This is a genomic window from Halobellus ruber (assembly GCF_014212355.1).
Taxonomy (GTDB): Archaea; Halobacteriota; Halobacteria; order Halobacteriales; family Haloferacaceae; genus Haloquadratum; species Haloquadratum rubrum.
Genome location: NZ_JACKXD010000002.1, coordinates 1 through 447,241, shown reverse-complemented (window position 1 = coordinate 447,241; position 447,241 = coordinate 1). Strand labels below are relative to the sequence as shown.

Genomic DNA, 447,241 nt, shown 5'->3' with positions numbered 1-447,241 from the left:
AAGCCGATGGTGGTCGGCGAGAACCCCCTGGACATCGACCGCCTCTACGAGCACCTGATCCAGAAGATGTCCGGCGAGGGGTCGATCGAGGGCGTCACCGTCACCGCCATCTCCGGGATCGAGATCGCGCTCCACGACCTCGCGGGCAAGATCCTCGACGTGCCGGCCTACCAGCTTCTGGGCGGGAAGTACCGCGACGAGATGCGGGTGTACTGCGACTGCCACACTGCCGAGGAGGCCGACCCCGAGGCCTGCGCCGACGAGGCCGAGCGGGTGGTCGAGGAACTCGGCTACGACGCGCTGAAGTTCGACCTCGACGTGCCGTCGGGGCTGGAGAAGGACCGCGCCAACCGCCACCTCCGGCCGGGCGAGATCCGGCACAAAGCCGAGATCGTCGAGCAGGTCACAGAACGGGTGAGGGACCGCGCCGATGTCGCCTTCGACTGCCACTGGACGTTCTCGGGCGGGAGCGCGAAGCGGCTCGCCGACGCGATCGAGGGCTACGACGTGTGGTGGCTGGAGGACCCCGTACCGCCGGAGAACCTCGACGTCCAAGAGGAGGTCACGAAGTCGACCACCACCCCGATCACGGTCGGGGAGAACCGCTACCGCGTCACCGAGGAGCGCCGGCTGGTCGAGAACGGGGCGGTCGACATCATCGCCCCGGACCTCCCGAAGGTCGGCGGGATGCGCGAGACCCGGAAGATCGCCGACGTCGCGAACCAGTACTACGTTCCGGTCGCGATGCACAACGTCTCCTCGCCGGTGGCGACTTTGGCCTCTGCCCACGTCGGCGCGGCGATCCCGAACTCCCTTGCGGTGGAGTACCACTCCTACGAGTTGGGCTGGTGGGCGGACCTCGTCGAGGAGACCGTCATCGAGGAGGGGTACATCGAGATCCCCGAGAAGCCGGGGCTCGGTCTGACGCTGGACATGGACGCCGTCGCGGAGCACATGGTCGACGGCGAGGAGTTGTTCGACTGAGCGAAGCGAAGTCGAGCCAGCAAATTTTCGATTTGCGTTGTTCGATCCGGCATAGCCGGATCGGATCACGGCCGCCCGCTGAAACTCAACAGATCGGTTTGGGATCGACGCCCATCCCGGTGAGCACGTCGGCGAAGTCGTCGTAGGCGAGTTGGATGACGTATGTCGCGACGGCCTCGGCGGTCTCCCAGTCCTCGTCGGTCTCACACGCCGATTCGAGCAGTTCCAGCCCCCGCTTTTGGGCCTCGCGGGTCTCGGTCCGCAGGTCGCGGAAGACGCCGGCGGCGGGCTCGTCGGCCTCGTTGACGAAGAAGCTGATCACCTGGAGGTGGGTGCGGTCGCTGACCAGCGTCCGACCCAGTAGCCCGCCCGCCAGCCTCTGGACCGTAGTCTCGCGACCCCGAAGGTAGCCGTGCATCGGGCCGCCGCCCGGCGGCTCCACCGCCTCGCCGAGGAGGTCGACGACCCGCTCGTAGTGGCGCTGTTCCTGCTCTGCGACGTCGGCGAACAGGTCGGCGGCCGCGTCGTGGGTCTCGTCGGCAGCCCACGCGGAGAACGTCTCGCGGGCGGCGAGTTCGCTTTCGGCGGCCGCCCGCAGGACGCTCTCGCGGTCGAGTTCGGCGTCGGTCAACGCGAGCAGCAGTTTGCTCGACCCGAGGCGGTCGAGTTCCGTCTCCTTGGCCGTCTCGACGGAGTTCCGAAGGTCGCTCGTGTTCATATGTCTCTCTTTGCGCGGCGGGCGTTAAGCGTTGGTGGCGAGCTATCCGGAGGGGTGCTCCGAGGCCCCTCTTGAGCTAGCTGAGTGGCGCAGCCGGGGCGAACGAGCGCCCACCCCGCTGTTTAATCCGTCCGACGACCTACTCCCGGGTATGAGTGATTCCGACTACCCGGAGCCCGAGGGCGAGGTCGACACCCTCTCGCCGGCGACCCTGGCGACCCGGATTCGGGCGGGCGAGCCCGTCTCGATCCTGGACGTCCGGGACCGCGACGAGTACGACGCCTGGCACGTCGACGGCCCCGGCGTCACCAGCCGACAGGTTCCGTATATAAAGTTCGTCCAGGCCGAGATCAAAGACACCGTCGCAGAACTGGCCCCGGACCTCCCCGAACCGATCGTCGTCGTCTGCGGCGAGGGGAAGGCCAGCGCGTACGTCGCGGACCTCCTGACGACCGAGGGCGTCGACGCCGCGAACCTGGCGGGCGGGATGGACGCGTGGGCCGAATTGCTCGTCGCCGCCGCGGTGCCGACCGACGGCCCGACCACCGTCCGGCAGTACCAGCGGCCCTCCAGCGGGTGTCTGAGCTACCTGGTCGAACACGACGGCGAGGCGGCAGTCGTCGACCCGCTCCGGGCGTTCGCCGACCGCTACGCCGCGGACGCGGCCGACCTCGATGCGACCATCGCCTACGCGGTCGACACCCACGTCCACGCCGATCACGTCAGCGGGGTTCGCGCCGTGGCCGACCGAACCGACGCCGAGGTGGTCCTCCCCGCCGGCGCCGTCGACCGGGGGCTCGAGTTCGACGCGCGGTTGGTCGACGACGGCGGGGCGCTCACGGTCGGCGGGGCCACGCTGCACGCGCTCTACGCCCCCGGCCACACTCGCGAGATGACGGCGTTCGCGGTCGGCGGAAGCGATCCGAACGGGGACGGTGTCGGCACCGCCGCGGCCGACGTCCTGCTCGCTGGCGACAGCCTCTTTCTGCGCTCGGTTGCACGCCCCGACCTGGAGGAAGGCGTCGAGGGCGCCCCCGAACTGGCCGCGCTGCTCCACCGGACGCTGACCGACCGGTTCGCCGAACTCCCCGACGACGTTCGCGTGGCGCCGGGCCACTACGACGCGACCACGACAGCCGACGAGTCGGGTGCGTACGCCGTCACGCTCGGTGACCTCCGGGGATCGCTGAACGCGTTCTCGATGGACTCCGACGCGTTCGTCGATCACGTCCTCTCGGCGATGCCGCCGCGCCCGAACAACTACCAGCGGATCATCGGGACGAACCTCGGACGGGAACGGGTCGACGACGCGGAGGCCTTCGAGATGGAACTCGGCCCGAACAACTGCGCGGCGACGGCCGTCGACGCCGACTAACGCGGCTGTCCGAAAACCCGCCGCCCTCAGTCGTCCGCGGCGGCCTGTGAGGCGTCGACGCCGGCGTCGCGTTCGAGGCTCGGCGGGTAGACGCCGCGCCGGAGTCGAAGGTCGCTCTGCGGCCGGGCCATACACGTCAGCGCGAAGTTCTCGGCTTCCTCCTCGGTCAACCCACGGGCCGCCGGCTGGGCCACCTCCCCCTCGAGGATCTCGGCGGAACACGCCAGGCACATCCCCACCCGACAGGAGTACTCCTGTGCGATCCCTTCCTCGATGCAGGCTTTGAGGATGGTCTGCTTGTCGGAGACCCTAATGGTTTCGTCGGTGCCGACGAACTCGACGGCGTACTCGGTCATACCTCGCCGTTCGGCGGATCGCGTCAAAACTCTTTGCGAACCGGGCCGGCCGGGCCCGACTCACTCCGCGGTGTCGCCGTCGTCGGCACCGGCGTTCGATCGGACCGTCATCACCGGCGCGTCCGCGGTCCGGACGACCTTCTCGGCGACGCTCCCCAGGAGGAACCGGTCGACGCCGGTCCGGCCGTGGGTCCCCATCACCACCAGGTCGATCCCCTCCCGGTCGGCGTAGTCGACGATCGTCCGGTGGACCACCCCGGTCTCGATCGCGGTCTCGGTCGTGACGCCGGCGTCTGCGGCCCGGTCGGCGATCGCTCCCACCACCTCGGAACCCTCAGAGCGGAGTTCGTCCGCGACGACGTCGGCCGCCATCTCCAGGGAGGCGTACGCCGCCGAATCAACGACGTACAGCGCGTGTAACGTCGCCCCGTACTGTTCGGCGAGGTCGATCGCGTGCTCGATCGCCCCCTCGCTCGCGGTGCTTCCGTCGGTCGTAACCAACACCCGGTCGTACATCGTTCCGTGTGAAGGTACGACGGGGGCGGATTAGAAACCCCACCCCGAACCGTCCGCGGGTGACAGCACGGATCACAAGGCTTCTACCTGCCCGGTCGGGACGGATCGGTATGTCGCGGGAGTCCGACGGTTCCGACACCGACGACGCTCCGGGGGAAAGCGGTCGCGGCGACCGCGTCGTCCTGGCCGTCGTCGCCATCGCCGCTGTCGGGTTTGCGCTCCGCGTCGTCGGACTCGGAACGCGCCCGTTTCACTGGGACGAGGCGCGGGTCGGCTACTGGGCGCTCCAATACCTCGAAACCGGGGCGTTCCGGTATCGCCCCGTCGCCGGCGGGCCGCTGCTCTATCACCTCGATCGGGTCGCCTTCGCCGCGCTGGGCGTCTCCGAACGGGTCGCCCGGCTCCCGGTCGCGGTCGTGAGCGCTGCGCTCCCGCTCGCTGCGCTGCTGTTCCGTGACCGCCTCGACGACGCGGAAACGGTCGCCGTGTCGGTCGTTCTCGCGGTTCAGCCCGTGGTTCTCTACTACTCGCGGTTTCTTCGCGGCGACGTCCCGCTTGCGTGTTTCGGGCTTGCGGCCGTCGGGTTCGCCGTCCGGGCGTGGGATCGGCGGAGCCGTCGTGACGCCTACGCCGTGGCGGTCGCGCTGCCGCTTGCGGCCGCGGCGTCGGGGTTCGTCGCCGGCTACCTCCTCTCGTGGCTCGGCGCGTGGCTCCTGGTCGTCGACCAGCGGAGCGTCGCGAGCGACGGCGGTGCCGGGGCGCGCACACACCTCGCGGCGCTCCGGGATCGACTCGCCGGCACGGCGACGCCCGCGGCCCGAGCCGGACTCCTCGCGACGGCGGTGACGGCGGTCCTGTTCGCCCCCCGTTCGGGCTCCGGCCCTGGGGTGGGACTCGACGACCCCGCGACGATCCACCTCGCGGTCTACGAGGGTACCGTCGGCGCCGTCCGGCGGTTCGTTGGGGTCCGCATCGTGCATCGGTTCCCCGACGGAACCCACGCGATCCTCCCGTACCTCGGCGACGCCGGCGGGTTGTTGGTTGCGCTCGCGCTCCCGGTGACGGTTCTCGGCGTCGGGACCACGCTCCACGCGCGATACGCCATACACCGCCGGCCGCTGGTGGAGGGTGTCGGCTACTGGGGCGTTCTGGCGATGGTGGTCTTCCCGACAATCGCGGAGATTTCGGCGCCCTGGACGCTTGTTCACGTCGTCGTCCCGCTGTCGCTGCCTGCAGCCGTCGGCCTCGTCGGCCTCCTGCGGCGGGGGGCGTCAGCGGCGACAACCGCCGGGGCAGCCGGAGGCGGTGCCGGGGGCGACGCCGGAACGGCGGTCGCGGTGCTGCTCCTCGTGTGCGCTGTCGGCGCGGGGACCGCGGCGGTCGGGGCCGACGTCTACACGCCGCCCGATCGAACCACCGAGTTGGCGCAGTTCGCCCAGCCCGCCGACGACCTCGAACCGATCGAGGCCGCGGCGCGAGCGGCCGCCGACCGGGATCCCGCGACCGCCGAGGTGGTGTACGTGGGGTCGTCGTACCACGTTCCCGCGGCGGCGACGACGGAGACCCCGCCCGTGGGCGACGCGTGGGGGAACCGGCTGCCGTTGCCGTGGTACGTGGCGTCTGCAGGCGCTGACGCGACGAGCACCGAAAACGCGTCCACGTTCGGGGCACGGTACGGGAACGACACGGCCCCGCCGGTGGTGATTGCGGAACCGACCCACCGCGGATCGCTGGCGGCGCAGTTGGGCGAAAGCTACGAGCCGACGACCTACCGGCTGGGGCTGTGGAACCGCGAGGTGGTCGTCTTCGTCGGGGAGCGTGCTGACGGGGGATAGAACGGCCGCGGCGTCACCGGAAGCCCATCGCTTCGATCTGTTCTTGATACCGGTTCCGGATGGTGACTTCGGTGACCTGAGCCACGTCGGCGACCTCGCGTTGGGTCTTCTTCTCGTTACACAGAAGCGACGCCGCGTAGATCGCCGCCGCCGCGAAGCCCGTCGGCGACTTCCCGGAGAGCAGCCCCTGCTCGGCGGAGACGTCGATGATCTCGGTCGCCTTCGACTGGACCTCCTCGGAGAGCTCAAGCGCCGAGGCGAAGCGGGGCACGAACTGCTTCGGGTCGACGGGCTTCAGCTCCAGGCCCAACTCCTGGGAGATGTACCGGTAGGTCCGGCCGATCTCCTTCTGGGGGACCCGGGAGACTTCCGCGACCTCGTCCAGCGAGCGGGGGATGCCCTCCTGGCGACACGCCGCATAGAGCGCGGAGGTGGCAACGCCCTCGATGGAGCGGCCGCGGATGAGGTCCTCGTTGAGCGCGCGGCGGTAGATCACCGACGCGACCTCCCGGACCGACCGGGGGACCCCCAGCGCCGAGGCCATCCGGTCGATCTCCGAGAGCGCGAACTGGAGGTTGCGTTCGCCCGCGTCCTTCGTCCGGATCCGCTCTTGCCACTTCCGGAGCCGGTGCATCTGCGAGCGCTTCTCCGAGGAGAGCGACCGGCCGTAGGCGTCTTTGTCCTTCCAGTCGATCGTCGTCGTCAGCCCGCGGTCGTGCATCGTCTCGGTGATCGGCGCGCCAACGCGGGACTTCGACTGTCGCTCGGAGTGGTTGAACGCCCGCCACTCCGGGCCGCGGTCGATCTGCCGTTCGTCGAGGACGAGCCCGCAGTCGTCACAGACCAGTTCACCCTGGTCGGCGTCGGTGACGATCTCCTCGGACTCACACTCCGGACAGACGACCGCTTCCTCGTCCGTCCGTTCGGTTTCCTGCTCCCGCTGGCGCTGGCGACGCGAGCGTTCCATTATAAGGTTTGTGGTGAAGGGTGAATTTAAACCTTTGTGATGGAATGGCAATACGAACGCACCGTGTCGCCCCCAGCGCGTCGCCTCCCCGGCGGCCTGCCCCGTCGGGGCCACGTGGCCGTTCTCCTTCTGCTCGTCGTCTCCGCCGGGTGTCTCTCGGGGGTGCCAGGCGTCGGTCCCGCGGACCCGACCCGGACGGACGGGCCAGCGGGCACGGATGACGGCGTCGAGGTCACCGTGATCGACGTCGTCGACGGCGATACGATCGATATCGCGTACGACAACGGAACGCAGGACACGGTGCGGTTGCTCGGGGTGGACAGCCCCGAGGTCCGCTCGTCGAACGACCCCGCGGAGTACACCGGGGTGCCGACCACCCAGGCTGGCGAGCGGTGCCTCCGCCGCGCCGGCGCGGACGCTTCGGCGTACGCCGTCGACCGCCTCGCCGGCGAGTCGGTCACGCTGGTGTTCGACCCGCAGTCCGAGCAGCGCGGCTACTACGGCCGGCTGCTGGCGTACGTCTTCGTCGACGGCGAGTCGTTCAACCACGCGCTCCTCCGGGAGGGCCACGCCCGGGTGTACGACACGACGTTTACCGAACGTGAACGCTACGAACGGACGGCCGAGGCGGCCAGGGCGGACCGCCGGGGACTGTGGTCGTGTGTGGACGCCGACGGGGGGAATGCGGACGGGACTGTCGGCGAGACGGCGCTCGAAGTCATCGAGATCAACTACGACGCCCCCGGCAACGACAACGACAACCTCGACGAGGAATCCGTGACGTTCCGAAACGACGGGAGCGACCCGCTCGACGTCTCCGGGTGGACGGTCGCGGACGACGGCGGCCACAGCTACACGTTCCCCGACGGGACCGTCGTCGACCCCGGCGCCGAGGTGACGCTCCGGACGGGATCCGGGACGGACACCGCAAGGACCTACTACTGGGGACGCTCCGGCGCGGTCTGGAACAACGACGGCGACGTGGTGACCGTCCGCAACGCCACTGGCTCGACGGTGATCCGGCTCCCGTACTGACTGGGTCCCGGCCGGTCGGGAAGGTTTTTGATCCCCGCGCGGGGATGCTCAGCCGATGCGACGGCGCTCCGCGTGCCGCTTGCCGACGGCAGTCGGCGGGTGGTTCTGATGGCGACGCGATCCGGGCTCGAAACCCAGTTGGCGGTCGTCGCGGGGTTCGACGACCCGCGGGCGGACCTCGAACAGTACCCGACGCCGCCGGGGTTGGCCGCCCACGTCGTCCACGCCGCCGACCTGAACGGCGACATCGAGGACCGGCTCGTGGTCGACCTCGGAACCGGCACCGGGATGTTGGCGCTGGGCGCCGCCCTCCGTGGCCCCCACGGGGTCGTCGGCGTCGACATCGACCGGTCGGTGCTGACGACGGCGGCGGCGAACCGGCGCCGGGTCGGGACGAAAACGCCGATCGGGTGGGTCTGTGCCGACGCCACCGACCCGCCGCTGTGTCCGTCGGCGCCGACGACCGTGGTGATGAACCCGCCGTTCGGCGCCCGGAACGGGAACGAACACGCCGACCGGGGGTTTCTGGCGACCGCCGCGCGGATCGCGGAGGTGTCCTACTCGGTCCACAACGCCGACTCCGAGGCGTTCGTCGAGGCGTTCGCTGCCGACAACGGGGGGGCTGTGACCCACGCGTACCGGGCGACGCTCGACCTCGACCGCCAGTTCGCGTTCCACGACGAAGACACCGAAGCGATCGACGCGGAGGTCTACCGGATCGAGTGGAGCGGAGCGTAACCTATGACCGTCAGGGACCCGTCCGGTCACCGGACGCTGTCGGGGCGGGACGGAGTCATTTATCACGGTCCGACCCCAACTCAAGGTAGTGAGTCCGGCGACAACACCCCGGGTCCCACGGATCCGTAGCCCTCCATCCGAACGGCCGCGGTTGCGGCCCGAACCCGCAACGCGCCGACAGCCCCTCGACCGTCGACCCGCCCGCGAACCGGTCCGTGCGCCCGCGTCCGAGGCCGACGGATGAGCGTTCGCGACCGGCTCGGAAGCGTGTTCAAAGGCCAGGAGGAACTGGACCTGACCGGCGGGTCGATCCCGCGGTCGCTGTTCTACCTCTCCCTGCCGATCATCGTCACCAATATGCTCCAGGTGGCGTACAACCTGGCGGACACCTTCTGGCTGGGGCGGTTCAGCACCGAGGCGCTGGCGGCGATCAGCCTGGGGTTCCCGCTCGTGTACCTGTTCATCTCCCTGGGGCTGGGGCTGACGGTGGCCGGGAGCGTCCTCGTCGCACAGCACACCGGCGCCGAACAGCCCGGGGAGGCCGAGTACGCAGCCTCCCAGACCGTCGTGTTCACCGTCCTCGCCGGCCTCGTCGTCGGCGGCGTCGGCTTCGTGTTCATCGACGAGTTGCTGCAGGTGTTCGGCGCCGAACCGCTGGTGCTCACCCTGGCGACGGAGTATATGCGGATCATCGCCGCCGGGCTGCCGTTCCTGTTCGGGTTCACCGTCTTCATCGCGCTGATGCGCGGGGCGGGCGACACGGTGACGCCGATGGTCGTGATGCTGGGAACGGTCGTGCTGAACGTGGCGCTGGATCCGGTGCTCATCTTCGGGTGGGGGCCGTTCCCGCGGATGGGCGTGGAGGGCGCCGCAGTCGCCACCGTCTTCTCCCGGGGATCGGCGATGGTGGTCGGCGTCTGGCTGATGCTCCGCGGCGCCCACGGCATCCGGATCAACCCGCGGGAGATGTGGCCCGACCCGACGTACATCCGGAAGCTGCTCCGGATCGGCGCGCCCGCGTCGCTGGAGAACACCGGCCGCGCCATCTCCGTCAACGCGGTGTTGCTCATCGTGACGCTGTTTGCGACGCCCGTGGTCGCCGGATTCGGCGTCGGGATCCGGGTGTTCTCGATGATCTTTATGCCCGCAATCGCCATCGACCGCGGGGTCGAGACGATGACGGGCCAGAACATCGGCGCCGGAAAGCTCGACCGCGTCTCGAAGACGAACCGCTTTGCCGCCAAGGCGTCGTTCCTGATCCTCGCCGGGCTCGGCGTGCTCACCTTCGTCTTCGCGCCCGACATCATCCGCGTGTTCGACGACACCCCGTCGGTGGTCCGGGAGGGCGCGACGTTCCTTCGGTGGATCGCGCCGACGTTCGGGTTCGTCGGGGTGCTCCGGGCGTACAGCGGCGGGTTCCGCGGCGCGGGGAAGACCCTCACCGCGGCCACCATCGCGGTCGTGCTGTTCGGGTTCATCCGCCTGCCGATCGCGTACGTCGCCTCCCAGGGGCTCGTGCCGCTGGACGTCTGGATCTTTAAGAGCCCGACGCCTGAGGGGATCTGGCTGGGCTTTGCGGCCTCGGGGATCATCGCCGCGGTGGTGGCGGCGGTCTGGTTCGAGAGCGGCTCCTGGCGCGACGGCAACCTGACCGACGACGTGACCCGCAGCCAGGGGACGGACGACGATCCCGAACCGGACCCGGGAGTCCCACCCGCGGACAACTGAAGATGCGGCCGGCGGGGCCGTTGGGCCCGAAATCGCCCGTTCAGTCCTCGAACTCGACGCCGGTGACCTCGAAGCGGGCGCCGCCGTCGGCCCCGTCGGTCAGCCCCACCTCCCAGCCGTGGTCCTCGGCGATCCTGGTGACGATGTTCAGCCCGAAGCCGGTCCCCTCCGCGGCGGTCGAGTGGCCCGGCTCGAACACCGCCTCCCGGTCGTCGGCGGGGACGCCCGGCCCGTCGTCGGCGACGTAGAACCCGCGGCCGTCGGGGAGGGCGCCGACAGTGACCGTGACCGAGTCGGAGCCGTGCTCCACCGAGTTACGGAACAGGTTCTCGAACAGCTGTCGGAGCCGTCCCGTGTCCGCCCTGACTGTTCCGTTGTCGGCGACTCGCAGCGTCGCGTCCCCGGTCGCGACGTGCTCCCAACAGCTTCCGACGAGGCTCCGGAGGTCGATCGGTTCCGGGTCGGCGACGGCGTCGCCCTGGCGCGCCAGCGTGAGCAGGTCGTCGATCAACGTCTCCATCCGGTCGTGGGCCCGAGCGGCCCTGTCGAGGTGGTCGCTCGGACAGTCCGCCCTCGCGAGGTTTACGCTGCCCCGCGCCACGTTCAGCGGGTTCCGGAGGTCGTGGCTGACCACGCTCGCGAACTCCTCCAGCCTGCGTTCGCGGCGTTTCCGGTCGGAGATGTCCCGGACGATGCTCAGCTCGGCGGTCTCGCCGCGGTACGACACGATCGATGAGCTGATCTCGACGGGGATCCGCTCGCCGTCCGTCGTCTCGTGGACGGTCTCGAAGACCCGCATCCCGTCGTCGTACTCGTCGGTGTCGAGCCGCGCGGCGTCCGCATCCTCGATGGTCGGGTCGATGTCCTGGATCCCCATCGAGAGCAGTTCCGACCGGGAGTAGCCGGTGGTGTCGCTCGCTGCCTCGTTGACCTCCAGAAAGGCACCGTCGGCGTCGATCACGTACGCGGCGTCGTTCATCGCGTCGATGAACTGTTCGTACTCGGCGCGGGCCCGTTCGAGCGCCGCCTTCCGCTTCCGCCGGTCGGTGATGTCCGACAGCGAGAAGACGACGCTGTCGACGTTCCCGTCGGCGTCGAACAGCGGCGCGCCGTTGACCGAGAGGATCTTCCGCGTCCCGTCGGGCCACTCGATCGTGTGGCGGAAGCCGTAGAGCGGCTCGCCCGTGTCCCGGACACGCCGGAACGGGAGCTCCGGCTCCGGGATCGGATCGCCGTCCGGATCGGTGATGTCCCACTCGGGATCGTTGTACGCCCGGTCGGTCAGGTCCGACTCCGACAGCCCGAGCACTTCGACGGCCCGGTCGTTGGCGAAGACGAACTCCCCTTCGTGGTCGAGTTGGACCACACACGAGGGGACGGTCTTGAGGATCTGTTCGAGCCGGTGGCGGCGCTTTTCGGCGTCGGCTTCCGCCCGCCGCGCCGTCACCGCGTTCCGGATCCGGTTGGCCAGGAGGTCGTACTGGTCGGTGCCGGTCCCTTTCTGAAGGTAGTCGGTGACGCCTGCCGAGATCGCCTCGCTGGCGACCGTCTCCGACCCCTTGCCGGTGTAGAGGACGAAGGGGAGGTCGGGATACCGCTCGCGGACGGCCCCGAGGAACTCGATGCCGTCCCGCCCCGGCATATCGTGATCCGAGACCACACAGTCGATGTCGCGTTCGGCGAGGAAGTCGAGGCCGTCCTCGGGGTGCGTTTCCGTGTGGACTGCGATCCTCCCGTCGATCTCCTCCAGGAACTCGGCCGTGAGGTCGGCGAAATCGGGCTCGTCGTCGACGTGGAGGACGTCGATCCCGGCGGTCGCGGTCATTGGACGGTTCTACAACACCCACAGTCCTATAAGTAACTCCCGCAGGCGATCAGCAGGAGGGGCCGTCCCGGCGGAATCCCGGCGGGACGCGCCTCAGGGATCCGGATTGCCGTCCGCCAGCATCCGGACGACCATCGCCCGGAAGCCCTCGCCGTCGAGCGACTCGACCACCTCGGTTCGGGGGTCGCCGTCGCCGACCCCGTTCTCGTCGACCGCGGAGTACCCGCGGGTCAGCCCCTCCCGCTCGTCGACGTCGACGTGGTAGGTGGCCGAGGCCTCGATCAGTTCGGGGTCGATCAGCCCGGCGACCACGGCCGAGTCGGGCTGTGTCGTCCGGTCCTCGCCGAAGGACTCCCGGTTGTACGCCCGAACCTGCGTCGAGATCTCGGTGTAGAAGTCGGCGTATCGCGTGTCGATCGCCTCGATCCGTGCGAGCGTGTCGGCGTCGAAGACGGTGTCCCTGATCGTGAGCCCCCAATCGAGGAGGGTCACGTCGAGTTCGTTCAGCACCATCTTCGCCGCGTCGGGGTCGACCCAGAAGTTGTACTCCGCGGCGGGCGTGACGTTGCCGAGGCAGTTGACGTTCCCGCCCATCACCCACACCGAATCCAGCAGGTCGTTCAACTCGGGCTCCTTCCGGAGCGCCAAGGCGACGTTCGTCAGCGGTGCGATACAGACCAGGGTGATCTCGCCGGGGTGTGCTCGGGCGGCGTCGACGATGTAGTCCGGAGCGAATCGGTCGCCGGAGGCGATCCCGGTGTCGGGAAACAGCGACCCGCCCATCCCGCCCTCGCCGTGGACGTAATCGGCGTACTCGTAGTCCTTCAGCAGGGGGTCGCGTGCCCCCTCGTAGACGGTGACGTCGTCGGCAACCCCGGCGAGGTCGAGGGTGTACTTCGCGTTCTCGACCTGATAGTCGAACTCGACGTTGCCGGCGCAGATCGTGACCCCATCGAGGTCGATCCGGTCCGAAAGCGCCGCCAGCAGCAACGCCTGGCTGTCGTCGCCCGCGGTGTCGGTGTCGACGATGACACGTCGCGCCCCGCCGTCGGCCGGCGTCGGCCTCTCGCTCATACCCGACTTTGCTCGAAGGCCGCGCAAATAGCTACCGGACGACAGCCGGGGAACGCGCGATCACTCCCCGATGCGGGCGTCGACCGCGGATCTGTCCGGGAGCGCCAGCACGACCTCGAAGTCGGTGCAGGCGAGCCCGCCGCAGACGCACCCGAACCGGACCGCGTCCGCGAGATCCCGGCCTTCCGCCCGCGCGACCGCGAGCCCGGCGTTGAACGCGTCGCCGCCGCCGGTGGTGTCGACGACCTCCACGTCGATCGCGTCGACCGCTGTCCGAGTACCGCTGTCGTCGACGAGTGCGCCGTCGGGACCGAGGGTGAGCACCGTCCGCGGGACGCCCAGCCCCGTCAGCGCGGAGAGCAGTTCCGACGGCGTGAGGTCGGCGCCGGGCTCGTGGCCCGCGAGGATGCAGCCCTCCCCGCGGTTGGGGGTGATGATGTCGACGTTCGAGAGCAGCGATTCGGGCAGCTCCCGGGCCGGCGCCGGGTTGAGGATCACTTCGGTCCCGGCGTCGGCGGCGACCTCCGCGGCCGCGATCACCGGGTCGAGTTCGGTCTCAAGCTGACACAGCAGCACGTCGGCCGACCGGATCTCCGCGGCCGCCGCCCGCACGTCCGCCCCCGAGAGGTGGGCGTTCGCCCCCTGGGCGACCGAGATGACGTTCTCCCCGTCGTCGCCGACGATGATGAACGCGACCCCCGTGTGGGTCTCGTCGGTCCGCCGGACCCCCGCCGCCGACACCCCCTCCTCGTCCCACAGGTCGACGGCGGCGTCGCCGAACCGGTCCTCGCCGAGACAACCCACGAACGACGTCGCCGCCCCGAGGCGGGCGGCGGCGACCGCCTGGTTCGACCCCTTGCCGCCGGTGCCCTCGGTGAACTCGCCGCCGAGGACGGTCTCGCCGGGCGCCGGCAGCGACTCCACCGCCATCGAGAGGTCGTGGTTGTACGACCCCACGACGGCCACGCACGGCTCCGTATCGGAGTCAGTCGTCATCCGTCCCCGTGACCTCGGTATCGGACCCGCCGGGAGTCCCCGGGGAACCCGCGTTCGACGCTGTGTGCCCACTCCGCCCGCCGGACTCGGCTGTCGTCATCGTCACGACGCTTGCCGGCCGGACGGATAAAACGACCGAGTCCGGGGGAGCCCACGGGCGCGACGCCGCGACCGCAGGCGAGGGTGACGAGACTGCCGCTCACTCGACCCGCTCGAACCGGTAGGTCAGCACCTCGTCGCTGTCGTCCCACGTGAAGTCGCCCGGATGGACCCGTTGCATCCGCCGTTTGTACGCCGCGAGCGACTCCGAGCCCTCGCGTCGGGCGTCGGCGTCGGTGAATTCGCCGAGCGTGCGGCGGTCGACGCTCGTCACCGCGAAGGTGTCGCCGTCGATCTCGAAGGTATCGCCCTCGCTTGCGTACCGTGTGGTCGCGCCGCGGGTCAACTGCGTGATCTCCCCATCGGAAACGGCCTGCTGGACGCGGTCGTTCGGCAGGACGTCGTCGGCGTCGATCTCGGACATACCACGCGTAGGGCTGGGCTTCTCAAAACCCCTGTGGGGGCGAGGTGGGCTCGGCAGACGCTCCAGCGGGTCACATAAGACCGTCGGGCCGCGAGTACGACGCGATGGACCGCCGGCAACTCGCCCGGGACGGGCTCCTCGCGGCGGCGACGTGTGGCGCGCTGCTGCTCGGCGCCGGTTTTGCGGGCGTCGATCGGCGCGCGTTCGCCGATCCGCTCCTCGTCGGTGTCGGCTGTGTTGGGATGGTGGGGATCGAGATACTGTTGCTGCGGAACCCGGAGTTGACGCGACGCCTCTGGAACCGGCGGTCGGTCCGGATCGGGAGTGCACTCGGCGTCCTCGTCGCCGGGTGGCTCGCGGCGTCGACCGGAGCCGCCCGGGTCGTCGCCGCCGTCGCCTGGGGACTGGTGGCGTACGTCGGGCTGGTGGGTGTCGTTCTCGTCGCGGGGCGGAACCCGCTCGCCCGTCTCGCCTGAGACTGGCGGCGGAGCCGACGATGTGGCCACGGCGATGCCGAGGCCTTCGGAGCGCGCTGCCGTCCCCTCCCGACCCACGACCGGGACCGCGACGCCAGCCAGTTCTTTATACGAGGCCGGGAAACGTCCGGTATGACCAACGACGACGCGGACGCCGACCGCGACCTACTGGGACACGTCCTGCTCCCGGTGGCGACCGAGGAGGACGCACGGACCACCGCGGCCGCCCTGGAGCCGTACGATCCGGGCCGCGTGACCGCACTCCACGTCGTCGAGAAGGGCGGCGGCACCCCCGACAAGACGCCGGTGGAGCAGTCCGAGGAACTCGCCGAGGAAGCCTACGCCGCCGTCCGGGCGTTCTTCCCCGGCGCCGAGGACCACACCGCGTACGGCCGCGACGTCGTCGACGCGATCCTCGCGGCGGGCGAGGAGGTCGGGGCGACCGCGGTCGCGTACCGCCCCCGGGGCGGCAACAGGCTAGTGCAGTTCCTCTCCGGCGACCGGTCGCTGCGGCTGGTGACGGAGGCGGACCGGCCGGTGATCGCGTTGCCACGGGACGAGTCCGGGGAGTAGCGGGGGGTCTTGGCCCTCGCAGCGGTGGAGGCGGTCAGTTCCCCGGCGCCCCGGTCTCTGCCGACTCGTGCCGGGCGATCACGGCCGCGAACGGATCCGTCTCCGGGCGGTCGCGGACGACGTCGGCGACGGCGAGTCCGCCGGCCGCACAGTACGACGACACCAACTCGACGCGTTCGTCCATCCCGGCGCTCCGCCACGCGCGGATCGCCTTCGTCGGGAACATCCGGTTCGTGAAGCTCACGACCGCGACGCCGTCGGGTGCGAGCACGCGCTCGAACTCGGCGAAGGTCGCCCCCGGATACTGGAGATACTGGACCGAGAGCGCACACAGGACGGCGTCGAACGCGTCGTCGGCCAGCGGGAGTGCCTGTTCGGCGTTGAGATCCCGGACGAACCACTCGTCGAGAGCCCCGTTGGCGTCGAGTTCGGCCCCGTTGAGTCCGTGTCCGACGACCCGGGCGTACGCCCGCGGCGGGAGGTGGGACACCCAGCTACTCATCGCGTCGAAGACCCGGTCGCCGTCGGCGAGAAACGAGTCATACAGGTCGGAGAGACGCTCGATGAACCCGTCGTCGGCGTGCGTCACGAACCGCGGGTGGTCGTAGAACGCGGCGTCGGACCCGGAGTCGAGTTTGGTTCGATCCGCCGGTGATAACGGGGCGTTCACGTAGGATCGTACGGGCCCAACCCTGAAGAACGGACCGGCCCCGGTCCGTGGATGTCCCGGTTTTCATACTGTCGGCTATAGTCTCGTGACGGATTTCGACACCCCGGGGTGTCGAAAATCTTCGCGTAGTTATAGCCAACAGTATCAGTTCACGCGACGGTTTGTACGGTGAGGTCGGTCGGAGAGCAGTCACGACTGACCCGGCCACCGCCCCCCACGGACTGCTGGCGCGGTTCGCACCGAGTCTTATGTTCCCCGCGTCCCTACTTCGGGCGGATGACAGTCTCCCACGACGGCCTCGCGGTCGAGTGGCTGGGGTACGCCACGATACGAATCGAAAGCGAGGACGCCGTCGCCTACGTCGATCCGGGGCGGTACGGCGTCCTCTCCGACGAGTGGACGCCGCCCAGCGACGCGGCTCGCGGCGCCCATCCGCCGGCGCGCGACTACCGTCCCGAGGACGCCGACGCCGTGTTCGTCACGCATCTGCACCACTACGATCCCGACGGGATCGAACGGGTGGCCGCCGAGGACGCCACCGTCGTCGCGTTCGAGGCCATCGACGTGAACGATACGCGACGGGCCGACACCCGACCCGAGGCGTTGCCCTACGACGTCCGGACCGTCGGCGCGGACGAACGCGGCGCGGTCGGGGACGTCGGCTTCCGGACAGTCCCGGCCTACAACCGACCTGACGGCCCGCACACCGGCTCCGACGGTGCGCCGGTCCACCCCGAGGGGTTCGGCTGCGGCTACGTGCTCTCCGTCGACGGCACCCGCGTCCTCTACCCCGGTGACTCCGACGTACTGCCTGTGCACGCGAACCTCGACGTGTCCCTGTTTCTGCCGTCAATCGACGACACGTTCTCGATGGGCGGTGAGGCCGTCGTCGAGTTGGCCGCCGAGATGTCCCCCGACCTCGTCTGTCCGGTCCACTACAACACCTTCGACGCGCTCGAAGCCGACTCCCGGGCCGTGGCCGGAGCGGTGGCTGCTCGCGGCATCCCGGTGGTGCTTGACGAGTCCTGACTGTCGCGTGCGCCGTTTCCCCGTGACTGATCCGTTCCCGTGCGATTGCGGAACAGCTATCCATCCGAACGCGGTCACTCGCCACCCGACAGCACCGCCCACCACCCCGCCGTGGGGCCGTCGAACAGCCGCTCCGGGACGAGGGGGGCCGGAACCGGGCGGAACCCGCCGCGGCGCATCGCCGCGATCCCGGGGTATCGCTGGACGGGACGACCGGCGAAGTCACACACCCGGATCTGTTTGTCGCGGTCGCGGTGATACGTGTACGGGAACCGGGCCCGTGGCGGGCACGCCAGTTCGTCGACGCCCGCCAGCCTGGCGAGGACGGTCCCGTCCGCGCGGAGTTCCAGCCACGGCGCCTGGTCTTCCGACTCCTTGGCCGCCGGCGCGGGGAGCGCATCGGACGGAGAACCCCCTTCGTCGGCCTCGACGGATCGGATGCCCGTCGGCTCGGGCGGCGTCCGCGTCTCCCGCCACTCCAGTTCGGGGCCGGTGGGGACCGCCGCGTACCCGCCCTCTTCGAGACGGATCCGGTCGGGACCGGCGTAGAATCGTCGCCCGTCGTCGTCGGCCTCGCGGACGCCGACCGGCGGGGATAGCAGCCGTTCGACCGCCGCGGCGACTCCCTCGGTCGGGACGACGAAAAGCGTCGCCCGCCCGTTGGTGCGGTTGTTCCAGAGCCGCGAGAGGGTGACCGTCGGATCGGAGTCCGGGAGCGGTTCGACCGCGACGGGCCGGCCCGCGGCCAGCAACTCCCCCGGCGTCGGCGGGTCGGTCGTGCGGTCCGGCGGCGTGGTGGACGCCCCACCTCCGTCCGGCGGGCCCCCGGCGGCCGCCGGCGGGGTCGCGATCGCAGGGGGCTCCGTGGCGTCCGTCGACCGCGAAACCGTCGTCCCAGCCTCGCGACACCGATCGATCCCCGCCGAGAGCAGCGCGTCACTCATCGCCCGATGCTTCGAGCGTGAGGGTAAGTGCGTTCCGTCCACGGCAGTCGAGGGGGTATATACGAAACCGGAACCACCCGCCGTATGCGGTGACGATTTGCCCCGCGCCGGGCAGCGGTATCGTCGCGTTTGTAACTGAGTTCTCAGTCGATTGCACAGTCGTGCGATCGATCGGGAGGGGACTTACAAACGCGACGATAGTCCGGCACGTCGGCGCGGGGGCGAGAACGTGTCGGCTGTTCGCAATCCGGCCGGGGTCCGTCGGTCAACGTAACGTATATTTTGCATCGCGGACAGACAGCCATATGCACTATGTCGGAATCGAACCCTGGTCAGCGACAGCGATCCGGAGCACCGGTGTTCATCCTGGACGAGGACAGCGAGCGGACCGCCGGTCGCGACGCCCAACAGGCGAACATCGCGGCCGGAAAGGCCATCGCGGAGGCCGTTCGGACCACGCTCGGCCCCCAGGGAATGGACAAGATGCTGGTCTCGGATTCCGGCGACGTGGTGATCACGAACGACGGGGCGACCATCCTCTCGGAGATGGACATCGAACACCCCGCAGCGCAGATGCTCGTCGACGTCGCCGACGAGCAGGAGGCGGCGCTGGGTGACGGGACCACCACGGCCGCGATCCTGACGGGCGAGCTACTCTCGGCGGCCGAGGAGTTCCTCGATCAGGACCTCCACCCGCGGACGATCGTCGAAGGCTACTGGGAGGTCGAGCGGATCGCCGCCGACGCGATCGACGACTGCATACTCGACGACGACGAGTTCGGCGAGGAGTCGCTGCAGCAGGCTGTCGAGTCCGCGATGACGGGCAAAGGGACCGGCAGTGTCGCCGTGGACGCCCTTGCCGGGACGATCATCGAAGCCGTCGAGCGGGTCGACGACGACGGTACGGCCGACCGGGATGCCATCGCCGTCGAGGCCCGAACCGGTCGGAGCGCCAGTGCCACGGAGGTCGTCGACGGTGTCCTCGCTGACGCCGACCCGGTACGCGACGGGATGCCCGAACGTGTCGACGACGCCACAGTCGCGGTTATCGACGGCGATCTGGAGCAGCGCGAACCCGGAGTCGACACCGAATACGCGATCAGCACCGACGAGCAGCTGTCGACCGCGGTCGCCGCCGAGGAGGAGACCCTCGTCGGCTACGCCGAGTCGCTGGCGACGGCGGGCGTCGACGTGGCGTTCGTGACCGGCGACATCGCAGACCGGACGGCCAGCGCACTCGCGTCCCGGGGCATCCTCGCGTTCGAGGACGTCGACGGCGACGCGGCCGCGGTGGCGGCCGCGACCGGCGCCTCGCAGGTCCCGGGTGCCGACGAAGTCGAAGCCGGCGACCCGGGTAGCGCGGGCGCTATCGCCGTCGAGGCCGCCGGCGACGACAGCGTCGTCCGTATCGAGGCCGGCGCCGGCGAGCCGCGGGCGACGGTGGTAGTGCGCGGGAGCACCGAACACGCGCTCGACGAGATCGAGCGGACCGTCAACGACGGGATCGACGTCGCGGTGGCGGCGTACAACCGCCGCGAGGTCGTCCCCGGCGGCGGGATGGTCGAGGTCGCTGTCGCCGAACGGCTTCGGGAGGCGGCCGCCGGAGTCGAGGGGCGGCGACAGCTGGCCGTCGAGGCCGCCGCGGAGGCGTTCGACGCCGTCCCACGGGCCCTCGCCCGGAGCGCCGGGGAGGACCCGATCGACACGCTCGTCGAACTCCGCGCAGCGAACCGCGAGGGGCGGGCCGGGCTCGTGATCGACGGGGACGTCACCGTCGCGGATCCCGTCGAACACGGGGTGCTCGACCCCGCGGCCGTCAAGCGGGAGTCGGTCCGGAGCGCCGTTGAGGTGGCGACGATGATCCTCCGGATCGACGACGTCATCAGCGCCGACTAAACTGCCGGCCCCGCCGGGTCGTCAGTGGATCCCGGCAGTAAGATAGGTGATCTGATATGTATATATCCTCGAAACGGCTCAGTCCAATTTTCGTCTCGGATCTTCGTTATCCATCTGAATCCCAATTTCACATCTATTTTTCTTGATTAATATCCAAATCGGTTCTTTATTTTATATTTGGCTTCGAGCCTCCGGACGTACGGCCACGCCAGGCTGACGCGGACCCGGTCGTGAGGTCCACCGGAGATCGTTAACTACCTGAATATTTATCAGAGTTATTGCGGTGGTGTACCCCATGCGTCGGGCGGCGGAATCCCCAACAGGACGGGAGTCGGCCGGGAAATCTCGGCGCGGGAGTACGACGTCGTCGTCGAGCGCGAGGTAGAGACCCCGGTCGAGAGCGGCGGTATCACGCTCGTCGCGGACGCGTTCCCCGGGCGGAGGGCGTCGACACGTTGCTGCTGTGTGGCTTTACGACGAACGTCTGCGCGCGGGGACGTCCCCGACGACTACGGGATCCACTTCCCGATCGTGTCGATGCACACGGGCTTCGAGCGACCCCGAAGATCGGCGACGTTTTCACCACCTCCATCGACCCCGACACGGGCGACAGGAGCTCGAGGCTGGAGTTCACCGCGACGGACGCCGCGGGGAACGTTCGGTTCAGGGCGTGAAAACAGCATATTACCGCGTCGAAACCGGAGAACGAGCCCCAGTCGATCCCCGACGGCGTGCGGCGGGCGTTAGCCGACCGATAAGCGTGGCGACCGCGTCGGCTGCTCGTGATCGGTCGCGTCAGTTCCCCTACCGGTAGTTGATCGCGACAGTGTTCACCAGCTCCCGGAGGATCTGCAGCAGCGTCCCCCGGTACTCCTCGTCGCGGATACGACCCGTCGGCACGGCGATACCGAGCGAGCCGGGCCCGACGGCCGATGCCGGACCGGCGGATCGGAGTGAGCGAGGCCGTTATCCATCGATAATTATCGATCCGAATCGAGGGCCAACGACTTTGCCGGCGCGATCAGCAACGCCGGCGGTGTCGTACTCCCCGCCACCGGGTCCCCGAGCGAGGGGCCCGATACGGTCGGAGTATCGCATCACCGACGAACCAGAACCGCCTGAATATCCCGGACGGTAACTTTTGAACGAACGAACGGGCTCCGTCGTCACAGGTCCGCTCCAACACTGGAACAAGGCGTGTTAGTCCGGTTCAGCACGCTCAATATAATGCGTGTACGATCGTTATTTTTAAACAACTCGATCGATGGTAGGGGCTCTTCCCGTGAGTTACGGCGATACCGGACGGAATGTGATCATATGTTTTCGCCACAAGCGGCTACCGTACGGGGGAAGCATTGCCGGGAGCGGGCGCGGGAGGGGACCGGACGGCCCACGGTAGTGGTGTCAGGACTCACCGTCGACGACGACGTACCGGTCTATGATCGGCCGATCGTCGACCAGTCGGAGCACGTCCTCGACGAGCTGGTCGGTGGTGTCCGCGCGACTTTCGGCGGTCATCGCGGCGATGTGCGGCGTCGGGACGAGGGTGTCGAGGTCCGAGAGCGGCGAGTCCCCGCCGAGCGGTTCCTCGGCGAAGACATCGAGGCCCGCACCGGGGATGCGGTCATCGCGCAGGGCGTCGATCAGCGCCGCCTCGTCGACCACCGGGCCGCGGGAGACGTTCACGAGGATCGCCGACGACCGCATCGTCTCGAGTTCGGACGCGCCGATCAACCCCCTGGTCTCGTCGGTAAGCTCCGGCGTGAGGATCACGACGTCGCTGTCGGCCAGCAACGTCTCGGGATCGCGTCGCCGGGGAACATCCCGTTCGGGTTGGCCACGACGAGCTGTTTCGCCGCCCCGGGTTCGGCGTCGTCGAAGTCGTTGACGGCGAAGTCCGCGTGGAACTCCGGTGCGTCGGGTCACAACGTAGTGATCGGTCATATGGTACGCCTGGTCCGCGAAGGCACAGGTCCTCCGCCGGGAGCGCCGTTCCCCGGTCCAGTTCGTGATCTCGTCGGTGACCTTGGTGAACCGTCCGACGCCGAAGTCGCGGGGTGAGTTCTACCGGACTGCCCGCCGCCTCGACGGCCTACTTCATACTGTCGCTGAAAGACCACGCTCGTCCACTCGTACCGAGTTTCCATCCTATCGGTGTCGTGTTCTCCACTTGATAGTTCGGTAGGCGGTCGGGGTCGTGTTTAGTTAAGCGATAGCTGGCAGGAAAACCATCCTCGGGCGGGAATGGAAGGGGCCGCGCTCTCGACGAAGACGGCTGAAGCAAGGACCACAGGCGCGAGCGAAGCGAGCGCCGAGGACCACAGCGAAGCCATCGAGTCGAGAGCGCGGGGGCTTCCGCAGTTTACACTCCTCCGCTCTCGTCGATGTCACTCTTAACTAAACAGTACCGCGGTCGGCCGGACAGTTATTATATGAATGTTTTCCCGGCTGCGGCGGCTTTCGAGTTCCGACCCCCTCGCGAGGGTGGGTTCCGCGCCGACGTGGATCGGTTGGTTTTAGTCCGCAGGTGTTCGGTACTTCTCGTATGCTACAGCCACCGGATACCGAACCGCTCGATCCCCCGGAACGGACGCTGATGGGCCCCGGCCCGAGCGAGGTCCACCCGCGCGTGCTCAGGATTATGAGCGCGCCGCTCATCGGCCACCTCGACGCGTCGTTCATCGAGATTATGAACGAGGTCCAGGAGCTCCTTCGCTACACGTTCCAGACCGAGAACCGCTGGACGATCCCGGTGAGCGGGACCGGGTCGGCGTCGATGGAGACCGCGTTCGCGAACGTCGTCGAACCCGGCGACACCGTCCTCGTGCCGACGAACGGCTACTTCGGCGGCCGGATGGCGTCGATGGCACAGCGGGCGGGCGGCGAGGTCGTCCACGTGGACGCCCCGTGGGGGGAGCCGCTGGACCCCGACGACGTCGCCGCGGCGTTCGACCGACACGACCCCGAGGTGTTCGGGTTCGTCCACGCCGAGACGAGCACCGGCGTGGTGCAGCCGCAGGTGCCGGAGCTCACGAGTATCGCCCACGAACACGACGCGTACGTCATCGCAGACACCGTGACGTCGCTGGGCGGCGTCGAACTCCGCGTCGACGAGTGGGACGTCGACGTCGCGTACTCGGGCGGCCAGAAGTGCCTGTCGTGTCCGCCGGGCGCGAGCCCGCTCACCGTCAACGACCGGACGATGGAGAAGGTTCTCGGCCGCGACACCGACGTTCGGTCGTGGTATCTGGATCTCTCCCTCCTGGAGGGCTACTGGGGCGAGGACCGGTCGTACCACCACACCGCGCCGATCACGAACGTCTACGCGCTACGGGAGGCGCTCCAGCTGGTCGCCGAGGAGGGACTGGAGGCGCGGTGGGGGCGCCACCGCGAGATGGCCACCCGGCTCAAGGAGGGCGTCGAGGAGCTGGGTCTCGAACTGAACCCCGACGACGAGTTCTGGCTGCCCTCTCTGAACGCGGTTCGGATCCCCGACGGCATCGACGACACACGCCTGCTCGCGGAGGTCCAAGAGCAGTACAACCTTGAGATCGCGAGCGGCCTCGGCGACCTGGAGGGTGAGATCCTTCGGATCGGCTGTATGGGCTACTCTGCGCGGCCGCAGAACGTCCGACTCGTTCTCTCCGCCCTGGAGGACGCCCTCGCGATGCAGGGTTACGAGCCGTAAGGCGACACGTTATTGGGGATCCTCGTTTTTCGCACCCAGCCGATCGAGCGCTCCGGTAGAGGTCCGGGGGAGCGACTCGTCGACGAAGCGGTACTCCCGGGGGCGCTCCATCCGCGCGGTCTCGTCGCTGTCGAGACACCACTGGTCTAACTCCCCGGCGGTCAGGTCGGGGTTCGGCGAGTGGACGTCCGCGGTCACCTTCTCGCCGTACTCGTCGTCGACGCCGACGATCGCCGACTTGTTGAGGTCGGGGTGGGCGTTGAAGACCTCCTCGACCGGCGAGGGGTAGATTTTGATCCACTTCGATATGATCATCAGATCCGTCCGTCCCTGGAGGGAGGCGAACCCCGACTCGTCCGTGTAGCCGAGGTCGCCGTAGTACCACCACCCGTCCTCGAACATCTCTCCGGTCTTGTCGGTCCGCTTCTTCGCCCACACCGGACAGTCCGGCGCCCGGACCGCGATCTCGCCGGCCTCGCCCGGCGGCTTGGCGCCCTCGGAGCCGCCGTTCCGGTCGACGATCCGGACCTGAACGCCCGGGACGGGCTTGCCGACGCTCTCGACGTTCTCGGCGGTGAGTTGGGCGTTCTGCATCACCGTCGCGGCGTAGGAGTTTTTCACCACCTCACGGACGTTCTCCCGGAGCCGACGCAACGCCGTCGCGTCCAGGCCCTCACCCGCGGACGGCACCGACCCCGAGCGAACTCGGGTCGTACTCGTCGAAGGAATCGACGTTCGGGACGCCGCGCCACATCGTCGGCACCGGGAGTGCGGTGGCGAGGTCGAGTTCGTCGATCATCCGGAGGTACGCCCCGGGTCCCACGTGCTCCGGAAGAAGGTGGTCGCCCCCGAAAGGAGCGCAGGGAGCACGACCGAGTACCACGCCGCGAAGGGGGGCGTGAACACGTGCGGCTGCCGCGCCGAGCGGTGGAGTTCGTAGAGGGCACCAGCGTGTTCGCCCGGAAGTAGAGCCCGCGGTTCGTGTGGCACCACCCCTTCGGCTCGCCGGTCGTCCCCGAGGTCCACATCACGACCGGCGTGTCGTCTTCCCGAACCGCACATCCGGCTCTTTCGTCGGCCGGTTGGCCAGGAACGAGTCGTACCCCGCCTCGTAGCCCTGTTGCGGCGATCCCGTGGTAACGACGGCGTCGAGGTCGGTGTCGATCTCGTCTTTCAGACGCTCCTCGTACATCTCGGCGGTCGATTCGTCGACGACGAGCACCTTCGGCCGGAGCGGGTCGATGCAGTGTCCGGGCGTGTTCGGGGACGCTCGGATGTGGGGCTTCGAGACGATACAGCCCGCCGTTCCGGAGGACCGCGTGTTCGAGGGAGTCCTCACAGAGCAGCGCGATCCGGTCCCCCTGTGCGAGGACTCTCCGAAGCCGTGCGCCCCGCTCGGCTGCTCCGCTCGTCGAACTCCGCTCACGTCGCCGTCTCAGCGTCGACGCCGTTGCCGAACGCGACCTTTCCGGGTTGTTCTCGGCGGCGATCCGGGAGAGGTTCGTGACTGCCGGTACCCCGACGGTAGAGCGCTGATGCATACGGAACCGTTGCACGACCGCCTGGATTATCCTTAGAGAGGTCTACGACCGACGCAACCAGGGGCGGAGAACTGCGGGGTGGAGCGTCGTTCGCCTGCAGCGGTTCGACGGTTGGTGGGACCGCGGGAGGCCCCGAGAGCGGTTCCGGTCGCGGACGCCCTCAGGACAGCACCGCGGTCGAACGACGGTGGGATAAAATCATATTTTCTATATAAAAAACTCTCAAATATTTTCGTGGGCAGAGTTCCTCCACTCGATTTTGTATAGCGGAATGTAGTTCAAACCTCCGTCTTCGTAGATGATAGCTTGAATTTTCTACCGTATACTTTAGTAAAGCGGACATTTGATCGTCGGGAGGACTCACCGCTGGCGTTTGTGACGGCTGCCATCTCCCGTGGACGGCCGAGCCTCCGAGCTTCTGCCGCCGGAATCAACGGAGGTGCGCTACCGTCCATCGAAGAAACCGGCAGCCTGACGGCGATCAGCTCCGGCTCTGCCGCTCGACAGTCACCCCTGCGGACGGTTCGATCAGATACGATTCCGAGTCGTGGTGGGGGAACTGCTCGGCGTATCTCGATTCGACCGCACGGGCGACCGCGTCCGCGTTCTCGACGTCGACGACCGCAACCGCGGCCCCGCCCCATCCTGCCCCGGTCAACCGCGCGCCGTACGCGCCGGCGTCGACGGCCGCCCGGACGACGAGATCGAGCTCCGGACAGCTCGCCCCGTAATTGTCGGCAATGTCGCGGTGTGCTGCCGTCAACAGGTCGCCGAAGCGGTCGAGGTCGCCGGCCGTGAGGGCGTCTTTCGCCTCCACGACGCGCTGGTTCTCGCGTCTGATGTACCCCAGGCGTTGACGCTCCAGGGCAGGCAACTCCGCGAGGTCGGCCTCGGTCACGGCCTTCGAGGAGTCCCGCCCGAGACGGTCCAGGGCGGCCTCGACTGTCGAGCGCCGTTCGTTGTACGCCGAATCCACGAGTTCGCGCTCGACCCCGGTGTGGAACACGAGCACCCGCGCGTCGGCGGGAATCGGGACGGGATCGGACGCCAACGTCCCCGTGTCGATGTGGAGCGCACTCCCCGCCCGACAGAGCGCCACCGCAAACTGGTCCATAACCCCGCAGGAGACCCCGACGTAGTCGTTCTCGACCCGCTGTCCGAGCAGCGCCAGCTCGGTCCGGTCGATCCCGAGGTCGTAAGCGTCCTCCAGAAAGGCGAGGACGGCGAGTTCGAGGCTCGCCGACGAGCTCAGCCCCGAGCCGAGCGGGAGGTCGCCGCCGAGTTCGCCACGGAAGCCCCCGGGGTCGTACCCGTCGGCCCGGAGCACGTGATAGACGCCCTTGACGTAGTCGAGCCAGGTGCCGTCGGGCTCGAAGCCCGTCGGGTCGAACCGGCCGTCGGCGTCGAGCGCGGCCGAGCTGACCTCGACGTGGTCTGCCGGTTCGGCGGTCAGGGCCGTGTGGAGGTCGGTCGCGATCGGCATCGCGTCGCCGCCGGTGTAGTCGGTGTGCTCGCCGATGAGGTTCACCCGACCCGGTGCGCGTACCTCGTACATACGGGGTAGTTCGTCCGGAGAAGGGTGACCCGAGGGCATAAACCGGTCGGCCCGCCACCGATTCCGTCCCGACGCACGACTTATAGAAAGCACGAGGCGAAAACCCACGGCTTTAGCCGTGGGATGAAGCCGACAACTGGGAATCAAACCACGCTCCAGTAGCAGGCCGACTCCCCAATGGTTAACAATTACTCATTCTACGTATAAGATATGGAGGTGCGGCGTACTGTCCCCGTTGCGCTCGATGTAGACAGTGACGACGCCGCACTCCTCGAAGACACCGTAGACATGTTCCTCTGGTGCGCTCAGTACGTCGTAGACCACGCTTTCCAAGGCGAGTACGTCACCACCAGCAAGACCACGCTGGACGACGAAACCTACGACGATGTGCGAGAAGCCACTGGCGGGTTCAACGGTGGACTGGTACAAGCCGCTCGAAACAAGGGGGCTGAAGCCTGCAAAAGCGTGGTTGAACGGTGGAAAAACGGAAAGAAAGCGTCGAAGCCGACGTTCACCAGTCCGCACGTCGTCTACGACCACCGCACCGTGACGTTCCACGACGACTACGTGAGCCTCGCTACGACCGACGGTCGTATCGAAGCCGACTACATTCTGCCCGACAAGGATAGCGACACGCCGCACTCGCAATACCTGTTCTCCAACGAATACGAAACGACGGGTGCGGAACTGCACTACCACGACGGCGACTGGGTGCTTCACGTCCACTGCAAGAAAGAGGTAGAGTTTGACACGTCGGAACAGGCAACCACTGAGAACGGAACGGTTCTCGGGGTTGACCTCGGTGTGAACAACCTCGCTGTCGCTTCGACGGGCACGTTCTGGACTGGCGACGAATTCGACCACTGGCGCAGAGAATATGAGAAACGGCGTGGGTCGCTCCAACAGTGCGGCACGCGCTGGGCACACCAGAACATCCAGTCAGTCGGACGGAAAGAGGAAGGCCGATTCAAGCTGATGCTGCACCGCATCAGCAACGAATTGGTCGCGGAGGCTCGTGAGAACGAGTATTCGGTGATAGCGTTCGAGGACTTGACGGACATTCGTGAGCGAACTGGCGCGTCGTGGGGCCACAAGTGGGCGTTTGACCGACTGTACGAGTACGTTGAGTACAAGGCCGAAGAATACGGCATCACGGTCGAGCAGGTTGACCCTGAGAACACGAGTCGCCGTTGCTCTAAGTGCGGGTTCACACACCCAGACAACCGCGAGGACGAAGACTTCGAGTGTCTGAACTGCGGGTATGAGAATCACGCGGATTACAACGCTGCGAAGAACATCGGGTTACGGTATCTCCGTCGCAACCAAACTGGGGGCGACGGAGGCGCACCCTTGGGCGTGCGCTTGAACAGCGGGACGTTGAACGTGAACGGAGGTTATTCTCCTGCCGACGATGAGTCGGCCAGAACGGGAGTCCACGCTGAATCCCACCGCTTTAGCGGTGGGTAGCTCAAGTACCGCTATCACCCCCGCACCGAACGCGCGGCGGAACTGGTCGAGGAGGAACTCGACGGCGTCCACGCGGTGAACGCGTCGTTCAAGTTCCGGCTGGAGGGCCGTCCGGACGACGTCCGCCTTGACCCGTCGCTCGCGGGCGGCGCGCTGATGGACGTCGGCTGCTATGCGGTGTCGGCCGCGCGGCTGTTCCTCGGGGAGCCCGACCGGGTGTACGCCCACGAGCGGGACTCCCGCGGCGCCGGAGTCGACACCGATTTGATGGGGATCCTCGAGTACGACGACGCGATGGCGCACGTCGACGGCTCCTTCGACGCCCCCGAGGTCCAGCGGTACCGGGTCGAAGCCGAGAACGGATGGGTGGAGGCCCAGCCCGCGTTCGACGTCGCCGCCGACGCGCCGGCGACGCTCTCGTACTCGATCGACGGCCACGAAGACACCGAACGGTTCGGACCGGTCGATCAGTACGCCGAGCAGGTGACCGCCTTCGCGAACTGCGTCGACAGCGGTGCGGAACCGCGGACCGGCGGCACCGAGGCCATCGCGAATATGCGCGTCATCGACGCCCTCTACGAGAGCGCAGCGCGGGGCGTGCCCGTCGACGTGGCGTAAAGCGGCGCCGTGCGCCGGACGCCAGCCCCGCGACCGACTCCCGAAGCGTTAGGGGTGCCGGGACGGTAGCCGTCGATATGGAGACGCGACCACTCGGGACGACCGGCGTCGACGTCACGGAGGTCGGACTCGGGACCTGGCAACTGGGCGGCGACTGGGGCGACGTGGCCGAAACACAGGCGCGTGAGGCGATCGAGGCCGCACTCGACGCCGGAGTCACGTTCCTCGACACCGCGGACGTGTACGGCGACGGCCGGAGCGAACGGCTCATCCGCGAGGTGCTCGAAGGGCGCGACGAGGAGCCGTTCGTGGCGACCAAGGCCGGCCGCCGGCTGGACCCCCACGTCGCCGAAGGGTACACCGAATCGAACCTTCGAGGGTTCGTCGACGACTCCCGCGGGCGGCTGGGCGTCGAGACCCTCGATCTGGTGCAGTTGCACTGCCCGCCCACGGACGTTTACTACGAGCCGGCGACCTTCGAGGCGCTGGAGACGTTCAAAGACGAGGACAGGATCGACCACTACGGCGTCAGCGTCGAACGCGTCGAGGAGGCGCTGAAGGCCATCGAGTATCCGGGCGTCGAGACGGTCCAGATCATCTTCAACCCGTTCCGGCAGCGCCCCCGGGAGACGTTCTTCCGGGAGGCCGCCGCCCGCAACGTCGGCGTCATCGTCCGGGTGCCGCTGGCGTCAGGCCTGCTAGCCGGGGCGCTGACGGCCGACACCGAGTTTCCGGAGAACGACCACCGGAACTTCAACCGCGACGGCGAGGCCTTCGACGTGGGCGAGACGTTCGCCGGCGTCCCCTACGAGGACGGGTTAGACGCCGTCGACGCGATCGGGCCGCTGGTGCCGGACGGGCAGTCGATGGCGCAGTTCACCCTCCGGTGGATCCTGGATCACGACGCGGTCTCGACGGTCATCCCAGGGTCGTCGACCCCCGAGCACGTCCGCGACAACGTCGCGGCCGCCGACCTCCCGCGGCTCCCCGCCGGGCGCCACGCGGCCGTCCGCGAGGTGTACGACGAGTCGGTCCGCGAGCACGTCCACCAGCGGTGGTGAGAGACGGTCGCGGTCCGCTCGGCACCTGTCCAGGGAGGCTCCTCGTCTCCGCCGCCCGGCCGCGACCGACATCGTTTTCGGCGCCGGCGCGGACTACCGCTGACGTGCCCCGGACGATCGACCCCCACAGCCACCCCGGTTCGACCCCGACGCGGGGTGGGTGAGTTGTTCGTCGACGCCCTCCGGTATCCGATCCGGGACAGAGCGCGGCTCGACGGGACCGTGAAGTGTCTCGTTTCGGTCCTGCTCGTCGGCGTGTTGGCCCGGGTCGCGGGCGCGCTGTGGCCCGACCTGGCGTTTCTGGTGCCGGCGGCGCTGGCTCTCGCCCCCGTTCTCGCGTTCTTCGGCCTCCTCGGGGGCGTGCTCGCCGGCGAGGGGTTCCCGGCCATTCGCGCGTGGTCGTCCCTGCGGCTCGCCGGGCGGCTGCTCGGCGTCACCGTAGCCTACCTCCTCCCGCCGGCGGTCGCGGTGGTGGCCGTCGGCTACGTCACCGGTACCGGCGTCGTTCCGGTCGCCGTCGAGGGCGTGACGGCCGCGACGCTTGCGACCGTTTCGCTGCTTGTCACCGTGATCTGTGGGTATCTGTTCCCGGCGGCTGCCGCGGTCGCCGTCGACGAGGGGCTCCGGGCCGGCCTCCGACGGGAGGCGCTCCGCGGGACCGCGCGCGGCGCGTACTTCCTCGCGTGGGTCGGCGCGGCGGTTCTGGTCGTCCTCGCGTGGAGCGTGCTCGCCACCACCGCCGCACGGAGCCTCGCGGCGCTCGTCGGCCTCTGTCTGTTCACGTACGCCCACGTCGCCGCCGCCGCGCTCGTGGCCGAGGGCGCCGGTCAGACGCGCGTATGGTGATGTGAGGGGCCGATCGGCGGCGTCGTTCCGCGGTCCGTCAGCCCAGTTCGGCCGACAGCGTCTCCGATTCCAGCGACCGGTTGTGGAGCGCCTCGCCCGTCTCGCGGTCGAAGATGTGGATCGCGTCCTCGGGGATCCGCGCGGTCACGGCGTCGCCGGCGGCGATTCTGGTGAACCCGTCGGCGGTCGCGATCAGCGTTTGATTGCCGGTCTCGAACCGGAGGTGGACGGTGTTCTCGTCGCCCATCGGCTCTACGACATCGACGACGGTCGCGAAGTCGTGGTCGTTGCTCACCCGCTCGGCCAACTCGACGTCCTCCGGGCGGATCCCGAGGACTAAGTCAGTCGCCCCCTCGAGGGACGCCCGGATGTCCGGCCCGACGGGATACTCCAAGGCGTCGCCGACGAGGACGCCGTCCGCGTATCGCACGTCGAAGAAGTTCATCGACGGCTCGCCGAGGAAGCCCGCGACGAACTGGTTTGCGGGTTCGTGGTAACACTCCAGTGGAGTGGCCACCTGCTGGAGCCGACCGTCGTTGAGGATGGCGATCCGGTCGCCCATCGTCATCGCCTCCGTCTGGTCGTGGGTCACGTAAACCGTCGTGACGTCCAAGTCCTCCTGGAGGCGCTGAAGCTCGGTCCGCATCTGGGCTCTGAGTTTCGCATCAAGGTTCGACAGCGGCTCGTCCATTAGAAACACCTCGGGGTCCCGGACGATCGCGCGCCCCAAGGCGACGCGCTGCTGTTGGCCCCCCGAGAGGTCGGTCGGCTTCCGGTCGAGGAGGTTCGGGATCCCGAGGAGTTCGGCCGTCTCCGACACCATCTCCGCGATCTCGTCGTCCGGAAGATCCGTCGACTCCTCGAGCCCGAACGACATGTTCTCCCGGACGGACATGTGCGGATACAGCGCGTAGGACTGGAAGACCATCGCGATGTTCCGCTCCTGAGACTTCACGTCGTTGATGACGCGGCCGTCGAGCGAGACGGTGCCGGCGGTGATCGACTCCAGTCCCGCGACCATCCGCAGCATCGTCGACTTCCCGCAGCCAGACGGGCCGACGACCACGAGAAACTCGCCGTCGTCGATCGCCATCGAAATGTCGTCGACGGCGACGATCTCGCCGTTGTCGTCCTGAAACGTCTTCGTTATCGAATCGAGTTCAAGCGTTGCCATATCTTTGGGTTGAGGTCTCGGTCAGTGGGTCGTTCCCGCGGCACGTCTCGCTGTCGGTTCCGGCGCCGCCGAGTGCCGTCCCGGGACGCGTCCGGTTCACGCCGACACCCCCTCGGCGAACTCCTCGCCGAAGAAGATGTACACCGCGAGCGTCGGCAGCGCCGCGAAGAACGCTCCCGCCATCCGGAGCGCGAAGTCCTGTCCCTCCAGCGAGGAACCCAGCCCTGCGAGGATCAACACGACGGGCGCCGCCGGGCTCGACTCCGTGGAGACTAACACCAGCGTGAAAAGCAGGTCGTTCCAGATCTGAGTGAACTGGTAGATGAGCACGACGGCGAACATCGGCCCCGACAGCGGGAGGACGATCCGGCGGTAGACGCGGCGGAGCGACGCCCCGTCGAGGCGGGCGGACTCGATCATTTCGGTGCTCATCGTCTTGTAGTACGTCCGGAACAGGAGCGTACAGATCGGCAGCCCGTAGGCGACGTGGGTGATCACCAGTTCGATGATCCCCGCGTAATCGTTGGGGATGCCGAAGCCCCAGAGGAACGACAGCAGCTGGGTGAGTTGGACCCACTGCGACCAGAACTGCGTCAGCGGCACCAACACCGCCTGGTAGGGGATGAAGATCCCGGCCACGATGAGCGCGATCAGCGGCGCCTTGTACGCCCGGCTCCAGTTCGGCATCGTCAGCCCGTAGGCGGTGATGCTGCCGAGCACCGCCGAGAGGACGGTGGCGGGGACGGCGTACAGCAGGCTGTTGCCCATCCCGCGCAGCAGCGCGTCGATTGCGGCCTGCCACTTCTCAAGGGTCACGCCCTCGCCGCCGGGCGGGGCGAACGGCGCCGTCTCGATGATCGCGGTGTTGGTCTTGATCGACGTGACCAGCCCGGACTCGATCGGCACGAGGTAGAAGCCGGCCATCGCGACCAACACGGCGTACAGGAGGATCTCGGCCGGGCCCGTCTGTTCGATACTCCGACGGAGTCGCGCCGCACGGGTCGCGCGGCGCACGTTGGCGTCGCTCATAGGTTATCCCTCCGGTACTCGTAGACGAGGTACGGCCCGATGACGCCCAGCGCCATCGCGAACAGCACGATCGCGATCGCCGCCCCGTACGCCCAGTTGAGGTTCGCGTACGCTTCACGCACCATCTTCGTCGCCAGGATGTCCGCGCCGTTGGGTGGGCGGTAGCCGCCAACGAGCGAGTAGAGGAAGTCGAAGGCCTTCATCCCGAACACCATCAGCACGACCGCGGCGCTGATGGTCGCACCTTTCAGCTGCGGGATGATCACCCGCCAGTACATCTTCAGCGTCGACGCGCCGTCGACCTGGGCCGCCTCGTAGTGTTCGGTGGGGATCGCGCGGAGCCCCGCGAGGTACACGACCATCGCGTACCCCGAGAACTGCCACATCAACGCGAAGATGACCGCCCAGAGCACGATCGTCTGGTTCCCGAGGAAGCTGATCGGGCCGATCCCGACGACGCCGAGCAGGAGGTTCACGATCCCGTTGTTGAAGTTGTACATCCACAGCCAGAACTGCGCGGTCACCACAAACGAGAGGCTCATCGGCAGGAGGTAGATCGTCCGGAAGGCGTTCTCGAAGCGGATCCCCCGGTCGATCAGGATCGCGAGGACGAGCCCCACGGCGAGCGTCGCGCCGGTGAACGCGACAAGCAGTATCAGGGTGTTGACCGCGGCATCGATGAACCCCGTATCCCCGAGCGCCCGGGCGTACATGCTGAAATCGAGGTTGCTGTAGTCGGGCGCGTTCGCGAAGCCCTGGTACTCGGTCAGGGAGATGAGCAGGTTCCAGATGATGGCGCCGTAGACGAAAAGCGCCATCAGCAGGAACGGCGGCAGCCAGAACAGCGAGGACTCGAAGAAGTCGCTCCCGAACCGCCGGTCTACCGCCGCGCCGGCGCGGGCGAGCGGGCCCGGTTCCGACTCCGAGCCGGGATCCGGAGCCGAGCGGTCGCTCACGACGCCGCCGTCAGTGCGCGCCTCGTCATCCTGCGATGACCGACCGAGAGCGCCGGACAGCCGACGGTAGAGGTCGAACATACGGCGACGGTCAGTTCGACACTGCGTCCAGGAAGCCCTGCGTCGCCGCGTCGACGTTGTACGGGCCGGTGAACTCCGAGGAGATGACCTCGTTGAGCTGGGTCATCGTCTCGGAGGGCACCGCGAGCCCGTGCTGGAGCGTCGGGGGCCGATTCTCCGCTTCGGCGAAGTCCTTCGCGGTCTCCTGGAGGTACGGACCGAACTGGTCCATACTCACGTCGGTCCGGGTCGGGATCGACCCCTTGAACTGGTTGAACGCGATCTGTGCTTCCTCGCTGCCGACGAACGCCTCCCAGACCGTCGAGGCCTCGGGGGTCGGGTTGTTCGACGGGTAGAGGAACGAGTCGAAGTGGAGGGTGTACATCCCCTCCGTGCCGGGGAAGGTCTTGAAGCCCCAGTCCTCGTCGTAATCGAAGTCCTCGGCGTTCCGGAACGCGCCCGCCGCCCAGTTGCCCTGGTGGATGAACGCGGCGTTGCCCTCGATGATGTTCTGGTTGGACTCGGTTAGCCCGATCGAGGCGGCGTCCTCGCTGATGTAGTTCTCCAGCATCTCCGCGGTCGTCTCGAACGCCGCGCGGACATCGCTCTCGGAGCCTTCGCCCCCGATGAAGTCCATATAGGACTGATAGCCGTTGACGCCGAGCATCACGGCGGCCCACAGCTGGGTCGTCGTCCACGTGCCCGACATCGCGTGGGTCATCGGGACCGCGTCGGTCTCACTTTGGACCGTCTCGAAGGCGTCGATGAGCGCCGAGGGGCTCGTCAGCGAATCCACGTCGATGCCGGCCTCCTCGACGACCGAAACGTTGTAGAACAGGCAGTTCAGGCGGTGGGATCCGAGCGGGACCGCCCGGTAGCTCCCGTTCTGCTTGTGGAGGTCGATGGCCTCCTGGATCATCACGTCCTCGAAGTTGTTCTCCTCCCAGACGTCGTCGACGCTGCCGAGGACGCCCTCGTAGCGCAGGAGGTTCGGGCCCGGCCAGTTGGCGAACGACCCCGGCGGGTCGTTGCTCTGGAGCCGGTTCGCAACGACCGCATCCAGGTTCTGGTTCCCGCCGCCGCCGATCGGGTTCATATCGAGCTCGAAGTCGTCGACGTTCTCGTCGAACGCTTCCGCGAGTGCGTCGGCCGCCTTGGCGCCGTCGCCGCCGGTCCAGCCGTGGAGCACCTCGACAGCGGCGCCGGAGCCGCCGCCCCCGCCGTCTCCGCCGTCTCCGCTACCTCCGCCGTCTCCGCTACCGCCGCCGTCTCCGCCACCGCCGCCGTCTCCGCCACCGCCGCCGCTGCAGCCGGCGATTCCTGCGAGCGCCGCAACACCCGACGCTCGAATGAACGTTCGTCGGGACGGCAACCGTCCGTCGTCATCTTGGCTAGACATATCCGTCCTAATTATTACTACACATCGTAATAAATTTTTATTTTAACGGTTCCCTCGGGATTGGCTGTAAATACCGGGAGCACGACACTATCGTGTGAACATATGCATTGATCGATAATGACGTTTGCGGCGTCGTGTCGCCCGCGACGGCGAGTGCGGTCGTGCGGCCGGTACCTTTGATTGGATGCGGTGTCAACTGTGCGTAGATGCGCGACAGCTCCGTGCCGGACGCCCGCATCCTGTCGCTGGCGATCGCGCGGATGGTCAGCGCCCTGGCGAACTCGTTTCTGGTCGTCGTGCTTCCGCTCTACATCGGGAGCGGGGCGGTGCGGCTCCCGGCAGTCACCGGATCGACCGCGACCGTGTTCGGCGTCGGAATCGACGTCAGCGTGGAACTGTTGATCGCGATCGTGTTGTCGGTGTTCGGGTTTCTCAACAGCCTGAGCCAGCCGCTCACCGGATCCGTCTCCGACCGCACCGGGCGCCGGAAGGTGTTTCTCCTCTTCGGGCTCGGCCTCGTCGCGACCGGGAGCGCGGGCTATCTGCTCTTCACCGACTACCTGCTCGTACTGGCGATGCGCGGGCTGCAGGGCGTCGGCGCCGCGTTCTCGATTCCGATCGCGGTGGCGCTCGTCAACGAACTCTCCGACTCGGCGGAGCGCGGGAACAACTTCGGCCTGTTCAACACGTTTCGACTCCTCGGCTTCGGGATCGGCCCGCTGGTCGCCGGAGTCGTCGTCGCAAGCGGCCCCTACGCCGTCTTCGGCCGACCGGTCTCGGGGTACGACGCCGCGTTCCTGGTGGCAGTTGCCGGCGCCGTGGTGAGTTTCGGCCTCGTTTCCCTGCTGATCACCGACCCCGAGCCGACCGAAACCGCGGGCGAGGGGCTCTCGGTCCGCGTCCGCGGCGAGGACGGGGGGCTGGATCCGGTGTTCGCACTCGCGCTCGCGACGATCGTGATGGCGCTGTCGATCGCGATCTACGCCCCGCTGGCGAACGTCATCAACGAGCGGCTCAACCAGGGCAGCTTCCTGTACTCGATCCAGTTCGGCGCGTCGATCCTGGCGAACGTGCTGTTCCAGCTTCCGATCGGCCGGCTCAGCGACCGGTACGGTCGGCGGCCGTTCCTGGTCGCCGGCTTTCTCCTCCTTTTGCCGACGACCCTGGCACAGGGGCTCGTCACCTCCTCCAACGCGATGATCATCGCCCGCTTCCTCCAGGGCGTCGCGGTCGCGGCCGTGTTCGCCCCGTCGCTGGCACTCGCCGGGGACTTGGCGCGCGAGGGGGCGTCGGGGTCGACGCTGTCGCTCCTGACGATGGGGTTCGGGCTCGGCATCGCCTCGGGGATCCTGATGGCCGGCGTTTTAGTCAGTTTCGGGTTCGTGGTTCCGTTCGCGGTGGCGACCGGGGCCGGCGCCGTGGGGTTGGGGCTGATCGTCACACAGGTCGCGGAACCCGACAGGGGCGATTCCGTCGCTGCCCCGGCTGCCGACTGAGGCAGGTCAGCACGACGGTCCGGCGATCACGACCGGCCGACGTCCTCGACGACGGTCCGGCTCTGCTCGCGCATAAACTGCGGGAGGTACCAGTAGCCGCCGGCGAACTTGCCGGTCGTCCCCGACGCCTTCCACCCGCCGAACGGCTGGGCCTGCACGAGCGCGCCGGTGGTCGCGCTCCGCTCGCGGTTCACGTAACACATCCCCGACTCGATCCGATCCAGCCAGGTGTCGACCTCGTCGGGATCCTCCGAGAACAGCCCGGCACAGAGGCCGTAGCTGCTGTCGTTGGACTTCCGGATGGCCTCGTCGAGGTCCGATACCGGGTGGATCGTCACGAACGGGAGGAAGTGTTCCTCGCGTGCGAGGTCGTGGTCGTGGGGGATTCCACGCACGACGGTTGGCTCGACGAACCGGCCGGCGGAAAGCTCCGGCGACGACACGACCGACCCGCCGGTGAGGACCTCCCCGTCGCGCCGGGCGATCTCACAGATCTCCCGGTAGCGTTCGAGGGCGTCGTCGTCGATGAGCGGCGAGACGAACGCCTCGGGGTCCCGGGGCCGACGGATCGGGAGGTCCTCGGCGGCCGCGACCAGCTCCCGGGAGAACGCCTCGACGATCCCCTCGTCGACGTACACCCGGGAGGTCGCCGAGCACTTCTGGCCGCTGTAGCCGAACGCGCCGTTTGCGACCCCCGAGACCGCCTTCCCGAGGTCCGCCGTGTCGGTGACGACCACCGGGTTCTTCCCGCCCAGTTCGGCGATCACCGGGCCGCGCTTGTCGAGTTCGATGAAGGTCCGCCGGATCCGGTCGCCGACGGCCCTGGAACCGGTGAAGACGATCCCGTCGACGTCGTCGTGTTCGACGAGCGGCGTTCCCACCGCGCGGCCGCCCCCGGTGACGAGGTTGAGCGCGCCGTCGGGCACGCCCGCGGCCGAGAGGATCTCGACGACCTTGTGGCCGATCAGCGGGGTCGCGCTCGCGGGCTTTGCGACGACCGCGTTGCCGGTTATCGCCGCGCCGGCGGTCATCCCGGTGAAGATCGCACACGGGAAGTTGAACGGGCCGATCACGCCGAAGACCCCGTACGGTTCGAGGCCGTTCGAGCAGTGCTGGCCGGGGGTCGGCTCGCCGGTGTCGTACTGGTAGCCGTCGTTGCGGTCGAGCTCCCGGCTGTAGAACCGGAGGAAGTCGATCGCCTCGTCGACGTCGGCCATCGCCTCGGCGCGGGTCTTGCCGTTCTCGATCGTCAGCGTCGCCGCGAGCTCGAACTTCCGGTCGCCCATTCGCTCAGCGGCGCGGCGGAAGATCGCAACGCGCTCAGATACGTCGTACGTCCGCCACGCCTCGAACGCCGCCGTGGCCGCGTCGACGGCGTCGTCGACGTGGTCGGCCGTCCCGGCGGCGAACGTCCCGATCTCGAGGTCGGTGTCGGCGGGGCTTGTGACTGTGAACTCCTCGTCGGTGGCGACTTCCTCGCCGTCGATCACGAGCGGGTGGGAGGCGCCCAGTTCGGATTCGACGGCCGCGATCGCGTCGTCGTAGGCGTCGTGGAACTCCGCGACGGCCCCGCGCTCTCGGTGCGCCGGCAGCGTCAGTTCGTTTTCGAACGGGTGGGGCTGCATACGGGCTCTACGGGAGCCACCAGTATGACAGTGTCCATCTATAAGAAATCTGACAGTACGGCGCGTCGACGGCGTCCGGACGGTCGGCTACCGTCAGTCGCCGGTGGTGTCGACGCCGAGCGCCCTGTTCATTCCGCAGAAGCAGGTGACGGCGTTGAAGCCGAACCCGACGGCGCCGAGCGCCGCGAAGACGCCGAGCCGCCGTCGCCCCGACCCGAGGAGGGCGACGGTGAGCAGCGCCAGGAGGGCAGCGAGCAGTGCGCGGGCGAGGCGGTCGCGTCCGCCGACGTTCTCGGGGAGGTTCATACTCCCGTATCCGGGCGGCTGGAACTTACGTCTTCATACTGTCGGCTACAGTCCCGTGACGGATTTCGACACCCCGGGGTGTCGAAAACCTTTACGCAGTTATACCCAACAGTATCAGGCCGACGGGCGGGCGGCGCGACCCCGGGCGCCGCACTGTGGGTCGACAGCGCGCCGACTCGGCCGGCAGCCTGCTCCGGAGGAACACGCCTTTCCGTGCGTTCCGCGAGGGTGGTACCGATGGCCGTTGTAGTCGGTTCGATCGGCTTGGTCGCCGTATCGACCCTCGTCATCTGGAAGGGCAGCGAGTACTTCGAGCGGGCCGCCGAACGGCTCAGCGGATTCTACGGGCTGCCGGTGGCGGTCCACGGCGCGGTGGTGGTCGCCGTCGGCTCCAGCTTCCCGGAGCTGAGTTCGGTTATCATCAGTACGGTCGTCCACGGCGAGTTCTCCCTCGGCGTCGGTGCGATCGTCGGGAGCGCGATCTTCAACCTGCTCGTGATCCCGGGGGTCTCGGCGATCTTCAGCGAGAACCTGGACTCGAACCGGAGCCTCATCCACCGCGACACCCAGTTCTACATCATCAGCGTCCTGTTGCTGTTCGTCGTCTTCGCGCTGGGGGCGACCTACGTGCCGGGTGGGACCAACCGGGCGGCGATCCTGACTCCGGGGTTGGCCCTGATACTGCTCGCCACGTACGCCGTCTACCTCTTCCTCCACCAGCAGGACGCAAGCGGGTACGTCGGCGCCGACGCGCCCGCGATCAGCCCACGCCGCGAGTGGGGCGTCCTGGCCGTGTCGCTGGTCGTGATCGCGGTGGGCGTGGAGGGCCTCGTCCGCGCCGCCCTCTCGCTCGGGGAGACGTTCGGCACGCCGTCGTTCCTGTGGGGGCTCACCGTGATCGCGGCCGCGACGAGCCTCCCCGACGCGTTCGTCAGTGTCAGCGCCGCGAAGGACGGCGACAGCCTCACCAGCCTGACGAACGTCCTCGGGAGCAACACGTTCAACCTTCTGGTGGCGATCCCCGTTGGGGTCCTGCTCGCGGGGTCTGCGACCATCGACTTCCTGGTCGCGGTGCCGACGATGGGGTTTCTCGGCCTCGCGACGCTCGTGTTCATCGTCTTCACCCGGACCGGTCTCGAGCTGACCGACTGGGAGGCCTACGGGTTTCTCGGGCTCTACGCCGTGTTCCTGGTGTGGATCACCCTGGAGTCGATCGGCGTGATCGAGACCGTCCGGGGGATCTGAGTCGGGGAGGAACGTCCTACGCGGCCACGATCACGGCCTCTTCGGCGGCGAACGCGACGGTAGCCGGGTTGTAGTTATCAGTGAAGGCCGCGCTCGTCGTGAACGGGAGTCGCTCGATGTCGTCGATCCCGTCGATATCGTCCGGGTCGATCCCGTGGTCGTCGAGGCGGTCGCGGTAGTGCGGGGCGTTCCCGTAGGCGGGGGCGACCGTCTCAGCGAGCCGTGGGTCCGTGAGCGCTCCGGACTGTGCGTTCGGCTCTCACGCCCGTAGCCGATCGTTTCGACGGACGCCGGTTCATACTGTCGGCTATAGTCGCGTGAAGGATTTCGGCACCCCGAGGTGCCGAAAATCTTCACGTAGTTATAGCCAACAGTATCAGTTCCTTGTCCGTCCGCGGCGGCACTGGTTAGTTAGGACCGGGATCGGGACGAACGAGGGCAGAAGGGAGTAACCGACTGGCGAAGCCGCGGTCGGCCGGGCGGCCCCCGACAGGGTACAAGATAAAGTGGCCGTGCCGCGGAGGTACGGGTATGGCCGACGACGCGACAGACGACGTCGACGAGGCGATCCTGTACGCGCTGCAAGAGGACGCCAGGAACGTGTCGTCCGGTGACATCGCCGAGCGGACCGGAACCTCCGGCAGCACCGTCCGCAAGCGCATCCAGCGGCTGGAGTCGGAAGGCGTCATCAAGGGCTACAGCGCGGAAGTCGACTACCAGAAGTCGGGGTACCCGCTCCGGATGTTGCTGTTCTGTACCGCGTCGATCCCCGAGCGTGGCGACCTCATCCCCGACATTCTCGAAATCGACGGCGTGGTCTCCGTCCAGGAGCTGGTCACCGGCGATCAGAACCTGCTGGTGACCGCCGTCGGGGAGTCCGACAGCGACATCACGCCCGTCGCACAGGAACTCCTCGACATGGGCCTGACCGTGGCCGACGAGGTCCTGGTCCGGAGCCACGAGACCACGCCGTTCGGGCGGTTCGACCCCCGAACGGACGCTTAGCGCACGACGCGGGCGACGTCGAGCCCGGTCGCGCGGCGGACGACCGCCCGGATCGGGTCCTCGGTTCCGGCGAGGTTGTCGGAGTCGCCGTCGATCACGAGGAGTTCCGCCCGCTTGCCCGGGGCGATGACGCCGCAATCCAGCCCGACCACCTCCGCACCGGCCCGCGTCGCCATCCCCAGCACCTCCGTAGCGGTCACGTCGAAGTGCTTGGCCGTGTAGGCCATCTCCCGGAACATCGACGGGGGGTTCAACATCACGTTGTCGGTCCCCAGCGCGACGGTCGTGTGGTCGAGCAGGTCCCGGATCGGCGGTTTGCCGACGCCGAGGACGGTGTTCGCGCGGGGACAGACCGCGACCGGTACGTCGTCGGCGGCGACGCGGCTCAGGTGCTCGCCCTCGGCGTGGATCATATGCACGAGCAGGTCGGGGTCCAGGTCGAGTGCGGGATGGATGTCCGTCGCGTCTGGTTCGCCGGCGTGGATCGCAAACGGCACGCCCCGCTCGGCGGCAGCGGCGCGTTCCTCGGCGAAGTCGTCGTCGTTCGCCCCGCTGGCGCCGTATCCGTCGGCGATATCCAGAACCGAAGGGTCACCGCTGCCGAAGATGAACGGGTCGAACTCCACCGGCCCGGCGGCGTCCCGTAACGCGCGGGCGCCGGCCGGACCCGACTCCCGGAAGTCCAGACACCGCGCCGTGCCGGTGCGGTGCATGAACCGGAGCGTCCGCCGCATCGCCGCCACAAGGTCCCCGCGGTCGGCGGTAGCCAGCCGCCGGTGCTTCAGGCTGTTCGGGGGCGCGACCGCCTCACCGAGCGAGAGTCCGACCGCGGCCTCCTTCGCGACGGAGTCCCCCAGATGCGTGTGGGCGTTGACGAACGCCGGGAGAACGATGTCGGTCGAGTCGGTCCCGGTCTCCTCTATCGCCTCGATTCGGCCGTCCTCGACGACGACACGCCCGGAGACCGGATCGAACGAGTCCCCGACGAGCACGGTCCCCGCTACCTCCTCCATACCTGAAACCCGCACGCCCGTGATGATATGGTTTTCTACCCGCCGCCGTCAGGGGTCACCCGCCGATGACCATCACGTTCTATAATACACTTTTTTGGAACGTTCTGGTAATTTAGATAGATTTAATAACCGTATCGTTCGTAGAAGGGGACAGATACGACCGAAGACCGGATGCGCGACGTCGGAGGGGCGTCGTCGCAGGTGCCGGTCGTGGACGATACGAACGATGACAGAACACGACGGACCGACGACTGTAGGACAGCTGCCGACGCCGACGCGCTCGGGCTCCCGGGTGCCGTGGGCGTTGACGCGACTCGCCTGGCTCCTCTGTGTCGCGAGCGTCGGCGTGCTGGCCGCCCGGGTCGTCGCCGACCTCTCCTGGGGGGTACCTGGCCTCGTGGTCGTCGACGGGCTGACGGCCGTGATGTGGGTGACTGTCACGTTCTTCAGCGGCATCGTCCACAGCTACTCGCGGCGCTACCTCGCCGGCAGCCGGACCGTAGACCGGTTCGTCGGGCGCGTGTTCGCGTTCACGCTGACGGTGATGGTCCTGGTCGCCGCGGACAGTTTCGTCCTGTTCGTGGCCGCGTGGGTCACAATGGGGCTGGTGATGGCCGAGCTGATCGGCCACGTCGAGGGGTGGCCGCAGGCGGGGGCCGCCGCGGCGCTTGCCCGCCGGTACTTCCTGGCCGGCGGCGCCGCACTGACGGTCGCAATCGGCGCGCTCCGGTTGTCGACCGGGGCGGCCGCGATATCAGCGGTTCCCGCTGCCGTCGAGGCCGCCCCCTCGGCGCTCGTGCTCCTCGTCGCGGCCGCGCTCCTGCTCGCGGCGATGATCCAGTCGGCGCTGGTGCCGTTCCACACCTGGCTGCTCTCGTCGATGACGGCTCCGACGCCGGCGTCGGCGCTGATGCACGCCGGGTTCGTCAACGCCGGCGGGGTCCTGCTCGTGCGGTTCGCGCCGGTCGTCACCGTCGACGCCGGCGTGTTGCTCGCGGTCGTCCTGGTCGGCGCGACGAGCGCGATCCTGGGGAAGTTCCTGAAGACCGTCCGGACCGACGTCAAGGGGAAACTCGGCTGCTCGACGGTCGGCCAGATGGGCTTTATGATCGTCCAGGCCGGGTTGGGCTTCTTCGGTGCCGCGGTCGCCCACCTGATCCTCCACGGGTTCTACAAGGCCTACCAGTTCCTGGGGTCGGGTGGCACCGTCCACCACGAGCACCCGACTGCGACGCCGGATTCCGGCTCGCTGACGCCGCTCGGGGTCGTTGCGACCGGTGGCACCGCGCTCGCGGCGGGGGGTACCTTCGCGGTGCTGACCGGGAAGGGCACCAGCTTCGATTCCGGCCTCCTGCTCACGCTGCTCGTGACGCTGACGACGCTCCACGCCGCCCGTGGGTTCGTAGCCGACGCCGCGCTCCCGGGTGCCGTCCGCTACGGTGCCGTCCCGGTCGTCGCGATACCGGCCATCGCCGTCTACGCCGGCGTCTACAACGTCGTGGCCGGACTCCTCGCCGGACTGCCGGCGGTCGGGGAGCCGGCCGCGTTGACCCCGATCCACGGGCTTGTCGCCGTCGCGTTCCTGGCGGCGTATCTCGCCGTCGAGACCGGCGCCTACAAGCGGAGCCGGCGGGTCTACGTCGCGCTCCTGAACGCAACCCAGCCCGCCCCCGAAACGCAGCTAACCGCCACGGAGGACTACAATGAGTACTGAGACCGCTATCGAGGATCGTATCGACGCGGCGGCCGACGCCGTCGGCGCCGCCTGGCCGCTGCACTCCTTTGTCACCGCGAACCCACTCGCGGGGTTCGAGGACACGCCGTTCCACGAGGCCGTTGCGGACGCCGAGCGACTCCTCGGCGGCGACGGCTACCCGAGCGCAGCCGTCTTCCGGGGCGCCTTGGAGGACGGACGGATCGACCCCGAACTCCTCCGCGAGGAACTCGACGCCCACGGGTACGAGACCGACCCCGAGGCGTCGCTCTCGGCGCTGGCGGCCGCGGAGTCGGATCCGTCGGGGACGGCCGACGACACCGCGACGTCGCCGGCGACCGAGCGGGTCGACGCCGTCCTCACCAAGTGGCTGGCGGCGTTCCTCGACCAGGGCGGGGCGGAGTGGGCGATGCCGGACCGCGACCGCGGCTTCTATACGGCCTTCCGGGCGGTTGCCCGCCACGACGACGAGATCCCGAACGGCGAGGCGATCGCCGCCCTCCCTGGCGACCCCGTTCAGGTCGTTCAGACGTCTCTCGACGAGTATCCCGAACCGGAGCGGAGGGCGATCCTGGAGTTCCACCTGGCGGCGCTGCCGGGGTGGACCGGCCTGATCAAACAGCGTGTCGGCGACGGCGACGCCTGGCAGTCGGCGTATCCGATCTCCCTGCCCGGATATCTGGCGGCGCGGCTGGCGCTCGCCGACCAGTTCGACGCCCCGCTCGCGCCCGACGAGGCGCCCGCCCACCCCGACGCGGCGACACGTACGGACCCGACGGAGGCGGCCGCCTCGGGCGTTCCCCTCCCCGAGGTGTGGCTGACCGCGTGGGAGCGCAGCTACCGGTCGGAGCTGACCGGAGCGGTCGCGGAGGCGAGCCGGCTTCTCGCCGACAGCGAGTCGGCGGATCGCCCCGACGCGCAGCTGGTGTTCTGTATCGACACCCGGTCGGAGATCATCCGGCGGCACATCGAGGCCGCGGGCGACTACGAGACCCACGGCTACGCCGGCTTCTTCGGGATTCCGATGCGCCACGAGGGCTACGGCTCCGACGTGACCGTCGACGCCTGCCCCCCGATCCTGGAGCCGGAACACCACATCGCGGACCGTCCGGCGTCGGGGACCGCCGGGGAGAAGGGCGCATACGACCGCTGGCGCGCCGCCCGCGAGACTGCCTCGGAGGCGCTCGCGGACCTCCGCTCGAACGCCGCGACCGCGTTTAGCTTCGTCGAGAGCGCCGGCGCGGGGTACGGCCTGGGGCTTATCCTCCGGACGCTGCTGCCCACGCGCGTTTACGACCTGCTGGACGCCGCCGACCGCCGGCTGCCCGACGCCCACGAGTTCTGCGAGCCCGACTTCGAGGGGCGCTCCGAGGCCGGAGCGCTTCCGTCCGGGCTCACACACGAACAAAAAGTCGAGTACGCGGCGACGGCGTTCGAACTGATGGGGATCGAGCAGTTCGGGCGGCTGGTGGTCTTCGCGGGCCACGCAAGCGAGACTGCGAACAACCCGTTCGACTCGAGCCTCGACTGCGGCGCCTGCGCCGGCAACCCGGGCGGCCCGAGCGCCCGCGTCCTCGCAGCGATCTGCAACGACGAGGCCGTCAGGACCGATCTCCGGGAGCGCGGGATCGACGTGCCCGACGACACCGTCTTCGTCGCCGGTGAACACAACACGACCACCGACGAGGTGACGCTGTACGCCGGCACCGTCCCCGGAACGCACGCCGACGACGTCGAACGACTCCGCGCGGACCTCGCAACCGCCCGCGCCGGCGCGGCCGCAGAGCGGGCCGAGGACATGGGCGCCGCCCCGGAATCGGGTGTCCGCGAGACCGAGCGCCGCGCGGCCGACTGGGCGGAGACCCGCCCGGAGTGGGGGTTGGCCGGGAACGCGGGGTTCGTGATCGGGCCGCGGGAACTCACAGCCGGGGTCGACCTGGACGGCCGGGCGTTCCTCCACTCCTACGACTGGCGGACCGATCCCGACGGCGACGCCCTGGAGGCCGTCCTCACGGGGCCGATGGTCGTCACCCAGTGGATCAACGCCCAGTACTACTTCGCGACGGTCGACACCGGGGTCTACGGCAGCGGCTCGAAGGTGACACAGAACCCCGTCGGCAACGTCGGCGTCTACCAGGGCAACGGCGGCGACGTGATGACGGGACTTCCGCTGCAGTCGGTGATGGCCGCAGACGACGAACCGTACCACCAGCCCCTCCGGCTCTCGACGGTGGTCCACGCGCCGACCGACCGCGTCACGGGGATCCTCGCCGACCACGAGGACCTGACGCGCCTGCTCGACAACGGGTGGCTCTCGCTTTCGGTCGTCGACCCCGAACGCGACCACCGGGTGTTCCACTACGCCGGCGATCTGGCGTGGACGCCGGCGTCGCCCGCGACCGAACAGGAACCCGAAGGGCAGCCGACGCCCACGCCCGCCGACGACTGATCCGCCGGCACTGCGTTCAGAGCGTGGTCGTCCTCGTCACGCCCTGACCAGCCGGGTTCATCATCCCCCGAGCCGTACGTAACGTATGATATCGAGCCTCCTCGTGCCGATGGACGACTCGGAGATGGCCGAACGGGCCCTCGAATACGCACTCGAGAACCATCCCGAGGCCGAGATCACCGTGCTCCACGTCGCCGGCAACCCGTCGCTGATGGGTGGCACGGCGGCGGGGCTGGCGCTGGAGGACGACGCCGGCGAAGCTGCCGAGTCGAAGGCCGAGGGTGTCTTCGACCGGGCGCGGGAACTTGCGGCCGAGCACGGATTGGAGATCGACACCGAGGTGGGGATGGGCCACCCCGCACGAGCGATCCTGAACCGGGCCGAGGGGTTCGACGCGGTGGTGATCGGGACCCACAGCGGGTCGTTGAGCGACCGGCTGTTCGTCGGCAACGTCGCGAAGAAGGTGGCCAACCGGGCACCCGTTCCGGTGACGGTCGTCCGCTGATCGGGCCTATCGGGGCCGAACGGAGCCGTGACGGGTGGATTCGGCGGCCAGCACGGCCCGTAGACGGGGCTCACGCTCGTCGGCGATACCGAAAGGCCGGGAGGCGGGCAACCCCCCGGTTCTCCGACTGGAGACAACAGGACACGGGGCGACAGTAGGTCGGGACCCGGTCCTGTCGTCCGTGGCTGATGCCCTCGGAGGGCTTGAGCCTTGTCCCGAGGATCGGCGGTGCCCCGAATCAACTCAGGAACAGGCGCCGATCCGCGCGCTCGTGGTCCGCCGATAGAACCTCCGCGAGCGGCGTGAACGACGTCAGATCGTCGAGCGTCCGCGCGTCGCTGGCGTCGACAGCCGCCCGGACGGTCGGTCGGAGCCGATCGAGCGCCCGCTGGACCCCGGTGTGGCCGACCGAGAGCAGCCGCTGGGCGGCCCCGAGCAACCCGGTCAGGAAGCCGTGACAGTACACCAGACACGCCTCCCGCTCCGCGATTCCGGCGCGGCCGGCGACGGCGCCCAGCACGACCGGGTGGTTGCCGGGGGCCGTTCCGTCGTCGACTGCCGCGGCGTACGCGTCCAACAACGGGTCCGAGCGGAGGTCACGCTGGAGTGAGAGCAGCCGGGCACCCGACTGGGTGGCGGCCTCGCGGAACTCCGCCGGCAGCGTCACGGCCGTCAGCCGGCGGTCGGCGGCACGGACGGCCGCGACGTCGTCATCGCGGGCGGCTTCGTGTGCGGCCCGGAGCGCCACGAGGTCGGCCGTTCCGACCTGGTTGCGGAGGTACGCCTCCAGCACCGCCCGGAGGTCGTCGAGGTTCTCGATCCGCCCCTCCTGGACGAACTGCTCGATCCCCGAAGAGATGGAGTTCGTGCCGACCGGGAGAAAGGAGTCGGCCAGGCGGAACGCCTCGAGCGTCGCGTCGTCACGCATCACGGCCGTCCTCCGAGGAGCGAACGCTGCGACCGGGGATGCCGGAGTGTGCGTGGTCTCCGTGGTCGTGAGCCGCGTCGTGTTCGTACTCGTGGCCTCCCCCGCTGTGGCTGTGGGCGTGCTCCGGCGTCCCGCCGTCGTCGAAGGTCGTCGGCGGGACGGACTCGAAACGCGTCCTCACGCCCGCCGGAAGGTCCCCTTCGATCGCTTCGCGCATCCGCTCGCGGGTGTCGGGAACCGGAAAGAGGGCCTCCCCGTCGCGGACGGCGAGGTCCCAGTGTCGGTTTCCAGCCGCGTGACCGACCGCGAGCGCCGCGGTCGCCGGGACGTCGCTGTCCCCGAAGTCGACGACGAGTGCGTCGACGGCCGCGAGTTCCACGACCACGGGGTCCCCCTCGGCGGTTTCGAGGACGTCGCCGTCCCCGAGTTCCGCGGCGACGACGATGCCGAGATCGGCCCCCGCCTGGGTCTCGGTCCGGACCCGGGAGCGCCGGCGGTCGGTGTCAGAAAGCACCACGCGGTGGGGGTCGGCGTTCGAGAGCCGAGCCGCCACCTCGGCGTCGTCACGGTGGCCGAGATACCGTTCGGCGACCAGCATCAGTACGCCCTCCCAGACGGCGCCGGGGCGTCGAGCAGGCTCTTCCGGGCCCGGTTCCGGGCTGCGTGCAGCGCCGCCCGCGCCGTCTCGGCGCGGTGCCCCAGCGCGCGGACGACCGCGCCGGCGCCGTTCGGGAGTTCCGTGGCTCCGGCCCGCGCCTCGTGGTCCGCGACCGCCGCGTGCAGCCGGTCGCTCAGCGCTCCCGCGTCGCGGTCGGGGGCGGCGACGAAAAGCGAGCCGTAGACCGAAAACTCCCCGAACACGCCCGGGGCCGTCGGGTTTCCGTCGCCCGGCGTGAGGTGCGTGGCGTCCTCGAACAGGAGCCCGTCGGGACCGGTGGCGTGGACGCGCGACAGGTACCGCTCGAACTCGAAGCGCTCGCCGCGGGCCAGCCGACCCGGGACGACGACGTTCCCGAGGATCGCCGTGGCGTCGGCCGCGAGATCCAGCGTGAGGCGGGCGTGATACCGGGCGTCGGCGTGCAGGATCGTCGGCTCCGGCAGGTACTCGAGGTGGCCCTCCGACTCGACCGACAGCGACACGTCCGCCGCCGCGTAGTTGTGCTCCATCGACTGCACTTTCGTGGACCCGCCGGTCGTGACGCGGGCGAGGGCGTCGGCGCCGACCGCGACATCGACGTCGCGGCGGTCGCCCTGTGCAACGCCGCCCGTCGACGACTGGACGATCACGGTCGTTACGTCCGGGTGTGGATCGTGATCGAGCGTCCCCGACACGTGGAACGGCGCAGTCGCGTAGTCTTTCACAAGCGCGGTCCCGCCCGCCGTCTCCCGGAAGGTCAGTTCCAGCCGGCCGTCCTTCCCGGGCGAGCCGACCGCCGCCTGGGGCACCGGCTCCGCGGCGTACGCCTCGAACGATGGGTGCGGGGCGTCGGCCGCCATCAGGCGAACAGCACCCCCTCGCGGACGTGCGCCAGGACCTCGTCGAGGCCCTCCCGCGCCTTGCAGTCGGTGAAGACGAACGGGCCGTCGCGGACATCGTCGGCGTCGCGCTCCATCGCGTCGAGGTCGGCGTCGACGTGCGGCGCGAGGTCCGTCTTGTTGATCACGAGCAGGTCACAATCCACGACGCCGGGGCCCCGCTTCCGCGGGATGTCGTCGCCCTCGGCGACGCTGATGACGTACAGCGAGTAGTCCGCGAGTTCGGGGTTGAACGTCGCCGCGAGGTTGTCGCCGCCGCTCTCGATCAGGACGAGATCCAGTTCCGGGTGGTCGTCGAGGAACGCGTCGATCTGTCGGAGGTTCATCGAGGGATCCTCGCGGATTCCGGTGTGGGGGCACGCGCCGGTCTCGACCCCGGCGACCAGCTCCGGGGGCACCACCCCGTCGAACCGCTCCCGGAGGCGGTCGGCGTCCTCCTGGGTGAGAATGTCGTTGGCGATCACGCCCACGTCCAGCCCGCTCGCCCGGAGTTCCGGGACGATCTCCGTCAGGAGCGACGTCTTGCCGGAGCCGACCGGCCCGCCGATGCCGACGGTCGCGACGTCGCGGTGGGTGAGGCTCATTCCGCGTCCCCCTCTCCGCCGTCGCCGTCGGTGTTCGTATCGTCGCCTGCGCCGTCCTCGCTGCCGACGCTGTCGGCGCGGATCGGGTCGTGGACCGTCACCAGCTTGGTGCCGTCGGGGAACATCGGCTCGACCTGGATCATATCGACCATCTCCGGAACCCCCTCCATCACGTCCTCGCGGCCGAGCAGGCCTGTGGCCCCCGACCGGATCTCCGCGACGGACTGTCCCTCCCGGGCGCGCTCGATGCACCAATCGCTGATGTACGCGACCGTCTCGGGGTGGCTCAGCAGGACGCCGCGCTCCTTGCGGCGTCTTGCGACCTCCGCGGCGGTGAAGACCGTCAGTCGTTCCTCCTCTTTGGGTGTGAGTTTCATCGTCAGATCGTGTACCGTTGTGCGAGCGGGAGCTCCGACGCCGGTTCACAGGTGATGTGTTCGCCGTCGATCGTCACCTCGAACGTCTCGGAGTCCACCTCGATGTCGTCCGGACAGTAGTCGTTGTACAGCATATCGCCCTTGGCGGGCGTGCGCGTCCCCTCGACGGGGAGGACCCGCTTGTCGAGGCCGTAGGCCCCGCCGACACCAGCCTCCGCGGCGGCCGGCGAGACGAACGACACCGACAGGGCGTGTTTGGCGGTCCCCTTCGCGCCCGCCCGTTCGCGCTGCTTGACCGGCTGGCAGGTCATGAGCGAGCCGTTGGCCTCGCCCATCTCCGAGTGGACGGGGAACCCGCCTTTGAACGTCATCGCGGGTTTGACGCCGAAAAAGGCCGGATCCCACAGGCAGATGTCGGCGAGTTTCCCGGGTTCCAAACTGCCGACGTACTCGTCGATCCCCGACGAGATCGCCGGGTTGATCGTGTACTTCGCGAGGTAGCGTTTGATCCGGTGGTTGTCGCCGTCGGACTCCGAATCCTCCGGGAGCGGGCCGCGCTGGGACTTCATCTTCGAGGCGGTCTGCCAGGTCCGCGGGATCACCTCGCCGACCCGCCCCATCGCCTGGGCGTCGGAGGTCATCATCGAGATCGCGCCCACGTCGTGGAGGACGTCCTCGGCGGCGATGGTCTCCGAGCGGACCCGCGATTCCGCGAACGCCACGTCCTCGGGGACGTCCGGGTTCAGGTGGTGACAGACCATCACCATATCCAGGTGTTCGTCGAAGGTGTTGTCGGTGTACGGCATCGACGGGTTCGTCGACGAAGGGAGCATGTTCGGCTCGCCGACCAGTTCCATTATGTCGGGCGCGTGGCCGCCGCCGGCGCCCTCGATGTGGAACAGGTGCATCGTCCGCCCGTCGACCGCCTCGAAGGTCGTCTCCAGGAAGCCGGCCTCGTTGAGCGTGTCGGTGTGCATACACACCTGAACGTCGGTGTCCTCGGCGACCGCGAGGGCGGTGTCGATGGCTTCCGGCGTCGATCCCCAGTCCTCGTGGAGCTTCAGCCCGCAGACGCCGGCGTCGATCTGTTCGTGCAGCGGTTCGGGGTCCGAGGCGTTGCCCTTCCCGTAGAAGCCGACGTTGACCGGCCACTCGTCGGCGGCCTGGAGGAACCGTTTGACGTTCTCCGGGCCCGTGGTCGTGGTCGCCGCGCCGCCGCCGTAGCCGCCGCCGAGCATCGTCGTGATGCCCGAGGCGAGCGCGTGTTCGTGGAGTTGTGCGGAGTTCCAGTGGACGTGGATGTCCAGCCCGCCGGCGGTCGCGATCTTCCCCTCGGCGGGGTAGGCGTCCGTGGAGGGCCCGACGACCATATCGACGCCGTCCATCGTGTCTGGGTTGCCGGCCTTCCCGATCCCCACGATCTCGCCGTTCCGGATCCCGATGTCGCCGGCGACAATGCCGACGACGGGATCCAGCACCGTCGCGTTCGTGATGACCCAATCCAGCGCACCCTCCTGCTGTGTCACGCCGGGTGCCATCCCGAGCCCGTCGCGGAGCGTCTTCCCGCCGCCGAAGACGGCCTCGTCGCCGTGCGTCCGGAGGTCCGCCTCGACCGCCGCGAACAGCGACGTGTCGCCCAGCCGAACCCTGTCACCCTTGGTGGGTCCGTAGAGGTCGGCGTAGTTCCGGCGGTCGATCTCCCGGGTCATTCGGGGTCCCCGTAGTCGGCGGCTTCCTCGTCAACGTCGCCGGCAGTGTGCTCGGTCGCGCCGGTATCGGCGCCCGTATCCCGGAACCCGGCCTCGCGAGCGCGCTGGAGCGCTGCCGTCGGATCGCCGTCGACGCTGCCGTTCACGAGGCCGTTCATCCCGGAGGCCCGGCGCTTACCTCCGATGGCGACGAGTTCGACGGTCCGTTCGTCGCCGGGCTCGAAGCGGACGGCGGTGCCGGCGGGGACGTTCAACCGCATCCCGTAAGCCGCCTCGCGGTCGAACGCGAGGGCGGCGTTGGCCTCGAAGAAGTGGAAGTGCGATCCGACCTGGACTGGCCGATCGCCGGTGTTTCCGACCGTAACCTCGGCCGTCTCCCGCCCCTCGTTGAGCGTGACCGGTTCCGCATCGACCCGGATCTCGCCGGGAACGAGGTCGTCGCTCACCGGTGGCGCCCCCGTCCGGAGCGGTGCAACCGTGGGAGATCTCGTGTCGAATCGTGCATCGTACACCACCAAATTGAGTCATTCGAGGTAAAAAAGAACTGATGAGACAATACTTACCCAATTGAAAACCGATTCACTTCCCCGTCGTAAATGCCTGCGTAATGAGTTCGGAAGCGCGCCGGCGACGGGGTGGGCGGGGTCGAGCGGGTTCGAAGACGGCGTCGAATCCGGGAGCATCGTTCGGGATCGCCCCCGGGCGGCGATGAGCGTCACGCTCCTCGGCACGGTCGCCACCGCGGGCGTTTTAGGGGTCACCCACGCCGTCGAACCGGACCACGTCGCGGGGATCACGTCGTTGACGGGTCGGTACGGCGACGCCAGGCTGTCGGCGTTCGTCGGCGCCTGTTTCAGCGCCGGCCACGTTGCCTTGGTCGTTTGTTGGCTCGGCATCGGCTACCTGCTTCCGGGCCGGACGGGGGTCCCGCCGGTGTTCGATACCGTCGGCACCGTCGGCGTGGCCGCCATCCTCGGCGTCCTCGGCGCGGCGCTCGCGACCGGCGGCCTTCGGCAGGTCGTCTACGCGCACGACCACGAGGGCGCGCGGCGCAGACATACCCACGTCCGTCTCCCGTTCCTCGGCGACGACGGCGACGACGCACACGCCACCGATCACACCACGACGGGGTTCCTCAAGACCGGCGTCGTGGGGGCGCTGTTTACCCTCTCGCCGCCGCTTTCGATGATCGTGTTCGCGTCGACGCTGCTGGCTGCCGGCCCGGAACTCGTCGCGGTGGCCGTAGGGACTTACGCCGTCGCGATCACCGGGACGATGAGCGCCTTGGGGGCCGGCGCCGGAGCCGTCTTCGCCCGGACCGCGGAGCTTGACGTCCAGGTCCACGGCGCCACGCAGGCGCTGGCCGGCGCCCTGGTCGTCGGGCTCGCCGTGACGGTGGCAACGGGCGTGTTTCCGGTGTTCGGGTAGCCCGGGGGCCCGCCTACATCCGCGGCGTGCGGGTCTCGGACGTCCGTGATCGCACTCGTGACAAAGATTTATGTCGATCGGCGATAGAACCGGAAACAGTATTCCGGTATGTCGACCGACACCCAGCCCCCCTCGCCCGACCTGACAGCCGAGGAACTCCTCGCCGAGGAGCGCGAGCGGTACCGCGAGCGGACGCCGAACTCCGCGGAGATGGCCGGTGACCTCCGCGAACTCGTCCCCGCGGGGGTGTGCAGCACCTTCCGTGCGTTCGAGCCACACCCGATGCACGCCGAGCGCGCGGAGGGGACCTCGATACACGACGTCGACGGCACCGAGTACCTCGATTTCGCCCTCAACAACGGGACCCAGTTGGTGGGGCACACCCACCCCGAGCTGTCGGAGGCGGCGATCGAACAGATCGGCGAGGGGACCCTCTACACCCGCCCGAGCCGCCTCATCGAGTACGCCGCCGAACCCCTCATCGAGCGGTGGGACGCGATCGACCAGGTGCGGTTCACCAACAGCGGCACCGAGTCCGTGATGCACGCGACGCGGCTGGCCCGGGCGTACACCGGCCGCGAGAAGATCATCCGGATGGAGGGCGCGTACCACGGCGCCCACGACCCCGCCCTGGTGAGCTCGATGCCGCCGCTGGAGAAGGCCGGGGCGGCGACCGACCCGAACGCGGTCAAGGAGTCCCAGGGGATCCCGGACGGCGTCCCCGAGGACATCCTGCTCGCCCACTACAACGACGCCGACAGCGTCGAACGGCTGCTGCGGGAGCACGCAACGGAGGTAGCAGCAATCCTCGTCGAGCCCGCGTGTCTGAATCTCGGTCTCGTCGAACCGGAAAACGGGTTCCTCCAGCGGCTGCGCGAACTCGCCGACGAGTACAACGTCGTGTTGCTGTTCGACGAGGTGAAGACCGGCGTGAAGCTCGCCCCCGGCGGCGGCGCGGAGTACTACGGTGTCCAGCCGGACCTGGTCGCGCTTGCGAAGGCCATCGGCGGCGGCTACCCGGTCGGCGCGTTCGGCGGCCGGCGGGAGCTGATGGAGCTCATCGAGGCCGACCTCCGCGAGGGCGTCGCCACGGGGATGGCCCACTACGGGACCTACAACGGGAACCCACTGGCCCTGCGGGCGGTGGGCGTGACGCTCCGGGAGATCCTCGATTCGGCGGCCTACGACCACGTCACCCGCCTCGCCGAACGGCTCGCCGAGGGCTACCGCGACGTGATCGAGGACGCGGGCCTCGACGCCCAGGTCAAGACCGCGGGCTCCCAGGGGATAATCCACTTCACCGACGAGCCGATCCGGACCTTCAGAGACTGGGAACACGTCGACGAGACGCTCCACGAGGCGTACTGGGTCGGGATGGTGAACCGCGGCGTGGTCCCACATCCCCACGACGCCTCCCAGCAGTGGACCCTGAGCGTCCAGCATACCGCCGAGGAGGTCGACGACCACGTCGCGGCGTTCGCCGACGTCGCCGACGGGATCGCCGCCGCACAGGAGTGACGATGCCGCCCGACGCGAACCGGCGGACCTACGACATCCTCCGGCTGTTGGCCGACCACGAGCCGATCGGCAGCGTCCACCTCACCGACCACCTCCAGGAGCGGGGGTACTCGATCACGGAGCGGACGGTGCGGCTGATCCTGTCGGACCTCGACGACGACGGGCTGACCGAGAAGGCGGGGGGAAAGGGCCGACGGCTGACCCGGGCGGGGCGTGCTGAACTCGAACGCGGGCGCGTGAGCGGGCGGACCCAACACGTTCGCGAGCGCCTCTCGGAACTGACCAGCCGCGTCACCTACGACCCGACGAGCGATACGGGCACCGTCGTGGTCGGAACCGTCCGCGTTCCGAGCGACGAGCGGGCGGCACTCGATCGGCTCCTCGACGACATCGACGGGTCGCCGCTCGGGCCGGCGGTCGTCGCAATCGAGGAGCGCGGCAGCCACCTCGAACTGTCGGCGCCCTCGAGCGTCACCGTCGACGGGGTGTTGCTGTCCCACGGCATCGACAGCCACCCGGACACCCTCGGGTTAGTCGAGTACGAAGCCGACCCGACGCCGGAGTCGCTGCCGTACGACGACGACACGCCCGCGGCGGGCGGCGGTGCGATCAGACGGTTCACCGACGTCGTCGGCGACGAACGCGCCACGCTGGATCTCGTGTCGCTGCTCATCGGTGCGGGCCGGACCGACGTGGCGGCCGCGCTGTCGGGCGGAACCGGGCTGCTCGTGGCCGACAATCGGGAGATCCCGCTGGCCCGCTACGAGACGGCCGACGAACTCGTCGTCGGGATGCGGAACCGGCTCGGGGGCGTGTTCGACCTCCGCCGGCCGCGGGAGTCCGGGCCGTTCCCGTGGGGACAACCGGGCTGGACGTTCGCCTCGCTCACGTACGCCGGGATCGGGGAGTGCGTGATCGCCCGGTGCGTGGAATCGGGGATCGCAGCGGAGTGGGAGACGCTCGCCGGCCTCCGTCGCCGGGCGGAGCTGTCGCCGGTCGGAGGGTAGCGTCGTTCGGCGCCGGCCGGGTCGGCGGAGCGGCGACGCTTTCCGCCGGAAACCGCCCACCCCGACAGGTTCTCGGATTGATGGTGGATGAGTATTTCTTTTCTTTCGTCTCATTTCCGTTCAATTTTGTGTATGTCACGGAATTCCGACTCATCGTGCAGTTTCGGTCGAGTATGGAAGCATTTATACGCCACGGACCAAGTCCGACACACACGGTGGCAAGCTTATGCCAGGACACGACACTCACAACCGTCGCGAGTTCCTTCGGAAGACGACTGCGGGCCTGGGCGCGGCCGGGTTAGCCGGGCTGGCCGGCTGTTCCGGCGGCGGCGTCCTCGGGGGCGCCGGCGGGCCCAGCGGCCCGCTGACCGTCGCCGTCTACGGCGGCGTCTTCCAGGAAGTGATGGACGAACAGCTCTTTGCACCGTTCAACGAGGAGTTCGACTTCGAGGCCGAATCCGAGGCCCAGCCGACCTCCGAGGAGGCGCTGGTCCAGTACGAGAACGCCGTCTCGGCGGGCGAGGCCCCGGTCGACGTCGCGATCATGGCGAACACCGGCGTGCTGCAGGGGCTGAACTCAGACCTCTGGCACCTCTGGGACGGCGAATTCGAGAACCTCCAGTACATCAGCGACGGCCTCGTCCGCGAGGTCGACGGCGGGATCGCCAGCATCGGCGCGCTGTCGTGGTACATCAACCTCGTCCAGAACACCGAGATCATCGAGGAGCCCATCGACACCTGGGAAGCGCTGTGGGACAGCCAGTACCAGGACCAACTCGCGTTGCTCGGGTACGCCTCGAACTCCTTCCTGCTTGAAGTCACGGCGAACGTCCACTTCGACGGGAAGGACGTCCTGAACAGCCGCGAGGGGGTCCGGGAAGTGCTGCAGAAGCTCGAGGGCGTCAAGTCGCAGGCGAACATGTGGTACGAGAACGAGGCGGAGTTCCAGCAGCGCCTTCGCGACGGCGAGGTGCCCGCGGGGATGCTCTACAACGACATCACGCTCGTGATGCAGGACGAGGGCGCGCCCGTGCAGTCGAACTTCGTCCAGGAGGGGTCGATCCTCGACTCCGGTCACTGGGTCACCCTCTCGTCGTCGGAGCTCACCGAGGAAGCCCGGCAGTTCATCGACTACGCGAGTCGGCCGGAGGTGCAGGACCGCGTCGCGGAGAACCTCTACACCAGCCCGACCATCGACCGGCAGTACTCCGAGATCGACGAGGAGACCTACAAGACGATCTCGGGGCCGGGCCCCGACGAGGCGATCATCCCCAAGTACGAACTCTACGTCGAGGAGGAAGACTGGGTCAACGAGCAGTGGAACGAGTTCATCATCAGCGGGGACAACGTCAGCTAGATGAGCGAAATAACGCTGGAGGGGGTATCAAAACGCTACGACCGCGACGTCCTCGCGGTCGACGACATCGACCTCGAGATCGGGAGCGGCGAGTTCGTGACCCTCGTCGGACCGTCGGGGTGTGGGAAGACCACGACGCTGCGGACCATCGCGGGGTTCGAGAAACCCACCGCGGGGACGGTCCGCATCGGCGGCGAGGACGTGACCGGCGCGCCGCCCTACGAGCGCAACACGGGGATGGTGTTCCAGGACTTCGCGCTGTTCCCGCACATGACCGTCCGCGAGAACGTGGCCTACGGGATGGAGGCCGACGGCGGGTACAGCAACGCGGAGATCGACGACCGCGTCGCGGAGATGCTCGAACTCGTCGAACTCCCGGACACCGCCGACCGCTACCCCGATCAGCTCTCCGGCGGACAGCAGCAACGCATCGCCCTCGCGCGTGCACTGGCCCCGAAACCCGACGCCTTGCTTCTGGACGAGCCGCTCGCGAGCCTCGACAAGAAGCTCCGCGAGCAGATGCAGGTCGAGCTTCGCCGCATCCAACAGGAGATCGGCATCACCACCGTCTTCGTGACCCACAACCAGGAGGAGGCGCTGACGATGTCCGACCGGTTGGCGGTGATGAACGAGGGGCGGTTCGACCAGGTCGGCCCGCCCGGTGACGTCTACGACGAGCCCGACTCGCGGTTCGTCGCGGACTTCCTCGGAACGGCGAACATCTTCGACGGCTCCGTGACGACCCTCGAGGACGGTCGCGCGACCGTCGACTGTGCGGACGCCGAGGTCACCGCCACCGCCGACACGACGACGGCGGTCGACGACGACGTCGCGGTCGTGGTCCGCCCGGAACGGTTCCGGTTCGTGTCCGGAGCGACCGACGGCGGCACCCGCGCGGGCGCCGAGAACGTCTTCGAGGGGGAGATCACGTTCACCCGTCACCTCGGCAGCAGCGTCGAGTTCAGGCTCGAAACCGTTGCGGGTCGCGAACTGGTCGTCGTGCACCGGAGCGGGCTGGAAGGGTACGACCCGGGCGAACAGGTAACCATCGCGGTCGAGGCCGACGACTGTCGGCTCGTGTCACGGTAGATGTCGACGGAAACCTCAACGGGCGAGCGGGCCGACGAATCGGGGCGTGCGGGGCTCAGAGCCAACGCGAAGTGGTACGTCCTCTCGTACCCGCTGGCCTGGCTCGTGGCGGTCTTCCTCGTGCCGCTTCTGATGCTCGTGGTGTTCAGCTTCTGGGTGAACATCCCGGGCGGGCAGTACGAGGCGGGGTTCACCTTGGAGAACTACGTGCGGTTTCTCACGACCTCGCTGTACCTCAATCAGCTGTGGTTGACGATCGAACTCGCGTTGGTTACGTCGGTCTTCTCCCTGTTTCTCGGGTATCCGCTTGCGTACTACCTCGCGCGGCTCGATCGGCCGTGGCTTCGGGGTACGCTACTGATCACGATCATCTCGTCGCTTTGGATCACGTACGTCATTCGGGCGTACGCCTGGCAGGTCATCCTCGCGTCCAACGGGATCGTCAGTTCCGTCGGGGTCGCGCTCGGCATCCTCGAACGCCCGACGTCGTTCTACCCCGGATACTGGGGGCTGATCGTTGGGATGGTCTACGTGTTCCTGCCGTTTATGGTACTGACGCTGTACAGCAGCCTGCGGAACCTCGACGGCGAGCTGCTGGAGGCGTCGAAGAACCTGGGCGCCGGCCCGTTGCGGACGTTCCGGCGGGTGACGCTGCCGCTGACGAAAAACGGGATCGCCAGCGGGACGTCGCTCGTGTTCATCCTCGCGCTCGGGGCGTACGTGCTCCCGCGGCTGCTCGGCAGCGCTCAACAGCGGACCCTTCCGGTACTCATCGAACAGCAGATCATGAGCGAGAGCAACTACCCGTTCGGCGCGGCGATGAGCATCGGACTCATTGTCGTTGTCCTAGTGTTCCTCTGGCTTCTGCTCCGGATCACCGACGTAACGACCGGTGACCTCGGCGGAGTCGACGCCGTCGACGACGACGGCGACGCGCCGCGGGGCTCGGGAGGCGTAGTCGCCTACGCGTGGGGCGCTCTCGCCGAGGCCTCGGAAGCGATCGGGCTTTCGAGTGCCCTGGGAGCCGTCGGAGCCAGCGTCGGCAACGCCGTGCGGACTGTCGACTCGAACACCCGGGAGGCGATGATCGGGGCCTCGCTGCGAGCGTACGTCGCCGCGGTGATGGTGTACGTCGCCGGCCCGCTCGCCATCATCGTCGCGGTGTCGGTCACCCCCTCGGAGTTCCTGACGTTCCCGCCCGGCGGGTTCTCGTTGCAGTGGTACGTCACGTTCTTCACCGAACCCGGATGGATCGTCTCGCTTTTCAACAGCCTGACCATCGCGGTTGCGGCCGCCCTGCTCTCGACGTCCATCGGCGGCATCCTGGCGTTCTCACTCGATCGCTTCGACTACCGCCTCGAGTCCGTGTTCGCGACGTTCGGCGTACTGCCGATCCTCGTGCCGCCGGTGATCATCGGCGTCGCGTTCCTGGTGTTCTTCCTGCAGATCGGGTTCGCCGGCAGCTGGCTCAGCATCGTCGTCGCCCACGGGATCTTCTACGCGCCGTTTCCCTTCATACTCGTGATGCAGGGGCTCCGCGAACTGGATCGCACCTACGAGGAGGCCGCGATGAACCTCGGCGCCTCCCCCGTCCGGACGATCCGGACGATCACGTACCCGCTCCTGCGGGCGAACGTGGTCTCGGGGGCGCTGTTCGCGTTCATCCTCTCGCTGAACGAGTACATCATCGCGTGGCTGCTGTCGCTGTTCTTAGTCGAGACGATCCCGATCCACATCTTCAACCAACTCCGGTACTCCTACCCGCCGACGATCGCGGCCGCGAGCACGGTGTTCATCCTGCTCACGGTCGTGGTGATGACCTCGATCGACCGGCTGTCCGGGGGGATCTGGCAGTGAGCGCGCCCGTCGGCGACGCTCACATCGCGGTGGTCCAGACGGTCCCGGAGTTCGGCGCGATCGAACGGAACCGCCGTGCCACCGTCGAGGCGGTCGAGGCGAACGCCGACGCCGACCTGGTGGTGCTCCCGGAGTTGGCAACCAGCGGCTACGTCTTCGAGTCCCGCGCGGAAGTCGACGCCGCGGCCGAGCCCGCCGACGGGCCGACGGCGACCGCGTGGGCGGACGTCGCCGCGGAGACAGATACCTGGATCGTCGGGGGGTTCCCCGAACGCGACGGCGAGGCGACGTACAACAGCTCCCTGATCGTCTCCCCCGACGGCGTGGAAGGGGTCTACCGGAAGGTCCACCCCTGGAACGAGGAGAAGCGGTGGTTCGACCCCGGCGAGAAGGTCCCGACCGTACGGACGCCGTTCGGACGGCTGGGCGTCCAGATCTGTAACGACCTCTGGTTCCCGGAACTGACGGCAACGCAGGCGCTGGCCGGCGTCGACGTGATCGCGGTTCCGACGAACTGGGTGCCGGAGCCCGCTGCCCGCCCCGCCGGGTGGACGATGGGCGTCCACCAGGCGGTCGCGGCCGCGAACGCGAACCGGGTGTTCGTGGCGTGTGCCGACCGCGCGGGGACGGAACGGGAGATACCCTTCGAGGGGCAAAGCGTCGTCGTCGACCCGGACGGCGTCCCGGTCGCGGGCCCGCTACCGGACACGGGTAGTTATACGGCGACGGCCGACTGCGACCTCCGACGGGCCCGCGAGAAGGCGCTGACCGAGCGGGACGACGTGCTCGGGGACCGTCGTCCGGACGTCTACGAGGTCTGACTGCCGCAGTCCGGCCGTCGACGGCGGGCAACATTTATAACCCGACGGGCGAGTTGCGATGGCATACCCTTGCCACGTTACGAGCGAACGTACCGGACGATCGGCCGCGAGCGACCCCCCGGAGTCCCGGGGTCCCGGCGGCGGTGGGACGGTGACTGAGTTGCGCGTGTTCTACGACGACGCCGCCCTGGCTCACGTCGCGCCGGGAGGCGAGTTCGACGTTCCGGCCTCGAGGCGGCTCGCCGTCGAGGAACCGCACCCGGACCGGCGCGAGCGCGTCGAGAACGTCGTCGGAATACTCCGGAGTGAACTCGCGGCGGAGACGACCTGGACGGGGTTTGATCCGGCGACTCCGACGCAACTCCAACGGGTTCACGAACCGTCGTACGTCGCGGAGATCCGGACGTGGGCCGGGGAGGGCGGCGGCCGCCTCACCCCCGACACCGGCGGAAACACCGAAACCTACCGGGCGGCGCTGACCGCCGCCGGCGGCGCGGTCGCGGCCGCAGAACGGGCGATCGAGGCCGACGACGAGGTTCCATACGCCCTGGTCCGACCGAGCGGCCACCACGCCCAGTCCGACCGGGCCGACGGCTTCTGTTTCTTCAACAACGTCGCCGTCGCCGCGGCGCACCTCCTCGCCACGGACCGCGCCGACCGCGTCGCCGTCGTCGACTGGGACGTTCACCACGCCAACGGGACCCAGGAGATCTTCTACGACCGCGACGACGCCCTCGTGGTCAGCCTCCACCAGGATCACGACTCCTGGGACGAGGAGACCCACCCGCAGGCCTGCGACCTGACCGAGCGGGGGACGGGCGACGGCACTGGTTACACGGTGAACGTGCCGCTCCCGCCCGGGACGGGCGACGACGGCTACCAGTATGCCGTGGCTGAACTCGTCGAACCGGTGGTGGCGTCGTACGACCCCGACGCCGTGCTGGTGAGCGCCGGCCAGGACCCCGGAACCGTGGATCCGCTCGGCCGCAACGCGGTGACGAAATCCGGCTTCGAGTCGCTCGGCGCCGACGCCCGGCGGATCGCGGCCGATCACGCCGGCGGCTCCCTCGCGCTGGTCCAGGAGGGCGGCTACCACCTCAGCCACGTGGCGTACGCGACCCTCGGCGTACTCGAGGGCGTACTCGACGTCGAGACGGGCGTCGGGGATCCGTACGCGAACGTCCCTGGCGACACGCGGTCGGCGAAACGGGCCGTCGACGAGGCGGTCGCCGCCCACGGCGACTTCTGGCCGCTGCGATAGCCGTCGCGGCGAGGAGGCCCGGCGTCAGTCTGCGGCGATCGGCTCCGTCGAGGTCGCCGTACGGTCGACGTCGAGGGTGACCGTCCCGGCGCCCGAGTTCACGGCCTCGACCGTGCCCCAGATCCGCAGTTCGGTCGACGGAGTCGGGCCGATCACCACCCGGTCGCCCCGCGAGAGGGCGCCAACAGGGCCGCGAAGGGAGACTTCCGCCCGACACAGATCGGGGTCGTGGACGGTCTCGAAGTCGATCTTCTCGACGTTGACTCCGTCCAGCGCCTGTCCGTTCCGTTCGACGAGGACGTCCGCGGGGTCGGTCAACCGCTCGCTGTCCAGGGCCCGGTAGGCAGCCGCGGTCGGTTTGTATCCGCCGCGCGGACCCGGAACGCCCTCGATCAACTGAAGCGCACTCAGACTCTGCATCTGGTTGCGGATCGTTCCGGGGTTCCGGTCGAGTGCGGCCGCCAGTTCCTCTCCGCCCACGAGTTGCGTCTCGTCGTCCACGAGTTCCACGAGCGACTCGAGGATGCGGTGCTGGTTCGAGCTCAGCTCCGGTGTTGGCATACACGTCGCTACAGGACGTATTTGTATAAACGTTTTCTCTATAAGCGTAAAAGGTAGCGTCTGAATTAATATTCCCTTATTCGTTTGCCTATATTCATCGTATAAGGATTCAAAATGTCGGTTTGTAATATAGACGTAGTAGGGGGTGATCGTCGTCCGATCGAACGACCGCTCGGCCGGGAGCGGACGTATGCACCAGTTTGACCGTCCCGGCAGACGGGCGAACATTGACCCCACCGACCAACTCGCCGAATCCGACGCGACGGGTCTCCAGCACGGGATGTGCGCCGACATCCGGACGACGTTCCGCGGGGCCCTCGTGAACTCGATCCGGCGGGCGCTCTCGGCCGACGGGCCGGAGCTGACACGCTGCCTCAGGGGGCAGACCAGACTCGCCTTCGAGGCCCGCGAGTTCGCGGCGTTTTCCCTCGTCTTCCGCGACCGCATCGTCTCGGCGGTCAAGGCGAGAATCCCGCACCACGATCCCGAAGACGTCGACCTCGATCCGGCCGCCTTCGCCGAGCTGTGCGGACAGCGCGCGACGTTCGATGTCGTCGCACCGCGTCTGGCGGTGTTGTTCTCGCTCGCAGCTCGTCGGCTCGACGGCCGTCCGGTGGGCACCGCAGACGCCGGGGAGGCAGCGGCCGCGCCGTTCCCCGCGTGGCTCGACCCGGAGGGACTCATACTGTCGGCTATAACTACGTGAAGGTTTTCCACACCCCCGGGGTGTCGAAATCCGTCACGCGACTATAGCCGACAGTATCACGGGCGTCGGGTGACGGAGGGGACTGCCGCGGACCTCCAGAACCTCCTCGGGAACGTTTCCCGACGGTGGACGGGAGGTCCTGCCGCTGCTGTACGTGTACGCTGCAACCGTCGGCACGACCGGCAAACGGCGGAGACTCGGGGTTCCGTAGAATCGGGGCATTCACTACTGACCGGGGGCGTCTCCGCTTTTCGAGGCTCTTCGGAACCACGAGGGCGGGCCGAAGGCTGCCGTGCCATCTACCGGGAGAAACGTCACGTCGAGAAGCAGTCGTCTCCTGTGGTGACCGATCCGTTTCGCCGATCGACACATCAGTCGCTTGTATCAGTTGTGCTATTTATCCGATTCCACTGCCGTGTTCCGTCTTCAATCAATCCAGGCAACGTAACTCAACGGCGCACATTGTATATTCATTTGATATTTTCGCTCGCGACGCCGATCCGAACCTTCGGCAGGTCCGACAGTTACGATCTTCAGTCCCGACCGTCACCATTGGCAGTTCTATAGTAGCGTTTGCAACTGGTTCCACATCCGATCGCACGCCGTCGTGCGATCGAGTGAGCGAAGACTTGCAAACGCTACCACACGGAGCGATCCCGAGTCGTCGGCAGCGGCCGAGCCCCGAACAGCGCCGGGCTACCCGGAAGATCGACCCGTTCGCGGCTCCTTGCTCCGACCGATGGATCCGGTTCGCGGCGACGTGTCAGAAGTGACGGACGGTCCCGAATACGACCTCGACGTCCGGGAACACCCCGAACGGTACCGACGAGCGCGGCGCGTTCAAGATCGAACTCCTTCCACTATGGGGGATCGCGACGCTCCCCGAAGCCCGGGAGGGCGCCGAAGCGATCGTCGAGCGGTACCGCGAGTATCGAGCCGAAGACGACTTCGTCGGGATGGATATGGCGCGGAAGTACCTCCAGATGGGTTGGACCCGGGCGATGCGCTACGCGAAGTATCCTGGGGGCCAGAAGTACGAGACCGACGAGGACGGGACCCGGATCGAACGCGAGCCCCGGGAGTGGTACGACGAGGAGAAACGGGAGGTCGCGCTGGTCTACCGGGAGTGCCTCGACCGGGTGCGCGAGGACGAGGCCTACGAGCGGGCGAAACAGGAGCACGACGCACGGTACGGAACCGACGAGTGAACCCGCCGTGACTCCACAAGACCGATTACGAGACCCGAGAAACCGCCAGCATCGATGACCTCCGAACGGGAGAAGATGCTGCAGGGGGACCTGTACGATCCGGACGATCCGGAGCTCGTCGCCGACCGGAGACACGCACGGGAGCTGACGGACGAATACAACGGAACGGCACCGACCGAAGGCGACCGTCGAACCGCGTTGCTGGCGGAGCTTTTCGGGACCGCGAGCGAGGGAGCACACGTCGAGCCGCCGTTCCGGTGTGACTACGGGTACAACGTCCACGTCGGAGCGGACTTCTACGCGAACTTCGACTGCGTGTTCCTCGACGTCTGCCGGATATCGATCGGGGAGAACTGTCTGCTGGGCCCGGGCGTTCACATCTACACCGCGACACACCCGCGGGATCCCGAGGAACGTGCCGGGGGGCTGGAGTACGGCGAGCCGGTCACCGTCGGCGACGACGTCTGGATTGGGGGCCGTGCGGTTCTCAACCCCGGCGTTTCCGTCGGCGACGACAGCATCGTCGGGTCGGGCGCGGTCGTGACCTCCGACGTTCCGCCGAACGTTGTCGTCCGCGGAAATCCGGCGACCGTCGTCCGGGAGCACGACCCCGACGAGTGATCGGGTGGGGGGTCTCCCCCGGTCATTCACGGTCGAACACGGTCGCAGCGATCCGCTCTTCGACCTCCCGAACCCGTCTGATGAGATCGAGGGCATCGCCAACGACCGGGTGGGTCCAGTCGTGTCGCTCGTAGAGGTACTCCCGAAAGTTCAGCCCGCCCCCCTGGGGAGCGTCGACGTACTCCGTCTGGCGGTCGGCGATGAGGGAGTCACACTCCCGTTCTGCCGTCCGGAGCCGCCGCGCGGCGTCTTCGAGCCCCTCGAACGCCTGGCGGTTGAACTCGCGGCTGTGGACCCGGTCGACCGCGTTCGCCGCGTTCCGTAACCGCTGTTCGGACGCAGTGAGCGACTGGAGTTCTGACCCGACGAGCGACGCGAGCTCGGCTCGCTCCCCGGCGGCCGTCTGGCTCGCGTCCGCCAGCGCGTGCTGCAGCGGCGGGTCGAGGGTGTCGGTCGTGGCGAGCGCGGTGGCGAAGTCCGGCCCCAGCTCGGCGGCGACGTTCGTCAGTAACGGCTCCCCGTACTCCGACTCGTAAAAGTCGACGCTCATCACGGTCGCCCGGTACAGCTCCCGGACCGTCTCGGTGGTATCGCCGGCCGTACCGGCGGGGTCGCGGAGCAGGGTCCCGTCGACCGGAGCGCCCCGGTCGTCGGTGGCGTCCAACTCCCGTACCCTCTCGGAGAACCGTTCGAAGGCGACCCGTTCGGACTCGGTCCGACGCTTTTCCTCCCGGGCAGTCTCGATCGCCTCCGGGATCCGGGTCAGACAGCCGACGGCTGCGGCGAACGGAACCCCGTTCCACGCCGGGGCGGCGAGGCTGAACGCGAGCGGACCGAACCGGACGAGCGCGATCGTAGCGATTGCGGTCTTCGCCACTGACCGCAACCACCCCGACCGGGAACCGACCGCACTGATAACCTCTCGAAGCATCCGCATTCTCCTCGTTACACCGTACCACACCCGGTCCAGCCACTAATAGGTTCCTTCGCCGGGACACCGAAACGAGCCGCGTGTCGGAGGCCGATCAGTCGTCCTCGGTCGTCTGGCGGGCCGGGGACGACGACGCCGAACGGCTGTCACCGGTGACCGGCCCGAGCGACTCCGCCTCGTCGACCCGGATACATCGCACGTGGTTGTCCCCGTGTGTCTCGAACTCCGGGAACGCCGCGGAACACTCCTCTGTGGCGACCGGACACCGCGGGTGGAACCGGCACCCGGCGGGCGGGTCGCTGGGTTCGGGGACGGTCCCGGGGAGGGTGATGTCGTTCTCCGAATCGTAGTGCGGGTCCGGGACGGGAACCGCGGAGATCAGCGCCTTCGTGTACGGGTGTTTCGGGGACCCGAAGAGCGCCTCGACGGGCGCCGTCTCGATGACGTTTCCGAGATACATCACCGACACCTCGGTCGCGAACTGCCGGACGACGGAGAGGTCGTGGGTAACCATCACGTACGTCAGGTCGTACTCGTCTTTGATCTCGCCGAGCAGCTTCAGAATCTTCGATTGGACGCTCACGTCCAAGGCGCTCGTCGGTTCGTCGAGCAGTAGCAGGCTCGGGTTCAGACTGATCGCCCGGGCGATCGCCACGCGCTGTTGTTGCCCCCCGGAGAGTTCGTGCGGATACCGGCCGTAGTAGTCGGGGCCGAGGCCGACATCGTCCAGCAGACTCACCACCCGGGCGTCGATCTGGCGGTTCGTGGCGTCGGTGTGGAGGTCCAGCGGTTCCGCGATGATCTGTCCGATGGTGTCCCGGGGGTCGAGCGACGACTCGGGGTTCTGGAACACGATCTGGATCTCGCTTTTGAGTTCGCGTTGCGCGCCGGCCGAGAGGGTAGAAATGTCGGTTCCGTCGAAGCGGACCGTTCCACCGGTCGGCTCCTCCAGCCCGAGAAGCGTCTCCAACAGCGTGCTCTTCCCGCAGCCCGACTCGCCGACGATGGCGTGGATGTCGCCGGCGCGGACGTCCAGATCGACGCCGTCGACGGCCCGCACCGTTCCGGTCTGGCGGCGCAGGATTCCCTCCTCGATCGGGTAGTGCTTCCGGAGATCCCGAACCTGCAGGAGCGGCGTCGACTCCGCCGAGCCGTGAGACGTAGCGTTCCCGTTCATTGTTCGGACGCGTCGTGGACCAGACACGAGGCCTCGTGTTCGTCGCCGCCTACCGGATCCGGCCGCGTCGTGCGGCACCGCGGCTCGGCGTCCGGACACCGAGGGTGGAACGCACACCCCTCCGGGGGGTCGAGCATATCCGGAACCGACCCTTCGATGACGCGCAGTTCCTCGTTCGGGCGGTTGATGTTCGGGATCGTCCGGAGCAACTCCCTGGTATACGGGTGGGCCGGCGTATCGAAGATGTCGTAGACGCTCCCGTATTCGACGACCTCGCCGGCGTACATCACCGCGATCTTGTCACAGAACTCGGCCACGACGCCGAGGTTGTGGGTGATCCAGAGCACGGAGAGTTCCGCCTCCGATACGACGTCTTTGAATATCTCCAGTACTTTCTTTTGAACCGTCACGTCGAGCGCCGTGGTGGGTTCGTCGGCGATGATCAGATCCGGGTCGAAGCCGAGCGTCATCGCGATCGAGACGCGTTGCTTCATCCCCCCCGAGAGCTCGTGGGGGTAGCTGTCGAGAACCCGGTCGGGGTTCGGCATATCCACCATCTCCAGGTACTTCTTCGCGATCTCCTCGGCTTCGGCGTCGCTCACGTCGCGGTTGTGGCCGATCGTCTCGACCATCTGGCTCCGGACGGAGTACACCGGATCCAGGGAGGTAGAGGGGTCCTGGAAGATCATCGTCACGTCCCGGCCCCGGACGCGCTGCATCTCGCGGTCCGACAGGCCGAGCAGGTCCCGTCCGTGGAGCGCGATGCTGCCGGCGTCGATCCCGCCGGGGGACTCGATCAGTCTGAGGATCGACTGGGCGGTGACCGACTTGCCGCTCCCGGACTCCCCCACGAGTCCGACGCGTTCGCCCTCCTCGATGGTGAGGTTGACGCCGCGGAGGGCCTCGACGGTGCCCGCGTTCGTGTCGAACGTCGTCTCAAGATCGCGGATCTCGAGTAGCGGGCCGTTCATCGGCTGTTCTCCAGTTTGGGGTCGATGGTGTCTCTGAGCCCTTCGCCGAGGAAGTTGAACGACATTATCACGAGCACGATCGCCAACCCGGGGAACACGGAGATCCACCACGCCGTCGTGATGTACTGCCGTCCGGCCGAGAGCATTATGCCCCACGACGCCGTCGGCGGCTGGACGCCGAGTCCCAGAAACGACAGCGAGGCCGCAACGGCGATCGCGTTTCCCATCTGCAACGTGACGACCACGAACGCCGGGACGATCGCGTTCGGGATGAGGTGTCGGAAGATGATCCTGGCGTCCGAGAGCCCGATGGCCTCCGACGCCTTGATGAACTCCAGTTCGCGCAACGAGAGCACCTCCCCGCGTACGAGTCGCGCGAAGATGCCCCAGAACACCAGCGCGATCGCGGCGAGGACGGTGGTGAGGTCCGGTTCCAGGATCGACGCCAGCGCCAACCCCATAATGATCGCGGGGAACGCCCAGGTGGTGTCGATTGCGGTCTGGACCACCGAGTCCACCTTGCCCCCGTAGTAGCCGGCGAGGGCGCCGAGGACGGAGCCGACGACGAACGCGAGCCCCATCGAGGTCACCGCGATCTGGAGTGCGATCCGGCTGCCGAAGATCACCCGCGAGAGGATGTCGCGTCCGAGGCTGTCAGTCCCGAACGGGTGGGCGGCGGAGGGTGCGGCCCTGATCGCGGTCGGGTTGACCTCCGTCGGGCTGTAGGGGGCGAGCTGCGGCGCAAAGAGCGCGACCACGGCGACGAACGCCAGGATCCCGGCGCCGATGATCGAGAGCCGGTGTTGAGCCAGGTCGCGGAGGAAGTAGGTGACCCGCTCGACTCGCGACCCGGCGCTGCCGATCCGGTCGACTTCCTCCTCCCACTCTTCGGCCAGTCCCTCCCAGTCGATGGACGTCGTTTGCTCACTCATTGTCACTCGTACCGTATCCGCGGGTCGACGAGCCCGTACAGGACGTCTGCGAGGAAGTTTCCGAGCATAATTGTCGTCACGAGGATCATCAGGATGGCGCGGACGACCGGGTAGTCGCGTTTGAAGATGCTATCCACCAGCAGGTGGCCGACGCCCGGGCGGTTGAACACGATCTCGATGACGAGCCCGGAGGCCAGAATGTAGCCGAACCGGAGGCCCAAGAGGGTGATGATCGGAATCAGGGCGTTCCTGACCGCGTGTTTGAGGATGACGTTCCGCTCGGGGAGGCCGTGGGCGCGCGAGGCCGTGATGAACTTCTCGTTCAGCGTCTCGATCATCGACGACCGCATCACGCGCGTCTCGATTGCGCTGCCGCGGAGGCCGAGCGCCACGGCCGGGAGCACCAGCAGTCCGAGCGTCCCGTATCCGACGGCGGACACCCACTGCAACTGGATCGCGAAGATCAGTATCAGGATGATGGCGAACCAGAAGCTCGGGAACGAGACCGCGAGGAGAACGAACCCCATCGACAGGTAGTCCCACTTCGTGTGCTGTTTCAGGGCCCCGATGATCCCGAACGGGATCGCGATCCCGTAGGAGATCGCGAGTGCGAGCAGCGAGAACCGGAGGCTGATGGGTGCACGGATGGCGATCATCTCCGTGACGGGGTTCCGCGTCGCGACGGAGACGCCGAGGTCACCCTGCAGAAGGTTCCCCATCCACGCCAGATACTGGATGTACACCGGCTCGTCGAGCCGCCACTTGGCTCGGATCGCGGCGAGCTCCTCGGGGCCGGCACGCGGCGGTGCCAGCGTCGTGACCGGGTCGCCGGGGGTGAGCTGGACGAGCGCAAAGACGATCCCGGACGCCAAAAGCAGCTTCGGGAGCAGCCCCAGCGTCCGACGCCCGATGTACGAGTAGAGGCTCATCTCTCGGTGGCGGTGTTACCACTCCTCGCTCTCGACGGGCCACATTACGGCACCCTTGTAGTGTGGCTTCCAGTTTTCGATGTGGTCCCCCCACGCGTCTGCGGCCGTCGGATAGACGAGGTAGATCATCGGAACGACGTTCTCGAGCAGGAACTTGTGTGCCTCTTTGAACCGTTCGGTCCGCTCTTCGAGCGTGTTCGCGTCCCGCGCCCGATCGGTGAGTTCCGTCGCCTGCGGGTACTGCTTCCAGGCGTTCGAGTTGAGGTAGTAGGAGTCCTCGGCGGATTCGCTCGTCGCCCACCAGAGCTGGTCGGCGTTCCCCCAGTCGTAGAACGTCGACATCCCGGCGGCGAAGTTGCTGTTGCCGACGTCCTGTTTGAACGTCGAGGTGTCGGTCTGGCTCACCTCCATCTGGACGCCGACGTCCTTGAGTTGCTCCTGGATGAGGGTGGCACGCCGGCGGGAGAGCTCGGTGTTCTGCGTGAGCAGGGTGAAGCGCGCTTCGCGGCCGTTCTTCGTGCTGATGCCGTCGGGGTTGACCGTCCAGCCGTTGTTGCGCATCACACTCCTCGCCCGTTCCAGGTCGTACGTGTAGTTGAACTCCTCCGGAACGTTGTGTGCGGCGGTGGTCGGGACGAGGTAGTTCGGTGCCGGCTGTCCGATCCCGTTGAAGATGACGTCGACGATCTCCTGGCGATCGATGGCGTAGGAGATCCCCTTCCGGAGGCTCAGATCCTCGGCCAACACCGGCGACGTGCTGGTCTCGGGATCCAGATTGAGCATGATGAAGATCTGCTCGGTGCTCGCCGGCGGCGCCGCGACGTTGAACTGGTCGTTCTCCTGGTAGTTCGGCACGCGGTTGTACGGGAGGCCCGCGATCAACCCGTCGACGTCGCCCGCTTCGAGCGCCGAGGTCCGGGTCGCCGTTTCGGGGTACGACTGGTACTCCAGCCGCGCGGGCCGAACTTCCACGTCCCCGTCGTACAGCTCCTTCTCCCACGGTTTGGGCCAACTCCACTCGTCGTACCGTTCGAGGATCGCGTGGTCGCTGTCGTGTTCGACCTCCTTGAACGGGCCGGCGCTGACCACCTTCCCGCTCTGTCCGTACTCGTCGCCGTACTTCTCGACTGCCTCGCGGCTGTGGAGCTGCCCCCACGCGGACGCGAGGTCCCAGACGATGTAGGGGTCCGGGGACTCGAACATCACGCGGGCCCGGTAGGTGTCCTCGACGACCACGTCGTCCACCGAGTCGACGACGTACGACGTTCCCGAGCCGTTCGCCAGGAAGTCGGTGAGGTGCCACTTCACGTGTTCGGCGTTGAACTCCGAGCCGTCGTGGAACACCACGTCGTCGCGGAGGTCGAACACCAGCTCCTGGCCGTCGTTCTCGTAGGACCAGTCGGTCGCCAGGTGCGGCGTGACCGCGCCCTGCCTGTTGAACGAAGTGAGCGTGCTTATCACCCGGAAGTTGTGCGCGCCGTCGTCGGCGGCGGTCCGGGTGTCCATGATCGGCGGAACCGGTTCCGGGAGGCCGATTCTGACCGTTCCGGAGTCGTCGCTTTCCTCCGTGCTTCCGGAACTGTCCGATCCGGAATCCGAGTCCGATCCGTCGGTCTCGGTGTCCAACCCGGTCTGTGCCCCGTCGCTGTCGTCGCCGGTACATCCGGCCAACCCGACTGTTCCGGCGAGTACGCTACCTTTTAGTAACGTCCGTCGGCGCATGACAAGTGTTATCTATACTTTACGTATAAAAAACTATTGTAATATGACGTATGCTACGCCGTCCGCCGGATCGGGAGAACGGTCGGTAGGCGGCTCTTGCTCGGTCGTTTTCAGGGGTACCGGGGTGGATCAGTCGTCCTGACCGACTCATACTGTTGGCTATAACTACGTGAAGATTTTCGGCACCCCGGGGTGTCGAAATCCGTCACGCGACGATAGCCGACAGTATCAGTTCCCGTAGTCGATCGCCACCGACTTCACCTGCGTCATCCCTTCGAGGTGCCACGTCCCCTTGTACTCGCCGCCGCTTCCGCTCTGCTTGAACCCGCCGAACGGGAGTTGATGCTCCCAGACGTTGTTCGTCCCGTTGACCACCACTCCGCCGGACCGGAGTCGGTTCACCACCCGGTGGGCGGTCCGGAGCGATTCGGTGAACACCGCCGCCTGGAGCCCGTATTTGGTGTCGTTCGCGATTTCGACCGCCGCCCCGGTGTCTGCGGCCCGGATGATCGGCGTCACCGGCCCGAACGTCTCCTTGGTCGCGACCCGCATCCCCGGCGTCACGTCGGCCAGGACGGTCGGCTCGCAGTACCGCTGCCCGACGGAGCCGCCGGCAGTCACCCGGGCGCCGGCGTCGACCGCGTCCGAGACGTGTTCGCGGACGGTGGACCGGGTGTCGTCGTTGATCGGCGGGCCGACGTCGGTGGCCTCGTCAAGCGGATCGCCCACGACGAGCGACCCGGTGCGCTCGGTCACGGCGTCGACGACATCGTCGTAGACGGCATCGGTCGCGATGACCCGCTCGGTCCCCGAGCAGGACTGCCCGCAGTTGTAGTTGCTCCCCGTCACGATCGCGTCGGCGGCGGCCTCGACGTCGGCGTCGTCGAGCACCAGAACGGGGTCCTTGCCGCCGAGCTCCAACAGGGCCTGGGCGCTCCGTTCCGCCGCCGTCGCGGCGATCCGCTGGCCCACGTCCGTGCTGCCGGTGAACGCGACCAGCCGGACCGCGTCGTGCGTGCTCAGCGCCGCCCCGACGCTGCTGCCGGGTCCGGGGACGAAGTTGAACGCGCCCTCGGGCAGCGAGGTTTCCGCGAACGCCTCCGCGATGTACGTCGCCGTCAGTGTGGCTTCCGACGCGGGGTTCCACGTCACGGGGTTGCCGGTCACGAGCGCCGCCGAGAGGTGATCGGTCGGGATCTCGAACGGGTAGTTCCAAGGCGTGATGACCCCCGCCGGCCCGTACGGCTCCCGCTGTGTGAAGTTCAGCCGCGCCTCGAACGTCGAGCGGGTCACCTCGCCGTTGAGCCGGACCGCATCCGCGGCGTAGGACCGTCCCGAATCGATCGCGCTCTCCACTTCCGTGCGCGCCTCGCTCAGCGGCTTCCCGGTCTCACGTGCCATCGTCTCGACGATCTCGTCGGCGCGCTCCGCCAGTCGGTCCATCGCGGATCTGATCGCGTCGGCCCTGTCGTGGACGTTCATCTCCCTGAACGTCCGCGCCGTCTCGGTCGTCGCCACGACCGCCTCCTCGACGTGTTTCGGCGTCCCACGGGACACCGAGCCGAGCGTACTGTCGTCGACCGGGGAGCGGCACGCCAACGGATCGGCCGCCGAGTCGCGCCACTCGCCGTCGATGTAGAGCTGTCGCATCGCCGCAACGTTCGGGAGTGGGCGACATAAATCCCGGTTCGAGCCACCCAAACAAATTTCAGCCGACTCCGAGTGGGTCCGAGCGTGTATGTCGGCCGCGCTCAGTGTCCTCTCCCTGTCGCTCGTCTCGGGGCTCTGTTGGGGGATCGGGCCGATCTTCTCGAAGCTCGGGATGGAGCACGGCGGACGCTCCGAGCGCGCGACGCTCGTCGTGCTCTCCGTCGGGGCGACGATCTTCTGGGTCGTCTCGCTGGGCTCGAGGGTCGGCCTCGGCGGGGGCGGCAACCTCCCGCTGGTCGCCCTGTCGGCGTTCGTCGTCTCGGGGCTCTGCGGGACCTCCCTCGCGTGGTTGCTGTGGTTCCGCGGCATCGACAGGGTCGGCGCGAGCGTCAGCAACGTCGTCTTCTACTCCCAGCCGCTGTTTGCGGTGCTGCTTGCGGCACTCCTGCTCGGCGAACGGGTGACGGCCACGGTCGCCGTGGGCGTCGCGCTCATCGTCGGCGGCATCACGCTCCTGTCGCTGTCGGGCGATCGGGCGGTCGGCTCGTGGAACCTGAGCAGCCTGCTTTTCCCCCTCGGGGCCGCGGTCCTCGCCGCGGGCGGGACCGTGTTGAACCGCTTCGGGTTCAGCATCTCGGCGGTGACGCCGCTGGAAGCCGCGACGGTGAACCTCACCAGCGCGCTCCCGCTGATGGTCGGCTACGCACTCGTCAGACAGCGGAGCGTGTTCACCGGGGTCGGCCGGTCGGACCTCTACTTCGTGGGGTCCGGTCTGGCGAACGCCGCCGCGCTGTTTACGATGTTCGCAGCGCTGGAGACCGGATCCGTCGTGTTGGTCGCACCGATCGTCGGCACCTCGCCGCTGTTCACGACGCTTTTCGCGTCGATGATGATCCCGGACGTAGAGCGCGTCACGCGTCGGACCGTGGTGAGCGCGGCGCTGACGGTGGCCGGCGTGGCGGCGATCTCGTTCGTGTGAGCCGTGAAGGCGCCTCCGGACGCGGCCGAATCGACAGCAGGGTTATGAGGTGCGCCCGGCGATACACGGGTGATGTCCGAGGACCCGCCGCGACCCGCGAGTCACCCGCCGGGATACGACGAGGACTCGCCGTACGACGGGACCGAACTCGACGCGCTCCCCGCGTGGTGGCGGGAGAACGTCGCCGCGTTCCGACGCCACGGGATGCGGCCGTACCGTCCCCCGCGGTTCGCCGATGGGGCCGTCACGACTGAGATCATCGATAGGCTCGAAGCCGAGCACGGGATCGACGTCCGGATCCGGGCGCTCGACCCGCAGGCCGGCGGCGACTGGGAGGTCGTCGTCGACGGCGACCCGGTCGGCCGTATCGAGCGGGAGCGGACGGAGGGCGGCTACTCGGAGTACGGCGTGACGGCGGCGGAGTTCGAGACGATCGTCACTGAGGCACTCGGAGAATGAGGCCTCTCTATCGCCGGCTCAGATGTCGTAGAGCCGTTCGGCGTTCCCGCCGAGAACGGCGTCGATGTCGTCGGCGGACAGGTACTCCCGGAGCCGTCCGACGGCCGTCTCGGGGGTGTCGGTCACGGCGTGCGGAAGGTCCGAGGCGAAGACCACGTTCTCCGGGCCGACCATCTCCACCATCGCGGGGAAGTACGGGAGCGTCTCCCCCGACTGGTCCATCGGTTGCGTCGCCCAGTAGAACGACTCCGAGAGGTAGGCGCTGGGCAGTTGCGAGAGCGCCGGCAGTTCGTAGCCGAGTTCGAGGTAGTGGTCGTCGAGGCGGTAGGTGAAGAACGGAACGAACCCCAGTCCGGCCCCCTGGACGACGAACTCCACGTCGTACCGCTCGGGGACGCCCTCGAACAACAGCGAGGTGACGTTCCGCATCTGGACGAACGAGTGCTGGTAGACGAAGTCCTCCGGGAACGACTGCGCCCACCAGTACTGCTGGCCGAAGCTCTTGTTCCCGACCGTCGACTTCATCGCGATCGGGAGGTCCTGCGCCGCCGCGGCCTCGTATATCGGGTGGTACTGGCGGTGTCCAAGCGGCGGCAGCACGCCGCTTGCGGGAAGCTGGACCCCCACGATGTCGTCCTCGTCTCCGATACGGTCGATCTCCGCGGCCGCCCGCTCGGGGTGTTGCGGTGCGACGACGGCGTTCCCCACCAGCTCCGGATGCCCGTCCAGCTCCGCGAGCAACCAGTCGTTGTACGCCGTGGCGAGCGCGACGGCGAAGCGGTCGTTGTTCACCTCCGACAGCCCCAGATTGAGCGTCGGATTCACCACGCCGGTGTCGACGCCGACGTCCCCCGCCCGGTCGGCCAGTTCCGCGGCGCCGATGGAGTCGTCCACGTCGGCGGCGGCGACCGGCTCCCCCCCGCCGTTGGTTCGCTTGTACTCGTAGAGGGGGTAGCTGGACGGGCCCGCGTAGATCATATCATGGTGCATATCGGTCAACGAGATCACGCGGTGGGCCCCGGAGGACTCGTCCATCCGCGCCAGCAGACCGGCGGGCGTCTCCTGGACCTGCGCGTCCACGTCGACGACGCGGTCGACCTCGGAGAGTCCGCTCACACGCTCCGCTTCGTCGACCCGCAGGGCGCTCTCCAGCATATCAGGCGCAACGGGGAGGGCGGTGAAATAGTTTTCCGCAGGCGACGACGACGCGGCCCGAACCGCGACGCGGGGTCGGGCTCACCGGACGGCGTACACTGTGCCGTCCTCCACCTCGACGTCGTAGGTCGGGACCGCGTACCGCTCGTCCTTCGGGCTCCGTCCGGACGTGATGTCGAACTTCCAGCCGTGCCACGGACAGACGACGTACTTCTCCTCGCCGTCGTAGTCCCAGTCCCAGCCGTCCTCGCTCGTGGTCATCTGCCCGCTCAAGGCGCCCTCACAGAGCGGGCCGCCCTGGTGGATGCAGTAGTTCGCGACGGCGTAGTAGTCGCCGTCGTGTCTGAACACCGCGATCTCCTGTCCCCTGATCTCCGTGATGACCCGCGAGCCGTCCTCGGACAGTTCGGTGGCGTCGGCGATCGGGTACCGCTCCGTCATCGGATGTCGTACACCTCGACCGCGTTCCCGCCCATCATCCCCCGGACGGCATCGGCCTCGAAGTAAGCGCGAACGCGGTCGAAGAGCTCCTCCGGCGTGTCGAAGTCCGGGTGGGGCGCGTCGGCGGCGAACATGAGGTTCCCGGGGCCGATCAACTCGACGAGCCACGCGAGGTGTCGCGGGGTCTCCGCAGTGTGGCCGAGCGGCTGCGTACACCAGTAGAGGGCGTCGTCGACGTACTCACGCGGGGGGTTCGGAAGCGCGGGGATCTCCGCTCCGAACTCGTGGTAAGCGGTGTCGAGTCGCCGGAGCAGGTAGGGGACGTAGCCGATCCCGGCCTCCTGGAACACGAACGTCAGATCCGGGAAGCGTTCGGGGACGCCCTGGAGCAACAGCGAGGTGGCGTTGGTCATATGCGCAAACGGGTGCTGTGTGACGTGGTCCTCGGCGTACGTTTCGGCCCAGTAGGACTGCTCCGGGAACGGCTTCATCCCCGCGCCGCTCGTGTGCATACTGATCGGCAGGCCGTTTGCCTCCGCGGCGTCGTAGATCGGATCGTACGAGGCGTGGCCGGCCGGCGGGAGCAACGCGGTGCCGAGCAACTGGATCCCCGCGATGTCGTCCTCGTCGGCGAGTCGATCGATCTCCTCGGCCGACCGGTGTGGGTCGTGGGGCGCGACGACCAGGTTCCCGACGAGGTTGTCGTAGGCGTCGAGTTCGGAGACGAGCCAGTCGTTGTACCCCTGTATGATCGCGACCGCGTAGTCGCGTTCGCGGACGAAGTTGAGGTTGAGAATCAGGGTCGGATTCACCACCCCCGCGTCGACGCCGATCCGCTCGGTGACGGCGGCGGTCTCTTCGAGTTTCGCGTCGTCGTAGAGCCCCGCGGGGTCGCCGTCGCCCTCGGCCATGTCCTCGTAGAGGTACGTCGGCGTCGGCGAGTGATAGAGGTTCATTTCCGTCCCGGGAGCCGGCGACCGCTCGAAGAACCGCTCGAAGCGCCGGTGGTCGGCGTCCAGGTGTGCTCGGATGTCGTCCCACGAGGCCTGTGCGTGTGCGTCCGCGTCCACGATGAGTTCGACGTCCTCGAGGGACGACAGCCGATCCGGCTCGATCGTCTGGGACATACCTCAAGAGTCGGCAGTTGACATAAAAAACCTTGCGTCGGGCAAGAACGTTCGCCGCCGAACTGGGGACCGGCGGTGGCGACGCCGGACTCCGAGTGAAAGTTTATGCCCGGGGCTCCCGAGGTGGTAAGCGGACGCTTCCAAGATGGCAACGGATAGTTACACCGGCGCCGACCTGTTCGTGGACGCGCTTGAGCGCTACGGCGTGACCCACCTGTTCGGCAATCCCGGAACGACGGAACTCCCGCTGATGCGGGCTGTCGCCGACTCCGCGCTCGATTACGTACTCGGCCTCCACGAGGACATCGCGGTGGGGATGGCGGGCGGGTACGCGAGCGCGCGGCGGTACCACGCACACCACGACCCGACCATCACGCCCCTGGGCGTTGTGAACCTCCACGTCGCCCCGGGGATGGCACACGGGCTGGGCAACCTCCAGAACGCGGCGTGGTCGGGCGCCCCGCTCGTGGTCACCGCGGGCAACCACAGCACCGACTTCCAACACGAGGAGCCGATCCTCTCGGGCGAACTCGTCGGGATGGTCGAGGAGTACTGCAAACTGAGCGCCGAGGTCACCGACGTCTCGGCGCTCCCGACGATGACCCGCCGGGCGGTGAAGACGGCGCTCACGCCGCCGACGGGGCCGGTCTTTCTGAGCCTTCCGATGGACGTGATGATGGACGGGACGGACGCCGCGCCGGAGCGCCTGGGGTCGATCCCCGGCGCCGGGGCGGGAGACGCCTCGCGGCTCGCCGACGCGGCAGCCGCGCTTGAGGGGGCCGACGACCCGGTCTTGGTCGTCGGCGATCGGATCGCGCGGTCGGGTCCGGAGGCCGTCGACGCCGCCGTGGAACTCGCGGAGGCGACCGGGACCGCGGTGTACAGCGAGATGAACACCTGCGAGATCAGCTTCCCGCCGGACCACGACCAGTGGGTGTCGTTTCTCTCGCCCGATCCCGAGATGGCGCGACCCGCGTTCGACACCGACACCATAGTGTTCGTCGGCTGCACGTCGAACACTCCCTACATCCCGTACGACGAGCCGTACGTCCCTCCCGAGGCGACGGTCGTGGAAGTCAACCTCGACCCCCGGGAAATCGGGAAGAACGACCCCGCTGACGTGGCGATCGCCGGCGACCCCGGAGCCGCGATGCGGGAGGTCGCCGACCGCGTGACCGTCCCGGAGGCGGAGCGCCGTCGGCGGCGGTCAGCAGTTCCCGAACGGCGCGAGGCGGCGGCGGCGTCCCTGGGAATCGGGGAGGGAACGACCCCGGATGGAGAGATCACCAAGTCGGCGCTCGCGGACGCGCTGGCCGACGTGGCGGGCGACAGTTACGTGCTCAACGAGAGCAACACAAGCAAGTTCGCGCTGCTCTCCCGGTGGCACCTCCAGCCCGAACAGTTCGTCTCGAACAAGAACGGCGGGCTCGGATACAGCCTCCCCGCGACGGTCGGGGCCGCCGTCGCCCACGAGGAACACGGCAGCGACCGCCCGGTCGTCGGGTTCGTCGGCGACGGCTCGTACCTCTATTACCCCCAGACGCTGTACTCCGCCGCGCGGTACGACCTCGATCTCACGGTAGTCGTCCCCAACAACCGGAACTACCGCATCCTCAAGGACGGGATGCTGGAGATCTACGGCGGTACCGACGCGGATCACGAGTACGTCGGGATGGACCTCGACCCGGCGGTGGATCTCGTGGCCAACGCCGAGAGCCACGGCGCCGACGGCGTCCGGATCGACGACCCCGACGAGTTGGCCGGGGCGCTGTCCGAACTGATCGACGCCGACGGCCCCACGGTCGCCGACGTGACCGTCACCGACTGACGGGCGCCGTCGGCCCCGCGGGCGATGCCAAAGCGTATGTGCCCGCCGGGCGAGAAACGACGCGATGACGACGCAGTCACCGGTACGGGTCGTCCACATCGACCCGCACGGATTCGACGACGTGGCGATCGAGCGGGAACTGTTCGAGTCAGCCTTCGAGTCCGTCGAGTTTGTCACGGTCGATACCGGCGGGGACGCGATCGCGGCCGACGTCGACCGGGCGGACGTCCTGCTCGCACACTACGCCGAGGTGACGGCGGAAGCTATGGACGCCGTCGGGTGTTCGGTGGTGACGGTGTACGCCACGGGCGTCGACAACGTCGACGTCGACGCGGCAACCGAGCGCGGGACCGCAGTCACGAACGTGCCGGAGTACTGCAACGAGGAGGTCGGCGAGCACATCGTGTCCCTTGCGCTCGCGCTCGTTCGGGGCCTGCCGCAGTACGACGCCCGGACGGCAGCCGGCGGCTGGGACTGGGACGCGGTCTCGCCGGTTCGGACGGCGTCCTCGCTCACGTTCGGGTTCTTCGCGTTCGGGAAGAAAGCGAGAGCCGCGGCCGACCTCGCCGCGGCGATCGGCGCCGACGTCGTCGCCCACGACCCATACCTCGACGACGAGGAGATCCGCGCGGCGGGCGCGTCCCCGGTGTCGTTCGACGAACTCGTGGAGGGGTCAGACGTGCTCTCCGTGAACGCGCCGCTGACGCCGGAGACCCAAGGGTTGTTCGACGGCTCCGTCTTCGAGCGGATGCCCGCCGACTCGATCCTGATCAACACGGCGCGGGGGACGCTCGTCGACGAGGCGGCGCTGGTCGAGGCCTTGGAGGAGGGCCCGCTCTACGGCGCCGGACTCGACGTCCTCGCGACCGAGCCGCCGCGCGATGACAACCCGCTTTTGACGCGGTCCGACACCGTCGTGACCCCGCACGCCGCGTGGTTCTCGCCGGGCGCCATCCGTCGGCTCCGCGAGCGGGCCAGCGAGATCGGGGCCGCGGCGTACCGCGGCGAGGCAGTCGACGGCGTCGTGAACCCCGAGGCGTTCGGGAACCGGTAGCCGGGACCTGGGAGATTTATTACGCGGAAGTCCGAAACCGAGGTATGGAGCTCTCCGAAGCGGAGTCAGAACTCCGGGCAACGGCCGCGGAGTTCGCTGCCACCGAGATCGAACCCGTCGCCGTCGAGTTCGAACGGGAGAACAAACATCCCAGAGACATCGTCCGGAAGGCGGCCGAGAAGGGCCTCACGTCCGCGGCGCTCCCGGCGGAGTACGGCGGCGGCGGACTGGGGATCACCGGCAACCTCGTCGTCCGCGAGGAGCTGTACGCGGCCGATCCGGGGATCGCCGAGGCGATCACCGGATCGATGTTCGGGTGTGAGATCATCGCGGCCGAGGGCACAGAGGAGCAGGCCGAACGGTGGGTTCGGCCGGTGACGAACGGCGAGATCATCACCGGCGCGGCGATGACCGAACCCCGGGGCGGGTCGGACTTCGCGAACACGGAGACGCGCGCCGTTCGCGACGGCGACGAGTACGTCATCAACGGCGAGAAGATCTTCATCGGCAACGGCCCGATCGCGGACGCAGTCTTAGTGTTCGCGCGGACGGCGGACACCGATCCGCCGCACCGCGGGATCTCGTCGTTCGTCGTCGAGTCCGGGACAGAGGGCTTCCACCAGGTGGAGTTAGACGAGTTCGCCGGTCCGGGCGCGATGTCTCTCGGGCGGCTGGAACTGGACGACGCGCGGGTGCCCGCAGACGCGCTCGTCGGCGAGGAGGGCGAGGGGTTCTACCAGGCGATGCGGACGATGAACGGGAGCCGCCTGGAGATCGCGGCGAGTTCGATCGGCGCGGCCCGGGGGGCGCTCGACCGCACGATCGACTACATCTCCGACCGGGAGGCGTTCGGCGATCCAGTCTCCGAGCGGCAGGCGGTCCGCCACCGCATCGCGGAGTACGAGGCGCGGCTCGAAGCCGTCCGGAGCCTGACGTACGAGGCGGCACGGGACCTCGAGGAGGACGCCGACCTGGCGGAAGAGCCCGCGATGGCGAAGCTCCTGGCGTCGGAGCTCGCCGAGGAGGTCGCCAGCGACGCGATCCAGTTCCACGGCGGCTACGGGCTGCTCGACGAGTACCGGGTCGAGGAGTATCTCCGGTGGACGAAGATCGCACAGATCTACGACGGAACCAGCGAGATCATGCGGGACATCATCGCGGAGTCGGCCATCGACGGGTAGCCGCGTGGGCCCGGCCCGAACTCACCCGTTCGCAGTCGAGGACGGCACCCACTCGCGGCCGAGGGCGGCACACGGCCACAGCGACCGAACGGACATACTCGAACGTCGACCGATACCGGAGGCCACTGGAACGTCGCCACTCAGGAGCGTCGCCCGGCGACGTCCGGCGTCTCCGTCGACGCCCGTGTCACGTCCTCGATTACCTCGGTCAGTATGTCCATCCCGACGCGGGCCTGCTCGTCGGTGAGGACGAGCGGGGGCAGTAGCCGGAGGACGTGGCCCTCGATGCCGGCGGTCCAGACGACGAGCCCGCGGCGGAGACAGCGGTCCTGGATCGCCTCGACGACCGAGGGGAGCGGAGACCCGTCCGCGGCCTCGAACTCGGCGCCGACGAGCAGCCCCCGGCCGCGGACGTCGACCAGCGAGGGGCACGCGTTCGCACACTCCGCCAGCCGTTCCCTGAGGTAGGACCCGAGGTCCTGCGCGCGGTCCAAGAGCCCGTGGCTGTCGATGTACTCGATCGCCCGAGCGCCGGCGATCATCGCGGGGACGTGACCGCGGAACGTGCCGGCGTGGGCGCTCGGTCCCCAGGTGTCGAACTCCTCCCGGTAGATCGTCGCCGAGAGCGGCAGCCCGATCCCGCCGACCGCCTTGCCGACGGTCACCGCGTCCGGGGTGATCCCGCTCCGGGTACAGCCGAACCACTCGCCGGTTCGGCCCATCCCGGTCTGAATCTCGTCGACGATCAACAGGAGGTCGTGGTCGTCCGCGATGGCGCGGAGCCCCGTCAGAAACCCCTCAGGGGGAACGATGACGCCGCCGGATCCCTGGATCGGCTCGGCCCAGATCCCCGCCGGCGAGGGGGTGTCGTCGTCCCGCAGGACCGCCCGGAGCTGAGTCAGTGTCCGCTCCAGCGACGCCGCCGGCCCACGCTCCTGTCCTCGGGCCGTCGGGTACGGCACGTGAACGACGCCGGACAGGAGCGGTTCGTAGTCGCTTTTGTACGACGACCACCCCGAGAGGCTGAGCGCGCCGGCAGTCCCGCCGTGGTACCCCCGGTCGAACCCGATCAATCCCTCGTTGCCGGTGTTGTACCGCGCCAGCTTGATCGACGCCTCGATCGCGTTGGTCCCCGTCGGGCCGCCGAAGGCGATCCGGCTGTTTCCGGGGAGCGACCCCGGGGCGATCCCGTCCAGCGCCTCCAGGAACTCGATTCGGGCTTCCGTCGGGAAGTCGATGGTGTGTGCCAGCGAATCGAGCTGGTCCTGTGCCGCCGACAACACGTACGGGTTCGAGTGGCCGACGTTCGCCACGCCGATCCCCCCGAAGAAGTCGAGATAGACGTTCCCGTCGGCGTCGCGGATCGTTGCCCCGCGCGCCGCGTCCATCGCGATGGGGAGCGAGCGCGGATACGCGACGGTATTGGCTTCGATCTCCGACTGTTTCTCGAGCAGTTCGCGCGACCGCTGTCCCGGGATGCTCCCCTCGACCTGTGGCCGCTGAGAGAAGTGGATCTCCTCGGGGGGTGGACCGGCAGCCATACCACAGCGTGAGGCGCCTGGTTAATAAATAATTTCGCCGCTCGGGAGGGTACACCCCCCGGAAGTAGTGCCGACGACCCGTCGGCCCCGCTCCGTGGGTCGCACACCCCGACAACAGGGTGCGACCGGATATCACACCAACTGTTTTGACAGTTCCCGCGCTCTACCCGGGTATGCCGGAGGACTTCAGCGACCGATTCGAGACCATCCAGTGCCGATTCGACCACGAGACAGGCATCGGGCGGATCGTCCTCGATCGCCCTGACGCGCTCAACGCGATGACCGAGCAGACGCTGACCGAGTTGCCGGAGGCCATCGAGACCCTCGAGCGGTTGGATCGGCAGGGAGACGGCGTGTCGGTCCGCGTCGTCATCCTCTCGGGCGCAGGCGACGACGCGTTCTGTGTCGGTGTCGACGTCGACGACATCGGCGAGGAGCGGTATCCGTACACCGCCTCGACGTTCAGAGAGGCGCTTTTCACCGTCGAGGAGTACGGCGCGCCGACCGTCGCCGCCATCGACGGCTACTGCGTCGGCGGCGGGATGGAACTGGCGCTGATGTGCGACTTCCGGATCGCCAGCGAGCGGAGCGAACTGGGGTTCCCGGAGGTCGACCTCGGGATCTTTCCCTCGGCGGTCGGAACGACCCAGCGGCTTCCGAGACTCGTCGGGCCGAGTCGCGCGAAGGAACTGTGTATGACCAGCGAGTTCCTCTCCGGAACGGAAGCGGCTGACGACGGGTTGATCAACTACGCCTACCCCGCTGACGATCTCGATGCGGAAGTCGACGCGTTCGCCGAACGGCTGGCGGGGAAGGCACCGCTCGCGGTCCGGGGGATCAAAGACACCGTCGATCGCGCGAGCAGTATGAGCCTGCAGCAGGGCATCGACTACGAGTATCAGGCGTACCTCCCGCTTCTCCACACCGAGGACTACGCCGAGGGGATGGCGGCCTTCGAGGCGGACCGCGACCCCTCGTGGGAAGGACGGTAGCTCCACCCGAACACTAATGTCTCCCCGCCGGCCATTCCGCAAGTGACTGGCGGCTGCCGGGGTCGAAACCGCGTCACGGCGACGGTCGGGACCGCGAGCAACCCAGTCGAGGACACAACAATGACAGACGACGTGGACGCGTACATCGCGGGTGCCTTCGAGCATCCGACGCGGGAAGCACCCGACAAGTCGATCGCACAGTTACACGCGGAAGTCGCCGCCGGCGCGCTCGAGGACGCCGGGCTCGCCAAAGACGACGTCGACGGCTACTTCACCGCGGGTGAGAACTACCAGGTCGGCCGGTATCCACCCCTGGCGATGGCCGACTACCTGGGACTGGACGTGTCGTACTTCGATTCGACCGACGACGGCGGTTCGGCGTACGTCAACCACGTCGGCGAGGCCGCGGCGGCGATCGCCCACGGCAAATGCGACGTCGCACTCGTCACCCTGGCCGGCCGGATGCGGACCGACGACCGGGACCAGCCGGAACACGACGATTCGATCCTCCAGGAGAACTTCGAGCGGATCTACGGCGCCGAGACGCTGCCGGTGTACGCGCTTGCCGCCCGGCGACACATGCACGAGTACGGGACGACATCCGAGCAGCTCGCCGAGATACGCGCCGCGGCGTCGCATCACGCCCAGTACAACGAACACGCGATGTACCGGGAGCCGGTCACCGTCGAGGAGGTCGTGGCGTCGCGAACGGTGAGCGACCCGCTGCACCTGCTTGATTGCTGTGTCGTCTCCGACGGGGCCGGGGCGTTCGTGGTCGTGTCGGACGAGGTACGCCGGCAACTCGCCCGGGAGTGCGTGGCGGTGTTGGGCCACGGAGCCGCAATCGAACACCACGACGCCGGCCGGGTCGACCTGACCCGGACGGCCGCGCGGGATTCGGGGCAGCGCGCGTTCGACCGGGCCGACGTGGGACCCGCAGACGTCGATTACGCCTCCATCTACGATTCGTTCACCATCACCGTCCTCCAGACGCTGGAGGACCTCGGCTTCTGCGAGAAGGGCGAGGGCGGGTCGTTCGTCGAGGACGGCGCGCTCAAGGCGCCCCACGGGACGCTCCCGTTCAACACCGACGGCGGCGGGCTCTGCTCGAACCACCCGGACCGCGGCGGGATGACGAAGGTCATCGAGGCGGTGCGGCAACTCCGCGGCGAGGCGAACCCCGAGGTGCAGGTCCCCGACGCCGAGGTCGCGATCGCCCACGGGACAGGCGGCTATCTGGGGACGAGACACGCCGGCTCGACCGCGGTCCTCGGGAGGGTCGGACGGTGAGTTGGGAACCGCGACCCGTTCCCGAGATCTCGCCGGAGACCGCGCCCTACTGGGCGGCGGCGGCGGAAGGGCGGCTCCTCCTGTGTGAGTGCCAGGACTGCGACCTCCAGTACTACTACCCGCGGGCCAGGTGTCCCGACTGCCTGAGCGGCAACGTGGAGTGGATCGACGCCGCGGGGACCGGCACCGTGTACGCGTACACCGCCACCGAGATCGTCTCCGGGTGGCCCGAGGAACACCTGCCGCTCGTGCTCGCGTACGTCGAACTCGACGAGGGACCGCGGATGCTCACGGACGTGGTGGACTGCGGCCCCGACGAGGTCGAGGTCGGGTCGTCGGTCGAGGTGACCTTCGTCGACACCGACGACCCCGACGTCGCGATTCCCGTCTTCGAGTTGCGCAGGTAGCGTCCCGATCTCGGCTACTCGTCGACGTTGGGAATGTTCGGCTTTGCGATCCGTTCCGTCTCGTAGCCGCTCGTGAGTTCGTCCCAGGCGTCGGCGATCTGTTGGGGCGTCCACCCGCCCGTCTTCGTCGACGCCGGGACCTCCTTGGTGATCTTCCGGACGCGGTCGGGGTCGGTGATAAACGAGAGCTCGCCGGAGCCGAGGCCGACGGTGCAGCCGGTGATGTCTTCGGCCGCCTCGCTCGCCATGAACGCCGGCAGCGGCGCGACGAGCTGTGGGCCGTGGGTGTCCTCGGACATGCCGTCGGGCTGGTACTCCTCGGGGATCGACTTGTACATCCGCGTGTACGCCTCCGGCCAGAGGCTGTTCACCCGCACGTTGTACCGCTTGAGTTCCTGCGCGCAGTTACGCACGAGACCCAGCACGCCCGCTTTGGCGGCGGCGTAGTTCGGCTGTCCGGCCCACCCGATGGCCGCGCTGCTCGAGACCCCCAGGAAGGACCGCTGGCGCTCGAACTCCTCGTCCTCGTACCGCTGTTTCCACTGCTGGGACGCGTTCCGGAGGAGCGAGAAGTGGCCCTTGAGGTGGACGTCGATCACGGCGTCCCACTCGTCTTCGGACATGTTGAAGATCATCCGATCCCGGAGGATCCCGGCGAAGTTGGTGATGCTGTGGACCGCACCGTACTCGTCGACGGTGTCCTGGATGAGTTCCTCGGTGTAGTCCAGGTCGGTGATGTCGCCGTAGTGGGTCATCGCCTCGCCGCCCGCGTCGGTTATCTCGTCCACCGTCTCTTGAGCGGGCTGGATGTCCTGCCCCTCGCCGGAGAGGTCGGCCCCGAGGTCGTTGACAACGACCGAGGCCCCCTCATCGGCCATCAGTTTCGCCGTTTCCTCTCCGAGACCACGACCCGCGCCCGCGACTACACAGACGGTATCGTCTAACATTTCGTCCGAGCCAACAGATCCGTGTCGAATAAATGTTTCCCAACCCGCGGTTGGCGTCAGCAGCGCGGCCGGTCGAACAGCCCGAACCGATCCGCCCGTGCTGACAGAGGACAGTGTCACGCTGACCCGGGTCTCGCCTCCGTGAGGCGTTCAGCCGCGGAACTTGATCCCGAACTGGAGCGGTTCGGGGACCAACTGCCCCCGATCGAGCTTGCCGTTCTGGTTGCGCGGGAGCTCGTCTACGATGCGGAAGATGTCCGGAACCTTGTGGTCGGCGAGGGTCGCCGCGCACGTTCGCCGTAGCTCCTCCTCGGTGAGTCTGGCTCCCGACTTCGGCACGACGGCCGCGAGAACCCGCTCCCCCAGCACGTCGTCCGGGAACGAACTCACGCCCGCCTCGCGGACGTCCTCGTTGGCCAACAGCGTGTTCTCGATCTCCGCCGGGTAGATGTTCTCCCCGCCGCGGATCATCATGTTCCCCTTGCGGCCACGGAGTTCGATGAGTCCCTCGTCGCTGATCACGCCCACGTCGCCGGTGTAGTGCCAGCCGTCGTCGAACCCCTCGTCGGACCCCCCAGGCGCGTTCAGATACCGTTCCGCGACGAACGGCCCGCGCATAGCCAGCTCTCCGGTCTCGCCGGGCGGGAGCCTGTTGCGGTCCTCGTCGACGACGGCGATCTCCGTGACGGGCGACGGCATCCCGACGGAGTTCGGGTGTTCGTCGACGTACTGGTCCGGAAGCATCGCCGCGATGCCGGCGAAGTTCTCCGTCTTGCCGTAGGAGTGGTACAGTCGGATCTCCGGGAACGCGTTGCGGATCGTCGGCAGTACCTCCCCGGGCATCGGGGCCCCACCGTACGCGAACTTCACAAGCGACGACGTGTCGTGGTCCCGCTGGTCGACTTCCTCGGCGGCGAGGATGAGGTGCGTCGGAACCCCCATACAGTACTCGACGCGCTCGGTTTCGACGGCCCTGAGGAACCGCTCGGGACTGTACTCCCGGAGGACGACCGACGTGCCGCCGATCGCGAACGCCACGAATAACCCACACACCAGCCCGGTGACGTGGAACAGCGGCGACGGGATCAAGACGGTGGTCCCGTCGTCGATCCCGTGGACGTACACGTTGTTGAGCACCGCGTTCGTGCAGTGGAACTGTTCGATCGGTACCCCCTTCGGCTGTCCGGTCGTCCCGGAGGTGTGCATAATCATACACAGATCGTCGGGAGACGGGACAGCGACGTCGAGGCTGACCTCGTCGTGCCTCAGGAGATCGGTGTAAGACCCCGAGGCGTCGGAGTCCCCGATCCGGATCACCCGTCGACCGGACGTCTCGAAGCCCGTTCCCGCCAGCGTGTCGAGCGAGCGTGATTCGACCACCGCGAGGTCGGGGGCGGCAGTGTCGAACATCCCCTCGATTTCGGACGCCGAGTGCCCGGTGTTCAGCGGGATCGTCACCGCCCCGATCCGGGCGCTGGCGAGGATCACCTCGATCACCTCCGGGCGGCTCCCGCTGATGAGCGCGATCCGATCCCCGGCCGTCAGCCCCCGGTCGCGCAACCCCGCGGCGACCCGATGGACCCGCTCGGCGAGTTCCCGGTAGGTCCGTCGGACGCCGGTTTCGGGGAACACGAACGCGGCCTCCTCCGGGGACGCCTCGGCCCCCGCGGCGAACAGCTTCCAGAGTGACTCCGGCCGGTCCCTGTAGGCGCGGACCGTCTGCCCGCGGTACGTCGTCACTTCGATTTCGGGGAACGCGTCGAGCCGGTGCGTTACGACGTTGTCCCGCCACGTGATCGTATCAGTCTGGAGTTCACTCATTGTCTCGCGTTCGTCCGGGGGAGCCGCTGGCGCGGGATTCGTTCACCGGTATAATAAGTGTGTCGCGTAAGCGGATCGAACCGGCCGGTGAGCGGCGTCTCTCGGCGGGTCGTTTGTTCATATCAACACGGTGTTCGGGGCAAACAGGGCATAATACTGGTTAGCCGAGGCCGTCGAGGTCGACTGTTCGGGTCACCGAGTCGTTGATAATAACGAACGAGCCGTTCGCGTCGAATGCTCCTCAGCGTCGGGGATCGGCTCGGCGGCTCGCACCGGTGGGCCGGTCGTCGACGGCCGACCGGGAACGACGCGTGACGCCCGTTTGTTCGATATATACAACAGCTCGTCGGGACGGCCCCCCGCTGACCCGACGCATAAAACAAGTGTACGACTGTTATTTCTGAGCGCGAACGAACCCATCCGCCGAGTGTAGCCCGAGTTTTCCCGCGGTACGGGGCCACGGGACCGTGTGGTCCCACGTACAAACCGGGTCGCGACGGACGTACCGGATACGCTCACTCCCAGGGCGACGACACGGACCCGCGGAGGTCGATCTCGTTGATTACCCCGCGCAGCAGGTCCGGTAGATCCTCCAGGAAGTACGTGCCCGTGAGGCGGTTCTTCGGACCGCCGATAGTGATCGAACCGATCGTCTCCTCGCCCTGCGTCACGGCTGCGCCGACCGCGCGGTACCCGGTGATCGCCTCCTCGTCGTTGACAGCGATCCCGGTTTCGCGGATCTCCGCCAGTTCCTCGAACAGGGCCTCGGTATCGGTTATCGTCTCGGAAGTGTACTCCGGGAGGCCGTACTCGTCGATGATTTCGGATACTGTTTCGTCGGGATACGTCGCGAGGATCGCCTTCCCCCCGGCGTGAGCGTGCATAAACTCCCGGTTGCCGATCCGGCCGCGGAACTTGTCGTTGATGCCGCGCTCCCCGACGGCGACGTCGAGCGTCACGAGCTTTCCGTTGTCCTCACAGGTTAGCCACCCGATCTCCCCGGTCTCTTCGATCAGGCTGTCCAGCGACGGCCGAGCCAGTTCGAGGATCGGATGCCTGTTGCGGGCGTACATACCGTGATCCAGATATTTCAATCCGATGTGATACTCCGTTTCATTCTTTTTTACGTATCCTTCAGAGTGGAGCGTCGACAGATACTGATAGACCGTACTTCTCCCGATATCGAGGTTTTGGGCCACTTCACTCGCCCCCGCACCGTCCAGTCGCTGTAGTTCCTGTATTATTTGATGAGATGTTACGATCGATTGTATTTTTCGTGGTTGTTCGTCGCTCATACACCTACGTTCGTTTCAGTGGACAAAAATGTGAGCGTCGGATCGCCGAACTGGTTCGTGTCGTGGTCGGTCCCGGGTTCGAACGAACGGTCGGGTCGCAGCCGTGAGGACACCTGAACTGGCGTTTCAGCGGCCCTCCGGGGATTTTTATCCGTGAACGGAAGAACCGACTGAGGTGTCGCCCGGGATACGGCCACACACGAGCACCGAACGTCTTCGTGCAGTCAAAGGGGGGGAGACGGTTCTTCCCGGCGGGGGCGTCCGCTTTCGCCCCGAGGTGGTCACACAAGCGACACTGCGTTTCGGGAGAGAGTACGAGGAATTAATTCCTCCCCGACCGTCGGATCAGACATCCGATGTCGCGAGAAACCGACGTGAACGACGGCGACGACGCCACCTCCGCCGCGTCGAAACCCGACGGGCGGCGCGAGTTCGACCGGGAACTCCTCTCTGATCTCTCTGTCAACCTCGTCCCGATCGGGATCATCGCAGTGTTCACCCTGCTTTTCGTCGTCCTCCGGCCGGCCGGTGACGTCAGCGACTCCGTCATCGTCTTTCACGCTGCGCTGGTCGGCGGGGTTGTCCTCGTCAGCGTCGTCGCCGGGTGGGCGATCACCCGGAAGCGGTCCCCACTGGAAGGAAGCGCGGCGAGGAGTTACGACACGGAGTCCGACCGCGACTGAGCGGCGGTGCGCCAGTTCGGTACGAGGGTCCCCTCGTCGGGGATCGAGCGTCACCGGTTCTTCGCGTCCGCGGTTGCCGAACGCGGAACGCCTCATACGGATTATTGTAGTCAATTACCGATCATCGCGACACCGTCTCCGGCGATGACCGGTAATTCGTTACAATAATTCGTATCAATCACGGGGGCTCAGTTCGGAGTCAGCACCGATAGTGAGTTGCATCGGGCCGGAGTGATCACAGTCCCCGACGATCCGGGCTCGTGGCCCGAGTACGCTCCGTTCGAGCCTTGTATCGGAACGCACCTCGACGGCGTCGATAACCACGGTCGAGCGACCGTCGGCGTCCACGATCCCGCATCGGTCACCGAGAACATCCGAAGCCGAGCTTCCGAGACCGGCGATCCGGCCCCATCGTCCCCCTCGAGCTCCTGAAGGGGAACGACGACCGTGTACGTAGTCGTCTCTCCCTCCTGATTGGTTATCCCACCGTCGAGATTGATGATGTCTTCCCACGGATCGTGCGAGGTAGAAGTGGTGTTGGAAGGGTACAACACGAGAAATTCGCAGTCACCGGTGCTGGGGTTACGGAGGGCCCGAATGCCGCGGGTGCTAATACTGTCGGCTGTAGTCGCGTGACGGATTTCGCCACCCCGGGGTGTCGAAAATCGTCACGTAGGTATAGCCAACAGTATAAGCCCCCCGTCCAGGGGTGCGTTCAACCGGCTCTGGTGTTCGTTGTCGGCGAACTCCGAAAATAGAACGCGTCAGTCTGTCAATTACGACTGCGTTGTCCGCGGCTTCGGATAGAGTGCGAGGCCGACAATCGCTGATAGACACGCGACCAGGTTCCCTTGCCAAGGCGGAGTGCCGGGAGTATGCTGAAGCACTGATAGCGTCGCCGACAAGTTTGGGAGATAGAACAGTAGAATAACTATAGGCAACGCATAGACGGCCCATTTCCGATCGTTACGGAACGGAAAGGCCAGCAACAGCAGAATCACGACACCGACTGTGAACCACCCACCCCCGGCAACGGTCATTAGCGCTGAGATCAGCACCTGAGTGGCCGCCTCAACCCCGCCCCAACTCCGTGAGAGTGCCTCTGCGTGGTATGGCATAAAGGAGCGCTTGAGCATATAGAGTCCACCCAGGACCAGACTCACCACCGCCGTGACACCATACGAGAGTCCGGCTGCCAGTTTTCTCCGTCCGCTATCGCTGAGTTCCATAGGGTCCCACCAGTCTCACTGAGTCCTGATTACGGTAGGGGGGAGTTGCAACACCATATCTATTCTTCACCGGAAGTCTCTAACGGCGAATCGCTCCCGTCGGTGCGCCCGAGCCGACCTGCTGCCGTGTTATGCTGATCTGCGGCTGGAATGATCTCGGTTGTCTCGCCCGCTGCCAGTCCGAAGGGTGGCATATTGTTGTAGACCGTTTCGTACTCGTCCGGATCAACGAGGTACGTCTCGTGCCAAATACCAACAGCAGCATCCTCCTTGGTGCCGTCTTCGTAGTACTCCTGCCAAGTGGGGAAGTGTAGGCGATCACTATCTCGCGCGTACTCACGGAGGTCCTCGAATGAGTCCCAGTACTGCACGAATCCGACGTTCCGGATACCTGGACCAACGATGGTCCGGCTTCCGAGCAATCCCGACTCCGGCTCCGAAACGAGTTCTCGAACCATACGAGGGGCAACCAGAAAGATCGGGAGCCAGCGGTGAATCTTCCAGAGCGCGTTGATGCGAAGGCCGATATGGAAAACCACGAATTCATCCTCTCGATCAGCTGCGACTTTCCGTTCGACAACTCCGTCCGTGTTTTGTTGTATCGTCATTTGTATGCGTAAGGGCTCATACTCGTTCGACCAGTAGTTGGTTTCAGTAGCTTCCACGGAAAGAAAATTTAAAAAAGTGCTTCTAAATCAATAATTGCGGTCGGATATGAGTAAATATTGTCGAAAGTCTAGGACTTGTCATTTTATACACGGACGCGAGGGTGGAAATTTCATTAAAGAAACTATAATTATTTGTGGTGTACTCCGAGAGTATTCTATCCAAACACCTCGAATGTGAAAGGACGCTCGCTCCAAACTGTGGGACTCCCACTAAGCGGGCATAACTACGGTCCGGATTTAGTAGATCGCTTCGGATAGATCCTGAGTAGATGAGAACCTATAGTAGCGTTTGCAACTGGTTTCATATCCGATCGCACGCCGTCGTGCGATCGAGTGAGCGAAAACTTGCAAACGCTACTATATAACTACGTGAAGATTTTTCACACCCCGGGGTGTCGAAATCCGTCACGCGACTATAGCCGACAGTATGAGTCCTATCGGTGGGTTGGATGGGCAGCCCCCTTAGGATAGGACCCGGTCAGCACAGTTCGTTGACTTTACAAATCACAATTTGGTTACGACGCTGCACGGGAGGTCACTATGACTGATAGTTCCGACCTCGATATCGACGGTCCGGATACGCTCCGTGGTGCGATGATTCTCCTCGTGTTGGGGCTCGGCGTGACTGGCTACGGTGCGTACGATTACGTCCAGCAATCCGATGCGATACGGAACGCGGTCGAAGTGGACGGGACGATCACCGAGGTGGGTGTCGACACGCAAAGTTCCGTGAGTGGACAATCGGGAGGGGATGTCCGGTACGAACCCCGCGTCAAGTTCACGTACGAGCATCAGGGAACCACGTATACAGGGACACACGTCTATCCGGCAGACATTTCCCCTGAATACGACCAACGGTCGAAAGCCGAGTCAGTGGTTGCCGAGTACGAAGAAGGCGCATCCGTTACCATCTACGTTGACTCGACGGACCCGAGTCACGCGTTCCTGGAGAATAAAACGTCAAACCAGCCGCTAATGATCGCTGGAATCGGGGCTATTGTCTCAGTTTTCGGCGCGGCATCGACTCTGAAGAAATATCGGAACGGGTGAGTCCAGTATCCCGGTACAAGCCGACATCCACCCCGGAAGGGTGGAAGCAGTCAGCAGTTGATTAGAGCAATTACTGAACAGAGTGTGTATGTCAAACGGTGTTTTGTTTCTCCAGGAGGTATTGCTCCACAAGAACTCGATCGGGGCGTATGGACCGGCGCGGATATCTCACCTTGATCGGTTCCAGTGCTGTCGCACTCACCGGGGGTACCGCACTCGCTGCGTCTCAGAACGAATCACGGGCTGATTACCGGGGCGACCGGAAGGTCGTCTACAATCACGACGGCTTGGATCTTCGTCTTTGCGCGGACAACGTACATCTTGGGGATGAAGTCGAGTTTGAGGCGTCTAACACGGGCGATTCGCCGATTAGTCTGGGGTGTCACAACCCGTGGGCCATTCAGCAGTATTCGGGCGGAGACTGGCACCACGTGACGTGGACTGAAGCACGCTATTACTATATGTGTGCGACCGAACTTGGAGCGGGCGAATCGTTCACAGAGGAAGTCACGCTGTCGGAGTCCGCGTTCGAACGGGACGAGGACGAAGATTACGTCGAGCTACACGCTGGACGACACCGATTCCTTCTGCTCGGTCCTGCGCCGTTCGTGGCCCTCGATTTCAACATTCACAAGGCGGGATGATTCGTGCGCAGGCTCTCACGGCCGATTCACTCATGGAGGCGTGAGATCAACCCTCGCAGAGGGAATCTAATACAGTAGCGTTTGCAACTGGTTGCACATCCGATCGCACGACGGCGTGCGATCGAGTGAGCGAAGACTCACAAACGCTACTACAGCTCTCTCCCACCGAGGAGCGCGCCGAGGCTCAATCGCTGGACGCGTTGAGCAGATACCGACGCGCTCGGTGAGGCGCTCCCGCGCGGGGTCGGTGATGAGTGGTGCGCCGCAGACGTACTCGGCCTCACCCCCCCTGTTCCAGAACCCTGATTAGCCATTTTCGCCCCGCTGAGTGGGTGCTACTGTTCTTGACGCTGTTCGATCCGTCGAGTGTCCTTGCCCTAAGCGGCTCATCTTTGTTTCTGCCCTGAAACGATGAAAATCGGAGGAAGAGAACCTGGAATGCTCCGTTTGGGATTCGAACCCAAGTCCTTGCCGTGAGAGGGCAAGATGATTGGCCGGACTACACCAACGGAGCCTACTGACGTTTTTCGGTATTTCTGGAATCGGTAAAACGGTTCCGTTTTGTCGCCGCCGAACGCCCGGAACCGACGGACTACTCCCCGTCGTCGGCGTCGTCGTCGGCCGGTGCGTGCTCCTCGATCAGGGGTTCGAGGTCGCTCTCGGGCACCGGCCGGTACCCGTCTGCGGTGATCGTCGCAACGCTCACGCTCGCCGCGTCGAGCTCGTCGTCGGTTTCGAGCAGCGCCCGCACCGCGAGCTCAACTCCCTCGTCGAGCGTGAGTTCCTCGGCCCACTCGGCTTCGAGGAACTCCTGGATGTCGTCGCGGCCGGAGCCGATCGCCACGGCCCGCCACTCCTGCGGCGCGCCCGAGGGGTCGGTCTGGAAGAGCCGCGGCGCCGAGTCGGTCCCCTCCATCCCCGCGACGAGCAGCGCGGCGCCGAACGGCCGCGTGCCGCCGATCTGGGTCGTCTCCTGGATCTCGTCGGAGAGGGTCTTCGTCAGCGTCTCGACGCCGACGGGCTCGCCGTACCGCAGTCGGTTCCGCTGGGCGGCGGTCCGGGCGCCGTCGATCAGCCGCCGGGCGTCGGCGACGTGGCCCGCCGACGCCGCACCCAGGAAGTCGTCGAGTTTGTGGAGCTTCTCGATGCTGTCGCCCTCCATCAGGGAGGAGCTGGTACGGCGCTGTGCGGCGAGGACGACGCCCTCGGCCGTCCGGACGCCGAGGCTCGGCGCGCCGCGTTTGACCGCCTCGCGGGCGTACTCGACCTGGTAGATCCGGCCGTCCGGGGAGAAAAGCGACGTGCCCCGGTCGTACGCCTGCTGATCGTTTCGGTTCATCTACTGTGGTTCCGGTCCGGGGACGGATAAAGCCACCACCGTCGCACGATATTACCGGAACCGCCAGCCGTCGGCGGCGATCCGTGCCGGATACTCACTCACGGCACCGTTCGTACGTCACGAAATCGAACGCCGCCCGCTCGTCGCGCTCGACCTCGACCCACGCGTCGTCCTCGAACGCCGGAAAGCGGGTGTCGCCCTCGTAGCCCTCGTGGATCTCCGTCAACACCAGCCGGCTCGCGTGCGGGAGGAACTGCTCGTACACCCGGCCGCCGCCCGCGACGTACGCGGTGTCGACGCCGCGCGCTCTCGCATCCGCCGCAGCGAGGTCGATCGCCTCGTCGACCGAGTTCGCCACCACCGCACCGTCGGGCAGTTCGAGCGACTGCGTCGTGAGCACGACGCTGGTCCGCCCCGGGAACGGCTCTCCGAGCGCCGAAACCACCGTCTCGTAGGTCCGCCGACCCACGATCACGGGGTGGCCGGTGGTGGTTCGCTTGAAGTATTCGAGGTCCTCGGCGAAGTGCCACGGCATCTCCCCGTCGCGGCCGATCACCCGGTTGTCGGCGACGGCTGCGATCAGGGCGATCTCGACGTCGTCGCCGTCTTCCCCCTCCTCTGCGGCGCCCGCGTCCGTCACTCCGCCACCCCGAACCGGATGCCGGGGGCCGGATCGTACCCCGAGAGCTCGATGTCATCCACCGTGAGGTCGTCGAGCGGGACATCTGCGACCTCGATCTCGGGGCGCTCCCGGGGCTCACGCGCGGACTGTTCCAGAAGGCCGGGCACGTGGTCGTCGCGCTCGTGGCCCTCGGGTTCGGGCGGCGCGGCCGACTCCAGCCACTCGCGAACCTCGCGGTACTCCGCGGGATCGTCGACGCCGGCGAGCCGCGACTGCAACGCGTCGAGGTTGTCGGCGTACCACTCCCCTCGCCGGCCCGCGCCGCAGTAGACGTGCGCGTCGACGATCGTGTGCGCGAACGTGCCCGGCTCGAACCCGGTCCGTCCCGCGATCGCGGTCGCCAGAAGCGAGTACGCCGCGATGTTGAACGGGATCCCCAGGGCGACGTCGCCGGAGCGCTGCGTGAGGTGGACGTTCAGGTCGTCGCCCTGGACGTTCAACACGAAGGTGTAGTGACACGGCGGGAGCGTCGACACCGCGGCGTTGGCTGGATGCCACGCGCTGATGACGATCCGCCGGGAGTTTGGGTTCTCGCGGAGTTGGTCTAAGGCGTACGCGATCTGGTCGAAGGTGCCCTCGTCGTTGCGCCACCGGTGGTCCTCGGCGGGCCACGACTCGCCGGGCAGCCCCTCCTCGGGCACGGGAAATCGCCGCCAGAAGCGGCCGTACGCGGTGTCTAAGTTCCCGTTTTCGTCGGCCCACGCGTCCCAGATCCCGGTCTCCTCGCGGAGTTCCCGGACGTGTTCGTCGCCGGAGAGGTACCACACGAGTTCGTGGAGCAGCGAGTTCCACCGGGCCCCCGAGAGGTCCTTGGTGGTGAGAAGCGGGAACCCCCTCCCGAGGTCGACGGTGTAGTGGCGGCTGAACGCAGCGATCGTGTCCACGCCCGTCCGGTTCGGCTTGTACGTGCCGGATTCGAGGATGTCGGTGACGAGATCGAGATACTGGCGCATCGTGAAACAGTCGCTTCTCGCGGGCGCGGAATCTTGACTGTTCGGGTGGCGTCCCGGCAACAGGGTGATGCCCGATCGGGATGTGGATCCGGCGATGCCCTCCAGGACCCGACGCGAGGTTCTGCGACGCACCGGTGCCGCGGCGGCGACGCTCGGAACGGCCTCGCTGGCCGGGATCGCGCCCCTCCCCGCAAAGCGGCTGTTCTTCGTCGGGAGCGCAGCGGTGACGCTGCTCGGGATCCTCGTGGTGCTCGCGCGGTATCCGGAGCCAGTGACGACCTCCGAACGACGGGTCCGGCGGCTGTCGCGGCGGATCCCCGCGGTCGGCGGGGACCCCGGCCGCGCCGCCAGAGCCGTACCGTTCGGCCCCGGTCGGATCTACTGGGCGCTCCGGGACGTCGGCGTCGGTCGCCGCGGCGACTCCCGGCAGGCGACAGAGGGGCTGGTCGCGCGACTCCGGCGGCGGTTCTCGGGCTCGCTGGTCCGGTACCTGGCGGCCGCGGCCCTGTTTTTCGTCGGGTTCTCCGCCTTTTTCGCCCCGTTGCCAGCTTATCTCGTCGACGCGGGCTACGCCACCGACGGGTGTTCGCGCTGTTCATCCTGAGTGCCGCGGCGTCGGCGGCGGCGTACGCCCGCGCGGGGGCGGCCGCCGCGTCACACGGGCCGATCCGGCTGTAGGCCGGCGCACTCCTGGTCCGGGCGGTGTCGTTCCCGGTCGTCGCGGTCGTCGGCACAGCCGTCGTGCCACCGCTCGGGTTGGCGCTCGTCGGGGTGTTGTTCGCCCTCGTCGGCGCCTCGTGGGCGGTGACCGCGGTGACGGCCGCGGGACAGGTGACCGGGCTCGCGCCGGAGTCGGTGCGCGCGGAGGCGCTGGGCGCGTACACCGCAGTCGGGAGCCTCGGCGGCGGCCTCGGGAGCGTGGTTGGCGGTGTGATCGCCGGCGGCGCCGGCTACCTGTCCGCGTTTGTGGTTGCGGGTTGCGTCGTGGCCCTGGCCGCGTATCTCGCGGTCGACGGGGTGCGCCGGACGACGGCGTAGCGGCTATACGAGTCGGGGTAGACGCCGCGGCCGGTCCGGAGGATCACGCCGAGGACCCGACGGTCTTCGTCGGGGTGACCCACACCACGAGGTCCTCCTCGCGGCGAACGATCCCCTTGATGAACTCCCCGCGGTCCATCGGCGGGTCCTCGACGTCGGCCATCGAGACGCGGTCGACCTGGTGGACCGCGTCGACCAGCCACCCGACCGCGGCGTCGTCCTCGAAGCTCTCGGCGTCGAAGATCACGATCCGCCGGGCCTCTGCGTCGGCGTCGACGTTCAGAAGCGTCTTCGGGTCGACGATGGAGGTGGTGCGGCCGCGGAGGTCCATCACGCCCTCCACGAACTCGGGGGCGTTCGGCACCGGCGTGACCGACCCCCGATCGACGATCTCCGAGACATAGTCGATGTCGACGCAGTAGGTCTCGCCTCCCAACTCGAACTCCAGTACCTGTATCTCGCGGGCGGTCTCCTCGCCGTCGTCTGCGGCGGCTGACCTCGGGGCGGCCGCCGCCGTGGGTTGTTGGTTCGACATAGGGGTGTGGCCGACGGCGCGGGCCGTCGGGGGCTACCGTTACTCGGGGACAGATCGCAAATAAAGGTACGCACGCCGTTATCACGGCTGATTCTTGCCGGGGAGTGCTTAAGTTGGAGAGTCGGGAAGCAGGGAGTGAAATGAGCGCCCACGGAAATTCCCTGGCCGCCGACCGCCGCGGGGAGGCGGAGCGATGAGCGCGACCGCCGGCTCCGGCGGCGACGGGACGACCCGGGCAGTCGTCGTCGACGACTCCCGGTTTATGCGGACGCTGATCCGCGGCCTCCTGGAGGACGGCGGCATCGACGTCGTGGGGGAGGCCGGCGACGGATCGGACGCGCTCGATGCGGTGATCGAGCACGACCCCGACGTGGTGACGATGGACATCGAGATGCCGACGACCAACGGCATCCAGGCTGTCGAGGAGATCATGGCCGAGCGTCCGACGCCCGTCCTGATGCTGTCGGCCCACGCCGAGGAGAACGCCGACGTGACCTTCGAGGCCTTAGATCGCGGCGCGGTCGACTTCGTCACCAAGCCGGGCGGGGAGGTCACCTCCTCGATGCCGCGGGTGAAGCGCGAACTGGTCGAGAAAGTCGAATCGGCCGCGCGGGCCGACCTGTCGGCGACGGCCCGGATGGCGTCGACCGGCACCGACGAGGGGGGCGCGTCGACGGTTCCGGTCGAGGGCGGTACCGGCGCGGCCACGACCGCGGGCGGAGCGGGAGCGACGCGCCGGGCGGGCGCCCCCGAGAGGGAGCCCGGCGGGTCCGCTACGCCGGCCGCTGAGTCGGCTCCGGGGGCCGAACCGAGCTATCCCGAGGTGGGGACGCTCGTGGTCGGCGCGTCGACCGGCGGTCCCAACGTGGTCGAGTGCGTCCTCGCGGACCTTCCCCGGGCGGCGAACCTTCGAGTGCTGGTCGTCCAGCACATGCCCGAGGGGTTCACCGGTCGCTTCGCGACCCGCCTCGACGGCCGGTCCGCCTACGATGTCCGGGAGGCCGAATCCGGCGAGCGGATCGAGCCCGGGGAGGCGCGGGTCGCCCCCGGCGACCACCATCTCGTGACCACCAGCGACCGGAACGGGCGGCTCCGCCTGGACCTGACGGAGACCGAGCCGGTCCACGGGGTGCGTCCCGCGATCGACATCACGATGGCGTCGGCCGTCGAGAGCGTCGAGGGGCCGCTGTGTGCGGCGCTGCTAACCGGGATGGGGCGCGACGGCGTCGACGGCATCCGGCGCGTAGCCAGCGCCGGCGGACACACGGTTGCACAGGACGAGGAGACGTCGGCGATCTTCGGGATGCCGCGCCGGGCCATCGAGTCGGGCTACGTCGACGCGGTCGAACCGGCCGAGGGGATCGCCGAGCGGGCACTTGCGTTCTTTACGGAGGACTAACGATGGACGAGGAACTCTACCAGGAATTCGTCACCGAGTCCGAGGAGAGCATCACCCGATTGAACAACGCGCTGCTGGAGCTGGAGTCGAACCCGGACGACGAGGAGGCGATCGACGACATCTTCCGGCAGGCACACACCCTGAAGGGGAACTTCGGGGCGATGGGGTTCGAGAACGCCTCGACGGTGGCCCACGCGGTCGAGGACCTGCTGGATGCGGTCCGGCAGGGCGAGATCGAGGTCACCCCCGAGCGGATGGACCTGGTCTTCGACGGGATGGACGAGATCCTCGACATCCTCCACGACATCGAGGAACACGGCGAGTCCGGGCGGGACCCCACCGACCTCGTGACCGAGATCAGAGCGGCCGCCGAACCGGACGGCGACGCCGACGTCGCAGACGGGACGGACGCCGCGGCGGACGAAACTGACGACGCGAACAGCACCGGCGCGGGGAGCGGCGGGACGGGAATCGAGGAAGCCCGGGAGACGGCCGCCGCGGTGCTGGCTCCCGGCGACCCCGCGGTCGCGGACGCCGACACCCTCGTCCACGCGCGGATCGCACTCGACACCGGGGAGATGAAAGGCGTCGACGGCGGCCTGTTCGTCAACGGGCTGCCGGAGGACCTCGCGGTGGTCGGCGCGGACCCGGGGTTGGACGCGATCGAGGAGGGCGCGTTCGGGGACGACTTCGTGCTCTTCGTCGCCGACACGCCCGTCACCGAACTGGAGCCGGTTCTCGAGGACCTCTGGAAGGTCGAGTCGGTGGCACTGACCGACGTGAGCGGGGTTCTCGACGGCGACGTTGCGGGGTCGGACGGTGCGGGTGGCGACGGAACCGCAGGTGACGACGCCGCGACGGAGGCGACCGAAGCAGCGGACGACCCCGCCGACGGCGGGGACGAACCGGCGGATGGGAGTCCGATGTCGGCCGGCGACGTCGGGGCCGCCACCGGAACCGTGCCCGACAGCGAGGTCGATCCGGAGTCCGCGTCGGCGGCGGTCGACGCGGTGGTCGAAGCGTACACTGACGACGGCGACCCCGAGGACGAAACCGGAAGGGAGGCGTCGTCGCCGTCCGACGCCGGAACCGAACCGACCCCAGGCACCGACGCCGGGGCGGTCGACGGCACCGTCGGGACCGGTGACGAAGCGCCAACGGACGGGCGGGACGGCGGAGCCGACGTCGCGAACGGGTCCGCGGCGTCCGAGGAGGGCGACACGGCGAGCGACGACGGAGGCGGATCCGACGGGTCGGAGAGCGGGGACCCTGACGGATCGGAGAGCGACGCCGGCGACGAGTCGACCCCGTCGATCTCGGAGGTGAAATCCGTCCGGGTCGACGTCGATCAACTCGACGACCTCCACAGCCTCGTCGAACAGCTCGTCACCAGCCGGATCAAGCTCCGGCAGGCCGTCGAGGCCGGCGGTTCCACCGCGGGGCGGGACAGCTTAGACGAGCTCGACAAGATCTCCTCGAACCTCCAGGACACCGTGATGGATATGCGGCTGATCCCGTTGAAGAAGGTGTTCGACAAGTTCCCCCGGCTGGTTCGGGACCTCGCCCGCGAGGAGGACAAACGCGTCGACTTCTCGGTGGCGGGCGAGGACATCGAACTCGACCGGACGATCCTCGACGAGATCTCCGACCCGCTGATGCACGTGCTCCGGAACGCGGTCGACCACGGGATCGAGCCGCCCGCGGAGCGCGAGGCGGCGGGCAAACCCCGGACCGGGTCGGTCGAACTCCGGGCCGAGCGCGAACACGACACCGTCGTGATCACCGTCGAGGACGACGGCGGCGGGATCGACGCCGATGCGGTCCGAGCGAAGGCCGCCGAGGAGGGGATCCGCCCCCGCGAGGAACTCGACGACCTCCCCGACGAGGAGATCTACGACTACATCTTCCACCCGGGGTTTTCCACCAACGACGAGATCACCGACGTCAGCGGCCGCGGCGTCGGGATGGACGTGGTCAAGACCACCGTCGAGTCGCTGGACGGCTCCGTGAACGTCGACAGCACCCTCGGCGAGGGGACCACGGTCTCGATCCGGCTGCCCGTCTCGGTGGCGATCATCAAGGTCCTGTTCGTCCAGGCCGACGGCCGGGAGTTCGGGGTCCCGATCAAGTACATCGACGAGATCGCGAAGGACACCCGGATCCAGCGGGTCGACGGCGCGGAGGTCGTCGTCCACGACGACACCATCTTCCCGTTGATCCGGCTCCGGGAGGCGCTCGACCTGGGAACCGACAGCCCCGACCGCGGGATGACGGTCCGGATCCGGCCCAGCGACCGGCAGATCGCGCTCCGGTGTGACGACGTCTCCCGGCAGGAGGAGGTGGTCGTCACGCCGCTGCAGGGTCCACTTAACGGAACCGAGGGGCTCTCCGGAACCGCGGTCGTCGGCGACGGCAACGTCGTGCCGATCCTCGACGTGAACTCCCTTGCGATCCCGGACGCGGGGAAACAGGCCCGGCGGCAGTGGACGCCGCCCGAACGCGAGGGCGCGGAAGCGGAGGGAGCGGCCGACTGATGGGGCCCGATACGGACGCTCGGGGCGAGGGCGGCTCCGACGGAACCACGGGGTCGTTCGACGACCTGCTGGAGTACGTCGAGTCGTCGCTGTCGTTTGCGACGAGTTCGTACAACCGGGCGTACCTCGACAGGCGGGTCTCCGCGCGGATGCGACGCCGGCGGATCGACGATTACGACGAGTACCGGTCGGTGCTCCGCGACGATGACGAGGAGCGGGAGGCGCTTTTGAACGCGCTGTCGGTCAACGTCACCAGCTTCTTCCGGAACCCCGAGGTCTGGGAGGGGCTGCGGGAGGTACTCGCGGAACTCAGCGAGGGGCGCCGCACCCGAGTCTGGAGTGCCGCGTGTTCGGACGGCCGGGAGGCGTACTCCGCCGCGATGCTCGCGCTCGACGATGACCGGATCGACGCCGACCGCTTAGAGATCCTCGGAACCGACATCAAACCCGAGATCCTGCGGGCCGCCCGCCGGGGGGAGTACCACGCCTCCGAAACCGACGACCTCCAGTCGCAACTGGAGCCGCTGGCCGACAGCGACCGGTACGTCGAGCGCGACGGCGACGCGTTCCGGGTCACCGACGAGGTCCGTGACCTGGTGTCGTTCCGGGAACACGACCTCGTCCAGGAGGAGCCGCCGCGGACGTTCGATCTGGTGATCTGTCGGAACCTGTTCATCTACATCAACACCGAGGCGAAGCAGGCAATCTTCGAGACGCTGGGGTCGGCAGTCGAGCCCGGCGGCTACCTCACGATCGGGATGACCGAGACCGTGCCCAGGGGCGCACGCGACCGCTACGAACCGGTCGAGAAACGACTCCGGATCTACCGCGACGCGAGCGGTGGCTCCGGCCGTTCGGGGTGAGACGTAGTGAGACCGGACGAGACGAAGGTGGCCGACACGCGCGGGCGGTTCCTGCAGGCCCTGCGCGACGGCCGCGAGGTGAACGACGCCGCCTGGACCAACGGACGGATCCTGCTTTCGAACCGCCGGATCGTGCTCGCGGGAACCGCCGGCAAGCGCACGTTCCCGCTGTCGGCCATCGAACGGGTAGGCGGCCGGTTCGACGTGAACCAGCGGGTCGCGACCGTCTCCGATTACCTCGCCCTGCAGTTCGACGGCGGGGAGAACGTCGTTCTCGTCGCGCCCGCGGAATACGAGGCGTTCGAGATGGACCTCTACGACGCATTGCTGTCGTCGACGAAGTTCCTGATCAGACACCCCGCAGTCGAGGGCGGCGTGGTCCAGAACACAGAGTGGGAGCCGGGGCGGGTGAAAGTCGAGGTCGACGGCGTGAGCGTGGCGACCGTCTCCGGGACGTTCGTGGAGATCCAACTCGACGACATCGGCGACACCGAGATGGGCCGGCGGACCGTCCGGGAGGAGCAGCGCGAGGTCATCGAGGTCGAACACTCCGACGACGACGGGACGAGCGTCGAGACCTACGTCTCGGGTCCGGAGCGCGCGGTCGACATCCTCCGGTCGTTGCTTCAGATCGGCGACGAACAGACCGAGACATCGCTCGACCTGTCCCAGCAGGACAAGCAGGTTCTGATGGCGTTGTACTCGGGGGTTTCACCGTTCGACATCCCGTCGTTCCTCGGGATCGACGTCGACCAGGTTGAGGAGCTGTTCGTCCGGCTCATCGACCACGACGTCGTCGACGAGGTCCGGGTACGCCACGAGGTCGAACTCAACGCCCGGGGACGGTCGATCGCGGCCGACGCGATCGACGAGCAGGGCGCGGAGATGTGACGGCGGTCCGCGCTGCGAAGGGACGGCTCGTCACCCGCGTGCGTGCGAGATGATCTCCTCGCGGGCCTCCGTCGCGCAGTCGCGATCGGCCCGCGAGAAGTGCAGCGTGTTGCCGTTAACCGGGTCCGAGAGCAACCCTCCGCTGTCGACGTCGACGCCGACCTGCTCGATCTGGATGTACCCGATCGTGAGCCCCTTCGAGAAGTCGACGCCGGTGATCTCCGCGGCCGGAATGGTCCGGTCGTCGAACCGCGACCGGTCGACGCGGTGGATCTCGACGCGGTCCGCGTAGACGGCGAGTGTCCCGTCCTGAAACTCACAGACGACGATGGCGTCGGGATGGTCCTCGGCGGCGGTGGCGCCGCCCTTCCCGCCCCCGGAGTCGCCGCCGTCGGAACCGCCCGTCCGCCACGGCAGATTCACCATCGAAGTGATCTACCGCGGGCGGGCGCAAAAGCGTTCGGCAGTCGCGAGGGTTTATATTCGATCCCGCGGCCAACCCCCCCGTGAGCTGAGCACAGCCCCGCGTCGGGCCGCGGTAGTCCGGCACGTCGACGCGGGGACGACGGCGGGTGCCGGCTGTTCGCTCCGTCACGCTCAGTCGCCGGACCACGCCGCATCCGAGAGCGTCCGTTGGACCGCCTCCTCGCCCACTGCGGCCGCGAGCGCCTCGAACCCCCGGCGCTCGACGGGGTCGGACGCGTCGGCGACCAGCCGCGAGACGATGAACTCCGGCGTCGACTTCCCGATCGTCCCGAAGCGGGGCTGGTAGTCGACCCGCAGCTCCAGGTCCTCGGTCAGCCCCTCCGCGAAGATGCCGTCGATGCGGGCCGCCGGCGGGAGCGGGCTCAGATCGTCGGCGAGGTGTGTCACGTAGACGCCCGACGCGCCGCGGTCGACGGTCAGATCCACCAGCCCGTTGAGCAGGTCGGCCGCGCGGCCGGGCTCGGTGATCGCCTCGAACTCGTCGACCAGCATCAGGGTGCGCTCGCCCGCCGACAGCGGCGGGACGATCGACTTCAGCGTCGACTCCAGCACGCCGGCGTTGAAGCTCGCGTGCCGTCGGTGGAACACCACGCTATCGAACCGGCCGACGGCGGCCCGCTCGGCTGGAACAGGGAGCCCCATCGACGCGAGTAGCGCGACCTGCGCGAGCGTCTCCAGCAGAGTCGTCTTCCCGCCGGAGTTCGCGCCGGTCAGGACGGCGACGCGGTCCCCCGACGGCGGTGTGTCCGGGAACGCAGTCGCGCTACCCGCGTCGGCGTCCGCCAACCCGTGTGACCCGATCGCGTATGTGACGGGTTGGACCTCGCCGGCGAGCGAGAGGTTCCGGGCGCCGACGACCGCCAGGCCGTCGTCGACGAACTCCGGGCGCTCCAGATCGTACTCGGCTGCGAACCGGCCCAACGATAGGTCGACCGCGATCTCGGAGACTGCCGATACCGCGACGTCGACGTCCTCGCGAGCGTCCTCGACCGACGCCCGGAGTTCCGATGCGACCGTCTTCTCGCGCTCGGCGACCTCCGTTTCGAGTTCCGAGAGGAGGTTCCGGAGCGACGTCGACGCGAAGTCCGCCTCGTCGCGGGCGTCGGCAGCGACGGCTCCCTCGACGCGCCCACGGGGGACGTCGGTCTCGCCTGCGACGTACTCCACGAACGCCCCGCGGAACTCCTCGAAGCTCCGGACCCCCTGCTCGCGGACGGATTCGAGGACGTCCAAGGCGCCGCGTTCCAGGTCGGCGACGGCGTCGCGGCGCTCCCGGAGCCGGTCGAGCTCCGCGTCGGTGCCCGGAGCGACCGATCCGTCGGCGCCGACGGTGCCGAGTGCGTCCGCAGCCGCCGCAAGGGCGTCGTCGTCGAGGTCCTCAAGCGCCGCGAACGTCCCGCCGCGGAGGCCCGCCGCCCGGAGGTTCAAGGCCGTCTCGACGGCCGCCCGATCGGAGCCGTCGGCGTCGTCGTAGGCGTCGAACGCCGACCGGACGGCGTCGCGTTCCGCGTCGTCCAGCCCCTCCCAGGCGTCCCGCGCGGCCGTCACGCGCTCCAGCCGGTCCTCCCGTTCGTCGACGGACGGCAGTGGCGTGAGCACGCGGATCCGGTCGGCCGCGTGTGCCGTGAGCGCGTGGTCGCTCGCGAGGCTCAGCAGGCTGTCGTAGACGTCTCTCGTGTCGCGCGTGCCGAGCGTCTCGATGCCGGCCGCGCCATTTGCCCGGCGGAGGATCCGTACCGCCCGGCCCCGCGGGATCCCGGCGTCGACGAGCGCGCGGATGTTCGCGTTCTCGATCGCATCGAGGGCGCGTTCGACCCCCATCGACTCCCGAAGCAACTCGCTGGTCTTGGGCCCGACCCCCCAGTACTCGTCCAGTCGCATACCACCACGTGCGGCGGGGCCACACTGTACCTTTTCGGTCCGGAGCGGTCGGGATCGGAACCGCCGCTACAGCGAGGAGACGCGCCGCGACCGGGCCTCGCGGACTGCCGCGCCCTCCCGGATCGCGTCCTCACAGTGGGGACAGACCCTGGCGTCCTCGAAGCCTTCCGGGGCGAACACCCTGACGTAGTCCCGTGAGACGAACGATCCGCAGTTCTGACACTCAGGCATCGTACCCAACCTCACAGACGTTTCCTTCGGACATAGTCGTTCCAATAGAGGGACGAGACACACCTAACACGACCCCCTATGCGGTTAGGGTCAGTGTCGGGATGCCCGACAAGGGGCAGATATTTGACCGTGGACACGCCCCTTACGCGTACTGAAATGCTCGCTGACGGCGTCCCCGACGGGGATGAGGCGGACGCGGAGCCGACGCCGGCCGACCGGCCCACGGTGTTGGTGGTGGACGACGACAGGGCGCTCGCGGACACCTGCGAGTACTGGCTGCGCGAGGAGTACGACGTGCGGGTGGCCTACGGCGGCAGGCAGGCGCTCGAGCGAGTCGACGGCGACGTCGACGTGGTGCTCTTGGACCGGCGGATGCCCGACGTCTCCGGCGACGACGTGCTCGAAGAGATCGACGACCGGGGGCTGGACTGCCGGATCGCGATGATGACTGCCGTCGCTCCCGACACCGACATCGTCGAGATGCCGTTCGACGAGTACCTCGTCAAACCCGTCGACGAGGAGAGCGTCACCGAGACCGTCGAGGAGTTGCTGGTGCGGGCGGAGTTCGACGAGCGGATCCGGGAGTACTTCGCCTTAGCGTCGACGGAGGCGGTCCTCGACGGACGCGAGGTGCGCGATCCGGCCACACTCGACGACCTGGCCGAGCGGGTGCGGGAGCTTCGAGCGGAGCGGGAATCGGAGATCCGCGACCGGGAGCGGCAACTGGAGCGGACCCGTCGGATCAACGGTCTCCTCCGGGAGGTCGACCGCGGGCTAGTGGACGCGGACACGCGGGCCGACATCGTGGAGACGGTCTGTGACTCCTTTGCGGCGTCGCCGTACGACGGGGCGTGGGTCGCACGCTACGACCAAGCAGTAGGGACCGTCGAGTGTGAGGTCGCGGGGGAGTCGATCGCGTCGCCGTTCGGGCTGGCGGACGACGCGGACGCCGGCGACGGAGCGGTCGATCCCGAGGCGCTGGTGAAGCGGACGATCGACACCCGGTCGCCGGTCACGGCATCGGTCCCGCCGTCGGCCGCGGCGGCGGTCCTCGCGGCTCCCGACCCGCCGGACGCCGACCGGACGTTCGTGGCCGTCCCGATCGACTACCGCGAGACCGTGTACGGTGCCCTGGTGGTGTACGTCCGGGGCGACATCACCGACGAGGAGCTGTCGATGCTCGTCGAGATGGGTGAGACGGTCGGCAACGGCATCAACGGCGCGGAGTCGAAGCGGCTGCTCCACGCCGACAGCGCGGTCGAACTCGAGTTCGAACACACCGACGCCGGCGACGTCCTCGTCGACCTCTCCCGGGAACTCGACACCACGGTCCGGCTCGAGGGGATCGCCCCCGCCGACGACGGCGTCGTCACCTGCTTCGTCCACGTGTCGGACGCCGACCCCGAGGCGGTGTTCGGGAGCGTCACGCCGCGGGACGCGGTGGCAAACGCACGCGTCGTCTCCGAGGAGGACGACGGGACGCTGTTCGAGCTTCGGCTGACCGACGCCTCGGCGGTCGTGACGCTCGTGGAACTGGGCGCGAAGGTGGAGTCGTTCGCCGTCACCGGCGGCGAGGGCCGGCTCGTGATCAGGGCGCCGGCGGGGTCGGACCTTCGCACGTTCACGCTGGGGGTGCAGTCGCCGTTCCCCGAGGTATCGGTCGTCGCAAAGCGGGAGGTCGACGACGCCGTCCAGTCGACGTCGTCGTTCCGTCGGCAGCTCGAGGAGAAGCTGACCGACAGACAGCGGGACGTGATGGAGACCGCACTCACCTCCGGTTACTTCGAGTGGCCCCGGGGGAGCACCGCCGAGGAGGTCGCGTCGTCGCTCGGCATCGCCGCACCCACGTTCCACGAGCACCTGCGGGCGGGCGAGCGGAAACTCATCGAGTCGTTCTTCGCGGAAACCGGCGACCGGGTCGGTCGGGACCGAGAGGAGAGGGCCGCAGACGACTGAACCGACTTAGGCGTTGTTCATCCGCTGGCTCCGGGTATCGCCGCAGGCCCGACACTCCGTGACCCGGTAGGGCTCCCGGGAGAACGCCCGGTTCGCTTCCTTCGTGCTCTCGGTTTTGAGTTCGATCGACACCGTGTGGGGCGTCCGCGTGCCGCACTGGCTGCACTCCTCGGTCAGTTCGGTGACCGTCGATTGGCTCTGTGACATAGTGATTCCGTACCCAAAGGAAGGTATGGGAGTGTAATGTGAACGGACCCTACACAGATAGGGGATCGAGCGGGCGGCTCGTCCTCGCGCTCACGAACCGGGCGGCCGTCGACAACCGCGGGGCTGCGCCGGGACGAGTGGGCTCACTCGGGGTGGTCCGGTTCGCCGCCCTCGTCTGTCGGGGCGTCTCCCGCTCCGGCGTCTCTACCCTCCGCCCGCTCTACGTCCGTCGTGTCGCCTTCCCCGTTTTCGTCCCGCTCGTCGCCTGGCGGTCCGTCAGCGTCGCCGGCCGGTTCCCCGTCCGGCCCTCGCTCGTCGGCATCCTCTCTCGCGTCGTTCGTGACAGCCGTCTGCGGGTCGTCCGTAACGTCCGTCGTCTGTGGGTCGTCCGCAACGTCCGTCGCCGATGGATCGGCCGGGAAGCGATCGCGGACGGCCGCCCGGTCGACCGTCCCCGACGCGGTCCGCGGTAGTTCGTCGGCGACCGCGATCGATTTCGGGAGCTTGTAGCCGGCGAGCCGATCCCGCGCGAACGCACGGACGTCCTCGGGATCGAGGTGCCGATCCGTCGCCCCGTCCGACCCCGAGTCGGGCGGTGCCACCCCGGGCTCGGGGACGAGGAGCGCCGACACCCGCTCGCCCCACTCGGCGTCGGGTACGCCGACCACGGCCGCGTCCGCGACATCCGGGTGGTCGGCGAGCACGTCCGCGACCGAGCCCGGATCGACGTTCTCCCCGCCGGTCACGATCCGGTCGTCGAGCCGGTTCAGGACCGTGATCGATCCCGACGCCGTTCGGACGCCGACGTCGCCGGTGTGGAGGCCGAACTCCCCGAACGCCGCCTCCGTGGCCTCCCGGTCCCCGTAGTACCCGGGGGTGACGGTCGGCCCGTCGACGACCAGTTCCCCCGCCTCGCCCGCCGGAAGCGGGTCGCCGGCCCCGTCGACGACCGTCACCTCCGTCAGAAACAGCGGGCGGCCGACGCTCTCGGGGGCCCTGAACGCCTCCTCGGGGCGGGCAGTCGCGATCTGTGAGGCGGTCTCGGTCATCCCGTACGTCGGAAACACCGGCACGGAGTAGTTCCGACACCGCTCGATCAGTTGCGTCGAAGCCGGCGCGCCGCCGAGAAGGACGACCCGGAGCGACTCCGCGAGCGTCCCCCGGCGGTCGAGCATCCGGCGGAGCATCGTCGGGACCACGGAGACCGCCGTGGCGTCGTAGCTGTCGAGGTCGTCGGCGGTCGCCCCGGCGTCGAACCCCTCGCGGAGAACGACCGTCATCCCGTAGATCGGCATCCGGAGGATCGGCGAGATGCCGCCGGCGTGGTGCAGCGGGAGCGTCGCCAGCCACCGGTCGTCGGGGTCGAACCCCAGCCGGAACACGGAGGCGGCCGCGCTGGCGAGGAGGTTCCCCGTGGTGAGCCGGACGGGCTTCGGATCGCCGGTCGTTCCCGACGTAAAGAGGATCAGTTGGGTGTCCTCAAGCGACCACGACGCCGCCCGAACGGGGTCCGGCCCGACCGCCGACAGCGGGTCGACGCCGTCGGTCCCCACCTCGTCGACGGTGGCGACCGGGATCGACGCCGCCGACCCGTCACCGTCAGTCTCGACGTCGAGCGCCGCGACTGCGTCGGCCACCGCGTCCTCGGTCGTCGCGTCGCAGACGACGGTGTCGACGTCGGCGGCGTCCATCCCAGCGGAAAGCTCCCGCGCGGTGAGTCGGTCGTCCAGCGGCACGAGCGTCGCCCCCAGCCGCATCGCGGCGTGGATCAGGCAGACGTACTCGACGCACGGCCGGAGGACGGCGCCGAGGTGGGTTCCCTCGTCGACCCCCACGGACGCGAGGCGCCCGGCGAGATCGTCGACCAACGTGTCGACGGTGTCGAACGTGTAGCTCGTGTCGGTGGTCGTGTCGACGAGCGCGTCCCGCCCCGGATCGATCCCGGCGCGGTACGAGAGCCAATCGCGCATCCTGAACACACTGGCATCTCCGGCCGCCTAAACCGTCCGGTTCGATCCGTGTCCGCCGGCCGCCACGAACTCCACCAGGACGCCGCCGGTCGAGTCGGGGTGGAGAAACGCCACCTCGTGGCCCCACGCGCCCGGTCGGGGCGCCTCGTCGACGGGGTCGATCCCGAGGTCGCGGGCGCGGTCCAGCGCCGACGCGACGTCGTCGGTCGCCAAGGCGACGTGGTGGATCCCGGGGCCGTGCCGGTCGAGGTAGCGGGCGATCGTCCCCTCCGCGCGGGGTTCGAGCAGCTCGAAATACCCCCCATCGAGCTCCAGGAACCGGACCGTCATCCCGTCGACGGACTCCTCGTGGACGACCGGCGCGCCGAGCAGTCCCTCGAACGTCGCCGCGAGGTCGGCCCCGTCGGCGGTGGCGATCCCGAGGTGGTGAAACGACAGCGGCATACCCGGTGTGTGTCGCGGCGGGAAATAAACCGTCGGGCGGCCGCGGACGCGAGCGGCCGCGGGCTCGAACGCTACAGCCGCGGCTGGTACTCGCCGAACTCCTCGCGGAGGACGTCGGAGATCTCGCCGACGGTCGCGTAGGCCTTCACCGCGTCGACGATCGGCGGCAGTACGTTGTCGGTGCCGGCGGCGGCGTCGGCGACGGCCGCGAGCCCCGCCTCGACGGCCTCGTCGTCGCGGTCGTCCTTGACGGCCTGCAGCCGCTCCCGCTGGCGGGCCTCGTCGTCCTCGTCGACCTCCTCGACGTCGACGTGGGGATCCTCGTCCACCTGGAACTCGTTGACGCCGACTACGACTCGGTCGCCCGATTCGATCTCCTCCTGGCGCTCGAAGGCGACGTCCTGGATCTGGCGTTTCACCCACCCCGACTCCACGGCGTCGAGCATCCCACCCCGGCGGTCGACCTCCTCGAGGATCTCGAACGCCTCGGCTTCGAGGTCGTCGGTCAGCGATTCGACGTAGTAGCTCCCGCCGAGCGGGTCGATGGTGTCGGCGACGCCCGACTCGTGGGCCAGGATCTGCTGGGTTCGGAGCGCGGTCCGGACCGACTGCTCGGTCGGCAGCGACAGCGCCTCGTCTTTCCCGTTCGTGTGGAGGCTCTGTGCGCCGCCCAGCACCGCCGCCAGCGCTTGATACGCAACCCGGACGACGTTGTTCTCCACCTGCTGGGCGGTCAACGTCGACCCGCCGGTCTGGGCGTGGAACTTCAGTTGCTTGGACTTCGGATCCTCGGCGCCGAACCGCTCGTCCATGATCTCGGCCCACATCCGCCGGGCCGCCCGGAACTTCGCGGCCTCCTCGAAGACGTTGTTGTGGGCGTTGAAGAAAAAGGAGAGCCGCGGCGCGAAGTCGTCGACCGCGAGCCCCGCCTCCAGGGCGGTCTCGACGTACTCGATGCCGTTCCCGAGGGTGAACGCGATCTCCTGGGCCGCCGTCGACCCCGCCTCCCGGATGTGGTACCCCGAGATCGAGATGGTGTTGAATTTCGGCGTCTCGGCCGCGCAGAACTCGAAGATGTCGGTGATCAGCCGCATCGACGCCGCCGGGGGGTAGATGTAGAGGTTCCGCGCGATGTACTCCTTCAGGATGTCGTTCTGGATGGTGCCCCGGAGCTGGTCGCGGGGGACACCCTGCCGGTCGCCGATCGCGACGTACATCGCAAACAGTACCGCCGCGGGGGCGTTGATCGTCATCGACGTCGACACCTCGTCTAAGGGGATCCCGTCGAAGACCACCTCCATATCGCGGAGCGTGTCGACCGCGACGCCGGCCTTCCCGACCTCGCCCGCTGCCATCCCGGCGTCGGAGTCGTACCCCTTCTGTGTCGGGAGGTCGAAGGCGAGCGACAACCCCGAGGAGCCCTGATCGATGAGGTACCGGAAGCGCTCGTTGGTCTCGGCGGCGGTGCCCATCCCGGCGTACTGCCGCATCGTCCACAGCCGCCCGCGGTGCATCGTGGGGTAGACGCCGCGCGTGTACGGCTCCTCGCCGGGGAATCCGAGGTCGTCGTCGTAGTCGAGGTCCGACACGTCGGCCGGCGTGTACAGCCGTTGCACCTCCTGGCCGCCGGTGTCGGTGGTGAACGTCTCCCGCCGCTCCCCGAACCGATCGAGGGTGGACGAGAGCGTCTCCGCTGCCCACTCGCGTTTCCCCTCCCGGATCCGTTCGAGGTCGTCGGGGTCGAACATATCGTATGGACGCTCCCGCCGGCTATTGAAACCCACTGGACGACCGACCGGTCCGGGGGACGCCACGGAAGGGAAAGCACAAAGCCCGGGCGGACGAACGGCGAGGTATGTCCGAGGAGACGGACGCCGACCGGGTCCGCGGCGGCCGGATGACCGACGCGGAGGTCGACGCGTTCCTCACCGAGCAGGGGACGGGCGTCCTCGCGCTGGCGGACCGCGACAGCGCCTACGCCGTCCCGATCTCGTTCGGCTACCGGACCGGGCGGGCGGTCTTCGCCTACTGGCAGTTCGGCCCCGGGAGCACGAAGGCCGCGTACACCGAGGCGACGGAGCGGGCGTGTCTGACCGTGTACGACGTGGCGTCGGAACGGGAGTGGCGGAGCGTCGTCGCCCGCGGCCCGCTTCGGGAGCTGTCCGGGGAGGAGTGGGCCGACTTGGGGGGACTGATCGACGACAACGCGTGGTCGCCGGAGTTCACGGGCGTCCGGGACCGCCGGCTCTCGGTCGTCGGCTACGAGCTCCGGATCGACGAGGCGACCGGGTTCCGGCGGGCTCCCGACGCCGACGGGGCGTGACCGGGTCGACGCACCAGCCCGACCGCCGAACCGGCGGCAGCCCACCCGACACGGACCGCCCCTGACATCGCGCGTTCGCCACGCTTTTGCGACCGGCTCCCCTGCGTTGGGACAGCTATGTTCGGTGGAGGCGGCATGAACCCGCGGAAGATGAAACAGATGATGGAACAGATGGGGATCGACGTCACCGAACTCGACGTCGAGGAGGTCGTGATCCGGACCGGCGACGAGGACCTGGTCTTCGAGGACGCACAGGTCACCCGGATGGACGCCCAGGGCCAGCAGACCTACCAGGTCGTCGGCGAGCCCGAGTCCCGCGAGCCCAGTGCGGCCGCGATCGAGGGCGGCGACGGGGATGCCGGGGACGACGCCGACGACGGGATCCCGGAGGACGACGTCGCGCTGGTGGCCGAGAACGCCGGCGTCGACGCCGAGACCGCGCGGGAGGCGCTGGCCGAGACCGACGGCGACCTCGCGGCCGCCATCGCGAAGCTGGAGTGAGCTACCTCCTCGTCCACGACGACCGCGAGTACCTCCGGGCGCCCGGCGACGAACTCCACACCGACCTTGGCGTCCTGGAGATCCCGGAGGACGTCGAGCCCGGAACCGTCCTGGAGACCCACCTCGGCGAGCCGTTCGTGGTGCGTCGGCTCCGCGGGCCCGACCTGTTCAACCACCTCGAACGGACCGGCGCGCCGATGATGCCCCGCGATATCGGGCTGGTGATCGGTCACACCGGGATCGCGGCGGGCGACCGCGTCCTCGACGCCGGGACCGGCACGGGCGTGCTCGCGGCGTACCTCGCGCGGTGTCACGCCGAGGTGACCACCTACGAGATCGACGCCGAGTTCGCCGACGTCGCCCGGGAGAATATGCGCCTCGCGGGCGTCGAGGAGCGTGTCGACGTTCGGACGGGCGATCTGACCGAACACCTCGACGACGCGGCCCAGGCGGGCCCGTTCGACGCGATCACGCTCGACACCGGCGACGCCGCCGGGATCGTCGCGGCCGCCCCGGATCTGCTCGCTCCCGGCGGCTACATCGCGGTCTACTCGCCGTTCGTCGAAAACAGCCGCACGGCCGTCGAAGCGGCGCGGGAGGCGGGGTTGGTCGATATCGAGACCCTGGAGACCATCCAGCGGGAGATGGAGTTCGGCGACCGCGGGTCGCGGCCCTCCACCGCCGGTGTAGGCCACACCGGCTACCTGACGTTCGCTCGGAACGGCGTGTGAACGGCGGTCGACTACAACAGCCGCATCGTCACCGGATCGACCGCAGCATCCCGAACAGCTCCTCGCGTGCCGCCCCGCGGTCGAACGGCTCCCCGGCGGGGAGCGACAGCGGGTAGGCGCCGCCGCCGAGCAGGTACTCCTCGTCGGCGGGCCACGCCGCGAAGTACGCCTCAACCGGGAGGTCGCGGTCGTCGAGGCTGACGCGGGCTCGATACCGGGTCGCCTCCACGTCGTCGCCGCCGACGGCGAACCGGTGCGTGTCGGCACGATCGACCGCGGAGAATCCCCGCGCTTCGAGCACGTCCACGAACGCCGACGACGCGCGGTCGGATACAAGCTCCGTGAGCGCCCGCGAGGCCGGCTGTGCGGGGCGGATCCGGACCCGGCTCGCGAACACGAACCGCCACGTGGTCTCGGTGCCGGTGGCGGCAGCCAGCCGCTCGCGGAGGTCCGCGTCCTCGTAGATCCGCGTCGCCGCTTTGATGGTCACGACCCGGACATCGAAGGGCGTCGCGGTCTCCTCGGAGACGAGCCGCCACGACTCGGGAACGTCGACCTCCGGCGGCGGGACGGCTGCGGACACGACCGGTGGTTCGGCCGCCGTCGTCTTATAACCGGGTCAGACCCGTATCGGCGCGGCCCACGGCGGCCGGCGGCTCAGTGGTCGTCCTCGCGCCACTTGTGACCGCACTCGACGCAGGTCAGGAATCGGGTTTCGGACTCGTCGGCCGAGCGGATCTGCTTCATCTCGTAGCGGGCGCTGTCGTGGCCGCATTCCGGGCAGATCACCGTCGTCGTCGGCCCGATCTCGGCGTCGTCGACGTCGGACATGTCGACGACCTCGCTGGTCTCACGCTCGGCGGTCGAGGTCATCGCGGCCTCGTTGTCGGCGTCGCGGGGCTTCTCGGCCCCGCAACTGCCGCAGACCCAGACGTCGTCGTCGGTCTTCATCATCGAACCACAGTCGTCGCAGAACTCCATCGTACCCCCACGCACCGGCTTCAGGTACTTAAGCGGCCGGGATGGCGGCCGTTCGGGGGCCGACATCGAGGGGATTGCAGAGCCCGAGCGTCGAATGTTGAAACGTCTTTGTACCTCGGTGCGAAGTGCCGGGTGTGACAGACGACCGAGCCCTCTCCGCGGAGGCGGCCGACCGCCTCGCCGACGTGGTGCGGCTGCAGCCGACGAAGAACAAGGAGCTCCAGGAGCAGTGGGGGTTGGAGTCGGGCAGCGAGGTCCACCAGTATCTGGAGTCCGAACTCGGGGAGTACTACTACCGCGACGACAACAGCCTGATCCGCGCGACGCCGGAGGCGGCCGACCTCGTCGACGTCGATCCCGGCGTTGAGGGCGGCGGCAGCGATGACGACGGCGTCCCGACGGTGATCCGCGTTCCGGAGCTTCAGGCCCGGGTGTTCCGGGTCGTCGCGGGGCCGGAGGAGCGCTCCGAGAGCGTCGTGAGCGTCCTCAACAAGGTCAGGGCGGAGTTCGACGCCGACCCGCCGGTCGACGACGTGCGGGCGGCGCTCCAGAGCCTCCGTCGGAAGGGCGTCGTCGAGGTGGTCTACCGGACGGTGCCGACGTTCCGGCTGGCTGCCGCGCGGGAGGATATCGACGTCGAAGTGACCGACTCGTAGTCGGACGCGTCCGGGACGGCGTGCGGTCGGTCGAAGCCGAAGCCGAGGGTCCCGTCCGCCGGTCACTCCCCGGCGGTCGCCAGCGCCACGACCCCGAGTGCGATCGGGAGCACGCCGCCGAACCCGACCGGGAACGCGACCCAGAAGAACTCGACACCGAGCGCCAGCAGTGTGAACGCGACCCCGAGCGTGAGTATCGAGACGAGTCCCGACACGACGAGTGCGGTTGCGATCCGGTTCCCGGTCAGCGACGGCACGGTCTGGCTCGTTGTTGCCATAGTCGGAAGTGCGGGGGAACCCACCTCACGCTTGGCCCAACACGTTGCGGTCGGGGGGTCACCGGTGCTCTGTGCCGCCCGCCGCCGATGCTCGGGGCCGCGTCGGCGGCTGGACGCACCACCGGCGGGCGTCCGACCTAAGCCCAGTCACGGCGATGCGGCGACGCGTCCCCGGATTCACCGTCTGTCCGGCTGTCCCGCCCGCTGGGGGCCGGTGAGGTACCACTGCAGGACCCGGGCCTGGCCGCGGCGCAGCGTCCGGCTCAGCGTCGATTTGTCGGCGTCGAGGCCCGCTGCCAGTTCGTCCAGCGTACACTCCCGAGGCACGTCGAAGTAGCCCTCCCGGAGAGCGGCGTTGAGGAACTCGCGCTGGCGGCCGGTGAGGATGTCCTCGTCCTCGTCGGTGTGGACCACGGAGAGGAGTTCGTACGACAGGGGCGATTCCTCTAAGGTGTCCCGCAGGGTCTCGAACTCCGCTTGGGTCCCCGTGACGTCGAACTCGTACCACCCGTTCGTGACGACGACCGGAAACTCCGGCGGGACCCCCACGCGCCGGGCGAACTCGTAGAGACCGGTGTCGGAAGTCTCGTACCGCGCGAGAACGCGGTCGTCGGTGGCTTCGAGCCGCTGGTAGGACTCGACGTTGCGGTGGGTTTCGATCCGTTCCTCGACGGCCGCCGGGTCGTCGGCGACGACCTCGCCGAGTTCGACGGCCCGATCGCCGGTCGTGAGCCCCGACAGGAGCCGGAACGTCGCGGTCGGGACAGCCGTCGACACCTCGGCGATCCACAGCCTCCCCGGAAGCTCGATCCGAAAGCGCGCGTCGATCATCGGGTCTCGGTTGAGGTGTTGCGGCGCCACCACCCAGTACCTTGCGTCGGGGGCGGTCCCGGAATCACGTGTCGGGGTCGAACCCGGCGTCCAGTTCCCGGCTCCTCACCCACTCCCGGCGCTGCCGGAGAAGGGTCTTGATGCCGGCGCCGGGGCCGCCCTCGATCGGCCACCCGCGGGTCCGCCACGCCGGCGGCTCGGGTTCGAACTCCGAACAGGAGTCGACACACTCCGCGACGGTCTGCGAGCGGCCTTTTGCGGCGCAGTACGGCACGAGCCCACGCCCGAAGCGGCGGAGCTCGAAATGCCGGCAGTCCGGACGCATCGTCCCGTGGTACGACCGCCACCCCCGCCCATACGCCCGTTCGGCGAGCTCCAGCCGACGGTCGCGCCGCGCGTCGTCCCGGTCACCCTCCGGGGGCGTGACCTCGCTGGGGTACCACTCGACCGACGCGTCGACCCCGGCGCCCGCGAGGAGCGATCCGCCCGGGTCGCCCTCCGCCGCGTCGACGTCGAACGCGAGGATCCCCACGTCGACGGGGAGGTCCTCCAAAAGCGCCGGCTCGACGCGGTCGCCGGTGGTCGCGGTCGCCACCCACACCTCGTCGGCGAGGCCGGTCCCGACGTCGAAGCGGAGTTGCTCGGAGAGCGCCCGCGCCGCGGCGGCGTCGAGGTCGGGTTTGTTCTCGATCGCGACGATCCGGCGGAGCCAGTCGGGGTAGGGGGCGGTCCGGCGGAGTTGGATCCGGTTGCCCCGGCGTCGCCTCTCGACGACGCCTCGGTCGGCCGCGCGGTGGACCGCCGCGCGGACGTACCGCCACGGGTAGCCCGGATGCGGCAGCGCGTCGCGGTACCACGCCCACTCGGCGGGCGCGTTGCGGACGACGTGGAGGAGGTCGGAGTCGAGTTCGTCGGGGCCGAACGCGCCGCGGGCGGCCAACGCTTCGGGGTCACACTCGAGCACGACCGTGTCCCACCGCCGCTCGGCGGTGCCGAGCTGCCGGGCGACGACGATCGCATCGTCCCCCCGAGTCTGCGATAGGGGGGTCGCCGAGTCCGGGTCGGCGGCGTCCCCCCGACCGGTCGGCGGCCACGCCTCCTCGGCCCAGCGGCAGACCAGCAACTCGAACCCGAACTCGGCGTCGCCGGGATACACGGGGGTTACGCCAGGTACTTCCCGTCGGCCTCCTCGCTCTCGGCGGCGAGCTGATCGAGATACTCGTGGGCGTCCTCGAAGATCTCCCGCGGGCCGTCCTGGGTGATCGTGTTGAGCGCCTGGTCGTAGTCGCGCCACTGGAGGTCGCGGTGCTCCGTGGAGAGTTCCGCGCTGGCCTCGAAGGACCGGGCGATGAACAGGTGGACCGTCTTGTGGATGGTCTCCCCGCCGGCCTCGAAGACGTAGTCGTACTCCTCGCGGAACCCGTCGATGAGCCGAAAGTCGTCGATGCCTGCCTCCTCTTTCACTTCCCGGATCGCCGTCTGCTGGAGCTCCTCTTCGCCCTCGACACCGCCTTTGGGGAACTCCCAGTCCCCCGGCCGGCTCTTCAGGAGCAGGTACTCCCGTTCGCCGCGGGTGTCGCGGAAGAGGATCGCTCCGGCGCTGACCGCTTCGACTGCCATTACGTCCACAAACCGGACAAGGCATTAAGAGGCTATCGGACGGTCCGGGGGCGATCCCGCCGACAGCCGTGGGACCGGGGGAGCGGTGAGCCACCACCCGACGGTCCGGCCCCGAGCCGCCGCCTATGGGTGTGTTTTTACGCCTCCGTGCCGACGTATCCGGTATCCAATGACCTTCGTCACGAAGCTCCGGTTCCAGTCCGGGAACCGCTACGAGCTGGAGTCGGCGGTTTCGGACCTCAAATCGATGATCGAGCGGAAGGGCGCCGAGTGTAAGGGTCCACACACCGACCCGCCGGCGGAGCTGTCGGTGCCGCAGGCCCGGACGCTCGGTCCCGGCGGGGAGTTCCCCGCCTGGGAGTACACCGTCTACTCCCGACGCCTGGAGATCCACGGCAACGACCACATCGCCCGCGAGGTCGGCCACCGCAAGTTCCCCGAGAGCGTCCACGTCGAGATCGAGGTCGAACACCGCAAGCCCGCCGGCCACCTCGACAAGTAGGGGCGTCTCACGCGGTGCCGCCAGCGGTCCGGGGAACCGAACGACGACCGACGAACCGCGGTCGGCCGCTCAGAACGCGCTTTCGCCGACCGTCTCCAGATACTCCGCCTCGCCGGTGTGGCTGTCGTCGTCGAACGACGTCACGCGGAGCAGGACGCGGCTGTCGACGAGGTCCGCCGACCCGCCCCGTATCCGGAGCGTCGTGTCGCCGATGCGGGCGATCGGGTCGTCGGCCTCGACGCCCGTGACGAACACGGAGATCTCCTCGCCCGCACGGAACGACGGCTTGTTGGTGCGGAACGACCACCCCTTGGTGTACTTTTCGAGGAGGCTCATACGCGGGCCACCTCCTCGGACTCGCGGTCGCTGGTGTACTCCAGCCCGAACCCGGTGACAGCCGCCACCAGGAAGATCGCGACGAGCACCCACCCGTGGAACACGAACGGGAAGACGTCCGCGGGGTTCACCACCATCACCTGCGTGAACCACTCGTACTCCGTCGGGAGTTGACGGATGACCGCAAAGCCGACGAGGACGCCGCCGGACCACGGGAAGATGTACCCGAGCGCCGCGGTGTTCGCGTCGAGGATGTTCGCCCTGCGGTAGCCGTTGATGTTGAACCGCTCGCCGAGCCGGGCGATGTACGGTCCGATCGCGATCTCCGCGGCGGTGTTGATCGTGATCATCGCGTTCACGATCGCCGTCCCGACGACCATCGTGGTCTCCGCGCGGCGGACGCTCGTCGCGACGGAGTTCAGCAGCCAGTCCTGCAGCGCCCGGAACCCGCCGCCGCGGATCATGATCTGCGCACCCGCGACGATCAGCAGTACCAACACGATGAGCGGGAAGAAGCCCTGCGCCCCGGCGTAGAGGCTTCCGCCGACGCCGGTTTCGGCGGCGGGTACGAGCTTCACGAACGGAAGGGCCGAAAGCGACTGCGCGATACCGAGCCCTTGGGGCGCGCGGAACACCACCATCTCGGCGACCGACGCCAGCCCGAACGTGACGTTGAACACGGCCGCGACGACGATCCCCCACGAGATCGCCTCGACGATGTGTCGTCCGGCGACGGCGGTGCCGATGACGACGAACATCGAGACCAGGTGAAGCAGCCCGGCGGGGTCGCTGTTCCGGACGAAGATCTCGCGCGCCTGGCCGGGGACGTCGAGCCCCCCATCGTCGGTCCGACGACGACGTACCCGATCAGCGCGATCACGGCGGCCGTGATCGCGTACTTGAACCGCGAGGCGACGACGCCGCCGATGTCGGCGTCCTGGGTGACCGCACTCACGATCGTGGTGTCGCTGACGGGTGCGAGGTTGTCCCCGAACACCGCACCGGAGAGGATCGCCCCGAACAGCAGGACCGGGTTCGCACCGAGCAGGACGCCGGCCGGGAAGAAAAGCGTCGTGAACGCGACCGTCGTCCCGTAGCCCGTCCCGATCCCGGTAGCCAGCAGTCCCGCGAGGATGAACGTCACCGCGGGGAACAGCCCGGCGCCGACGCCGGCCGCGTCCGCCGCCCACACCAGGCCGGCGACGAACCCGCCGACCTGGATGGTCTGTGCGAACATTCCCGCCCACAGCCACGCGACGACCGCGGTGGCGGCGACCCGACGGGTCATCCCCTCGAAGATCGTGTTCGCGTAGGTGTGCCACGGGCCCTTCACGAAGAACAGCCCGACGATGAGCGCGATCAGCATCCCGGCGACGAGCCCCGTCGTGTCGCCGATACGTAGGACACCGCTCTGGACGATCGCCCACGCCACGAACAGCGCCAGGGGGAGCCCGCTGGCCCACTTGCCGCCGTAGAACTCGATCTCCGGCGCGGACGTAGGTCCCAGTTCCGCCTCTGTGACCCCGTCAGAGGGGTCTTGCTCCCCGTTTCGGCCGTCTCGGTCACTCATACTTGCACGTTCCGTGCTCGAACAGGTGCATATAAATCCGTGTCGTACTGGCCGAGCGGATGTGCCCCCCTGACACGCGTGACGACGTCGGCGGCGCCGTCGACTCCGAAGCGGTCCGGCGGGTGCGGGATCGCGACGCGGGGCTCGGGTCGATGGCGACTCCGACGCGATTTTACCGGTCGCCAACGATCCGTGGGTATGGCCAGCACGGACCTCGTCGACCTCAGGCGCGACCTCCACCGACACCCGGAGCCCGCCTGGCGGGAGTTTTACACCACCGCACGCGTCGTGGACGAACTCGAAAAGCGCGATCTCGACGCCCGCTACGTCGGTCGGGAGGTCCTCGGCGGCGACCGGGTGGGCGTCCCCGACGACGCCGAGCTCGACGCGTGGCGCGAACGGGCCCGCGCGGCCGGCGCACGGACCGACGTCCTGGACCGCCTCGACGGGGGCTACACCGGCGCGGTCGCGGTCGTCGAGCGCGGCGAGGGACCGACGGTCGGGCTCCGGGTCGACATCGACGCCCTGCCGATCGAGGAGGCCGCGGGTGACGGCCACCACCCGGCCGCCGCCGGCTTCCGGTCGGAGAACGCGGGGTATATGCACGCCTGCGGTCACGACGCCCACACCGCGATCGGGATCGGCGTCCTCGACGCCGTCCTCGACAGCGACTTCGCGGGGACGCTGAAGGTGTTCTTCCAGCCCGGCGAGGAGCGGATCGTCGGCGGGGAGCCGATGGCGAACTCCGGCCACCTCGACGACGTCGACTACCTGTTTGCGGTCCACGTCGGGCTGGATCACCCCTCCGGCGAGGTCGTCGCGGGCATCGACGGCTTCCTGGCCGTCTCACAGTTCGAAGCCGAGTTCCGAGGGGCCTCCGCACACGCGGGCGCGAGGCCCGAAACGGGCGACAACGCGATGCAGGCGGCCGCGGCCGCGATCGGGAACCTCTACGGCATCCCCGGACACTCCGAGGGGGCGACCCGGATTAACGTCGGCGTCATCGAGGGCGGGACCGCGACGAACATCGTCCCCGAGCGGGTCGCGATCGAGGGAGAGGTCCGCGGCGAGACCACGGCGCTGATGGAGTACATGAACGACGAGGCCCGCCGGATCCTCGACTCCGCGGCGGGGATGCACGGCTGCGAGGTCGCGGTCGGGACCCTGGGCCACGCCCCCTCGGCTCGAAGCGATCCCGAACTCCGCGGGGTCGTCGCCGACGTGGCGGACGGGACCGACGGCGTCACGTCGCTCCTCGAATCGGACCGCCTCGGCGGCAGCGAGGACGCGACCTTCCTGATGCGGCACGTCCAAGAGCGGGGCGGAAAAGCGGCGTACGTCGGCGTCGGCACCGACCACCCCGGCGGCCACCACACCCCCACGTTCGACGTCGACGAGGACACGATCGGGCTCGGTATCGACGTTCTCGCGGGGGCGATCGCCGAGACCGCCGCCCGCCGCCCGTAGCGCGGGGGCCGGCGGGCGGACGGACCGTCGTCGCGGTCGGGGTCGCCGCCCGCGACGCGATCGGCGGCCCCGCGTCTGACGCTCCGGAAAGTATTTGATTCGCATTCCGCCATACGTAGACGAATGCACAGCCGAACCATCGACGTGGTGACCGACTGGGAGACGGTCGCCACCCCAGCGGGGTACGAGGGGCTCCGCCGGCTCGCCGACCGGGAGTTCAGCGGGGCCGTCTCCGCCGGCCCCGCGTGGGCGTTCCTCCTGAACGGCCGGATCGTCGGGATCTTCGAGGGGGGAATCGAGGACTTCGAGGACGCCGACGCCACGGCGTACCGCGCCGCCGACCCCAGCCTGCCGCTGCTCTTTGCGATGCAGGAGCGCGACGGCGAGACTCGGGCGAACTACTACACGAACGAGACGCCGCTGCGGGACGTGGATCAGACCCTTTCGAGCGGCGGGTTCACCGGGTACGTCGAGCTCTCGGAGAACGTGCTCTCGGGGGACTACTACGTCGTCTACCACGGCGGGAAGTCGATGAGCGCCGCGTTCGTGGGCAGCTCCGAGCGACTGATCACCGGCGAGGAGGCCTTCGAGACCGCCGCCGACGAGGTCGGCATCTACGAGGTCGTCGACGTCGACATCGAACTCGTCGACATCCCCGAACCCGCGGTCGACGATGACGGTCCCGACGGGGACGACGTCCCGGCCGCGGGGGCCGCAAGCGAGGTAGGGGGCGCGGACGCCGCGGACGAAGCCGAGCCCGAGCGCCGCGTGGAGCCCGCGGTCGACGACGAGCCGGGCGCGTCGGATCCCGCTCCGGAACCGGCCCTCGACCCCGAGCCCGAACCCGGAGCGGGGTCGGAACCGCGGGTCGAGGCCGGCGGCCCGCCGGCGGACGCCGGGAGCACGGAGCGCGGGACGGATCCCGACGCCGACGTGGATCCGGGTTCCGACGCCGACGGCGAGCCGGATCCGGACGCCGACGTCGACTCCGGGGTGGACCCCGGCTCCGAGCGCGAGGTCGACGCCGAAGCGGAGCGGGATGCGGCTGCAGAGGGTACAACAGCCCCGGTCGCCGAAGACGAGTCACCCCCCACGAGTCCGACCACGCCCGACGCCGACGGGGACACCGCGACAGCACCCGGCGGGACCGATTCTGGTTCCAACTCGGACAGCCGATCGACCGACGGGGAGCCCGGCGACTCGGAGGGGTCCGGCGGTGCGCTCACCGACGAGGAGCGGTGGCAGCGGGCACGGACCATCCCGTCGCTGGATCCCGAGGAGTCCGGCGGCGAGGACGGTAACGAAAGCGAGGACGACGCTCGCGAGCGGACCGCCCGGATGCAGCGGCAGCGGCAGCGGCGCCGGGCGGCACGGGACCGCACCCACCAGGACGCGAGCCGCCGGGCGGCCGGCGCTCCGCAGTCCGAGGGCGACGCACAGGGGGGAGCCGACGTCGAAGCGCTGAAACAGCGGCTCTCCCGTGCCCGAGGCCGGATCGAGTCGCTCGAAGACGAGCGCGACAGCCTGCTTTCGGAACGCGAGGAGCTGATCGAGGAGCGCGACAGCCTCCGGAACGAGCGGGCCGAGCGGACCGAACGGATCGAGGAACTCGAAGCCGAGCGCGAGCGGCTCCGTTCGGAGGTCGATCGGCTCCAGTCCCGGCTCGACGACGACGGGGGCGAAAGCGCCTCGGAGTCGATGTCGCCGGATCGGGCGCTCTCGGGGACGAACCTGTTCGTGCGGTACGACAGCAAGGGGCGGGCGACGCTGAAACACGCCCAGGCGGGCGACGCCTCACGGTCGGACGTCCGGGAGAACCTCCGGCTCGAACATCACACCACCTTCGAGACCGAGGGGGTCGCCGTCGACGGCCGGCCCTACGAGGAGTTCCTCCGTGACACCACCGAACACGCGTTCGCGCGGTGGGTCATCGGGGACCTGCTCTACGAGATCGGCGAGACCGGGAACCGGTCGAGCCTGGCGGGGCTGTTCGACGCCATCCCCGACATCGACCGGGTCGAGGTCCGCGGGGAGGTCGGCGTCGAGACCGACGACGGCGTCGAGCAGCGCTCCTTCGACGTCGTGTTCAGAGACCGGATGGGCGATCCCCTGTTCGTGGCGGACATCAACTCCTCCCGGGACGCGACGACCGAGGCGATGGTCGGCTCGCTCGTGGAGAACACCCACACCGTCGCGAGCGAGGCCGAAACGCTCGCTGCGGGGTTCTACGTCACCGAGTCGTTCTTCGAACCCGGTGCCTTGGAGACGGTCGGCGACCGGACCGGCGGGGGGATCCTCTCGCGGTCGAGCAAACGCTCGTTCGTGAAGCTCTCGCGGAAACGTGGGTATCACCTCTGTCTGGTCGAGGCGCGGAACGGGGAGTTCCACCTGAACGTGCCGGAACTCTGAGTGGACGGTATCGCGGTCGGCGAAAAGCGACTCGACTGCGACGAACGTGAGCCCCGTTCGACGGCACGGGCGACGGGCGGACCGGCTTACCCTTCGACTTCGACGGTCTCTTCGATCTTCATCTCGTCGAGTTTGTTGACGATCCCGTCGAGCTTCTCGTCGAGTTCGTCGACGAACTCCGCGGTCCGCTCGGTCGTGATCGCCCCTTGGCTCGACGGTTCGATGAGGTTTTCCTCCTCCAGAACGCGGAGGGAGTAGCGGACCTTGTGGTGCGGATAGCCGGTCTCGTTCGACATCTTGACGATTCCGATCGGTTCGCTGTCGATCACCATCCTGAGTACCTGGAGGTGCCGTTCGAGCATATCCACTTCCTTTTCCAGTCGGTCTATCATGTTACCTGTTAACTCGTCTGGGCCGGGTTTAAATGTTGCCCTCCGGTGCGTGAACCGCCCGTGCCGAGCGGGGCCAGCCGACCCCGGCCGGCGGCTGCCCGCGGGAACGACCGTTACTACTGGTGGCGTGACGGACCGTAATGGGTTTTACGGGGCGCGGAGAACCGGCGTGTATGACTGTGACGATCGTCGGCTCCCAGCTGGGCGACGAGGGCAAGGGCGCCTTGGTCGACCTGTGGGGAGGCGGCGCCGACGTCGTCGCCCGGTACCAGGGCGGGGACAACGCGGGCCACACCGTCGTCGAGGGCGGCGACGAGTACAAGCTGTCCCTGGTCCCGAGCGGGGCCGTCCGCGGGACGGTCGGCGTCCTCGGCAACGGCTGTGTGGTGAACCCGCGGACGCTCTTCGAGGAGATCGACGGCCTCCGCGACCGCGGCATCGACCCGGACGTCCGCGTGGCCCGGCGCGCCCACGTGATCATGCCGTACCACCGGGTGCTCGACGGGATCGAGGAGGAGGCCAAGTCCGACTCCGACCTCGACGCGGGCACGACCGGCCGCGGCATCGGCCCGACCTACGAGGACAAGGCCGGCCGGCGTGGGATCCGGGTCGGCGACCTGCTGGACCCCGGGGTGCTCAGGGAGCGCCTGGAGTACGTGGTCCCGCAGAAGCGCACGCTCGCCGAGGACGTCTTCGGCGTCGACGTCGGCGAAGCGTTCGATGTCGACGCGCTCTACGAGGAGTACCGCGCGATCGGCGAGCGACTCGAAGCGGAGTCGATGACGGTCAACGCCGGGAAGTTCCTCGGTGGGTACCTCGACGACGGCGAGGAGGTCCTGTTCGAGGGCGCACAGGGGACGTCGATCGACATCGATCACGGCATCTACCCGTACGTGACCTCCTCGAACCCGACCGCCGGCGGCGCCGCGACCGGCACGGGCGTCGGCCCGACCGCGGTCGGCCGCGGGGAGGTCGTCGGGATCGTGAAGGCGTACCTCTCCCGGGTCGGCACCGGGCCGCTGCCGACCGAACTCGACGGCGACGACGAGCGGTTGGCCGACGAGATCCGCGAGAAGGGCGGGGAGTTCGGGACCGTCACCGGCCGCCCGCGGCGCATCGGGTGGCTCGACGTCCCGATGCTCCGCCACGCCGCCCGCGCAAACGGGTTCACCGGCATCGCGGTCAACCACGTCGACGTCCTCGCCGGCCTAGAGGAGGTGAAGGTGGGTCACTCCTACGACCTCGACGGCGAGAAACTGTTCACGATGCCCGCGACCACCGAGCGGTGGGGTCGATGCGAGCCGAACCTCCGATCGTTCGAGCCGTGGCCGGCGGTCGACTGGTCTGCGGTCGCCGAGGACGGCTACGACGCCATCCCCGAGAACGCGCGGACGTACCTGGAGTACGTCTCCGAGGAGACCGGCGCGCCGATCTACGCCGTGGGCGTCGGTCCCGACCGCACGGAGACCGTCGAACTCGTCGACCCGTTCGGGGCCGGCGAGTAACGTCGGCGGCCCGGCCGGACCGGGACCGGTGGCCCGAACCCGTAGCCTTTTTGCCGCCGCTTTCCTTCCCGGAGGTAATGAAAGAGTCACTGATGGACGTCCTCTGTGACCCCCTCGACAAGAGCGACCTCGAACTCGAAGTCGACGAACGCGACGGCGACGAGATAATCGAGGGGCGGCTGATCGGCAGCGTCACCGGGGAGGTCTACCCGATCGAGGACGGGATCCCGAACCTCCTGCCGCCGGACATGCGCGACGACGAGTAGCCCTAAACGCTTTTACACGTTGCCGTCGTGGGTGCCGACGTGTCGGAGTCGCTCCCGGTCGAACTGAACGCCGGTTCCGTCCACGCCATCGACGCCCCCGACGCGGTCACCGTTCGGGGGCCCTTCCACCTCGAACTCTCGAACGCGGGCGGGGCCGTGCACGTTCACGTCCACCTGGCCGACGACCTCTCGGAGGCGGCCCGGTTGAAGGAGGGGAACCACTACGTCGAGGGAGGCGGGACCGTCCGGGTGCCGATCGGGACGGTGGCTGACGGCGACGAGGTCACCGGCCACCTCGAAGTCGTCACGGGGTACGGGGCCGAACGCGAGCGCATCGAGGTCACTATTGCCCCGGATGACGGCGGGCGCGACGATGCAGGAAAGACAGGCGGTCACGACGGATCGCAACGGGCCGGCGGGACGGCGGGGGAGGACGACTCGACGGCGCGGACCGTCAGTACGTCGGCTCGGGGGACGAAGCGCGGGCATCCGATGGAACGATCCACCACCGGGATGGGCGTCCGCGGGCTGGCGAACAGGTCGCTTCCGGACGTTTCCGTGCCGGCCGGCGGGGACGCCCGTGAGAGGCTGACGTTCGTCGGACTCGCGGCGGTCGCGGCGGCGGTCGGCGTCGCGGTGATACTGACTGTCGGCGATCCCGTGCTGTCGTTCGTCGTTGCGGTCGTCGTCGTTGCGGCCGTCGCGGCTGCGGGGTGGCTGCTGTTGTGGTAGCGGACCCGTCGGGTCCGGCGCCGGGTGGGTCCCACATCCCGGGCCGACGGGGATTACGCCCGCTCGGAGTCCAGTTCCGCGTCCAGCCGTTCGACCCGTTACCGCAGTTCCGCGACCTCGTCGTCGCCGGTCGCGCGGTTCGCCAGGGCGACGGTGCCGACGAAAACGGGCACGGAGACGACGACGAAAAGGAGGGCGACAAAGGCTGTCTCCGGGGCTATCACCGTCGTGTAACCGGCCGATACGACTTCCATTTTTCCGTGCCGCCGGTCCGGCGGCACGGGGACCCCGGGGAGACAAGTCCCCGGGACGGTCGCCTCACTGCAGGTACGACGGCTCCTCGGCGTCGCAGTTCTCCTCGTGAGCCTCCGCGTCCGACCTGTCGTCGAGCAGCAGGCCACACTCCTCGCACTCGTACCACGTCTGGCCGTCCCGCTGCACGGTCGACACCATATTCGGAGTGAGATCGTTACGAACTAAAAACGCTTCCCCCGAATCCACCGTCCGTCCTCCCGGGCAAGACAAAAGACGCCGGCCACCGAAACGGGTGTATGAACGCGGACGACGGCCTCGAACTCACCGTTCGTGGGGCCGAAAAGCGGGACGCCGGCCGGGGGATCGCCCGGCTGCCGGAGCCGGTCAGAAAGCGGCTGGGCGTCCTCAGTGGCGATACCGTGGTGGTTGCGGGCGAGGGCGAGACCGTCGCGAAGGTGTGGCCCGCCGCCGGCGACGTTCCCGACGGCACGATCCTGGTCGACGCCGACACCCGGACGAACGCCGGCGCGAAGATCGGCGGCACGGTTCGGGTCCGGAAGGTCGATGTCGACGACGCCCGGTCGGTCACGCTGTCGATGCCCGAGGACGTCGCCTTCGAGGACGACGCACGCGCGGTCGAACTGATCAAACGTGCGATCCGGGACCGGCCGATCCAGCCCGGCGGCCAGATCCACTTCGAGTCGCTGAGCGCCGAGCCGTTCGTGGTTGCCGAAACCGACCCCGAGGGGATGGTCCGCGTCACCGACTCGACGCGGCTGAAACTCGCACGGGAGGGCCGCGTGAGCCGCGTGGTTTCCTCGGTCGCGGGGCGGAGCGAGGGCGGCGGGGACGGCGGCCCGACCCCGGGCAACGACGCCGCCCCCTCGCCGACGGTCACCTACGAGGACATCGGCGGGCTCGACGAGGAACTCGACCTCGTGCGGGAGATGATCGAACTTCCCCTTTCGGAGCCGGAGGTGTTCGCCCACCTCGGGATCGACCCGCCGAAGGGGGTGCTGCTCTACGGCCCGCCCGGGACCGGCAAGACCCTGATCGCGCGGGCGGTCGCAAACGAGGTCGACGCGACGTTCGTCGACGTCTCCGGCCCGGAGATCATGTCGAAGTACAAGGGCGAAAGCGAGGAGAAGCTCCGCGAGAAGTTCGCCGAGGCCCGCGAGAACGCGCCCGCGATCGTCTTCTTCGACGAGATCGACTCCATCGCGGGCAAGCGCGACGACGACGGCGACGTGGAGAACCGCGTGGTCGGCCAACTGCTCTCGCTGATGGACGGCCTCGACGCCCGTGGGGACGTGGTGGTGATCGGCGCGACGAACCGCGTCGACACCCTCGATCCGGCCCTCCGCCGCGGCGGCCGGTTCGACCGCGAGATCGAGATCGGCGTCCCCAACGAGCGCGGCCGCCGGGAGATCCTCGAAGTCCACACCCGGCGGATGCCGCTCGCCGACGACGTCGACGTCGACCGGCTGGCGTCCCGCACCCACGGCTTCGTCGGGGCTGACCTCGAGTCGCTCATGACGGAGGCGGCGATGGTCGCGCTCCGGCGCGGCCGCCGCGGCGACGCCGACGCCCCGATCACGGGCCTGGAGGTGACCCGGGCGGACGTCGAAGCCGCGATGGCGTCGGTCGATCCCTCGGCGATGCGGGAGTACGTCGCGGAGTCGCCGACGACCACGTTCGCGGACGTCGGCGGGCTGGCCGAGGCCAAGCGGACGCTCGAACGCGCGGTGACGTGGCCGCTCACCTACGGCCCGCTGTTCGACGCCGCGCGGACGGACCCGCCGACCGGCGTGTTGCTTCACGGCCCGCCGGGGACCGGCAAGACCCTGCTGGCGCGGGCGATCGCGGGCGAAAGCGGCGTCAACTTCGTGCAGGTCGCCGGCCCCGAACTCCTGGATCGGTACGTCGGCGAGTCCGAGAAGGCCGTCAGGGAGGTGTTCGAGCGCGCCAGACAGGCCGCGCCCGCGATCGTCTTCTTCGACGAGATCGACGCGGTCGCGACCAACCGCGACGGCGCCGGCGGTGACTCCGGCGTCGGCCAGCGCGTCGTCTCCCAACTCCTGACCGAACTCGATCGCGTGTCCGATCACCCCAACCTGGTGGTGCTCGCGGCGACGAACCGGAAGGCCGCCCTCGACCCCGCGCTGCTGCGCCCCGGGCGGCTGGAGTCCCACGTCCACGTCCCGGAGCCGGACGAGGCCGCCCGCCGGGAGATCATCGACGTCCACCTCGATGACCGGCCGCTCGGCGACGACGTCGACCGCGACGACCTCGCCGCTCGGACCGAGGGATACTCCGGCGCCGACATCGCGGCGGTCGTCCGGGACGCGTCGATGCGGGCGATCGAGGACGTCGTCGGCGCCTACAAGGGCGAGGCAGCCAACGACCACGCCGACGAGGTGGCGGTGACGCGGGACCATTTCGAGGCGGCGTTGGCGCGGGTTAGTTCATCCGATGCGTGAGGCTGCCTCTCAGTTCAGAGACCGACTTCGTATCCGGTTCGCTCTCGACACCGATGGTCGCATCCGCAGTTTTATTTCCGATTGGCGACACGAATTGACGCAACGACGATGGAAACGGAACCTGATGCCAGCGCCCCGACCCCGGACGTTCCGTCGGTCGAACGTGACTTCCGCGACGTGAACGGGGTTTCCCTCCACGTCGTCAGCGCCGGTGATCCGGACGACCCGCTGGTCGTCTTGCTCCACGGGTTCCCGGAGTTCTGGTACGAGTGGCACGACTACGTCGAGCCCTTCGTTGAGGCCGGATATCGGGTCCTCATCCCCGATCAGCGCGGCTACAACCGCAGCCAGAAGCCGACCGGCAGCTCGTCGTATCGGATCACCCAGCTCTCGGGAGATATCGTCGATCTGATCGGGACCGAAGGTCGGGAGGCTGCCCACGTCATCGGTCACGACTGGGGGGCCGCCGTCGCGTGGGATCTGGCCCTCCGCCATCCCGCCGTGGTCGACCGGCTCGGAATCATCAACGTCCCCCACCCGACGGTGTTCGAACGAACACTCCGATCGAACCCGACGCAGATGCGAAAGAGTTGGTATATGTTCTTTTTCCAGCTTCCTCGTCTCCCGGAGTGGTTCGTCGGACGGGACGAGTACGAATTTATGACGAAAACGATGCGGGAGGGTGCTCGGCCGGGGACGTTCAGCGAGACGGACTTCGAGCGGTATCGCGGGGCGTGGTCGCAGGCGGGGGCGCTGACTGCGATGCTCAGCTGGTACCGGTCGCTCTTCCGACACCGCGAGGATCCCCAGCGTGAGCGTGTCACTGCCCCCACGTGCATCGTCTGGGGAGAGAACGATCAGGCGCTCGTTCCCGAGATGGCGCCGGAGAGCGCCGACTACTGCGAGGAAGCCAGCCTCGAACGGTTCCACGATGCCACGCACTGGGTCCCACACGAGTACCCCGACCGGGTAGCCGACATCCTGCTCGATCACGTCGGATCGTAACTGGGGGATGCCCAGTCCCGGATCGTTGAGGGATGCTCAGTCCCAGAACGACTGCGTCCGCGCGTACTGCCGCTCCTGCTTGAGGATGTCGCGGTAGAAGTCCCGTTCGTCCTCCCGCAGCTTCCCGATGATCCGCGCGGCGGTCTGGGGGCCGACCCCGCGGGCCGCTAAGGCGATCACGGCCTGCTTGCCGTGGCTCTGAACCAGGCTCGCGGCGCGGTAGGCCCGCTTCACCAGCCGCTCGGCCTCGTCGTCGCGGTCGGTCGCCCCCACCGCGGCGACGGTCTCCTCGTCCCACGGGTTGAGGCAGGCGATCCGGGTCGCGCCGCACTCCGGACACTCCGGCTGGTCGCGGACGCGGCGCACCTTCGTCGTGTGCTCCCAGTCGGTGCAGTGGAGACACAGCAGCCGCACCCGGTCGTCGTGGATGCGCTCTTTCACCGTCTCGATCACGCTCGCGTCGGCGTTCTCGGGGACGACCAGCTCCCGGCCGCTGGAGCGCCCGCCCGTGCCGATCGGGGTCCGCTCGCGGGCGGTCTCCAAGGAGGCTGATCCGTCGTGGAGGTCGGCAAGCAGCGACGCGGCGGCGTCGACCGCGAGGTCGACGTGGAACACCTCCCGGACGGCCTCGTCGTAGACGGGGGTGTCCGCTAAGGCGGCGAGCAGCCGGTCGGCGCCGAACCGTTCCCGCCCCTGGTACCGCTTGAGCGCGCCGAACTTCGCGGCGACCTGCGCGAGGGTGAACTTCAGGGTCTCGGAGTTCCGGAGCGCGAGTTCGAGCGTGGGTTCGACGTGTTCGGGCTGGGTCGTCTCCAGCACCTCGACCACGTCGCGGGCGGACGCCCGGGAGGGGACTTCGAGTTCGATCCGGTACGGCGAAACCTCCATCCCGACCGACGAGCCGGTTCGTTGCCCGACCAAGGCGGCCAACAGTCGGCCGAACGTCTCGTTGATCCGGTGGCCGTGGGTGCTGTTGAGCACGACCTCCCGCCCCCGGCCCTCGACGACGAACCGGTCGGCCGTCGGGATGGGACGGCCCGCCTCGACCTGGCGTTCGATCGGCGTCAGGGCCGTAGCCAGGGTGTGGGTGTCAGTGGGGTACCGCGCCAGGAGGTCGCGAGCGACGGCCTCGCGGTCGGCACCGGTCTCGAACTGGTCGGCCGCCACCGCGCGGATCTCGCCGACCTCGCGGGCGACGTGGGCGGGGACCGGGATCTCGGAGCCGGTCCACGACGGGACCTCGCCGCTCGGATCCTCGATCGGGGTGACGTTCACCCGCGCCTCGTCGTCGTTGATGTCGTTGATCCGCCACATCTCGCCGCGCTGGACGAACGCCGCGCCCGGTTCGGCGAAGTTGACCACGAACCGCTCGTCGAGCGTGCCAACCGGCCCCCGCGAGGAGATGTCGTGGACCTCGTAGGTCTCCTCGTCGGGGATCATCGAGAGGTTGGCGTAGAAGTACTGCCAGGTCCCGCCCGATTTCTCCAACCGGTCCCGATCCTCGTCGAGCCACAGCAGCCGGTTCTTCGAGAGCTCCCGGACGACCTGCCGGAACGTCTCCTCGTCGAGGTCAGCAAACGGGTACGCCGCGGTCACGATCCCGTAGGCCCGCCGCGCCGACACCTCGCCTTCGTCCATCACGATCCCGACGATCTGGTTTGCGACCGTATCGAGGCTGGCGTGGTGGATCCGCGCCGGCTCGACCTCCCCCGACGCGGCGCGGCGCGCGATCGCGAGCGCCTCCAGGGTGTCGTCAGGTGAGGACGTCACGAGCGTGCCGCGGGAGACCTCGTCCCGGCGGTGGCCCGCGCGGCCGACCCGCTGGAGCAGCCGCGAGACCTCCCTGGGACTCCCGTACTGGACGACGTGGTCGACCCGGCCCACATCGATCCCGAGTTCCATCGAGGAGGTACAGACCAGGGCGTCGAGGTCGCCGGCCTTGAACCGCTCTTCGACATCGATCCGGACGTCCTTCGACAGGGACCCGTGGTGGACCTCGATCGGCTCGTCGAGCGCCTTGAACCGCGACCCCAGCGCCTCGGCGGTCTGACGGGTGTTGACGAACACCAGCGTCGACTCGTGGTCGCACACGATGTCGCGGACGAGTCGGACGTGGCTCGCGATGGTGGCGTCGGTCGCGAGTTCGCCCGCCAGCCGCTCGTCCTCGGGCGTGAGTTCGGGGTGGACGACCTCGAACTCGACCTCGCTGCCGACGTCGACCGCGATTATCTCGAAGTCGCGGTCGCCGGTGAGGAACCGCCCCACCTCCTCGGGCGACCCCACCGTCGCCGAGAGGCCGATCCGCTGGAACGGTCCGGCGAGCGCCCGGAGCCGCTCCAACCCGATCGTCAACTGCGCGCCGCGCTTCGCGGAGGCGAGTTCGTGAACCTCGTCGACGACGACGTGGCGGACGTCCGACAGCGCCGACCGGAGTTTCTTCCCGGTCAGCATCGCCTGGAGCGTCTCGGGCGTCGTCACCAGCACGTCCGGGGGGTCGTCGGCCTGCTTCGACCGCTGGTACTGGGTGGTATCGCCGTGTCGCACGTCGATCTCGACGTCGAGGGTGCTCCCCCACCACTCCAGCCGCTCGCGCATATCCCGGTTCAGCGCGCGCAGCGGGGTGATGTACAGCGCCGACAGCCCCTCCCGCTCTTCGGGATCGGCGCGGACGATCGCGTCGAACACCGGCAACATCGCGGTCTCGGTCTTTCCGGTCCCGGTGGGCGCGATCACCAGGGCGTTCCGGCCCGCCGCAAGCGGGGGTATCGCCCGGCGCTGGGGCTCGGTCGGGGTCGCGAACCCGCGCTCGGAGAGCGCCGCACGGACCGCGTCGCCGAGGCTCGCAAACGCGTCCATTCCCCGGTTCACGGGCCGGTCTGTCATCGCCTCCACTACCGGCGCGACGGGATTAAGCCCGACGTTCCCGGGCCAAGATTCGTCCGTCGGGAGATCGTATCGTCGCGTATGAGTCCCCGTCGAAGCTTCTGGATCGCGATCCTCGCGTACGGCGCGCTGTCGGCGGCGGCGTTCCTGCCGCCGACCGACCTCCCGTCGACCGGCGGCGGCATCGGGGGCGTCCTCGTCGCCGCGAGCGCCGGGTACGCGCTCCTCCGTCGCGACCGCGTCGGCGGCCCCGAGGAGTGGAACCTCGCCGTCCTCGCGGCGATCGTCGGTGCCGTGCTCTACGCGGTCGTCACCGTCCTCGGGGCGGTCTGAGACCGGAAGGCCGGCCCGCGCGACCGAGCGTCCCGGCAGCTACACCGACCGGTACGGGCCGAGCCGCGTCCCGTCGAGCAGGTACGCGTCCGTCCGGCTGTCGACGAGCGCGTCGGGGAGAAACGGCGAGAGGAAGCCCTGCCCCTCGACGTTCACCCACGTCCCGCCCGATCGGTCGTTGAACGCCGGGAAGACCACGAGTTCGGGGTCGGTCCACGCCAGGTCCGAAGCGTCGATCCCGAAGTGCTCGGCGAACGGCCCGGAACGGAGCGGCCCCCGGAGCCACGCCCGCTCCTTCCGCCCGCCGCCGACGCTGTCTTCGAGCCTGACGGCGGGGTGTTCGTGGCCGATACAGAGCACCTCGCCGCCCAGGGCGTCGCGGGACGGCCACGTGTGGCCGTGGGCGAACCCCACCCGGCCAAGTCTCGTGTCCGTGCGGTCCGCGACGGCGAACCGGCTCTCGGCCGCAAAGCGGTCGCCGACGCCGGTATCGTGGTTGCCCGGGACCAGCGTCACCGGGACGCGGTCGAGCACGGCGGCCAGGAGGTCGTCGAGTTCCTCGGCCTCCGTGCCGTCGGCACCGCCGACGCGGTGCCCCAGGTCGCCGAGCACCACCAGCCGGTCGGGGTCGGTCCGGTCGAGCAGGCCGAGCAGGCGGATCCGACGGAGGTCGGCGTCGCTCTCGAGTTCGACGCCCCGCTCGTACCGGAGTCCGGCCTCGATCCCGGCGTGGTAGTCGGCGACCACGAGCGCCGTCTCCCCGTCGCCGATCCGGACCACGGCGGCGGGGTCGCCCGGGAGCGGTTCGACCAGCGGGTCGGCGTCCCCGATCCCCGTCGCGTCCGCCATCAGATGGCTTTCAGGCGGCCCTCTGCGGGCTCGTAGCACTTCCCGCCCATCAGGGCGTCCTGGATCGCGGACTCGACCGCGTCGGCGTCGACGCCGTGCGCTTCGACCACCCGTTCGACGACGGCCTCCCGGTCGGCGCCGTCGCCGTCGTCGAGGTCGCTCATCACGTCGACGGCGGTGGCTTCGAGGTCGACGTCGTCGGCCCCGCCCGCGTCCGACGCCGTGTCGGCGGCGGCATCCGCGTCCGTCCCGTCGGCCCCGCCGCCGGCTGCGGGTGTCGGGTCCACCGTGGAGTCGGCGGAGGGGCTTCCGGACGTAGCCGAACCGTCGGCCGACGACCCGGCGTCGCCCTCGGCCGCGGCGGCCGCCTCGGCTTCGAGGTCCTCGACGTCCGGGACGTCGATGTCGGCTTCGCCGGGATCGTCGACCTCGTTGCCGGTGGCGAACTCGGTGTCGTACTCGGATTCGATCTCGGCGCGTTCCTCCTCGTCGAGTTCGTATAACTCCGACTCGTCGGGGTCGTCGGCGCCGAAGTCGCCGAGGTCGTCGTCCGACCCCGCGGTCGCGTCGACTTCCTCGTCCGCCGCGGTCGACGGCTCCGACGCCGTCGATCCGGCCTCCCCGGGGCCATCGCCGGCGGTCGACGCATCGTCGGTCGGGCTCGTGGCTGACTCCTCGCTCGCGGCTGTCGTCCCCTCGATTGTGGCCGTGTCGCCCACGCTCGTCCCGCCGCCTGCGTCCCGGGCAGCCGTGGATTCGGCGTCGGCGCCGGATGCCTCGGGGCTCGGCGTCGCACCGGCTGGCTCCGCCGATCCGCCGGATGCGGTCGACGCCGCCGGCACCGCCGGGAGCGCCCCGAGTTCGTTCGGCCCCGCCTCGTCGGGGGCGACATCGAGCGTCTCGACGGTGTCGCGCTCGCCAGCGACGAGGTCCAGCGACCGGACCGCGAGCCGCCGGACCGCTTCGAGGTAGTGTTCGGTCGGCCGGTAGTGGTCGATCGCACGCACGACGCCGCTTGCGTGCGCGGCGTCGACGCCGCGGGACTCCAGTTCCGCCCGGAGGTCCTCGCCGCGGGCGTCGAGGTCGAGCGCCGCGGCCATCGTCGCGATCCGATCGAGCGTTGCGTCGGCGGCAGCAACGACCCACCGGTCCCGGGTGTCGGCGTCGACCTCGGTGAGGCTCTCGGGCCGGACCGAGGTGAAGATCCGGTCTGAGTCCTCCGGCTGGTAGGTCCGCCCCTTGCCCGTGATCGAGACGAAACACGGCGGGGTCGTCCGTTCGAGAAAGCCCGCGGCGTCGGGCTGGTACTGGCCGGCGTAGGTCACGAACGCCCCCGTGGGGTCGGCGATTCGACCCCGGAGGACGTCGTCGTTGACCGCCTCGACCTCGGTGAGCGCGCCGACCGCGAACAGCCGGTTGACCCGCGCGCCGGTCGGGGTCACCACGTAGTTGGGCGCGCGCTCCTCGTCGCTCTCCGAGTACGAAAGGGTAGCGTCGTCGAACTCCGCGGCGAACACCCGGCGGGCGATCTCCCGCTCTTGGACCTCGTCGCTCATCCGCGCACCTCCGAAAGCAGGTCGGTTGCGAGCGCCGCGGGATCCTCGTCAGTCCGCTCGAACTCGGTTGCTTCGAGGTTTGCACCGTAGTCGTCGACAGAGAGGTTCCCGCGGATCCGGTACTCGCGGCCGACGATCCGCTCGCGGATCTCGTCGGCGACGACCGCCTTGTCCATCGCGTCGCGGGCGGCGGTCATCGCCTCCGCCATCGTGCCGCCGTACACCGCCTCGGTGAGCTCGCGGTCGAGCATCGCGGTCACCGTGCCGGTACCGTCGTCGATGATCGCCTTCACGCGCATATCGTCCTCGCCGTCGACGTCGCCGTGGGCGCGACACTGCCCGTTCTGTAGTACCCGCCCGCAGTCGGGGCACCGCTCGATGAGCCCGGAGCCGTCCCGGACTTCGAGGACGTTGCCGACGACCTCGACGTCGAACAGCCCGCCGGCGGCGACGGCCTCGCCGATCGGGAGCCGCGTCGCCTCGTCGTCGACGTCGATCGAGCGGCCCAGCGGCGTCACGGTGGTGTACTGAGAGAGGTTCACCTGCGGGACGCCACGGAACTCCCGGACGTACACCTCCTCGAACCGGAGTTCCGAGCCCTCCCGGAGTTCGGGCCGGGCCTCCCAGTCGGTAAAGGGGAGCCGGCCGCTCTCGTCGGCGACGACGCCCGACCGGATGGTGGTGTCGCCGTCGCGGCCGTCGATGACGCGCTCCTCCGATTCGAGGAGTTTGACCTCGACGTTGCGGCCGCGGTCGCCCGCTCGAAGGTCCACGAGGTCGGAATCGCCGCCGACGTCGTAGGGCACCTCCACGGGCGTCGTCTCGATTGCGACCGTCGAGGACTGGCCGATGTTGAGCTCGGGGTCGCCGTCCCACTCGCGGACGCCGGCGTTGCCGACGGTGATGGAATCGCCGGGCTCGAAGCCGAAGTCCTCCCACGCGGTGTAGGAGATCCGACCGGTCCCGTCGGCGAACTCGCCTTCCCGGATCGTCTGTTCCTCGCCTTGGTACCGGATCGACCGGCGGCCGACCGACAGCACCCGGACGGTCACGGTGACGTTGCCGTCGGCGGTCGTGACGTCGCCGACATCCTTCGTTGTCGGCGTCGCGTCGTTGCCGCCGCTTCCGCCGTGTTTCCGGCGGATGCTCTGTTTCGCCTCGTCGACGGGCACGCTGTACGACAGCAGGTTCTGCAAGTCGTCTTTGACCTCCGCTTTGTCAACACCGAGGGCGGAGGCGAGTTCCTCGGCGTGTTCGTCTACGTCCATCACTATGTGCTACGCCCGCCCGGAATAAAAAGGATAGCCGGACCGACGGGGGCAACGCCGACCGGTCGGTCGCGGCCGCGACTCACCCGCCGTCGTCGATCGTCCGTGACACGTAGATCACGAGCGCCAGGGGCACCCCGAGCACCAGGGCGAGCGTCAGCCCGCCGTAGGCGGCGAACCCGGCCGGCGTGGCGGGAAACGGGACCAGAAACAGGAACCGCGGCTGCTGGAGTCCGTCGACGAACGTCCCGGTCAGAAAGCCCGCGGCGGCCCCGACGCCGACCAAGGCGACGTACAGCAGGAGCACGAACCGGCGGCCGTCGCGGCCGGTCGATCCCGGTGACGATTCCGGCGTCCCCTCGGCGACGTCGCGTTCGGTCACGCCGAGGTGTCGGCGACGCTCGGGGTTAAGCCACCCGTTTGCGGGTCGGTCCCGCGGAACCGACGCTCATATGATCGCCCCCCTGCAAACGGGAGTATGAGTGATCGGGACCTCCTGGCGGTCGTCCTCGCGTCGATCGTGGTGTTGATGTTCGCCACCGGAATCATCCTCGCGGTCTGAGCGCCGGCGGGCGGAACCCTACCGAAGAAACGGCATCGAACCGCGGAGTTACTCGTCGGCGAACCGCGGAGTTACTCGTCGGCGTCGGCCGTCGTCCGCCCGCCGTCGGCCACCGCGGGCCCCTCTTCGTCCTCGCCGCCGTCGGCGATCGCGGTCTGGAGTTTCTGATCGAACCAGTCCCACTCGGCGGTGTAGAGGTTCGAATCCTTGAGGTCCCAGGGGTCGCCGTCGTCGACCTTCGGGGCTTCGAGCCACGACTGCACGAAGTTCCACACGAAGATGATCTGGCCGACCAGCAGGATCAAGGCGCCGAAGGTCGCCAGCTGGTGGAGCGTCGCGAACTGCGGCAGGTAGTTTGCGTACCGCCGCGGCATCCCGCCGTAGCCCAGCAGGATCATCGCGAAGAACGTGACGTTCGTCCCGATCATCGAGAGCCAGAAGTGCATCTTCCCCAGCGTCTTCTGGTACATCCGCCCCGTGTACAGCGGGTACCAGTAGTACAGCCCGGCGAAGCCGGCGAACGCGATCGCGCCCATCACGATGTAGTGGAAGTGACCCACCACGTAGTAGGTGTCGTGGAGCACGAGGTCGATCGGGATCGACGCGAGGAACACGCCGGTGACGCCGCCGATGATGAAGTTCGAGACGAACCCGATACAGAACAGCATCGGGGTGGTGAGCCGCACCCGGCCGTTCCACATCGTCGTGATCCAGTTGAACGTCTTGACCGCACTCGGGATCGCGATCGCGAGCGAGACCGCCATGAACGACGCCCGCAGCCGGGGGTCCATCCCGGTCGCGAACATGTGGTGCGCCCACACGCCGAACGAGAGGACGCCGATCGCGAGCGTGGAGTAGACGACGAACTTGAACCCGAACAGCCGGCGGCCCGCAAAGCGTGGCAGGACGTAACTGACGATCCCCATCGGCGGCAACACCAGGATGTACACCTCGGGGTGGCCGAAGAACCAGAAGAGGTGCTGCCACAGCATCGCGCCGCCCTCACCGGAGAAGAACGTGGTGCCGAAGTTACGGTCGAAAAGCAGCATCACGATCGCGCTGCCCAGAAGCGGGAACGCGAAGAGGATCAGCCCCGACTGGGTCAGGACCGTCCACGAGAAGATGTCGAGGTTCGCCCAGGAGACCTCCTCGCCACGCTCGGTGAAGATGGTCGCGATGAAGTTGATCGCCCCCATCGTCGCTGAGACGCCCGAGAGGTGCAGTCCGAGGAGGAACAGGTCGACGCCGGCGTTCCCCTGGTTCCCGAGCCCCGCGCCGGTCGACAGCGGCGTGTACATCGTCCAGGCTGTCTGCGCCGGGATGATGTTCCCGATCGGGAAAAAGCCCGCCCAGATGAGCAAGGCGGCGGGCGGCAGCAGCCAGAAGGCGATGGCGTTGATCCGCGGGAACGCCATGTCGTCCGCGCCGATCAGGAGCGGCACCAGGTAGTTCGCGAACGCGGCGATGATCGGCGTCCCGAACAGGAACAGCATCGTGATGCCGTGGCTCGTCAAAAGCGAGTTGTAGAACGTGTTCGAGATGAGCGTCTGCCCGGGGGCGATGAGTTCAAGCCGCATCACGACGACCATCAGTCCGCCGACGACGAACGCGATGAGCGCGTACGTGCCGTAGAGCAGTCCGATGTCCTTGTGGTCCACCGTGGTGAGCCACCTGATGACGCCCGACGGTTTCTCGCTGGAGACGTAACTTTCCTCCTGCCCGTACCCACCGCCGCCGGCGATCGGCGTGTACGAGCGCCAGTTTTCGACCCGCGCGACCCACGCGGCGACGGCCACCAGGAAGAGCCCCATGAGGACCGTCAGCGCCAGCTGTCCGTTGACCTGCATAGTTGCGGGTGAGTATCCAAAGGTAATGAAAGGTTCGGGAAGCCGCCGCCGTCGGCGCGGTGCCGCGTTCGCGTCCGGACCCGGGCGGGCCGGCTCGGGCTACGGGTGATCCCGGCGATCGATCGAGAGCGGATCCGGCCGACGCGCCGGGGATCCTCCGGGTCAGGAGGGCTGCTCGTCGCCGTCCGCCGAGTCGGAGTCAGCCGTCGCGTCCGCTGGTTCGTCGGCCGCGTCGTCCGCCGCGGATTCGGCGTCGTCGTCCGACTCCGCCGCTACGTCCTCAGGCTCCGCAGGTTCGTCGAGTTCTGCGGCCGCCGCCGCGTCCTCGGGGACCGCCTCCGTACCCTCGTCGTCGGGGACTTCGAGCGGTTCGGCCCCCGAGACGCTTGCCTGTCCGGGGAGGTAGACCGGCCCGTCGTTCTCGCTGCCGGCGACCGCGACCGCCGCGAAGTACGTCAGGACCGAAAGCAGCACGAACGGGACCGCGATCAGCCCGAACTGGATCGCCGACGCGAGCGGGTCGATCCCGAACGGCGCGAACACGAGAAAGCCCACGATGAAGAACGCGAGAATGAAGAGCGGAATGACGTTGACGAGGAGGTCGAGTTGCGTCTCCCGGTCGAAGATCTCGTTGCTCATACCCGCCCGTTCCCGCGGAGGAGGAAATAGGTTGTTGATTCGTCGCAGCAGGCGGTACCGGACCGGCTAGTACGGCGGGTCAGCGTCCTGTGCGAACAGCCTACCGGCGACGGCGATTGCGACCAGGATCGCCGCGGCCGCGAGGATGGCGTACCCGCGATCCGGGAGGTCGATCGGGGTGTAAACGAACCCGAGCCCCAACGCGGCGAACGGGACGGCGGCGCCGACAAGCGCCCGCCACGGCGTCTTCGCGTAGCCCGCCTCCGTGGCCATCCCCGCCGCGCTCCCGCCGAACAGGAGCAGGCCGCCGACGGCGATCGGAAACAGGTCGAAGACGATCCCGACCTCCGCGATCGGGATGCCGAGGGCGACGAAGAGGGGCCAGGGGCTCGCCCGCCGATACTGCTCCGAGAGTCCCGGTTCCGGTTCAGCTCCCATTATCCCACCTACGCACCGGAGCGTACAAAACGCTTCGTTCCGCGTCGGGGCACACGCGGACGGCACGCGGAAAGAACACCTTTTTCGACGGGGGTCGTAGAGCAATATCCGATGGGACTGGAGGAGGAGATCGAGGAACTCCGCGAGGAGATCGCAAACACGCCGTACAACAAGGCGACCGAGGAGCACATCGGCCGGCTGAAGGCGAAGCTCGCCGAGAAAAAGGAGAAACTCGAAAACCAGTCCTCCGCCGGCGGCGGCCACGGGTACGCAGTCGAGAAGACCGGGGACGCGACCGTCGCCCTCGTCGGGTTCCCCAGCGTCGGCAAGTCGACGCTGATCAACGCCCTCACCAACGCCGACAGCGAGGTCGGCGAGTACGAGTTCACCACCCTCGACGTCAACCCCGGGATGTTGAAGCACAACGGCGCCAACATCCAGATCCTCGACGTCCCGGGGCTCATCGAGGGGGCGGCCGGCGGCCGCGGCGACGGGAAGGCCGTTCTCTCGGTCGTCCGGACGGCCGACCTCGTGGTGTTTCTCCTCTCCGTGTTCGAGATCGAGCGGTACGAACGCCTCCAGGAGGAGCTGTACGCGAACAAGATCCGGGTCGACGCCGAGCCGCCGAACGTCACCATCTCCAAACGCGGCAAGGGCGGCATCCAGGTCACCGCCTCCGACGACGTCTCCCTCGACGAGGACACGGTCGCGAGCGTGCTCAGAGAGCACGGCTACGTCAACGCCGACGTGACCGTCCGCGGCAACCACACCATCGACGAACTCATCGACGGCATAATGGACAATCGGGTGTACCTCCCCTCGATGGTGGCGGTCAACAAGGCCGACCTCATCGACCGCGAGTACCTCCCCACCGTCGAGGAGAACCTCCGGGATGTCGGCGTCGACCCCGAGGAGGCGGTGTTCATCAGCGCGGAAGCCGAGAGGGGCCTCGACGCGTTCAGGGAGCGCCTCTGGGAGGAACTCGGCCTGATCCGGGTGTATATGGACAAGCCCGGCCGCGGCGTCGACTACGAGGAGCCGCTGGTCCTGATGGAAGGCGAAAACACCGTCGACGACGCCCTACGGAAGCTCGGCGGGAGCTTAGAGGAGCGGTTCCGGTTCGCCCGGGTGACCGGGCCGAGCGCGAAACACGACGAACAGCAGGTCGGCCGCGGCCACGAACTCGAAGACGAGGACGTGCTCCGCGTCGTCGCCCGGAAGTGACCGTCGTGGCGACCTCGACCGTTCGGTCGCGGCTGGCGATGCTCGCCTTCCCGGGGCTGCTTGCGGTCCCGTGGTCGGTGCAGGTGTTCTCCGGGCGGGACGCGACCCTGCTTTTCGCGTGGGGGCTCGTCAACACCACTCCCCCGATGGTGACGACCCTTCCGGAGTTCCTGTTCCTGTACACGAGGGGGTTGCCCGAGTACATCCTCGCGTGGCCGCTGTCGGTCGGGGTGTACGCCGCCGCCGTTGCGAGCGCCGCGATCGGCCGGCGGACGGGCCGGGAGGACCGCCGCGTGACCGCCGGACTGCTCGCCGTCGCGGCCGTCGCACAGGCACAACTCGCGTGGGGTTTTTCCATCCAACCGAACCGGGTGGCGTGGCCGGTGGGGTCGGCGGCGTTGCTCGCGGTCGCCGCGGTTCACTATCGGGGTCGAACTCGAAACGGCGCGGACGACCCCAGCGACGACGGCGACGCTCCCGACGACTGACAGGCTTCGGCACCCTTTTTGATTGCGGCGACCGTCCCTCCGCGTATGTCCGGTGTGCTCGATCACGTGATGATCCGCGTCGAAGACCTCGAAGCGTCGCTGGAGTGGTACGATACCCACCTGAACTACGAGGAGAAGGGCCGCTGGGAGGCCGACACCTTCACCAACGTCTTTCTCGGTCCCGAGGGGATGCACGACGAGGGCGCGAAGCTCGAACTCACCTACAACCACGACGACCGCACCTACGAGATGGGCGACGCGTGGGGTCACATCGCGGTCCGGGTGCCCGAGGGCGAACTCGAAGAACACTACCACCAGTTGCTGGACGAGGGCGTCGACGACTACCGCGACCCCGAGTCCTGTGGCGGCCGGTACGCGTTCGTGAAGGACCCCGACGGCCACGAGGTCGAGATCGTCCAGCGCGACCCCGACCTGCCGAAATGGAGCCTCGACCACACGATGATCCGCGTCGCGGACGCCGACGAGGCGCTGGGGTTCTGGACCCGGAAGTTCGAGTACGAACACACCGGCCGGTGGGAGTCCGATTCCTTCGCGAACTACTTCATGAAGCCCGAGGGCGCAACCGACGCCGCGATGGCCGTCGAACTCACCTACAACTACGACGGCCGCTCGTACACGATGGGCGACGCGTGGGGGCATCTCGCGGTCCGCGCCGACGACCTCCACGACTACTGGGACACCCTGATGGAACGGCACGCCCGGGACTACCGCGACCCGGCCTCCTGTGACGACCGCTACGCGTTCACGAAGGATCAGGACGGCCACGAGGTCGAGATCGTCGAAGCCTGACCGCCGAAGTCGCCCGGTGGCGGTCTCCCGACGCCGGCGCACTGAACGACAAAGGATTTAATCGCCAAAGCCGTCCGCCCGGATATGCCCGGTCTGCTCTCCGACGCCTTCGCGTGGGTGGTGATCCTCACGTTCGCGGCGGGCACGCTCTCGGTAGGCCGGAACGAACGGCTGGCGCGGCATCTCACGGTCGCCGCGTGGGTCGGCTTCGCCGTCTTCTGGCTGCAGTTGGTCCCGCATTTCGCGTTCGTCCACAAGAGCTACGTCGAGGGGCTGCTCTCGATCGTCGCGGTCCCGGCGTCTTTGTACACCGGCTACCTGCTCTGGGGCGGCCGCGACTCCCTGTACGTGCTTTCGCGGTCCGTCGCGGCGATGGGGCTCCTGTATCTCCCCTTCGAGACGATCCCCGCAGTCACCCTGCTGGGGGTTGCGGTGCCGGCCCCGCGGGGCGTGTTGATGGAGGTCGTCGCCGCGCAGACCGGCTTCCTCGTCAACGCGTTCGGCTACACGCCCGAACTCATCGTCGGCGAGCAGGGGTATCTGAACACGTTCCGCTTTTTCGACGGCGACCACCGCCTGACGGTGTCGGTCGTCCTCGCGTGCACCGGGCTGGGCAGCATCGCCATCTTCGGCGGGCTGATCGCCGCCGTCGAGGCACCGTTCCGCCGGAAGCTCCGCGCGCTGGCGATCGCGGTGCCGATCATCTACGCGCTGAACCTCCTCCGGACCACGTTCATCACGATCGTCTTCGGCAAGCAGTACATGCAGTGGTTCGTGGGCGAGGTCCTGTTTCTGTTCGGGTCCACCGACCCGTATATGGTCTCGTTTTTCATCTCCGATCGCATCATCAGCCAGGTGCTCGCGGTCGTGGTGCTCGTCGGGATCACCTACCTGGTCGTCCGGGAGGTCCCGGAGCTTCTGACCGTCGTCGAGGACGTGCTCTACCTCGTTACCGGCGACGAGTACGATCTGGCGGCGCAACTCGACCTCGAACGAACCGAGCGATCCGAGCGGGCTGTCTGATCCGCTTACTTCGAGACTGGCTCCCTGGCAGTCCTGACCGGGAGCCACCGCGGGAGGACGCGCCGGAGGAACGCCCGGAGCCTGTTTCGCCCGCCCGGAATGCCGATCCGCTCGCCGGCCATCAGCCCGCGGTACCCCGCCTCCACGACGGCGGCCGCAGACGTCCTGTCGGCCGCCGCCGCCCCCGACCCGTCGTAGTCCCCGCGGTCGAAGAACCCGGTCCCCGTCTCATCCGAGCACAGGGCGGCCGCCGTGATGCCCTGCGCGGCCAGTCCCTCGGCGAGCGCCTCCGAGAACGCCCGCTCGAAGTGTTCCGCCGCGGAGTACACGACGCTGTTCGGCGTCGGCGCCCATCCGGCGATCGAGGCGTCGTCGTCAAGAAACGGGCCGTACGAACCGACCCCGGCGTTGTTGACGAGGACATCGACCCCGAGCCCCGCGTCGACGACCGATTCGTACAGCGCCGCCGGCGCTTCGGGGTCCGAGAGGTCGGCGGGCATCACGTGCGTCTCGACGTCGTAAGTCCGTTCGAGTTCGTCGGCGACCGTCTCGAGGCGCTCCCGTCTCCGGGACATCAGGAGTACGTCGGTGCCGTCGGCCGCAAACAGCTTCGTCAGTTCGGAGCCGATGCCGGGACGCCCCCGGTCACGAGCGCCGTTGCAGCCGCGTCGGTCGTGTCCCCGGCGTTATGAACGTTGCCGCGCGCCGCACACAAAACTCGTTGGGCGGCCGCGCGGCCTGGCTCCGTTCCGGTGCCGACGCTGGGCCGAAAACTGGGACCGACGCGGTCGTGCTCGCTGTCTCCAACGACGGTCCGGAACTCGACGGGACGGGGGCGGCGCCGCCCGCGGCCCGACGATACTCGCCGGTCGACGCCGGCGGACGCGTCGGACCGGTGGTTCGCTTTCGACTTGCTTCGAGGCCGAATTACCGCTCGCGAGCCGCCAGGGCGTCGGCGGGTGCACCCCCGAGCGTGGCCAAGGCGTCGGACTCGACGTGGTGGAGGTCGCCGGGGATCACGAGCAGATGCAGCGGGTCGCCGAAGTCCCGGTCGGCCAACGTCGAGAGCGTGTCGGCCGCGACGACCGGTTCCGGGCTGCCGGCCCGCGCGACCGCGACCCCGAGCGTGTCGGTCCACCCCTCGGCGAGGAGTCCGGCGGCGACGTCGGCGGTCAGGTACGCGTCGCGGTCGGCCTTGATGTCGAGGTACACGAGCGTGTGGAGGCCGCGCTCGCGGTTGGCGTCGATGGATTCGACGACGCTTCCAGGGACGTCGCCGCCGCCGTGGGCGGACGGAAACGGGAGGGTGACCGACTTCCCGAACCGGTAGTTCTGGAGGCCAGTCAGTCCCGAGGCGGCGGTCTGTGCCGTCACGCCGTGGATCACGCGGGTGTCGATCCCGCGGTCGATCGCCCGGAGCCGCAGGTCGACGTGCGTCGTCGAGATCATCGTGTCGCCCGCGGTCAGGAAGGCGACGTGGCCGTCCGCGGCGGCCGCGAGGACGTCTTCAGGGTCCCGTTCGACGCCCGCACGGTCCCGGACCTCGATGTCGACGTCGTGGAACGCCGACAGGTCATCGACCGTCGCGCCGACGAGGTGGCTGGTGTAGAACTCCGCGAACGCGCGGTCGGCGTCCTCGAGAATGGCCCGGCCCTCGACGGTGATCGACTCCTCGTCGTACAGCCCGAGGCCGACGAACGTGAGCATACTCGGGGTGGGCGGCCGGCGGGAATAAACCGCCCGGCTTCGGTCGTTCGGATCGGTGTGACAGGTCGCCGGTCGTCGCCGAACCGTGCGGGCGAGAACCGGTGCTCAGCGAATCCTGTTCGTCTCAGGCGTCGCCCCCATAAAGCCCCAGATCCTCGGCGACGTGGTCGGCGAGTTCCTCGGCGAGAACCGGGTCGACCTGGGCGACCTCCTCCCCGTCGTGTCGGTGTTGGTTGTGCGTCTCCAACGATTCACGGAGGTCCGCAAGCGGGACCCGCGAGCGCGTTCCACAGGCCTCACAGACGATCGGGACCGTCGGCTCGTCGTCGTCGGTGGTCATACCCGGCTTTCGTCGGAGGGTCGGAAAACTGCTCCGTTGGAGCCGGAGGCGCGCTGGGGGCGCTGGCGAGCCCGCGATCTTCGTCCCGGACGATCTCGTATTCGACCTTCAGATCGGCTTTATTGTCCGTTTTTCGGACGTTACGCCGGCCGACCTGGCGGATCGCTCCTCGGCGACGCCCACAGCCCGCCACACGTTCGCGCGAACCCCGATCCGGGACATCGAAAGCGGGAGTTCCGTGCCGGCCTGCAGGGAGGCGAGTCGGCGCCTGAGTTCGGGCGTCGCGTACGCACAGACGTGTCGGGTCTCGTTCGTTGCACCCACTTCGACGGTCAGTGTTCCGTGGTCGTTCATCCGGCGCCGGACGACGACGCGTACCGGGGAGTCTTTGGCGGGCATCGGTCGACGGAACGCACCCTCGGCGCATAAGCTGATATATGAGTGATACGAGCGGATATTGTGGGCTATGTAGTCCGCTGCATCCGGTCGAAACCCGTCGAACGCCCGGCCGATCGGCGGTAAAAAAACCCAGTTCCCTCTCAGGCGCCGACTTCCGCGCCGACGTACAGCACGACGACGAGGAAGATCCACACCACGTCAACGAAGTGCCAGTACATCGAGACGGTGCTGACGGAGACGTGCCGCTCGGCGGAGTACTGGCCGGCGAGCGCCCGCACGAGAACGACCCCGAGGAGGACCGCGCCGAGGCTCACGTGGAGGCCGTGGAGGCCGGTGAGTCCGAAGAACGCCGACGCGAAGAACCCGGAGGTCAACGTGAAGCCCTCGTGGACGATAAACTCGTAGTACTCGTAGATCTGGCCGCCGATGAAGACCACGCCCAAAACCACCGTCGCGATGAGCCACCCCAGGAACGTCCGGCGGTCGTCCTTCCGGATGGCGGTGTGGGCGAGGTGCAGCGTGATCGACGACAGCACCAGGAGCGCGGTGTTGGCGATGACGAGCGAGCCCGTGAGGTCGGGAATCCCGACGAAGATCGACTCCCAGTCGCCCGCGCGGATGTAGAAGTAGTAGCCGAACAGCGCGCCGAACGTCGCCAGTTCCGAGCCGAGGAACGCGAGCATCCCCCACCGGAGCTTGTTCGCGCTCTTTTGATCGGCCTCACGGGACCAGAACGTGCTTACGAAGGCGTGATACACCCACCCGTACAGGCCGACGAGGAAGAGCCCGATCGAGGCTACCAGCGCCGCGGGACCCGCGAGGGGGCCTACGAGGCCGCTGCCGCTGCGGCCGATGATGTACAGCGCCGCCGCGACGTAGACGCCGCCGGCCCCCGCGGCGGTGACGAACGGCCACCAGCTGGCCTCACCGAATCCGCGGGGCCAATCCTCCACCGCGGGGAGGTGGTGTTCGTGGTCGTCGTGTGCGTCTTCGGTACCCATACGCGACGGTTTCGCTCCGACGGATAAAAAGCCTCCCAATGCGTGCGGGGCCGAGCGCACGCGATACGGACCGGTCGGGCCGCCTCCGGCGTCGTGGCGGTTCAGTCCAGACTCGACGCCGCGCGGTGGTACGGCCCCGCCGCGATCTGCTGGCGGAGCGAGGCGAGCGACTCCCGGCTGCCGTCGTCGCGCATCTCGGTGACGACCGCGAGTACCTCCTGGCGGGAGATCTTCACGCCGGTCGACGACAGGGCGTCCTCCGGCCGGGCGAGCAGTTCCCGGAGGGTACCGACCGCGAGCAGAAACGGGATCGCCCACGCCGCGAGGGTGTTGCCGTCCCGCAGCGGGACCGCCTCCAGGTAGGTCTGGGCGTCGTCGAGGAACGACCCGGCGAACTCCGCGGTCCGGCGAACCACCGACGCCGCGCCCGACTGGTGTTCGTCGTCGAGGACCGCCTCCTGGGGAACGTCCTCGTCCGCCAGCCACTCCGCGGGGAGGTAGACGTTGTCCTCGGCAGTGTAGTCGTCGTAGACGTCCTTCGAGATGTTCACGAGTTGGAGAAGCAGGCCGAACTCCTCGGCGGTGTCGTACAGTCGGCGGCGGCGGTCGGTCGCGACGTCGTGACGCGTCACCAGGTTCGTGATCAGGTTGCCGACCGTCCCGGCGGCGTAATAACAGTACTCCTCGAGTTCGCTACGGGTCTGGATCCGGAGTCCGCCGTCGTCGTCGTACCGCTCGACGAACTCGGCCATCCCCCGGACCAGTTCCCGCGCCGGCGGGACGACCGCCCGCTGGACGTCCGCCGGGAGTCCGCGGAACGTGCCGATCACCCGAGCGCTGTCGCGGACGACCGCCCAGTCGTCGGTCATCTCCTCGTCGGCGGGCAGGTACGGTTCGACGGCCGTCACGAACGCGTCGGCGTCCGTGTCGTCGTCGGGATCGAGGACGGCGTCGTAGGTCCGGAGCAGTTCGGCCTGTTCCGCCGGGGGGATGTGGGAGGCGTCCTCGACGGTGTCGGCGATCCGGCAGACGAGATACCCGAGACAGATGTACGACGACATCGGCTCCTCGAGCACGTCCACCGTGAGCGCGAAGGTGCGGGACACCCCCTGCACCGCCTCGTGACACCACTGGAGGTCGGCCGGGTCGACGTGGGGACGGTCATCCTGCTGAGACATTCGGAGTGGGAGACCCTACGAAGGGCGGAATAAAAAGCTTCGTGGGGTGGCTCGGCGGCCGTCACCGCCCGCGCGTCCGGCGACTCCGGCGGTGAACCGCGACCCCCCGGGACCGAGTTACGACGACTCCGCGGCCGAAGGGCCCGGCGCGTCGCCGTCGACGCGCGCCGACAGCCACGCGTAGTAGGACTCCACGCCGTCGACGCCCGCCCCGGTGAGCCGGTAGACGTCGTGGATCCCGTCGGGTTCCTCCGCGACGAGTCCGCGGTCGACCAGGGCGTCGAGGCTCCCGTAGAACGCGTTCGGGTCGATCCTGGTGTCGTAGGTCGCTTCGAGTTCGGATTTCAGTTGCTGCCCGCGGATCCCGCCCGCGTCGTAGAGCAGGGCACAGATGTCGCGCCGCCGTCCGCTCTGGAGCCACTGGACCATACCGACCGAAGAACCCCGGCCGTCACACCGTTTTCGCTTCCGATCGGGAACCGACACCTTCGACTGTCCCGCACCCCAACGAAGGATATGGCGAGCGACGAGACGACGGCGAACGGGATCACCGCCCGATACCACGAGACTGAAACCGAGCGGCTGCTCTCCTTCGAGTCCGACGGCGGGACGGCCGCGATCGCACAGAACATCGAGGGCTACGCGATGCTGAAGGTTCGCCCGAGCAACGACGGCGACGAACTGGAGCGCTACTACGGCTTCGATATGGCACTGGACCACGTCGCCGAACTGCTCGGCGTGTCGCCGCACGACGTGCCGGTCCCCGACGCCGCCGCGGATATGGGGATGTGAGTCGACGCGGGAGCGGCTTGCGTCCTCTCGGCGGCCCGGGAGCGACGCTTATTCACTCCCGCTGCCAGTAGAACCGCGGACCCAAAAAGAGGTACGCAAGCGAGAGAAAGAGCAGCCCGAACGCGAACCCGCGGCCGATCGAGCCGACGAACTGCCGGCCCATCCGGCCGCCGAGGGCGATCGCCGCCGCCTGGACGACCCCCATCACCACCGCGTCCTGGGCGTGGAGGTCGGGGTAGGTGATCGGCGCGAGCATCAGCACCGCGAGCAGATAGGTCAGCGGGACCAGCACGATCGGGGCGGTGAACCCCGCGAGGACGGTCGCACCGATGATCGTCGCCGCGAGCGTGGTCTGGACGCCCTCGGTCTCGGCGGCGTCGCTGTCGTAGGCGGTGTAGAGCCCGAGTCGCGTCACCGCGGCCGCAACGAACAGCGCCGCGCCGGCGACCGCGACCGCGCTGTGAGGGGTCACGAGTCCCCACGCGTCGGCGACGGCCATCGTGACGAGCAGCGCGGGCGCGACGCCGAACGATCCGACGTCGGCCAGCGAGTCGAGGTACGGGCCGACCGCGGTGCCGCCGCGGCGGCGGGCCACCACGCCGTCGAGGGCGTCCGCGATGGCTGCGAGCAACAGGAGCCGCGCGGCGAGTCCGACATCGACGGTGGCGGCCACGGCCGCCAGAAAGCCCACCGCGGCGTTGGCAACGGTCACCGCGTCGGCGAGCCCCAGCCGACCCACGAACCGCGGCTTCATACCTCGGCCGACTCGGCGGCCGGGTTTACCTCTTTACATCCCGACCGCGCCGCATATACCGCTCGCCTCCCGAGACACAGCTATGAGAGGACACGAGTCCCCCGAGCGCGACGCTGTCTCCCGCCGGCGGGCGCTTGCGGCCATCGGGACGGCCGCGGTCGTCGGCGTCGCGGGCTGTGCGGGTGGGGGTGCAAGCGCACAGGACGACTACGACGTCGGGATGACCGCCGTCGCGTTCGATCCGGTGGAGATCACCGTCTCCGCCGGCGACACCGTCGTGTGGGCGAACACGAGCTCGCGCGGCCACACCGTCACGGCGTACGACTCGGGGATCCCCGAGGACGCGACGTTCTTCGCCAGCGGCGGGTACGACTCCACGGCGGCCGCCCGGGACGCGTACGGGTCGGAGTTGGGAGGACTGATCGAGAGCGGCGCGTCGTGGTCACACACCTTCGAGGTTCCCGGGGAGTACGAGTACTTCTGTATCCCCCACGAGGCCTCGGGGATGGTCGGGACCGTCGTCGTCGAGGAGTAACGCGGAGCTACCGCTACGGAGCGGCGTTCGCAAGGAGAAAGTCCTCGCCCGGAATCAGGCGTCGTCGACCGCGACGTCGCCCTCGTCGACGTCGACGGCGGCCGCCTCCTCGGCGGCGACCTCCTCGGGCCGCGCTTCGAGGGTGAGCTTCTGGACCTCGACCCGCCGAAGCGGGTAGATGGTCTTCGCCTCGCCGTAGATGGCCGACGAGAGCCGGCCCTCGATCACGCTGTCGACGAGTTCGTCGAACGTCCGCTCGGCGGCGGCCTCCTCGACGAGGTCGATCATCACGCGCCGGATCGCCTGCTCTTGGTTCCGGTCGGCCTTCTTCGTGGTGAAGGCGACGGGCTGGAGCTGGACGCGGTAGTCGTCCGTGGTCAGCACCGTGATCGCGACGTCGACCTTCGAGGCCCCGCGCCGTACGAGGCTGCGGACGTAGTCCCGCGCGAGTTCGTGTTTGATGAACTCGGTGTAGGCCGCGTCGCTGGACACGTCGTTCACCTTGAAGGTGAGCTTCGTGTTGTTCTCGCCCTGGTCGCCGGTGATGTCGCCGAGGGTGACCTCGACGGTTCGGCCGTAGACCTTCTCCGGCTCGTCCGCGAAGGTCGAGCCGAGTTCGGTCCGGTCGAACTGTTCCGGCGCGATCAGGTCGTACCATCGCTTGCCGTCTCGCTGCTTGGATACTGATCGTTCGCTCATATGTTGTGTGTCCGTGTCGTGTCGACGATGGCGTCGGCCACCGTCAGGTTGACCACGGTGTCGTCCACCGTGGACTGGAGCCCGCCGGTCGTCTCCCGGGAGACGGTCGTCACGAGCTGGTCGCCCTCGACGGCCATCTCCAGCGCCGCGGTGTTGTCCGGACGGAGGGCCGCCGCCACGGTCGCGGCGTCGGCGTGGGTCGTCCGGAGGCGGGCGGTCCGCGGCTCGGTCGTGGTGTCGGCTGTCGGGTCCGCGTCTGTGCTGTCGGTCATCGTGTCGGCCCCTCCGTGGCCCCCGTCGGTGTGATCCCAGCGGCGATCACGCCGACCGCCCCCTGATCGCGGCGACGAGTTCGGAGACGGGCGTATCGGGATCGATCCCCACGAGCGCCCGGGTCGGACCGCCGGTCCAGCCCGCGTCCGCGGCGGGGAACTCGGCGGCGAGGGTCGCGGCGGCGTCGGCAGCGCCCGACTCCCGCGCGGAGGTCGCGGCGACGCCGTCGCCGACGGCGACGACGAGCGGCTCCGGCGACCGGAAGTCGCGGACGAGCCGGGCGATCGTTGCGAGTCGGCCCGGCGTTCCGGATGCCTCGTCGGCGACACCGACGACGAACGCGCCGTCGTGGCGGGTCGTCGTCGCCGCATCGAGCGCGCTGTGTACCGCGCGGCCGTGTTCGCGCCACGCGTCGAGAGCGGCGTCGGCGCCGCCGTGACCGAGCGCCAGGGCGACGCCCGTCCCCGGGCGCTCCCGGGCGACCGCGGTCAACACGTCGGCGAAGCCGCCGAGCGTTGCCGCCGGTCCCTCGGGCGTCGCGTACGGCCGGAGTACCCGTTCGACGGCGTCGGCCGCCCGTGGCGTCGCGTCGTCGTCGCCGGCGACCGCGAGGGCCACGCGCGAGGCGATCGCCCGGTGGGTCTCGGCGTCGGCGTCCGTCCCGGCGTCGGGCAGCGACAGCGACGACAGCGCCGTTGCCGCGGCGTCGCGGTCGCCGGAGAGGGGCGAACGCAGGAGCGTCGAGTGCGCGAGCCCGTCGACGACGTCGTCGACGGGCACCGCTACCCCGGGCCGTCGAGCGATCGCGCCGGCCGCCTCGGCGGTCTCGACGAGTCGCCCCGCAGCCGACGCGGGTGTGGCCCCGTCGGCGACGACGCCCGCGAGCGCGAGCACCGGATCGGGGCCCGCTGCCCCGTCTTCGATCTCTGCGGCGACCCGGTACGCCCGGAGGCTGGCGGGAGTTCCCTCCGGTGCGACCGTCACGTCCGCGTTCGCGTCCGCCGAACCGACACCGACGAGCAGGTCGTCGCCGCCGGCGGGCGCGTCCGCGCCCGTCGCGTCGACGCGAACCTGGAAGGGCACGTCGACGCTCCGTAGCGCCCGGGCGAGCAGCCCCGCGGCCGCCAGCCCGTCGCCGTCCGCGCGGGCGAGGAGCCGGACGAACGACGCGCTCGACAGCGCCGTCGCGACGCTGTCGGCGGGATCGTCCGCGGCCGCGGTGGTGTCGGTTCGTGAGGCCATTCGGAGTTCAGCCTTCGAGGATGTCGACGGCGGTGTCGTACGTGTAGACGAAGTCCTCGTCGAGTTCGTCACCGCGGTAGTAGTCGACGAGCCGGCGGATCTTCGCCTCGGTGTTCTGCATCGCGCGTTTGTTCTGCATATCCTGGCCGTTCTCCTCGACGTGGCGGCGGAGCCGCACCGCCCGTTCCATCAGGTTCCGGAGGTCCTCGGGGATCTCGGGTGCCGCGTCGTTGTCCTCGAGGATCTCGGTGACCTTCTTGCCGGTCGCGGCCTTGACGTCGGGGACGGGGACGCCCTTGACGCCTTCGTCGCGCAGTTTCAGGCCGATCCCACTGGGATCGTGGCCCTGCTCGGCGAGTTCGACGACGCGCGCTTCGATGTCGTCTGGGTCGACGTCGCTCCACTCCGGGGGGTCGTCTGCCACCGGCCTGTCCGAACCGGACGAGCCACGGCGGCGGGTGTGCATTCGTGCCATCGTGTTGGGTTGGAACGGCACAGACCGCTGAAGATACGATGTGATGCTACCGACTGTTCGGCGGCATCGCACTTCCGCAATCCCAAGCCGCGAAACCGCGGCGAGTCGGACTTGCGGCCGTGCTGTTCCCACTTCATACCATCGCAGACGGCGACAAAAGGGTTGCGACCCGCGGTCGCGGGTGCCCGAGTCGAAGCGCTTAAGAACGGAACAGCAGTACGCTTCGGTGTCGTTCGGGCTCGTAGATCAGCGGTAGATCATCCCCCTGGCACGGGGAAGGCCGCGGGTTCAAATCCCGCCGAGTCCATCGGTATTCCTCCGTTGTAATCAGGGTTTCAGACCGCAAGGTACAGACCTTGATACGGACGGACTCGGGATTTTTGGGCTGAGAAATACTCCCTCAGTAGAGAGAGTTCAACAGTATTTCAAACGCGGGTCGACGCAGTCACGCGATTGGACTCAGGGAAGGAGGCGGTTACAGTGATTCCTCATTTCGAGGAGTCAGATGTCACTACTCCCATCTGTGAGTTCTGTGGCTGCGAGATCGAGTACGCCGGACAGCGCTGCGTGGCGCTCACGGAGGGAAGATGTCGACCATAGCGCGAAAGCGGACCGCGAGGGTCGGTCCCCGTTCCAAAGTTCTGACCCTCAGCGGCGAGCGCCTCGGTGTTTGTCGAGCACACCAACCAACTCCCAGATCAACACAGGAGGTGGTTGGGCGTGTCTAGTGTCTCGCCGCTGCGGTTTGAGCGTTACGCCGACGCGAGACGGAACGGGAGTCGGTGGTCGCGATGACCGACCCGGACGATTTCTTTGACCAATTCGACGGCGCTGAAGCCGTCACTGCTGATGACACGGATTCAGTTCAATCATCGGTCGAGCAATCAGAAGCTGACCGCGTCCGGGTGGAGAAAGGAACTCCCGTCCAGACACTGACACGTTCCCAGCGGCGTAGCTATCTTGCGCCCAAGTACGTTGCTCGATGTCGATTCTGTCGCTGTAAGTTCACAGATATCGACGTAGCTCAGTATCACGAGGGGCGGTGTAAGGCAGAGCCGGTCGCACAGTGTCACTACTGCGGGGAAGAGATACAACGACAGAAATCTGCGGACAAGCATATAGAATCCTGTGAGGCGTATCACAGCGCCGTACAGGAGGAAGCAGAGCAGGAGGACAATTCCGCGTCCGAAACCGAGAACGAAGATAGTGAGCACTTTTCGAGGCGCTTCATCGATCCACAGCCGCACGAGTTCCACGCATACCTCAAGTGGGACTGTGGGGATCGTGAGAATCCGCTCCGGTCGTACTTCGGACTCCGGTCGCTCCAGGGCGAGCACGAGTTCGAGGATCACGGGCGGCTGCGGACCGCCGTCGATATCGATGGAAATGAATGGAATGTCGAGTTCGGTTTCAAAGACTGCGGAATCGCGCCGCGTGATTCACCAAACTTCCAACTCGATGAGGTCCGCGAGTACCTGATCTACGTCTACCCGAGTGCATACTCATCGTGGAACGACGCTAAATCTGAAGCTCGAAAGCGCGCGTACTTCAAAATCTCACCACGGTGGCCTGATATCGAGACGAAGGAAGGAATCCGTTCGATGTCGAATCCGTACGACATCGAGGGATACGACGTTGAGGTCGAAGGTTCCAATTGGGAGTTCAAACAGTATCCCGTCGTCCTACAACAGGCGCTTGATTCGCTCGCTGACCGCCAGGGCTTCCGGTTCAACAGTCCGACGCCAATCTATCCGGAGGACTTCGCACCTGAGCACATCCACCGCTCGTCTAATATCGTCGACGCGGAGCTGTACGTTCGCGTCAAAGACGGAGAAACGGGACAGGTCATCGCGTATGATGGGTCGTTACATCGCATCTCTCTCCTGCTGGCTGGCGACCGGGAGGGCTACGCGAAATCACTCCGTGACGATCGGGAGTGTCCCGGCCACTACCATACCGCAACGATCGACTCCAGACGTGCTGCTGAACTCATCGGCAATCACGAGCTCGCGAAAGAGTTCAAGCACTACTATATGCGGAATCCCGACGCGGTCGAGGGTACCGAACTCGAAAATCCGAAGATCGGCGTCTCTTTCCAGAACTCGATCCACGACAAAACCCTCTACTGGGATGACGTGGACACACTGACGAAGGAACTCGACGAGGCACTCCTGAACGTCTTGGAGTGGTCAGATATCCCAACGAGTCCCGATAGCCAGATGTTCGTTGCTGACGACTACTTCGAGGTCACTGGTTCCCGACGTTGGCGAAAAATCCTCCCGGATCGCTTGCCGCGGATCGAATCCAAACAGGACGATCAGGTCTTCGCCACTGCGGGCCAGATGAACGGGACTGACGCAGAGCTCATTGAGAACCTCCTCACGGACGGCGGGGAGACCTCGCCGAAGGAGTTGGCCGAGTCCATCGATGTCCATCTCGATACTGTCTACCGAGCGCTGAAACGCCTGTCACCACTCGTCGACCACTCCTACGGCGAGGTCCAGATCGGGTCGAAGTACATCGCCCAAGAGCTGACCGGATACATTGATTCGGTTTCGCAGAGTATCCAGTCCGGCTGGGAGAGCGCACTCGACAGTCTCACTCGGGCAGAAGCACACGGCGGAGAGGACAATCCGTGGAATCGTTGGCTCAATCGATACGGCGCAAAGATCGACCGGAGTGATGACGCGGATCCCGACGATCTCGATGTCGGGTTCCAGCCGGCAAATCTGAAAGAGGCTCGCCGACTGCTCCGGGAAGGAGCAGTCCAGTGGTCGAAAGTAACTGACGAGCCGCTTCGTCGGTTTGCGTTCGAGTTCGCTCCGGCTGTCACGACCATCGACGGGAAGAGATACGCTCCAGAACGCTTCGCTGACGCGCTCGGGACCCCCGGCTAACGCAGCGACTTGTGAGAGGCATCACTGTCGGCGACTGATTTTAGCGGTTGTTTTTGCTTGTTTTCGGTGTGATCAGCAGCAATTCGGACAGGGATTCCCCTATCTTCTATCAGCCACGTCTGTGGAAGATCGCAAAATTCCGCAGGGGGTACCCACTTCTCCGTTAGGGGTGTGGCTAAGGAGCCACGTGATTAAACCACTGCCTCGCTTCGCTCGGCAGATGTCCAGCAGAAACAGGGGCTGGTCGGCGCGCCTGACCCGGCGCGCCTCAACACCCGCCGCTATGTTCACGCGACGGCGTGGCTTGATGCCGCGACAGAGTACTTCATACTCGTCCATAACCGTGTAAGCAGAATACTGAATCTTTGGACTGAATTAAGCGATATCTCCGGGGGACATAGTCTAAGTAAAGATTATCCCGTCTCGGTATAGCAAATAAGACATCTGGATGACTCGTAAACAAATAGGAAAAAACACGGGAAGGTCAGGGCGAATAAATTTGTCTGGACCTGAACTTGACAAGTTCGATTCGGAGGTGGGTGACCCGATCAAAATTGACATCGCTGAATCGAAAGAGATCGCTCACGCACTCATCAACAATAGCGAGCGTAGAGAGTTCATCATTGTATCCAAGCCAAGTCAGCAGGAGAAGTTATGAGTAGTTCAGACTATCCAGGTCTGTTTGAGTCTTGTACTCCCAGAGGAGATGTCCTCGATGGAACGCTACAGGAGGACCAGTTCGCAGCCAGCCTGGCGACTGTCGCTCATTCGTCCGACGACGCCGCTCCAGTCTATCGAGATGCGACGCAGTTTTTCGATATGACGTACCCAACCGACGGGCTGCGGACGCTGCTGAGTAATCTCGCGGGACGGTTCCTCTCCGGTGGTGGGCGCGATAGCGGCGGTTACTCCAGCAGTATTCTGTGTCTTGACACCCGCTTCGGTGGGGGGAAGACGCACGATCTCATCGCCTCGTACCATCTCGCGAATAACCCGACTGATATTGGGGAGCTCAGTCGCCATCTCGTAGAGGGTGAAGAAGACCTCGGTGCAGCATATCTGGATGCAGTAAATCAAGGGCTCAATGTTGACACCTCTGTCTTCGTGGGAGGTCACGTCGACGCCCGAAACGCCCGAAGTGACCGATCAGATCCGAATGCTCCAAACACGCGGACGATGTGGGGCGAAATCGCCTACCAGCTGTATGGTCTCGATGGCTACGAGTATCTGAAAGAGTACGACCAGGACAGGAACGCACCTGGCGGGAACACGCTGAAGGGCCTGTTCGAGCTTGGTGATGGGCCGGCCCTCATCCTCATTGACGAGATTGCAGCCTATCTCGAAGCGGCGTCCGCAGTTGAGGTGGGGAACGCGACCTTGGCCAGTCAGACCCTGAGCTTCGTTCTCTCACTCCTTGAGACCGCATCTGAAGTTGACGAAGTCACTGTCGTCTACAGTATAGCGGACACTGCTTTCGAGGAGGAAGCCGAGGAAGTCCGCACTCTCATTGACGAACTCAATCAGATCGGTCGTCGGCAACACAAGACTGTTACTCCGACCTCAGAGAACGAGGTAGGACAGGTTCTCCAGCACCGGCTCTTCGAGGACATCGAACGGGGCCAGGCCGAGAGGCTCGCTGAGTCGTACTTCCGGTACTACGCTGATAGCGACCGACAGTTCCCACAGGAGGCGACGGACGCCAGCTTCGTGGGCCGGCTGGAACGCGAGTATCCGTTCCATCCGACGATCATCGATACGCTCACGGAGAAGATCGATACGATTCCCAAGTTTCAGCGAACTCGGGGCGCGCTAAAACTCCTCGCACGGTCTGTCTACTACCTCTGGAACCACCAGCCCGATCACTACGATCGTCACTGGATCCGACTCTACGACCTCACGCCCGCTGACAACGCTCCTGACGGGAGCATCGGCTCAACGCTCCGGGAGACCCTCTTCGAGTTCGTCGATCTAAGTTCCGCGGTCACTGCGGACATCTTCAGCGACGATGGCACTGCGCACGCTCAGCTCGAAGACCGGAAATGGATTGAGAAAGGGATCCCGCCGCTCGGCAGTCATCTGACGACCACTGTTTTGTGGCACAGCCTCGCCTACGGGGAGCAAGCAACCGGTCTCACCCGTGCGGAGATGAACGCCGCACTCGGCCACCCTGGCATCCGCTTCGACAACTACGACTCGGCGTTGGAGGCTCTTGCTGGCGGCGATATGAACGTCGCGTGCTACTACCTCTACGACGAAGAGCGGGTCCGCTTCAAGTCCGATCCAAACCTCATCCGTATCATCGATCAGCGGGTGGATAACACACCCGACGCGCAGGCTCGTTCACGGTTCGGGGCCCGTCTGGAAAGCGAAACGGGGACTGGTGTTTTCAAGCCGGTTTCGTATCCCGAGTCACCGGCTGACCTCCCTGACAGTGCATCGGCACCTCAGCTTGCAGTGATGCATATGCACACGGCACCGGTTACGAGGAAGCTTCTCGAAGACAACTCGAACCCGGAGTCAGTCCCGGAGAAGGTCAAGTCACTCTATCAAAAGTCGGCGTCGAAACAGGGTGGCGACGTTCAAAGCCGGGTATACAAGAACTACGTCCTGTTCCTTGCTCCGGACGAGGAGCGTGTGCGCGGCGCTATCGACGAGGCACGGCAACTCGAAGCGATTGAGGCACTACTCGACGATTCACAACAGACAGCCGATCTCTCTGAAGACCAGATCGAGGATCTCCGGGAACGACAAGACAAGAAGTACGGTCTCCTCGGCGAACTCGTCCGAGGGGCTTACCGGCATCTCTACTACGTCGATCGTGACGGGCTTACGCATATCACGATCAACGCGACCGAAGCGAACGGCGGAACGTCGCTCGTCAGCGCCGTCAAGGAAACTCTCGACGACCGCCTGATTCGCGCCGACGCCGACGCGAAGGGCATTGCGTTCTTCAAACAGAAGCTGTGGCAGCAGACCCAGGATTCGATGACGACCCAGCAGCTAGTCGCACAGTTCGCAAAGAAGCCAGGACTTCCCTATCTTCTGAGTACGAAGCCGCTGCGTAAGACCGTCGCGAAGATGGTCGGCGAGGCGGGGTACACCTATTGGGACGCGGAATCTGAAACCGTCTACTGGGATGGCGATGCGGACGATCATCCCGAAAATTGGCAGAAGCGGTCGCCCTTTGCTGACTCCCCTGACGTGGAGATCTCGATACGCGATACCGACGTGAAGATCGGGAACGATTACGTCGTCTACACGGATATCGAGGCCCTGCTCGACGTACATCACGACTCCATCCGGCCGCCCGAAGCAACGGAGATCGAGTGTGCTGAGGAGGGTTGTTCAACGATGGTTGAGCCGTCTAACGATGGTCCAGCCTACTGTGAGGAGCATCAGAAACCTCCCGAAAAGGCTCGCTGTCGAAGCTGCGGGGACAGGTACGACGAAAGCGAACTGAACGCGCAAAACCTCTGTCCCGAGTGTGCCCGGCCTTCTGGCTGGGAAACCTCGACGAGCCAGATGGCGGCATCGCGGGCGTTCAACAAAGTGCGAACCGACGCGCTCTCGAAAGCGGCGTCAGACGGCTCGCCGGGAGTCTCGCAAGTCACGGTCGAAGTGATGGGCGAGGATCGGCTCTCAAAGGGCTCGTTCATCGCTCAGCAAGATGCCCTCACCGACCGATCGGACGCGGTTTCGGTCCGGATGAACTACGACGTGAAGACATCGACGGGTTCGAGCTACAGCGCGAACTACCAGGGTAGCCTCGACGACTTCTCGCGGGTGACGAACCAGCCCGACCCGTTCGGCGAGTCGCTCAACGTCACGCTGAAGTTCCGGATCGAGTTCGACGAACCCGAACCGATGACCGACGCCGAGGAAGATGTCCTCACAGCGCTACAGGCGGCTCTTGGCCAGACCAGTATTGACGTGAAAGTTCAAGCCAAAGGACCGGGCGAAGTACCCACCGAGGCAACCCAATGACGACAGGACTCGACGCAACGCGGTCCGGTACAGCGACAGAGCGTGCGTCTTCCTTCGGGAGTAGCGTCTACGGCGGACGCCCAACATTCGCGATGACGCGCCGCGAGGGCTCGAACGGGGGTGAGGTAACGCTGTACGAACTGCTCCCCGAAGAGCAGGCAGCGACCCGTCGCGATCGGCTCGAACGCCGTGGGCGTTCCCTCGTCGTCGAGTCCTTCGAGGAGGTCTTCGATGACTCGTCGGTCAAGGAGGCGGCCCACTGGGACTGGGAGGAGTGGACGGCCGTGAAGATCGCCCGTCTCGATGGTGGGCGCTTCCGTGCCCTCTCCCCGCTCCTCAAGGAGACCGTCGACGACGCGGAACGCGATGCCACGACCGTGACCTCCAGCGGCGTTGGCGACCTCTTTCTCCCGGAGACAGCCGGCGTGCGTCTGGCACTCGCGTTCCGCGGCATCAAACCGCTCCGGCGTGTCGACAGGATGCGTGCCCTCTGTCGCGGCATCGCCCGTATGGGCAACGAGGAGTGTTACTACTGGCACGCGAAATGTCGAGCACCGTCCAGCCCGAACGGCGAAAAAGCGCTGCGAACCCTGCTGACTGACCATCTATGACAGACCACAACGACGATCTGAAACCGCTCGCGATTGAGGGGAAGCTTCCGCTGAAGGCTGTCGGGATCGAGAACCTGAAAGAGGGAAATCCCAAACATATGCCGCCACACCGTTATCTTCACCCGTGGTTCGCGCGGCGGCCTACTCCTGCTTCACGGCTGGCGATCCTTGCTTCGGTTCTTCCTCAGGACGTTTCGTCAGACGAACTACTACAATGGATGCAGATCGGTCCAAAGGAACTGGATAGCGGACTATCTGAGTATGTTGAGGAAAAAAAGGCAACCGAATCAGAGCGCAATGGGACGCTTGGGGAACACTATGGATATCCACGTCCTTTTACACAGTCCCCCAGCCGCTCTGAGATAGAAGAGCTTCATTCTCTTCTTCGTGACCAGTGGGACGGTGATCTGCCGTCTATCCTTGACCCGACTGCCGGAGGTGGAGTGATTCCTTTTGAGTCACTTCGTTATGAACTTCCGACAAGCGCGAACGAACTCAATCCGGTACCATCGTTGATTCTGAAAGTCCTTCTCCAGTATGCCCCCACCGCCGGTTCTCTTGGCTCTGATCTTGATTATTGGGCCGACAAAATCAATGAGCGGGCACGCAGTAATCTCAAGGACCTCTATCCAGAATCAGAGCCTGGCCAGAGCCCAGATATATATGTCACATCATATCGCGTGGAGTGCCCACAGTGTGGCGGGGACATCCCTCTAATCCCAAAGTGGACAATAAAATCTGGGAGCGCAGTTGTCAAGCCGAATGTAGAGGATGATGGAACTGTTTCGTACCACTGCTATACTGACCTCGATCATCCCGACCTCAATAATTTTGATCCTAGCGATGGATTCGTCGATAGGGGAGGTGAAGCCGATTGTCCCCACTGTAATGTCGTCACAGAAGGAGACACAATCCGGGAGAAATTCAAGTCCGACGACTTCGAGTATGAAATATACTGCGTAAGATATATTGATAGCAATGGTAAATCGGGGTTCCGGGCACCTAGCCAGACTGACCGGGAGGCGCTTGAGCTTGCGAAAGAGCGCGTAGAGAATGATTATGAGCTCTCCACAATCCTTTCTGTTGAGCGATTCGAGGGGTACGCTGATCGAGCAGTACCCTACGGCGTTACAGAACTTAGAGACCTGTTTTCACCCCGACAATTGATATCTCACTACGAATATCTCCAGGCGTTTAATCACTACAAGCCTGAAATCCTACGTAAACATAACAAACAGGAGGCAGAGGCAATCCTCTCTGTTCTTTCTCTTGCGTGTAGTAAGTTTATTGACCGAAACGCTCGGCTTGCGGACTGGGACACCAGTAAGGGCTACCCAAATCCCGTATTTAAAGGGAATATCTTAGTATTCACTCGGGTGTTTTGCGACAACAACCCGCTGCTGGGTACGATGGATTTCAACTCTCTGTATGAGAAAGTCCGTGATTCGTATGAAGAACTCGTTTCATATCTTCCAGAAGGCAGTCAGCCGGCGACCATTACCAACAAAGACGCCGCCAGCTTGAGGACCGACCGCGAGATTCAGGCGGCGATCGTTGATCCCCCATACTATAGCAGCATTATGTATTCAGAACTTGCTGATGTCTTCTATGGTTGGCTAAAAATGTATCTCGGAGATATACACCCAGACCTATTCTCGGACGGTCTGACGAATAAAGAGAATGAGGCAGTAGCTAATCCGGAAAGATTCGATAGCGTCTCCAGTAGCTCTAAGTCGAAAAAAGAACTCGCTAATGAATTCTATGAGAATAAGATGAGCGAGATATTCTCAAATTTTTATAACCAGTTGTCATCGGGCGGCGTGATGACGGTTATGTTCACACATAAAGAGACCGACGCGTGGGATACTTTAGCTAAATCGCTCATCAATTCCGGCTTTGTTATCACTTCTACCCATCCGATTACAAGCGAGATGCCCCAGAGAGCGAATATGAGAAGTAGCGCATCTGCAGACTCGACTCTCCTGCTAACAGGCCGCAAACCCCACGAGGAACGCGATCCGGAGAACGCGGTTCCCACCCTCTGGAGCGACGTCGAAGCCGACACCCGGGAAGCCGCGAAGGAGGCTGCCCGTGACCTCCTTGAATCCGGCATTTCCCTGACCAAGACCGACGTCATCATCTCGGCGTTCGGCCCGACGCTTCGGGTCTTCGCCGACGCCTACCCCGTCGTCGACGATCAAGACGAAGAGGTCCCGCCACGGAAGGCGCTCGAAACAGCGCGGGAGGCCGTGACCCAGATACTCGTCGACGAGTATCTGGAGGGGATGGATGTCGACATTTTGGACGATGTTACCGAGTGGTACATCCTCTGCTGGCTCGTCCACGAGTCCGAGACGTTCGCCTACGACGACGGCCGCCAACTCGGGCTGGGCATCGGCGTCGACATCGACGAGATCAAGCGCTCGACGAAGACCTGGCGTAAGAGCCGCGGCGACATCAGCCTCCGCGGGCACGACGGTCGCGTCCAGAACATCAACGAAAAGCCCGAAGACCGGTCCAGTCGCCTACCTATTGACCCCGGCGACCTCTCGTTCCCGCGTTCCCTCGACGCCGTCCACGCCGCGATGCACCTCTATCATAAGCGGGGCGAACCTGAGACCATCGAGTGGCTTCGGGAACGCAACTTCGACTCGGATAGCCAGTTCAAAGCGACGCTGAAGGCACTTCTCCAGGTGCTGCCGCACAACCACGAGGACTGGGAACTCGCTCGGGACCTTGCCGTCGGTCGGACGAGCGACGTGCTGGATCTGGACTTCAGTCCGAGTGTCTTCGCAGAAGGTGGTGACGATACGACACAGAGCACCCTCGGAGAACATTAGGCAAGATGCGAGCGTTCGGCGACCTTACTGCGGTTCACCTTGCTCTCTGGGAGCAGGGTGACAAGTCGTCAACGAGGCTTCGGGTTCCCCTGCCCAATGATCAATGGCACGCCGCGATTATCGATCTCTGCTGGCAGCGGTTCCAGTATTGCCTACAGGTGTATAACTCAGCCAACTCCATATACGAGGACGATCTTGAACGCCGCCAGTCATACGATGGACGAGTCATTAACGGGCTACCTGTCCGGCTCAGTTGGGGTATTGGACAGGTCGCGGATTTGCTCAGGACATTTGGGTCGACATTCGAGGTGTTCAGCGCGTCGATAGATACGTACCGAGAGAAAGCGACGTTCGGGAACGAAACTGGCTACGAACACCTGTCGCGCCGGTGGCTTCGGCATTCACGAGACCTTCGAGGTCGGATTGAGTTCGCGCTTCAGACATCTATGTGGGTCCAGTGGATTAGTGAAAGTCTTGAGCAAGCAAATGAGATAGCGACCCATCTTCACGACGACGAATCTCACTACCTCCAGCAGTACGGGTTGGAGATGTTCAGTTACATCGCTCACCCGCCGTTGCTAGTGGCTGTCCTGACCAGTGCTGCGATGGTCGAAGAAGTGGGAGCAGTCACAGTGAAAGAACTCGATACAGGAATCAATCCAGAATTGGACGACACCCGACTTGAGGAAGTTATCGGCTGGCTTCGGGATGGGCACCTTGCCCCAGAGAATATCGATTTAGATCTCCTGGACGACACACTGCGAGATGCACGGAACGAACTCTCGCACTCGATGACGGCACGAGGCACGACAGTTACTATCGACTCTTTCGAAACCTACGTCGAAGCCGTCCATATGGCAATGGGATTGGGGCTGAGCCTCGCTGCCGAACTTGCTACCGATGTGCTGACAGACTTGGACGAGCTACCTCTTACTCCGCAGTAGCTGGGCGACTAGAGTGATTAAGTAGCATCAGACTGAGATAGTCAAACAAACTCACCGATGGCAGATCTTCAGACCTACTCTTGGGACTCGATTTACGAGAGCCAGCCTTCGACAGGTGGTTCTCATCTTGTTGACGAGTTCTACGTCCCAGCTCTCGAACGAAGCGTTCGCTACGACCGAGTGGCAGGCTACTTCTCTAGTAGTGCTCTCGCCGTTGCTGCCCGCGGCGTCCACGCACTCGTGGAAAACGATGGGAAGATGCGACTTATCGTCGGTGCAGAGCTGTACGAGACCGATCGCCCCGTTCTCGAAGCCCTCTCTGACGAACTAAGCGAGGGTCTCGATGAACTTGACGACGACCGGCTTGATGCCCAACTCCAACTCCTCGCACAACTTCTTCGAGAGGACCGCCTCGCGATCAAGGTCGCTGTACCTCGGCAAGGAAACTGGGGTATTTTCCACCCAAAAGTCGGGATTTTTCACGACGATCAAGGAAACTCGCTGTCGTTCGAAGGGAGCGTCAACGAAACAGCAGGCGGTTGGGAGCGCAACTATGAGCGTTTCAAAGTCCATCGCGAGTGGCGTGATGGACAGTACGAATACGTTGAGGGCGATGTCGATACCTTCGACCGCCTCTGGAAAGATAATCACCCCTATGTCGAAGTCTACGACCTGCCAGAAGCTATCGAAGAGGAAATTATCGACTGGAAAGCCCCTGATTCCGATACTGAAGTCGAGACTGCCCTCCAGATCGCCCGTGGGGAAGCCCCCCCGACCGAGCGTGACAAAGCAAACATCATCGCGGACGGCCCACTCGCCCCCGGTGGCCTCGCACTCGCCGAGGAAGGCAGCACGATCACTCCGTGGCCCCACCAGCGCGTTGTCTCGGACACGCTGGTCAACACCTACCCGAACAGCTTCCTGCTCTGCGACGAGGTCGGACTCGGAAAGACGATCGAGGCCGGGCTCACCCTTTCCCGACTTGGGCTGACGGAGGAACTCGAAACGGGCCTCCTCCTCGTTCCGGCGAGTCTCACCATCCAGTGGCAGGAGGAACTCTGGGAGAAGTTCAATATCAACGCCTATCGGTTCGACCGGGGAAGCAATTACGAGTACGTCTTCCACGATGCCTTCGGTCGGGAGCACCCGCCGCCGGCGGCCGCTGACCTCGATCTTGGTGACGCTGAAGCGGACGACGCGTGGATCGAGAGTCCGATCTGGCGTTTCATCCGGTCACAGCAGGCGGATGCCGACGTGTCCGGTCCAACGATCATCATTATGTCGTGGCACACCGCTCGTCTCGACGACCGCTGGGACCAGGTCGCCCCCGAAGACACCGGCACGGCTCGAACTCGTGACGACGTTCCGGCGAGTTGCCGCGGACGGGATATCCAGAACCGAGAAGGCGTTTGGGATGCCGTCATCGTCGACGAGGCGCACAACGCTAGGGCAGGGAGCAAGTTCTACACGCTACTTGAACGGCTCCGTGAGCACACACAGACCTACTATCTGCTCACAGCGACGCCGATGCAACTACACTCCGGCGAGCTGTACGACCTGATGACACTGCTCGATCTCCCCGGCGAGTGGGACAATCGAGATCGGTTCGTCGAATTCTTCGAGGCCCGACAGGCATTATCCCAGGCACTTCGAGAGGAACTTGACGGTGGGGCAGAAGGGAGCACAGAAGCTTCTTGGTCCGCACAGGCGACACTAGAAGATCAGCAATACCAAGACCGGCTCTCCTCGGAACGAACGCTCTCCAGTCGCATCTTCGACGCCGTATCGGTCTCCCTCGATGTCGATAATGACGAACAGGCTCGTGCTATCGCGAAGCAGCGCATCCTCGAGGCGTGTACTCTCGCTTCGGAATACGGGGAACAGTACGACGGCTACATCGATCGGTTCGACTCGGCGGTTGACGAACACGACGTCGACCCGTTCGAGGCCAAAGAAGACGAGAAGCTGAAGTACCTCCTCTACCCCGAGTGGAAAGCCGAAGAAGAGTGGCTCACCTACTCGCGCGGTGATCGGCTCACAGCGCTCGATGACCTCACCGAATCCGGCTGGCGGGTCGTCCGAGATATCCTTGCGGAGTCGACCCCTGTGGATGCACTGATTCACCGCAATACTCGAGACACGCTTCGCAAGTACGAACAGGTCGGCCTGCTCGACACGACTGTTCCAACACGAGACCCCAAGCAGCGCCAGATCGAACTTACTGACGAGACTCGCGCAGTATACGACCGTATTGATGAATATACACGGAAGTTCTACAAACTCGCCCAGCAGTCAACCGAGGCCGAGACCCGTGCCATCGGGTTCGTAATGACAACGTATCGGCAGCGCCTGACCAGTAGCGTCTACGCGATCTCTCAAAGTCTCCAGAATCGTCTCGAAACGCTTCGGCAGCAGCAGACCATTCTTGAGAGGAAACAGCGGGCATCTAACGGTCAGTACGGCGAGTCCGGTCGATTCATCCGAGAAACTCTTTCGGAGTACGATTTGGAAGACTTCGATGCGCTCGACGAGGTCGATGACGATCTCAAAGATGCGGATCTCGCCGAGGTCATCCCCAGCGTCACCGAGGAAGGTATCGAACTGCTGGAGGAGGAGATCGAGGCACTCGAATCGTTCGTAAGCGAATTAACGCGGATCGAGAGCGACCCGAAGATCGGGCAGTTGATCGACGACTTGGACGAGCTCGACCGTCAGGGCCACAATCGGATTATTATATTTACTCAGTACACGGATACAATGGATTTCATTCGTGATCGGCTTGTGTCGGTCCACGGGTCTACGGTTGCGACATACTCTGGTCGCGGAGGCGAGTTGTACAATCTCGACGACGAATCCTGGACGACCGTCGGCAAGGAACGAGTCAAGCGCGAATTCGCGGCAGACGATGGGGGAGTGGACATACTCGTCTGTACGGACTCTGCGAGTGAGGGACTGAATCTCCAGGAGTGTGGCACTCTCATCAACTACGACTTACCGTGGAATCCGATGCGGGTCGAACAACGTATCGGGCGTATCGACCGTATCGGACAGCGATACGACGAGGTTACGATCCTCAATTACAGCTACGAGGACACGGTCGAGACCGACATCTACGAGCGGCTGGACGCACGGATCGGCCTCTTCGAAGACGTGGTTGGCGATATGCAGCCGATTCTCTCTGGAGTCAGCAGCCAGATTCGTTCCGCGACGCTGGAGACGGAACGGGATGAAAGCCGAGATGCCGTTGAGCGAGCCGATAAGGAGTTCTCTGACCGGGTCGAGAAGCAGGAAGAGAGCGATAGAGTTGATGTCGGTGAATCGCTGGACGAAATCGAGGAGCCGCCCGCGCAAGATGTCATTGACGAAGCGAAGCTTGATGCCTGGGAGTCGTTCAATCATCCGGATATCCTTGATGTCGGTGCTGATGAATACAACACAAGAAAGCCGTTCACTGTGAAATCTCTTGAGTCAGTCCTGGCGAGGAGCGAAGCGCTCGTAGACGCCGGAATCCAAGTCACGAGTGTCGACGAACTCGGGATCGATGTGACCGACACCGAATACGGAGATGGCTTCGACTTCGGAGAATGTACATACCGACTAGAAATCAGCGACATAGAATCTATCCCAGAGTTAGACACAGAGGGGACGCTTGCCTCCGTGATTGCTCCGGATGAAAAGGAGGTTGCAGTGACGTTCTCGGACGAATGTGCGGAGGAGTTCTCATCACTCCACTATCTGGCACCCGGGAATCCTCTACTCCAACACCTCATTGAGACTTGGAAGAGAAATTCGGATGAATCTGAGCGACTGATTAACTACTCCGAATCTATTAATCAGTCCTCTCATCCTCTCGTTTGTGCTTGGGGTAGAGATGACACCATCAACGTGCTTTCAGACGATGGTACAGTAACAGACGATCATCCTGTGAGCAGTCTATCCGAGTGGCGCGATGACTTCGTAGTAAATCGGGAACAGTATAGCACAGATTGAATCTATAGAATTTAGATAGCAAAGATCTAAAACGTGTTGCTAGACGAATGAAGCTACTGTAGAGACCGCGAAGGATTCCAATGGCTCTGAATATAGGACCCCAGCAGACCTGCTATGTCCGCATAGCCTCTCCGATACATGCCTCGGTTGGCTCTGCAAGGTAAGGCTCGATAGCAGAGTAATCCGACCAACCACCGATACTCATCATCGTCCGAACATCGACTTGCCGCTCGACGAGGTGGTACGTTGCCCAAGACCTTCGAAGATCGTGCGAGGATACCGATTCCCACCGTGCTGCGTCTGCGTCCGTTGTAACCCTCTGAGCAGCTTCTTTCACCCATCGGCGGACCGAGGGCGTACTCGCGTCGATCCACGGATCTGACGGCGCGAGATCACGCTCTCGGCTGAATTTGTGGATGTCATCGGCGACATCGTCAGGCATCCACGCGTCTCGGATCTTTTTCGAGCCGCCTTTCGTATTCTTTCCACGGACCTCGAAGAGCCACAAATCTCCCTTCTCAGAATATCGCAGTTTCTCATCGCTTGGATAATTCACTTCGGAGGCCCGGAGACCACACCGTCCCATCAGTTGTAGCGCGACCTCCCGTTCCCAGCCGTCCTCTCCGGCTGCTCTCTCCAATCGGCCGAGTTCTTCAGGTGAAAGCCAGCACTTCGTTACGTCACCGCTGTCGTCGATGCGAACCATAATCGGATATCCAGGTGAATCCGTCTAGTTCTTTCGACTGTGAGGGCCAATTCAGGGGATGATTTGCGGATATCGACCGCTCCGTAATCGGGTTATTTCATAACCCGACTATTGAACTTCGAGGAGAGCTGTCTTAGACTGTCGGATCCTCGTATCGCGGTCAGTAGTAGTAAGCGTGGCGGCGGTCGTTCGTCCGCGATTTCCGGCTCTGCCTCGGCGTCTTCGTTGAGGGGGCCTTCCAGCGCCAACCGGAGCGAGTGGGCGCGTTCGATCTCCAGGGCAACCGTCTCCTCATCGGCCTCGGTCGCGAAGATGTCCGGGAGCTCGGCGTAGTGGTGGCGCCGGACGGTGTGGGCGGGGTCGTGTCGTCGGTCATTCTCCTGCGGCGTCCCGGTCGACGCACGCCAGGATTGAGCCCTATGCGGTCGCGGTCGCGGCCTCCAGGTCGGAGACAAGCTCGCCGGCGGCGTCGGTCTCGTACATCACGCTCGCTGTGATGTTCTTCGGTCATACGCCGTAGCCCAACCACACCTCGCAGGGGTTTGCTACAGTCCGGTAGCTCTCCCAGATACCGGCCCGGTGGGACAGCGACACCGTCTCACGAGTGAAACTTAGTAGCCACACTATGCCAGACTAATTATACCCATCAGCAATCGTGTGAGTCTCGGTGATAGTCCGTTTCAATCCTGACGCTGATCTTCGGCTCGTTGCGACCTCTCCGACGTACATTGATGTCAGGGAGACCAGATCAAAGAATAATGTCGAACTTCCTTGATTTCTACTTGATCAGCCCTTGAATTTGTCATTTTCATAATATTTCATAATGTATGTTCACACTACATACTGGCACACTAATTCGGCGGGGGTGGACAGTGATATCCAAATATAACCTGATCCAACTCGCAGCTCGTTTTTTACTTTTCCAGGAGTGATTGAACCAATCTGTCTGTCTGCTTCTTCGGTCGTAATCTCGGATACGCTAACCAAGTTTCTCGCTTTCTCAGACTTCACCGGGAGTCGATTAGCTACGTACTCGTCCGTCGAATATTCGATTTCATCGTCGAAATCACAGTGCCGTTGTCTTGCGATTTTTCCTGCAGTATCATATACGACGTTAATTATTTCAATTATACTCTCATCATCAATCCACGCTGTTGTCCCAGTAGCGATTGCTTCAACTGTGGTGGTTTCTGCGTACGAGATCGCCAGTGAGTGTTTTTGTACATCGTATGCTCCTGCGAGAATCAGGCTCGGAGGAACTGGTATCCGATCGGGAAGAGATTTAGTGGCTGACTCTCCCGTATCGAATTCTCCTTCGAGAAATTCATAATTAATAGAGCTGATAGAATTTTCTTCATCATACTGTTCTAATTCTTCGTCGTTCGTGATATACACATCATATATGTCAAATTCTCCGGGAGTGTACCAAGTTGCTCCACTATTTTTTTCGCAGTCGTCCGGTGTGAGGGTAAACAGATTTGCGAGCAACGATTCAATAAGAGGGTCTGCCAAGTCTGATGGAACTAAGTTGCTGTATCTCGTTCCTTTGGTGAAACTAAGTCGGACCTTCTCCCGGAGATGGGGAAGATCTGCCCCAAAGGCCCCACAAAGAAGCTGAAGAGAATTATTGAGTTCCTCAGGCGAATTTATCGCGTCAATCGTTTCAAGTGACTCAAGTTTTGGTGAGAGATCAAGGACCGAATCTGCCCGTGACGTTATCGCTCCAGTATCCATCGCTTCCGAAATCGCATCAAAATCAAGTAGTTGCTCCGCCAATTCACGGTTTAGATACACTTTGATTTCTCTTATGAGCTCATACTCTGGGTCGAAGCTATTCCAGAAGTCAAGTATCACTTTGGTGTATCGACTCGGTGCGAACGACTCCTGAGGCCTATTCAATGGAATCAAGGCGTTTTTTGTACTGTACGCCGCGTGCTCTCCGCCACGGAGGTCAAAGTCTGGAATCGTTGAATACGATGCCATCACCATTGCGGCGCCGACTAAACGAGAAAACGAAATATCAAATGAGTTTGCAATTCGGAAGTACCGACCGTTCTTTTTTACACGTAGAAGATCCTCCTCAACCGATTCAACAGTGTATATATCAGCAAGCGACTGTTTCGTCCGCAGCGGTTCAGATCCATACATAGCCTTGATTGGATCACGGTAGACTTCGGAGGTGGATTCTTCGAGCAAAAAGGACAGTAAACTAACTGATCCCAGAGACTCATCTGCTCCGGTAGTTGGACTAATACCGTAATATTCGTCTTTCATATATCATAAGGCACTCTGAGGCCTTATGAACGTTTCTAATATAGACAAAAATGGCTTTAAAGACGCTCATAGTCGATTTTATTATACAAACAGCGATATTCCAAGATTTTAAATGTACTGGGAAATGATGCAGTGATAGACAGCAAAGGATGATGGCAAAACCGACTACCGGGGATGGCACAGGAGCTCTTCCGTCGGACGCTTTAATAACAGGAGCCTGTATGAGCACCAGTCATCCACGTCGCTCCCGTGTGCGTGCTGATCACGGAGCAACCAATGAGGTCGTCATCCGAGACGGCTGTCTCCTGTGTTCAGAGGTGGCTTGATTATGGCTAATATGGACGAGAACGAGACGGCGTTGGTACAGTGTCACAATTGTGGCGATCTGATCGAGGCCCACGAAACCGCTTCAGGACGGATTACTCTCTCCTCCGCTGGAGGAGTTAGTGGGGGAGCCGGAGGGCTCGTGGCAGGCGCCACGAATGGGATTGCCGGCAGTATTGGGGCAATGGCGGCCACGGTACCGTTTGGTGTTGGGGGTCTGCTTATTGGAGGACTAGCCGGGTACATCATAGGCGACCACGTCGATGGCCGCCAGTGCCCCAATTGCGGTGAAAAACTCGATATTTAATTACCAACACCAGTTATGAACTACGAACTCATATTCACAGGCAGCGGCGAACAAGCGCTGAACCGGCTCGAAACAAGGGATCAGGAGCGAATAAAAGAAAAATTAACTCGTATCGCTACCTGCGACTATCGGCATCCGACTGACTGGGATTTCAAGCCGACATCCTGTCATTTTGAGGGGGAGGGGCGATTCGGCGCTGGCGACCTCCGAGTGTTTGTGGACATCGACGAAGAACGGGGTATAATACGTATTTATAATATTGGGCGCCGGGAGAACCTGTACACGTAGGTACCCCCCGGCGCCTTTTTTTAATCTAAGAACGACGAACGCGAGCGACTGTTGGACAAACTCGAGGCGGGGACTAAAGCCACCATCCAAACCGACGCGATCGACTTAGGATGACCGCGGCTGGGTCACAGAACGCCTCGACCGCAAGCGGCCATATACAACGGGACGAGTACCGTTACAACCCCGATTGTATACCGGACACCCTTGTGATACGGAATAACGACGTTTTGTCCCTCAGAGAACCACAGGAACCCGGTCGTCAACGATAGGGCACCGATGCCGTACGCTTTGACGAAATCTGCGTACGGTAAGCAAGCCGGTTGGATTGGCGACGCATCCAACAATCCGATGATCAGGACTGCGCCACCAGTAAAATAGCCTGCCAAGACTACGTGTCGGTAATTCTTTTCCGTGGGTTTATCGGCGTCACCAGCGACAGGAGGGAGATTAGGTTCACCAGGGAACCACGAACGAGACAACAGACGAGGACCGAGCCACTCAGTCCAGACATCAAACGACAGTGCGAGCCCAAAGACAGCTACCCCGACCCATACCAGAGGGCTCAGCATCAGTCCGTCAGTCCGACATCCCACCGAGCGTCTGCTGCTCGAAGATAGATGGACTGAACAGTTCCGTCACCGGGCCAAACTGATCCGCAGTATCCCGCAAGCGCTGGAAAGTGTTATCGTCACCAGCCCAGTACCGCTCCCCACCCTGATATACCGACTCAAGGACACCAACGTCTTCGAGCTGAACAAGATATCGGGACATCTTGAACAGCTTCTTTTGGCGTTCTCGGCCGCTGTATTCGGCCTTAATCCCGTCTCGGAGTTCTTGCTCTTTGATTATCGGGAGCTCGTCCAGTTCGAGCGCTCGCCGGTAGTAGAAGCCAGCGATGGCCAGATACGGCCCCAGCGTCCGCTTAATCATCTTGAACTCCCCAACGTTGTGCTCGAAGTATCGGCCAAGAGCGGCGTTCAGCTCGTCTTGATGAGTTTCCAGTTCGTGGCCTTCGAACTTGTCTTTCTCTTGGATCGTGTTGAGGATGTCACCACTCTGGAAGACATCATCGCCTCGCTTAAGCAGGTCAAGTTCGACGAGGCTATCGATGTACTTCATATACTTCTCCCCGTCCTCGTAGCTATCCATCATTTCTAGGTCATCAGTCGCTATTTTTCCGTTCAAGATGACCTCAGAGAGGATGTCCTGGAGCGGGGCATACTGGTTTTCGGGGAATGGCAAGTGAGAGAGGTTACTGCCTGACGCTCGGACGAGCGCCTTTTGAATCGCGGCATTTAGCTCCTCCTCGTATTTTTCAAGTTCCTTCTTCACTTGCCGCGACGTCGGGTAGTCAACGTTCTTACTTTGGGCGTCAACTGTGACTTCCCCAACCTCAATCGGATCTAGGAACCGCAGATCGACCGCGTTCTCTTTGTCTGCGTCGAGGATCAGCTTCGGCGATCGCAGGATAATCCGGAACGTGTATTCGAGGTCGCCCTCATCGAACTCGCCATCGTCCAACCGGAGGTACGTACCCAGCTCGAAGCGGATGGCTTCCATCGCCAAACGGCGGGCCTCGCTCGTGTCCACGCTCGTGTCTTCCTGGGTGCTCATAGTTCGTCCCTCCGGGTTGGTTCCAGTCCGTCCCGTAATTTCACTTCTATGGCTGTGTTATACTCTGGGTCCCACGCTTCATCTAAGTTGTCTATTTCCAGCGTTGTAGTTCCTTCTACGAGAGGGTCCTTAACCGTTATCTGATCATCGCCGACGCCACAAACAACCGCCGCGTGTAGCGGGCCTTTCCCTCGTTCACCTTGATCCAATAGCAATCGATCAATCCAAACAATAGACGGGAGCAGTTCGTCCAAACCTTCCTGTGTAAACTCGTCGATACTCTGAGGAAGCCCATTGTAGCGGTATGCCAGATTCAGATCGACGCTTCCGACCTCAGAGGCGATTTGAGTGAGTGGCTCCTGGCCAACGTTCTCCCAGCCGTTCTGCCCGACCTCGATATAGTGAGCAACCGTATCGAGTTTCAACGCGGATGTTTGCTCACGCACGTTTGTATCAGGATACTCGTTCGCCACGTACTGGATGGTCATCCAGAGTGCATAATAAATACATTCGGGGGCGTCCTGCGGCTGTCGATGGTCCGGCATATGGAGAAGATCATAGTTATGATCCTCCGGGTGTGCTACAAGAGGGTCGCCTACCATCGATACCCCCGCAGTTTCACGTACACGACTCGATCTACTACCAAATCGAAGAGTGAGCTACTTTAATCATTGTGCTACCCAGAATTTTCAATTCGAACGGTCTCCGTTATGATCGGCCTCCCCGGGATACCGCATATGTGAGCGCTGCGGCGAGGCCGGCGACCCTGTGCCGATTTGATGTCCATCTCAATATCGTCGTCCGTCGTACGGTGGGCGACAGCGTCAATCAGCACGGGGGCGATGGTGTTTTGAGTAGGTCCGCGATCAAGAAGAGGTCACAGATCACATCGCCCCCAGCCAGTTGTGACATACGTGGTTCTACGACGACTCAACAAGAGACGAAATTAGTCATCTCAGTATTCAAGCTACCCAGTAGAAACAGTTCAGACTATCAACCAAGCTGAATTATGCGGTATTAAGGAACTCGTCTGCCGGATATCCCGCACGAGAAACCACAGACCGTGCAGTACGTCGTAGACTACGGTTTCGTGGCCTTTGATGTGTTTCCTGGATTTGAGACTTGATTTCCTCGGCCACCATATCCACTTCCTCTATCGTCGCGCACTCGCCGACGCTCAGCAGTGTGTTTTCGTATCCCCTGATTGCCGGAGGGAAGCCTTGCCGGTCACCGATTACCTCGTCATTGGCCTCACCGATTTCATAGAGGTGTCCGTGGATACGTAGTTCGGTATCTCTCGGGAGCGCCATACCAACGTATCCCGGGAGAACGTCTTCAATTTCCGGTCTTAAAATTGGGCACCAACCACTCGCGGAGTTAGTCAACACGGGTATCGTGAGAGTGCTCCCACAGATAGACAAAGGGATGCTGAGGGTACCATAGATACTTCCCGTACCCGAACCGAAATCGCTCAGGACCCGAGTCAAAACCAGATAACGGAGGCAAACCTTCCAAATGTAAACTACTTCCGGCGGTACTGGTATTCTAATCGGAACTTCCGTGCTGAATTCGTAATCAGGGAACAGGCGAATGACTATTTGGAGCCTTCCGGATTTTTTTCATCAGACGTAGATTCAGTCATATCTGAATCTGAAACAATCTCAGCATCCCCACTTCGAACAAGTTCTTCATCCTCGTCATCCAGATCTTCAAGAAGTTCTTCAGTCCCAATGGGCCGCGGCATCACGGTGCGTTCTAAATCTCTCAGATCATCTTCATCTAATTGTCCAGTTCGGACTAGAACCCCGATTTCTACAGGTGTAAGTTGGTCAGCATCACCCTGCTCAAATTTTTTGATTACCTCGCTACGATCGGGTCGCTGCTCAACATCAATTGAGGTATTTATTTCAGCTATTTCTCCTGACCAACGACCAACCTTTTTGAAGTTTGCACCGATATAAATTCCTTCTTCAACTATGCTCTCTAACCTTTCCAAATCTCCGTCTAAACCGCGATAAAGAAATGAGATAATAAAAGAAGCTGGATCTGGGAGTTTATTCTCGGAATATAACTCGTTGAACGCTTTTTCTCGTTCCTCATCAGGTAAGTGCTCTGCAAGCAGAGCGAAGTCCAAAATTGCATTAACTGTACGCTTTCGGATGTCTTGCTTTCGATTCGCTTCCGATTGGGGATGCTCGTACTCTCTCTGACCTACTAGATACTCACGGTCAGCAGTTGAAAGAATGCCCCGGGGGCGCTCAGGCAGTTCTTTCACAAGAGTCATTGATCCTATCTCTGGGTTTCTGTTCATCAATTCACGGAATTCTTCCTGTAATCTCTCAGCGTCTGGGTGCATATTGTCAGTCATAGTTCGTCGGTTTCCGCCTAAAATATACATTCTTCTAGCCCGAAATAGTTTTACCGATATGATGAGTGCTGGTAATTGGACAGGAGATGACGAAGGCAACTGAGTCGCGGATTCCGTGCTCCCGCGCAACGCGCCAACTCGTGAAAGCTCAGAAGCGGGGCGGTGAATCGTATGATTCGCTACTCCAAAAGATGGCAGCGCAGTATGAACCAGACAATCGAGTCGAGAGCACGGAATAGAGACGATACTATGGAACAGAATTACTCCACGCCAGCAACCATCCCGGCCAAGGATACCGGTTGCCGGCGTGTGAAGCAATGGATCGGACCAGATGGATCAGATCCTGTACCGTACACTCATTCAGCGAGAGTAAAAACTGTTCCGGCACTTTCGTCGGATCTCGCCTACCAATCCATTCGGTCTGATCGGATTAGTCAACCAACTGGCTATTCGATCTGAATGCAAGACAAGACCAACAACGATGATGTCGGAATTGAGTATGAACTACCCACTAATCTTGATGAGTCTCAGGCAGACCTCTATTGGTCGGCTGTAGAGACTACGGAAGAGGTCCTCAATATAATCGCAGAGATCCAAGAGAATCGAAAAAACGAATCGGGAGAGGTTTGTAAACCGATTACTTCGACACAAATCAATACAATAAGGGAATTAAATAAGGAGTATCTTATGCCGGCTGTCTCAGTCCTTACAGCTCTAGAGAACGAAGAGAAATGACTGAGTCGGATATGCGGCGAAGTACCTTTGAGGGAGTGGCCAGACGGGACCAGCGGGGTCCTATGAGCGAGGAACTCGAATCCACGACGCCTGCCGAGGCCGTAGAGTGGTACCTCGACGAGCGAGAATCGGACCTCTCGGAGAAGTCACATCAGAACCAAGGATACCGTCTCAAACGATTCCTCGAATTCTGTAGCGAGCACGAGATCGAGGAGATGAATTCCTTGACTGGCAGAGATCTTCATCGTTACCGCACTTGGAGGAGTAAAGACATCCAGCCGGTTACTCTCCAAGGTGAGCTTCAAACATTCCGGGTATTCCTCGAGTTCTGTGCGTCTATCGAGGCAGTTGAGCCCGGATTGAGGGAGCGCGTCAAACTCCCAGAGATCGATCCGGAGCAGGAAGCTCGCGATGTGCTAATAGAGTCCGACCGAGCCGAAGAGATCATAGATCATCTTGAACGGTTCGCCTACGCGAGCCGAGACCACGTTATCATAGCTCTCCTCTGGCATACGGGTATCCGCCTCGGTAGCCTACGAACGTTCGATGTCGAGGATTTCGATCCGGATCAGCAGTGCCTTGATCTAAGACATCAACCAGAGTCTGATACTCCACTGAAAAACAAGCAGGCTGCGGAGCGTTCGATCGCGGTGGGCCCACACTACTGTGAGGTGATTCAGGACTATATCGATCACAATCGTCAGGAGTCGACTGACGATCACGGTCGACATCCGCTTATTACAAGCCAGTACGGACGGCTCAGCGATCCGTCGATTCGGGAGACCGTCTACCGTCTCACGCAGCCGTGCGAGATTGGTGAGTGTCCCCACGATAAGGATCCGGATACGTGCGAGTGGAGACAACACAGTCAGCGGGCTGGTTGCCCATCGTCTCACTCCCCGCACGACATTCGCCGGGGATCGATCACGCAACACTTGCGCACGGGCACACCGGAAGAGGTCGTTGGAGACCGATCGAACGTATCGAAGGAGATTCTCGACCAGCACTACGACGAGCGTACTGAGCGCGAAAAGATGCAGATTCGCCGTGACTTCATTGAGGGGATGTAGTCGGATGATTCACTCCACTCTGCGCGGAAACGGTGCGGCTTCTACCATAGCCTCGGCAGGCACTCGTATTGATAAAGCCCCGCCGAGTCCACTCCTTCACTCACTTCGTTCGCTCAATCGTGGACTCGTCGACGTGCCGCTCGCTCCGCTCACGGCACTCCCGCCGAGTCCACTCGTCTCGCTGCGCTCGACTCGTTCCCTCGGCGGTGTCACACTCGCTCCCGTCGGTCGCTCGCGTGACTCCCGCCGAGTCCACTCCGTTTTCCGCGTCGTGATCGCGATCACAGATCATAAGTGACGATGTTTGAGGGAAAGATTCGGCCGCGTATCCATCTCCCCGCCGCAGTCCGCCCGTGACGCCGTCACAAGGCGGAACGGCGGACGATGCTCGTGGTGATCCGCCCGAAGGACGCGTTCGAAACGATATTCAGACGGTATGACGAAGTGTTCGGTATGGTCGTCGTCGTACTGGGTAACCGACTCAGGTCGTCGGATATCCACGAACACCTCCGCGGACGGGTCAAGCTCGGGATCGACCTCCTTCGGGAGCTCGATACCGAAACCCTCGTCGTGACCGGTGGACAGACAAACCCGGACGTTGAGACCACAGAGAGCGCGGTGATGCGGGAATACGCGGTCGAACGCGGCGTCGACCCGAATAACATACTGACCGAACCGCGTGGGAAGGATACCATCGGCAACGCGTACTTTTCACGGCGGGCCATCGAGGGTCGTACCGACGAATCGACCGTCCGGGTGGCCACGTCCTGTTATCACGTCGCGCGAGCGGTCTATATCTTCGAGTGCTGTTTCGGCGACGGCTACGATGTCTCTGCGCCCGACTGTTACGATTCGAACGTGCCGACGGAAGAGTTAGACGAGGACGAAAGCATCTCGCTCAACCGACAGTTCTTCGCGCCCATCGAACCGGGCGACCTCGCAACGATCCGCGATCGGATGATCGAGACGCACGACCTCTACGACGCGTCGGACTTCGCTGACGAACTCGACGCGTAGCACGCTTTCGAGTCGGGAGGTTGCGTCGGCCGCCCCGACGGGGAAACCTTCCACGGGGGGACGTGTGTGATGCCGGGCCGGAAACGGTCGTCCGTGCCCGAGAGTTCCTCCCCGAGGCAGGGGATGATCCCGGGCCGCCTCGTCACCGACAGGCCACCACCGAGAAACGCGACGCCGGCGGAGTCGTGTCCGCGACGCTTCATACTGTTGGCTATAACTACGTGACGATTTTCGATACCCCGAGGGCCACCGTATACCTTTCCTATCATATCGCCGATGCGCCGATGTGGTGTCACAAGTGCGTCCGCCTACGCGGGACGACCGGATGCTGGGAGAGATACGGTAAAGTGAGGTGGCAACGAACGTGACACAACGCCACTGGAATGAAGATCCATCAGTACGTCGACGGTGCGGGGGAGACCTGCGAGGATCTCGCTAACGCGACGGATGGGGGCGCGTGGGTCCTCGATGGGTCGAGCGGGGCCGAACGGGCCGCCGTCACGGACGCACCCACCGATGGCCGGTGGTACGTCGAACGACTGAACGCGTACCTCGAGTCGTCGCTGTCGGCCGCGGGGTCCCTGCCCGAAGCCGTGCGCGAGGGACTCGGCGTCCTCCGGTCCGATTATCGGGCGTTCGAGCGGAGTCGGGAAACCGGGATCGTCCAGCACCCGCTTGCCGCCGCGGCACTCGTCCGGTTCGACGACGGCTACGTGGAGTACCTCCTCTCGGCGGACTGCAACCTCGCCATCGAGCGCCCGGACGGAACCGTCGAGACGGTGCCGGGCGACGGGCCACGCGCGCTCGACCAACGAGTCGTCGACGAGATTCAGCGTCGGAAGGCCGAAGACGGCCTCACGCACGCGGCGGCCAAGCGTGCGACGCGGGAACTGATCGTCGAAAACCGCCGGCAGTTGAACCGTCCGGGCGGCTACTGGGCGCTCTCCTTCGAGGAACGCGCCGTCGACCACGCCCGTGGGTCGACGCTGTCCACTGCCGACGTCGACGCGGTCGCCCTCTTCTCGGACGGCTTCGAGCGGTTGCTGGAGTGCTACGACGCAGTAGCCTACGGGACGCTGTTCGGGACCGTCCGGGAGGAGGGGGCAGAACCGCTCTTCGACGAACTCCGCCGCATCGAAAGCGAGGACGAGGGCTGCGAAACGTACCCCCGGATCAAGCCGCGTGACGACGCCGCCCTCCTGGTCGTGGACCTGACGTAGCAGCGACTCGGTCGACACCGGGCAGGCGGACGTGTTCGGCGGGGACGGATATCCGTGCGTCCTTAGGCCCCGCGTCGGGCTGCTGCCTGACGCTACCGACCGCCTGGAAGTAACCGTCGTCGGCCTCCCGGTCGACCGTCTCGTAGCAGGACGCACTCCAGTCATCATCAGTCGTACGCGCCGTTCGTCCAGGTGGATAAGATACCGGCACTTCGGGCGCGTTGTGAGGTCAGGGACCGCCCGCTGGCCACCCGCTCACAGCGACTCCCACCAGCGGCCCCCGGGGAGCGCATCGGTGGCGGTCAACCCGCCGTCGACGGGGAGGAAGACGCCCGAGACCCAGTCCGATCGCGACGACGACAGGAACAGCACCGCGTCGGCGACGTCCTCGGGGCGGCCGTAGCGGCCGCACGGATAGAGGTCGGCGATGCGGTCGAGCGTGCCGGGGTCCTCGGCTTCGCGTCGTTGCCACGTGTCCGAGTCGCCGATGACCGACCCCGGCGCGACGACGTTGAATCGGACGCCGTCGTCGGCGTAGTCTGCGGTGAGACACCGGGCGAGCGCGTGGAGACCCGCCTTCGAGACGGCGTAGGCGACCTCGCTGAATCCGCCGAGGAGCGCGTTGATACTGGAGACGAAGACGACGCGTCCCCCGTCGCCACGTCTGAGGTGCGGCAGTGCGGCCTTCGTCGTGAAAAACGCCGAGCGGAGGTTCGTGTCGACGTTGTAGTCGAAGGTCTCCTCGTCGACGTCGTCGAGGCGAACCCCGGACGCGCCCCCCGCGTTGTTCACGAGGACGTCGATACCGCCGAACTCGTCGGCGACAGCATCGACGGTCCGTTGGACCGCGTCCACGTCCGTGACGTCGCACTCGACGAAACTCGCGTCCCCTCCCGTATCCTCGATGTCGTCGACGACGGTTTCGGCGGCGTCGACATCCACGTCGAGAACGAGCACCTGCGCACCGGCCGCGGCGAGCGCCCCGGATACCGCGCGACCGATGTTCGCCCCGCCGCCGCCCGTCACCACTGCCGTCGGCGTCCCCGAAAGTTCCATACTCGCCCGTCAGTTCGTCCGAACTCGGTATATATCCGTTCATCCGGACACTCGTCGTAGCTGTTCTTTACTCCCATTAGGAATGTTACATAACTGTCTTACCGGCTGTGAGAGGATATCAGTGTGATGGACGTCGAGCAGCTCGAAGAGGACGACCGCCAGCAGAAGGAGACGGCGCGGAGTTTCGTCGAAGACCGGAGTGACCTCACGGACCTCGTGACCGAGGGGGGCCTCAAGGGCGTGTACGCGAGCATCTACGGGGACACGCGGTGGGGCGGGTACATCGCGGAGTCGTCGCCGACGTACTACCGGAAGGATGCCGCCTATGCGAGCGACTACGCCGCCAAGGATACCCAGCCGGTCATCGTGTTTCTGTTGCCGAGTATCTCGGACGAGGAGGGGTTCCGGGAGTACACCGGAATGGGGCGAGAGTACTTCCTCGAACAGGTGAACGAGCGAACGGTCATCCCGATCCGGGCAGGCGCCGACGTCTACCGGTCGAACGAGTTCTACGAAACGATGTTCGACCGCTGGGACGAGGTGGCCGACGGCGCTCACCCGCCGCTGTACGCGAACGCCCTGGAAGACGCCGTGGCGTTTCAGGGGAAGTTCTGGAAGTCGCGTGCCCACGACCTCGTCGCCGACGACAACTACCCCCGGATGCTCGGGGAGTCGGTGCGGCCGGACCCCGACCTCGACCCCCGACCTGCCACCAGATACCTCGCGGAGCGACTGGAGTACCTCGACGTCGCCGGGCGGGATATCGTCGTCGACGCCATCGAACTCCTCCTCGACGAGTACCAGGAGACGGGCGAGAAACCCTACCTCGAGACCGCTGCAACGGTGGCGTTCTACGCCCACGAAATCTTCACCGCGCCGATCTTCTACACGATGGGGTCGACGGTGACGTTCTCCCGGGCCGACTACGTCGAGAGTGTCGAGTTCATCAACCGCGTGTACGAGGAACGGGAGAACACCCCCCGTGTCGTCCGCGCGCTCGCGCGGCTGAGCATCCCCGTCTCGAAGATGCTCCTCAAACGACAGCAGGACGCACGGACGCTTCTGCCGTCCCCGGAGGAGCCACTGTCGCGCGAGGAGTTTCACGATCTACGACACCGGGAACGCCTCGCCGACGAACTCGAAACGGCGACCGAGTACGAACGACAGTTCGAGGAATCACTGACTGCGGCGCAACTCGACGGCGACATCGCGGATCTCGGCGACGACTTCACGGAACTCCGCGAGATTCGACAGAACGCCCTGAAAACGAAACTTGAGGAGATGACGGCGATCAACGACTGGATCGAGACGCCGGTGAACTTCTGTGCGAAGGTCACGGCCGCGCTTCCCACGACACCGATTACGGGAGTTTCAGACCTGGTGACGTCCAACGAGACGTGGGAATTCGTCGACGCGGTGAACGAACTGATTCGAACGGGACGTATGAAGGAACTCTACGAGGGAGCGGAGACGGTGCAACTACAGGGGCAGGTCTGGGAGAAGGGGTCGGACTCGGTTCCGTGGACGTTCTGACCCGAAGTGCCCGCTGACCGCCGCGGGCTCAGAAGTCGAGATATCCTTGCTTGTGGGCCGCGAGCAACGGAACGACGTTCCACTCCCCCGCGGGATCGTCCATCGCGACGTCGAGGGCGTCGTCGACGGGGACGCGTACTACCTCCCGGATCTCGGCCTCAGCCGGCGTCGTGTCTGCGGATTCGATCCCGCCAAGCCAGAAGAAGTGGCGTTTCGCCCGCGACCACGCCGTGAAGTAGTACGACCCGAGTGGTTCGGCCGTGTCGGCCCGGTAGCCGGTTTCTTCACGAAACTCACGGCGGGCCGCATCGGCGAGGGTCTCACCCTTCTCGACGCCACCACCGGGGAGTTCGAGCATCGTCTCGTCCAACCGCGGCCGGTAGATGCGAACGAACAGGACGGCGCCGTCGACGGTGCCGAGGCCGACGACACCGCCGTCGAAGGCGACCCGGTAGTAGTCGCTTTGCTCCCCGTCCGGGCGGCGGATCGTCTCGTTGTGAATCGAAAAATACGGATTCCGATACTCCGTCCGCGAGTCGAGCGATCGCCACTCGTTCGGGGGCATATCCACCCATCGAGAGGGGGGAAGAAAGGTCGTACGGCGTGACGTGGACGCCCGATTCGCTTCCTGCCTTGTTCGCTCGAACCGTCAAACTGCGTCGTTCAGCGGTCGGACCTCCCATCACGTCGAGATGTCGAAACTGGGGATGGGATCGTCGGGATCCAACAGGAACGTGTGCTTGGCAACGAGGTAGGCGGAGCCGCTGATTTCGGCGTCGGTGACGGTGTATCCGTCGCGTCGATCCGCGTCGCGAAGCCGACCCTCGAAACGCGTGCCGATGACGCTCTCGTGGCAGTACGGCTCGCCGACGGCCAACTCGCCGTTCGAGTGCAGCAGCGTCATCTTCGCGCAGGTGCCGGTCCCGCACGGCGACCGGTCGACCGCGCCCGCGGAGAACACGACGATGTTGCGGTCGGCCTCCGTGCCCGGTTCGTGGAACGCCGTGTGGTCGACCACAAGCCGCTCGCCGGAGACGGGATCGACGAGGTCCCGCGCCCCGTTCACCCGTTCGCGGATCTCGACGCCGTAGTCGACGAACGCGTCGGTGTTGTCGGGGTCGATGCGACGGTCGAACGCCGCGGCCGGGACCATCGCGAAGACGTTCCCGGCGTAAACGACATCGATCGGAACGTCCACCGACTCGCCGTCGACGTCCATCGGGAGCGTCAGCGAGTCGAGGACGTAGGAGGTGACGTTCTCGACGGTCACGCGTTCGACCCGCCCGTCCGTCGCGATTTCGGGATCGGCCGTTACCAACCCCGCGGGCGTCTCGATCGTGACCGCACCGTCGGGGTCCAGATAGCCCGTCTCCACGAGCGCGGTCACGACGCCCATCGTCCCGTGGCCGCACATATCCTTGTAACCGCCGTTGTCCACGAAGAAGACGCCCAGGTCGGCCGCGTCGGCCGCCGGCGGTACGGTGATCGCCCCGTACATGTCGTCGTGGCCGCGCGGCTCCTTCATCAGCAGCCGGCGCAGGTGGTCGGCCTCCTCGCGGAACCGGTCGCGCTGTGCCTCGACGCTGTCGCCGGCGAAGCGCTCCATGTTCAGGCCGCCGGTGACGATCCGGGTCGGTTCCCCGCCCGTGTGCGTGTCAACCGCCTCGATCAGCACTTCGGTTTGCACACTCCGATCCATCGGGGAACGGCGTAATGAAGCTTTGACTCGCGGCGGGGTGGTACCGGCGAGAGGTCCGGAACGGAAGCCGGGGCGGCTCGGAAACGGGAGACCCGTGTCAGTTCACGATGCGGCGGATCTCACTCGTACCCGAACGCCTCGACCGCCGCGACGACCTGCTCGGTCTGCTCGTCGTCGAGTGGGTACTGTGGCGCGCGGACGTTCGCGGGGGCGTGGCCGAGGTGCTCCAGGGCGGCCTTGACGGTTATCTGGGGGTTCTTCACGAGGAGGGCGTCCTCGAGGGCGAGGATCTCGTCGTGGACCGTCGCGGCCGTCTCGCGGTCACCCGCCGTGGCCGCCGCGACGAGATCCGCCACAGCCCCCGGGACGAGGTTCCCGCAGATGCCGATGAGCCCCGTCGCGCCGGCGTTGATCGCCGGCCACGCCAGGGAGTCCCACCCCGAGAGGACATCGAAGTCGACGTCCCTGGTGCGGCGAATCAGTTCGTGGATCTGCCGCAGGTCGCCCAGCGAGTCCTTGATACCGACGATGTTGGGGTGGTCGGCCAGTTCGACGACCACGTCGGGCTCCGTGTTGAACCCGATCGCCGCGGGGAAGTTGTACAGCACGATCGGGATGTCGACGGCGTCCGCAACCTCCTCGTAGTGGCGGACGATGTCGTCGTCGCTCGGTGCGCTGTAGTACGGCGCGTGGACCAGGGCGGCGTCGGCGCCGACTTCGGCGGCGTGGGATGTCAACTCGATGACCTCCCAGGTCGACGGCGAACCCGTCCCGGCGATGACCGGCGTCGACGCCTCCTCGACCGCGAACTCGATGACGTCGCGGTGTTCCTGGGGGCGTAACGTGGACCGCTCGCCCGTCGATCCACACGGGGTGATCCCGGAGACGCCGTTGCGCTCTAAGCGCTCGATGTTGTCGGCAAACGACTCGTAGTCGACCTCGCCGTCGTCGTCGAACGGCGTTACGATCGGCGGAAACACGCCTTCTGTAACCTCGGTCATACTCGTTGACCCCCACTCCCGACAGGGTAATAATTTGTCGTGGTTACTCCGCGACGGCCTCGAAGCGGTCCAGCGCGAGCGACTCCAGCGGTTCGGGCTTCCGGCCGCTTGTGAGCCACTCCGCGGTGAATTCGCCGACGGCGGGCGCGACTGTCACCCCGTACCCGCTCATCCCGCAAGCGAGGATGTAGCCGTCCACGTCGGTCTCGTCGACGATACAGCGGCCGTCCGGCGTGACCGTGCGGAGGCCGTTCCACTCGTTGATCACGTCGAACTCCAGCAGCCGCTCTAAGTACGCCCCGGCGGTGCTGGCGACCAGATCGTACATCGAATCGCCGATCGACAGGGCGTAGTCAGGGTCGACCGTCTCCGACTCCCCGTAGTCGGTCGCGAGCTTTCCGGCGAACACCTGCGAGCGACCCTCCCCGCGGAAGTACACGCCCTCCTCGAAGAAGACGAAGGGGAGCGAGACGGGATCGTCACCCTTGAGCACGAGTATGGGGCCCTCGGTGTGTCGGAGCGGGGCGTCGACGCCGAGCAAGTCGTTCACTGTGGGCGCCCACGGCCCGGCCGCGTTGACGACGACGTCCGCCGCGTGGAACCCGCCGGCCGTCTCGACGCCGGTCACGGCCCCCTCGGCGGTGGCGACGCCGGTCACTTCGACGTTGGTTTCGATCTCGACACCCGCCCGGCGAGCGGTGCCGGCGAAGAACTGGACGATCCCGCCGGGGTCCAAGACGCCGTCGTCGGGGAACCACAGCCCGCCGCGGAGGCCGTCGGGGTCGATCCCGTGGTCGGCGATCTCGTCGGGCGAGAGGATCTCCAGATCCAGGCCGAACGACGCGAAGGACTGCTGTAGCTCCCGGATCGCCGCGTACTCGGCGTCGCTGCGCGCCAGGTGGAGCGTCCCGATGCGGTCGAACGAAAGCGTCCCGTCGTCGATCTTCTCGTCGTACCACTCCCAGGCGTGCTCGCGGAACTCGTAGGCGTCCCGATCCGGCGCCTCCTGGTGATGTGTGAGCATCGCGGCGGACTTCGCCGTCGTTCCGGCGCCGAGTTCCCCCTTCTCGAAGAGGGTGACGTCGCAGTCGGCGTCCCGGAGGTGGTACGCGATGCTGGTTCCGACGATCCCGCCACCGATGATAGCGACGCTCCGCATAGCGATCGGTAACGTGCCAGTGTGGGAAAGGGATTACGTCGGCTCCGGGCCGCGAGCGCTCTCGGTGATCCGTCCGACGCTCACACGGAGTCGCCCCGCCCCAACCGGAACCCTTGTGTCGCTGCTCCGGCTGACCTGCGCACGATGGCGTCGATCCCCGCCACGGACGACCTGCCGGCGTACCTCGCGCCGCTGCCGACCCGGCTCGAGACGACCGCGCTCCGCTTGGCCTGGCTGATCGTCCTCGTCAACGTCGCGGGCACCGTCTTCGGCTTCTGGTACTACCGGTTCCAGCTTGGGAACACCGCCTTGGTGATGTGGCCGGTCGTGCCCGACAGCCCGACGGCGACGATGCTGATGATCGCGAGTCTGGTGTCGTGGAAGGTGGGGAAGAACCGCAACTGGCTCCACGCGCTCGCGTTCGTCGGTAACCTGAAATACGGCCTCTGGGTCGTCGTGGTCCAGTTCACGATCAACGACGTGCTCACGAGCGGCGACCCTTACTACTGGTTTCTGGTCGTCGGACACCTCGGGATGGCGCTCCAGGCGCTCGTGATCCACCGGTACGCGGAGTTCACGGTCCCGGGCGTCGGGGTCGCGGTCGCCTGGTTCGGCTTCAACGACATCGTCGACTACTTCTTCCCGATCGTCGGCGACTACCACCACACCTACTTCGGCCCCCATCTCGTCAGCGTCGGCAACCACGACGTGGTCGCACACGACATCGCCGCGACCGCGGCCGTCTGTCTGACGACCCTCGCGACGTTCCTCGCGCTGTCGATCCGGGTCCGGCAGCTGGAGAACCGGGATCGGTCGAACGGGTAGCCGCGCTACCCACACAGATCGACGGACGGTCCCGACTCTCCGGCGCCGGCTCGGGGTCGGTGCGACAGCGCGACGGGTGTTAAGTGGGACCGCTCCCTACCTGACGGCCGATGCCGCCGCGTTTCACCGTGGTCGGATCGGACGTGCTGTTCGCGCACTGGCCACTCGATCCCGAAGCGGTCGACGCCCTGCTGCCGGCAGACCTCGCGGTCGACACCTTCGAGGGGTCGGCGTGGGTGAGCGCCCTGGCGCTTGATACTGTTGGCTATAACTACCTGAAGATTTTCGACACCCCGGGGTGTCGAAATCCGTCACGGGACTATAGCCGACAGTATGAGAACCGGTCGGCCGCGCCGGGGTCGCTCCGCCTGCGCGCGGCACTGGAGCGTGGGGTCCCGCAGTTGAACTTCCGGACCTACGTCACCCGCGACGGCGACGACGGCGTCTATTTCCTGTCGCTCGATACCGGCCACCGGGCCGCCGCGGCGGCGGGACGCGGCGTCTTCGGGCTGCCGTTCCACCACGCCCGGATGCGGCTGACCCGTCGCGACGGCCGGATCACCTTCCGAAGCCGCCGCGAGGGGGAGGGATCGGCGGCCGTCTTCCAGGCCAGATACCGCCCCGAGGGCGAGCGGTACCGCGCCGAGCCCGGCAGTCTCGCGGGGTTCTGTATCGAACGCTACCGGTACTTCCTCCCGGCGGCGGAGGCCGGCGGCGCGGCGGCCCTGCGGACGGCCGGCGCCGACCGAGCCGGGACGATCGTCGGTCGGATCGACCGCGACCCCTGGAAGCTTCGGCCCGTGGACGCGACGGTCCGCGGGAACACCCTCTTCGAGGCCGCCGGGCTCCCCGCGCCGGATGGGAAGCCGGTCGTCCATTACAGTCCGGGGTTCGAGATGGGGGTGCTCGGTGAGGAGGTTCGGTCGGCGGCCGATCGCCGCGGGGACCGCGGCACGACACCCTTGAGTGTGGACGGCCCGTAACCGGCGTATGAACACGCAGGACGCCGGACACCGCGAGGCGGCCGTCGTGGCGCTCGCCGACGGCGAGTACGTCACCGCGGGCAACGAGTACACCAGAGCCGGGTGGCGGGTGCTGGCCGACCCCCGTCCGGGGATCGAGACCTTCGACATCGGCGACCACGGGTGGGTCGGGACGGGCCTCGCCCACCAGGTGACCGCCGCGGTCTCCTACCGGGTCGCCGGCCACGACGCGCGAGCGACCCGCCGGGGCGTTGCGGGCGTCGCCGACGCCGAGGAGCTGGCAGCCGTCGCCGACCACCCGGTACAGCGGGCGTGCTTCCTGGAGTTCGTCGGCGACTTCCGCGCGGCGGGCGGGCTCGACGGCGTCGCGGCGGCGTACGAGGCCGCCGCCGACGCCTACCGCAACGCCGGCCCCGAGATCGACGACCCGCGTGAGTGGGCGACGACGCCGCTGTTTCAGGCCGCCGCCGCCCCGCTGAAACAGGTCGCACGCGGCCCCGCGAACGGCGAGATCGCGGTCGAGTGGGGTGACCTCCACGGCTCGGACCCCGCCGATCCGGGGGCGTTCCTCGCGGCGCGGGCGTCGTACAAGCGCCGGCGGTTCCGGTCGCTGGTCGAGCGGGTCGCCGACGAGGGCCACCTCGCGGCGCCGCGGGGGACGACCGAGTACGACACCGATCACCACCGATGTCCGGCCTGCGGGTCGACCGACGTGAACTGGATCGAAAGCCACGTGCTGTGTCTCCGGTGTTCGGCGCCGACGGCGGAGCAGTAGCGACGCGCCGTACGTACACCGCACGAGCCGACGGCTGCGAAGAGATAACAGAGGGACGCGCGGCCCGCGCCGCGGTCGCAGCCGATCAGCCGTCCGTCTCGTCGAACCGGCTCGCGATGTCGTCCAGCTTGAGGTACGACGCGAGGCCAAGGATCGTCGCGGGCCACAGCCCGATGAACTGCCCGCGCTGTTTCTCCCCGCGAACGTAGTAGTAGTACAGCGCAAGCAGAACCGAGCCGGCGGCCGCCAGCCCCGCCGGCCCGAGGTCGTTCGGTTCGAGTTCGTCCGTCAGTTCCTCCGGTGTCGTGTCGTCGGGTTCGTCGCTCACACCGTCGTCTCGGGTTCGACGGTCATACGTGTTACCGTCGATCGGGAGGTCGGCCGACGGCGGGCGGGCGACCGAGGTCGAGGACGCCCGGAAGCCGATCCCAGCGCGGGCGGTCCCGGGGTGGAGGGCTGGCGGATCAGGGGTGGCCACCAGACCCCCGGAGTCGACCGAACGTGTAATGACCGTCGGCGGCCATCCGTGAACTATGCTCTACGACGCGGCGGACGATCCCGGCGACCTCACGCCGGACGCGTTGCGCGAAGCCTACGAAACACAGCTCAGAAGCGTCGTCGACGCGGTCGGCGCGGAGACGGCGGCCGCCGAATCCGGGGTCGACCCCGATCGGGTCCGGGCGCTCGCCGAGGGGCCGGTGCCAGACCTCTCGGTCGAGGACGCCGCAGCCGTCCTCGCGCTCGACGACGACCGTCCGGACGCCGAGTCGATCGTCTTGGAACTCCGCGATCACCTCCTGATGGCGATGACCACCGGCGTCGTCGACGTCGACACCCTCGCGGCCAGCGTCGATCTCGACCTCTCGGGCCAGGAGGTCCAGCAGGCGCTGGAAGGGCGGACGGGGATGACGCTCGCACAGCTCGCCGCGATTCACCGCTTTCTCGCGGCGCGAAACGACGGCTGATGGCCCGGACCGTCATCGTCGGCTGCGGCTACGTCGGCCTCGAACTCGGCCGGCGACTCCGCGATGCCGGCCACGACGTGGTGGGCGTCCGTCGCTCCGACGCCGGTCTCGACGCGGTCGAGGCCGCCGGGCTTGAGGCGTGCCGCGCCGACGCCACCGACCCCGACTCCCTGGCGGAGCTCCCCGACGCCGAGTGGGTCGTGTTCGCCGCCAGTTCCGGCGGTCGCGGGGCCGATGCCGCCCGCGAGGTCTACGTCGAGGGGCTCCGGAACGTCGTCGCGGCGTACGCCGACCGGGCGTCGCCGCCGGAACGCCTCGTCTACACCTCCTCGACGGGCGTCTACGGCGACCACGATGGCGCCGTCGTCGACGAGGGAACGCCGCTCGATCCGCGGACGGAGAAGACCCGCGTGCTCGCGACGGCCGAACGGGTCGCGACCGAGGAGGCCGCCGACGCCGGGATCGACGGCACGGTCGCCCGCTTTGCGGGACTGTACGGCCCCGGCCGCTACCGGCTGGACCGGTACTTGGAGGGCCCGGTCACCGAGGGCTACCTGAACATGGTCCACCGCGACGACGCGGCTGGGGCAGTGGCGTTCCTGCTCGACGCCGACCACGCCCGCGGCGAGGTCGTGCTCGTCGTCGACGACGAACCCGTCGACAAGTGGGCGTTCGCCGATTGGCTGGCCGCCGAATGCGGCGTCGACGCCCCGCCGAAACGGACCACCGAGGAGCGGCTGGCCGATCCGGAGCTGTCGGCGGCGGCACGCCGCCGGATCGAGACGAGCAAACGGTGCTCGAACGCCCGGCTGCGGGATCTGGGGTACGAGTTCGCGTACCCGACCTACCGGGAGGGCTACCGGACGGCAATCGAGGCGTACCGCTCGGGAACGGACGCGGACGGCGCATAGTTCGTTCCGTATTCCGGTCCGGTAAATAAAGACCGAACGCCGGCTTCGTATCCTATAACCGGTTCAGAGGGAGTTATCGAGCGAGTGAGACCGTGTGAAAGGAGGGAATATTCATAGGGGAGCACCCTGAGGGGGGACGTATGGGCGTGGCGCTTCCCGAGTTCGGGTCGGGCGTACTCAACCGGCTGCTCTCGATGGCCCTCGCGAACCCGGAGGTCGCAGCCGCGGTGCTCGTGGGGCTCGTGGCTCTCGTGGTCGGGCTGTACGCCATCCGTCGGTTCACCCGCCCGCGGGGCACGCGGTTTCTGGAGGCGCTGTCGGGACTCGACGAGGTGACGGTCCTCCTCCATCCCAACCCCGACCCCGACGCGATGGCGACCGGGATGGGGGTCGCGAGCCTCGCCGAGCAGGTCGATACCGAGGCGCAGCTCCAGTACCCCGGGCAGATCCGCCACCAGGAGAACCGGGCGTTCCGGACCGTCCTGGATGTCGACGTCGAGCCGATCGAACACGTCAGCGATGTGACAGCAGAGCACGTAGTGCTGGTGGACCACAACGAGCCGCGGGGCTTTGCGGGCGCCGACAGCGTGCTCCCGTTTGCGGTCGTCGACCACCACCCCGGCGAGGGGTCGGGGGAGGCGTTCACCGACGTCCGCACCGACTACGGCGCGGCGTCGAGCATCGTCGGCGAGTACTTCGACGACGTCGGCGCCGAGCCGGTCCCGCCGGCCAAACACGAAAGCGAGGTCGGCAGCGACTACACCGTCCCCTCGACGGTGGCGACCGGGCTGCTCTACGGGATCCTGACCGACACCAACCGACTGACGAGCGGCTGTTCCGCCGCGGACTTCGCCGCCGCGGGCTACGTCTATCCGGGCATCGACGAGGATCGGCTCGACCGGATCGCAAACCCCGAGGTGTCGACCGAGGTGCTGGAGCTGAAGGCCCGCGCGATCGCCGGCCGGGAGGTCCGCGGCCCCTTCGCCGTGAGCGACGTCGGCCGGCTCTCGAACGTCGACGCCATCCCGCAAGCCGCGGACGAACTCGTCCAACTCGAGGGCGTCACCGCGGTCGTCGTCCTCGGGGAGTGCGACGGAACCATCCACCTGTCGGGACGGTCCCGCGACGACCGCGTCCACATGGGCGACACCCTGGACTCGGCGGTGTCAGTGCTCCGGGAGGCGTCGGCAGGCGGCCACGCCCGGATGGGTGGCGGCCGACTGTCGCTGCGGGACGGCGCGATCAAAACCGTCGCGAGGGAGACGGTCCCCCGGGACGGTCTCCGGGAACGGCTCTTCGATGCGATGGCCGGCGAGATCTGACTGGCGCGACCCACGGCCGGGGGCTTTTGTGCGCCGGCCGCCGAGGGTCGGGTATGGCGACGCGTGGCGGGACCTGGGGCTACCGCGACCGCTTCGGCGACGCGTTCGCGCGGACCTACTTCCGGCGGTTCGGGCCCGGGGTGGTTTCGAGCGTTGGCCTCGGAACCTACCTCGGCGACCCGACAGACGAGTGTGACCGCCGCTACCGGGAGTCGATCGTCGAGGCGCTCGAAAGCGGGATCAACCTCGTCGACACCGCGATCAACTACCGGTATCAGCGGAGCGAGCGGGTGGTCGGCGAGGCGCTCGACCGCGCCGACGTCGACCGCCGGGACGTCGTCGTCGCCACGAAGGGCGGGTTCGTCCCGTTCGAGGAGTCGCGGCCGGCGGACCCGAGCGCGTACGTCCGCTCGGAGTTCCTCGACACCGGGCTCGTCGACGCCGCGGACCTCGCCGCCGGGAGCCACGCGATGACGCCGGAGTTTCTGGACGCGATGCTCGACCGGTCGCTTTCGAACCTCGGCCTCGATACGGTGGACTGCTACTACGTCCACAACCCCGAGACGCAGCTCCGGACCGGAGGGCGTGCGGCGGTCTACGACCGACTGGAAGCCGCCTTCGAGGGCTTAGAGCGCCGGCGGGCCGCGGGCGACATCGGGGGGTACGGCGTCGCCACCTGGGAGGCGTTCCGCGTCCCCCGCGACCACGAGGCGTACCTCTCGCTGCCCGAGGTCGTCAGCCGCGCGCGGGCCGCAGCCGACTCGGTCGGCGCCGACGACCACGGGCTGATCGCGGTGCAACTGCCGTTCAACGTCACGATGGCGGACGCGGTGACCGTCGAAGCGCACCGCCACCCCACGGACGAGCGGGACGCGAGTGCGCTCGAATACGCCCAGGCTGTTGGCCTCGACGTCGTCGCGAGCGCGACGCTCGCGCAGGGATCGCTCGCGGCGTCGATCCCGCCGGCGGTCGACGCGGAGTTGCGCGGCGACACCCCCGCACAGAGGGCGATCAACTTCGCCCGGAGCGCCCCCGGGGTGACGGTCGCCCTGGTCGGGACGAGTTCGCCGGCGCACGTCCCCGAAAACGTCGCCGCGGGGACGTTCGAGCCGCTCGGGGCGCGGGCGTTCGACGCCGTCTTCGAGTGAGCGGCACAATCGTACCCGCCGATACCGTCGGGGAGAAGTAGTCGATCGCAACGTCCACCGCTGCCGGATCGCGGTCGCCGGCTCCGTCGGCTACCGGAGTTCCTTCCACTCGGTGCCGCACTCCGGACACTGCCTGACGCTGAACACCTCGTCGGGGTCGTTTCTCGTCTGCAGCGACTCGCCACACTCGGCGCAGTTCAGCCGTTCGTAGGTGTCCTTCTCCAGTTCACCCTCCCGGAGCCCCTTCCGTGTGGTCTTCATACCCCCACCGTCGGGACCGGAGGACAAAAAGCCCGGCACCGGGCGGGGACGGATCGCAACTGTTGAACGGTCCCGCGGCGAAGCCCGGCCGTGTCCCGGGGGCGTCTGTTCGGAACGCTCTGCTCGATGGTTCTCCTCGTCAACCTCGCGAGGGTGATCTTCGCGCCGCTGCTCCAGGAGTTCATCGCGGTGTTCTCGATCGGCGAGGGGACCGCGGGGCTGATCGCGACCCTGGCGTGGCTCGGTAGCGCCGCCCTCCGGCTCCCGACCGGGTGGGTTCTCACGCGGGTGCCGCGTCATCACGTGATCCTCGCGACCGGCGGGATCCTCACCGGGGCGGCGGCGTTCCTCGCGAACGCGACGTCGATCGCGATGGTCGGGGCCGGGGCGCTCCTGATGGGGCTGGCGTCGGGGGCGTACTTCGTGGCCGCCAACCCGCTGATAAGCGAGCTCTACCCCGGACGCGTGGGGTGGGCGATGGGCGTCCACGGGATGTCGGCGCAGGTCGCCGCCGTCGCCGCTGCTCCCTTCGTCACCCTGATCCTGACGCTGTTCGCTGACTGGCGCGTCGTCTTCGTCTGTGTCTCGGTCGTTGCCGCGGCCGCGACGGTCGCGTTGTTTTTCGCCGCGCGAGCGACCGATCTCCCCGACGCGGGCACCGAGGACACCGACATCCTCGGGGCGGCCCGCGCGGAGTGGCGGATCCTCGCCGTCGGCGTCGCGGTCGTCGGGACCACCGGCTTCGTCTGGCAGGGGCTGTTCAACTTCTACGAGCTGTACATGAGCACCAAGGGGCTCGACCCCGCGACCGCGCGAAACCTGCTGACGGTCGTCTTCGCCGCGGGCGTCCCGGCGTTTTTCGTGTCGGGGCGGCTGGCCGACCGACTGCCGCGGGTGCCGTACCTGCTCGCGACCATCGCGTCGTTTGCGGGCTGTCTCCTGCTTTTGACTGTCGCTCGCGGCCTCGCCGCTATCCTCGTGCTGACCGCCGCGATCGGCTTCGTCATCCACAGCGTGTTCCCGGCTATCGACACGTACCTCCTGGACGCGCTCCCGGACGACTCGCGGGCGAGCGCGTACGCCTGGTACTCCGCGGGGATGATGACGGTCCAGGCGACGGGGTCGTCGGCTGTCGGCGCGCTCCGGGAGACCGGGCTGGCCTACGACCTCGTATTCACCCGGCTGGCGCTCGGGCTCGGCGTCGTGGTCCTGGGTGCGGCGGTACTCCAGCGGCGGGGGCGGCTGCCACAGTAGCGGGCCCCGCTGCGCGGCCGACCGCGTCGTCGCGGCCGGGCCGAACCTCGGAGGAGGGCCGAAATCGTCCCTCGGCGGATTCCCGGCCACAAACCTCTTATTCGAGGAGTATACGCGCCGCAACCCGCGAACTTTTCATCACCCCGCTCCCAGGGGAGGTAGATGGAGTACGTGCAAGGCCGGGTCGCGACGCTCCACGACCTCGCCGACCCGGTGCCGGCCGCGCCGGTCGACCGCGCGGCGGTGGTGATCCCGATGGCGGAGCGCGACTGCCTGAGCGAGGCGGCGAGTCGGGTCCTCCGGACGCTGGAGCGTCTCGGTCCCGACCGGGTGGTGATCCCGCTTCGAGCCCCCGCAGAGCGGGTCGGCCCGGTCCGCGAGTGGCTCGCGACGTACGACCTCCGGATCGAGCTCCTGTGGTGTGACGGCCCGCGGGTGACCGACCTGCTGGCCGACGCCGGGCTCGACGGCGCCCGCGGGAAGGGCCGCGACGTGTGGCTGGGGGTCGGCCGCGCCGCCGACTCGGAGTTCGTCGTCGTCCACGACGCCGACACGACCACCTACGACGAGTCGTTCGTCCGCCGGCTGTTGTTCCCGCTGGGACGGGGCTACGAGTTCTCGAAGGGGTACTACGCCCGCGTGGAGAACGAGCGGCTCTACGGCCGGCTGTTCCGGCTGTTCTACGTCCCGCTGGTGCGGACGCTGCTCGACGCCCATCCCGAACCGTTCCTGCAGTACCTCGACTCGTTCCGCTACGCCCTGGCGGGGGAGTTCGCCGCCACCGCCGCGACGGCCCGCCGGATCCGGATGCCGCGACGGTGGGGACTCGAAGTCGGAACCCTCGGCGACGTCTTCGACGTGGCGGGCTTTTCCGGCACCGCACAGGTGGATCTCGGACGGTACGAACACGACCACCGCGGGGTCGACGGCGCCGAGGGGCTCTCCGCGATGAGCCGCTCGGTGGGGAAAACGCTACTGCGGAGCGTCCTGGATCACGGCGTCGACGTGGACTTCGACACCCTCGAAGCGCGGTACCGGGCCACCGCCGAGCGGCTCGTCGACCAGTACGAACTCGACGCCGCGTTCAACGGGTTCGAGTTCGACCGCGGCCACGAGCGCGAGCAGGTCTCCCGGTACGCCGAGGCGGTCGCGGCGCCGACCGGGCCGGACGACCGCCTGCCGGCGTGGACGGACGCGCCACTCGGCGCCGACGCGGTCGCCGACGCGGCCGCGGCCGACGTCGTGGAGGCGGCCGACGCGGCGGTCTCGGAGCCCGCAGCGGCCTCGCCCACGGAGGCCGGCGAGTGAGCGACGCGTTCGATCCCGACGAGTTGGCGGGCGTGATCGACCTCTTCGGCGCGCTCACGCCGGCGGAACTCGAGTCCGCGCTCGGGGAACTCGCGTTCAAACGCGGCGAGGACGTCGACTCCGAGGCAGTCGCGGCGGCGATCGACGACGCCGTCGCCTCGTATGCGGTCGTCCGGTACGACGACGACCCGACGCTGCTCGCTCTGGGCCCCGCCGCGTTCCCGACGCTCCCACCCAACGCGGAGGACCTGCCGCACATCCTCGAGGTCCCCGACCGGGAGGTCGATTGCGAGGCCGCTGCGACCGCGGTGGCCGAGCGGCTCAGGTCCGAGGCCGCGACCGCCGTCGATGCCGGCGATACGGCGGCGATGCGCCGGCTGCTCGACGTGACCTACGACGTCGAGGTGTGGTCCGACGCAGTCGCTGTCGACGACGTCCGCGAGCGGCTGGACGACGAACTCGGGACGGGGTGACCGACACTATAAACCCACCCGGTTCGTACTCGGACCCGAGTCCGATGGAGCTCTCCCGGATCTCGGCACACACGCCGACTGCGGTCGACGACGCGAGCCAGCAGGCGGCGGTGCTCGCGCCCGTGCTCGTCCGGGAGGGCAACGCCTACGTACTGTTCACCAAACGCGCCGAACACCTCGGGGAACACCCCGGACAGATGAGCTTCCCCGGCGGCTCCCGCGAACCCCAGGACGCGGACCTGGCAGCGACTGCACTCCGCGAGGCCGACGAGGAGATCGGGCTCCGGGCGCCGGAAGTCACGATGGTCGGTCGCCTCGACGACATCCGGACGGTGACGGGCTACTCCGTCCGCCCGTTCGTCGGGGAGATTCCGGACCGGGAGTACGACCCCGACGAGCGCGAGGTGGCCGAGGTGGTCACGCTCGCGGTCTCGGAGCTGACCGACCTGGAGAACTACGAGTCCGAGCGTCGGGAACACCCGGTCTACGGCCCCCACCGCATCCACTACTTCCACGTCGGCCGGTACACGGTGTGGGGCGCGACCGGGGTGATGCTCACGCAGTTGCTCGAACTCACCACCGACTGGCGGGCGCCCGAGACGCCCGACCGGGAGGTCGACGCCGACGCCGACTTCCCGGTGTGAGCGGGTTCCCGACGTCCCGCGTGGTTACTCGCCGGCCGACCGCTTCGGGAGGTGGACTTCGAGCGTCCCCTCGTCGGTGACGGTCGCGGTCGCCTCGTCGGGGACGACCGGGACGTCCTGCGGGATCGGCGCCGACCCGTCCAAGGCGAGTCCCCGACCGGGGAACCGCATCTCGAACCCCTCGTGGAAGTCGCGGAACCGGTCGATCCGGACCTTCACCTCGCCGTCGAGAAAGCGAACCTGGATGTCCTGGCGGCGGACGCCGGGGGCGTCGAAGACGATCAGATACGCGTCATCGCTCTCCAAGACGTCGTAGGGGAGCGGCCGCCGTTCCTGGATCCGCGAGACGCCGCGTCCGATCCGCTCGAAGGTGTTTTCGGCGATCGACTCCCCGAGTTCCTTCAGCCGGTCCGCCGGCCCGGAGGGCACGTCGTCGCCGAACCCGCTCATAGCTCGATCTCCTCCAGGCAGGCGGTCCCACCACAGAGTGGACACGAGAGGTCGGCGGTCGAGTGATCGTCAGAGATGTCGTAGGTGTAGTGATTCTCGAACATATCCAGTTCGCAGCCGTCCGACGTACACTTGATTTCCTTGGTTGCGGGCATAGTTTGCAATACGGCCGTGCGGCTAATCAACGTTGGCTTTCCAGCGGTGTGAACCCCGAGGTGGGCGTCGACTGTCTGTTCGCTTCACTATGAATAGTATTGATAACAATAATCGATTGACCGAATCAGTATCTACTAGTAGTAAGTTTTAATTGTTATCGCCTGAATAACAGGTCGGAGGAATAACAGCTACCGTCCGGACGCGAACAGACGCCGAGAGAGTGGATAGGGAACGACGACAGTCCCAGACGGCGGCGCGTACGACGCGGAGTGGACACGTACATCCAAGTCAGCCGGAACGTGCGGCGATAGGTCCGTCGCGACGTCGCCACAGACGGCAGGACCGTCTCGAAGAGACTCCAGGATGCACTTACAGGTTATCACAATTCGGACTGGCGCGCGGGAGTTGAGGCCGCCGGAGCGCGCGGCGGCTGGTCGACGAACAGCGGTTGCTGCGGATTATCCAACACAGAATGACACACAACAGTGACGATTTGCGCGACAAGACGCGGGCGGTCCTGCTGGCGATCATCACGGTCACCTCCGTCTTCGGGGGCACGGTGGCGTTTGCCGGCGGTGCAGCAGCGACAGTACAGGATTTCGACGGGGTGACCGCCGACGACGTTGCGGCGGGACCCAGCGCCGTTGAGCAGACGATAACGCTGGAGAACGTCGAGAACGATGGGAACGCGGGGACCATCGAAATCTCGAACGACCTGAGCGCTCTCAACGACACGGTGCTTGCGGGACCGGGAACGAGCGACGGAACGACGAGAGTCTCCACGGCCAACGGCCACAATGCGTCGGTCAGTGAGGTCACCTCCAACGGGACGATCGTCGTCGACCTGGCGGCCGGAAGTGCAGCGACCGCCGACATCGTGGTTACGGCCGAACTCGACCTCAGTAGCCTGCAGGACGAGACAATCACCTACACGGCCGAGAGCACCGGAAACGGCATCACACAGACCGACACGTTCGACATCTCCGTCGCCCAGCCACAGATCAGTGACGGCAACGCGGTGATCCCGGAATCCGCCCCGAACACTATCGAGGTCACGTTCGACGAGAACATTGCGCTCGCGGAGGGGGCAACCGAGGAGGACGCGGCGGACGCGTTCAGTGTGTCGGGCGACAGATCCTCTTTCATAGATCTTCTCTCAGTGGAGAGTATCGTGGACATCAGCGGTGACACGATCGTCCTCGGACTGAATGACTTTGTCCGGAGCGACGAGACGGATATAGAGGTGTCCTACACGGGGTCCGGCGGCGGGGACCCGATAGCCAACGCGGCTGATACATCGGTTACGGCCCTGGATTCCACCGACTCGACAGTCACGAACAACGCCGTCCCGACATTGGCGGCGGCGGTCACCACCGACGGTGAGGAACTCAGCGTGGGGTTCAGCGAGCAAGTGTCCGGGAGCTCAGACGGGGACATCGCTTCGGCGTTCTCCCTCAGCGACGACCGTGCTGATATTTCGGGCGTCGTCGAGAATGCCGACGAGGGGGCTGGGGGGGAGGTCATCCTCGATCTCGATTCGGAGATCGAACCCGGAACGGACCTGACTGGCCTGTCGTACGACGGGTCCAACAACGGTGAGCCGATCACGGCTGACTCCACCGGCGATCCCGCGTTCGACTTCCAGAATCGGAACGTCACGAACTACGTCGCTCCCAGCATCCAGAGCGCTGAGGTGACCACGGCCGAGCCCGACAGGATTCTGCTCACCTACGACAGTGAAGTCGGACCGAGAGGAGATGTCGATGGTCCGTTTGAATTTGATAATAATCAGTACGATCTGGGTGGCTACGGGTTCGACCCGGACGACGGAACCCGGCTCGAGCTGTTCCTCGACTTCAGTGGTGACGACGTGCAAGCGAGTGATGGATCACTCGGCACGCTCAACTACAGTGCAAACATCGACGAGGGTGTAGAGTCCGTGTCCGGAGGCGCTGCGCAGAGCCCCCAGACGGTTACGGTCGCCAACAACGTCTCCCCCACGTTCGAGAGCGCGGAAGTGACAAGCAGTCAGCAGGTACAGGTGACGTTTAGCGAACCCGTCACGGCGGACGTCGGTAGCGGCAACATCGACAGCGCCGTCACGGAGGCCTTCGAGGTGCAGAACAGCGATGTCGACTACCGGGTCAAGAACGTCGCGAACAAGGACTCGATAACCGATGGGGGGGTGAAGGATGCCTCCTACACGGTCATCTTGACCCTCGGCGAGGCTGACGGCACCACGCAGGAGGTCGCTGTCGACGACGACCTCACCGGTGCGCTGTCGTACGACCCGAGTGCACCGAGCGGGGACGAGGAGAATCCGCTCGTCGCGGACGGTGGCACCGAAGCCGCCGCTGAGGGCTTCACGGACGAAAACGTCACGAACAACGTCGGCACCGGGTTCGAGGCCGCCGAGGTCACCACCGACGGTGAGGAACTCCGTGTGACGTTTACCGAAGAGATCACGCAAGTCGGCACGGACTCCGAGATCGAAAGCGCGTTCGAGGTCGGGAGCGACACGGTTTCGCTGTCCCGTGCCGGCACGTACACCGGCATCGAGAACGGCAACACGATCGTCTTCGAGAATTCCTCCGGCAACGGGTTCGTCATCGATCCCGCCGGCTACAATTCGGGGACGGACCTCGGTGAAAACGATCGTTTGAACGGTCTGAGCTACGAGCCAATCGGGAATAGTCCACTCGAGATCGAAGCAACCGGCGAATCCGTCAGTAGTTTCGGGACTGATCCAAGTTTCAGTTCTGATGATAAACCGGTTCCCATCCGGAATAACATCCAGCCGCGCATCGAGAGCGCAGAGGTGACGAACGATGACCCGAGCAGGGTCGTCGTGACGTACAGCGAAAACGTGTCGGTGCCCGCGGATGAGGACGATGCGCTTGATGCGTTCTCGCTCAACGGGAGCGACGCATCGGACATCACTCGTGGGTATGACAACGACGGGGATTCGGTCCTGATCCTCGAGCTCGAGAGCGACGTGGAGAACGGTGACGACCTCGGGTCGCTCACGTACAGCGGTAACGACACCGGACCCGTCGAATCGGGCGAGGATGACGATACGAATACGGGTAGTGCCGTCGCGATCAACCAGACCCTCGCCGTCGACAACAACGTCGGGTCCAAACCCGTGTTGCAGAACGTGACGATCGACGACGCACCCGAAAACAACGACGACGACTCCCAGGGCCAGATGCTGCTCGCCTTCGATCGCGACGTGGCCGTCACGGGTGATGCGGTCGACGGCCTCTCCTTCGAGAGCAACACCACCGACGCCAGTGTGAACCTCTTTTCGATCAACGGCGAAGAGAGCGCTGCCGCGCCCGATAACGTGGTCGTCGTGGATTTCGTCTCGGTTTCCGGGTCCGTGTCCTCGAGCGTCCGGCAGGGTGACGACCTGAGCGACGCGTCGCTCACGGTCGACACGGGTCAGCCCGTTGATATCGAAGGAACCGAGGCTGATAACTTCAGCCCGATCGCGGACGGCAAAGTCACGGATGTTAACAACGAGATCGCTGGCGACCTCGCGGCCGTCGACAGCACCGAAATCGACGCCGAGTTGATCGGTCTCAGATACGACGAGAAGGGCTCGTACACCGTCACTGTCAGCGGCTTTAGGGACGCTAATGGAGCGAAGGTCATCGACGACAGGGTACTGATCAGGATGGGAGGATTCGTGTTCCTGGCTGGGAACAGGTCTGATACGGTTGATCTCCCCCGCTACGGCGATACGGTCACGTTCGATAGGGGGGACGCACTCCGGATTCTTGAATCCCCCGCGGAGGCAGGGAACGAGGTGACGATCGAGGTCCGGAACGCGGACGTCTCCAACGCCGGGAACATCACCTACGCAACGGTCTCCAACAGCGAAAACGTCACCTTCGTTCACTCCGCGTTCACCGCATCCGAAGGGTATCAGCTCACCTCACAGCCGATGCCCGGGCAGTTCGTGTCGGGTGGGAACATCTCCGACGTCACGTATTACGACGGTAATCAGGACTCCTTTGCCTCGTACGGCGCTGCGAGTCAGGTCCAGCGGGTCCACAACGGGCTCTTCGTGAATGCGGAGACCGACGGCGCCGAGTACGGGTTCGTCTACGACACGGACCGGAGCGGCGCACAGACGAACGTCGGATCCATCGAGATGGACGAGGGCTGGCACATCGTCGGCTCGAACTTCGACGTTACTTCGGTCGGGGAGGTTGACGCCCGGAAGACGGACACCGAGATCGGAAACGAGCTGATGCGGGGGAGCGTCACGCTCGAAACCGACCTGGCCACGGAGCATCCCCCCGAATCGGCTGTGCTCGATGCGCAACTGAAGTCAGTGCCCGGAACGACGCTGCAGAATACCGCGGCGGTCAATCCTGACGGCGTCTACTACGTGTACGTCTACCAGAACGACACTCGACAGATCTTCCTGCCGGAGCATCCGGAGTTCGGCGGGGAACCCAGGCGGTAACTCACGCAGAAAATGACAACGAAAAACATACTTGCCGTTGCGATGGTCGCCCTCGCTGTCGTCATCAGCGGCGGTGCAGCGGTCGCGACGGCCCAGGAGGATCCGCCGGGTGAACCGGCGTCGTTCTACGGCTCCGTTGAGGATGCCGACGGAACCGCAGCACCGACGGGCACGACGATCTACGCCGTCACGACCGACGAGGAGGGCAACACCTCCGTCGAGGGATCGATCACCGTCGAGACCGCCGGCCAGTACGGCGGGTCGGACGCGACCGACGACAAACTCCGTATCGACAGCGGAACCGGCACGGAGGTGCGGTTCCACGTCAACTCGGCGGACGGCCCGCAGTCGGAGTCGACGTACGACCTCGACGCCGGCGTCTACGAGCAGGATCTAACGTTCCCGGCCGGCACGTTCGAGAATGCCGAGGCACCTGCCGACGGCGGGGGCGGTAGCGCCGGGGCTGGCGGCGGCGCTGGTGCTGATACCGGCACCGGCTCCTCGCCCGTCAGCGAGTCGAGTGACCTCGACGACGGAAGTGCCGAGGTCAACCTCTCGGACGGCATATCCGGAGTGACCAGCGTACGGGTCACTGTACCGGGGGCGACCGGCGAGGCGACCGTCGAGGAGCTGAACGAACTGCCCGAAGGAGTCTCCGAACCCGAGCAGGGTGAGCGGATCAGCACGGTCGACATCTCCGCGCCGGACCCGACCAGCGGGCCGGCGACAGTGCGCATCACCATCTCGCAATCGAGGGTGGACGAGTTCAATGCGCAGCCGGAGAACCTCCGGATCGTCCACTACACCGACGGCGGGTGGCAGAGCCTCGACACCACGGTCGCCTCCAGGAACCCGCTCGTGCTTGCGGGCAGCGTCGACCAGTTCTCGCCGTTCGCGGTGATCCAGGTCGACGACCGGGCCACCGTCACGGCGACGCCGACGCTCGCGGGCGGGACACAGACGCCGACGCCGGCGGCCGAGACGGGGACGCCGGAGCCCCCGGACGCGGTCGAGACGGCACAGCCGACATCGCTTCCCGCCGAACCGGGCGGGTTCGACCTGCTGCCCGTTGCCGCGCTCGGTCTCGTGGCTGTGATCGTCGCCGCCGTCGTAATCCTGCGGCGGCGCGGCTGACCGCGTCGCGGCCCCTCGGGGTTTTCACCGAGAAACGCGATTTTTCGCCGTTCACGGACGACACCCGGACGGATTCCGGACCGGGACTACTCGATCGGGAAGGATCAACCCGGACAGGGGCGTGAAGGCCCCTTTCCGGTCCCATCCGCCGGCGGTTCCCCGACAGCGACCGATCATCAAAACCCGCCCTCGGAGCTGGGAAAGCGGACCCGCGGCAGCGGTCTACGCCTCGACTGCGAGCCCGGCGGCGTCGATCGCGTCGGCGGCGTCGGCGTCGTCGTGGATGATCGCGCTGACCGCGCGGGTGATCGCCCCGGGGTCGTCGTGCTGGAAGATCGACCGCCCCATCGAGACGCCGGCGGCGCCCGCGTCCATCGCGCCGCGGACCATCTCGGCGGTTTCGCGGTCGGTACCGCGGCTTCCCCCCGCGATGACGACCGGCAGCCGGGTGGCTTCACACACCCGCTCGAAGGTGTCGGGGTCGCCGGAGTAGGCGGTCTTCACCACGTCGGCGCCCAGCTCCTCGGCGATCCGGACGGCGTGTGCCAGGCTCTCGGCGTCGTGTTCGTCGACGCCCGGCCCGCGGGCGTAGCTCATCGCGAGGACGGGAACCCCGAGCCGGTGTGCGGTCTCGATCACGTCGCTCAACTCCGTCAACTGGTCGGGTTCGTGGTCGCTGCCGACGTTGATGTGGAACGACACCGCGTCCGCGCCGGCCCGCAACGCCTCCTCGACGGTGCCGGTCCGGCGCTTGTCGTTTGAGTCGGGGCCGATGGAGGTAGAGCCGTTGAGGTGGACGATGAACCCCTTCCCGTTTTTGTGCTCGTGGACGCGGGCGGCGACGCCCTTCTGGGTGAGTACCGCGTCGGCGCCCCCGCGGGTGATCGCGTCGACGGTCGATTCGAGATCGACGAGTCCCTTGACCGGGCCGAGTGTGATGCCGTGGTCCATCGGGACGACGAGGTATCGCCCCCCTGTGGAGATCCGTTCGAGCCGTGCGGCGAGTCCTGTGGTCATCGTGTGTGAGACTGTGGCAACCGTCCGTTAAAACGGTTACGAGGTGGATTATTTCGGAGTTGCCCACAGCCGAAACGTGGACCCCGAAACCGGGTTCAGGTTTGCTCACTATAGTGGCGTTTGCAAGTCTTCGCTCACTCGTTCGCACGCCGTCGTGCGATCGGATGTGCAGCCAGTTGCAAACGCTACTATAACCGACAATATCAATTGGCCCCGTACCTCGTGCGAACTCGCGTTCAGTAGAATCGGGCAGCGGACAGCAGATTTCATAATTTCTTATTCGTATGAATATCTCACCCTATTTGGATATCAAATGAGGCTTATTTTTGTAAGATTCAAACTTAAACTCGGATATTCAGCAACAATCATATATGATATTAAGTGAGAGTATTGATTACGTGTTAATTTCATTTTCCATATTGATGCTCGAAAGAGTTACCATCGACCAGCTGGACCTGAGGCCAAAACTGATCGTCGCGTTCGTCCTCGTCGCCCTATTAGTCGCTGTGACTGGGGCGGTTGGCTATACGGCGGTCAGCACTGTGGACGAGGAGGCTCACCTGATCGCAGAGGACGGAATCAGGATGGACGCTTCGGCGGAGATGATCGTTGCCATCGAGCGACAACGGGGGGCAATACAGGCAGCACAGCTCGGTGAGTCCGGCGCACAGGAGCAGTTCAACGACGCGGAGGCACTGTACACCGAGCACGCAGAGCGCTTAGAGGAAAGCGAGTTGAGTGCGGAGCAGGCAGCACGGTTCGAGACGCTCCAATCGCAACACCAGGAGTACAGTCAACTCGGCACGGAGTTCTTCGAGGCAAAGAACGCAGGTAACGACGACCTCGCTGAACGGAAGGCGGCCCGGATGGAGGAATTACGGATCGAAATGGAGGAGAACGCTCACGCCATCGAAGGATCAGCGCAGGAGGACCTCGAAGCTCAGGTGGCTGCTGCTGACAGCAACACGCAGACGGCACAGCAGGAGGTTATCGGACTCACGCTCGGTGCGTTCGTCTTCGCGATCGTGATCGGCCTGTTCGTGGCCAGACGCATCACAACGCCGATCAGACAGTTGACCGAGGCCGCCGTTGCGGCCAACAACGGGGACCTCACCACGGAGGTCGACGACCACGTCGAAGACGACGAGATCGGGCGGATGGTCACGGCGATCAAGGAGATGCAGGGGAAGCTCCGCGCCGTCTTCGGGGACCTCGATACTGTGAGCCGTAACCTCGAAACGGGGGACCTCCACCAGGATATCAACACCGAGTACCCGGGGCAGTACGGGGAGATTATGCGACACCTCGACTCGGGGACCACCCAACTCACGACCAGCTTCGGGGAGATACAGGAGGCGAGCAACAGCCTGCGGACGGGCGACCTCGATCAGACCATCGCCTCCGACAAACCGGGGCAGTACGGTACTGTGCTGGATGACCTCGAAGAGGGAACCGAAACGCTATCCGACGCCTTCGCGCAGATCGCGACCGCGAGTGAAGGGCTGAAGACCAGACAGCTCGACCGTCGATTCGAGACCGACTACCCCGGTGTGTACGGCACCGTGTTGCGGGACCTCGAAGCGGGTATCGACCAACTCAGCGACAGCGTGGGAACCATTCAGGACGTCGCCGACGAGGTGGCCGCCTCAAGCGACCTGATCGCGGAGAGTACCGAAGAGATCGAACAGGCGAGCGAACAGGTCGCCGGTTCGGTCGAGGAGATTTCCCACGGCGCGGATACGCAAAGCGAGAACCTCAGCAAGGTTGCGGGGGAGATGAACGACGTGTCCGCGACCATCGAGGAGATCGCCTCCTCGGCGGAGGAGGTGACCTCGACGGCCGAAGCCGCTGTCGAACGCAGCGAGGTGGGCCAGGAGTACGCAGCCGAAGCGACCGAGGAGATCAGTTCGATCGAGGCGCAGGCGGACGACGCAGTGGGTCAAGTCAAGACGCTCGACGAGAAGATGGAGGAGATCGGAGACATCGTCGATCTGATCACCGGGATCGCCGAACAGACGAACATACTCGCGTTGAACGCGTCCATCGAGGCGGCTCGGGCCGGAGAGGCCGGCGAAGGGTTTGCTGTCGTCGCAGACGAGATCAAGAGCCTCGCACAGGAGGTTAGTGACGCGACTACGGAGATCGAAAACCAGATCGCAATGGTCCAGTCGACGGCCGGTGAGACAGTCGACGGGATCGAGGTGATGCGAAATCGTGTCGAACGCGGGTCGGAGACGATCGAGGACACGATCGAGATGTTCGACGAGATTGCGACAGCGGTCGACGAAGCCGAAGCGGGTATTCAGGAGATCAGTGACGCCACCGAGGACCAGGCGGCGTCGTCGGAAGAAGTGGTTGCGATGGTAGACGAGGTGTCGAGCGTGAGTGACCAGACCGCCGCAGAAGCGAGCGATGTCTCGGCCGCGACCGAAGAACAGACCGCTTCGGTTTCGGAAGTCAGCACGAACGTCCAGCAGCTCTCGCAGATCGCGGCCACCCTCGACGACAACGTCTCGGAGTTCGATACTCGTTCCGGAGGAAGGACGGAGAGTGCAGACGCGCAAACGGGAGGTGTGTCGGCGGTAACGCAGACCGACGGCGGCAACGTGAATCCGGCAGGGGACGGCGGACAGTCACGGCAATAGCGGTGACCGGAGGCTCGGGGCCGGCGCCTCACGTTTCAGTACTGGGATGACGCCGACCCCGGTCGTTGGAGGCACGGGAGTACCGGGCGGCGCGTTGCAAGCGGGCGGCTGTAGACCGAAACCCGGCAGGCCGACGGGAGGGGACCGCACTCTCGCCGGAAGGAAACGAACACTCCCCCGCGTGACGTTCCGCCGTGTGGGACGCCGGCAGCATCCCCGAGAGTCGACCGTCTCGCCGTGGACAGCCCACGCGCCGCGAACCGAGAACGGAGGAGCGCGGGGAGGGCCCGTCGCTGACACGCTCGTCGGAACTGTCAGCGACGAGATGGAGGTGTCTCTCCGGGGACCGGGGTGTATCCGGAACCACTACCGGCCGAGTTTCTACCAGTCGACACGATGGAAGTGAAAGCGGGGTACCTGAGCTCACGATCCGAGACTCGGCGTGGTCGCCCGATTGCAAGGAGTCCGTCGAAAGGGAGGCTGTGACCGGGTGCGACCGGACGGGAAAGCTGGGCAGCGACGGCCTGTTACACTTGCTCGCGACCGTGTTGTCCGTCCCCGATGAGCGGGCCGGTTCTCGGAAGCGCAGAATCGTCGCTATGGTGATACTATTGTACGGAGAACCGACAGGTAATGCACAGATACTCCAAACGGGTAGTGAGTCTGTCCGTGGGTGCCCTCGGGTTCATCGGAGCCGGGGCCGGTGTGACGGAACTGCTCGACCCACACGTCTGGCCCTCGGTGTTGCTCGGACTCCCCGTTGGATTCGTAGTCGGGGTCGTACTCGTCGCCTTCAGGTATCTGGGGCTCACCTACTGGGACGAACGACTGAGGACTGGAACGGCATCTCAGGACACGGTACGCCGGTTCCGGACGACGACCGCAGCACTCTTGGGTTTTGTCACCGGCGGTGGACTCGCCGTCGTCCTCTCGACACAGGCAATGGGTCTCGCGTCGGCGGTCCTGGTCGGGATCCGCTCGGGCGCCCCGGCCGCCTACGTCACCTTCCGACGCGACCGGGAACGTCGGTCCCCACCCACTTCGCCGGCCTGATACCCGGATACACCCCGCACCTCCCGAAGAACGTACTCCGTGGCGCTTTTTTCGGAGGTACACCCGAACTGTACCGCTGCCGGACCGTATGCTCCGGCACCGGTGGTGTCGGACCCGCTCACCGCTTCGGAAGTTCGACCGATCCCCTCGCCCGGCAGTCCATCGGACGGACATCGTGAGATCCACGACTGCTCATACTGTCGGCTGTAGTCGCGTGACGGATTTCGACACCCCGGGGTGTGGAACATCTTCACGCAGTCATAGCCGACAGTATCAAGAGGCCGGGGCATACCCCGATTTTACGCGTATTCTGATGAACAGCGTCCGGTACGGCCCCGTACTCGAAACGACCCGCGGGGACGCCGCTAAACTCACGGATCATACCCAGGTTCCTGATGAACTCGACGGAGCCTTCCTGTTCGACTGCGGGAGCGGATACAGTTCACTCCGGGAGAACGGACAGACTGGCTTCGTTGAAACCCCCGTAGATTGATACGTATGGCGTGCAACGTACGGAGAACATACTCAGCAAAACCTGCTAACGATATGCGGACAGTGTAGATAGTGCCGCTTCCACGGGAGATGGCACACGAGTTCAAAATACATACACGCGTACTGGACGTAGTACGACCAATGGAAGACGATACGACTCTCGAAGAAAGCGATAACCACGGGCCCGACTGGTATCGGGCACTTGTCGAGGAAACAAATGATCTCACAACGGTCGTCGATACCGATGGAAGGATAACCTACGTCAGTCCGGCCGTCACACGGATTCTCGGCTACGACCCCGACGAGGTGGTTGGCCACGAGGGATTCGAGTTCGTCCATCCCGAGGACCGGGAACGAAACGCCGACGCGCTGGAGACCGTTCTCTCGAACCCGTCTGAACCCGAGACCGTCGAGGTCCGATTCCGCCACGCCGACGGCTCGTGGCGGTGGATCGAGGCCACGATGCGAAATCGACTCGACGACAGCGTCATCGATGGGATTCTCCTCAGCAGTCGGGACATCACCGAGCGAAAGGAGTATCAGCTCGAAGCCCGGGAGCTCGCCGAAGAGTACGAGGCCCTCCTGAACAGTGTGGAGGACGCCATCTTTCTCATCGACGTCGAGGAAAATAGGGACCGCGTCCGATTCGAGTTTGAACGTCTCAGCCCCTCCTACGAGCGCCAGACTGGCATTACGACCGAGGACGTGCAGGGCCGGACGCCACGAGCCGTGTTCGGTGAAGAACAGGGAGCCGAGTTAGAAGCGAACTATCACCGGTGTGTCAACGCTGGCGAGCCGATCTCGTACCAGGAGGAACTCCGGGTCGGCGAAGGCGCACGCTTCTGGCAGACGAACCTTGCGCCGGTCGTCTCCGATGGCGAAACAACTCGCCTCGTTGGGGTCACTCGGAACGTGACTGAACGCGTCGAACGGGAGCGACAGTTACGCCGGCAGAACGAGCGGCTCGAGGAGTTTGCGAGCGTCATCTCTCACGATTTGCGCAACCCGCTCAACGTCGCACAGGGTCGTGCCACGCTCCTTGCCGAACGGGCAGAGAGCGATCATCTGGATCCACTCCTGCAGGCGCTCGACCGGATGGAGGCGATCGTCGAGGACACGCTGACCCTCGCTCGTCAGGGCGACAGCATAACCGAAACGGAGTCGGTCAGTTTGATTGACCTCGTCGGGAAGTGCTGGGGGACAGTGGACACGGACGACGCAGTCATCGAGATCATCGACGAGATGACCTTCCAGGGCGATCCCAACCGATTGCGGCACGTGTTCGAGAACCTGTTCCGGAACGCCGTCGAACACGGTGGGTCCGACGTGACCGTTCGTGTCGGCCGTCACGACGAACGGGGAATCTACGTCGAAGACGATGGGCCGGGGATTCCAGTCGAAGAGCGTGACGAGGTGTTCGAACCGGGGCATTCGTCGGCGCGTGGTGGTACTGGGTTCGGGTTGACCATCGTCAAACGAATCGTGGAAGCCCACGGCTGGGAGCTTTCCGTAACCGATGGAACCGATGGCGGAGCACGGTTCGAGTTCGAGATGTCGCCACAGGGAGGGTTCGCGTGAGTATTCAGACGGGGCAGGCCGACCCGTACATCAAGAAGTGGAGCCGGAATTACTGAGCGTAGGGTGTACGACACGAGCGGGCAGAGTTCAGCACGGCCGCGGGAACGTCCCGCCGATTGAGGAATGCAACGGGGCCGCCGGAGTGGAGGATACGACAGCCGGACGCCCGGGATGCCGTGGGCGTCAGGCTGCCGAAGCGGTCAGTTGCCTTCCGCTTGTGGCACACGTTGTGCGTATCCGCGTTCGGCCCCGGCCTTCAGCTCCCGGGACTTCTCCGCTAACCGGGCGGCGACCGCCTCGGTCGGGGTGTCGTTTTCGACACCCTCGGCAACGATGTCGACGAGGGCGCTGCCGACGATGACGCCATCGGCGCCGCCGGCGACGATCCGCTCGGCGTGTTCGCCGGTCTTGATTCCGAAGCCGACCGCCTTCGGCACGTCGTAGTCGGCGAGGCGTTCGAGGCTGCGTTCGGTCTGCTCGGAGACGTCGTCCTTCGCGCCGGTGACGCCCGTCCGCGCCTGGACGTAGACGTACCCCGAGACGTGCTCCATATTCCGGTGGAGTCGCTCGCCTTCGGTGGTGGGCGCGACGATGAACACGAGATCCAGCCCGAACTCGTCGCAGGCCTCCCGGAGCGGTTCGGCCTCCTCGGCGGGGAGGTCCGGGACGACGAAGCCCGAGAGGCCGACCTCGGCGGCGCGCTCGACGAAGGGACGTGGACCCTGTTCGGAACCGTACTGGTAGAGCAGATTGTAGTAGGTCATACACACCAGCGGCACGTCGACGTCGAGCTCCTCGACGAACGCGAAAAACCGGTCTGGGGTCATCCCGGCTTCGAGCGCCCGGACGACGGCGCTCTGGATGGTGGGCCCCTCCGCGATCGGCTCCGAGAAGGGGAGGCCGAGTTCGATCACGTCGGCGCCGCCGCGTTCCAAGGCCTCCACGTACGCCAGCGACGACTCGTAGTCGGGATCGCCCGCCGCGAGGTACGGCACGAACGCCGGGCCGTCGGCGAAGGCGGCTTCCAGGTCGGAGCCGGCACGTCGCATCTCAGATCCCTCCCGAGAACTCCGCCATCGACGGGGCGATGTCGATGTCTCGTGCCTCGGTCTCCTCGATCGCGGCTTCAAGATCCTTGTCGCCGCGGCCGGAGACGTTGAGCACGATCGTCTCGCCCAGCTCGTCGTGGTTTTCCTCCAGATATCCGAAGGCGTGTGCGGTCTCCAGCGCCGGAATCACGCCCTCGAGCTGGGAGAGCCGGTGGAACGCTTCGAGCGCGGCGTCGTCGTCGACGTTGACCGCGTGGACCCGCCCCTCGTCGACGAGGTGTGCGAGTTCGGGGCCGACGCCCGCGTAGTCGAGCCCCGAGGAGACGCTGTGGCTCTCCATCACCTGGCCGTCGGCGTCCTGGAGGATCTTCGTCCGGGCGCCGTGGAGCACCCCTTCGTGGCCGGTCGACAGCGACGCGGAGTTGGGGGCGACGCCGGCTTCCTCGTCGACTTCGAGGCTAGACCCGCCGGCCTCGACGGCGTAGAGTTCGACCCCGTCGTCGTCGACGAAGTCGGTGAACATCCCCATCGTGTTGGAACCGCCGCCGGCGCACGCCAACACCGCGTCGGGGAGCCCGCCGGTCTGTTCGCGGAGCTGGCGGCGGGTCTCCGTCGAGATCACGCTGTGGAAGTCCCGGACCATCGACGGGAACGGATGGGGGCCGACGATCGACCCGATCACGTAGTGGGTGTCCTCGACGTTGGTCGCCCAGTCCCGCATCGTCTCGGATATCGCCTCCTTGAGGGTGCCACGGCCGGTGGTGACCGGCGTGATCTCCGACCCGTTCAGCCGCATCCGGAACACGTTGGGGCGCTGGCGGTTGATGTCGCGTTCGCCCATGTAGATCTCACACGGCATCCCCAGGTGTGCGGCCGCCATCGCGGTCGCGGTGCCGTGCTGGCCCGCGCCGGTCTCGGCGACGATCCGCTCTTTGCCCATATACTTCGCCAGCAATACCTGGCCGAGGGCGTTGTTGAGCTTGTGGGCGCCGCCGTGGAGCAGGTCCTCCCGCTTCAGGTACACCTCGCGGTCGTACCGCTCCGAGAGGTTCTCGGCGTACTGGGTCGGCGTCGGTCGGCCCCCGAAGTCCCGGAGCCGTGCCCGGAACTCGTCCATGAACCCGTCCTCGTTTTCGAGGACGTACCGCTCGTAGGCGTCGGTGAGCTCCTCGATTGCCGGCATCAGCACCTCCGGCACGTACTGTCCGCCGTAGTCGCCGAACTTCCCGTCCGCGTATCGTTGTGTCATCGTGTTGTAAACTTCGTGGTGGTGTCCGCGCGTCGCCCCGCGTTCGGGGCGTCGATTGTGGTCAGTCGCTCGGTGTTCGCTTGCACGTCCCCGTCCATAATAGCCGTCCCGATCAACAGCGCGTCCGCCCCCGCCTCGCGCATCCGCCGGACGTCCGCCGCGGTCGCGACCCCGCTTTCGGCGACGAGCGTCACGTCGTCCGGAACGCGGGGGGCGAGTCGCTCGAACGTCCCGAGATCGACTTCCAACCGTCCGAGATCGCGGTTGTTGATCCCGATCATCCCCGCGCCGACGTCGAGCGCTCGCTCCAGTTCCTCGCGGGTGTGGACCTCGACGAGGGGCTGGAAGCCGCGATCGAGGGCGGCGTCGTACAGGACCGACAGCGAGTCGGTCCCCTCGGCGTCGAGGAACCGCGCGATCAGGAGGACCAGATCGGCGGCGACCGCGTCGAGTTGCGATTCGTGGACGACGAAGTCCTTCCGGAGCACCGGGACGTCGACCGCCTCCCGGATCCGTTCGAGCCGCTCGATCGACCCGCCGAAGAAGTCGGGTTCAGTCAGGACCGACAGCGCCGCCGCGCCGCCGCCGACCATCTCCCGAGCCAGTTCGACCGGGTCGTCGTCCCGCCGGCCCTCGGTCGTCGGGCTGGTCGGCTTGATCTCCGCGACGACCGGCACGCGCCCGTCGGCCTCGGCCGCGGCGACCGCCTCGGGGAACGACCGCGCGTCGACCGCGATCCGGGTGTCGTCACCGGCGCGCTCGACGGCGGCGTCGAGGATCGACCGCACCTCCGGCGCAAGGTCATCATCACTAGCGTCCATCTATGTTCACTGGTGGACTCTTTTGCACATAAGACTTGCGCGTCGCGACCGCCGGCCGGGTCGCTGGCCGCGCGTCCGCGGGGACACCGTCACCGTTAGACCGATCGCGGACGATCACCCGGGTATGGACGGCGTCTTCGCCCGGGAGTTCGATCGGTTGGGTCGGGTAGTCGAGGTCGGGGTCGCGAGCGGGAGCGTGATCAGCGTCTCGTTCCCGGCGACGCCGAATGACGACGCCGGCGGCGATCATCCGCTCCTCGACCGGATCGACGCCTACCTCGGCGGGGCCGAGGACCACTTCGACGACGTCGAGATCGCGCTCACAGTCCCCACGGACCACCGGCGCGTCTTAGAGGCGACCCGGAACGTCCCGTACGGCGAGACGGTGTCGCTCGACCGGGTGCTCAGGATGGCAGGGCTGGACCCCGACGACGACGGCGACCGCGGAACCGCCCGGACCGCGCTGGCGGAGAACCCGATCCCGCTTTTCGTCCCGGACCACCGTGTCCGCGACGCGCCGGGCGGGGCCCCGGCGGAGGTCGCAGAACGGCTCCGGGCGGTCGAGTCCGGATAGCCGGACGCGGGCGTCGCGTCGGCTTGACGGCACCCCCGACCGTCGGGTGGCCTACCCGCGCCGGATCACGAAGTAGCCGAGGAACCCCAGAATGAAAAGCACCGTCGAGGCCGTCTCGAACGTGGCGAAGCCGGGCAACAGCGCCAGCACCTGCGCGATCGCCGCGCCGACGAGCGCGCCGACCGCACCGAGAACGACCCGGCGGTCGTCCGACGCCGAGGCCCCGGTGTAGATCACGTACGCGAAGACCCCCGCAATGGCGGCGAACCCCAGGTCGGCCGCCGTGGTCACCACCGGGTTGTCGAGCAGGATCGAGGCGGCGATCAGCGCGATGTAGCCGATGAGTACCGACCGAAGGATCGTCCGCGAACGACTGTCCATACGCTACCCCCGAGCCGGGCGGTGAAAGGAGTTATGTGAAGTCGACGGGTGTCAGGCCGAGTCGGGCGGCCACGCCGCTCCGAGCCCCTCGTGGACGACGAACTCCAGGGCGTTCACGAGGTAGTGGGCGACGATCACGACGAGCAGGCTCCCGGAGACCACGAACGCCGCCGCGAGGACGAACCCCAGGGCGCCGGTCACGACTACCCCCAGCCGGCCCTGCGCGCCGTGGCCGAGCGCGAACGCGCCGGAGGCGACGACCGCGAGCAGCCACGGCGACACGTCGTATCCGGCAGCGGCGACCCCAATCAACGCGCCCCGGAACAGCACCTCCTCGAACCCCGCGATCACGGGGAGCACGACCAGAAGCAGGAGCACCCACCCGAGCGACGTGTCGGGCGCGAGCGCACCCCGGAGCCGCTGGCCGTCACCGACGTCGAACCCGAACCGGGCGCCGATCGCCGCCCCGGCCTCGTTCGCGACGTAGAGGGCGACGCCGAGTCCGACCCCCGTCGCGACCGCCGGGAGCCCGGTCGTGCCGGAACCGACGCCGAACGCCCACGCCGGAATCTCGGCGTACCACGCCCCCACGAGCAGCAAGGCGCCGAACAGCCCCTGGGAGACCGCCACGTTCGCCAAAAGCGACGGCGTCGAAAGCGGGTCCGCGTCGTCGGCGGCCCGGGACCCGGATCGAGCGTCCGACGGCCGGTAGGTGACGCCCGACTTCGGGAGCACGACCCGCTCGGATCGGGGATCGGTGTCGGCGCGGTCAACGGCGGGCGTCGCGTCCGGCGCGTCCGCGCCGATCGCCTCGCTTCGACCGTCCGGCCCCGGAACGCGGGACGGGGGCGCTCGGTTCGCGTCGCCGGACACCGGTCTGTCGGTGTCGAGGCCGTCGCCGGATGTATCGGATCGGTCGGCGTCCGGACGGCCGAACTTCGGCCCCTCGGGCCCGACAGCGGAGTCCGTGCGGTCGGGCGCCTCGCTACCGTCGTCGATGACGCCGCGTGACGCGTGGGAGAGAACGAGCAGCCCGGAGGTGACGACGGCCGCGAAGCCGACGAACGTCGCCCACTCGGGCATCGAACCGTTACTGCGGGCTCGGGCTGGAGGGCCCCGAGACCGTCTCGCCCTTCGAGAGCGCCGATCCGGTGATGCTCTTCAGTCGGGCGACCAGCGAGTCCTTCTCGGGTTCCCCTTCGAGGGCGATGTCGAGGACCTCGCTGATGTGCGAGACCGGGATGATCTCGACCATCTCCTCGTACTCCTCCTCGATCATTACGTCCTGCATATTCGCCGCGGGGATGATCACGCGGTCACACCCCGACTTCGCGGCGGCCTCGATCTTGTGGGTCACCCCGCCGACCGGGAGCACGTCCCCCCGGACCGACAGGCTGCCGGTCATCGCCAGCGACTGGTCGACGCCGACGTCCTCCAGCGCCGAGATCACCGCCGTCGCGACCGTGATCGACGCGGAGTCACCGTCGACGCCCTGCTGGCCGGTCTGGACGAACTGGATGTGGATGTCCTTCTCGGAGATGTTCTCGTCGGAGAACTTCTTGATGATCGCCGAGACGTTCGAGACTGCCTCCTGGGCCATCTCCTTCAGCTGGCCGGTGGCGATGACCTCGCCGGGGCCCTGGGAGGGCGTCACCTCGGCCATCACGGGGAGCATGATCCCCGAGTCCTCGCCCATCACGGCGAGGCCGTTGACGCGGCCGACCTGGTAGCCCTCCGAGACCTGGAGTTCGTAGTCCTTCCGGCGCTCGATGTAGTCGTCGGCGAGCTGCTGTTCGATCGACCGGCTCCGGCCCTTCGCCTGGAGCACGTGATCGCGGGTGACGAAGTCGGCGTCCTCCGAGCGGGCGATGTCGCCCGCAACCCGGACCAAGCCGCCCAGGTTCCGGAGCTTCAGCGTGAGGTGCCCCTTCCGGCCGGCGCGGCGCCGGGCCTCGAGGATGACCTCCTCGATCGCCTCCGCGGAGTACTCCGGCAGCCGTCCGTCCTTGCTGACCTCCTGGGCCACGAACCGGGCGTACTTCCGGCGCATATCGGGGGTGTCCTCGATCGTGTCGTCCATGTACACCTCGTACCCGTAGCCCTTGATCCGCGAGCGCAGCGCGGGGTGCATGTTCTCCATCGCGTCGAGGTTCCCCGCAGCGATCATAATGAAGTCCGTCGGAACGGGCTCGGTCTGGACCATCGCGCCCGAGGAGCGCTCGGACTGGCCCGTGATGTGGAACTCGCCCTCCTGGATCGCCGTCATCAGGTGCTGCTGGCTGCGGATGTCCAGCGTGTTGATCTCGTCGACGAACAACACGCCCTTGTTGGCCTTGTGGATGGCGCCGGGCTCGACGCGGTCGTGGCTCGGCGTCTCCATCCCGCCGGACTGGAACGGGTCGTGCCGGACGTCGCCGAGCAGCGCGCCGGCGTGGGCGCCCGTCGCGTCCTCGAACGGCGCGGTCGTCGTGTCGGCGTTGTTGACGATGAGGTTCGGCACCATCGCGTCGCTACCGCGGGAGCCGTAGCGGAACGCGAGGTAGATGACCCCGGCCGCGAGGATCCCCAGCAGGATCTGGCCCGCGATGATGAACGAGTACCCGATGACGATCGCGATGATGATCCACATCAGGAACGACCGCATCTGGTTGCGCTTCCGGGCCTCCTCCTTGTGGGCCTCGACGATCTGGTCGCCCTTGCCGGCGGGAACGGTCCGCACCTTCGGGTTGTTCCCGTCGTCGGGGTTGTGGTAGACGAGGACGTCCTGAAGCTCCTCGGGCGGCAGCAGTTCGGACATCGCCTTCGCCAGCATCGACTTGCCGGTTCCGGGCGAGCCGATCATCATCACGTGGCGCCGCTGCTTTGCGGCCTTCATCACCACGTCGCGAGCGTGTTCCTGCCCGATGACCTGGTCGACCAGCCGGTCGGGGACATCGATCTCGTCGGTGGAGTCGATCTTCAACCCGCCCAGCAGGTCGTCCTCGCCGATATCGTCTGCGACTTCGGCGTCGACCTCGACGTCGCTCCCGAGGTCGTCGATCGTTCCGTCGGTCTCGCCGTCGGAGTGGCCGTTGCGGCTCCCCGGCCGGTCGCCGGGGTCGATCCCGTCTTCGGGGTCGTCGGCGATCCCCTCGGGGAGCCGGTCCTCGCGCTCCGGCGGCGACTCGGGGTCGTCCTCGGTGACGCCGCCCCCCTCTTCGGGGGCGTGTTCGTCCTCTTCCGTGTCGTTACTCATAGAATGATTCGCTATCTGTACGGAAGGTCGGGCGACTCATATACTTTCTCCCCGCGTGCACCGGTTCCGCACTGCAAGATCCGACGTTTAAACCGTTTTGTACCGCATATTTTGGGGTTGACCGATCTCGGGGTATTTATAAATGATGCGGCCGTCACGCGAGGTATGCGGGGGTTCTACATCGGCCGGTTCCAGCCCTACCACGACGGCCACCACCGGATGGTAACGGAGATCGCAGCGGAGGTCGACGAGCTCGTGCTCGGGATCGGGTCCGCCGGCGACTCCCACACCCCGCGGAACCCGTTCACCGCGGGCGAGCGCGTGATGATGGTGACGAAGTCCGTCGCCGACCTCGACGTCACGACCTACGCGGTTCCGATCGAGGATCTCGACCGAAACTCCGTGTGGGTGAGCCACGTCGAGAGTATGTCGCCCGCGTTCGACGTTGCCTACTCGAATAACCCCTTGGTGATCCAGCTGTTCTCCGAGGCCGGCGTCGAGGTGCGGCAGTCGCCGATGTTCAACCGGGACGTCTTAGAGGGCGCGGAGCTCCGCGAGCGGATGATCGAGGGCGGCGACTGGCGGAGCCTCGTCCCGACGACGGTCGTCGACGTGATCGAGGAGATCGACGGCATCGAGCGGATCCAGCGGATCAGCGACACCGACGCCAACGGCGACGCGGCCGACCCCGAGTAGACCGATGCTCACCCTCACCTCCGACTTCGGCTCGCCGTACCCCGCCGCGATGAAGGGGGTCGTCCTCCGACGGACGGACGCCCGACTCGTCGACATCGCCCACGACCTTCCCCGCCAGGACGTCCGTGCGGCGGCCTTCTGGTGCCGGGAGACGCTGCCGTACTTCCCGCCGGCGGTCCACCTGGTGGTGGTTGATCCCGGGGTCGGGACCGACCGTGACGCGGTTGTCGTCCGCGTCGGCGGGCACGCGATCGTCGCCCCCGACAACGGCGTCGCGCTGCCGGCCGCCCGCCGGATCGCCGCGGAGGCAGACATCGCTGTAGAATGTTTCCGCTACGAGTACGCCGATCCGGCCTCGTCGACCTTCCACGGCCGCGACGTGTTCGCCCCCGCCGCTGCCGCGGTCCACGAGGTCGGCGTCGACGCGGTCGAATCCCTCGACGCGATCGCGCCGCTGGAGTCCGTCGCTCCGGACGACGCTGCCGGGGCGGTCGTCGACTGCCGGTTCCCCGAAGCCGAGGTGACGGCAGGCGCCGCCAGCGGGGAGGTCCTCGTCGTCGACGACTTCGGGAACGCGATCACGAACGTTCCGGGATCGTTCCTCGACGGCCGCGAGGGGGGGACGCTCTCCGTCAACGGAACGGAAGCAGCCGTCGTGCGGGCGTTCGCCGACGTCGACGCCGGCGAGCGGCTGGTGACGGTCGGCAGTCACGGGTTCGTGGAGTGCGACGTCAACCGCGGCCGCGGTGCCGACGCGTTCGGACTGGCCCCGGGTGACGAGGTCCGACTGACCGAGGCGTGAGCCGGCGGCGTGTCGCCAAGCTATATTTGCGTCGGTCCGACAGTACGCCACGATGCTGGAGTTGAACCACGGGTTCAGGGTCGTCGACGTCCACGCCCGGCTCGATCCGACTGACGAGGCCGAGGTCGCGAGCCGTGGGCGCGAGACGACGCCCGAGGTCCTCGAACGCGAGCTCCGGCGGGCCGGGGTCGTGCGTGCAGTGGTCGCGCCCGGGGAACGCCCCGCTGGGGAGGGGTATCTTCGGGCCAACAACGCCGTGGCCCGGCTGAGCGTTGACCGGCCGTTCCTCGCGTTCGGCCGGATCAACGGCCCCCGCGACCCGGGATCGGGAGCGTCGAGCCGGCTTCGGAACCTGGCGGCCTCCCGCGCTGACTATCACACCAGCCCCGAGGACGTCGAGCAGTACGCCTACGACGACCGGTTCCACGGGTTCACGCTCGCGCCCGCGGCCGACGGGGTTCCTGACGCGGAGACCCTCGAACAGCTCGCGGACGTGGGGCTGCCGCTGGTCGTCCACGCCGGGCGGGCGTTCCCGCCGGCCGCGGTCGCGGAGACGCTGCTCGACCACGACATCCCCGTGATCCTGGCCGGGTTCGGCGGCTACCCGCTGGACCGCGACCTTATGACCGACGCGATCGACCTCCTCGACGGGCACGACCGGCTCTACCTCGATACCGCCCAGGTCCGGTTCCGGAGCGTGTTGGAGCGGGCGCTGTTGGAACATCCCGACCGGGTACTCTTCGGGAGCGGCGCCCCGGAGGTGCATCCGAACGTCGGCGTGATGGAGATCCTGACCCTCGACGTCTCGGAGGACGCGATGCGGCGGGCGTTCTCGACGAACCCCTCGCGGGTCGTTCCCGGACTCGGCCCCGGCGAGTCGTGATGGGGAGACCACCGACAGGCAAACCGGAAGTTACGAACAGCCGGCACACCGCCGTCCCCGCGCCGACGTGCCGGACTATCGCTTCCCGGCGCGGGGCGAGCCTCAGACCACACGCGCTGTGGCCGCGTGATCCGGCATAAACTCCCGGACGCTCGGTCTCCGCGCCCTGAGTGCGCCATTCGTGGCCCGGCTACCGTCGGTCGTACGTCGCCACCGCCCGGTCGGCCCGTTTCGAGCAGCCGTGCGGGTTCCGCTCGGGGCTCCGGTCCCGGGCGCGGGCCACCAGCCCGTCGGAGTAGCCGGTGGCCGTCCCCACGACCACGTCGCGGCCGGTGCCGAACCAGTTCGTCGGGGTGGCGTCGCCGGCGACCACGTCGCGGGCGGCCGACAGCGCGTCGCTGCCGGCAAGGGAGATGATCCGGCGGAGCACGGTCGGCCGGAGCCCGTAGTTCTTCACCAGCCGGTAGGCCAACGCGCGGTACTTCCACCCGTAGTCGCGGTCAGTGACCCCGCCGTCGGCCTCGTATTCGGTCCGGACGCACATCTCGGAGTGCCACTCCACGTCGCAGTCCAGCGCCGCGAGCCGGTGGGCGGCGTCGCGGGCGCCGCCGGTCTCCAGGTACTCGTCGAAGCCGTCGATCCGGTCGAGCGCCTCGGCACGGAACGCCACGTTCCCGCCGTTGAAGTAGGCCACCTCACGGCCACGGATCTCGCTGTGTTCGGGCGATGTCGTGGTCATCCCGGCGGGGAGGGTCTCGTGAACCGGCCCGGTCACCACCGGAGCGCGGTCGAGCCCCGACTCGATCGCGGGTACCCACGCCTCCTCGACGGCGAGGTCGTGGCGGAGAAACGCGATTACGTCGCCCGACGCCGCGCGGATCCCGGCGTTTCGGGAGACGTTCAGGTTCCGGTCGGAGACCTCCACCAGCACGTCGACGTCGTCCCGGTCGCGCACCATCCCGGTGGTGCCGTCGGCCGAGGGGCCGTTGACCACCACCACCTCGGCGTCGGGCGCCCGCGACGCCAAGACGTCGAGCGTGGCCGCGAGACGGTCCCGCGCGTTGAGCGTCGGAACCACGACCGAGAGTTGCATAACCGGGCGGACGCGACCCGTAAACTTAAATACCACACTTCGACCCCCAGCCGCCGTCCCGTGGGGGCGACGGCGCCGTCCCGGGGTGGGTCACTCCACGGACGCCGTCCAGTAGGAGACCGACGCCAGCGCGTCGCCCACGGGCGTGTCGCCAATCGTGGTGTCGATATCGCGGAACTGCTGTGCCAGCCCGTTGGGGATCTTCCGGTAGAAGCCGTACGGAAGCAGAAAGTCGTGTTCGTCACCGATCAGCCGCACGCCCGCGGTGTCGAGTAGCCGGTCGACCTGCGACCGCGAGTAGAGGTGCGACCCCATCGGGAGCAGCCAGTTGTACGCGACGCGGGCGCTGCGGCCGTTGAAGGTGTCGAAGAAGACCAGATCCTTCGAGACGCGGGCCATCTCGGTCAGGAACTTCGTGGGGGTGTCCGCGAGGTGGAAAAACCGCATCGCGAAGACGGCGTCGAAGTGATCGTCGGGGAACGGGAGCCGGGCGGCGTCGCCGCGGAGGAACTCGATGTTGTCCGCGACGCCGGCCTCGCGGGCTTTCGTACGGCCCTGCGACAGCATCGCGTCGGAGATGTCCAGCCCGACGATGTTCGCCCCGCGTTCGGCGAGCATCACGGTGAACCGCCCGGTCCCGCAGGCGATCTCGAGGACGTCCTCGCCCTCGACGGGGCCGATAGCGTCGACGACCGCCCGCTTCTCGCGGCTGTCGATGAGTCTCCCGCCCCGCGAGAACCGCTTCGAGTCGTACTCCTGGGCGACGTCGTCGGCCTGGTACCACTCCTTTCCTTTCACGCTACCCTCCCGTGCTCACTCGCGGATTAAAACCGTACTGGATACCGTCGACCGCGCGACTGATAGGGGGCTGGGGGTGGATTCGCCCGACGGTGAGCCCGGAGGGGCGACTCGCGGGCGCTCGGATTAATACGGATATAAGGTGTAAGGATTGTTTCCCCATACTTGTAGGTAACCTTTACCACAAGCACGCCTGTGAATTTCCGTATGAGCACCAGTGCAGCAGATCTCGAGGGCGACGACCTGCTCTCGGAGTCGGAGTTCCGCGACCGCCTCCGCGAGTTGCCGCCGAGCGCGAAACTCGTAGCCAAAGTTCTCGAAAGCGACGCCCCCCTCTCACAGGGGCAGTTGGCCGAGGAGTCGCTGCTCCCGGACCGGACCGTCCGGTACGCCCTCAACAGGCTGGAGGAGGCCGGCCTCGTCGGCTCCCGCTACAGCTTCCAGGACGCCCGCAAGCAGGTCTACTTCCTCAACACGTAGTCTGCGGGTCCTGAAGTCGGACGCACGACCGTCGGACCCGACACCGTTTTCCACCGGCCCGCTGTAGCCGGCGGCGTGAGCGGACGATCGGCCGTCGCAAACGGGCTCGACCGCGTATCCGTCCCGGTCGAGGGACGCGCCCCCACCGGCGCGACGAACGCGTACCTCGTCGGTGAGGAACTCCTCGTTGACCCGGCGGGCCGCACCGACGACCTCGACGCCGCCGTCGACGCTACGGGGATCGAACACATTGCGGTCACTCACGCGCACCCCGATCACGTCGGGGCGGTCGCGGAGTACGCGGCGGAGACGGGTGCGACCGTCTGGTGTCGCCGCGGGTTCGAGGCCCGGTTCGCGCAGGCTACGGGGATCCAACCGGACCGGACCGTCGTCGAGGGGACGCGGATTCCGGCCGGCGACGGGGTCGACGTGATCGACGTCCAGGGGCACGCACCCGACCACGTCGCCTTCGAGGCGGCGGCCGGAACCGTCTGCGGCGACGTGGCGATCGCCGAGAGCAGCGTCGCCGTGGCGGCCCCCGAGGGCGACCTCCGGGGGTATCTGGTCGGGCTGCGACGGCTCCACGCGCGGAACCCGCCGCGGCTCTGCCCCGGTCACGGGCCCGTCATCGACGACCCGCGGGCGACCTGCCGCCGGTTGCTCGATCACCGGCGCGACCGCGAACGGCGCGTGCTGGCCGCGGTTCGCGACGGCGCCAGCGACGTCGACGCGGTCGTCGACGCCGCCTACGACAAGGACCTCTCCGGGTTCGAGGACCTCGCGCGGGCGACCGTCGTCGCACACTTGGAGAAACTCGACGTGGAGGGTCGGGTGGCGTTCGACCCCGAAACCGGGACGGTAGCGCCGGCGTAGCGGGCGTCGCCACCGGGAGTGTTTTGCCCGCGCCGGTGTGAAAGCGGCACGTGAGCGACACGCCCACGCTGGAGGCGGAACTCGACCGCGCCCGCGACCTTCGGGTGTCCGACCTCGCGGACGCCATCGAGTCGATCGGGTTCGAGTGCACGCGGTGTGGGGCCTGCTGTAAGGGCCACACGACCGACGAGGGCGAGCGGGAGCCCCACACCGCGACGGTGTTCCCCGACGAGGTGCGGCGGTTACGGGCGGCCGCGGACGGGGACGGCGGGAGCGACGCCGAGGCGGACGGCGACACCGACTACGACTGGCGGGACGTCGCCCGGCCGATGCCGTACGGGCTCGACGAGGGAGAAGACGGCCCGACGGGCGAGACCTTCGAGTGGGCGCTGCGGACCGACGCCTGCGGCGACTGCACCTTCTACGAGGAAAGCGACGGCGAGGGTGCCTGTACCGTCCACGATGATCGGCCGCTGATCTGTGCGACCTACCCGTTCAGCGTCGCGCTGGGCGGCACGACACAGCCGATGGGCGAGGCGGTCGAGAGTGCGGGACCGGAGGTCCCGTGGGAAGACGGACCCGCCGCGGACGGTTCCGCTGACACCGAGGGCATAGTTCGCGCCCACGAGTGTGAGGGGCTGGGCCGCGACATCTCCCGGGCGGAGGCCGAGGAGTTGGCGGCGGCGCTGAAGGAGCGGGCGGTCCGCGAGTTGGAGGAGGCGATCGCGGTCCGCGACAACTACGCGCCGACCGACGCCGACGGCGTCGTCGTCCACGACTCCGAGGGCGCAAAGCGACCCGACGGCACGCGGGTCGGCGGCGACGGCGGGTAAGCGGACGAAAACCACGGTTGTCGACTTAGCGACGCGTCCCCCGTCAGGAGAGATACTGTCCGCTGACGAGTCCGACGACTGCGCCTCCGAGATGGCTGCCGTTGAACCAGTTTGCGGCTGCGTACGGACCGGCAGCGATGTCGTACGCGACGAGGAGGATTGCGATCATCCCAGCGATACGCGCGATGCCGTCTGTCGAGGCCAACTCCTGGAGATCAGAGACCCCGTGTTCGGATTCACGGGCGACTGAATACGTCGCGACCGCGTAGGCGATCCCGCTCGAACCGTAGGTGGACGTTTGAACGGCCCCGAAGGGTGCCTTCGCGAGGTACGAGGCAGCAGTCGATCCGACTGCCGCGAGAACGAGAAGAGAGACGTATCGCCTCCTCGACAGGGTCTGTTCCACGATAGCTCCGACGCCCCAGATGGTGACGACGTTGAAGAGAAAGTGGAGTCCGCCGTAGTGAAGTACCGGTGACAACGTCCACGCTACCACAGCGTGTTCCGCGAACAGATACCGCACCAGTGCCGGAATCGTCATCCCCGTTTTCAAGCCTGCGAGGGCCTGGCCGACGAACACGAACACGACGACGGAGACGACCGACCGCGTGACCGGTGCCTCCAGTTCTCGAAACTCCGAGGCCACTTCCCGACCGCCCGCAACGATGTCTGCTACCCGTTCGTCGGGTCCTCGTTCGGGAGGCATTGCGTTCGGGTTACTGGGTCCGGGTCTTGTCGCATCCTATGCGTCGGCTCGGGATGGGTAGCTACCGCTCCAACGACTTTCGGTGTCCGGCGATACGCGATCGCACGCCGCGCAGTAGTCACCGTCGGAGGGTGTCGAGTCGGTCACAGGGGAACAAGGTCGGCAGTAGTGAAAAAGTCGCCCGCCATCCGGACTAGTCAGGTCCGACGGTGGGTAGTATACCCTCGCTCAACGCGGCCGAAACCACTACCTCCCCTCCCCGAGAGCCGCCGGTATGCGAGTCAGCGTCATCGGCGGCAGTACCGTCACCGACTCCCAGGCCGAAACCGCCGAAGCGGTCGGACGGCGCCTCGCCGAGCGCGGCCACACCGTCGTCTGCGGCGGCTACGGCGGCGCGATGGAGGCGGTCTGTCGGGGCGCATCCGACGCCGGCGGCCACACCATCGGCATCCTCTCGTCGGACGACCCGGCGGACGCCAACCCCCACGTGGACGTGCCGATCGCGACGGGGCTGGGCCACGCTCGGAACGCATTGGTCGTGATGAACGGCGAGGCCGTCGTCGCGGTCGACGGCGGGAACGGCACGCTCTCGGAACTCGGCCTCGCGGGCGTCTACGACCGCCCGACCGCGGGGCTGGGCACACACGAGGTAGACCACGTCGAACACGTCGCGGACGCGGCGGCGGCCGTTCACTACGTCGAAACCGCGGTTGACGCCGGGAGGGAATAGTCGGCTGCTCTTAGGACGGTCACCAGGTGCCGTGGAAGGTGTCGAACGACAGCGAGTCGAGGGGTTTGTCGCCGACCGCGATCCGGTACTCGCCGGGCGTGAGCATCGGCTTGTGGAACTGCGGGCCGTCGTCGGTGGTGATCCGCGGGCAGCCGGTGTTGACGAACGCGTCCATATCGAAGTTCCGCAGGCGGTCGGGGGTGACCTCGTCCATCGTGATCAGGTAGGCGTCGTCGTTGTCCTCGATGATCGATTCGGCGACGTCCATCCGGCCCTGCCCGATCTTGGTGCAGAAGATCACGCCCCACTTCTCGGCGTCCATCGCGCGGTGGACCGCGCCGTAGCGCTGCTTCAGGAACTTCTCGGTGTCGGCAACGGTCACGACGTTGTTGACGGGATCGGCGATCAGGACGCGTTTGTCGGGGTGTTCCATCGCCAGCCCCAGGGGGTGGAACTTCCCGCCGCCGACGTAGAGCACCTGGTCGGCGTCGATGTCGGCGGAGGCGTAGTTGCAGCCGAGCACCTGCCCCTCGTGGGTGAGTCGGTCGTCGCCCCGTCGGGTGTGGACGTCGTAGCCGCGCTCTTCCAGCCACGTCACCATCTCGTCGAACCGGTTCATGTGCTGGGCGGTGGTGACGAGGCCGACGTCGTCTTCCGGGAGGTCGTCGACCGCCTCCTCCATAATCGGGAACGGATCGACGTTCGAGAACAGGGGGACGTAGATGATCTTGTCGGACTCCTTCATCGGGGAGTGGCCGAAGTGAACGAACACGTCAGTCCGGCGCATCAGGTAGGTGTCGAGGTCGCAGGCGCCGTAGCAAGGCTGCCCCGAGAGGAGGAAAGTCACGTCGTCGTCACACAGCGCGCGGAGGTCGTCGGCCACCGCCGGGCCGCGGCGTTTCAGCCCCTCGGGGAACTGAAGGCCGACCCTGTCGGCGCCGCGCTCTTCGACGGCCTCGACGATCCGGTCGAGTTCGTAGTCCCACTCCCGGTCGTGCTTCAGCGACATTCCGGTGTTCCGGAGGTCCCCCTCCGTGGTTGCGTCCTGGCTCATTGGGACGGAATACTCCACCAAAGGGGATAACCCCGGCGGTCCCGGCCCGTGAGCCGTCGCGGATGACTCTCTCGACTGCACGCGTCGGGTGCCGCCGCCGCTCCGGCAGGTTCAAAGCCGCCCCGATCCAACCACGGCGTATGAGCGCTCAGACGGATCAACTCGAGGACCTCGGCCGCGACCTCGGGGAGGCGATCGCCGGGACGCCCGAATACGAGGCCTTCGAGGAGGCGAAGGCCGCAGTCGAGGCCGACGAGGCGATCCAATCGCGGATCGCGGAGTTCCACGCGCTCCGGGACCAGTATCTGCAGGCACGACAGGCCGGCGGGGGGAGCCAGGAACTCCTCGGCGAGGTCCGGTCGGCCCAGGAGGAACTCCACGCGATGCCGAAGATGGCCGAGTACCTCGACGCCCAGGAGGCGCTGCAGGACCGGCTGGAGTCGGTCAACGAGGCGATCTCCGAGCCGCTCGCGGTCGACTTCGGCGGCGAGGCCGGCGGCTGCTGTCAGGACTGATTCTCCGGGTGCAGCCACCGGGGCTGCTCTACGAGCGTTGAAATACGATGCCGCGGCCACCGCCGGTATGCTCGCGATCGCCGGCGGGAAGGGCGGCAGCGGAAAGACGACCACGGCTCTGGGGCTGGCGCGCGCGATCGACGGCCCTACCCTCGCGGTCGACGCCGACTGCGACCTGCCGAACCTCCACGCGCTCGCCGGCGTGCCGCGTGCCCCGCCCGAGGGCGGTCACGGACACCCTGACCCCGCCGCCCCGTCGGACACCCAGGTCGTGCCGGCCCCACGCGATGCTTTCGAGGGGCTCGGGAGTCGCCTCCGGGAACTCCGCGAGGCCACCGCCGAACTGGTGGTCGTCGACTGTCCAGCCGGTGCCGGCCCGGACGCGACCGTCCCCCTTCGCGTCGCCGACCGCGTGCTCCTGGTGTCGACCGCCTGTGCGGCTGGGCTCCGCGACGCCGCGAAGACCGCGGCGATGGCGCGGGCGGTCGGGACGCCGGTCGTCGGTGGCGTCGTCACCCGTGCCCGGGTCGCACCCCCCGGCGTCGACGACCTCCTTGGCTGCCCCGTGGTCACGACCGTTCCCGAGGCGACGGAACCGCTGGACGACGCCGGGGTACAGCGGGCCTACCGGCGGCTCGCGCGGGCGGTCGCGGACCGACCGAAAGCCTAAGCCGGTCGGGGTAAAAACAGCCTTGCGTGGCAGGACGGCTTTCGACCGGCATCGACATCCTCGATCGCCAACTCGACGGCGGGATCCCGCCGGGGAGCATCGTGCTTCTCGCTGCGGACCCCGCCAGCCAGTCGGAGCTGTTCCTCTACGAACTCACGGGCGTGCGCTCGACGCTGTATCTCACAACCATCCGGTCGGACCAGGCGGTCCGGGACGCGCTCGACCGGGCGACCGGCCCCGTCGGCGACCCGGCGCTCCGGGACGTCGGCGGCAACGCGCCGCTGGACACCGCAAACCGGTTCATCCGCGACCTCCCGGAGGGTGCGAACCTCATCATCGACGCCGTCGACGTCTTAGAGGAGACCGAGCCCGCCCGGTACCGCCAGTTCCTGAACGAGTTGCAGACGCACATGGTCAACACCGGGGGGCTCGCGGTGGTCCACGGGATGAAAGGCGGGCAGGAACCCGACAACAGAGGGTTTACGAAGCATATGGCCGACGTGGTGTTCGACCTCCGGACCCGGGTCGACGGCTCCGAGATCGAGAACCGGCTCGCAGTACCGAAGTTCCGCGGCGGCCGGCCGCCCGAGGAGACGATCAAGCTCCGGCTCGGCGACCGCGTCACCGTCGACACCAGCCGGGACATCGCGTAGGGAGTGCCGCCCCTGACGGCCCCGTTCAGAGAACGCCGAAGTACACGAGGAGCACCACGGTGACGGCGACCGTCAGCGCCGACCAGCTCCGCGGCGTATCGAGGTCGCCGAGGGGCAGCCGGTCGGCGAAAAGCGACAGGAAGTACGGCCCCAGCGGGAGGAGCCGGTAGACGAACGCGACGTCGCGGCCCACGGCGTACCGGAGCGCGAGCGTCAGCCCGACGGTGCAGGCCGCCGCGACCGCCGCGACCCGGAGGTCGTCGGTCGCAGTCCCGAGGCTGTCGGCCGCAGTGTCTGCGTCCGCCGCGATCCCGTCGGGTGAGTCGTCGGGCATCGTGAGAATCGGGGTCGGTTCGGACGGGCGGCTACCGAGCCGGACGGCGGGGCGTCACTCCTCGATGTCGGCGTCGAGTTCCTCGGCGAGTTCGTCGGCGTCGACGTCGACGTCCTCGATCGCGTCCTCGATGTCCTCGGGCGCCGCGCCGCCGGGACCGCCGCCCATCATCCCGCCGAGGCCGCCCATCATCCCGCCGGAGCCGTCGATGGTCTCCTGGACGATGACCCGATCGAGGTCCAGCCGATCCATCACGTCCTGGGCGATCTGCTGTTTCGAGAACATCCACTGCTGGTTCATCGTCATCTGCGGGGTGGCCTCGATGTACAGCGTCTCCTGTTCGTTCTCGACGACTTCGAGTTCGGTCTCGACCTCGTCGTCCTCGTCGTCGACCTCGACGACCTGCTCTTCCTCGACGACGTCGGTCTCGATCCGGACCTCCGGCGACTGCTGGAGGTACATCCCCAGCAGGCTCCCCGCTTGCTCCTCGCGGTCGTCGACGAGGTCGAGGATCTCGTACTCGTATTCGAGGTCCTCGCCGGCGAGCGGGTGGTTGAAGTCGACGCGGGCACGCCCGGAGACGACAGTGATGATCCGGCCCTGGTCGCCGTCGATCTGGACCTGGGCGCCGGGGTAGCGGTTCTCCTCGTCGATCTTGTTGGCGGAGACCGTCCGGACCTGGTCGTCGTCGTACTCGCCGAACGCCTCGGCGGCCGAGACCTCGACTGTGCCGGTGGCGCCGACCGCCTGGCCGATCAGCGCCTCGTCGACGCTCTCGAAGACGTGGCCGGCGCCGATCACGATGATCCGCGGCTCGAAGTCGTACTCGTCGGTGTCGATCTCGGCGTCCTCGGCCACCTCGGCGTCGGTCGTGTCGACGACCTCGCCGTCGTCGGCCGTTCGGAGCGTGTACGCCAGCCTGACGAAGTCGCCGTCCTCGATGACATCTTCCGGCGTCTCCTCGGAGGCGTCGTCCGACGCCCCCTCGGCGTCGGCGTGTGCGGTCGTCTCGTCGTCGGGGACGTCGCCGTCGTCCGGCGAGTCGTCGGCGTCGGCCTGCTGTTCGTCACTCATATCGGGATAGTCACCCGTGCGACTCTTAAGAATCACGTTTCGATGCGGGCGGAACTCGTCGGTCCGCTGCGGCCCCGCAAGCGGACCGTTTTTGCGGCCCCGGTCCGACCGGCCGGTATGTACGAGGTCGAACTCAAACTCCGCGCCGACCACGACGCCGTCCGGGCGGCCCTCGACGACGCCGGCGCGACCCCCGACCGGCAGGTGCGGCAGGTCGACACGTACTACGACGCCCCCCACCGCGACTTCGCCGAGACCGACGAGGCGCTCCGCCTCCGCGAGGAGACCCGCGAGCGGGTCGGGGGCGAAGAGCAGCCGGACCCGACCACCCGGATCACCTACAAGGGGCCGCTGGTCGAGGCGGAATCGAAGACCCGCGAGGAACACGAAACCGCGGTCGCGGACGGCGACGAGGCCGCGGGGATCCTCGCGGGGCTGGGGTTCGAGCCGGCGGCGGTCGTCGAGAAGGAGCGGACGTTCTTCGAGGTCGACGGCTACACGGTCTCGCTCGACCGCGTCGACGGGCTGGGAGAGTTCGTGGAGGTCGAAGCCGAAACGGCCGAGAGCGGCGACGTGGCCGCCGTCCGCGAGGGTGCCGCCGAAGTGCTCCGCGGCCTCGGACTCGATCCCGACGAACAGGTACGGACCTCCTACCTCGGGCTGTTACTCGATGCGGATGCGTGAGCGGCGACCTGCGGATATCCGAGGGTAATAATATTCGGCTCGAACAGTTCCGCAAGTTATAGGATCGGCGGGGCAGAACCGTCGGCCAATGACCGATCGGAACATCAACGTCGAGGCGGCCGAACGGGCCGCCGTCGAGGACCAGGGGGTCGAGATCGTCGAGCGGAAGGGGATCGGCCACCCCGACTCCATCTGCGACGGGATCGCCGAGAGCGTCTCGCAGGCCCTCTCGAAGCTGTACATCGACCGCGTCGGCAAGGTCCTCCACTACAACACCGACGAAACGCAGCTGGTCGCCGGGGAGTCGGCACCGCGGTACGGCGGCGGCGAGGTGATCGAACCGATCTACGTCCTGATCGTCGGCCGGGCGACCACGGAGTACGACGGCCGGAAACTCCCGGTGGACGCCACCGCGCTGTCGGCGGCCCGGGAGTACCTCAACGAGCACGTCCCCGAACTCGACGTCGGCACCGACATCGTGATCGACACCCGGCTGGGCGAGGGTTCCGGCGACCTCCAGGACGTCTTCGGCGAGAAGGCAGCGGAGGTCCCGATGGCGAACGACACCTCCTACGGCGTCGGTCACGCGCCGCTCACGGAGACCGAGGAGATCGTCCTGACGGTCGAACGGGAGCTCAACGGCGCCTACGCCGACGACAACCCCGAACTCGGCCCCGACGTGAAGGTGATGGGGAAACGCGAGGGTGACCGGATCGACATCACCGTCGCCGCCGCGATGATCGACGCCCACATCCCGGATCTCGACGCCTACGACGACGCGGTCGACCGCGTCCGGGAGTTCGTCGAGGGGGTCGCCGAACGGCTGACCGACCGCGAGGTCCACGTCGACGTCAACACCGCCGACGACTACGACGAGGGGTCGATCTACCTCACGGTCACGGGCACCAGCGCGGAGATGGGCGACGACGGGTCGGTGGGGCGCGGAAACCGCGCCAACGGGCTCATCACCCCGAACCGGCCGATGAGCATGGAGGCGACCTCCGGGAAGAACCCGGTCAACCACATCGGAAAGATCTACAACCTGCTTTCGACCGACATCGCCGAAACGGTCGCCGCCGACGTCGACGGCATCCGCGACCTCCAGGTCCGGCTGCTCTCACAGATCGGCCGGCCGATCGACCAGCCCCACGTCGCCGGCGCCGAGGTCGTCACCGAGCCGGGGGTCGACCTCGAGGCGATCGAGCCGGAGATCCGCGCGCGGATCGACGACCGGCTGGCGAACGTGACCGACGTCACCCGACGGGTCATCGACGGCGAACTGTCGACCTTCTGATACGGTTTACTGTAACAAATCACCGGTCAGCGACCGCACGGTTCGGCGCTGACCGGGAATCGATTACAGTAATCCGTATGAGACGACGCGATCGCGACGGTCCGTGACGCCCGCCGACAGGGTGATGCAGGTCGCCGTCGAACGAACGCCTGACCAGTGTCATCGACCAGTACAGACGCTACGGCCCCGACGAACGCGGTGCTCCTCGGCCACGGCGACTTCGGCGCCAAGAGCAGCGACGTGCGGGCGCGGATGGCCGACCGCGTGGCCGCCGACGTCGCCGCCGCGCTCCGGGAGGCGGACGTCGACGCCGAGGTCGAGCAGCTGTGGTCGCGGACCGTGGTCCGGACGGGTCGACCGACGGCCGCGGCCCAGGCTGCGGCGACCCTTCCCGGGGTCGGGTTCGCGCGGCCGGCCGTCGCGACCGAGGCGCGGCTGGACGCGATCGGCGACGCCGCCCGCTCGCTCGCGGCGGCCGCCTCACACGGGTCGGACGAGACCTACGCGGTCGACAGCGACCGCGTCGGCGCCGACGGCGACCACCCCTTCTCGAATCGCGACCTCCAGCGGGAGGCCGGCCGGGTCGTCGGCGAGACGACCGGAGCGGCCGTCGACCTCGACGACCCGGACCGGACCTATCGGATCGAGGTCCGCGAAGCCGAGGCGTTCGTGTCGGTCCGGCGGTTCCGGGGGCCCGGCGGGCTCCCGGTCGGGTCGCAGGGCCGCGTGGCCGTCCTCGTCAGCGGCGGCATCGACTCCCCGGTCGCGATGTGGCGGCTGCTCCGCCGCGGCTGTGCGACGGTGCCGGTGTACGTCGACCTCGGCGACTACGGCGGCGCGGACCACCGCGCTCGTGCATTGGCGGCGGTTGCGACCCTCGCTTCGCGGGCTCCACGGGCGGACCTCCGCCCGCGCGTCGTCGACGGCGGCCCGCTGGTCGAGCGGGTCGTCGACGCGACCCGGGACACGCGGATGCTGTCGCTCCGCCGGGCGATGCTCGCGGCGGCCGACGGCGCGGCCGACCGCGCGGACGCCCACAGCCTCGCGACCGGCGAGGCGATCGGCCAGAAGTCGAGCCAGACCGGCGCCAACCTCGCCGCGACTGACGCGGCGGCGTCGCGGCCGGTCCACCGCCCGCTGCTCGCTTCCGACAAGGCCGACATCGTCGCCGAGGCCCGTCGGCTCGGCACCTACGACGGCTCGACGGTCCCCGTCGGCTGCGAACGGATCGCACCGTCGCACCCGGAGACGAACGCGACGCCGGCGGCGGTCGTCGACGCCGAGCCCGAGAGCCTTCTCGAAGCCGCACGCGAGGCCGGCCGCGACGCCGAGATCGTCCCCCTGTGAGCCGCCGGTTCGCGCGGGAACGGGCCCCCGGCGAACCGGCGTGGGTCCCGCGCGAACCGAACTGTGCGTCCCGTCACCGGACCGGGGGGAAACGGTGACGATCGTTCAGGATATGTGTGAACGACCGGGTCAAAATGGGTTTACATACCTGCAGACCGTAGAATCCGGTGATGTCTAGAACGTGCCGCCCCTCCCCGCCGACGCCCGGTTCGGAGTGGACCGTGCGGCAGGTAGTGTCCCGCGAGGAGTGGGACGCCGCCACCGCGCGGTGCCCGGCGTGTGGCGACGCCGTCGACCTCCGTGGGCCCCACTATCAGGTCGAACTCGACCGCGAGCGGCCGGGCGGCGAGGCCACGAAGCTGACACACGAGCGCCGACTGCTCTCCTTCTGTGACGAGTCGTGTGCGAACGTCTGGCTCGACGGCGGCGAGCGCCGGTAGCCGCCGGACCCGACTCACAGCGGCAGCCACCGCAACCGATTTGATCCCGCCGGTCGCATCCCGACTGTGACGCGGGTCTGTCTGCTCGGTTCCGAGGGGACTGACGTGCAGTACGAACTGCTCTCCCGTGAGACCGCCCGGGAGGCGCTCTCGACGTACGAGCGGTACGCCCCCTTCGAGAACTCGCTTGCGGTCGACACGGTGAGCCTCGGCGCGGCGGTGTCTTTGTGCAACGACCTCAACTGGTATCTGGTCCGGTTCGTCGACCTCGCGTTGATCCGGGAGCCCAGCGTCTCGGGGGCGGAGTGGCTGAGTCGCGCGCTCGCGACCGCGATCCGGAACGGCGACGTCGACCCCGAGGACACCGGCGACCGGCTGGCGGTCTACGGCGTCGACGGCGGCCGGGTCGTCGAACCGATGTACGTGACGCGGCGGCCCGACGGGACGGTACCCGACTACGACCTCCGGGACGTTCCGGAGACCGTCACCGTCCGCGTGACCGACGCGGAGTTCGACGCCGGGTGAGGCGCTCCGGCGGCTCGAACGGGGCCTGCGGCGGTCGACGCCGTCTGACGTGCGTCTGCCGCCACCGGCCGCGTCCGGGGCGTCGCGGCCGCTCGGCTGCGAACAATTAAGACGGACGCTCCCAATCTCCGGAACATGGACGACACCCCCCAGAAGATCACGGCGCTTGTCGGTCGCGAGGTGTACTCGAACGAGGGCGTCTTCGTCGGCGAGGTCGCGGACGTTCGGCTGGACCTCACCGGAAGCCGATCCGTCACTGGCCTGGCGCTCACACAGCTCAACGACGAACTCTTTTCGGATCTCGTGAGCGGCCAGAAGGGCGTTATCCTCCCGTACCGGTGGGTTCGAGCCGTCGGCGACATCATCCTGATCAACGACGTAACGCTTCACGACGTCATCGAGCAGATGACCCGCCCCAACGGCGAGGAGGGCGAGGACTCCGCGGTCGCGTAACGACGGCCGTTTTCCTGCCGACCACCGTGGCGCTCCGGCCGACTCGACAGCCACACCCGATCGCCGGTGAGCCGCGACCGTCGGCCCTGGCAGCGACGGCGACAGTTCCGGACGCGTCGACCGAGCCCCCGGTCGGCGACCAACAGCCATTTGCGGGACGAAGATGTACGCGGTGGTATGTCGGACGATCCAGACGACGCGGCCGGGAACGACGCCGACGAACCGACCGACGACGGCGGCGACGCCGCCGACGAGGAGGAGAAGTCCTTCCGCGAGCGCGTCGAGGAGATCAGGGAACGACGCGCCGAGGAGGGCGAGGAGGGCGATCGCCCCGGCCCCGAGGAGATGATGGGCGGCGGTGGCGGCCCCGGCGGTGGCGGCGGCAACCCCTTCGCGCAGATGATGAGCGGAATGATGGGCGGTGGCGGCGGCGGTCCCCCGGGGATGGGCGGCGGTGGCGGCCCGCCGGGGATGGGCGGCGCCCCCGACGGCGCCGAGGAGAGCAGCGACAACGAGGAACTGGTCCGCGAGGTCCGACAGCTCCGCGACGAGGTCCGCGACGCGACCCGGCAACTGCAGCGGATCGCGCAGGCGGTCGAGGACCTCGACGACTAGTTCCGTCCCGGGGCCGACGCGTTCTCCGCGGCGATCCGGTCGTAGAGCGTGGCGAGTTCCTCGACCGCGTGGTCGACGCTCACCGCCTCGCGGCGGTCCAGACACGACGCCGACAGCGACGCGCGCTCGTCGAGGACGCGTCGGATCGTGTCGCGGCAGCCCGCGATGTCCCCGTGGGCGTAGTGGTAGCCGTTGCGGCCCGCGTCGATCGTATCCGAGAGCGCGCCCGCGTCGACCGCGACCACGGGGGTCCCACAGGCGTTCGCCTCCAGAGCGACGAGCCCCTGGGTCTCCACGGGGCTGGGGAAGACGAAGGCGTCGAGCGCCGAGTAGAAGCCCGGGAGGTCCTCGCGGGGGAGGAACCCGAGAAAGCGGGCGTCGAGGTCGAGGTCGGCCGCGAGGTCCTCCAGATCCGCCCGTGCGGGCCCGTCGCCGCCGAGGACGACCGTGGCCTCGACGCCCGCGGCGGCGCGGAGAAACTCCGAGAGGTTCTTCTCGTAGCCGTGGCGCCCGGTGTAGCCGATCAGCGGGCCGCCCGGGAGGTCGTATCGGTCCCGGAACGCGTCGGCGTCGGTGGGTTCGAAGAAGTCGGTGTCGACGCCGTTCGGAATCACGACCGCGGGCGTGTCGACCGTCGCGTTGCGGTCGATGCGGGCCTTCGTGTCCTCGCTGGGGCAGACGATCGCGTCCGACCGCGAGAGGAACCACCGCTCGTAGCGGTCGGCGAGCCGCTGGATCCGGTGTTCCACCCGGGGCCGGGAGCTGAGATACTCCGCGTACTCCGCGGTCGGGGTGTGATAGGAGGTGACAAGCGGGAGGTCCGCCCGGCGCGCCAGCCGGACGCCGCCGAGCCCGACCGCGAAGGGCGTGTGGGCGTGGACGAGATCCACGTCGGCGACGGCGTCGGGGATCGTCGGCAACCCCAGTCGGAACCCCTCGTACATCGGAAACGGGAAGCTCCCGACGGGGTGTTCGCCGGGGTCGGGGTCGTACGCGTCGCTCTTCGGGTAGACGACGTCCATCCGCCCGCCGCGCTCTGCCCACCGGTCGCGCCACGTCCGGACGGTGTAGGAGACGCCGTTGACCGTCGGGAGGTAGGTATCGGTGAACGCGGCGACCGAGGCGGGAGCCATCGGGCGTGGTTCTCGGAGGTGCGGTTAATCAGTTGCGGAACGGCGAGGGGACGATGTACTTAGTGCCGTCGTCTGCGTGATCGTGGCCGGAAGCCCCCGCGTCTTCGACTCGGGGGCCTCGTTGTCGTTCGAAAGACGCTCCGCGTCTTTCGTGATGACGAGAGAGCACCGCTCTCTCGAACCACGCTCCTCGGCCTGCGGCCTGCGGTGCTTACGTCGGCCGCCTTCGTCGAGGACGCGGCCCCTTCCATTCCCACCCGCCGGCGGTTTTCGAACGGGTCGCCGCCGACCGGTCACTCCTCGCTCCCCACTTCCACCGGCCGCCCCGCCCGCTTCGCGTCGCGGACCTCGCGGTAGACGTCGGCGAGTGCGTCGCCGACGCGGTCGAGGCTGTGTTCCGCGGCCGTCTCGCGGGCGTTCGCTCCCAACCGCGCCCGGAGGTCGTCGTCGTTCGCCAATCGCTCGACCGCCTCGCGGAACCCCGCGTCGGTTTCGCACTTCAGACAGTCGAAGCCGTGGGTGTAGAACTCCTCGAACACCGGGATGTCCCGGAGGATCACCGCCTTCCCGCACGCCATCGCCTCCAGGACCGCGATCCCCTGGTTCTCGTTTTTCGTCGGGAACAGGTAAATGTCGCCCGCGCCGTAGGCGCCCCTGATGTCGTCGATCCACCCGGTGAAGGTGACGTTCGCGGGGGGGTTCGCGGTCCACCGGCGGACCGCTTTCGAGGCGTGCGGGCCGGTATCGTAGGGGCCGAACCACGCGAAGTCGTAGGGTGTCGCTTCCGCGACCCGGCAGAACGTCGACAGCCCCTTCCGCTCGAAGACGTTGCCGACGAGGAACACGACCGTCCCCGAGAGGTCGTAGCGGTCGCGGTACGCCTCCCGGAGGTCCTCGAACCCCGCCAGCGCGTCGACGTCGACGCCGTTGGTGATCGGCCGGACCGGCGCGTCGACCGGGTAGGAGTCGAGAACGCGTTTCGTGTACGTCGAGGGGCACAGCACCAGATCCGCCTGCGAGTAGAACCACTTCAGATACCGCCCCAGGGCGGGCGCGACGGTGGTCGACCCCCGGAAGGATTCGGCGAAATCCTCGCGGGTGACGTGCGTGTGAAGTACGAGCGGGATGTCGTTCCGCTCGGCGTGCCGCGCGACCGCGAGCGACCCCGGGCCGACGAGGTTGCAGTGAGCGAGGTCGTACTCCCTGAAAAGCTCCCCGCCAGTCGCGAGCGACCGGACCCCTGCAACGGGGTCGCCGCCGCGCCACGGTGAGGTCACGACCTCAACGTCGGTTCGTTCCAACGCGGCCCGTTGCTGGTCGGTTGCGGTGCCGATGCCGCTGCGCGACAGCCGGGCTTCGAGTTCCAGATAGTTGAGCGCGCGGAGAGCCACGTCGCTGCCGATTCACCGGGGGCGATGTAGAGCCTGTCGCTTCCGTGCCGCGACGCGGCGGGTTCGGAACGTCTTTGCCGCTGCCCACGCCCCGACCTGTATGGGCATTCCGGCCGAGCGCATCGACCGGCTGCAGGAGCTCGCCCGGGCGGCGACCGCCGACGGCGACGTCGACCGCGCCCGGGAGTACGTCCGGCTGGCCCGCCGGATCGGCGAGCGACACCGGATCAGCCTGCCGCGGCGGTTCCGCCGGTTCAGCTGCGACGACTGCGACGCGTACCTCCGGCCGGGCGCGACCGCCCGGGTGCGGCTCCGGTCGGGGCACGTGTCGATCCGATGCCTCGCCTGCGGCGCCACGAAGCGGTACCCGTACGACGGGTAGTGCGACGGGGCGGACGGGTCGCCGTCCGCAAATCTCAACTTTCAAACCGGATGCCGACGTAGCCGACGCGTATGAACCGACAGGAGCTGCGGAAGCGGGCCCACGACCTCGACGTGACGCTGTGGGTCGGCAAAGGGGGAATCGATCCGGTCGTCGAGGAGGCGACGGACCAGTTGTCCGACCGCGAGCTGATCAAGGTGAAGTTCCTCCGGGCCGCACAGGGCGGGACGACCGTCGATGATCTCGCGGCCGACCTCGCCGACCGGACGGACGCCGAGGTCGTCGAGACACGGGGGAACACGGGAGTGCTGCATCGATGACGCCGGGAGCCGGGCTCCAGGTCGGCGTCGGGCTGAGCGGGTCGATCGCCCGGTTCCTCGCGGACCTCGGCCTGCCCGACGCCGTCGCGGGGCTTGTTGGTCAGGTGATCGCGTTTCTGGCCGTCTTCGCGGTGGTGTATCTGATCGGCCGGAACGTCCTCGTCCCGCTCGTCGACCGGATGATGGTCTCGCGGGACCTGGAGGCGCACGCCCGGCGGCCGATCCGGCGGCTGGTCGCCGTCGTCGTCGCGTTCATCGCCATCACCGCCGCGTTCGGAGCGGCCGGCTACCCCGACTTCCTGCGGTCGCTCGCGACCATCGCCGCCGCCGCGACGCTGGCGATCGGCTTTGCGATGCAGGACGTCCTGAAGAACTTCGTCTCGGGGATCTTCATCTACACCGACAAGCCGTTCAGGATCGGCGACTGGATCGAGTGGGACGGCAACTCCGGGATCGTCGAGGACATCAGCTTCCGGGTCACCCGGGTCAAGACCTTCGACAACGAGCTGTTGACGGTGCCGAACTCCCAACTCACCGACGGCGTGATCAAAAACCCCGTCGCAAAGGGTCGGCTCCGGCTCCAGGTCCCGTTCGGGATCGGGTACGACGACGACATCGAGAAGGCAACCGACATCATCCTCGAGGAAGCGCGTAACAACGAGGACATCCTGGAGGACCCCGCGCCGAGCGTCCGGCTGACGGAACTCGGCGACTCGTCGGTGACGCTCAAATCGCGGATCTGGATCGACGATCCGAGCCGGTCGGACTTCGTTCGGACCCGCGCGGAGTACGTCCAGGCGGTGAAACGGCGGTTCGACGAGGAGGGGATCGACATCCCCTACCCCAATCGGACGCTGGGCGGCGACCTCACCGTCTCCGGGCTGGGCGAGGTCGAAGCCGCCGGGGAGTGAGAGCCGTCACAGCCGGACGCCGAGCTACAGTTCGATCCGCTCGACCAGCTGGTCGTCGCTTTTGGTGTTGACCGCGACGATCCTGATGTGATCCTCCAGCCCCGAATCGTCGAGCTTCGCTTTCAGGAGGCTGTCGACCTGGTAGACGCCCGCGGCGTTGATCATCGAGATCTCCACGAGCACCGGCTTCCCGTCGCCGGGCCGGACTGAGACGTTCTCGATGGCCTGACTCGACAGGGTATTGATCCCGCGCCAGCCCTCCTCGTAGGGGATCCGCGACCGACCACGCTCCATGTCTAAGGCGTCGGCAACCCGGATCACGCCCGCTTCCGTGGTGAGCGGGTCCTCCTCGGTGTGGTGACACAGGATCGCGTGGAGCACCTCACCTTTCATCCGGACGGCCTCGCCGGCGTCGTAGAACCCGAACTCCCGAAGCAGCCGGTCGAGGAGGTCGGCCGCGAGCGGGATCGAGTAGTACGCGTGACTGTCGCGGTGGACGACGTGGCCGATGTCGTGCAGCGTCGCCGCCAGGGCAACGATCACCGCCTCGTCGGCCTCCTCGAGTCCCTGTTGTGAGGCACCGTTGAACGCCACGCCGCCGCCTTTCAGGAGGTCGTAGAGACACAGCGCGCGGTTGCGGACGATCTCGATGTGCTTGGTTCCGTGGTCGTTGTACCCCTTCCGGGCCACCGCGTTGACGTTCTGGGCCTCCAGGTACGCCGTGATCTCGGGGTCCGAACGGAGCGTCGGTAACACCTCGTTCAGCCGACCGTCCGGGAAGTTGTGGGCTGCCTCGGGGTCGTACTCGCGGCCGCCGTTGCCGGGGGAACTGCTCATACGGGCGGGTGGCCGGCGACGAACAAGTACCTCCGGGTTGCGTTCGGGGGCTCACCGGCTACGGCCGAGCGTCGTCGGCCGCGCGGGCGACGGCGTCGTAGTCGGGTTCCGCGCCGGGGTCGTCGCTCACCCAGGCGTACGTCACCGTCCCGTCTTCGTCGACGACGAACACCGCCCGTTTCGCCACGTCGTCGACGCCGAACCGCTCGAAGTCCATCGCCACGTCGTAGGCGTCGAGGGTCGTGCGGTTGGCGTCGCTGAGGAGGCCGAAGTTCAGGTCGTTCTGCGCCCGGAACTCGTTGAGCGTGAACGGCGTGTCGATGCTGATACCGTACACCGTCGCGTCGATCGCCTCGAACTCCGAGAGTCGGTCGCGGAAGGTGCACATCTCGGTGGTACACGTCGGCGTGAACGCCGCGGGGAAGAACGCGAGCACCAGCGGCGCCTCGTCGAGGCGGTCCGAGAGCGTGAACGACCCGATGGAGCCGTCTGCGAGCGGTACGGTGAAGTCCGGAGCGTCGTCGCCGACTGAAACCATACACGCCCTCCGGAAGCCCCGGAATTCAAACTTGGTTTCGAGGCCGCCGGCTCTCGCCGCAGTGACTACCGCCGTCCGGGAGTGGATGAAACTCCAGCCACACCTTACAACGGAATACGAACGGCTCGAAATTCCGAAGCTCATCGGGTTTCGGGCGTAACCGACGGGCGACCGCGGTACCACTAATACCGGCGCGATCGGGTCCGCAGGTGGATGTCGACGGGGACACGGCCCCCGACAGTCGACAGGGGGTTGGAAGGTCGGCGTCCTCGGCGGTGTCGGCTGCGCGCTCGTGACGGGTGGACTGGTCTCGCTGATGAATCCGCTGGCCCTTGCGGTAGCGATCCCGTCGCTGCTGTGACACGTCGGTCACGGGCCGGTTCTCGCTGCAGTCTTCGTCGTCGCCCGCGACCGTGTCCGATCGCCGCCCGGTTTTCCCGGCGGATCGACGCCGCGCGGGCCGGCGAAACGCGCCGCCGCCCTTCGAGTCCAGGTTGCCCGGAACCGGGAGGAAGTTTGTACGGAGTTCGAGCGAACCCCGACGGGACTGCGCCCCGACGTTGAAAAATTCCCATTACCCGATCCGTCGTGGTCCGGTTCGTATGTCACAAGACAGGACGCGGCGACGGTTCGTTCGGGCGATCGGTGGTATCGGACTCGGCACGATGGCCGGCTGTCTCGGTGGCGACGAGGGCTCCGGGTCGGGGACGACGACCGAGTCGGGGGAGATGACCGACTCGGAGATGACGACCGAAGCCACGGAGACGACTGACTCCGGCGGGATGGACGCCGGACCCGCGGCGATCACGGTGCGGATCGAGAACGTCGCCGCGACGGATTTCTACGGCGACGACACCCACACCGGCGGTCAGATCTGGATCACGCCCGGGGCGTACGCGGTCCATCCCGGCGGGAATCCGATGTTCACCGAGGGCGAGCCGGCGTCGGTCGGCCTCGAAGCGCTCGCGGAGGCGGGCCCGCCGACCGGCTTCCCCGACGAGCCGGGACTGGTTGCGGAACTCCGGTCCGACGACGCCGCCGCAACCGCCGGCGCGTACACGCCGGCCGACACCGTGGCGGACCCCAACGACCCGATGGGGGAGGTCCCCGGCGCGCCGCCGATCGCGCCGGGCGGCGCCTTCGAGTTCACCGTCGAGGCCGAACCGGGGGCTCGTCTCTCCGTCGCGAGTATGTTCGTCCCCTCCAACGACGTCTTCCTCGCGCCCGGAGCGCCCGGCATCGAACTGTGGCCGATGGACGGCGACCCGGTCTCCGGTGACGTGACCGACGCCGTCGAACTCTGGGACGCGGGCACGGAGCCCAACGCACAGCCGCCCGGTGAGGGGCCGGATCAGGCGCCCGCACAGAACAGCCTCGACCAGGGCGACGACGAGGACGGCGTCGTGCGGCCGCTGTCGAGCGTCGACGACGGCTACCGGTATCCAGCGGTGAACGACCTCGTCGGGATCACACTGACTCCGGAAGGATCGATGGAGGGGAGCGACGGCGGATCGATGACCGACACCCAGTCCTGAGACGCGAGCGTAGCCAGGATGCGGCACAGCGTTGGCGGGTACGTCATCTTCGAGCGTTCGGGAGCCGACCCCCGTCGTGACCGGCGTCTCTGGCCGTCGATCCGCGACGCTCGTGAGTTCACGAAGGCAAAAAGCCTATAATCGCGACTGGGTTAGGTGCTGGTAGCGATGTTCGGAACCATCACCCCACTGTTCCCGGGCCTGCCGGGTGGCCCCGAAGTGCTCGTCGTCTTGCTCATCCTGGTGCTTCTGTTCGGCGCCAACAAGATCCCGAAGCTGGCCCGATCGACGGGGCAGGCGATGGGCGAGTTCAAGCGCGGCCGAGAGGAGATCGAGGAGGAACTGAGCGAGATCGAAGGCGAGAGCGACGATGACGACGAGACGGTCGCCGAGACCGACACGGATACTTCGACCGCGACCGAGACGAACTGACCGCGTCGCTCCTCCCCGGTAGGTCCTCCAACGTCGCCGTTTTTCTCACGCTCCGGTCGGACGTGTGGCCTAGTGGATCAGGGCGAGGGGTTCCTAACCCCTAGAGCACGGGTTCGAATCCCGTCACGTCCGTTCGCTTCGCTCACTCCCGTGACGACCTCTCGTTCACTTCGTTCACGAGAATCCCATCACGTCCGCCCGCTTCGCCCACTCCCGTGACGACCTCTCGCTCGCGATACTCGCGAGAGTCCCGTCACGTCTGTTTTCCGCCGAGCGGCAGCGAGGCGTGAAAACGACACGCGGGATCCGAACCAGGGAGCGAACGGAGTGAGCGACCATGGTTCGAATCCCACCGCATCCGCCCGCTTCGCTCACTCCCGTGACGACCTCTCGTTCACTTCGTTCACGAGAGTCCCGTCACGCCCTTTTCCGCCGAGTGACAGCGGGGCGTCACGGCAGCGTATCGGTTAGTATACCATCGATGCTCCCTGTGAAAGAATGCCAACTCGCGGTTGATCCATCAAGATCCGTTTTAATTACCTCTGCCGGTGGCGTCTTATTTATATCATTTGATATCTTTGCCCCGCTTATAGGTTCAAACCGCATCTCGCGAGCGATCTCGCTTGGGCGGCCCGCGGAACAGCAAGTACCGACCGAGAACGTAATACGGGAGTGCGATCAGTCCGTCGATAGCCACGATCGGAGCCCACGGGTGAACGTCGTACAAGACGGCGAGGAGTCGGGTGGGGAGAACCGGGAGATACCAGTGTTCAGTAATAAAGAACCGGTGATAGCCGACGGAGTTGGGTACTGACATCGTGGCAGAGATGTTCACGGCGTCACCTCTAGCCAGTTCGACCCGTTGCCTGCCGAGCGTCACGTTTTCACCGTCGTCCAGGAACACGGTCATCGGTAGCACGTTCGAGTTGCCGAGAGTGTGATTAAATCCAACCTCCTCACCCGGGGGCACGACTGCTGGCGTGCCTGCTCCGGAGGCGACAACGTCGTACTGCTGGGGGCCTCCGGGAATGACCATCGATGCCGTCACGAACAGAACCACGATCGCAGTTAACGCCAGCAACACCGAGTGAAACGAGTCTTGCTCGCGTTTCTGTCTCCGACGACTCCTGTCACGGTCACGGGTTGCGTACCGGTCGCCGAGGTACCGTCCTCGAACCGATTCCCCGAGAAAGAGAAGTGCGAACAGTACCGTAACGAGGTAGCTGAGTCGGAACGATGGAAGCGAGCCCCCGAGTCGCCACGACACGACGTCGAGAACCCGTTCAAGCGCTTCGAATCCGTCGTTCACGGCCTGTGCAACCACCCCTACGTACGGGATGACGACCATACGTCCTCGGAGCTGGAGCGCGTGGCCGATGATCTGTGGACGCTGTACCGGGGGTTCCAACCCGGCTTGGTCGGGGGCGTCGTTGTTGTCTCCTTTAGTAACGTATCCACGGTCGGTTTCCCTCACGATACGGTGTGTGGTCGGGCCACCACCGCCGATCCGTTCGGCCTCGAATACGACGACGTCTCCGGCTTCCGGTTCCCCAGCGAGTTCGTCGGGGAGCAGGACGAATCCGTCACCCGGTTGGAGCGTCGGAGACATACTGTCCGTTTCGACGTACGAAATCCCCATCGGGGCCCCGAACGCTCCGCCGAGTACCGTCGAAACGGCTATGAGTAGAACCACTCCGGCTGCTGCGGTTCCGGCCGCCCTCCGGGCGCGGGCTAACATCTCATCAACACGCGACTGGCGTGGTAGTCCGAAGGGTCACGCTGTCTAAGGTACTTTCGGCTCGGATCGTTTCGGTACAGCGCACGTTCGAGAACGCGACGGTATCGGTCTCTCCCGGCGCGAGCGCCGTCGTGGACGCGGAATCATCGCCGACCCCGACCCGCACAGGGCGGATTCGCACCGCACGTTGATTGGTTACGGTGACGGCTACGGTAGCCGTATTCGTAGTCGCGTTGTGCCCGCTGACCGTTTGATCCAGCGCGATCAGCCCCCGTTCCTGCGCGACTATATCGACGTCCGCTTGCCTGTGTACCGTAGCTGTCGATGACGCGTGGGTCCCCGTAGCGGCCACTACACTGAGCGCCACGCACAGGTATACGATTTGTCTACGATTCAATCTTTGGCTCGCTCGTTCGGGTGATAAAGATTGTTTCGGGTGCGTAGCACGCTCCCGCCGGCGCAACCGTGGTTCCGGGGTACAGCTTAGACCTGCGTGGCGGTGAGATCGAGCGTTCCGGAGAGGTTCTCGCTGGGATCCGAGCTTGGTTCGTCCGCGTTAACCGTTATTGCAGCCAGTACCGTCCCCCCGGCCGGGATACTCTGGTCATCGCCTCCGAATGGGGCGTCGTACGACACCGAACCCGTGTCACCACTACTATCAAAGTCGCTTACGACTTCGCTCCCGTTAAACGGATTCCCGACTGAATCCGCAGTGACCGCGATGTACTTTGGCCTGTTGTTCCCGGCTACCGAGAAGTTCGTATTATCGAAGCGGAAAACGAGTTCGGAGCCGTCACTGTTAGCGGAGTAATTTGTGCCGGCTTCGAACTGAATGTCGAGTTCGATGGGGGCAGTCGTCTGGTTAGTGATGGTAAATGCGGATGCGCTCGGATTGTTCGGGTTGGCACCACCGACGCTCACGACGCTCCCGACGTTCACACCCGTCGCGCGTCCCTGGGCGAAGTCGATCTCCAGCTCGCCGCCAGTCTCGTTGATGATGTTACCCGCATTCCCTTGATCGGTGAGCGCGACGGCACCACTGGAGTCGGTCGTGATGTTCGCCCCGACCTTCCGGTCGTTGAGGTTGAACGTCGTCGATGCAGCCGTGCCAAACGTCGCTGCCGAGCCAGCCGTCAGTGCTCCCATCAGGCTTAGCAGTTTTCGTCGTTGCATAGTTTATCACGGTACGCCGATTCGGGACCGTTCCCGTCCGGCGTACACGATCATCCATTTGAACCTATGGTTGATTGTATTTGGCCGCCGGAAAACGTTCAGCGGGAGCCTGAACGGGTTCAGGGCCCCGCTGAACCGGTTCAAGGGAAGCTTGAGAACGTCCGTGGATAATATGTCTCTGTCGTCCGAACGAACCGAATGCGTTGCTCCAGCGGCGCTACCGTTGCTATTCGATCGCTCGCGAACGTCGCCGTGACCTTGCCCGTCCCCATCGCCTCCGGCACCGGCAACCCCTGGCGCGGGCAAGGGATCATCGCCTCAGGAGGCGGCCGAGCCGTTTCCCCGACGCTTCACGCATTGCGTGGTTCGAGGACGGGCATCCGCGCAGGTAACACTCCCGCATAGTCCGCGTCGCGATCCGCCTTCATCCGGCCGCTCAGAGATCGACCCGATCCCCAATCTCCGCGATCTCCAGCGACCGCGGATACGCGTAGCTTCGAGCGTGGTGATGCAGAACTTTGGGGTCCGCGGTCAGGCCCTTCCACATATCCCAGTGGCTCGGGAGCAGCCGGTCGATCCGGAGGGCCGAGGCGGCCTCGACGATCCCGTTCTCCGTGGAGTACCACCGCGTCCGCTTCGGTTCGCCCGTCTCCTTGTCGTCGATGTTGCCGACCGCGCCGAACGCCAACACGCCGAGGTCGATGTCGTATTGATCCCCCAGGGCGTCGAACTCCGCGTGGGGTTTCGTGTCGCCGCCGTGGAAGAACGTTCCCGAGTCGTGTTCGAAGACGTACGAGACCGGGTGCGTCGAGTCCGGGTCGTGTGAGAACTCGACGTGGACGGTGAACTCGCCGACCTCGACGGCGTCGCCTTCCGCGACCTCGACGAACTGTTCGTCGTCAACGTCGTAGTTCGCAGGCCAGGCTTCCTCTTCCAGCGCGACCGCAAGCGAGTCGTCCGGGGCGTAGAACGGCGCGCCCGTGCCCGCCAGGATCGGCGCCTGGCTGGGTCCGTGGGTGTGATCGGTGTGCTCGTGCGTCGCGAACACGGCGTCCATCTCGTCGACGTCGGCGGGGTCGAACGGCACTGGAATCATCCGGATCGTCCGCGGCGGATCCCCCGTGCCCAGGTAGGGATCGATGGCGACGGTCGTTCCGTCGGACCCCTTCAGAACGAAGCCGTTACAGCCGAGATACCAGATCGCGACGGTGTCGGGGTCGGCCGATTCCACGGCGCGCGGCAGCCACTCGCCCCAATCGCTCCGGGTCATACCCCTGCCTGCGACGGGCGGCCGACTAAGTGTTCCGGAGGCGAGCGATCGAACGGCTCCGATCCCGAACCGCTCACAAAAGCAGGTATTTTAATAATTATGCACGGATTACAGTGGTCGTTGTTGTATGAAGGTGATAACCACTGTATCGTCGTTCCTAACCGGCACAAAGTATTTATTCGCAAGGCGCTTCGATCTGTGTGCTATGAGCTCACATACGAGGGAGACTGCCGACTTCTCGCAGATGGACGAGACGATGCGGCAGCTCGGGTTGTGGGAGCCGCGTCCGGGCGGCTACGACGCCTGAGTCACGTCGACGCCGCCTCCAGGTTTCCGAACGCCTCGTCGACCAGTTCGCCCGTCTCCGCGACGATGTCGTCCATCGCCTCCTCGTCGGCAACCACTCCGAGCAGCTGCGCGATGCGCATTATGCTCACGTGGTAGACCGTCTGAACGCCCGGTTCCTCCTGCCAGACCACGACGTTACACGGGAACAGGCTCCCGATACGCCGGTCCGTGGCGTCGAGCGCGCGATCCGCCATCTCCGGGTTACACGCCCCGAGCACGTAGTAGGGGTCACGTCCAGCGTTTACCTTCTCGTTGAGCAGCTCCGAGGGCGAGAACTCCGTGGCGATGCCGAACCCCGCGTCGAGGAAGGCTTCGCGGACGTGTTCGACCGCCGCCTCGAAGTCCATTCGGAGCGTCGCGCGTTCCTCGCCGATGTCGCCGCCCGCGATCGCGTCCGGATCGATAGGGAGTGTCATCGGGGGTCACTATGCACCGACCCATCAAAGGGTGTGGGATCGGTCACAGCGGTACCGGGAGCCACCGCAGGGCCGACACGACCTTCGACGGCGGGAACAGCGGGTCGTGGAGCGTGAGCCAGTCCAGCAGCGTCAGCCCCAGGCCGTGAGCGACGATCGAGGGGAGGATCGAGCCGCTGTGGTAGTCGACCGCGCCGAACAGCACGTCGGTCGGTCCCGAAAGCAGGAGCTCGATCGGCGGCTTCCCGGCGTGGTGGAGGGCGTACACGACGGGGCTGATGAAGACGCTCTTGAACCCGAACTCGTCGCTGACGCCGACGCAGAGCAGCCCGCGATAGTAGGTTTCGGCCGCGACGACGACCGCCAGCTGCTGGATGGTGTGCGGCAGGAACGACCCCAGGGCGGTGGTCGTCTGCCACATCGGGTAGTACGCACGGATACTCGGCAGCGACGACCCGACGAGGTAGAAGGGAAGCACGAACGCCGCGAGCAGGACGGTGTCGCGGACCGCGACCCGATCGATCCGGTAGCCCAGCCGGCGGCCGTGGGTGATCGCGAGCGTCGCCGGCGCGATGAGGAACACGACGACGTCGCGGACGACGCGCGCAGTCAGGTCCGTCGGTGGGACCGACCACGAACTCCACGCGATCGAGAGGACGAGTCCGAGCAGGAGCGAGCGCTGGAGCCAGGTGGACTCGTCGGCGGCAGCGCGGATGCGGGCGTGGACTGACACCGTCGCGCGGACCCCGTCACTCGGTCTCGACGGGCCCGGCGCCGATGACGTCGCGAACGGCCGTCACGAACGCCTGTCTGGAGTCGATGTACGTCTCGTCGACGTCGTCCAACACCGCCGAGATCGACTGCGGTCCCGACGGCGTCCGGATGACGCTATCGCCCTCCTGTGCTTCGATCCGGCTCACTTCGTGGGGCCAGGTGAGCCGGGCGGCGACCCGCGCGAGCGGCTGCCCCTCGACGGGTGTCTCCTCGCCCAGTTCGACGGGGGGCTCCTCGTCGGCTTCCTCGTCCGCGTCGTCTGCCATACGCCCGGATTTGCCGTCGTCGAAAATAACCCCTTCGGCACGGTCCGGCGCGCCTGGAGCGAGTGTCGGTACCGCCGCACCGCCGACCGACGAGGGGTGCGGTCGCGCCCCGCGTCGGACGCCCGTCTGACACACCGTTTTGTGGGATGGCCACGAACGACCGGTATGCCCAGCCTTTCGGAGGTATACGAGGGGAAGGAGCGAGTCGTGAGCCTCCGGCGACTCACGTTCGGGTTGGGGCTGTTCGTCGTCGGGTCGCTGCTCGTGGTGATCGGTATCGTCGTCGCGACCACGGGCCTGGTCTACGGCTCCGACATCGCCGCGCTCACCGCCAAGCGGCAGCTCGGCGCCATCCTCGCCGGCGTCGGGGTCCCCGCGGTGTTTCTGGGGGTCTTCGCGGTCCTCCCGTCGGGACGGCTCACGAAGGCGGCGGCGGTGGTCGGCGCCGGGATCGGGGTCGTCGGCGTCGCGCTCTTCACGCACGCGTACCCCTGCCGGTGGTCGGGGTCGGTCTGTGGGGCGGGGAAGCCCGATCTCACGCTTGCGACGGTCGGGCTCTACTCGCTGGGCGTGCTGTTGACCTTCTGGTGTCTGTTCGTCGGCGTCGCGAACTTCAAGACGCGCAACGACCCCGGCGGCACCGCGAGGGTGAACGTGACGCGCAAACGCGAGACGAAGTACGTCCCGGTCGAGCGATCAGGTGGGTCGGCCGGAGCCGGCGGCATCGGCTTCTTCGGAACCACCCCGGATGGGAACGTCGAAACCCAGACCGCCGGGCCGGGGACGGCGTCCGACGGCGGGACCGAGTCGGCGTCGATCAGCTCGCCGCTCGACGGGTCAGGGTCGCAGTCGTCGACGTCTCCGCCCCGGGCCGATCAGCAGTCCCGCGCGGGACCGTCAGGCGGCCGGGACGGCGGCGGAGCGACCGCGGCCGACAGCGGTCCCGAGGCGGCCGCCAGCGACGTCTACTGCGGCAACTGCGCACACTTCGAGTACGTCCGGACCGACGAGGGAATCCAGCCCTACTGCGGCGCCCACGAGGAGCTGATGGACGATATGGACCCCTGCCAGCAGTGGGAGTCGCGCGCAAAGAAGCGGCGACACCGTCGCTGACGCCGCCTACACCGATCGGAGCGTCGCCCGCACGTCCTCCCAGTGGCTCCCCTTCCAGAAGACCTGCTCGCAGTCCCGGCACCGAAAGCAGTCGGTCCCGGCGGGGTCCGGCGCGTACGCCGGCAGCGACTCCTCGTCGCCAACCGGCCGGACCGGTCCGTTACAGACGCCGCACCGGGTCGGAGTCGCGTCGAGAGAGAGCTCGTAGCCCGCAGCCCGTAGCTCGGCGAGTTGGTCCGGAACGTCGCGGGAGTGGATGCACAGCGCGTCGTCGGCGCGCGCCGCCAACTCCCGGTCGCGCGTGAGCACCGTCCGTTCCGACCGCCGCGCCGTCGCGAGTATCTCGTCGTCGGTCGGGCCGCCGGCGGGGTCGTCGACGCCGTCGAGGGCGTACGCGGCGTCGTAGCCGCACATCCGGAGGTACGTCGCCAGTTTCCCGAGCATCGCGTCGAGCAACAGTCGGTCGGGCATCTCAGTGGAGGAACGACCGGAGGCCCTCTGGGTCGCGTGTGTTGAGTACGTCGGCTACCTCACACCACCCACGGCGGGCCGTGTGGACGCCGTACCGGACGTAGTCGAGCGCGTCCGGCGAGTGGGCGTCGGTGTCGACCACGACGGTCGCCCCCGCATCGATCGCGGCCCGGACGAGTGCCCCGCGGAGGTCGAGGCGGGCGGGGTCGGCGTTGATTTCGAGGGCGGTGCCGGCGTCGGCCGCGGCCGCGGCGACCCGCTCGACGTCGGGATCAAGCCCCTCGCGCCGGCCGATCAGCCGTCCGGTCGGGTGTCCCAGGATGTCGACGCTCGGGTGTTCGACCGCACACACCAGCCGCTCGGTGGCAGTCTCACGATCCTGGCCGAGCGCGGCGTGCGGCGACGCGACCACCACGTCCAACGCCGCGAGCACATCGTCGGCCGTCGAGAGGTCGCCGTCGGCGTCGATGTTGGTCTCGACGCCGTGCAACAGCGCGAACCCGTCGCCGACCTCGTTGCGGGCGTCGTCGACGGCGGCCATCTGGTCTTCGAGCGCCGCGTCGGCGAGGCCGACGCCGCCCACCATCCCCGGGCCGGTCGCGTGGTCGGTGACCGCGTAGTAGTCGTACCCGCGGTCGGCGGCGGCGGTCGCCATCGCCGCGATCGAATAGCCGCCGTCGGACCAGTCGGTGTGCGTGTGGAGGTCACCGCGGATCTCGTCGGTCCCGACGAGGTCGGGGAGCTCCCCCGCGACTGCGGCCTCGATCTCCCCGGTGCCCTCACGAATCTCCGGCGGGACGAGCGGGAGATCCAGGGCCGCGTACATCGAGGCTTCCGTCTCCCCGGCGATCCGCTCGCCGACGCGCTGGCCGACCTCCGGGTCGTCGACGCCGGAGACGTCGAAGACGCCGTACTCGTTCATCTTCAACTCGCGGGCGATCGCGCGGTTCCGGAGGTCGACGTTGTGCTCCTTGCTCCCGGTGAAGTACTGCAGCGCCGCCCCGAACTCGTCGGGGACGACCACCCGGAGGTCGACCTGCATCCCGTCGGCGCGGACCCGCGCCTTCGACTCGCCGGCCTCGACCGTGTCCGTCACCGCCGGCCACTCGACGAACGCGTCGACGACCTCGGGGCCCGCTTCCGAGGCGACGAGCACGTCCACGTCGCCGGTGGTGTCGCGCCACCGGCGGATCGACCCCGCCACCTCGGCGGACTCGACGGCGTCGGAGTCGCGGAGGTGTGCCAGCGCGTCCTCTGCCAGCGGGCGCGCGTCCCCGAGGCGTTCCCGGCGCCGTGCCTCCCGCGCGAACGCGACGTTCTTGCGGATGTTCTGCTCGGTTTTGGCGCCGAACCCCTTCACCTCGCGGATCCGCCCCGCCTCGGCGGCCTCGGCGAGCTCTTCTAAGGTCGTGATCCCGAGTGCCTCGTAGAGCGTGCCGACGGTCTTCGGGCCGACGCCTTCGACGCGGGTGAGCGCCTCGATGTCGACCGGGAGTTCCTCCCGGAGCGCCGCCAGCTCCTCGATCTCCCCCGTTTGGATGTACTCGACGATCTTCGCGGAGATGGCGTCGCCGACGCCGTCGATCGTCGCCACCGCGTCTTCACCCTCGCCGGCGAGGTCCTCGATCGGCTCGGTGTGCTCCCGGACGTTCTCCGCGGCGCGGCGGTACGAGTTCGGCTTGTACTCGACGCCGTTGGCTTCGAGAAGGTCCGCGAACTCCTCCAGCCTCGCGGCCACCTCGTCGTTGCGGCTCACAGCCCGCCACCCCGGCTTCGCCCCCGGCCGCCCTGCGCCGACGCGCCGCCGTCGTCGCGGCCGAGCGCCTGCTTCAGGAAGTTCATCCACCGCTTGCGGTCGGCGGCCTCCTTGCGGTCGGCCTCCCCGTCGAGGTCGACCGGCCGGAGCTGTTCGAGAGCGTTCAACGCGCGGTCGATCCCGATGACGCTCTCGGCGATCCGTTCTCCCTTCTCGTAGGTGATCTCGCCGTCCTCGATGCGCTGGACGCGCTGGAGCCGCTCCCGTCGGAGGTTCTTCTTCGCGCGGTCGACCCGGTCGCGCTCCCCCGCGGGGACGGTGTCGCGACGCTTGATCTCGAAGACGAACTCCCGGAGGTCGACCTCCTCGCCCTGAACCTCGATCGTCTCGGGGATCTCCGCGCCGACCGTCGCGCCCTCGCGGTTGACCCGCTCCAGCAACTGTTTTCGTTCGAACTCCTTCACGGCCTGGCTCACGGTTGTGCCGGGATCCACTTCGCTCCTTCGGCGCGACGGTGTCGACGGGGGCTGTGCGTTCCCGCCTGCGGCCCCCGAGCGGAGACGAAAGTTCTTATGACCGTCGGGGAGAACGGGACGTATGGGATTGTTCGACCGGCTGCGCGGGGAGAGCGACCCGCGCGTCGCATTCGTCGGGGTCGACGGCGTGCCGTTCAGTCTGCTCGCCGACAACCGTGAACGGTTTCCGAACTTCGCCGCGCTCGCAGACGAGGGCAGCGCCGGCGCCATCGACAGCATCGTCCCGCCGGAGTCCTCGGCGTGTTGGCCGTCGCTGACCACGGGCGTGAACCCGGGCGGGACGGGCGTCTACGGGTTCCAGGACCGCGAGACGGGGTCGTACGACACCTACGTGCCGATGGGTCGGGACGTCCAGGCGACCCGGCTGTGGGACCGCGTCACCGACGCCGGCCGCCAGGCCAGCGTCCTCAACGTCCCGGTGACGTTCCCCCCACAGCGCGACGTCCAGCGCATGGTCTCGGGGTTTCTGTCGCCGGGCGTCGAGAAGGCCGCCCACCCCGATTCGTTCCGCGACGAGCTCGAAGACATCGGCTACCGGATCGACGTCAACGCCAAACTCGGTCACGACGACGACAAGACCGCGTTCGTCGAGGACGCCCACGAGACCCTCGAGAAGCGGTTCGAGGCGTTCCAGTCGATCCTCGGCCGCGACGACTGGGACCTCTTTTTCGGGGTGTTTATGACCACCGACCGGGTGAACCACTTCCTGTTCAAGGATTACGAACAGGACGGCGCGAACAGGGAGGCGTTCCTGGAGTTCTACGAGAAGGTCGACGAGTACGTCGGGAAGATCCGCTCGTCGCTGCCGGAGGACGTAACTCTCGTGGTGGCGTCGGACCACGGGTTCACCTCCCTGGACTACGAGGTCCACTGCAACGCGTGGCTCGAGGAGGAGGGATGGCTCTCCTACGAGGACGACGACCACGAGGAGCTCGGCGACGTCTCCGCCGACACCCGGGCGTACTCGTTCATTCCGGGGCGGTTCTACATCAACCTCGAAGGCCGCGAGCCCGACGGCGCCGTCCCCCAGTCGGAGTACGACGACGTTCGCGCGGAGCTCAAAGCCGACCTCGAAGCGCTCGAAGGCCCGGACGGCCGGCCGGTCGCCGACCGCGTCGTCGAGAAGGAAGACGCCTTCCGCGGGGACCACGACGACATCGCCCCCGACCTCGTGGTCGTGCCGAACCACGGCTTCGACCTCAAATCCGGGTTCAAGGGTCACGAGGAGGTGTTCGGCACGGGACCCCGGAACGGGATGCACAGCTTCGACAACGCCTCGCTGTTCGTCGACGACCCCGACGTGTCGATCGACGACGCCGACCTCTACGACATCGCGCCGACCATCCTCGACCTGCTCGACGTCGACTACTCCCGGACGGAGTTCGACGGCGCGACTCTCTGTAAGTAGCGGTCGTCGCGTCCGGGCGCCGAGGACACATCGTCGCGTGCGGGCGCGGAGGCTACACTAAGTCGTCGAGGTCGTCGCTCGCCCACTGAGCCCCGGAGTCGCCGGACGCGTCCTCGCCGTCCTCGGCCGCCTGTGCCTCCGCGGCGCGTTCCATAAACGACTGGATCCGCTCGGACCGTTCGACGCCGCCGAGCAGGACGAGGGCGGCGAGTCGGTCGCTCGACAGCGGGAAGTCGCCGCCCCGGACCTGCAGGCTTCCGGTCTCCTCCTCGATCCACCGCCGGGCGCGCTCGACGCCCTTTCGCGGGACGGCGTCGGGGTCGCCCGCAACGACGAGGAGCGCGGCGTCGGCGTCGGTGGCGTCGGGGAGGCTCGATCCGGTGAGGACCGCACGCCGGGTGATGCTCGTCACGGTGTTGATGTTCGCCTCGGCGTCGGGGGCGGCGTCCGCAGCGGCGTACCCCAGCGCCGCGATCCCCCCGTCCCGCAGGGTGTTGATTATCTCCGAGGAGTCGACCACGCTCTCGCCGACCCCCTCGACGTTCTCGCCGGCGGCCAACAGCAGTCCGAGGCGCCGCGCGACCTCCCGGTTGATCGCGTCGAACCCCTCGGTGACGCTCTCGCCCGCCGACCGGAACGCGTCGTTGTCGACTAAGAGCAGGGCGTCGGCCTCGCGGGCGAAGGTCTTTAGCGACCGTCCGGCGTTGACCTGGTACATCGCGCCCTCGTCGCGTCCGGGCAGGACGCCGAGGCCGTAGATCGGGACGTCGTAGACCCGGGCGAGTTCGCGGGTGAGCACGGGCGCGCCGCCGCTGCCGGTGCCGCCGCCCAGCCCGGCGACGACGAAGATCGACTCGATCCCCGCGGTGATCCGGCCCTCGAGGGACGCGAGCACCTCGCGGGCGTCCGCCTCCATCACCTCCGCACCGAGTTCGTTGTCGCCGCCGACGCCCTGGCCGTTCACGCGATCCCGTCCGACGAGGACGGTCTCGAACGGGAGTCCGCGGAGGTCGGCGGCTGCGGTGTTGACGCCGACCGCGCCGCGGACGGCGCCGAACCCCATCCGGTCGTCGTACTCGATCAGTTCGCGGGCGAGTTTCCCGCCGGCCTGGCCGACGCCGATCAGGAGGGACTTCATAGCGTTATATCTCCAAGCGTCGACTTCAACGTTCGGCCGCGACGGAGGTTCATAACGGATGCCGCGACCACCCCCGGTATGCCGACCGAGCCGTTCCCGGCCGAGTCGACCGCGACCGACCGACGCGTCGCCGACTACGACCCCGACAGCACCGAGCAGACGGAGTCCGACCCCGACGACGGATCCGACCCGAAGTCGACAGGCGAGGAGGACACCGCCGGTCGTGACGGCGACCGGGTGGCGGCGCTCGAACGCCGGGTAGCCGACCTCGAAGCCGAACTCGAAGCGGTGCGGGGCCTCCTCGACGGCGTGGACGCGGTCGACGAGACGGTCGAGCGTCGGGCGTCGGCCGCGCTCGCGAAGGCCGAAGCGCTGGAGGAACGGTTCGAACCTGAAAAAACGGGGCTGGTCCGCGAGCGCCTCCCGGATGCGGGCGACGACGGGCGGGAGGCCGGAGACGACCGAGCGGATCGGCGCCGGGAAGACCCCCGCGACCCCAGTCCGGATTCGCGGAGACCGGGGTCACGAGGTCGGAACGGGAACGACTCGGAAGGCCGCGGACGTGTCGGTCGAACCGACGGACGCGAAGCCGGAAACGGGACGTCGCCGGGGGCGATCGGAGGCACCCGGAGACGGCCTGACGGAGCGGATGCGACCGACGAGGAACCGGCCGATACCGGCGCGATCAGCAGCGTCGACACCGAGAGGAGTGACGCCGACACCGGAGCCGAGGGGTCGCTCGCGGCCCGACTCCGCGACGCGTTCCGGTGATCCGGCTGGTCGTCGCCGCCGCGCTCGCGGTCGCGACCCTGGCGGTCGCCCTCCCGGCCGTCGACGACGCTCGGGCGGCCCGGACGGACGCGGCGATCGAGGGAACGGTCGACCGGATCGAGCGCGCCGGCCGGTCGCTCGCAACGACAGAGGACGCGACAGCGACGCGAGAGACGGCGGCGACCCGACGGATCGAGTTCAGGCTGCCGGCACGGTCGATCGCCGCCGCGAAGCCGGCGTTCGTCGCGGTCGGCGGCCAGCCGGACGGACCGGGGGATCGCCCGACCGTCACCTACGCCGTGTCGTCGTCCCGCCGTCGACACCTCCGGCTTCCGGTCCCCCTTCGAACGCCCGAGGGGCCCGTCGTCTTCCGGGAGCCCGGCCGGCACGCGGTGTCGCTGGCACTGGTTCGCAGCAACGACGGTCCCGAACTCGTGGTCACCAGGGCCGCCGGCTGGTGACCGTCCCGATCGTTTATATACCGGGACGGGACCACCCGGCGTATGCCTCTGGACGGCATCCCGTCGCTCGGGGGTGATCCACCGGGATCGTTTGCCGGGATCGCAGCGGCCCTCGGGACGGCGGTTGGGGTCGTGGACGAGTCGGAATCGACGGCGGACGGGACGGGAGACGACGTGGAGCCGACCTGCCAGTGCCGGGTCGCGGTCGAACGCCTGGGCGGCGTGACCACCGCGGAGCAACGGGTGCTCGTAGTCGACGCCGACGACTGTCCCGGCGACGGCGATCTAGCGGCGAGCCCCGCCTGCCGGGAAACCGTGATCGGCACGCTGGCCGAACGCGACGTGGACGGCGTCAGAACCAGATCCGACGGTGTCGAACGCACCTACGACGACGGCTCAGTCGGGCTGCTTCTGGCTGCGGGCCGGTTCGTCGAGCGGGTGGGATTCCACGACCGGGCGCTCGCGGATCGCGCCCGCCGGGACCCGATCGCCGCCGCCCGCAGGGCGGCCGGACGCGCCGGTGCAGTGGCCCGGATCGCCGCGGAGTCCGGGGTGGCGGCGGGCGCAGATCGGGTCTCGGAGCAGTCACCGTCGGCCGTGATCGACGGGCGGGAATCCGACGGCGACGGGCGGGAAACGGACGCGACCGACCGCGACGCCTTCCGGGCGTTCGTCGGGCCGACGCTCTCGAAAGCCCTGGTTTCGCGGCGACTGCCCGCGGACGCGACACAGGAGGCGGCGTACGAACTCCCAACGAACGCCGACGTCCGCCGCTACCTGACCGACGACGGACCCGTCTACCACCTCCGGCCCGTCGCACACGACCTCGGTACCGACGCGATGGCGACGCTTGCGGCCGCCTACGATCTCCTCGCGAACGGATCGGTCGGCGGCGGTCCCCGGGCGCCCGGACGCGCGGTCCGGCGGGTCGCCAGCGGGGACGAGCCGGTGGAGACGCTAGCGGCGGTGTTGAGCCGTCACACGCGGGGGCTCGGGGTCTTGGAACACTTCTTCGCGGACGAGCGAGTGTCGGACGTGGTCGTCTCGGCACCGGTGTCGGAGTCGCCAATCAGGGTGGTCGTGAACGGCGAGCGGACGCGGACGAACGTCCGGCTGACCCCCGATGGCGCCGCGGCGCTCGCCTCGCGGTTCCGCCGGGAGAGCGGCCGGTCGTTCTCCCGGAGTTCGCCGACGCTCGACGCCGCCGTCGTCGCCGAGACGGGGCAGCAGATCCGGGTCGCGGGGGTGACCGCACCCGCAAGCGACGGCGTCGGGTTCGCGTTTCGTGTCCGCGACGACGACGCGTGGACCCTCCCACGGCTGGTGGCCGCCGGCGCACTCCGAGCGAGGGCCGCCGCCGCGCTCTCCGTGGCGATCGAACGCGGCGCGGCGACCATCGTGGCCGGCACGCGCGGGGCCGGCAAGACCACCCTGTTGAGCGCGCTGCTCTGGGAACTCCCGGCGTCGACGCGGGTCGTGACGATCGAGGACACCCCGGAACTCCCGGTGGCGGAGCTCCGGGATCGCGACCGCGACGTGCAGGCCCTCCACACCGACGCGGGCGGGACCGTCGAAGGGGGGGCAAACGGGGAGTCCACGGGGCGCTCAGTCTCCCCGGCTCGGGCCCTCCGCTCGGCGCTCAGACTGGGGGACGGCGCCCTGGTCGTCGGCGAAGTCCGCGGCGAGGAGGCGGGTGCGCTCTACGAGGCGATGCGGGTCGGCGCGCACGGCCACGCGGTGCTGGGAACGATCCACGGCGATTCCGCGGCCGCAGTGCGAGAGCGCGTCGTCTCCGACCTCGGGGTCCCGGCGTCGTCGTTCGCCGCGACCGATCTGGTGGTGACCTGTGTCCGAGACGGTGACGACCGGCACGTCGCCGCGATCGAGGAGGTCCGCGGTTCCGACGGCGACGCGTCGTTCACGCCGTTGTTCGATCGTGAGAGGGGCGAACTCCGGTCGACCGGCGTCCTCAACCGCGGCGACAGCGCCGCCTTCGAGCGGCTCCGCGGCGACGGGGAGTCCCACGAGGCGCTCCTCGAAACCGTCGATCGGCGCGCCGCCGGATTCGAGCGGCTCTCGGCGGCTGGACTGACCCGACCCGCCGACCGCGACCGGGCGCGAGGGGGCACCCAGCGGTGACCTGGGTCGACCCACGGGTCCGGGCGGGCGCCCGCAGGATGGCGGGGTGGTATCCGGGCGACGTCGAGCCCACGCCGGAACTCCGCCGGGCGCTCGCGTTCCTCGACAGCGACCTCGGAGCCGACATCGTGGTTCGTGCCGGATACGTCGTCGCGGCGCCGACGGCGATCGCGTGTCTGGTCGCGCTCGTCGCCGTCGGAGTCCCACTCCCGGCGGCAGTCCCCGCCGGCGTCGGGATCGGGCTCGGAGCGACACACACGTGCCACCGGCTTCCTGTGGCTGCGGCGACGCTCCGCCGGACCCGCGCGCTCGGCGACGCCCCGGGGCTCGTCGCGCGGGCGGCGCTCCGACTCAGGCTGGCGGCGACGCCGGAGCGGGCGGCGACCTTCGCGGCGCGGACGGGGTCGGGGCCGTTGGCCCGGAGCCTCGCGGCCCACGCCGACCGGACGCGCGGGGAGTCGGCGACCGGACTCGGGGGGTTCGCCGACGAGTGGCGGTCGTGGTTCCCCGCGTTGGATCGGTCGGTGTCGCTGCTCGAAGCCGCCGTGGACGCGCCGCCCGACGAACGGGACCGCGCTCTCGACCGCGCGCTGGAGACAGTACTCGACGGTGCCCGCGACGAGATGGCCGCCTTCGCGGGCGAGGTTCGCGCCCCCGCGAGCGGGATCTACGCGTTCGGCGTGCTCCTGCCGCTCGCGCTCGTCGGCGTCGTGCCCGCGGCCCGCGCCGGCGGCGTCTCGGTTCCGTCGGCGGCGTTCGTGACGCTATACGACATCGTCCTCCCCGTCGGGCTGCTCGGCGCGGGCGCGTGGCTCCTCCTCCGGCGCCCGATCGCGCTGCCGCCGGCGCGGGTCCGGTCCGACCACCCGGACGTACCGTCCGGGACGTTTCGGGGGCTCCTCGCCGGGGGTGCCGGACTCGTCGGCGGCGGTGCCGTCGGGGCGGTCGTCGCGTCGTGGGCCATTCCCGTTGCAGCGGTCGGACTCGGCGTCGGAGCCGGGCTCACAGCTCACTATCGCCCGATGGCTCGGGTCCGCGCCGACGTCCGTGCGATCGAATCAGGGATCGACGACGCGACTGCGGTAGTCGGACGGCGGGTCGCCGCCGGGGAGTCCGTCGAGACCGCAATCGAGTCGGCCGCCGACGCCACGACGGGACGGACCAGCCACCTGTTCGCGACGGCCGCGGGCGTCCAGCGTCGGCTCCGGGTCGGCGTCCGGCGGGCGTTCCTCGGCGAACGCGGCGCGCTCGCGGACGTTCCGAGCCCACGGACGCGGGCGACGGCCTCGCTTCTCGCGGTCGCGGCCGCACAGGGGCGGCCGGCCGGCGCCACGCTCGTCACGCTGGCTGACCACCTCACGGAACTCCGCCGCGTCGAGGCCGAAGCGCGCCGGGAACTCGCCGCGATAACGGGGACGCTACGGCACACGGCCGCGGTGTTCGCCCCGCTCGTCGGCGGCGCGACCGTGGCGATGGCGACACAGATGGCCGCCTCGGAGACGACGCTCTCGGGCGGCGGGTCGATCGCCGGGGCGGCCCCGGGTGGCGCGGTCCTCCCGCCATCGACGCTCGGCGTCGCCGTCGGCGTCTACGTGCTCGCGTTGGCGGCGATCCTCACCGCCGTCGCGGTCGGCCTCGACCGCGGGCTCGACCGGGCGCTGGTCGGGTACCGGGTCGGACTGGCGCTGTTGTCGGCGACCCCGACCTACCTGGTCGCGTTCCTGGCTGCGTCGATGCTCTTCTGAACGGACGTCCGGAACGCCCCGTCGGCGTCGCGAGGGTTTATACCGGATGCCGGGACCACTCACCCCGTGTTCGACTTCGCTATGGAAGCGTGGTACGGGTGGCTCGGGCTGTCGATGGCGGGCGTCGCGCTCTTCGGCGCGGCGGCGGGGCTGCCCACGGCACCGCCGCCCGATGCCGGCGCTGCCGGCGCAACGATTGACCGCGTCGCCGCCGCCGAGTACACCGCGACGGCGGAGCATCCGCTGGACGCGGCCGAGATCAAACTCGGGACGCGCCGGATCGGGCTCCGGTCGGACGCCGGCACAGCCCACGCGACGCTGTCCTTCGGTCCGGTCACGCCCGTCCCTGCGGACGAGTCGTCGCTGCGGGACGTACTGTACGGGACCCCGCCGGAACGGGCCTTCGGATCGCCCGAGGAGTTCCGCCAGTCGGTCGTCCACGCGCGGGCCGATGCCGCCGACGCGTCGTGGCGCCCCGTCGATCGCACACTGATCGTCCGCCGGGTCACCTGGGAGGGCGTCAATGTCGTTCTCGTCGACGCGTGAGGGGGGCCGCGGGCAGACGACGCCGATCGTCGCCTTGGTCGCCCTGTTTGCGGTCTGTGCCGGCGTCTCGCTGTACGCGACGACGCTGGTCGACGTGACGCCGACCGGGACGGGGAACGCGCTGGCGGAACCGACGCTGGAGCGCGTCTACGACGCCGTGAGCGAGGGGGCCGTGGTGTCGCCGGTCGGGCTGTCCCGGGCCGAACGCGTGGCCCCCGACGGCTACCGGCTCGCGGTGGCGGTCACCATCGACGACGGGCGGTGGACCAACGGGATTCGGCCGCCCTCTGGAACCGCCGGCGTCGACACCGCTGTCCGGCCAGTGGCGGTGTCAACCGCGGACGGAAGTGTGAGCTGGGGACGCCTCCGGGTTTGGGTGTGGCGATGAACGCCGCGATCGACGCGGTCGTCGCCCTGCTCCTGATCTCGGCAGCCGTCGGCGTGGTTGTGACCGGCGGGACGACGACGCCCGAACCGGAACCGGACCGCGCCGACGCTACCGCCGACGCGGTCGCAGCGACGACGGCGACGGTGAACTACTCGCTCGTCTCCGGGGTACGCGAGCTGAACCGGTCGGCTGGAGGGACCGAGCGCCGGATTCGGGCCGGGAACCCCGAACTCCATCGGACGACGCACGGCAGCCTCGCTGGGCTGCTCGCGCGGGCCGCGACGGCGTCGAGCGGCGTGGTCGCCGACGGGGAGTCCGGGCAGCCCGAGCGGGAGCCGCTCACGCGGACCTGGGCGGGGTTCCGACGCGCCGTGCGCGACGCGGTCCGAGCCCGGGTGGGGGCGAGAGTCAGGATCGACGCCGTGTGGCGGCCCTACCCCGACGCACCGGTCGGTGGGCGCGTCGGAGTCGGCCCGGAGCCTCCGGGCGACGGCGTCCACGCTGCGACCCTCACGATCCCGACGGGGGTCGAACCTGTCCCCGTCGAAGCGACGGTGGCGTTCGAGACGCTCGGGCACGCCGTGGCCGCACGGACCGTGGAGATACTGGTGCCGCAGGACGCCGCGCGGGTCACGCTCCGCGGCGACGATCCGGAGGCGTCGCTCCTTGCACACCGCTACACCCGGCTCGCGAGGGCGACGAACGCGTCGGTCTCGGGACCGCTCGCGACCGAGGATACCGACGCGGCGAACGCACGGCTCACCGACGCGCTTGCCACGCGGATGACGGCGGCGCTCAGAGCGGAGTACGATAGCCCGAGCCGGGCAGCGGACGCGGTCTCGGTGTCGTCGGTTCGGATCGTCGTCAGAACCTGGGCCGCGGGGGGCGCGTGATGCGTCTCGCCGAGGACGACCGCGCGCGGGTTCCGTTTGCCCTGATCGGCGTGCTGTTGCTCGTCGGGAGCGCGACGTTCGCGGCGTCGCTGTCGACGCGCGGCCCCTCGCCGGTCGATGCCTCCGCTGACGCCGCAGCGGAACGGGTCGATGCCGGGGCGACCGCCGCGCTTCGCACCGCCGTCCGGGAGGCCGCCCGCGCAGCCGCACGCGCTCCGGTTACCGTCGCCGCCGAGGAGGGCCCGGGGAGCGCGCTCGCGGGGTCGAACACCTTCCGCCGGTATCTCCGGCTCCGGATCTTCCTTGCGGCTCGGGATGCGGTCGAACCGGTCGACCATCGCCGCGGCGACGCCGTCGCTCGCGTCTCGCTGGGGGAGTCGGTCGACACCACCGCCGCGGCCATAGACCGCGTGTCGGTGTCGGCCGTCGACAGGGGGACCGAACTCCGCGCGACGGTCCGGGGGCTCGTCCTCCGCGTCGAGCGCGACGGCCGCGTCGTCGATACCCGGCGTCTGAACCGGACCGTGACCGTCGCGGTCCCGGTGCTGGCGCTCCACGACCGGACGGTCGCGTTCCAACAGCGGCTGAACGCCGACCCGCTCGAGTCGCCCGGCCTCGCGCGGCGGATGACGGTCGGACTCGCCGCCGTAGCGCAGGCCCGTGGCCTCGGACAGTACGCCGGGCTGCCGATCTCGAACGTCGTCGCCAACCGTCACGTCGCGCTCTCGACGAACGCAGGGCTGCTCGACGCACAGCGGGCGGCGTTCGGCCGCACCGATCCCGATGCGGCCGCGGGGGTGCGCGCTGCGACGCTGCGGACCGGGATGACAGACCTGCTGTCACCACACGCCGACTCGCGGGTCGTTTCCGCGGCGACGGGCCAGCTCCCGGACCCGAACGCGGCAGAACGGACGGCGGACGGCGAATCAGGTGACGCGCTGCCGGCCACGCGGACGGTGTCGGTCGGGGTGAACGGGACCGCCGACGCGGCGTTCCTGTCGCTGCTCCGCGGCGAAGACGGGGAGCGTCTCGAATCGATCCGTCGGGGCGGGTACGGCGCGACCGTGTCGGTCGGCGCCGATCGCCGGACCGTCAGACGCGAACACCGGCCGGGCCCGGATCCCCCGGGCGAGAACTGGGCGCTGGCGTACGCGTCCGTCTCGACTGACGTCTCCGTGATCGGGGGCGGGAGCGTCCGCCCGCTCGACCGCATCGGCACGGGCCAGCGGCTGCTCTACCGGGCCACCCGCCGTGTCGTCGAGCGCCACACAGTCGAGCGTACCTGGGTCAAGCCCAACGTCAGCACGCGGACGACCGCCGCCTCGTGGCGCGACGTCTACCGGGTTCGCGTGACCGCAACCGCGCGGCTCGACGGCAGTCGCGCGCCCGCCCGCTCGGTCCGGCCGGTCTTCGAGCACGGCGGCAGGCTCGCCGGTCCGAACCTCCGGGACGCGAACGCCGTGAGCCGGCGGCTCCTCGCCGACCTCGGCGGCGCAGACGGGATCGCACGGAACGCGGTGACTGGCGGGGCGACGAGCGCCTCGGCCCCGGTGACCGGCGACCGCCCGGACGACCTCGAACCGTGGCTCTACCGGGACCTCGCGACCCTCCGCGAGCGGGTTCGGAACGTCTCGGTGACGGTCGCCGCCAGCGACGCCGCCACGGCCGGCGACAACGGCGCAGCCAGGCTGGCCGCCGCCGTCCGCCACCGGCGGGCGGAACTCGTCGATGCGCCTCGGGAGTACGACGGGGTCGCAGATCGAACCAGGGTCGCCGCCCGTGCGGCCTACGTCGATCGGGTGCTCGCCCGTCTCGAGGCCCGCGCCGAGCGGACCGACCGGCGGAACGACGGCATCGGCCAAGCGCTCGATACGGCGGGGATCGCCCCCGACCGTGCGAACGCGCTCGCTGATCTCACGCCCGAACCGCCAGCACCCCGCGACGCTACCGGAACCGACTCGGGGGTCCGCGGGGAGACGGTGCTGGTTCCCGACGGCGACCCGGCGTACCTCGCGCCGGGACCGGTCGGGGGGGAGGTCGTCGACGGGATCGCCGACGACGAGCAGTACGTCGGCCTCGCGGTCAGGAACCTGAACGTCTTCGCGGTGCCGTACGGCGACGCCGCTGATCTCGTCACCCGGACGCTGCTCGGCGACCCCGGCCGCGTCTCGCTGCACGCCGCCGGCGGGGCGCTCGTCGCGGCCGACCGGACGCTCGCCGCCCATCCCGACCCGACGCTCCGAAGCCGGCGCGACGCGCTCGAACCGAAGGTGGAACGCTCGATGCGGGCGGTCAGACGGACGGCGATGAAGACGCTTGCCCGTGAGACCGCACTCGCGGACGCGGAACGGCGCGACGTCGTCGACCGCGCGTTCGGTCGGTGGGGCGGTCCCGGGGAGCGCGCGCTCGCCGCCACGAACGGGTCGCTGGCGCGGGCGACGGCCGCCGTGGCGGCCTCGCGGCTGTCGGCCGGCGACGCCGGCGACGGGGTTACGGAGGACCGGCTACGGACCGCGCTCCGGGTCGACCTCCGCCGAATCGTTACCGCCGAGCGGGTTCGGGTCTCCGAGGGCGCCGTCGAGGACGCGGTCTCGACGAGACGCGAGCTCATCGAGCGGGAGGCGAACAAGGTTGCGGAGACGGCCACCGGGAAGGCCATCCGGCGGGGGACCGGGGGTAAGGTCGGCGGGGTTCCGGCCGGGCTCCCGATCTCGCCGACGTTCAGTCCGTGGGTCGCGACGGTCAACGTCTGGGTGATCGAGTCACGTGGCGCCTACGGGCGGTTCGCGGTGTCCACCGAGTCCGGATCGACGACCTACGTCCGCGACGGACGGCAAGTCGCACTCGACGTCGACGGCGACAACGTCGCGGAGCCGATCGGCAGAAACGAGCGGATCGAGTTCAGCGTACGCACGGTGGCGGTCGTGGCCGTGCCGTCCGGCGGGCTCGGCGTCGGCGACACCGACGGGAACGCCGACGAGCGGTCGGTCGCGTGGAGTGATCCCGAGCCGGGACCACGCTGTCTGACGCCGACCGGGGAGTGTCCGCGCGAGTAGCTCAGTCGGCGGGATCGGAAAAGGAGACGCGAACTGGCCCGCGGCTTACCGGAGCCGCGCGGCGATGAGTTCCCGGAGGTCCTCCCGGAACTCGTCGACCGCGATCTCGTCTAAGACGGGAACGAAGAAGCCCTCCACGAGCATGTTCCGCGCCTGCGTCCGACCGATCGACCGGGAGATCATATAGAACAGGTCCTCCTGGTCGACCTGCCCGACCGTCGCGGAGTGCGACGCCTCCGTGTCGTGGTTGTGGATGATCAGCTTCGGCGAGGCGTCGGCCTCACTCTCGTCGGAGAGCATCAGCGTGTTCTCCCGCTGGTAGGAGGAGGTGTTCCAGGCGTCGCGACCGACGTCCTGGACGCCCTCGTACACCGAGCGGGCCTCGTCGTCGAGGACGCCGCGGGTGACGAGGTCGGCGGTCGTGTTCTCACCGTGGTGCCACACGCGGGCGTTGACGTCGAAGTGCTGGTCCGCGTGGCCGAAGAAGGCGCCGACGATCTTCGTCTCCGCGGAGTCGCCCTCGAGTTCTGACTCGACGTCGCTGCGGGTGAGTCGGGAGCCGAGGTTACCCTCGATCCAGTTGACCGTCCCGTAGGTGCCGACGTCGGCGCGCTTGAGCGCGTAGTGGTAGGTGTCCTCCGCGAGGTTCTGCAGCGACCCGTACTGGACGTAGGCGTTCTCGCCCGCGTCGATCTCTACGAGGTTCGAGAAGTACCGCGACTCGGCGTCAGTGGATCCACCAGACTCGATGCTCTCGAGGATCGTGACCGACGACGACTTCTCGGCGATCACCAGGGTGTGGCTGAACAGCGACCGGGAGTTCATCTCCGCGCGGACGGTCACGTCCTCGGCGTCGACGCCCTCGGGGACGTAGACGACCGTGCCGGTCGTGAAAAGCGCCGCCGACAGCGCCGTGAGGTAGTTCTCGGTGGGGTCGATCGTCGAACCGAACGAGGACTCGACGAGGTCGGGGTGGGCCTCGATCGCCTCGGCGAACGTGAGGACTTCGACGCCCTCGTCGCTCGTGCGTTCGGTCTCGTCGGCCTGGTTCAGCGGGTCGACCAGCGAGCCGAAATCGAGCGCTTCGAGATTCGTCCACCGGCGGCCCGGGGTCTTGATGACGTCCGGGAGCTCGAGGTCGTCGAGCGCCTCGAGGGCGTCGAGGCGAGCCTCGAGCAGCCACTCGGGTTCCTCGCGGCGCTCGGAGATCTCCCGGACCATCTCGGTCGAGAGGTTCGCCGGCAGTTGTGTCCCGCTCATACTACCCGAGGCTCCCCTCCATCTCGAGTTCGACCAACCGGTTGAGTTCGACCGCGTACTCGATCGGCAGTTCCTCGGTGATCGGCTCGATGAAGCCCGAGACGATCATCTGCTTTGCGTCGTCGTCGTCGAGGCCGCGCGACTGGAGGTAGAAGACGTCCTCGTCGCCGATCTTCCCGACCGTCGCCTCGTGGGCCACGTCGACCTTCGACTCGTTGATCTCCATGTACGGCATCGTGTCCGACGTCGACTCGTTGTCGAACATCAGGGCGTCACACTCCACCGACGTCGAGGAGTTCTCCGCGCCGTCGGCGATGTGGACCAGGCCGCGGTAGTTGGTGCGGCCGCCGTCCTTCGAGATCGACTTCGACTCGATAGTCGACTTCGTCTCGGGGGCGTTGTGGTAGACCTTCGCGCCGGTGTCGATGTTCTGGCCCTCGCCCGCGAAGGCGATGGTGATGTGGTTGTCGGAGGCGCGCGGACCTTTCAGGACCGTCGAGGGGTACAGCATCGTCGCCTTCGACCCCATCGAGCCGGAGATCCACTCCATCCGGCCGTCGGCCTCACACAGCGCGCGCTTGGTGTTGAGGTTGTAGGTGTTCTTCGACCAGTTCTGGACCGTGGAGTACTGGACGTGGGCGTCCTCGCCGACAAAGACCTCGACGCCGCCGCAGTGGAGGTTGAACGCGGAGTACTTCGGGGCCGAACAGCCCTCGATGTAGTGGACCTCCGCGCCGTCCTCGGCGACGATGAGGGTGTGCTCGAACTGGCCCATCCCCTCGGAGTTCATCCGGAAGTACGCCTGGACCGGCATCTCGACGGTCACGTCCTCGGGGACGTAGACGAACGACCCGCCGGACCACACCGCGCCGTGGAGCGCGGCGAACTTGTTGTCGCTCGGGGGGACGCACTTCGTCATGAAGTGTTCCTTGACGATCTCCTCGTGCTCTCGGACGGCCTCGTCCATATTGCAGAAGATGACGCCTTTCTCCTCCCAGCGCTCCTGCATATTCTGATAGACGACCTCGGACTCGTATTGGGCGCCGACGCCCGAGAGCGCGTTCTTCTCGGCCTCCGGGATCCCCAGTTTGTCGAAGGTGTCCTTGATCTCGTCGGGGAGTTCCGTCCAGTCGTCGACGCCCGCACGGACATCGACGTCGGGTCGGATGTACGGGACGATCTCGGCGACGTCGACCTCCGAGAGGTCGGGCTGGCCGGGCCAGTCGGTCGGCATCGGCATCTCCTGGAACTGCTCCAGCGCGCGGAGGCGCCGCTTCAGCATCCACTCGGGTTCGCCCTTGTCCTCGGAGATGACGCGGACGGTTTCCTCGGTCAGGCCCTTCTCGGTCTGGAACGCCGACTTCTCTTCCTTCTTGAAGTCGAAGCGTTCCTCGGTGTTCGTGTTCTGGAGTTCTTCGTTTGAGCTCATACGTATGTTGTTAATCCTTGTTTCTTATATGTCTGTGCGTAACTTATTGTAGTTACGCCGCCTCGTAGGCTTCCTCGCGGACCCAGTCGTACCCCTCGTCCTCGAGGTCCTGTGCGAGCGACGCGTCGCCGCTCTTTGCGATCTTGCCGTCGAGCATCACGTGGACGTGGTCGGGTTCGACGTAGTCGAGGATCCGCTGGTAGTGGGTGATCTGGAGGACCCCACTCCCCTGCTCGTCGCGGAGGGCGTTGATCCCGTTGGAGACGTCCTGGAGCCGGTCGATGTCCAGCCCGGAGTCGATCTCGTCGAGCACCGCGATCGACGGCTCCAACAGCGCCGCCTGCAGCACCTCGTTCTGCTTCTTCTCGCCGCCGGAGAAGCCGGCGTTGAGGTACCGCTGCATGAACTTCTCGTCCATATCCAGCTGCTCCATCTTCTCCTTCAGGAGCTGCTGGAACTCCGCGACGCCGATCTCGCCCTCGTCGGCGGCGCCCTCCATCGGGGAGGAGTCGTAGCCGGCCGCCTCCTCGATGTCCTCGTCGGCGTCGGCTTCTGTCTCCTCTTTCTCGTCCTCGAAGAGCTCCTCGCGCTCATCGAGTTTGGCGTTGAGCGCGGTCCGGAGGAAGTTCGTCATCGTGACGCCCTCGATCTCCGCGGGGTACTGGAAGCCGAGGAAGATCCCCAGCGCCGCCCGCTCGTTGGGTTCCAGATCGAGCAGGTCCCAGGTGCGCTTGTCCGCGGGGATCTCGAAGTCCTCGCCGAAGTCGCCGTCCTCGAGGTGCAGCAGGATCTCCCCGTCGGTGACCTCGTAGGCGGGGTGGCCGGCGATGACCTTCGCAGTCGTGGACTTCCCGGACCCGTTGGGGCCCATCAGGGCGTGGATCTCCCCGGAGTTGACCTCCAGGTCGACACCACGAAGAATCTGTTCGCCGCCGTCCTCCGCTACGCTCGCGTGGAGGTTGTTGATCTCAAGTGTGGCCATTGTGATGGTGGTTCCTCGTGAGTGGAGTATAGGCCGAGCCACCCATAATGGTTACGCATTCGCCAGTCCAGAGTTTTCCGTATCGAAAATTTATTTTGTAGTTTCTGAAGCAACGCGTCGAGACGGCGCCGGTGTCGACTACGTGAAACTCCCGAGACCGGTCTGTTCCTGGCCGGACTTCACCTCGTCCCACGACATCCCCAGCGCCTCGATGATCCGCTCGATCGGCCCCTTCAGCGTCTTCTCGAGCATCTTGTCCCAGTCGACCTCGAAGGCGTCGGGCAGCTGGTCGTCGTACTCGATACAGATCACGTCGGGGTCGCGCTTGAACTCGCTGTACAGCGGGTCGCGCTGGGGGTCGTACCCTTGCTCCTCCATCTCCCGGAACCACGAGGGGTGGACCTTCCGGAGGTAGAGCCGCTTGGGCTTCGACCCCCGGCCGAAGTTCGTGCCCAGAAACTCGTTTGCGTACTTCGCGCCGCGGACCTGCGCGGTGTCGGTGTCGTAGGCGTCGAGCCGCTTGCCGATCCCGCCGGGGATGCCGATCTCCTCGACCGGGACCTCACCGGTCTCGAAGTCCTCGATGATCCCGTTGAGGTAGTCGGCGATGTCGTCGGTGTCCTCCCCGCGGACGATCATCTCGATCACGCGCTTCTGGACCTCCTTCGTGATCTGTGCGATGTCGGAGCGTTTGTACTCGAAGCCCGTGATGTCGATGTCGTCGACGTCTTTGCCCTCCTTCCAGACGATGTGACCGGCGTAGCGCTTCTTTTTGCCCGCCTGGAAGAACCGCCGATAGAGCTTCTCGAACTCGATCTGGAACCGGTGGGTGGCCGCATCCAGCTCCTGCAACGCGAACTCGTCGTAGGAGTCGTTGATGTACTCCTCCAGCTCGAAGGACTGCTCGATGGCCTCCTCCTTCGAGACGTCGTCGCCGAGTTCGAGCATCACCGAGTCGGTGTTGTGGAGGACGACACCGCCGACGCCGTCGACGAAGTTCTCGTTCTCCGCGACGCTGAGGTCGTAGACGTATCCGTCGTGGTCGACCTCTGTCAGGGTCGGATCCCGACCGCTGCCGTACGAATCGACGGTTCGAACCGTGTAGGTTCCCTTCTCCGCACGGTATTTCAGCGAGTGCTTCGTGTCGCGCTGGGTGAGTAGCATCGAGAGTCCGGCGGCGAGTTCGCGACTCGCCGTCTCGAAGTCGAAGTTCCGTTCCGAGTACTCGTCGGAATACCGCGGAAACTTCCGCGAACCGTCGCCGTCGACGAGAGTGTCGAGGAACAACTGCTGTTTCGCCTCCGGGAGATGATACACGAACGACGGGATCCGCTTACCTCTCGACGTCTGGCCTGCGAAACGCTTCAAGAAGACCGCCGCAAGCTCGTTCATCATCTGGAGCTTGAGCGTCCCGTCGTCGTACTCGACCGAGCCGTCCCCGTCCTCTGTGGTATACTCGACTGTACGCCGCTCCCGGGTGTCGCTGGCGATGATGCTCGCCGTCGTGTTCTCGAACAGGCGATGGTAGTCGTCTTGAAGCTGTTCGAGCCACCCCCGCCGGGACTCGGCGATGCTCGCACCGAACCTCGAGCTGGTGGTTTCGACGGTCGAGGCGCTTCCCTCCGGAACGTACGCCCCGAGGAGGCGGGCAAGCGCGCGCCCCGCTTCGCTGTCGATATCAATGTATCGCTGTACTTTGACCGTCGAGTCGAGTTCGTCGTAGTGTTCGTGGCCGAACCAGACGTACGTGTCGTTGGCGTGTACACGTTTCGTCTTGACTGTGGTTCCGCCCGTGCCACGCCCGTCCTCGTACTCCCGTTCGTACCCGTGGAGCACGTCGTAGACATCAATCGTCTCAACGGGATCAACGCGGGGTACCTCCGGAATCCGAAGGGGTTCATCGACCTCGGCTGGGGTCGCCTCCACGAAGTCCGGTCCGTCCTCAACGACGTAGGAGTGATCCCGTGTCGTCGTCGATTCCCCGACCTTGTGCTGGAGTTTGACGACGTCCGAGTCCGTCTCGTGGCGGATGACCTGCTCGATTGGCTGCCACTCGGCGTTGCCCGCATCACTCAGCGAAAGGGCCTCCCAGCCGTTAGCGGTCCGCCGCTCCTTCGGCAGACCTGCGGCACCGCTTGGTGCCCCATCGGCCGTCACGAACTCCGCGGATCGGGTGTCGGCTGCCCGCTCGAACAGCTCCTCGATCGGAATGATCCGCATCCGGCCCTCCGGATTGCGGACGACTACTGGACGGTCACCGGTAACGCTGTCACCGTAGATAACCTCTCTGCCAAGTTCGGCGGCAGCGTCGGCGGTGTGCTCGATCACCTCGCGACCGGTCGCAGTGACCGCAGCGCCCATCTCCTTGTCGTATAGCCGGAACCGATCCCACCCCAAAACGCCGTACAGCGACTGTCCGACAAACTGGAATTTCCCGTTTCGGCCCGCGAGCAGGGTGTTGTTGTCCGCGACGGTCACGCAGTAGACGCCGTCGTCGGCGGTGCTCCGTTCGCCGCTGCGGTGCATCCGGAACGAGCTCTTCGCTCCCTCGGTGCAGTAGATACGCCAGGAGCCACTGTCGTGGTTGTAACTCGCCGTTTCGCCGAGGTGGATACACAACCGGAGCACGTCGTCGCGAAGCCGTTCGCTCGACGTGGTGTACCGCCACGACTCCACCTGACGGTCACCGTCGCCCGCGACGAGGACGTTCAAGAAGTCCCGCTTCTGCTCCTCGGCAGCGTCGAAAACGAGGTCGGGGATTCGCTTCTCGAAACTGTCCTCGCCGCAGAGGCGTTCGAGGAGGTCGCCGAGGAGCTTTGAGGTGAACTGATAGGCTCGGTCGTCGACGTAGCAGTCGAAGCCCATCCGATTGAGCAGTTCACCAATTCGCGCGTGATCGTCTCGCGCCGTCTCTCCGCCGTCGGCAACTGCATTCTGTGCGATCTTGATGGTCGTAGACGACCCCCGGTGGTTCTCGCCGAACTGCTTTTCTTCGGACGTGTATACGTTCCCCTCGGTGACGTACCACGCCAGCAGTTCGAGGAAATCGTCACCGTCGTACGTTCGTGGGACCCACTTCCGGCCCGACTCCCGGTGGACGAAACTCGCCTCACAGACCGACTCGATGTACTCGCGATGGGCCTCGAACTCCTCGGCGGTGAACACGTAGCCGGTCTCCCCGCGGTCGGCCTTCGGGACGCGCCGCGGCGTCCACCCGAGTTCCGCGGTGAACGTGTGGCCGTGGACGGCGGGCCGGACCCACACTTCGTAGTCGCCGTCGAGATGCTCGGTGAGGTCCACCTCGTCGATCGGGTCCCCGTGCTCGGCCGACCAGCCGTGCGGGAGTTCGTAGTGGGAGTACTCGTCGAGGTCGCCGGCCTCGACGAACCGGTAGTCGTCCCAGGTCGCGCCGTTCTTCGAGTTCTTCCGGACCAGCATTCGGTGGTTCGGCGTCACCCGGAAGTCGGTCTTGCTCGTCTGGATGTCGACGAGGTCGCCGCGGTAGTCCGGGTACTCGTGCGTCTCCTCGACCGGCTTCGTCTCCAGCCGCAACGTGTCGGGATCGATCGAGAAGACCTCGTCGCCGACGTCGAGGTCGCGGATGTTCCGCACGCCCTCGGGCGTAAGCACCTCGGTGTCCGGCGCGAAGCAGTTCATAATAACCTTGACAGCTTGCTGCTGGCGGTCGTACTGCTCGTAGGGTTGGGTGTCGGGCGCGTGGTCGTTCCGCAGCGACTTCTTCTCCTCCCGTTCGGAGAGGAGGGTGTCGATCATCTCGCGGATGATCCCGTCCGGCTCCCGCCGGAAGTGGGTCCCGTTGGGCGCCTCGAAGGTGTCGCCGTCGTGGGTCTCGGGGTCGACCTTGGTCTCCGGGGATGCGTTGATCGTCGTCATCGCCATAGGATACAAAGATTTCAGATCCAGAACAGTTACGTTCTCCTTGACCCCCGTGATCGGGTCGAACACCGCGCCGCCCTCATACTCCTCGGCGTCGGCTTTGCCCTTCGACGGCAGCGCAAAGCGGCCGTGGGCCTCGTGGAGGATGTACTGGTCGACGGTGTCGCCCGGGGTGGGCGCGTCCTCCAGCTTGCAGCCGACGAAGGTTCGGACCTCGTCCCAGAACGCGATGATGTCCTGTTTCCGGTCGATCTCGACGCAGAGCTCCACGTCGCGGACGTTGTACTCGAGCAGGCGCTCGGGCTCCTGTTCCCAGAGGTCGCCGATGTCGCCCGTGTACCGCTCCTTCCCGGCGTCGAGTTCGAGTTCGCCCACGGCGTCGAGCCGGTAGGATTCGAGTTCGGTGAACTGGGTGCGCTTGTACGCATACAGGAGGTCGAACACGACCCGGCCCTTCACGTCGGGGCCGCCCCACCCGCTGCGCCACACCTCGTTGATCCGCGAGAACCGCTCGACCGAGAGGTTCTGGTCGGCGGCGGGGTCGAGTACCTCCATCCGGTCGAGGAGGTACGGTATGTCGAAGTCCTCGCAGTTGTGTACTAAACACCCGTCAGCGACGAAATTGTGGGTCGTCGTCTCGATATCGTACGTCGTTTCGACCCCCGTGACGGCGACATCCGAAACTTCGACGAAGACGTACTCCGTCCACTCCTCGGAGTCAGTCTCGTGCCGTTTCAGATTGATATCCCGCCGGTGTTTGTCCCTCCCGATGCGCCTGGTTTCGGGGTCGTCGGCTTCGAAGAGCGCATACGGAATGTTTTCGGTCCGTCCGCTCTCTCCGGCGTCGAAGGCTTCGAGCGCGTCGACCTTCTCGGGATGGTTCATACGGGGACGGACGATCGTTTTCAACCGTTCGATGTCACGCTTCGCGTTAGCCACCCGGACAACGTTGCCGCGCTGGGTGGCGTAGATCCCGAGACGCCTGAGCAGTTTCACGTACCACTCCCCGATGGTACGGTTCTCAGCGGCGAGCGTTACGGACGAGGAGACGCTCCCGTCACCGTCGATTGCGCCCGCGAGGAACTGTGCGATGTACGGTACGGACATCTCGTAGACCGGCGACAGGTCGACCGAGCTATCGTTCTTGTCGCCGAAGGGAATACCAAGACCGTTGAAAGCGTACATCAGAGCGTAGTTGAGCACGTTCTGAGCGTAACATCCGGTCCCATCGGGCTGTAACTCGTTTTCCCCGGGGAACTGATCGTGTAGTTCCCGCTCCGTATTGTAGAACCGGACCCCGTCGTCCGTCGACATCGTTCCGTCTGTGAGGACGAGTCCGGCTAGATAAAGCTCCTCCTCGTCGAGTTCTCTGTCGAGATAGCGGCCGGTACGACGGTACTGCTTTCCGCCGTCCGGAATCGGGACGTCATATCTGTTCGCTGCCAGCCGGCACCGGCTCGGGGTCCAGATGCTGGTGTCTGACTGCCACAGCGCAGTCTTCTGTACGTCAAAGTCGGACTCTAACTCCGTGATTGCCCCATAAGGCAGGTTCGACTTGAACTGTTCGACCATCCGCTCGTCGGCGAACCGCTGATTATCGAGCGGTATCAGGTCACGGAGCTCCGGCACGGTCGGATCTTCGACCGGAAGCTTTCGTGGTTTGAGGACGTACTCCCCGGGCTCGATTTCGCTTCCCTCCGTCCAGTCGACGTCCTCGTCGTCGCCGACCATCACGCGGTGATCGCCGGACGACCGAAGCGTGGTCCCGTCGGCGAGGGTGAACTCGTAGATCTCGCGCTCGCTTTCCCACTTGTTCGTCACCGTCGCGACGGTCGAGTGCTGCGCTTCCGATCCGACGACCTCGTCACCGATCTCTACGGCTCGGATCTCCTCTGTCGACCCGTCCGCCATCTGGACCTGCGCGTCCGCGGGGAGACAGTTCCAGCCCGTGAAGAGGTCCGGGTCGGTTTCCTCGACGTACGAAACGAACGCGTCGAGCATCGCCTCCTCGCGGTCGAAGGTCCGGACGTCGACCTCGGTGCCCTCGCGGAAGGGCTCGTAGTCGGGGAGGTCGGCCGGGCTCTCTACCCCCGCTGCGGTCTCCGGGGCGTCGTAGAGCCACGCGACGTACTCGTCGCGGTAGGAGTCGTGGCTCGTCAGGCAGACGACCGGCTCCTCGCCGTCCTCGGGGAACCCCGAGCGGTCGTCGACCTCGATGTCGAAGGTGTTCACGCGGAGGTCGGCCTCGACGTCGACCGGTTCGATCTCGTCGTGGGGGATCTGGATCGAGTCGTCGTCGAGCCGGCGGGTTGGGACGCGGATCCCGCTTTTGATGTCCTTGTCGATGAGCAGCCGGTTGGGAAAGAGGATGTCCGCCTCGTAGTGGTCGAAGTCGTCGCGGATCGCGCCGACGTCGCGCGGGGTGCGCGTACAGATCTTGGTGAGGTCGTCGCCGCGGATGCTCTCGAAGCTGTCCTCGGTCCGCGTGATGACGTCGCGGTCGAGGGCGTCGTCGTCGAGAGTCTCCGTGGGGGCGTAAAAGTACGGCTCGAACCCGAGGACCCGGACGTGTTCGGGCTCGTTCTCGGCCGTGCGGCCGAAGACGTGAACCACGGGGTACTCCCGGTTGCCGCTGCCCTCGATCGAGTAGTTCACCTGCGTCACCATCAGTTCGACCGTGCCGTCGGCGTCGGGAAACCGGATGTCCTCGGCGTCGACGACCTCCGAGACGTGGCCGCCGCCGTTGCCCGCGACGGCGACCGCCTCAGCGTCCGGCCGGGCGTCGTCGCCGTCGTCGCCGTCGCCCCAGCCGTCGGTGAGCCCTGCCTGTTCCATACCGACCCTTCGACGCTCCCGAGTAAAAGCTTCGGCATTACCCCGATCGACCTGGCCGGTACCGCAGCGAACCCGAGATTATCCCCGTGCCGTGGTGCGGTTTCGGGCCGCCCGGCGAGAACCGACTCGGTCACAAGACATATACTATGGTACGTGCTACCAAGGAGTACGATGGTCGACCCTGAAAACTCCGGACGGACGGATCGGTCGCCAGCCACGCCCACGCGAGTGGGGGAAGCGAGCGGGCTCACAGCGGTCGAGTCCTACGAGGTAGACGGCGGGATCGTGTTCTACGACCCCCAGAACCCGCTGGCGTGGGTCGAAGCCTCTGGCAGCGTCTCGCTCGCCGAACGGTGCTGAAACGCCGGGAGTGCCGGAGCGAACTGCTTTTCCAACCGCCGGTCGTACGTCGAGTGTGCCTTCGAGGTTCGACGAGTGGCCGGACGAACCCGACGAGCCGGATCCGGAGGCCCGCTGGGACTCCCCCGAGGACGACCTCGTATCGATCCCGAGCGTAGAGGACGGCGACCCCGACGCGGAGGGGGCGGGCATCGAGGTCGACGGCGAGGTCGCGAAGTTCTTCTGGGTCTCCGTGATCTACGCCAACGTTGCGCTCGGGGGGGTCGCCGTCGGGTTGCTGCTCGTCGGCTTTCGTGGCCGGGTAACGGTCGGCGCGATCGCGGTCGCTGTCGGGTTGCTGGCGCTCTATCGGACCTACGACGTCTACCGGCGATACCGGGAGCACGTCGGCGAGAGCAACGAGGCCGGGGAAGCGGAACGCGGCAGCGACCCCGACACCGGCGCCGAGGGGGCCGACGACGGATCCGGGTGAGCCGCCGGCGCAACCGATAAGCCGACTTCGGCCCTGGGTTGAGGTATGCAAACCGTCCGCGACGCCGCCGGGGACCGGTATCTGCTCGTGAAGCGCTCCGCGGAGTCGAGCCGGATCCGCGACCCCGACACCGGCGAGGAGGAGTACCGCCCCAACGACGCGCTGACCTTCGAGTCGGAGACGCCGCTCTCGGTCCGGGCGGCCGCCGTCCCCGCCCCCGTCCGCCGGGTCGTGGCCGCAGTCCACGACGACCGCTCGCTCGGACTTTTACTCGATCTCGTCGACCGCGGGCCGCTCGCGGCCGTCGACCTGCTCGCGTCCACGGACCTGTGTGAGTCGGACCTCCACGGGCTTCTGACGGAGTTCCGCGCCGCCGACCTCGCGGTCGAGACGGCGGTTAGCGGCGAGCGGGGGTACGACGCGACCGACACGGCGCGGGAGGCGGTGGCGTCGCTACGGACGGTCGGCGGCGACGAGGAGTAAGGAACCGCGATCAGGCGAACGCGCGGCTCGGTTCGCCGTCGGTGATCGCGTCGGCCTGGATCTTCTCCCAGGCCTCGACGAAGTCCGCCATCGCGATCTCCGTGCGGTTGTCGCGGATCGCGAACATCCCCGCCTCGGTGCAGATCGCCTTGATGTCCGCGCCGGAGGCGTCGTCGGCCATATCCGCGAGCCGCTCGAAGTCGACATCGTCCCCGACGTTCATGTCGCGGGTGTGGATCTCGAAGATGAGCGAGCGCCCCTCGCGGCCGGGCTTGGGCACCTCGATGAGCCGGTCGAAGCGGCCGGGGCGGAGGATCGCCTCGTCGAGCATATCGAACCGGTTCGTGGCGGCGATGATCCGGACCTCGCCGCGCTCGTCGAAGCCGTCCATCTCCGAGAGGAGTTGCATCATCGTCCGCTGGACCTCGGCGTCGCCGGAGGTCTTCGAGTCCGTCCGCTTGGAGGCGATGGCGTCGATCTCGTCGATGAAAAGCACCGCCGGCTCGTTCTCGCGGGCGACCTCGAAGAGGTCACGCACCAGCTTCGCGCCCTCGCCGATGAACTTGTGAACCAGCTCCGAGCCCGCCATCTTGATGAACGTCGCGTCGGTCTCGTTTGCGACCGCCTTCGCCAGCATCGTTTTCCCCGTCCCTGGCGGGCCGTACAGCAGCACGCCCGAGGGCGGCTGGATCCCGACCTGCTCGAACATCTCGGGGGATTCCAGCGGCATCTCGACGGTCTCGCGGACCTCCTGCATCTGCTCGTCGAGCCCGCCGATGTCCCCGTAGGTGACCTCGGGGCTGTGGTCGACCTGCATCACGCGGGCCCGGACGTCCGTCTCGTCGTCGAGGCGCTTGACGATGGACAGCGAGTTGTTGACCGCGACCCGGGAGTCGGGTTCCAGCTCCGCCCGCATGTCCTCGGTCACCTCGGTGAGCGCCTCCTGGTTGTTGCCGTGCTGTTTGATCACGACGCCGTCGTCGTTGATCTCCTGGACGGTGGCGACGAACAGCGGCGACTGCTTCAGTTTCTTGTTCTCGTGGGTGAGCCGCTCGAGCTTCTGCTGGTACTTGTTGTTCTCCGCGTTCGCGTCGAGTAGCTTGTCCCGCATCTCCTCGTTTTGGGACTCGAGAACGTCGAGGCGTTCCCGCAACGCCTCGATCTTCTCCTGCTGCGACGCCGCCTCCTCGTCGTACGGGAGCTCGACGTCGTCAACGGTGTCAGTCATCACAAGACGTAGGCTGCGGCTTCATAAGAGGCTTCGGGTGGACGAAACGCCCCGGGCGATCGGTACGGCATCTCCCGTTTCGACGGCCGTTATATGCATATCAGTAATTGTTTGATACAGTAAATATTATCACCCCACATCCACAAGGGCGAAACACGAATGAGTGCCACCGAACCACTCGCCCGAGACGAGGAGTCGGCCGATCGATGGGATCAGGTGCGGGAGATGCCGCCGAGCGCGAAGCTCGTAGCGAAGGTCCTCGACTACAACGACACGCTGACCCAGAGCCAACTCGCCGAGGAGACGCTGTTGCCGCCCCGGACGGTGCGCTACGCGCTCACCCGGCTCGAGGACGCGGACGTGGTGAACTCCCGGTTTTCCTTCACTGACGCCCGTAAGCGACTGTACACGCTAAACGTCTGATCGCGGCCGCCGTCCGAGGGTTCAAACCCCATCGCGCCGCCAGGTCCCGTGTGACCGATCGATCGTCCGGCACGCCGCCACGACCCGAAGCCGTCCGCCGGTCGCTCCGGTCGCTCGCGGACGGGTCCGCGCCCTCCCGCGAGCCGACTGCCGGTTCAACGGCTCCCGAGGTCGGGTCCGTTCCCCCGGAATCCGTCGTCGAAGACGCCGAGCGCGCGGTTCGTTGCGCTCGCGACGCCGCGTCGTTTCTGTCGGGCGGGCGTCTCCCGGACCTCGACCGGGCTATCGCGGCGGCTGCCCGTCGCGGCGACGACGACGTGGCTTCCCGCGGGCGGATCGCTCGGAACTCGCTCCGGCGCCTCGCCGACGCGCTGAGTGGGGGCGCAAGCACGGAACCGGCGGGTGACGCAGACCGCGCGGCCGGCCCGCCGGCCCGCGACGACCGCTTCCGCTCCGGTCGCGGAACGGTTTTAGGAGACACCGCGCAACGTCCGGACAGATGACACGGGTGATCCACACCGGCGACACCCACCTCGGGTACGCACAGTACCACTCCCAGACACGCCAGGCGGACTTCCGGGACGCCTTCGAGCAGGTGGTCGACGACGCAGTCGACGCCGACGTCGACGCCGTGATCCACGCGGGGGATCTGTTCCACGACCGCCGGCCGGAACTGCGGGAGCTCCTGGCGACGATCCGGCTCCTCCGCCGGCTCCGGACGGCCGGGATCCCGTTTCTCGCGGTCGTCGGCAACCACGAGTCGACCAGAAGCGGCCAGTGGCTCGACCTCTTCGAGGACCTCGGACTCGCCGAACGCCTCGGCTCGGAGCCCCGGAGCGTCGGCACGACGGCGTTCTACGGCCTCGATCACGTGCCGAAGTCGCGGCGGGCGGAGCTGGACTACGACTTCGCGCCCCACGACGCCGACTTCGCCGCCCTGGTGGCTCACGGGCTGTTCACCCCCTTCGCACACGCCGACTGGGAGACCGAGACCGTCCTCGCGGAATCGACTGTCGACTTCGACGCCGTCCTGTTGGGCGACAACCACGAGCCCGGAACCGAGACGGTCGACGACACCTGGGTGACCTACTGCGGGTCGACCGAGCGGGCCAGCGCCGCCGAGGAGACCCCTCGCGGCTACAACCTCGTGACGTTCGACGACGAGGTCGACGTCCGGCGGCGGACCCTCGACACCCGGCGGTTCGTCTTCGTGTCGGTGTCTCTGTCGGCGGGCGAAGGCGCCGAGCGGGTCCACGAACAGCTCCGACAACACGACGTGACCGACGCGGTCGCGGTGGTCGAGATCACCGGCGAGGGGGAGTCGGTGGCGCCCGCCGCGATCGAGGAGTCACTGACCGAGCGGGGGGCTCTGGTGGCGCGGGTCACCGACCGCCGGGACCGCGAGGCCGACGCCGACATCGACGTCTCCTTCGCCGACCCCGACGACGCCGTCGCCGAGCGGGTCCGCGAGTTGGGGCTCTCCGAGGCCGCACTCGACGTCGACGAGACCATCCGCTCGGGGGAGACCCCCGACTCGAACGTCCGGGCGGCGGTGGAGTCGCGCGTGGCGGACCGACTCGACGGCGACAGGACAGCGTTCAGGGTCTCGACGGACGGTGAGGATCCTCCGGGAGGTGGCGACGACGTCGCGGATTCCGGAGCGGGCGACGACGCCGAGGAGAGCGAAACGGACGGCGACGAGAACGACGACGGCGGCGACAGCGACGACACTACCGCCATAGCGGAGGAGCCGGCGACCGGGAGCGACGACGACGGCGCCGATCCCGGCGGGGAGTCGGACCGCACGACCGACACGCAGGTCACGCTGGAGGACCTCTGAATGCGGTTCGAACGGCTCCAGCTTCGAAATTTCAAGCCCTACGCCGACGCGGACCTCGAACTCCGGGACGGCGTGACGGTCATCCACGGCCTGAACGGCAGCGGCAAGTCGTCGCTGCTCGAAGCCTGTTTCTTCGCGCTGTACGGCGCCCGTGCGCTCGACGACACGCTCGACGAGGTCGTGACCTCCGGCGCCGACGGGGCCGAGGTGACGCTCCGGTTCGTCCACGACGGCGACGCCTACGAGATCACCCGCGAACTCCGGCGCTCGGGCGACCGGATCTCGACGACGACCTGCACCCTCGACGGCCCGGACGTCGCGGTCGATGGCGCGCGCGACGTGCGGGCGTTCGTGACCGAACGGCTCCGGATGGACGCCGAGGCGTTCGTCAACTGCGCGTACGTCCGTCAGGGAGAGGTCAACAAGCTGATCAACGCCACCCCCACACAGCGACAGGACACGATCGACGACCTGCTCCAGTTGGGGAAGTTAGAGGAGTACCGCGAACGGGCCGGACAGGCCCGGCTGGGGGTCGAAGACGTGCTCTCCGAGCAGCGTGGCGCGCTCTCGAAGCTCGACGCCCAGATCGAGGCGAAGGAGTCGGCCGACCTCCACGCCCGGTTGAACGAACTCGAAACCGAACTCGCGGAGGTCGACGACGAGATCGAGCGGTTCGAGGGGAACCGCGACCGCGCAGAGGAGACGCTCGCCGACGCCGAGGAGGTGCTGTCGACCTACGAGGATCGGAAGGCGGAACTGTCGGAGCTGGACGACGACATCGCGGAGCTGGAGGCGGCCATCGAGGCCGACGAGTCCACCCGCGAGGAACTCAAATCCGAGATCGTCGAGACCCGAGACCGGGTCGAGAAGCTCGAATCCGAGCTGTCGGCCGCGCTCGACGGGGCCGAGATCGACGCGACCGGCGCCGCCGACCTAAACAGCGACGCGATCGACGAGCGCTGCGAAGAGCTCGACGCCGCGGAGGCGTCGATCCGCGAGGATCTTCAGGACGCCAGAGAGCGACGGACGATGCTGTCGAACCAGGCTGAGAACCTCGACGAGCGGGCCGACGAGCTACAGTCCCGCGCGGAGGAGGCCCGGGAACGGGCCGACGACGCCGAGGCGTCGGCCGACGACGCCGACGACCGGGCGGCCGAGCACGGCGAGGAGATGGACCGTATCGACGGCGAGATCGAGTCGCTCCGCGGGCGGTTCGACGACGCCCCGGTCGACGTCGGCGAGGCCGCCACGTACCGGGAGTCGATCCAGGCCGACCTCGACGATGCGAAGGAGGCGGTCACGGAAGCGCGGACGGAACTGGAGTCCGCGCGCGAACGGCTCGAGGAGGCGCGGGAACTCCGCGCCGAGGGGAACTGTCCGGAGTGCGGCCAGCCGGTGGAGGGCTCCCCGCACGTCGCCGCCATCGACGACCACGAAGAGCGGGTCGCGGAGCTCGAATCCGAGGTGCAGGAGGCGCGGGAGCGGCGCGAGGAGCTGACCGACCGGCTGGAGGTTGCCGAGGAGCTTGCGGACGCCGAATCACGGATCGAGAGCCTGCGGGAGCAGCGCTCCCTGGTCGAAGAGCGGGTCGCGGACGCGGAGGAGGCCGCCCGCGAGCGCCGCGCAGAGGCTGAATCCCTCCGGGAGGACGCTGCCGACTACGAGGCCGAGGCCGAAGAGAAACGGGAGGCGGCGGAGACCCAGTCCGAGGCCGCCGCCGAGGCCGCAAAGCGGGTCGAATCGCTGGAGGCGGATCTTGAGACCGTCGCCGAGGCCGCAGAGCGGCTCGACCGGATCGCCGAACTCCGCACCGAGCGCGACGAGATCGAGGCCCGGATCGACCGGCTGCGGGAGCGCCGGGCGGAGCTGTCGGAGCGCAACGACGAGCGCCGGGAGTTCCTCGCGGAGAAACGGGAGCGCCGGCGGGAACTCGCCGACGCGATCGACGAATCGCGGATCCAGGAGGCCGAAGCAAACAGGCAGGAAGCCGAGTCGTACCTCGAACGCGTCGCGGAAAAGCTGGACGAACTCCGGGAGCGACGCGACGAGATCCAAAGCGAGATCGGCAGCGTGAAAGGCGAACTCTCGAACCTCGAGGACCTCCGTACGGACAGGGAGGCGGTGGCGGCCCGCGTCGCGGACCTCGAATCGCTCCACGACGAGATCGCGACGCTGGAATCGGCGTACACCGACCTCCGCGCGGAGCTCCGCAAGCGAAACGTCGAGACGCTCGAACGGATGCTCAACGAGACCTTCGAGCTGGTGTACGGCAACGACGCGTACGCCCGGATCCGGCTTGACGACGAATACGAGCTGACAGTCTTCCAGAAGGACGGAACGGCGCTGGAGCCCGGGCAACTGTCGGGCGGCGAGCGCGCGCTGTTCAACCTCTCGCTGCGGTGTGCCATCTACCGGCTGCTGGCGGAGGGGATCGAGGGGTCGGCGCCGATGCCGCCGCTGATCCTCGACGAGCCCACGGTGTTTCTCGATTCGGGGCACGTCTCCCGGCTGGTGGACCTCGTCGAGGAGATGCGGAGCCTCGGCGTGGCCCAGATCCTGATCGTGAGCCACGACGACGAGCTCGTTGCAGCCGCCGACGACCTGGTGACCGTCGAGAAGGACCCCACCACGAACCGGTCGTCGGTCCGGCGCCACGAGGACGCCGCCCTCGCCGCGGCGGAACTCGGGGCCGACGACTGATACTGTCGGCTATCGTCGCGTGACGGATTACGTAGTCAGTTGCCAGTCGTCGACGACCGGACCCGTCACCGCGTGCCGTACGACCCGAGAGCCGGGGTGGTAGAACCCACCGGACGGACTCACAGGGACGGGGGGCCGCTGCCAGGAGTGCATACCCGGGCGTCGGGGTCTTGTACAACCAGCAGCTACCACAGGGCGTAGAATGAACCTGCTTCGGGTGGTGACGAAGCTCCACCACTACCGGCTCCCGACGATCGGGCTCTGCGGGTTGGCGATGACGCTCGCGTTCTCCGAGCCCGGCACCAGCCTTCGCACCGTTGGGCCGCTCCGACTGGATATGTTCTACGTCTCGGTCGTCGTGTGCGGAACGTTGCTTCTGTCTGTGGTCGTACTCGACGGATACGACCCGGAGGAATACGGACTGGACCCTTGAACCCGTGGGGCCGACTCTGTCTCGGGAGGCCGACGAGGAACCGGTCTCGACCGGTCCGTGTGTGACCCCGGCGCGCGGACGGCCGGTCGCGTGCCGGGAACCACCTGTTCGGCCGGTGGGCTCATACTGTCGGCTATCGTCCCGTGACGGATTTCGACACCCCGGGGTGTCGAAAATCTTCACGTAGTTATAGCCAACAGTATCAACACCGCCGGGATCGACGGTCGAGTATGGGCACGGCGCTTCAGACCCGCGAGGGGCAGGCCGAGGCGGTTCTCGACCGGCTGTACGACGAGTATCCGGACACGACCATCTCGCTTCGGTTCTCGAACCGGCTCGAACTCCTGGTTGCGGTGGTGCTGTCGGCGCAGTGCACCGACGAGCGCGTCAACGCTGTGACCGAAGAGCTGTTCCAGAAGTACGAGACGGCCGCCGACTACGCCGCCGCCGAGGAGTCCGACCTCGCCGACGACATCTACGGGATCACCTTCCACAACAACAAGGCGGGCTACCTGAAGTCGATCGGGGAGACCCTGGTCGAAAAGCACGGCGGGGAAGTCCCCGACACGATGGCGGCGTTGACCGACCTGAAAGGCGTCGGGCGGAAGACCGCAAACGTGGTGCTCCAGCACGGCCACGACGTCGTCGAAGGGGTCGTAGTGGACACGCACGTCCAGCGGCTCTCCCGGCGGCTCGGGCTCACCGACGAGGAGCGCCCCGAGGCGATCGAACCGGAGCTGATGGCGCTGTTCCCCGAGTCCGACTGGCAGCAGTCGACCCACCTGTTCATCAGCCACGGCCGCGAGGTCTGTACCGCCCGCACCCCCGACTGCGAGGCGTGCGTCCTCGAGGACATCTGTCCCTCCTCGAAGCTCGACAGCGACGTCGACCTCGCCTCCGGCGACCCCTGGGAGTGAGGTCCGGCCGCGGCAAGCCGGGTCAGGGTCGGCGCTACCCGAGCAGATACCGGGTCAGGAACTGGTAGAGCCCGAGCAGCCACGCCAGAAACCAGAAGATCACGTAGCCGAAGACGCCGACGCGGAGCCGGCCGCGCCACGCGCCCATATTCGGGTGGAGGTCGTCGAGGTCGACGTCCCGCGTGGGGTCGGAGTAGAGGTCGGCCTCGCGTTTCACCTGGAGGATGCGGACGATCCCGGTGAGCGCGAACGCGAGCAGGGCGTACGCCTGCAGCCCCAACACGGCGTGGAGCACGAGCACCCCCCGGAGCTGGTCGAGCAGCCGCGGCACCATCCACCCCGCGACCGGGATCGTGTTGAGAACGAGCCCGGGGACGATGAACTTCAGGTGGTGGATCAGGACGTCCCAGGTCACCACCTCGGCGTCGATCATGATCCACGCGCCGTAGAGGTAGAACGGCAGGCTCGCAGTGACCATCAGCGCGGCGCCGGTCGCGATGGTCGAGTCTGAAACCATCGGGCTCGCTACGGCGTCCCGCGGTGTAAAGTGACCGACTCGGAGCCGTCCGGGCGGCGGTGGGATCCGGGAACCGTTACCCTAAGGAGTGTGCCGGTGCAAGCGTCGCGGGATGACCGAGTCGCCGGAGAAGTCGTCCGCGGCGGACCGTCGCTCGGAGCCGACCGACGACGATGGAAGTACGGGCGCGTCGGCCGGCGCCGAGGGGACAGCAGCGGCCGACGGCGACACGGCGACGGGAGCCGACGAAGCCACGGAAGCGGGGACGGACGCGGGCGAACCCGCGGAACCGGGGACAGCAGCGGCCGACGGCGACAGCGGTGACAGCGAGGATCTCGACGCCCTCCGGGAGCAGGTCGAGGAGACCTACGACTTCGAGAACTTCGGCCCGGCGGATATGGCCGAGATGAGCTTAGAGGAGTGGGAGGCGGCGTTCGACCCCGAGACCTGGATCGTGGGCGAGGAGCTGCTCGACCGAGTGGAGCAGGAACTCAACGCCCGGGTCGCGATCCGCGAGATCTTCGCGATCGTCGAGCGGGTCGACGACGACGGCGAGGATCGCGTGATCGCCTACTCCGACGAGGGGTATGCGGTCATCTACGCCGACGGAAGCGTCGAAGGCGAGGGGACCGTCCTGCGCGACGTGAAGCCGACCGTCGCGCTGTGCTCGATGGACAGCTACGAACTGATGGACCCGCCGGCGGACGGCTCCCTGCCGGAACCGCGGGAGGTCGTCGAGGGCAGCGGCGAGTTCGGGAACCTGATGCTGCAGGTCGTCGCCGGCGTGCAGATGTTGGTCGGCGTCGGGCTGTTGATCGCGTGGCTCGCGCTTCCGTCGCTGTCAACTGTCGTGGCACCGATCGCGGCCATCGGCTTCCTGGTGATCGGCTTCTTCCTGTTTCTGGTGGTCGCCAACGCTCGGCTCTCCGATCGGTTCCGCGTCGAGGAGTTCCGCAACCGGCTCCGGGCGCTCGAAAACGCCGACGAGCAGTGGGCCAACGTGCTCCCCGAGGAGGCGAGAGGCGACGCTGCCGTCGACGACGGAACCGGGCCCGACCAGCGGCGCGAACTGGGCGCCGACAGGGGGCAGGCCGGGGCCGACGGCCACGGAGAGTCAGGCGCGGACACGACCGGAAGCTCCGGCCCGTAGACACCCACTCAGGCGGGGAGTCGGTGGCTTTAAACGCATTCCATTCTGAGGCTGAACTGTATGAAACGGCGGGACTTCCTACGGACGGCAAGCGTCCCTGCTGGCGCCGCGACGGCCGCCGCCACGACCTCCGGCCTCGGAGCCGCACAGGAGGAAACCGAGGGCGGCGGTGGGGGCGGGACAGCCACGGTCACGGTCGGCCCCGGCGGATCTCTAGTGTTCTCGCCCGGTACCGACGAGCCCCTGCAGATCGCTCCCGGGACGACGGTCGAGTTCGTCTGGGAGTCGAACAACCACAACATCGTCGTCGACAGCCAGCCGGAGGGCGCCGGCTGGGAGGGCCACGAGCCCCTCGAGAACTCCGGGTTCACCTACGAGCACACCTTCGAGACGCTCGGTACCTACGAGTACTACTGTGACCCCCACCAGACTGCCGGAATGGTCGGTTCCATCGAGGTCGTCGAGAACCCCAACGCCGGGGGCGGCGGGGGCGGCAAGAAGGAACTCCACTCCTTCGGCGTCCCGATCCACGCCCACTGGGTCGGTGCCGCCACGATCCTCGGGATCATCGTGACGATCATCTTCACGTTCTACGTGCTGAAATACGGTGAGTCCGCACACACGGGCACCGGGAGGAACTCGTAATGTCATCCAGCGGAAGCACCTACGGCGACATCCACCGGTACGAACCGGCGCGTGAGAGTACCGCCGCGGCGATCGCGATCGTGCTGCTCACCGTCATCGAGGTCCTGTTCGTGTTCCTGTTCACCTACGGTCTCGTCTCCGGGTGGGGGCTGACCGAGACCGGGAACATGTACCTCGGCGCGGTGTTAGCCGTCATTTTCATTGACCTGGCGTTCATCCTGGCGATGTACAGAAAGGAGTTCCTCCCGGACGTCGTGATCGTCAAGAAGCGGCGTCGGAAGTGGGAGGACCTCTACATCCGCGAGGACGACGTCGACGGCACGCCGTTCGCCGACGGCGCGTGGGACCACGTCAAACGGGCGATCTACCCGTACTACAAGCGATAACAATGAGCCTCGAAAAGAAAGACGAGTACGATCACAAGGGGTGGATGAAGGAGAAGGACCTCTCCCCCGTGGAGACGGCCTTCCTGACCACCCTCATCTGGCTCGACAAGCGGCTCCGCATCGTCGATTATCTGGAGCTGATGGAGAACCTCTATTACAAGGTCAACCTCCAGATGCCGAAGAGCCACACCGAGCAGTACAACCTCGACAACAAGTTCTGGTACTGGTACCCGCTGTACACGCTGGGACTGTTCTCCACCCTGGCGTACGTGGTCGCCGCCATCTCCGGCGCACTGTTGGGCTTCTACTACAGCCCCTCGGCCGCGGCGGGGACGGAGGCCGCCGGCACCGTCGCCTACGAGAGCATCGCGTTCATCATGCGGGACCTCCAGTTCGGCTATATGCTCCGGTCGATCCACCGGTGGTCCGCGCAGGTGATGGTCGCGGCGGTGTTCCTCCACATGCTCCGGGTGTACTTCACCGGGGCGTACAAGGAACCGCGGGAGCTCAACTGGCTGATCGGCATCGTGTTGATCAGCCTGACGATGGTGTTCGGGTACACCGGCTACCTGCTGCCGTGGGACCAGCTCGCGTTCTGGGCCGGCCAGATCGGCGTCGAGATGTCGCTGTCGATCCCGCTGGCCGGCGAGTGGGTCGCCCAGCTCCTGTTCGGCGGCTTCTCGTTGAGCCAGGCGACGCTACAACGGATGTATATCATCCACGTGTTCCTGTTGCCGTTCGTGGTGACGACGCTGATCGCCATCCACATCGGCATCGTCTGGGTGCAGGGCATCGCGGAACCCCACTAAACAATGACCGACGACACAACCGACTCAAAGACCGAATCCGAGGCCGAACAGCCCCGCGCTGACGGGAGTGGCATCGTCGCGCCGGACGACGAGACCCCGACGTGGCGCGAGCGCAAGGAGCGCACCCAGGGGCTCTCACAGCTCACCTACGAGTACTTCGAACGGGCCCGCCGCGAGGATCAGGACCTCCGCCAGGAGTCCGACTACGTCGAGCGCGACGTGCTCGCGTTCCCGACGTGGCCCCACGAGGTCATCCGGAACCTCGCGATCGCGAGCTTCTTCGTGGGAATGTTGATCTTCCTGTCGGCGACGCTGCCGCCGCACATCGGCGACCCCGCCGATCCGTCGAGCACGCCCGCGATCATCCTGCCGGACTGGTATCTCTACTGGTCCTTCGGGTTACTCAAGCTCGGTCCCCTGAACCCGGACCTGTCGATCCTGGGTGGCCAGAAGCTGATGGCCGACCGGACCTACGGCGTGCTCGCGAACATCGTCGTGGTCGGGTTCGTCGCCATCGTTCCCTTCCTCAACAAGGGAAGCGCCCGGCGCCCCGTCGAGCAGCCGTTCTGGGCGGCCGTCGGCGTCGGCGGCGTGCTCTTCGCGTTCACGATCAGCGTCTACTCCGCGAAGAACCTGATCCCGATGAACCTTCATCTGCTCTTCGACCTGACGTTCCTCGTACCGATCGTCGGCGGGTTCGTCACGTGGGCGGTGCTGAAGACGATGCGCGAGGGGTATATGTACGACCTCAACCGCCGGTACTACCGGCTCCGACCGCCGAAATAGCGGCCCGACGCGCTCGGGCCGTCCGCGGCTGGCCGCTTCAGTTCTCTCCCCGCGCTCCGACGTCTCCACACGGAAAGGCCCATTTCGGTGCCCCGCGTAGTACGGACGATGACCGACGGAGACGCCACGGGCGCGGCGGCGGACGAGGGAGAGCCGCGGACCGACACGGGCGGGGGCGGCCGCGACATCGTCGTCCCGATGCGGCTCTACAAGACCGTGACCGTGTTTTCGACGCTGATCGCGGTGGTGAGCGTCGTGTTCGGGTTTATGCTCCTCGACGCTGCGACGCTCAACGTGAGTTTCCTGGGTGGGATCGTCCGCGCCCTCCTATCGGCCGGCGGCGTCGGCGTCGCGGACAGCATTCTGAGTACGCTCTTCGCCGCGGCCGGTCTGGGGATCATCGGGTTCGGCGCCGGGGTGTACGTCGTCGGGACCCGGTTCCGTGCGGCGGGGATGGGAAAGCCTCAAGAGGACTCCGACGAAGGTCCAGACAACGATGGCTGACGAGTTCATCAAGGGACTGAGCATCTTCACCGGCGCCGGGCTGGCGTGGATGGTACTCGCCGGGTGGTACCGCACGCCGAGCTTCGAGAGCGAACAGCAGCTGGTGGCCCCCGTCGAGCTCTCGGAGTCGGCGACGATGTTCGACTCGCTGGGCGTCGTCCTGATGGACGTGTTCTTCTGGTTCGCGATCATCGGCGCGCTGACCTTCTGGGTGCTCATCCCCGCCGTGCGGCGCGCCAGCGAGGCCCTCGACGAACGCGCCGGATAGGCCCCGGGTGCGATTGGAAAAACTCTAATGACTCGTGTGCGCATCCCCGAGTATGCAACCGCTACAGTTTCTCGTCCCCATCGGTGCGCTTGAGGCCGTCGCGCCGGTTCTCCCCTTCGTCATCCTCGCGTTCGCGGTCGGAAACATGATCACCCGGATCATCCAGCACAGCCGCCACGAGTCGCAGGCGGCGGCGGGTGACGACGACGAGGCGCTCAGCCGGTGGCCGCCCCACACCGCGACCAATCTGGGGCTGGTGCTGTCGTCGCTGGTTTACCTGATCGTCGAACCACACGGCGGGATGGTGATGTCGGTGCTCGCGCTCTCGGTTTTCGTCTCGGACTTCTTCGAGTACGAGTCGCGGTGTGTCGAGGCCCGCTCGAAGAGCAAGGACCTCGACCGGCCGGTCGCAGCCATCGGGGCGTCGGTGTTCGCGCTGCTGTATGCGGGCTACCAGAGTCTGTTTTTCGTGATCGAGCCGCTCTGGAACGCCGTGGTCTGAAGCGGCGAGCCACCACGGATCCGACTCAATCGGTCGAGAACTGCCGGGCGGCGACGAGCGATAGCGACCCGTTCGTCCCGACGTCGACGGGGGCGTCCGGCGGCACCGACCGGACTTCCTCGTCGTCGAGACGGAGCGTCACGTCGGCCTCGTCGCGCTCCACCGACAGCGACATCGGCGGGCGGAGCACCCACGGGTGGGCGTGCATCGCGTACGCCGACACGGGGACCGCGACGAGGCCGGTCCCGGGGGCGATCACGGGGGCGCCGGCGTCGCGGGCGTAGCCCGTACTGCCCAGCGGCGTCGCAACGACGACCCCGTCGGCGCGGACGGTCTCGAACCAGCCGTCCGTGGAACCGATCCCGAACTCCGAGATCCGGGCGGGTTCGGCGGTCAGAAGCGTCACGTCGGCGACCGCGCTGCCCGCGCGTTCGCCTGCGACCGCGACGTCGAAAAGCGGGTGGGCGACCGTTCGGAGGTCGCCGTCGCCGGCGGCCTCGACGACGGCGCCGGCCGCGCGCTCGGCGAGGTCGTAGCGGCCGACACCGGCCGCGACGGGTGCGATGGGTGTCTCGGGGCGGTGTCGGGCGACCGCGAGCAGCGCGGGCTCCCCGACCGCGAACGCGATCCGAGCACCGTCGAGCGCGTCAGGGACCACGGCGTCAGGGGCAACACGCTCCACGCGGGCGTCGGTGCCCGCAAGCGCGTCGGCGAGGGGCCGTCCTTCGGCGACGACCACGACCGGGACCTCGCTCACTGCCGGCCCTCCGCGTTGCCCGGATCGCTCCAGCGCATACGGGACGGTACGCCGGTCGGGTCAAAAGACCCGTGGGTTCGTCACCGGTCGAGGGTGCGACGCCGACGCGGGGCGCGGGCCCACCACCGGCCGGGAGTCACCGTTCGAGCGCCCCGTCGAGAACGTCTAAGACCTGCGCGGGGAACTCGACGTGCGGGAGGAGTTTGGCGTCGTCGACCACCACCAGTCGGCAGTCGGCGGCCTCGGCGAGGTCGCGCCCGCGGCGCAACGGCGTGATCTCCGCCTCGCGGCCCCACAGCAGCGTCACGGGAACGTCGATATCGCCGAGCGCGGCTTCGAGGTCGACGTCGGCGTTGAGGAAGCCGCTGATGAACGACGCCGGGGCGTACCGCGCGTTCGGCTGGTGGGCGGTCCGCCACTCGTAGTCGATCCACGACTCGTCCACGCGGTCGGTGTCGTAGTACCCGTGGTCGGCGTTGAAGTACCGGATCGACGGCTTCGAGGTGAGGAGGTTGAACAGGGCTTCCCCGACCACCGGCGACCGGAGCAGTTCCCGGAGTGTGAGGTTCCGGTCGGGGCCGCCGCGTTCGGTCGGGCAGATCAGGACCACCGAGGCGAGGTCGAGGTCGTCGGCGACGTCGAGGAGGTAGGCACCGGTGATCGACGACGCGACGACCGCGGGCGAATCGAACGCCGCGAGGAAGTCACGGACGAACTCGGTGTACAGCGACGCGGAGTACCGGAGCGGCGGCCGCTCGGAGGTGCCGAACCCCGGGAGGTCAGGCGAGACGACGTGGTAGTCGTCCGCGAGGTCGTCGAACACCTTCCGGTACTCGCCGTTCGACCCCGCGGCGTTGATCCCCGGAAGGAGCACGAGGTCGGGGTCGGCGGGGTCGCCCGCCTCGGCGTACCGGACGTCGATGTCGTTCCACGCGAAGGTCCGTCGTGTGCCGTCGAGTGCCGGCTCCAGCGGGGGTGCCCGCCGTCGGAGCACGGCGTTTGCGAACGCGGCGGCGCCGACGCCCGCCGCGAGCCCGCCGGCAACGGATCTGACGTTCATATCGGGATCCAGGGACGGGAGCGTCTTCAGGTTGCTGGCAGCGGCCGCAGGTCCCGGTACGGCGGTCCGTGCCCTCACTCGTCGCCGAGTGCGGACGGGTCGTCGCCGTCCGTGGCCGCGTCCTCCCCGGCGGCGTCGACGCAGTCGGCGATCGGATCGAGGATCTCCGAGGCGACCGTATAGGGATCGGTCTCCCCCGCGAGCACGCGGTCGGCGAGGGCGTCGAGCCCACCCCGTCGCCGGATCTCGGCGTCGAGGAGGACGTTCGCGTCCTCGCGGACGAGCCGCCGGATCTCCGCGGCGTGGCGGGACCGCGCCCGCTCCGTTCCCGCGCCCGACGCCCGAAGGTACGCCGCGTGGGCGTCGAACGCGTCGACGAGGTCGTCGATACCCTCGCCCGCGGTCGCGACCGTCGTGACGACGCGCGGCTCCCACTCCGGGGCTCCGGAGTCGGAATCGGCCGGGGCCGTGGGGTCAGTGTCGCCGGGAGCGGCCCCCGGGCCGTGGTGGCCGGCGGCGCTGCCGGCCCCCGCACCGTCTCCGTCCCGGCGGTGGAGCATCTCCTCGAGTTCCGCGATCAGCCGGTCGACGCCGTCCATATCCGCCTTGTTGACGGCGAAGACGTCGCCGATCTCCAGGATCCCGGCCTTCAGCATCTGGATGTCGTCCCCGCTGCCGGGCTGGACCACCACCGCGACCGTGTCGGCGGTCCGGACGATGTCGACCTCGTTCTGGCCGGCACCGACCGTCTCGACGAGCACGACGTCCTTGCCGAAGGCGTCGAGCGCGTGGACCGCGTCGGTGGTCGCCGTCGAGAGGCCGCCGAGCCGACCGCGGGCGCTCATCGAGCGGACGAACACGTCCATATCGCCGACGGTGGCGGCCATCCGGATCCGATCGCCCAAAACCGAGCCGCCGGAGTACGGCGACGCCGGGTCGACAGCGACGACGCCGACCGTCTCGCCACGGTCGCGGTAGGCGGCCGCGAGTTTGTCCACGAGCGTCGACTTCCCCGCGCCGGGGCTGCCGGTGATCCCGATCACCGCGGCGGTTCCAGTGTGCGGGTGAAGCCGGGAGACCAGGTCGCGGTGGCCCGGCGCGCGGTCCTCGATCCGGGAGATGACGCGGGCTAAAGCGCGATGTTCGCCGTCGAGCAACGCCGCGACCAGCCGTCGGTTCCGATCGGCCACCTCGGGGTCGAGGTCGGCCGCCGGACTCGAGTCGTGGGAAGGGTCGGTCATCGGGATCTCACGCCGGATCGTCGGTCCGGGCCGGGGCGTTCTCGCGGACGAAGTCGACGGTCTCCTGCATCGGCGTCCCCGGGCCGAAGATGGCTGCGACGCCCATCTCCCGCAGTCCGTCGCGGTCCTCCTCGGGGATGATCCCCCCGACGATCAGAAGCGTATCCGTGAAGGCGCCGTACTCCTTGAGGCCCTCGACGATCTTCGGGACCAGGGTGTTGTGCGCACCCGAGAGGATCGAAATCCCGAGCACGTCGACGTCCTCCTGGACCGCCGCCTGGACGATCTCCTCGGGCGCGCGGTGGAGGCCGGAGTAGACCACCTCGAACCCCGCGTCCCGGAACGCACGGGCGATGACGTGTGCCCCCCGGTCGTGGCCGTCGAGCCCCACTTTCGCGATGAGACACCGGATCGGCCGGTTGCGTTCCCCTCCCGCGTCGGCGCTCATACGCCCGCCTTCGGCGGCCCGCGGTTTGGTTCTACCGGAGGGCGAGCGGGCGGGACTACGGCACACTCGGCTCCGGAAACTCCCGCGGCGCCGCCGCTCAACCCTGCCCGTCCCCGTCGATCTGCTCGGTCCGGTAGACGCCGAAGGCGTACGCAGATCCATCCGGCGGGGACACCGGGATGACGGTGAGCGGAACCTCCCGTTCCCGGTCGTCGACCCGCCTGACGACCGTTCCCCGGGAGGTCTCACCCCCGTCCAGCACCGCCTCGTACCGCCTTTGTTCCGCCTCCGTTGGAACCACCGCCGACAGCGGCCGCCCCGCGAGGTTCCCGTCGAACGCCGCCTCGTAGGCGTCGTTCGAATCCGCAACTGTGAGGTCTCCCTCCTGCCGCTCGACACAGAGGATGGGGACCGGCACCGCCGTGTAGAACGCGTGGAGGCGGTCGCGCTCGGCTCGGAGCGTCACCTCGCGTTCGAGGCGGGCGAGCGCCTCGCGGGTGTACCCCGCGAGGATCTCCGCGAACTCCTTGTCGTGCTCGTCGAACGCATCGTGGGACCGGGAGGCGATCTGGAGGACGCCCCGGGAACCGATCGGGACGCTCAACACCGCGTGGAGGTCGTCGTGTTCGGGGACGGCGTCGGGGTCCGACTGCATATCCGTCACGACTTCAGCCTCCCCGGTCTGCAGCGTTCGGCCGGCGATCTCATCCGTGATGCCGGACGGGGTCAGGTCCAGTTCGGGCAGTGCCGACGCCCGCGGCACCAGCCGGTCGCCGTCGACCAGCAGGATCACGCAGCAGTCGAACGCCAAGGCGTCGGTCGCGGCCTCCACCGCCCGGTCGAGGACGTCGTCGACGGTCTCACACCCGGTTATGTCGCCGGCGTAGCGGCTCAACGCCGTCAGTTGCGTGTTCTGATCTTCGAGGTCGCTCCGTCTGCGGGCCGCCCTGACGGCCGCGCGGACGCGGTCTGCGAGCGCCGCAACGGGGATCGGCCCGGTGCCGTCTTCCGCGTCCGTCTCGACGACGGGACGCTCACAGACGACCGCCGGGATCGACGTATCCTCGGCCAGCCGGCCGAGCGGCTCGACCTCCCGTCCGAGAACCACGACGCAGTCGATCGTCGGGCCGAGGTCCTCGAGGTACTCCGCGGCCGTCCGTTCGTCCCTGAGCACCACGTCCGCCCCGAGTCGGTCCTCGATGCCGTCGGCGACGATCTCGGGGTCACAGTCGCCGCCCTCCCCGCCGGACGGGTCCCCCGGCGGGTCGGCCGGACCGCCGGGTGCTCGGCCGCCGCTGTCGGCGACGGACGCGTCACTCTCGTTGTCGGCGGCGGTCCCCCCGGGCCCGCTGTCACTCCCCGGAGCGTCCCCGCCGCCAGCGGCGGATCCGCCCCCACCACGGCCGACCCCGGACGCGTCGCCGCCACGGACGAACGAACCGCCGCTCGGGCCGCGCTCCGACCCGGACGGGACGACGACGAGGACACGCCCCCCCACAGGCTCCTCGGACACGTGCCGGATGTGGCTCGTCACCAACCTAAAAGGTTCGGTCAACTGAGAGTTCCGACGGGCTATGCGACGTGTTCGTCCAGGAAGGCCACGATCGCGCTGTAGGCTTCGACCCGGTTCTCCAGTTTAGAGAGGCCGTGGCCCTCGTCCTCGAAGACGAGCTCGCGGACGGGGACGTGGTCGCTCGCGGCCTCGACGAGCCGTCTGGCTTCCGAAACCGGGACCCGGGGGTCGTTCGCGCCGTGGAGGACGAAAAGCGGCGCCGAGATCCGCTCGACGTTGTTGAGCGGCGAGATGGATTCGAGCAGTTCCCGGTCCTCCTCCAGGGACCCGTACTCGGCCTCCCGGAGTTCGCGCCGCCACTCCCCGGTGTTTTCGAGGAACGTCACGAAGTTGGCGATGCCGACGATGTCGATGCCGGCGGCCCACAGGTCGGGATACTCCGTCATCGCCGCGAGAACCACGAACCCGCCGTAGGAGCCGCCCATCGCGACGATCCGGTCGTCGTCGACCGCCGGGTGGTCCCACAGCCACTCCACGCCGGCCTCGATGTCGGCGACCGCGTCCATCCGCTTTTCGACGTCGTCGAGGTGGCTGTAGGCCTTGCCGTACCCCGCTGAGCCGCGGACGTTGGGCTCGAAGACGGCGTATCCGTTCGCCAGGAAGTACTGCGTGACCGCGGCGAAGGCGGGCCGCCGCTGGGACTCCGGCCCGCCGTGGATGTCGACGATCACCGGCGTCTCGCCCGCCCCGGTGTCGTCGTCGGGCAGCGAGAAGAACGCCGGAATCTCCCGGCCGTCGAAGGTGGGATAGTGGACGAGTTCGGGCTCGACGAAGCTCTCCGGGGGGATCCCCGCGGTCGAGGCGTGGGTCCACCGCTCCGCGATCCCCGTGTCGGCCTCGACGACGCACACGTTGGCTGGGCTCCCGCGTCGCGTGACGGTCACCGCGAAGCGCTCCCCGGTCGGGTCGAAGGCGACCCCGCCCGCGACCCCCCGCGGGAGGTCGGGGTCCGGGAGCGGGTCGATCGTGTCGCCGTCGAGGTCGCCGACCGTCAGTTCGGTGTACCCGTCGACGTTCGTACTGTAGACGATCCGGCCGGACTCGTCGTCGACCGCAACGCCGTCGATCTCCCAGTCGGGGTCCGAGGCGATCGGGGAGAAGGTCCCGTCGGCGACGTCGACGCGCCAGAGGTCCAGAGTGTCGCTGTCGCGGTCGGAGACGAGGTAGACGGACTCCCCGTCCGGCCCCCATTCGGCGCTCCGAAACCGGACCGTCCCCTCGTGTGGCGTGAGGTGGGTGAGTTCGCCGCTTTCGATATCGAGGACGTACACGTCCTGGTCGACGTTCGAGTACGCCTCCGAAACGATGAGCGCGGAGTCGTCGGGCGAGAACCCGCCGGCCGTCAGCCAGCCGTCGCCCTCGAAGACCAGTTCGGCGTCGTCGCCGACGCCGTCGCGATCCTGGACGTACACGTCGAACACCGACCGGTCGCGGCGGTTCGAGGTGAACGCAACGCGGTCGCCGTCGTGGCTCCACCCGCCCCAGCGGTGTTTCGCCTCCGGGGTCGCGGTGAGGTTCGCGACCGCGCCGGACGCCAGGTCGTAGCGGTGGAGTTGCGCCCGCTCGTTGCCGCCCTCGTCCATCCCGAAGACGAACTCCGCCCGCTCCGGCGACCACGAGGCGAAGGTCACCCGCTCCTCGAAGACGGTGTGTTGCTCGGGCCACCCGCCGGGGTCGGTGAGGCTCCACACCTGCGGCACCCCGGTGGAATCGAGCAGGAACCCGAGTCGGTCGCCGTTGGGGCCGAACGAGGCACTGTGGGCGCTCCGGACGTTGAGATAGCGTTCGATGTCGTGGGCCATACCTCCGGCACGACGGGCAGCGGTGAAAGCGTTCGGGTGGGTCTACTCGACGGATCCCCCGAAGTCGTCGAGGGACGTCCGCCCGTCGTCGATCCACCCGCGCATCCGGGCGTATGCCGTGGGGTTGTTCGGGACGCCTTCGGTGTTCAGAAGCGTCTCCGGGAACAGCTCGTAGGCGATCCCGACGAGCTGGTACTCCAGTTCCGCGAGGTAGGGGTAGGTGTCCGGATACGGGCCTTCGCTGCGATCCCACGCCCGGATCCAGATGTAGACCGGGCGGCGGAGCCGGCGGGTTTCGGGCTCGAAGAGCCGGGTTGCCCACATCTCGTATTTCGCCTTCGGCTCCTCGTGGTTGGCGGCATCCACCTCGTCGCAGTCGGCGAGGACGGCCGCGCTGAGGTCGCCGATGTGGTACGCGTTCCCGTATCCCCATCGGGCGAACTTCCCCCCGGTCGCGGAGACGGCGTCGAGGTTCGCGCTCAGCCCCTCGTCGGCCCGTCGGAAGGTACCCGTCTTTCCGATGTAGTACGGGACGACTCGGGAACCCTCAACCGCGTACATCAGATACAGGAGGCCGTCGTACTCCCCGCTGTGAGTCTCGTGGTCTTCGACGACAGTGTCGATGGCGTCCCGAAGCCGACGGTCCATCGCGTCGCTCCGCCGGAGCACCGGGCGTCGCCGTGTCCGGCCGTACTGCGTCAGTTCGACACGGAGCCCGGCGTCGTCGTTCGAGTAGCAGTCCCCGGACGATTCGGTCGCAAACAGCGGTGTCGGATCGCCGATGTCGACGTTGCGGTCGATCCACGCCTCCCACAGGGTTCGTTTCGTCCCCCGCACCGCAGGTCCCTCAGATCACGCCCTCGGTCTTCAGCCCCTCGATGACGTCGTCGACGAGCGACTCGACGCTGTGGTACGGGAAGTCCTGGTGGCCCCCGAGTTTCGAGGCCAGCTCCATCGCGCTCAGCGTCCGATCCCCGGCGGTGAACGTCGTTCGGGGGCCGTCCGGGAGCGTCGGGACGAGGTCCATCTGGCTCGTGACCGGGAACTCGGCGTCACTGAACGCCTCGGTGAACTGCTGGCGGAGCTCCGCCTCAACGTCTGTCATAGCCGGGAGGTGCGGGAGGATCCGCAAAAGCGTTCCGGAACCGTCAGTCCCGACGGACGCGACAAACCAAAGTATTCACTACAGCGGATTCCCAACGCCCGAGTATGACCAACGGCACCGCGAAGCTGTCGCGTCGCGCCTTTCTCACGACGGCCGCCGGAACCGCCGCGGCCGCCGGGGCGACCGGGACCGCCGCGGCACAGGAGGGCGGCAGCGAGGAGGTGATCGTCGGCCCCGGGGGCTCCCTGGTGTTCGAGCCCGGCACCGACGAGCCCCTGCAGGTCACGCCCGGGACGACGGTGACGTTCACCTGGGACTCGGACAACCACAACATCGTCGTCGACAGCCAGCCGGAGGGCGCCGGGTGGGAGGGCCACGAACCCATCGAGAACTCCGGGTTCACCCACGAGCACACCTTCGAGACGCTCGGTACCTACGAGTACTACTGTGCGCCCCACCAGAGCGCCGGGATGGTCGGGTCCATCGAGGTCGTCGAGTCAATCGAGACCGAGGCCCCCGCGAACCTCCCGGAGGTCCCCGATTCCGCGAAGACCCTCGGCGTCGCGGCGACGTTCGCGATGGTCGCGACCCTCGGGCTCGCCTTCTTCTTCCTGAAGTACGGCGGCGACTACGAGTTCGAAGAGGAGTAGTCGCCCTCGGTTTCCACCGCGGTATCGTCAGAAGAGGCCGTAGGCGTCCCGTTCGTCCTCGTACACCCGCTCGTAGGTCTCCAGTACGTGGTCGTGGTCGTACCCGGCGAACGCCCCGTTGAACGACGCCCGGTCGTGGCCGGCCGCGGCGACGACCTCGTCGGCCAGTTCCTGGGGGGTGGTCACCCGCACGCCCCGGTCGCAGTTCTCCACGAGTTCGTGAGCGCTCGACGCCGCCTGATACTCCACGACCCCGACGCAGCCGCACGCCAGCGCCCAGAGCAACTCCCGGGCGAACGGTTCCACGGTCGCGGTCTGGGCGAAGACGTGGGCGCCCTTCAGGATCGGGACGAACTCCTCGGGGGAAAGCGATCCGAGAACGGAGACGCGGTCGTCGATCCGGAGCTCCGCGGCGGTTTCGACGGCGGCCTCGCGTTCGGGGCCGTCGCCGACGACGACGGCCCGCCACTCGCGGTCCCGAAGCTCCGCCAGGGCGAGCAGGAACGACGCGACGTTCGCGTGTTCGTCGAGCCGACGGGCGTACACCAGGTCCGCGCGGTTGTCGACGTCGGCAGAGCGCACCAGGTCGACGTCGATCGACCCGGGGACGACGGTGACGTCCTCTCCGGCTGCGCCGCGTTCGCGGACGCCCGTCTTCACCAGCTCCGAGGGCACGAGCACGCGGTCGGCGGTCCGCGCCGCCCGCCGGATCATCCGGTCGGTGTCGCCCTCCCGGACCGCCCACCACTCGACGAGCACCGGAACCCGGAGGACCCGCGCGGCGGTCCGGGCGGCCGCGACCTGCGACGGCGGGCTGTTCGCGGCGTGGATCACGTCCGGGCCGACCCGCCGCAGCGCGAAGGGAAGCTTCGAGGCGAACGCCCGCGCCGACGTCCCCTCGGTGACCGCGACGTAGTCGACGTCGGCCTGTGTGAACGAGTCGAGCGGCCCCTCCCACCACTTCGCACACAGAAAGGAGACGTCGTGGCCGCGGGCCGCCAGGCCCTCAGCGACCCGTCGCGCCCGCGCCGTCGCCCCGTCGGAGCGGCGTTGATCGGGGTACAGCGAGACGAACGCGACGTGCATACCCGTGAGTTTCCACGCGGCGACAAAAATCCTCGACATCCGGGGTGGGGACGCCGCGACACCGACCCGTCCGCGGGTTCAGACCAGAAGCAGCGCAGCCGCGGCCGATTCGACGTACTCCCACGCGAAGACGTGGTTCAGGAGGAGGTAGGTGACGACGCCGAGCGCCAAGGAGAGCAGCCACGCGCTCGCCGCCACCCGTCCGACCCGTCGGTGGGGGGTCGCGGTCCGGAGTTCGGTCGGGGAGTGCGTGAGCCCCAACACCAGCGCGAACACCACCACCGGCACCGAGACGATCGAGAGCACGATGTGGATCGCAAGCATCGCCAGATACGGGTAGTACGCGAGCGTCGGGCCGACGAACTCCTTGGTGCCGCCGCCGCCGATCTTCAGGAGATAGAGCACCAGGAAGACCAGGATCAGGACGAAGGAGGTGGTCATCGCCGCGGCGTGTTTCCGCACCTCGTCGCGGCGGATCCACCGCCACCCCGCGGCGATCACGACGACGTTGATCGCGTTCACGACGGCGATGGCGTCGGCGAGGCGGTTGACTGCGGCGAGCGAGAGGTCCGGAAACACCCGGGCGGGGACGACGCCGAGGAACGTGCCGATCACGGCCGCGTAGCCCAGAATAGAGAGGACCGTAGCGGCCGCGAGCGGGTGGCGCTTGATCGGGCTGTCGGCGCTCGCAGTTGCCATATTCGCGCTCGGAACCGCGGCGTATTCGGTCTTCTGATCGGCGGTCGCCGGCGGGGTGGGCGGCCCCGCGCCGCCACTACACCACGCCGGTGAACGTCGCCGCCTCGATCGCGGCGGCCTCGCTGACGCCGTCGCCGAGGATGGTATACCGGTCGCGGATCGTATGCGCGGTCGTGACCGCCTCGAGGAAGGTGTCGTCGTCGATCCCCAGCCCGTCGGCAGTGGTGGGGGCGTCGAGGTCGTCTAAGGCGTCCCGGATGTCCGCCCACTCGCCGCGCTCGCCGGAGTGGAGGTATTCGGTCACGATGGCGGCGACGCCGACCTGGTGGCCGTGGAGCGCCTCGCCGGGGACGAGCCGGTCGAGCCGGTGGGAGATCAGGTGCTCCGCGCCCGAGGCGGGCCGCGAGGAGCCCGCGATCGACATCGCCACGCCCGAGGAGACGAGCGCCTTCGCCACCAGCCACGCCGACTCCTCGAAGCCGGGTTTGATCGCCGCCGAGGACTCGACGAGCATCTCCGCGGTCATCTGTGAGAGCGCGCCGGCGTACTCGCTGTACTCAACGTTCTTCAGCCGGTTGGCGAGCTGCCAGTCCTTCACCGCGGTGTAGTTGGAGATGATGTCGGCACACCCCGCGGTGGTGAGCTCCCACGGCGCCTCCGCCAGGATCTCGGTGTCGGCAACGACCGCGAGCGGCGGGTCGGCGGCGACCGAGTGGCGGGTGTCGCCCTCCGGGATCGACGACCGGCCGGAGACGATGCCGTCGTGGCTGGCGGCGGTCGGGACGGAGACGAACCCACACCCCAGCCGGTCGGAGGCCATCTTCGCGGTGTCGATCGGCTTCCCGCCGCCGAGCGCGATCAGGTAGCCCGACTCCGCAGCCGTGGCGGCGTCGGCGACACGCTCGACCGCGTCGAAGCCAGCGGACTCGATCACGACCGTCTCGGCGTCGGGGAACCCTTCCCTGACTCGGTCACCGACGAGATCGTTCGGCGTCGGACTGGTCACCACGAGCGGGGGCCCCGAGAGGTAGAGCTCCTCGACCGCCGCCGAAAGCTCTCTGAGGACGCCGTGGCCGACGAGGACGTTCCGCGGGAGTTTGATCCACGTCGTCTTCTCGAACATACCCCGCGTTGCGCGGGCGGCCTCAAGGGTCTCCCGGTTGTGTGACCGTCACCCCAACAGCACGCCCGCGCTCCGCGCCAAGAAGAGGACACCGAACCCAGCGAGTACGACCGCGCTGAGTGCCGCGACGACCGGCGCGAACGCGTCGACCCGGCGGTTGGCCCCGACCAGCGCCGCCGGGAACCCCGTGATCCACACCACGATCCCGCCGAAAAAGCCCGCAACGAGCGCTGGGGTTCCGGTCTCGACGACGAGCACGCCGGCGAGCGACGCGCCGACGTACGGGGTCTGAGCGAGGACGTCGAGGGTCCCCGCACGGAGCAGCCCAACCCCGATCGTGAGCCAAAAGAGGATCTGGTATGGGTTCGTCAGCGCCAGTACGAACGCCTTCCGGAAGCCCGTGCCGGCGGCGACGTCGGCGACTGCGTCGCCGTCAGCACCTGCACCGGCTCCCCCCGTCGCTTCGGCTCCCGCGTCCACGTCGACGGTGCCGCGAAACGACGACTGCAGGTCGGTGACGGCGTCATACGCGAAGTACAGCATCAGGACGCCGCCGACGCCGATCATCGCCGCGCGGAGCAGGGGGAACCGCTCGACGAACGCGACCACGCCGAGCGCCGCGAGAACGAAGAAGATGGCGTCGGCGCTCATCGCGCCGAGCCCGGCTTTGAACCCCGCAAACCACCCCCGGAGGACGCTCTCCTCGGCGATGATGGCGTTCATCGGACCCGGCGGGGCCGCCAGCGCGATACCGAAGACGACGCCGGCGGCGAGGGTCACGAGCGTGGCTGCCATCGGTGGAACGGGAGGATCCGACCGGCAAAAAACGACCGAATCGGATCGGATGCCGGTCCGGGGCGGTTACGCTAACCCGACCACGGCCGCGCTGATCGCGCCGACGATCGTCTCCCAGATCGAGAAGCCAGTCGTGATCGACAGCACGGTGTCGGCACCGAAGAACGCGAAAAGCGCCGCCGACGCGAGGTGGGCCTTCCGCATATTTACGCGGTGGGCGAACGTGTGGAACAGGTACGCGTTCGCGAGGCTGACCGGGATGATCGCGAGCATCTCGCCGGCCCAGATTGCGGAGGTCGCGCCGTACTGTACCGCGAGTCCGATGGTGACGAGTTGTGTCTTATCGCCGAACTCGCCGGTGACCATCAGCGCGAAGATCGGAAGGAATCCGCCGAAGGAACCGGAGTACTGCTCGATCGGGTCCGGGAGTTCAACGTCTGCGACCCCTGCGAACCCGCCGTCGGTTTCGGCCGCCGTCGCCTCGTCGGCCAGGCTGGGGCCGTCGGGTGCCGACCGGTACAGCAGGGCGGCAAACAGCAGAAACAGCCCCGCGGTGATCACGTCGAGCGCGAGCGGGGGAAGCGCGGACTGTAGCGCCCGACCGAACAGGATCTCGACCGCGGTCCATCCCGCGAACGCCGACCCCGCGGCCGCGACGACCACCTTCGGGTCGTATCGGGTTGATAGCCCCGAGATGATGAGCTGGACTTTCTCGCCCGGCAGTACGGCCAATTGGGTCGCAAAGGCGATCACCAGGATCTCGGCGTAGGTGGTCACGCGTCGGTCACCTCCCCGCACCCGCACGCTGTCGGATCGGCCGCCGTCCGGACCCGAATGGAGTCCGCCACGGACTCCGGAAGGCTCTGTTCGGCGTCGCCGTCGACCCGGACCGTCACCATCCCGAACGGGGCGACATCGGCGATTTCAAGCGTCGTTCCGGGAGTAATCCCGGCGTCTTTGAGGTACTCCAGATCCTCACGGTTGCGGTCGTTGACGCGGGCGACCACGACGCAGTCGCCGACCTCGCGGGTCGAGAGCGGGGTCGTCTCGTCGTCGTCAGGCGGCGCCAGGTCCGCCGAAGGGATCGGGTCCCCGTGCGGGTCGACGGCAGGGTCGTCGAGTACCGCCGCAACTCGCCGCTCGAACTCCTCGCTGATGTGGTGTTCTAAGGCGTCGGCCTCGTCGTGGACCTCACTCCAGGAATAGTCGAGGTGCTCCGCGAGGTACGCCTCCAGAAGTCGGTGGTGCCGCACAACCTCGAGGGCGACCCGTTCGCCCTCGGCGGTGAGTTCGACGCCCTTGTACTTCTGGTGGGTCACGAGTCCGCGATCCTCGAGTGTCCCGACCATACTCGTCACCGACGCCGGTGTCTTGTCGAGGGCGTCTGCGATCGCCGAAGTGGAGACGGGCGGGTCCGACCGGGCCTGAATCCGATAGATGGTCTTCAGGTAATCCTCCATCACGTCGCTCAACATACACGGGTTTAGACTGGTCTAAATTAATAATCTACCGATTCAAACAACGGACTCAGATCCCTTTCCCCATCAGGTGGCTCCGGAGGACGTCGGCGGTTTTGGTTCCGGACTCGGTGTTGACGGCGACGACGTGGTCGTCGGCGTCGAAAGTCCCCTCGCCGACGAGGCGCTCGACCGCCGCGAGGGCGACCCCGCCCGCCGCGCCGACCTCCAGTCCCGCCCGCTGTGCGGCGACGACAGCGCTCTCCAAGGCGTCGTCGTCGTCGACGGCGACGAACCCGCCGTCGGTCTCGGCGACCGCCGAGAGCGCCGCTTCCCCGCCGTTGGGGTCGGGGATCTCCAACTCGCCAACGATCGTATCGGGCGACTCCCAGGGGTCGTGGGTGTCGTCGCCGCGCTCGAACGCAGTCGCCAGCGGCGCACATCCCGACGGCTGCGCGGCGTAGACCGGCGGGATCGCGTCGACGAGGCCGATTTCGCGGAGTTCGCGGAAGCCTTTCACAACCCCCGCGGCGACTTCACCCGTTCCGGCGGGGACGACGACTGCGTCGGGGACGGACCACGAGAGCGACTCGGCGACCTCGAAGGCGACGGTCTTGAGCCCGTCGTGGCGGTGGGGATTGGCGAACTCCTGGAGGGTGTACCACTCCGATTTCAGATCCTCGTGGAGCGCCGCCTCCGCGTCGGGGTACCGGCCGCCGGCGACGCGCATCTCCCCGCCGTGGACGTTGACCATCGCCTTGTTCGAGAAGGGCGCGCGGGACGGAACGAACGCGTACGACCGAATGTCCGCCATTCCGGCGTACGACGCGGCCGACTGGCCGGCGTTGCCCGGCGACGCGAGCGCCACCAGGTCGGCGTCGGCCTCGCGGGCGGCGGTCACCGCGGTCGACAGGCCACGGTCGAGGACTGTTCCGGTCGGGTTCCGGCTCTCGTCTTTGATCGAGAGCGTCCCGACTTCGGCTTCCGCCGCGAGCGCGGCCGCGTCGACGAGCGGGGTGCCGCCCTCGCCGGCGGTGACCGGGTCCTCGAACGCGAGCAAGTCGGCGTAGCGCCACATCGATCGGGCCGTCCCGAAGTCGTCGCCGGTCCAGTCGACGGCGTCGTAGTCGTAGTCAGCATCCAGCCGCGCGCCGGCGTCGCTGTCGCCGGTCGCCGTCGCGTCGTAGCGCTCGCCGGTCGCGGTGCAGCCCAGTCCGCGGAACGCCTCCGTGGTTGGCATACCCGGGGTAGCGGCCCGACAGGCATATCCCTACTCACTCGCGGCGACGACGCGCAGTTCATTTGTGCCCACGCGTAGAAGCGCCGATATGACAGACGGATCCGTGGTCGTCGCCGGCGCGGGGTTGGCCGGGCTCGTCGCCGCCCGACGGCTCGCCGACGCGGGAGCGGACGTGACGGTGTACGAGGAGCGACCGGGTGTCGGCGGGCGGGTGCGGACGGAGACCGTCGAGGGGTTCACGCTCGACCGCGGCTTTCAGGTGCTTTTCACCGCGTACCCGGCAGTCCGGGAGGAACTGGACCTCGACGGTCTCGACCTCCGGTATTTCACCCCGGGTGCAGTCATCGCCCGGCCGGGGTCGCGGTCGGTGCTTTCGGACCCGCTCCGGGATCCCCGCGCCCTCCTCGCGTCCATCCGGAACGACGAGGTGACGACCACCGACAAGGCCCGGACGCTACTGCTGCGGCAGCACGTCGGGACTCGGGACGAGGCGGGGATCTTCGAGAGCCACGACCGGTCGATCCGGGCGTACCTCCGCGAGTGGGGGTTCTCGGAGGGGTACATCGAGAACTTCGTGGCGCCGTTCTACGGTGGAATCACGCTGGACCGGTCGCTGTCGACCTCGAAACGCGTCTTCGAGTACACGTTCAAGTCCCTCTCGGAGGGACGGATCGCGGTTCCGGCGGCGGGGATCGGCGCGATCCCGGAGCAACTCGCCGATCGGGCGCGGGCAGCCGGCGCGTCGATCAACTGCAGTGAGCCCGTCGCGTCGATCGCGGACCGGGGCGACGGCGTCACAGTCGAGGCGGGGTCGGGCAGCGTCGACGCCGACGCGGTCGTCGTCGCGACCGACCCGAAGGCGGCGAGGCGGCTCACCGGAGTCGACGCGATCCCGACCGACGCCCGCGGCTGCGTGACGCAGTACTACCGGCTTCCGACGGAGATGGCCCCGACGACGCGCCGGAAGCTCCTGCTCAACGCCGGCGACCCCTCTCCGAACACGGTGGTGCCGATCTCCGAGGTCGCCCCGGAGTACGCGCCCGACGGCGAGGCGCTGCTGAACGCGACGTTCCTGGGCGCGGCCGCACAGGGCCGCGACGCCGACGCCCTGGCGGAGGAGACGCGGTTGACGCTCGAGGCGTGGTATCCGGAGCGTGACTTCTCGGCGCTGGAACTCCTGCGGACGCACCGGATCGAGTTCGCGCAGTTCGACCAGCCTCCGGGCGTCCACGACGACCTGCCGGATCACCGCGCGGCGGGCGGGCGAACGTACTTGGCCGGCGATTACACCGCGTGGTCGGGCATCCAGGGCGCGATGCGGAGCGGTCGGGAGGCCGCGGAGGCGGTGCTCCGGGACCTGTGACCGCCGGTCCGGCGCTCCCGTTCGTGCTGTCGGCTATAGTCCCGTGAAGGGTTTCGACACCACGGGATGTCGAAGATCTTTACGTAGTTATAGCCAACAGTATCAGAGCAACCGCCGGAACTCGGACAGCGACGGGAACCGGAGCGTCGATCCGGCGTCGGCGTCGTAGACGATCGGCCGGGCGTCGCTCAGGCTGTCGACGAGCGGCGACTGGAGGTCGCCGCCACGGGCGTCGTTGACCGTTACGCCGGGCGCGAGCCGGGAGAACGCCGGGAGCATCAGCACGTCGGCGCCGCGGTGTGTCTCGGGAACGACTAGAAAGCAGGGGTGACGCTGTCCCTCGATGGTTATTGTGGGATGATCGTGGCCGATTACGTACCGGTCTGCACGGACGTCCGGGAGCTCGTGCCCGTGGCAGACGACGGTCCGCGGACCGCCGTCGATCGCGTACGTCGAGTCCACGTCGCCGCGGAGGTCGTCGAGCACCGTATCGTGGTTGCCGCGGACGAACTCGGGGCGGGCGTTCGCGCCGCGGCAGGCGTCGACGAGTGCGTCGACAGTGTCCCGCGCTCGTTCCGTGGCACCGTCGAACCGGTGGAGGACGTCGCCGGCGAAGACGACGGTCTCAGGCTCCGTCTCCGCTAAGAGTTCGCCGAGCCGGTCGACCAGGTCGGTCCGCTCGCCGAGCGGGAGCGTGACGTTCGACGCCTCGCCGCGGCCGACGTGGAGGTCGGCGACGACAAGCGTGGCTGCGTCGGGGAGAAACACGCCGCGTCGGTGGAACGTGACCCCGTCCACGGCCGGCGTTGTGGCCGGGGAGGCAAGACGGTAGCGCCTCGCCGGAGGGGTTTTTGTTCTCGCTCCCGACAGCAGGAAACATGACCGGAGCCCTCGAGGACAAACGGACCGCGACGCGGTTTCGGATCCTCGTCGAGATCGCCGACCGACAACCGGCGGTGAGCCAAGGCGAGATCGCCGACGCCGTCGGTGTGACCAGCCAGGCGGTCAGCGAGTACATCCGCGAACTCGTCGCCGACGGCTACGTCGACAAGGAGGCCCGCTCGCGGTACCGGGTGACGAAGGAGGGGGTCGACTGGCTGTTCCAGGAGGCGAAGGGGCTCCGGCGCTTCGCCGAACACGTCACCGAGGACGTCCTTGAGAGCGTCCAGGAGGACGCTGCGATCGCGACCGCGGCGATCGAGGCCGGGGAGACCGTGACACTGTCGCTCCGCGACGGCCTGTTACACGCCACGCCCGACGACACCGGCCCCGCGACCGGCGTGGCGACGACCAGCGCTGACGCCGGCGAGGACGTGAGCGTGACCGGCTTCGAGGGCGTCATCGAGATCGACCCCGGGCGGGTCACCGTAGTGCAGGTGCCGTCGGCGCGCGCGGGCGGCAGTCGGGCCGTTCCGGCCGCGGGGCTCCAGAACGTCTGTGCGGACGCGTCAGTGGTGGTTGCGGCCGGCGTCGAGGCGGTGCTGTCGCTCCGCGATGCCGGCATCGAGCCCGAGACGACGTTCGCCGCGGGGGAGGTGGCGGCCGAGGCGGCGGCCCGGGGCGTCGACGCCGTGGTCGTCGCGACCGCGGACGCCGTGGGCCGCGTGACCGATGCGCTCCGCGACGGGGATGTCCTGTACGAAGTCACGGAGGCAGGGGCCGCCGTCGGGGTGGATTTCGGTGCGGAGACGGGAGGCGACGGATCGAGCACCAGCGACGGGGCGGACGCCGGCGACGGAGCGGCGGACGACGCCTGAGAGAGCGGCGGCAGGCGGACGGGCGACACGCAAACGACGATCACGGCGCGGCGTGTCGCACACCCGCGGACGCGCCGTGGCGACTCGTCAGATCACGGGGCGTTTGGCCCCGGCTTCCGATAAAAAGGTACGTCGGGTCCGGGACGCCGTGTTAAGTTAAGAACGAGGCGGGACGAGGATTCAGTGCCTATGCCGAAAATCGCCCGCCTCACCGAGTCTACCGAGTGGATCGACTTGGATTTTGTGGAGCGAGAGCGGACACCCCGCGAGATCGTTGAAAAGGGTATTCGCCACCATCTCGCTGGATTATCACTTTTGAATACAGTTATTCTCCTTGAGGAATTGGGTGTCCAACGAAGTCGTGTTGCTGTTCACAATTGGGTGCAGAAAGCCGATCTACAGCCAGCTGACGGTGAGAGCCCGGATCGCGTTGCGGTCGATCAGAAGGCGATCCGGATCAACGACGAGCAGTACTGGCTGTACGTTGCCGTCGATCCTGAAACGAACAGAATCCTTCATTCGCGGCTGTTTCTGACGTATACGATTCCGATCGCACGAGAATTTCTTACTGAATTAGCTGAGAAACACGACGTCGAAGACGCGCTGTTTCTCGTCGATGACGCAGACGATCTGATCGGTGGTCTCCGCCGCGAAAACTATAGCTACCGCGTCGAACAATATGGCTATAGAAATTCAGTCGAACGTGTCTTTAGAGAAGTAGAACGACGAACTTCTTCATTTTCAAACTGTTTCAGTCACGTCGATCCACCGACCGCAGAAACGTGGTTGCAAGCCCACGCCGTCTGGTGGAATCATGCTTAAGTTAACACGACGAGAAAATGCGGGAACGGATTCGGCGACGACGAAATAAATCTGATCGCCTGAGACGGAGTCAGTCTCGGAGCTCGGCGACCGCTCGACCAACCTCGCGAACGTGCTCACTCCGCTCGATATCGAGCTCTGTCGACAGATACTCGACAGTCTCTTCCAGATCCATACTCCTTGGTAGACTCTCTTCCTGTATGTAGGTGCTCCTCTACTGGAGGCGTCTCAGATCGCTTGGAGTTCGTCCCGCCGGCTTCGGAGCGTCACGACTGACACCTCTGCTGCCGACGCGACGGTGGATTGGGTAATCAACGCGCCCTGCTCTTGGGCGGCCAGATAGACGCAGGCGGCCGCGACGCCCGATGGCTGACAGCCGTTCGTGAGGGCTGTCCCTTCGGCGTGTTCTGCGAGTTCGTTCGCGCGGCGGCGAATGTCGTGGTCTAACCCCAACTCCGAGATCAGCCGCGGAACGAACGACGTCGGGCGCATTGGTGGTGCCGGGAGCTCTAATTCGCGATTCAGTGTTCGGTAGGCGTTGGTCACACGAGTGGACTCGACTCGGGCGGCGTCGACGACATCCTCGAGGAGAAGCGGGTGTTGGTTACATCGGCCGGTACCGTAGATGCTCGCTGCACCCATGGCTTCGATGGATCTGCCACGAAGCAGATCCTCGTTCTGCGCGCTCCGGAAGAGCTGGCAGGCCTGGTCACGAAGCGTGTCGGAGAGCTCGAGTGCGCTCGTGAGACGTCGCACTTCGCCCAACCCGTGTGCGAGATTCCGTTCCGCTTTCGACCGCCAGCGACCACGGGTCTGCTCACGTCGCATCCGGGCCAGTCGCCGGCGTTTCTGGCCTGAGAGTTCGTTCCCGTGCGCATCTGTCCCCCGCCCGATCTCGGTCGAGAGGCCTCGGTCGTGACGGGCTGCCGTCAGCGGGGCACCGGTCCGCTCCCGCTCGTCTGCATCGTGCGCTCGCCACTCCGGTCCGTGATCGAGGCGTTGCTCTTCGATGACGAGGCCACAGTCCTCGCAGACGGTTTCTTTGACTTTCGTAGTGACGTGTCCGTCGCACTCGGGACACTGGTTCCCGCTCGACTCCGTTTGGACGTCCTCATCGAATCCAGTTTCGTAGATGTCTCTCGTTGCCATCGTTTTCACCGAGTGACTCGGAACTCGCCGTTATGCCAAGTCCCTCACCCATAGAGGGAAGAATAGACATCAGCCTGACACTGCCATACCCACATTGGGGAAATATCGGGTGGATTAAATCACGGCTACGTGTTTCTCTACCTCAATTGTCACTCTGTTTAGAGGATGTCCTCAATTTGTGTGCAGGTACGACGACCAACCAGATCTACACCATTCGTCTTTAGCTAAGACTCACACCTCGGTTGTGTAGCGGTAGCGAGTGTCTCCTGTAAGATCGGTCGTTGTTGGTGGATCTTCTGAGCATCCTCGATCAGCCGCTCCAGCAACGGCGGTGGCGAGTAGCCAAGGTACTCTCCGAGTTCGTGGAGGAGGAGCTGGGCGTGCGACCGGAAGGTCGCCGCCCAGCGTTCCGGCGGAAACACGATCTCGTCGTCGGCCTGCTCGGTGACTAGATCCAACAGCTCACGACTCACCAGCAGTGACAGCAACGCCGCATACAGCAGAATTTTCACCACATCCGGGTCGCTTGTGTTGAACTCGTCCAACTCGTACTGCGTCTTCAGTTCACGAAACAGCGTGTCTACCTCCCACCGACACCGATACAACGTTGCTAAATCCGCCGGGAAAAACTCCTCTCTCGGCAGATTCGTGATGTACAGGTGGTAGTCGTCGGCGTCCTCGTCGCGGATGCCGACGACGCGGAATCGCTTCGTATCCAGCGAGCGCGTTCCCTCGTACTGGCCCCGCTTGAACTCCGCTTCGACCTCTATGTCGATGTACTTCCGCGAGAGATCATCGACCACATCGTGGATCTGCTTGCCCTCCAAGGGAATGGCGCGACCGCGCCATTCCTGCAATTCCTCCGTTATCAGCGGATTCGCGTTCTCTTTCAGCCGACTCACCAAGTAGCCGTCGTTTTCGTCAATCAGTGCAAAGCGGCGGTACTTGAAGTACGCTTGATCGAACAGTACCAACCGGTCTTCCAGCCACGATCCCGTGGAAAACTCGGTGCTGTCGTGTGCTTTTTGGTCAGTGACGCTGAACCGATCAATTGTCTGCTCGGTGACGTTGTGGAGCAGGTGGAGCCGCGCTCCACCCTGCTCCCCTCGGCGTGGTTCGAACTCCTCGGAGAGAAACCGATGTAACCGCAACACCGTACCGTCGGCAATCATTACGTCAGGGAACCGATCAACATCGACGTCCACAGCGTCAGGAACAGCGACCTCGTCGAGCGCGGCATCGACGAGGTCGCGCAGATACTCCGCAAACGTCGGCGTCAACCGCTGATGGAATCCGCCGGGTGAGAGTGTCTCATCGGCAGTAGCGTTGTAGTTGCGACGGAACCCAGCGAGTGTTCGGCTCTCGCCTGCGGCGAAGCCGAACACGAACGACCACACGAGGGCGGGCATCTGCGTTTTCCTGTTGCGTTCGACCACGCCGAGTTCCTCGGCGTGCTCTTCAAGAAACTCGGAAGGAAACAGTGTAGTGAGCCGACGCATAATCTGAGGTGAGGAGGTATCGTTGTGCACAGACGCCGCCTTCTCATTCCTCTCGCAAAGAAGCCTCGATAAGCCGCTGCTGTCACGCGGTTCGTCTCCTAACTAAAGACGGATGCTCCACAAGGTGAGTCATCACATCGTGGAGTGGAGTCAACAGTTCGAGACGCCGTGCATCGTCTTTGAAGACCTCAAAGAGATGCGCGACAGCATCGACTACGGTACGCGGATGAACCGACGCTTGCACCACCTGCCGTTCCGTGCGCTCCAATACTACACGTCGTACAAAGCCGCCTTCGAAGGCGTGCCAACGGCGTGGATTGACCCTGAATACACGAGTCAGCAGTGTCCGATGTGCGGACACACAGAACGGGCGAACCGCAACAAAAAGCGGTTCAAGTGTCGAGACTGTGGGCACCAAGACCACGCCGACCGAGGTGCGAGCATCAGCATCGCCGTCAAAGGCATCGAGAAGCATCAAGACTGGAATGTGCCTGCTCTCAACAGCCTTCCCCAAGTGCGGAAGGTGCGACGACAGGCATCGGGGGCCGTGGACGCCCCGACCGTGACCTCGGATGCCGCGAGAGGGGATCATTCCAATGGTATCCGAGGCGTGTCCGACTAATCCACGGGAAGCCTCGGGGTATGACCCCGAGGCGGTTCACTGCAGTGCACCCTCCCGGAGGCATATTGAGACAGGGGCCAGTACAGGGCGCGTAGACACCACAGTGAACCCGTCAGCCAGCGGTGATCAAACCGTTCGGTAGAGAACTCACAGCGGTCAGACGCCAGTAGTCACCAACTGGAAGGGGAAAACGCCAGAGACATACACTCGTTCCGACGGCCGATTCGACTGATTCTCTATGAAAGGAGTCCCTGGGAATTGCTCTGCGATACTCTGGTCAAAGCAACCGTCTGTAAGCACGTCCACTCAAAACGTTTATTATAAGTCATACGTTTTCGACTCATAGCGGATGCACAGATATCTCCGGAATACACTGATTCGATATGATATCGCTGTGAACGTTGTTCGTAGCGTCCCGGGGACATACCGATAGTCTGGCAAATAGAGAGTTCACTGATGGAACCAGAGGTCACTCGGCGTGATGCGCTCCAGACCTTGACGGTAGCGGGATCAACCGTCGCACTGAGCGGTTGCTCGATGAACTTCGAGTTCACGGATGGCGAAAACGGAAACCGAACGGATACACCAATGCAATCTGATACACAACAAGTCAGCCCCGATAGAGGCGCGCCAGTTCAGAACGGTCGCTTCAAGGTGGAGATCGACGGCATCGAGATATCGGGATTCGCACGCGTGAAAATTCCGGGGAGTACCACAGAGAGTGACGGACAGACGACGTTCGAAGACCTCGTAATGGAGCGTGGTGTCATGCATGGCGACTCCACACTCCGCGACTGGCGGGACGCAGTGCAGGACGGGAACGATCAAAGAGCGCGAAGAAACGTATCCGTCACCCTCCTAACCGAGACAGGTCAACCGGCCATCCAATGGGAGTTCACGAACGCGTGGGTCAAGAAGTTCGGCGCGCCAGAGCTCTCAGTTGCGGGAAATGATGCTTCCGTGCTCACGGAGTCAATTACCGTCAGCTACGACAGGATGTCGCGGGTGGACGTATAGTCTGGATGGACAGAGCGTGCGGAGCCTTCTATGACACGGCCGTGGGGGACGGTACGCTGGCCAATATCTCACTGCCAGCATCCGCGCGAGCAGCGAGGGACCGAAGATCCCTCCGGCCATCCGTCTTTAGCTCAGCGACAAACCGCGTGACAGCAGCGGCTTATCGAGACTTCTTTTCGAGAGGAATGAGGAGGCGATAGCTGTGTCCAACAGAGCCTCCTCATCGAGAATTATGCGTCGGCTCACTACACTGTTTCCCTCTGAGTATCTCGAAGAGCACGCCGAGGAACTCGGCGTGATCGAGCGAGAGGGCAAGCTACAGGTTCCAGTCCTCGTGTGGGCGCTCGTGTTCGGCTTCGCCGCAGGCGAGAGCCGAACACTCACTGGGTTCAGACGCAATTACAACTCCACGGCTGATGAGACGATCTCTCCCGGCGGCTTCTATCACCGGTTGACGCCGACACTCGCGGAGTATCTCCGCGACCTCGTTGAGGCCGGCCTCGACGAGGTCGCTGTTCCCGACGCTGTTGACGCTGATATCGATCGGTTCAGAGATGTGATGATCGCTGATGGAACCGTGGTACGGTTGCACGAGTTCCTCTCAGAGGAGTTCCAAGCCCGCCACGAGGAGCAGGCTGGAGCGAAGCTCCACCTGCTCGATAACGCTACCGACGAGACGATCGAACGGTTCGACGTGACTGACGAGAAAACGCACGACAGCACCCTGTTCAGGACAGGGTCGTGGCTGCACGGACGGCTGGTTTTGCTCGATCTGGCGTACTTCAAGTACCGCCGCTTTGCGCTGATCGACGAGAACGACGGCTACTTTGTGAGTCGGCTGAAGCAGAACGCGAATCCCGTGATAACGGAGGAGTTACGGGCCTGGCGCGGCCGCGCCAGGCCCTTGGAGGGCGAACAGATCCAGGATGTGGTGGGAGATCTGCACCGACAATACATCGACGTGGAGGTCGAAGCAGAGTTCAAGCGAGGCCAGTACGAGGGAACGCGCTCGCTGGATACGAAGCGATTCCGCGTCGTCGGCGTCCGCGACGAGGACGCCGACGACTACCACTTGTACATCACGAATCTGCCGCGAGAGGAGTTTCTCCCGGCGGATCTCGCAACGCTGTATCGGTGTCGGTGGGAGGTAGAAACGCTGTTTCGTGAGCTGAAGACACAATATGAACTAGACGAGTTCGACACGAGCGACCCGGATATCGTGGAAATTCTACTGTATGCGGCGTTGCTGTCACTGCTGGTGAGTCGTGAGCTGTTGGATCTAGTCACCGAGCAGGCCGACGATGAGATCGTGTTTCCGCCGGAACGCTGGGCGGCGACCTTCCGGTCGCACGCCCAGCTCATCCTCCACGAACTCGGCGAGTATCTCGGCTACTCGCCACCGCCGCTGTTGGAGCGGCTGATCGAAGACGCACAGAAGATCCACAAGCAACGACCGATCCTGCAAGAGACGCTCGCTACCGCTACGCAACCGAGGTGCGAGTCTTAGCTAAAGACGAATGGTGGTCTGAGTCGACGAAGCCATATTGGCTCGAAATCTGTCTCAGACTCTGGTGGGGAAGTCAAATTGAAAACAGTCAGTTTACCCCAAGGAAATGCCGTGCCTTGGGGTGCGATCAGATCCTCTCCGTTGAGTAGCGACTGTTGATGATCTATTCCGTAGTGAATCTTACTCAGTTCTTCCCTATTTTCCTCAAGAAACTGGGCTAACAACTCGTCTGATACGTCTCCACTATCACCAAATACTTGCTGTGCTTCTGGCGGCTCAACGTAGAATTGGATGGGTTGCCGATTGAAATCGGTCGGTGCAACCGTGGGAATTTTTTCCGCTACTCCACTGAGCTGCTCAGCGAGATCGTCGATGACATATTGGGTTCTGTTCGCCTCCTCCTCTTCGATCTCTTTGACTTGCTCTTCGCTCAACTCGGCGACTGTTACAGCATCGATAAGATGTCGAGTCTCGAAGCTGACGAATGTCTTCACTGAGTCGAATACACCAAGCGAATCATCAGTGAGTTGTAGGTCTCCTTCGAATCGGTAACGTTCCCATTGCTGACCGCCTAGAACCTGTTCACCAAATTGCTCCTCATTATTGTACAGTGTTTGGAGGCTGCCCAGGAGTAAATCGCTCTCTGACTCGTGGCAAAGGTCATAACGAATCAAAGCAGCAGTATCAATCTCCATTTGTTACTGGTTTTGATTTACTACTCACCTAAACACTGTTCAACCTGAAGGATTCGCAGAACGTGAATTAGCTCTACAATTTTTCGCATCTGCACACCGCTTCATCACTATTCAATGCTGAACTCACGCATATATTCAGTAGCTGACTTCTGTCAGCCCCTAACGAAATTGTGAGGTACTGACCGGGATCTGTATTCGTCAGATCACTCAACTACTGGCTGGACTGGCATCCGCTCTATGCGCCGGTGACACGGAATACAGAGAGTCAGCAGGTTACTCGGGACATCTGCATCGTCGACAGACCGATCTGGATCGTTGTAGAACCGGCGTCGAGGAACCCGGTGGTGAACCGGGAGATCACGACCGAATTTCTCGCGGTGAGCTTCGCGGCCCATACCGCAGCGCAGACAGGACTCGTTGTCACGGGTGATGATCTCCTCACGAATCTCTGGCCAGTTTGAGCCAAACGGCACTGTCCCGGTATTTGACTGACGGTAGTTCTCCAAATAGTCTGGATCGGCCGCCTGTAGGGCTGTTCGCCACGTACCGAATACGCGCTGATACGGCTGGGTCGTGAATTTCCCGTGTTCAAGCATCTCACTCGTTGTCGGCGGGTGGCCCAACTCTTCCGCGAGTTCTCGCAATTCGGTCAACAAATCCTCCCGCGGAATTCGCCATCGGGTATTTGGTTCGAAGCCAGCGGCTCTAAGAGCCTCGTTCCAAGAACCGAATTGCTTCTGATAGACCGATCCGCTCCATTTTCCCTGGTCCCGCATCTCCTCTTTGCGGGGAATGTGTCCCAGCTCTTCGCTGAGTCTCTTGAGCTCAGACAGCAGAGTGTCCTCACTCACGTTTCGTGTATAGTATACCTCTAAGCCAGCCCTCCGAAGAGCCTGATTCCAATTTCCGAAGGCCCGCTTGTACGGACCTGTGGTATGTGGACCATCTTGATCCATCTCGTCTGTTGTGGGTGGGCGGCCAAGTTCCTCAGCGAACTCCTGTAGAGCCGAAATGAGTGCTTCTTCGGAGAGGTTCAATTCAACGTTGGGCTCCAACCCAGCTGCCCGTAGTGCTGAGTTCCACCCGCCGAATCGCTTACAGTATGTTTTCACCGAGTACTTTCCGTGATCTCTGTAGGTTCGCTCTGAAGGTGCCCCTCCTGCGATTTCAGCAACTGATTTGAGATCCGCAAGAAGATCGGCTTCCGGTGTCGCTGGTCTGCCGTTTGGCTCGTTTGTCCCCGTCTCAAGGTCGGCAGTCTTGAGCGCTTCATTCCACGACCCGAAACGGTCCGCGTAGGTCTTTGCGGTATGAGGGCCGGACTCGTTCATCTCATTCTGCGACGGAGGCCGCCCGAGCTCAGAGGCGAATCCCTGGAGACGATTGAGGAGTTCTTCGTCTGAATACAGCTTCTTGCCCATAATTTGCGATGTGCTTGGATCACTCAGTTTGGTCCCGGCTTGGTATTTAAATATCAGTTCTCTGTTTATCAATTGTCACTTGTTGATGCTGACTGAGCCTCTATGTTGGGCTCGCGAGGGGGCTGCTGGTCGCTCCGCACCCATTCAGGGGCCCGAAAAACGGGATACTCTCTCCGTTAACCAACACGAGGTGTTGGCTGACTCCGATTGTTGGTTAAGACTGATCGCTACTCCTCATCCTCACGCAACTCTTCTGCTTTCCACTGGAGGCGACGCAGAATCTGCGTCCGATTCTGGTGGGCGTTCTCGTAGGCAACACACTCACGGAGTGTCTCCATATCGGGGATCGTCGCGATCCCGGCCTTGATCAGTCGGTAGTTCGGTGCTTCGAGGCGCTTCTCGGGTGGGAATTCATCGTTATTGCCGCTGCTGTCCGCGGAATTCTTCATCTCTATCGCCCTCCACCCCTGAAGGGCGAGAAAGACAGAACAGACGACTACGTCACCGTCGCGGCGTCAGGCCATCGCGTCCTGGAACCGCTCACGAAGCGCGTCCTCCCGCTCCTCGAACTGGTCGACCTTGTCCTGTAGATCGTCGCTGACGCGCTCGATGCTCGCGAGCGCCCGCTCGCCGGCGAGCGACGCCTGCGACCCGTCGTCGCCGTTCGCCTCCAGCTCCTCCTCGTAGGCTCGCTCGACCCGCTCGATGGTACCCTCGGGGTTGAACAGGATGTCGTTGGCCGTGCGAACGTAGCCGTCCAACGACGCGCCTTCCTTGCCCTGGAAGAAGTGGGTCAGCGCGTACGTCGCGCCGGAGTGGAGCGTCCACATATCGATCTCGACGGGCGATGCCCATTGGCTTCTGCATCGCCGGCGGCACGCTCGGCCAGGTAGTCCGGGAAGCCGAGCAGGCTGTAAAACTTCGTGACGGTGAACGGGAGCTCGGAGAAATCGAGGTCGATATCTTGGGCGTCACGGATGAACTCGAAGAGGTCGTCAGCCACGAGTTCGACCTGCGCGAGAATCTCTTCCCACCAGGTCCGGAAGTCCCGAACGTCCCCGACGTGCTTGATAACCTCCTTGTCGGTGAGCGAGCGCATCGAATTCGAGCAGTACCCGTCCTGAGCGAATCCTTCCACGTAGACCGCGTGCTCACCGAAGAAGTCGTAGCCCGACGTGACGCCCATCGTGATCGGGTCCGACCGGCCAGGCAGGCGCACTTCGAGGCCGTCGAACATGATGTCCATGTGGACCTCGCCGCCGCCCCGGTAGCGCCGGATTTCGCCGAACAGCACGTCACCGAGCGGCGTCCCGTCGATGGTCTCCTCGCGGAGGACCTCCTCTAGCGGCCCGTAGAAGTCGACTGGGTTGATGATCGCGTAGCTGTCAGTCGGGATGTGAAATAGCGACATTGCTTCGGTATCACCGTCTGGTTCTGTTTGTAACCGCGACGGCTCGACGAGTGCGTTGAACCGCTCGGTTTCGACCCACTCCTCAGTATGGGGGTTGCGATACGCGACTGTTGTCTCGATCGCCTGTGGAAGCTCTCGAATCGCCCGACTGAAACTGACTGGATCGGGGGTAGCGTGTTGCTCCGCGTGCCACTCAGGTAGTTCAGTCTCGGTTCGCCCATCGAGGCCTGCGAAGACCGTAGCTTCCTCTGGGTCTTTCATAGCATCCTCCGAAGGCGCGAACGTTCTGATCTGCGCCTCCACCCATTGAGGCGCAAAAAACGACGCTACGACTGTCGACACTCGTGGGCTTGGATACGTTCTGGAAGCCCGACTTTTCCACAGAGCGGACACTCGACGAGTGGTGTTGGCGGGAGCCTCCGGTACTCCGCAAGTGCTCCTCGAAGATGGGCTTTCGTTTCCGGTGACTCGGCGGTTGCGAGGACACTGGTGAGGTGCCAGTGAAGTCGTTCTCTCTTCGTGAGGTCGTCTGCGTTTGGTGTCGGGATGGACTCGTCTGTTTCTCGCATGCAGACCACTGGGGCCTTACCCCTCACCCCCTCGTGGGGGGTGACCAACACACTCTCCCCCGGCTATCTCTTGCGACTGTGTGCTGTCGACAATCGTATCTAGTCGCTGTGGGGCGACGGCCTCCCAGATGAGATGGTGTTTTGAACAGACCGTCACGAGATTCGCGATTCGATTTGCTTGCTCGTGGTCAAACCGCCCGTCGGGATCGATGAAGAACTTCCGCGGAACCAGATGGTGGACCGAGATATCCTTTCCCACCTGCTCTTGATGATCTACTTGGGTCATCCCACACCAAGGTGTTTGACACTCGTAGTCATCGCGTTTCAACGCTTTTCGTCGCTGTTCTGGCCAGTTCGGGCCGTAGGGGATCGCCGAGCACTCTTGATAGGACTGCGGCTGTGAGAAGCCAGCTTCGCTGAGCGCCTCTTCCCATCCACCAAACCGTTCGAGATATGTACACTTGTGAAACTTCCTGATTCGATTCATCTCGCCGCTCGACGGCGGGCGACCGAACTGGTCTGCGAGGCGGTTAATCTCATCCAACAGGTCCTGATCGGTGAGTCGGTATTTTCGATTCGGGGCGAAGCCAGCCTCACGAAGCGCCTCGTTCCAACTCCCGAACCTCTTCTGACAGACCCGTTGGGAATACTCCCCGTGCTCGCTCATTTCCTTTGCTGTCGGCGGTTTTCCTAATTTGTCTGCGACACGCTGGAGGTCGTCGAGAATTACGTCCGCGTCCGTTAGGATCTGGTCGCGGCGATGGACGGCCGTTACGTGCCCGCCCAGTTCGTTGGAGGTCGCAAATGACTCGCCACAGTAGTCACAGATATGCTCTGTCACGGCTCCGTCACCTCCCTCCGCGGTTCCCCCGTAATGGGTTATAAACTCTCGACCTACTGAGCGACTGCGAGAGGTCAGGAACCGGCTTAAAGAAGCTTACGGCGACATCCCTTCCGTGCTGCTGTCGGTACCACTCGGGGAGTTCGGCGTCGGTACGTCCATCGACGCCAGCGAAGGTGGTTCTGGCCTCTGTGCTGTTACTCTCATACGGAATATTGTACCGGATTACCGGTCATCGCCGGGGGCGGGGTCGTCGATGACCGGTAATTGACGACAATAATCCGTATCAGACACCTCGACGCAGGAACGTTCATCGACAAACGCCTGTCTCGCTTCTCCGCTGAACAGTAATGGAAAAGTGGCCTGAACACGTCGAATGTCGGTGTCCCGCTAGTATGACTCTCCCCGTCACCGACGATACCCTCCGGACGTTCCTCGGCGCAGTGGGCGTGTTCGCAGCTCTTGTGGTATTTACCGAACACACCGCTCGATCACTAGCACCCGTTCTAATCCTCTCTGCAGGAATGCTGACGTACAGCGCGATGGACGAGGCGTACGACCTCCCGGACGGAGCAAACTGGCTGGTCTACGGTCTGGGACTGGTGGCTGTGGGCGTGTTCCTGACGCTCAGTTACACGGCGTGGATCGGAGGCGTGGTCCTGCTCGTCGGTCTCTGGTTTGTTCTCGACGGCGCGATCACGATCCGGTACGGGTCCGCCCGGACGCCCCACGAGTTCGTCTCGGGAGCAGAATCCGAGGCGATGCTCCGGATGCAGATTTTGCACACGGTGCACCAGGCGCTTCGCGAAAGCGACCAGCCGCATACCCCTACGGAGCTCGCGGAAATCTGTGACCTGACCGAGTCGCGAGTCAGGTCCGCCCTCGAGTACTTAGAACAGCGAGGGCAAGTCAGCAGGACTGAGGGGGAGTACAGAGCGGTCCCGCAGACCTGGGGTCGGCTGACACCTGTCGTGCGGTTCGGCACTTGGTTACCACACCGTATACTCCGGCCCGTTCGTCAGGTGCGCAACCACCGATAGTTACGAGTCGTGTGCGAGCGGAGTGTGAGGCTGAGCATCCGGATACCGGCGATAGGGCAGCCCCCGGATCCTCAACTGAAACTGATTTCGAAATCGTTCGTCTGCGGATCCAAACTTCCGAACCACGCCCGAATCGCTCCGATTGGAATCAAATAGAGCAATAAAACGGGCCAGGCATCCAGATTGACATCCGTTGTGAACGCGATACTCGCAAGTACGAGAGTGACGGGAACGATCACATACATAAATATCAGGTACAACTCAATAACCGGTGCAAACGCGAACTCCATCGCGTCTGCCGGTGACTTCTCCTGATACGATCGGTTGGAAATGAAATATCGCCAGATCCGCGTCAGTTGAAACAGAACGATGCCGGCAATCGCGAGCCCCAGCGAGAGGGGAGGGTCCGAGTCCAAACCGGCTCTGGACGCGACCGGTGTCAGTACTGCTCCGATGAACGCACCGCTGCCGATAGCCCTGCCCGCGATGAATTTGATGTTCCGCCAGTACACCGGTGGGAGCAGACCAATCGGCTGGAGTGAACTGGGCTCCGTGTTCCACGGATCGCCATCGAGCTCCGCGACCGGCTGCGGCGTGAATAGTGCAACGGAGAAGAACAGGAGGGTGATAATCGCTACTTCGATGAGGTAGATGAGTGCGATTTCAACGAGGCTCCACCGAAATATAACCACTCCGATGATGAGTCCAAGGTTCAGGACGATTCCTGAAACGAAGTCACGGGACTCTCCGAGTGCCTCAGGAACCCGTTCAACAACCCATTTCGGGCCGTGCCTCCTCATATGTTCATCTGCTCGTTCGGTCGTTGTTATTCCGTTTTGTTGTTATCAAACACGTTCAATCGATGGTGGCTTTCGATGTCGTGAAGAGACTGCACTCGCTAATTTAAATACCCTAACGTCTCCCAAGTTTCCGTTCGAGAATCTGACAAATGTGGTCAGTCAGCAGAAGTCCCCGATCCCGGCGAACGCCCTCTGGGTTGCCCGGGAATTCCTGGGAGAGTTCCATCCCGAGTTAACGTCCGTGATCCAGCGTACAATGTAACGAGTAGAGCACAAGTAATGTATATCATTGTGTCTCCTGATACCGTAGTGAATATCGTAGGCACGGTTCCGGTGGACGTACTGATCGGAGGGATATTGTGAGCCGCGTGCGTGATCATCACGACTGGCAGCGCTGCGTCGGTGGTATTGTACAGCCAGCCGTAGACGATCGATATTGCCGTTATATTCAGCGTATATTCCCAGAAGGCTGCAAAGTCGCCGAAACCAGCGACCATCATTGGGATGTGCCACACTGCCCACGTAACGCCGATACCGATACTCACCCACACCGCGTCAAATCGTTGTTGAAGATGGGGTTGTAAGAAGCCGCGCCAGCCTAACTCCTCCAATGCGCCGGCCAGAAAGAGGGTGACAACGAACGGAATCACGTACGTCATCGGCGGATATGCCGGAACAACAATGTCGCTACCGAGAACCACCGCGATGATATTCTCAAATTCGGTTCCAAGCAGCATAACCCCGATACCGATGAGGTACCACCGGGGCCCAACCCGTACGTTTCGGAGTTGTCCGACCCAGTCCCGAACGCTCTCATCCAACACCCAGACGGTCACTCCTGCACTGATCATCGGACCCCACGCGTACACTACTATCTTCAGAACGCGAGGAATTCCTTCCAGTATGGTAAAAATACCTGTAGCGACAAGGGCGGAGTACGTGACTAGCACGGCTAGAAAGGTTCCGGCCGGCCGGTGGGGTGCGCTCCGCTTGAGTGCGGCGACGCGGGTCAGTGTTTCCTGCGACATCCTGTTGGTATGTACGGTGTATGCTGATCAAAAGGTAATTCAGACTCAAATACAGATTGTACATACTCACAGCAGAACTCGCACGTCGGCCCACGAGTTCACGCGTAGGAGAAGGCAGAACGCCTCCGGCGACTACTTCCGAACGACTTGCTATCTATGTCTTTTTGACGATTTAGTTCGATGGCCGCCGTATGACCGACGATGACGACCTCAGAGCGGAGGTTCGAGAGCTTCGGTCGGAGGTCGATGCCCTCCAACATCGTCTCGGCCGCCTCGAATCGACACTGGACAGCGACACGCTGCCCGAAGAGCAGCGCCCACGGGAACGTGACTCCGACCGAACGCACGCTCGGGAGCAACAGGGTAGTGATCCCGCGCCGTCGCCACCCCCGTCCCAGGGGACACGTAGTAGCGATCACGCCCCCGCAGACGCGAGTTCCGACACGGGCGATGCACGGGAGACGGACGACGACCGCCGGAACTGGGAGCGGGACATCGGAACCAAGTGGCTGGGTCGTGTCGGTAGCGTCGCGCTCGTCCTCGGGATCGTCTTCTTCATTCGGGTGGCGATCGAAGCCGGCATTCTCGGGCCGCTCGGCCGCGTCGTCGCGGGTACCGTCGCTGGAACCGCATTACTCGTCGGGGGACGGTACGCCGCACGCCGCCGAGGATACTGGCGGTGGGGACGGATCACCGCCGGCACCGGGCTCGCGATCGCCTTTTTCAGCGTCTACGCGGCCTACGGGTTTCAGTCGTACCGGACTGCGATCGGGACCCCGCTGTGGGCCGTTCTGGTAGTACTGACCACCCTCATCGGAACCACCGTCGTCGTGTCCGTGTTTGACGGGGATCCGCTGGTGGCCGACGAGGCGTTCCTACTGGGCTATGCGACGGCGTACCTCGGACTCGACGCCGGGAGCTTCGTCGTGACACCCGCGTACGCACTCCTGCTCACCCTCGGGCTGGTCGTCATCGCGACGATCCGCCCGTGGAGTCGGCACGTGACCGCCAGCGTCCCCCTGACGTACGGGCTCGTCATCGCGTGGGTGGCTGACTTCGACCCCGGGTGGGGGGTCGTGGCCGGCGTCACCGTCGCCGTCTTCGCCAGCTACGTCGCAGGGAGCGTCGTACTCAGACGAAGCAGCCGGACTGACGCGTGGCACCGCCGTCTGCTACAGGCGCTGACGCCGCTCAACGCCGGGATCGCCGCGGCGCTGTTGGAGTGGACCGCTCGAGAATGGGTTCCAGGGCTGCCGGTTGAGGGTGTCGCCGTCGCGGTGATTGCGCTCGCACTCGGCGGGGTCTACGCGGCGACCAAGCACCAGTCCGCCTCTCGGGACGATGTTGCGGGAACGACGGCCGTTGTGTTCCTGGGTGTGAGCGCGGTGCTGGCGCTCGAGACGTTAACTGCCACTGTCGGATTACTCGCGATCACTTGTGGTGCGGTCGCAGTCACACGGTATGGTGTCGGTGACGCACCTCGGTGGGGCGCACACCTCGTCGCAGTCGGGACCGTGGGCAAACTTCTCGCCATCGACGCGAGAGCGTTGTCCGGACTCACCCTCGCGGACCCGCTTGCAACTGTGACCGGGCGACCGACCGCGTTCCTCCTCGCGATCGGGGCGTTCTACGGGCTCGCGTGGTGGCACCGAGGCGACACGTTCGCGCTTCCGCGCCGGGACGACAGCATCCGACTGGCGGTTCCGTATCTCCTGACAGCGACTGCGCTTACCGTCGTTGGGCTCGGACTCGAACTGTCCGGCTTCGGCCTGTCGGTCGCGTGGGCAACGTTCGGCGCAGTGCTCTTCGGGGCTGGACTCCGGACGGAGACGCGTGTGTTCCGACTCCAGGGTGTTGCCGTGTTCGGTGTGACGACGGCGAAGGTGTTCCTGTTCGACACCCAGGGGCTCGATACGATCGCCCGGACGATCTCGTTTCTCGTCCTCGGGAGTCTCCTCCTGGCGGCGTCGTACGCGTACGCCCGCTGGCAGGGGGATCGTCCGCTCGATCGGTTCATCGAGGGCTGAGCACGCAGGGCAGTCGCGTCAACGCCCTCGAACCGGTTAGACGACCGGAAGAAGCGTCGAGAACGGAACGGTCCAGAACATGGCGTGACTGACCGCGGTCACGACCAGGTTCTCGGTTCGCTCGTAGACGAACGCCCAGACGCAGCCGAAGGCGGTGATCGAGAGTATCGTATAGACGAGGGGACCGGACGCGAACAGGTATGTCAGCGTGTGCATCGATCCGAACGCGACGCCGCTCGCGAGAACCACTCCCGCGGTCCCGAGGTGGGGACGAAGCCGCCCCTGGACGATGCCTCGATACAGGATCTCCTCGATGGGCGCCGCAAAGAGGTATAGTGCGGGGATCGCGACCGCCCACAACATCGGCCGTTGCAACAGCAGTTCAGCGGTTCCGACGCTGCTATGGCTGTGTGTTGGAACGGCGATTCCGAACACAGGCAGAACCGTCGTGAGACCGACCGATAGCGCTGCACTGATAGCCGGAAGCGCGAGGATCCACGCGATGTCCTCGACGGTCGGCTGGTGGAACTTCAGGTACCGGGATCGTTCGTCGGCAACGAACAGGTATCCTGCGGCGACCACGGCAAACCCGAGTTGGACGCCGACATCAGCCACTATGTAGATGTCCGTGTCTGTGATACCCAGTATGCCACCGACCGCTCCGAAGAGTACGACGCCTGCGAACGAAACCACGCCACCTCCGATCGCCAACACGAACGCCGTAGCTGCTGCTCTCGCCGCTGCTGTATCCGGGATCACGGGTCCGTGCTCGGAGAGCACGCTCATTCGGAGTCACCACCTTTGTCTCCGAGACGAGGGGCTACACAACGCCGGGGACACTCATCTGACTGGTTACGCTGCTGAGGGCTCGCACGACTCGCGGGAAGCGAGGACGCGCTGCGGGGATTGTTCCAAGCCATTCACCCCATCCGTCGGCTGCCGATGTCTTGAACGGGTGTGACGTTTTATCGGTTTTCAGGCCGTGGTACGCCCGTACAGGTACGCCTCGACGGTTCACGTACCGCCGTACACGCGGCGTGAGCCTGGAGGGCCCGCCGGGGTCAGGTTGGCGCGGCTGGGTGGTCTCCACGGAGTCGGAACCCCGCACGCTGACCGATCGTGTGACAATTTACTTGTGTGTTGTCACGTACTTCGCGTATGTCCGACAAGCCGGCGGCATTGCTCACCAAGACACAGCGGAACCGTATGGAAAACGGGTTCCAGTCCGTGGACGGCGCCAAGCGTCGTCGGGATCAGCAGCGAATCCGCAGACGGGTCGCTGCCGGTGTCGACGACTTCGCCCATCTGGTCGAGTACCCGGACGATCAGCTCGAAGCCGCGTTCGATTCCTACGACGACGAGCACCTCGTCCGGGCCCTCGCGGATATGCGGGTCATGTCCGAGCGCGTTCGCTTGCTTCACAGTATCGAGCGCGATACAGTACTTCGGCGGGCCCGAACCCGAACGCAGACGGCCGAGCGGGGGGAGCGAACCGTCTCCGACCTCGAATTTCGGACGGACGAGGAGGTCCGGAGCGCAGTGCGGGCTGAGCTCGAATCGGAGTACGCACCCGACGACTGGAAACGTCGGTCGGAGCTTGCGCTGAAGATCGGCAGCCTGCTGGCACTTCCCGGTGTGTCGCTGATTCCGATCCCCTACGGGGCAGTCCCCTTGGCGATCGATGGAGCGCTCGTGTTCGTTGCGCTGTTCTTCGGCGGACCTCTGCTGGCGTTTGGGTTAGGGATCCTCCTGCTCCGGAGTATTCGAGACGATTTCCTCCCCGGGCTGCGAGCCTTCGGTGATGACCCTGTTGGAACGGTACGGCGGATGTGGAACGAGTTCTGAATCCACCTCCCCCGTCGGTTTTGATGAGCGTTATCCAGACGAATACTAAACAGCACCCTCGGCTGAACGTGTAGTGTCTTGGTACTGATAGTCACCGAACCCGAGAAGCGGATAGAAAACGAACGAAATAAACGTGAGTCCGAGGCCGAACAGGATTCCCTTATTGAACTTGCCAGCAACGTCTATGCTGATCTTCAGCGTGGCGAAGAAGTTAATCACCGGAATGAAGAATAAAACGAACCACCACCACGCGTTTCCGCTTATTTTGACCAACACATACAGGTTGTATATCGGGACGATTGCAGCCCATCCTGGTTCACCGGCCTTCTCAAACGTTTTCCAGAACCCGGCGAAAATCACGGCAGTAAGCGCCAACGTAACGAACAGTTCGACGTTTCCACTACCACCACTCTGTAACGGAACGGATGTGCTCATTACTGAATTCACGAATAAACATATACACTCCCGTTGGTAAGAAGACCAGGTGAAAATCAGATCGCTGTTTTATGCTGCATCCGTTGGGAGCGGTGCGTCACTGATCAACCGCAGGTAGTACGCCGTGTATACCGTATAGAAGTACGCGAAGCCGACCGCTGACAGACCGATTCCGACCGGGAGCAGGACCGCGACCGGAACCCCGAGGTCGACCGGTAATACCTCAGCAGGCGCGGCGTCGGTCATCGTCAACTGGACGAGATACTCGGGAATGAAGAAGAGATTCACTAGAAGCGTCCACATAAGTGAGAAGCCAACAACGCTTGTGAGGTTCGCGCGGACGAGCCCGATACTTCTCCGGAACGAATCAGTAACACTCTGTTCTTCGATGACGATTGCGGCGTCGTAGAACTGTACGAACATAATGACGACGAGGAGAGACACCAGCCAGACGATCACGGAGACGACGCCTCCGATGAAGCCAGCCACCTCGTGAATCGAAGCGAGCGCCATTGATCCGATACCGAAGACGAGTCCAACGGTCCCGATCCCGATAGCAGTTCCAAGGATGATCAGTAGGAACGCTACCGTAGCGGATAGCAGTCGGACGTAATGTGTCCGCGCTGTGGTGACGAACTGGCGGATCGACGTGTCCGTTCCTTCGATCGCAGCGCGGGCTGTTCCGATGAATCCACCGAGAACGAACGGGAACACGACCAGCCACCCGAGCGAGGCACCTGCTGACACCAGCGGTGAGTCAACGACCTGATCGAGGTACTGCAGTTGGCTTCCGGCCCCAACGAGGAGGCCGGCGACGAGCAGGATCGGATTCGCTCGGAGGGCGGCGGATCCATCTCTAAATGCGGAGACCAGAACCATCGTATCTCTGATTTACTGGCGCCTCATATTAGATCAACTGGAGTATCAAAACCATATTTAACCATTTTCAGAGGCTCTATTTACAATTCTCATAGTGTGAGTGGTCGCTCCGTCGCTGAGTGTGCCTCCTGCAGCGAGCCTACCCTGTGTGTCGCTTTTATTCTTGGCTACAGTTTGTCGCCGAGGCCGAACCAGTAGAAGAATACTGTCATCGACGCCCCCATAGCTAACGCTTCGACGATGAGCGAGTCGCGGCGGAGGACACCGACGAGCAACAAGAACCCTGCCACGAACCCACCGGTGAGGACAGCGTATTCGAGCCGTGAGAGACCTTCCATCCAATAGATAATCCGTTGACGGAGACGAGTCATCGTCCGAATGTCTTCGACCGTAATTCCGTGATGAGTACCGGGACAACGACACCGACCCCGACAAGGATCGACCAGGAGACCCGCGTAGCGATGCGCCCTAATGAAACGTACCAGGCGAGTGCCGCGATCACGACGAACGGGAGGGTGATCTTGGTGTCTGTGGGGACCATATTTATTGATCAGCTTAGTTGTGAATAAATTATACTGCGTTGTTTTATGATACTCGGCGATCCCCCGATTGTCCCGATAGTCTGAGCCTGGACAAGAGACTGAGGGGGTCGAAACGGGGGAAGAGGGGCTGAATGGAGGGCTATGGAATTGGGCGGCGGGTGGCAAGGGACCATTCAGGGCCTCTGTGGGGGCCAGGTGGTGGGGACCAGCAGGACTTCTGCTGGCAATTTTCCATAGCCGCCGGTGAATAAAGAATCAAACGAATAGTCAAAGGTGAATTTAACTCACTTGTACGGCCTCTGGGTTCCCGGTTCCTTACGCACGCTCACGGCAAAATAGTCTGCTCATATGGGGGTGGCATATGAGATTTACTACCACAGAGTAAAATCGGTCAAGTCGGCTGTGCAGACTGTTGAAGCAGAGCCCGGCAAACCGCCATCTCAATTATATCAAAATTAGAATATATCGTCGAATAGGGAGGGAGATCTCTCGGTGTAAGGCCGATGTCCGGGACTTTTGTGGCATTTCCTACAGAAGGTTGATGATCATCCGGTAGACCGTAGCACGCTAAACCCGAACTGTTGACAGACCAACTGTAGATATATAGCGTCTGTCAAGATGTCTTACTTTTGTAGACTATTAGCTCAGCAGGGCACTCGATAAACTCTAGTTCAACAGTAGTCCACAGGATTGAGGAAGTCCTGTGAAACCTCAGTCAAACGTGAATTATTTTCAGTAATAAAATATGTCGTGACCGTATTGGCACCGTCGACAGCAGAGTCTGGTTCACCGTCGCCATCACAGTCAATGGAGGCACTATATCCGACACTAACCTCAGCTATGATGCCTGTACTATTGCGTGAGACGACTTCGGAGTCGGCTGGTTCAATCGTGCCAAAGCGAAGCCCTATAAGATTCTTATACGTGTTTGCCTGTTGTTCGATACGGGCCTGTTCAGCGGCGATTGCTCGTTCACCGACAGTCGTTCCCGATTGCGGTGGGGTGACTGAGGGGGTTGGTGTGGCTGATTGAGTTGGGGTGGCCGACGGCGTGGACGTATCTGCGGGAGATCCACCGATACAGCCGGCTATGAGAACAAAACCACAGATTAGTATACAGTAGCGCAACAAGGACATTTTATCAATCAATTTTCAGGGCAAATGATAGGCCTTCTGTAAGTTCAAATGTCTATTTCACTTTGAGTCAAATATTTAACACATACTACGGCAGACGTTTTATGATCCGTCGGTCGTTTCTGACTATTGTTGGTCTTGTGACTTCCACCGCCACCGCTGGGTGCTTCTCAGAATCGACCGTGGAACCGGAAGATGGGACCGCAGAACCGGAGTGCCACCTGAGGCACGAAGCCGTAGAGTCGGCAGAAAATTACGGTGATGTCCGTGAAACATACATATTCGAGAACCTGAGTACTGACGCACAGCGGGTGATTGAAGAAGTCGCTGTAAGTGGGAATTATACTGTTACGAGCCAACGTAATGAACCGTCAGAGTTCCAGTATCGGGATACGACGGCCGTCTACAAAATTATGTATCAAAACAGAACATACACCTTATTGACATATACTGACGAAGGCTGTTGAATCCGCTCGACCGGCTGAGTATGTTGTGCGAGGGATCTCACGATTCAGTAATCGGGACCCTGCATATCTTAATGAGGGTTGACTCTCTCTCTTTGTTGAGATGTAGTATATCACTCAAACTCGCCTTTAACCGTTCAGATTGTTTATCATTTGGCAGTTATACTGTGTTGATACCAGAAACCGTGGGTAGCCAACTATGCGATCGGAACTTCACCTAAACAGGCGGTCAGTAATGGGATCAGCTGCTGCCGCGGCGATAGCTGGACTCGCCGGATGTGCCGGGCTACAAACTACCGCTGAAACTCCCGCCGCGGCGGGGCCTGACCAGTGGCCAGACCCGAAGGAGGGCCAACGCGAGGTGATGCTCCTCGGCTCAACGCATCTCGCACAGTCTCCTGGAGACACACAGAACGCATATGCTACGGATCCGGGGGACATTCTGGGCGAGCAGCGGCAGCGCGAACTCGAAACACTGACTGACCGGCTTGCAGACTGGGAGCCCGACCGGATCGCCGTCGAGGAACGGGTCTCAGAGCAGCCGGTCATCGATGATGCATACGCAGCCTACCGTGACGACCCCGACACGCTGAGTACTGTTTCCGGGTGGGAGCGGGACAGAAGCAATGAAACCGTTCAAATCGGGTTCCGGCTTGCCGACAAGCTCGGACACGACTCCGTTGCTGCTGTTGACTACTTCCAAAGTCCTGCAGCGCTGTTGACTGATGAGGAAAAACGGCAGTTGCCGAATTCGCTGCGAGCCGTGCTCGTCGATCCTGATACCGTCGAATATCCGCTTCCGGACGCAGCCGAAAGTAACGCGGAGAAACAGCAGCGGCTTGATGAAGGTTCGCTGGTGGAGTTCTATCAGTGGTTGAATACGCCTGGCGTGGGAGCAGCTATGTGGAATAACGATATGAACTTCTATGCGACGGCGTTTGAAAACAGCGAGCCGGGAGACTACACGGCTGTGAAACTGATGACGGCGTGGACACAACGAAACCTGCGTATTGCATCGAACATTTGGAACGTGCCTGCGAAAGATGACGAACGGGTGCTAGTCGTCTACGGCGCATCACACGTGCCGCAACTGGGACAGATACTGACCGGCGCACCAATGATGGCACCGGTCAGTCCGCTGCCGTATCTTACCGACTGACGCACACAACCTTTCTGCTGGCTCTGCTGACTGATCCTGCCTGAGAGTCGGAGATGGAACTATACCGAATCCGCAGGCCTACTGAACAGCTGATTCAGTGAGAAGCAATTGAAAAACGGTCGTCCCGACGCGTCGTCAGTTACTGTGTCCGTGGTTGCGGCGACCCTCAACGGTGTCCGCCAGCCACGTCCCGATCCGGACGCCGATCTCGCCAACAACCGCGGCGATCCCAAACCCGGCGACGGTAAAGACGGTCAGGAACACGCCCTGTCCGAGTGTGACCCACTCCGGTTGGGTGAACCCTGCTACGGCGACATATGTGTGGAATACGGCCCAGAGAATCGGGAGTCCACCAACGATTCCAACCTGGATCCCTGCACGAGTTGTTTCACTGTCCGACCGGGTGAGTAAGTACCCGGTCAGGATCCCGCCGAACACTACTGCCCCCACCGAGACTTCGGACCCGGTCTGCCAATAACTGACCGCAGTACACGGAAGAGCCACTCCCCCACCGATAAGCCCGTATTTCCATCGCAGTAATCTATTCCGAACACAGAGACTGAGACCCGACATTATCCTTGGAGACTACTCACACCGGTGACCAAGTAAACACCCGGATGAATAAAACTGACATCGTATCCATACCTGGTCACTCGGTCACCCACACGCTGTACTCCCTACGCGCCTCTCACACAACCTGTATCCAGACTTGATTAGGTCGGACCGGCCAACAAGGATACCCACATACCAGCCCGACACTCAAAATACCATAATATTGTTATGAATCACGTGCGAGACTTAGAGCCAGAAGATGAAGCAATGATTCAGCAACCAAGCGGAAGGACATCACCCTAACGGAGCGGTTCGAAATTAAGAAGCGACGGATTTGTAGACTGGTCTTCCGATCAGGAATAGGCCTAAGATGCCGGGTATAAGTGGTAGAGGGCTACTCTTTTTCTTAAGATACGATTTCGAGGGTGAGCCTTGCACGACATAGGCCGTGGTTGTCTCCCCGACATTGTACTGGTCAATTCTGTCTTCGGCGGCAGTCCTTGTGTCGGACGCTTTTGTTCCTACTCCCGGGTTGATGTTGTCGGAAGTGTATTGGGTTCCGTTGTACGTGTAGCTGTAAGTGACGTGGGGCGTGTACTTATCCCCGCTTTTTGAGGAATCCATAGTGACTTCTTTGCTCTCTACCGTGGCTTCAATCTGCACCCCGGACGAGAGGTTTTGTTGCTGAGAGTATGCTATGTATCCGGCAACTCCGAGCAGCACAATCCCCAGTATTATACTTATTAGAGACAACTTCGACATATTCGTGATTGTTTTGATTACTGAATGTTAATTTTGACGTGTTTCTCACTGCGCAACATATGCACGCAGAGTTTCACGACTGATTCTTTTTGAACTCGTGAGATAAACACCGTGGCAACTCTTCTATGACACCCTATGAGGCCTCCTCATACTGTCGGCTATAGTCACGTGAAGGATTTCGACACCCCGGGGTGTCGAAAATTTTCACGTAGTTATAGCCAACAGTATCAGTACACAGTCACAAGCTGAAAATCCACGCGCCTGTGACCACTCGATATTCCCGAGACTCGAACGTCTGATTTGGTCAGCAATACACCAGTGATCTCCTGGAAAAACAAATCGGCACAGAACCGGATTACTCACGAGGTCGGACGACAGCAACCGTGTGAGATGTATGCTGACTTTCGTGTTCCTTCGCTCGGCCGTAGGCGTCGTGCTTGTGTAACTCCTCCCTGAGGTCACAGTTATCGCATTTCACTTGATACCTCATACGCTGGAATTATCTTAATGATTAATAACTGTGTGGGTAATTACCACACATTACGTACAGACGTGAATGTCCACGGCTAAAACTGCGCGAAAACCCCAGTGAGTATGTATAGCGTCTCTTTGAGACTTAACCGACTTTTTCACGCTTCTACGTCTATACGAAGACAAGATGACGCAGCAGACACTCTATCCCGTGTCCATAGGCGTACTCGATCTTGGATTCGCCGGACTACTGTTCTTGATCGCTCCAGTGCTGGGCGTATTGATGAGAGCTATCGGCGTCCTCGTCGTGGGGACGTGTCTTGTTCAGCACTTGGGCCTCTCTCATACAGAGTCCACATCGAGGATAGCAGGTGACGTTTAGACAGCGAGTACCCGAAGGGCTGTTCGCTGAATCACGGTGGAATATCCACTGCCAAGGATGGTTCAGTACAGGGAACTCACGTCTCGATCAGTACAAGCAGTACGCTCATCGCGCTACACAAGCCAATGATAAATTGATGGACAACACAGTATCAGATATGGCTGACTCCGATAACCTGTCCGAAGCGGAAATTCGCCATACTGTGAGAGAGGAGGTGTCAAAAGCTGGATGGTCAGTTATCTCAACTGTCTTTTGGACGATACTGGCAGCGTTCGCGGTTCTCGTGGAGCTCCAAGCAATTCAAATAGCATTCTACGCAAGCGGCTTGGGGGCTTTAGCCTATGCTGCGGTCGGTATACTCATTACGGGTGCAAGCGTCTATCTCCTTTACTTGCTTCATTGGGACTAAAATGTATCACAAGAGACACGCAGCCGAGCAGTGTATATCTCAACTGGCAGCCCTCGTCTGAGTTGTGTCCAGAACTGTCTGGTTAGTGGATAGAACCCACTAATCGATCGGTACTAAGCAATCACAGACCAAATTCCAGCGATAACTGCGATTAGAGTCAGCATTACCGTAGACCACACTATTCGGCCGTCAGGAATTGAATCAGACGAATCGGATGAGAGAACGGCTTCATATACTGCACTGAATACCATCCCAGTTCCGCCAATTGACAGGAGTATTGGAACGAGGGACACTTCCCCGGAAATTACACTGTTCAGACCTCTGAATCCGAGAATACCACCGCAAACAGTCATTGAGCCGTGATAGAGGAGGGCTTTGCTCATACTTACAGACTGATCAGACCAGTACAAATATGTCTTCTCCCTCACAGTCGGTATTCAATCCGCACGCCTACTCTCACAACTGATTCGGCTGTGAAATCGTGAAAGAAACACTGTAACAACTTTTTTATAATAACTTTTTGTCATTATCTTGTCACGCTCGTCGGAAATGGGAGAATCCGTCTGTAACAGCGAGACAGCGGTAGACCTCTCTATGCTTCGCAGTTGTACGCCAGTTCATCCAAATTAGATGTACTGTATAGACACTCTGTACTCCGCACGGTCTCCGAAAACGTTCAGCAACTGAGGACCTGTCTCCGACACGCCGACAACCTGTTTGCTTGGAGTATCTTTTTTCAGTTATAACGAGTAGGGAGAAATGTGCGATCGACGACCCGAGAGGACGGAGCAGAAACCACAGAGCCACGCACGGTCGTCGAGCAGGTTCTGTATGGGGAGGCGGACCCACGACTTCGGGCAACTTGGCGGGTTCTATTCTCATTGGCGGTGTTCGCCGGACTCTTTGTACTCGGGGAGACGATTCTCAGTGCCACCGAAGTTCCACCTGTCATTACAGAGCTAAAACTCCCATATCTCGCCGCAGTTGCTGGTGCCGTCGTAGTGGCAGTCAGACTGGGTGATCGGTCCGCGTCGGGCGTTGGGTTCGGTGTCAACGTCGCCTGGTTGCGTGACCTCGCTGCCGGCGTTGGACTGGGAGTGATATTCCAGTGTGCTGTCACTGTGGTCTGGGTCGGAACGGGCGGGCTCACAGTCACGGACACGACGGTCAGAGGTGTTGCGACGGGCCCTTCGTCACTCGCCCTCGTCACTAGCGTAAGCCTGTTTGGGGTACTGGTTACTGCAGTATGGGAGGAGTTCGTTTTCCGGAGCTTACTGATTCGAAATGCCACAGAGGGACTTGCTGCACGGAGCGTCCCACGGACGGGCGCATTGGGGGGTGCAATTGTACTAAGTGCGCTCGCATTCGGACTTCCTCACGCGCTCGGTGTCGCAGCCGAGTACACGAATCCGGCGTTTGGCGCACTACAGGCAGTTATCTCCGTGTCATACTTTGTGGCAGCATATGCGGCTACGGGAAGCCTTGCGCTCCCGATCGGGATCCACTTCGCGTCGAACGCTTGGGCTATACTGGTCGTCGGAAGGGCTAGCAGTCCGTACCCGAAGCTCTTCGCGGTTGAGCGAACGGTAGCCGGGACTATCGATACATTGTTGATTTTGCTTCCAGGGGTTCTCCTCATTGCACTTGTGCTGTGGTGGGCACGCCTCACCGGACACACGGGGATGTCGGTCACCGACACCTACCGGCGCATCGTCGAGAGTTCTTGACCGCTCTCGGACGTTCATAGTGCACGCAAGTCGGGTCTCGTCTATGGCTTGCACCCCTGAATCGAGTCTCCTGCGCCGAACTACTGACAGAGTCTTCCTTCATCTGTCGGAAGTGCATCCAGCGAGACGTGCGACCCACCACCCGTTGGACTCAATAACCGGCATCGTCCCTCTGTATCGATTACTCCGTGATCAATGGAAATCAGTTAGATAGCGGAGGTTCTGCTGCATACAGGGCGCGTATGCTGTACTCTATCGATGAGAAGGCGCCCATCGAACAGCTAGGGAATCAAGTGACGTTGGCCGGCACAACTGTATATCAAATTGACCCGGAGAACACTACTCGGTCAGTACCTCAACGGCATACTTCGAGTGCCACCGGTACCGTCGCCCGCCCCAAACAAATGTGTCCCGGGTGAACGCATACAGCCCCAGAGGGACAGCGGCTACAAGTGCTGGCACCGTCAGCAGTAGTGACCCCCGTTGAACCCCGAAGCTAGCGCTACCACCGGCTGTCAGCAGTGTTAGTCCCACCGCCAGGGGTGGGAAGAGAACACAGCCGATGAGAACCGCAACCAACACACCAAATGAGAGTTTCGCCGCTACTGGATCATACGTTGCGAAAATCTTATTAAACCGGATGTGTCGTTCGAGCGTTTGCCGAAGACTTCCACCCATCGGGACCCTCCGTACGCGCCGAACTGAAGTCACGTCGGTGTGGTCGCCGAGGAGACCATCGTCGCTGATCGTCTGACGGAGTTTCGAGAGGAATCGTGCCTCGTCAATATCACTCCGATCAAATATGACAGCTCCACCCCAAGCGTGGTCACCTATGTATGTTCCGAGCGTGCCACCAAGAAAATAAATCGGCTCTAACAGGACTGCAAGCGGATCTTGCCCGACGAATACCGGTAGCTCCGTTGTCGGGCCGTGTTCGGCGTAGTCCTCGCGGAGGCGGTCAAGCCACTCTGGAGGGTGATGAAAGTCATCGTCGGTCCAGACAAGCCGGTCGTGACTGGCGGCCTCCATCCCAGCAGCGATAGCATTTGCTTTCCCGGAACACCCGATAGGGTCGCCGGCAGCGATCAACTGGACGTTCTTCGGGAGCGAGTTGCGGCCCGCAACCGGGTCGTCCTCGCTGTCATGGATGATGAGGAGCTCGTCTTCGGGCCCCAACTGTGCGGCGACCTCATCGCAGGCGTCAGTCCAAGATACTGTCGGGAGGAGTACGCTTGTCGGTGAGCGTGTCTGTCTGTTCGACATCCGTACTCGAAACGTGAGCGCGGATATGGATGGTAGTTTCGTAGAGCTTCTCTGACTGAAGCCAGACAGAAAGCCAAGAACGGCACAACCTATATTGGCGAAACAAGAGATGGATCACTCAAATTGTCCGACGTGCGTGATCCCGACGCGCTCGCAGATTTGCTCGGCGACGAGTGTGCACGTACGATTCTCGTCGAGGCGAAGAAGGAGCCTCGCTCGGCGGCAGAGCTCAGCAATCGCGCCGGGGTTTCAGAACCGACGGTCTACCGGCGACTCGAACGACTCCGCGAGTACGATCTGGTCACCGAGGAGATCCAGCCGGTCACCGACGGGAAGAACTACAAGCTCTACCGGACGGAACTCGACGGCATCGAACTCGATCTCAGCGAGGACGGCTTCGAGATTACGGTCTCACGTCGGGAACGGATGGCCGACCGCTTCACACGGTTCGTAGAGGGACCCTGATATGTTCGATGTAACGCTCCAGTCGGTCGACCTCGAAACGCTCCGAACCGTTCGTCAGCTCAGCGAGGTAATCATCATCCTCTTCGGGCTGGCGATCAGTTATATCGCCTACACGGCATACCGACAGAATCAGAGCCGTCCGATGCTGTACATCGCGGTCGGATTCGTTCTGGTGCTGTTCGTACCGGGCGCTGTAGCGGTTGTCCTGTTTGTGTTGCTGGACGTGCCCGGCCCCATCGTTAACGGTGTCAACCAGTTCTTCGAACTCGCTGGTCTGGGACTGATTCTCTACGGCTTGTGGAGCCCGCGGCGAGACTGATCCCACCCGTCGAACCTCGAACGCGACGCGGTTCGGTCGCTCCGTCAGTCAGACGGTTCGGTCGCACGTCGGCCGTTTGAGGCGTTACCGGACGCGGGTCCGTCGGCCGACCGTGTTGCCGTCCAGCGCGGCCGGACGGCCTCCCTGTGTGAGAGTGTTTCGGGACCGTAGCGGATGACGAGCAGGATAGCGAGGATCCCGAATACACCGGCCAGAATCGCAGCGTAGGGGACCGGCACCGCTGCCGCCCCGCCGACGGCCCGTCCGGGGACGTTCACCGCGGCGTTGATCATCCCGTGAAGCAGCACGGCACCGAGAACGGCTCCGTCCGACGCGTTGTAGTACCACGTGAGAATGACCGCGAAACTGACCACGCTGACGGCGTACAGAAGCGGTGAGAGCTGGTACACGCCGTAGGCGAACATCGGGACGTGCCAGAGTGCCCAGACGCCACCGACGAGAACACTCGCGGTAAGCGCACTGAACCGCTTCTGGAGGTGTGGGAGTGCGAATCCTCGCCACCCGAACTCCTCATTCCCACCGGTGAACAGCGTCGCCAGCACCAGATTAACCAGGAACCACGGGGCAAGCCGCCCGAGGGAACCGCTGTCGGGAAGCCCAACGAGTGAGAACACGACGACAGCGACTCCGAGGGCACCGACCACCGGAACCGCGATTGCGACTCCGTACCAGCGGAGTGGTCGTCGCCACTCGAAAGTCGTCACGAGCCAAGCCCGGACTGATTCACCACGGAGGCGTGTCACGACCGCTCCCGCAGCGCCGGGGCCGAAGGCTCCGAGTGCTATCCCGATGATCCCCAGCCCCGACCGTGGGGTAGCTATCGAAAACGTGCTCATCCACACCGTCCAGGAGAGTCCGATCGCTAGTGCGGAGAACATCACGACCGGATGTTCGTTGCTGAGTCGTGCGAGCAGCGAGCGGTTCGATTGCATCACACCCGGGTAAACGGGTGGGATACCCATCAGGGCCGTCGCCCGGCTTCATTCGCTGAAGTTACTGTCCACCCTTATGCTACCCATAGATCGAATATTGCTGGATCGGGAGTTTTGCTCAGACGAACGCCTTTTGAGTACAGAATCTCGATCCTTTTCTAACAATAGCTGGCAGTCTCGCTTGAACCGCACTTGCTCTCAGCAAGCAGTTTAATCGACGGATCGATGCATCCAATTAGTATAGAGTCACCAGTGATCGACCGCTGTAGTTCTTTTTTGTATCGGTCACGATAGCGCTGACAGACGTTGAGTTCGAAACGACGTTGCTGGGGACACAGCGCGTAATCAGCAAGCTTGGGGGAAGTCAGCGGAGAGTGGTGGGCGGCCAGTACAGGGCGTATACCTTGCGTAGAGTGCCCTCCAAAATCGTCCACCTCCGAGTGTTCAGTAGAGAGTGTCGGCTCGGGCTTCGACCCGGGGAGAGCTTGAGACACGACCCGGATAGCCGGAGACACCGTAGCCAACTCTAATCTCGAACTCACTCCGTATCGGGCTGGAAAATGTCCTCGATAGCACACTCGAAAAAGTCCGCAAGCGCGAACGCCAACTCTAAGCTCGGGTCATACCGACCTCGTTCGATAGCGTTGATGGTTTGTCGACTCACTTCAACGGCGTCGGCGAGTTCCTCCTGCGTCACGTCCGCTTTTGCCCGCCACACGTTGAGATCGTTGTCCACGATTTTCACACTGACTGTTGGTTATACCAGCCGTAAAGTCCGAAGCGAGCGGCGACCATCCCCAAAATCAGGAGAACGAGCCCTTCCTTGGCCGTTATCGGGATACCACCCGCCTCGGTCGCGATGAACAGGACCATCGCGAGAGCAAGAGACACTCTGAACGCAACCTCCCCCGACCGGTGTGCGACCCACTCAACTCGCTCGTCTATCCTGACTTCGTCTGCTCGGTCCCACTGTCGTCGGTACCACGCATACCCTGCGCCAAAGAGCACCAAGCCTCCAGCAACCGCTCCAATTTCGGGTAGAAATCCGTCTACGGCTGCCAACACAACGCCCGTCACGACGACGCCGAGAACCGCGACGCCGATTGGAATGGTGCGTTTGATCCTCATACCCGTATGAATGTAAAGTATACTTTCCACTTAGTCGTTTTGACTTTACATACTATGGCTCAACCTACAATTGACGTGTTTCCCGGCTGGTTTTAATATCGGACTGGGTCGTTCACGACGCTCGCACCAGTCGGGGCTGGTTCGCTACTCGGATTTCTTATCAGTAATTTGATTCACCTGACAGGTGGGGAACAGACGCCCACGTACCTCGGTATCGAACGCCCCAACAGGCCGCCCGGTTCGGGGCACGACCACCGTACTGTTTCGCCAAGATACTCGCGCCGGTCGTAAGGGTCAGTGACTCCGTTCCAAAGGCAACACTCGGCCTGTTCGGCATTGAGATGACTCAAGTATGGACGGAAACGGGGAAGGAACTCATCGAGACTCGGGCTGATGTCCGAACCCGACTTGGGTCGGTATTCGAGAAGTTCCACAGCAATGTTGCGTTCGGTTGCATTTAAACATAGCCAGCGCAAAACCGCGGTATGTTCCCCGGGTTCGTCGGCAAACCTCCGGAGTCGTTACCCCGTTTTGAGGTGCTCGGCATCCTCGTGGCGAACGCCGTTCCGCTCGTCGGCGTGGGTGCGCTGGGCTGGCAGCCCACGACTCTGATCCTCCTGTACTGGGTGGAGTTTTCGGTGGTGTTGCTGGCAGCAGTGGTTCGAGCCGTGTTCGCCGGACGGCCATCCGAACTCGACGACGACCCGCTGGTTCTGGGCGCGCTGGCCCGCCGGTCGTTACGCGTGACCGTGCCCCAAACCGACGTTGGCGTTCGGATGTCCAGCGTCCCCGTGCTCCTGATCGCTACCCCTCTGCTGGCGATTCTGTGGTTCGCTGTCAGTGGAGTGACCGTCGGTGTGGTCGGCGTCGCCGAACCCGAACAGCCGGAGTGGGTTCTTGGATTGGCTATTCTCACGATCATTATTGCCGAGGCGGGGCGAACCGGATTCGAGTACTTTTACCAACGAGCGTACCGCGAGCACAGCGCTCAGACCGCGCTCCGGGGCGTCCTGTTCCGGGGCACTGCACTGTTCGGTATCGGGGTCTGTGTGGTCGTCGTCGCCGCCCCCGCCGGCGCAAGCGCTTCGAGTGCGATTCGCGATCCCGGCACGGTCGGGGTTCCGCTGCTCCTCGGCATCGTCGGCCTGAAGACCGCACTCGATCTCGTAGATCAGTACGCCGATCGGCTCGAAGCGTACGACGAGGCGACCGACGTCTCCCTCGGCGTCGCGTACGACCCACCGACCGATCGAGCGGTGGACGACGACCTCTCGGAGAACGCAGCGCGCGTCCGTCCGACGTTGCTCGGGCGGCTGTTCGGCGGGATTCCGACCCTCGTCCGGCACCCGAATGCGGCGGTGGTGGGTGTGTTCATCGGGCTGATCGCACTGCTGTTCGCCACCGGTCGGGTGTGGTCCGTCGCTGCCCCGCTCGCCGCCGCGGCCGTGGTGGTCCCTTTCGGGTTGAGTTCCGCTGATCACTGGCTCCGGTACGCCAACGTCGAGTATCGCGTCGACGACGACGCGGTCGTTGCTTACGACCGCCTGTTCCGACAACCGCTCTGGCGCGTCGAACCGTGGGACGAACGGAGCCTGCGCGTCGAGCGCGACTGGCTCGACGGTCGACTCGGGACCGAGACGGTCGTCGTGAAGTTGGACGACGACACCCTCCGACTCCCGCACTTGGGGGATGCAGAGACCGTGCTTGCGACGTTCGATCGTCGACCCGACCGGTCGGTAGGGTGAACGGCAATGTCGCCGAACGCCCCTACGTCAGCGGGCCGTGTTCGTATCCTCATTCGGGTCGGGAGGTGAAACGCGCCGTTAGTGGCTCTACTGCGGTGGATGCCCCTCGGCGTCAAGGGGTTGGGCTACGCCGCGCGTTTCAGTATCTGTGGGACCACAACGATCTTAATAGCGACGAGAGCGAGTGCGACCAGACGCGCTAACCCACCAAATACGGTCAATCCGATTACTGCGACGATCACGGCGTTGACGAATGAGATTCCGTAGTGAAATACAGGTCATTCGAGTATAGAGGGCATCATATTGGGCTACGATCTATTGGATATAACGGTTCATACCGAGTCTGACGGGGCCTTTGATTCTGAAAACAGCCTCGTCAGGTCTCCATAGTGGCGTTTCGATCGCCACGCCGTTGTTTGGTCTCCTTACAAGACCGAAGCACTCCGAGTAGCCAAGACAACAACTTTTATTAGATAAAAATGAACAGTTGACATACCGAAATCAGTATGATAGATGATATTTTTGCGTTTGTTTTCGACATCGTACTCGAGTTCGTCCCCACGATCGTCTGGAAACTTCTGTTGTTTGTGCTCGGGATCGTGCTGACGGCGGTCGGTGTGACTCTGCTTGATAACTCACCACAGACGGGGAGCATACTGATTGTCGTCGGGGTGGTCGTGCTGATCGGTTTACTCGTTTCGTTGGCGCGGTAGTGGCTCAGCACTAAGACGGATAACAGGCATTTCCATCGATTGATTCGGAATATACGTAGCTGAACCGCACTCACTCGGGGTGGGAGAGAACGGTCCGTCCCCATCCTGACGATGTCTTCCACATCCTGCTTAGAGTTGTCACAGATCTCGGTTAACTCAACCAGGAACGCGCCACCCCAGCGAGGCGAGACCACACACCGGACCACAGCGAGACCAACGCCGGGGCGCCGGGGAGGTTGCTGTCGCGGACAGCCAGATACCGGATCGTAACGACTCCAGTACATAGGAGTGCCGCGAACTCAACCGACCCGAACACCAGTTCCTCGAACGTCTTACCCCCGTACGCCTGTATGATCGGGACGACGAAGTATACGATCTGGGCACCACCAGCTAACAGCACTAATCTCGACGGCCTCCAAGCCGCGTCGCTCGCTCGCACGCATCGTCGGTCCAGCGCCAGTCCCGCAACGTAAATCGGTGTATAGAGATGGGCCATCCCGAGGAAAACGAGGGTCAGCCCTCCGGGAACCAACGGAATGAACTTCGGGAGGCCGAACGCTGTCGTTGCGGTGCCGGCGAGGCCAAACAGGAGCGCGCCGGCCAGTACTCCGACTGCCATAACGGGGTGGACGGCAAGCACGGTGGCCCACCGCCACGATGTTTTCACCCCGTCACTAGTCGTTATATGTGGTTCCTCAGTTCCCAGCATAACTTATCCGACGCACAAGTCTATTGCTTCGATCTAGTCGTTGAAACCGTAGCTGACCCACTCCCCGATCATATCCGGGTCTTAGTAGAAATATCGGAGGGTACAATCCGGATTTCATCTTGAGGGGTACGGTATGGGGTTCCTCTCAGTCGATCCCGGACACGCGTCTTCAGACCAGCCGATAGTCACACCGAGCGGTAGTGATCAAGAATTCATCAGTACAGAGTGAACTCAATCGGGAACAACCAGGTCACGAAGCGGTTTGTCGAGCGTATCGATGTAGTACACGGTGAGATCGATCAGGAACTTGGTGGCGATAACAGTGAAAATGATCGGGCCACTGGCTGCACTCTCAAGACCGGCGGCCTCGCCGTCCGTGGACGCATATACACTCAGCAACACGAGTAATCCGGCGCCAACCAGGACGAACCCCTCGTAGAATACCCCTTTCGCTGCTGTCCAAACGGTGGCGTCCCGGTAGCCGCCACGATAGAAGTACTCCGTGACCGTTCGGCCACCTTGACTCACAAAAACGACACCGGCACCGGTGAGCGGCCACATTGGCGTCCCGGTTCCGTTCGCTGCGGCAACGACCGGACCGGCGACTACTCCTCCGAATCCAGCCCACACGACGGTGAGCAGGAAGATCACGACGACGAGCGCAGGGATGGTTCCGAGGTGGATGCCAACGTCGGTTCGGGGTAGTGGGATCTGCTGAGCCCTCCAACCGCCGTCGGACGTCGAGTCGTCACCGCCGAAGAACCGATCCGGGAGAATGAACCGTAGCGTCGCCCACTGGGGACCGCTGAACGGGTCCCGTTCGGCCTCCTTACCGGGTGGCTTGCCGGCAAACAGAGCCCGCACGATGGTCCAGAGCATAACCACGCCGAGCTCCAGCCAATAAAAGATCAACAGCGCTGCCGCCGACGTGTCGAACGCGAGTAATCCGACGACAGGCACGCTGTTGGCCACGAATATCGAGAATAATTTTACATCAGGGCGTGACGCGTGTGGAGGGAACAACTGCTGCATTGGGGACGGCCGTATGCTGAACGTGTCTCTCACTTAGGCCCCCCGCTTGACGATATTGGTGGTAGTGTTATACCACTCTTAACCAACATTCCGCCAAAGAATCCAGTACTGTTGGTTAATCATCTGGACGGTCCTGACACCTGGCTTCGGCTCTTCAATTCACTCGCCGGCGTGGCGTCGACGGCGCACCTGTTCAGGATTCAATACTCACGGATGTGCGTCCCAGCAGTAGAGGCCGTGCTCTCGTGGCTGTTCTCCATCAGATGTTCTCCTCTGGCTCGACGAGATCGTTACTCTCAGCGACGAGTGCCTGAACGACTGAAGCAGGATCGTTCTCGACCGGAAGCGTTCGATGGTCAAGCGGGGCGGGATACGCCCGGTCGCCCTGCGCGCAAAGTATGATCAACCACTCCTCGCTCCCTTCGGCGAGGACGACGTAATGGTCGATATCCCGACGTTGGAAGACTGTCCGATCTGCCCGGCTCACCGCACTCCAATTCGCCGGCAGCGACGCCAACGGGTCGCCACCGTCCGGCGTGAGGCCGTGGTGTTCCTGAAACTCACTGAGTGCGGCCTCGATGTCGTCACCGGTGAGATGCCAGCAGTCAGCGGGGCCATCACACACCAGGTAACTCACGACTGTGTTGCGGAACTGGATGTAATGCTGGTGGGCGACGCTCTTGCTGTCGTAGTAATTGGGGAGGAGCGCACAGGCGAGCTGCGCCGGTCCGCTCCCCACGTATCCCCAGTTGAATCCGACCGGGCTGTGTCGCACGAGATTGAGGGTTCGGTTAGGGGAGGGCCGCTCGTGTTTAGTGAGTTTTAGTACTACTGGCGTCCCGTCGACGCGCATACCCATATACTCGACGTGGTCTGCTGTTGACCGGCTGTGCTCACTCTCGGCCTGTACTACCGCTCTGGATGGGTGGTCGAATCGGGCTCCATAGGTCGAATACAGGGTTTCGGATGCCCCGCACCCTTTCGAGGGGTCGACAAACCACACCGGACGAGCACACTTGAGGAGCCACGCCGCTGAGAGCGCGGGCCTAGAGCCAGTCACTGACGTACGCGACGTGGCCGGAGAGGTCAGACACTGACCGTTCAATCCGGCGAACTGCACGCCGGACTTGGCCCCCTGTTCGAGTGACGTCGGCGATAATGATGATGCCCGGATGGTCGCCAGTCGGTGGGTCGCTGAAGTCGGACTGATCGGCCGTCAAGAGTACTCGATTTCCTGGGTGGCACCTGCCAAAACATCCGGATCAGTCGCACTGACACCGAGTCCCTCGACGTCGACGACGCGAACGACATTATGGCCGTCGTCGCGGAGGGCTTGGACCCACTCCGTCTCCACGTTTTCATCAGCGAGCAGTTGCATCGACAGGTTCAGGCCCGATCGTCGGGAGTGATCCGGATTCCAGGGTCCTCTTCGTAGCGAGCCTGATTTCGGGCTTCGATCTCCCGCATCTCCTCGGGATTACTGAACGCGTAGGCGAGAGCGGCGTGAACTTCGGCAACCGAGATACCATAGCTGGTCGCGATTGCTTCGGGCGTCTCGTCGCCCTCCACGTATCGCTGATAGACGTGATAGACGCCTATGCGGTGGTCTTTGATGCGCGGGTCGCCCCCGAGGACATCGTCTGTTCTCACAATCTGGGGCATCGTGCCGTCGGCGCCCGATGTGAAGCCTGCTCCAGCCATTGTTCTCCAGGGTCTCTTTGTACCGCTAGTGGGCGCGGACTAATAACAGTCGGGTTCAATAGATGCTGAGCTCCATATGAACGTACGAGTCTGGCGCTCGGTATAGAGCTGCTCGCGCGTCGGTCTCTGTATTTCGGTACGCCAGGGTTGGAGTACGGCTCTCTCGGGTCCAATTGGCGAGTCGTGTCATAGTCACTCCTCGAAAAGACAGCGAGCAGCTGCGTCGTCGCCGGCCAGCGTCTGCTGGTCCTCGGCTGCGTCGGCGAAGAGACTGGACTGCTCACCCTCGGATGTTTGCTCAACTTCGGGCCGATCGTCGACGCCGAACTCACTCGCCTCGGGCCGATCAAGACACGAACCACGGTCGCGGTGATCCACTTCTGCGCCGAAGTCCTCGGGTGAGGTCTCGACGCTCGTTTCAGTCACTTCGAGTTGACCATCGTCGCCGAATACAGTCTGTCGTTGAATCTCGATCTCGGGTCGATCGCTCATCCCATTCGAACCTCCACCCATCGAGGCTCCGACAGACATCCTCGAGTGCTGCGTAAATCGTCTTGTGCGCGGATTCGCTAGCCCGATCTTTGAGCCGGCGAAGAATCGGAATCCCTTTTTGATTCGCGTTTTCGTGGGCGACGCAGGCTCGCAACGTCTACATATCGTTGACCGTCACGATACCAGCGTTGATGAGTCGCGTGTTCGGGGGTTCGAGCCGTTGTTCTGGTGAAAGACTGCTTGAGTCTGCTGATTCAACGCCAGGATCACTCATTGATGATCGCCTCCGCCACTACTGATGTAGTAAAAAAGTCCCCGCTGTTACCCGTCTTCTTCCTCGGGTTGGATCTGGCGGGGGTCCTCAGCGAGATCGTGGATGTACTCCCGAAGAATCTCCATATCCTCGCGAGCGTCTTCGAGAGCCTTGCCTTTCGCTTTGGCCACGATCTGTCCTGATCGCGGGTGCCAGTCCCGCGAGTAAGCGTCACGATGAGGTAGACGCCGACGTCACTGCGTTCGACGCACTCCGTCCGTGTCACCTGTTCAGTGCCTTCGGTCCATTCGTCATCCGCACCAGCTGATTGGGTATGCCCTGACATAGGTTACTTTCGGTGATTAGTGTTTAGATGGTCGGTGCGGCGGGCTTGTCAGGCGTTTCGTGAAGAACTGCGTCGATGTTACTGCTGGTGAGGCGCCAGCATCCGTTGGGACCTGTACATTCGAGCTGGCTCACGACCTCGGTTTTGAACTCTTGGTAGTGATCGAGGGCGAACGCCTCGTCGCCCGTGTAATCGAGCAGAAGGGCGAGTGCGAGTTGGGCCGGCCCGCTGCCACAATATCCCCATTCGAATCCCGAAGGACTGTGATTCGCCAGCTCGAGACTCCGCTCTGGCGTGAGTTGTTCTTGATCCGGTTGCTTCTCGACGATGGCGCGGCCTCGACGGCGGTAACCGACGTAGATGACGTCGGGATCTGCCGAAGTCCGTGACTGTACGTGTGAGCGTGGGCCGCTGATTCCACTCATAGGTTGGTTCGCGGGAGGCTCGTTCGATCACCCCCGCACCCCTCTCGGGGGTTCAAAAACAGGACGTAGTTGCGTTCGGCAACGTATTTGACAGTTGCAACGTACTGTCCAGGTATATCGGAATGGCTGTACTGGACGACCTCTCGGGGTTCGAGTTCGAGGACTTGATGGAGGACGTGTTCCAGAACCTCGGCTACGAGAACGTCCGGCAGGCCGAACGCACGGCCGACGAGGGGCGGGACGTCATTATGGAGGAGGTCGTCGACGGCACGCGACGGGCGATCATCGTCGAGTGTAAGCACACGGGGACGGTCGGCCGGCCGGTCGTCCAGAAGCTGCACTCGGCCATCGCGACGTTCGACTTCGACGGTCCAAAGCGTGGGATGGTCGCCACCACTGGTCGATTTACGAACCCTGCCGAGGAGTACGCTGACCGGCTCCAGCGGAACGACGATCCCTATCCCATCGAGCTGATCGACGGCGAGGACCTTCGGGAAATCGCCGACGAGATCGGTCTCGATCTCTACAACGGGCGCATCGAGATTCTCTGCGACGAGACGCTCCGCCCGTACGATCCGGCCGCCGACGTCGACGCGCCAGTCACGGAGGCGTTCCGCGACATCGAGAACATCGAGGCCGCCGACCTCCCAGACCCACACTCATCGGTGACGTTCCGCCCGGTGGTCGCGGTCACCGCGGACACGAACGCCGTCTTCGAGACGTCGGTGGGCGTCATCCACCGGATCAACGACCGGACCCGATTCGTTGCCCACGCCGAACGCGGGCAGCCACAGGTCGTCGATGAAGACGTCGCGACGCTGGTCACCGAGAACCTCCACGCGACGGTCGATCTCGACGCCGAGCAGTTCGGAGAGGTGTTCGACGCCGTCGAGGAGCGGCGGTTCGGGCAGACGCAAACGGAGTACAAGGAGTGGGCAGTCGAGCGACTCCAGCACCACCACACGACGACGGTCACCTACACCGGCGACAACAACGTCACCTACAACAAGACCTGCGAGCCGAACCGCTCGGACATCTCCGTGCAGTCGATCGAACCAGTGTACCTCCCCGAAGTTCGGCACACCACCGACATCCAGGAGTACACCTATCCCTACGAGTACTACGCGGCAGGCCCGTCACGAGTAACAGCCGAGGACGGCATCCACCGCTGCGTCCACTGTGACACGAGCGGCGGCGACGAGACGTACACCTACTGTTCGAACTGCGGGGCAATCGCCTGCTCCAGCCACATCAAAACGGAGCGGCTGGAAGGCGAGCCGGTCTGTACGGGGTGTGCGGTGACGGAACGGTTCGCGCTGAAGACGAAGTACTTCTACGACGAGGAGAATCTCGAAGCGTTCCGCGAGGAGTACGCCGCGATGCCGCTTCACGAGAAGGCGATGGAGAACAAGTGGCTGGCCGGGGGAAGCGTTGTCGCGACGCTGCTGGTCGTCGTCGGACTACTCGTCATCGGCGGCATCATCTAACCAGTCGCAATTTTCCGCCAGGCTGCGGGGTTAGGGTTACGAGACTCCGTACTGCTCTTTGAGTGCCATATATTCGTCCTTCTTTGGGAGGATGACTGGCAGATCATCTGTCCTGTCGAAGTCGCCCCGAAGTGGCCGATACAATGCTTTCACAGTGGGTTCCAGGTCGTACCACCGTGCGGTCTCGACGAGTGTCTCCTGATCGATGTCCTCCGCCTCGATCAGTAGCATCGAATAGCTGACGCGCCGGGATCCGCTATCCAGAAGGAGCGTATGACACACGACTTCAGCAGCCGTTAGCTCCTCGTCCGGCGCATACCAGAACGGAGGCTCGCCGGCGAGGAAAAACTGTAGACCATACGCTGCAAACCGACCCAGTCCGGTCATCTCCCAGTCCGGAGCTGCTTGGAGTGCGTCCGTATCCTCATCGGTCTGTACGCGGACGAGGGACCGGTTCGGATCGCACCACGCGATCGTGGCGCTGGGGGCGATTTCCCGGACTCGGGCTCGATGTTCGTGCTTTACGGTAGCCCGGGCGAACGCCAACAGCGGCGAGACTTCGTCACGGAGGGCGTACTTCGAATCGGATCTGGAGAGTAGTGCTCGGTGCTTGAGCGGCGATAACGCGCTGTGGACACCTTGTCGAGTGATTCCGAGCCGGTCTGCGATATCAGCGATGTGTCGTGGTCTATCGAGATACCAACACACGCGGAGTGTGGCTGGGGAGAGCAGTTCCGTCCAGTCCACGTGGCTGAACTCCGATAGCAGCGTTCGATACGCTTCGGTAACTGGATGTTCCGCGATGCGGACACGACGCTGATTGCTGGGGCCACGGGTTTCTGTGAGCAATCCCGCTGCGTGCAATTCGTCGAGTACGTCGTACAGATGGTCTCGTGAATATCCGGTTTCGGCCGCGAGTTCCTCCGGTGTTGCTTTACGGCCGGTACTCAGCGCGTCAAGCAAGGCGAGTCCGGCCTTCGAAATCATCTGGGTCTTTCTAAACCCCAACTGTATAAATACGATTTGGGATTTTACTTGACAATAGCTTCGTCCCGAACCAGTTCTGCGAGCGCGTCCTTGAGCGACCCGTGGAACTGCCAACTCGCTCGCTCGAAGGCCTCGTTGATCGGGCCGTCCCAGCGAGGGAACGCGGAGTGACCGCTCACTTTGACTGTCCACTCGGTCGGCTCGTCGAACGAGTTCTCCGTCGGGAGTTCCACGACGTAGAGGTACTCCTCGTCGCCGTGGATGCCGTCAGCTGGATTCTCGACGCCGTGGCCCAGCAGGAACAGCGGCTGGTCGAGATGCTCCATATTGGATGGCTCGAGGAGATCCGCTGGCTGAGCCGCGTCGATCGTTCGCTCTGGGTCGCCATCCAGATAGAGGTCGACCGTCGAGAGCTTGTCGAGGAACACGAACGTCGCCGCCGTGTAATCCGGTCCCCGCTCTGCACGGGTCGCATCGAGCAGCTCTTTCAGCTGTGCGAGATCCCGGAGGACGCTCCCCGGGTAGCCGTCCGAATGCCGGTACACCTGCGCGATGCGGTCGGCGTTGCCATCTGTCTCATCGGTCTGTTCGACTCGTTGGACGAATCGGAGTTGACTCCGTGTCGACATCGGTACTCGCCGGCGCGTGTGCGCCGGCACCCATCGCCGGCGCAGGAACAACACCACACAGTCGTAGCGGGATTGCTATCCACTACGCGAGATGTGACACCTCGTCTGGTTCCTCCACGCCGTCGAATTCACCACGCTCGACTGGCTCCCAGTCTTCTCCCGGTGCTGGACTCCACCAGTCGACTTTGTAGGCCCCCGGTGCACCGAGGATCTTCACGCGGGCCGACCCATCAGGCAGATCGCGGCGCAGTTTCTCGTCGACGTGGAGGTTCCAGGCCGTGGTAGAGTCGAAGCAGGCGAGCACGGCCTCCTCGTAGCCGCGCGTCTCTCGGGATTCTTGGAGTTCGACCTGGGTGTTGCAGTTCTTGCAGAACACCCCCTCGAAGGGGATGTGAGTGAAGACCTCCTGCCCGCAGACGGGACACCAGAGGAACTCGAACAGTGCCTCGCTGTGTCGGTCAAGTACTTCGAGGGTCATTGGTTGACTCACCCGGTCGTCCCGGGCCACCACTTCGTGCCCGGCCGAAAAACAGCGGCCAGCGGGGATCCACCCGCTCACCGTTCGGCGCCGTGAACTGTCTCGATATCGGTCCTCGAAACTTCCCGTGGATTAGTCGGACACTCCCGCGACGCCATCGGTCTGATAGCCTCGAACGGCGTCGTGGGTCACGGTCGGGGCGTCCACGGCCCCCGATGCCTGCCGTCGCACCGTCCGCACAGTGGGAAGGCTGTTGAGAGCAGGCACAGTCCACTCTTGATACTCTTCGACACCTTTCACGGCGATATTTACGCTTGCACTCCGGTCGGCGTGGTCTTGATGCGAACAGGACTGGCACTTGAACCGCTTCTTGTGACGGTTCGATCGTTCCGTATGGCCGCACATCGGACAGCATTGACTCGTGTATTCGGGATTGATCCAAGCCGTCGGAATCCCCGCGAATGCTGCCTTGTAGGACGTGTAGTGCTGAAGCGCGCGGAACGGGAGGCGGTGCAAGCGTCGGTTCATCCGCGTGCCGTAGTCGAGGCCGTCGCGCATCTCCTTGAGGTCTTCAAAGACGATGCACGGCTTCTCGAACTGCCGGCTCCACTCGACGATATGACGGCTCACTTTGTGGAGTCGGTCGCGGACAAACCGTTCCTCACGTCCTTCCAACGTGTCGTGGATGCTGTCCTTCCCCGCGTTCTGCACGCGCTTCCGCATCGTGAAATAGCGGTGGCGCTTGAAATTGATGTCCGGAAATTCGATAACGACGGTGTCCTCTACACCGCCCTTGGAAAGTGCAGTCAGCGCCACATTATCCTCGTTGACATCCACGCCAACGACTGTCCGTGAATTTTCCTTGTTTCGAACGGTCCCCTCGGAGCTAGTTACGTTAACGTGCAGCTCGGCGTTGCCGTTCCGGAACAGGGCTTCCGCCGTCCCAATCGTCCATGCATCGCTTTCGAGGGCGGTCTTGAGAATGTCGAGATGAGCGTCGTCACCATCGAGAACGCCCTTGACGTGCTTGTAGGGCTTCGCGCTGATCCGGAACGCCACGTCGCCGTCGTCGGTGAGTGACAGGTTGTACCCCTCCTCGTAGTTCGCCCGGAGCGGGTACGTTCCGCCTTTGGTGTGGCTGGGTTTGTTGTAGTCGTCATACTCGTAGTAGTTCTCCATCGCACCGAGTGCTTTGGCGACGACGCGCTGTATCGTGTTTTTCACGAGGGTGGCGTCCTCGGCCACGCGGTCGGGAATGACGTCCCAATCCACACCTTCCTTGGCGAGTCGGATAGATTGGTTGTATACCGACCTCGCTTCGAGGGTGGCGTCGTACAGCAGGCTCTCATTGTCGCTCTGGATGTCGAGCTGGAAGTCCAGCGTCTTGATGAGAGCCTGTGAATCAGTCATTCTTCGTCTTGTTCGGTTGGTTCTGAGGTGCGAACGACTTTCACGTCAGCCCCTCGCCAGCGTTTGGGGACTGTGACGTGGGCGCTGTTCCCGAATTCCTTGACTTGGCCGTCGAGAACCTCCTCGCCGTCGATTTGGAATCGATTTGCCATATCTGTGTATATCCTTTGGATATACTTAATTTGATCGGTGGATACTCCTCCTATAGGTGAAGCGAACGAACCACGCACACCTGTTCCTTAGCGGAACGTGCGGGCATCACTCTCGAATCTAAGCCCTGAGTCACGGCGTACTCCGTCCGTAGACGATACGTGAGGGGGCTTCGTATCCACAGTCGGGGCAGTCGTACCATCGCTGGATTTTCGCCCCGTCTGCTGCCTTCTCGCCGACGCGAACGTCGTCGTTCGGACACTCCGGGCAGCTGAGGTCCGGGACCGGCCGCTCCCGGAGTTCGTCACGGAACGACGTCGCGTCCTTCGTCTCGTACCCCCGCGACCAGACCGGGTAGCCGTCGATGAGGATTGCTCCGCGCCATTTGTACCGGTAGGAGTCCGGGGCTCGATGCAGGACTGCTCGCGCCCCGGTCTCGGTGTTCCGATACGCAAGCGTCGGCGAGCGGCTCTCGCGTCGCCAGTTGGTGATGCGAGGCATTGGTTAGAAGTGGACGTCAGCGGGCACGATCCAGAGCTCTTCACTCTCCTTGAGGAGTCGGTCCAACTGTCCACGGTGGCGAATGCCGGTTCCGTGTTCGGTGTACAGGAAGATCGTCGGGCCGTCGTACGCACCGATCTGGTGGAAGGCGTGTCGGGCGAGGTCCTCGTCGCGCATGATCTCCTCGTCGGAGAGCTCCTCGATGGCCTCCTTCACCCGGTCGAGATTACGCTCGAATTCCTCTTTCGTCGCCTCCCAGCCACGCTCGAGCAGGTCCTGGCCGTCATCGGAGTCGATGGGGGCTGCAGTCGGCAACTCCCCCCATCGTGCCTTCCCCGCAACGGACGTGTCCTCCTCGTCGAAGGTCACATAGTAATCGAAGACGGCGCCGGCGTGTGGGTCCGCGCCGACCAGTCGGTCGAACACCGTCTTTCCGGTGGCCAGCGCGTCGTCGTGCGTCGATGCCTCTACCAGGGCGTATATCACCATGTGCATCTCGAACACCTCGAAACGCCGACGCACCGGGAATCGTTGCTCGCTCCAGCTGCGCCGGCACCCATCGCCGGCGCTCGAAAAACTCTCCTCGTGACTGCGGATTCTCAGGATTCGTCCGCTCGTTCGACAGTGATGGTCAGGTCGCCCGATTCGTAGTCGGCCTCGAAGTCGACCGCGTGCGCGACGCAGCGCGCGACCTCGTCGCTGCCAGCGCCGCCGTCAGTCCACCCGCCACCAGCCATCGCACGTGATCGAGATATTATGATCATAAGCAATTCCGATCAGTCACAGCGTCAGCGGCTTGGCAGTCGTGAGAACTTCTTCGGTGACGATGGTTATGAGACGGGAGAAACCTGTTCTGAGGGGCATCGTGAGACGGCCGGGAAGTCATGAGAGACATACATAGCCACAAGCATTCTGCGGTCGAATCCCGCTGCCCAACTTTACTGTCCCAACTGGTACTACGAGTTCGAGGCACAGGATGGTGACTCGATCAGTGTCCCGCTGACCGACCCCGAACACTACGTCGCGCCCTCTAGGTCGAACGCGAGACTGCTGATGGGGAGACGTATACGGAACGGCGATACACGGATCGCCGTAAGTATCGTCACTGCCCGGAGTGCGCCCACATCGCCTGGGGTAGCGTGCTCGCAGACGTTTTGATCGAGAGCTTCATACGTGTCGTGGATGCCGTGCTGAATGTCTTGGATCCTCCCTTCGGACGTGCTAACGCCGTCCGTCAGGTGGCTCGGTCCCGCAAACAGCGTGGCATCTCCGACACACGAAATATCGAACAACTTCTCTACGACATCCGATTCGGCGTCGGAAACCACTAATCTCGGACTGAACCTTCGAGAGTACTGAACTCAGAGAAGATCAGCACGAAGTCAGCATCAAATCAGCCTGTCCTGACATTCTATGTGACGGAGAGCTCTTGAAATGGGTCTGTAGGTTGGTGTCTGAAAATACTGTCTGATGTCAAGACACGGTCCCACTCCGTACACACCTATAACATAGAGCCTGTCGTCGTAGAAGCGAAGAGAGTGCAACTAGCCGTCCTCTGACAACTCTTCCAGATGTGATTCTACCCGTTCGGCGTATGTATGCTCAAGTTCGCGGAAGATTCTGAGACTCTGTTGGTAGTATTCTCGGGCTTCTTCCTGCTCACCTAGTTCCGCAGCGACCATTCCGAGGTTGTCAAGATTCTTGGCTTCGCCCTGACGGTCTCCGATGTTGCGGAAAATTGTGAGACTCTGCTGGTGGTACTCGCGAGCATTCCCATACTCGTCCAGATGTCGTGCGACCAGCCCGAGGTTGTTAAGGCTCCGGGCTTCGCGCTGGCGGTCGCCAATGTCGCGGAAAATCTCAAGACTCTGTTGGTGATACTCGCGGGCGTTCTCGTATTCACCCAGTTTTTGCGCCACTAGCCCAAGGTTGTTGAGGCTCGTGGCTTCGCCTCGGCGGTTGCCGATATCGCGCTCGATGGCGAGACTCTGTTGGTGGTATTCTCGAGCATTCTCGTACTCGCCCAGATGCCGTGCGACCAGCCCGATGTTGCCGAGGCTCGTGGCTTCGAGCTGGCGGTCGCCGATGTCGCGGAAGATTGCGAGACTCTGCTGGTAATACTCGCGGGCGTCTTCGTACTCGCCCACATGTCGGGCAACCACCCCAAGATTCCCGAGGCTCCGGGCTTCGCCTTGGCGATCACCGATATCGCGGAAGATCTCCAGACTCTGTCGATGATACTCTTGAGCGTCCTCGTACCCGCCTTGATTTTTGGCTACTACTCCGAGATGGCCGAGACTTTCGGCTTCGCCCTGACGGTTGCCGATGTTACGCTTGATGACGAGGCTCTCTTGGAGGTATTTTCGAGCGTCTTCGTATTCGCCCAGATTCTCGGCAACTGCCCCGAGGTTTCCGAGGCTCTGGGCTTCACCTTGGCGATTATCGATGTCGCGGAAGATTGTGAGACTCTGCTGGAGATACTCGCGGGCATTCTCGTACTCGCCGAGATTCTTGGCGACCACTCCGAGGTTGTCCAGACTCTTTGCTTCGCCCTGCCGATCGCCAGTGTCCTGCGCCTCGTTTAACCGCTTTTCGTATTCTGTCTGTGCCTTCTGGTATGCCCCGCGATGGCGATGTGCGTGGCCTCGATTAGCCGTGACCCACTGATGTGTCTGGTCTGAACAAGCCGCTGGCAGATCGTACCGGGCAGTATTTGTTGTGCCTGCCAGCGGTGCCAGCACTGGCCATCGCTCAACCAACTCGAAAATCGGCCGTACGTACTCGTCTGCTTTCACGTCGGTGTCGGCGTCGATGGCGGTCATCACCGATGAACCGGGGAACTCGCGTTCGATAGCCTCACGATGGGAGTCCTCGTCGAACAGGGCGAAGAGTGCATTCATACATCGGGCTGCATGGGGTTCGGACCGATCACGTCGCCGACTGTCTGTCTGTTGTTGTTGGTGGTCTCGTGCAAGCGCACGCAGGTACAGCGTCGACCAGAGTTCGTGCGTGGTTAGTACCTGCTCTTCCTTGTCGCCTGTCTGAAACAGGAACCAACCCTCCAACGTCTCGCGAATTTCGTGAATTTCGTCATGTGTCCCGATATCGTGGCCAAATTCGTATCCGAGCGTATGCACCAATTCCGGATAGATACCGATTCCGCTGGCATTCAATAGATTCACCATCACACCAACATCAGCCAGCAGGTCTCGGTCGAATCGTGAAAGGTCACGCAGGGTACCATCACTTCCTGGCTGCATCAGTGTCTGGTAACGCGATCGAACGTGTGCTTCGAGGCCAGTCTCGGTGTCATCCCGCTCGACTGCCGTGTCACCAAAGGGCAGGTGAAAGGAAAGCAGCAGGAACGCACCAAATCCCTCGGTGGCTTCGGATTGGAGTTCGTCGTGCAACACGGTAGCTGAGCGCTCGACGGTCGTGCCGGTCGCCTCCTCGAAGGCGTCGATAGTCCGAGCGATGTCGGCTTCCGAAATCTCGGGCAGCTCATATCGCTCGATGGCACTCGCAATCTCTCGATGGCGCCGTTCGCTACCCCGGTCGAGTGTTTGAGCGTCGGGCTCTGTGTCCAGTTCTGCTTCACGTGCATCTAACAGAAACGTCACGTCTGTGTCGATCCCGTATTCCTCAATGAGGCGGAAAATTGCGTTTGCGTTCGCCCGAATCGCGTCTTCTACGACCACCAGCACGTGACCGTCCGCACGTTCGATGGCTTCTCGCAGTGCGTCCCGACTCTCAAAGGCTGCGCCAGCGTCGTCGCTGTCACGATACAGCACCGTTCCCGTCTCAGTATCTTGGTGCCAGGTGACAGCGACCTGTTTACAGAGGGTGCTCTTACCGGCGCCAGCTCGGCCGATGACGAATCGATCTTCGCTCTCGCGGAGCGGTGTCAGCAGTTCCTCATCGGCGTACGTGTCACCATACCCGTCGCGCCGGGCTGGAATCCCAGCGTGGACATCACCCAGCGAGAAGGTGGTACGCCAAGAGGTCTCGGGCGTCGGCTCGCCACGCGCGAAGAACGTTGACGAGAGTTGGCGAAAGCCCTCGTTTCTGGCGTCTTGGGTGAGCAAAATTTCGATGTCTTCGCCGATCTGTGCAAGCCGTGTCTGAAGATCGTTCACCGCCTCGCGAATGTCGAGTTGTAACTCCTGTTGGAACACGTCACCTAGGTCAGTGCTGGCGATGTGGCGCTCGAAGTTAGCGATTGCCTCCGCATAGGCGTCGCCAACTGCCGAGATAAGTTCCTCACGCAACTGCGGTGTCTTGGAGAGATCGAATCCCTGAACGGTGGCGATGGCCTCTGCGATTTGGATCGCAGCATCCTCCTCGTTATGGAAGAGGTGGCCAATCTGGTCACGCTCGCGTGACCGGCTGTCACTGCTCTCGCCGGTCATCAACCCGGCAACTTCGTCAAGGACGGCTTCCCAGTCGTCGGTTGCTCCCGCGAGTTCGTTGGTGTCTAGCCGGGCATCCTTGGCCTTGATGGCGTCCTCAAGAGACTCGGCAAACACAGTTGCGACGTCTTCGAGATTTTCATCGTATTTTTTGCGCCGGAAAATATCGCGGACGCCACTGACGGTAACGCCGGTGCCGGCGGCAACCCCTGTCGCGGTTAGATTAAGACACAGCGACGTGACGGCCGGGTCCATTACACGGAACTATACAAGAGGGTGACAATTTGAATCTATCGCCACGTACATCGGTCGCGTTAAGTTAGAGGATGGGGCGTCCGATTTCTGAGTGTCTATAGCAGAATCCGAACGCCTCAACGGGTGTATCGAGTGGATTGACTTGTCGTTTGTGGAGCGAAAGCGGACTCCCGAGTGGGCTATTCAAGTGGGCATCCGGTGTCATCTTGCCGGTATGTCAACGATGGATGCCAGTCAATTTCTCGATGAGTTGGGAGTCAAACGCAGTCACGTCGCTGTTCACAACTGGGTGCACAAGGCCGATTTACAGCCGGTGTCGACGGTGAGTGCGGATCAACTCACGGTTGACGAGAAGGTGATCCGCGCCAACGGCGACGACTACTGGCTGTCCGGTGCCGTCGATCCGGAAACGAACGAAATCCTGCAGTTCAGGCTGTTTCCGACGACGAAACTGACGACGCGATGGTTTCTGGCCGAGCTACACCGACGAAATCGATTCGATGGCGTCGAATTTCTCGTCGATAGCGCTGATCAGTTAGTTCACGTCCTTGACAAAGACGGATACCGATTCCACACGGGAATCGGAAGTGTATTTTGAGAGATAGAACGACGAACTTCTTCGTTTGTAACGAGTTTCAGCCATATCGAACCGCAGACAGCAGAATCGTGTCTTCAAGCCTTCGCTGTCTGGCACAATTTACGCCAAAGTTAACGCGACTCTGTTCGTTGGGATTTGCCCGAGCTCAGGGGCGTCTGTGGTCGAACGCCACTAACGCCACTCATAATTGTCCCACTGGAACCGCACGGGCCGCGCCATCGGCCTGACTTGCTGGTCGGTGTTCCACCGGAGGAGCGTCTCTGCGGCGGTGAGATCAGCGTGCCCATCCAATCCGCAGGAACAGGCCAGCGTCTCCCGATGTCGAACCGTTTCGGCTTGCTCCCCGCAATCCGGACACGCCTGACTCGTCCATGTCTCGCTCTTCTCTTGTACTTGGATCCCATATTCCCCGCAGACGGACCGCAACTGGTCGATGAACTGCGTGACAGCCCAGAAGTGGTTCAGCTTCTCGTTGATTTCGGGGGATGGTTGGGGTTCCATGACGCCGGTGAGATCGCCGATATACACCGTTGCGATCCCCTCGTCGTGTAACCGTTCGACGAGGTCGCGGGCGAGGGCCTTCTGGGCGTGGCTCCGCCGGCGGGAGCGTTTGCGGTAGAGCCGGCGGATTTGCCGGCTTGTGTCCTGCTCTGGCGGCAGTTTTGACTTGAGGCGACCGATCTCTTCGGTCGTCGCTCGGAACTGTTCGAACAGCTCCTCACCGTCGTAGAGGTACTGCTCCCCTGTCGTGGTCGTACACGCGACGAGGTTGTTGACACCGAGATCGAGGGCGGCTTCCTCCGAAGCCAGTGGTGAATCCAGTTCCGATTCATCGATCGTCACTGGTTGATATGCCCGATAAGTGTCTTCGACCTCATCGTACTGGATCTCCAGCTCACCCTGTTCGCCGGACCACTTCGGATCGCCACGAACTTCCAACCGAAGCCGTTCGAAGTACCCCATATTGTACTTGTCTTTGAGGTCCTGGCCGACGGGAACCTCAACCCGGGAGTATTCGCCCCACTGGATCTCATACGAGTCGTTTCGGACGAACACCCGGAGATCGCGCCCGTCGTCTGTATTCTCCCAGTAACCTGGTGGGGACGCGTCCTCACCGCGTTCCAACAGCGCGAAAAACGAGTTCCAGGCGGCGTTGTTCTTCCGTGTCACCGTCTGGACGCCGACCGCGCCGAGTTGGCCTTTGTACTGGCCGCGAAACTCATCCGTCTCCCAGATGCTCTCGTCGTCGAAGAACCGCTGCCGGCAGGCATAGGTCAGCTCGTTCCAGAAGCTCGCTGTCGCGTCTATGACCCCCTGTAAGAGGGCCTCATCCGACTCCGAGCGGGGCCGCACTTCGAAGGTATTGGTCCGCTTCATCGCTGGCTCGCCTCCTGCTGGTCCGTTTGTGTCCACCGACGCGGGATGTAGCCGCGGCGCTCGATTGCGGCGGCCTGCTCTCGGAGGAGGCCGACGAGGACTTGCTCCGGGACACCCGCCTACGCCTGTTCGGCCAACAGCCGCTGGAGCGCGCCACGGGTATCCTTGATGGCCGCGGGATCGCTATCGTCCATCGATGCGCTCCCGGGTATCCTCGGTTTGGTATTTGAATGTTGGCAGGGTGACCCCGCTTTGAGAATCTTTCTGCCGCTGTTCAAACACGGCGCAGCCGTGGGGATTCGCGCCGACGAGACGGTCGAAGACCGCTTTCCCCTCGACCAGGGCGTCGTGCTGTGTCGGTGCTTCAACCAGCGCGTAGATGACCATATACATCTGGTTCACCTCGGAGTGCCGACTCACCGGGCTTCGCTCGGTGCTGTCTGCTCGGTGCGCCGGCACCCATCGCCGGCGCTCGAAAAAACACGCTTCGCGAGATCGCGTTCAGGAGTCGCCTGTCCGCTCGACGGTGATCGTCAGGTCGCCCGACTCGTAGTCGGCCTCAAAGTCGACACTGAACACGTCGAAGTTGTAGTGGTGTGGTAGGCACGGTGCAGTTCGAGCGACCCGGTCGCCGTCAACGACCCCGCGCACGGTGGCGCGGGGCTTGTCAGTGAACTCGGCCTCTGCCGACCGCAGTTAGTCGGACGGGGCAAAGCCTCGGCTCGGCGTCACGGTTCCTGACTTCAGGGCGAGTTGACTGTCGCCCGTCCGCCGCGACGACTGTAGGCCGCGACGGACGTACCGCCACCCAACATTCTTTGCACCCACGTAGTCCGCGTTCGCTGTCGCCCCACACCTCTCGCACTCAAACTCTGCCTGTGTAACGCGGTTGCCCTCGCTCATATGTCCATACTCTGGGCACCGCCGACTCGTGCTCTCCGGATCGACGTACTCCACACAAATACCCTCCTCTTCCGCCTTGTACTCCACGAGGTCAACGAGCTGGCGGTGCGCCAACTGGTGGAACTCCTTCACCGGGGGTGCACGTTCCCTGATGTGTTTCAGGTTCTCGAGCGCGATGTACTCGCAGTCGTGCTCCAGTGCTTCCTCGATGATGTCGTTGGCCACGCAGTGGAGGACATCTCGAACGTATCGAGATTCCCTACCGCTCATCTGTTGGATGGTGCGGTGTGCGGACTGCGTCCCGGTCTGCTGGAGACTGCTGCGAATCTGGTCGAACTCCCGGTGTCGATGTCTGAGTTCTCTGCCGGACGCGAAGTACGCCGTTGAGGTGGTGGCAATATTGACGATACCGAGGTCGACGCCGAGAACTGTCCTGTCCTCGTCGTCATCCCGTTGTTCGACCTGTTTCTCGGGCTGGGGTTTGCGGAACCCGAGATGCAGGTAGTAGTCGCCATCACGTCGAGAAAGCGTGGATTCGGTGGGCTCCCAGTCCTCATCGTTGAGGTACTGGTGTTGGTAGCCGTCTTCGTCGTCCGGCAGTGCAAGGTCGCACCGAATACGGTCGTCGACCGTGGAAAGTGAGACCGTGTCGTCGTCGAACAGCGTCATCGTCCGAGTGTCGTATTTCACCGTGGTGGCGGTGAACTCCGGACAGGAGGTTTTGTACTTCTCGTCTAGTTCTTTGATTTCTTCGACGCCGGAGAGTGCGGCTGCGGCTTGGTGGGTAGCGAGGATTGCGTGTTGACTCCCGAGACGCGTCTCCTCCAGCACCTCGTCGTAGGCGAGGTCTTGGAGGTACGTCTTCCGCGTTTCACCCGTTCGCCATCCGATCCGACTACTGATGTTGCAGGCGTCTTGCCACTCGTCGATGGTGGCGTCAAGCAGATCTTGTTGCTCGGTGGTGAGGATGGGGCGGGTAATTGCAGTGCGTCGCAGGTAGTCGTCCGCCACGGTTTTCAATAGATGTGTGAGGTAGTTAGTAATCGGTGGTTCGTGGTAGTGGGTGTCGGCTTTCTCCCCGCCAACGGTGGGGCGGGAAATCCGGCTTGCTATCTAGTTTGAAGTGGAAGAACGCGGCCGCAGTGTAGGGTTGGCTCTGGGTTTCGATCTGCGTCTCGACAGAGGTCCGGAGCGCGATTTGCGGCGTCTCCGTGTCGATGCTCGCAGCGAACGCCTTCGCTTCCTCGACGGTCGCCTGCGAATGGGCGGGCGTCTCGCCGGTCAGCACGTTCACCGGCGTCTCGGTGTCGTCGGTGAACAGGCCATCGTGGAAGGTGCGCGTCCCGAGGACTGCGTCGGGACCGAACTCGCAATCGTGGAATGGATCGTCGTCTGGTTTCTCGGGCATCAAATCATGAGCCTACGGTGGGGCTCACCGATTGTGCCCCCGAAAAACCGGCTCGTCAGTACTCGTTAGGGGTAGATGTAGCAGACTAAATGCTCGTCCCGGAGAAACTGCTCTTCCTCCAGGACACGCTCAGAACAATCCAGTGATGAATCCGAGGCCCATAATGATGAGCACGGCCGCAGAGAACGCCGGCAGATACGGGGTGTACCGTTCGACCTTCTCTTCGTAGTGCTGATAGCCGGCGATCAGCAGCATCGTCAGCCCGACGATACCGATGATGACGGTGATAGCGTAGGCGCTCATCAGTTCGAGGCAGTAGTTCGACCCGGCACACAGCGCGATGATCTCGAACTCTTCCTCGTGGGCGAACCCAAGTACGAATGCGAACCATGCGATGCCGAAGAGCCCACGCTCCGCAGCCTGATCGACGTCGTCGTGTGAATGGGAGTGGCCTCCCGCAAACGGAATCACGCCCTTCACTCGTGCGAGAAGGCTACCGTCCTCATAGTTATGTGAGGGATCGTGGTCGTGCCCGTGCGAGTGGTCGTGACTGTGGTCGTCGTCGTGGTTATGTCCGTGACTCTCACCGTGGCTGCCGTGTGAGTGGCCGTGGACGTATTCGCGGATTCCGAGCGCGATCAGCAACACGCCGGCCACGAGGCTCACCGGTCCGCCGACGAAAATTGTCGTTGAGAACAGATCGACTGGGATCGGTTCGTTGACCTGTGTGAGATTGAAGTATCCCTTCGCGTAGAAGAACACCGCCACCATCGCTATACTACTGGTGAGATGGCCCAGGCCGAGAATGAAACTCGCCGCAAACCCGTAGACCCATTTGTTCGTCTGATCGAGGGCATATGAAGCGGCCACGGGCCAGCCGTGGCCTGGCTCGATCCCGTGGACTGCACCGAGGAGAACGGCCCCGATCAGGAGCCCGAGCGTTTCACCGTGTAACATCGTAGGAGACACTCGGCTAACGAGGTGAATAACGGTTGTTAATACCGAACTCGGGGATTCGTCATACGGGACGGGGGACTATTGTGGACTGGCGGCGAGAGAGAACACATGCGAACGAGTTTCAACATCCCAGACGAGGTGGTCGCAGAGTTCGATCGCGTCTGGCAAGACGAGGGCCTCGAGAATCGTTCCCGGGCCGTTCGGGAGGCGATGCTCGAATATATCGAAGCCCACTCTCGGCTCGAGGATACGTCCGGCGAGATTGTCACGCTCGTCGGATTCGATTATCGACACCACGACGTTATCCAGGAACTCCACGCCGTCCAACACGACTACCAGGACGTGATTCTCAACACGAGTCACACGCACCAAGGGGAGTGGTGTCTTGAGTCGCTCTTCTGCCGCGGGTCAGCTGAGCGGGTTCGTGACCTCACCTACCGCCTCCGGGATTTCGACGGCGTTCGGCGTGTGAAGGTGATGGTCATTCGAGATGAGGAGGAGGCGTAGCGGCCGGTAAGCTTCTCTCACCGTGGTACACCGTCAACTCAGTCCGCTTGGATTGTCTGCGACTCGCCGGTCGGAATGAGCAGCTCCTGTCGGTCTCCGACTCGCTCGGCCAGCTTCCGTTTCAGGTACTGTCTCGCCGTCGACGGTGTGAAGACGCCCTTGTCGAGCATATCGCCGACGACGTCTTTGAGGGCCGCGAACTGGCCCTGCAGGTGGCCGTCGCCGACCGGCTCGCCGTCGTACCAGCGCACCGTCGCGAGCGCGCCGTTCCCGACCGTCTCTCCCTGTTCGACCGTCTCCGAGTCGTACTGGAGTCCGAACCACAGCGTCCGATAGGCGGTTACCTCGAACGTCGTCGACACCACGAAGAACGCCTCGTGGTGGAGGTAGTCGAGATAGTCAGCGACGATCTCGTCGAGGGTGAGCCCGGTGGCGCGGGGCTTCGGCTCGACGACCGTCGACGGTCGATCCTCGCCGGCGAGGTAGCCGTCGACCGCATCTGCCTCGAGGCCATCGGCAAGCTCTGCGAGGAGCTGTTTCGCCCACTTGGAGTCGGTGTCGTCGCCACCGAACGGGATTCAACTGTCATTTGGTATTTAAATAGGTTCGCTGCGCCCCAACCACCTATCTCCGGTGTGAAATCCGGGATTTGTCAGTGAACTCCTGGTCTATCCACTAAACTGTGGAAGGCGAGTAGTCGCCGTTCCCGTTCAGCGTTCCTGACTTCAGGGCAAGGTGGTGGGTTGCCCCTCCAGAACCAGACCTGCGCCGGTCCTGGATGAGTTTGTGTGCGATGTTTCGCGCCGCATTGTAGTCGCTGTGAAGCTCTTTACCGCACCTTTGACACACGAATGTGTCGCCGTCACGGTTCGTATCGTCGGTAAATCCGCATCCGGTGTGACTACACCGCTGACTGGTGTAGGCGGGATTCACTGTTTCAACCGCGATGCCTTCTGCTCGAGCCTTGTAGACGGTCTGTCGCTTCAGCTCACGAAACGCCCACTGTTGGAACTTACTAGCGTTTGAGATCCGCTCACGTATTCCTTCTAAGTCCTTCGAAGACAATGGTGGTACAGTCCTGCGATACGGCTTCGTTCACCAGTTGCTTCGATGCTCGATGGAGGAAATCTTCACTCCAGTTTGAGAATTTTTCTCCGATTGACTGGAGAGTGAGGTGGGCGCTTCGTGTGCCCTGTTGTTGGAGGTTAACACGGCGGCGATTGTATTCGCGGCGCTTGTGATTCAGCAGGTCGGCGTTACCGATGAACGCTCCCGTGCTTGTGACGGCGAGATACCCGTCCACGTTCCGATCTACACCGAGAACTGTTCGATTCTCGGCTTCTCCCGACGACTCCTCGCGTTCCTGCGTGACGGACATATGGAGGTAGTAGGTATCGGACTGCTGGTCGTAGCGGAGTCTTTGCCCCTTGCTTGTTCCACTCGTCGCTTTCCATATACTTCGCCTGTGGCGACCCATCCGGGTAGACGTACTCCGCGTGAACACGCCCGTTGCCATACGCAGCGAGCGAGCAGTACCCGTCGAAATAGGTTATCGCGCTGGTGGTGTAGACGGTCGTGTTCGAGGTGAACACTGGTTTTGAGGTGTGTTCACCCTCTTTCATCTTTTTAACACAGGTCGAGAGAGCGTCAGTGGCTTGATTTAAGGCTCCAACACAGAGGTCCGAGTGTAACCCGGTATCCTCACGAATTTCGTCATAGACGAGTGGTTGCAGCTGTGTGCGTGTGGTAATTACGTACCCATCGTCATCGCCCTCCCAGCCCCGGTCGCAAACCGTTGAGCGGCATCCCGGAACGTATTCATCGTCCGTTTCAGGTCGCCTCGTCGATCGTCGGGGACAGAGAGCTTGACAACAGCGGTACGCTGAATCTCCATCTACATTCCCTCCATCAGATTGTGTCTGTATGGATACTCGCGGTTGGCCAAGGAATTGAATTCTCACTGTTCACAGTGGGTTTACACGATTCCTTACAACGATGAATGGTTCGGCTCTTCCATTTTAAATCGATTGTTGAGGAGCGTGTACTGTCCGTCTGTCCGTTCGTACGCAACGAGTGCGCGGTGACCCATCGAGCAATCACCTCACGGGGCGACTGCGACTGGATCGCCCCGCACCCCTCCCGGGGGATGAACAACGCTACTCGTCGATCGGGTCGGGGGAACTGAGGTCCGCGTGGAGGACTTCGCCGTCGCGAACGACGTCCCGTTTGGCAGGATGGGAAAGCGACACTTCGTCAACTGTCTCTGGGTCAAGCCCAGAGACTTGTCAGTGGACTCCCGCTCTATCCGCGCACGGCGGAAGGTGTGTATTCACCATTCACGTTCAGCGTCCCTGACTTCAGGGCCAGTTGACTGGTGGCCCATCCACCGCGAGACTTCTGCCCGCGATGGATATACTTGCAGTATCGGTTTGCAATGTTCTTCGCCGCGTTGTAATCCGCGTTCACCTCATACCCATATGACTGGCACTCGAACTGCTTGTCGTCGCGATTATCCTCGTGGGTACACCCACAATATGAGCAACGCTGGCTCGTGTACGCTGGATTCACGAAGTCCACGAACAACTCAGTGGATTCGACCTTGTACTCAACGAGTTCCACGAACTTCGCGTAGGCCCACTGCTGGAACTTGCTGCCGTTCGTAATGCGCTCGCGGATATGAGTAAGATCCTCGAAAATAATCCCGTCCACCTCCGCGTCACGGGCTTCTTCGATGAGGTCGTTGGCGCGGTTGTGGAGCCAGTCTACTGTCCACTCGCTGAACTGACTACCAATGGACTGAATCGTGAGGTGAGCCGACCGTGTACCCGTCTGTTGTAGTTTGGCGCGGCGTTACTCGTACTGATTGCGCTTGTGGGTGAGGAGGTCTGCACTGCCGATGAACTCGCCTGTGGAGGTGACGGCGAACGCGCCAGTCACGTTCAAGTCCACGCCGAGAACCACTCCGTTCTCGGGGCTATCATCACCTGACCGGCTTTCTTGGCGTTCCGTTCCGTCACTCCTGTAGTCGGACCTTTTCAGCGTGACGTGTAGGTAGAACGTGTCCTCATCCTCGTCGTACTGGAGCGTGGCACTCGACGCATTCCAGTTGTCACTCTCGTAGTACCGTCCGGACGGTGTGTTCTCTCGCTCATTTTCGGGTGGAAGCACGTATTCGGCGGTGACTCTGCCATTCGGCGTCGAGAGGGTAGCGTGGTCGTCATTGAACGTCGCGGAGCGTTTGTCGTACACGATGCTCCACGAGTCGAATATGGGTTGGCTGGTCTTCTCACCTTGCGTCAATTTCTCGACGCCGCCCCTGACGGCTGCGATAGCACGACGAATACCTTTCTGAACGAGATTAGCGGTGAGTTCGGTTTCCTCCCGCAACTCGTCATACAGGGCCTCTTCAGCCCTGCTTTTCCTGGTGATACAGTCGTCGTCGTACCGCCAGGCCCACTCGATCGTTCGGTTAGCACAGTGGAGGAATTGAGTCTTGGTCTGATGGAGATCGCCACGACGTTCTCTGGGTACGTCGAGTTTGATTCGTACCGTGCGTCGTAGCGCGTCGTCCATCTGTGATTCACCTTTGTTGTTACTCCTTGGGAATATGGAATTGTTCAGTGAGGTGGGTCATCTGTTGTTCTCGGGGATCTCTCCCCGCACCCCTTCTGGGGGGCAATAAACAGCCTCCGGAGTGAGACATCCGGATTCCGGGCTGCGATGCCATTCAAGACTCGATCTGCGCATCGCCGTCTCCATTGTTTTGCGGTTGGGTGAGCAGACTCACGTTCTGGAGGAGTGTCCTCGCTGCCTCGATCCGCTCTTGATCTGCGTCGTCGAGTCCGGCCATCTCGATGCGCTTGAGATTGGTGAGTGAGCGATGCAGTCGATATCCGGGCGTGTTGCGTGGGTCCATTTGAAGCGCCTCACCACTCACCGGCGCAGAAAGACTCCTTACGGGACTGTCGTCGACGCATCAGCGTCGCCACCAGTGCTCGTCGCACCGCGTTGGCGCCAGGAGGTCACTCTCACACCCGTCGTCCAGCATCGTGTCCGGGATGTGGGATGTCTCGCCGGTCGGCCGTAGTTCCTCGAAGTCAGAATATCGGTCGTACATCGGTTTATTCACAACTTCTGTTGGTATCGCATTTCAACGTCCGGACGCCTTCGCTCGCATCCAACTCTTGATTATGCGTGACGGTACAAACATATATGAGAGCGGGGCGCGAACACTGTCCCAAGAGGTGCCAACCATGACCGAATCCTCGCGAGATGGGGTCCAATCGTGGACTGAGTCGATGAGCGCTCGCGACCGCATTCGGGCGGTCGCCGAGTCACTTCGCGAACCTCGCTCAGTTAATTGGATCAGCGAGCAGGCCGACGCCGCCTGGAGCACGACCAACGAGGAACTTCAGGATCTCGTCGACCAGGGCCAGCTACGTCGCGTCGAGGCCGGCGAGACCACGCGCTACCAGCCGGACTACACGCGCCTGCTCTTCGAGGAAATCCGTTCGCTCATCGAGGAGAACACGCGCGAGGAGCTGCGGAGTGAATTGGCCGCGATCACCGAAGAGATCGAGGAGTGGCAGGCGACCTACGACGTCGAGACGTGGGAGGAGCTCGAACAGTCGCTCGCTGACGGCGACCTCGCAAGTGCGGAGCTCCGGGACCGCCGCGACGTCATCGCGTTCTGGCGCGAGAACGAGGAGGATCGCCGCCTCATCAAGCACGCACTGGAACTCTACTCCGACGTCGAAGCCGCCCGCGAACAGATGATCGACGTTGCTGACCGCGCCACGAGCTAATCCTTCTCTTTCACAGATATACAAGGCGGAAGCCACGACCTCAGTCGTGGGAGGAAGCCGACGAGATCCGAACAACTCACGAGCGATCGCTCTCTGACTCCCGAGCGTAAACCGATATCAATTTAAAGAGTTAAATATATGTGTGAAATACGGATGGGGGACGTGATTCGTACCGTCAAAGTCAAACTCGATGTCCCCACAGAGCGGTGCGACGACCTCCATCAAACAAAAAATCAATTCCTCTACTGTGCGAACAACACCGCAGAGTGGGCGTGGAGATATCCGGACGATTACTGCATAACCTCCAAACAGAAGGCAGAAAACGCCCTCTATGAGCAACTCCGATCTGAAACAGAGTTGACTGCAAACCTCGTGCAGAAGGGGATTCGCCGCGCGATCGAAGCCACGAAAAGCGGTGTGGCCCGTCTCAAGAAAGGTGAGACCACCACTCAACCGCACTTCGATGCCTGGAGTGTTGTCTACGATAAGCGGAGTGCAACCTTCCACCGCGACCACGTGTCCCTATCCACGGTAAACGGTCGCATCGAGTGCGATTACGTGCTGCCCGACGATCCCGAGGGAACACCGATTGGCGAGTATCTATTGAACGACGAGTACGAGTTCCGGATGTCTACGCTCCAATACGACCGACAAACGGGGTCGTTCTACCTCCACGCCAGAATGCGCCGAATCAAAAGCGACGAGCAAGAGCAGTCTACGACTGATTCCTCCGATGCCAAGCACGGAACAGTCCTTGGCGTCGACTTGAACGTGGACGGCTCGCTGGCCGTGACGTCGACAGGCGCGTTCATCGGGAATGCCGACGAAATGAATCATCGACGCCGGGAGTTCGAGAAGACTCGCGGGGAGATGCAACAGACGGGGACGCGCTCGGCACACCTGTCGATCCAGTCGATAAACGACCGTGAACATCGCTGGATGCAGGACGAACTGCACCGGATCTCGAATCGGCTTCTCAAAGAAGCCTGCAACCACGGGTGTACGCACATCGCATTCGAGAACCTGACTGACATCCGCGACCGAATGGCGGGTGCGAAGCGCTTCCACGCGTGGGCATTCCGTCGCTTGTACCAATACGTCGAGTACAAGGCCGAGATGAGCGATATCAATGTCGAGCAGGTGAGTCCAGCGTACACCAGCCAACGGTGTTCCAAGTGCGGATTTACCCACGAGACCAACAGGCGGTCGAAGCATCAGTTCGTGTGTCGGAAGTGCGAGTACGAACTGAACGCGGATTACAACGCGAGTAAGAATATTGCTCGGAAACTCTTGAAAAGGCTCCACTCGGGGCAGAAGTCTTCGAGTGGAGGCGCACTCTGTCAGTGTGCGCTGAAGTCAGGGACGCTGAACCTGAACGGCGAATTCCACGCCTCCGTCAGTCCGACGGCAGAAGGGGAGTCCACTGACAAGCCCTCGACTTTAGTTATGGGTAACTGACAGAATGATCTTTCTTGCCGGTCGCGACCGCTATACACAGCGGCCCCTCCTCCGCGACGTTCACGACCGATTGACGAACCAGCCAGGGTGTGAAGAGGTCCGCTATCGTCCGTCTCGACGCCGACCCCGCTACGTCATCGCGGATGTCGATCCGATGACGTTCCTGAGTGACTCGTACGACGCGGCGACAGCACGACTGGAGATTCGCTTCTGGTACCCCGCCGGCGTCGACCACGCATACTACCGCATCAACTGGGTCGAACCGGACCGAAATCTGATGCTCGGATTCCACCAAGATGCCGACCATCCGAACCTTGGGCCCTGTCATATTCAGCTCAATCACGAAGACACGCCGGTTGATCGGCACGAGGCGACGTTTCTCGATGCCCATCCACTCGCCGTCCTCGATGACCGACTACAGCAGTTGCCGGCGGCGTTAGATGCGATTCACTGGAAGAATGGAGCGCCCTCGCTCCCTACCTGGCCCGTCTAGTCAGCGAGTTCATCGAGCGTCTGGTGATGCGTCCGTGCCGTAGTCGGCGTGACGTTTCCGGACTCGGCGATGTCACGGTGCGCTACCCACTACCCCTGTTCCGGCCCCGATTTGTGGAGGCAAGCTGTTGCGACCCCTGCCGAATGAACGCCCGCCGTGACTGACGTCGGACTTGAGGGTACTCACCGTATTAACCAACAGAAGCCATCTCTATCGGAGACTGTTGGTTAATCGGCGAGATTCCTCCTGCCCTATTCGGGAGCAGGCCCGTAGCGACCTGTGCCACACACCTGGCACTCCCAGATTGGTTGGCCCGTCCAGGTCTCGTCAGGGAGCGACTCGCGTGTCCTGAACCGATGTTCTGTTTCTCTCGTACAGTGCTGGCACTCGAGGGCTGTTACGGTCGGAATTTCAGCTCCGGTACTGGTGGATTCCGTTTCGTGGGGTACTGTTTCAACAGCGACTGCTGGGACGGTCCACAGCTGGTCGCCGTCGTTGAGCGCGTGCTCGAGGGATGACTCATCACGAATTCCCTGGCCACGCTCGTCATAGACGCGTGGGATATCCGTCTGAGAACCATCGCTCCTCTCGTCCCACGCTGTCCGCTCACGGGTCGCTGTTAGCAACGTGTCGCCAGCCGCTGCGGTCACCTCAGTAGCAGCGGGGAGCGTAGGCCAACGCTCGGTTAGCTGGGGTGCGGGCTCCTCGTCGAGATCGTAGATGAGCGTACAGTCGTCAATGGGCTCGTCGTGACCTAACGTGAGAAGTGTCGCTGCAGCTGCCCCTTTCGCGACAGCACCATAGAACGTCCCGGATTCGACGAGGAACTGGATCACATCACGGAGTGTCTGCTCGGAACTCGCAGCATCCGACGCTGAGGCGGCGTCGAGTTCGTGTTCGAGACAGAACCGGCATTTTCCTTGCGACGCCGGGATCGATGCGCCACAGGAGACACAGGCTCGATCTGTGTCGGTTGTCCCGTCCGGATACCCACCTGAATGCGAGGCTTCGCGTTGACGGGTTGGCTGGCCGTCCGTTGGCTGATCCAGTACTGGGTCGGGAACGGGAGCGCCTTCCCCGATAGGTTGGAACGCGTCTCGGTCTGCGTTGCGGTCAGTCATCGATTCACTCCGCGTTTCCCCCGGTTTGGTATTTAAACTCAAGGGTGAGAAAATGCGCCGTGTTAAGTTAAGAACGAGGCGGGACGAGGATTCAGTGCCTATGCCGAAAATCGCCCGCCTCACCGAGTCTACCGAGTGGATCGACTTGGATTTTGTGGAGCGAGAGCGGACACCCCGCGAGATCGTTAAAAGGGTATTCGCCACCATCTCGCTGGATTATCACTTTCGAATACAGTTATTCTTCTTGAGGAATTGGGTGTCCAAAGAAGTCGTGTTGCTGTTCACAATTGGGTGCAGAAAGCCGATCTACAGCCAGCTGACGGTGAAAGCCCGGATCGCGTTGCGGTCGATCAGAAGGCGATCCGGATCAACGACGAGCAGTACTGGCTGTACGTTGCCGTCGATCCTGAAACGAACAGAATCCTTCATTCGCGGCTGTTTCTGACGTATACGATTCCGATCGCACGAGAATTTCTTACTGAATTAGCTGAGAAACACGACGTCGAAGACGCGCTGTTTCTCGTCGATGACGCAGACGATCTGATCGGTGGTCTCCGCCGCGAAAACTATAGCTACCGCGTCGAACAACATAGCTATAGAAATTCAGTCGAACGTGTCTTTAGAGAAGTAGAACGACGAACTTCTTCATTTTCAAACTGTTTCAGTCACGTCGATCCACCGACCGCAGAAACGTGGTTGCAAGCCCACGCCGTCTGGTGGAATCATGCTTAAGTTAACACGACGGTCCGGGACACGAAAGGATTAATCTCGCAAGCGTCAGTCACCGGGTACCGACTCCCGTCGGCTCGGCGGGGGCAGTCTCACATGAGCACACCACCGGACGTAGTCGTCCTCCGCGAGGGGACCGAAGGACTCTCGATGGAATCGTACGCATCGACGCTCCGCAAACGCCTCCCCGAGCGGACCGTCGCGCTCGCCCGGACGCCGAAGCAGGAGCGGGAACTGATCGCGGACGCCCGCGTCGCGACGGGGATCGAACTGGAACCGGAACTCGCCGAGGCGGCCGCGAAACTCGAACTGTTCGCTTGCGTGTATGCGGGGACCGACCACCTCCGGGTCGACGAGCTCTCCTCGCGGGGGGTCGCCGTCACCAACGCGTCGGGGGTCCACGCGCCCGGAATCGCCGAGCAGTCGATCGGGAGTATGCTCGTGTTCGCCCGGCGACTCCACGAAGGGTGGCGGCGGAAGGAAAACGCCGAGTGGCGCCACTTCCAGTCCTTCGAGTTCGCGGACAGTACCGTGACCGTGCTTGGACTGGGCTCGATCGGTCGGGCGATCGCACAGCGGCTGGCAGGCTTCGAGGTCGAGACGATCGGCATCCGGTACACGCCCTCGAAAGGGGGACCGACTGACGAGGTTTACGGGTTCGGGAAACGGGCCATCCACCGGGCCCTCTCGCGGAGCGACTACGTCGTCGTGGCGTGTCCCCTGACCGAGCGCACCCGGAACCTCCTCGGCAACGCGGAGTTTGCGACGCTGCCGCCCGACGCCGTCGTCGTCAACGCCGCCCGCGGTGGGATCGTCGACACGGAGGCGTTGGTAGCCGCGCTCAGATCGAACCAGCTCAGGGGAGCGGCCCTCGACGTGACCGACCCCGAGCCCCTGCCGGCGGACCATCCCCTCTGGACGCTGGAGAACTGCCTGATCACGCCGCACACCGGCGGACACACGCCGAAGCACTGGGACCGGCTGGCCGACATCGTCGCCGAGAACGTCGACCTGCTCGACGCGGGGGAGGAACTGGTCAACGCAGTGCAGACGCCGTAGGAACCCGATCGGCGTGAACTCGAGGCTGAACGCGAAGGGTGGAAAGAGCGACAGTACAGCCTGAATCTCGGAGAGGAGCTCGAAGGATAGACCGCGGTCGGTGCAGCTAGCTCCGACGGGACGCTTAACGGAGCGGTGAGCGTCTTCGGGCCGAGTCGACGGCTGGACGAAGCGACGTTGCGTCAGGAGTTACGGTATCCGATCGTCGAGTGTGCGAACGTCGGGTGAACAGTCGCAAAGACAGTGAGTAGCCCCAGTCGGCACGAGCGGGTCGACCTGCGGGCCTCAGTCCGCGGCGTGTTCCCGCGCGGTGGCGTACGCCTCTTGAAGCTGTTTGAACTCCGCCTGGCTGCCCCCGTTGTCCGGGTGGACCCGCTTCACGCGGTCGCGGTAGGCGTTCCGGACCTCCTCGGCGGTCGCGTCCCGGGAGAGATCAAGCCGGTCGAACGCCGAGGCGACCGGGTCGTTGCCGCCCAACTCCGGGCCGGTGTCGACCTCCGGAACGTCGAACGGCAGCCGGCGACCCAGCGCGTGGCCCGGCATCTCGTACTCACACAGAACCGTGTACGTTCCCGCACGCTCGAGCTCGAAGTACGCCTTCGCGTCGAAGGTGAGCGCCACGTCGCGGCCCGGGAGGTAGAACTCCACCGTCCGGCCGTGGACCTCCTGGTCCTCCGCGAACGGCTCGGAGATGTCCCTGAGGTACGACCGGATCTCCGCGCGGCGGCGGGCCGACCCGTCGACCCGGTGGCCCGACGGGGTCGGCTCGTCGGGGAACAGCCGCCCGCCGAGCAGGAACACCCCGGCGACGAATATGGAAGCGAGGCCGCCGCCGACGAGCCCCAACACGAGCCACGGCGGCAACACCGACAACCACTCCTGATGCACGTTCGCCGGAACGGGTGCGCCACTAATGAATTTCTCGCCGGCGGGCGGATACTCGGGTTCGAGTAGCTTTTATGCGGGGCTGCACGCTCCGAAACGTACTTTAGTCCATTCCGCGGAAACACACACGCTAATGGCTGTAGCTTGGCTGGAGGACGTTCGGTCGACCGACGTCGACGGCGTCGGCGGCAAGGCCGCGTCGTTGGGCGAACTCACCGCGGCCGGGCTGCCCGTCCCCTCGGGGTTCGTCGTGACCGCCGGGACGTACCGGGAGTTCATCGAGAACGCGGGCATCGACGAGGAGCTGTTTTCGGCTGTCGACGTCGACCACGAGGACACCGAAGCGCTCCGTGACGCACACGAACGGGCCCACGAACTCATTATGGAGACCCCGGTCCCCGACGACGTCCGCGAGGGGATCCTCTCAGCCTACCGGGGCCTCGGCGACGGCGAGCGGTTCGTTGCGGTCCGCTCGTCGGCGACCGCCGAGGACCTCCCCGACGCCTCCTTCGCGGGCCAACAGGAGACGTTCCTGAACATCCGGGCCGAGGACCTGATCGAGCGCGTCAAGGAGTGTTGGGCGTCGCTGTTCTCCCAGCGGGCGATCTACTACCGCAACCGCCAGGGCTTCCCCCACGACGAGGTCGACATCGCGGTCGTCGTCCAGGAGATGGTCCCCGCCGAGAAGTCCGGCGTGCTGTTCACCTCCCACCCCTCGACCGGCGATCCCCGGATCATCATCGAGGCGGCGTGGGGGCTTGGCGAGGCGGTCGTCTCCGGCAGCGTCTCCCCCGACAACTACGTCGTCGACAAGGAGACCGGTGAGGCCGAGACCATCACCGTCGCCGACAAGAAGGTGATGATGCTGAAAGACGAGGAGACCGGCGAGACCGTCGAACGGCCGGTACCCGACGGGAAACGGAGCAAACGGGTGCTCTCCGACGACGAGATCGCGGAGCTCGCGAGGCTCGGCCGGCGGGTCGAGGAGCACTACGACGCCCCCCAGGACGTCGAGTGGGCGGTGTACGACGGCGAGATATACATGCTGCAGTCCCGCCCGATCACGACGATCGGCGACGACGGGATCGACGTCGACGTCGACGCCGGGGAGCCGGAGGCGGCCGTCAACGGCGGCACAGCGGTCGAGTCGGAGGCGGACGCCGCCGAGTCCGGGGAGGTCCTCCTCCGCGGGCTCGGGTCGAGCCCGGGGATCGCCTCGGGCGAGGCTCGGATCATCACCAAACTCGACCACCTGGACCAGGTCGGCGACGGCGACATCATCGTGACCGAGATGACGATGCCGGATATGGTGCCGGCGATGAAACGCGCGGCGGGGATCGTCACCGACGAGGGGGGGATGACCTCCCACGCCGCGATCATCTCCCGGGAACTCGGCGTCCCCGCGGTGGTCGGCACCGGGTCGGCGACGCGCGAACTCGAGGACGGCCAGCCGATCACCATCGACGGCGACAAGGGCACCGTCCGGGAGGGCATCGAAGCCGAGGAGGAGCAGCACGAACCCGTCGAGGACGCCCGGCCGACGACGCCGGTGAAGCCGATGACCGCCACCGAGGTGAAGGTCAACGTGTCGATCCCGGAGGCGGCCGAACGCGCCGCCGCAACCGGCGCCGACGGGGTCGGGCTCCTCCGGACCGAACATATGGTCCTCTCGCTGGGCAAGACCCCGACCCGGTACATCGCCGAGAACGGCGAGCGGGCGTACGTCGACGAACTCGTCGACGGCATCCGGACCGCCGCCGACGAGTTCTACCCCCGACCCGTCCGGGTCCGAACGCTCGACGCCCCGACCGACGAGTTCCGCCAACTGGAGGGCGGCGACGACGAACCGCGGGAACACAACCCGATGCTCGGCTACCGCGGCATCCGGCGGTCGCTGGACAACCCCGACCTGTTTGCCCACGAACTCGAGGCGTTCCGGCGGATCTTCGAGATGGGGTACGACAACGTCGAGATCATGTTCCCACTCGTCAACGACGCCCAGGACGTCGCCCGCGCCCGCGACCTCCTGCGGGAGGCCGGCGTCGACCCGGAGAAACGGGAGTGGGGCGTGATGGTGGAGACCCCCGCCTCGGCGCTGGAAGTGGAGTCGATGGCCGAGGAGGGCGTCGACTTCGTCTCCTTCGGCACCAACGACCTCACCCAGTACACCCTCGCGGTCGACCGGAACAACGAGCGGGTCGCCGGTCGCTTCGACGAACTCCACCCTGCGGTCCTGAAACTCATCGGGAACGTGATCGAGACCTGCCGCGACCACGACGTGAAAACGAGCATCTGCGGACAGGCCGCCTCGAAGCCGCGGATGGTCCAGTTCCTCGTCGAGGAGGGGGTCTCGTCGATCTCGGCGAACATCGACGCCGTCCGCGACGTCCAACACGAGGTCAAACGGGTCGAACAGCGGCTCATCCTGGATTCGGTGCGATAGCCGGCACGTCGGCCGCGCCGACGAGCCGCCCCCGGTCCGACGCGTCGGCTCCCGCCCGATCCCGCTTCTTTTTAACTCGGTCCCGAGTATGACGGCGTATGCGTAGAGCGAAGATCGTCTGTACCCTCGGGCCCGCCTCGGACGACGAGTCGACGATCAGGTCGCTCGCCGAGGCGGGGATGAGCGTCGCGCGGCTCAACGCCAGCCACGGGACGCCCGAGGACCGCCGGGCGGTGATCGACCGCATCCGGGCGGTCGACGGGGCGATCGACGATCCGCTCGCCGCGATGGTGGATCTCCAGGGGCCGGAGGTCAGGACCGCGCCGCTGTCGGAACCCGTCGAGTTGGCGACCGACAGCGAGGTCCGCTTTGTCGCGGGCGAGGACGCAACCCCCGAGACGGTCGGGCTGTCGTACTCCATCGCCGCTGCCGAGCCCGGCGACCGGGTTCTGCTGGACGACGGCCGGATCGAGGCCACGGTCCGCCGGGTCGACGGCGACACCGTGGTCGCGCGGGTCGACTCCGGCGGGCGGCTCGGCGGCCGGAAGGGGGTGAACCTCCCGGGGGTCGACCTCGACGTCGACCTGATCACCGAGAGCGACGAACGGGAACTGTCGCTGGCCGCCGAGACCGAGGCCGACTTCGTGGCGGCGTCGTTCGTGCGGTCGGCGGCCGACGTCTACACCGTCAGCGACGCTCTCGACGACCGCGGGGCCGACATCCCGGTGATCGCCAAGATCGAGCGGGCGGGCGCCGTCGAGAACTTAGACGAGATCATCGAGGCCGCCTACGGCGTGATGGTCGCCCGCGGCGACCTCGGCGTCGAGATGCCCTTAGAGGACGTCCCGATCATCCAGAAGCGGATCATCCGGAAGTGTCACGCCACCGGGACGCCGGTCATCACCGCGACCGAGATGCTGGACTCGATGGTCTCCGCGCGGCGACCCACGCGGGCGGAGGCGTCCGACGTCGCGAACGCGGTGCTGGACGGCACCGACGCGGTGATGCTCTCGGGGGAGACTGCGATCGGCGACGACCCCGTCCGGGTGGTGGAGACGATGGACCGGATCGTCCGACAGATCGAGGCCAGCGCCGAGTCCGACGAGAGTCGGGAGGCGCGGATCCCCACCGCAGACGAGGAGTCCCGGACCGAGGCGCTGGCGCGGTCGGCCCGGTACCTGGCACGCGATGTCGGTGCGAGCGCCATCGTGGCGGCCTCGGAGTCGGGCTACACCGCGCGGAAGACCGCGAAGTTCCGCCCCGGCGTGCCGGTCGTGGCGACCACCCCCGACGACCGTATCCGCCGCCAACTCGCGCTGTCGTGGGGGATCTACCCCAAATACTCCGCGTACCGCGAGGACATCGACCGGATGATGGACGACGCAGTCGACGCCGCACTCGACGCCGGCGTCGCCGCCTCCGGGGACACGCTCGTGGTACTCTCGGGGATGATGACCGAACTCGAAGGCACGAACACCACGAACATGCTGAAGCTCCACGTCGCCGCGGAGGCGGTCGCGACGGGCCGGAAGGTCGTCGGCGGCCGCGTCGCCGGCCCGCTCGCCATCTCCGCGGACGGCGACCTCTCGGCGGTGCCGGAGGGCGCGATCCTGTCGCTGCCGGCGACCTTCGACGGGGAGTTCGACGGCGACACCTCGAAGGTCGCCGGGATCGTCGACGCCCGACCGGGGATGACCGGCTATCCGGCGTTAGTCGCCCGCGAACTCGACATCCCGATGATCTCGGGGGCACCCATCTTAGAGCGGCTCTCGCCGGGGGCGACAGTGACCCTCCACGCCGAACGGGGCGTCGTCTACGAGGGGGATCTGATCAAACACCGCCGGCGGGAGCCGGCAGGGTGGTGACGCGCGGCCGCGTCGAGCCGGCAGGCATTTCTCGGTGGCGACGGTAGCACATCCGATGACGGATCCGGACGCCCCACCCGACCCGGACGCGTCGGCCGATTCGGACGCCTCGACCGGTCCGGACGCGTCGATCGACGGCGGCGCTGACGCGGACGACCCCGCAAGCGGGGGGCAAGCGGACCGGGACGACCACGCTGCCGAGACCCGGCGCCGGACGGAACCCCGTCTGGCGAACGCCTCAGACCCCGAGGACGGCGAGGACCGACCGGCGGACGGTTCGGGGCCGTTCCGGGAGCCCGAGCCGATCGAGCCGGAGACCCCCCGAGCGGAGAACGTGCTGTTCGTCCTGCTCGGCGTGTTGGCCACCATCGCGCTCCTCGCGACGGCCGTGTTTCCGAACCTCATCTGACGGGCGAAGAGTCGCGGGGGCCACCGACGCCGTCCGCGCGTGGTCGCTGTCGGGGACGTTCGGTTATCACTTCTGATGCTTCGACCGTAGCGTTTTATTGGAGGTGCCCGGTAGAATCCGGTGATCACGGTACAGACGATGTCTCACGTGTCCCTGCTCCTCGCGTTCGCCGTGACGCTGTCCCTCCTCGTCGGCGGCGTGACGCCCGTCTCGGCGTCCGGCGGGTCCGCGTCCGATCACGCGGCGGCCGACCTCGGCGGCGACGGGGTCTACGCCCAGGCCGACGACGACGCCTCGGCGTCGTTCCCGGGGAACGTGACCGTTACGCGCGGCGACGAGGTGACGATCGCGGTCAGCCACTCCGACCCCGCGAACGTGACGATCGGGAGCGACGACAACGGCTTCGAGGTCACCGTGTCGGTGGGCGGCAGCGGCACCACCGAGGTCGTTCTCGACACCCGCCGGACCACCGCCGCGGACCCCGGGGAGTTCATCGAGGGCGGGAGCGCGACGCTGCACTCCGAACCCCTCGAGGAGCCGATGCAGCCCGCCGACTACCTGATGCGGGTGGAGATCGACGGCGTGGAGTACGACATCGGGACGCTCACCGTCGAGCCCCGGGGGGAGTACGCCGCCGAATCGAACCGCGCGCCGGGGGCGTTCACCCCCGCCGAGTACGTCGGCGGCGGCGAGGAGGGCGACGCCAACGTGGGGCCGCTGACCGGGACGATGACGGCGGGATCGACCGTCGCCCGCGGCGACTACGCCGTCGTCAGGTTCGAGGAAAGCGGGCTGGAGACCGCGCTCAACACCACCGATCTGACGGGCAGCGCCGCCGCGAACGGCCTCAAAGTGAACTTCACGCAGACCGATCCGGGGCCGAACACCGAGCCCCGCGAGTACGTCGCCACCGACACCGCGAACGTGACCGTGCTGCCGAACCTCGAAGACGACGCGTTCTACGTCCTCTGGAACACCAGCGGCGTCGAGTTGGAGAACATCGACGCCCGGAACCGATACCGGGCGGCGCTGTCGCTGACCGACGAAAGCGGGTTCGTCGGGGCGGACACCACGCTCGCGACGACGACCTTCGACCTCCGCCGGCAGTCGGTGTCGCTGTCGCCGGCCGACGACGCCACCGTCTACCCGTGGGACAACGACACGTACGTCGTCGAGGGGCGGACGAACCGCGCGCCCAACACCGAACTCGAAGTCCGGCTCCGGTCGGCCGATCCGGACGCGTTCCTCCTCATCAGCGACACGACCGTCAGGGAGGACGGCAGTTTCGAGGCGACGGTCGACCTCGGCGAGGCCTCCCGGGGGACGAACGCCACGCTGTGGGTCCGCGAGCACTTCGCGGAGACGCGACAGGAGGTCCGCCTCGTCGCCCCCGACCCGAGCGTCGAGTTCCAGAACCAGACCGCAAACGGCACCACCGTCGAGGTGACCCGCGCGGAACTCCCCGAGGGCGGGTTCGTTCGGCTGGTCGACGACGGCGGCGAGGTCGTCGGCAGGTCCGACTACCTGGAGCCGGGGCGGCACACCGCGATGACCGCCGAACTCGGGACGCCGCTGTTCGAGACCCAGCGGCTCCGCGCCGAACTCGTCTATGCCGCCGCCGACGGGTCGTACAACCCCGGCGCGCCGGCGTACACCCCGAACGGCGGCGCGGTCGTGAACGACTCCGCGGTCGTTGACTTCCCGCCGGAGCCGACTGAAACGCCCGCCGCAACGGAGACGACCGCGACTGCCACCGCGACCGCGACGCGGACACCGACAGCGACCCCCTACCCCGTTGCGACCCGGACGCCGCTGCCGCCGTCGGGGGCGACACAGTCCACCCTGCCGCTGTCGCCGGCTGTCGCCGTCGTGGCGCTTCTCGCCGCTGCCGCGCTGTTCGCACGGCGGGGTGAGTCGTCGTGATCCCCGAACTCGACCCCGAGGATTTCGTGGCGTTCCTGTCGGCGCTGTGGGACGAACGCGGGTGGCAGACCTCGGTCCGGGAGCGCTCCGACGAGACGTACTTCGTGACCGGAAAGCGGCCGGACGGGAAGCGCGGCGTCATCTACGCCTTCCCGACGACGACCGCGACGGTGACGGAACGCCACCTGAAGCAGTTCGTGCAGTTCTGCCGGACGAAGGGGATCGACGTCGCGGTCGTGGCGACCCAGGGGGCGTTCGCCGAGGGCGCAGAGCGGGTGGCCGCCGAGCGCGGCGTCCACCTCCTCGACCGGTCGACGCTCGCCGATACCGTCGCGGAGGGCGACCTGGAGGAGGTACTGGCCCGCTTCACCGGGGCCGGCGGGATGGTCGGCCGGCTCCGCGACCTCGGCGTCCCCATCCCGGCATCGATCGTCTCCGGCGTCCCCTCGCCCGCGAAACTCGGCGCCGCGGTGTACGGGCTGCTTCCGGTCGGCGGGACCGACACGCACGCCGGGTCCGGCGGGTCGTCGCCGGCCGACGACCCCGCGCCGTCGTCGCCGTCGCCCGACGGGTTGGGTATCCTCGCCGGCGCCCGGAAGTACGCCGCGCGGCCGGTGCCGGCAATCGCGATCGCGATCACGCTGATAGTGGCGTTCGTCCTCGGCGCGACGGTGGGCCCGGCGGTCGGGCTCGGGGGCGCCGGTCCGGTCTCGGGCGGCGGCGACGCCGGCCCCGAGGTGTCGGCAGTCTCGACGGCGGACGCGGCGAACGCCACCGTCGACGTCAGGTGGAACGCGCGGGCGACCGACTCGATCGCGGTCAACGGGACGACCTACGACGCCCCGGAGGGCAAGACGTTCGTCCTCGTCAGGATGAACGTGACGAACGGCGGCGACGAGCCGGTCCAGCTCGAACAGTCCGCGCTGGCGGCCGACGTCGCGGGGACGCGGTACGGCCACCAGCCCCTGGACGGCGTGACCGGCTTCCCGAGCGCCGGGCTGTTCGCGCCGGGCGACAGCCGCGAGGTCTGGACGGTGTTCGCGGTGCCCGCCGAGGCCGGGAGCGTCACCGTCGTCCTCGACAGCGAGGCGAAGGTCAGGTTCGTCCGCGACGACACTGTGACCCCCGAAGCGACCGTCGACGGCGGCTGACCTGCGGTACTGCGCGGGGACGTGCCGCCTTACCGGAGTTTTTTGACGGCGAGGGGCTTTTCCCCGGACACCCGTGTTTCAGTCGATCCCGTGGCTCGCCGCCGCCTCGATCGCGTCCGGGATCGTCTCGGTCGGATTTATCGGGTACCTCTGGCCGTACCGGGACCGGCTCGGCGGGCGCTTCTTCATCGCGACGATCGGGTGTGAAGCGCTGTGGGCGCTCGCCTACGGCGTCGCGCTGTTCGTCTTCGATCCGACGCTCAGGTACGCCTTCGAGGTGCCGATCTGGCTCGCGATCAACTTCATCGGCGTGTTCTTCCTCGCCTTTGCCCTGGAGTACACCGGCCGGAGCGAGCTACTGCGCTCGAAGGCGATGGGGGCGGTCGTCGGGCTACAGATCCTCCACACGGTCGTTGTCGTCACCAACCCGATCCACGGGATCGCCTGGACCAACTACCGGATCGAGCCCGTCTTCGGGCTGGCGACAGTGACCTACGCCCACCAGCCGTGGCTGTTCGTGAACGCCGCGGGGTTCATCGCGATGATCGGGGTCGCGTCGTTCCTGCTGGCGGATACGGTGTTCAGCTACGGGCCGCTCTACCGCACGCAGGCGGCGGCGATCGCGATCTCGCCGATCTTCCCGGGCCTGCCCTTCCTGCTGTGGCTCGCGGAGGTCGGGGCCACGCCGCCGCTGAACCTGACGCCCTTGCTCTTCCCGATCCACCTGGCGTTCGATATGTACGCCTTCTTCTCGCGGGATATGTTCGAGATGGTTCCCGCCGCCCGCCGGATCGCCGACCGCGGCGCGATCGACAGCCTCGGGACCGCGGTCGTGATCGTCGACGCCGGGGAGCGGATCATCGAACACAACGACGAGGCGACGCGGGTGCTCGGGCTCCCGGCCGGAACGGCCCTGGGCGGCCGGCTCGCCGAGCACGCACCCGACATCGACCCGGCGGCGAGCGGCGGGACCGTGACCCGGACGGTCGACGGAACGGAGCGGACCTACGCCGTCACGACGGCGGCGCTCGAAACCGCCGGCGGCACCGCCGTCGGCAACACCGTCGTACTGCAGGACATCACCGCGGAACGCCGGCGGGAACAGCGGCTGGCGGTGCTCAACAGGGTGCTCCGGCACAACCTCAGAAACGATCTGAACGTCGTCCAGGGCTATCTGGACATCGCGATCGGCCGCGTCGACGACGCCGACCTCCGGGGGATGCTGGAGACCGCCGAACGGAAGACCGCGGGGGTGGTCGAACTCGGCGAGAAGGCCCGGACCATCGAGAGCGCGATGGGGGGCGAGGCGGGCAGCGTCGCCACGGTTGCGGTCGAACCGCTCCTCGAAGACATCCGCGACGACCTGCTGGCCGAGACCGACGCCGAGATCGGGATCGAGGTGCCGGCGGAGCTCTCCGTGCGGACCGACGCGTCGGTGTTCGCGGTCGTCCTCGAGAACCTCATCGGGAACGGCGTAGTACACAACGACGCCGACACGCCGGTCGTGACCGTCCGGACGGTCGAGGCCGACCCCGGGCACGTGGGGTTCGAGATCGAGGACGACGGTCCGGGCGTGCCCGCCCACGAGCTCGACGTGCTCGACGCCACCGAGGAGACCGCGCTCGAACACGGCAGCGGGCTGGGGCTGTGGATCGTGAAGTGGGGCGTCGCCTCCCTCGGGGGGACCGTCGACTTCGAGGTCTCGGAGGCCGGAACGACCGTCCGGCTGACGCTGCCCGACGCCGCGGATGCCGACGCGACTCGGGAGGCCGGGGAGGGGACCGCGACGCCGGGGACGTCGGCCCCGGAGCGTGACAACCCTTAATCGTCCGACAGTCCTACGTAACGTATGCTCGAACCGTCCGTTGTCGCCATCCAGCTCTCCGTCCCGCCGGGGACGCTGCCGCTCGTCCTCGTCGCCGCGGGGCTCGGGCTCGGCGTGCTCGAAGCGCTCGCGCCGGGCGCGCACTTCATCGTGCTCGGGGTCGCGCTGCTCGCCGCCGGGCTGGTGGGGCTCGTGCTTGGACCCCTGGCGTCCCCGCTCGTCCTCGGCGTGTTCGTGTTGGTTTTCGGCGCACTCGCGCTGTACGGGTACCGGGAACTCGACGTCTACGGCGGGAAGGGGACCGGCCGGACCAGCGACTCCACCAGCCTCCGCGGCCGGACCGGCCGGGTGACAGAGCGGGTCACGCCCACCGAGGGCGAGGTCAAACTCGACCAGGGCGGGTTCAATCCGTTGTACTCCGCGCGGTCGGTCGACGGCGAGATCCCCGAAGGAACCGAAGTGATGGTCGTCGACCCCGGAGGCGGCAACGTCGTGACCGTGGAGTCGATGTCGGGAGCCTACGACGACATCGACCGAAAACTCGATGCGGGGCGGGCGGCGGCCGAACCGGACGAAGCCTCCGGCGGGTCCGGAACGGAGGCCGACGACACCCCGACGGCGGGGGCCGAAGACGAGGATCAGTCGCGGAACGCCGAGGAGGACGCCGAAACCGAGACCGAACGGGTCTGAGTCGGGCGCGGACTGCCCCCGGGCCAACCCTTATGAACGCGACACCCCAACGCTTCGTATGGTATCTGGTCCCGTTTCGCTACAGCTCGGACTCGGGATCCCGACGATCGGGCTCCTCGTACTCCTCCTCGCAGTCGTTACCGTCTACCAGATGGTCGAGATCGTCGACGCCTACGAGAAGGAGGCGCTGACGGTCTTCGGCGAGTACCGGAAGCTGCTGGAGCCGGGGATCAACTTCATCCCCCCCTTTGTCTCCCGGACGTACCCGTTCGATATGCGGACCCAGACGCTGGACGTGCCCCGCCAGGAGGCGATCACCCGCGACAACTCGCCCGTGACCGCCGACGCGGTCGTCTACATCAAGGTGATGGACGCGAAGAAGGCGTTCCTCGAGGTCGACGACTACAAGCGCGCGGTCTCGAACCTCGCACAGACCACGCTCCGGGCCGTCATCGGCGATATGGAACTCGACGACACCCTCAACAAGCGCCAGGAGATCAACGGGCGGATCCGCCGGGAACTCGACGAGCCCACCGACGAGTGGGGCGTCCGCGTCGAGAGCGTGGAGGTCCGCGAGGTCAACCCCTCCAAGGACGTCCAGCAGGCGATGGAGCAGCAGACCTCCGCCGAGCGCCGCCGCCGCGCGATGATCCTCGAAGCCCAGGGTGAACGCCGCTCCGCGGTCGAGGAAGCCGAAGGTGAAAAGCAGTCGAACATCATCCGCGCGCAGGGTGAAAAGCAGAGCCAGATCCTCGAAGCGCAGGGTGACGCGATATCCACGGTGCTGCGGGCGAAGTCCGCGGAGTCGATGGGCGAGCGCGCGATCATCGAACGCGGGATGGAGAGCTTAGAGACCATCGGCGAGGGCGAGTCGACGACGTTCGTCCTCCCCCAGGAGCTCACCAGCCTGCTCGGGCGGTACGGCCGGCAGCTGACCGACTCCGACGTCCAGGAGTCCGCCGGGCTCGACAGCCTGGAGTTCGACGCGGAGACCCGGGAACTCCTGGGGCTCGACGACATCGAGGAGATCCTCGGCCAGATCGACGCCGCGACCGAGATGGACGTCGAGGAGCTCGAACAGGAGGCCGAAGCCATCAAACAGGGCGGCGGCGTCGACATCCAGAACCCCGACGAGGTCGTCGAGGACGTCGACCACGGCGAGGCCACCGTTCCCGAGACCGACGTCGCGCCGGGGACTGACGGCGCCCCCGTCGACGGCGACGAGGGGACGGACGACGAGCGGGCCGTCGAGACCGAAAAGGAATAACGGCGGCGCCGTCGCCGGGGACCGCGGGCGTTCGAGTCGCTTGCGGCCGTGGCCGGATGCCTCGAAAACATAAACCCGGGGGAACGAAGCGTTTTTGTCCTACTCGAATCAACTCAACGTATCCGAATGTCGGAGCGCGACATCGACGAGGAGAAGCGGTCGACCCTCCGGCGCTTCGCCGCGCTGGGAGCGGCGTCGCCGCTCGCGGGGCTCGGCAGTGCCGGAACCGCGGCCGCCGACGACGGCGGGACCTCGGACGCCCGCGACGCGATCCGGGGCTACGTCGCGTCGACGCCGGGTGCGCACTTCTCGAAGATCCGCGACGACCTCGGGCTCGGGACCGGCGAGACCCAACACCACCTCCGCCGGCTGGTCGACGACGACGCCGTCGTGTTCCGCCGCGACGGCGACTACAAGCGCTTCTTCGCGGCCGACCAGTTCTCGGAGTTCGAGCAGGTCGCGCTGGGCTACCTCCGGCGAGCGACCCCCCGGGGGATGCTGCTGGCGCTCCTCGAAACCCCGGAGGCGACGGCCTCGGAACTCGCCGCGCGGCTGGACGTGTCCCGGCCGACCGTGAGCGGGTACGCGGTCGACCTCGACGACGCCGGGTTGCTCTCGCGGGAGGGCGGCTACGCCGTCGAACGCCCGGCGACCGTGCTGACGCTCGTGGTGCGGTACGCCGACTCCCTCGGCCCCGAAGCGGTCGCCGTCGCCGACGACGCCGACGAGTTGCTGCGGTACGATCCGTAAGAAGCCGTGCCCCCGGCCGAACGCGTTCCCGCAGCCGCTCAGGCCGACTCGGTCGCCGTGGCTGTTCCCGCCCGGTCCTCGACGTCTGACTGCGACACGAGCGCGTTCACGTCCGCGGAGTCGAGCAGGCCGATGATGGGCACCGCCGCCCCGGAGAGGACGACCGCACCGAGAGACGGGTACTCCGCGGCGACGTCGACGCCGTCGGTTGCCGACGCCGTCTCGGCGAGCGCGGCGACCGCCTCGCTGATGTACTCGTCCTGAAGCTCCGCGAACTGCGTTCGGGCCTCTTCCTGAGTGATGTTACCGTTCTGGAGCTCCTGTCGGATCTCGATACGATCCTGCTGGAGGGCCTCCCGGTCGACGGTGGCGATAGCGCCGACTCCGTCGACCGTCGAGCCGCCGGCGTCGGTCCGTGCCGCGTCGGTCCCGGTTCCGGAGCCGCCGCCGAGGTCGAGTTGGTCCGTACACCCCGCAAGCAGGGCGCCGCCGCCCACGCTCGCGCCTTCGAGCAGCCGTCGGCGGGTCGTCGTCGAGTCGTCCATTCGTGGCGCGGCTTGTGACCACGCACCCATAAGCCTGTGTTTCCGTCGTTTCGGCGCTTCCGGCCGGCTACGCCGTCACTTTCCAGGTCGTGCCCGACGAGTAGCCCCACTTTTCGACGGTGATCCCCACGTCGCCGTCGAGCAGAGCGCGCATGTTCGCGCCGACCTCCTTCGCGGAGAGCCCGACCTCCTCGGCGATCAGCCTGGATTTGAAGTAGGTCCGCTCGCCGGCGTGCGTCCGGAGGTACCGGAGGATCCGACGCTGTTTCTCGTTGAGGTCCGTTGCGGTCGCCGCGGTGGGTGTCGTGCTCATACTGAGGGACACACACCCGGACGGTATGAGGGGTTTGGTACGGGCGGCTAACACCGCGCTGTGGTGTGGTTTTTCGCCATCCGCGCCGGCGCGTGGTCCGCCGATCACCCCGTCTGGGGTACGGTCGCCGAATCGGTTCCACCCGTCCGTTGAGCGCCGGCTCCGGCGAGACAGAAAGTTCATACTCGCCGGCGTACCAGAGGCCACTGATGGGTGGTCCCCGGACGGACAGTGCCCCCGACACAGCCTCGGACGCCGAGCCGACCGTCTCGGTGAGCGTCGTCCTCCCGTCGTACAACGAGGCCGACACCATCGAGTCGACCGTGGCGACGACGGTCCGGCACCTCGAATCGTTCCTCGACCCCGGCGAGTTCGAGGTTATCGTCGCCGAGGACGGCTGTGACGACCGAACGCCCGAGATCGCCGACCGGCTCGCGGCCGACGACGACCGCGTGCGACATCTCCACAGCGACGAGCGGCTCGGCCGCGGCGGCGCCCTGGAGGCCGCTTTCGATTCCGCCCGGGGCGACACCCTGGTCTACTTCGACACCGACCTCGCGACGGATCTGCGGCATTTGGAGGAACTGGTACGGCGGGTCCGGTCGGGCGAGGCCGACGTCGCGACCGGCTCCCGGTGGCTCCCGGGGAACGTCGCCGACCGGCCGGCGAAACGCGGCGTCCCCAGCCGGGTGTACAACGGTCTGGTGCGCGCCTTTCTCCGGTCGGACCTCCGGGATCACCAGTGTGGGTTCAAAGCGATCAGCCGCGAGGCCTTTTCAGTGCTCGGAGACGAGGTGGAGGACAGCCACTGGTTCTGGGACACCGAACTCCTCGTCCGCGCCCAACGCGCCGGCTACGAGGTGGCGGAGTTCCCCGTCGAGTGGACCCCGAAGGGCGACACCAAGGTCGACCTCGTCCGGGACGTCCTCGGGATGGGCAGCCAGATCATCCGGACGTGGTGGCAGCTGTCGGTGCGACCCCGACTCTCCCGGCGGGTGGGCCTCGGTGCGGGCGCGGTGCTTGCGGTGCTTGCCCTGTTCCTGATGACGCAGTATCTGGACTTCGGGGCCGTTCTCGCGGAGATGCGCGAGGCCGACCCCGCGCTGATCGGGGCCGCGATCCTGGTGTATCTGCTGTCGTGGCCCCTGCGGGGGCTCCGGTACCGCGACATCCTCGCGGAACTCGGCTACCGCGACGGGGTCGGGTTCCTCACGGGCGCGGTGTTCATCAGCCAGACGGGGAACCTGGTGTTCCCGGCCCGGGCGGGCGACCTCATCCGGGCGTACGTGGTGAAGGCTCGCCGCGGGATCCCCTATCCGACGGGGTTTGCGTCGCTTGCGGCCGAGCGGGTGTTCGACCTGCTCACCATCGCCTCGATGGCCGGGATCGTCCTGATGGGCTACACCGCGACCGGACGGACCGCCGAACTCGCCCGCGCGATCGTCGGCGCCGAGGGCGCGGGCCGCGTAGCGGTCGTCGTTGCGACGGCGGTCGGCCTCGCCGCGGTCGCCGCAGTCGCCACCATCGCGCTGTCGGCGCGGAGCGACCGCGACTTCGTTGCGGCCGCGGTCTACCGGGTGAGCACCGACTCCTACGCCGACTTCGTCGTCGGCGTGATCGAGCGGTTCGTCGACGACCTCCAGACCGTGGCGGGCACCCGCCGCGGGTTCGCCCGCGTCGGGACGACGAGCGTCGTCGTGTGGACCCTCGACGTGGTGACCGCGCTGCTCGTGCTCGCGGCGTTCTCCCCTGGGCTGGGGACGGTCGAACTCGTCGCGGTGAGCTTCTTCGCCGTCAGCGTCGGCAACCTCGCGAAGGTGCTTCCGCTGTCGCCCGGCGGTGTCGGGCTGTACGAGGGGGCGTTCACGCTTCTGGTGGTCGGGCTGACGCCGCTCGGGCCGGAACTCGCGCTCGGCGCGGCGGTGCTGGACCACGCGGTCAAGAACCTCGTGACGGTCGTCGGCGGGTACGCCTCGATGGTCGGGCTCAACGTCTCGCTGACGACCGCCGTCGAGGAGGGCCGCGAGGTCCGCGAGCACGGCGAGGAAGCGCCGGAGCTCGACTGAGTCGGACCGGCTGGGGCGGACGCTGTCAGTACAGGTCTGTCAGAAACGGCCCCGCGGCCGCAGCCACCGCAGTGGCTAACGCGTCGGTTCGGGTGGTCCGCCCGGCGGTGAGCGCGCCCGCCGCACCCTGATTCTCGGCGACGTTCGAGGTCCCGAGCACGTCGTCCATCACCGGTCCCAGCTCCTCGCCGTCCCGGATCCGGGCCGCGATCGGTTCCGGCAGCGGGTAGCTCGGGCCGCCGCCGACGCCCCACCGCTCGCCGTCGGTGACCGCCGCCCACATTATCAGGTACCGGTCGGCGGCCGCGTCGTCGCTCCCGTCGTTGCGGTCCACCGTCGCGACGCCGCCTTCCAGGCCGACGCCGAGGTCGTATGCGCCCGCCTCGCGCGCCCGCTCGGCCCGGTTCCGGGCGCCGCGTCTCGTCTCCTCGCGGCCGATCGGCTGTTCGGAGACGCCCGAGGGGACCGACTCGGCGAAAACCTCGGCCTCGGTGAAGATCCGAGTGGTCGCGTCGCGTTTCACGGGGTTGCCGCTGCCGACTGCGACTCGCATACCCCGAGTCGGGGACTCCGATGATCTACCGGTTTCGATGTCGGACGGAGCAGACCGGCGACGGTACGGTTACCCCTCGCCGTGGAACAGGCCCGCGAGTCTCTCGATCCCGTCGAGGAGCGCGGGGCTCGGCTGGTTCAGGAGGTCGTCGTCGAGGACGTGGGCCGTCGCGTCGACGGTCCAGCCGCGCTCTTCGAGGAGCCCCGGATCCGCGCGGTCGCCGTGGCCACAGTGGTGGATCACGACGTGGTCGGGTTCTACGGCCCCGACGCGCTCGGCCGAGACCTCCCGAGAGCGGTCGCCGGGGTCACAGAACGGGTACCGCCCGCCGGCCACCTCGACCGCCTCCGGAACCCAGTTGCCCGCCGCCATCGGCGGGTCGCCCCACTCCTCGCAGTAGACGACCGGCCGGGCGTCGCCGCCGTCCGATCCCGCGTCCGGCACCCGCTCCCGGACCGCGGCAAGCCGGTCGCGCGCGTCGGCAGCGAGCCGTGCCCCCGCGTCCGGCCGACCCGCCGCACGCCCCAGCGTCTCGAAGGAGTCGACGACGGCGTCGAGCGTGGCGGGTTCGACGTGACAGACCTCGTAGCCGCGGTCGCGGAGTTCGTCGCGTACGTCGGCCTGGAGGGGGTCGGCGGTACAGACGAGGTCCGGGTTGAGGTCGGCCAGTCGGTCGTAGTCGGGGTTTAACCACCCCCCGACCCGCGGGCGGTCCAGGTTGCAGTGGGCCGTGACGCCGACGACCGCGTCACCGGCGTCCATCGCCGAGAGCGTCGCCGTGGCGCTCGGCGCAAGCGAGACGACCCGGGCGGGAGCGTCGCCGTCGGGCGTCGGCCCCCCGGATCGTTCCCCGCTGGCGGACCCGCGGCCACGGACCGGAGTTTCTGTGCCGTCGGCGGAGTCCATACCCCCATCCACCGCTGGCGTCGATAAGTGCGTTGCGGACGGAAGCGGTGCGTGTCATCGTAGGTGTTCCGACTGAGTATATAAACTATCACAGTCGTTCCGGACGGACGCCAAGAATACGGGCTGTGTGCTGGGTTCGGGAAAGCGATTCCGAACTCTTTTTATGTGCTCCCTCGGTGAACGTGGTACGGACCGCGCCGGCCCCGTACTTGCGTCCCCGGGCCGACGCATTCGTCGTATACTGATGAGCGAGAAGAGCACGTACACTCGCGTGAACGCGAGAACGGGAGACGAATCGCAGAGAGACGACGGCCGAAGCGGCGATTCGGCCGGCCAGCGGTGGGTTCGCCCCGGCGAGGAGACCGAGGAGACCGAGGAGACCGCAGACGAGGAACTCGTCTGTCCGGAGTGCAGCGGCAACGTCGTCACCGACGACGAGCACGGCGAGACCATCTGTGCGGACTGCGGGTTGGTCATCACCGAGGACTCCGTCGACCGCGGGCCGGAGTGGCGCGCCTTCGACGCCAAGGAGAAGGATCAGAAGTCCCGTGTGGGCGCGCCGACGACGAACACGATGCACGACAAGGGGCTGTCCACCAACATCGACTGGCGCGACCGCGACGCCTACGGCAACTCCCTGTCGTCGAACCAACGGCAGAAGATGCAGCGGCTCCGGAAGTGGAACGAGCGGTTCCGGACGAGAGACTCGAAGGAGCGGAACCTCAAGCAGGCGCTCGGCGAGATCGACCGGATGGCGTCGGCGCTCGGACTGCCGGAGAACGTCCGGGAGACCGCCTCGGTCATCTACCGCCGCGCCCTCGACGAGGATCTGCTCCCCGGCCGCTCCATCGAGGGCGTCGCCACATCGTGTGTCTACGCCGCCGCCCGGATGGCGGGCGTCCCGCGGTCGCTCGACGAGATCGCGGAGGTGTCCCGCGTCCCGAAAAGCGAGATCGCGCGCACCTACCGGTACATCGCACGGGAGCTGTCCCTCGAGGTCAAGCCCGCCGACCCCGAGCAGTACGTTCCCCGGTTCGCCTCGGAACTGGGGCTCTCCGACGAGGCGAAGCTCCGGGCGCGACAGCTGCTGAAGAACGCCAAAGAAAAGGGCGTCCACTCCGGGAAGTCGCCGGTCGGCCTCGCCGCGGCCGCGGTCTACGCCGCCGCGCTTTTAACCAACGAGAAGACGACCCAGGCCGCGGTCAGCGAGGTCGCCGACATCTCCGAGGTCACGATCCGAAACCGGTACCACGAGCTGTTGGAAGCCGAAGAGAGCATCGGCATCGCCTGATACGGGTCGTCGTAACTCCCGGTCCTCACCCATGGGATCCGGCGCTGACCGGAACTCGTCTCCACGGATCCGTCTGAAATCCCTCAGCCTCCTCGCAGAGTAGCCGTCCGAAGGAGAGGTCTGCTGATCAGGTACCATCGTCGCGTATGCAACTGAGTACACCCCCGATCGCACGCTGTCCTACGGGGCGATGTGCAGATAAGGACTGAAACGGGAAGCGGTGCGGTTCCGGGGTCGTGCACTCCCACCGACAGCTGTGTCGGCGACCTCAGTGTAGGCTTTGGGGAACGAGAAGCGCCATCATACTGATACTGAAGCCCGATTCGAACGTTCTTTATTTTCAATATGTTTCGGATAGTACTCGTATATTATAGTTCAACAGGTTCGCTGATAGCTTGTACACGGGCGAAAGAGGACCCGAAAGGCCGTAAGACGGCCGGAGTATCAACGCTAATAACACAAATGCGATTAATATTGAAATCAGATACGATCGGCTAAAATCGTCCGATCTCGTTAGAATCAGCGTCCGCGAACGCTCCTCACGGTCGGTCCTGAGTAAATAGTCTTCAGAACAGTCTGAAGGGCTCGTTAGACCTGCGCTCCGTACTCTTCGAGAAACGTCTGTACCTCGGGTAGCGTAGGCGATCTCCCACTCCTGATGAATGCCCCAGCCACCGCGTTTCCGAGTGCTATCGTCGCTCCGGCGTCGAATCCCTCCAGCAACCCGAGACAGACGCCTGCGTTGAAATGGTCGCCCGAACTGGTCACGATCTCCGGCTCTTCGATGTGGAGTGTCTCAACCAACGCGTGGTCGTCCTCACCGGCCATCGCTGACGCACGCGCACCGTGTGACACCACTCTATCGACGCCGAGGATGTCGCGGGCAGCAGTGGCAAGATCGAGCATTGAGTCGCCCGTCACTGAACCACCACCACTCCTGATGAGTGCTTCCGTTTCGCCGCGGTTCGCACTAAGAGTCACGGGAACCTGTCGATTCAACGTCTGCAACGCATCAAACCCGTCTACGAGCCGTGAATCCGGGAGGTGACGGATGTCCGCCGGGTCGAAAACAACGTGCGCCGGGGGGTCCGAGAGGGTGGGCCAGACGTCCTCGGCGAGTCCGTATAGGATCTCGGATAGAGCCGGGATCATCGACCAGTATCCCATCCCGAAGAGGTCAGCCTGTTCGAGGAGGCGGGCGAGTTGGTTGTGACCGAGCCGCTCGTCGAGCGATTTCCAGTCCAAGTCCCGGTAGTCACCGGCCTCGGTCAGGAGGAGCTTCCCGTCGTCAAACTCGACTGCGTCAGTCGTGCCTGGCTCTCCGATGGAGTACGTGGTGTACTCGGCGAAGGACGACTCGAACTCCGACTCCATCGGGGTGCCAAACGTTCCGATCATAATCGGGGCGAGCCCCCAGCGACCGAGCGTGCGTGAGAGATGACACACGTGCCCCCCGGTTCGAGTTCCACAGTCCAGCCACTCGATCGCGACCGACGTCTCCGACGCCACGGAGTCGGTGATTCTCGTCCCGAGGGAATCCAGTTCCCGGATGCGTGACACCGAATCCCGGCTTTCGCGTTCTGCGATCATCTCGCGGACCGTGTCGACGATGCCATCAAACCCGAAGAGGACCGTGTGTTCCTGCGGTCCCGTCGATAACTGCTCGCGACAGGAGCGGATTCCGCTTTTCGTGTGGCCCTTCGTGCGCTCTCCGTCTGCCATCGTCGGGTAGCCACACGACCAGTTGTTAAATCAGTAGTGGTGCTCCGGAGAGCGACCGTGGGAGGCAGAATGTTCGAGACGGGGGGTCGAAGGTCCCACCGGCGGGTCGTCCCAGGAGTCCATGCGTAGGCACAGTCACGGCACGTAATTCGACAGGACCGGTCAGTTCGGACACTCACCTGTCTATCGTAATCATTCCCTTGACGACGCTCGGATCCATCGCTCGCTGGAAGGCGTCGTCGATGTCCGCAAGCGTTGATTCGAATTCGACAATCCCTTCGACATCGACAACGCCATCCGCCAAGAGGTCGATCGCTGCCGGGTAGGTGTTCTTGTATCGGAAGGATCCGAGGACGTCGAGTTCGTTGTCGATAATATCGAGGACGTCGAACGGAACTGTCGCCTCGTTTGCGAGTCCGACCAGGACTACGGTACCCCCTCGCTTGACCGCATCGAGCGTGGATCGAATAGACGAGGCTGCACCGGACGCCTCGACAACGACATCGACCCCGACGCCGTCGGTATACTGGTCGACAGCCGCTTCCAGATCCGCCTCCGCGACGTTGACCGCGAGATCGGCCCCTCGTTCGCGCGCGAACGCGAGTTTCTCCTCGACAACGTCGGTCAGGATGATGTCGGTCGCTCCGGTCGCCCGGGCGGCTTCCAGTATCATCAGTCCAATCGGTCCCGCACCGGTCACGAGTACAGTGTCGCCCGTGCCAACGTTTCCACGACGACAGGCGTGGATGCCGACGGAAAGCGGTTCACAGAGTGCCCCCTCAGTGGTCGAGACGGTCGTCGGCAGCTTGTAGGCGAAGTCTTCCGGCCAGGACACGTATTCGGCGAATGAACCGTCGTGGGGCGGTGTCGCCATAAACCGAACGTCCGCGCAGAGATGGTAGTCGCCTCCCGTACAGTGACTGCACCGTCGACACGGGACACCTGGCTCAAGTGCCACGCGGTCGCCCGGTTCGAGTGTGGCAACGTTCTCACCGGTATCGATCACCGTTCCGGCACTCTCGTGACCGAGAACGAGCGGGTCCTCGACGACGATATCCCCGATACGGCCGTGTTCATAGTAGTGCACGTCCGACCCGCAGATACCCACTTCCCCGACGGCGACGAGGACCTCGTCCGGACCTGGCGATGGTCGGGGGCGATCCTGAAGCTCGAACTGATGGGGTTCGATCAGTACTGCCGTTCTCATATAAAAAAGCTCGGTGTACAGGTATTAATAGATTTGGCAGGGGTGACGGGATCGCCGCGCTCGGCCGTGTCAGTGTCGTCACGGGGAACGGGCAGGCGCACACCGTACAACGGAAGCTGGCGGATCGTTGTGCGAACTACGGACGGACTACGCTTGCTCGCTCACCGTGACTTGCCCCTCCGACTCGAGTTCACGCTGGTGGATCGTCTCCCCCGTTTCCCCATCGAAGAGGTGGACATCTTCGGCGGGGAATTCGACCTCGATGTACTCCCCTTCGGTGATCGGACGTCGTCCGTCAGCCTCGACGACGAACGTCTGGTCTATCTCCTGGTCCTTCGGACGGAGATACACGTAGGCGATGCTTCCCATCGGCTCGACGACATCCACGACCGCCTCGAACTCGTAGTCGGCGTGTGCGCCGTCGTGGAGCGTGACGTCCTCCGGGCGGATGCCGAGCGTGACCTCGGTGGTGCCGTCGACTGATGCTTGCATCCGTTCGGTGAGTTCGTAATCGAAGCCGTCGGCGCGGAGCGTCCCCCCGTCGAGGTGACCGTTGAAGAAGTTCATCGAGGGCGAGCCGATGAAGCCCGCGACGAACTGGTTTACCGGACGGTAGAAACACTCCACTGGCGTGCCGACCTGCTGGAGTTCGCCGTGGTCGAGAACAACCAACCGGTCGCCCATCGTCATCGCCTCAGTCTGGTCGTGCGTGACGTACAGCGTTGTCACGCCGAGATCGTTCTGTAGCCGATTGATCTCGGTACGCATCGTCGTCCGTAGCTTCGCGTCCAGATTGGAGAGCGGCTCGTCCATCAGGAACACGTTCGGGTCACGGACGATGGCCCGACCCAGCGCGACGCGCTGTTGTTGCCCACCGGAGAGCTCGCCGGGCTTGCTATCCAGCAAGTCCCCGATACCCATCATCTCGGCGGTCTCGGTCACTTGCGTTTCGATCTCGGAGTCCGAGAGCTCTGTCGACATCTTCAGCCCGAACGACATGTTCCCCTCGACGGTCATATTCGGGTACAGCGCGTAGTTCTGGAACACCATTGCGATGTCCCGCGCGCGCGGTCCGAGTTCGTTGACGAGCGTATCGCCGATGTACACGTCACCCTCGGATTGGGTTTCGAGCCCGGCGACGATACGCATCAGTGTCGACTTGCCGCTCCCGGATGGACCGACGAAGACGACGAACTCCCCGTCTTCGATCTCGAGAGAGACATCGTCGACTGCGAGGATCGCGTCTCCACCCTCTCCGAAGCGTTTCGTGACGTTGTTTAGCGTGATGTCTGCCATTGTGTTGCCTCCGTGGAGTGGTTGTCAACCCTCTGCAACGAGAGCGTGTGTTGCGAGCGGTCGGTGTTGTCGACAGTGGGCCTCATTCCTTGATCACCACGCCGAAGCTGAGTCCTGCTGCGAGGTACTTGTTCACCAGGATCAGGAAGATCCCGACGGGGATGATCATCGCCGTCGAGGCCGCCGCGAGCATCGACCATTCGATCGAGCGCGAGCCGATGAACGAGTACACGAACAACGTGACTGGCACCGCCTTGAAGCTCGTCAGCACGAGCCCGAACAACAACTCGATCCACGCGAAAATGAAGCTGATGATCGCGACCGAGAAGATGCCCGGTTTGGCCGCCGGGAGGATGATCTTCATAAACCCCTGAAACTGGGTTGCGCCGTCGACGCGCGCGGCTTCCTCCAGCGTCTCGGGGATCCCGTCGAAAAACGCCTTCATCACCCAGACGACCAACGAGAGGTTGATGCTGACGTACATAAGAACCATACCGATCTTGCTGTCAAACAGGTTGAACGTTTGGAAGATGATAAAGAACGGAAGCACGACAGCGATGGGCGGGAGCATCCGCGAGGAGAGGATCCACACGAGGACGTCCCGCTCTTTCGGGATGTCGTACCGCGAGAGGACGTATGCCGCCGGCACGCCGATCAGCAGGACGAGAACCACCGACGCCCCGACCATAAGCAGGCTGTTAGCGAACGCCGCAACGAAATCCGAACTCTGGACGAGTTGAAGGTAGTTGTACACCGTCGGCAGGAAGATCCAGTCCGGCGGGAGCGAGTTCGCCTGCCCCGGAGGCTTCAACGACATGGACGCGAGCCAGTACAGCGGGAACAGCACGATGAACGACCACGTGAGGAGGAAGGCGTGGCGGGCGATCGTGACGAGCGTCTCGCGGGTCCCCTTCTCGAACCGCTGTGACGAACCGGGGGTGGTGTCCGACGTCGCCATCAGTCCCACACCCCCTCGAAGCCGACCTTCGCGATAATGACGTTCGCGATCGCGATGACGAAGATGAGGTAGACGACCGCAATCGCGGTCGCAACGCCCGGTGCGTTGTTGATGAACATCTGTTCGTAGATGTTAATGCTCACCAACTGGGTGGCCGTCCCCGGCCCACCCTGGGTCAGCCCGTACACCACGCCGAACGTCCGGAACAGGTCGATCATCCTGATCAGGACAGCGACGAACACCACCGGCTTGATGTACGGAATGATGACGTGAACGTACCGCCGCCACAGCGGTGCGCCGTCGATTCGCGAGGCCTCGACCAGCGTGTCGGGTACCGACGAGAGGCCGGCGTAGAAGATGATGAACATGAACGGCGTCCAGTTCCACGTGTCGAGCAGGATCACGGTCAGCAGTGGTACATCCGCGAGGAACGCCGGCGCCGTTAGCGGCGTCAACGTGTTGATGACGTACGGGATGACACCGATCTCGGTGTTCAACATGATCCGCCCGATCGTCGCCAGCGACACGGGGGCGACGGCCATCGGGAGAATGAATAGGACGCGGTAGAAGGACTTGAGCCGACCGGAGTCGACCCCAGCCACGAACGCCGCCAGAAGGAAGCCGAGGAGACTCTCAAGCACCAGCGCACTGACAACGACGGTGATCGTGATGACGAACGAGTGGATTGCGCCGCCGCGAGTGAACGCCGTTTCGTAGTGCTCCAGTCCGACGAACTCGGCCGCGAAGACGTTTACTGTGGGCTCTTCGATCAGGCTGAGATACAGGTCGTACGCACCGGGGAAGAAGGTGATCATCACCATCACCAGCACCATCGGTGCGATCATCCAGTACGGCAGGTACTCGTTCCACAGGTCCCGAACCTGAGCGAGCCCCGATCTGTTGGTCGTCTCTGTCTGTGTTTGTGTGCTCATAGATGTGTATCGGAGAAATCACCCCGGTGTTGGTTTATGCCTCAGCTGTAGATGTCTTCGGCGGCTTTCGCGGCGTCTTTCATCGCCGCTTCGGCGCCTTTCTGGCCCGCGAGGGCCTTCTGGAGTTCCTCGGAGTACCGCTGTCCCCATTCGGGATACTTGCGGTCGAACGGGTCCGGCGACGAAACCTTCAGCGATTCGAGCGAGACCCGCGCGAAGTCCTCGCCAACTTGCGAGATGTAGTCGTCGTTCTCCCAGACGGACTGCCGCACGGAGAACACGGCGCCGTTATCCGTGTGCATCCAGGTGTTGGTCGGCTCGGACGTCGCCCACATCATAAAGAGGAACGCCTGCTCGGAGTTGCTGGCGGCCTGCGACGTTGAAATCTGCCAGTTGAACGCGTTGGGGTTCAGCTCACCGCCTTCTGGCTTGGGCACTTTGGTGATTTGGACGCTATCCGCGACGCTCGAATCCTCGCCCGTCAGACCGCCCCAGAACAGATTCGCATCGGCAACGATTTGACCGGCGCGGCCCTCCTGCATCGTCGCGAGCACGTCGGACCACGCTTGGGTCGATGCCCCATCGGGGCCGTAGTCCTGAAGCAGACTCGTGTAGTAGTCCGCTGCTTCGATGACGCCCTGGGTGTCCAACCCGGAGTCGGTCGGGAATTCGGTCCAGAGCTTCGACCCTTTCTGGCGAAGGAGCGTATTCAGGATGTAGATGTTCATCCCGTAGCCCTTCTGCCCCCGACCGGCGGTCCCGACGATGTCGGACTCCTCCTCGTGGATGACCTTGGCGTTCTCACGGTGGTGCTGCCACGTCTCTGCGACCTCCAGCCCGTGTTTCTCGTAGAGGTCTTCCCGGTAGAACTGGGTCTGGACCTCGACGGTGATCGGCATTCCAGTCCAGTTGTCGCTGTAGCCCCCACCGTGAGCCTGCCAGATTGACGACTCGAACAGGTCGTCCATACCGTACCAGCTCTCGTCGAACAGGCTGCCGTCGTTGATGTACGGATCAAGGGGCTGAAGCCAACCCTCGTTACGGAACTGGTTGACGACCTGGTCCATGAAGAAGACGTCGAACTGCCCCGAACCGGTGCTGACGTCAGTCTGGCGCTTCGTCCGGAACTGGTTTTCCGGCAGAATGTTCCAGACAACGTCGATCCCCGTGAGCTCCTCGAAGACGGGGATTGCGGGTTTTATCGCGTCGACCCAGGGGTGTGCGACTGCGCCGATGTTGATCTGATCGCCTTCGAACTGCTGCCACTCGATGTCTGCGCTGTCGTATTCGCTGAGCGGGATCGGGAGGTCCTCGGACGAGCCCGAACCATCACCGCCGCTGGTGGTTCCACCGCTGCCGGATCCACTGTCGCCGGATCCACTGTCGCCGGATCCACCGCCTGATCCACCGCGGGTACAACCTGCGAGGGAACCCAAGACGCCTAACCCGGTCACGCCTGCTGCTTTTAAATACTGCCGCCGGTTGATATCGTCTCTCATACTTGGCTCCGCTGATCAATTAATAATGATTAGATATAAACCTTTGCCACGGTGGCTTTATTACTGATCCCGGGAGAATCGACGTAGTATAATGGATTACACCCTCACAGGAAAGACGGCACTCATCAGCGGATCGGGTCGAGGAATGGGACGGGCGTCTGCCGAAGCGCTGGCACGAAACGGGGCGGATGTCGTTGTCAACGACATCGACAAGGAAGTGGTGAAGGAGACGGCAGCGGACGTTCGCGACCTCGGCGTCGACGCCATCGGCGTCCCCGCGGACGTAAGCGATGAGGCAGAAGTCGCTGCGATGGTCGAGACGGCGGAAGATGAACTCGGGCCGATCGACGTTCTCGTCAACAATGCAGGCGTGGGCGACGCGGGGCCGTTCACAGACGAGACCAACGACTGGACCTTTGACCACAATTTGGACGTCCACCTGGGCGGGGCACTACACTGTACCCGCGAAGTGGTCGACGGGATGGTAGAGCGGGGATACGGGAAGATAATCAATTTCACATCGATCCACACCAAGAACGGCGTCGGGATGTCACCCGCCTACGACGTTGCGAAGTACAGCCTCCTGGGGTTGACGAAGAGCCTGGCTCTCGAACTCGGGCGGGAGGGGATCCGAGTCAACGCTGTCGCCCCCGGGTGGGCCAACACGAGGCTAACCGACGACTTCAGTGACGCGGTCACAGAGCAAATTCTCGACAACAACCCACTGGGACGGTTCGCTGAACCGGATGAAGTCGCCGACGCGGTTACGTTCCTGGCCTCCCCGGCGAGCGATTACATCAACGGTCACGAACTCCGCGTCGACGGCGGGCAGGTCCCCATCGACAGTTGGCGACTCGATAATCGATGACTACCGTCGGCAGCATCCCGACCGACGGTGCCAACATTTATGTTCAGGCTCCGACCATATCGGTTCGAGACGAGGTTGTGTGAATGACTCGCTCGTGTTCGATGAACCCTCAGTCCTCCACCCACCGTCGGATTTCTGTGACTTCAACGACGAAACGAGAGCTATGATGTACGTACACAGTACGGATACGCGGACGAAGAAACGAGCAAGCACCCGTCCACGGAGACGACAGTGCGCGTAGCATCACTGACCGATGTCGGTGAGATGGAAGTGCGGGATCGAGAACGGCCCGAACCGGGGCCGAACGACGTAGTGGTACGAGTTGGTGCGTGCGGCGTCTGTGCAACGGACCTACACATGTTCCGTGGGTCCTTTGCTGTCGATTTCCCGGCAGTGCTCGGGCACGAAAGCGCTGGAACCATCGTCGAGGTCGGTGACGACGTCGATGGGTTAGCGTCCGGCGACCGCGTCACGGTGAACCCCGTGGTCCCGTGTTACGCCTGCTCGTACTGCAAGCGAGGTGAAACCAACCTCTGTGAGAACGCGGCCTCGATCGGGGGTGCCGGCGATCGCATCCTCGACGGCTCATTCGCCGAGTACGTCCAGGCCCCTGCGGGCAACGTCGAACTGATCGGTGATCTGCCCTTCCGTTATGCGGCGCTCGCCGAACCGCTCGCGTGCTGTATCCACGCCGCTGACCGGAGCGGAGTCGGTCAGGGTGATAGCGTCGCGGTGATCGGAGCGGGGCCGATTGGCCTCCTGCTGTTACAGACACTCAGGAACCGGGGTGCGAGTCCGATCGCGGTGTCGGAACTCAACCCGAAGCGGCGCGAGGTCGCGAAGGGGATGGGCGCCGACCTCGTTGTCGACCCCGAGGCCGGTGATCCCGTCGAGACCATCAGCGAGGAGATCGGCGAAGTCGACGCCGGCATCGAAGTCGTCGGACTGGTCCCGACGATTCAACAGGCGTACGACGTGACCGCCAACGGCGGGACGACACTCATCGTGGGCGTCCCGAAACAGGACGCCACAATGGAGATCAATCCGTTCGACGTTTACTACAACGACCTCGATATCAGGGGCACCTTTGCCCTCACACACGAGACGTTCGAACGAGCAGTGACACTGCTTCAGCACGGCCGTATCGACGCCGAACCACTGGTTACGGAGGAGATCGGTCTCGGAGAGATTCCGTCCGCGTTCGAACGAATGCAGAACAACGACGGGCTCAAAAAAGTCGTCGTCCCGGGTAAGAACGACTGAGCAGTTCGACCGGCCCCCTCGTTCCGACCGTCTCCGGTGAACCGTCCGGTCACGCGTGGCTTACCGAATACCGATCCGCCTCGCGTGTCGAGAGTCCGGCGGTCGTTTTCGCGGACCTGTTTGTTCCCCGGAGTCGGCGAACTCCTCGCCGGTCAGCCGGACACACGTGGGTCTTGAGGCTTCGTTGTTTTCTCGATACGGTCGATTCGAAGGACTGAATCGACGTTTTACTCGACTCGGTTCGCCGGTATAGTAGCGTTTGCAACTGGTTGCACATCCGATCGCACGCCGTCGTGCGATCGAGTGAGCGAAGACTTGCAAACGCTGCTACAGTAACGTTGGTGACATACCTGTCACGGAACCGGGGATGGTGCAAGGTTGCGGCGGACGAGGTCGGCAAGCCCCACTCCCGGGGCGGGGGCGTGAAAGTACTGCGCCCGGCACTGTTACGCCGCCCAGCGGCCCGGAGTTCGACTGCGTTGCTTCACCATCCCACACGGAGGGACGGATGCCGAGCAAACTGCTCGGGGCTCCGGCAACAGCGGAGCGGTAGACGGCTTTCCCGTCGGCTATCGCATCGGTGGGACCGACACGAACACAGCGTATCGGTAGACTCCTGCTGGATAAATACGCTACTCGGGTTACTCGAAGACGTCCTCGGCGAGTTCCGTTTCATCGAACAGGTCGCGGAACGGCTCCGGGACGCGTGCGTCGGTGATCAGAAGGTCGATATCGTCGATCGAGCCGAACTGTCGGAACGTCTGCTCGCCGAACTTTTCGATGACAGTGACGACGACAACTCGGCTGGTTCGAGCCATCACCAGGCGTTTGAGTTCCGCTTCGGACTCGTTCGGGGTTGAAAGTTCCCCGTCCTCGGAGATGCCGTTGACGCCGAGAAAGGCGAGATCGAAATTGGAGTGCCGGATGTAGTTTTCAGCGGCCGGGCCAATCAGCGCCTTCGTTTCATATCGATACTGGCCGCCAGTCAGCTTGACAGTTTCTTCTTCGTTGGCGAGTCGGGAGAGTAACAACGGCGAGTTAGTGACGAAGACGTTCGATAGGTCGTCCGGGACCTTCTTTGCCGCCTGCATCGTCGTCGTGCCTGCGTCGAAGTAGACGACTTGTCCCTCCTGGATCTCCTTGACGGCTCGTTCCCCGATCGGTTGTTTGCGGTCGAGGTTGTGGATGACCCGCTGGTTGAACGGCTGTTCGACGCCGACGTTCGTTACCGGGACGGCGCCACCGTGAGTACGTTCTACGATCCCTCGCTCAGCAAGGTCCGACAAGTCGCGCCTGATGGTCGACGGCGACACCGCAAGCTCCGAGGCGAGTTCCTCGACCGACAACCCATCGTGCTGGGTGACGAGGTCGGCAATGGACCGGCGGCGCTGCTCGGGTGTGGTCATACGACCACAGGACGGGGAGTGAGCGATTGCCGCCTCGGTGCACGTAGCATAGCGCCGCGTACGTGTGACAGTTATTTAATCTTCGCCCCCGTCGGGAACGGGTCTCGCATCCGTCGTGTCCCAGACGTCGTCGACTTCGGCGCCCTCGTGGACGATCCGCATCAGCGCACCGACGGTCCGCTCGGGGTCCGCCGACTTCCAGATGGTCCGTCCGATCATCAGCCCGCGCGCACCGGCGTCCATCGCTCCCTCCACGGATTCGAGCATTCCACGGGTGGTTCCGGTTGCGGCACCGCCGAGGATCATCACCGGAACAGGCGCGTTCTCGACTACCGGCTCGAACGACTCGACACTACCGGTGTACGGCGCCTTCAGGATGTCAGCTCCGAACTCCCACCCCATACGGAGTGCGTCAGCGACGTAGTCCGGGTCCGTCTCCAACTGGTCCGGGATACGTTCGCCCCACATCACGGGTTCGACGACCAACGGGACGTCCGTGCCGCGTAACTCCTCGGCGAGTCGACTGATGTACTCGACGTTCCGACGGAACGTCCCGCTGTCGTCGCGACCGAATACGAGAACCGCCTTCACGCCGACGGGGTCGAGTTCCGTGAGAAACTCCGTGTCGAACGCTGGCGTCCAGATGTCCTGGCCGTGGTCACGACCGGGGCTCGTTGACCAAGTCACTACGTCTGCAGTGAGGACAATGTCGACGTCCGCGGCCTCCAGTCGGTCCGCGTAGTGACGGGCGAAGTGCGGCCCCACGAGAACGGCGTCCGGTTCACCACGTAACACTGTTTCGAGGGTTTCGTTCGGGTCTTCGAAACCTTCGGGTGCCGCAAGGCTGAGTCCGTGGTCCAGAGCCACAACTACGGCGTTCCCCGAATGGGTGTCTAATAGTTCGGTGGTCTTCATTATCTCCAGTTTAGTGACTCAGGTCCTCCTACATAAATCCTCACTCGTTTCGCGGACGTCAGGGTCGCGCGATCAGCGCGATATCGGATGCTACCGCTTATGGCTCATCCTAACGCTTGGATAACTCGGAGGTACAGAGTGATGACGAACCAAGCGAAGGGCCGTGTACTGGTACTCGGGTGATCATCCGCACTGTAGCCTTCAGGGGGCGATACTGTACCCGTTCGCGTCGATCACGAACGGACGGAGTGAAGCAGTACTAACGGTAGCCCCTCGACGGTCGCTCGGATCTCTACGGCGTCCGGGGCATCCGGTAAGACGTGCTCACCAGTCTCGGTCCCTTCGTGCGCCGGGGTAACTGTGTCTTCGGGATGGACACCGATGTCGACGGTGGTTACGACGGGCCCATCTCCGGAACCGGCACTGTCGTCCAGCATCGAACACCGATTCTTCGCAAAACTGCAACCGAACGGGGCCTGCTGCCCGCCAAGGAGATCTATACGGACCTGATTATTTATTAAAATTTACGATTAATTTAACGCTTTTCGTTTCAATATTTAATCCGGCAGCACGGCGCGCGGAATAGTAACGAATCACAATCGCAGTACGCAGTGGGCCGTCGCAAACATGAGTCTGACATACGGCTAATTGTTATTGATTGATTTTAAATTAATTCAACCCATTTTGTGTAGAAATATGCTCCCGTTGGAGCCAATTCGTCACGTGCAGTCAGGGCGGTGTTGGACTGATCGGTGCCGACCGGTGTCAACTGTGTCCTTGTGAATGTGCGTCGGATTTCGGTTCTATTACAATCATATACGTGTAATGGTACGGCGCTCGATTGACGTGGGCCGCGGTTCGCTCGGTCTGCTGCGTCCCGAGAGGTTAGAATGAACTATTTCGTATTAATGATTGTAGTTTGATAAGGTCGTTACGTACCCTGTTAGATTATGAATCGACAGCGGCGTACAGCCGGTCCCGTTGATCGGTGATCCGAATGAGCGTTTTTCCGGACGCAAAGCGGGTTTGAACCCGGTCAAAGGTAGACTGAACAATACCCTGTTGATTGCGGTCGTGACCGGAGATTCGACCCCACTCGGCGCTTATATACCAATTACCTTTTATGTATATGAGAAAAGTACGAAAGCGGAGTAGGCCCGACTACCCACGGGAGTGTCCTGAAAACCATCGTATCGAGAAACTACGAGTGGCACGGATGTTTACCCGGGCCGGTTCAGTGACGGTGAGGGGTGGTTCAACCCGTTTATCACCGCGACAGCCGGCTGCCCGGGATGTAGACGGGGAGCCGATCCACCAGCAATAGGATGAATTCGAGACGGAGATCACAGTTTACAAACAGGCGTAGCGCCCCGGCGACACAGTTAGATCTTAGTGCGACATCGTCGTATCCGATGTCGGAGATCACAACCGATGGCTGACACACAACTGATTCACGAGGACGTACGCACTGCCATCTGCGAGTACGGCCGTCGCCTGCTTGAAGACGACCTGACGACCGGAACCGGCGGGAACCTGAGTGTCCGTCTCGACGCGGATCGGATCGCGATCAGCCCCTCGGGGATCCCGTACGAGGACGTCGAGCCGGCGGACGTGCCGGTCGTCGACGTGGACGGAACCGTCGTCGCTGGCGAGTTGGAGCCGTCGACGGAACTGCCGATGCATCTGGCGGTGTACGAGGAACGCCCGGACGTCGGCGGCGTCGTCCACACCCACTCGCCGTACGCGACCACGTTCGCGTCGCTCGGGGAGCCGATCCCCGCGTCGCATTACTTACTCTCCTTCACCGGCTCGGAGGTGCCGGTCACGGAGTACCGGACGCACGCGACGGAGGCGATCGGGGAGGCGGCAGTCGACGCGCTCGGGGCGGAGTACAACGCGACGCTGCTCCGGAACCACGGGGTACTGACCGCCGACGAGTCGCTCGAGGACGCTTATACGGTCGCGCTGATGGTCGAGTACTGCGCCCGGATCCACCACCAGGCGCGGGCGATCGGGGAGCCGGAGATCCTGCCGGACGAGGAGATCGACCGGCTGAGCCGGAAGATCGACGACTATGGCCAGTAACGGGGGCAGATGAACCACGTCGCGATCGACATCGGGGCCAGCGGCGGGACGGTTTTTCTGGGCACCGTTACCCGCTCGGAGATCGATGTCACGGAAGTACACCGGTTCGAGAACGCGCCGGTGGAGCGCGACGGTCGGTACGTCTGGGACGTCGACGCGCTCGTCGACGGGATGGCCGCCGGCATCGCCGCCGCCGACGGGCGCGTTGAGGAACTCGACACGGTTGGGATCGACACCTGGGGGCTGGACTTCGGGCTGCTATCCGACGGCGAACTCCTGCGGATGCCGACCTCCTACCGCGACCCGGAGGTGACCGCGACGAAGGAGGCGGTGTTCGGGACCGTCGGGAAACGCCGGCTGTTCGAGGCGACCGGGATCTCGAACTGGACGACCCCGAACACGCTGTGGCAGCTCCACACCCTTGCGGACCGGGAGCCGGACCTCCTCGAACGCGCCGACAGGCTGCTCCTGATGCCGCAGCTCCTCTCGACGCTGCTCGGCGGCCGTCCCACCGGGGAAGTGACGATCGCCTCGACCACGCAGATGGTCGACGCGGCCACTCGGTCGTGGGCCACGGACCTTCTCGACGAACTCGGCCTCCCGACCGGGCTGCTGCCCGATCTCGCCGAGTCCGGCGAGTCCCTGGGCCGGGTCCGCGACGAGTACGCGCCGTCGTCGGATCCTGCGCTCGTGACACCGGCGAGCCACGACACCGCCGCCGCGGTCGCGGGGCTCCCGCTTTCCGACGACGCCGCGTTTCTCAACACCGGCTCGTGGTTCATCCTCGGCGTCGAGCGCGAGGAACCGACGTACAGCGACGCGGCGTTCGAGCACTCGTTCTCGAACGAGCTCGGCGCCGAGGGCACGGTTCGGCTGTTGAAGAACATCAACGGGTTCTTTCTCCTCGAGGAGTGCCGGGCGGCGTGGGCCGAGTCCGGGAAGCCGACCGACTACGACCGCCTGCTGTCGGCGGCCGCCGACGCGGAGCCGAGACGCACCATAGTCGACCCGGACGCCGGGGACTTCTCGATCGACGGGTCGATGCCGGAGCAGATCCGGGCGTACGCCGACCGGACCGAGCAGCCGGTCCCGGACGACCAGGGTGCGGTGGTCCGCTGTCTGCTTGACAGCCTCGTCACAAAGACGGCCCTCAGCGTCGATCAGCTGACGGCGGCCGCGGGCACCGACCCCGACCGGATCGTCCTCGGGGGCGGCGGCGTCCGAAACGAGCTGTTCTGTCGGCTCCTCGCCGACGCCACCGCGCGACCGGTCACGATCGGCCCGGTCGAAGCCACCGCGGTCGGCAACCTCCTGACGCAGACGATCGGGGCGGGGACGCTTCCGGACCTCGCGGCCGGGCGGGAACTGGTCGAGGCCTCCTTCCCCTCGACGACGTACGAACCTGGCGGGGGCTGGCCCCGGGCGAAAGAGCAGCTCCGGGCGCTCTCCGGGACCTGATCGCTCGGGATTTTCCGGATCCGAGTTCCGGGCGCTCGCAAACCGTCGTCACCGGGCCGTGTAGCCGCCGTCCATCACGACCGTCGTGCCGGTCATATACGAGGAGGCCTCGGAGGCGAGGTACACCACCAACTCGCGCAGTTCCTCCGGTCGGCCGAGCCGGCCGAGCGGCGTGTTCTCGGTCCAGGTCTCCTCCATCTCGGGGTTGTTTGCGAGCACCTCGTCGACGAGGTCGGTCCGCATATATCCGGGGGCGATCGCGTTCACGCGGACCCCCCGGTCGGCCCACTCGACGGCCAGCGACTTCGTGAGCATCGAGACGCCGGCCTTCGTGGCATTGTAGCTGGCCTGCTTCTGCGGGACGTTGACGTCGAAGGCCGACATCGACGACACGTTGACGATCCGCCCCCGTCCCCGATCGAGCATCCGCCGACCGACGTGTTTGGCACACAGGAAGACGCCGTCGAGGTTGACCGACAGGACCCGCCGCCAGGATTCGAGGCTCGTCCCCTCGGCGGGGCCGTTCTCGACGATACCGGCGTTGTTGACCAGCACGTCGATCGGACCGAGCCGCTCGGTCACCGTCTCCACCATCCCACGGACCGACGCCTCGTCGGTGACGTCGGTCTCGACGGCGATCACCTCGGTCCCGCCGTCGAGTTCGGCGGCCGCCTCGGCCGCCTTCTCGTGGTTCAGGTCGGCGATTGCGACGTCCGCGCCCATCTCTGCGAGGCCCGCCGCCATCTGCCTGCCCAGCCCCTGTGCCGCGCCGGTCACGACGGCCACCTCCCCGTCGAGCGAGAAGCGTTCCAGTAGGCTCATACCCGGGGCGTTCGCCCGCCTCCGAATTAAATCTACGCGCGACGGCCCGGTCGACGGGGCGCCCCCCGTTCCCCGCTTCGGGGCTGGTGAGTCGTGTCCGGAGCCGCCCCGTTCAACTGCGTGCTGCGTGTCACCACGGCTATGCGGATCACGGGCTACGAGCTGTTCGCCGTCCCCCCGCGGTGGCTGTTGCTCAAACTGGAGGCCGACGAAGGGATGGTCGACCGGGGCAGCCCGATCCTGGCGAGCGCGCTCGCGGGGATCGATCACGCCCTGTGGGAATCAAGGGCCGACAGTACGGCGCCCCGATCCACGAACTGCTCGGCGGTCACGTCCGCGACCGGTTACTGGTCTACCAGCGGCTCGGCAGCGACTCCCCCGAGGACGTCCCCGACGCCGCCCGACAGGGCTCCGACAGGGGTTACCGCGCGTTCAAGCTCAACTTCGCACAGGAGTTTCGGGCGCTGGAGCCCGCGGGATCAGCGAACTCCGGAAGATCGCGTCGCTGGCGGAGTCGTTCGACGCCGCCGTCGTTCCGTACTGTCCGCTGGGTCCGGTCGCCTTCGCGGCGAGCCTCCAGGTCGGGTTCTGCTCGGGGAACGTCGTGATGCAGGAACGGGACTTGGAACTCCACGATCCGGTGTCCAGCGAACGGTTGGCGCTGCTGGGAGACCCACACACCTTCGAGTTCGGGGGAGGACACGTCGAGCGACCGGACCCGGGCTGGGGATCGAGTGCGAAGTCTGAACTCGAATTCACAATTTTAGTACTATTTTCTTATTAAATATTAAAACTACTACTCGTCCAAATGCCGCCCGACTGATCCGATCACGTCATCCCCTTCCGGGATTTTGACCTCCAATGCTCTTTTCAGCGAAACGACAATATCGTAATATATTAGCTTCTATATGTACCTTCGATTCCGAAGTCGAACACCACGCACGGAAATCTCAACCTCGTACGCTGCATCGGCTCGCGCCGGGACCATATGGGCATAGGCGTCCAACCCGCGACCGATAGCGGAGTCGCGCCGAACCGGCACCGCCGAGCGTTTTCCGCACGTTTAACAGCGAGGGTCGTCTCCAACCGGGATGTGAACCGACCGAGTCGACGCGCGGTGATCGCGACGCTCGCCGCCGTCCTCGGCGCTGCCGTCGGAATCGCCGGGGTCGGCCACCTCTACCTCCGACGCTGGCGGCGAGCCGTGACTTGGTTCGCAGTCGTCGTCGGGGCGACTGCGGCCCTGCTCGTCGCCTTCGTGCTCCCGGGAATGGGCGGGCTCGGCGACCCCAGTGCGGTCGCCGCGATCGAGCCCTCGTCGCTTCCCAACGTTGTCGTTTGGCCGGTGTTCGCGCTGCTGCTCCTCAGCACGCTCGACGCCCACCGGCTCGCAAACGCCCCGCCGGTGACGGGTGGCGACCACCCGGCGTGTCCGTCCTGCGGGAAGGAGCTCGACCGCGAACTCGACTTCTGTCCGTGGTGTACGGCGGAACTGGAGTGGGTCGACCCCGACGCCGACGAGGGAGCGGCTGACGGGCCGACTGAGTGACCGCTACTTCTCGATGATGCTCTCCTCGACGGCCTCGCCGAAGTGCCGGGCGGTGCGCTCGTAGAACAGCAACACCTCGTCGCCGGCTTCAAGATCGGTCACTGCGGTCCGGCCCTCCCGGGTATGGATCTTGATCGTCTCGGCGTTCTGGAGCAGCGTCTCCACCCGGTCGCCGTCGATCTCGGCCTCGATCCGGAACATCGGCCGCTTTTCGATCTTCACGCGGCCGACGACCGCCTCCCGGGTCCCGCCGTCGCTGTCGACGATCTGGACCTCGTCGCCGCTCCGAAGTTCCGAGAGGTAGGTGGTCCCGCCGCCGGGAGTCCGGGCGTAGGCGTGGACCGCGCCGGCGTTCACCCGGAACGGCCGGGAGGCGACGTACGGCGACTCGGCGGTCTCGGCGTGGACGAAGAACAACCCGCGGCTCATACTCCCGACCAGCATACCCTCGTCGTGCTCCATCAGGCTCCCGGTGTCGACGCAGACGCGGTCGGCCATCCCCGCGCGTTCGACGTCGGTCACGGTCGCCCACTGGAGGTCGAGCGTCTCGCGTTCGGCGTCGTCGCGCACCTCGACGGTCCGTCTGATCTCGTCGGGGTCGTCGGAGTCGAGCAGCACGCCGTCGGCGCCGATCTCCAGCGTCTCGAAGGCGGTCTCGGCCTCCTCAGCGGAGGTAACGCCCGCGATCAGGTCGGTCTCCTCGCCGATCCGCGCGATCAGGTTCTCGAGTGGGATGATGGTCCAGTCCTCCCCGATCACGATGGTGTATTCCGCGTCGGCAGCGGCCGCCTCGGCGAAGGCCTCGTACTCCTCGGAGAGGATCCGGACGTACGCGCCCTCCGCTCTGTTGTCCTCCCGACGGAGGGTGGTGAGGTCCGCCGACCCCGCGAAGTCCGAAGGGAGGTCGACGGTGCCGTCGCCCTCGCCGTCCTTGCCGACGACGGACGCGTCAGGCTCGGCGTCGTCGCCGAGGTCCTCGGCGCTCACGGGGCCGTCGTCACTTCCGCCCGCCCCGCCGACGTCGTCGATGAGCGCCGTGTCCTCCGTGCGGAACGCGGCGACCGAGACGTCCCCGAGGTCTCGGACGCGGCCGACGTCGGCTTCGTCGACGAGTACCCAGTCGACGCCCGCCTCCAGTCCCGCGGTGATCCGTCGCTTCCGTGCCTCCCAGTCGCCGACCGTGTCGTCGGCCTTCAGCCAGACGCTTCGCGTCATCTTGTGGGTGCAACTCGACCGGCGCGCTTGAACGTGGCGACTCTGGGAAGGGTTGCCGGGGACGGGCGGGATAATTCAAATACAGATAGATTCATCAAGACTGGTGCAGAGACGACCTTGGAAGCCCCACCCGACGGTTAATGCCCGATCTGCCATCGCTTGTCCGGGTCCGGTCGGCGCCAGCCGGAGAGAGTGAGCGTTTTACGCGTCGGCCGTCTCCATCGGGTATGATCGATCCGGCCGACCTCTCCGTGACGCTCGTCGACGGCTACGTCGACGAGCCGGCGCATTTCGGCGTGCCGCCGTACGTCTCCACGTACCCGCGGTTCACGGCCGGAGCCCTCGTCGACGCCGGCGTCCCCGAGCGCAACGTCACCTACCACACGATCGACGAACTCCGCGAGGATCGGGGCAAGTGGGCCGACGTCGCCGACGCCGACCTGTTCGTCTACATCGGCGGAATGACCGTCCCCGGGAGCTACGTGGGCGGCACCCCTGCCGAACCCGACGAGGTTCGGGAACTCGCGTGGGCCGCGGAGGGCGTGTCGGTGATGGGTGGCCCGATCCGGTTCGGGGTCGGCGAGGAGAACGCCGGCGCCCAGGAGATGGAGCGCCGGGACCTCGACTACGACTTCCTCGCGATGGGCGACATCGAGGCCGCGGCGTACGACCTCGTCGACAACGGCCTGGAGGGCTTCGAGAACCGGTATCGGAGCAACGACGAACTCGACCGATGGGCCGAACGCGGCGCGTTCGTGGTGGAACACCACCCCAACCACCCGGACTACCTGATCTGCGAACTCGAAACCTCCCGGGGGTGTGCCTACCGGTGTTCGTTCTGTACGGAGCCGATGTACGGCGACCCCGCGTTCCGGCCGCCGGGGTCCGTCGTCGACGAGGTCGACGCGCTCTCGGATCGCGGCGTCCGCCACTTCCGGCTGGGCCGGCAGGCCGACATCCTCGCGTACGGCGGCGACGGCGAGGCGCCGAACCCCGACGCGCTCCGCCGGCTCTACGACGGAATCCGCGAGGTCGCGCCCGACCTCGAAACCCTGCACCTCGACAACATGAACCCCATCACGGTGGTAAAGTGGCCCGAGAAGGCCAGGGAGGGGATCCGGATCATCGCCGAGCACAACACCCCCGGCGACACCGCCGCGTTCGGGCTCGAATCCGCGGACCCGGTGGTCCAGGATGAAAACCACCTCAACGTCACCGCCGACGAGTGTTTCGAGGCCGTCCGGATCGTCAACGAGGAGGCGGGATGGCGGCCGGGCGAGGATCCGGCCGAGGCCCCGACACACGGCGATAGCGAGGCGCCACGCGCCTCGAACGCGAGCGGTGGAGCCGCGAGCGACACCGCGAACCGACTCCCCAAACTCCTGCCCGGCATCAACCTGCTGCACGGCCTCAACGGCGAGCGCGAGGAGACCTTCGAGCACAACAAACGGTTCCTCCAGCGGGTCTACGACGCGGGGCTGATGCTCCGCCGGATCAACATCCGGCAGGTGATGGCGTTCGAGGGCACCGAGATGGCGGAGGCGGGCGCTGACATCGCGATCGACCACAAAAAGCGGTTCAAGCAGTACAAACGCGAGGTTCGCGAGGAGATCGACCGCCCGATGCTCCGGCGGGTGGCGCCCGTCGGGACGGTGCTGCCCGACGTCCACCTGGAGTACCACGAGGACGGCCGGACGTTCGGCCGACAGCTCGGCACCTACCCGCTTTTAGTCGGGATACCCGGCGAACGCGACCTCGGTCGTGCGATCGACGTCGCCGTCGTCGACCACGGCTACCGGTCGGTCACCGGCGTGCCATATCCGCTGGACCCCAACGCCGCCTCGATGGACGAACTCACCGCGATCCCGGGCATCGGCAGCAGCACCGCCGGCGACATCGTGGTCAACAGGCCGTACGACTCCGCCGCTGCGGTCCCGAGCCCCGAGGTCGACTTCACTGCCTTCACTGGGGGCGCCCGGAACGACGGGCGGCCGAACGCCGAGTAGGGGCTACACTTCCTCTTCGATCACTTCGCCCACCGCGAAGTTCGATTTGACCTCGGTGACCTCGATCTTCACCCGTTCGCCGACCTCGGTGTCGGGGACGATGATGACGTACCCCCGCTCGACGCGGGCGATGCCGTCGCCCTGCTTGCCGATGTCTTCGATCTCGACGTACCGGAGTTCGCCGGGTTCGACCGGGGGTTGCGGCTCCGAGGTCGGCCCCTCGGCGTCTGCGGGTTCCGAGGACGATTCGACAGCACGGGAGATGAGAGCGACGCGGTACGTTTCGCCGGGGTCGATCGACCCGGTCTCGACCTCGCGTTTCGGTATCTCCACGACGTACCGGTCGTCCTCGTCGCGGACGTCCGCGTTGAACAGACACAGGAGTTTATCTGAGATTTCCACCGTGAGACCTCCGCCGGAACGTCTCGGGCGAGCAATAAAGTAGTACCGCCCGTTCGGCGGGGCTGACACACGAGATCGGCCCGTACGGTCAGCCGAAGTCGCCGAAGGTCGTCTGCAACCCCGCCGCCATCGTCGACTTCCGGCGGAGCGTCGCAAGCGACACCGGGACGTGCGCTACGACCCCGCGGAGCGCCGCGTCGAACGTCTCGGCGGTGCCGTAGGTGTCGGTATCGAAGGCGTCACGGACGGCTTCCCGGACCTGCCAGACCCCGACCGGCCCCCAGTAGTCCTCCGAGACGTGCCGGACCACCAGCGCCTTGGCCTGCCGGCCGCGATCGGCGAGGTGTTCGAGGACGCCCAACCGGGCGGCGTGGTACGCCCCCGCGGTCTCCTCGACGTAGCCGGTACGGCCCTCCGAACCCTCCCGGTCGGCCGCGAGGTACATCCCCGCCTCGGGGTCGGGGTTCCAGACGCTGCCGGGCGCCTTCAGCTCCACCAGCTCGTACTCCCACTCGCCGGGCGCGAGCAGGACCCAGAAGGCGTTGCCGAGGAACTCGTTGCGGTGGACCTCGACTTCGTCGATCCCCGGGTTGGTGCGGATCCGCCCGCGGAGGTACTTGCCGACGGTGTCGTCGACGGCGGTGATCGACCACCGGGTGGGGACCAGCCGCCGCTGGTCGGTCCGTCCCAGCGCGCCCGCCGACAGGATGGTGTTGACGTCGTAGACGTCGAAGCCGCGCCGGTAGAGGTAGGTGATCGCCCCCTCGGCGTTCCAGTCGTCGTCCTCGAGGGTCTTCTCGACGGGCCGTGGGACGTGGGGGTTCTCCGCGAGTTCCGCGGAGGTGGCACGGGCCCGCGGCCCGACGGGGGTCGCGACGTCGTCGACGCCGGGATCGAGGTCGACGTCCGGGCGCTCGTCGAGTCCGATCTCGACGGTCACGGGGCGGTCCGCGATCGCGACCTCGCGTTGGGTGCCCAGGAAGCCGGTCCAGGAGTCGGCGACGCTCGTCACCTCCTGGGGTCGCGTCGAGTTCAGAAGCGAGGTTCGCCGCGCGAACACCTCGGAGATCGACACGCCCTCGTCGTACCACGCGCCGGAGGTCTCGAACTGCGCGGCGTCCTCGTCGTGGCCGACGGGCGAGAGCACGCCGGTCGAGACGCGGGGGTAGTTGGCGGTGCCGACGAAGATCGACGGCGAGACGCCGCCGTACAGCGAGTCGCCCTGCAGCGTCTCCTCGAAGCGGTCCTGAAACGTTTCCAGATGGTCAAGGATGTCGTAGGACTTCTCCTCGGCGAGCCGCCGACGCTCCGCCCGCTCGTTGCGTTCGAGGTCGACGTACTCGTCCAGCTTCATCGCATCGGTATGGGGAAACGACGGATATCATAATGTCGGTCGGATCTGCGAGCCGATTTCGGTGCCGACAGAATGATACCCGGTGAGGCTGAGTGCCAGGACGATGCCCTCCACCGACGTCGACCCGCCGCAGGACGCTCGCGTAGTGGCTCAGCAGTACCTCAGATACGAACGCCCCCTGACCGGGCTCGTCGTCGTCGTTCTCACGCTCGCGTTCCTCGGGGCGTACCTGGCGACGTCGCTGGTCCCGGCTGTCGCCGTCGGCGCAGGACTGCTCGTGGTCGTTCGGGCACCGCTTCTCAGTCCCAGCGGGACCGTGCGGCTCGAAACCGACGACGATCCCGGGGCCGTCGTCGACGCCTTCACCGGGCCGACACCGCCGGTGCTCGCGTTCCAGTGGGGCATCGCGGACGACATCTCCGTCGGCGAGGAGGGCGTCACGTACCGCATCTCGTATCTGTTCGGCTTGCGGTCGGTGGAGATGACGGTCCAAGCGCGGACGGGCGCCGCCGACGACGGGCGGACCGTCGAGCTCGAAGTCGCCGCGAACGGACAACCGTGGTCGACGTACACCGTCGATGTGTTCCCACGCGACGGCGGGACGGCGGTCGAGTACGAGTACACCGCCGACCGGCGCTTCGGGCTGCGGCGACTGCCGCAGCGGTTCGTCGTCCGCCGGTACCGCGACGAGGCGCTCGCGGCACAGGGCTACACCGTCGTCAGCCGCGACGGGAACCTCGGGATGTAGCGACCGCGTCGTCGGGGACGGTGGCACCTGCCGGTCCGACGGCCACGCCGTCGGCGCGGCCGCAGCGGGCGCGACCCGCTCACTCCCCGTCGTCGATCCGGACCACCAGGATCGGGGTGTCGGCGTTCTCGACGACCCGTTCGGTGACGCTACCGAGGTTCGCGAGCTTGTCCCTCCCCGACCGGCCGTGGGTCCCCATCACGACGAGGTCGACCGGCGTCTCCGCGGCGTATTCGAGGATCACCCGGGAGGGGACCCCGTCGCGTACGGCGGTGGTGCAGTCGACGCCCGCCGCAGCGGCCCCATCGGCGACGCGGTCGACCGCCGCCTCCGCGTCGTTTCGCATCGACGCTTTCAGCCCGGACTTCTGGTCCTCGTCGGCCGCGAGGTAGAGCCGCCGGTCGACAACCGAGAGCGCGTGGATGGTGGCGTCCCGCCCCCTGGCGATCTCGACTGCGTGCGAAAGCGCCTGTTCCGTGCCGTCGCTGCCGTCCGTCGGAAGCAGGATCCGGTCGTACATCTCGGCTCCGACTTCGCGGAGTATCTATTTCAATTGTCCCCCACCGTCGACAGGGTATTGTCGCCGCCGCCCGGACGGGAGGTATGTGCACGTTGACGCTCGGGTGGCGCGTTGTCGACGACGCGCCGGTCGTCGTGGCCGCGAACCGCGACGAGCGCCTGGGTCGACCGTCGGAGCCGCCGGCCGTGATCGAGGGCGATCCGTCCGTGCTCGCGCCGCGGGACGCGGAGGCCGGCGGGACCTGGATCGGCTACAACGAATACGGCCTCCTCGCCGCGATCACGAACCGGTGGGTCGACGTGCCGGACGGCGGCGAGCGCTCCCGCGGACTCCTGGTCCGCGACGTGCTCGGGGCCGCGTCGACCCACGAGGCCCGCGGAATCCTCGACGACGCGCTCGCGGCCGACACCTACGACGGATTCAATCTGGTCGTCGCCGAGCGCGGCGGCCCGACCACGCCCGGCGACCCGACCGCGATCTACGCCGAGTGGGACGGCACGCTCGACGTCCGGCGGCTCGATCCGGGCGTCCACGTCGTCGTCAACGTCGGCATCGACGGGGAGTACTTCGAGCCCGAGCGCGACCCAGACCGCGGGGTCGAACAGGCGGGGAACGCGACGCGACTCCGGGAGGCACTTGCCCCCGAACCCGGGGAGCCGGTGTCGGCGTGGCGCGCCCGTGCGGCTGACGCCCTCGGGAATCACGACTACGGCGTCTGCGTCCACGACCCCGACCGCGGGTTCGGCACCCGGTCGTCGTCGTTGTTCACGCTGTTTGCCGACGGCACCGCCGACGTCCGGTTCGCCGACGGACCGCCGTGTGAGACGGCGTTCCGCCGGGTCGAAGGGCAGGTTTAAACGACTCCACAAGCCACATAGAGGTATGAGCGCGAGCGCTGCCGAGGCCGACCTCTCGGAGGACGAACGCGAAGGGCTGGAACTCATCCGGGAGACGGGTGGGATCCACCAGAGCGACTTCTGGAAGGAGTTGGACATCTCCTCGCGGAAGGGCAGCCGGATCGCCGAGACGCTCGCCTCCCAGGGGCTCATCGAGCGGGAGGAGACCGTCTACGACGGCCACAACACCTACCACCTGGAGCCGGCGGCCCGGGATCTGGAGTTCGGGCTGTTGATGGCTGGGGATATGCTCTCGCCATTTATCGGCGAAGAGGAGGTCAACCACAACAGCGACGCCTTCTCCCAGTGGCTGATGAACCTCGCATACGAGGAGTATTGACGCCGCGAGGGGCCGTCGCGGGGACGCGTTCAGCCGGCCGGATCGACGAACTCGATTCCCGTGATCTCGAATCGGGCGCCGCCGTCGGCACGACACCCCACCTGTGGGTGTCCGCGACCTGCCGAACGACCGCGAGCCCCGATCCCGTGCCGTGGTCGCTCGTCGAATACCCGCCCCGGAAGATCCGCTCGCGGTCCCCCGCGGGGACGCCGATCCCGTCGTCCTCGACGTAGAGTCCGGCGCCGTCGGGCAGCCTGCCGACGCGAACCGTGATCTCGCCGTCGTGCTCGACAGCGTTCCGAAACAGGTTCTCGAAGAGTTGTGGCAGTCGGGTCCGCGAGCCCGTGATCCGGGCGTCGGTTTCGACGAGGCGTACGTACCCGGTCGGTACGAACGACCGGCAGTCGGTCGCCGTTTCGGGGGTGGAGACGCTCCCGGTTCCCGCCGTGTCGGCGCCCGTCGTGCGAACCCGGGCGAACGGAGCTCCTCGGCCAAAACCGGCTCGCCGCGCTCGTCGACGGTGTCCCACGCCGGATCGTCGTCGGTCCGCTCGGAGATCTCCGCGTTCGTCAGGACGAGTGCGTCCTCCGCCCGCCCGTTAGCACGCGTGATCCGCCCGGAAGGATCGAGAAGCGTCACGCCGACCGGGAAGGCCTCAAAGAGCGTCGAAACGAGCCCGTCCGGATCCCGGGTTCCCGGTTAGCGTCCTTCCGTGCAGGACGGTGGCAATCGACACCACCGTCTCGGTGGGAAGTACGCCGGTCGGAGCCGAGAAATCGGCTACTGATCGGGGGGTTGTCGGGCCACTGCTGGGGTCGCGTCGCTCGAAGCGTAGCTGGCGACGCCCGGGCCGGCCGCCGAGTACCATAGCCGACAGAACTATCTTCGCCCTCAGTAACCGCGTAGGTGTTGAAGATCAAATCGTCCAGGGTCTCCCAAGTGACTGGGGATTCAGGGTGGCGGGTCGGGACGATCGCGGCCGGATGGTTCCTGCTCCTGTTCGTCGGTGCGTATCTGATCACTCCGGCGAGCGTCCTCACGCTCGTGATGGCCGACCTCGGCGTCACCGAGGCGACGGCCGCCGCGTTGGTCTCGATGCCGCAGGTCACCGCGACGGTGATCGGGGTTCCCGTCGGGATCTATCTCGACCGCGTCAGGACCCGTGCGGTCATTCCAGCCGCGGCTGTGATCCTCTTTCTCGGCAGCGTCGGCGATTGGATCGCCGCGAGCGGTGGCGACGTGACCCTGCTGGTCGGGTCGCGCCTGGTTGCCGGCCTCGGGATGTTCGTGCTGTGGGTCGTCAGCATCAACGTGGCCGCGAGCACGTTCCCGCCCGCCCGGCGGGCGACGGCGACGTCGGTGATCATCTCGGGGTACCCCGCCGGCTACGCGCTCGGCCAACTCGGGGCGCCGCTCCTCGCGGGGAGCGTCACCTGGCCAGGGGTGTTCCCCGTGTTCGGCGGCGCGGTCCTGCTGCTGTCGGTCGTGCTCTACGTCGTCGTCGGCCGGGTCTCGCGGTTCCAAACCTCGACGAAGCCCATCTCGCGAGCCGGCTTCGAGCGGGTGGTGCGAAACCGGGACGTGTGGATGGTCGTCGTGATCACGACGCTCGGCTACTCGCTGTATATGGTGTTCAACTCGTGGATGCCGACGTACATCACGCGTCGGTTCGGCATCTCGCTGGCGGAGAGCGGCGCGTTCGTGGCGCTGTTTCCCGCCGTGGGGATCCTCGCCCGACCCACCGGCGGGTTGGTCTCGGATACGGTCCTGGGCCAGCGACGCCGACCCGTGTTCGCCGCCTCGTTCGGCGGGGCAACCGTGCTGGCGGTCGCGATGTTCTACAGCGCGACGATCGGGCTCCTGGTCGCGATGCTCGTCGTCGCGGGGGTGTTCATCCAGCTACAGATCGGGCTGCTGTACCAGTCGGTACAGGAGTTCGTCGATCCGAGCGCCGCCGTGACGGCCGTGTCGCTCGCGAGCGTCGCCGGATGGCTGGGGTCGTTTCTCGCCCCGGTCGTTGCCGGCGAGTTGGTTGCCAGAGCCGGGTCGTACACCCCACTGTTCGGGTTTGCGGTCGTCCTCGGCGTGGTCGGCGTGGTCACCGTCTGGCTGATGACCGAATCCGGCGGACTCACCCCGGCAGCCTGAGCGGACCCCCGGCCACAGCGGCGTGAGGATGACGCCACTCGGAGTGCTTCCGTACCGGGCCCGAACTGCGGGCATCGCTACCCGTCCGTAGCGGGTTACGTGAGCCGTCGGGCGTCGATCCGGGGGGTACCGGACCGGTGCCGTCGGGGAGGATCCGAGAACTCCCCGGGCCGTGAACTTACTCCTCGGCGTCGCCGTCCGCGTCCTCGGCGTCGCCCTCCTCCTCGTCGGCCGGTTCGAGGTCGTTTTCGGCGATGTACTCGGCGATGTCGTCGTTGTCGAGTTCGACGAACGACTCCGAGTCGGCCCCGATCGTCGCCACGTCGACGCCCTCGGTTTCGAGTTCGTTGTCGTTGGCCGACGCGATCGCCCGCAGCGCCAGCCCGACGCCGTCGTCGAGGCTCAGGTCGTCGTGGTAGTTCTCCTCTAAGTGCTCCTGGATGTCGCTGCGATCCGCGCCGATCGAGACCGCCTTCCACTCGTATGGGGTCCCGGAGGGGTCGGTCTCGTAGAGCCGCGGGTCGCCGTTCTCGACGCCGCCGACGAGCAGCGCCACGCCGAACGGCCGGGCGCCGCCGACCTGGGTGTACTGCTGGATGTGGTCGGTGATGTTCTTCGTGAGCGTCTCGACGCCGACCGGTTCGCCGTACCGCAGCCGGTTGACCTGCGCCTGCCGCCGCGCGAAGTCGATGAGCTGGCGGGCGTCGGCGACGTGGCCCGCCGAGGCGATCCCGGCGTGGTCGTCGGCTTTGTGAATCTTCTCGACGCTCGTCGGCTCCATCAGCGGGGAGCGCGACCGCTTGTCGGCCGCGAGGACGACTCCCTCGGCGGTCCGGACGCCGACGCTCGCGGTGCCGCGCTTGACCGCCTCGCGGGCGTATTCCACCTGGTAGAGCCGACCGTCGGGTGAGAAGATCGTGATTCCACGGTCGTATGCCTGCTGTTGGGCTTGTCCCTGCATAGTATCACTCGAAATCGAGCCGCGTCGCGCCGACGAACCCGTCCCCGACGTCGACATCGAAGCGCGTCTCGCGGACGACGGCGGGGCGGGTTTCGTTCTCGAACACGACGTCTCTCTGTCCCGGGTTTCCGGCCCGGCCGTTCAAATACCTTTCCTCACAGGCCCGCATCGTCCCCGATATTCCGCGGATACGAAGCCCGACCGGGTGACCGTCGACGCCCGCCAGACATGCGACGGCGGCACGCGCCCGCTCCTCGGTCCCGCGGTGGGCCCGGACGATCGCCTCGCCGTCGCCGTCGGCGAGGTCGAACTCGAGCACCGTCAGGTCGGTCTCGGCGCTCCCGACGTCGCCGTAGAGGTCCTGTGCGGCGTACCAGAGGTCCCGCTGGAACGCGTCGCGGTCGAACGCCGCGTCGGGCCAGGTCTCGATCCCGACCGCGAGATACCGCCACCGGGGCCGGAGGTGTTTGGGGAGGTGTTTCACGCCCGGTCACCCGGGGTGTGACCCGATCCGGCGTCCGGGGCGTCGTCGACCGAACGGGGGCCGCCGTCGACGACGCTGACGCGCTCGCTCCCCTCGCCGAACCGCTCGGCCACCAGCACGCCGACCTGGTCGTGGATGCGCTCGACGGCGACCAGGGCGAACCCCTCGTCGGTCAGGGCGTCCGCGAGGGTCCCGACCGTCGCGGGATCGTCGACCGCAGGGTCGTAGAACGGCTCTTCGGGGTCGGGCTCCCCGAAGAACATCACGTCGCCGAGCACGAACCGCCGCGGGTTCAGGTCCGCGATGACCCCGATCGCCTCGCGCTTCTCGTCGTCGGAGAGGTGATGCATCGCGAAGTTCGAGGTCACAACAGCAACCTGGCCGTCGTAGTCGGGGTCGCGGAACCGACCCTCGCCGAACTCGACGTTGTCGAGCCCCGCCTCGGCGGCTTTCGACCGGGCTTCCTCCAACATCCCGGCGCTGATGTCGCGACCGATCACCCGACCCGCCGACGGGGCGAGCGCGATCGCGATCGCGCCGGTCCCGGTCCCGAGGTCGAGCACGACCTCGTCGGCGTCGGGGGCGGCGTGGTCGACCACCAGATCCGCACACGCCAGGTACTCCGCGGAGTCCTGGTCGTCGTCGTACGACCCCGCAGCTTTCGAAAACCGCTCAGCGTGCTCCTCGATCGTCTTCTTCATACCGGCCACGTTCGACGCCGGGGGCAATGAACGACTCGGAGCGCCGCGTGCGGTTCCGTTCGACGAGGTCGCCCCACGCGTCGAGGCCGCGGCGGATCCACTCGTCGCCGAGGCCGATCTCCGCCCCGAGGGCGGCCAGTTCCCGCGGGGCCCGCAGTTGGAGGTGCGACCGTGGAGTTGCGCTCACGACGTAGGGCGCCTCGTAGTGGTCGAGGAGCCGCTTCAGCCGGCGGAGCTTCGCGAGGTGGCGGACGCGGCCGCCGCCGCGACGCCGGAGGGCGGGGCCGAGGTTCACCTCGATCCGGACCCCGTTGTCCGCGGCGGCCTTCGCGAGCACGTGGTTGGCGTCGCCGCCCCGGCCGTCGTCGCCCACGAACGGTCGAGTCAGCACGTCGACGCGGGGCTGCTCGACGGCGAACCGGTTCAGCGCGTCGGTCCCGCCGCGGACGCAGACGACCGTCCGCTCGGTGCGGGCGTTTCCCACCGCGCCGCTCGCGTGCTGTGGGTCGGGGGCGACGACCGCCGCGGCGTCGACGAGGTCGACCGGCACCGACCCCCGGAGCCGCTCGTAGTCGGGGTCGGCGTCGACCGCGCGGACGATCACGCCGTCGTACCCGTACCGGTCGGCCGCCTCCGCGAACCGGGCCGCCGTGCTCTCGCCGTCCGGGCGGGCGTAGACCGCCTCGTACATACCGCGACCGACGGGGTCGGCGCGTATGGCCGTTACGGATCCGCGGGTCGCGGGGGCCCTCGTGGCCGACGGCGGCTACCGTCGGGTCCGCGCGAGGAGGGCCGCGCTCGCGAGTATGGCTGCGACCGCGACAATGACGCCGAAGCCGGGCGTCGAGATCGGCGCCTCGTCGGGCGACCCGCTCGCCCGGTCGTCGCGGAGCGACGCCTCGAACGTCTCGGAGGTGTCGCCCTCGGCCGCCGTCACGGTCACCGACATCCGATCGTGGGTCTCGACCGGCGACAGGTCGACCGTGGCGTTCCACGCCCCGTCGGGGCCGACAGTCGCCGTCGTCGACCGGAGAAACGCCGGTTCCGTGTCGCCGGTCGACCGGAGCAGGATCCGGAGTTCGGTGCCGGGGTCGAGCGCCGTCGTCCCGGCCACCGTCGCGTTCCCGGTCGACGGGACCCGGTCGGTTTCGAGCGCGACGGTGTCGCCGTCAGACTGTGCGGCTGCCGGCGCGAGGCCGGCCGACGCAACGAGCAGCGCCGCGAGGGTGACGGCGGCGAGCCGTCGTGTGGGTGGAATCCACGGTTCGCGATCCGTGTGGTCGGGTGGAGGGCGTCGCGTCATTGCACTCGGATCGACGGGCCCCCCGGGCAAGTAGCCGGGGAATGGTTAAATAGACGCTTGAGCGGTGTACGACGCCGGTGCTGGCACCGCTCAGCCGACCAGCCGCCGCGCCGCGTCCGTCAGCGCGGCGGCGGCGCGGCGGACGTCCGCGACCGCGACGTACTCCCGTTCGGCGTGGGCGACCGCGCCCTCGTCGTCGGCGAGTTCGCCCGGGCCGAACACCACCACCGGCGCAGGCGCGAAGTACGACGCCTCCGTCGCCGCGGTGAACGGGCGGACCGCCCCCGGCCCGCCGGCCCGCTCGGCCGCGGCCGCGAGCGTCCGGACGAGGTCGTGGTCGGCGTCGGTGGCGAACGCCTCCAGGAACGGCGATGGCCGGTCGGTCAGCGAGAACTCGACGCCGAGGTCGGCGGATACCGCCCCGCGGACGGCCGCGATCAGTTCCGAGCGGAACCCCTCGGCCGTCTCCGGGGGCACGCTCCGCCGGTCGAGGACCAGTTCGCACCGCGCGGGGATCTGGTTGGTCGCCTCGCCACCGGTCACGGTCGTCGGGGTCAGCGTCGCCGACCCCAGTTGTGGGTGGGGCTGGCGCCCGTCGTCGAACGTCCGGATCGCGGCGAGGGCATCCTCCAGCCCCGCGACGGCGTTTGCGCCCGACTCGGGTTCGGCGGCGTGGGCGGCAGTCCCCGACAGCGTCAGCGTGCCCTGAAACCGGCCCCTCGCCGCCGGGCAGACGTCGAGGCCGGTCGGCTCGCCGACCACGTACAGGTCGGCGTCGAGGTCGATTGCGGCCGCGCCCGTCGAGAGCACCTCCTCGTCGGGCGTCACCGCGAGCGTGAGCCGGGATTCCTGGGGATCGACCGCGAAGAACGCGGTCAGAAGCGCCGACAGCGGCCCCTTGGCATCGCAGGAGCCGCGGCCCCGGATCCGGTCATCCCCCTTCCGGGAGAACGGCACGTGTGGCGAGACCGTGTCGATGTGGGTGTTGAAGACGAGGTGAGTGGACGCCTGCGAGGGATCGGCCCCCTTCGATGCGAGCGTGTTGCCCGCGTCGTCGACGCGGGCGTCGATCCCGCGGGCCTCGATCGTCCCGACGAGGAGTTCGCGCATCTCCGTGACGTCCTCGTTCGAGGCCACGGGGACGGCCCGCTCCAGGAAGTCGATCGGGTCGAACCCGTCGGCGCCGAGGCCCGAAGTCGGATCGCCGGCCATCTACGGCGACCGCACCACGGTTTCGAGTTCGTCGGCGAACTCCCGTTCGGCGGGACCCGCGAGGGTCGCCGGGCCGTCGTCCGGAACGGTGATCCGGAGGTCGCCGCCGGGCGGGCTGACGGTCACCGCGTCGTGGCCGTCGAGCCGTCCGAGCCGCTTTGCGACCGCCGCGACCGCAACGGCGCCGGTGCCGCAGGAGCGGGTCTCACCCTCGACGCCCCGCTCGTATGTTCGCTGGCGGAACCGCGGAGTAGCGTCGTCGTCGTCGACCCGCGACCCCAGCGTGACGTTTGCGCCCTCCGGGAAGGCGTCGGCGTACCGGACCGCGGGTGCGACGGCGTCGAGGTCGACGGCGTCGACGTCGTCGACCAGCGCGACGGCGTGTGGGACGCCGGTGTTCACCGCGGTCACCGTCAGCCCTTCGACGGCTTCCTCGATCAGTTCGGTGTCGCGGGACAGCGGAACCGCCCGCGGCGCGAACGCCGGGACGCCCATCTCGATGGTGACGTCGTCGCCGTCGATCGTCGCGCGGCGCGTCCCCGCGGGCGTGTCGATCATCAGTTCGGTCGCGCCGGTGCGCTCGGCAGCCCACGCGGCGGCGACGCGTGCGCCGTTGCCGCACATCGCGGCGATCGAACCGTCCGGCTGGACCAGGGTCATCACCACCCGGGGCGGCGAGTAGCGGGGTTCCAGGGAGAGAAAGAGCACGCCGTCGGCGCCGGTTCGCGGCGATCGTTCGTGACTCACGCCGGTCTCGCGGTCGCAGTAGGTGGTTGCGAACGCGGGACGGTCGGGAACCGACTCGGTCGCGTCGACGACAATGAAATCGTTGCCGGTGCCGTGGTACTTCTGGATGGGTACCTGGTGGTGCAGTACCGTCATCGTTCCAGCTCCGTGAGGTCCGGGATGGTCTCGCGTCGCCGGGCGAGCCGGACTGTCGTGCCCGACAGGGCGACCTCGGCGGGTCGCGGCCGGGAGTTGTAGGTGTTCGACATCTCGTATCCGTAGGCGCCCGCGTTCCCGACGGCGAGGATCTCACCCCGCCGGGGGCGCGACAGCGGTCTCTGTTCACATAGTACGTCCGCCGACTCACATATAGGTCCCGCTACGGTGACCGGGGTGGTCTCGCGGCTCCCGGTCGCATCCCCGGCCCCCTCGGCACCGTCTGCGTCGGCCGAGAGGTTCCGGATCGCGTGGTAGGCGTCGTACATCGCGGGGCGGAGCAGCGTGGTCATCCCGGCGTCGACGCCGACCACGGTCGCGTCGCGGGCCCGCTTGACGGTGTTGACCCGGGTCAGCAAGACGCCCGCGTCCGCGACGACGTAGCGCCCCGGCTCGATCGACAGCGTCGCGTCGGTGTCGCCGACGGCCTCCCGCGTCGCCGCCGCGACCGCATCGAGGTCGAGCGGCGGTTCGTCCTCGCGGTAGGGCACGCCGAACCCGCCGCCGACGTCGACGAACTCCAAGCTCCCGGCCCGGGATTCGATCTCCCGGGTGAGGTCGCCCATCCGCGAGACCAGCTCCCGGTGTGCCGGGAGGTCGTCGCCGGAGATCCCGCTGCCGGCGTGGGCGTGGACGCCGACGAGCTCGAACTCGTCGGCCCACCCCGCCGCGAGGTCGGCCACGCGTTCGATCGGGATCCCGAACTTGGCGTCGGCGCCGGTCTGGACCTTCTCGTGGTGGCCCGCGCCCACGCCGGGGTTCGCGCGGACGCAGAGCCGGCCGTCGAACCCCCGCTCGCGGAGCCGGTCGACGGTGTCTGCGGCACCGACGGTGACCGTCAGCCCGGGGTGCTCGCGCCACCGCTCGACCACCCGATCGAGGTCCCGCCCGGGCGGGTTGACCGCGGTGTAGCGGATCCGATCGCCCGCGAAGCCGGCGTCGAACGCGCGTTCGACCTCGCCCGCGGAGGCACACTCCGCGCCCAGCCCCGCCTCCCGTACCGTCCGGAGCACTGCCTGCCCGGCGTGTGCCTTCATCGCGTAGTCGACGTGGGCGTCCGGGAAGGCCTCGCGAATTCGAGCGCAGTTCTCTGTGACCCGGTCGCGGTCGATCACGTACAGCGGCGTGTCGTACTCCGCGGCGAGTTCGAGAAGGTCGTCGGCGTCCCACTCGGCGAGGCGGCGGACCGCCGGCCCGCCGTCGCCGGTCGTCGTCATTCCCGGAGCGCCTCCTCGCGTCGGGTGTTGTCGAGGGTATCGTCCTCGATGTCGAGGGCGACGACCGCGGGCTTGTACGCCCCGGACTCGAAGAGGTCGTGGTCGCTCAACGAGGACTCCACGTACCGGGTGAACGCCCGGCGGTTCGCGGGCAGGTGGCCGTAGATGACCGCCTCGGTCACGAGGTCGTAGACGGGGATTCGCGGCGTGAGCAGCGTGTTCTCGCCGACGACGGTGTTCTCGCCGACGTGGAACCCGGAGGTGACGCGACACCCCGCGCCCAGCGACACGCCGTCCTCGATGATCACGGGCGCGTCCTCGACCGGCTCTAAGACCCCGCCGACCAGGGTGTTCGCGCCCAGCTTGACGTTCTCGCCGAGTTGCGCACACGACCCCACCGTGTCACACGAATCCACGAGGGTACCGTCGCCGACGTGGGCGCCGATGTTGACGAACGACGGCGACATCATGATGCAGTCCGACCCGAGGTACGCGCCGCGGCGGATCGCGGTTCCGTCGGGGGTGTTCCGGGTTCCGCGGCCGCCCAGATCCGTGGTCGACCGCAGCGGCAACACGTCGTAGTAGGAGACGCCGCCGTACTCGCGGGGCTCCGTCTCCCGGAGGCTGAAGTTGAGCAGTATCCCCCGCTTGACCCACTCGTTGACCGCCCAGGCGTCGGGGCCGGTGTCGCCGACCTGCTCGGCCGCCCGGATCTCGCCGGTCTCCAACCCTTCGAGGAACGCGTCCAGCGTCGACTGGACCGCCGACCCCGCCGCGTCCTCGATGTCGTCGTTCTGGTAGCGCTGCCACAAGTTTTCGATGTCGGATTCGAGTGTCATCGTGGGTTCCCCTCGTCGGCTCGGTCCTCACCGTCCGGCTCCAAGACGGCGTCGAAATCGTACCGTCCCGGGTCGCGGCCGGCGAGCCAGGCGGCGGCGTCGAGCGCGCCGGCGGCGAAGATGCTCCGGGAGCCCGCGCGGTGGGTCAGTTCCAGCACCTCGTTGTTGCCCGCAAGCAGGATCTCGTGTTCGCCCGCGATGTCGCCGGCCCGCCGGGCGTGGACGCCGATCTCGTCGCCGGTTCGGGGCTGCTCGCCCTCGCGGCCGTGGACGCGGTCGGCGTCGTCGCCGCGAGCGCCCTCGACGTCGTCGAGGATCGTCAGCGCGGTTCCGGAAGGGGCATCGAGCTTGCCGTTGTGGTGCGTCTCGGTGACCTCGACGTCGTAGCCGTCGAGCGCGGGGACTGTCGCCCGTACCGCCCGCCGGAGCGCCGCTACCCCCCGGGAGAAGTTCGAGGCCTTCAGCAGGGGGACCCGTTCGGCGACGGCATCGAGTGTGGCCCGCCCGTCCTCGCCGTAGCCGGTCGTACCGACGACGACCGCGACCCCGGCGTCGGCGGCCGCCTCCAGGTAATCGACGCTCGATTCGGGCACGGTGAAGTCGACGAGGACGTCGATCTCCCGATCCCGGAGCGCGGCGCCGAGGTCGGCGTCGGCCACGACCGCGTCGGCCGCGCCGGGGGCGTCGCCGCTCGGGACGACCTCGGGCGTCCGGCTCGCCGCGAGCACGAACGCGACGTCGTCGCGGTCGGTGGCGGCGTCGACGAGTTCACCGCCCATCCGGCCGCTGGCGCCCGTGATCGCCACGCGGAGCCCGGCCATCACGCCGCCTCCGTCGTCTCGGCGTCCGGCTCCGAGGCCTCCAGGTCGGCGAGGATCCGTTCGAGCTCCGCGCGGGGCTCCGCCGAGAGCTCCGTCAGCGGCGACCGGAGCGTCTCGGGGCCGTGGCCGCGGATCGCCATCGCGGCCTTCACCGGGATGGGGTTTGTCTCGACGAACAGCTGGCGGAACAGCGGCGACAGCTCGAAGTGGAGTTCGCGGGCGCGGTCGAGGTCGCCTTCGACGGCGGCGTCGACGAGTTCGACGGTCCGCTCGGGCTCGACGTTGCCGGCGACGGAGATCACGCCGCGGCCGCCGAGCGAACAGACCGGCAGCGTGAGCGCGTCGTCGCCGGACAGCACCGCGAAGTCCTCGTCGCGGGTGTGCTCGATGACCTCGGAGATCTGTGCGATATCGCCGCTGGCGGCCTTGTACGCCCGGACGTTCTCGTGGGTCGCGAGCTCGGCGACCGTCTCGGGCTCGACGTTCTGTCCCGTTCGGCTCGGGACGTTGTAGACGATCTGCGGGAGGTCGACCGCGTCGGCGACCGCCCGGAAGTGCTCGGAGAGGCCCGCCTGCTCGGGCTTGTTGTAGTACGGGGAGATCAGAAGCAAGGCGTCGGCGCCGGCGCCGGCGGCCCGTCGGGAGAGGTCGACCGCTTCGTGGGTGGAGTTCGATCCCGAGCCCGCGATCACGGGCACGTCGTCGACGGCCTCGACGACCGTCTCGACGACCTCGATGTGTTCGTCGTGGGTGAGCGTCGCGCTCTCGCCCGTCGAGCCCGCGGGGACGAGCCCCGCGACGCCGGCGTCTTCGAGGCGTTGGGCGTCGTCGGCGAGGGTTTCGTGATCGATGCGTCCGTCGGATGCGAACGGCGTGGTCATCGCGGGGAACACGCCGGTGAAGTCGATTTCCGTCATTGTGTTGTATGCTGTGACCCCGTCTATAGGGTCTGTCGGTCGAGTGTCGGTGCGCGCCCGCCGGGGGTCGCCACGGACGGGGATGCCACTCCCGCCCGGAGCGTCAGGGCGCGCGTTTTTTCCCGTCGAAAAGAGCGCCACGCGTCGCTGACGAGGGGATCTGTCCCGTCGCGGACGGCGTAGCGTGTGTCACATCTCCGCCATCGGTACCCGGAATCATATACGTTTCGCAACCGCGTCGGTACCGACAGTCGCGGTCGGCGCGCCCGACGTGGGACCGGACATTCATGTAGGAAGCCGCCCCCAGTGAGTGTATGACGGAGATCCACCCGAGCCAGCGCGTGGCGATGCTCGCCGACGCGCAGAACCTGTATCACACCGCGCAGAGCCTCTACTCTCGGAACATCGACTACTCCGCGCTCTTGGAGAAGGGCGTGTCGGGCCGGGAGCTTACCCGGGCGATCGCGTACGTCGTCCGTGCGGACTCCCCCGAGGAGGAGAGCTTCTTCGAGGCCTTAATCGACATCGGCTTCGAGCCGAAAATCAAGGAGATCAAGACGTTCGGCGACGGCTCGAAGAAGGCCGACTGGGACGTGGGGATGAGCCTCGACGCGGTGACGCTCGCCAACCACGTCGACACGGTGGTGCTCTGCACCGGCGACGGCGACTTCTCGCGGCTGTGTTCGCACCTCCGCCACGAGGGCGTCCGCGTGGAGGTGATGGCGTTCGAGGAGTCGACCGCCGACGAACTGATCGAGGCCGCCGACACGTTTCTGGACCTCTCCGAACGTCAGGAGACGTTCCTGCTGTAGCTCGGGGAGTCGCCCCGGTTACAGTTCGACGTCCGAAACGGACTCGACGTCGAACCGGGTGATGTCGGGGTCCCCGGCGAGCAGGTCCGGCAGCGCCGCCTCGAACTCCTCGAAGTGGTCGGACTCGACGTGCGCCTCCATCGCCGCCGCGTCCTCGTACTGCTCGAAGAACCGGAGGAGGTTGCCGGCCCCGACGTCGGTCGCCGCCCGGTAGTTGATCACGCCCGGTTCCTCGTTCGACGCCTCGACCATCGTCTCGGCGAGGTCCAACGCCTCGTCGAGTTTGTCGGGGTTGATCGGGAACACAGCGTGAAGTACGATCATCGTCCACGGTGGACATCGACGGCTGGCCACAAAACGTCTGATGTCCCGGAAGGCGACGCCGTTACTGCCCCGGCGGGCTGGCCGGTGTACTCCAGCGGCCGGCGTCGAACCGCGGTGCTCTTACCCCCCGGATCGGTATGAGAGGTATGACTGAGTCCGCCGCCGAGACGACCGTCGACGACCTCCGGACGGTCGCCGACTACCAGTTCGGCGCCGGCGCGGGGGCAGCGCTGTTTCCGCCCGAGGCAGACGGCGAGTTGACCCTCCACCGCTCGACCGGCGGCCGGCCGCGGCAGGTGGTCGCCCCCGAAGGACGGATCGTGTCCTACGGCACCGACGGACGGTTCACGCTCGGACTCGAAGGCGGCCGACGGCTGCTTGCGGCCTTCGACCCGCCGACCGCCCGGGTCGTCGTCGGCGATGAGAGCGCGCCGTTCGTCCGCGACGGCAAGAACGCCTTCGCGAAGTTCGTCCGCGAGGCCGACCCCGCGATCCGGCCGGGCGACGAGGTGGCTGTGGTGCTCGGCGACGACACGCTGCTCGCGGTCGGGCGCGCCGAACTCTCCGCGGACGCGATGGCCGACTTCGACGCCGGCGCCGCGGTCTACGTCCGCGAGGGCAACGACGCCGAGGCGGGCCCGTGAGCGGTCACAGCCCCAGCGCGGTCAGCAGCGGCACGCCGCTTGCGAGCGCGCCGAGGAGGTAGCCGCCGATCGCGCCGCCGTTCAGGAGCGGGAGCCCCGCGTGGGCCCGCCCCTTCAGCACCATCCACAGGAGCGTGAACAGCCCCGCGAACGTGCCTATCATCGCGGTCAGGGCGGGAAGCGTCAGGGCCGGGAGCCCGGGCACGCCGAGCGACGGTGTCAGCGACGACGGAAGGAAGAAGGCCGCACTGGCGACCAACACGGTCGGGATCACGGCGTCGCCGAGCCCGATGAAGAGGGCGTCGCGGATCTCCCCCGCCGGTTCGGCGGCGTCGCCGTCCGGCGACTGTGTGTCGTCGCCGTCGAGTGACTGATCGTCGTCGGGTGATGGCTCGTCAGCACCGTCCGCACTACTGCCGTCGCCGCCATCGGCGTCGCCGTCGCCGCCATCGGTCTCCGCCCCGTCGTTTCCGGACCCCACGTCGGGCGCGGAATCACGAAGCGAGTAGGAGAGCGTCGTCGGAACCACGAGCACGACCGGGAGGTTCAGGTCCATCACGCCGGCCGCCAGGTCGAGCATATGCTCGGTGCCGTACACGGAGATCGCGTCGTAGACGGCGAGCACGGCGAGCAACAAAAGCGCCGGCAGCAGGCCGAAACTGATCCCGAACAGCCCGGCCGCGCCCGCACCCATCAGCACCCCGGCGGTGTCGATGACGTACCACTCCGGGTAGACGAGGAGCGCCGCGGCGACGGCGACCGAGGCCCCGATCGCGGGAAGCGGCGGCAGGAAAACGGAGAAGACGTACCACGACAGCGACGCGGTCGCGAGCACGACGAACCCGCGGACGACCCACTGGAGGTCGAACTTGAACGCCGCGAGCATCGCCGCCGTTGCGACGAGAATCGCGCCGATGTAAATCAGGCTGTTGGTGGGATCCGAGGGGTCCTCGACCGTCTGGTAGCCCTCGGCGTAGAAGGTCGGAACGAGCGCCAACGCGCCCAACTGTATCAGGAGAAACAGTAACGCGGCGAACCCGACGCCAGCGGCGACGCGTCTTCGCATACCCGGGCGTTACGACCCGCACACTATGGGGGTTGTGTTTCGGGAGCGTGTGGTCCGCCGTTCGCGCTCGTCCACCCTCGGGCCGCATCGCGCTGCCGCGCTACTTCGCGTAGAGCCGGTCGCCCACGAGCGAGGCGGCCCGGACGCCCTCGGCGGGGGTAACCGCGACGTACGGGCGGCTTACGGGGCCGAACACGTCGACGACGCGGCCGACCCGCGACAGCGACTCGTCGACCGCGGTTGCGCCGATATCGGGGCGGTCGGAGTCGTCGCACCGGACGATGAGGAGGTTCTGCGCCGTTCGCGAGACCGTCCCGAGCCGTTGCATCGTTAGCCTCGAAGGATCCCGACATAGGCGGCGACCGCCTGCACGAGGTCGTTCTTCGTCGAATCTTCCGCGCCCTGGACCAGCACGCGTCCCCGGGGCTCCCACTCCCGCGGGTGGATCATCTCCCGTTCGATGACCGCGTCGTAGCCGATCTGCTGGACGGCCTGTGCGATCTCGTCGACCGTCGGCTCCTCGACGGCGTCCTCGAGTGGGACCCGTCGGCCGTCGCCCCGGGAGACCGAGGCGTCGATGTAGCGGGGCCAGACGACGTTCTCCACAGCCATAGTCGAACGACGGCAGCGCGCGCGTAATACCGTTGTGGTCCGGCGGTCCGTTCGGTCCAGCCGCGGGGGACGCTCCGGCAGTGCTTTTTACGGTAGCCGCGGGGCGGCGACGGGCGGCGCGGCCCCGATTCCCCGTGTCCGGAGGCTGTACAAGTAGCGCACACGTATCCAGGGAGTACGTCAGGTACCGACGAGGTTACATTATGCCGGGGAAACCGACAGCGGGAGACGGGACGTCGACACGATCAGAGGACCCGACACCGACGTTCGACCGACGCGGGCTCCTCCGGAGCATCGACGTCGGTGCCGGAGTCACGGCGCTCGGTCTCGGAACCGCAGCGGCGCAGACGACGGTAACCGGCGGCGGCGACGCGCTCCAGGCTGCGATCGACGACGCCGAGTCGGGAGATACGATCGTCGTGGACGACTCGGAGACGTACGATCCGATCGTGATCGACGCCGGCATCACGATCGAAACCGACGCCGACCCGACAATCGAGGGCGACGGCGGAACCGGGGCCGCGGTCAGCATCGAGGCGGACGGCGTGACCGTCGAGGGGTTCACCGTCACGAACCCCGACGGACCGCTCGGGATCAAGGTCGGTCGGGGCCACGACGACGCAGCGATCGCGGACAACACCACAGAGGACGTCGGGCCCACCGGGAAACTCGGCGTGACCGGGATCATCGTCGGTCAGGGCGACCACGACGACATCTCGATCACGAACAACGAGATCACGGATCTGGACCGGGAGACGACCGACGATTCGGGGTTTCCGACGGTCAACGGGATCCTCTTCGACGCCGACAACAGCGATCCCGGCACGCTCACGAACACGACGGTCAACAACAACACGATCCACGACGTCGAGAGCGACATCGCGCCGCTCGGGATCGTCGTCCAACACGAGACCGACGGCGTCGACATCAACAACAACGAGATCAGGGACCTCGTCGCGGCCGACGACACCGACTCGGATCCGGACGACGGCGTCGACTTCGGGTTCACGTTCGCCCAGGGGATCAACATCGCGTCGCCGGAAACCGAGGACACGGTCGTCAACCACAACGTGATCGAGGACATCACGAGCGAGGAGACGATCCTCCCGGAGGCCGTGAAGATCGACGGCGACGGCGGCGGCCTGACCGTCCGGGCCAACCAGTTCCTCGTCGCGGTCGGGGTGATACTGTCGGCCATAGTCCCGTGACGGATTTCGACACTCCGGGGTGTCGAAAATCTTCACGTAGTTATAGCCAACAGTATGAACAACCGGAACGGGACCGACGACGGGATCGCCGGAGGGGTCCCGGCTCCCGTCGTCGACGCGGAGAACAACTGGTGGGGAAGCGCCGAGGGTCCCGAGAGAGAAGTTCAATCAGGACGCCGACGACGACGAGCGCAGCGACATCGTGGGCAACGTCACCGCCGAGCCGTTCCTCCGGACCCCGCCGGGAAAGAAGGACAGGGGCGGCGGCAACGGTAACAACGGGAACGGCAACAACTGATCGTCCGGACCGCCGCCCACCGGGGCCGCGGCACTGACGACCGGTCGGAACGATCGCCGACGTGAGCATCGGCGCGGGCCGTGGGACTTTATCCGCTCGCACCACAGAAGCAGGTATGGATCCCGATCTCTCGCAGCTCGCCGACCACCTCGACGACGCCGGCGTCGACGGCTACCTCGTCGACGCCGACGGCACGGACTCCACCCAGCGGTACCTCTCGGGGTTCGACGCCCCGGACCCGTTTTCGACCGTTTACACCCCTGAGACGACTGCGATCCTCGTCTCGGCGCTGGAGTTCGGCCGCGCGAAAACCGCCAGCCGCGCGGACGACGTCTCGCGGCTGGCCGACTACGACTACCGCGAGTTGGTGTCGGAACACGGCGCCGCGGCGGCGAAAGCCCGCGTCGTCGCGGCGTGGCTCGACGATCTCGGCGTCGAACGCGTTGCCACCCCCGACCGGTTCCCGCTCGGCCCCGCCGACCGGCTCCGCGAGCGCGGCCTCGGAATCACCCCCGACGCCGACGACGTCGTGACCGAGATCCGCGCGCGGAAGACCCCCGAGGAGGTCGACAACGTCCGCGAGGCACAGCGGGCCAACGAGGCGGCGATGCGAGCGACCGAGACACTCCTCCGGGAGGCCGACGTCGGCGAGACGGACAACGACGGCGCGGTACTCCGCCACGACGGCGAGGTACTGACCAGCGAGCGGGTCAAAGTCGAGATCGAGTCGACGTTGCTCGAACACGGTTGCGGACTCGACGAGACGATCGTGGCCTGCGGGACCGACGCCGCTGATCCCCACAACCGCGGCAGCGGACCGCTCCGCCCCGACGAACCGATCATCGTCGACATCTTCCCGCGGTCGAAGACGACCGGCTACCACGCGGATATGACTCGGACGTTCTGCAAGGGCGAACCCGACGGAACCCTCGTCGAGTGGTTCGATCGCACCGACGCGGCGCGGGAGGCCGCACTCGACGCCGTCGTACCCGGCGCGACCGGCGCGGCCGTCCACGACGCCGTCTGTGACGTCTACGAGAACGCCGGGCTGCCGACGCTCCGGTCGGACCCGACGACGGAGACAGGGTTCATCCACTCGACCGGCCACGGCGTCGGCCTCGACGTCCACGAACTACCGCGGGTCGCTCCGGACGGCGACGAACTCCGGCCCGGACACGTCATCACCATCGAACCCGGGCTCTACGACCCGTCGGTGGGCGGCGTCCGGATCGAGGACTTAGTGGTGGTCACCGAGGACGGCTACGAGAATCTGACCGACTATCCGGTCGAACTTCAGGTGTGACCGCCGGCGCGGTGTCGGGCGTCGCGCCGGTCGGGAGTTTCCGATCGAGGGGACGCCTTTCCCGGCGGCGACCTACCCGGGCGACTCGCCCGCGCTCCCGGTGCTGGCCGGGGGCGTGTGTTTCGCGTTCCGGTACGATTCAAGCAGCGGCTCGAGCGCCTCCGCGGCCGACGGCGTGAGGACGCCCGCCTCGCGGCGGACGACGTAGTCGTCCTCAAGGAGGAACGCGTAGATCGTCTGCTCGCCCACCATTCCCAGTCGGCGGCGGAACGCCGCCTTGTCGACCGAGACGCGGACGGTGTTGTCGTGCTGTCGCCGCGTGGCGCTCGTCCGGGATAGCCCGCCGTTGGCGGTCGGCGGCATTATCCCGGACCTCCCGCCTACGACGAGTTCGTAGTACGCGAAGTGATCGAACTGGTCGGATAGCTCCTCCGCGAACTGCCGCCAGGAGCCCACCAGGGAGCGCTGCCGGTGGTGGAAGCTGACGATTAAAAGCGTCTGTTCGCCGTCGAGGTCGTCGGGCAACCTGAGACGGGCACCGTGCGCGTCCCGTCCGGGGACGGTTGGAAACTTCATACGTATCGTGTGTTCGATCGGAAGGCGAACACGCGCGCGACACTCCCTCCCTCCCCCACGCCCGTCGTTTCGGGACCGTGTCCCCCGCGTTTCGGCCTGTGAGTTGACCTTCAGTTGCCTCCGTTTCCGAGGGCTTCTCCGTCCGTAGTTAAACGCTGGCACCGTATTATTAGAATCGATAACTGGTCGTGGGTGTCCCCGTCGTCGCCGGCGGGAACCCGCCGGTCGCGGCATCGAACCCCTTTTGCTTCCGGCGGCGCGTATTCGATGTCAATGGAAGCACTCGTCGTGGGGTCGGGCGCGATGGGACGGTGGGCGGGGCGGACGCTCGCGCCGGCGTTCGACGTCGCCTTCGCCGACCGGGACCCGGCCGCCGCGAGCGACGCCGCCGACGCGGTGGGCGGCCGGACGGTCGCGGTCGACTCCCCGGAGACGTTCGGGGCGGTGTGTCTGGCGGTCCCGATCAGCGCGGCCGGGGAGGCGGTCGCCGCCCACGCGGACCGTGCCTCCCGAGCGATGTTCGACGTGACCGGGGTGATGGCCGGGCCCGTGGCGGCGATGCGCGAGCACCTGCCGGACCGCGAACGGGTGAGCCTCCACCCGCTTTTCGCCCCAGAGAACGCCCCCGGGAACGTCGCGGTCGTCCGCGACGCCCCGGGACCGGTGACCGACGAGGTGCTCGAGGCGGTCGACGCCGCCGGAAACCGCACCTTCGAGACCGACCCCGAGGAACACGACACCGCGATGGAGACCGTCCAGGCCGGCGCCCACACCGCAATCTTAGCGTACGCGCTGGCGGCGGCGGACGTCCGCGAGGAGTTCGCGACGCCGGTCTCGCGGGGGCTGTCGGAGCTCGTGGAGACCGTCACCGGCGGCACCCCGCAGGTGTACCGGGAGATACAGGAGTCCTTCGAGGGTGCCGACGCAGTGGCCGACGCCGCACGCCGGGTCGCCGACGCCGACGGCGACGCGTTCGAGCGGCTCTACGAGGAGGCCGGCGCAGGCGCCGACCGGACTCGGACGCGGGACGACGGGAGCGCCGACGGCGCCGGCGAGCCGGAGGGAGCCGCCGAGTGATCGACCGCGAGGCCGTCCGCGACACCGCGAAGTACCTGCGGCAGGTCCGCCCGATAGACCCCGAGGAGCTCGTCGACTACGTCGGCGGCAGCCCCCACCCGGCGGTCGTCCGCGAGGTCCTCCGGGAGGAGTCCTTCGACCTCGGGCTCCGGGAGCGGGCGGACGGCACGTTCGTCCCAGTCGACGACGAGCCCGCGCCACAGCCCAGCTGGGAGCCCGACTCGTTCCCCGAATCCTACGCGTTCGCCGTCGAGGACCTCCTCGTCGAACGCCACGGCGCAAACTGGCACCGCGGCGAGAGCGGCGACCGCCTGCGCGAGACGATCACCCGGCTCAAGGCGGACTACTACCGCCGGAACGACGTCGAGTACGACGCCGAGACCGCCCTGGCGTACGCGACCTATCACCTCCCGAACTACTATGCCGCGATCGGCTACGTCCTCGACGACCTCGCTGAGGGGGGTCGAGTTCCGCGGACGCTCCGGGTGCTCGACGTCGGCGCGGGCGTCGGCGGTCCGGCGCTCGGGCTTCACGACTACCTCCCCGACGATGCGGTCGTCGACTACCACGCGGTCGAGCCCTCCGCCGCCGCCGACGTGCTCGACCGGCTGCTGGGCGAGACCGGCCGGAACTTCCGGCCGACGACCCACCGCGAGACCGCCGAGTCGTTCGACCCCGAGACTGTCACCGACGGCGAGGGCGGCTTCGACCTCGTCCTCTTCGCGAACGTCCTGAGCGAACTCGACGACCCCGAGGCGGTCGCGGCCCGATACCTCGACAGCGTCGCCGCCGACGGCTCGTTCGTGGCGCTCGCGCCCGCCGACCGCAACACCAGCATCGGGCTCAGGGAGGTCGAGCGCGCGCTTGCGACCCCCGACGCCGGCGTCGCGGTTTACGCGCCGACGCTGCGGCTCTGGCCCGGCGCGGCGCCGACCGACCGCGGGTGGTCGTTCGACCGCCGCCCCGACGTCGCGGCGCCGGCGTTTCAGCGCCGACTGGACGAGGGCGGCGACCCCGACCCCGAGACCGACCGGACCCCCGGCGACGGCACGTTCACGAACGAGACGGTCAAGTTCTCGTATACGATCCTCCGCCCCGACGGCGAGCGGCGGACCCCGGTCCGTGCGAACCCCGACCGCCACGCGAAGATGGCGGAGATGGAGCGGCACGTCACCAACCGGATCGACCTGCTGGCGGTGAAGCTGAGCCGCGATCTGACCGACGACGCCGACGCCAACCCCCTGTTCCGGGTCGGCGACGGGAGTCAGGCGGTCGATCACTACGCGGTCTCGACGGCGGACGACCCGCTGAACCGGGCGCTGCTCGAAGCGGACTACGGCGACGTGCTGGGCTTCGAGAACGCCCTCTGTCTGTGGAACGACGACGAGGGGGCGTACAACCTGGTGGTCGACCGCGAGACGGTCGTCGAGCGGGTGGCATAAGGGAGTCGTTGTCGTAGCGAATCTTCTTCCGCGGATCGAGGCAAGCAACTACTGTACCGAGGGCGTCATAGAAGACTTCGCGCACTACACAGGAATCAGTCAACACAGACGAACGCTGTATCATATCAGTTTGTCATCTACTCAGGATCTGTCAGGAACTGCCTGCTGAATAGAGAGGGTGGGTGCTGCAGGGACGTTTCTCATCTCCTGGGTACGTCCCTGTAGCATAGCAAGAGATCAGTCGGCCGCGTCGTCTCTCCGGAGTTCCTCGGTCCGAAGTTCCGCATAAGCGTGCCATGTCCGGGGCCGGAACGCCAATCCGATAGCTCCGAGGAGTGTGATGCCGACAGCGACCGTTACCACGGTTCCAGGTAACATCCCAATCGCGGCACTCCGGGGCCAGTTCGTAGTTCCGAACGCCGTTATCCGGACGACCCATGCCGCATTCAGTATCGCGAACAGCGGGAGGTAGATACGGCGGAGTCGGTGTGCGACCGCCTCTTCGGTGGTGATCTTTACCGTCGGCTCCCGATAGTCGTCTGCTAACCGAGCTCGCCAGTCGGAATCCGTCGGCCCCGAGCCATCCAGTCCGGCCGCCCAGACCTCCTTCTGAAGAGTCCGAACGCGGGTTCGCCAGATATCGTACGCTCGGTAGCGGCGTGCCTCGATCGTGAGGAACGTCGCCAGCACGACGTTGCCGATTAGCAGGAGATAGTGGGGATTGCCTTCGGTGGAGAACGCCCACGTCAGGACGGCCGCCAGCACGATCACTGCCCAGTTGGTCGTTCGGTCGAGCCGCTCGCGCCAGAACTTCATCCGGTGGATCTCACCACGGTACAGGTGTGCCATCGCCGAACTGGGTCCCATCTCGGTATCCAGCAACCCCTGACCGATGGCTGGGTCCGGTCGCTCCGCTGTGCCCGCCTCGGGATTTGCAGCCGGGATGTCACCATCGTCGGCGGATGCCTCCTCTCGGGGCGTGCCAGTGCTGCTGGTCGGCATCCGCCTACACCAGCAGCTGGATGTCGGCCTCGACCATCTCACTCAGCGCAGAGGCGGCGCCCACGCCGGTCGTCACACCGTCGTAGAACGCGTCTTCGTCGTACTCCATCATGTCCGCGGTCATCTGGCAGGCCTGCAGGTCCGCGCCCATCTCCAGACACGTGTCGACGAGGTCTTCGATTGTGGGCGTCCCAACGTCGTCGATGCTGCGGCGCATCATTGTCGTCGTGAGCCGATCCATCCCGGGGAGCGCCGCCAAGGCGTTCGGCATCGGTGTGTTCGGGTTCCCGACCGAGGAGAGCTGGAGTTCCTTCGAGCGCTCCTCGTGGAGAATCTCCAGCCCCCAGAACGTGTGGAAGACCGTCACCTCCCAGCCGAACGCGGCCGCGGTCGACGCCAGGATGAGCGGCGGGTACGCCATGTCCAGCGTGCCCTTCGTTGCGATGATGGTCATCCGCTTCGGCCCATCGTCGGTCGCGGCCTCGAGATCGGCTTCTAGGTCATCGATACGCTCGTGCAGCGTCTCGACTCGGTCGACCAGCTCCGCCTCCGTGCGGTCGGTGGCAGTGTTACCCCCCGCCTCGGAACCGGTCGGACCGCCGTCCATCTCTGAGCTCATGCGGTCTTCCGGACGACGTGTCGGTAGACGTCGCCCTCGTCGACCTGGTCCAGCAGTTCGACGCCCTCGGTGGTGTCCGCCCAGCCAGCAAGGTCGCTCAGGCTCCCGGCGTCCGTAGCGAGCACCTCCAGCGTCTCGCCGGCAGCGAGCGTGTCGATGGTCTGCTTGGTCTTCACGACCGGCATCGGGCAGGAGAGCCCCTTCGCGTCCAGTGTTTCGGTGATCTCGTGGTCTGTCATAGTAGCACCCGTATTGGGCTTGTTATGCAATCTTGCTTTCTATGTGAAAAGCTATTCGGTCGGGAGGCACTCGATTCAGGATTCACGCCGACACCTTGTACCGCTCAACAACCCCATCGCTGCTCCAGAGGGCTCAAAAGTGCATCCCGGATCATATGGAATCCAAGAGGATTGCACGACAGTTGCAAAGAATTTTGTACTCCGAGTGCAAAACTCCTGCCGATGACGACGGCAATCGACACGACGGCCGATATCATAGCTCCCGAGCGACTCCGCGAGCGCATCGAAGCCGGAGAATCGATCGGGCTTCTGGACGTTCGGGCCCCGGATACGGCCGAGGAGTGGCGGATCAACGGTGATTCTATCGAGTACCTGAACGTGCCGTATTACGAGCTACTGGACGGTGTGCCCGAGTCCGTCCTGGCGGACCTCCCCGAGGGCCCGCTGGTGGTCGTCTGTGCGAAAGGCGAGTCCAGCGAGCTGATCGTCGAGCAACTGGCCGACGCGGGCGTCGACGCGGTCAGCCTGGACCGCGGGATGCGCGGCTGGGCGGACCTCTACGATTACAGCGAACTCGCTGTCGACACGGACGCGACCGTCGCGCAGTATCATCGGCCGTCGAGTGGCTGTCTCGGTTATCTCGTCGTGGCCGGTGACGAGGCCGTTGTAGTCGACCCGCTCCTGGCATTCGTCGACACGTACGAGCAGGACGCCCGCGCGCTCGGCGCGGAACTGGTCGCGGCCGTCGACACGCACATCCACGCCGACCACATCTCCGGTGTCCGGGAACTCTCCGCACGCGGCAGCGAGGGGATGCTCCCGGAGCCTGCAGTGGCTCGTGGCACGACGTTCGATCCGGATCGGACACTCGCAAACGGGGATGCGATCATCGTCGGTGAGACGATGATCGAGGTACTCTATACGCCCGGCCACACTTCCGGGATGACCTCGCTGCTGGTCGACGGCAGGGTGCTGTTGACCGGCGATGGCCTGTTCGTCGACAGCGTCGCCCGTCCGGACCTCGAAGACGGTGACGACGGTGCTCCCGGGGCGGCCCGGCAGCTGTACGAGACGCTACAGGAGCTTCTGGAACTGGACGACGATGTCGTCATAGCACCTGCCCACGCGAGCGACGGCACGCCCCGGTGCGCGGACGGGACGTACACGGCCACGCTCGGGACCGTCCGGGAGCGGCTGCCCATCCTCGAGGCTGCCCGAGAGACTTTCGTCGACCGCGTGCTCGCGGACATGCCGCCTCGCCCGGCCAATTACGAGACCATCATCGACACCAATCTCGGTCGTGCCGACACCGACCGGACGGAGGCACTGACGATGGAACTCGGGCCGAACAACTGTGCTGCCAGCGCGGGCGGGCTGGAGGCCGACGACTGATGGTCGGGCTCGAGGGCGTCCTGTTGCAGGCCGGCCCACTCGTCGAGACCTTTCCGTGGCTGGCTGCGTTCTTCCCCGAGGGCGTCGTCTCGTACGCGCTCGGCGGCCTGTTCATCGGGCTGGGCGTCGCGGTCATCTATCTCGGGACGGGGATCACCGCCGGGGCGTCGACGTTCCTGGAGACGACGCTGTCGTACACTTCCCGGCTGCCGCGGTTCAACCGCCGCAAGTACCTCGCCTCGCGGGACTGGCGGCTCACGTTCACGCTCGGCATCGTTCTCGGTGCAGCGGCCTACGCCCTGACGATCGGCCCCGGTGGCTGGACCACCGCGGTCCAGCCGTGGCGGCTGCTTGTCGGCGGCGTCCTCGTCGGGGTCGGCACCCGCGTCGGGAAGGGCTGCACGTCGGGCCACGGGGTCTGTGGCGTCGGCTCGCTCTCGGGGACGAGCGTCACCAACGTCGCGACCTTCCTGGTTGTCGCCGCCGGGACCGCACAGGTCGTTATGGCGCTGGGGGTGGTCCCGTGAGCGACGAGACCGGGCCAGATGGCCGCGGGGCTCGGTTCCACGGGCTCATCCTGATCGGCGGGCTGCTGTTCGGCTTCGGCCTCGGCGTGAGCCGGATGGCCCGGCCGGAGGTGGTGCTCGACTTCCTCCAGTTCCAGGATTTCGGGCTGCTGTTCGTGATGGGCGGCGCCGCGGCCGTCTCGGCCGTGACGTTCACGCTCGGCGCGGACGTGCTCCGCGGGACGGCACCGCTGACTGGCCGGGCCTACGGCCGGCGCGTGAAGCAGCTCGACCGGAACGTCCTCGTCGGCGGCGCCATCTTCGGCGTCGGCTGGGGGCTCTCCGGTATCTGTCCCGGCGCGGCGTACGCCAGCCTCGGGGTCGGTAACTGGCCGATTCTCTGGGCCATCGGTGGGATGTTCCTCGGTGCATACGCGCAGGGGTACGCCCGCTCCGTGCTCGCCGACCGACGCGGAGCGGAGGGGATTCCCGGTGCGGACTGACGTCCCCGGTTCGGCTGCTGCCGGTGTCTGGCTCCCACGTCCACCACGGACAGTCTCTTGTCCCGGCGGTGAGTACACATAATTATGCCTGACGCGATGGCGGAACTACTCCAGGAGGAGATGCAGTGTGAGAACCTCCTAGACTGCTTCCACGGGCTTTCCGATCTGGACAAGGAGGTGTTCCGGCTGCTCGTCGAGGCCGACGAGCCCATAACCGTCGACGAGGTCGCTGCCGAGATCGACCGCGAGCGGACGACTGCCTATCGTTCTGTGCGGCGCCTCCAGGAGGCCGATATCGTGGAGCGAGAACAGGTCAGTCAGGAGGGCGGGAGCTACTATCACGTCTTCTCTCCTCGCGATGCTGACGAGATCGCCGACGCGATGCAGCGGACGCTCAACGATTTCTACGCGAAGATGGGTCAGCTCATCGGTGAATTCCGCGAGAAGTACACTACGGTCGATGAGCAGGGAGGAGACACCGATGCGTCCGCGGCGCCAGTCGATATGCAGCAATCTCGTTGATATCGTTGGTGTCCTTGATGACCGATGCGGGCTTTCTATGCAGCACACTCGGACGATACTACCGTTTCCATAGGATGAGGATAGGTTTAGGTGTCTCATCACGACCAACCGGGAACCGAGTGGGCGGAACGGCACCGCAGAGCACTAACTACCCGACACACTCACGAAGATGTTCTCACGGATCGGCAATTCGAACTTCTTCTGGAGGCCTGCTCGGAACTTCCGGAACCGCACGACTTCGAGGCCCAATTCATTTGTCTCACCGCAGGCCGACTTGGGATGCGAGCAGGCGAAATCGCACATCTTCAGACGACCTGGATAAACTGGGATCGGCGCACGATTCGAATTCCACAATATGAACCGTGCCAGTGTGGATACTGCCACCGGCAGGCCAGACAGGAAGCCGAACACAACGAAGACCTGTCTCTAGCAGATGCCGCCACGTCCCGATGGCATCCAAAGACCGTCGCGTCCGCGCGACTCATCCCGTTTGACCTCTCGCTCCGGCTGGAGCTGTGTTTCGAACGCTTCTCCGCTCGATACGATGAGTTCCCCCGCTCACGATCAACCGTCAATAGACGGCCGCAAGCTGCCGCAAATGAAGCTGGAATCGAGGGTCACGTTTATCTACACTGTCTGCGGGCGACGGCAGCTAGCTATCACGCGTACAAAGGTGTGTCCCCCGTACCGTTACAGGCACTAATGGGTTAGAGCGATTTGGCGACCGCGCAGAAGTATATCCGTATCTCGGGGACCGCAACTGCTGATGCGCTGCGCCGAGTCCATCATCGATAGACACACCTCAATTACTCTTCTGGAATGGCGTGCCCGATACAGAGCGTGAGTCCATCGACGGGAAAATGGGCGAAAAATTTAGTTTTTGGTAGATATACTCAGGAGTATGTCCGATTTCACCGAACCAGCGGTCGGAAATAGAGAGGAGGCACCGACATACCAGTTCCTCGATAATCTGGCCTACGTCGTCGTCACCGGCGACCAGACCGATGGCCGTCGGTCCGTGGTCGAGATGCATCAGCCGGGGGGCCACAAGACACCGATGCACGTTCACGAAGATACGGACGAAACGCTGCACGTGCTGGAGGGCGGCATAACCACGCACATAGGCGAAACGGTCGCGTTAACTTTGGCATCGATTCCACCAGACAGCGAGGGCTTGGAGCCAGGATTCTGCTGTCGTCGGCTCCACGTGACTGAACGTATTTGAAAATGAAGAGGTTCGTCGTTTTACTTCTC

435 protein-coding genes, 3 tRNA genes and 17 pseudogenes (1 of these 455 cut by a window edge) are annotated in these 447,241 nt (G+C 65.9%); 211 read left to right on the top strand and 244 right to left on the bottom strand.

The window, feature by feature from the left end:
* A protein-coding gene (locus tag H5V44_RS07215) for a mandelate racemase/muconate lactonizing enzyme family protein (protein WP_185192431.1) crosses the window boundary here: on the top strand, positions 1-984 show its 3' portion. 249 nt of this gene lie to the left of the window's left edge; only the last 984 of its 1,233 coding nucleotides appear in the window; the start codon falls outside the window, past its left edge; the stop codon is at positions 982-984.
* 85 nt (positions 985-1,069) lie between these two features.
* Here the strand turns inward: H5V44_RS07215 and H5V44_RS07210 are convergent, their stop codons facing one another.
* Positions 1,070-1,702: a rubrerythrin family protein gene (locus H5V44_RS07210; protein ID WP_185192430.1), complete on the bottom strand. Its 633-nt coding sequence runs from the start codon at positions 1,700-1,702 to the stop codon at positions 1,070-1,072.
* Positions 1,703-1,853: 151 nt separating this feature from the next.
* Here H5V44_RS07210 and H5V44_RS07205 point away from each other — a divergent pair, with 151 nt between their 5' ends.
* Entirely contained in the window at positions 1,854-3,077 is a 1,224-nt protein-coding gene (locus H5V44_RS07205) for an MBL fold metallo-hydrolase (protein WP_185192429.1), read from the top strand.
* Positions 3,078-3,103: 26 nt separating this feature from the next.
* On the opposite strand, the gene H5V44_RS07200 is transcribed toward H5V44_RS07205, so the two are convergent.
* Positions 3,104-3,433, bottom strand: a complete 330-nt coding sequence (locus tag H5V44_RS07200; protein ID WP_185192428.1) for a 2Fe-2S iron-sulfur cluster-binding protein — start codon at positions 3,431-3,433, stop codon at positions 3,104-3,106.
* A gap of 60 nt (positions 3,434-3,493) precedes the next feature.
* Positions 3,494-3,949 carry a universal stress protein gene (locus tag H5V44_RS07195; RefSeq protein ID WP_185192427.1) on the bottom strand — a complete coding sequence of 152 codons (456 nt, stop codon included), beginning with the start codon at positions 3,947-3,949 and terminating at the stop codon, positions 3,494-3,496.
* A gap of 110 nt (positions 3,950-4,059) precedes the next feature.
* Between H5V44_RS07195 and H5V44_RS07190 the strand changes: the two genes are divergently transcribed.
* Positions 4,060-5,784, top strand: a complete 1,725-nt coding sequence (locus H5V44_RS07190; RefSeq protein WP_185192426.1) for a flippase activity-associated protein Agl23 — start codon at positions 4,060-4,062, stop codon at positions 5,782-5,784.
* 13 nt (positions 5,785-5,797) lie between these two features.
* Here H5V44_RS07190 and H5V44_RS07185 read toward each other — a convergent pair whose 3' ends face one another.
* Complete coding sequence (locus tag H5V44_RS07185) at positions 5,798-6,751, bottom strand: transcription initiation factor IIB (protein ID WP_185192425.1); 954 nt, start codon at positions 6,749-6,751, stop codon at positions 5,798-5,800.
* Between the two features lie 63 nt (positions 6,752-6,814).
* Between H5V44_RS07185 and H5V44_RS07180 the strand changes: the two genes are divergently transcribed.
* From H5V44_RS07180 to H5V44_RS07170, 3 genes are all read left to right on the top strand, one after another.
* Positions 6,815-7,786: a lamin tail domain-containing protein gene (locus tag H5V44_RS07180; RefSeq protein ID WP_343067696.1), complete on the top strand. Its 972-nt coding sequence runs from the start codon at positions 6,815-6,817 to the stop codon at positions 7,784-7,786.
* Positions 7,787-7,894: 108 nt separating this feature from the next.
* The gene (locus tag H5V44_RS07175) at positions 7,895-8,524 is read left to right on the top strand and encodes an METTL5 family protein (protein ID WP_185192423.1); all 630 of its coding nucleotides are present in this window, start codon (positions 7,895-7,897) and stop codon (positions 8,522-8,524) included.
* A gap of 240 nt (positions 8,525-8,764) precedes the next feature.
* A complete protein-coding gene (locus H5V44_RS07170; protein ID WP_185192422.1) occupies positions 8,765-10,252 on the top strand; it encodes an MATE family efflux transporter in 1,488 nt (495 codons plus the stop codon).
* 40 nt (positions 10,253-10,292) lie between these two features.
* Here H5V44_RS07170 and H5V44_RS07165 read toward each other — a convergent pair whose 3' ends face one another.
* The 4 genes from H5V44_RS07165 to H5V44_RS07150 form a co-directional block, all read right to left on the bottom strand.
* Complete coding sequence (locus H5V44_RS07165; RefSeq protein WP_185192421.1) at positions 10,293-12,077, bottom strand: PAS domain S-box protein; 1,785 nt, start codon at positions 12,075-12,077, stop codon at positions 10,293-10,295.
* A gap of 93 nt (positions 12,078-12,170) precedes the next feature.
* A complete protein-coding gene (locus H5V44_RS07160; RefSeq protein WP_185192420.1) occupies positions 12,171-13,151 on the bottom strand; it encodes a nucleoside hydrolase in 981 nt (326 codons plus the stop codon).
* Positions 13,152-13,211: 60 nt separating this feature from the next.
* The gene (locus H5V44_RS07155; RefSeq protein WP_185192419.1) at positions 13,212-14,147 is read right to left on the bottom strand and encodes a ribokinase; all 936 of its coding nucleotides are present in this window, start codon (positions 14,145-14,147) and stop codon (positions 13,212-13,214) included.
* A gap of 199 nt (positions 14,148-14,346) precedes the next feature.
* Complete coding sequence (locus H5V44_RS07150) at positions 14,347-14,670, bottom strand: ASCH domain-containing protein (protein WP_185192418.1); 324 nt, start codon at positions 14,668-14,670, stop codon at positions 14,347-14,349.
* 104 nt (positions 14,671-14,774) lie between these two features.
* Here H5V44_RS07150 and H5V44_RS07145 point away from each other — a divergent pair, with 104 nt between their 5' ends.
* Together H5V44_RS07145 and H5V44_RS07140 are read left to right on the top strand one after the other, a co-directional pair.
* Positions 14,775-15,146, top strand: coding sequence for a hypothetical protein (locus tag H5V44_RS07145; protein ID WP_185192417.1), 372 nt, complete (start codon positions 14,775-14,777; stop codon positions 15,144-15,146).
* A 132-nt stretch (positions 15,147-15,278) separates the two neighbouring features.
* Positions 15,279-15,719, top strand: a complete 441-nt coding sequence (locus tag H5V44_RS07140; RefSeq protein WP_185192416.1) for a universal stress protein — start codon at positions 15,279-15,281, stop codon at positions 15,717-15,719.
* 34 nt (positions 15,720-15,753) lie between these two features.
* Here H5V44_RS07140 and H5V44_RS07135 read toward each other — a convergent pair whose 3' ends face one another.
* Positions 15,754-16,389 carry a methyltransferase domain-containing protein gene (locus tag H5V44_RS07135; protein WP_185192415.1) on the bottom strand — a complete coding sequence of 212 codons (636 nt, stop codon included), beginning with the start codon at positions 16,387-16,389 and terminating at the stop codon, positions 15,754-15,756.
* Between the two features lie 276 nt (positions 16,390-16,665).
* Between H5V44_RS07135 and H5V44_RS07130 the strand changes: the two genes are divergently transcribed.
* Positions 16,666-17,418, top strand: a complete 753-nt coding sequence (locus tag H5V44_RS07130) for an MBL fold metallo-hydrolase (RefSeq protein WP_185192414.1) — start codon at positions 16,666-16,668, stop codon at positions 17,416-17,418.
* Between the two features lie 74 nt (positions 17,419-17,492).
* On the opposite strand, the gene H5V44_RS07125 is transcribed toward H5V44_RS07130, so the two are convergent.
* Positions 17,493-18,362, bottom strand: a complete 870-nt coding sequence (locus H5V44_RS07125; protein WP_185192413.1) for a hypothetical protein — start codon at positions 18,360-18,362, stop codon at positions 17,493-17,495.
* A 312-nt stretch (positions 18,363-18,674) separates the two neighbouring features.
* Here H5V44_RS07125 and thsA point away from each other — a divergent pair, with 312 nt between their 5' ends.
* Complete coding sequence (gene thsA / locus H5V44_RS07120; RefSeq protein ID WP_221625616.1) at positions 18,675-20,258, top strand: thermosome subunit alpha; 1,584 nt, start codon at positions 18,675-18,677, stop codon at positions 20,256-20,258.
* A 1,404-nt stretch (positions 20,259-21,662) separates the two neighbouring features.
* On the opposite strand, the gene H5V44_RS07115 is transcribed toward thsA, so the two are convergent.
* A complete protein-coding gene (locus H5V44_RS07115; RefSeq protein ID WP_221625615.1) occupies positions 21,663-22,052 on the bottom strand; it encodes an NAD(P)-dependent oxidoreductase in 390 nt (129 codons plus the stop codon).
* Between the two features lie 751 nt (positions 22,053-22,803).
* Between H5V44_RS07115 and H5V44_RS07110 the strand changes: the two genes are divergently transcribed.
* Entirely contained in the window at positions 22,804-23,946 is a 1,143-nt protein-coding gene (locus tag H5V44_RS07110; protein WP_185192411.1) for a pyridoxal-phosphate-dependent aminotransferase family protein, read from the top strand.
* A gap of 9 nt (positions 23,947-23,955) precedes the next feature.
* Here H5V44_RS07110 and H5V44_RS17255 read toward each other — a convergent pair whose 3' ends face one another.
* The 4 genes from H5V44_RS17255 to galK all read right to left on the bottom strand — a co-directional run bounded on the left by H5V44_RS17255 (position 23,956) and on the right by galK (position 27,042).
* Entirely contained in the window at positions 23,956-24,636 is a 681-nt protein-coding gene (locus H5V44_RS17255; protein WP_221625614.1) for a class I adenylate-forming enzyme family protein, read from the bottom strand.
* The gene (locus H5V44_RS18105) at positions 24,564-25,076 is read right to left on the bottom strand and encodes an AMP-binding protein (protein WP_394354510.1); all 513 of its coding nucleotides are present in this window, start codon (positions 25,074-25,076) and stop codon (positions 24,564-24,566) included. Before H5V44_RS18105 ends, H5V44_RS17255 begins: the two co-directional genes overlap by 73 nt.
* Positions 24,974-25,285 carry a hypothetical protein gene (locus tag H5V44_RS17245; protein ID WP_221625612.1) on the bottom strand — a complete coding sequence of 104 codons (312 nt, stop codon included), beginning with the start codon at positions 25,283-25,285 and terminating at the stop codon, positions 24,974-24,976. Before H5V44_RS17245 ends, H5V44_RS18105 begins: the two co-directional genes overlap by 103 nt.
* Positions 25,286-25,968: 683 nt before the next feature.
* Positions 25,969-27,042, bottom strand: coding sequence for a galactokinase (gene galK, locus H5V44_RS07100; protein WP_185192410.1), 1,074 nt, complete (start codon positions 27,040-27,042; stop codon positions 25,969-25,971).
* A gap of 210 nt (positions 27,043-27,252) precedes the next feature.
* Here galK and H5V44_RS07095 point away from each other — a divergent pair, with 210 nt between their 5' ends.
* The 4 genes from H5V44_RS07095 (at position 27,253) to H5V44_RS07080 (ending at position 31,034) form a co-directional block, all read left to right on the top strand.
* Complete coding sequence (locus H5V44_RS07095) at positions 27,253-28,509, top strand: RNA-guided endonuclease InsQ/TnpB family protein (RefSeq protein ID WP_185192409.1); 1,257 nt, start codon at positions 27,253-27,255, stop codon at positions 28,507-28,509.
* A 42-nt stretch (positions 28,510-28,551) separates the two neighbouring features.
* Entirely contained in the window at positions 28,552-29,127 is a 576-nt protein-coding gene (locus H5V44_RS07090; protein ID WP_221625647.1) for a Gfo/Idh/MocA family protein, read from the top strand.
* 77 nt (positions 29,128-29,204) lie between these two features.
* Positions 29,205-30,188, top strand: coding sequence for an aldo/keto reductase (locus H5V44_RS07085; RefSeq protein WP_185192407.1), 984 nt, complete (start codon positions 29,205-29,207; stop codon positions 30,186-30,188).
* A gap of 156 nt (positions 30,189-30,344) precedes the next feature.
* Positions 30,345-31,034 (top strand): hypothetical protein, encoded by a 690-nt coding sequence (locus H5V44_RS07080; RefSeq protein WP_185192406.1) that lies wholly within the window; start codon positions 30,345-30,347, stop codon positions 31,032-31,034.
* 37 nt (positions 31,035-31,071) lie between these two features.
* On the opposite strand, the gene H5V44_RS07075 is transcribed toward H5V44_RS07080, so the two are convergent.
* From H5V44_RS07075 to H5V44_RS07060, 4 genes are all read right to left on the bottom strand, one after another.
* Entirely contained in the window at positions 31,072-32,208 is a 1,137-nt protein-coding gene (locus H5V44_RS07075; protein ID WP_185192405.1) for an ABC transporter ATP-binding protein, read from the bottom strand.
* A 96-nt stretch (positions 32,209-32,304) separates the two neighbouring features.
* Positions 32,305-33,237: a carbohydrate ABC transporter permease gene (locus tag H5V44_RS07070; RefSeq protein WP_185192404.1), complete on the bottom strand. Its 933-nt coding sequence runs from the start codon at positions 33,235-33,237 to the stop codon at positions 32,305-32,307.
* Positions 33,234-34,274 carry a carbohydrate ABC transporter permease gene (locus H5V44_RS07065; protein ID WP_185192403.1) on the bottom strand — a complete coding sequence of 347 codons (1,041 nt, stop codon included), beginning with the start codon at positions 34,272-34,274 and terminating at the stop codon, positions 33,234-33,236. The genes H5V44_RS07070 and H5V44_RS07065 overlap by 4 nt, the downstream gene beginning before the upstream one ends.
* 10 nt (positions 34,275-34,284) lie before the next feature.
* Positions 34,285-35,652, bottom strand: a complete 1,368-nt coding sequence (locus tag H5V44_RS07060) for an ABC transporter substrate-binding protein (RefSeq protein WP_185192402.1) — start codon at positions 35,650-35,652, stop codon at positions 34,285-34,287.
* Positions 35,653-35,858: 206 nt separating this feature from the next.
* Here H5V44_RS07060 and H5V44_RS07055 point away from each other — a divergent pair, with 206 nt between their 5' ends.
* Complete coding sequence (locus H5V44_RS07055; protein ID WP_185192401.1) at positions 35,859-37,148, top strand: MFS transporter; 1,290 nt, start codon at positions 35,859-35,861, stop codon at positions 37,146-37,148.
* A 26-nt stretch (positions 37,149-37,174) separates the two neighbouring features.
* Here the strand turns inward: H5V44_RS07055 and H5V44_RS07050 are convergent, their stop codons facing one another.
* A complete protein-coding gene (locus H5V44_RS07050; protein WP_185192400.1) occupies positions 37,175-38,773 on the bottom strand; it encodes an aldehyde dehydrogenase family protein in 1,599 nt (532 codons plus the stop codon).
* 93 nt (positions 38,774-38,866) lie between these two features.
* Complete coding sequence (locus tag H5V44_RS07045; RefSeq protein ID WP_185192399.1) at positions 38,867-39,079, bottom strand: YgaP-like transmembrane domain; 213 nt, start codon at positions 39,077-39,079, stop codon at positions 38,867-38,869.
* 237 nt (positions 39,080-39,316) lie between these two features.
* Between H5V44_RS07045 and H5V44_RS07040 the strand changes: the two genes are divergently transcribed.
* On the top strand, positions 39,317-40,324 hold the full coding sequence (locus tag H5V44_RS07040; protein ID WP_185192398.1) for a sodium:calcium antiporter: 1,008 nt from the start codon (positions 39,317-39,319) through the stop codon (positions 40,322-40,324).
* A gap of 531 nt (positions 40,325-40,855) precedes the next feature.
* Positions 40,856-41,329, top strand: a complete 474-nt coding sequence (locus tag H5V44_RS07035) for an Lrp/AsnC family transcriptional regulator (protein WP_185192397.1) — start codon at positions 40,856-40,858, stop codon at positions 41,327-41,329.
* Here H5V44_RS07035 and H5V44_RS07030 read toward each other — a convergent pair.
* On the bottom strand, positions 41,326-42,342 hold the full coding sequence (locus H5V44_RS07030; RefSeq protein ID WP_185192396.1) for an amidohydrolase family protein: 1,017 nt from the start codon (positions 42,340-42,342) through the stop codon (positions 41,326-41,328). The two genes, H5V44_RS07035 and H5V44_RS07030, sit on opposite strands and share 4 nt — an antisense overlap.
* 226 nt (positions 42,343-42,568) lie before the next feature.
* Between H5V44_RS07030 and H5V44_RS07025 the strand changes: the two genes are divergently transcribed.
* The 3 genes from H5V44_RS07025 to H5V44_RS07015 all read left to right on the top strand — a co-directional run bounded on the left by H5V44_RS07025 (position 42,569) and on the right by H5V44_RS07015 (position 47,010).
* Complete coding sequence (locus tag H5V44_RS07025; protein ID WP_185192395.1) at positions 42,569-44,056, top strand: proton-conducting transporter transmembrane domain-containing protein; 1,488 nt, start codon at positions 42,569-42,571, stop codon at positions 44,054-44,056.
* Positions 44,046-46,505 (top strand): DUF2309 domain-containing protein, encoded by a 2,460-nt coding sequence (locus H5V44_RS07020; protein ID WP_185192394.1) that lies wholly within the window; start codon positions 44,046-44,048, stop codon positions 46,503-46,505. The genes H5V44_RS07025 and H5V44_RS07020 overlap by 11 nt, the downstream gene beginning before the upstream one ends.
* A gap of 85 nt (positions 46,506-46,590) precedes the next feature.
* Positions 46,591-47,010, top strand: a complete 420-nt coding sequence (locus tag H5V44_RS07015) for a universal stress protein (RefSeq protein WP_185192393.1) — start codon at positions 46,591-46,593, stop codon at positions 47,008-47,010.
* Between the two features lie 238 nt (positions 47,011-47,248).
* Here the strand turns inward: H5V44_RS07015 and H5V44_RS07010 are convergent, their stop codons facing one another.
* The 7 genes from H5V44_RS07010 to H5V44_RS06980 are packed head-to-tail and all read right to left on the bottom strand — an operon-like array spanning position 47,249 to position 52,590.
* Positions 47,249-47,938 (bottom strand): urease accessory protein UreF, encoded by a 690-nt coding sequence (locus tag H5V44_RS07010; protein ID WP_185192392.1) that lies wholly within the window; start codon positions 47,936-47,938, stop codon positions 47,249-47,251.
* Entirely contained in the window at positions 47,931-48,536 is a 606-nt protein-coding gene (locus H5V44_RS07005; protein WP_185192391.1) for an urease accessory protein UreE, read from the bottom strand. The genes H5V44_RS07010 and H5V44_RS07005 overlap by 8 nt, the downstream gene beginning before the upstream one ends.
* Complete coding sequence (locus tag H5V44_RS07000; RefSeq protein ID WP_185192390.1) at positions 48,536-49,435, bottom strand: urease accessory protein UreD; 900 nt, start codon at positions 49,433-49,435, stop codon at positions 48,536-48,538. Before H5V44_RS07000 ends, H5V44_RS07005 begins: the two co-directional genes overlap by 1 nt.
* Positions 49,435-50,058 carry an urease accessory protein UreG gene (gene ureG, locus H5V44_RS06995; RefSeq protein WP_185192389.1) on the bottom strand — a complete coding sequence of 208 codons (624 nt, stop codon included), beginning with the start codon at positions 50,056-50,058 and terminating at the stop codon, positions 49,435-49,437. Before ureG ends, H5V44_RS07000 begins: the two co-directional genes overlap by 1 nt.
* Entirely contained in the window at positions 50,055-50,435 is a 381-nt protein-coding gene (locus tag H5V44_RS06990; RefSeq protein ID WP_185192388.1) for an urease subunit gamma, read from the bottom strand. The genes ureG and H5V44_RS06990 overlap by 4 nt, the downstream gene beginning before the upstream one ends.
* A gap of 2 nt (positions 50,436-50,437) precedes the next feature.
* Positions 50,438-52,144, bottom strand: coding sequence for an urease subunit alpha (ureC, locus tag H5V44_RS06985; protein WP_185192387.1), 1,707 nt, complete (start codon positions 52,142-52,144; stop codon positions 50,438-50,440).
* Positions 52,141-52,590 carry an urease subunit beta gene (locus tag H5V44_RS06980; RefSeq protein WP_185192386.1) on the bottom strand — a complete coding sequence of 150 codons (450 nt, stop codon included), beginning with the start codon at positions 52,588-52,590 and terminating at the stop codon, positions 52,141-52,143. Before H5V44_RS06980 ends, ureC begins: the two co-directional genes overlap by 4 nt.
* Positions 52,591-52,852: 262 nt before the next feature.
* On the opposite strand from H5V44_RS06980, the gene H5V44_RS06975 reads away from it, so the two are divergent.
* From H5V44_RS06975 to H5V44_RS06940, 8 genes are all read left to right on the top strand, one after another.
* On the top strand, positions 52,853-53,572 hold the full coding sequence (locus H5V44_RS06975; RefSeq protein ID WP_185192385.1) for a hypothetical protein: 720 nt from the start codon (positions 52,853-52,855) through the stop codon (positions 53,570-53,572).
* A gap of 108 nt (positions 53,573-53,680) precedes the next feature.
* Complete coding sequence (locus H5V44_RS06970) at positions 53,681-55,090, top strand: aspartate aminotransferase family protein (RefSeq protein WP_185192384.1); 1,410 nt, start codon at positions 53,681-53,683, stop codon at positions 55,088-55,090.
* Between the two features lie 2 nt (positions 55,091-55,092).
* Positions 55,093-56,097 (top strand): NrpR regulatory domain-containing protein, encoded by a 1,005-nt coding sequence (locus H5V44_RS06965; protein ID WP_185192383.1) that lies wholly within the window; start codon positions 55,093-55,095, stop codon positions 56,095-56,097.
* A gap of 226 nt (positions 56,098-56,323) precedes the next feature.
* The gene (locus tag H5V44_RS06960; RefSeq protein WP_185192382.1) at positions 56,324-57,454 is read left to right on the top strand and encodes an ABC transporter substrate-binding protein; all 1,131 of its coding nucleotides are present in this window, start codon (positions 56,324-56,326) and stop codon (positions 57,452-57,454) included.
* The gene (locus tag H5V44_RS06955; protein WP_185192381.1) at positions 57,455-58,543 is read left to right on the top strand and encodes an ABC transporter ATP-binding protein; all 1,089 of its coding nucleotides are present in this window, start codon (positions 57,455-57,457) and stop codon (positions 58,541-58,543) included.
* The gene (locus tag H5V44_RS06950; protein ID WP_185192380.1) at positions 58,544-60,400 is read left to right on the top strand and encodes an ABC transporter permease subunit; all 1,857 of its coding nucleotides are present in this window, start codon (positions 58,544-58,546) and stop codon (positions 60,398-60,400) included.
* Positions 60,397-61,221, top strand: coding sequence for a nitrilase-related carbon-nitrogen hydrolase (locus H5V44_RS06945; RefSeq protein ID WP_185192379.1), 825 nt, complete (start codon positions 60,397-60,399; stop codon positions 61,219-61,221). Before H5V44_RS06950 ends, H5V44_RS06945 begins: the two co-directional genes overlap by 4 nt.
* A gap of 151 nt (positions 61,222-61,372) precedes the next feature.
* Complete coding sequence (locus tag H5V44_RS06940; protein ID WP_221625610.1) at positions 61,373-62,482, top strand: class II histone deacetylase; 1,110 nt, start codon at positions 61,373-61,375, stop codon at positions 62,480-62,482.
* Between the two features lie 24 nt (positions 62,483-62,506).
* Here the strand turns inward: H5V44_RS06940 and H5V44_RS06935 are convergent, their stop codons facing one another.
* A complete protein-coding gene (locus H5V44_RS06935) occupies positions 62,507-63,043 on the bottom strand; it encodes an HTH domain-containing protein (protein ID WP_185192377.1) in 537 nt (178 codons plus the stop codon).
* Between the two features lie 190 nt (positions 63,044-63,233).
* Here H5V44_RS06935 and H5V44_RS06930 point away from each other — a divergent pair, with 190 nt between their 5' ends.
* The 3 genes and pseudogenes from H5V44_RS06930 (at position 63,234) to H5V44_RS06920 (ending at position 65,578) form a co-directional block, all read left to right on the top strand.
* Positions 63,234-63,749: a halocarboxylic acid dehydrogenase DehI family protein gene (locus tag H5V44_RS06930; RefSeq protein WP_185192376.1), complete on the top strand. Its 516-nt coding sequence runs from the start codon at positions 63,234-63,236 to the stop codon at positions 63,747-63,749.
* Positions 63,750-64,488: 739 nt separating this feature from the next.
* Positions 64,489-64,957, top strand: a pseudogene (locus tag H5V44_RS06925) (DUF4385 family protein).
* 54 nt (positions 64,958-65,011) lie between these two features.
* The gene (locus H5V44_RS06920; RefSeq protein WP_185192375.1) at positions 65,012-65,578 is read left to right on the top strand and encodes a sugar O-acetyltransferase; all 567 of its coding nucleotides are present in this window, start codon (positions 65,012-65,014) and stop codon (positions 65,576-65,578) included.
* Between the two features lie 22 nt (positions 65,579-65,600).
* Here the strand turns inward: H5V44_RS06920 and H5V44_RS06915 are convergent, their stop codons facing one another.
* The 7 genes from H5V44_RS06915 to H5V44_RS06885 form a co-directional block, all read right to left on the bottom strand.
* On the bottom strand, positions 65,601-66,455 hold the full coding sequence (locus H5V44_RS06915) for a DUF7260 family protein (protein WP_185192374.1): 855 nt from the start codon (positions 66,453-66,455) through the stop codon (positions 65,601-65,603).
* A gap of 148 nt (positions 66,456-66,603) precedes the next feature.
* Complete coding sequence (locus H5V44_RS06910) at positions 66,604-67,686, bottom strand: ABC transporter ATP-binding protein (RefSeq protein WP_185192373.1); 1,083 nt, start codon at positions 67,684-67,686, stop codon at positions 66,604-66,606.
* The gene (locus H5V44_RS06905) at positions 67,683-68,657 is read right to left on the bottom strand and encodes an ABC transporter ATP-binding protein (protein WP_185192372.1); all 975 of its coding nucleotides are present in this window, start codon (positions 68,655-68,657) and stop codon (positions 67,683-67,685) included. Before H5V44_RS06905 ends, H5V44_RS06910 begins: the two co-directional genes overlap by 4 nt.
* On the bottom strand, positions 68,654-69,589 hold the full coding sequence (locus tag H5V44_RS06900; protein ID WP_185192371.1) for an ABC transporter permease: 936 nt from the start codon (positions 69,587-69,589) through the stop codon (positions 68,654-68,656). The genes H5V44_RS06905 and H5V44_RS06900 overlap by 4 nt, the downstream gene beginning before the upstream one ends.
* A 2-nt stretch (positions 69,590-69,591) precedes the next feature.
* Complete coding sequence (locus tag H5V44_RS06895) at positions 69,592-70,518, bottom strand: ABC transporter permease (RefSeq protein WP_185192370.1); 927 nt, start codon at positions 70,516-70,518, stop codon at positions 69,592-69,594.
* A 15-nt stretch (positions 70,519-70,533) separates the two neighbouring features.
* Complete coding sequence (locus H5V44_RS06890; RefSeq protein WP_185192369.1) at positions 70,534-72,240, bottom strand: ABC transporter substrate-binding protein; 1,707 nt, start codon at positions 72,238-72,240, stop codon at positions 70,534-70,536.
* 228 nt (positions 72,241-72,468) lie between these two features.
* Complete coding sequence (locus H5V44_RS06885; protein WP_185192368.1) at positions 72,469-73,890, bottom strand: aldehyde dehydrogenase family protein; 1,422 nt, start codon at positions 73,888-73,890, stop codon at positions 72,469-72,471.
* 88 nt (positions 73,891-73,978) lie between these two features.
* Between H5V44_RS06885 and H5V44_RS06880 the strand changes: the two genes are divergently transcribed.
* Both H5V44_RS06880 and H5V44_RS06875 read left to right on the top strand, forming a co-directional pair.
* On the top strand, positions 73,979-74,869 hold the full coding sequence (locus H5V44_RS06880) for an EamA family transporter (RefSeq protein WP_185192367.1): 891 nt from the start codon (positions 73,979-73,981) through the stop codon (positions 74,867-74,869).
* 72 nt (positions 74,870-74,941) lie between these two features.
* Positions 74,942-75,328, top strand: coding sequence for a hypothetical protein (locus tag H5V44_RS06875; RefSeq protein WP_185192366.1), 387 nt, complete (start codon positions 74,942-74,944; stop codon positions 75,326-75,328).
* Positions 75,329-75,346: 18 nt separating this feature from the next.
* Here H5V44_RS06875 and H5V44_RS06870 read toward each other — a convergent pair whose 3' ends face one another.
* From H5V44_RS06870 to H5V44_RS06860, 3 genes are all read right to left on the bottom strand, one after another.
* A complete protein-coding gene (locus H5V44_RS06870) occupies positions 75,347-76,483 on the bottom strand; it encodes an amidohydrolase family protein (protein ID WP_185192365.1) in 1,137 nt (378 codons plus the stop codon).
* A gap of 81 nt (positions 76,484-76,564) precedes the next feature.
* The gene (locus H5V44_RS06865; protein WP_185192364.1) at positions 76,565-76,924 is read right to left on the bottom strand and encodes a Rieske (2Fe-2S) protein; all 360 of its coding nucleotides are present in this window, start codon (positions 76,922-76,924) and stop codon (positions 76,565-76,567) included.
* Positions 76,921-78,051, bottom strand: a complete 1,131-nt coding sequence (locus H5V44_RS06860; RefSeq protein WP_185192363.1) for an amidohydrolase family protein — start codon at positions 78,049-78,051, stop codon at positions 76,921-76,923. Before H5V44_RS06860 ends, H5V44_RS06865 begins: the two co-directional genes overlap by 4 nt.
* A 145-nt stretch (positions 78,052-78,196) precedes the next feature.
* Here H5V44_RS06860 and H5V44_RS06855 point away from each other — a divergent pair, with 145 nt between their 5' ends.
* The 3 genes from H5V44_RS06855 (at position 78,197) to H5V44_RS06845 (ending at position 82,114) form a co-directional block, all read left to right on the top strand.
* Entirely contained in the window at positions 78,197-79,879 is a 1,683-nt protein-coding gene (locus H5V44_RS06855; protein WP_185192362.1) for a thiamine pyrophosphate-binding protein, read from the top strand.
* Between the two features lie 64 nt (positions 79,880-79,943).
* The gene (locus H5V44_RS06850; RefSeq protein ID WP_185192361.1) at positions 79,944-80,933 is read left to right on the top strand and encodes a C-terminal binding protein; all 990 of its coding nucleotides are present in this window, start codon (positions 79,944-79,946) and stop codon (positions 80,931-80,933) included.
* Between the two features lie 44 nt (positions 80,934-80,977).
* Positions 80,978-82,114 (top strand): acyl-CoA dehydrogenase family protein, encoded by a 1,137-nt coding sequence (locus H5V44_RS06845; RefSeq protein WP_185192360.1) that lies wholly within the window; start codon positions 80,978-80,980, stop codon positions 82,112-82,114.
* Positions 82,115-82,254: 140 nt separating this feature from the next.
* Here H5V44_RS06845 and H5V44_RS06840 read toward each other — a convergent pair whose 3' ends face one another.
* Positions 82,255-83,655, bottom strand: a complete 1,401-nt coding sequence (locus tag H5V44_RS06840) for an aspartate aminotransferase family protein (RefSeq protein ID WP_185192359.1) — start codon at positions 83,653-83,655, stop codon at positions 82,255-82,257.
* Positions 83,656-83,828: 173 nt separating this feature from the next.
* Between H5V44_RS06840 and H5V44_RS06835 the strand changes: the two genes are divergently transcribed.
* The 3 genes from H5V44_RS06835 to H5V44_RS17965 all read left to right on the top strand — a co-directional run bounded on the left by H5V44_RS06835 (position 83,829) and on the right by H5V44_RS17965 (position 86,344).
* Entirely contained in the window at positions 83,829-84,647 is an 819-nt protein-coding gene (locus H5V44_RS06835) for an enoyl-CoA hydratase/isomerase family protein (RefSeq protein ID WP_185192358.1), read from the top strand.
* Between the two features lie 120 nt (positions 84,648-84,767).
* On the top strand, positions 84,768-85,937 hold the full coding sequence (locus tag H5V44_RS06830) for a thiolase domain-containing protein (RefSeq protein WP_185192357.1): 1,170 nt from the start codon (positions 84,768-84,770) through the stop codon (positions 85,935-85,937).
* Positions 85,934-86,344 carry an OB-fold domain-containing protein gene (locus H5V44_RS17965; RefSeq protein ID WP_185192356.1) on the top strand — a complete coding sequence of 137 codons (411 nt, stop codon included), beginning with the start codon at positions 85,934-85,936 and terminating at the stop codon, positions 86,342-86,344. The genes H5V44_RS06830 and H5V44_RS17965 overlap by 4 nt, the downstream gene beginning before the upstream one ends.
* Before the next feature lie 14 nt (positions 86,345-86,358).
* Here the strand turns inward: H5V44_RS17965 and H5V44_RS06820 are convergent, their stop codons facing one another.
* The 4 genes and pseudogenes from H5V44_RS06820 to H5V44_RS18100 all read right to left on the bottom strand — a co-directional run.
* On the bottom strand, positions 86,359-87,291 hold the full coding sequence (locus H5V44_RS06820) for an SDR family NAD(P)-dependent oxidoreductase (protein WP_185192355.1): 933 nt from the start codon (positions 87,289-87,291) through the stop codon (positions 86,359-86,361).
* 150 nt (positions 87,292-87,441) lie between these two features.
* Entirely contained in the window at positions 87,442-89,112 is a 1,671-nt protein-coding gene (locus H5V44_RS06815) for a class I adenylate-forming enzyme family protein (protein WP_185192354.1), read from the bottom strand.
* Positions 89,113-89,627: 515 nt separating this feature from the next.
* Positions 89,628-90,185 (bottom strand): IclR family transcriptional regulator, encoded by a 558-nt coding sequence (locus tag H5V44_RS06810; protein WP_246403810.1) that lies wholly within the window; start codon positions 90,183-90,185, stop codon positions 89,628-89,630.
* A 39-nt stretch (positions 90,186-90,224) separates the two neighbouring features.
* Positions 90,225-90,407, bottom strand: a pseudogene (locus tag H5V44_RS18100) (helix-turn-helix domain-containing protein); the annotation flags it as partial.
* Between the two features lie 356 nt (positions 90,408-90,763).
* Between H5V44_RS18100 and H5V44_RS06805 the strand changes: the two are divergent.
* On the top strand, positions 90,764-91,090 hold the full coding sequence (locus H5V44_RS06805) for a DUF6684 family protein (protein ID WP_185192352.1): 327 nt from the start codon (positions 90,764-90,766) through the stop codon (positions 91,088-91,090).
* 1,288 nt (positions 91,091-92,378) lie between these two features.
* Here H5V44_RS06805 and H5V44_RS06800 read toward each other — a convergent pair.
* Positions 92,379-92,927, bottom strand: coding sequence for a DUF4188 domain-containing protein (locus H5V44_RS06800; RefSeq protein ID WP_185192351.1), 549 nt, complete (start codon positions 92,925-92,927; stop codon positions 92,379-92,381).
* Positions 92,928-93,527: 600 nt separating this feature from the next.
* Between H5V44_RS06800 and H5V44_RS06795 the strand changes: the two genes are divergently transcribed.
* Positions 93,528-94,037, top strand: a complete 510-nt coding sequence (locus H5V44_RS06795) for a DUF3592 domain-containing protein (protein ID WP_185192350.1) — start codon at positions 93,528-93,530, stop codon at positions 94,035-94,037.
* A gap of 149 nt (positions 94,038-94,186) precedes the next feature.
* Positions 94,187-94,681, top strand: coding sequence for a hypothetical protein (locus H5V44_RS06790; RefSeq protein WP_185192349.1), 495 nt, complete (start codon positions 94,187-94,189; stop codon positions 94,679-94,681).
* Positions 94,682-95,120: 439 nt separating this feature from the next.
* Here H5V44_RS06790 and H5V44_RS06785 read toward each other — a convergent pair.
* The 4 genes from H5V44_RS06785 to thyA all read right to left on the bottom strand — a co-directional run bounded on the left by H5V44_RS06785 (position 95,121) and on the right by thyA (position 97,655).
* Positions 95,121-95,195, bottom strand: a tRNA-Glu gene (locus H5V44_RS06785).
* A gap of 78 nt (positions 95,196-95,273) precedes the next feature.
* Entirely contained in the window at positions 95,274-96,020 is a 747-nt protein-coding gene (psmA, locus tag H5V44_RS06780; protein WP_185192348.1) for an archaeal proteasome endopeptidase complex subunit alpha, read from the bottom strand.
* Between the two features lie 94 nt (positions 96,021-96,114).
* Complete coding sequence (locus tag H5V44_RS06775; protein ID WP_185192347.1) at positions 96,115-96,660, bottom strand: dihydrofolate reductase; 546 nt, start codon at positions 96,658-96,660, stop codon at positions 96,115-96,117.
* Positions 96,657-97,655 (bottom strand): thymidylate synthase, encoded by a 999-nt coding sequence (gene thyA, locus H5V44_RS06770; protein ID WP_185192346.1) that lies wholly within the window; start codon positions 97,653-97,655, stop codon positions 96,657-96,659. Before thyA ends, H5V44_RS06775 begins: the two co-directional genes overlap by 4 nt.
* Positions 97,656-97,749: 94 nt before the next feature.
* On the opposite strand from thyA, the gene H5V44_RS06765 reads away from it, so the two are divergent.
* Positions 97,750-98,259, top strand: a complete 510-nt coding sequence (locus H5V44_RS06765; protein WP_185192345.1) for a hypothetical protein — start codon at positions 97,750-97,752, stop codon at positions 98,257-98,259.
* 98 nt (positions 98,260-98,357) lie between these two features.
* Positions 98,358-98,693 carry a hypothetical protein gene (locus tag H5V44_RS06760; RefSeq protein WP_185192344.1) on the top strand — a complete coding sequence of 112 codons (336 nt, stop codon included), beginning with the start codon at positions 98,358-98,360 and terminating at the stop codon, positions 98,691-98,693.
* Between the two features lie 43 nt (positions 98,694-98,736).
* Here the strand turns inward: H5V44_RS06760 and H5V44_RS06755 are convergent, their stop codons facing one another.
* Entirely contained in the window at positions 98,737-99,228 is a 492-nt protein-coding gene (locus tag H5V44_RS06755) for a chemotaxis protein CheW (RefSeq protein WP_185192343.1), read from the bottom strand.
* Between the two features lie 193 nt (positions 99,229-99,421).
* Between H5V44_RS06755 and cheB the strand changes: the two genes are divergently transcribed.
* From cheB to H5V44_RS06735, 4 genes are read left to right on the top strand one after another with little or no spacing between them, the layout of a single operon-like run.
* Positions 99,422-100,627, top strand: a complete 1,206-nt coding sequence (gene cheB / locus H5V44_RS06750; RefSeq protein ID WP_185192342.1) for a chemotaxis-specific protein-glutamate methyltransferase CheB — start codon at positions 99,422-99,424, stop codon at positions 100,625-100,627.
* Positions 100,628-100,629: 2 nt separating this feature from the next.
* Positions 100,630-103,161 carry a chemotaxis protein CheA gene (locus tag H5V44_RS06745; RefSeq protein ID WP_185192341.1) on the top strand — a complete coding sequence of 844 codons (2,532 nt, stop codon included), beginning with the start codon at positions 100,630-100,632 and terminating at the stop codon, positions 103,159-103,161.
* A complete protein-coding gene (locus tag H5V44_RS06740) occupies positions 103,161-104,024 on the top strand; it encodes a CheR family methyltransferase (protein ID WP_185192340.1) in 864 nt (287 codons plus the stop codon). The genes H5V44_RS06745 and H5V44_RS06740 overlap by 1 nt, the downstream gene beginning before the upstream one ends.
* Positions 104,025-104,030: 6 nt before the next feature.
* Positions 104,031-104,915, top strand: coding sequence for a CheF family chemotaxis protein (locus H5V44_RS06735; RefSeq protein WP_185192339.1), 885 nt, complete (start codon positions 104,031-104,033; stop codon positions 104,913-104,915).
* 30 nt (positions 104,916-104,945) lie between these two features.
* Here H5V44_RS06735 and H5V44_RS06730 read toward each other — a convergent pair whose 3' ends face one another.
* The 3 genes from H5V44_RS06730 to H5V44_RS06720 form a co-directional block, all read right to left on the bottom strand.
* Positions 104,946-105,341, bottom strand: a complete 396-nt coding sequence (locus H5V44_RS06730) for a hypothetical protein (protein ID WP_185192338.1) — start codon at positions 105,339-105,341, stop codon at positions 104,946-104,948.
* Positions 105,342-105,512: 171 nt separating this feature from the next.
* The gene (locus tag H5V44_RS06725) at positions 105,513-107,282 is read right to left on the bottom strand and encodes a DNA mismatch repair protein (protein WP_185192337.1); all 1,770 of its coding nucleotides are present in this window, start codon (positions 107,280-107,282) and stop codon (positions 105,513-105,515) included.
* A gap of 66 nt (positions 107,283-107,348) precedes the next feature.
* Positions 107,349-107,513, bottom strand: a complete 165-nt coding sequence (locus H5V44_RS06720) for a DUF7563 family protein (RefSeq protein WP_185192336.1) — start codon at positions 107,511-107,513, stop codon at positions 107,349-107,351.
* 156 nt (positions 107,514-107,669) lie between these two features.
* Here H5V44_RS06720 and H5V44_RS06715 point away from each other — a divergent pair, with 156 nt between their 5' ends.
* Complete coding sequence (locus tag H5V44_RS06715; RefSeq protein WP_185192335.1) at positions 107,670-109,469, top strand: bacterio-opsin activator domain-containing protein; 1,800 nt, start codon at positions 107,670-107,672, stop codon at positions 109,467-109,469.
* A 6-nt stretch (positions 109,470-109,475) separates the two neighbouring features.
* On the opposite strand, the gene H5V44_RS06710 is transcribed toward H5V44_RS06715, so the two are convergent.
* The 4 genes from H5V44_RS06710 to H5V44_RS06695 form a co-directional block, all read right to left on the bottom strand.
* The gene (locus tag H5V44_RS06710) at positions 109,476-109,676 is read right to left on the bottom strand and encodes a DUF7835 family putative zinc beta-ribbon protein (RefSeq protein ID WP_185192334.1); all 201 of its coding nucleotides are present in this window, start codon (positions 109,674-109,676) and stop codon (positions 109,476-109,478) included.
* A gap of 143 nt (positions 109,677-109,819) precedes the next feature.
* A complete protein-coding gene (locus tag H5V44_RS06705) occupies positions 109,820-111,646 on the bottom strand; it encodes an AMP-binding protein (protein WP_185192333.1) in 1,827 nt (608 codons plus the stop codon).
* Positions 111,647-111,673: 27 nt separating this feature from the next.
* A complete protein-coding gene (gene mce, locus H5V44_RS06700) occupies positions 111,674-112,084 on the bottom strand; it encodes a methylmalonyl-CoA epimerase (protein WP_185192690.1) in 411 nt (136 codons plus the stop codon).
* A 77-nt stretch (positions 112,085-112,161) separates the two neighbouring features.
* Positions 112,162-113,838 (bottom strand): acyl-CoA mutase large subunit family protein, encoded by a 1,677-nt coding sequence (locus H5V44_RS06695; protein ID WP_185192332.1) that lies wholly within the window; start codon positions 113,836-113,838, stop codon positions 112,162-112,164.
* Between the two features lie 107 nt (positions 113,839-113,945).
* On the opposite strand from H5V44_RS06695, the gene H5V44_RS06690 reads away from it, so the two are divergent.
* The 3 genes from H5V44_RS06690 (at position 113,946) to H5V44_RS06680 (ending at position 115,645) form a co-directional block, all read left to right on the top strand.
* Complete coding sequence (locus H5V44_RS06690) at positions 113,946-114,413, top strand: pyridoxamine 5'-phosphate oxidase family protein (protein WP_185192331.1); 468 nt, start codon at positions 113,946-113,948, stop codon at positions 114,411-114,413.
* A gap of 117 nt (positions 114,414-114,530) precedes the next feature.
* Positions 114,531-114,914 carry a nascent polypeptide-associated complex protein gene (locus H5V44_RS06685; protein ID WP_185192330.1) on the top strand — a complete coding sequence of 128 codons (384 nt, stop codon included), beginning with the start codon at positions 114,531-114,533 and terminating at the stop codon, positions 114,912-114,914.
* Entirely contained in the window at positions 114,911-115,645 is a 735-nt protein-coding gene (locus H5V44_RS06680) for a methyltransferase domain-containing protein (RefSeq protein ID WP_185192329.1), read from the top strand. The genes H5V44_RS06685 and H5V44_RS06680 overlap by 4 nt, the downstream gene beginning before the upstream one ends.
* Positions 115,646-115,673: 28 nt before the next feature.
* On the opposite strand, the gene H5V44_RS06675 is transcribed toward H5V44_RS06680, so the two are convergent.
* Both H5V44_RS06675 and H5V44_RS06670 read right to left on the bottom strand, forming a co-directional pair.
* Entirely contained in the window at positions 115,674-116,228 is a 555-nt protein-coding gene (locus tag H5V44_RS06675) for a hypothetical protein (RefSeq protein ID WP_185192328.1), read from the bottom strand.
* A 74-nt stretch (positions 116,229-116,302) separates the two neighbouring features.
* Positions 116,303-116,626, bottom strand: coding sequence for a transcription factor S (locus H5V44_RS06670; protein WP_185192327.1), 324 nt, complete (start codon positions 116,624-116,626; stop codon positions 116,303-116,305).
* Between the two features lie 134 nt (positions 116,627-116,760).
* Here H5V44_RS06670 and H5V44_RS06665 point away from each other — a divergent pair, with 134 nt between their 5' ends.
* A complete protein-coding gene (locus H5V44_RS06665; protein ID WP_185192326.1) occupies positions 116,761-117,282 on the top strand; it encodes a DUF5797 family protein in 522 nt (173 codons plus the stop codon).
* A gap of 62 nt (positions 117,283-117,344) precedes the next feature.
* Here the strand turns inward: H5V44_RS06665 and H5V44_RS06660 are convergent, their stop codons facing one another.
* From H5V44_RS06660 to H5V44_RS06645, 4 genes are all read right to left on the bottom strand, one after another.
* The gene (locus H5V44_RS06660) at positions 117,345-117,560 is read right to left on the bottom strand and encodes a hypothetical protein (protein WP_185192702.1); all 216 of its coding nucleotides are present in this window, start codon (positions 117,558-117,560) and stop codon (positions 117,345-117,347) included.
* Between the two features lie 177 nt (positions 117,561-117,737).
* Positions 117,738-118,421: a helix-turn-helix domain-containing protein gene (locus H5V44_RS06655; RefSeq protein WP_343067695.1), complete on the bottom strand. Its 684-nt coding sequence runs from the start codon at positions 118,419-118,421 to the stop codon at positions 117,738-117,740.
* 34 nt (positions 118,422-118,455) lie between these two features.
* Entirely contained in the window at positions 118,456-119,547 is a 1,092-nt protein-coding gene (locus H5V44_RS06650) for a DUF5787 family protein (RefSeq protein ID WP_185192325.1), read from the bottom strand.
* A gap of 5 nt (positions 119,548-119,552) precedes the next feature.
* Complete coding sequence (locus H5V44_RS06645; RefSeq protein WP_185192324.1) at positions 119,553-120,011, bottom strand: bis(5'-nucleosyl)-tetraphosphatase; 459 nt, start codon at positions 120,009-120,011, stop codon at positions 119,553-119,555.
* A gap of 169 nt (positions 120,012-120,180) precedes the next feature.
* On the opposite strand from H5V44_RS06645, the gene H5V44_RS06640 reads away from it, so the two are divergent.
* Positions 120,181-120,513 carry an uS10/mL48 family ribosomal protein gene (locus H5V44_RS06640; protein WP_185192323.1) on the top strand — a complete coding sequence of 111 codons (333 nt, stop codon included), beginning with the start codon at positions 120,181-120,183 and terminating at the stop codon, positions 120,511-120,513.
* Positions 120,514-120,582: 69 nt separating this feature from the next.
* On the opposite strand, the gene H5V44_RS06635 is transcribed toward H5V44_RS06640, so the two are convergent.
* A complete protein-coding gene (locus tag H5V44_RS06635) occupies positions 120,583-120,849 on the bottom strand; it encodes a DUF7513 family protein (protein ID WP_185192322.1) in 267 nt (88 codons plus the stop codon).
* A pseudogene (locus H5V44_RS06630) lies at positions 120,846-122,419 on the bottom strand (Na+/H+ antiporter NhaC family protein). Before H5V44_RS06630 ends, H5V44_RS06635 begins: the two are co-directional and overlap by 4 nt.
* A 198-nt stretch (positions 122,420-122,617) precedes the next feature.
* Between H5V44_RS06630 and H5V44_RS06625 the strand changes: the two are divergent.
* Positions 122,618-123,886, top strand: a complete 1,269-nt coding sequence (locus tag H5V44_RS06625) for an amidohydrolase (RefSeq protein WP_185192321.1) — start codon at positions 122,618-122,620, stop codon at positions 123,884-123,886.
* A gap of 123 nt (positions 123,887-124,009) precedes the next feature.
* Positions 124,010-126,295 (top strand): DUF7527 domain-containing protein, encoded by a 2,286-nt coding sequence (locus tag H5V44_RS06620; protein ID WP_185192320.1) that lies wholly within the window; start codon positions 124,010-124,012, stop codon positions 126,293-126,295.
* 86 nt (positions 126,296-126,381) lie between these two features.
* Here the strand turns inward: H5V44_RS06620 and H5V44_RS06615 are convergent, their stop codons facing one another.
* Positions 126,382-126,687, bottom strand: coding sequence for a hypothetical protein (locus tag H5V44_RS06615; RefSeq protein WP_185192319.1), 306 nt, complete (start codon positions 126,685-126,687; stop codon positions 126,382-126,384).
* Between the two features lie 173 nt (positions 126,688-126,860).
* On the opposite strand from H5V44_RS06615, the gene H5V44_RS06610 reads away from it, so the two are divergent.
* From H5V44_RS06610 to H5V44_RS06600, 3 genes are all read left to right on the top strand, one after another.
* Complete coding sequence (locus tag H5V44_RS06610) at positions 126,861-128,192, top strand: adenylosuccinate synthase (RefSeq protein WP_185192318.1); 1,332 nt, start codon at positions 126,861-126,863, stop codon at positions 128,190-128,192.
* 77 nt (positions 128,193-128,269) lie between these two features.
* Positions 128,270-128,458, top strand: coding sequence for a methytransferase partner Trm112 (locus H5V44_RS06605; protein ID WP_185192317.1), 189 nt, complete (start codon positions 128,270-128,272; stop codon positions 128,456-128,458).
* Between the two features lie 39 nt (positions 128,459-128,497).
* Positions 128,498-129,190 carry a DUF7524 family protein gene (locus H5V44_RS06600; RefSeq protein ID WP_185192316.1) on the top strand — a complete coding sequence of 231 codons (693 nt, stop codon included), beginning with the start codon at positions 128,498-128,500 and terminating at the stop codon, positions 129,188-129,190.
* A gap of 98 nt (positions 129,191-129,288) precedes the next feature.
* Here the strand turns inward: H5V44_RS06600 and H5V44_RS06595 are convergent, their stop codons facing one another.
* On the bottom strand, positions 129,289-129,444 hold the full coding sequence (locus H5V44_RS06595) for a hypothetical protein (RefSeq protein ID WP_185192315.1): 156 nt from the start codon (positions 129,442-129,444) through the stop codon (positions 129,289-129,291).
* A 64-nt stretch (positions 129,445-129,508) separates the two neighbouring features.
* On the bottom strand, positions 129,509-129,643 hold the full coding sequence (locus tag H5V44_RS17780) for a DUF7128 family protein (RefSeq protein WP_281381241.1): 135 nt from the start codon (positions 129,641-129,643) through the stop codon (positions 129,509-129,511).
* A gap of 98 nt (positions 129,644-129,741) precedes the next feature.
* On the opposite strand from H5V44_RS17780, the gene H5V44_RS06590 reads away from it, so the two are divergent.
* On the top strand, positions 129,742-131,925 hold the full coding sequence (locus H5V44_RS06590; RefSeq protein WP_185192314.1) for an AAA family ATPase: 2,184 nt from the start codon (positions 129,742-129,744) through the stop codon (positions 131,923-131,925).
* 108 nt (positions 131,926-132,033) lie between these two features.
* The gene (locus H5V44_RS06585; protein ID WP_185192313.1) at positions 132,034-132,930 is read left to right on the top strand and encodes an alpha/beta fold hydrolase; all 897 of its coding nucleotides are present in this window, start codon (positions 132,034-132,036) and stop codon (positions 132,928-132,930) included.
* A 36-nt stretch (positions 132,931-132,966) separates the two neighbouring features.
* Here the strand turns inward: H5V44_RS06585 and H5V44_RS06580 are convergent, their stop codons facing one another.
* Positions 132,967-135,813 (bottom strand): DEAD/DEAH box helicase, encoded by a 2,847-nt coding sequence (locus H5V44_RS06580; protein ID WP_185192312.1) that lies wholly within the window; start codon positions 135,811-135,813, stop codon positions 132,967-132,969.
* Positions 135,814-135,894: 81 nt separating this feature from the next.
* Between H5V44_RS06580 and H5V44_RS06575 the strand changes: the two genes are divergently transcribed.
* On the top strand, positions 135,895-136,146 hold the full coding sequence (locus tag H5V44_RS06575; RefSeq protein WP_185192311.1) for a hypothetical protein: 252 nt from the start codon (positions 135,895-135,897) through the stop codon (positions 136,144-136,146).
* A 39-nt stretch (positions 136,147-136,185) separates the two neighbouring features.
* Here the strand turns inward: H5V44_RS06575 and H5V44_RS06570 are convergent, their stop codons facing one another.
* The 7 genes from H5V44_RS06570 to H5V44_RS06540 all read right to left on the bottom strand — a co-directional run bounded on the left by H5V44_RS06570 (position 136,186) and on the right by H5V44_RS06540 (position 143,305).
* Positions 136,186-136,995 carry a metallophosphoesterase gene (locus H5V44_RS06570; RefSeq protein ID WP_185192310.1) on the bottom strand — a complete coding sequence of 270 codons (810 nt, stop codon included), beginning with the start codon at positions 136,993-136,995 and terminating at the stop codon, positions 136,186-136,188.
* A complete protein-coding gene (locus tag H5V44_RS06565) occupies positions 136,995-138,551 on the bottom strand; it encodes a hypothetical protein (RefSeq protein ID WP_185192309.1) in 1,557 nt (518 codons plus the stop codon). The genes H5V44_RS06570 and H5V44_RS06565 overlap by 1 nt, the downstream gene beginning before the upstream one ends.
* Complete coding sequence (locus tag H5V44_RS06560) at positions 138,548-139,819, bottom strand: Single-stranded DNA binding protein (protein ID WP_185192308.1); 1,272 nt, start codon at positions 139,817-139,819, stop codon at positions 138,548-138,550. The genes H5V44_RS06565 and H5V44_RS06560 overlap by 4 nt, the downstream gene beginning before the upstream one ends.
* Before the next feature lie 82 nt (positions 139,820-139,901).
* Positions 139,902-140,201 carry a DUF7520 family protein gene (locus H5V44_RS06555; protein ID WP_449271814.1) on the bottom strand — a complete coding sequence of 100 codons (300 nt, stop codon included), beginning with the start codon at positions 140,199-140,201 and terminating at the stop codon, positions 139,902-139,904.
* Positions 140,202-140,452: 251 nt separating this feature from the next.
* Complete coding sequence (locus H5V44_RS06550) at positions 140,453-142,192, bottom strand: cbb3-type cytochrome c oxidase subunit I (protein ID WP_185192687.1); 1,740 nt, start codon at positions 142,190-142,192, stop codon at positions 140,453-140,455.
* A 198-nt stretch (positions 142,193-142,390) separates the two neighbouring features.
* Positions 142,391-142,867, bottom strand: a complete 477-nt coding sequence (locus H5V44_RS06545; protein ID WP_185192307.1) for a DUF6684 family protein — start codon at positions 142,865-142,867, stop codon at positions 142,391-142,393.
* A gap of 66 nt (positions 142,868-142,933) precedes the next feature.
* The gene (locus H5V44_RS06540; protein ID WP_185192306.1) at positions 142,934-143,305 is read right to left on the bottom strand and encodes a DUF7541 family protein; all 372 of its coding nucleotides are present in this window, start codon (positions 143,303-143,305) and stop codon (positions 142,934-142,936) included.
* Between the two features lie 111 nt (positions 143,306-143,416).
* Here H5V44_RS06540 and H5V44_RS06535 point away from each other — a divergent pair, with 111 nt between their 5' ends.
* The 4 genes from H5V44_RS06535 (at position 143,417) to artA (ending at position 146,850) form a co-directional block, all read left to right on the top strand.
* The gene (locus H5V44_RS06535; RefSeq protein WP_185192305.1) at positions 143,417-144,529 is read left to right on the top strand and encodes an OBG GTPase family GTP-binding protein; all 1,113 of its coding nucleotides are present in this window, start codon (positions 143,417-143,419) and stop codon (positions 144,527-144,529) included.
* A gap of 5 nt (positions 144,530-144,534) precedes the next feature.
* Positions 144,535-145,017 (top strand): TIGR04206 family protein, encoded by a 483-nt coding sequence (locus tag H5V44_RS06530; RefSeq protein WP_343067694.1) that lies wholly within the window; start codon positions 144,535-144,537, stop codon positions 145,015-145,017.
* Between the two features lie 45 nt (positions 145,018-145,062).
* A complete protein-coding gene (locus H5V44_RS06525; RefSeq protein WP_185192304.1) occupies positions 145,063-145,827 on the top strand; it encodes a VOC family protein in 765 nt (254 codons plus the stop codon).
* A gap of 84 nt (positions 145,828-145,911) precedes the next feature.
* Positions 145,912-146,850, top strand: a complete 939-nt coding sequence (gene artA, locus H5V44_RS06520) for an archaeosortase A (protein WP_185192303.1) — start codon at positions 145,912-145,914, stop codon at positions 146,848-146,850.
* Between the two features lie 5 nt (positions 146,851-146,855).
* Here artA and H5V44_RS17240 read toward each other — a convergent pair whose 3' ends face one another.
* The 7 genes from H5V44_RS17240 to H5V44_RS06485 form a co-directional block, all read right to left on the bottom strand.
* Entirely contained in the window at positions 146,856-147,479 is a 624-nt protein-coding gene (locus H5V44_RS17240) for an SDR family NAD(P)-dependent oxidoreductase (protein WP_343067703.1), read from the bottom strand.
* Between the two features lie 298 nt (positions 147,480-147,777).
* Positions 147,778-148,557 carry a diphthine synthase gene (gene dph5 / locus H5V44_RS06510; RefSeq protein ID WP_185192302.1) on the bottom strand — a complete coding sequence of 260 codons (780 nt, stop codon included), beginning with the start codon at positions 148,555-148,557 and terminating at the stop codon, positions 147,778-147,780.
* Positions 148,558-148,681: 124 nt separating this feature from the next.
* Complete coding sequence (locus H5V44_RS06505; protein ID WP_185192301.1) at positions 148,682-148,897, bottom strand: hypothetical protein; 216 nt, start codon at positions 148,895-148,897, stop codon at positions 148,682-148,684.
* A 108-nt stretch (positions 148,898-149,005) separates the two neighbouring features.
* Positions 149,006-149,296 carry a hypothetical protein gene (locus tag H5V44_RS06500; RefSeq protein ID WP_246403807.1) on the bottom strand — a complete coding sequence of 97 codons (291 nt, stop codon included), beginning with the start codon at positions 149,294-149,296 and terminating at the stop codon, positions 149,006-149,008.
* 140 nt (positions 149,297-149,436) lie between these two features.
* Positions 149,437-150,297 (bottom strand): cytochrome c oxidase subunit 3, encoded by an 861-nt coding sequence (locus H5V44_RS06495; RefSeq protein ID WP_185192300.1) that lies wholly within the window; start codon positions 150,295-150,297, stop codon positions 149,437-149,439.
* A 101-nt stretch (positions 150,298-150,398) separates the two neighbouring features.
* On the bottom strand, positions 150,399-151,475 hold the full coding sequence (locus H5V44_RS06490; RefSeq protein ID WP_185192299.1) for a phytoene/squalene synthase family protein: 1,077 nt from the start codon (positions 151,473-151,475) through the stop codon (positions 150,399-150,401).
* A 117-nt stretch (positions 151,476-151,592) separates the two neighbouring features.
* On the bottom strand, positions 151,593-151,904 hold the full coding sequence (locus H5V44_RS06485; RefSeq protein ID WP_185192298.1) for a DNA-binding protein: 312 nt from the start codon (positions 151,902-151,904) through the stop codon (positions 151,593-151,595).
* A gap of 87 nt (positions 151,905-151,991) precedes the next feature.
* On the opposite strand from H5V44_RS06485, the gene H5V44_RS06480 reads away from it, so the two are divergent.
* On the top strand, positions 151,992-152,267 hold the full coding sequence (locus H5V44_RS06480) for a DUF7111 family protein (RefSeq protein ID WP_185192297.1): 276 nt from the start codon (positions 151,992-151,994) through the stop codon (positions 152,265-152,267).
* 52 nt (positions 152,268-152,319) lie between these two features.
* Here H5V44_RS06480 and H5V44_RS06475 read toward each other — a convergent pair whose 3' ends face one another.
* Positions 152,320-153,021, bottom strand: a complete 702-nt coding sequence (locus H5V44_RS06475; RefSeq protein WP_185192296.1) for a protein sorting system archaetidylserine synthase — start codon at positions 153,019-153,021, stop codon at positions 152,320-152,322.
* An 82-nt stretch (positions 153,022-153,103) separates the two neighbouring features.
* Between H5V44_RS06475 and H5V44_RS06470 the strand changes: the two genes are divergently transcribed.
* The gene (locus H5V44_RS06470) at positions 153,104-153,556 is read left to right on the top strand and encodes a plastocyanin/azurin family copper-binding protein (RefSeq protein WP_185192295.1); all 453 of its coding nucleotides are present in this window, start codon (positions 153,104-153,106) and stop codon (positions 153,554-153,556) included.
* 54 nt (positions 153,557-153,610) lie between these two features.
* On the opposite strand, the gene H5V44_RS06465 is transcribed toward H5V44_RS06470, so the two are convergent.
* From H5V44_RS06465 to H5V44_RS06450, 4 genes are read right to left on the bottom strand one after another with little or no spacing between them, the layout of a single operon-like run.
* The gene (locus H5V44_RS06465; protein ID WP_185192294.1) at positions 153,611-154,255 is read right to left on the bottom strand and encodes a 30S ribosomal protein S3ae; all 645 of its coding nucleotides are present in this window, start codon (positions 154,253-154,255) and stop codon (positions 153,611-153,613) included.
* Positions 154,252-154,527, bottom strand: coding sequence for a KEOPS complex subunit Pcc1 (locus H5V44_RS06460; RefSeq protein ID WP_185192293.1), 276 nt, complete (start codon positions 154,525-154,527; stop codon positions 154,252-154,254). Before H5V44_RS06460 ends, H5V44_RS06465 begins: the two co-directional genes overlap by 4 nt.
* Before the next feature lie 46 nt (positions 154,528-154,573).
* The gene (locus tag H5V44_RS06455; RefSeq protein WP_185192292.1) at positions 154,574-155,770 is read right to left on the bottom strand and encodes a hypothetical protein; all 1,197 of its coding nucleotides are present in this window, start codon (positions 155,768-155,770) and stop codon (positions 154,574-154,576) included.
* Between the two features lie 7 nt (positions 155,771-155,777).
* Positions 155,778-156,245, bottom strand: coding sequence for a 30S ribosomal protein S15 (locus H5V44_RS06450; protein ID WP_185192291.1), 468 nt, complete (start codon positions 156,243-156,245; stop codon positions 155,778-155,780).
* 235 nt (positions 156,246-156,480) lie between these two features.
* Here H5V44_RS06450 and H5V44_RS06445 point away from each other — a divergent pair.
* The 7 genes from H5V44_RS06445 (at position 156,481) to H5V44_RS06415 (ending at position 171,511) form a co-directional block, all read left to right on the top strand.
* Positions 156,481-156,552: transfer RNA gene (locus H5V44_RS06445), tRNA-Ala, on the top strand.
* 484 nt (positions 156,553-157,036) lie between these two features.
* Positions 157,037-159,142: a DUF7845 domain-containing protein gene (locus tag H5V44_RS06440; RefSeq protein WP_185192290.1), complete on the top strand. Its 2,106-nt coding sequence runs from the start codon at positions 157,037-157,039 to the stop codon at positions 159,140-159,142.
* Between the two features lie 654 nt (positions 159,143-159,796).
* Positions 159,797-163,126 carry an ATP-binding protein gene (locus H5V44_RS06435; protein WP_246403805.1) on the top strand — a complete coding sequence of 1,110 codons (3,330 nt, stop codon included), beginning with the start codon at positions 159,797-159,799 and terminating at the stop codon, positions 163,124-163,126.
* Entirely contained in the window at positions 163,123-163,737 is a 615-nt protein-coding gene (locus H5V44_RS06430; protein WP_185192289.1) for a DUF7680 family protein, read from the top strand. Before H5V44_RS06435 ends, H5V44_RS06430 begins: the two co-directional genes overlap by 4 nt.
* Entirely contained in the window at positions 163,734-166,577 is a 2,844-nt protein-coding gene (locus H5V44_RS06425; RefSeq protein WP_185192288.1) for a DUF1156 domain-containing protein, read from the top strand. The genes H5V44_RS06430 and H5V44_RS06425 overlap by 4 nt, the downstream gene beginning before the upstream one ends.
* 5 nt (positions 166,578-166,582) lie before the next feature.
* Positions 166,583-167,521, top strand: coding sequence for a hypothetical protein (locus H5V44_RS06420; protein ID WP_185192287.1), 939 nt, complete (start codon positions 166,583-166,585; stop codon positions 167,519-167,521).
* Between the two features lie 57 nt (positions 167,522-167,578).
* On the top strand, positions 167,579-171,511 hold the full coding sequence (locus tag H5V44_RS06415; protein WP_185192286.1) for a DEAD/DEAH box helicase: 3,933 nt from the start codon (positions 167,579-167,581) through the stop codon (positions 171,509-171,511).
* A 112-nt stretch (positions 171,512-171,623) separates the two neighbouring features.
* Here H5V44_RS06415 and H5V44_RS06410 read toward each other — a convergent pair whose 3' ends face one another.
* Positions 171,624-172,217: a site-specific integrase gene (locus H5V44_RS06410; RefSeq protein ID WP_185192285.1), complete on the bottom strand. Its 594-nt coding sequence runs from the start codon at positions 172,215-172,217 to the stop codon at positions 171,624-171,626.
* A gap of 831 nt (positions 172,218-173,048) precedes the next feature.
* Positions 173,049-174,491, bottom strand: coding sequence for a hypothetical protein (locus H5V44_RS06405; RefSeq protein WP_185192284.1), 1,443 nt, complete (start codon positions 174,489-174,491; stop codon positions 173,049-173,051).
* A 337-nt stretch (positions 174,492-174,828) separates the two neighbouring features.
* Here H5V44_RS06405 and H5V44_RS06400 point away from each other — a divergent pair, with 337 nt between their 5' ends.
* Together H5V44_RS06400 and H5V44_RS06395 are read left to right on the top strand one after the other, a co-directional pair.
* Positions 174,829-175,122 carry a hypothetical protein gene (locus tag H5V44_RS06400; RefSeq protein WP_185192283.1) on the top strand — a complete coding sequence of 98 codons (294 nt, stop codon included), beginning with the start codon at positions 174,829-174,831 and terminating at the stop codon, positions 175,120-175,122.
* Between the two features lie 15 nt (positions 175,123-175,137).
* Positions 175,138-175,410, top strand: a complete 273-nt coding sequence (locus H5V44_RS06395) for a type II toxin-antitoxin system RelE family toxin (protein ID WP_221625609.1) — start codon at positions 175,138-175,140, stop codon at positions 175,408-175,410.
* Positions 175,411-175,986: 576 nt separating this feature from the next.
* Here H5V44_RS06395 and H5V44_RS06390 read toward each other — a convergent pair.
* The 3 genes from H5V44_RS06390 to H5V44_RS06380 all read right to left on the bottom strand — a co-directional run bounded on the left by H5V44_RS06390 (position 175,987) and on the right by H5V44_RS06380 (position 179,392).
* Complete coding sequence (locus H5V44_RS06390; protein ID WP_185192282.1) at positions 175,987-177,024, bottom strand: hypothetical protein; 1,038 nt, start codon at positions 177,022-177,024, stop codon at positions 175,987-175,989.
* Positions 177,021-177,626, bottom strand: coding sequence for a hypothetical protein (locus H5V44_RS06385; protein ID WP_185192281.1), 606 nt, complete (start codon positions 177,624-177,626; stop codon positions 177,021-177,023). The genes H5V44_RS06390 and H5V44_RS06385 overlap by 4 nt, the downstream gene beginning before the upstream one ends.
* A gap of 992 nt (positions 177,627-178,618) precedes the next feature.
* Positions 178,619-179,392 (bottom strand): hypothetical protein, encoded by a 774-nt coding sequence (locus tag H5V44_RS06380; protein ID WP_185192280.1) that lies wholly within the window; start codon positions 179,390-179,392, stop codon positions 178,619-178,621.
* 459 nt (positions 179,393-179,851) lie between these two features.
* Here H5V44_RS06380 and H5V44_RS06375 point away from each other — a divergent pair, with 459 nt between their 5' ends.
* The 4 genes from H5V44_RS06375 to H5V44_RS06360 all read left to right on the top strand — a co-directional run bounded on the left by H5V44_RS06375 (position 179,852) and on the right by H5V44_RS06360 (position 183,434).
* Positions 179,852-180,127, top strand: a complete 276-nt coding sequence (locus tag H5V44_RS06375) for a hypothetical protein (RefSeq protein WP_185192279.1) — start codon at positions 179,852-179,854, stop codon at positions 180,125-180,127.
* A 62-nt stretch (positions 180,128-180,189) separates the two neighbouring features.
* The gene (locus tag H5V44_RS06370) at positions 180,190-181,197 is read left to right on the top strand and encodes a tyrosine-type recombinase/integrase (RefSeq protein WP_185192278.1); all 1,008 of its coding nucleotides are present in this window, start codon (positions 180,190-180,192) and stop codon (positions 181,195-181,197) included.
* Positions 181,198-181,650: 453 nt separating this feature from the next.
* Positions 181,651-182,214 (top strand): YdcF family protein, encoded by a 564-nt coding sequence (locus tag H5V44_RS06365; RefSeq protein WP_185192277.1) that lies wholly within the window; start codon positions 181,651-181,653, stop codon positions 182,212-182,214.
* 383 nt (positions 182,215-182,597) lie between these two features.
* Positions 182,598-183,434 carry a hypothetical protein gene (locus tag H5V44_RS06360; RefSeq protein ID WP_185192276.1) on the top strand — a complete coding sequence of 279 codons (837 nt, stop codon included), beginning with the start codon at positions 182,598-182,600 and terminating at the stop codon, positions 183,432-183,434.
* A gap of 255 nt (positions 183,435-183,689) precedes the next feature.
* Here the strand turns inward: H5V44_RS06360 and H5V44_RS06355 are convergent, their stop codons facing one another.
* A complete protein-coding gene (locus H5V44_RS06355; protein ID WP_185192275.1) occupies positions 183,690-184,490 on the bottom strand; it encodes an SDR family NAD(P)-dependent oxidoreductase in 801 nt (266 codons plus the stop codon).
* A 126-nt stretch (positions 184,491-184,616) separates the two neighbouring features.
* Here H5V44_RS06355 and H5V44_RS06350 point away from each other — a divergent pair, with 126 nt between their 5' ends.
* The gene (locus H5V44_RS06350) at positions 184,617-186,023 is read left to right on the top strand and encodes a hypothetical protein (RefSeq protein ID WP_185192274.1); all 1,407 of its coding nucleotides are present in this window, start codon (positions 184,617-184,619) and stop codon (positions 186,021-186,023) included.
* Between the two features lie 28 nt (positions 186,024-186,051).
* Here the strand turns inward: H5V44_RS06350 and H5V44_RS06345 are convergent, their stop codons facing one another.
* The 4 genes from H5V44_RS06345 to H5V44_RS06330 all read right to left on the bottom strand — a co-directional run bounded on the left by H5V44_RS06345 (position 186,052) and on the right by H5V44_RS06330 (position 189,882).
* A complete protein-coding gene (locus H5V44_RS06345) occupies positions 186,052-186,588 on the bottom strand; it encodes an NUDIX hydrolase (protein ID WP_185192273.1) in 537 nt (178 codons plus the stop codon).
* A gap of 117 nt (positions 186,589-186,705) precedes the next feature.
* Positions 186,706-187,710: a proline racemase family protein gene (locus H5V44_RS06340; RefSeq protein ID WP_185192272.1), complete on the bottom strand. Its 1,005-nt coding sequence runs from the start codon at positions 187,708-187,710 to the stop codon at positions 186,706-186,708.
* Between the two features lie 131 nt (positions 187,711-187,841).
* On the bottom strand, positions 187,842-188,723 hold the full coding sequence (gene dapA, locus H5V44_RS06335) for a 4-hydroxy-tetrahydrodipicolinate synthase (protein WP_185192271.1): 882 nt from the start codon (positions 188,721-188,723) through the stop codon (positions 187,842-187,844).
* Positions 188,724-188,766: 43 nt separating this feature from the next.
* Complete coding sequence (locus H5V44_RS06330; protein WP_185192270.1) at positions 188,767-189,882, bottom strand: NAD(P)/FAD-dependent oxidoreductase; 1,116 nt, start codon at positions 189,880-189,882, stop codon at positions 188,767-188,769.
* Between the two features lie 144 nt (positions 189,883-190,026).
* On the opposite strand from H5V44_RS06330, the gene H5V44_RS06325 reads away from it, so the two are divergent.
* The 3 genes from H5V44_RS06325 (at position 190,027) to H5V44_RS06315 (ending at position 192,465) form a co-directional block, all read left to right on the top strand.
* Positions 190,027-190,707: a DUF1405 domain-containing protein gene (locus tag H5V44_RS06325; protein WP_185192269.1), complete on the top strand. Its 681-nt coding sequence runs from the start codon at positions 190,027-190,029 to the stop codon at positions 190,705-190,707.
* A gap of 110 nt (positions 190,708-190,817) precedes the next feature.
* On the top strand, positions 190,818-191,690 hold the full coding sequence (locus H5V44_RS06320) for a YqjF family protein (RefSeq protein ID WP_185192268.1): 873 nt from the start codon (positions 190,818-190,820) through the stop codon (positions 191,688-191,690).
* A gap of 7 nt (positions 191,691-191,697) precedes the next feature.
* Positions 191,698-192,465 (top strand): hypothetical protein, encoded by a 768-nt coding sequence (locus tag H5V44_RS06315; protein WP_185192267.1) that lies wholly within the window; start codon positions 191,698-191,700, stop codon positions 192,463-192,465.
* Between the two features lie 85 nt (positions 192,466-192,550).
* Here the strand turns inward: H5V44_RS06315 and H5V44_RS06310 are convergent, their stop codons facing one another.
* A complete protein-coding gene (locus H5V44_RS06310; protein WP_343067693.1) occupies positions 192,551-192,793 on the bottom strand; it encodes a hypothetical protein in 243 nt (80 codons plus the stop codon).
* 205 nt (positions 192,794-192,998) lie between these two features.
* Here H5V44_RS06310 and H5V44_RS06305 point away from each other — a divergent pair, with 205 nt between their 5' ends.
* The 4 genes from H5V44_RS06305 to H5V44_RS06290 all read left to right on the top strand — a co-directional run bounded on the left by H5V44_RS06305 (position 192,999) and on the right by H5V44_RS06290 (position 196,811).
* Entirely contained in the window at positions 192,999-193,430 is a 432-nt protein-coding gene (locus H5V44_RS06305; protein WP_185192266.1) for a DUF5791 family protein, read from the top strand.
* Positions 193,430-194,341 carry an SDR family oxidoreductase gene (locus H5V44_RS06300; protein WP_185192265.1) on the top strand — a complete coding sequence of 304 codons (912 nt, stop codon included), beginning with the start codon at positions 193,430-193,432 and terminating at the stop codon, positions 194,339-194,341. The genes H5V44_RS06305 and H5V44_RS06300 overlap by 1 nt, the downstream gene beginning before the upstream one ends.
* A 140-nt stretch (positions 194,342-194,481) precedes the next feature.
* The gene (locus H5V44_RS06295; RefSeq protein WP_185192264.1) at positions 194,482-195,663 is read left to right on the top strand and encodes a DHH family phosphoesterase; all 1,182 of its coding nucleotides are present in this window, start codon (positions 194,482-194,484) and stop codon (positions 195,661-195,663) included.
* A 53-nt stretch (positions 195,664-195,716) separates the two neighbouring features.
* Complete coding sequence (locus H5V44_RS06290) at positions 195,717-196,811, top strand: aldo/keto reductase (RefSeq protein ID WP_185192263.1); 1,095 nt, start codon at positions 195,717-195,719, stop codon at positions 196,809-196,811.
* A gap of 90 nt (positions 196,812-196,901) precedes the next feature.
* Here H5V44_RS06290 and H5V44_RS06285 read toward each other — a convergent pair whose 3' ends face one another.
* Complete coding sequence (locus H5V44_RS06285) at positions 196,902-197,072, bottom strand: HVO_0758 family zinc finger protein (protein WP_185192262.1); 171 nt, start codon at positions 197,070-197,072, stop codon at positions 196,902-196,904.
* 126 nt (positions 197,073-197,198) lie between these two features.
* On the opposite strand from H5V44_RS06285, the gene H5V44_RS06280 reads away from it, so the two are divergent.
* From H5V44_RS06280 to H5V44_RS06265, 4 genes are all read left to right on the top strand, one after another.
* The gene (locus tag H5V44_RS06280; RefSeq protein WP_185192261.1) at positions 197,199-198,326 is read left to right on the top strand and encodes an MFS transporter; all 1,128 of its coding nucleotides are present in this window, start codon (positions 197,199-197,201) and stop codon (positions 198,324-198,326) included.
* A 162-nt stretch (positions 198,327-198,488) separates the two neighbouring features.
* Positions 198,489-199,634 carry a glycosyl transferase family 2 gene (locus tag H5V44_RS06275; protein WP_185192260.1) on the top strand — a complete coding sequence of 382 codons (1,146 nt, stop codon included), beginning with the start codon at positions 198,489-198,491 and terminating at the stop codon, positions 199,632-199,634.
* The gene (locus tag H5V44_RS06270; RefSeq protein ID WP_185192259.1) at positions 199,631-200,107 is read left to right on the top strand and encodes a DUF7109 family protein; all 477 of its coding nucleotides are present in this window, start codon (positions 199,631-199,633) and stop codon (positions 200,105-200,107) included. Before H5V44_RS06275 ends, H5V44_RS06270 begins: the two co-directional genes overlap by 4 nt.
* A gap of 44 nt (positions 200,108-200,151) precedes the next feature.
* Positions 200,152-200,751, top strand: coding sequence for an NUDIX hydrolase (locus H5V44_RS06265; protein WP_185192258.1), 600 nt, complete (start codon positions 200,152-200,154; stop codon positions 200,749-200,751).
* A 42-nt stretch (positions 200,752-200,793) separates the two neighbouring features.
* Here the strand turns inward: H5V44_RS06265 and H5V44_RS06260 are convergent.
* A pseudogene (locus H5V44_RS06260) lies at positions 200,794-201,201 on the bottom strand (Hsp20/alpha crystallin family protein); the annotation flags it as partial.
* The gene (locus tag H5V44_RS06255; protein WP_185192257.1) at positions 201,198-201,356 is read right to left on the bottom strand and encodes a DUF7559 family protein; all 159 of its coding nucleotides are present in this window, start codon (positions 201,354-201,356) and stop codon (positions 201,198-201,200) included. The pseudogene H5V44_RS06260 and the gene H5V44_RS06255, both read right to left, overlap by 4 nt.
* Before the next feature lie 494 nt (positions 201,357-201,850).
* Between H5V44_RS06255 and H5V44_RS06250 the strand changes: the two genes are divergently transcribed.
* Entirely contained in the window at positions 201,851-205,834 is a 3,984-nt protein-coding gene (locus H5V44_RS06250) for a beta strand repeat-containing protein (RefSeq protein ID WP_185192256.1), read from the top strand.
* A 12-nt stretch (positions 205,835-205,846) separates the two neighbouring features.
* Positions 205,847-206,968, top strand: coding sequence for a PGF-pre-PGF domain-containing protein (locus H5V44_RS06245; protein WP_185192255.1), 1,122 nt, complete (start codon positions 205,847-205,849; stop codon positions 206,966-206,968).
* Positions 206,969-207,190: 222 nt separating this feature from the next.
* Here H5V44_RS06245 and H5V44_RS06240 read toward each other — a convergent pair whose 3' ends face one another.
* Complete coding sequence (locus H5V44_RS06240) at positions 207,191-207,985, bottom strand: 2-amino-3,7-dideoxy-D-threo-hept-6-ulosonate synthase (protein ID WP_185192254.1); 795 nt, start codon at positions 207,983-207,985, stop codon at positions 207,191-207,193.
* 422 nt (positions 207,986-208,407) lie between these two features.
* On the opposite strand from H5V44_RS06240, the gene H5V44_RS06235 reads away from it, so the two are divergent.
* The 4 genes from H5V44_RS06235 to H5V44_RS06220 all read left to right on the top strand — a co-directional run bounded on the left by H5V44_RS06235 (position 208,408) and on the right by H5V44_RS06220 (position 213,753).
* Positions 208,408-210,630, top strand: a complete 2,223-nt coding sequence (locus tag H5V44_RS06235; protein ID WP_185192253.1) for a methyl-accepting chemotaxis protein — start codon at positions 208,408-208,410, stop codon at positions 210,628-210,630.
* A 657-nt stretch (positions 210,631-211,287) separates the two neighbouring features.
* A complete protein-coding gene (locus tag H5V44_RS06230) occupies positions 211,288-211,683 on the top strand; it encodes a hypothetical protein (protein ID WP_221625607.1) in 396 nt (131 codons plus the stop codon).
* Positions 211,684-211,996: 313 nt separating this feature from the next.
* The gene (locus tag H5V44_RS06225) at positions 211,997-212,176 is read left to right on the top strand and encodes a hypothetical protein (RefSeq protein WP_185192251.1); all 180 of its coding nucleotides are present in this window, start codon (positions 211,997-211,999) and stop codon (positions 212,174-212,176) included.
* A gap of 140 nt (positions 212,177-212,316) precedes the next feature.
* Positions 212,317-213,753 (top strand): PAS domain S-box protein, encoded by a 1,437-nt coding sequence (locus H5V44_RS06220; RefSeq protein WP_185192250.1) that lies wholly within the window; start codon positions 212,317-212,319, stop codon positions 213,751-213,753.
* 200 nt (positions 213,754-213,953) lie between these two features.
* Here the strand turns inward: H5V44_RS06220 and trpA are convergent, their stop codons facing one another.
* Genes trpA through trpC form a run of 3 tightly spaced genes read right to left on the bottom strand, consistent with a single transcriptional unit; the run spans position 213,954 to position 216,872 of the window.
* Positions 213,954-214,802, bottom strand: coding sequence for a tryptophan synthase subunit alpha (gene trpA / locus H5V44_RS06215; RefSeq protein WP_185192249.1), 849 nt, complete (start codon positions 214,800-214,802; stop codon positions 213,954-213,956).
* 1 nt (position 214,803) lies between these two features.
* Entirely contained in the window at positions 214,804-216,051 is a 1,248-nt protein-coding gene (gene trpB, locus H5V44_RS06210; protein WP_185192248.1) for a tryptophan synthase subunit beta, read from the bottom strand.
* On the bottom strand, positions 216,048-216,872 hold the full coding sequence (trpC, locus tag H5V44_RS06205) for an indole-3-glycerol phosphate synthase (RefSeq protein ID WP_185192247.1): 825 nt from the start codon (positions 216,870-216,872) through the stop codon (positions 216,048-216,050). Before trpC ends, trpB begins: the two co-directional genes overlap by 4 nt.
* Positions 216,873-216,996: 124 nt before the next feature.
* Between trpC and H5V44_RS06200 the strand changes: the two genes are divergently transcribed.
* Positions 216,997-217,446 carry an MGMT family protein gene (locus H5V44_RS06200; protein ID WP_185192246.1) on the top strand — a complete coding sequence of 150 codons (450 nt, stop codon included), beginning with the start codon at positions 216,997-216,999 and terminating at the stop codon, positions 217,444-217,446.
* A gap of 51 nt (positions 217,447-217,497) precedes the next feature.
* Here H5V44_RS06200 and H5V44_RS06195 read toward each other — a convergent pair whose 3' ends face one another.
* The 3 genes from H5V44_RS06195 to lonB are packed head-to-tail and all read right to left on the bottom strand — an operon-like array spanning position 217,498 to position 221,062.
* Positions 217,498-217,827, bottom strand: coding sequence for a hypothetical protein (locus H5V44_RS06195; protein WP_185192245.1), 330 nt, complete (start codon positions 217,825-217,827; stop codon positions 217,498-217,500).
* Positions 217,828-217,878: 51 nt separating this feature from the next.
* The gene (locus H5V44_RS06190) at positions 217,879-218,910 is read right to left on the bottom strand and encodes a type II CAAX endopeptidase family protein (protein ID WP_185192244.1); all 1,032 of its coding nucleotides are present in this window, start codon (positions 218,908-218,910) and stop codon (positions 217,879-217,881) included.
* A gap of 7 nt (positions 218,911-218,917) precedes the next feature.
* A complete protein-coding gene (lonB, locus tag H5V44_RS06185) occupies positions 218,918-221,062 on the bottom strand; it encodes an ATP-dependent protease LonB (protein WP_221625606.1) in 2,145 nt (714 codons plus the stop codon).
* A gap of 165 nt (positions 221,063-221,227) precedes the next feature.
* Here lonB and H5V44_RS06180 point away from each other — a divergent pair, with 165 nt between their 5' ends.
* The 3 genes from H5V44_RS06180 to H5V44_RS06170 are packed head-to-tail and all read left to right on the top strand — an operon-like array spanning position 221,228 to position 223,443.
* The gene (locus H5V44_RS06180) at positions 221,228-221,758 is read left to right on the top strand and encodes a nicotinamide-nucleotide adenylyltransferase (RefSeq protein WP_185192243.1); all 531 of its coding nucleotides are present in this window, start codon (positions 221,228-221,230) and stop codon (positions 221,756-221,758) included.
* Positions 221,759-221,762: 4 nt separating this feature from the next.
* Positions 221,763-222,560 (top strand): SAM hydrolase/SAM-dependent halogenase family protein, encoded by a 798-nt coding sequence (locus tag H5V44_RS06175; protein WP_185192242.1) that lies wholly within the window; start codon positions 221,763-221,765, stop codon positions 222,558-222,560.
* A 52-nt stretch (positions 222,561-222,612) separates the two neighbouring features.
* Positions 222,613-223,443, top strand: coding sequence for an amidohydrolase family protein (locus tag H5V44_RS06170; protein ID WP_185192241.1), 831 nt, complete (start codon positions 222,613-222,615; stop codon positions 223,441-223,443).
* Between the two features lie 190 nt (positions 223,444-223,633).
* On the opposite strand, the gene H5V44_RS06165 is transcribed toward H5V44_RS06170, so the two are convergent.
* Positions 223,634-224,536: a glycosyltransferase family 2 protein gene (locus tag H5V44_RS06165; RefSeq protein WP_185192240.1), complete on the bottom strand. Its 903-nt coding sequence runs from the start codon at positions 224,534-224,536 to the stop codon at positions 223,634-223,636.
* A 90-nt stretch (positions 224,537-224,626) separates the two neighbouring features.
* Positions 224,627-225,334, bottom strand: a complete 708-nt coding sequence (locus tag H5V44_RS06160; RefSeq protein ID WP_185192239.1) for a methyltransferase domain-containing protein — start codon at positions 225,332-225,334, stop codon at positions 224,627-224,629.
* A 207-nt stretch (positions 225,335-225,541) separates the two neighbouring features.
* Here H5V44_RS06160 and H5V44_RS06155 point away from each other — a divergent pair, with 207 nt between their 5' ends.
* From H5V44_RS06155 to H5V44_RS06145, 3 genes are all read left to right on the top strand, one after another.
* The gene (locus tag H5V44_RS06155) at positions 225,542-225,814 is read left to right on the top strand and encodes a winged helix-turn-helix domain-containing protein (protein WP_185192238.1); all 273 of its coding nucleotides are present in this window, start codon (positions 225,542-225,544) and stop codon (positions 225,812-225,814) included.
* 75 nt (positions 225,815-225,889) lie between these two features.
* Positions 225,890-226,687: an MBL fold metallo-hydrolase gene (locus H5V44_RS06150; protein WP_185192237.1), complete on the top strand. Its 798-nt coding sequence runs from the start codon at positions 225,890-225,892 to the stop codon at positions 226,685-226,687.
* Between the two features lie 50 nt (positions 226,688-226,737).
* Positions 226,738-227,520, top strand: coding sequence for a YkgJ family cysteine cluster protein (locus H5V44_RS06145; protein WP_185192236.1), 783 nt, complete (start codon positions 226,738-226,740; stop codon positions 227,518-227,520).
* 43 nt (positions 227,521-227,563) lie between these two features.
* Here the strand turns inward: H5V44_RS06145 and H5V44_RS06140 are convergent, their stop codons facing one another.
* A complete protein-coding gene (locus H5V44_RS06140) occupies positions 227,564-228,226 on the bottom strand; it encodes a rhomboid family intramembrane serine protease (protein ID WP_185192235.1) in 663 nt (220 codons plus the stop codon).
* A 274-nt stretch (positions 228,227-228,500) separates the two neighbouring features.
* Here H5V44_RS06140 and H5V44_RS06135 point away from each other — a divergent pair, with 274 nt between their 5' ends.
* Positions 228,501-228,956 (top strand): TIGR00725 family protein, encoded by a 456-nt coding sequence (locus tag H5V44_RS06135; protein WP_185192234.1) that lies wholly within the window; start codon positions 228,501-228,503, stop codon positions 228,954-228,956.
* Positions 228,957-228,975: 19 nt separating this feature from the next.
* Here H5V44_RS06135 and dph2 read toward each other — a convergent pair whose 3' ends face one another.
* Positions 228,976-230,010, bottom strand: a complete 1,035-nt coding sequence (dph2, locus tag H5V44_RS06130; protein ID WP_185192233.1) for a diphthamide biosynthesis enzyme Dph2 — start codon at positions 230,008-230,010, stop codon at positions 228,976-228,978.
* Positions 230,011-230,150: 140 nt separating this feature from the next.
* Here dph2 and H5V44_RS06125 point away from each other — a divergent pair, with 140 nt between their 5' ends.
* From H5V44_RS06125 to H5V44_RS06115, 3 genes are all read left to right on the top strand, one after another.
* A complete protein-coding gene (locus tag H5V44_RS06125; RefSeq protein ID WP_185192232.1) occupies positions 230,151-230,525 on the top strand; it encodes a YlbF family regulator in 375 nt (124 codons plus the stop codon).
* Between the two features lie 67 nt (positions 230,526-230,592).
* Positions 230,593-231,195 carry a MinD/ParA family ATP-binding protein gene (locus H5V44_RS06120; protein WP_185192231.1) on the top strand — a complete coding sequence of 201 codons (603 nt, stop codon included), beginning with the start codon at positions 230,593-230,595 and terminating at the stop codon, positions 231,193-231,195.
* Positions 231,196-231,221: 26 nt separating this feature from the next.
* Entirely contained in the window at positions 231,222-231,848 is a 627-nt protein-coding gene (locus H5V44_RS06115) for a DUF7125 family protein (RefSeq protein WP_185192230.1), read from the top strand.
* A gap of 25 nt (positions 231,849-231,873) precedes the next feature.
* Here the strand turns inward: H5V44_RS06115 and H5V44_RS06110 are convergent, their stop codons facing one another.
* Positions 231,874-232,182, bottom strand: a complete 309-nt coding sequence (locus H5V44_RS06110; RefSeq protein ID WP_246403801.1) for a hypothetical protein — start codon at positions 232,180-232,182, stop codon at positions 231,874-231,876.
* A gap of 54 nt (positions 232,183-232,236) precedes the next feature.
* Positions 232,237-233,256: an FKBP-type peptidyl-prolyl cis-trans isomerase gene (locus H5V44_RS06105; protein WP_185192229.1), complete on the bottom strand. Its 1,020-nt coding sequence runs from the start codon at positions 233,254-233,256 to the stop codon at positions 232,237-232,239.
* A gap of 117 nt (positions 233,257-233,373) precedes the next feature.
* On the opposite strand from H5V44_RS06105, the gene cyaB reads away from it, so the two are divergent.
* The 7 genes from cyaB to H5V44_RS06070 all read left to right on the top strand — a co-directional run bounded on the left by cyaB (position 233,374) and on the right by H5V44_RS06070 (position 238,614).
* A complete protein-coding gene (gene cyaB / locus H5V44_RS06100; RefSeq protein WP_185192228.1) occupies positions 233,374-233,940 on the top strand; it encodes a class IV adenylate cyclase in 567 nt (188 codons plus the stop codon).
* A gap of 88 nt (positions 233,941-234,028) precedes the next feature.
* Positions 234,029-235,234: a methionine adenosyltransferase gene (locus tag H5V44_RS06095; RefSeq protein WP_185192227.1), complete on the top strand. Its 1,206-nt coding sequence runs from the start codon at positions 234,029-234,031 to the stop codon at positions 235,232-235,234.
* 156 nt (positions 235,235-235,390) lie between these two features.
* Positions 235,391-236,581, top strand: coding sequence for a tRNA sulfurtransferase (locus H5V44_RS06090; RefSeq protein WP_343067692.1), 1,191 nt, complete (start codon positions 235,391-235,393; stop codon positions 236,579-236,581).
* 170 nt (positions 236,582-236,751) lie between these two features.
* On the top strand, positions 236,752-237,021 hold the full coding sequence (locus H5V44_RS06085; RefSeq protein ID WP_185192226.1) for a hypothetical protein: 270 nt from the start codon (positions 236,752-236,754) through the stop codon (positions 237,019-237,021).
* A gap of 66 nt (positions 237,022-237,087) precedes the next feature.
* Entirely contained in the window at positions 237,088-237,546 is a 459-nt protein-coding gene (locus tag H5V44_RS06080) for a DUF5804 family protein (protein WP_185192225.1), read from the top strand.
* Positions 237,547-237,681: 135 nt separating this feature from the next.
* The gene (locus H5V44_RS06075) at positions 237,682-237,999 is read left to right on the top strand and encodes a PRC-barrel domain-containing protein (RefSeq protein WP_185192224.1); all 318 of its coding nucleotides are present in this window, start codon (positions 237,682-237,684) and stop codon (positions 237,997-237,999) included.
* 177 nt (positions 238,000-238,176) lie between these two features.
* The gene (locus H5V44_RS06070; RefSeq protein WP_185192223.1) at positions 238,177-238,614 is read left to right on the top strand and encodes a hypothetical protein; all 438 of its coding nucleotides are present in this window, start codon (positions 238,177-238,179) and stop codon (positions 238,612-238,614) included.
* Here the strand turns inward: H5V44_RS06070 and H5V44_RS06065 are convergent.
* Positions 238,611-239,747 carry a glycosyltransferase gene (locus H5V44_RS06065; RefSeq protein WP_185192222.1) on the bottom strand — a complete coding sequence of 379 codons (1,137 nt, stop codon included), beginning with the start codon at positions 239,745-239,747 and terminating at the stop codon, positions 238,611-238,613. The genes H5V44_RS06070 and H5V44_RS06065 overlap by 4 nt on opposite strands.
* A 293-nt stretch (positions 239,748-240,040) precedes the next feature.
* A complete protein-coding gene (locus H5V44_RS06060) occupies positions 240,041-241,138 on the bottom strand; it encodes a glycosyltransferase (protein ID WP_185192221.1) in 1,098 nt (365 codons plus the stop codon).
* 100 nt (positions 241,139-241,238) lie between these two features.
* On the opposite strand from H5V44_RS06060, the gene H5V44_RS06055 reads away from it, so the two are divergent.
* The 3 genes from H5V44_RS06055 (at position 241,239) to H5V44_RS06045 (ending at position 242,751) form a co-directional block, all read left to right on the top strand.
* Complete coding sequence (locus H5V44_RS06055) at positions 241,239-241,520, top strand: ribonuclease P protein component 4 (protein ID WP_185192220.1); 282 nt, start codon at positions 241,239-241,241, stop codon at positions 241,518-241,520.
* A 71-nt stretch (positions 241,521-241,591) separates the two neighbouring features.
* Positions 241,592-241,840, top strand: a complete 249-nt coding sequence (locus H5V44_RS06050; protein ID WP_185192219.1) for a YhbY family RNA-binding protein — start codon at positions 241,592-241,594, stop codon at positions 241,838-241,840.
* Positions 241,837-242,751, top strand: a complete 915-nt coding sequence (locus H5V44_RS06045) for a mechanosensitive ion channel family protein (protein WP_185192218.1) — start codon at positions 241,837-241,839, stop codon at positions 242,749-242,751. Before H5V44_RS06050 ends, H5V44_RS06045 begins: the two co-directional genes overlap by 4 nt.
* A 24-nt stretch (positions 242,752-242,775) precedes the next feature.
* Here H5V44_RS06045 and H5V44_RS06040 read toward each other — a convergent pair whose 3' ends face one another.
* Together H5V44_RS06040 and H5V44_RS06035 are read right to left on the bottom strand one after the other, a co-directional pair.
* Complete coding sequence (locus tag H5V44_RS06040) at positions 242,776-243,588, bottom strand: HD domain-containing protein (RefSeq protein WP_185192217.1); 813 nt, start codon at positions 243,586-243,588, stop codon at positions 242,776-242,778.
* Between the two features lie 58 nt (positions 243,589-243,646).
* A complete protein-coding gene (locus tag H5V44_RS06035; protein WP_185192216.1) occupies positions 243,647-244,126 on the bottom strand; it encodes a redoxin domain-containing protein in 480 nt (159 codons plus the stop codon).
* Between the two features lie 602 nt (positions 244,127-244,728).
* Between H5V44_RS06035 and H5V44_RS06030 the strand changes: the two genes are divergently transcribed.
* The 3 genes from H5V44_RS06030 (at position 244,729) to H5V44_RS06020 (ending at position 246,225) form a co-directional block, all read left to right on the top strand.
* Positions 244,729-245,661 carry a spondin domain-containing protein gene (locus tag H5V44_RS06030; protein WP_185192215.1) on the top strand — a complete coding sequence of 311 codons (933 nt, stop codon included), beginning with the start codon at positions 244,729-244,731 and terminating at the stop codon, positions 245,659-245,661.
* Between the two features lie 168 nt (positions 245,662-245,829).
* Positions 245,830-246,093, top strand: coding sequence for a twin-arginine translocase TatA/TatE family subunit (tatA, locus tag H5V44_RS06025; protein ID WP_185192214.1), 264 nt, complete (start codon positions 245,830-245,832; stop codon positions 246,091-246,093).
* Positions 246,094-246,151: 58 nt separating this feature from the next.
* Positions 246,152-246,225 (top strand) — tRNA-Arg (locus tag H5V44_RS06020).
* Positions 246,226-246,688: 463 nt separating this feature from the next.
* On the opposite strand, the gene H5V44_RS06015 is transcribed toward H5V44_RS06020, so the two are convergent.
* The 6 genes from H5V44_RS06015 to H5V44_RS05990 form a co-directional block, all read right to left on the bottom strand.
* The gene (locus H5V44_RS06015; protein WP_221625605.1) at positions 246,689-247,441 is read right to left on the bottom strand and encodes a hypothetical protein; all 753 of its coding nucleotides are present in this window, start codon (positions 247,439-247,441) and stop codon (positions 246,689-246,691) included.
* An 873-nt stretch (positions 247,442-248,314) separates the two neighbouring features.
* The gene (locus H5V44_RS06010) at positions 248,315-248,977 is read right to left on the bottom strand and encodes a hypothetical protein (RefSeq protein ID WP_185192212.1); all 663 of its coding nucleotides are present in this window, start codon (positions 248,975-248,977) and stop codon (positions 248,315-248,317) included.
* 463 nt (positions 248,978-249,440) lie between these two features.
* Positions 249,441-250,274, bottom strand: a complete 834-nt coding sequence (locus H5V44_RS06005; RefSeq protein ID WP_185192211.1) for an MBL fold metallo-hydrolase — start codon at positions 250,272-250,274, stop codon at positions 249,441-249,443.
* Between the two features lie 308 nt (positions 250,275-250,582).
* Positions 250,583-251,038 carry a DUF302 domain-containing protein gene (locus tag H5V44_RS06000; RefSeq protein ID WP_185192210.1) on the bottom strand — a complete coding sequence of 152 codons (456 nt, stop codon included), beginning with the start codon at positions 251,036-251,038 and terminating at the stop codon, positions 250,583-250,585.
* Between the two features lie 43 nt (positions 251,039-251,081).
* The gene (locus H5V44_RS05995; RefSeq protein WP_394354506.1) at positions 251,082-251,771 is read right to left on the bottom strand and encodes a CPBP family intramembrane glutamic endopeptidase; all 690 of its coding nucleotides are present in this window, start codon (positions 251,769-251,771) and stop codon (positions 251,082-251,084) included.
* A gap of 16 nt (positions 251,772-251,787) precedes the next feature.
* On the bottom strand, positions 251,788-252,078 hold the full coding sequence (locus H5V44_RS05990; protein WP_185192209.1) for a DUF5789 family protein: 291 nt from the start codon (positions 252,076-252,078) through the stop codon (positions 251,788-251,790).
* 165 nt (positions 252,079-252,243) lie between these two features.
* Here H5V44_RS05990 and H5V44_RS05985 point away from each other — a divergent pair, with 165 nt between their 5' ends.
* Positions 252,244-253,191 (top strand): DUF7139 domain-containing protein, encoded by a 948-nt coding sequence (locus tag H5V44_RS05985; RefSeq protein WP_185192208.1) that lies wholly within the window; start codon positions 252,244-252,246, stop codon positions 253,189-253,191.
* A gap of 6 nt (positions 253,192-253,197) precedes the next feature.
* On the opposite strand, the gene H5V44_RS05980 is transcribed toward H5V44_RS05985, so the two are convergent.
* Genes H5V44_RS05980 through H5V44_RS05970 form a run of 3 tightly spaced genes read right to left on the bottom strand, consistent with a single transcriptional unit; the run spans position 253,198 to position 255,882 of the window.
* Positions 253,198-253,662, bottom strand: coding sequence for a Mut7-C RNAse domain-containing protein (locus H5V44_RS05980; protein WP_185192207.1), 465 nt, complete (start codon positions 253,660-253,662; stop codon positions 253,198-253,200).
* A gap of 1 nt (position 253,663) precedes the next feature.
* On the bottom strand, positions 253,664-255,418 hold the full coding sequence (gene polX, locus H5V44_RS05975) for a DNA polymerase/3'-5' exonuclease PolX (protein WP_185192206.1): 1,755 nt from the start codon (positions 255,416-255,418) through the stop codon (positions 253,664-253,666).
* On the bottom strand, positions 255,415-255,882 hold the full coding sequence (locus tag H5V44_RS05970; RefSeq protein WP_185192678.1) for a DUF5788 family protein: 468 nt from the start codon (positions 255,880-255,882) through the stop codon (positions 255,415-255,417). The genes polX and H5V44_RS05970 overlap by 4 nt, the downstream gene beginning before the upstream one ends.
* A gap of 133 nt (positions 255,883-256,015) precedes the next feature.
* On the opposite strand from H5V44_RS05970, the gene H5V44_RS05965 reads away from it, so the two are divergent.
* Positions 256,016-257,362 (top strand): alkaline phosphatase family protein, encoded by a 1,347-nt coding sequence (locus H5V44_RS05965; RefSeq protein ID WP_185192205.1) that lies wholly within the window; start codon positions 256,016-256,018, stop codon positions 257,360-257,362.
* A gap of 52 nt (positions 257,363-257,414) precedes the next feature.
* On the opposite strand, the gene H5V44_RS05960 is transcribed toward H5V44_RS05965, so the two are convergent.
* The gene (locus H5V44_RS05960; RefSeq protein ID WP_185192204.1) at positions 257,415-258,500 is read right to left on the bottom strand and encodes a tubulin/FtsZ family protein; all 1,086 of its coding nucleotides are present in this window, start codon (positions 258,498-258,500) and stop codon (positions 257,415-257,417) included.
* Positions 258,501-258,578: 78 nt separating this feature from the next.
* Between H5V44_RS05960 and H5V44_RS05955 the strand changes: the two genes are divergently transcribed.
* The 8 genes from H5V44_RS05955 (at position 258,579) to H5V44_RS05920 (ending at position 268,499) form a co-directional block, all read left to right on the top strand.
* On the top strand, positions 258,579-259,271 hold the full coding sequence (locus H5V44_RS05955; protein WP_185192203.1) for a DUF7310 family coiled-coil domain-containing protein: 693 nt from the start codon (positions 258,579-258,581) through the stop codon (positions 259,269-259,271).
* Positions 259,268-259,732, top strand: coding sequence for a DUF7311 family protein (locus H5V44_RS05950; protein ID WP_185192202.1), 465 nt, complete (start codon positions 259,268-259,270; stop codon positions 259,730-259,732). Before H5V44_RS05955 ends, H5V44_RS05950 begins: the two co-directional genes overlap by 4 nt.
* A gap of 42 nt (positions 259,733-259,774) precedes the next feature.
* A complete protein-coding gene (locus H5V44_RS05945) occupies positions 259,775-261,871 on the top strand; it encodes an ATPase, T2SS/T4P/T4SS family (protein ID WP_185192201.1) in 2,097 nt (698 codons plus the stop codon).
* A 38-nt stretch (positions 261,872-261,909) separates the two neighbouring features.
* Positions 261,910-263,616, top strand: a complete 1,707-nt coding sequence (locus H5V44_RS05940) for a type II secretion system protein (RefSeq protein WP_185192677.1) — start codon at positions 261,910-261,912, stop codon at positions 263,614-263,616.
* A 66-nt stretch (positions 263,617-263,682) separates the two neighbouring features.
* Positions 263,683-264,162: a DUF7283 family protein gene (locus tag H5V44_RS05935; protein WP_185192200.1), complete on the top strand. Its 480-nt coding sequence runs from the start codon at positions 263,683-263,685 to the stop codon at positions 264,160-264,162.
* Positions 264,140-264,550: a DUF7285 family protein gene (locus H5V44_RS05930; protein ID WP_185192199.1), complete on the top strand. Its 411-nt coding sequence runs from the start codon at positions 264,140-264,142 to the stop codon at positions 264,548-264,550. The genes H5V44_RS05935 and H5V44_RS05930 overlap by 23 nt, the downstream gene beginning before the upstream one ends.
* Positions 264,547-265,443 (top strand): DUF7284 family protein, encoded by an 897-nt coding sequence (locus H5V44_RS05925; RefSeq protein ID WP_221625629.1) that lies wholly within the window; start codon positions 264,547-264,549, stop codon positions 265,441-265,443. Before H5V44_RS05930 ends, H5V44_RS05925 begins: the two co-directional genes overlap by 4 nt.
* Positions 265,443-268,499 carry a DUF7286 family protein gene (locus H5V44_RS05920; protein WP_185192197.1) on the top strand — a complete coding sequence of 1,019 codons (3,057 nt, stop codon included), beginning with the start codon at positions 265,443-265,445 and terminating at the stop codon, positions 268,497-268,499. The genes H5V44_RS05925 and H5V44_RS05920 overlap by 1 nt, the downstream gene beginning before the upstream one ends.
* Before the next feature lie 45 nt (positions 268,500-268,544).
* Here the strand turns inward: H5V44_RS05920 and sufD are convergent, their stop codons facing one another.
* The 4 genes and pseudogenes from sufD to H5V44_RS05900 form a co-directional block, all read right to left on the bottom strand.
* On the bottom strand, positions 268,545-269,759 hold the full coding sequence (gene sufD, locus H5V44_RS05915) for a Fe-S cluster assembly protein SufD (protein ID WP_185192196.1): 1,215 nt from the start codon (positions 269,757-269,759) through the stop codon (positions 268,545-268,547).
* Between the two features lies 1 nt (position 269,760).
* Entirely contained in the window at positions 269,761-271,188 is a 1,428-nt protein-coding gene (gene sufB, locus H5V44_RS05910) for a Fe-S cluster assembly protein SufB (RefSeq protein WP_185192195.1), read from the bottom strand.
* A gap of 52 nt (positions 271,189-271,240) precedes the next feature.
* On the bottom strand, positions 271,241-272,170 hold the full coding sequence (locus tag H5V44_RS05905) for an ABC transporter ATP-binding protein (protein ID WP_185192194.1): 930 nt from the start codon (positions 272,168-272,170) through the stop codon (positions 271,241-271,243).
* 498 nt (positions 272,171-272,668) lie between these two features.
* A pseudogene (locus tag H5V44_RS05900) lies at positions 272,669-278,902 on the bottom strand (DNA polymerase domain-containing protein); the annotation flags it as partial.
* Positions 278,903-279,073: 171 nt separating this feature from the next.
* Between H5V44_RS05900 and H5V44_RS05895 the strand changes: the two are divergent.
* From H5V44_RS05895 to H5V44_RS05885, 3 genes are read left to right on the top strand one after another with little or no spacing between them, the layout of a single operon-like run.
* Entirely contained in the window at positions 279,074-279,262 is a 189-nt protein-coding gene (locus tag H5V44_RS05895) for a DUF7331 family protein (RefSeq protein ID WP_185192192.1), read from the top strand.
* A 55-nt stretch (positions 279,263-279,317) separates the two neighbouring features.
* On the top strand, positions 279,318-279,734 hold the full coding sequence (locus tag H5V44_RS05890) for a DUF7322 domain-containing protein (protein ID WP_185192191.1): 417 nt from the start codon (positions 279,318-279,320) through the stop codon (positions 279,732-279,734).
* A gap of 45 nt (positions 279,735-279,779) precedes the next feature.
* Positions 279,780-280,217: a DUF7346 family protein gene (locus tag H5V44_RS05885; RefSeq protein ID WP_185192190.1), complete on the top strand. Its 438-nt coding sequence runs from the start codon at positions 279,780-279,782 to the stop codon at positions 280,215-280,217.
* Between the two features lie 10 nt (positions 280,218-280,227).
* On the opposite strand, the gene pan1 is transcribed toward H5V44_RS05885, so the two are convergent.
* Positions 280,228-281,445 carry a proteasome-activating nucleotidase Pan1 gene (gene pan1, locus H5V44_RS05880; RefSeq protein WP_185192189.1) on the bottom strand — a complete coding sequence of 406 codons (1,218 nt, stop codon included), beginning with the start codon at positions 281,443-281,445 and terminating at the stop codon, positions 280,228-280,230.
* A 159-nt stretch (positions 281,446-281,604) separates the two neighbouring features.
* Between pan1 and H5V44_RS05875 the strand changes: the two genes are divergently transcribed.
* The 6 genes from H5V44_RS05875 (at position 281,605) to nth (ending at position 287,758) form a co-directional block, all read left to right on the top strand.
* Complete coding sequence (locus tag H5V44_RS05875) at positions 281,605-281,868, top strand: winged helix-turn-helix transcriptional regulator (protein WP_185192188.1); 264 nt, start codon at positions 281,605-281,607, stop codon at positions 281,866-281,868.
* A 50-nt stretch (positions 281,869-281,918) separates the two neighbouring features.
* Positions 281,919-282,371 carry a hypothetical protein gene (locus H5V44_RS05870; protein ID WP_185192187.1) on the top strand — a complete coding sequence of 151 codons (453 nt, stop codon included), beginning with the start codon at positions 281,919-281,921 and terminating at the stop codon, positions 282,369-282,371.
* The gene (gene mre11 / locus H5V44_RS05865; protein ID WP_185192186.1) at positions 282,368-283,708 is read left to right on the top strand and encodes a DNA double-strand break repair protein Mre11; all 1,341 of its coding nucleotides are present in this window, start codon (positions 282,368-282,370) and stop codon (positions 283,706-283,708) included. Before H5V44_RS05870 ends, mre11 begins: the two co-directional genes overlap by 4 nt.
* Positions 283,709-286,408, top strand: a complete 2,700-nt coding sequence (gene rad50, locus H5V44_RS05860) for a DNA double-strand break repair ATPase Rad50 (protein ID WP_185192185.1) — start codon at positions 283,709-283,711, stop codon at positions 286,406-286,408.
* Positions 286,409-286,610: 202 nt separating this feature from the next.
* Positions 286,611-286,841 carry a hypothetical protein gene (locus tag H5V44_RS05855; RefSeq protein WP_185192184.1) on the top strand — a complete coding sequence of 77 codons (231 nt, stop codon included), beginning with the start codon at positions 286,611-286,613 and terminating at the stop codon, positions 286,839-286,841.
* A gap of 230 nt (positions 286,842-287,071) precedes the next feature.
* Complete coding sequence (gene nth / locus H5V44_RS05850; protein WP_185192183.1) at positions 287,072-287,758, top strand: endonuclease III; 687 nt, start codon at positions 287,072-287,074, stop codon at positions 287,756-287,758.
* A gap of 34 nt (positions 287,759-287,792) precedes the next feature.
* Here the strand turns inward: nth and H5V44_RS05845 are convergent, their stop codons facing one another.
* Positions 287,793-288,275: a DUF7321 family protein gene (locus H5V44_RS05845; protein WP_185192182.1), complete on the bottom strand. Its 483-nt coding sequence runs from the start codon at positions 288,273-288,275 to the stop codon at positions 287,793-287,795.
* Between the two features lie 112 nt (positions 288,276-288,387).
* Here H5V44_RS05845 and H5V44_RS17495 point away from each other — a divergent pair, with 112 nt between their 5' ends.
* From H5V44_RS17495 to H5V44_RS05805, 8 genes are all read left to right on the top strand, one after another.
* On the top strand, positions 288,388-289,425 hold the full coding sequence (locus H5V44_RS17495; RefSeq protein WP_246403797.1) for a DUF7319 domain-containing protein: 1,038 nt from the start codon (positions 288,388-288,390) through the stop codon (positions 289,423-289,425).
* 60 nt (positions 289,426-289,485) lie between these two features.
* Positions 289,486-290,070 (top strand): plastocyanin/azurin family copper-binding protein, encoded by a 585-nt coding sequence (locus H5V44_RS05835; protein ID WP_185192181.1) that lies wholly within the window; start codon positions 289,486-289,488, stop codon positions 290,068-290,070.
* On the top strand, positions 290,070-290,456 hold the full coding sequence (locus H5V44_RS05830) for a DUF7318 family protein (RefSeq protein WP_185192180.1): 387 nt from the start codon (positions 290,070-290,072) through the stop codon (positions 290,454-290,456). Before H5V44_RS05835 ends, H5V44_RS05830 begins: the two co-directional genes overlap by 1 nt.
* A 2-nt stretch (positions 290,457-290,458) precedes the next feature.
* Positions 290,459-291,265, top strand: a complete 807-nt coding sequence (locus tag H5V44_RS05825) for a cytochrome b (RefSeq protein ID WP_185192179.1) — start codon at positions 290,459-290,461, stop codon at positions 291,263-291,265.
* A gap of 3 nt (positions 291,266-291,268) precedes the next feature.
* Positions 291,269-292,051 carry a cytochrome bc complex cytochrome b subunit gene (locus tag H5V44_RS05820; protein WP_185192178.1) on the top strand — a complete coding sequence of 261 codons (783 nt, stop codon included), beginning with the start codon at positions 291,269-291,271 and terminating at the stop codon, positions 292,049-292,051.
* Positions 292,052-292,159: 108 nt separating this feature from the next.
* On the top strand, positions 292,160-292,555 hold the full coding sequence (locus H5V44_RS05815; protein WP_185192177.1) for a DUF7315 family membrane protein: 396 nt from the start codon (positions 292,160-292,162) through the stop codon (positions 292,553-292,555).
* The gene (locus H5V44_RS05810) at positions 292,548-292,823 is read left to right on the top strand and encodes a DUF7314 family protein (protein WP_185192176.1); all 276 of its coding nucleotides are present in this window, start codon (positions 292,548-292,550) and stop codon (positions 292,821-292,823) included. Before H5V44_RS05815 ends, H5V44_RS05810 begins: the two co-directional genes overlap by 8 nt.
* Before the next feature lie 52 nt (positions 292,824-292,875).
* Positions 292,876-293,325, top strand: a complete 450-nt coding sequence (locus tag H5V44_RS05805; protein ID WP_185192175.1) for a DUF7313 family protein — start codon at positions 292,876-292,878, stop codon at positions 293,323-293,325.
* A 25-nt stretch (positions 293,326-293,350) separates the two neighbouring features.
* Here H5V44_RS05805 and H5V44_RS17960 read toward each other — a convergent pair whose 3' ends face one another.
* The 8 genes from H5V44_RS17960 to H5V44_RS05765 form a co-directional block, all read right to left on the bottom strand.
* Positions 293,351-294,082 carry an NAD(+)/NADH kinase gene (locus tag H5V44_RS17960; protein ID WP_343067690.1) on the bottom strand — a complete coding sequence of 244 codons (732 nt, stop codon included), beginning with the start codon at positions 294,080-294,082 and terminating at the stop codon, positions 293,351-293,353.
* Between the two features lie 136 nt (positions 294,083-294,218).
* Positions 294,219-295,142, bottom strand: coding sequence for an alpha/beta fold hydrolase (locus H5V44_RS05795; RefSeq protein WP_185192174.1), 924 nt, complete (start codon positions 295,140-295,142; stop codon positions 294,219-294,221).
* 74 nt (positions 295,143-295,216) lie between these two features.
* Positions 295,217-296,383, bottom strand: a complete 1,167-nt coding sequence (gene meaB, locus H5V44_RS05790) for a methylmalonyl Co-A mutase-associated GTPase MeaB (RefSeq protein ID WP_185192173.1) — start codon at positions 296,381-296,383, stop codon at positions 295,217-295,219.
* A 7-nt stretch (positions 296,384-296,390) separates the two neighbouring features.
* On the bottom strand, positions 296,391-296,831 hold the full coding sequence (locus tag H5V44_RS05785; RefSeq protein WP_185192172.1) for a cobalamin B12-binding domain-containing protein: 441 nt from the start codon (positions 296,829-296,831) through the stop codon (positions 296,391-296,393).
* 97 nt (positions 296,832-296,928) lie between these two features.
* Positions 296,929-298,344 carry a GAF domain-containing protein gene (locus tag H5V44_RS17955; protein WP_185192171.1) on the bottom strand — a complete coding sequence of 472 codons (1,416 nt, stop codon included), beginning with the start codon at positions 298,342-298,344 and terminating at the stop codon, positions 296,929-296,931.
* 59 nt (positions 298,345-298,403) lie between these two features.
* Complete coding sequence (locus H5V44_RS05775) at positions 298,404-300,206, bottom strand: S9 family peptidase (protein WP_185192170.1); 1,803 nt, start codon at positions 300,204-300,206, stop codon at positions 298,404-298,406.
* Between the two features lie 42 nt (positions 300,207-300,248).
* On the bottom strand, positions 300,249-301,043 hold the full coding sequence (locus tag H5V44_RS05770) for a hypothetical protein (protein WP_185192169.1): 795 nt from the start codon (positions 301,041-301,043) through the stop codon (positions 300,249-300,251).
* A 10-nt stretch (positions 301,044-301,053) separates the two neighbouring features.
* Positions 301,054-301,311: an MTH865 family protein gene (locus tag H5V44_RS05765; RefSeq protein ID WP_185192168.1), complete on the bottom strand. Its 258-nt coding sequence runs from the start codon at positions 301,309-301,311 to the stop codon at positions 301,054-301,056.
* Positions 301,312-301,415: 104 nt separating this feature from the next.
* Between H5V44_RS05765 and H5V44_RS05760 the strand changes: the two genes are divergently transcribed.
* Complete coding sequence (locus H5V44_RS05760) at positions 301,416-301,961, top strand: plastocyanin/azurin family copper-binding protein (RefSeq protein ID WP_185192167.1); 546 nt, start codon at positions 301,416-301,418, stop codon at positions 301,959-301,961.
* Between the two features lie 27 nt (positions 301,962-301,988).
* Here the strand turns inward: H5V44_RS05760 and H5V44_RS05755 are convergent, their stop codons facing one another.
* The 7 genes from H5V44_RS05755 to H5V44_RS05725 all read right to left on the bottom strand — a co-directional run bounded on the left by H5V44_RS05755 (position 301,989) and on the right by H5V44_RS05725 (position 308,361).
* Positions 301,989-303,047, bottom strand: coding sequence for a glycosyltransferase family 4 protein (locus H5V44_RS05755; protein WP_185192166.1), 1,059 nt, complete (start codon positions 303,045-303,047; stop codon positions 301,989-301,991).
* 78 nt (positions 303,048-303,125) lie between these two features.
* Positions 303,126-303,746: a DUF420 domain-containing protein gene (locus H5V44_RS05750; protein ID WP_185192165.1), complete on the bottom strand. Its 621-nt coding sequence runs from the start codon at positions 303,744-303,746 to the stop codon at positions 303,126-303,128.
* Between the two features lie 76 nt (positions 303,747-303,822).
* Positions 303,823-304,869, bottom strand: a complete 1,047-nt coding sequence (locus tag H5V44_RS05745; protein WP_185192164.1) for an NAD(P)-dependent glycerol-1-phosphate dehydrogenase — start codon at positions 304,867-304,869, stop codon at positions 303,823-303,825.
* A 48-nt stretch (positions 304,870-304,917) separates the two neighbouring features.
* Positions 304,918-305,664, bottom strand: a complete 747-nt coding sequence (locus tag H5V44_RS05740) for a LysE family translocator (protein WP_185192163.1) — start codon at positions 305,662-305,664, stop codon at positions 304,918-304,920.
* Positions 305,665-305,730: 66 nt separating this feature from the next.
* Positions 305,731-306,441, bottom strand: coding sequence for a TMEM165/GDT1 family protein (locus tag H5V44_RS05735; RefSeq protein ID WP_185192162.1), 711 nt, complete (start codon positions 306,439-306,441; stop codon positions 305,731-305,733).
* The gene (locus H5V44_RS05730; RefSeq protein ID WP_185192161.1) at positions 306,438-307,139 is read right to left on the bottom strand and encodes a metal-dependent transcriptional regulator; all 702 of its coding nucleotides are present in this window, start codon (positions 307,137-307,139) and stop codon (positions 306,438-306,440) included. The genes H5V44_RS05735 and H5V44_RS05730 overlap by 4 nt, the downstream gene beginning before the upstream one ends.
* A 52-nt stretch (positions 307,140-307,191) precedes the next feature.
* Positions 307,192-308,361 carry a threonine synthase gene (locus tag H5V44_RS05725; protein ID WP_185192160.1) on the bottom strand — a complete coding sequence of 390 codons (1,170 nt, stop codon included), beginning with the start codon at positions 308,359-308,361 and terminating at the stop codon, positions 307,192-307,194.
* Between the two features lie 88 nt (positions 308,362-308,449).
* Between H5V44_RS05725 and H5V44_RS05720 the strand changes: the two genes are divergently transcribed.
* Positions 308,450-309,724: an NAD(P)/FAD-dependent oxidoreductase gene (locus tag H5V44_RS05720; protein ID WP_185192159.1), complete on the top strand. Its 1,275-nt coding sequence runs from the start codon at positions 308,450-308,452 to the stop codon at positions 309,722-309,724.
* A 102-nt stretch (positions 309,725-309,826) separates the two neighbouring features.
* On the opposite strand, the gene H5V44_RS05715 is transcribed toward H5V44_RS05720, so the two are convergent.
* On the bottom strand, positions 309,827-310,522 hold the full coding sequence (locus H5V44_RS05715; RefSeq protein WP_185192158.1) for a metallophosphoesterase: 696 nt from the start codon (positions 310,520-310,522) through the stop codon (positions 309,827-309,829).
* 80 nt (positions 310,523-310,602) lie between these two features.
* On the opposite strand from H5V44_RS05715, the gene H5V44_RS05710 reads away from it, so the two are divergent.
* Together H5V44_RS05710 and H5V44_RS05705 are read left to right on the top strand one after the other, a co-directional pair.
* Entirely contained in the window at positions 310,603-311,481 is an 879-nt protein-coding gene (locus tag H5V44_RS05710) for a DUF7839 domain-containing protein (RefSeq protein WP_185192157.1), read from the top strand.
* 189 nt (positions 311,482-311,670) lie between these two features.
* The gene (locus H5V44_RS05705; protein WP_185192156.1) at positions 311,671-312,303 is read left to right on the top strand and encodes an IS6 family transposase; all 633 of its coding nucleotides are present in this window, start codon (positions 311,671-311,673) and stop codon (positions 312,301-312,303) included.
* 228 nt (positions 312,304-312,531) lie between these two features.
* Here the strand turns inward: H5V44_RS05705 and H5V44_RS05700 are convergent, their stop codons facing one another.
* Together H5V44_RS05700 and H5V44_RS05695 are read right to left on the bottom strand one after the other, a co-directional pair.
* Positions 312,532-313,452 (bottom strand): transcription initiation factor IIB, encoded by a 921-nt coding sequence (locus H5V44_RS05700; RefSeq protein WP_185192155.1) that lies wholly within the window; start codon positions 313,450-313,452, stop codon positions 312,532-312,534.
* Positions 313,453-313,676: 224 nt separating this feature from the next.
* Positions 313,677-314,951 carry an IS4 family transposase gene (locus tag H5V44_RS05695; protein WP_185192675.1) on the bottom strand — a complete coding sequence of 425 codons (1,275 nt, stop codon included), beginning with the start codon at positions 314,949-314,951 and terminating at the stop codon, positions 313,677-313,679.
* Between the two features lie 106 nt (positions 314,952-315,057).
* Here H5V44_RS05695 and H5V44_RS05690 point away from each other — a divergent pair.
* The 3 genes and pseudogenes from H5V44_RS05690 to H5V44_RS05680 form a co-directional block, all read left to right on the top strand.
* Positions 315,058-315,573, top strand: a pseudogene (locus H5V44_RS05690) (RNA-guided endonuclease TnpB family protein); the annotation flags it as partial.
* A gap of 456 nt (positions 315,574-316,029) precedes the next feature.
* On the top strand, positions 316,030-316,590 hold the full coding sequence (locus H5V44_RS05685) for a phage tail protein (protein ID WP_185192154.1): 561 nt from the start codon (positions 316,030-316,032) through the stop codon (positions 316,588-316,590).
* Between the two features lie 232 nt (positions 316,591-316,822).
* On the top strand, positions 316,823-318,097 hold the full coding sequence (locus tag H5V44_RS05680) for an IS4 family transposase (RefSeq protein WP_185192674.1): 1,275 nt from the start codon (positions 316,823-316,825) through the stop codon (positions 318,095-318,097).
* Here the strand turns inward: H5V44_RS05680 and H5V44_RS05675 are convergent.
* The 5 genes and pseudogenes from H5V44_RS05675 to H5V44_RS05655 form a co-directional block, all read right to left on the bottom strand.
* Positions 318,094-318,792 (bottom strand): hypothetical protein, encoded by a 699-nt coding sequence (locus H5V44_RS05675; protein WP_185192153.1) that lies wholly within the window; start codon positions 318,790-318,792, stop codon positions 318,094-318,096. The genes H5V44_RS05680 and H5V44_RS05675 overlap by 4 nt on opposite strands.
* A 203-nt stretch (positions 318,793-318,995) precedes the next feature.
* Positions 318,996-320,213, bottom strand: a complete 1,218-nt coding sequence (locus H5V44_RS05670) for a homing endonuclease associated repeat-containing protein (protein WP_185192152.1) — start codon at positions 320,211-320,213, stop codon at positions 318,996-318,998.
* Between the two features lie 227 nt (positions 320,214-320,440).
* Entirely contained in the window at positions 320,441-320,662 is a 222-nt protein-coding gene (locus H5V44_RS05665) for a hypothetical protein (RefSeq protein ID WP_004595552.1), read from the bottom strand.
* Between the two features lie 66 nt (positions 320,663-320,728).
* Positions 320,729-321,885: pseudogene (locus H5V44_RS05660) on the bottom strand (hypothetical protein).
* Between the two features lie 324 nt (positions 321,886-322,209).
* Entirely contained in the window at positions 322,210-323,034 is an 825-nt protein-coding gene (locus H5V44_RS05655) for a homing endonuclease associated repeat-containing protein (RefSeq protein ID WP_185192151.1), read from the bottom strand.
* Positions 323,035-323,429: 395 nt separating this feature from the next.
* Here H5V44_RS05655 and H5V44_RS05650 point away from each other — a divergent pair, with 395 nt between their 5' ends.
* A complete protein-coding gene (locus H5V44_RS05650; RefSeq protein ID WP_185192150.1) occupies positions 323,430-324,074 on the top strand; it encodes a helix-turn-helix domain-containing protein in 645 nt (214 codons plus the stop codon).
* Positions 324,075-324,145: 71 nt separating this feature from the next.
* Here the strand turns inward: H5V44_RS05650 and H5V44_RS05645 are convergent, their stop codons facing one another.
* Together H5V44_RS05645 and H5V44_RS05640 are read right to left on the bottom strand one after the other, a co-directional pair.
* A complete protein-coding gene (locus H5V44_RS05645) occupies positions 324,146-324,874 on the bottom strand; it encodes a DUF6498-containing protein (protein WP_185192149.1) in 729 nt (242 codons plus the stop codon).
* Positions 324,875-325,029: 155 nt separating this feature from the next.
* Positions 325,030-325,902, bottom strand: a complete 873-nt coding sequence (locus H5V44_RS05640) for a CPBP family intramembrane glutamic endopeptidase (protein WP_185192148.1) — start codon at positions 325,900-325,902, stop codon at positions 325,030-325,032.
* Between the two features lie 191 nt (positions 325,903-326,093).
* Between H5V44_RS05640 and H5V44_RS05635 the strand changes: the two genes are divergently transcribed.
* The gene (locus tag H5V44_RS05635) at positions 326,094-327,929 is read left to right on the top strand and encodes a DUF2339 domain-containing protein (RefSeq protein WP_185192147.1); all 1,836 of its coding nucleotides are present in this window, start codon (positions 326,094-326,096) and stop codon (positions 327,927-327,929) included.
* Between the two features lie 36 nt (positions 327,930-327,965).
* Here the strand turns inward: H5V44_RS05635 and H5V44_RS05630 are convergent, their stop codons facing one another.
* Positions 327,966-328,715, bottom strand: a complete 750-nt coding sequence (locus H5V44_RS05630; RefSeq protein ID WP_185192146.1) for a CPBP family intramembrane glutamic endopeptidase — start codon at positions 328,713-328,715, stop codon at positions 327,966-327,968.
* Between the two features lie 372 nt (positions 328,716-329,087).
* Here H5V44_RS05630 and H5V44_RS05625 point away from each other — a divergent pair, with 372 nt between their 5' ends.
* On the top strand, positions 329,088-329,774 hold the full coding sequence (locus tag H5V44_RS05625; RefSeq protein ID WP_185192145.1) for an ABC transporter permease: 687 nt from the start codon (positions 329,088-329,090) through the stop codon (positions 329,772-329,774).
* Positions 329,775-329,819: 45 nt separating this feature from the next.
* On the opposite strand, the gene H5V44_RS05620 is transcribed toward H5V44_RS05625, so the two are convergent.
* The 3 genes from H5V44_RS05620 to H5V44_RS05610 form a co-directional block, all read right to left on the bottom strand.
* Entirely contained in the window at positions 329,820-330,209 is a 390-nt protein-coding gene (locus H5V44_RS05620) for a DUF5684 domain-containing protein (RefSeq protein WP_185192144.1), read from the bottom strand.
* A 69-nt stretch (positions 330,210-330,278) separates the two neighbouring features.
* The gene (locus H5V44_RS05615; RefSeq protein ID WP_185192143.1) at positions 330,279-331,088 is read right to left on the bottom strand and encodes a DUF7847 domain-containing protein; all 810 of its coding nucleotides are present in this window, start codon (positions 331,086-331,088) and stop codon (positions 330,279-330,281) included.
* Positions 331,089-331,255: 167 nt separating this feature from the next.
* Complete coding sequence (locus H5V44_RS05610; RefSeq protein ID WP_246403790.1) at positions 331,256-331,426, bottom strand: hypothetical protein; 171 nt, start codon at positions 331,424-331,426, stop codon at positions 331,256-331,258.
* Positions 331,427-333,591: 2,165 nt separating this feature from the next.
* Here H5V44_RS05610 and H5V44_RS05605 point away from each other — a divergent pair.
* Positions 333,592-334,386, top strand: a complete 795-nt coding sequence (locus H5V44_RS05605; protein ID WP_246403789.1) for a DUF5694 domain-containing protein — start codon at positions 333,592-333,594, stop codon at positions 334,384-334,386.
* Positions 334,387-334,521: 135 nt separating this feature from the next.
* On the opposite strand, the gene H5V44_RS05600 is transcribed toward H5V44_RS05605, so the two are convergent.
* Entirely contained in the window at positions 334,522-334,959 is a 438-nt protein-coding gene (locus tag H5V44_RS05600) for a DUF5518 domain-containing protein (protein ID WP_185192140.1), read from the bottom strand.
* A gap of 297 nt (positions 334,960-335,256) precedes the next feature.
* Positions 335,257-335,700, bottom strand: a complete 444-nt coding sequence (locus H5V44_RS05595) for a DUF3592 domain-containing protein (protein ID WP_185192139.1) — start codon at positions 335,698-335,700, stop codon at positions 335,257-335,259.
* A 658-nt stretch (positions 335,701-336,358) separates the two neighbouring features.
* Here H5V44_RS05595 and H5V44_RS05590 point away from each other — a divergent pair.
* Positions 336,359-336,553, top strand: a complete 195-nt coding sequence (locus tag H5V44_RS05590; RefSeq protein WP_185192138.1) for a hypothetical protein — start codon at positions 336,359-336,361, stop codon at positions 336,551-336,553.
* A gap of 157 nt (positions 336,554-336,710) precedes the next feature.
* Positions 336,711-336,962: a hypothetical protein gene (locus H5V44_RS05585; protein ID WP_185192137.1), complete on the top strand. Its 252-nt coding sequence runs from the start codon at positions 336,711-336,713 to the stop codon at positions 336,960-336,962.
* 113 nt (positions 336,963-337,075) lie between these two features.
* Here the strand turns inward: H5V44_RS05585 and H5V44_RS05580 are convergent, their stop codons facing one another.
* On the bottom strand, positions 337,076-337,345 hold the full coding sequence (locus H5V44_RS05580) for a hypothetical protein (protein ID WP_246403788.1): 270 nt from the start codon (positions 337,343-337,345) through the stop codon (positions 337,076-337,078).
* A 378-nt stretch (positions 337,346-337,723) separates the two neighbouring features.
* Here H5V44_RS05580 and H5V44_RS05575 point away from each other — a divergent pair, with 378 nt between their 5' ends.
* Entirely contained in the window at positions 337,724-338,689 is a 966-nt protein-coding gene (locus tag H5V44_RS05575) for a CPBP family glutamic-type intramembrane protease (protein WP_185192136.1), read from the top strand.
* 339 nt (positions 338,690-339,028) lie between these two features.
* Here the strand turns inward: H5V44_RS05575 and H5V44_RS05570 are convergent, their stop codons facing one another.
* A complete protein-coding gene (locus H5V44_RS05570; protein WP_185192135.1) occupies positions 339,029-339,952 on the bottom strand; it encodes a glycosyltransferase in 924 nt (307 codons plus the stop codon).
* 93 nt (positions 339,953-340,045) lie between these two features.
* Here H5V44_RS05570 and H5V44_RS05565 point away from each other — a divergent pair, with 93 nt between their 5' ends.
* Both H5V44_RS05565 and H5V44_RS05560 read left to right on the top strand, forming a co-directional pair.
* A complete protein-coding gene (locus H5V44_RS05565) occupies positions 340,046-340,417 on the top strand; it encodes an ArsR/SmtB family transcription factor (RefSeq protein ID WP_185192672.1) in 372 nt (123 codons plus the stop codon).
* Between the two features lies 1 nt (position 340,418).
* On the top strand, positions 340,419-340,736 hold the full coding sequence (locus H5V44_RS05560; protein WP_185192134.1) for a DUF7521 family protein: 318 nt from the start codon (positions 340,419-340,421) through the stop codon (positions 340,734-340,736).
* Positions 340,737-340,780: 44 nt separating this feature from the next.
* Here H5V44_RS05560 and H5V44_RS05555 read toward each other — a convergent pair whose 3' ends face one another.
* The 3 genes from H5V44_RS05555 to H5V44_RS05545 form a co-directional block, all read right to left on the bottom strand.
* Positions 340,781-341,719: a CPBP family intramembrane glutamic endopeptidase gene (locus tag H5V44_RS05555; protein ID WP_221625603.1), complete on the bottom strand. Its 939-nt coding sequence runs from the start codon at positions 341,717-341,719 to the stop codon at positions 340,781-340,783.
* Positions 341,720-342,227: 508 nt separating this feature from the next.
* The gene (locus H5V44_RS05550; protein ID WP_185192670.1) at positions 342,228-342,425 is read right to left on the bottom strand and encodes a helix-turn-helix domain-containing protein; all 198 of its coding nucleotides are present in this window, start codon (positions 342,423-342,425) and stop codon (positions 342,228-342,230) included.
* A 5-nt stretch (positions 342,426-342,430) separates the two neighbouring features.
* Positions 342,431-342,817 carry a hypothetical protein gene (locus tag H5V44_RS05545; RefSeq protein ID WP_185192133.1) on the bottom strand — a complete coding sequence of 129 codons (387 nt, stop codon included), beginning with the start codon at positions 342,815-342,817 and terminating at the stop codon, positions 342,431-342,433.
* A gap of 114 nt (positions 342,818-342,931) precedes the next feature.
* Here H5V44_RS05545 and H5V44_RS18095 point away from each other — a divergent pair.
* The 3 genes and pseudogenes from H5V44_RS18095 to H5V44_RS05535 all read left to right on the top strand — a co-directional run.
* Positions 342,932-343,245: pseudogene (locus H5V44_RS18095) on the top strand (DUF21 domain-containing protein); the annotation flags it as partial.
* 57 nt (positions 343,246-343,302) lie between these two features.
* Positions 343,303-344,562: a DUF6498-containing protein gene (locus H5V44_RS05540; RefSeq protein WP_185192132.1), complete on the top strand. Its 1,260-nt coding sequence runs from the start codon at positions 343,303-343,305 to the stop codon at positions 344,560-344,562.
* A 506-nt stretch (positions 344,563-345,068) separates the two neighbouring features.
* Entirely contained in the window at positions 345,069-345,275 is a 207-nt protein-coding gene (locus H5V44_RS05535; RefSeq protein WP_185192131.1) for a hypothetical protein, read from the top strand.
* A 151-nt stretch (positions 345,276-345,426) separates the two neighbouring features.
* Here H5V44_RS05535 and H5V44_RS05530 read toward each other — a convergent pair whose 3' ends face one another.
* From H5V44_RS05530 to H5V44_RS05495, 10 genes and pseudogenes are all read right to left on the bottom strand, one after another.
* Positions 345,427-345,915, bottom strand: a complete 489-nt coding sequence (locus tag H5V44_RS05530) for a hypothetical protein (RefSeq protein ID WP_185192130.1) — start codon at positions 345,913-345,915, stop codon at positions 345,427-345,429.
* Positions 345,916-346,215: 300 nt separating this feature from the next.
* Entirely contained in the window at positions 346,216-347,016 is an 801-nt protein-coding gene (locus tag H5V44_RS05525) for a DUF6498-containing protein (protein ID WP_185192129.1), read from the bottom strand.
* Between the two features lie 259 nt (positions 347,017-347,275).
* Positions 347,276-347,961: pseudogene (locus tag H5V44_RS05520) on the bottom strand (DUF6166 domain-containing protein).
* Positions 347,962-348,232: 271 nt separating this feature from the next.
* On the bottom strand, positions 348,233-348,394 hold the full coding sequence (locus H5V44_RS05515) for a DUF5615 family PIN-like protein (RefSeq protein ID WP_185192128.1): 162 nt from the start codon (positions 348,392-348,394) through the stop codon (positions 348,233-348,235).
* Positions 348,395-348,402: 8 nt separating this feature from the next.
* Positions 348,403-348,717, bottom strand: a complete 315-nt coding sequence (locus tag H5V44_RS05510) for a DUF433 domain-containing protein (RefSeq protein ID WP_221625601.1) — start codon at positions 348,715-348,717, stop codon at positions 348,403-348,405.
* Between the two features lie 82 nt (positions 348,718-348,799).
* Positions 348,800-348,907 (bottom strand): annotated as a pseudogene (locus tag H5V44_RS18260) (DUF7568 family protein); the annotation flags it as partial.
* Positions 348,908-348,909: 2 nt separating this feature from the next.
* The gene (locus H5V44_RS05505) at positions 348,910-349,209 is read right to left on the bottom strand and encodes a hypothetical protein (protein ID WP_185192127.1); all 300 of its coding nucleotides are present in this window, start codon (positions 349,207-349,209) and stop codon (positions 348,910-348,912) included.
* Between the two features lie 73 nt (positions 349,210-349,282).
* Positions 349,283-349,483: pseudogene (locus tag H5V44_RS17475) on the bottom strand (hypothetical protein); the annotation flags it as partial.
* Positions 349,484-349,530: 47 nt separating this feature from the next.
* Positions 349,531-349,808: pseudogene (locus H5V44_RS05500) on the bottom strand (DUF7389 domain-containing protein).
* Between the two features lie 23 nt (positions 349,809-349,831).
* Positions 349,832-350,233 (bottom strand): DUF6166 domain-containing protein, encoded by a 402-nt coding sequence (locus H5V44_RS05495; RefSeq protein ID WP_185192126.1) that lies wholly within the window; start codon positions 350,231-350,233, stop codon positions 349,832-349,834.
* Between the two features lie 122 nt (positions 350,234-350,355).
* Here H5V44_RS05495 and H5V44_RS05490 point away from each other — a divergent pair, with 122 nt between their 5' ends.
* Positions 350,356-351,720 carry a restriction endonuclease gene (locus H5V44_RS05490; RefSeq protein WP_185192125.1) on the top strand — a complete coding sequence of 455 codons (1,365 nt, stop codon included), beginning with the start codon at positions 350,356-350,358 and terminating at the stop codon, positions 351,718-351,720.
* Positions 351,721-351,756: 36 nt separating this feature from the next.
* Here the strand turns inward: H5V44_RS05490 and H5V44_RS05485 are convergent, their stop codons facing one another.
* The 10 genes from H5V44_RS05485 to H5V44_RS05440 all read right to left on the bottom strand — a co-directional run bounded on the left by H5V44_RS05485 (position 351,757) and on the right by H5V44_RS05440 (position 360,539).
* Positions 351,757-352,707, bottom strand: a complete 951-nt coding sequence (locus tag H5V44_RS05485; RefSeq protein WP_185192124.1) for a MarR family transcriptional regulator — start codon at positions 352,705-352,707, stop codon at positions 351,757-351,759.
* A 44-nt stretch (positions 352,708-352,751) separates the two neighbouring features.
* A complete protein-coding gene (locus H5V44_RS05480) occupies positions 352,752-353,336 on the bottom strand; it encodes a hypothetical protein (protein ID WP_185192123.1) in 585 nt (194 codons plus the stop codon).
* Positions 353,337-353,418: 82 nt separating this feature from the next.
* Entirely contained in the window at positions 353,419-353,814 is a 396-nt protein-coding gene (locus H5V44_RS05475) for a DUF7567 family protein (protein WP_185192122.1), read from the bottom strand.
* Between the two features lie 132 nt (positions 353,815-353,946).
* The gene (locus H5V44_RS05470) at positions 353,947-355,224 is read right to left on the bottom strand and encodes an RNA-guided endonuclease InsQ/TnpB family protein (RefSeq protein ID WP_185192121.1); all 1,278 of its coding nucleotides are present in this window, start codon (positions 355,222-355,224) and stop codon (positions 353,947-353,949) included.
* Positions 355,221-355,376, bottom strand: coding sequence for a DUF2080 family transposase-associated protein (locus H5V44_RS05465; RefSeq protein WP_143414403.1), 156 nt, complete (start codon positions 355,374-355,376; stop codon positions 355,221-355,223). The genes H5V44_RS05470 and H5V44_RS05465 overlap by 4 nt, the downstream gene beginning before the upstream one ends.
* Positions 355,377-355,506: 130 nt before the next feature.
* Complete coding sequence (locus H5V44_RS05460) at positions 355,507-355,875, bottom strand: DUF7568 family protein (protein ID WP_185192120.1); 369 nt, start codon at positions 355,873-355,875, stop codon at positions 355,507-355,509.
* Positions 355,876-355,878: 3 nt separating this feature from the next.
* Complete coding sequence (locus H5V44_RS05455) at positions 355,879-356,370, bottom strand: hypothetical protein (protein ID WP_185192119.1); 492 nt, start codon at positions 356,368-356,370, stop codon at positions 355,879-355,881.
* 104 nt (positions 356,371-356,474) lie between these two features.
* Positions 356,475-356,612 carry a hypothetical protein gene (locus H5V44_RS05450; protein WP_185192701.1) on the bottom strand — a complete coding sequence of 46 codons (138 nt, stop codon included), beginning with the start codon at positions 356,610-356,612 and terminating at the stop codon, positions 356,475-356,477.
* Between the two features lie 279 nt (positions 356,613-356,891).
* Positions 356,892-357,203, bottom strand: a complete 312-nt coding sequence (locus H5V44_RS05445; RefSeq protein ID WP_185192118.1) for a hypothetical protein — start codon at positions 357,201-357,203, stop codon at positions 356,892-356,894.
* Positions 357,204-357,419: 216 nt separating this feature from the next.
* A complete protein-coding gene (locus H5V44_RS05440) occupies positions 357,420-360,539 on the bottom strand; it encodes a tetratricopeptide repeat protein (RefSeq protein ID WP_185192117.1) in 3,120 nt (1,039 codons plus the stop codon).
* Positions 360,540-360,636: 97 nt separating this feature from the next.
* On the opposite strand from H5V44_RS05440, the pseudogene H5V44_RS05435 reads away from it, so the two are divergent.
* Positions 360,637-361,251: pseudogene (locus H5V44_RS05435) on the top strand (IS6 family transposase).
* Between the two features lie 57 nt (positions 361,252-361,308).
* Here H5V44_RS05435 and H5V44_RS05430 read toward each other — a convergent pair.
* The 5 genes from H5V44_RS05430 to H5V44_RS05410 form a co-directional block, all read right to left on the bottom strand.
* The gene (locus H5V44_RS05430) at positions 361,309-362,514 is read right to left on the bottom strand and encodes an RNA-guided endonuclease InsQ/TnpB family protein (protein ID WP_185192116.1); all 1,206 of its coding nucleotides are present in this window, start codon (positions 362,512-362,514) and stop codon (positions 361,309-361,311) included.
* Positions 362,515-362,697: 183 nt separating this feature from the next.
* Positions 362,698-362,901, bottom strand: a complete 204-nt coding sequence (locus H5V44_RS05425) for a hypothetical protein (RefSeq protein WP_221625664.1) — start codon at positions 362,899-362,901, stop codon at positions 362,698-362,700.
* 309 nt (positions 362,902-363,210) lie between these two features.
* Positions 363,211-364,428 (bottom strand): RNA-guided endonuclease TnpB family protein, encoded by a 1,218-nt coding sequence (locus tag H5V44_RS05420; RefSeq protein WP_185192114.1) that lies wholly within the window; start codon positions 364,426-364,428, stop codon positions 363,211-363,213.
* Between the two features lie 25 nt (positions 364,429-364,453).
* Entirely contained in the window at positions 364,454-364,825 is a 372-nt protein-coding gene (locus tag H5V44_RS05415) for a hypothetical protein (protein WP_246403786.1), read from the bottom strand.
* A 129-nt stretch (positions 364,826-364,954) separates the two neighbouring features.
* Positions 364,955-365,782, bottom strand: coding sequence for a hypothetical protein (locus tag H5V44_RS05410; RefSeq protein ID WP_185192113.1), 828 nt, complete (start codon positions 365,780-365,782; stop codon positions 364,955-364,957).
* Positions 365,783-365,890: 108 nt separating this feature from the next.
* Here H5V44_RS05410 and H5V44_RS05405 point away from each other — a divergent pair, with 108 nt between their 5' ends.
* Positions 365,891-366,289, top strand: a complete 399-nt coding sequence (locus H5V44_RS05405; protein ID WP_185192112.1) for a CopG family ribbon-helix-helix protein — start codon at positions 365,891-365,893, stop codon at positions 366,287-366,289.
* A 38-nt stretch (positions 366,290-366,327) separates the two neighbouring features.
* On the opposite strand, the pseudogene H5V44_RS05400 reads toward H5V44_RS05405, so the two are convergent.
* From H5V44_RS05400 to H5V44_RS05380, 7 genes and pseudogenes are all read right to left on the bottom strand, one after another.
* Positions 366,328-366,911 (bottom strand): annotated as a pseudogene (locus H5V44_RS05400) (DUF6735 family protein); the annotation flags it as partial.
* A gap of 53 nt (positions 366,912-366,964) precedes the next feature.
* The gene (locus tag H5V44_RS17470) at positions 366,965-367,354 is read right to left on the bottom strand and encodes a transposase (protein WP_246403784.1); all 390 of its coding nucleotides are present in this window, start codon (positions 367,352-367,354) and stop codon (positions 366,965-366,967) included.
* Positions 367,323-367,805: a hypothetical protein gene (locus H5V44_RS17465; RefSeq protein WP_246403782.1), complete on the bottom strand. Its 483-nt coding sequence runs from the start codon at positions 367,803-367,805 to the stop codon at positions 367,323-367,325. The genes H5V44_RS17470 and H5V44_RS17465 overlap by 32 nt, the downstream gene beginning before the upstream one ends.
* A 471-nt stretch (positions 367,806-368,276) precedes the next feature.
* Positions 368,277-368,378: a DUF6735 family protein gene (locus H5V44_RS18090; protein ID WP_394354505.1), complete on the bottom strand. Its 102-nt coding sequence runs from the start codon at positions 368,376-368,378 to the stop codon at positions 368,277-368,279.
* A gap of 212 nt (positions 368,379-368,590) precedes the next feature.
* Positions 368,591-369,862: pseudogene (locus tag H5V44_RS18085) on the bottom strand (RNA-guided endonuclease InsQ/TnpB family protein).
* A 154-nt stretch (positions 369,863-370,016) separates the two neighbouring features.
* A complete protein-coding gene (locus H5V44_RS05385; protein WP_185192111.1) occupies positions 370,017-370,205 on the bottom strand; it encodes a hypothetical protein in 189 nt (62 codons plus the stop codon).
* A gap of 60 nt (positions 370,206-370,265) precedes the next feature.
* Positions 370,266-370,406, bottom strand: coding sequence for a hypothetical protein (locus H5V44_RS05380; RefSeq protein ID WP_185192700.1), 141 nt, complete (start codon positions 370,404-370,406; stop codon positions 370,266-370,268).
* Positions 370,407-370,542: 136 nt separating this feature from the next.
* Between H5V44_RS05380 and H5V44_RS05375 the strand changes: the two genes are divergently transcribed.
* From H5V44_RS05375 to H5V44_RS18080, 3 genes are all read left to right on the top strand, one after another.
* Positions 370,543-371,094 (top strand): DUF7342 family protein, encoded by a 552-nt coding sequence (locus tag H5V44_RS05375; protein ID WP_185192668.1) that lies wholly within the window; start codon positions 370,543-370,545, stop codon positions 371,092-371,094.
* Positions 371,095-371,247: 153 nt separating this feature from the next.
* Positions 371,248-372,552 (top strand): RNA-guided endonuclease InsQ/TnpB family protein, encoded by a 1,305-nt coding sequence (locus H5V44_RS05370; RefSeq protein WP_185192110.1) that lies wholly within the window; start codon positions 371,248-371,250, stop codon positions 372,550-372,552.
* Between the two features lie 4 nt (positions 372,553-372,556).
* Complete coding sequence (locus H5V44_RS18080) at positions 372,557-373,045, top strand: hypothetical protein (protein ID WP_394354504.1); 489 nt, start codon at positions 372,557-372,559, stop codon at positions 373,043-373,045.
* 251 nt (positions 373,046-373,296) lie between these two features.
* Here the strand turns inward: H5V44_RS18080 and H5V44_RS05360 are convergent, their stop codons facing one another.
* Positions 373,297-374,166, bottom strand: a complete 870-nt coding sequence (locus H5V44_RS05360; RefSeq protein WP_185192108.1) for a biosurfactant protein 1 — start codon at positions 374,164-374,166, stop codon at positions 373,297-373,299.
* Positions 374,167-374,266: 100 nt separating this feature from the next.
* Between H5V44_RS05360 and H5V44_RS05355 the strand changes: the two are divergent.
* Both H5V44_RS05355 and H5V44_RS05350 read left to right on the top strand, forming a co-directional pair.
* A pseudogene (locus tag H5V44_RS05355) lies at positions 374,267-374,898 on the top strand (IS6 family transposase).
* Positions 374,899-374,991: 93 nt separating this feature from the next.
* Complete coding sequence (locus H5V44_RS05350; RefSeq protein WP_185192107.1) at positions 374,992-375,954, top strand: D-2-hydroxyacid dehydrogenase; 963 nt, start codon at positions 374,992-374,994, stop codon at positions 375,952-375,954.
* Between the two features lie 285 nt (positions 375,955-376,239).
* On the opposite strand, the gene H5V44_RS05345 is transcribed toward H5V44_RS05350, so the two are convergent.
* Entirely contained in the window at positions 376,240-376,842 is a 603-nt protein-coding gene (locus H5V44_RS05345) for a DnaJ domain-containing protein (protein ID WP_185192106.1), read from the bottom strand.
* A gap of 130 nt (positions 376,843-376,972) precedes the next feature.
* Between H5V44_RS05345 and ppsA the strand changes: the two genes are divergently transcribed.
* The 9 genes from ppsA (at position 376,973) to H5V44_RS05300 (ending at position 389,162) form a co-directional block, all read left to right on the top strand.
* A complete protein-coding gene (gene ppsA, locus H5V44_RS05340) occupies positions 376,973-379,282 on the top strand; it encodes a phosphoenolpyruvate synthase (protein WP_185192105.1) in 2,310 nt (769 codons plus the stop codon).
* Between the two features lie 98 nt (positions 379,283-379,380).
* Complete coding sequence (gene pyk / locus H5V44_RS05335) at positions 379,381-381,147, top strand: pyruvate kinase (protein ID WP_185192104.1); 1,767 nt, start codon at positions 379,381-379,383, stop codon at positions 381,145-381,147.
* A 55-nt stretch (positions 381,148-381,202) separates the two neighbouring features.
* On the top strand, positions 381,203-381,556 hold the full coding sequence (locus H5V44_RS17450; protein ID WP_246403780.1) for a DUF7312 domain-containing protein: 354 nt from the start codon (positions 381,203-381,205) through the stop codon (positions 381,554-381,556).
* A gap of 120 nt (positions 381,557-381,676) precedes the next feature.
* The gene (locus H5V44_RS05325; protein WP_185192103.1) at positions 381,677-383,479 is read left to right on the top strand and encodes a BGTF surface domain-containing protein; all 1,803 of its coding nucleotides are present in this window, start codon (positions 381,677-381,679) and stop codon (positions 383,477-383,479) included.
* The gene (locus tag H5V44_RS05320) at positions 383,476-384,630 is read left to right on the top strand and encodes a restriction endonuclease (RefSeq protein ID WP_185192102.1); all 1,155 of its coding nucleotides are present in this window, start codon (positions 383,476-383,478) and stop codon (positions 384,628-384,630) included. The genes H5V44_RS05325 and H5V44_RS05320 overlap by 4 nt, the downstream gene beginning before the upstream one ends.
* Before the next feature lie 73 nt (positions 384,631-384,703).
* The gene (locus tag H5V44_RS17950; RefSeq protein WP_185192101.1) at positions 384,704-386,455 is read left to right on the top strand and encodes a histidine kinase N-terminal 7TM domain-containing protein; all 1,752 of its coding nucleotides are present in this window, start codon (positions 384,704-384,706) and stop codon (positions 386,453-386,455) included.
* A 24-nt stretch (positions 386,456-386,479) separates the two neighbouring features.
* Positions 386,480-387,145, top strand: a complete 666-nt coding sequence (locus H5V44_RS05310) for an NfeD family protein (protein WP_185192100.1) — start codon at positions 386,480-386,482, stop codon at positions 387,143-387,145.
* A 58-nt stretch (positions 387,146-387,203) separates the two neighbouring features.
* Positions 387,204-388,412 carry an SPFH domain-containing protein gene (locus tag H5V44_RS05305; RefSeq protein ID WP_185192099.1) on the top strand — a complete coding sequence of 403 codons (1,209 nt, stop codon included), beginning with the start codon at positions 387,204-387,206 and terminating at the stop codon, positions 388,410-388,412.
* A gap of 126 nt (positions 388,413-388,538) precedes the next feature.
* The gene (locus H5V44_RS05300) at positions 388,539-389,162 is read left to right on the top strand and encodes a winged helix-turn-helix transcriptional regulator (protein WP_185192098.1); all 624 of its coding nucleotides are present in this window, start codon (positions 388,539-388,541) and stop codon (positions 389,160-389,162) included.
* 38 nt (positions 389,163-389,200) lie between these two features.
* Here the strand turns inward: H5V44_RS05300 and H5V44_RS05295 are convergent, their stop codons facing one another.
* Positions 389,201-389,707 carry a hypothetical protein gene (locus tag H5V44_RS05295; protein WP_185192097.1) on the bottom strand — a complete coding sequence of 169 codons (507 nt, stop codon included), beginning with the start codon at positions 389,705-389,707 and terminating at the stop codon, positions 389,201-389,203.
* Between the two features lie 67 nt (positions 389,708-389,774).
* Positions 389,775-390,020, bottom strand: a complete 246-nt coding sequence (locus tag H5V44_RS05290; RefSeq protein WP_185192096.1) for a DUF7123 family protein — start codon at positions 390,018-390,020, stop codon at positions 389,775-389,777.
* Positions 390,021-390,229: 209 nt separating this feature from the next.
* Between H5V44_RS05290 and H5V44_RS05285 the strand changes: the two genes are divergently transcribed.
* Complete coding sequence (locus H5V44_RS05285) at positions 390,230-392,086, top strand: flippase-like domain-containing protein (protein ID WP_185192095.1); 1,857 nt, start codon at positions 390,230-390,232, stop codon at positions 392,084-392,086.
* Between the two features lie 25 nt (positions 392,087-392,111).
* Here the strand turns inward: H5V44_RS05285 and yjjX are convergent, their stop codons facing one another.
* A complete protein-coding gene (gene yjjX, locus H5V44_RS05280; protein ID WP_185192094.1) occupies positions 392,112-392,639 on the bottom strand; it encodes an inosine/xanthosine triphosphatase in 528 nt (175 codons plus the stop codon).
* A 69-nt stretch (positions 392,640-392,708) separates the two neighbouring features.
* Positions 392,709-393,545 carry a helical backbone metal receptor gene (locus H5V44_RS05275; RefSeq protein ID WP_185192093.1) on the bottom strand — a complete coding sequence of 279 codons (837 nt, stop codon included), beginning with the start codon at positions 393,543-393,545 and terminating at the stop codon, positions 392,709-392,711.
* Positions 393,546-393,789: 244 nt separating this feature from the next.
* Here H5V44_RS05275 and H5V44_RS05270 point away from each other — a divergent pair, with 244 nt between their 5' ends.
* Positions 393,790-394,836, top strand: coding sequence for a transcription initiation factor IIB (locus H5V44_RS05270; RefSeq protein ID WP_185192092.1), 1,047 nt, complete (start codon positions 393,790-393,792; stop codon positions 394,834-394,836).
* A 588-nt stretch (positions 394,837-395,424) separates the two neighbouring features.
* Here H5V44_RS05270 and H5V44_RS05265 read toward each other — a convergent pair.
* The 6 genes from H5V44_RS05265 to H5V44_RS05240 all read right to left on the bottom strand — a co-directional run bounded on the left by H5V44_RS05265 (position 395,425) and on the right by H5V44_RS05240 (position 402,450).
* Positions 395,425-396,558 carry a PfkB family carbohydrate kinase gene (locus tag H5V44_RS05265; protein WP_449271812.1) on the bottom strand — a complete coding sequence of 378 codons (1,134 nt, stop codon included), beginning with the start codon at positions 396,556-396,558 and terminating at the stop codon, positions 395,425-395,427.
* Between the two features lie 175 nt (positions 396,559-396,733).
* Positions 396,734-397,765, bottom strand: coding sequence for an NAD(P)-dependent alcohol dehydrogenase (locus H5V44_RS05260; RefSeq protein WP_185192090.1), 1,032 nt, complete (start codon positions 397,763-397,765; stop codon positions 396,734-396,736).
* 147 nt (positions 397,766-397,912) lie between these two features.
* Positions 397,913-399,061 carry an ABC transporter ATP-binding protein gene (locus H5V44_RS05255; RefSeq protein ID WP_185192089.1) on the bottom strand — a complete coding sequence of 383 codons (1,149 nt, stop codon included), beginning with the start codon at positions 399,059-399,061 and terminating at the stop codon, positions 397,913-397,915.
* Positions 399,062-399,143: 82 nt separating this feature from the next.
* Positions 399,144-400,019 (bottom strand): carbohydrate ABC transporter permease, encoded by an 876-nt coding sequence (locus tag H5V44_RS05250; RefSeq protein ID WP_185192088.1) that lies wholly within the window; start codon positions 400,017-400,019, stop codon positions 399,144-399,146.
* The gene (locus H5V44_RS05245; protein WP_185192087.1) at positions 400,019-400,951 is read right to left on the bottom strand and encodes a carbohydrate ABC transporter permease; all 933 of its coding nucleotides are present in this window, start codon (positions 400,949-400,951) and stop codon (positions 400,019-400,021) included. The genes H5V44_RS05250 and H5V44_RS05245 overlap by 1 nt, the downstream gene beginning before the upstream one ends.
* Before the next feature lie 41 nt (positions 400,952-400,992).
* Complete coding sequence (locus tag H5V44_RS05240; RefSeq protein WP_185192086.1) at positions 400,993-402,450, bottom strand: substrate-binding domain-containing protein; 1,458 nt, start codon at positions 402,448-402,450, stop codon at positions 400,993-400,995.
* Positions 402,451-402,541: 91 nt separating this feature from the next.
* On the opposite strand from H5V44_RS05240, the gene H5V44_RS05235 reads away from it, so the two are divergent.
* Complete coding sequence (locus H5V44_RS05235; protein WP_185192085.1) at positions 402,542-403,318, top strand: SDR family NAD(P)-dependent oxidoreductase; 777 nt, start codon at positions 402,542-402,544, stop codon at positions 403,316-403,318.
* 231 nt (positions 403,319-403,549) lie between these two features.
* Positions 403,550-404,581, top strand: a complete 1,032-nt coding sequence (locus H5V44_RS05230) for a zinc-dependent alcohol dehydrogenase family protein (RefSeq protein WP_185192084.1) — start codon at positions 403,550-403,552, stop codon at positions 404,579-404,581.
* 641 nt (positions 404,582-405,222) lie between these two features.
* Here H5V44_RS05230 and glpR read toward each other — a convergent pair.
* Entirely contained in the window at positions 405,223-405,987 is a 765-nt protein-coding gene (gene glpR, locus H5V44_RS05225; RefSeq protein WP_185192083.1) for an HTH-type transcriptional regulator GlpR, read from the bottom strand.
* A 75-nt stretch (positions 405,988-406,062) separates the two neighbouring features.
* Positions 406,063-406,902, bottom strand: coding sequence for a class I fructose-bisphosphate aldolase (locus tag H5V44_RS05220; protein WP_185192082.1), 840 nt, complete (start codon positions 406,900-406,902; stop codon positions 406,063-406,065).
* A gap of 1,431 nt (positions 406,903-408,333) precedes the next feature.
* On the opposite strand from H5V44_RS05220, the gene H5V44_RS05215 reads away from it, so the two are divergent.
* On the top strand, positions 408,334-408,987 hold the full coding sequence (locus tag H5V44_RS05215; RefSeq protein WP_185192081.1) for a class II aldolase/adducin family protein: 654 nt from the start codon (positions 408,334-408,336) through the stop codon (positions 408,985-408,987).
* A 9-nt stretch (positions 408,988-408,996) separates the two neighbouring features.
* Entirely contained in the window at positions 408,997-410,445 is a 1,449-nt protein-coding gene (locus H5V44_RS05210) for a rhamnulokinase (RefSeq protein WP_185192080.1), read from the top strand.
* Between the two features lie 48 nt (positions 410,446-410,493).
* Here the strand turns inward: H5V44_RS05210 and H5V44_RS05205 are convergent, their stop codons facing one another.
* A complete protein-coding gene (locus H5V44_RS05205) occupies positions 410,494-411,267 on the bottom strand; it encodes an SDR family NAD(P)-dependent oxidoreductase (protein WP_185192079.1) in 774 nt (257 codons plus the stop codon).
* A 127-nt stretch (positions 411,268-411,394) separates the two neighbouring features.
* Here H5V44_RS05205 and H5V44_RS05200 point away from each other — a divergent pair, with 127 nt between their 5' ends.
* On the top strand, positions 411,395-412,051 hold the full coding sequence (locus H5V44_RS05200; RefSeq protein WP_343067688.1) for an enolase C-terminal domain-like protein: 657 nt from the start codon (positions 411,395-411,397) through the stop codon (positions 412,049-412,051).
* Positions 412,052-412,360: 309 nt separating this feature from the next.
* Entirely contained in the window at positions 412,361-412,816 is a 456-nt protein-coding gene (locus H5V44_RS05195; protein WP_185192078.1) for a DUF7575 domain-containing protein, read from the top strand.
* A 3-nt stretch (positions 412,817-412,819) separates the two neighbouring features.
* On the opposite strand, the gene H5V44_RS05190 is transcribed toward H5V44_RS05195, so the two are convergent.
* On the bottom strand, positions 412,820-414,031 hold the full coding sequence (locus H5V44_RS05190; protein ID WP_185192077.1) for a 3-dehydroquinate synthase II: 1,212 nt from the start codon (positions 414,029-414,031) through the stop codon (positions 412,820-412,822).
* Positions 414,032-414,258: 227 nt separating this feature from the next.
* Between H5V44_RS05190 and H5V44_RS05185 the strand changes: the two genes are divergently transcribed.
* Positions 414,259-416,037 (top strand): radical SAM protein, encoded by a 1,779-nt coding sequence (locus tag H5V44_RS05185; protein WP_185192076.1) that lies wholly within the window; start codon positions 414,259-414,261, stop codon positions 416,035-416,037.
* Positions 416,038-416,040: 3 nt separating this feature from the next.
* Here the strand turns inward: H5V44_RS05185 and H5V44_RS05180 are convergent, their stop codons facing one another.
* Both H5V44_RS05180 and nreA read right to left on the bottom strand, forming a co-directional pair.
* Complete coding sequence (locus tag H5V44_RS05180; RefSeq protein ID WP_185192075.1) at positions 416,041-416,439, bottom strand: TRAM domain-containing protein; 399 nt, start codon at positions 416,437-416,439, stop codon at positions 416,041-416,043.
* Positions 416,440-416,527: 88 nt separating this feature from the next.
* Positions 416,528-417,793 (bottom strand): DNA repair protein NreA, encoded by a 1,266-nt coding sequence (gene nreA, locus H5V44_RS05175; RefSeq protein ID WP_185192074.1) that lies wholly within the window; start codon positions 417,791-417,793, stop codon positions 416,528-416,530.
* Between the two features lie 103 nt (positions 417,794-417,896).
* On the opposite strand from nreA, the gene H5V44_RS05170 reads away from it, so the two are divergent.
* The gene (locus H5V44_RS05170) at positions 417,897-418,541 is read left to right on the top strand and encodes a hypothetical protein (RefSeq protein ID WP_185192073.1); all 645 of its coding nucleotides are present in this window, start codon (positions 417,897-417,899) and stop codon (positions 418,539-418,541) included.
* 79 nt (positions 418,542-418,620) lie between these two features.
* Here H5V44_RS05170 and H5V44_RS05165 read toward each other — a convergent pair whose 3' ends face one another.
* On the bottom strand, positions 418,621-419,061 hold the full coding sequence (locus H5V44_RS05165; protein WP_185192072.1) for a universal stress protein: 441 nt from the start codon (positions 419,059-419,061) through the stop codon (positions 418,621-418,623).
* Positions 419,062-419,144: 83 nt separating this feature from the next.
* Here H5V44_RS05165 and H5V44_RS05160 point away from each other — a divergent pair, with 83 nt between their 5' ends.
* A complete protein-coding gene (locus H5V44_RS05160; protein WP_185192071.1) occupies positions 419,145-419,918 on the top strand; it encodes an NRDE family protein in 774 nt (257 codons plus the stop codon).
* A gap of 25 nt (positions 419,919-419,943) precedes the next feature.
* Positions 419,944-420,297 (top strand): helix-turn-helix transcriptional regulator, encoded by a 354-nt coding sequence (locus H5V44_RS05155; protein WP_185192070.1) that lies wholly within the window; start codon positions 419,944-419,946, stop codon positions 420,295-420,297.
* Here the strand turns inward: H5V44_RS05155 and H5V44_RS17945 are convergent.
* Positions 420,236-420,826 (bottom strand): sensor histidine kinase, encoded by a 591-nt coding sequence (locus H5V44_RS17945; RefSeq protein ID WP_343067687.1) that lies wholly within the window; start codon positions 420,824-420,826, stop codon positions 420,236-420,238. The two genes, H5V44_RS05155 and H5V44_RS17945, sit on opposite strands and share 62 nt — an antisense overlap.
* Before the next feature lie 410 nt (positions 420,827-421,236).
* On the opposite strand from H5V44_RS17945, the gene H5V44_RS05145 reads away from it, so the two are divergent.
* The gene (locus H5V44_RS05145) at positions 421,237-422,445 is read left to right on the top strand and encodes an MFS transporter (protein ID WP_343067686.1); all 1,209 of its coding nucleotides are present in this window, start codon (positions 421,237-421,239) and stop codon (positions 422,443-422,445) included.
* Between the two features lie 178 nt (positions 422,446-422,623).
* Here H5V44_RS05145 and psmA (H5V44_RS05140) read toward each other — a convergent pair whose 3' ends face one another.
* From psmA (H5V44_RS05140) to dapA (H5V44_RS05090), 11 genes are all read right to left on the bottom strand, one after another.
* Positions 422,624-423,406 (bottom strand): archaeal proteasome endopeptidase complex subunit alpha, encoded by a 783-nt coding sequence (psmA, locus tag H5V44_RS05140; RefSeq protein ID WP_185192069.1) that lies wholly within the window; start codon positions 423,404-423,406, stop codon positions 422,624-422,626.
* Positions 423,407-423,410: 4 nt separating this feature from the next.
* Positions 423,411-423,890 (bottom strand): Rpp14/Pop5 family protein, encoded by a 480-nt coding sequence (locus tag H5V44_RS05135; RefSeq protein WP_185192068.1) that lies wholly within the window; start codon positions 423,888-423,890, stop codon positions 423,411-423,413.
* Positions 423,887-424,591, bottom strand: coding sequence for a class I SAM-dependent methyltransferase (locus H5V44_RS05130; protein WP_185192067.1), 705 nt, complete (start codon positions 424,589-424,591; stop codon positions 423,887-423,889). The genes H5V44_RS05135 and H5V44_RS05130 overlap by 4 nt, the downstream gene beginning before the upstream one ends.
* Positions 424,563-425,282: an RNase P subunit p30 family protein gene (locus H5V44_RS05125; protein WP_185192066.1), complete on the bottom strand. Its 720-nt coding sequence runs from the start codon at positions 425,280-425,282 to the stop codon at positions 424,563-424,565. The genes H5V44_RS05130 and H5V44_RS05125 overlap by 29 nt, the downstream gene beginning before the upstream one ends.
* Before the next feature lie 75 nt (positions 425,283-425,357).
* Positions 425,358-425,894: a BGTF surface domain-containing protein gene (locus H5V44_RS05120; protein ID WP_185192065.1), complete on the bottom strand. Its 537-nt coding sequence runs from the start codon at positions 425,892-425,894 to the stop codon at positions 425,358-425,360.
* A gap of 90 nt (positions 425,895-425,984) precedes the next feature.
* Positions 425,985-427,106, bottom strand: coding sequence for a M20 family metallopeptidase (locus H5V44_RS05115; protein ID WP_185192064.1), 1,122 nt, complete (start codon positions 427,104-427,106; stop codon positions 425,985-425,987).
* The gene (dapF, locus tag H5V44_RS05110; RefSeq protein ID WP_185192063.1) at positions 427,107-427,988 is read right to left on the bottom strand and encodes a diaminopimelate epimerase; all 882 of its coding nucleotides are present in this window, start codon (positions 427,986-427,988) and stop codon (positions 427,107-427,109) included.
* Positions 427,985-429,265 carry a diaminopimelate decarboxylase gene (gene lysA / locus H5V44_RS05105; protein WP_185192062.1) on the bottom strand — a complete coding sequence of 427 codons (1,281 nt, stop codon included), beginning with the start codon at positions 429,263-429,265 and terminating at the stop codon, positions 427,985-427,987. Before lysA ends, dapF begins: the two co-directional genes overlap by 4 nt.
* The gene (locus tag H5V44_RS05100) at positions 429,262-430,104 is read right to left on the bottom strand and encodes a 2,3,4,5-tetrahydropyridine-2,6-dicarboxylate N-succinyltransferase (RefSeq protein ID WP_185192061.1); all 843 of its coding nucleotides are present in this window, start codon (positions 430,102-430,104) and stop codon (positions 429,262-429,264) included. Before H5V44_RS05100 ends, lysA begins: the two co-directional genes overlap by 4 nt.
* Positions 430,101-430,925, bottom strand: a complete 825-nt coding sequence (gene dapB / locus H5V44_RS05095; protein ID WP_185192060.1) for a 4-hydroxy-tetrahydrodipicolinate reductase — start codon at positions 430,923-430,925, stop codon at positions 430,101-430,103. The genes H5V44_RS05100 and dapB overlap by 4 nt, the downstream gene beginning before the upstream one ends.
* Positions 430,925-431,842, bottom strand: coding sequence for a 4-hydroxy-tetrahydrodipicolinate synthase (gene dapA / locus H5V44_RS05090; RefSeq protein WP_185192059.1), 918 nt, complete (start codon positions 431,840-431,842; stop codon positions 430,925-430,927). The genes dapB and dapA (H5V44_RS05090) overlap by 1 nt, the downstream gene beginning before the upstream one ends.
* Positions 431,843-432,156: 314 nt before the next feature.
* Between dapA (H5V44_RS05090) and H5V44_RS05085 the strand changes: the two genes are divergently transcribed.
* Complete coding sequence (locus H5V44_RS05085; protein ID WP_185192058.1) at positions 432,157-432,654, top strand: LabA-like NYN domain-containing protein; 498 nt, start codon at positions 432,157-432,159, stop codon at positions 432,652-432,654.
* A gap of 18 nt (positions 432,655-432,672) precedes the next feature.
* Here the strand turns inward: H5V44_RS05085 and H5V44_RS05080 are convergent, their stop codons facing one another.
* Positions 432,673-432,978 (bottom strand): putative quinol monooxygenase, encoded by a 306-nt coding sequence (locus H5V44_RS05080; RefSeq protein WP_185192057.1) that lies wholly within the window; start codon positions 432,976-432,978, stop codon positions 432,673-432,675.
* Between the two features lie 146 nt (positions 432,979-433,124).
* Between H5V44_RS05080 and H5V44_RS05075 the strand changes: the two genes are divergently transcribed.
* Positions 433,125-433,622 (top strand): PUA domain-containing protein, encoded by a 498-nt coding sequence (locus H5V44_RS05075; RefSeq protein WP_185192056.1) that lies wholly within the window; start codon positions 433,125-433,127, stop codon positions 433,620-433,622.
* 4 nt (positions 433,623-433,626) lie between these two features.
* On the opposite strand, the gene H5V44_RS05070 is transcribed toward H5V44_RS05075, so the two are convergent.
* The 3 genes from H5V44_RS05070 to srp19 all read right to left on the bottom strand — a co-directional run bounded on the left by H5V44_RS05070 (position 433,627) and on the right by srp19 (position 435,300).
* A complete protein-coding gene (locus H5V44_RS05070) occupies positions 433,627-434,688 on the bottom strand; it encodes a presenilin family intramembrane aspartyl protease PSH (RefSeq protein WP_185192055.1) in 1,062 nt (353 codons plus the stop codon).
* A 100-nt stretch (positions 434,689-434,788) separates the two neighbouring features.
* Positions 434,789-435,016 (bottom strand): H/ACA ribonucleoprotein complex subunit GAR1, encoded by a 228-nt coding sequence (locus H5V44_RS05065; RefSeq protein WP_185192054.1) that lies wholly within the window; start codon positions 435,014-435,016, stop codon positions 434,789-434,791.
* Between the two features lie 2 nt (positions 435,017-435,018).
* Entirely contained in the window at positions 435,019-435,300 is a 282-nt protein-coding gene (gene srp19, locus H5V44_RS05060) for a signal recognition particle subunit SRP19 (protein ID WP_185192053.1), read from the bottom strand.
* A gap of 203 nt (positions 435,301-435,503) precedes the next feature.
* Here srp19 and H5V44_RS05055 point away from each other — a divergent pair, with 203 nt between their 5' ends.
* Together H5V44_RS05055 and H5V44_RS05050 are read left to right on the top strand one after the other, a co-directional pair.
* Entirely contained in the window at positions 435,504-436,508 is a 1,005-nt protein-coding gene (locus H5V44_RS05055; RefSeq protein ID WP_185192052.1) for a right-handed parallel beta-helix repeat-containing protein, read from the top strand.
* A 413-nt stretch (positions 436,509-436,921) separates the two neighbouring features.
* Positions 436,922-438,109 carry a M24 family metallopeptidase gene (locus H5V44_RS05050; protein ID WP_185192051.1) on the top strand — a complete coding sequence of 396 codons (1,188 nt, stop codon included), beginning with the start codon at positions 436,922-436,924 and terminating at the stop codon, positions 438,107-438,109.
* Between the two features lie 72 nt (positions 438,110-438,181).
* Here H5V44_RS05050 and H5V44_RS05045 read toward each other — a convergent pair whose 3' ends face one another.
* Positions 438,182-438,685 carry a hypothetical protein gene (locus H5V44_RS05045; protein WP_185192050.1) on the bottom strand — a complete coding sequence of 168 codons (504 nt, stop codon included), beginning with the start codon at positions 438,683-438,685 and terminating at the stop codon, positions 438,182-438,184.
* 273 nt (positions 438,686-438,958) lie between these two features.
* Here H5V44_RS05045 and H5V44_RS05040 point away from each other — a divergent pair, with 273 nt between their 5' ends.
* Both H5V44_RS05040 and H5V44_RS05035 read left to right on the top strand, forming a co-directional pair.
* Complete coding sequence (locus H5V44_RS05040; protein ID WP_185192049.1) at positions 438,959-439,762, top strand: prephenate dehydrogenase/arogenate dehydrogenase family protein; 804 nt, start codon at positions 438,959-438,961, stop codon at positions 439,760-439,762.
* Complete coding sequence (locus tag H5V44_RS05035; protein WP_185192048.1) at positions 439,759-441,204, top strand: methyltransferase; 1,446 nt, start codon at positions 439,759-439,761, stop codon at positions 441,202-441,204. The genes H5V44_RS05040 and H5V44_RS05035 overlap by 4 nt, the downstream gene beginning before the upstream one ends.
* A gap of 237 nt (positions 441,205-441,441) precedes the next feature.
* Here H5V44_RS05035 and H5V44_RS05030 read toward each other — a convergent pair whose 3' ends face one another.
* From H5V44_RS05030 to H5V44_RS05020, 3 genes are read right to left on the bottom strand one after another with little or no spacing between them, the layout of a single operon-like run.
* Positions 441,442-442,206 (bottom strand): DUF2270 domain-containing protein, encoded by a 765-nt coding sequence (locus H5V44_RS05030; protein WP_185192047.1) that lies wholly within the window; start codon positions 442,204-442,206, stop codon positions 441,442-441,444.
* Positions 442,207-442,210: 4 nt separating this feature from the next.
* Positions 442,211-442,825, bottom strand: a complete 615-nt coding sequence (locus H5V44_RS05025; RefSeq protein WP_394354503.1) for a DsrE/DsrF/DrsH-like family protein — start codon at positions 442,823-442,825, stop codon at positions 442,211-442,213.
* Complete coding sequence (locus H5V44_RS05020; protein WP_185192046.1) at positions 442,822-443,064, bottom strand: sulfurtransferase TusA family protein; 243 nt, start codon at positions 443,062-443,064, stop codon at positions 442,822-442,824. Before H5V44_RS05020 ends, H5V44_RS05025 begins: the two co-directional genes overlap by 4 nt.
* 222 nt (positions 443,065-443,286) lie before the next feature.
* Here H5V44_RS05020 and H5V44_RS05015 point away from each other — a divergent pair, with 222 nt between their 5' ends.
* The 5 genes from H5V44_RS05015 (at position 443,287) to H5V44_RS18075 (ending at position 446,698) form a co-directional block, all read left to right on the top strand.
* The gene (locus H5V44_RS05015; protein WP_185192045.1) at positions 443,287-444,456 is read left to right on the top strand and encodes an MBL fold metallo-hydrolase; all 1,170 of its coding nucleotides are present in this window, start codon (positions 443,287-443,289) and stop codon (positions 444,454-444,456) included.
* Positions 444,456-444,983, top strand: coding sequence for a YeeE/YedE family protein (locus tag H5V44_RS05010; protein WP_185192044.1), 528 nt, complete (start codon positions 444,456-444,458; stop codon positions 444,981-444,983). Before H5V44_RS05015 ends, H5V44_RS05010 begins: the two co-directional genes overlap by 1 nt.
* Complete coding sequence (locus tag H5V44_RS05005; protein ID WP_343067685.1) at positions 444,980-445,465, top strand: YeeE/YedE family protein; 486 nt, start codon at positions 444,980-444,982, stop codon at positions 445,463-445,465. The genes H5V44_RS05010 and H5V44_RS05005 overlap by 4 nt, the downstream gene beginning before the upstream one ends.
* Positions 445,466-445,549: 84 nt before the next feature.
* Positions 445,550-445,987 carry a helix-turn-helix domain-containing protein gene (locus H5V44_RS05000; RefSeq protein WP_185192043.1) on the top strand — a complete coding sequence of 146 codons (438 nt, stop codon included), beginning with the start codon at positions 445,550-445,552 and terminating at the stop codon, positions 445,985-445,987.
* 90 nt (positions 445,988-446,077) lie between these two features.
* Complete coding sequence (locus H5V44_RS18075) at positions 446,078-446,698, top strand: tyrosine-type recombinase/integrase (protein ID WP_221625597.1); 621 nt, start codon at positions 446,078-446,080, stop codon at positions 446,696-446,698.
* A gap of 427 nt (positions 446,699-447,125) precedes the next feature.
* Here H5V44_RS18075 and H5V44_RS04990 read toward each other — a convergent pair.
* Positions 447,126-447,241 (bottom strand): annotated as a pseudogene (locus tag H5V44_RS04990) (IS6 family transposase); the annotation flags it as partial.

What these genes read in the sequence shown, in the direction of transcription:
- H5V44_RS06375 (WP_185192279.1), top strand. Translation starts at nt 179,852, where the DNA reads ATGCAAGACAAGACCAACAACGATGATGTCGGAATTGAGTATGAACTA.
- H5V44_RS07055 (WP_185192401.1), top strand. Translation starts at nt 35,859, where the DNA reads ATGCGCGACAGCTCCGTGCCGGACGCCCGCATCCTGTCGCTGGCGATC.
- H5V44_RS06765 (WP_185192345.1), top strand. Translation starts at nt 97,750, where the DNA reads ATGCCCTCCAGGACCCGACGCGAGGTTCTGCGACGCACCGGTGCCGCG.
- H5V44_RS06550 (WP_185192687.1), bottom strand. Translation starts at nt 142,192, where the DNA reads ATGGGGCTCTTCCTGGTGGCCGTCGCCGCGTGGGTCGCGCGGGTCGAA.
- H5V44_RS06325 (WP_185192269.1), top strand. Translation starts at nt 190,027, where the DNA reads ATGGCGTCGATCCCCGCCACGGACGACCTGCCGGCGTACCTCGCGCCG.
- ureC (WP_185192387.1), bottom strand. Translation starts at nt 52,144, where the DNA reads ATGACCCGGGAGATCGACCGCCGGAACTACGCCGACCTCTACGGACCC.
- H5V44_RS05990 (WP_185192209.1), bottom strand. Translation starts at nt 252,078, where the DNA reads ATGGCAGACGACGCGGACGAGGAAGCCGACGAGGAGCCCCCCGTCGAA.
- H5V44_RS06840 (WP_185192359.1), bottom strand. Translation starts at nt 83,655, where the DNA reads ATGGCTGCCGGTCCACCCCCCGAGGAGATCCACTTCTCTCAGCGGCCA.
- H5V44_RS06305 (WP_185192266.1), top strand. Translation starts at nt 192,999, where the DNA reads ATGCTCTACGACGCGGCGGACGATCCCGGCGACCTCACGCCGGACGCG.
- H5V44_RS06285 (WP_185192262.1), bottom strand. Translation starts at nt 197,072, where the DNA reads ATGAAGACCACACGGAAGGGGCTCCGGGAGGGTGAACTGGAGAAGGAC.
- H5V44_RS06350 (WP_185192274.1), top strand. Translation starts at nt 184,617, where the DNA reads ATGGACGTCGAGCAGCTCGAAGAGGACGACCGCCAGCAGAAGGAGACG.
- sufB (WP_185192195.1), bottom strand. Translation starts at nt 271,188, where the DNA reads ATGAGCTCAAACGAAGAACTCCAGAACACGAACACCGAGGAACGCTTC.
- H5V44_RS06085 (WP_185192226.1), top strand. Translation starts at nt 236,752, where the DNA reads ATGTCTAGAACGTGCCGCCCCTCCCCGCCGACGCCCGGTTCGGAGTGG.
- H5V44_RS06635 (WP_185192322.1), bottom strand. Translation starts at nt 120,849, where the DNA reads ATGAGCCTCCTCGAAAAGTACACCAAGGGGTGGTCGTTCCGCACCAAC.
- H5V44_RS06970 (WP_185192384.1), top strand. Translation starts at nt 53,681, where the DNA reads ATGTCGACCGACACCCAGCCCCCCTCGCCCGACCTGACAGCCGAGGAA.
- H5V44_RS05245 (WP_185192087.1), bottom strand. Translation starts at nt 400,951, where the DNA reads ATGAGCACACAAACACAGACAGAGACGACCAACAGATCGGGGCTCGCT.
- H5V44_RS06045 (WP_185192218.1), top strand. Translation starts at nt 241,837, where the DNA reads ATGACGCCGGGAGCCGGGCTCCAGGTCGGCGTCGGGCTGAGCGGGTCG.
- H5V44_RS05045 (WP_185192050.1), bottom strand. Translation starts at nt 438,685, where the DNA reads ATGAAGTTTCCAACCGTCCCCGGACGGGACGCGCACGGTGCCCGTCTC.
- H5V44_RS05920 (WP_185192197.1), top strand. Translation starts at nt 265,443, where the DNA reads ATGCGTCTCGCCGAGGACGACCGCGCGCGGGTTCCGTTTGCCCTGATC.
- H5V44_RS06460 (WP_185192293.1), bottom strand. Translation starts at nt 154,527, where the DNA reads ATGACCGACAGCACAGACGCGGACCCGACAGCCGACACCACGACCGAG.
- H5V44_RS06255 (WP_185192257.1), bottom strand. Translation starts at nt 201,356, where the DNA reads ATGCCCGCAACCAAGGAAATCAAGTGTACGTCGGACGGCTGCGAACTG.
- H5V44_RS06140 (WP_185192235.1), bottom strand. Translation starts at nt 228,226, where the DNA reads ATGCCTCCCGAACGAGGACCCGACGAACGGGTAGCAGACATCGTTGCG.
- H5V44_RS05535 (WP_185192131.1), top strand. Translation starts at nt 345,069, where the DNA reads ATGATAGATGATATTTTTGCGTTTGTTTTCGACATCGTACTCGAGTTC.
- H5V44_RS06900 (WP_185192371.1), bottom strand. Translation starts at nt 69,589, where the DNA reads ATGAGTGAGCAAACGACGTCCATCGACTGGGAGGGACTGGCCGAAGAG.
- H5V44_RS06860 (WP_185192363.1), bottom strand. Translation starts at nt 78,051, where the DNA reads ATGTCCCAGACGATCGAGCCGGATCGGCTGTCGTCCCTCGAGGACGTC.
- H5V44_RS06050 (WP_185192219.1), top strand. Translation starts at nt 241,592, where the DNA reads ATGAACCGACAGGAGCTGCGGAAGCGGGCCCACGACCTCGACGTGACG.
- H5V44_RS06835 (WP_185192358.1), top strand. Translation starts at nt 83,829, where the DNA reads ATGCCGGAGGACTTCAGCGACCGATTCGAGACCATCCAGTGCCGATTC.
- psmA (WP_185192348.1), bottom strand. Translation starts at nt 96,020, where the DNA reads ATGAACCGAAACGATCAGCAGGCGTACGACCGGGGCACGTCGCTTTTC.
- H5V44_RS05465 (WP_143414403.1), bottom strand. Translation starts at nt 355,376, where the DNA reads ATGGCAAATCGATTCCAAATCGACGGCGAGGAGGTTCTCGACGGCCAA.
- nth (WP_185192183.1), top strand. Translation starts at nt 287,072, where the DNA reads ATGGGCACGGCGCTTCAGACCCGCGAGGGGCAGGCCGAGGCGGTTCTC.
- H5V44_RS17465 (WP_246403782.1), bottom strand. Translation starts at nt 367,805, where the DNA reads ATGGCAACGGGCGTGTTCACGCGGAGTACGTCTACCCGGATGGGTCGC.
- cyaB (WP_185192228.1), top strand. Translation starts at nt 233,374, where the DNA reads ATGTACGAGGTCGAACTCAAACTCCGCGCCGACCACGACGCCGTCCGG.
- H5V44_RS07140 (WP_185192416.1), top strand. Translation starts at nt 15,279, where the DNA reads ATGACCAACGACGACGCGGACGCCGACCGCGACCTACTGGGACACGTC.
- lysA (WP_185192062.1), bottom strand. Translation starts at nt 429,265, where the DNA reads ATGACGACGACCGGCGACGGCGGGCCGGCGGTCCGCCGCCTCGCCGAG.
- H5V44_RS06345 (WP_185192273.1), bottom strand. Translation starts at nt 186,588, where the DNA reads ATGCCCCCGAACGAGTGGCGATCGCTCGACTCGCGGACGGAGTATCGG.
- H5V44_RS07030 (WP_185192396.1), bottom strand. Translation starts at nt 42,342, where the DNA reads ATGGAGGAGGTAGCGGGGACCGTGCTCGTCGGGGACTCGTTCGATCCG.
- H5V44_RS06500 (WP_246403807.1), bottom strand. Translation starts at nt 149,296, where the DNA reads ATGCCCGCCAAAGACTCCCCGGTACGCGTCGTCGTCCGGCGCCGGATG.
- H5V44_RS06805 (WP_185192352.1), top strand. Translation starts at nt 90,764, where the DNA reads ATGTCGCGAGAAACCGACGTGAACGACGGCGACGACGCCACCTCCGCC.
- H5V44_RS05700 (WP_185192155.1), bottom strand. Translation starts at nt 313,452, where the DNA reads ATGGCAACGAGAGACATCTACGAAACTGGATTCGATGAGGACGTCCAA.
- H5V44_RS05710 (WP_185192157.1), top strand. Translation starts at nt 310,603, where the DNA reads ATGACCGGAGCCCTCGAGGACAAACGGACCGCGACGCGGTTTCGGATC.
- H5V44_RS06440 (WP_185192290.1), top strand. Translation starts at nt 157,037, where the DNA reads ATGACCGACCCGGACGATTTCTTTGACCAATTCGACGGCGCTGAAGCC.
- H5V44_RS06855 (WP_185192362.1), top strand. Translation starts at nt 78,197, where the DNA reads ATGGCAACGGATAGTTACACCGGCGCCGACCTGTTCGTGGACGCGCTT.
- H5V44_RS05000 (WP_185192043.1), top strand. Translation starts at nt 445,550, where the DNA reads ATGCCTGACGCGATGGCGGAACTACTCCAGGAGGAGATGCAGTGTGAG.
- H5V44_RS06055 (WP_185192220.1), top strand. Translation starts at nt 241,239, where the DNA reads ATGGGCATTCCGGCCGAGCGCATCGACCGGCTGCAGGAGCTCGCCCGG.
- H5V44_RS05260 (WP_185192090.1), bottom strand. Translation starts at nt 397,765, where the DNA reads ATGAGAACGGCAGTACTGATCGAACCCCATCAGTTCGAGCTTCAGGAT.
- H5V44_RS05455 (WP_185192119.1), bottom strand. Translation starts at nt 356,370, where the DNA reads ATGCACATGGTGATATACGCCCTGGTAGAGGCATCGACGCACGACGAC.
- H5V44_RS06710 (WP_185192334.1), bottom strand. Translation starts at nt 109,676, where the DNA reads ATGTCACAGAGCCAATCGACGGTCACCGAACTGACCGAGGAGTGCAGC.
- H5V44_RS05675 (WP_185192153.1), bottom strand. Translation starts at nt 318,792, where the DNA reads ATGGAGATTGATACTGCTGCTTTGATTCGTTATGACCTTTGCCACGAG.
- H5V44_RS06720 (WP_185192336.1), bottom strand. Translation starts at nt 107,513, where the DNA reads ATGCCTGAGTGTCAGAACTGCGGATCGTTCGTCTCACGGGACTACGTC.
- H5V44_RS05895 (WP_185192192.1), top strand. Translation starts at nt 279,074, where the DNA reads ATGGTCGACCCTGAAAACTCCGGACGGACGGATCGGTCGCCAGCCACG.
- H5V44_RS05805 (WP_185192175.1), top strand. Translation starts at nt 292,876, where the DNA reads ATGCAACCGCTACAGTTTCTCGTCCCCATCGGTGCGCTTGAGGCCGTC.
- H5V44_RS05615 (WP_185192143.1), bottom strand. Translation starts at nt 331,088, where the DNA reads ATGGTTCTGGTCTCCGCATTTAGAGATGGATCCGCCGCCCTCCGAGCG.
- H5V44_RS17450 (WP_246403780.1), top strand. Translation starts at nt 381,203, where the DNA reads ATGACGGATCCGGACGCCCCACCCGACCCGGACGCGTCGGCCGATTCG.
- H5V44_RS05665 (WP_004595552.1), bottom strand. Translation starts at nt 320,662, where the DNA reads ATGAAGAATTCCGCGGACAGCAGCGGCAATAACGATGAATTCCCACCC.
- H5V44_RS07025 (WP_185192395.1), top strand. Translation starts at nt 42,569, where the DNA reads ATGACAGAACACGACGGACCGACGACTGTAGGACAGCTGCCGACGCCG.
- H5V44_RS05360 (WP_185192108.1), bottom strand. Translation starts at nt 374,166, where the DNA reads ATGACTGACCGCAACGCAGACCGAGACGCGTTCCAACCTATCGGGGAA.
- H5V44_RS06585 (WP_185192313.1), top strand. Translation starts at nt 132,034, where the DNA reads ATGGAAACGGAACCTGATGCCAGCGCCCCGACCCCGGACGTTCCGTCG.
- dph2 (WP_185192233.1), bottom strand. Translation starts at nt 230,010, where the DNA reads ATGAGCCAGGACGCAACCACGGAGGGGGACCTCCGGAACACCGGAATG.
- H5V44_RS06225 (WP_185192251.1), top strand. Translation starts at nt 211,997, where the DNA reads ATGAACAGCGTCCGGTACGGCCCCGTACTCGAAACGACCCGCGGGGAC.
- thsA (WP_221625616.1), top strand. Translation starts at nt 18,675, where the DNA reads ATGTCGGAATCGAACCCTGGTCAGCGACAGCGATCCGGAGCACCGGTG.
- H5V44_RS05570 (WP_185192135.1), bottom strand. Translation starts at nt 339,952, where the DNA reads ATGTCGAACAGACAGACACGCTCACCGACAAGCGTACTCCTCCCGACA.
- rad50 (WP_185192185.1), top strand. Translation starts at nt 283,709, where the DNA reads ATGCGGTTCGAACGGCTCCAGCTTCGAAATTTCAAGCCCTACGCCGAC.
- lonB (WP_221625606.1), bottom strand. Translation starts at nt 221,062, where the DNA reads ATGAGTAACGACACGGAAGAGGACGAACACGCCCCCGAAGAGGGGGGC.
- H5V44_RS06605 (WP_185192317.1), top strand. Translation starts at nt 128,270, where the DNA reads ATGAAAGAGTCACTGATGGACGTCCTCTGTGACCCCCTCGACAAGAGC.
- H5V44_RS06595 (WP_185192315.1), bottom strand. Translation starts at nt 129,444, where the DNA reads ATGGAAGTCGTATCGGCCGGTTACACGACGGTGATAGCCCCGGAGACA.
- tatA (WP_185192214.1), top strand. Translation starts at nt 245,830, where the DNA reads ATGTTCGGAACCATCACCCCACTGTTCCCGGGCCTGCCGGGTGGCCCC.
- galK (WP_185192410.1), bottom strand. Translation starts at nt 27,042, where the DNA reads ATGTACGAGGTACGCGCACCGGGTCGGGTGAACCTCATCGGCGAGCAC.
- H5V44_RS05820 (WP_185192178.1), top strand. Translation starts at nt 291,269, where the DNA reads ATGACCGACGACACAACCGACTCAAAGACCGAATCCGAGGCCGAACAG.
- H5V44_RS06280 (WP_185192261.1), top strand. Translation starts at nt 197,199, where the DNA reads ATGGTTCTCCTCGTCAACCTCGCGAGGGTGATCTTCGCGCCGCTGCTC.
- H5V44_RS06625 (WP_185192321.1), top strand. Translation starts at nt 122,618, where the DNA reads ATGGCCAGCACGGACCTCGTCGACCTCAGGCGCGACCTCCACCGACAC.
- H5V44_RS05985 (WP_185192208.1), top strand. Translation starts at nt 252,244, where the DNA reads ATGCCCAGCCTTTCGGAGGTATACGAGGGGAAGGAGCGAGTCGTGAGC.
- H5V44_RS05605 (WP_246403789.1), top strand. Translation starts at nt 333,592, where the DNA reads ATGCTCCTCGGCTCAACGCATCTCGCACAGTCTCCTGGAGACACACAG.
- H5V44_RS06885 (WP_185192368.1), bottom strand. Translation starts at nt 73,890, where the DNA reads ATGCGACAGCTCTACATCGACGGCGAGTGGCGCGACTCGGCGGCCGAT.
- sufD (WP_185192196.1), bottom strand. Translation starts at nt 269,759, where the DNA reads ATGAGCGGGACACAACTGCCGGCGAACCTCTCGACCGAGATGGTCCGG.
- H5V44_RS05965 (WP_185192205.1), top strand. Translation starts at nt 256,016, where the DNA reads ATGGGATTGTTCGACCGGCTGCGCGGGGAGAGCGACCCGCGCGTCGCA.
- H5V44_RS05955 (WP_185192203.1), top strand. Translation starts at nt 258,579, where the DNA reads ATGCCGACCGAGCCGTTCCCGGCCGAGTCGACCGCGACCGACCGACGC.
- H5V44_RS06290 (WP_185192263.1), top strand. Translation starts at nt 195,717, where the DNA reads ATGGCGACGCGTGGCGGGACCTGGGGCTACCGCGACCGCTTCGGCGAC.
- H5V44_RS06990 (WP_185192388.1), bottom strand. Translation starts at nt 50,435, where the DNA reads ATGAAACTCACACCCAAAGAGGAGGAACGACTGACGGTCTTCACCGCC.
- dph5 (WP_185192302.1), bottom strand. Translation starts at nt 148,557, where the DNA reads ATGCTCACGTTCGTCGGCCTCGGGCTGTACGACGAGGAGTCGATCACC.
- H5V44_RS05785 (WP_185192172.1), bottom strand. Translation starts at nt 296,831, where the DNA reads ATGAGCGCCGACGCGGGAGGGGAACGCAACCGGCCGATCCGGTGTCTC.
- H5V44_RS06240 (WP_185192254.1), bottom strand. Translation starts at nt 207,985, where the DNA reads ATGACCACAGGACTCGCCGCACGGCTCGAACGGATCTCCACAGGGGGG.
- H5V44_RS06845 (WP_185192360.1), top strand. Translation starts at nt 80,978, where the DNA reads ATGGAGCTCTCCGAAGCGGAGTCAGAACTCCGGGCAACGGCCGCGGAG.
- H5V44_RS05240 (WP_185192086.1), bottom strand. Translation starts at nt 402,450, where the DNA reads ATGAGAGACGATATCAACCGGCGGCAGTATTTAAAAGCAGCAGGCGTG.
- H5V44_RS06975 (WP_185192385.1), top strand. Translation starts at nt 52,853, where the DNA reads ATGAGCGTCACGCTCCTCGGCACGGTCGCCACCGCGGGCGTTTTAGGG.
- H5V44_RS06575 (WP_185192311.1), top strand. Translation starts at nt 135,895, where the DNA reads ATGAGTCCCCGTCGAAGCTTCTGGATCGCGATCCTCGCGTACGGCGCG.
- H5V44_RS06320 (WP_185192268.1), top strand. Translation starts at nt 190,818, where the DNA reads ATGCCGCCGCGTTTCACCGTGGTCGGATCGGACGTGCTGTTCGCGCAC.
- H5V44_RS05130 (WP_185192067.1), bottom strand. Translation starts at nt 424,591, where the DNA reads ATGAAGAAGACGATCGAGGAGCACGCTGAGCGGTTTTCGAAAGCTGCG.
- H5V44_RS05830 (WP_185192180.1), top strand. Translation starts at nt 290,070, where the DNA reads ATGTCATCCAGCGGAAGCACCTACGGCGACATCCACCGGTACGAACCG.
- H5V44_RS06035 (WP_185192216.1), bottom strand. Translation starts at nt 244,126, where the DNA reads ATGGTTTCAGTCGGCGACGACGCTCCGGACTTCACCGTACCGCTCGCA.
- H5V44_RS06875 (WP_185192366.1), top strand. Translation starts at nt 74,942, where the DNA reads ATGTCCGAGGACCCGCCGCGACCCGCGAGTCACCCGCCGGGATACGAC.
- H5V44_RS06910 (WP_185192373.1), bottom strand. Translation starts at nt 67,686, where the DNA reads ATGAACGGGAACGCTACGTCTCACGGCTCGGCGGAGTCGACGCCGCTC.
- H5V44_RS06410 (WP_185192285.1), bottom strand. Translation starts at nt 172,217, where the DNA reads ATGGTTCGCATCGACGACAGCGGTGACGTAACGAAGTGCTGGCTTTCA.
- H5V44_RS05705 (WP_185192156.1), top strand. Translation starts at nt 311,671, where the DNA reads ATGCCGAAAATCGCCCGCCTCACCGAGTCTACCGAGTGGATCGACTTG.
- H5V44_RS05305 (WP_185192099.1), top strand. Translation starts at nt 387,204, where the DNA reads ATGGTATCTGGTCCCGTTTCGCTACAGCTCGGACTCGGGATCCCGACG.
- H5V44_RS05695 (WP_185192675.1), bottom strand. Translation starts at nt 314,951, where the DNA reads ATGCGTCGGCTCACTACACTGTTTCCTTCCGAGTTTCTTGAAGAGCAC.
- H5V44_RS05120 (WP_185192065.1), bottom strand. Translation starts at nt 425,894, where the DNA reads ATGACGCGACGCCCTCCACCCGACCACACGGATCGCGAACCGTGGATT.
- H5V44_RS05825 (WP_185192179.1), top strand. Translation starts at nt 290,459, where the DNA reads ATGAGCCTCGAAAAGAAAGACGAGTACGATCACAAGGGGTGGATGAAG.
- H5V44_RS05635 (WP_185192147.1), top strand. Translation starts at nt 326,094, where the DNA reads ATGACCGACGATGACGACCTCAGAGCGGAGGTTCGAGAGCTTCGGTCG.
- H5V44_RS05580 (WP_246403788.1), bottom strand. Translation starts at nt 337,345, where the DNA reads ATGAGCAAAGCCCTCCTCTATCACGGCTCAATGACTGTTTGCGGTGGT.
- H5V44_RS05945 (WP_185192201.1), top strand. Translation starts at nt 259,775, where the DNA reads ATGCCTCTGGACGGCATCCCGTCGCTCGGGGGTGATCCACCGGGATCG.
- H5V44_RS05250 (WP_185192088.1), bottom strand. Translation starts at nt 400,019, where the DNA reads ATGGCGACGTCGGACACCACCCCCGGTTCGTCACAGCGGTTCGAGAAG.
- H5V44_RS05750 (WP_185192165.1), bottom strand. Translation starts at nt 303,746, where the DNA reads ATGGCAACTGCGAGCGCCGACAGCCCGATCAAGCGCCACCCGCTCGCG.
- H5V44_RS06670 (WP_185192327.1), bottom strand. Translation starts at nt 116,626, where the DNA reads ATGGAGTTCTGCGACGACTGTGGTTCGATGATGAAGACCGACGACGAC.
- H5V44_RS05740 (WP_185192163.1), bottom strand. Translation starts at nt 305,664, where the DNA reads ATGGCAGCCACGCTCGTGACCCTCGCCGCCGGCGTCGTCTTCGGTATC.
- H5V44_RS06815 (WP_185192354.1), bottom strand. Translation starts at nt 89,112, where the DNA reads ATGAGTGAACTCCAGACTGATACGATCACGTGGCGGGACAACGTCGTA.
- H5V44_RS05290 (WP_185192096.1), bottom strand. Translation starts at nt 390,020, where the DNA reads ATGAGCACGACACCCACCGCGGCGACCGCAACGGACCTCAACGAGAAA.
- H5V44_RS05460 (WP_185192120.1), bottom strand. Translation starts at nt 355,875, where the DNA reads ATGCCTCGCATCACCAACTGGCGACGCGAGAGCCGCTCGCCGACGCTT.
- thyA (WP_185192346.1), bottom strand. Translation starts at nt 97,655, where the DNA reads ATGCGCCAGTATCTCGATCTCGTCACCGACATCCTCGAATCCGGCACG.
- H5V44_RS06135 (WP_185192234.1), top strand. Translation starts at nt 228,501, where the DNA reads ATGCGAGTCAGCGTCATCGGCGGCAGTACCGTCACCGACTCCCAGGCC.
- H5V44_RS07075 (WP_185192405.1), bottom strand. Translation starts at nt 32,208, where the DNA reads ATGGCAACGCTTGAACTCGATTCGATAACGAAGACGTTTCAGGACGAC.
- H5V44_RS06935 (WP_185192377.1), bottom strand. Translation starts at nt 63,043, where the DNA reads ATGCCAACACCGGAGCTGAGCTCGAACCAGCACCGCATCCTCGAGTCG.
- H5V44_RS05610 (WP_246403790.1), bottom strand. Translation starts at nt 331,426, where the DNA reads ATGGAAGGTCTCTCACGGCTCGAATACGCTGTCCTCACCGGTGGGTTC.
- H5V44_RS06950 (WP_185192380.1), top strand. Translation starts at nt 58,544, where the DNA reads ATGTCGACGGAAACCTCAACGGGCGAGCGGGCCGACGAATCGGGGCGT.
- H5V44_RS06800 (WP_185192351.1), bottom strand. Translation starts at nt 92,927, where the DNA reads ATGACGATACAACAAAACACGGACGGAGTTGTCGAACGGAAAGTCGCA.
- srp19 (WP_185192053.1), bottom strand. Translation starts at nt 435,300, where the DNA reads ATGGCTGTGGAGAACGTCGTCTGGCCCCGCTACATCGACGCCTCGGTC.
- H5V44_RS07015 (WP_185192393.1), top strand. Translation starts at nt 46,591, where the DNA reads ATGATATCGAGCCTCCTCGTGCCGATGGACGACTCGGAGATGGCCGAA.
- H5V44_RS06220 (WP_185192250.1), top strand. Translation starts at nt 212,317, where the DNA reads ATGGAAGACGATACGACTCTCGAAGAAAGCGATAACCACGGGCCCGAC.
- H5V44_RS06535 (WP_185192305.1), top strand. Translation starts at nt 143,417, where the DNA reads ATGGGACTGGAGGAGGAGATCGAGGAACTCCGCGAGGAGATCGCAAAC.
- H5V44_RS07165 (WP_185192421.1), bottom strand. Translation starts at nt 12,077, where the DNA reads ATGACCGCGACCGCCGGGATCGACGTCCTCCACGTCGACGACGAGCCC.
- H5V44_RS07050 (WP_185192400.1), bottom strand. Translation starts at nt 38,773, where the DNA reads ATGCAGCCCCACCCGTTCGAAAACGAACTGACGCTGCCGGCGCACCGA.
- H5V44_RS07190 (WP_185192426.1), top strand. Translation starts at nt 4,060, where the DNA reads ATGTCGCGGGAGTCCGACGGTTCCGACACCGACGACGCTCCGGGGGAA.
- H5V44_RS07095 (WP_185192409.1), top strand. Translation starts at nt 27,253, where the DNA reads ATGGAGGTGCGGCGTACTGTCCCCGTTGCGCTCGATGTAGACAGTGAC.
- ppsA (WP_185192105.1), top strand. Translation starts at nt 376,973, where the DNA reads ATGGCTGTAGCTTGGCTGGAGGACGTTCGGTCGACCGACGTCGACGGC.
- H5V44_RS05630 (WP_185192146.1), bottom strand. Translation starts at nt 328,715, where the DNA reads ATGAGCGTGCTCTCCGAGCACGGACCCGTGATCCCGGATACAGCAGCG.
- H5V44_RS05410 (WP_185192113.1), bottom strand. Translation starts at nt 365,782, where the DNA reads ATGTTACACGGTGAAACGCTCGGGCTCCTGATCGGGGCCGTTCTCCTC.
- H5V44_RS05235 (WP_185192085.1), top strand. Translation starts at nt 402,542, where the DNA reads ATGGATTACACCCTCACAGGAAAGACGGCACTCATCAGCGGATCGGGT.
- H5V44_RS06475 (WP_185192296.1), bottom strand. Translation starts at nt 153,021, where the DNA reads ATGAAGCCGCGGTTCGTGGGTCGGCTGGGGCTCGCCGACGCGGTGACC.
- H5V44_RS05015 (WP_185192045.1), top strand. Translation starts at nt 443,287, where the DNA reads ATGACGACGGCAATCGACACGACGGCCGATATCATAGCTCCCGAGCGA.
- artA (WP_185192303.1), top strand. Translation starts at nt 145,912, where the DNA reads ATGCCCGGTCTGCTCTCCGACGCCTTCGCGTGGGTGGTGATCCTCACG.
- H5V44_RS05515 (WP_185192128.1), bottom strand. Translation starts at nt 348,394, where the DNA reads ATGCAACTGCTCGCTGATGAAAACGTGGAGACGGAGTGGGTCCAAGCC.
- H5V44_RS05155 (WP_185192070.1), top strand. Translation starts at nt 419,944, where the DNA reads ATGAGCGCGAGCGCTGCCGAGGCCGACCTCTCGGAGGACGAACGCGAA.
- H5V44_RS06170 (WP_185192241.1), top strand. Translation starts at nt 222,613, where the DNA reads ATGCTGGAGTTGAACCACGGGTTCAGGGTCGTCGACGTCCACGCCCGG.
- H5V44_RS07000 (WP_185192390.1), bottom strand. Translation starts at nt 49,435, where the DNA reads ATGGCGGCCGACGCCCCGCACCCATCGTTCGAGGCGTACGCCGCGGAG.
- H5V44_RS05960 (WP_185192204.1), bottom strand. Translation starts at nt 258,500, where the DNA reads ATGAAGTCCCTCCTGATCGGCGTCGGCCAGGCCGGCGGGAAACTCGCC.
- H5V44_RS05265 (WP_449271812.1), bottom strand. Translation starts at nt 396,558, where the DNA reads ATGGCAGACGGAGAGCGCACGAAGGGCCACACGAAAAGCGGAATCCGC.
- trpC (WP_185192247.1), bottom strand. Translation starts at nt 216,872, where the DNA reads ATGGACGCTAGTGATGATGACCTTGCGCCGGAGGTGCGGTCGATCCTC.
- H5V44_RS06110 (WP_246403801.1), bottom strand. Translation starts at nt 232,182, where the DNA reads ATGCCCGACGACTCACCCGACGGGATCGCGGCGGACGCAGACACTGCG.
- H5V44_RS05430 (WP_185192116.1), bottom strand. Translation starts at nt 362,514, where the DNA reads ATGAAGCGGACCAATACCTTCGAAGTGCGGCCCCGCTCGGAGTCGGAT.
- H5V44_RS06200 (WP_185192246.1), top strand. Translation starts at nt 216,997, where the DNA reads ATGGACGGCGTCTTCGCCCGGGAGTTCGATCGGTTGGGTCGGGTAGTC.
- H5V44_RS07045 (WP_185192399.1), bottom strand. Translation starts at nt 39,079, where the DNA reads ATGAACCTCCCCGAGAACGTCGGCGGACGCGACCGCCTCGCCCGCGCA.
- H5V44_RS05025 (WP_394354503.1), bottom strand. Translation starts at nt 442,825, where the DNA reads ATGAGCTCAGAGATGGACGGCGGTCCGACCGGTTCCGAGGCGGGGGGT.
- H5V44_RS06540 (WP_185192306.1), bottom strand. Translation starts at nt 143,305, where the DNA reads ATGGGAGCTGAACCGGAACCGGGACTCTCGGAGCAGTATCGGCGGGCG.
- H5V44_RS06265 (WP_185192258.1), top strand. Translation starts at nt 200,152, where the DNA reads ATGGAGCTCTCCCGGATCTCGGCACACACGCCGACTGCGGTCGACGAC.
- H5V44_RS07155 (WP_185192419.1), bottom strand. Translation starts at nt 14,147, where the DNA reads ATGACGACTGACTCCGATACGGAGCCGTGCGTGGCCGTCGTGGGGTCG.
- H5V44_RS05385 (WP_185192111.1), bottom strand. Translation starts at nt 370,205, where the DNA reads ATGGACCCACGCAACACGCCCGGATATCGACTGCATCGCTCACTCACC.
- H5V44_RS06485 (WP_185192298.1), bottom strand. Translation starts at nt 151,904, where the DNA reads ATGGTCCAGTGGCTCCAGAGCGGACGGCGGCGCGACATCTGTGCCCTG.
- H5V44_RS05470 (WP_185192121.1), bottom strand. Translation starts at nt 355,224, where the DNA reads ATGACTGATTCACAGGCTCTCATCAAGACGCTGGACTTCCAGCTCGAC.
- H5V44_RS05720 (WP_185192159.1), top strand. Translation starts at nt 308,450, where the DNA reads ATGACAGACGGATCCGTGGTCGTCGCCGGCGCGGGGTTGGCCGGGCTC.
- H5V44_RS05220 (WP_185192082.1), bottom strand. Translation starts at nt 406,902, where the DNA reads ATGAAGACCACCGAACTATTAGACACCCATTCGGGGAACGCCGTAGTT.
- H5V44_RS06470 (WP_185192295.1), top strand. Translation starts at nt 153,104, where the DNA reads ATGAGAGGACACGAGTCCCCCGAGCGCGACGCTGTCTCCCGCCGGCGG.
- H5V44_RS06295 (WP_185192264.1), top strand. Translation starts at nt 194,482, where the DNA reads ATGGGCGTGGCGCTTCCCGAGTTCGGGTCGGGCGTACTCAACCGGCTG.
- H5V44_RS05100 (WP_185192061.1), bottom strand. Translation starts at nt 430,104, where the DNA reads ATGACACTCGAATCCGACATCGAAAACTTGTGGCAGCGCTACCAGAAC.
- H5V44_RS05600 (WP_185192140.1), bottom strand. Translation starts at nt 334,959, where the DNA reads ATGTCGGGTCTCAGTCTCTGTGTTCGGAATAGATTACTGCGATGGAAA.
- H5V44_RS05730 (WP_185192161.1), bottom strand. Translation starts at nt 307,139, where the DNA reads ATGTTGAGCGACGTGATGGAGGATTACCTGAAGACCATCTATCGGATT.
- H5V44_RS06960 (WP_185192382.1), top strand. Translation starts at nt 56,324, where the DNA reads ATGCCAGGACACGACACTCACAACCGTCGCGAGTTCCTTCGGAAGACG.
- H5V44_RS05080 (WP_185192057.1), bottom strand. Translation starts at nt 432,978, where the DNA reads ATGATCGTACTTCACGCTGTGTTCCCGATCAACCCCGACAAACTCGAC.
- H5V44_RS07150 (WP_185192418.1), bottom strand. Translation starts at nt 14,670, where the DNA reads ATGTCCGAGATCGACGCCGACGACGTCCTGCCGAACGACCGCGTCCAG.
- H5V44_RS05115 (WP_185192064.1), bottom strand. Translation starts at nt 427,106, where the DNA reads ATGGCCGGCGATCCGACTTCGGGCCTCGGCGCCGACGGGTTCGACCCG.
- H5V44_RS06235 (WP_185192253.1), top strand. Translation starts at nt 208,408, where the DNA reads ATGCTCGAAAGAGTTACCATCGACCAGCTGGACCTGAGGCCAAAACTG.
- H5V44_RS05930 (WP_185192199.1), top strand. Translation starts at nt 264,140, where the DNA reads ATGTCGTTCTCGTCGACGCGTGAGGGGGGCCGCGGGCAGACGACGCCG.
- H5V44_RS05745 (WP_185192164.1), bottom strand. Translation starts at nt 304,869, where the DNA reads ATGTTCGAGAAGACGACGTGGATCAAACTCCCGCGGAACGTCCTCGTC.
- H5V44_RS05490 (WP_185192125.1), top strand. Translation starts at nt 350,356, where the DNA reads ATGGCTGTACTGGACGACCTCTCGGGGTTCGAGTTCGAGGACTTGATG.
- H5V44_RS06495 (WP_185192300.1), bottom strand. Translation starts at nt 150,297, where the DNA reads ATGGGTACCGAAGACGCACACGACGACCACGAACACCACCTCCCCGCG.
- H5V44_RS05495 (WP_185192126.1), bottom strand. Translation starts at nt 350,233, where the DNA reads ATGAGTGGAATCAGCGGCCCACGCTCACACGTACAGTCACGGACTTCG.
- H5V44_RS05775 (WP_185192170.1), bottom strand. Translation starts at nt 300,206, where the DNA reads ATGGCCCACGACATCGAACGCTATCTCAACGTCCGGAGCGCCCACAGT.
- H5V44_RS06430 (WP_185192289.1), top strand. Translation starts at nt 163,123, where the DNA reads ATGACGACAGGACTCGACGCAACGCGGTCCGGTACAGCGACAGAGCGT.
- H5V44_RS06560 (WP_185192308.1), bottom strand. Translation starts at nt 139,819, where the DNA reads ATGGACGTAGACGAACACGCCGAGGAACTCGCCTCCGCCCTCGGTGTT.
- H5V44_RS06905 (WP_185192372.1), bottom strand. Translation starts at nt 68,657, where the DNA reads ATGAACGGCCCGCTACTCGAGATCCGCGATCTTGAGACGACGTTCGAC.
- H5V44_RS05125 (WP_185192066.1), bottom strand. Translation starts at nt 425,282, where the DNA reads ATGTACGAGGCGGTCTACGCCCGCCCGGACGGCGAGAGCACGGCGGCC.
- H5V44_RS06660 (WP_185192702.1), bottom strand. Translation starts at nt 117,560, where the DNA reads ATGGCAACAACGAGCCAGACCGTGCCGTCGCTGACCGGGAACCGGATC.
- H5V44_RS07010 (WP_185192392.1), bottom strand. Translation starts at nt 47,938, where the DNA reads ATGCGTGACGACGCGACGCTCGAGGCGTTCCGCCTGGCCGACTCCTTT.
- H5V44_RS06955 (WP_185192381.1), top strand. Translation starts at nt 57,455, where the DNA reads ATGAGCGAAATAACGCTGGAGGGGGTATCAAAACGCTACGACCGCGAC.
- H5V44_RS05165 (WP_185192072.1), bottom strand. Translation starts at nt 419,061, where the DNA reads ATGTACGACCGGATCCTGCTTCCGACGGACGGCAGCGACGGCACGGAA.
- H5V44_RS06545 (WP_185192307.1), bottom strand. Translation starts at nt 142,867, where the DNA reads ATGAGCAACGAGATCTTCGACCGGGAGACGCAACTCGACCTCCTCGTC.
- H5V44_RS06790 (WP_185192349.1), top strand. Translation starts at nt 94,187, where the DNA reads ATGGACCGGCGCGGATATCTCACCTTGATCGGTTCCAGTGCTGTCGCA.
- H5V44_RS05845 (WP_185192182.1), bottom strand. Translation starts at nt 288,275, where the DNA reads ATGGTTTCAGACTCGACCATCGCGACCGGCGCCGCGCTGATGGTCACT.
- H5V44_RS07070 (WP_185192404.1), bottom strand. Translation starts at nt 33,237, where the DNA reads ATGAGCGACGCCAACGTGCGCCGCGCGACCCGTGCGGCGCGACTCCGT.
- H5V44_RS06965 (WP_185192383.1), top strand. Translation starts at nt 55,093, where the DNA reads ATGCCGCCCGACGCGAACCGGCGGACCTACGACATCCTCCGGCTGTTG.
- H5V44_RS18080 (WP_394354504.1), top strand. Translation starts at nt 372,557, where the DNA reads ATGATCTTTCTTGCCGGTCGCGACCGCTATACACAGCGGCCCCTCCTC.
- H5V44_RS05020 (WP_185192046.1), bottom strand. Translation starts at nt 443,064, where the DNA reads ATGACAGACCACGAGATCACCGAAACACTGGACGCGAAGGGGCTCTCC.
- H5V44_RS05480 (WP_185192123.1), bottom strand. Translation starts at nt 353,336, where the DNA reads ATGTCGACACGGAGTCAACTCCGATTCGTCCAACGAGTCGAACAGACC.
- H5V44_RS06870 (WP_185192365.1), bottom strand. Translation starts at nt 76,483, where the DNA reads ATGCTGGAGAGCGCCCTGCGGGTCGACGAAGCGGAGCGTGTGAGCGGA.
- H5V44_RS06315 (WP_185192267.1), top strand. Translation starts at nt 191,698, where the DNA reads ATGAACACGCAGGACGCCGGACACCGCGAGGCGGCCGTCGTGGCGCTC.
- H5V44_RS07110 (WP_185192411.1), top strand. Translation starts at nt 22,804, where the DNA reads ATGCTACAGCCACCGGATACCGAACCGCTCGATCCCCCGGAACGGACG.
- H5V44_RS06165 (WP_185192240.1), bottom strand. Translation starts at nt 224,536, where the DNA reads ATGCAACTCTCGGTCGTGGTTCCGACGCTCAACGCGCGGGACCGTCTC.
- H5V44_RS05065 (WP_185192054.1), bottom strand. Translation starts at nt 435,016, where the DNA reads ATGCAACGGCTCGGGACGGTCTCGCGAACGGCGCAGAACCTCCTCATC.
- H5V44_RS06360 (WP_185192276.1), top strand. Translation starts at nt 182,598, where the DNA reads ATGAAGATCCATCAGTACGTCGACGGTGCGGGGGAGACCTGCGAGGAT.
- H5V44_RS05270 (WP_185192092.1), top strand. Translation starts at nt 393,790, where the DNA reads ATGAGCGAGAAGAGCACGTACACTCGCGTGAACGCGAGAACGGGAGAC.
- H5V44_RS06480 (WP_185192297.1), top strand. Translation starts at nt 151,992, where the DNA reads ATGGCGAGCGACGAGACGACGGCGAACGGGATCACCGCCCGATACCAC.
- H5V44_RS06095 (WP_185192227.1), top strand. Translation starts at nt 234,029, where the DNA reads ATGACCGATCGGAACATCAACGTCGAGGCGGCCGAACGGGCCGCCGTC.
- trpB (WP_185192248.1), bottom strand. Translation starts at nt 216,051, where the DNA reads ATGACACAACGATACGCGGACGGGAAGTTCGGCGACTACGGCGGACAG.
- H5V44_RS05980 (WP_185192207.1), bottom strand. Translation starts at nt 253,662, where the DNA reads ATGCCCGACCGACTGTTGCTCGACGCGATGCTCGGGAAACTGGCGACG.
- H5V44_RS05755 (WP_185192166.1), bottom strand. Translation starts at nt 303,047, where the DNA reads ATGCACGTCGCGTTCGTCTCGCTGTACCCCGATCAACGCCGCTCCGAC.
- H5V44_RS06850 (WP_185192361.1), top strand. Translation starts at nt 79,944, where the DNA reads ATGACGACGCAGTCACCGGTACGGGTCGTCCACATCGACCCGCACGGA.
- H5V44_RS06810 (WP_246403810.1), bottom strand. Translation starts at nt 90,185, where the DNA reads ATGTACGCCCGCAACAGGCATCCGATCCTCGAACTGGCTCGGCCGTCG.
- H5V44_RS05940 (WP_185192677.1), top strand. Translation starts at nt 261,910, where the DNA reads ATGGCGGGGTGGTATCCGGGCGACGTCGAGCCCACGCCGGAACTCCGC.
- H5V44_RS06690 (WP_185192331.1), top strand. Translation starts at nt 113,946, where the DNA reads ATGTCCGAGGAGACGGACGCCGACCGGGTCCGCGGCGGCCGGATGACC.
- H5V44_RS17495 (WP_246403797.1), top strand. Translation starts at nt 288,388, where the DNA reads ATGACCGAGTCGCCGGAGAAGTCGTCCGCGGCGGACCGTCGCTCGGAG.
- H5V44_RS05670 (WP_185192152.1), bottom strand. Translation starts at nt 320,213, where the DNA reads ATGGGCAAGAAGCTGTATTCAGACGAAGAACTCCTCAATCGTCTCCAG.
- H5V44_RS07035 (WP_185192397.1), top strand. Translation starts at nt 40,856, where the DNA reads ATGGCCGACGACGCGACAGACGACGTCGACGAGGCGATCCTGTACGCG.
- H5V44_RS05510 (WP_221625601.1), bottom strand. Translation starts at nt 348,717, where the DNA reads ATGGCTGGAGCAGGCTTCACATCGGGCGCCGACGGCACGATGCCCCAG.
- H5V44_RS06355 (WP_185192275.1), bottom strand. Translation starts at nt 184,490, where the DNA reads ATGGAACTTTCGGGGACGCCGACGGCAGTGGTGACGGGCGGCGGCGGG.
- H5V44_RS05650 (WP_185192150.1), top strand. Translation starts at nt 323,430, where the DNA reads ATGACTCTCCCCGTCACCGACGATACCCTCCGGACGTTCCTCGGCGCA.
- H5V44_RS05855 (WP_185192184.1), top strand. Translation starts at nt 286,611, where the DNA reads ATGAACCTGCTTCGGGTGGTGACGAAGCTCCACCACTACCGGCTCCCG.
- H5V44_RS05170 (WP_185192073.1), top strand. Translation starts at nt 417,897, where the DNA reads ATGCCCTCCACCGACGTCGACCCGCCGCAGGACGCTCGCGTAGTGGCT.
- H5V44_RS06390 (WP_185192282.1), bottom strand. Translation starts at nt 177,024, where the DNA reads ATGAGCACCCAGGAAGACACGAGCGTGGACACGAGCGAGGCCCGCCGT.
- H5V44_RS07060 (WP_185192402.1), bottom strand. Translation starts at nt 35,652, where the DNA reads ATGTCTAGCCAAGATGACGACGGACGGTTGCCGTCCCGACGAACGTTC.
- H5V44_RS05815 (WP_185192177.1), top strand. Translation starts at nt 292,160, where the DNA reads ATGACCGACGGAGACGCCACGGGCGCGGCGGCGGACGAGGGAGAGCCG.
- H5V44_RS06125 (WP_185192232.1), top strand. Translation starts at nt 230,151, where the DNA reads ATGAGCGCTCAGACGGATCAACTCGAGGACCTCGGCCGCGACCTCGGG.
- H5V44_RS05875 (WP_185192188.1), top strand. Translation starts at nt 281,605, where the DNA reads ATGAGTGCCACCGAACCACTCGCCCGAGACGAGGAGTCGGCCGATCGA.
- H5V44_RS05375 (WP_185192668.1), top strand. Translation starts at nt 370,543, where the DNA reads ATGACCGAATCCTCGCGAGATGGGGTCCAATCGTGGACTGAGTCGATG.
- H5V44_RS05370 (WP_185192110.1), top strand. Translation starts at nt 371,248, where the DNA reads ATGGGGGACGTGATTCGTACCGTCAAAGTCAAACTCGATGTCCCCACA.
- H5V44_RS06920 (WP_185192375.1), top strand. Translation starts at nt 65,012, where the DNA reads ATGACCTCCGAACGGGAGAAGATGCTGCAGGGGGACCTGTACGATCCG.
- H5V44_RS06615 (WP_185192319.1), bottom strand. Translation starts at nt 126,687, where the DNA reads ATGATAGACCGACTGGAAAAGGAAGTGGATATGCTCGAACGGCACCTC.
- psmA (WP_185192069.1), bottom strand. Translation starts at nt 423,406, where the DNA reads ATGCAGGGACAAGCCCAACAGCAGGCATACGACCGTGGAATCACGATC.
- H5V44_RS06705 (WP_185192333.1), bottom strand. Translation starts at nt 111,646, where the DNA reads ATGCGCGATTGGCTCTCGTACCGCGCCGGGATCGATCCGGGGCGGGAC.
- H5V44_RS05485 (WP_185192124.1), bottom strand. Translation starts at nt 352,707, where the DNA reads ATGATTTCGAAGGCCGGACTCGCCTTGCTTGACGCGCTGAGTACCGGC.
- H5V44_RS07195 (WP_185192427.1), bottom strand. Translation starts at nt 3,949, where the DNA reads ATGTACGACCGGGTGTTGGTTACGACCGACGGAAGCACCGCGAGCGAG.
- H5V44_RS06890 (WP_185192369.1), bottom strand. Translation starts at nt 72,240, where the DNA reads ATGCGCCGACGGACGTTACTAAAAGGTAGCGTACTCGCCGGAACAGTC.
- H5V44_RS05545 (WP_185192133.1), bottom strand. Translation starts at nt 342,817, where the DNA reads ATGAGGATCAAACGCACCATTCCAATCGGCGTCGCGGTTCTCGGCGTC.
- H5V44_RS05415 (WP_246403786.1), bottom strand. Translation starts at nt 364,825, where the DNA reads ATGCCCGAGAAACCAGACGACGATCCATTCCACGATTGCGAGTTCGGT.
- H5V44_RS06190 (WP_185192244.1), bottom strand. Translation starts at nt 218,910, where the DNA reads ATGCCCGAGTGGGCGACGTTCGTCGGCTTCGCGGCCGTCGTCACCTCC.
- H5V44_RS05765 (WP_185192168.1), bottom strand. Translation starts at nt 301,311, where the DNA reads ATGACAGACGTTGAGGCGGAGCTCCGCCAGCAGTTCACCGAGGCGTTC.
- H5V44_RS06620 (WP_185192320.1), top strand. Translation starts at nt 124,010, where the DNA reads ATGCACAGCCGAACCATCGACGTGGTGACCGACTGGGAGACGGTCGCC.
- H5V44_RS06365 (WP_185192277.1), top strand. Translation starts at nt 181,651, where the DNA reads ATGGTCGTCGTCGTACTGGGTAACCGACTCAGGTCGTCGGATATCCAC.
- H5V44_RS05595 (WP_185192139.1), bottom strand. Translation starts at nt 335,700, where the DNA reads ATGTCGAAGTTGTCTCTAATAAGTATAATACTGGGGATTGTGCTGCTC.
- H5V44_RS05885 (WP_185192190.1), top strand. Translation starts at nt 279,780, where the DNA reads ATGCAAACCGTCCGCGACGCCGCCGGGGACCGGTATCTGCTCGTGAAG.
- H5V44_RS05010 (WP_185192044.1), top strand. Translation starts at nt 444,456, where the DNA reads ATGGTCGGGCTCGAGGGCGTCCTGTTGCAGGCCGGCCCACTCGTCGAG.
- H5V44_RS07125 (WP_185192413.1), bottom strand. Translation starts at nt 18,362, where the DNA reads ATGAGTGACGCGCTGCTCTCGGCGGGGATCGATCGGTGTCGCGAGGCT.
- H5V44_RS07205 (WP_185192429.1), top strand. Translation starts at nt 1,854, where the DNA reads ATGAGTGATTCCGACTACCCGGAGCCCGAGGGCGAGGTCGACACCCTC.
- H5V44_RS05835 (WP_185192181.1), top strand. Translation starts at nt 289,486, where the DNA reads ATGAAACGGCGGGACTTCCTACGGACGGCAAGCGTCCCTGCTGGCGCC.
- H5V44_RS06565 (WP_185192309.1), bottom strand. Translation starts at nt 138,551, where the DNA reads ATGAGCGACGAGGTCCAAGAGCGGGAGATCGCCCGCCGGGTGTTCGCC.
- H5V44_RS06930 (WP_185192376.1), top strand. Translation starts at nt 63,234, where the DNA reads ATGCACCAGTTTGACCGTCCCGGCAGACGGGCGAACATTGACCCCACC.
- H5V44_RS07160 (WP_185192420.1), bottom strand. Translation starts at nt 13,151, where the DNA reads ATGAGCGAGAGGCCGACGCCGGCCGACGGCGGGGCGCGACGTGTCATC.
- H5V44_RS05205 (WP_185192079.1), bottom strand. Translation starts at nt 411,267, where the DNA reads ATGAGCCTACTGGAACGCTTCTCGCTCGACGGGGAGGTGGCCGTCGTG.
- H5V44_RS05760 (WP_185192167.1), top strand. Translation starts at nt 301,416, where the DNA reads ATGACCAACGGCACCGCGAAGCTGTCGCGTCGCGCCTTTCTCACGACG.
- H5V44_RS06015 (WP_221625605.1), bottom strand. Translation starts at nt 247,441, where the DNA reads ATGGTCGTCATCCCGTACGTAGGGGTGGTTGCACAGGCCGTGAACGAC.
- H5V44_RS06745 (WP_185192341.1), top strand. Translation starts at nt 100,630, where the DNA reads ATGGACGAGGAACTCTACCAGGAATTCGTCACCGAGTCCGAGGAGAGC.
- ureG (WP_185192389.1), bottom strand. Translation starts at nt 50,058, where the DNA reads ATGAGCCTCACCCACCGCGACGTCGCGACCGTCGGCATCGGCGGGCCG.
- dapF (WP_185192063.1), bottom strand. Translation starts at nt 427,988, where the DNA reads ATGACGGTACTGCACCACCAGGTACCCATCCAGAAGTACCACGGCACC.
- H5V44_RS05190 (WP_185192077.1), bottom strand. Translation starts at nt 414,031, where the DNA reads ATGACGCGAAGCGTCTGGCTGAAGGCCGACGACACGGTCGGCGACTGG.
- dapA (WP_185192271.1), bottom strand. Translation starts at nt 188,723, where the DNA reads ATGACCGAGGTTACAGAAGGCGTGTTTCCGCCGATCGTAACGCCGTTC.
- H5V44_RS05310 (WP_185192100.1), top strand. Translation starts at nt 386,480, where the DNA reads ATGCTCGAACCGTCCGTTGTCGCCATCCAGCTCTCCGTCCCGCCGGGG.
- H5V44_RS05185 (WP_185192076.1), top strand. Translation starts at nt 414,259, where the DNA reads ATGATCGATCCGGCCGACCTCTCCGTGACGCTCGTCGACGGCTACGTC.
- H5V44_RS06120 (WP_185192231.1), top strand. Translation starts at nt 230,593, where the DNA reads ATGCTCGCGATCGCCGGCGGGAAGGGCGGCAGCGGAAAGACGACCACG.
- H5V44_RS06590 (WP_185192314.1), top strand. Translation starts at nt 129,742, where the DNA reads ATGAACGCGGACGACGGCCTCGAACTCACCGTTCGTGGGGCCGAAAAG.
- H5V44_RS06450 (WP_185192291.1), bottom strand. Translation starts at nt 156,245, where the DNA reads ATGGCACGAATGCACACCCGCCGCCGTGGCTCGTCCGGTTCGGACAGG.
- H5V44_RS06725 (WP_185192337.1), bottom strand. Translation starts at nt 107,282, where the DNA reads ATGCGACTGGACGAGTACTGGGGGGTCGGGCCCAAGACCAGCGAGTTG.
- pan1 (WP_185192189.1), bottom strand. Translation starts at nt 281,445, where the DNA reads ATGACTGACACCGTTGACGACGTCGAGCTCCCGTACGACGAGGAGGCG.
- H5V44_RS06155 (WP_185192238.1), top strand. Translation starts at nt 225,542, where the DNA reads ATGAGCACCAGTGCAGCAGATCTCGAGGGCGACGACCTGCTCTCGGAG.
- H5V44_RS05295 (WP_185192097.1), bottom strand. Translation starts at nt 389,707, where the DNA reads ATGGACGACTCGACGACGACCCGCCGACGGCTGCTCGAAGGCGCGAGC.
- H5V44_RS06075 (WP_185192224.1), top strand. Translation starts at nt 237,682, where the DNA reads ATGGACGACACCCCCCAGAAGATCACGGCGCTTGTCGGTCGCGAGGTG.
- mre11 (WP_185192186.1), top strand. Translation starts at nt 282,368, where the DNA reads ATGACACGGGTGATCCACACCGGCGACACCCACCTCGGGTACGCACAG.
- H5V44_RS05625 (WP_185192145.1), top strand. Translation starts at nt 329,088, where the DNA reads ATGTCCGACAAGCCGGCGGCATTGCTCACCAAGACACAGCGGAACCGT.
- H5V44_RS05725 (WP_185192160.1), bottom strand. Translation starts at nt 308,361, where the DNA reads ATGCCAACCACGGAGGCGTTCCGCGGACTGGGCTGCACCGCGACCGGC.
- H5V44_RS06570 (WP_185192310.1), bottom strand. Translation starts at nt 136,995, where the DNA reads ATGGCGGACGCGACGGGGATCGGGGACGCCGACCCGCTGGTCGAACCG.
- H5V44_RS05050 (WP_185192051.1), top strand. Translation starts at nt 436,922, where the DNA reads ATGGATCCCGATCTCTCGCAGCTCGCCGACCACCTCGACGACGCCGGC.
- H5V44_RS06695 (WP_185192332.1), bottom strand. Translation starts at nt 113,838, where the DNA reads ATGTTCGACCCCGACGACCTCGAACGGATCCGGGAGGGGAAACGCGAG.
- H5V44_RS05590 (WP_185192138.1), top strand. Translation starts at nt 336,359, where the DNA reads ATGACGCAGCAGACACTCTATCCCGTGTCCATAGGCGTACTCGATCTT.
- H5V44_RS06455 (WP_185192292.1), bottom strand. Translation starts at nt 155,770, where the DNA reads ATGGCCTCACGAACCGACACCACCGCGGCCGCGGACGATCCCGCCGAC.
- pyk (WP_185192104.1), top strand. Translation starts at nt 379,381, where the DNA reads ATGCGTAGAGCGAAGATCGTCTGTACCCTCGGGCCCGCCTCGGACGAC.
- H5V44_RS06795 (WP_185192350.1), top strand. Translation starts at nt 93,528, where the DNA reads ATGACTGATAGTTCCGACCTCGATATCGACGGTCCGGATACGCTCCGT.
- H5V44_RS06715 (WP_185192335.1), top strand. Translation starts at nt 107,670, where the DNA reads ATGCTCGCTGACGGCGTCCCCGACGGGGATGAGGCGGACGCGGAGCCG.
- H5V44_RS07145 (WP_185192417.1), top strand. Translation starts at nt 14,775, where the DNA reads ATGGACCGCCGGCAACTCGCCCGGGACGGGCTCCTCGCGGCGGCGACG.
- H5V44_RS05300 (WP_185192098.1), top strand. Translation starts at nt 388,539, where the DNA reads ATGTCGGAGCGCGACATCGACGAGGAGAAGCGGTCGACCCTCCGGCGC.
- H5V44_RS06755 (WP_185192343.1), bottom strand. Translation starts at nt 99,228, where the DNA reads ATGTCGAACCAACAACCCACGGCGGCGGCCGCCCCGAGGTCAGCCGCC.
- H5V44_RS07085 (WP_185192407.1), top strand. Translation starts at nt 29,205, where the DNA reads ATGGAGACGCGACCACTCGGGACGACCGGCGTCGACGTCACGGAGGTC.
- H5V44_RS05075 (WP_185192056.1), top strand. Translation starts at nt 433,125, where the DNA reads ATGACTGAGTCCGCCGCCGAGACGACCGTCGACGACCTCCGGACGGTC.
- trpA (WP_185192249.1), bottom strand. Translation starts at nt 214,802, where the DNA reads ATGCGACGTGCCGGCTCCGACCTGGAAGCCGCCTTCGCCGACGGCCCG.
- H5V44_RS07200 (WP_185192428.1), bottom strand. Translation starts at nt 3,433, where the DNA reads ATGACCGAGTACGCCGTCGAGTTCGTCGGCACCGACGAAACCATTAGG.
- H5V44_RS07040 (WP_185192398.1), top strand. Translation starts at nt 39,317, where the DNA reads ATGGCCGTTGTAGTCGGTTCGATCGGCTTGGTCGCCGTATCGACCCTC.
- H5V44_RS05160 (WP_185192071.1), top strand. Translation starts at nt 419,145, where the DNA reads ATGTGCACGTTGACGCTCGGGTGGCGCGTTGTCGACGACGCGCCGGTC.
- H5V44_RS18090 (WP_394354505.1), bottom strand. Translation starts at nt 368,378, where the DNA reads ATGGGTCACCGCGCACTCGTTGCGTACGAACGGACAGACGGACAGTAC.
- H5V44_RS05210 (WP_185192080.1), top strand. Translation starts at nt 408,997, where the DNA reads ATGAACCACGTCGCGATCGACATCGGGGCCAGCGGCGGGACGGTTTTT.
- H5V44_RS05425 (WP_221625664.1), bottom strand. Translation starts at nt 362,901, where the DNA reads ATGGTCATCTACGCGCTGGTTGAAGCACCGACACAGCACGACGCCCTG.
- H5V44_RS07185 (WP_185192425.1), bottom strand. Translation starts at nt 6,751, where the DNA reads ATGGAACGCTCGCGTCGCCAGCGCCAGCGGGAGCAGGAAACCGAACGG.
- H5V44_RS06580 (WP_185192312.1), bottom strand. Translation starts at nt 135,813, where the DNA reads ATGACAGACCGGCCCGTGAACCGGGGAATGGACGCGTTTGCGAGCCTC.
- H5V44_RS06640 (WP_185192323.1), top strand. Translation starts at nt 120,181, where the DNA reads ATGACCTTCGTCACGAAGCTCCGGTTCCAGTCCGGGAACCGCTACGAG.
- H5V44_RS06400 (WP_185192283.1), top strand. Translation starts at nt 174,829, where the DNA reads ATGGACGAGAACGAGACGGCGTTGGTACAGTGTCACAATTGTGGCGAT.
- H5V44_RS06180 (WP_185192243.1), top strand. Translation starts at nt 221,228, where the DNA reads ATGCGGGGGTTCTACATCGGCCGGTTCCAGCCCTACCACGACGGCCAC.
- H5V44_RS06010 (WP_185192212.1), bottom strand. Translation starts at nt 248,977, where the DNA reads ATGGGAGCACTGACGGCTGGCTCGGCAGCGACGTTTGGCACGGCTGCA.
- meaB (WP_185192173.1), bottom strand. Translation starts at nt 296,383, where the DNA reads ATGACCGACCCTTCCCACGACTCGAGTCCGGCGGCCGACCTCGACCCC.
- H5V44_RS05275 (WP_185192093.1), bottom strand. Translation starts at nt 393,545, where the DNA reads ATGGACTCCGCCGACGGCACAGAAACTCCGGTCCGTGGCCGCGGGTCC.
- H5V44_RS05810 (WP_185192176.1), top strand. Translation starts at nt 292,548, where the DNA reads ATGGCTGACGAGTTCATCAAGGGACTGAGCATCTTCACCGGCGCCGGG.
- H5V44_RS06610 (WP_185192318.1), top strand. Translation starts at nt 126,861, where the DNA reads ATGACTGTGACGATCGTCGGCTCCCAGCTGGGCGACGAGGGCAAGGGC.
- H5V44_RS06385 (WP_185192281.1), bottom strand. Translation starts at nt 177,626, where the DNA reads ATGGTAGGCGACCCTCTTGTAGCACACCCGGAGGATCATAACTATGAT.
- dapA (WP_185192059.1), bottom strand. Translation starts at nt 431,842, where the DNA reads ATGACGGAAATCGACTTCACCGGCGTGTTCCCCGCGATGACCACGCCG.
- H5V44_RS06175 (WP_185192242.1), top strand. Translation starts at nt 221,763, where the DNA reads ATGCTCACCCTCACCTCCGACTTCGGCTCGCCGTACCCCGCCGCGATG.
- H5V44_RS07175 (WP_185192423.1), top strand. Translation starts at nt 7,895, where the DNA reads ATGGCGACGCGATCCGGGCTCGAAACCCAGTTGGCGGTCGTCGCGGGG.
- H5V44_RS05555 (WP_221625603.1), bottom strand. Translation starts at nt 341,719, where the DNA reads ATGGGTATCCCACCCGTTTACCCGGGTGTGATGCAATCGAACCGCTCG.
- H5V44_RS05440 (WP_185192117.1), bottom strand. Translation starts at nt 360,539, where the DNA reads ATGGACCCGGCCGTCACGTCGCTGTGTCTTAATCTAACCGCGACAGGG.
- H5V44_RS06730 (WP_185192338.1), bottom strand. Translation starts at nt 105,341, where the DNA reads ATGGTGAATCTGCCGTGGCGGACGGGCGGTTCCGACGGCGGCGACTCC.
- H5V44_RS06425 (WP_185192288.1), top strand. Translation starts at nt 163,734, where the DNA reads ATGACAGACCACAACGACGATCTGAAACCGCTCGCGATTGAGGGGAAG.
- H5V44_RS06370 (WP_185192278.1), top strand. Translation starts at nt 180,190, where the DNA reads ATGAGCGAGGAACTCGAATCCACGACGCCTGCCGAGGCCGTAGAGTGG.
- H5V44_RS06820 (WP_185192355.1), bottom strand. Translation starts at nt 87,291, where the DNA reads ATGTTAGACGATACCGTCTGTGTAGTCGCGGGCGCGGGTCGTGGTCTC.
- H5V44_RS05585 (WP_185192137.1), top strand. Translation starts at nt 336,711, where the DNA reads ATGGCTGACTCCGATAACCTGTCCGAAGCGGAAATTCGCCATACTGTG.
- H5V44_RS06005 (WP_185192211.1), bottom strand. Translation starts at nt 250,274, where the DNA reads ATGACCCGGAGCGATTGGGGCGAGTGGCTGCCGCGCGCCGTGGAATCG.
- H5V44_RS05285 (WP_185192095.1), top strand. Translation starts at nt 390,230, where the DNA reads ATGGGTGGTCCCCGGACGGACAGTGCCCCCGACACAGCCTCGGACGCC.
- H5V44_RS06245 (WP_185192255.1), top strand. Translation starts at nt 205,847, where the DNA reads ATGACAACGAAAAACATACTTGCCGTTGCGATGGTCGCCCTCGCTGTC.
- H5V44_RS05070 (WP_185192055.1), bottom strand. Translation starts at nt 434,688, where the DNA reads ATGCGAAGACGCGTCGCCGCTGGCGTCGGGTTCGCCGCGTTACTGTTT.
- H5V44_RS06415 (WP_185192286.1), top strand. Translation starts at nt 167,579, where the DNA reads ATGGCAGATCTTCAGACCTACTCTTGGGACTCGATTTACGAGAGCCAG.
- H5V44_RS05925 (WP_221625629.1), top strand. Translation starts at nt 264,547, where the DNA reads ATGAACGCCGCGATCGACGCGGTCGTCGCCCTGCTCCTGATCTCGGCA.
- H5V44_RS05350 (WP_185192107.1), top strand. Translation starts at nt 374,992, where the DNA reads ATGAGCACACCACCGGACGTAGTCGTCCTCCGCGAGGGGACCGAAGGA.
- nreA (WP_185192074.1), bottom strand. Translation starts at nt 417,793, where the DNA reads ATGAAGCTGGACGAGTACGTCGACCTCGAACGCAACGAGCGGGCGGAG.
- H5V44_RS06645 (WP_185192324.1), bottom strand. Translation starts at nt 120,011, where the DNA reads ATGGCAGTCGAAGCGGTCAGCGCCGGAGCGATCCTCTTCCGCGACACC.
- H5V44_RS06275 (WP_185192260.1), top strand. Translation starts at nt 198,489, where the DNA reads ATGGAGTACGTGCAAGGCCGGGTCGCGACGCTCCACGACCTCGCCGAC.
- H5V44_RS06685 (WP_185192330.1), top strand. Translation starts at nt 114,531, where the DNA reads ATGTTCGGTGGAGGCGGCATGAACCCGCGGAAGATGAAACAGATGATG.
- H5V44_RS06865 (WP_185192364.1), bottom strand. Translation starts at nt 76,924, where the DNA reads ATGACGGAGCGGTACCCGATCGCCGACGCCACCGAACTGTCCGAGGAC.
- H5V44_RS06040 (WP_185192217.1), bottom strand. Translation starts at nt 243,588, where the DNA reads ATGAGCAGTTCCCCCGGCAACGGCGGCCGCGAGTACGACCCCGAGGCA.
- H5V44_RS05540 (WP_185192132.1), top strand. Translation starts at nt 343,303, where the DNA reads ATGTTCCCCGGGTTCGTCGGCAAACCTCCGGAGTCGTTACCCCGTTTT.
- H5V44_RS06525 (WP_185192304.1), top strand. Translation starts at nt 145,063, where the DNA reads ATGTCCGGTGTGCTCGATCACGTGATGATCCGCGTCGAAGACCTCGAA.
- H5V44_RS05380 (WP_185192700.1), bottom strand. Translation starts at nt 370,406, where the DNA reads ATGTACGACCGATATTCTGACTTCGAGGAACTACGGCCGACCGGCGAG.
- H5V44_RS06490 (WP_185192299.1), bottom strand. Translation starts at nt 151,475, where the DNA reads ATGTCTCAGCAGGATGACCGTCCCCACGTCGACCCGGCCGACCTCCAG.
- H5V44_RS06895 (WP_185192370.1), bottom strand. Translation starts at nt 70,518, where the DNA reads ATGAGCCTCTACTCGTACATCGGGCGTCGGACGCTGGGGCTGCTCCCG.
- H5V44_RS05055 (WP_185192052.1), top strand. Translation starts at nt 435,504, where the DNA reads ATGCCGGGGAAACCGACAGCGGGAGACGGGACGTCGACACGATCAGAG.
- H5V44_RS05620 (WP_185192144.1), bottom strand. Translation starts at nt 330,209, where the DNA reads ATGAGCACATCCGTTCCGTTACAGAGTGGTGGTAGTGGAAACGTCGAA.
- H5V44_RS06070 (WP_185192223.1), top strand. Translation starts at nt 238,177, where the DNA reads ATGTCGGACGATCCAGACGACGCGGCCGGGAACGACGCCGACGAACCG.
- H5V44_RS05030 (WP_185192047.1), bottom strand. Translation starts at nt 442,206, where the DNA reads ATGCCGACCAGCAGCACTGGCACGCCCCGAGAGGAGGCATCCGCCGAC.
- H5V44_RS17780 (WP_281381241.1), bottom strand. Translation starts at nt 129,643, where the DNA reads ATGGTGTCGACCGTGCAGCGGGACGGCCAGACGTGGTACGAGTGCGAG.
- yjjX (WP_185192094.1), bottom strand. Translation starts at nt 392,639, where the DNA reads ATGCGAGTCGCAGTCGGCAGCGGCAACCCCGTGAAACGCGACGCGACC.
- H5V44_RS07020 (WP_185192394.1), top strand. Translation starts at nt 44,046, where the DNA reads ATGAGTACTGAGACCGCTATCGAGGATCGTATCGACGCGGCGGCCGAC.
- H5V44_RS06300 (WP_185192265.1), top strand. Translation starts at nt 193,430, where the DNA reads ATGGCCCGGACCGTCATCGTCGGCTGCGGCTACGTCGGCCTCGAACTC.
- H5V44_RS05680 (WP_185192674.1), top strand. Translation starts at nt 316,823, where the DNA reads ATGCGTCGGCTCACTACACTGTTTCCCTCTGAGTATCTCGAAGAGCAC.
- H5V44_RS05905 (WP_185192194.1), bottom strand. Translation starts at nt 272,170, where the DNA reads ATGGCCACACTTGAGATCAACAACCTCCACGCGAGCGTAGCGGAGGAC.
- H5V44_RS07065 (WP_185192403.1), bottom strand. Translation starts at nt 34,274, where the DNA reads ATGTTCGACCTCTACCGTCGGCTGTCCGGCGCTCTCGGTCGGTCATCG.
- H5V44_RS05525 (WP_185192129.1), bottom strand. Translation starts at nt 347,016, where the DNA reads ATGCAGCAGTTGTTCCCTCCACACGCGTCACGCCCTGATGTAAAATTA.
- H5V44_RS05560 (WP_185192134.1), top strand. Translation starts at nt 340,419, where the DNA reads ATGTTCGATGTAACGCTCCAGTCGGTCGACCTCGAAACGCTCCGAACC.
- H5V44_RS07130 (WP_185192414.1), top strand. Translation starts at nt 16,666, where the DNA reads ATGACAGTCTCCCACGACGGCCTCGCGGTCGAGTGGCTGGGGTACGCC.
- H5V44_RS06435 (WP_246403805.1), top strand. Translation starts at nt 159,797, where the DNA reads ATGAGTAGTTCAGACTATCCAGGTCTGTTTGAGTCTTGTACTCCCAGA.
- H5V44_RS06740 (WP_185192340.1), top strand. Translation starts at nt 103,161, where the DNA reads ATGGGGCCCGATACGGACGCTCGGGGCGAGGGCGGCTCCGACGGAACC.
- H5V44_RS06065 (WP_185192222.1), bottom strand. Translation starts at nt 239,747, where the DNA reads ATGGCTCCCGCCTCGGTCGCCGCGTTCACCGATACCTACCTCCCGACG.
- H5V44_RS06405 (WP_185192284.1), bottom strand. Translation starts at nt 174,491, where the DNA reads ATGAAAGACGAATATTACGGTATTAGTCCAACTACCGGAGCAGATGAG.
- glpR (WP_185192083.1), bottom strand. Translation starts at nt 405,987, where the DNA reads ATGACCACACCCGAGCAGCGCCGCCGGTCCATTGCCGACCTCGTCACC.
- H5V44_RS06395 (WP_221625609.1), top strand. Translation starts at nt 175,138, where the DNA reads ATGAACTACGAACTCATATTCACAGGCAGCGGCGAACAAGCGCTGAAC.
- H5V44_RS05255 (WP_185192089.1), bottom strand. Translation starts at nt 399,061, where the DNA reads ATGGCAGACATCACGCTAAACAACGTCACGAAACGCTTCGGAGAGGGT.
- H5V44_RS05645 (WP_185192149.1), bottom strand. Translation starts at nt 324,874, where the DNA reads ATGAGGAGGCACGGCCCGAAATGGGTTGTTGAACGGGTTCCTGAGGCA.
- H5V44_RS06105 (WP_185192229.1), bottom strand. Translation starts at nt 233,256, where the DNA reads ATGAGTGACGAACAGCAGGCCGACGCCGACGACTCGCCGGACGACGGC.
- H5V44_RS06880 (WP_185192367.1), top strand. Translation starts at nt 73,979, where the DNA reads ATGTCGGCCGCGCTCAGTGTCCTCTCCCTGTCGCTCGTCTCGGGGCTC.
- H5V44_RS05085 (WP_185192058.1), top strand. Translation starts at nt 432,157, where the DNA reads ATGACGGAGATCCACCCGAGCCAGCGCGTGGCGATGCTCGCCGACGCG.
- H5V44_RS05475 (WP_185192122.1), bottom strand. Translation starts at nt 353,814, where the DNA reads ATGACCCTCGAAGTACTTGACCGACACAGCGAGGCACTGTTCGAGTTC.
- H5V44_RS06465 (WP_185192294.1), bottom strand. Translation starts at nt 154,255, where the DNA reads ATGAGCGAACGATCAGTATCCAAGCAGCGAGACGGCAAGCGATGGTAC.
- H5V44_RS05040 (WP_185192049.1), top strand. Translation starts at nt 438,959, where the DNA reads ATGGAAGCACTCGTCGTGGGGTCGGGCGCGATGGGACGGTGGGCGGGG.
- dapB (WP_185192060.1), bottom strand. Translation starts at nt 430,925, where the DNA reads ATGGCCGGGCTCCGCGTGGCGATCACGGGCGCCAGCGGCCGGATGGGC.
- H5V44_RS06030 (WP_185192215.1), top strand. Translation starts at nt 244,729, where the DNA reads ATGTCACAAGACAGGACGCGGCGACGGTTCGTTCGGGCGATCGGTGGT.
- H5V44_RS06195 (WP_185192245.1), bottom strand. Translation starts at nt 217,827, where the DNA reads ATGGACAGTCGTTCGCGGACGATCCTTCGGTCGGTACTCATCGGCTAC.
- H5V44_RS07170 (WP_185192422.1), top strand. Translation starts at nt 8,765, where the DNA reads ATGAGCGTTCGCGACCGGCTCGGAAGCGTGTTCAAAGGCCAGGAGGAA.
- H5V44_RS07005 (WP_185192391.1), bottom strand. Translation starts at nt 48,536, where the DNA reads ATGCTGGTCGCCGAACGGTATCTCGGCCACCGTGACGACGCCGAGGTG.
- H5V44_RS05215 (WP_185192081.1), top strand. Translation starts at nt 408,334, where the DNA reads ATGGCTGACACACAACTGATTCACGAGGACGTACGCACTGCCATCTGC.
- H5V44_RS06380 (WP_185192280.1), bottom strand. Translation starts at nt 179,392, where the DNA reads ATGACTGACAATATGCACCCAGACGCTGAGAGATTACAGGAAGAATTC.
- cheB (WP_185192342.1), top strand. Translation starts at nt 99,422, where the DNA reads ATGAGCGCGACCGCCGGCTCCGGCGGCGACGGGACGACCCGGGCAGTC.
- H5V44_RS05450 (WP_185192701.1), bottom strand. Translation starts at nt 356,612, where the DNA reads ATGGCTGGTGGCGGGTGGACTGACGGCGGCGCTGGCAGCGACGAGGTC.
- H5V44_RS05685 (WP_185192154.1), top strand. Translation starts at nt 316,030, where the DNA reads ATGGAACCAGAGGTCACTCGGCGTGATGCGCTCCAGACCTTGACGGTA.
- H5V44_RS05505 (WP_185192127.1), bottom strand. Translation starts at nt 349,209, where the DNA reads ATGAGCGATCGACCCGAGATCGAGATTCAACGACAGACTGTATTCGGC.
- H5V44_RS07210 (WP_185192430.1), bottom strand. Translation starts at nt 1,702, where the DNA reads ATGAACACGAGCGACCTTCGGAACTCCGTCGAGACGGCCAAGGAGACG.
- H5V44_RS06000 (WP_185192210.1), bottom strand. Translation starts at nt 251,038, where the DNA reads ATGACACTCCCTATCGATCCGGACGCGATCGCGGGCGGCGACATCGGC.
- H5V44_RS06420 (WP_185192287.1), top strand. Translation starts at nt 166,583, where the DNA reads ATGCGAGCGTTCGGCGACCTTACTGCGGTTCACCTTGCTCTCTGGGAG.
- H5V44_RS06830 (WP_185192357.1), top strand. Translation starts at nt 84,768, where the DNA reads ATGACAGACGACGTGGACGCGTACATCGCGGGTGCCTTCGAGCATCCG.
- H5V44_RS06505 (WP_185192301.1), bottom strand. Translation starts at nt 148,897, where the DNA reads ATGACCACCGACGACGACGAGCCGACGGTCCCGATCGTCTGTGAGGCC.
- H5V44_RS05795 (WP_185192174.1), bottom strand. Translation starts at nt 295,142, where the DNA reads ATGAACGTCAGATCCGTTGCCGGCGGGCTCGCGGCGGGCGTCGGCGCC.
- H5V44_RS06330 (WP_185192270.1), bottom strand. Translation starts at nt 189,882, where the DNA reads ATGCGGAGCGTCGCTATCATCGGTGGCGGGATCGTCGGAACCAGCATC.
- H5V44_RS05405 (WP_185192112.1), top strand. Translation starts at nt 365,891, where the DNA reads ATGCGAACGAGTTTCAACATCCCAGACGAGGTGGTCGCAGAGTTCGAT.
- H5V44_RS05640 (WP_185192148.1), bottom strand. Translation starts at nt 325,902, where the DNA reads ATGTCGCAGGAAACACTGACCCGCGTCGCCGCACTCAAGCGGAGCGCA.